This is a genomic window from Myxococcus sp. CA051A, from assembly GCF_013336705.1.
Classification (GTDB): domain Bacteria; phylum Myxococcota; class Myxococcia; order Myxococcales; family Myxococcaceae; genus Myxococcus; species Myxococcus llanfairpwllgwyngyllgogerychwyrndrobwllllantysiliogogogochensis.
Window position 1 is genome coordinate 56381 of the sequence record NZ_JABUMS010000004.1, and the last position, 461373, is coordinate 517753.

The following is a 461373-nucleotide window of genomic DNA, read 5'->3' on the forward strand; positions in this document are numbered from 1 at the left end:
ATGGGCGGCTGGCTGGACGGGCGGCGCGAGCTGAAGCGCAAGGACGAAGCGCTCCGCTCCCAGAACCAGGCCATCATGGGCTCGCTGGTGGAGCTGCAGCAGCGCTACGACGAAATCTTCCGCGCCAACGTGGCCCTCGAGGACCGCGTCGCGGAGCGCACCCAGGCCCTCAAGGAGGCCAACGGCAAGCTGGGCGACGCGCTCTTGCGCCAGCAGGAGCTGGACCGGCTCAAGAGCGAGTTCTTCGACAACGTCAGCCACGAGCTGCGCACCCCGCTCACCCTCATCCTGCTGACGCTGGAGTCGCTGGAGCGCCGGGGCGAGGAGAACAACCCGGAAGTGGTCATGCAGCACGTGGCCACCATGGAGCGTAGCGCCCAGCGCCTGTTGCGCCTCATCAACAACCTGCTGGACCTGGCGCAGCTCGAATCGGGCAAGGCGCGCCTGCGCTACCAGCCGCTGGAGCTCAACGGCTTCCTGAGCACCGTGCTGCCGCCGTTCCACGCCATGGCGGAGCGGCAGGACGTCTACCTGCGCCTGGAGGGGCAGGAGGTGACGCCCGTGGAGGTGGACCACGAGCGCATGGACATCGTCTTCCAGAACCTGCTGTCCAACGCGCTGAAGTTCACCCAGACGGGCGGGGTGACGGTGCGCGTGCACGAGGACGACAAGGACGTGCTGGTGGACGTGGAGGACACCGGCCAGGGCATCTCCCAGCAGGACACGAAGGTCATCTTCGACCGCTTCGCCCAGGCGGACAACAGCGGCACGCGCCGCTTTGGCGGCACGGGCATTGGACTTGCGCTGGTGAAGGAGACGCTGGAGCTGCACTCCGGCGGCATCAGCGTGACGAGCGAGCTGGGCAAGGGCTCCACCTTCCGCGTGCGGCTGCCCAAGGGCCGCGCGCACATCCGCGAGGACCTGCGCGAGCGCCGCCGCGCGGAGATGCCCGTGCGCCGGGAGCGCCGCATCTCCGGCTCGTTCCCGTCGCTGGAAACGGGCGTACCCGACAACGGCCGCGCGTCCGTGGTGGCTCCAGCCAGGGACCACGCGGGGCCGGGGCCGGATGCGCCCCGCATCCTCGTGGTGGAGGACGACGTGGAGATTCGCGGCTTCATCGCGGGTCTGCTGAAGCAGCACTACCGGGTGATGGAGGCCGTCAACGGTGAGGAGGGCCGGCAGCGCGCCATGGCGGAGCGGCCGGACCTCATCGTGTCGGATGTGATGATGCCCGTGCTGTCCGGCCTCCAGATGCTGGTGGCCCTGCGCGAGCAGACCGCGACGGTGGACATCCCCGTCATCCTGCTCACCGCGCGGCAGGAGGTCTCCGCCAAGGTGGAGGCGCTGGGCACGGGCGCCAATGACTACCTGGGCAAGCCCTTCAGCCCGCGCGAGCTGCTGGCGCGAATCGAAACGCAGTTGCGCCTGCGCGAAGCGGCGGTGCGCTCCGCGGAGAATGAGCGGCTGGCGGCCATCGGCCTGCTGACGTCGGGCTTCGCGCACGAGGTGCGCAATCCGCTCAACGGGCTGATGAACGCGCTGACGCCGCTGAAGGAGGTGCTGTCGGACAGCTCTCCGGACGCGGAGATGAGCCGCGCGATGGTGGAGGTGATGGAGGAGTGCGGCCAGCGCATCCGCCACCTCGCCGAGTCGCTGCTCGCCTTCACCCGCTCCTCCGACGCGCCCATCATGCTGTCGCTGGACACGCTGCTGGACTCGACGCTCGGCGTGCTGACGTGGAAGGTGCCCTCGGGTGTCACCGTGGAGCGGGCCTACGAATGCACCATGCCCATCCAGGGAGACCCCGGCTCGCTCAACCAGGTGTGGCTCAACCTCCTGGACAACGCTTTGCGCGCCGTGGGCGAGCAGGGCCGCGTCCGAGTCGCCACGGCCTGCCAGGGCGACGAGGCCGTCGTCACCATCAGCGACAATGGCGTGGGCATCCGCGCCGAGGACATGGAGCGGCTGTTCCAGCCCTTCTTCTCCACCCGCGCCGCGGGCGAGGGGACGGGCCTGGGCCTGGCTCTCAGCCGGCGCATCATCTTGAGCCATGGCGGGCGCATTCAGGTCCGTAGCACACCGGGGAAGGGCACTCAGGTAGAGGTGCACCTGCCCCTTCGTCCCCCGGGGGGACGCTCCTCGTCAGGCAACGGCTCCGAGGGGCAGGGTGAGTCGCGCGTGGGTCGGCTGGGTTGAGGTGCGGGCTTCACGACGCGCCCTGACGTGAACTGAGCGGGCCAGGGGGCTGGGGAATTCTCGGCCGCCCCTGTTGTCCACTTGCGCATAGCTGTTGCGCTGTCTGCTACAGTCAAGTGCTCTTTCAGTCACACCCGACCACCGAAGCGAAGGAAACCACGGCATGCAAGGAACCGTAGCCGCGGGCGCTGCCCGCCAGGGGCACCCGCGAGGGCTGTATCTCCTGTTCTTCACCGAGATGTGGGAGCGCATGTCGTATTACGGCATGCGAGGCCTGCTCGTCCTCTTCCTCACGAGCAAGGTCAACGGTGGGTTCGGGTGGACCACTGGCGAGGCGCTCAGCCTTTACGGGACGTACACCGGCCTGGTGTATCTGACGCCCATCGTCGGAGGCTTCATCGCGGACCGGTTCATCGGTCAGCGCAAGGCGGTGGTGCTCGGCGGCACGCTGATGATGATCGGCCACCTCGTCCTGGCGCTCCCCAACGTGACGATGTTCTACGCGGGCCTGGGCTTCCTGATTGTGGGCAACGGCTTCTTCAAGCCGAACATCTCCACCATGGTGGGCGGGCTGTACGCGCCGGGGGATGGTCGTCGCGACAGCGCCTTCACCATCTTCTACATGGGCATCAACCTGGGCGCGATGTTGGGCAACTTCATCTGCGGCACCCTGGGTGAGAAGTACGGCTGGCACTACGGCTTTGGCTCCGCGGGCGTGGGCATGTTCCTGGGCCTCGTGGTCTTCATGCTGATGCAGAAGAAGCTCTTGGGCCCGGTGGGACTGGCGCCGGTGAAGCCGTCGCTGGAGGCGCGGGCCAACGGGACCGCGGAGAAGAAGGGGTTCTCCAAGGACGAGATTGACCGCATCGTCGTCATCTTCATCATCGCGGTGTTCGTGGTGGCGTTCTGGACGGGCTTCGAGCAGGCCGGTGGCCTGATGAATCTCTACACGAACGAGAAGGTCGACCGGACGATGTTCGGCTGGGAGGTTCCCACCACGTGGTTCCAGAACTTCAACTCGTTCTTCATCGTCGCGCTGGCGCCGGTGTTCGCGGGGCTGTGGAGCTGGCTGTCGATTCGGGGCAAGGCTCCGAGCATCCCGGTGAAGATGGGCCTGGGGCTCGTCTTCCTGTCCACGGGCTTCGTCTTCATGCTGGGCGCGTCGAGCCAGAGCGCGACGATGGGCAAGGCGGCGGCGCACTGGGTCATCCTGGCCTACCTGTTCCACACCATGGGTGAGCTGTGTCTGTCGCCGGTGGGTCTGTCGATGGTGTCCAAGGTGGCGCCGGCGCGCATCGTCTCCGCGATGATGGGCGTGTGGTTCCTGGCGAACGCGGCGGCGAACAAGCTCTCCGGCGTCATCGGCGCGTACTCGGAGAAGCTGGGTGAGTTCGACGTGTTCCTCTACATCAGCCTGGGCACGGGCGTTTCGGGACTCATCCTGCTGGGCGTGGCGCCCATCCTGAAGCGGATGATGCACGGCACGGACGAAGAGAAGCCGCCCGCGCCCCAGGGCGCGTCGACGCAGGATGGTTCCTCGGTGGCCGCGGCCTGAGTCCAGACGACGAGAGGCGCGCTCCCTGAGGGAAGCGCGCCTCTTCGGGTGAAGCACCTGACGCCGGAGCTCCTCTCGGATTCGAGGGCTCCGGCGTTGCTCTTTTCTCAGGCCGACCGGGCGGTGATTCCCGCGGCGTTGCGCTCCTCGGTGGGGAGGGGCGCGGACGTCTGGAAGTAGTCGCGCACCACGTAGCGGCGGGCGACCAGCGTCATCCCCACGGCGGCGATGAGCGCCATGCCCGCGTAGAAGAAGAACTGCCCGGAGCCGGAGAAGATGTTGAGCGCCGCGGAGATGGCCACCGCCACGTTGGCCAGCGTGTTCGTCACCAGCCACACGCTCTGGATGGTGCCCTTCATCTCCCGGGGCGCCTGCGTGTACGCGAACTCCAGGCCCGTGGTGGACATGAGGATTTCGCCCAGCGTCAGCACGATGTACGGGAGGATCTGCCAGGAGATGTTCAGCACCGTGCCGCTCTCCATCGCCACCTGGAAGAAGCCGGCGATGATGAACGACACCGCGCCGAACACGAGCCCCAGCGGCATGCGCCTGAGCGGCGTCAGCTCCCAGCCGGAGCGCTGGAACAGCGGGTACACCACCGCCGTCAGCAGGGGGATGAGCAGCATCACCAGCAGCGGGTTGATGAACTGCATCTGACTGGGCTGGAAGGCGAACCCCAGGATGTTCAGGTCCATGGAGCGCGCCTGCACCACCCAGGTGGACGCCTTCTGGTCGAACAGCATCCAGAAGAACGGCACGAAGGGCAGCATCAGCCCGCTCACCCGGAACACCGCCTTGACGCCCTCCACCGACTCCGAGGGGTGCGCCGCCTTGGCGCCGTCCAGCCAGTGGCCGCCCTGGCCCCGGTTCTTCAGCGCGCTGCCCACCACCTTGAAGAACGAGTGCGGGTTGGCCCCCGTCGGCGGGACGATGACGTAGTGGCGCCGGCCCAACCAGAAGATGATGGTCGCGATGAACATCAACACGCCGGGGATGCCGAACGCGACGGCCGGCCCGAAGTTCTTGAGCAACAGCGGGATGAACAGCGACGCGAAGAACGAGCCGAAGTTGATGGTCCAGTAGAAGATGGCGAAGAGCTTCTTCACCAGGTGGCTGTTGGACTCGTTGAACTGGTCGCCCGCCATGGCCGCGACACACGGTTTGATTCCGCCGCTGCCCACCGCAATCAGCGTCAGGCCCGCGAAGAAGCCCGTGGCGTTGTTCTCGAAGATGGCGAGAAACGCGTGTCCCACGCAGTACACGATGCTCAGCCAGAGGATGGTGCGGTACTTCCCGAAGAAGCGGTCCGCGAGATAGCCACCGATGAGCGGGAAGAAGTACACCCCCGCCATGAAGGTGTGCATCAGGCTCTTGCCCTGTGCCTCGCGCAGCCCTGAGTCGGGCACCGCGTTCTTCAGCAGGTAGTCGATGAGGAACACCGTGAGGATGTTCCGCATCCCGTAGAAGCTGAAGCGCTCACACGCCTCGTTGCCGATGATGAACGGTATCTGCGGCGGGAACTTGTTGTTCTGCGCGGCGGGACTCTCAGCCATGAGGCGGGGTGCTCCCTGGTGGAGAAAGGTGGGGGCTCCAAGAAGACAAGAGGCCCAACCCTACCCAACGCGGGGCCCGGACTCCACCGAAGCCCCTCGCGGCACGTCCTCTCGTCCAGGCGGGCGGCCCTCTCCTCCACGGAGGGGCGACCTCCAACCCGGCCTCGCGGTCCGCCTGCCTTCAACCCGTGCGGGCCACGTGCTTCACGCTCCGCTTCGCAGTCCCACCGGAAATCTCCCGTCTGCCCAAGGCCCGGTTCCGGTGACAGTGCGTCTTTGTTGATACACCTTAAGCGGGCTGGGCTGGTTTGACAGGAATTGATAAGGCCCTAGAATGCAACAGGCGTTGTCAATGATTTCGAGGCTCACACCCCACCTGTGAAGTCTTCCTCCAAGGTGGACGGGGGGTTGGGGGTGAATGAAGGCACCCTCAGCCCCCCGCTCCATGTTTTGGATGCGGTGGGAGTGTTCAGCCCGGTGCGGCGTGCTGCACGGGCGTCGAGCCATCCACGCGCTTGCCGACGCGAGCGCGCCGGCTCTTTCCCAGCACGTGCGCCAGGTAGCGGCCGGTGTGGCTGCCCTGAACCTTGGAGACGCTCTCCGGGGTGCCCACGGCGAGCACCTGGCCGCCGCCCGCGCCACCCTCGGGGCCCATGTCGATGAGCCAGTCCGCGCTCTTGATGACATCCAGGTTGTGCTCGATGACGAGCACGCTGTTGCCTGCGGCCACCAGCCGGTTGAGCACGGACAGCAGCTTGCGGATGTCCTCGAAGTGCAGGCCGGTGGTGGGCTCGTCGAGGATGTAGAGCGTGCGGCCGGTGGCCACGCGCGCCAGCTCTCGCGCCAGCTTGATGCGCTGGGCCTCGCCACCGGACAGGGTGGGGGAGGGCTGGCCCAGGCGGATGTAGCCCAGGCCCACGTCGCCCAGCGTCTGGAGCACGCGCATGAGGTCCTTGTGCGCGGAGAAGTGCTCCATGGCCTCGCGCACGCTCATGTCGAGCGTCTCCGCGATGTTCTTCCCCTTGTAGCGCACGCGCAGCGTCGCCTCGTTGAAGCGCTTGCCGGCGCACACCTCGCACGGCACGTACACGTCCGCCAGGAAGTGCATCTCCACCAGCTTGACGCCGTCGCCCTCGCACGACTCGCAACGGCCGCCCTTGACGTTGAAGCTGAAGCGGCCCGGGCCGTAGCCGAACGTGCGCGCCTCCGGCGTCATCGCGAACACTTCACGGATGGCGTCGAACAGCTTGGTGTACGTGGCGGGGTTGCTGCGCGGGGTGCGGCCAATGGGCCGCTGGTCGATGTCGATGACCTTGTCCAGGTGCTCGAAGCCCAGCACGGCCTTGTGCTTCCCGGGAGACTCGCGGCTGTCGTACAGGTGCTTGGCGAGCGCGGGGTAGAGAATCTCGTTGATGAGCGTGGACTTGCCCGCGCCGGACACGCCGGTGACGGCGGTGAAGATGCCCAGCGGAATCACCGCGTCCACGTCGCGCAGGTTGTTCTCCTTCGCCCCTTGAATCACCAGCTGGTGTTTGGGATTGGGCGCGCGGCGCTGCTCGGGGATTTCAATCTCCAGCCGCCCGGACAGGTAGCCGCCGGTGGTGCTGTTCTCGTCCGCCATCACCTGCTTCGGCGTGCCCTGGGACACCACCTGTCCCCCCAGCTCGCCGGCGCCCGGGCCGAAGTCCACCAGCCAGTCCGCCTCCTCCATCGTCTCCTCGTCGTGCTCCACGACGATGACGGAGTTGCCCAAATCCCGCAGGCGCTTGAGCGTCGTCAGGAGCTTGCCGTTGTCGCGCTGGTGCAGGCCGATGGAGGGCTCGTCCAGGATGTAGATGACGCCCGTCAGCTCGCTGCCCATCTGCGACGCCAGCCGGATGCGCTGGCTCTCGCCGCCCGACAGCGTGGACGCGGTGCGGTCCAACATCAGATATCCCAGGCCCACGTCGACCAGGAAGGACAGGCGGCTGCGAATCTCCTTCAGGAGCTCCGTGGCGATCTTCCGCTCCTGCGCCGTCAACCCCAGCTCGCCCAGGAACCCGAGCGCGTCGGAGATGGTCAGCCGGCTCAGGGCGACAATCGAGTGCCCGTGCACCTTCACCGCGCGGCTCTCCGGCCGCAGGCGCTCGCCCTTGCAGGAGGGGCAGGGCTTGTTGCTGAAGTACTTCTGCAGCTCGGTGCGCCGGGCCTCGGACGTGGTCGTCTTGAAGTTGCGCATCAAGCGCTCGACGAGCCCCTCCCACTCCATCTTGTACTGGCCGTTCTCGCCCCACTCGACGGTGAAGCTCTTGCCCTTGCCGCCGTTCATCAGCGTGTCGCGCTCGCGCTTGGACAGCTTCCCGTAGGGCACGTCCAAATCAATCTTGAACGCCTTCGCCAGGCTCTCCACGAAGTCCGCCGTCCAGCCCTCGCCGCGATTCATGCCGCTGGCCCAGGGTTCAATGGCGCCGTCGCGGATGCTGCGCGACGGGTCCGGGACGATGAGGTCCGGGTCCATCTCCGGCCGGGTGCCCAGGCCGTTGCAGTCCGTGCACATGCCCAGCGGGTTGTTGAAGGAGAACGACGCGGGCGTCAGGTCTCCAAAGGAGATGCCGCAGGCGGGGCACGCGTTCAGCTCGCTCATCACCCGGTCCGACGTGGACGCGCCCGCCTCGTCGGTGATGATGAGGGTGCCCTTGCCCTCGCGCAGCGCCGTCTCCACCGAGTCGGTGAGCCGCGTCTTGATGTCCGGCTTGAGCACCAGCCGGTCAATGACGAGCTCGATGTCGTGCTTGGACTTCTTGTCCAGCTCGACGCGCTCCTCCAGGCTCTTGAGCTTCCCGTCGATGCGGGCGCGAGCGAAGCCGCGCTTCTGCGCCTCGGTGAGCAGGTCCTTGTGCTCGCCCTTGCGGTTGGTGACCAGCGGCGCCAGCACCTGCACCTTGCTGCCCGCGGGCATCTTCAGGATTTCGTCGACGATCTGCTGCGCGCTCTGCTTGCCCACCTTGCGGCCGCAGTTGGGGCAGTGCTGCACGCCGATGGAGGCGTAGAGCACGCGCAGGTAGTCGTGCACTTCCGTGACGGTGCCCACCGTCGAGCGCGGGTTGTTGCTCGCCGCCTTCTGCTCGATGGAGATGGTGGGCGACAGGCCCCGGATGGTGTCGTACTTGGGCTTCTCCATCTGCCCGAGGAACTGGCGGGCATAGGCGGAGAGGCTCTCGACGTAGCGTCGCTGACCTTCCGCGTAGAGCGTGTCGAAGGCGAGCGAGCTCTTGCCGGACCCTGAGACTCCCGTGAAGACGACGAGCTTCTTCTTCGGGATGTCCAGGGAGACGTTCTTGAGGTTGTGCTCCTTGGCGCCTCGGAGGGAAATGACGTCGGGCTCGGACATGATGGGCGGGCGATTTACCACTGAATAGGTGTTCCGGTAGTGGGAAAACTCGTGACGGTGGGTGGATGGTCGTCAACGCGCGGCGTTGCGCCGCCACTCCCACCCGAGGCCGGCCTCCAGGCGTGCGGCCCGAGACCACTGGAGGATGGCGGGGGAATCCGATAGAGGGGGCGCCCTCCATGACACCCCGCTGGGTCCTCCCCGTGCGCTTCCGCGGCACGCCGCTGCTCGTCTTCTCGAGCGTGCTGTTCGCGGTGATGGCGCTGTGTACCCGCCTGCTCTCCGGCCGCCTGTCTCCAGGCCAGGTGGCGTCCGGCCGCTTCCTCATCGGCCTGCTCTTCCTGGCCATCTACTATCCGGTGATGGGCCGCGGGCCCCGCTTCGGTCGCCTGCCGCTGTGGTGCTTGCGAGGCATCTTCGGCGGCGCGGCCGTCTATCTGTACTTCGTCGCCATCGACCGGATGACGGTGGGCCCCGCGGTGCTGCTCAACGCGTGCTGGCCCATCTACGCGGCCATCATCGGCTGGGCCTTCTTGAAGGAGCGGGTGACGGGACCCCTGCTCGCGGGACTGGTGCTCACGACGGTGGGCGCGGGGCTCGTCATGTGGAGCACGATGGACGGTGGCGTGTCGCTGACCCTGGGCCTGGGCGCATGGGCGGGCATGGGCTCCGCGGTGCTGGGCGGCGCGGCGGTCGTCGTGGTGCGCGCGCTGCGCCACGAGACGGACGCGGCCACCGTCTTCCTCTCCTTCTGTCTGTTCGGCCTGCTGTTCAGCCTGCCCTTCGCGCTGCACGACTGGAGGCCGCTCGGCTGGGATGTCGCCCTTCCTCTTCTGGGCGTGGGTTTGACCTCCGTGGTGGCGCAGATGACCTTCACGTATGCGTTTGGCTACGTCACCGCGGTGGCCGGCGGCGTCGCCACGCAGTTGACGCCCGTCTTCTCCTGGGTGCTGGGCGCGGTGCTGCTGGGCGAGGCCGTCTCGCCGCTGGCCGTGACGGGCGCCCTGGTGTGCATGGTGGGCGTTCTCTGGGGCACGGGAATGCTGGACCGCTGGCGCTCCGCGCCGGCCCGCACCGCGACCTGAGCCCCCGGATGGGTGGCGGTTTCTCCTGACTGTTACCCGCCGTTCCTGAAGGAATTCCAGTCCCACCCGCTCCGTGGGAAATGTTGTTCCCACGTCGGGGAAGGCCCTTTCCCAGGCAGGCCCACGGCTTGCCACGTTGGCCGGTGGACTTCGGACCCCTCTTTGGTCCGGGCACTCGGGTTGCAAAGCGCCCCCTCCGCCGGAATCGCGGGGTGCGAGGCCGCGCGGGATCCGGGCTTGGGGAGTCGTGGGGAGGCAGGCATGCGACGTGTGTTTTGGGTGGCGTGGGTGGCGGCGGCGTTGGTCTTTGGGATGGGCTGTGAGCGCCCGTCCTCGCAGCGAGCGAAGAGCGCCTTCGTGGTGCGCCCCGAGACCATCGACTTTGGCCCCGCGGCGCTGGGTCGCACCAAGAGCTTCAAGCTGAAGGTGACCAACGCTGGCCGCGCGTCGTACCGCGTGGAAGGCGCCGTCTCCAGCATCCCCAATGTGTCCGTGCCTCCGTTCGAGCCGTTCACCCTGGGCGCGGGGGCGGAGCGCGAAATCGAGGTTCACTTCAAGCCGGACGTCGAAGGCTCCGTGCAGGGCTCGCTGGAGCTCCTCACGGATGCGGACTCGCAGGGCGAGGTGCCGGTGTCCGGGCGGGGCGTGAAGGCCTTCCTGGAGGTGCCCGACACGGAGCTGGACTTCGGCAACGTGTCCATGGGCTTCGTGGAGATGCGGCAGGTGACGGTGCGCAACACGTCGGACGTGGACACGGCGCTGGGCCTGTCCGTCCAGGGCGCGGACGCGGACCAGTTCACCGCGGAGCGCGGCGAGCCGGAGATGCTGGCGCCCGGTGAACAGCGCGTGCTGTCGGTGGCCTTCGCGCCTCGGCGACTGGGCTTCGCGACGGCGGAGTTGCGTGTCGTGGTGTGCGAGGGCTGTGAGCCGGCCGTGGTGCCGCTCAAGGGCATGGGCGTGGCCTCCAAGCTGGAGGTGACGCCGCTGCGCCTGGACTTCGGGCGCGTGGCGCTGGGGGCCAGCGCGGAGCAGTCCATCACCGTGCGCAACCAGGGCACGGAGCCCCTGCGCTGGTCGGGCGTCGACCTTCAGGCCAATCCCGGCGGGGTCTACCGCGTGGTCAGCGAGCCGGTGCTCAGCGGTGGCATCCTGCCCCCGAGCGCCAGCGTGGAGGTGCGCGTGGCCTTCACGCCCGTGGTGCTGGGGCGCGCGGGTGAGGGCCGGGTGGAGGTGGGGGTGCGGGAGCAGGGATCCTCCGCGCCGGGCCCCAAGGTGTCGCTGACAGGCGAGGGTGGCACGTCCTGCGTGGCGGTGCTGCCGCGCAAGGTGGACTTCGGCGTGGTGGCGGAGGGGATGACGGCGACGCGCGCGGTGGAGGTCGTCAACCGCTGCCGCGACAGCGTGCTCGTCAACAACCTGCGGCTGGACACGGCGCAGGGGGGCTACTTCACCCTGGCGCAGGCGCCGGCCAGCGTGACGGTGCCCTCGGGGCAGTCGGCCTTCGTGGGCGTGACGTTCAGCCCTCGCGTGGGCGCGGCGGGTGCCAGCGAGGGACAGCTCGCCGTCACGGTGCGGGCGGGGAGCACGACGTCGACGGAGGCGGTGGAGCTGAAGGGTGAGGGCCGCGCGTTCAAGCCGTGCCAGTACGCGCTGCCGCAGCAGCTGCGCTTCGGCAAGGTGCCGGTGGGCGCGGAGGTGGCGTTGGGCGTGTCGCTGCGCAACACCGGCGCGGAGGCGTGCTACCTGGCCTCCATGCAACTGGTGGCGGGCTCGGACCCGTCCTTCGTCGCCGCGGCGGTGCCCAATGGCGTGCTCCAGCCCGGCCAGAAGGCCACGCTCGTCGTGCGCTTCAAGCCGGAGGCCGAGGGTGCCTTCGAGGGGCTCGCGGAGGCGTGGGTGAACCACCCGTCGCTGGGACACCCGCTGGTGACGCTGGTGGGCGAGGGCGTGAAGGGCTGCTTCGCGGTGCAGCCCACCACGGTGGACTTCGGCATCACCAAGCTGTCCTGCGGCCCGCGCACGCGGGAGCTGCTGGCCATCAACGAGTGCATTGGCCCGGTGAAGGTCGCGGGCATGGAGTTGGAGCAGACGGGCAGCGAGTTCGAGGTGGCGTCGGCCAACCCCTTCCCGGCGACGATTGCCCCGGGCGCGCGGGTGAAGCTGACGGCGCGCTACACGCCGACGGACGACGGGGATGACGCGGCGGCGCTGCGCTTCCGGCTGGAGGATGGGGGCGAGTACACGGCGGGCCTGGTGGGCCGGGGCGTGACGAAGGCGGAGCAGACGGACCGCTTCTTCCAGGAGTCGAAGGCGAAGGTGGACGTCCTCTTCGTGGTGGATAACTCGGGCTCGATGATGGAGGAGCAGCAGAGCCTGGGGCAGAACTTCGCGGCCTTCCTGAGCGCGGCGAGCGCGGCGGCGGTGGACTACCGCATCGGTGTCACCACGACGGGGTTGGACCCATCTCCAGGTGGCTGGTCCGAGTGCCCCGGTGGCGCGCAGGGCGGAGAGAACGGGCGTCTGTTCCCGGTGGATGGCTCTCGGCCCCGCATCATCACCCCGGACACGCCGAACGCGGCGGGGGTCTTCGCCGCCAACACGCAGGTGGGTGTGTGTCATTGGAACGAGCAGGGCCTGGACGCGGCGCACCGTGCCCTGTCGGACCCGCTGCTCTACAACCTGGATGACGTCCGCACCCCGCTGGCCAACGACGGCAACGGCGGGTTCCTGCGCGAGGAGGCGAAGCTGGCCATCATCTTCCTCTCGGACGAGGAGGACTTCAGCTCGCAGCCGGTGTCCTTCTACGAGACGTACTTCCTGGCGCTGAAGGGCAACGACAAGTCCAAGCTCAGCATCAACGCGATTGTCGGCCCCATGGACCTGGCCACCTGCCCCACGTCGAGCAGCTCCGGCAGTCGCTACCTCCAGCTCGCGAGCGCGACGGGCGGCGTGGTGGAGAGCATCTGCACGCCGAACTGGGCCTCGTCGCTGGAGAAGCTCTCCAACAGCGCCTTCGGTCCCAACCGCAACTTCCCGCTGACCGAGGTGCCCGCCGACTCGACGCGCATCGTCGTCGAGGTGGACGGGGTGCAGGTCACCACGGGTTGGCACTACGACGCGCGCACCAACACCATCATCTTCGACCGTGACGCGGCCCCCGCGCCCGGCTCGTTGGTGGAGGTGACGTACCCGCTGGGCTGCAACTAGGGATTGCTCGCGAGGCAGTGACGGCGCCGCGCTTTACCTTCGGGTGGAGCGCGGCGTTTCGCATTCCCTCGCGGCGCGGGACGTCACGGTGGGAACTCGAGGGAAGCACGGACCGCGTCGTGGTCCGAGCCCCCGTTGCGCAGCACCTTGGCATCCGACAGCGTGATTCGCCGGCCGAGGATGTGGTCGATCTCCACGATGGCCGGAAGGACGGAGGCCGCGCCCGGCCAGGTGGAGCCACAGCTCTCGCCCGGCCCTTCACACGCGTGCTGGAAGTCCGCGGAAGCGAAGGCCTTCATCGCATCACCCGCGCGGCCTTCGTTCATGTCCCCGAGCAGCAGCAGGGGACCCTGCTCCTTCGAATAGCGCTTCATCAGGGCGTCGGCCTGCTTCTTTCGGAGCACCGCGTTCTTCGCCATGGACTCAACCAGGTCGTCGTCCTTGCGATGCGTGGCCCCCGGCGCCATCAGGTGCACACAGGAGACCTTCAAGGTCCGCCCCGCGAGGCGCACGTCCGCTTCCAGGGCCGGCATGCGGTGTGGCTCCTGGGAGAAGTGCTCCGTGCGAGTCATCGGATGGCGACTCGCGATGCCCACGCCCCAGGTCCCCTTCCGGGGGACGAGCCGGACATGGGGATACTCCTTCCCGAGCCGTTTCCGGAAGGCGCTGGCGAACCCTGGCGTCAGCTCGCGCAGACAGAGGATATCCGGCGCCTCCTTCTCGATGAGGTCCAGCGACTTCGCCACATCCTCTGGCGGCGCGGAGTAGAGGACGTTGTAGGTCATGACCGTCACCTTCCCCTGCGCGGGTGGAGGTGACGAAGGTGCGGAAGCTTCCAGGACGGACAGCACCAGGGACGCGGCGAGGCTGGGGGGCCACATATCCAGACCCCATAGCAAGACCTGGGCTCGGACAATCGCAGGCGGCGTGTGGCCCCAGGGAGACGCATTCGGGGGTGACTGTCTCCCCTGGGCCGCGGGCTGATGGCCTACACGGTGGTGTCATCGTTCCCATGTGCAGTGCCCCGGCTGCTGCTGGGGCTGTCGGGGTCCGCGCTGGGATCGGAGCGAACCTGTCCCGAGGGCGGGAAGAGGTTCGGGAACACCCGCTCGAAGACCGCCCGGATGATGGGCGGAAGCAGGGGACCCCCCATGGGGCGCGTACTGGTGGGGCTGTCGCCATCCGTGCTGGGGTCTCCACCCCGAGCGACGCGCGCGGAAGCGGCGAACGTCGAGCGACCCTTCAGGGCCTGGTGGAGCGGGGCGGACCCGTGCTGCCGGTCTCCGGTGGGCTGGGAAGATTTCGGGCGTGGCTGCGCGGCGAGACGCCGCAGCGCGACCGCCGCGTGACGCAAGGGAGGCAACATGAGGGAGCTCCTGACTTCTGAATTCAGGCTTGCTTCATTCTCCAGGAAACCAAGGGCAGAGTTGCCGATGAGTGCTCAAGGCCTGGAATGAGCTTGCTTCCAGAGGGCCACCTCGCGGGCCTGGGCCTGTTTGGCTTTGCCCGCGGAGGTGAAGGCCGCGAGGGCCTCGTCGACGAGCGCGAGCGCCTGGCCTCGTGATGACTTCGCGTCCCAGAGGGCCTGGGCCAGGGTGAACTGGAGCTCCGCCCTGCGCGTGGGGCTCCACCCCAGCGGCTGGATGATATCGAGCGCGCGCTGTGCGGCGACGCGGGCGCGCTCGGGCTGCTTCAACTCCAGCCAGGTGCGAGCCAGCTCGACGAGCGACGTGACGAGGCGGGGCTGACGCGGGCCACCATCCGCCTCCTTTCGCGCGAGCACCTCCTCCAACTCCGCCAGGGCTTCACGCGGCCGGCCCGTCTTGCGCAGCACGGCCGCGCGCTCCTCCCGCGTGCGCAACGTGGAGGAGTCCTTCGCCCCGAGCAGCCGCGCCTGGAGGGCCAGCGTCCGGTCATACCCCTTCAGCGCCGCGGCGAAGTGGCCCTGACGGTTCTCGAGCGAGGCCAGGGCCAGCAGGGACTGGGCGTACTCCGCATGCTCTTCGCCGAAGGCGTGGGCCGTCAGCGCCAGGGCCTTCTCGTGGTGCACCCGGGCTGAATCGAAGCGCTCGAGTTGCTCGTGCAGGCGGCCCAGGTCGTTGTGGAGGCGGATGGTGTCCAGGTGCGTTTCTCCGAGCGTGGCTTCGCGAAGCGCGAGGGCTTGCTCGTAGAAGGCGATCGCGGCCTCGGGGCCCTCCACCCATCGACGTGCGTCTCCCAGGAGGATGAGGGTGTTGGCGACCAGGGGGTGTCCTGCTCCCAGCTCGCGTCGCTGGATGGCGAGCGCCCGCTCGTAGAGCGAGACGGCATCGAGCGGGCTCCCCTGCCGCGTGCGCACGAGGGCGAGGTTGGTGAGGACCTTGGCCGTGTCGAGGTGCTCGGGCCCGAGGGTTCGCTCGCGCAAGGCGAGGGCGCGCTGGTAGTGCTCCAGGGACTGGGGGAGCTGGCCTTCGCCGAAGTACACCAGGCCCAGGTTGTTCTCCAGCCGGGCCGCGCTCTCGTCCGCCGAGCCCACGCGCTCCATCAGCGCCCGCGCCTGGGCGGCGTGCTCCAGCCCGCGCTTCATGTCCTCCAACTCGTAGCCGATGACGAAGACCAGGTCCGTGCTCGCACGCAGGGCCAGCACGTCATGACGTCCGGCGAGCGCGGCCCGCATGGCCTCGGTCCAGGAGCGCTCGGCCTCTTCGTTCCGGGCGAGCCGATGCTCCAGCCAGCCCGCGACATGGAGCACCTCCGCCTCCAGCGGGCGGTAGCCGAGCGCGCGGGCCTCCTCCAGCGCCGCGGTGGCCTCCGTTTTCCCCTGCGCGTAGCGCCCCGTCTCCAGCAGCACCTGGGCGCGCGACAGCCGCAGCCGCGCCTGCTCCATCCGGGCGCGCACGGCGGGGTCCTGGGGTTCGGGCGCGAGGGAGAGGATGGACTCCACGCGTGAGCAGTCGGAGACCGAGGGGAGGCGCAGGGAGGCCTCGGCGGCTTTCTGCACCAGGGCCGAATCGGCGCGCTCCAACGTGTCAGCGAGCACGTCAAGGGATTGGCGCCGGGATTCCAGGCAGGCCATGCGCAGCGCGAGCACGTTCTCCGGTTGCTCGTGGCGCACGTGGGTGGCCTCGCACGTCTCGGTGTAGCCCGCCTCCCAGGCCCGCGCGTAGTCGGAGAGGTGTCGGGATACCGCGTCCATGGTGGACCCCGCCAGGGAAGCACCGGTGGCGAGCATGGCGGCGCGCACCCTGGCCTCGCGGGGGGCGCTCCACACCGGAGCGAGGCGCGCGGCGGCACCGGTGCAGGGCGCGGGCTCGGCGCGCAGCCATGGCAGGAGGGCGAGGGCGGACACCCCGGCGACAGCGCACCCGGTGGCGAGCAGCCGCGCGCGCCGGCGGGCCGGGTCCTTCCCGAGGTCCTCCAGGAGCGCGGTCATGGAGGCGTAGCGGTCCGCGGGCTTGATGCCGAGGCCGCGCAGCACCACGCGACGCACCCAGGCGGGGACGTCCGTGTCGTGCGCGGGGGCCTGGAGGTGCTCGAAGTCAGGAGGCTGGCCCCTGGCGAAGGGGCGGATGCGGAAGAGGGCTTCGTACAAGGCGACGCAGAAGCTGAACTGGTCCCCCCGGGCATCCATGGGTTCGCCGCTCCATTGCTCGGGCGGCATGTAGGCCGGGGTTCCCACCAGGGAGCCCGTGCGCGTCAGGGGCGCGGCGTCGTCATCGGGCACGTTCGCGCGCGGAGGCGTGGCCAGGGCGGGGGTGGTGTCCTGGAGGCGCGCGAGTCCGAAGTCCGTCACACGCGCGCGGCCCTGGCCATCGACGAGCACGTTGTCGGGCTTGAAGTCGCGGTGGATGAGCTGCGCGGCATGCGCGGCCGCGAGCCCCTGGCCCGCCTGCTTGAACAGGTGCAGCACCTCTCGCCACGAGCGAGGGCTGGCCTTGAGCCACTGGCGCAGGGTGGGGCCCTCGACGAACTCCATGGCCATGAAGAGTCGGCCGTCCACGGTGCCCACGTCGAAGACGGTGATGACGTGGGGATGGGAGAGTCGGGCCACGGCCTGGGCCTCGCGGAGCAGGCGCTGCTCCAGCTCCCTGGCGCCGTCACCGTCGAGCGCGCGCACCAACTTGAGGGCGACCCTGCGGTCCAGCCGAGGGTCATACGCGCTCAGCACCACCCCCATGCCTCCGGCGCCCACGCGGTCCAGGACCACGTAGCGGCCCAACTGGGTGCCTCGCCCGGGCGAGGACGAGGGGGCGGCCGCCGGCTTGTCGGTGCCGGGTTTGGCTCCGGGCGCGTCCATCAGCGTGGTGCGCGCGGCGCCCCGAGCCGCCTCACCCACCAGCGCGAGGCACGCCGAGCAACGGTCCACGTGGGCCTCCACGGCCTGGGACTGGGACGGTTCCAGGGCCCGCTCGCAGTACGCCAGGAGGGTGTTTTCGTCGGGGCAGTCCATGGCCTCACTCAGCGCAGCAGGTGCCTCACGCTCAAGTCCAGTCCGCTCAGGAGCGTGCGGGCCAGACTTTCCAGCTCGGATGCGTCGACCTTCAGTCGTCGTCGCAGCTCCGCGTGGGTGCGCTCGGTGAGCGTGTCCCTGGCGGCCTTGAGCCATCGCGTCATGGTGGCGCGACTCACGCCATGCACCCGGCCAATGTCCTCCACGCCCACGTTCTCCACGAGGTGCAGCCGGAGGAAGGCGCGCTCGCGAAGCTCCATCGAAGCGAGCGCGGAGGCGATGGACGCTTCGATGTCCGCGTGGTGGCGGTGCTTCAGTGCGGCGAAGGAGGCGTCCTGGACAGGCAGCAGCGCTTCCTCCAGGGCGATGGGGCGGGCGGCGCGCTCACGCAGCTCCGTGAGCGCGAGCCGAAGGGCCACGGTGCGGACCCAGGTCTCCAGGGGGCCACGACCGTCGTATTCGGCAAGACGGGGTGGGGCATCCTCGCGGGCTAGCAGCAGGCGTTCGCGCAGCCGTTGCATGGCTTCGTCCACCACGTCGGGGACCATGTTCCTTCGAGCCAGGGCCTGGCGCGCGGCGGGGAGGAGGCGACGCTCGAAGAGCGCGAGCGCCGCCGGAAGGCCCCGTGCGCACGCGCAGGCGAGGTACAGGTCCTCCACGTGTCGGACCGGGTCCGTCCCGCCGCGTGCGCTCAGGTGCGCGAGGAAGACGCCGCGTTCGAGCACCACGCCGGGCCAGGCGGCGCGGGCCCTGAGGTACGCGTCCTCATCGGGGCGGGGTGGGTCCATGCGGTTGGGAGTGTACAACGCTGGCTCCTGTTCCAGCCCGAGGGCGCGCCGGGGCCGAGTGCTCGTACCGCGCCGAGTCATTCCCGCGGCGGGTGGATGGCGGTGGCGAAGCCTCCGGCGTGGTGCTCGGCGAGGAAGCGGGAGAGCTGGTCCGGAGTGAGTTCGCGGCAGGTGCTGGACGGGTCGTGGACGATGAAGTTGCCCTCGGGCGTCATGCCCGTCACGGCAATCCAGTGGCCTCCGGAGAAGGTGCCGGAGGCGTTGGGCGGCTGCTCGTTGGCGAGCATCACGCTGCTCTCACCGTTGACGGCGACGAGGTTGCCCGCTTCGAGCTGTTGCTGAATCCAGGCCGTATCGGAGCCGGCGTGGGTCTCCGATGTGAGTCCCTGGTTCGCGGCCATCTGCTCGATGCCGACGTAGCCGGTGCCTTCGGCGCCCATGCCGATGGAGTTGGCGAGCTGGTTGATGAAGGCGCCGTCGGACAGGCCCTCGCCGAGCCCGTAGCCCTTGAGAATCATCGCCATCGTCGTGGGGCCGCAGTTGGAGAAGCGGTTCCAGTCGTCCTCGGTGCCCTCGGAGGAGATCTGATTGATGTACGGCACGGGGTAGCGCTCACCCGGCGCGGAGGGGGTGGAGGGCGTTGAGCCCGGCGTTGGCGTGGCTCCCGGCGTCGGAGCGGAATCCTGGGTGGGGACGGACGGCGAGGGGCCGTCGGTGGGGGTGGGAGGGGCGGGAACCTGGAGCGTGCTGCCTGTGTGGATGAGGTCCGGGTTCTCCAGGCCGTTGAGCTCCACGATTTGTCGCGCGATGTCCTCGACGGGGCCCGGCACGCCTTGCTGCATCAGGCTCCACGAGATATCCCCCACGGTGTCGCCGGGTTGCACCTGCCAGTCGGTGGTCGGGGCCTCCGGCAAGCCGGGTGGAACACTGTTTCTCAGTGCCTCCGTCATCTGGGCACCCTGCTCACGAAGCGCATGCTGGAGGAGGAGGGCTTCAAGCTTCGCCATCTGCTCGTCCCGCCCGGGGTCGCCGAGCGCTTCGCGCAAGGCGTGCTGCCTGAGCGCGGCGCCGAGGTCCTCGAGCTTCTCGCCACGCCCCGCGTCGCGGAGCGACTCACGGAGCATCCGCGCTCGAAGTGCCTCGCCCAGCTCATCGAGCTTCTCGTTCCGCCGTGCCTGGTCGGCGGCCTCGCGGAGTTCGGTGCCGACGGCACGCCCGAGGTGCTTCAGCCCCTTCGTATCCTCGGCCCTGCGCGGGGAAGGCCCCGGGGCGTCGAAGGCATCCGTGCGTTGGCGCGGCGCCGTCCGTCCGGAGGCGGCTGTCCCGGAGGGACGAGACGTGTCGTGGGAAGGACTCCGCACGGGGCGCGCGGCAAGAGAGTGAAGGAGGGACCGGATGGTCATTTCGTTCTCCGCTGAGAGGGTTTGGAATGTTTGTCGATAAAGCGCGAATATTTGTTTCGTGCGCCGGTGAGGTTTCCTTCATCACCCCGTCGCGCTGGGAACGTCATTGAAGCCCAGTGAATTCATCGAGTTGGCGTGGATTTGAGAAATATTGAGGCACTAATTCCCCGGGTCCCGTCTTCCAGTTGGAGCGGTGTTTGAAACATTGGTTTTGTTTGTGATTGGGGTCCGGGGAAGGGATGGCCTCGTGGGGGGCACCCGCACTGAAGTGTGGGTTTTCTGTCAGCGGTCGGTCCCCTGGGGCACGGATGACTCGACAGGGTGGAGGAGCGGGTGCAGCCTTGCGGACGCGATGCCGGAGCCCCTCCTGGTTGCTGCCCTGGGTGACGTCCACGGTCGCTTCCACCGCGTGGAGACGTGGTTGGACGCGCTGGAGGAGTCTCGTGGGCGGCGTGTGGGAATGGTGCTCGCGGTGGGGGACGTGGAGGCGTTCCGCCGCGCGGATGACCACCGTCGCAAGGCCGCCAAGCGGATGATGCCCGCCGAGTTCGCCGAGTACGCGGACGGGGTGCGGCGCGTGAAGCGGCCGCTCTATTTCATCGGGGGCAACAACGAGGACTTCGATGCGCTGCACGACTTCCTGGACGGAGGCGAGCTGGCGCCGGGCGTGTCCTATCTGGGGCGTGCGGGCGTGCGGGAGCTATGCGGGCTTCGCGTGGCCTACCTCTCCGGCATCCATGCGCCGCGTTTCATCGACCAGCCGCTGAAGCGGCCCGTGACGCAGGACCTGATGAAGCAGGCGGGATACTTCCGCGCGGCGGAGGTCGAGCGCGTGATGTCCCTGCGAGACGTGGACCTGATGCTGGTGCACGAGTGGCCGCGCGGCATCGTCCAGCGCGCCCGCGAGGAGAATCCCTCGCCGCCCCGGCCCCTGCCTTCGTACTGGATTGGGAACGCGGTGACGCGGCGGGTGGTGGACACGGTGCAGCCGAAGTGGCTGTTGTGCGGTCACTCGCACAAGTCCTTCGCGGTGACGTTGGAGGGAGTGGGGCGGCCCGCCACGCGCATCGCCTGTCTGGACCAGGCCACCCGGCCGGAGGAGTCGGTCTTCTGGCTGGAGTACGACGGCTCGACGGTCCAGCGCGTCGGGTGGGGCACCACCGGGCAGGTGGCGTGGGAGGCAGGCCAACGCTGGGACATGTCCGCGCTGCCGCCTGCCCCCGTGGAGAGCGAGGCCACCGCCGACGACGCACCGGTCGGCGCGATGTAGCGCCGCTCAGGGTTGTCCTTCGCCCCAATGCGTGAGCGTCACCCGCGGGTCGGGTGTCACGAGCGGGCTGGGCGGAGGGGGCGGGGCTCCCGGGATGACCAGCCTGCGCCGCACGTTCGCATCGAGGAACCGGCGCGTGGCGCTCGCCGTCGTGGCCCAGCCCTGGGCGATGTCCGCCGCGGACCGCGCGGGCGCGAGGCCCGGGGCCAGCACGCTCGCCGCACCCACGCTGGTGAAGTCCAGGTGCCGCATCCCCGCGATGCGCAGCGTCCATCGCTCCGCGCCGCGCAGGGACTCCAGCAACTCGAAGTCGGGCACCACCTCCGCATCCCCCTCCTGGTAGATGTGGAGCAGCGGGACGCGATAGCGCTCGGGGTAGAAGTACGGCAGGCCCGTCAGCCAGTCCTTGCCCGCCTGGTTCGCGAGGCCGCCATCCAGGCTCACCAGGGCGGCGGCTTCGGGATGCGCGAGCACGAAGAGGAACGCGGCCCGAGCGCCCAGGCTGTGTCCCACCAGCGCCACGCGGGTGGAGTCGATGCGGCTGTCCGACTGGAGCTGGTGCAGCGCGCGTTCGAGCTCGTGCGCCTGGGCCCGGGCGGTGGCGAGCACGTCGAGGTCCGGTCCAGGCGGCGCGCGCCGAGTGGGTGAGGGCGTGGTCGCCACGACGTAGCCGTGGCTCGCCAGGTACTCGGCCAGCACGGCCTGATGCTGGGCGGAGTGGTAGCGGCCCTGGGCCACCAGCACGAGCGGGAAGCGGCCCGGCGCGGGCGGCGCGTCAGGTACCGCGGCCATGGGCGAGTCGAGCCAGGCGCTCGTGCTCTCCTCGGGAATGCCTCGGTCGACGAGGCCCTGCTCGTACCGCGTCACGGCCTCGTTCGCGAGGAGCGCGTCACCCGTGGCCTCGGGATGCTCCTCGGAGCTGGTGAGCCCCACGTAGTCGCGATAGTGCACGCGGCGCGTCGGGTCCCCACCTCGCGCGGGATACCAGAGGGTGAGCTGGAGCGTCGATGCGCCCGCCACGTCTGGAGGGAGGGTCCGCACGCGCAGCCCCACGTTCCAGGGCCCCGCTTCGAGCTGTCCCCACAGGGGCGGAGTCAGCACCACCGGCTGCGGAGGAACCAGCAGGTAGGTGGGCGCGAACCTGCTCGCGGACTGGCAGCCCGTCACGAGCAGCAGCGCGGCCAGGGCACCGAGCCATCGCGCGGTCCGGTGCCTGCGCGGTGGCGCCGCGCCGAGCCACGCCGCGTGGCTGGAGGCGCTCAGAAGACGCCCGAGATGCCAGCCATGCGCGCGCCGGCGACGGGCATCAACCGGGCGGCGGAAGAAGAGCGGCGAGAGGCGTTGGCTTCCACGGTGCCGGTGCGCCCGTGAAGCAGCAGGGGCACCGCGACGCCGAAGGCCGCGCCCAGCAGGGCCCCGGTGGCCACGTCGGTGAGGTAGTGCTTGTCGGCGCCCATGCGCAGCAAGCCCACGGAGGTCGCCAGCGGCAGCCCCACCGCCCAGATCCACGCCTGATGCTCGTAGCCTCGCAGCGCGGCCACCGTGCCGGCGGAGACCACCAGCGAGAAGGCGAGGTTGGTGTGTCCACTGTAGAACGACAGGTTGTTGTCGCTGGGCTGCTCGGTGAGGCCCTTCTGGTCCTCCGGCAGCACGTGGACGAAGGGGCGCTCGCGACCGACGAGGAACTTCACCGTCTGGTTGGCCAGCGTCGCCAGCATGGCGCTCTCCAGGATGATGGTCGCGTCCTGGGCGAAGAACCGGTCCGGGCTGTCCGACGCGCGTCCCATCGCGAACTGCAGGCCCATCACTCCGGCGGGCAGCACGCCGAAGCCCAGGATGTTGCTCCATGTTCCTGCCCGGTGGCGCGACGCCTCCGTGCTCCCCGCGAGCCCCCGGCCCCAACGGTCCACCCGGTTGAGGGTGTCCGTCCCATCCGGCGCCCGGTCACACCAGCGGCACGTCGCCGGCGCCAGGTCGCTCTTGAAGAACGCCTCGCTCGAAATCCAGAGCACCGCGGCCGAGCCGGTGATGACGCTGTCGCGAGCCCAGTCGAACCGCAGCTCATGCAGGCGGGGTGCATCCTCCGCCGCCTGGGCCAGGGCCGGAGTCGAGGGAGCGACCACGAGGAGGAGACCCAGCACGAGACTGGAAAAGGACGAGCGCACGGTTCGCAGCATAAGGGGCTTCGTCTCGTTTTCGAAGAACCGGATGCGGGGGCTGAAGGGGGCAGCCGTCGCTGGCGTGCCGCGATGGGTTTGACTACAAGCAGCCGACTTCCATTCGCATTCCGAGGCACCATCGTGAGTGATCACCCCGTCGATTTGACGGCCGAGACCTTCGAGCAGACGACTGGCAAGCCGGGTCTGGTCCTGGTGGATTTCTGGGCGGAGTGGTGCGGTCCCTGCCGCGCCTTCGCCCCCACCTATGCGTCCACCTCGGCGAAACATCCGGACGTCGTGTTCGGCAAGGTCGACACCGAGGCACAGCAGGAGCTGTCAGGCCGGTTCGAGATTCAGTCCATCCCCACGCTCATGGCGTTCAAGGACGGTGTCGTCGTCCACCGCTCCAGCGGCGCGATGTCGCCGGGGCGCCTGGACACGCTGGTCCGGTCCCTGAAGGCGCTGGACGCCGCCGTCGCCCGGCAGGCCGAGGAGAACAAGAAGCTCACCGAGCAGGGCATCGCTCCTCCCGGCGTTCATCCCGAAGCGGAATGGGATGACAACGACAGCGAGTGGGTCCACGGCGGCAAGGACGCCAAGGGTCGCAACCACGGGCCCTATCGGTATTGGCGCGCGGACGGCACGCTCTGCAACGAGTGCACCTTCGAGCAGGGCAAGCCGCACGGCCCCTTCAAGCGCTTCCATGAGAGCGGCGAGGTGTCCCAGGACGGCGAGTTCGTGAAGGGCGACCTTCACGGCCCCCGGACGTGGTTCGCCTCCGACAAGTTCACCACCGAGCGCATGCACGAGAACGGCGTCTCGGAGAAGGTGCGCAAGACGGTCATGACCTATGACCACGGCCGCGTCGTCGGCGTGAAGCACTACGACGGCGAGGACCGCCGTGTGGTGCCGTCGACGGGAGAGCCGTACCCGGACCGGCCCGCGGGCATTCCCGTGGAGGCGGAGCTGCGCGAGGACCTGAACCAGTGGTCCCATGTGAATCTGAACGCGGAGGGTGAGCGTCACGGCCTGGCGCGCTTCTGGACCCAGGACGGCGAGCTGCTCTGGGAGGGAGAGTTCGTCGACGGCAATCGCCATGGCGTGTACCGCTCGCTGGCGAAGGACGAGTACGCGGACCCTCGGGTGATGTTCGACGAGGGGCGGTTCGAGGGAGACGACGCCTGTGGCACCTGGACGCTGTTCGACCAGGACCGCAAGGTGGTGCTGACGCGGGACCTGGGTGTCGCTCAGGGCGAAGACGAGATGAAGGCCTCGCCGGTCTTCTCCAATCTGCCCCGGTCGGCGGCGGCGTGGCGTGAATACGCGGACACGTGCATCGCGGCGCGCAAGTACCGCGAGGCCCTCCTGGCGCTGGCCCGTGCGACCTCGAGCGACCAGCAGGTGGGGCCGCTGAAGGAGTGGGTGGAGCGCGTGACGCTGCCGCGCACGCCAGAGAACGCGCAGGCGACGGCGGGTCAGGTGCTGGAGAAGGCGTCGGACTCCTGGTCGCCCATGGCGGAGACGCTGGTCCATGGGGGTGACGTGGCCATGTTGCTGCGGGGCTACGCGGTGCTGCTGGACCAGACGGACCGGCCTCGGGCGGCGCTGGACTTCGTCAACGCGGCGCTGCTGTTCGAGCCGACGCGGACGGCGTTCCTGTTCACGCGCGGCCTCATCCTGCTGAACCTCGGGATGGACGAGCACGCGCTGGTGGATGCCGATGGGCTGGCGAAGTCGGAGCCCGGCACGGCGGACTTCCTGCGGGCCTATGCGCACTGCCTCTTCCCCCGGTTCGATTTCTGGCCGGCGAAGGAGACGCCGCACTCGACGTACAACGACCTGCCGGAGAAGCCCGCGCAGCAGCTGAAGGCCATCCAGCGGGTCGCCCAGAAGTACGCGACGCGGCTGCAGATGCTTCGCACGGAGCTGCTCAAGCGCTTCAAGCCGGGCGCGGCCATGCCCTGGATGCCGCCGGATGTGTCGGCGCTGCTTCCTGACGGGCCGGTGGAGCTGGCGGAGGACGAAGTGGAGATTGGCGAGGACTCGGTCGCCGTGGACGAGACGCTCGCCGTGGGGACGCTGGGGCTGCCGGACCTGGTGCGCACGGCTCGCGCGGAGTGGGCCGCGCTGACGTGGCTGCTGTGGGCCTGTGGTGAGACGCAGGTAGTGATGCCTCGGAAGCTGTCGCCGCCGAAGGACTTCGGCCACGCGGCGGGCATGGCCAGTCAGCGGTTGTGGCGCGCGAGGGATCGCCGCGTGACGGGAGGCCGGGGCGCGCAGGCGTCAGGGGCCGCCAGCTTCAAGTTCGAGGGTATCGACATCGACAATGTCCACCCCAACCTGGTGGGCATCGTCGAGCAGCAATACGGCGAGGTGCAGGCGATGTTCTACTGGATGGCCGACAGCGACAATGTGTCTCCCTGGCAGGACAACCTGAGGGGGAGCTGAGTCATGAACAGGACTCCTCGAAAGGTCGAAATCGCGGATCCGCTCTGGACCGCGCTGGAGACGATGAGCCGGGAGATGGGCGTGGACCGCGACGTCCTCGTCAATCAGGCCGTCTTCTCGCTCGCGCGACAGTTCGGGTTCATCCAGCCCACGCAGGTCAGCCTCGCGGAAGCGGTGGCTGCTCCGGCGGTGGTCGCAGTGGCGTCGCCCGCGCCGGTGGCGGCACCCGCGGTCGTTGTCGCCGTCGCCCCGCCCGAGCTGACGGTGGCGAAGGCCCCCGTCGAGACGAAGACGGAACCCAGTGACGCCACGCCGAGCGTCGAGGTCGCCGAGCGCGTTCGGGAGATTGTCCGCGAGGTCGAGCAGAAGGTGGAGCCGCGGCCGGCACCACCGGCTGTCGAGCTGGCGGATACGGAGGAGGACGAGTCCAAGACCGGGGAGCACGAAGGCTCACCGGATTCGGATGAGGCCTTGGCCAGTGACGCGGCGCCGGAGGAGAAGGCCGCCGTCGCGGAGGCTCCCGTCGATGTGGAGGCGCTGCGAGAGGCCGTCGGCGCGCGAGTCCGGGACCTCGTGCGGGATGTCGATCAATGGGTCGAGCCCGTGGAAGCGAAGCCGGAGGAGGACTCGGACGACGAGGACTCGGACGACGACGCTGACGGCGAGGAAACGGACGAGGAGGATTCGGACGAGGGCGCTGAAGACTCGGACGACGACGCTGATGACGAGGACTCGGATGACGAGGGCTCGGATGACGACGCCGATGAGGAGGACTCCGACGACACGGATTCGGGCAAGGACGCTGACGACTCGAATGAGGATGCCGAGGGAGACGAAGACGCGGACGAAGAGGACGAGGCCGCGAGTGGTCCCGCCCTGGCGGACGATGACTCCGCCGACCTGGTGACCCAGGCCAAGGACGAGCGGAAGACAGGCGCCGCCGTCAAGCCGGACAAGACCATCATCGTCCAGGCGCCGCCGGAGCTGAAGGTGCACGTCAAGCTCGACGAGGGCGAGCCCGTGCTCGTCGCGCGCGAGCGGTTCATCATCGGGCGTGGGCCGAGCGCCGACCTGATGGTGAAATCCGCGAGGGTGTCTCGCGAGCACGCGGTCATTCAGCGCGACGGCGATGAGGTCTTCATCGAGGACCTCAAGTCCTCGAATGGCACGTGGTTCGACAACACCCGCATCACCCGTCGGCAGGTGGCGGATGGTGAGGAGTACCTGCTGGGCGGTATCCGCATCACCTTCTCGCTGACCACCTGAGCCGCGAGGGAAGACTCTCTGCCTCCACCGTCTTTCCAGAGGGTGGAGGCAGCCGGGGCTTCAGCGGGACAGTGGTACCGAAGCCACCCAGAAGGTCTCCGGCAGAGGCACCGACGTGCCCTTGAGGAGTCGGTCGCGAAGACGCGCCTCCGTCACCCACACCATGCCCTCGTCCGACACGGTGAGGTTGACGGGCGACTCCAACTCCGAGGCGAGCACTTCCAGCGTCCTCGGGCCCTGTGTCTTCCCGAGGACCTCGACGCGGATGAGGCGTCCGTCGCCGCTCTGAATCGAGCCTTCGACGAGCAGCAGGCGGCCATCCGGTGCGAAGCGCATCCCATCTGGGTTCTCCAGACGGCGAGGCAGCTCCACCTCGGTGACTCGGGGCGGGGCGTCGGACGACGCTCCGGGGTGAATCAAGAACAGCCGCCCTGGCCCGTAGGTATTGACGGCGAGCGTGCGCCCATCCGCGGCGAGCGCGATCCCGGCGGGGCCGACCGCGCTCATGCCCGTGCCCTGCGCCTTGAAGCGCGGGTCTGTCACCCACGTCTCCAGGTGTTCACCACCGGGGCGCAGGTACAGCACGGAGGCACGGGCGCTGTCCGTGACATAGAGGCCGCCATCCGGCGCCACGGTGAGGTCATTTCCGAGCGCGCCTTCCGGCAGGTGGACGAGCTTGCGCAGCGCCCCCGTGCGAGCGTCGAGCGCGAAGATTCGAGCGTGACGTCGTCCACCCATGGTGCCCTTGGGGCGCAGCAAGCCCATGGCATCGGGAGACGTCCCCCACAGCAGGTTCCGAGGTGCATCCAGACGGAGGCTCGTCGCGGAGAACACCTGCTCCGAGCCGGGAAACAGCTCTGTCCATGCACCTCCGGGCGCGCGTCGGAGCACGCGGCCATCCGCCACGGAGCCGACATAAAGCGTCCCGTCCACGGCGTGGGCGATGCCGTTCGGAATGGTGAAATCGGGAGGGAGTGGCAACTGCTCGGTAACGCGGGGACGCGACTTCGCGCTCACGTCGGAGGCCGAGGAGGCGGGGGCGGGAGGTGACGCCGCCGGGGTGGAGGCGAGCAGCAGGGCGGTCAAGGCACCAGCGAGGGATGGCGAGCACATCCAGTGGACTCCCGAGGCAAGGAGAGGGGACTTCATCGAGCCGCGCAGTGCGGGTTCGTGAAGGGCGCACGAGGCCCGTGGGCCTCGCCGCGCTTCGTCACGGCATACCTGCGAGAGAGGACGGACTCGCGGGGACACGAGGGAAGTAACCCGGGAGTGGTGCCCCATCATCGGAAGTGGGCGCATTAGACTCGTGCGGAAGTCGCAACAATCGGAGGTCGGGCGTGGAGCGCTTGGAGTTGAGGGACCGACTGGAGGACATGCTGGGCTTCTCCGCCGTGGCGAAGGCACTGAGCTTCGCGGATGCGGCGAGGGAGCTGCGGGTGAGCGCCTCCACATTGAGCCGCCGTGTGGCGCGACTGGAGGCGGCCCTGGGGACCGCGCTGCTGCGTCGCACCACCCGTCATGTCTCGCTCACCGAGGCGGGCGCCCTGTACCTGGAGCGTTGCACGGATGTGCTCCATCGCGTCGAGGAGGCGGAAGCGCTCGTGTCCGGGCTCGGAGGCGACCCGAAGGGCAGGCTTCGAGTGGCGCTGCCCAACCTCTTCGGCCAGCTCCACGTCGCGCCGCTCATCGCGGACTTCATGCGTCGCTATCCGTGCATCGAGCTGGAGCTCACCTTCGAGGATCGTTACGTCGACCTCGTCGAGGAAGGGGTCGACGTCGCCATCCGGATTGGCGCGTTGCCGGACTCCAGCCTGGTGGCGCGTCGTCTGGCCACGGTGCGGCGTCTGCTGGTGGCGTCACCTCGCTATCTGCGGGGACGAAAGCCGCCCGCGCGGCCGCAGGACCTGTCGGCCCATCCCTGTCTCCAGTTCAGCCACTTCGCGGACGGAGAGACCTGGACGTTCTCGCGGGGGGCGGAGCGCGCCACGGTCCGCGTGCGGCCCGCGCTGAGGGCGGACAACGCCGAGGCGCTGAGGCTCGCCGCGTTGGGGGGCTGTGGTGTCTCGGCGCTGGCGACCTTCCTGGTGGGAGAGGACCTGCGCGCGGGTCGGCTCGTGCGGGTGTTGGAGGACTGGTCGATACCGGAGGTGGGGGTGTTCGCCGTCCACCCACCTGGGCGACTGGTGGCGTCGAAGGCGCGAGCGTTCGTCGCCTTCGTGGCGGAGCGGCTCGCTGGCGAGCCTTGGGACAGCCCGTAGCCGAGCGGCGCATCACGAGGCTCCGAGGGCGGGAGCGAGAGTGGTAGGGAGGGTGCTGAGTTCCGGAGACGTCATCGCCGTGGCGCGGAATGGACCGCGACCTCCGGGGTTCGAGCGACATTCCATGGACCTCATTTCCGCAGCGGAGTTGCCGTTCCTGGCCTTGTCCACGTTGTTCGCCCGTTCGTTCGAGGGCTACTTCGTCCCGATTCCCGACGCACCCCAGGCCTTCGATGCGCGGGTGCGGAGCGAGCACATCTCGCTCATGGAGAGTCGGGTCGCGCGGGTGGACGGAGAGTGGGCGGGGCTGGTGTTGATGGCAAGGCGCGGGCGGGTCAGTCGCGTCGCGGGCATGGGCATCATTCCCAGTCGACGGGGACAGGGACTGGGTGGGGAGATGCTGCGGCCGTTGATGGCGGAGGCGCGAGCACGCGGGGATGCGCGGATGGTGCTGGAGGTCATCGAGCAGAATGCGCCAGCGGTGAAGCTTTACGAGCGGCTGGGTTTCCGGCGTGTGCGGCGACTCGTGGGGTTCGTGGGGACGCCGACGCCGGAGTCGGGGGCGTTGGAGGAGGTGGGGCTGCAGGAGTGCGCGAGGCTGCTTCCGGACGGGTTGCCATGGCAGCTCGATGCGGCGACGGTGCGGGGGTTGTCATCTCCGGCGAAGGCGTTCCGGTTGGGGCCGGCGTGCGCGGTGGTGGCGGATGTCTCCGCGCCGACGCTGGGGGTGCGGTCATTCGTGGTGGAGCCCGCGTCGCGAGGGCAGGGCGCGGGGCGCAGGTTGCTGCGGGCACTGGCCGCCGCGCATCCCGGGAAGGCGCTGGCGGTGAGCGCCATCGTTCCAGAGGGCCTGTGCGAGCGCTTCTTCCTGGGGGCGGGCTTCACGCATCCCGCCCTGTCTCAGTTGGAACTCGTGCTCGACTTTTCGCCAGACGCGAAGTGAGTGTGGCTCACCGCTCGCGCAGGTGGGCCGTGAGTCCTGTCAGGTGCTCCCTCGCGGGGGTGATGACTTCCGGCCGCTGCGTCTGGAGCGCGAGCCGGAACGAGGCGATGGCCGCCGCCAATTCCTCGCGGGCCCGTCCCGTGAGCTGGACATGCAAGGCATCTGCTCGCGCGAGCGCCGTCGTGTTCGGCAGGGCATCCTGGGGATGCAGCTTCAGCGCAGCCATGGAGCGCCGCGCCTCTTCGATTTGCCCCGGTGACAGCTTGCCCGGGCGCTGCTCGATGACGAAGGCTTCCTTGCGACCCGTGGTGACGACGGTGACCTCCACCTCGAGGATGCCATTGAGGTCATACGAGAAGCGCACGTCGATGGACTGCTCTCCCGCCGGGGCCGGTGGCAGCCCCGAGAAGGCATACTCGCCCAGCTTCACGTTGTCGCTGCACTGCGCATGCTCGCCCTGGTACACCTCCAGCCGAATCTCTCGCTGGAAGTCGCCGGCCGTCCAGTAACGCTCCACGCGGCTCGCGGGGATGACCGTGCCGCGCTCCAGGATGGGACTGAAGATTCCGGTGATTCGCCGGTGGCCCGCCTGCGCGGCGGTGCTCACCCCCAGCGTGAACGGCGCGACGTCCGTGACGACCAGGTCATCCACGGCCTGGTCTCCCGCCTTCATCGCCGCCTGCACCGCGGCGCCCATGGACACGGCCTCGTCCGGCGGCAGCTTGCGCAACGGCAACCGTCCAAACACCTGCGTCGCGAAGGTCGTCACGCACGGCATGCGCGTCGAACCTCCGACGAGCAGCACCTCCTCGATGTCCGTGGCCTTCAGTGACGCATCCTGCAACGCCCGATGAATCGGCCCGCGCATGCGCTCGAGCGCGGAGGCCCAGGCGTACTCGGCATCCTCACGGGTGAGCGCGAACTCGAAGTCCAGCTTCTTGCCTTCCGCCACCGGCAGCTCGGGAAGGACGATGCGCGTGCTCTCCGTTTGCGAAAGCCGCCGCTTCGCGGCTTCACACGCCTCCCGCAAGCGCGCCCAGCCCGGTGCGTGGGCCTCCAGGTCGAAGCCCTTGTCCTGTCGCAACCGCTGGGCGACATGGCGCGCCAGCAACGTGTCGAAGTCCTCGCCGCCCAGCCGCGCATCACCCGCCGAGGACTGGATCTCCACCACGCCCTCGATGATCTCCAACACCGTGACGTCGAACGTCCCGCCACCCAGGTCCAACACAACGGCTTTCAGCTCCCGGTTGCGCTCGTGCAGCCCATAGGCCAGCGCCGCCGCCGTGGGCTCGTTGATGATGCGCTCGACCTTGAGTCCCGCGATGGCTCCGGCGTCCCGAGTGGCCTGTCGCTGCGGGTCCCCGAAATAAGCGGGGACGGTGATGACGGCCTCTTCAACCGCCATTCCCAGGAAGGCCTCGGCGTCGCGCTTGAGCGCGGCGAGCACCAGCGCCGACAGCTCCTGGGGCGAGTACGTCCGGTCTCCCAGTCGATAGACCCGCGAGGTCCCCATGTCTCGCTTGAAGGCGAGCGCCGCCTGCTCGGGGTGGAGGACTCCGCGAGAGCGAGCCGCCGCGCCCACCAGCACCTGACCCTGTTCGTCGAGCGCGACAGCGCTGGGTGTCAGGAACTCGCCGAGGGAATTGGGAATGAGGACCGGCCGGCCCTCGCTGAACACGGACACCAGCGAGTAGGTGGTGCCCAGGTCGATGCCGAGGATGGGAGACTTGGAAGAAGGACTCATAGGGATTGGGGGCAGAGTCCCCGGAGTTCGTCCGTGAGACGGAACCGGGCGGCGGTCATTCGCGCCTGGCGCGCGGCGGGGTCCTGCTCGTTCGCGGGGACTCGGGCGGTCTGTTCCTGCACCACCGCGAGGACCTTCATGTACTTCCTCGACACGTCGGGACAGTCCTCCGCCTCCACCGAGTCGACCAGCTTGGTGAGCCCCGTACAGGCTTCCTTTGAGTCAGTGCCGGGGATTGCCGCGCACAGCACTCGGGCTGCCTCGCGCGCCGCCGACACGCGCTCCTCACGAGTGACCTCCTCGGTGCCTCCAGGACCCGACTTCGGCCCGAAGGTCATGACTCCCACGGCGACCATGGTCGCCATCAACACGCCGACGGACGCGAGCGCGTACGTGGTGTACCGCGAGGCGCTCCGTCCCGTGTCGGGCGCCGGCGGCTTCGCGTCAGCGGGGGCTTTCTTCGGCGGGGAAGGGCGGGTCACTCCGGGCGGCGGCCCCTTGGGCACCAGGCTCTCCCCGAGCGCGGCCTGGAAGGAAGGACAGCGGGCGCGAATCTGCTCCAGGGCATGGGCGGCGCGCTCGGGCTCGCGGCGGCGATAGGCGCGCATCTGCTCCCGGGTGTTCTCCAGGTTTCCGTTCAGCACCGCATCGGCGAGCAGCTTGCGCACGCCGGGAGAGACGTCGTCATCCAGCTCCGCCAGCTCCTGAACCAGCCTCCACACCCACGCCTCATCCTGTTCCTGGAACGCGTCGAGGAGTCCCTCGGCCTCCAGCCACGCTGAGTAGCTCGCCTGCAGCGCACGCGCTTCGCGGGGCCGGCCATTCAGGTGCAACTGCAGCAGGAAGGCGAGCACCCAGGTGGGTTTCGGCGGTGGATGTTCGGGATGGCGCTTGATGGCGGCCAGCGCCACGAGCGCGGCCTGACCCGCCTTGTCCCAGTCATCGGAGGTGCCCAGCTCCTCGGCGAGTCCCCACAAGAAGGGATGCGCGGCGGTCGTTCCGAGCAGGTTGATTTCCGCTTCGGTCAACCGCTGCGGAAAGGTCTGCGCGAACGCCAGGAGGAACTCGGGGTGCCCCTGGTTGAACGCGTCCCGGAAGGCTTGCGTCGCCTCCTCCTTCCGGTTCGACGCCATCAGGGCCTTGATGAGCCAGTGGCGGGCCTCGCCTGCCTCGGGAAGGGCTTCCACCGCCTCGCGAGCAATCAGGATGGGCGCATCCGTGGGAGCATCCGAAGGCAGTGTGCTGAAGCGGGCCCGAAAGGTGTCGAGCCGCGCGTCGGCGCTCAGGGGCCCGGACGCGTGTGGCGCGTCGACCGTGGCGGGAGCCACCGGTTCCGGAGCGGCGCTCGTGCGCGGTGCCTCGGTGCCGTCGTGCGCGGCCTTGAGCAGCTCATATGCTTCGCGCAGCCGGGCGAACCCTTGGGGGTCCACTTCCGGCTTGCGGGTCTTCAACATGCGCAGATACGTCCTGCGGACGAGTTCGGGCTCCGCCTCGGCGGTCACCCCCAGCTCCCCGCGAGCCTCTTCGAGCGTCATTCGAGTCGAAACGCTACACCGCGCCTCGAAGCGGAGCGACTGCCAATCAAGTCCACCCTGCCGAGATGGGGAGGCTTACCCCTCCGTGGGAGCGTGACGAAGACACGGAGTCCTGTTACCTCCGCGCGTGCCCGTGGCGAGGGCAGGGGAGCGCGACGTCATGCAGGAGTGGCTCGACCATCGACCCGATTTCAAACCCCAGGATTGGGAGCATGCCTGGGCTCGGGCCCTGGCCCGGCTCAACGAGTCTCAGCGGGAGGTGCTCGCCGCGACCTCGCTGCTGCCTGACCCCGCCGGGTTCGCGAAAGTCGCCAGCGAGGGCCCCGCGCAATGGAAGGCGGAAGGCGGCAATCCGACCCTGCAAGCGGTGTGGGCGCTCGCCTTGAGAGAGCTCCATCCGGCGGAGCTGCCCACGCTGACGCTCGATGAACAGGCCTGGAACGAACCCCGGGTCATCGCCGCGAACGTCGTCCTCACGGGCCCGGTGCGGTGGCGTGCGCCGCTCGTGTTCCTCGGGAGCGTCCTGTCCACGCTGCCCCTGTACGATTGTGGTCCCGACTCGTCTGTCACCATCGTCGGACGCGTCACGGCTCCGGGACTCGTCACCTCGGGCGACATGCAGCTCCTGGGCGACGTGGACATTCCCCTCATCGAGGGGCAGGGCAACGACAACATGCTCATCGTGCTGGGGGACGTGAGCGCACGGGTCATCCAGGAAGCGGACCATGCCTGCTGCTGGGCGGGGAACGTCGTGGCGCGGACCCATGCGTCCCTGGGCGACCTCCCCAAGGAGCAGCGCCAGAAGCTGGAGGACGCCATCCTCCCCGAGTTCCTGGCGGAGAGTCGGCCGCGCCTGGCCCCCGCGATGGAGGCCCTGGCCGCCGGTCAGGACGTCTTCCGGGGGCGTCCCGAGTGACGGCCGAGGCGCCCGGATGCGCCGGGGCTTCGGGATAAACCCGGCACGGAGGTCCGGTTCACTCGTGAATCGTGTGAAACAGGTGGGCAAGCAGGCGGGCTTGCAAACACACTGGGCGCCGAGCGTGGAATGGAGCATGAAAGCGACCCGCTCGGTCGTTCTACACTCCGCGCATCCATGGCCCGCCCCATCCGTACCCTCCACGTGTTCCCCGATGCCAGTCGGCGTCAGGCCGCCTTGCGTGCGGAGCGGAGCGCCCGGGGCCTGGCGATGGGGACGGACCTGCTCACCTGGGATGAGCTGCTGGGCGTGCTCGGGGGCGCTCGCGAGCTGAACCGGCGTCCGTGCCCGGCGGTGGGTGCGCGCGCGGTGATGTCCTCGCTGGGGGCGTTGCTGGGTCCCACGCACTTCGGCGAGTACGTCCGGGAGCCGGCCTTCGCGCGCGCGGGGCTGGACGTGGTGCTGGACCTCAAGGCGGGGCGCCTGTCGCCGCGCGAGCTGCAGGACGCGGTGGAGGTCCTCCCGCCCGAGCGGCAGAAGCACGTGCGGGTGCTCGCCCGGCTGTACCACCTGTACGAGCAGAAGCTGGCGGAGCTGGGCCTCGCTGACCGTGAGGACGTGTTGAGGGGCTCGCGCGAGGCGCTCGGTCGGGGCGAGTGGCCCACGAGCTGGGATGGCGTGGGCACGCTCGTCCTGCATGGCGTTTACGACGTGCGCCCCTCGGGCCTGGAGCTGTTGCTGGCGCTGGCGGCCGCGTGTGAATCGCGGCGCGTGACGCTGCGGGTGGAGACGCCGGTGGGTGGCTCTCCGGTGGCGGACGCGGCGCTGGCCTCGCTGTTCCGCGCGTTCGAGAACCGTGGCGAGACGATGCCGCACGTGGACCTCTTCAAGGCGGACGTCACCTTCGAGGCCCGGCCCTTCATCGACCTGGGGCGCTTCGTCTTCTCGCCCCGGGCGCCGCGCGAGGCGCTGAAGGACGTGGAGCTCCAGCCTCGTGTGTGGAGCGCGGCCACGGCGCGGGAAGAAGCGCGACTGGTCGCCCGGGACGTGCGCCGACTCATCGCCGACGGGGCGTCTCCTTCGGACATCGCCATCGCCTACCGCGAGCTGGGACCGGAGGCCGGGTGGCTTGCTGAATCGCTGGGCGAGCTGGGGGTGCCCGTGCGTCTTCCCTGGGGCGAGCCGCTCGCGCTGGCGGGGCCGGTGCGCCTGGCGCTGGACCTGCCGTTCCTGGTGGAGGATGGCTTTCCGGCCGAGCGCGTGGCGGAGCTGGTGGGCAGTCGCTACGCGCCCACGTTGTCGCGGGGAGGACCGGAGGCGCCCGCGAGCTTCTTCGCCCTGGCCGCCGTGCGTGATGACCGGCTGGGCGCGCTGCGCGGGCGTGGCGCCTATGACATCCGGCTGGATGGGCTCGCGCGTCGACTCCAGGCGTTGCAGGGTGCGCAGAAGAAGGACGGGAGCGCGCGCATCCATGCGGTGCGGCTGCTGCGCGAGCGCTGCCAGTTGCTGGTGGACTACTGCCGACGGATTCCCGAGAAGGGCACCGTCGCGGAGCTGCTGGCCACGTGGTGGCACGTGGTGGAGCGGCTGGGGTTGATGGACTCGGAAGGGCCGCTGGAGGGTCGTGACGAAGGCGGGCTCGCGGCGCGGGCCCTGGATGCGCGAGCCCGTGACGAGGCCGCGCGCGAGGCGCTCCGGCTGCGAGTCCAGGGACTGCTGCGGACGATGAAGGCGGTGGGCGGCGGCCCGGTGTTGCGTCGGCGTACCTTCGGACGCTGGCTGCGCGATGCGATGGCGGACGCGCACCTGCCCGCGCGAGGGCCTCGTGGCTCCGCGGTGGAGGTGCTGGATGCCGCCGAGGTTCCCGGGCGCTCGTTCCGACATCTGTTCCTCGCGGGGCTCACCGAGGGACGTTTCCCTGGAAGGGATGCGCCCTCTCCGTTGCTCGGGGACGCGGAGCGCTCCGCGCTCAACCAGCACCTGGGACGGGATGTGTTCCGGCTGACGGGAGGCGAGTTCGAGGAGCGAGCGCCGTGGCGGCTCACCGAGGACCGGCTGCTGTTCGCCAGCGCGCTCGCGGCGGCGGAGGAGACGCTGAGCCTGTCCTTCGCGATGGAGGGCTCGGGAGGCCAGGAGCAGGTGCCGTCCTCGTTCCTGGAGGAAGTGCGCCGGCTCACCGCGCTGAAGTGGCAGCCGCGCTCGCTGCCGCCCATCCCTCCGCTCGACGAGGTGCTGACGGAGTCCGAGCTGCGTCGCTGCGTGGCGCTGGAAGCCCTGGCGCAGCCGAAGCTGCGCGTCACCGAGCCGGACGCGGCGGCGAGCCTGCTCAAGCGTCACTTCGACAAGGAAGCCTGGTACTCGGGCGCCCGCGAGCTGTCCCTGGTGGAAGTGGAGCGGCTGTTCTTCTTCGGTGACCCGAACAAGAAGCCGGGGCCCTTCACGGGCTCGGTGGACGGGAACACGCAGCGCGCGTCCTTGCGTGAGGCGTTCCGCTTCGACCTCACTCGGCCGCTGTCCGCTTCCGCGCTCGCGCGCTTCGGCAACTGTGGCTTCCAGGGCTTCCTCACGTATGGCCTGAAGGTGGCCGAGCCGGACCGTCCGGGCGAGGAGTTCGACGCGAGGGGCCGCGGCACCTTCTGGCACCGCGTCGTCGAGGAGGTGTTCCAGGCGCTCAAGGAGCACCAGCTCCTGGGCAAGGCGCCGGAGGACGTGCCGGACGAGGTGCTGGACACGGCGCTCCAGTCGGCGGTGGCGCACTTCGAGAAGTTCCATCACGTGGGGCATCCCGCGCTGTGGAAGCTGGCGCATGAGCGCGCGCGGGCGATGGCCCGTCGCATCCTCGTGGATGAGCGGCGCGGGCTTCCGTTCGAGCGGTTGGTGCCAGAGGGCTTCGAACTCCAGTTCGGCCCCGCGGCCACGGACGACCGTTGGCGCCACGTCGTCCTTCCCATCGAAGGGGACGCCATCGTCTTCGAGGGGAAGATCGACCGGCTCGACGTGGCGGGCTCGGAGGTGGGCGTCATCGACTACAAGTCCGGGAAGCTGGACAAGAACGAGCTGAAGAAGCGGCTGCTCACGTCGGACTTCCAGTTGCCGCTGTACCTCTTCGCGGCGCGGGAGAGTGGGCACGCGACGGCGAGTCAGGCCGCGTGGTTCTCGCTGCGCACCGGCGCCACCATCCATCTGTCCGACGTCGTCCCCGCGCAGGAGCTGGATGAGCTGCTGTCCACGGACCCGGAGGTGCGGGCGAGAGTCGCCGCGAAGGAGGGTGGACGCAACCTGCCCAACGCGGTGGAGTCACTCGTGAAGACGCTGCGAGAGGGACAGTTCGCCGCGCGGCCCCAGGACTGCGGCATGTGTGGCTTCCGCGCCGTGTGCCGCATCACCGAGCGCCGGATGACGGAGGAGGGCGGATGAGCGTGGCTCCCTCCCTGCTCGCGCTGGAGCGCAACCTCGCGTTGATGGCGGGCGCTGGCGCGGGCAAGACGTACAGCCTGGTGACGATGACGCTGCACCTGCTGGCCGGTGCGCGCGAGGCAGGCGCGGCGATTCGTCCCGCGCGGCTGTGCATGTTGACCTTCACGGACAAGGCCGCGGCGGAGATGCGCTCCCGCGTGCGCCAGCGTCTGGATGGGCTGGCCCAGGGGGATGCTCGCCTGGACCAGGAAGTGGAGCTGCGCGAGTCGCTCGAACGGCTGGGCCGGCCCTTCCCGTTGCCCGATGCGTGGCGGCAGATGCGCGAGGAGCTGGGCTCGGCCACGGTGGGAACCTTCCACTCGCTCTGTGGCCAGTTGTTGCGACGGGCTCCTCCTGCGGTGGGCATCGACCCGAGCTTCGAGGTGCTCGACGAACTGGAGGCCTCCAGCCTCGTGCAGGACGTGGCCGAGCGCGTGGTGTTGGAGTCGCTGGAGGGCGGGGACGCGCAGGTGCGCGAGCTGTGCCAGGAGCTGGGCTTCTCCGGCTCGGGCTTCTCCGACGGACTGGTGGCCGCGCTGGTGTCGGTCTACGGCAAGCTGCGCGAGGAGGGGTTGAAGGCCGCGTCGGCCGCCGTGGGAGACGTGGCGGAGGCTCGCGAGGACCTGGATGAAGCCCTGACGCAGAGCCTGCGGCTGTGCGGTGAAGCGCGCGCGCTGGATGCGAAGGGCGAGTGGAGCCGGCTGGTGGGCGCCCTGGAGAAGGCGCTGAACGGGATGACGGCGGAGAACTTCCATCAGGGAGACCGCTACCCGTGGTTGCGCGCCAGCTTCGCGGCGGATGGGCGCAACTTCGCGAGGCTCAGCAAGGGCGCCGCGGCGCCGGTGCGTGAGCTGTACTGGCGGACGTTCGGCAAGAGCGACGGCTCGGTGCGCAGGCTGGAGGATTCCTGGGCCGCGTGGCGCACGGCGCCCTTCGAGGCCACGTTCCGTGAGCTGCTGGGCCGCGTGGAGACCCGGCACGACGCGGAGTTCTCCCGTCGCAACGTCTTCGACTTCACGTCGTTGCTGGTGAAGGCGAGGGACCTGCTCAGGGACTACCCCGAGTTCCGCCGACAGGTGCAGGAGCGCGTGGGCTCGCTGCTGGTGGACGAGTTCCAGGACACCAACCGTCTCCAGTTGGAGTTGGTGTTGTTGCTCTCGGAGCGGCGCGAGGAAGGCCCGCGCGAGCTGGCGCCGGACGTGGACCTGGCCACCGCGCTGCCCCTGGAGCCCGCGTTCCTCTGCGCGGTGGGAGACCGCAAGCAGTCCATCTACGAGTTCCGTGGCGCGGATGTCTCCGTGTTCACCGTGCTCGCCAAGAAGATTGAAGACGAGGGGGGCACGCGCGGCTTCCTGCAGCACAACCGCCGCTCGGTGCCGGGGCTGTTGTCCTTCTTCAATCACGCCTTCGCCGGCGTGCTGGTGGCGGCGGATTCGCAGGCGCCGCGTCCGTTCGAGGTCATCTACGTCCCGGAGGAGGACGACCTGTCTCCGGTGCGTGCCTCGCTCTCCGAGACGGCCGCCGTGGAGCGGCTCCACCTGGAGGAGCAGGAGACCGCGGGCGACTTGCGCTGGCTGGATGCGGACTGCGTGGCGCGACGGCTGCGCATCATGCTCGCGCCGGGCGCGGCCCCCACCGTGGCGCGCGAGGATGGCGAAGGGGCCCGGCCCGCGCGCGGTGGGGACGTGGCCATGCTGTTCCGGACCTTCACGCATCTGGAGGTCTATCGACAGGCGCTCATCCGTCACGGTGTGCCGCACCGGGTGTTGCGCGGACGCGGCTTCTACGGCGCGCAGGAGGTGTTGGACCTGGCCTCGTTGCTGGCGCTGTTGGCGGACTCGGAGGACGCGCTCGCGTTCGCGGCCGTGCTGCGCTCACCGCTCGTGGGGCTGTCGGATGCGTCCCTGTTCCAACTCGCGGGGGAGCAGCCGTTGTCGCTGGCGTCGCCGCGCTTGTCGGACCCCACGGTGCTGGAGTCGCTGCCCGAGCGCGAGCGGGTGCGCCTGGTGGACTTCCTCGCCGCGCTGCCCGCGTTGCGCCAGGAGAGGGACCGCCTGGGTGTGAGGGAGCTGCTGCTCGCGGCGCTGGACATGACGGGGTATCGCGAGGCGTTGGCGGGCTCGCCCTACGCGGAGCAGGCGAGCGCCAACGTGGAGAAGCTGCTGTCGCTGGCGTCGCGGCGTGACGAGCGTGGCACGGGGGGCTGTGTGGCCTTCGCGCGAGAGCTGCGCATGCTGGCCGAGTCCGACCCCACCGAGGCGCAGGCGGACCTGCTGGACGCGGGTGACCCACGCGCGGTGCAGTTGCTCACCATCCACCGCGCCAAGGGCCTGGAGTGGCCTGTCGTCGTGGTGCCGGGCATGGGCGGCCGGCGTCGGAGCACCTCCGGGCGCGCGCACTTCGAGCGCTCTCATGGCATCGCCCTGCGGCCGTGGGTGCCGGACTCGTTGGAGGGCTACACCTCCAATCGCTTCGAGGCGGTGCGACAGGAACTCAAGGCGCGCGAGGACGCCGAGTACCGCCGCCTGCTCTACGTGGCCCTCACGCGCGCGAGGGACTTGTTGGTCCTCTCTGGAGGGGAGGAGCCTCGCGCGGGCAAGGACTCGTGGTGGCATCTCATCGATGCGCGGTTGGAAGACGTCACCACGCGCGAGTTCGTCGACGACGTGGACGTGGACGAACTGCCACCGCCCGCGGACCCGGAGCCACCGGGACCGGAGTCGCTCGCGCGCGCGGGGGCTCGAGTGGAGGCCGCGCTGCTGCGCGTGCGCGGCGGGCTGGTGGAGATGGGCGAATCACCCGGTGGAGTCTCCGCTCCCGTGAGCGCGGTGCAGGACTTCCTCGCCTGTCCTCGGCGCTTCCACTACGTGCACCGGCTGGGGTTGCGCGCGGCGCCCTGGCCCTGGGAAGCCCCTGTCCGGGACGCGCCGCTGCTGGTCGACCCGGAGGGGTGGCTGCCCGCGAAGAGTCCAGCGGAGCTGGTGCGTGAGTTGTTGCGGAGAGCGGACCTGCGACTCGCCTCGGCGCGTGACGTGGACGTGACGGAGCGCCGAGCGCATCTGGAGTCATTGTTGCGCGAGGCAGGCTCGCTTCCGGACGACGAGGGCATGGAGGATGTCCTGTCGACCGTGGAGCGCTTCCTCGTCACGGACTTCGCTCGCTCGGTGGCGGAGTCTCCCTCGCGCATGGTGCACCGGAGCCTGGCCTTCTCGCTGTCCCTGGAGGACGGCGTCTCCCTGGAGGGCGAGGTGGATGTCCTGTGGGAATCACCTCGCGGTGAGGCGGTGGTGGTCGCCTACAAGTCGGGTGGACGACATCCCCTGGGGGCCGCCGCGTATACACACGAGCTGGCGGCGCTGGCGTTGGCGGCTCGACGGATGGTGCGGCCTGGAGTCCCCGTCCGTGTGGGCGTGGTCTTCCTGGGCGAGGCCCGGCCCGAGCCCGAGTGGAGCATGGACGGGGTGGGTCAAGAGGAAGCGGCCAGGCGGCTCGCCGACGGCGCGCGGGCGCTGGCCCGAGGAGAGGTCCGAGGTGCCTGGGCGGGACGAGAGGTGGCGACCTGCCAGGCCCTGCATTGTGGCTTCTCGGAACACTGTCACCCGGCCCCTTCCGCGTGCTAAGCGGCGGGCACCATGCCGAACGTCGTCGTCATCGGAGCGCAGTGGGGAGATGAGGGTAAGGGCAAGGTCGTCGACCTGCTTACCGAGCATGCCCAGTTGGTCGTCCGCTTCCAGGGCGGCAATAACGCGGGCCATACGCTCGTGGTGGGTGGCCAGAAGACCGTCCTTCACCTGATTCCCTCGGGCATCCTCCACCCGGGCAAGACGTGTGTCATTGGCAACGGAGTGGTGGTGGACCCCGCGGTGCTCGTGGGTGAAATCGATGCGCTCAAGGCGCGCGGTTTCCTCAAGGAGGACTCGCAGCTCCTCATCTCCGACAATGCCCACGTCATCTTCCCGTGGCACAAGCTGCTGGACAGCTTCCGCGAGAAGGCCCGCGGTGGCAGCGCCATTGGGACCACCGGTCGCGGTATCGGCCCGTCCTACGAGGACAAGGTCGCGCGCCGGGGCATCCGCATGCGTGACCTGCTCAATTCGGACCGGCTGCGCAAGCGCATCGAGGAGCGGCTGCCGCAGGCGCTCGAGGAGCTCAAGGAACTGTGCGCGAAGGCGGGCGTTCCGGTGCCGCAGCTGGAGGTGCCGCAGGTCCTGGCCGAGTTCTCCGCGCTGGGCGAGCGACTCAAGCCCTACGTGCACGACGCCTCGTTGTTCCTCGCGGAGCAGGTGCGCAAGGGCGCGCGCATCCTCTTCGAGGGCGCGCAGGGCACGCTGCTCGACGTGGACCACGGCACCTATCCCTTCGTCACGTCGTCGAACTGCGTGGCCGGCAACGCGGCGGTGGGCTCGGGCCTGGGGCCCACGGCCATCGACAAGGTGATGGGCATCAGCAAGGCCTACACCACGCGCGTGGGCGGCGGTCCGTTCCCCACGGAGCTGAACGACGCGATTGGCGATCAGCTGCGCAAGGTCGGTGATGAGTTCGGCGCGACGACGGGTCGCCCCCGCCGCTGCGGCTGGTTGGATGGCGTGGTGCTGCGCTACGCGGTGCGCGTCAACGGCCTGTGGGGCATCGCGCTCACCAAGCTCGACGTGCTCAGCGGGCTCAAGTCGCTCCAGCTCTGCAACGCGTACGACCTGGATGGCCAGAAGGTCACCGAGCTGCCCGGGGACTACGAGGACCTGGCGCGCGTCAAGCCCATCTACGAGACGCTGCCCGGTTGGGACGAGAAGCTCGCCGGCGTGCGCAGCTTCGACGAGCTGCCGGAGAACGCGAAGCGCTACGTCCGTCGCGTGGAGGAGATCAGCGGCGTCCCCGTGGTGTGCGTCTCCGTGGGCGCTGACCGTGGCGAGACGGTTTTGCTGCAGAACCCCTTCCGCAGCTGAGGCGGGGAAGCGCACCCTCGGAGGAAACTTCCCACCGAGGGTGCGGGAGCGCCGTGACGCCGTCCCCGGTTTCTGCTACGGCAGTCGGGAGCCACCCCCTGGGGGACGTCATGGTTTTCGTGAGCAGGTCCGTCATCGCCCTGACCGCGGTGTTGCTGCTCGGCGCCGCGGAGCCTTCCGAGCCCGCCCGGGCTGCCTTCGCTCGCGGTGAGTCAGCGCTCTCCGGTGGTCGTCTGGATGAGGCCACCATCGCCTATCGCGAGGCGCTGGCCGCCACGCCTGGATACGCCCCGGCGCTCAATGGCCTGGGCAGTGTCCTGTTCCGCCAGGGCCAGTTGAAGGACGCCATGGCGCGCTTCATCGAGGCCACGGAAGCGGACCCCCAGCACAAGATGGCGTTCTTCAACCTGGGCTATGCCGCGCGCAAGGCCGGGGATGCCTCCACCGCCGCGCGAGCGTATGCGCGCTACGTCCAGCTCGAGCCCGACGACGCGGACGGCTACTACGGACTGGCGGAGAGCCACCGTCAGCTCGGTGACAAGGCCCAGGCGATTGCCGCGTATCAGGGCTACATCGCCCTTGAGCGGCGGCCCTCGGAGCAGATCTGGGTGCAGAAGGCGCGAGGGCACCTGAAGGCCCTGGGCGGAGTGCCCCTGCCCGCGACGGCCGAGCGCACGGGCCCGCGTGTCGCCGCCGCGCCGCCGCCTTCATCCGTTGTTCCCGCGAGCGAGGCCGTCCCTCCCGTGGGGAGCGCGGAGCCCGCGGGCGGCGTGCGTGAGAAGGGGAGCACCCCGAGCGCCACGCCCGTGGCGGGAAGTGCCTCCCCGGAGGGGAGCAGCGGGCAGAAGGGGACCGCTGCCCAGGCTGGGACTGTCGCTCCGGCGGGGAGCGCGAGCCCGGTGGCGGGTCTTGCCCAGGCTGAGTCCGCCTCGCCCACGGGGAACGCGGGCCAGGATCCGCTGCCCTTCCCGTCGACCCGCGCGGCCACGGAGGGCTCCCAGGAGCGGCCGTCGAACCCGGCGCTCGCGGCCTCGCGCATTCGTGATGGCGATGCGCTGATGAAGGAGCGCCGCTACCGTGAGGCGGCCTTCGCGTTCCTGGACGCGTCGCACGCGGATGCCAGCCATGTGGAGGCCCTCTTCAAGCTGGGCAATGCGTTGGCGGTGCTCGGCTACTACGGGCAGGCGGTGGAGAAGTGGGAGACGGCGACGCGGCTCACGCAGGACGCCGCCATCCGTCAGAGCGCGCAGGACAACATCACCCGGGCTCGCGCGAAGCTGGCCCAGGCGGGCGCTTCACCCCAGGCCGCGGGGCAGGCACCTGGCTCCGGACCTGTCGCTGACACGACGCGCACCCAGGCCCGGCGAGCCTATGAGCAGGGCGTGCAGCGCATCGGTGCGCGGGACTTCGCCACCGCGCTGACGCATCTGACCCAGGCCATCCAGCTCGAGCCCATGCTGGCGGTCGCCTACACCGCGCGCGGCAGCGCGAACATCGGCCTGCGTCGCTACGCGGAGGCCGCGGCGGACTACCAGTTCGCGTTGGAGTTGGAGCCCCAGGTGGCCTCCCCCCTTTACGGGTTGGCTGAGTCCTACCGCGCCCTCGGTCGCAACGCCGAGGCCCGTGGCCTCTACGAGCGCTACGCCGCTTCGTCCGCCGCGGATGTCCGACCTCAGCTCCAGGAGGAATCTCGACAGAAGGCCACGAAGCTGCGTTGACCGGCTGGCAGGCGGGCGCCGGGGCAGGTGGATCCTGTCAGTCCCAGGCACTAATTTGGATGCATGGCCGTGCGCGACGCGGAGATGGACGAACGGCAGGTTTTCCGCCCCCGCCGGGGGCTGGCGGCCTCGATGGCGGTGGCTGGCCTGCTCTGGGTGGCGGTGCTTCTCTACCTCTTCAAGTTCGAAGGGGTCCCGCTGAAGACCTTCCTCTCGGCGGGCTTCTTCATCCTCTTCTTCGGCGTCTCGCTCACGTACTACGCGCGAACGCTCATCGTCGTGGATGCCCGGGGCATCACCTACCGGGGCATGGTGCGAACCCGGCGGTTCTCCTTCGCGGATATCCGCAACGTGGACGTCCTGCCGGGGCCCGTCACCGTCTACGCGATTCGTGGACAGTGGGGATTCGTACACTTCACGAGCTTCTTCCGGCACCACCAGACGCTCGCCCGGATTCTCGTCGAACGTGCCGGGTTGGGGCCTCTGCCGGGCTGACTATCCCGTCGCCAGCACATAGGTGACGAGCAACCCCGCCAGCGCCGCCGCTCCGCCCAATCCAATGAGCCACCATTCCGCGTGAGCGCGGCGCACGGTGGGCCGAGCCTCCGAGGGCCCCTTTGCCTCGGCCCCCTCGCCGTCGGGTGTCGGAACCTCGACGATTCCTTCCGGGGGCCGTGAAGGGGGCTCACTGGCGACGGAATCAGGTGCGAGTTCCTCCAGCGGGGCCTGGAATCGCAGCAGCGTCCGGCCCAGCTCCAGGACGTCGCCATCGGACAGGGGCACCTGTTCTCTCACCCGCTGACCATTGACGAAGACACCGTTGGGACTGCCCAGGTCCTCCAGGGTGAAGGTGCCCTCGTCCTCGTCGTGGAGGATGCAGGCGTGGCTGCGCGAGACGGCGCGGTCTCGAAGGCGCAGCGTCGCCTCCTGGCCGCGACCCAGCCTGGTGCGTGCCTCCGCGAGCGCGTGGGTGCGGCCCACGTCCAGCCCCGTCAGACAGGTGAGGGTGGCGGCTCGGGACGGGGCGGGTGCGTCCAGGCCCGTGAGCAATCCCTTGAGCACGGCGACCGTGCCCAGGCCGCGCTCCATGGGGGCTTCCGGCAGCACGCTCAGGAGCATCGTGTCGGGCAGTCCCAGCACTTCACCCGGGAGGACCAGTCGGGACACACCGGGTGGCACGAGCACGCCGTTGACGTTGAAGGTCCGCGTCGCCTCCACCATGAGCTGGGACCCTTCGATGCGCAGGGTCAACAGCTTGGGCGGGAGGGACTCCAGGCGGATGTGGTCGTCGGGACCGCCGCCCAGCAGGTGGTGTCCTTCGGGCAGTTCGAAGGGCGTGGTGGTGCCCAGGTGTTGGAACTCGAAGCGCATGGCCCGACGTGGAGCAACGCGCGGACCGGCACGCCGCTCGGGGAATCGCGCGCTTACCGGGCGTGAGCGTCCGGGACGGCGTCAGTCCATCCCCACGGCGAGACGCTCGCCCGGATACACCGCCACGCCCGAGCCATCCGCGACGAACGCCGACGTGGGAGTCCCGCTCAGGACGGACGTGAAGCGGTCGCCATACAGCCGCGAGACGTCACAGTCGAAGGCCACGTCGTCCGCCTGCCACACGGACCACCGCGGGTGCTCCACGCGGTACTCGGCGCAGCCGCCATCGCGCTGGGGCGTGTAACCCCAGTAGTGCTCGGTGATGAACTCTTCCTGCGAGTCGGGGGCGCTGGCGACAGGGCGGCCGCGAGTGCTCGCCGCCAGGCGCTGCCAGCGGCCCTCGTGCTTCCACGCGTATTCCAGCCGGCCCGGAGCGCCCTGCTCGGCGCCCTCCATCTCCACGATGTGCCGCATGGGCAGCGCGAGATAGGGCTCGTTGTAGACGACGCGCGCCACGGTGGCGATGGCCCAGCGAGGGACCAGCTCCCGCACGAAGGCCACGCCGCGCCGCCAGCCTTCGGGGCCGCGATGGCGCACGTAGTAGCGCAGGTTCACCTCGTCGAATTCCCGGTGGAAGGGCACCGCGAGTCCGCGCACGCGGGTGTCCAGGAAGCGGAAGCCCACCATGCTGACGAAGGTCTTCCCCTGCCACGTGTCCAGCTCCGTGCCCCGCGGCACGAGCGGCGCGAGCACCTTCGGGTCCACCTCGTAGTTGAGCATCACGAGGTACCGCCACGTGGCCGTGAGAAAGGGGCGCATGCCCCTTCGTAATGCGCGCGAAGCCGCGACGTCCTGGCCGGCGCATCCTTCCCGGCACGCCGGCTTACTGGATTCGGAAGCCGATGTTTTGTGGCAGCGAGAACATGTAGAGGGTCGCCACCACCATCATCACCCCTGCCAGCGCGAGGAGGGCGATCTTCAGCGAGGGGTGGAGCAGCTTCGTCGACACGCCCGCGAAGAAGAGGACGGAGGCGAAGAGGACGACGCAGAAGGTGAAGTTGTCGCCGTTCTGGTTGGACTGTCGCGCCTGTTCGAAGGCCTTCTCGGCTTCTGCGGCCAGCTCCCGACTCTTGTCGAGCGTGGCGGGGTGGTACTCGGGTCGGGTGAAGGGCGTTCCCTCTGGAGCCTCGCCCGGGCGGGTTGCCTCCGCGCGCCAGGCTTCGAAGGCGGGTCTGAATTCCTCCCGGAAGCGGCGCTCGTAGAAGTCGAGCCTTTGCGAGTCGCCGTCGGTCCACGCGTCCGCCCAGCTCTCGAAGAGGCTGGTGTCGATTTCAACCAGCAGCGCCATCGTCGTGGAGGCGCGCACCGACTCGGCGCGCAGCGCGTTCGCCTTGCTGTACTGGAAGGATTGGTCTCCGCTCCACCGGGTCGACTGGTAGGCGGTCCATGCGGACCCGACGGTGGCGAGGGCCAGCAGCACGGTGGCCAGGAGCTCCAGCACGTACTCACGGCGCCGCTCATGCGCGGGACGGAGGTGGAGGAGCGCGTCGGCGATCTCCTTCTTGAGTTCGGGCGGAACCGTCGCGGGCGTGTCCATGTCGTGGGCCCTTCGTCACTGCGGTGGGGTGGGACTCGTCGTGGCCTGGGTCGCCGTCACCACGGGCCCCTTGGGGCCTGGCTGGAGCTCGTACTGCACGGAGCCCTGTCGCGATGGACAGCAGAGCGGGTCGTCCGCGGCGTAGCGACGCACGGTAGCCGTCAGGTTCCTGGGGCTGTAGAGGCGGACCTCACCCATGGCTCCGTCGAAGCGGTCCGTCATCGGCTCCGGTGCCAGGGTGCCCGCGAAGCGGCCGTCGACGAAGACGAACACCTGGAAGCCCATGGCGCGGCACATGCCGTCGCCTTCCGCGGCGGCGGTGATGACCTCCGTCGTGTCGAAGACCTGGAGCGGGCCCAGCAGCGTCCACCCCGCCTTCACCAAGGCCCGGTCCGACGCGGTGGTGGGCTTGCGCGCGAACCGTGCGCAGCGTCCGGTGCGAAGGGACTGGCCATCGCCCGGGAGCGCCTTGGGCAGGCGAGCGCCCGACGTGTTCCAGGTGGGCAGGGGCTTCGCGTCCAGCCAGGTGGAGCCCGTGGATACGGAGTCGTCGGAAGCCGCCATCGCGAAGAGGGATGTCAACACCGCGCAGAGCAGGGCCGTGGGTGCGAGCAACCGACTACGCGACATGAGCGAAACCTCCCGGAAGGTGCCGGCTTGAAGATGGAGCCTGCGCCCCGCGAATGGGACGCAGGGGGCACGGCCGGGCAGGTGCGCGCAGGGCCGCCAGGGCTTCCCCTCGTGGCGAACGGGCCCACTCCCCACCGTGAAGTCGCTAGGATGCCCGCCGCCGATGCGCACCCCTTCCACCGTCCTTCTCCTGACCCTCTCGTGCCTCGTGGCCGCGTGCCGCGATGAACAGGCGGGCCCCAAGCCGCGCACGTCCCGTCTGCCCGAGCCCGCGAAGGCCCGCGTCCTGGACACCGCGCCCTCGGACCTGACGTACCGAAGCGGCGCCACGTTCGCGGGGGGCTCGGTGGTGTACCTGGGCTCGAAGGTGACGCCTGCTCATGCCGCCCCGGGCGAGCAGGTCCGGCTGGCGCACTACTTCCAGGCGGTGCGTCCGCCTCCGCAGGGGTACGGCTTCTTCGTCCACGTGGTGGACGCGGCGACCGGCGGAATGCTCGTCAACGCGGACCACGAGATTCAGGACGGCGCGGCGCCGCTGGCCTCATGGCCGGTGGGCAAGGTCGTCGAGGACATCCACTCCGTGCCGATGCCGCCCGTGCCCTCTCGGGCGATGCTGGGCTTCTGGCGCGGCGACGAGCGGCTGCCTGTGGATGACGCCGCCTCTCACGACGGGGCACACCGAATGCTTGGTCCCCAGCTCGGCGGCGCGGCTCCGGAGCTGCCCGAGTATGTCGTCCGCAGGGCGGGCACCGCGCCCACCATCGACGGTGTGCTCGACGACGCGGTCTGGAAGGAGGCCGCGCCCGTGGTGTTGAGGGGCAGCTTCGACGGGCGCGCGGTGCGACTGCGCACCGAGGCGCGTCTCGCCTACGACAACGCGTACCTCTATGTGGCCTTCGACAGCGAGGACCCCGACGTCTGGGGCACGCTGCGCAAGCGCGACGACCCCATCTACGAGCAGGAGGTGGTGGAAATCTTCCTCGACGCCAACGCGGACGGGCGCACGTACAACGAGCTGCAGGTGTCACCGCACAACGTCAACTTCGATGCGTACTTCCCCGCGCGTCGGCAGGGAATGGACCTGTCCTGGGACTCGGGGATGACGACGGCGGTGAAGGTCCGGGGCACGCTGGACGACGCCTCCGACAAGGACGAGGGCTGGTCCGTGGAGATGCGGATTCCCTTCGCGAAGCTCGCCGAGGTCCCCCAGGTGCCTCCCCAGCCGGGAGCGCGCTGGCGCTTCAATCTCTACCGCCTGGAGCACCATGGCCGCCGCACCGTGGAGGGGCAGGCCTTCTCGCCCCTCTTCGTCGGTGACTTCCATGCACTGCCGCGCTTCGCGTGGCTGACCTTCCAGTGAAGACGCCCGTGCCGCGCGCGCTCACGCGTGCGGAGTGATGTCCCACTGGGCATCCGCCACGGAGCGCTCGGAAGGGTCCCCGAGGAAGCGGAGGTAGCCCTGGAGCTCCAGCGTATCGATGAGCTCCTCGGCTTCCTGCTGGGAGAAGCCCTTCAGGTCCACGAGCAAGTCCCGCATGAGCGACTTGCCGCGCAGGTAGCCCACGGGTTCTCCAGGGCCCAGCGCGTCCTTCAGGTCCGCCGTCAGTTGCCGCAGGTCGATGTCCTCGGGATTCATCGCCTCAACGATGGGAATGCCGCGCATCAACGGCAAGTCGAGCGTCCTCACCGGCGGGCTCGCGCGTCAGGTGAGGGACCAGCCGGACATCCCGCCCGTCACTCTCCACGGTGACGGCGCCGTCGATGTCCGTCCTCCAACACTCGCTGCCCGCGGCGCGATAGCGCGCCTCCACCTCCGGATGGGGAAAGCCGAAGCGGTTGCGCCGGCCGACACAGAACACCACGTGCTTGGGGCGTATGCGGTCCACCAGGGCCTGCGTGGAGGACGTGCGTGAGCCGTGGTGCGGGGCCTTCAGCACCGTCACCGGGCCCAGGCTGTCAGCCAGCAGCTCCTCCGCGTCGTGCTCCATGTCTCCGGGCAGCAGCACCGTGACGTCACCGTGGCGGACCCGCAGCACCACGCTGCGGTCATTCACGCCTTCCAACAGCTCGCGCTCCGCGTCCCCCGGCGGGCCCAGGACCTCCACCGTCGCCTCGCCCAGGCGCAGCGAGGGATGTCCGGCCTGCACTTCCTCCACGCTCGCATCGCGCGCGGCCGACACCACCCGCCGAGACAGCGGTCCGCCCTCGTCGCCCGCCGGCAACCACAGGCGCGCGGTGGGCACGTGCTCCAGCGTGGACACCAACCCGAGCGCATGGTCCGGATGCGGATGGGACAGCACCGTCAGGTCCAGCGTGGAGATGCCCTGGTGTCGGAGGTAGGGGACGATGAAGCGCAGCCCTGTGTCGGCGCCTCCTGGCGAGCCACCGCCATCCACGAGCGCATGGTGTCCGCGCGAACTGAGCACCACCGCGTCTCCCTGGCCGACCGAGAGGAAGGTGACGCGCAGGCCCGGCTCGGGCGCGAGCCGTGGAGCGAGCGCCGCGGCGACCAGGGCCACCGGCGCCAGCCATCCGCCCCCGCGCCACCGGCCCGTTCCCAGGGCCCACGTCAACAGTCCGAAGGCATACAGCGCCGACCAGGCCCCGAGTGGCGGTACCTCCACAGAGGCCAGGGGCATGGCGGCGAACACCCGGGTGAGCCACAGCAGGGCCTCCGACGCCCAGGCTCCCGCCCACAGCACGGGAGTCGCCAGGGGAGGTGCCACCACGAACAGCGCCGCCCCGCCCGCCGCGAGTCCCGTGAGCAGCCCGCACAGGGGCAGGGCGACGACATTGGAGAGGAGCCCCGCCAGGCTCACCCGCCCGAAGGCCGACGCCGCCACGGGCAGTCCCGCGAGTGTTGCCGCCGCGCTCGCGCACAGCGTCTGTGCCACGGCCTCGCGTCCCTGTCCCCAGAGTCGCGCCCATCGACGTGGCTCGCGCGGGTCCGGCCGAGGGAAGGGCAGGGCCAGTCGCAGGGCCGGCACGAGCAGCACGAGTCCGAGCACCGCGAGGAACGACAGTCGCAGTGACAGGTCCTCCACGCTGGAGGGCGCACACAGCACCAGCACCAGCGCGGCGGCGGAGAGGCCATTCAACCCGTCCGCGCGCTTCCACCACGCCAGTCCCAACAACACCACCGTGGCCATCACGGCTGAGCGCACCGCCGGCGGCTGGCTGCCGGTGAACAGCACGTAGGCCCAGACGAAGGGCACCGCCGCGGGCGCCGCCACCCGTCGAGCATCCAGCTTCCGCCACCGGGCTCCCGCCCGCACCAGCAGACGCCGCAACAGCGCGAGGGTCATCAGCGCCAGGGCCGCGACATGCAGCCCGCTCACGCTCAGCACGTGCGCGAGACCCGCCCGCGAGAAGGCCTCTTCCCAATCCGCGTCCAGCTCCGCTCGCCGCCCCGCCGCGAGCGTGAGGAAGAGGGCCGCGGAGTCACGCGAGGGCGCCACCCGGTGCGTCGCCTCGGCCAGTCGCTCCCTCGTGTCCTCCATCACCCAGCGCCACGCGGGCGCGAGTGACAGCACCAGCACACGCTCCGCGCTCGTCGCCCCTGTGAAGGCCACACCCTGCCTGCGCCGGACCGACGTGAAGTCCTTCTCGCCTGGATTGGCGGCGGGCGCGTCCGGAGCAAGGCGCACCCTGGCCCGCAGTCGTTGACCCGGCAGCAGTGGCGGCGTGGCTCCGCGAAGCGTCAGGTTCAGCTTGAAGCGGGCACTCTCGAGCGCCCCTTTCTCGGGCCCCGCGCGAACCACCGCGAGCCGGACCCGGGTGGCTCCGTCCAGGAGGTCCACCCGCTCGGCTTCGCCCTCCACCACGGCCTCGCCGCCCTTCGCCAGGGCCGTCGGAACCAGGGTCTGGGATTCCCAGCGCGCCAGGCCCGCACCGGCCATCCAGAGTGCGCCCAGCACCGCCAGATGAGCACCAGGCAGCCGGGCGAGCGCCAGCCCGGCCACTCCCAGCAAAACCCCGCAGACCAGAAATAGCTCCGCCGGGCCGTCCGTTCCGGGAGACCAGAGAGCGCCTAGCAGCAAGCTCAACGAAGGAAAGAAAAGGGGACGCGTCCCCAGGTCGCGCCACGCGTAACGATCCACCCGCCACCCCGCCCAACACCGTCCGTCACGCCGGCTCGTACACCGAGCGATACCGCGTACGAAAACCGACAACGTAGTCGGGCGCGTCCTGGGTGGTCAAGGCGATATCGTTGCCCGTGGATGTGGTTTGTGGTAGTAGTGCCCGGCTTGGTGATGGAAGGCCGGGAGCGAGTCTTTCAAGGAGGCAGTTAGTGCAGACCAGCTTCAAGACTGGTGACAAGGCGGTTTATCCGGGCCAGGGCGTCGGTGAGGTGATGGGTATCGAGCACACCGAGGTGGCCGGGCAGCGCCAGTCGTTCTACGTGCTGCGCATCTTGGAGAACGGGATGCGGATCATGATCCCGATCAACAAGGTCGGGTCGGTCGGCCTCCGGGAGATCATCAGCGAGGAGGACGTCAAGCAGGTCTATTCCATCCTCAGGGAGAAGGACATCTCGGTCGACTCCACGACCTGGAACCGGCGCTACCGGGAGTACATGGAGAAGATCAAGACGGGCTCCGTCTTCGAGATCGCCGAAGTGCTGCGCGACCTCTACCTCCTGAAGGGCGACAAGGACCTGTCCTTCGGCGAGCGGAAGATGCTCGACACGGCGCGTTCGCTGCTCATCAAGGAGCTGTCGCTGGCCAAGGACTGCACCGAGGAAGAGATCGAGTCGGACCTGAAGAAGATCTTCAACCTCGCCTGAGCTACACGGGCTTCCGCCCGAGAGACTCCTTGCCCCGGGTTCCCGCGAAGGGAACTCGGGGCTTCGTCTTTTCACGCCATGAACGAGTCGCCTTCCTCCTCCTCGGTACAGGCCGAGCGAGACGCGCGCATCGCCGAACTCGAGTCGAGCCTCGCGCGGCGTCGCGTGGGTGTCAGGCCGCTGGCGGCCGTGCTGGGCATCGTGGTGAGCCTGGCGCTCCTGATGATGCAGCGTCGGGAGCTGGCGTACTTCTTCTCGTCCCGGGTTCCCCTGACCTTGGGCGTGGAGGGGGACTACCGCTTCGACGCGCTCGCCTCCAATCGCTACGCCCAGGTGCATGGACTTCCCACGGCGCGAGGCGCCTACGAGCGGGATGGGAGCGCTCTGTTCGTGCTGGTGGGCCTGCGCGAGTCGCCCTTCGTCGTGCGCCGGCCCGCGTTGCCCGGCGAGGACTGGGTGACGGGGCGGCCGCCGCCTCCTCCGGACCCGAGGCCCTTCGGCATCCGGGGGCGTCTGCTCTCGGAGGACGATGCGCCGCGCTACCGCGATGCGCTCGCGCTGTTGCGAGGCATGGGGGAGCTCCAGGCCCACGAAGGCAAGCTGTGGTTGCTCATCGAGGGCGAGCGGCCGGGCGAGGACCGTGGGCTCGTCCTGGCCTGCCTGGCACTGCTCGCCTTCGGCGTGCTCAACGCGGTGCTGCTCTACAAGGCGCTCAAGGGGCCTGCTCGAGCCGCCTGAGTCCCTCGGTGGCCCTGCGGTTGCCCGCGTCGTACTTCAGGGCCTGCTGGAAGGCCGAGCGGGCCGCGTCGGAGTCTTGGGCCTTCATGTGGTCCGCGCCAGAGCGGACATACAGCGTCGAGAGCTGCGCGCGCAGCTGGGGCCCCAGGCGGCTCCACCCCCTGGACAGCTCCTGGTCGACGTTGACGGCGACGGTGAGTTGGGTGATGGCGCGAGTCGTATCGCCCTTCGCCAGGGCCTTGCGCGCCTCGCTGCCCGCGGCGTCGAAGCGGACGAGCTTCGCGTGCAGCGCCGTGAACCGACCGGACTTCGCCATCTCCATGGCGGACGTCACCTCTCCGGCTTCATAGAGCCGCAGGACCTCTGCTTCCGTCGGAGGGCCCAGGGGCTTGGTGTCACGGGCCTTCGTGTTCGTGACGACCTTCTCAGCGGAAACGGCCTCGTCATCGGAGGACATGGCCTGGAACGCGGGGACTTCTTCCGTCGTGTCACGCGTCCCACGCGGGGGTGCGCGGACCGCTCCCGTGGCCAGGTCGCTCGCGCTGAGGCTCGAGGGCGAAGCAGCGGTGTCTGTCCGCGACGGACGCGCCGAGGTCGTGGCCAGGGCCGTCGCGCGCGGTTCTGGTGGCGCGGCGGACGTGTCGGTCCGCGAAGCCCGTGTAGCGCCCGACGCGATGTCCCGTGCGCTCAGGCCCGCCGTCGACGTGGACGAGCCGCCCTGGGCCGGTCGGACCTTGTCAGGGGCGCGTGAATCGTCATCCCCGGACGGAGCCGCCTGAGCCTTGCGCTCCTCAGTCCGACTGGCGGCGCGAGGCTCGTCACGTTCGGTGCCGCTTCTCCGCGTCCTCGCCGGTGTTTCGCCGACCGTGTCGTCGCCCGTGGGCGCACGGTCCGTGGCTCTGGCGGTGGGACGCACGTTCCCCGTGTCCACGAGGAGGGGACGATCATCCTCCGGTTGGGCGGGCTCGGACGGCGGAGTCTGCCCTCGCGTGGAAGCGGAGCCACCCGAGCGCGTCGCCTCGTTGGTGGGTGCCGTCCGATTCGAGCTCAGTCCCACCGCGAGCACGGTGATGAGGGCCGCCACGGTGGAGCCCAGGCCCGCGGCGACGAGTCCCACGCCCCAGGGGCCGAGACCTCGCTTGCGCGGAAGGGGTTCGGGGGTGGCGCCGGTGAGGGCGGGGATGCCCGCGGCGGGCGTGCCACCCGGACCGCGCAGCCGCAGCATCGCGTTGCCCAGGGTGATTTCGTCACCCTGCATCACCTCGACTTCATCGGTGACGCGGTTGCGGTTGATGAAGGTGCCGTTCTGGCTGCCCAGGTCCTTGATGAAGACCTGGTCGCCCTGGCGGGTGATTTGCGCGTGACGCCGGCTGATGGACGGATGCTGGAGCCGCAGGTCCGACGAGGACGACCGCCCCAACACCAGGGGCCCCTGCTGCACGGGCACGAGCTGACCCGCCCCGGGGCCTCGCTCGACGTAGAGGAAGGCCGGTGGATGTCCGGGGTTCGAGTACTCGCGTCCCCAGTCGAACCGGCCGGACAACTCCCGGTCGTTCTTTTCCCGGCCCTTGCCGCCGCTCTTCGAGCGTCCCTTGCGAGAGCCCGCCGGAAACTGGGGCACCCGCTGGGGGCGAGGGTCGTCGGCCTGGAGGGGGGCCACCTCATCGTCGTCGAAGGGCAGCTCCACCTCGGGCTCCTTCGGCGCCTGCGTACCCGGCGGACGGGGAGGGCGGGGCGGGCGCTTGGGATTCGGTGGAGCCATGAACACCATTCTCGCTGATTGAGGACCGGCTGGAAGGTTCTCAGGCCCGGGTCGTCCGAAGTTGTCCACGTCCGGTGGATTCCGGAGTCATCCCGGCACCGAGGACCTCGTGAATGCTGGCCTGTTCAGGGACCGCGAATCTAGAGTGGCGGCCACACGCACAAAGACGGACCCCCCAGGAGGAATGGCGCAAGTGACTCCCCCACCCATCCGGCTCTTCAATACGATGACCATGCAGAAGGAGCTGCTGGAGCCCGCTGTCCCGGGCTGCGTCGGGGTCTACGTCTGTGGTCCTACCGTCTACAGTTACATTCATATCGGGAATGCTCGCACCTTCACGTCCTTTGACGTGGTGGTCCGCTATCTCCGGTACCGGGGCCTGAAGGTTCGCTACGTCCGGAACTTCACGGACGTGGACGACAAGATCATCAAGGCCGCGCACGAGACGGGCGAGGCCCCCGTGGCGTTGGCCTCGCGCTTCGTGGACATCTTCCACGAGGACGTCAGGGCGCTCCACATGCAGGACCCGGACGTGGAGCCGAAGGTGAGCGACCACCTTCCCGAAATCATCGCCATCATCCAGAAGCTGGTGGACAAGGGCTTCGCCTACGCGTCCCAGGGTGACGTGTACTTCTCGGTGAGCGCCGACAAGGACTACGCGAAGCTGTCCAAGCGGCACCTGGACGAGCTGTGCGTTGGCGAGCGCGTGCAGCCGGGAGATCAGAAGCGCGAGCAGCTCGACTTCGCGCTGTGGAAGGGCGCCAAGCCAGGAGAGCCCGCGTGGGAAAGCCCGTGGGGGCTCGGCCGTCCTGGCTGGCACATCGAGTGCTCCGCGATGAGCGCGAAGTACCTCGGCGAGACGTTCGACATCCACGGCGGGGCGTTGGACCTCATCTTCCCCCACCACGAGAACGAAATCGCGCAGAGCGAGTCCGCCAACGGGCAGCAGTTCGCGAAGTACTGGATGCACTGCGGCTTCCTGGACCTCGAAGGCGCGAAGATGTCCAAGTCGCTGGGCAACGTGGTGCGCCTGCGCGACGCGCTGGAGAAGGTGGACGCGGAGGCCCTGCGCTTCTTCTTCCTCTCCACGCACTACCGCCATCCGCTCAGCTTCTCCGACAAGGCCCTGGCCGACTCGGAGGCGCGCATGGAGTACTTCTACGAGACGCTGCGCAAGGTGGATGAGCGCCTCGCGGGCAAGGACTTCGGCACGGGAGCGCTTCACGGCGAGCCGCACCGCTTCCTCGCGGAGTTCGAATCCTCCATGGACGACGACTTCAACAGCGCGGGAGGCCTGGGCGCGCTGTCCGGCCTCTTCGGCCTGATGAACGAGCTGACCGACAAGCCACCGGTGAAGGACAAGCCGATGGTGGGGCGGACGCTTCAGGCGTTGCGTGAGGACGTGCGCAAGGTGTCCGGCGTGCTCGGCCTGTTTGAAGACGACCCGAGCGCGTGGCTCCTGCGGCGTCGTGAGCGCGCGGTGCGCGAGCGCGGCATCGACGTGGCGGAGGTCGAGCGGCTGCTCGGTGAGCGGACGACCGCTCGGGCCGCGAAGGACTTCGCCGCGGCGGACCGGGTGCGGGCCACGCTGAAGGAGAAGGGCGTGGAAATCATGGATACGGCTGGCGGCACCTCGTGGAAGGTGGCGACCGCGCAGGGCTGAAGGGCTGCGGTGCCCCGGGCCTTCGTGTTAGGGCTCGGGGCACCATGAAGCACCTGCTGTCACTGTTCCTGGCCCTGACGTCCGTTCCCGCGCTCGCCCAGCGAGTGCCCTTGAGCACTCCCGCGGAGAAGGCCGCCGCGAGCAGCATCGACCCGGATGTGTTGCGCGCGCACGTGCGCTTCCTCGCGAGTGACCTGCTCGAGGGTCGAGGCCCTGGCACCCGGGGTGACGCGCTGGGGCAGGCGTACATCGCGGCGCAACTGGAGGCCCTGGGGCTGAAGCCCGCGGGCACCGACGGCACGTTCTTCCAACCGTTCGACCTGGTGGGTGTCACCGGCCATCCGGAGACGATGTCCATCCGCGCGCCGCTGGGCGCCGCGGAGCTGAAGTTCCACGAGGACTTCATCGCGGTGTCGGGCGTGCAGGTGCCCGAGGCGAAGCTGGACGCGTCCGAGCTCGTCTTCGTGGGCTACGGCATCCAGGCGCCCGAGTACGCGTGGGACGACTTCAAGGGGATGGATCTGCGCGGCAAGACGCTGCTCATCCTCAACAGCGACCCGGAGGATGATCCACGGCTCTTCGGGGGGCGCACGCGCCTCTGGTACGGCCGCTGGGATTACAAGTACGAGCAGGCGGCGAAGGTGGGCGCGGCGGGCGCCATCATCCTCCACACCACGGCCAGCGCGGGTTACCCGTGGCAGGTGGTGCAGTCGTCGTGGACGGGCGAACAGTTCGAGCTGCCCGCGACGTCGGGCCCCCGTCTTCAAGTGAAGGCCTGGGCCACCGAGGACGCCACGCGCCGGGTGTTGCAGCTCGCGGGGCGGGAACTGGAGACGCTCCGTGCCGCGGCGCAGTCGCGCGACTTCCAGCCGGTGCCGCTGGGGGTGACGGTGTCCACTCGCTTCGCGAACGACGTCCGTCGTCGCCCCACGGCCAACGTGCTGGCGATGCTGCCCGGCAGCGACGCGAAGCTGTCCGGCGAGGTGGTGCTCTACAGCGCGCACCATGACCACCTGGGCAAGAAGGAGGGTGGCAAGCCGGGTGAGGACACCATCTACAACGGCGCGCTCGACAACGCGGCGGGCGTGTCCGCGATGCTGGCGGTGGCGCGGGCGTACCGTGCGATGCCGCAGGCTCCGCGCCGCTCCATCCTCTTCGCCGCGGTGGCCGCCGAGGAGCAGGGGCTGTTGGGCTCGCAGTACCTGTCGGAGCATCCGCCCGTGCCGGCCGGCCGCATCGCCGCCAACGTCAACATCGACGGCGCCAACATCCATGGCCGCACGCGCGACATCACCGTCATTGGCCTGGGCAAGTCCAACCTGGATGGCGTCATCACCGCGCTGGCGAAGACGCAGAACCGCGTGGTGAAGGCGGACCAGCTTTCGGACCGGGGCTTCTTCTACCGCTCGGACCAGTTCAACTTCGCGCGGCGCGGCATCCCCGCCGCCTACTTCGGCAGCGGCATGGACTTCATCGGTCGCCCGGAAGGATGGGGCCGCCAGCAGCGCGAGGCCTGGGAGGCGAAGCACTACCACCAGCCGTCGGACGAGCTGCGCCCGGAGTGGGACATGACGGGCGCGGTGGAGGACGCGCGCCTGTTCTTCCTGCTGGGGGCCCATGTCGCCCGCGCTCCGGAGCTGCCGCGCTGGAACAAGGGGGACGAGTTCGAGGCCGCTCGCCTGGAGGCGCTGGAAGCGCTCAAGGCCCCCCGGACGCCGCCCTCCGAGGGGGCATCGAAGTAGGGCTGGAAGCGCTTCGTCCGCCGCTCGACGGGCGGGTACAAATGTCCAGTGTTTCGCCCCGCGAGGGTGTTAAACCTCGCGGATATGCCTGAGTTCCAGATCGTCAGCGACCACCAGCCCGAGGGTGACCAGCCAAGGGCCATTGGCGAGCTCACGGAGGGCGTGCTTCGGGGCGACCGCTACCAGACGCTCCTGGGCGTCACGGGGTCCGGCAAGACGTTCACCATGGCGAACATCATCGCCAAGGTGCAGCGGCCCACCCTGGTCATCGCCCACAACAAGACGCTGGCCGCCCAGCTCTACGGTGAGTTCAAGAGCCTCTTCCCGAACAACGCCGTCGAGTACTTCGTCTCGTACTACGACTACTACCAGCCCGAGGCCTACGTCCCGTCGTCGGACACCTTCATCGAGAAGGACTCGTCCATCAACGACAACATCGAGCGGATGCGCCACTCGGCCACCCACTCGCTGCGCACGCGCGACGACGTGGTGATTGTCGCTAGCGTGTCCTGCATCTACGGCCTGGGCGCGGCCCGGAGCTACGTGGACCTGGCGGTGCGCGTGGACGTGGGCGGGGAGATGGGGCGCGACACGTTCATGCGCCGCCTGGTGGAGGGCCAGTACGACCGCAACGACATGGACTTCCACCGAGGCACCTTCCGCACGCGCGGCGACACCGTGGAGGTGTTTCCCGCCTACGAGGAGGAGCGCGCGGTGCGCATCAGCTTCTTCGGCGACGAGGTGGAGCGAATCACCGAGTTCGACCCGCTGCGCGGCGTCACGTTGGGCACGCTGGACAAGATCGTCATCTTCCCCGCCAGCCACTACGTCGCGGGTGAGGACGTGCGCAAGCGCGCGCTGCAGACCATCCGCGACGAGCTGTCCGAGCAGCTCCAGACGTTCAAACGCGAGGGCAAGCTGCTGGAGGCGCAGCGGCTGGAGCAGCGCACGATGTTCGACCTGGAGATGATTGAACAGGTCGGCTACTGCAACGGCATCGAGAACTACTCGCGGCACTTCTCGGGCCGCGCCACGGGCGAGCCGCCTCCGTGCCTCATCGACTACTTCCCGCGCAACCTGCTGGTCCTCATCGACGAGAGCCACCAGACGGTGCCGCAGATTGGCGCGATGTACCGGGGAGACCGCGCGCGCAAGGAGACGCTGGTCACCTTCGGCTTCCGCATGCCCAGCGCGCTGGACAACCGCCCGCTGACGTTCGGTGAGTTCGAGGAGCTGGTGCCCCAGGCCGTCTTCGTCTCGGCGACGCCTTCCGAGTACGAGCTGCAGAAATCCCAGGGCGTGGTGGTGGAGCAGATCATCCGCCCCACCGGCCTGACGGACCCGGAAGTCGAAACGCGCCCTGTCGGCAACCAGGTGGATGACCTGCTCGAGGAGGTCCGCCTGCGTGTCACGCGCGGCGAGCGTGTCCTGGTGACGACGCTCACCAAGCGCATGGCGGAGGACCTCACCGAGTACTACGCGGACGTGGGCGTGCGCGTGCGCTACCTGCACTCGGACATCGACGCGATTGAGCGCATGGCCATCATCAGGGACCTGCGCAAGGGCGAGTTCGACGTGCTGGTGGGCATCAACCTCCTGCGCGAGGGCCTGGACATCCCCGAGGTGTCCCTGGTCGCCATCCTCGACGCGGACAAGGAGGGCTTCCTGCGCAGCCACGTGTCGCTCATCCAGACCATCGGCCGCGCCGCGCGCAACCTGAATGGCCGCGTCATCATGTACGCGGACTCCATCACCGATTCGATGAAGAAGGCGCTGGAGGAGACGACGCGCCGCCGCGAAATCCAGCGGCAGCACAACAAGGCCCACGGCATCACGCCTCGCTCCATCAAGAGCAACATCCTCAACTTCTCCGACCACGCCTACGACGCGGAGGGCGGCGGCACGTTGCCCATGGCGGCCGAGGGTGAGGACGACTTGCTCGAAGCGAAGGAGATCCGGCGGCTGGTGAAGGAGTTCACCGAGGAGATGCAGCGCGCCGCCGAGTCGATGGAGTTCGAGAAGGCCGCCGAGTACCGGGACAAGGTCCAGTTGCTCAAGGACATGGACCTGGGGCTCAAGCCCGCCTCGCGCTTCCTGCTGAAGGGGCCCACGAAGGCGCCGGACGAAGCCCCGAAGCGTGGACGGGGCAAGGGCGGCCGGGCGCGAGGGCGCCGTTAGGAGGCGTCTGCCATGGACGTGAAGCTTCAGGAGAAGCTCGACGCCCTTCCCACCGAGCCCGGCGTGTACCTGATGAAGGACCGCCGGGGGCAGATCATCTACGTGGGCAAGGCCATCAACCTGCGCAGCCGCGTGCGCTCGTACTTCACGCGCACCGGGGACACGCGCGTCTTCGTGTCGCTGCTGGATGAGCTGCTCGGCGACCTCGAGACGGTGCTCGTCCACAACGAGAAGGAAGCGCTGCTCCTCGAGAACGAGCTCATCAAGAAGCACCGGCCGCGCTTCAACGTCCTGCTCAAAGACGACAAGCAGTTCATCTCCCTTCGCCTGGACCGGACCCACGCGTACCCGCGCCTGGAAGTCGTCCGCAAGTACGAGCGCGACGGCGCGCGCTACTTCGGCCCGTACTCCAGCGCGGGCGCCATCCGCGAAACGCTGCGCATCATCAACCGCTACTTCCGCCTGCGCACCTGCACGGACCATGTGCTGGCCAACCGCAAGCGGCCCTGTCTGCTGTTCCAGATCGGCCGCTGCCCGGCGCCCTGCGTCCACCCGGTGCCCGAGGACGACTACCACCGCAGCGTGGACGAAGTGGTGATGTTCCTGGAGGGCAAGGCCAGCGAGCTGGTGGAGGGTCTCCGTCTGCGCATGAAGCGCTCCGCCCAGGAGCTGAAGTTCGAGGAGGCCGCGCGGGTCAGAGACCAGCTCTTGGCGATTGAGCGCAGCCTGGAGCGCCAGAAGATCGCCACCACGGACTTCAAGGACCAGGACGTCTTCGCGCTGTTCCGCGAAGGCGACCGCATCATGTTCTACGTCCTCTGGGTGCGGCAGGGCCGGCTCAACGGCGGCCAGGCGTTCCCCTTCGGCAACCAGGAGTTCCCCAACGAGGAGCTGCTCGCCTCGTTCGTGAACCTCTACTACGACCAGGGCAGCTTCGTGCCGGAGGAGGTGCTGCTGCCGCTGGACCCCGAGGACGGCACCGACGGACTCGAAGGCCTGCTCTCCGAGCGGAAGGGCGAGCGCGTGCGCGTGTTGGTCCCCAAGCGAGGGGAGAAGCACGAACTGGTGCAGATGGCGGTGAAGAACGCCGAACAGGCCTTCCTGGAGCGCCGCCGCACCAAGGACGAGACGGACCAGGTCCTCTCACGCCTCCAACAGCGGCTGAACCTCAAGAACTTTCCGCGCCGCATGGAGTGCTTCGACATCTCGCACTTCCAGAGCTCCGCCATCGTCGCCTCGCAGGTGGCCGTCACGGATGGCGACGCGGACAAGTCCCGGTACCGGAAGTACAAGATAAAGACGCTGGAGAAGCAGGACGACTTCGCGAGCATGTACGAGGTCGTGACGCGGCGCCTCAAGCGAGGGCTGGAGGACGGCGACCTGCCGGACCTGCTCGTCATCGACGGCGGCAAGGGGCAGCTGGCGAGCGCGCACGCGGCCATGAAGGACCTGGGCGTGGACTCCGTCGACGTGGTGGGCCTGGCCAAGAGCCGCGACTTGGAGGTCTTCGACCGGGATGCGGAGAGCGCTCGAAGCCCCGAGCGGGTGTTCGTCGTGGGGCGAAAGGACCCCATCGTCCTGGCTCAGAACTCGGCGGAGATGTTCATGCTGACGCGCATGAGGGACGAGGCGCACCGCTTCGCCATCACCTTCCAGAAGCAGGTGATGCGCAAGAGTCGGGTGCGTTCGGCGCTGGAGGACATCCCGGGAGTGGGGGAGGTGCGGCGCAAGACGCTCTTGCGGCACTTCGGTTCACTCAAGCGCGTGGGCGAGGCGAGCATCGAGGAGCTGGCCGACGTGGTGGGCCCCGCCGTCGCTGAGCGTGTCCATGCGGGGCTTCACGGACACCCCGACGAAGAGGAGGAAGACCCTGTCCGGGAAGCATCCCTCGACGATGCCGTCGAACCGGCGAACGAAAAATCGCAGGGAGGGTCGCCACCCGGTGCCGCGTGATTAATTTCCACTTCGGACTGCGGGGGAAGTGCGCTGGAACCGCGACGTTCCTGGGGTTTTTAATTGCGACTGGGCTCGGCGCTGATTTATAGCGGTTGACGATTCGAGCCGTCCAAAGAGGGCGAGGGACCGACATGAGGCTGTATCCGAAGGTGATCCCGATCATCTCGCGAGAGGCGATTCAGCAGCTCATGCAGGATGGGGACATCGAGGTGGAGCCGATGCGCGTGGCGGACGCCGAGATGGACCTGTCGGCCATCATGCGTGAGTACCTCGCGAATGAAGAGCGTGTGAACCAGGCGACGCGCGAGGCGTTGGAGCGTCGCGGATATGACTACTCCAAGTTCAACCAGGTGAAGCGCGAGATGGCGGATGTCCGCGGCTTCAAGATGGGCGACGAGGGCATCGAGTACGTCATCAACCAGATGATCGAATTCCTCCTCATCAGCCGGAACGTGGAGGAGGTCTACTCGGCCGACAACTCGCTGCGTCAGAAGATTTTCGCGGTGATGAAGCGGCACCTGGACGTGGATGATGAAATCGACAAGGAGGCTCGCTCCCGCCTGAAGCACCTGCAGGAGGGCACCAGCGCCTTCGACATCGAGTACAACAAGACGGTGGAGCAGATCCGCCGGGCTCGAGGCCTCATCTAGTTTTCTTGGGGGAGAGGGGACTGCCGTTCCCCGCTCCGCTGCCTACCTTGTTTTACAAGGAGGCAGCGTCGATGGCGGGACCTCTCACCGCGTTTCTCTTGTCCGGGTTGCTGGCCGCGGGGCCAGGCGGGTTCACGTTCGAGGGCCGGCAGGCCAGCGCGCGGACCGAGCAGCCGGACGCCTTCTTCATCCAAGGACCGCTGCCCTTCACGGACCTGGCCGAAAGCGGCCGAGGGAGCGCGGACCTCACCGTCGAGGACCGGGTCGACGCCCCCGAAGCCACCTACGGCGACAAGGCGAGCTTCTTCGCGTCTTTCCGCCTGGGGGCCACCGACTACCGGGTGGAGCTGTCCCAGGCTGGTTTCCCGCCCGCCCAGGCCCTTGCACAGGCGCCTTCCCGGCCGCTCCCTCCACCCCCGCCGCATACCGTGGCCGGCGGCGTGCTGCTGAACGTGCCGCTCTACGGCAACAGTGGCCTGGGGTGGTCAGCGATGACCCGCACGCATGCCGCGGTGGCGGTGTGGGGCGTGGGCAGCGTGTGGCGCAACGGGCGGCTGCTGACGGACACGGCCTTCGTGCACGTCGGGGCGTTGGATGCGGGGGCATTCGCGGACGACGACACGCACCGGATGCTGCGTCAGGCGCGCGTGGGTGACGCGGAGCTCGTGGTGCTGGTGTGGAACCTGCCTCCGGAGGCGGAGCCGCGAGGGTTCCTCCAGTTCATCTTCGAGGACGTGGCCATCCAGGTGGATGGGGTGTCCGTGCGCTCGGTGGCGGTGGTGGAGAACACGGGCCATGTGACGGGAGACCCGTATCTGCTGACGCCCGTGCCGGCGGGTGTCTATCCCGGAGTTCCGCCCCCGCTTCCGCCCGCGCCGGTACAGCAGACGGGGACCGGCGGCAGTGGGCTGGCGACGTCCGCGGCGGCGGGGCAGGAGCCGTCGGTGGTCATTCCTGGAGGAAGCACGCGGGTGCTCGTGGGCGGGAGTGATGGCCAGGTGGTGACGGAAGGCGGTGCCACGCTGGGCACCGGGGCGAACGTCCTCGTGGCGCCTCGGGAACCCGAGGTGACGAGCGGCGTCTCCCCCATCACGAGCACGCCGAATCCACCGGTGAACACTTCGCAGGTGCTGCCGGGGACGCCCGTGCTGGGCCCGTCGTTCGCAGGGGACCAGACGGTGATTTCGGGCACGACGGCCCCGGGGGTGAATTCCACGGTGAGCGCCTTCGGGACTCCGGCGAACCTGTCGACCACGGGCTCGTTCTCCGTGCCGTCGCTGACCGCGCCCAGCTTCGATGCGTTCTCCGGTACGGCGCAGGTGAGCCCGGGCATCATCGGCACCGCGCCGCCGCTGAACGCGGACTCGGCGACGCCGCCCGCCGCGTTGCTGGGGGCTCCCGCGCCGCTCAATGCCGCGTCGGCGCCCCCGCTGCTGGGGTCGCCCACGCCACTGAACGCGGCGCCGGCCACGGGGCTGCCCGCCACGCCGGCGCCGGCCAATGCGGCGCCCGCGACAGGCGTGGGCTCGACCGGAGCGCCCGCGGCGGCACCGGCGGGTACGCCCGCGAACTGAGGGCGCCGGGCGACACGCCAGCGGGCCAGGGCCGTGGATTCAGCGGCTCTGGGCGCGTTTCGCGCGGAGCGATTGGCGCGCGGGCGTGGGTCGTGGCGCCCACCCGACAGCGTCGAGGACGGGCGCGCGTCGTTCAGCGGACGCGAGAAGGGGGCGTCTGTCGCGCCATCGCGGCGGCCTGGGACAGGCGCTTGCGAAGCTGGAGGACCAGGTGTTGGAGATAGTCGAGCCGCTCGATGATGCGCGGATCATCCCCTGCGTTCACCAGGTTCACCGGTGTCAGGGGCGCGGTGCGCAGCGTGCTCAGCAGGTCCGAGAAGTGGGCCTCCACGTCGCCGAGCGCATCCAGGCCTTCCCGCAAGTCATCCTCGAGCATATCGACGAGCACGGTTGCGTCGGTGCGAGAGGGCAGGGTCCGAGCCAGGCGCTCGGTGGCCACTCGGACCGGGTCGGCCTGGCGCGACAGCACGGGGGCGGCGAGGGCGAGAGGGGGCATGGCCTCGACGCTACAGGCCCGTAGCACCCCGTCAATTTTCCCGCCCTCGCGTCCCCGGTGCGTAGGGCCTCAGCGCCCGGCGGCCTTCAACGTCTCGCGATGGCTCGTCAGGAAGCTCGCCACGCTGGTGGGAGCCTTGCCCGTGAGCTCCGCGACACTTCCCGTCGCTTCGCCCATGCGTCCCTCGGCCACCGCCACGTCGAACGAGGCATAGGCCTCCGCCAGCGGCGCGGGCAACCCGTGCGCCACCATGCCCGCCTTGAGGCTCGTGGCATCCACCGGAACGAACTGCACGGGACGGCCGGACAGCTCGCTCGCCAGTCGCGCCAGCTCCGCGTGACTCACCGCCGACGGGCCCGTCACTTCCAGCGTGCGCTTGCCCTCGAAGGTGGACATCAGCGCGGCCACTGCGATGCGAGCGCAGTCCTCGCGGGCGATGAACGCCGTCGAGCCCGTGCCGGTGGCGGCCACGAGTTGTCCCGTGGCGATGGCCTGCGGCAGGCTGTGCAGCAGCATGTCCGCGTAGATGTTGTTGCGCAGCACCGTGTAGCCCAGCCCGCTCTTCGCCAGCGCCTGCTCCGTCGCCCAGTGGTCCTTCGCGAGGGTGATGGGCGAGTCTGGCTCGGGGCGGGTGAGGGACGTGTAGACGATGTGCCGGACACCGACGCGGAGCGCCGCGTCCAAGGCATTCTGGTGCTGGGTGATGCGGCGTCCGGGGACGTCGAGCGAGTCCGTGCTGATGAGCAACAGCCGCTCCGCGCCCGCGAAGGCGGTGTCGAGCGACTTCGCATCATCGAAGTCCGCCTTGCGCACGACGACGCCGCGCGCCGCGAGGTCCGAGAGCTTCGACGGCTCCCGGGTGGTGACGATGAGCGAGCCCTTGTGGGACTCCAGGAGCAACTCGACGACGCGACGGCCAAGGTGGCCGGACGCGCCGGTGACGAGCAGGGGGGCGGACATGGGGACTCTCCGGAGCAGCGGGGTGACGTGATCTTCGACCCTTGGGTTAATCCCCGGACTCACTGCTGCACAATGCCTCCTCGTGGAGCATACTGTTCCAGGGAGGGAACAATGGACCTCAACCAGCTCGCGCTCTTCGTCGCTGTCGCCGAAGGGGCCAGCTTCTCCACCGCCGCGAAGAAGCTGGGCATGCCGAAGTCATCCGTGAGTCGAGGCATCTCCAGTCTGGAGTCCTCGCTGGGCGTGCAGCTCATCCATCGCACGACGCGTCGGGTGGCGCTCAGCACCGCGGGCCAGGCGCTGTATGAGCGCGTGTCGCCCATGCTCGCCTCGCTGCGCAAGTCCGTGGGGGAGCTGCCGGAGTTGGAGGACGAGCCCTCGGGCGAGCTTCGGCTGACGGCGGTGGTGGACTGGGGCACCACCGTGCTGGCGGAGATCATCACCCGCTTCGTGGCGCGCTACCCAGCGGTGAAGGTGGACCTGCACCTGGACAACCGCGTGGTGGACCTGGTGGCCGAGGGCTTCGACGCCGCCCTCAGGTTGTCCTCCAACACGCTCAAGGACTCCTCCCTGCGTGCCCGCCGGCTGGGGCCCTTCTCGCTGCGCCTGTACGGCTCACCCGCGTACCTCGCGCGCCGGGGCACTCCGCGCCATCCTCGCGAGCTGACCAGTCACACGTGGGTCTCCTTCCGGAGCGTGAAGCCCTTCTCGCTGGTGGGACCCGGGGAGACGATGCGCGTCCCTCAGTCGGGCTCCATCCGGTGCGATGACATGTTCTTCATGCGGGAGACGCTGCGCCTGGGCGCGGGCATCGGCTTCCTGCCGTCGATGCTCGCGGAGCCCGAGGTCGCGGAGGGGCGGCTCGTCCCGGTGCTCCCGAAATGGAGCATGCCCGGGGGCAGCGTGTGGTTCGTCTCCACCGCGGAGCGGCACATGCCACGGAAGGTGGCCGCCTTCCGCGATTTCCTCCTGGAGACGCTGAAGCAGCGCCCGTTTCCACCTTGAGCCGGAGCGCGGTGCCGTCCCGCGCCCCTTCGCTGTCAGAGCGAGCCGAGGAACTTCATCAGCGCGGCGCGGTCGTCGCTGGAGAGCGCGCGGAAGCCCTCACGGGCGGCGAGGGCCTCGCCCCCGTGCCACAGCACCGCTTCTTCTATCGTCCGGGCGCGACCGTCATGCAGGAACCCGGAGTAGGGCAGCACCGTGTGCGTCAGCCCCAGGCCCCACAGCGCGGGCGTGCGCCACTCGGTGCCGGTGGCCGCGCCATCCGGCCTGCCATCCGCGAGCTCCGGGCCCATGTCGTGCAGCAGCATGTCCGTGTACGGATGGATGCTCTGAAAGGCGAGTTCCTCGTAAGCGGACGCGCCCGTTTCGAGCGTCTCGCGGTGGCAGGATTCGCAGCCCAGTGAGCGGAACAGCTTCTCTCCGCGCTGGACCACCGGGTCTTCCAGCGCCGTGCGCGCGGGAACGCCGAGCGACTGCGAATAGAAGACGGCGGCCTCCAGGAGTTCGGGCGTGAGTTCATGCGTCCCGTCGGGCTCCGGGAAGAGCGGGCTGCTGATGCCCATGTCGTTGAAGTACGCCTCGGCGGACTGCTGCAGCAGATGAGGGCTGTTCGCCTTCCACCCGAAGCGCCCGGGCACGAGCGTGTGCAGCGCCGCGTCCCAGACCTCGTTCATCCGCCCGGAGATGCCATCGCCGTCCCTGTCATCAGGGTCCTCCAGGGCGCGCAGCGTCTCGAGCGGCAGGGCTTCCAGCAACCCCAGCCCGAACACGGGAGGAGGAAGCCGCAGCGACATCAACATGTTCGCGGGCAACGCGGAGCCATCCGACGGTGCGATGTTCACGCGCGGCGAGCGCAGCGAGTACGGCGTGCCGTCCGCGTACTGCCCGGTGCTCTCCACCCATGAAAGCGTGAGTGCGGCGGGTGGCATGGCGCCATAGACGGCCTGGTCCCTCACCTGCAACCCCAGGCCAGGGACCGGCACCGCGCCGTATGGATGCTCGGGCATTCCCTCGGGAAGGCTCACTCGCACGAGGAGCTGGGTGCGCTGGGCGGTCGGCCCCATCACCGGCATGCCGCGCCCGTTGCGCAGATGACAGCCGTTGCATGAGACGTTGTTGTACGTCGGCCCGAGCCCTGGGTTCACACGCGAAGGCGCCGGGACGAAGATGGCCTCGAAGGCCGCGTCGCCGTCCCGGTGCAGCCGGTCATACTCAGGTCGCAGATTGGCGGCGGGCTGGGCGAACGCCAGCGACGTGCGATTGTCGACGGTGGTGGCCCCGCCCGCCCTCGGCGGAGCGAAAGGCACCTGGGGTGCCTCCTCTCCGCAGCCAGCGGTCCACAACAGCAAGGCCCCCATCATCACGGCACGTCGCATGGCGTTCACCTTCGCTTGTCACCCTACGTTACTTCGTCACCAGGGGCAGCACTTCGCCCTGGAAGGTGTCGTGCAGGGTGCGGATGGCTTCCTGCGCCGCCACGATCTTGGGGCGCTCCGTCTCGTTGGTGATGGACTCGCGGAACGGCTCGGCGATGGCGGCCAGGGCGCTGATGGACCCGGCGATCTGCTGGCGGATCTTGACGTCGAGCGTGCTGTCCACGCCCACCACGTCGCGCAGGGAGCTGCCCGTCTTCGTCTCACCCGGCAGGTGGCCCAGGTAGGCGTTCTCCACGCTGCGGATGTTGTTGGTGAAGTCCTCCAGCGAGTTGTACGCGAACTGGCTCTCCACCACGTCCGGCTCGCGGGTGTCGTACGGCTCGGCGATCTTCCCGTTGGCGACCTCGTCCAGGATGGTGGTGATGCCGCCCACCATCTCCTGCGCGGCGGCCTGCACGGACGGGTACGCGGAGTTGCCCGACTGGCCCGCGGTCGCCAGCGTGTCACGGAACGGCGCGTTGCCTTCCACCGACTGGACCCACCGGCCGTGCAGAATCTGGCCCACGGCCTTGAGCTCCGCGGACAGGGCCTTGAGGTACTCGAACTCGCGGGCCGTGAGCTGGCCCACCGTCTTGGTGCCGCCATTGCCGAAGATGATGTACTCCAGCGTGTGGAAGCCCTTCTGCTCGTTCTTGAGGTTGCTCACGTACTGCTGCGTGAGGGCGTCGTTGTTGGCCAGCACGGCCTCCAACTCGGTGTGGCTGACCGGCCAGCTGTCCAGCGCCGGGTCATAGCCGAAGCTGTCCACGGGACCGAACAGGAAGCCCTCGCTCTGCTCCCAGGGAATGCGCGCCGCGCGCCACGCCGCCTTGGCCGCCGCCAGCTTGTCCGCCGTGGGCGCCGCCGCCAGCGAGACACAGGCCGCGTCCAGCTCGGTGAGCCGCGTGGCCAGCCGCGCGTAGGTCGGCACCACGACCTTGTCCGCGAACGTGACGACGAGCTCCTGGGTGACCTTGGAGTCGTCGGTGGGGTTGTCGGAGTCGTCGCCGCAGGCGCCGAGGAACAGTGCGCTGGACAGGAGCGCCGGCGCGAGCGCCAGGCGGAGGGGCAGGGACATACGCTTCATGACTGACCTTTCGTTGGGGGTTGGTGGACGCAGGCACCTGGGCCGACGTCAGTAGTTGAAGCCGGTGGCGAAGCGCAGGGTGTTCTCCGGCCGGAAGGCGGAGGAGCCCAGCCGGCGGTGCCCGAAGTCGAGCTTCGCGAACGCCACGTTCATCAGGTTGTAGGACAGGCCCACGGTGTAGACGGAGCGGCGGAAGCGCGGGTTGTCGTACAGCTCCTCGCGCGGCTTGAACTGCGTGTCCGCGTAGTCGTAACGGACGAACGGGAAGAGGTGGTGCGAGTCGCTCAGCCCCACCACGCTCGCGATGTCGTAGCCAAGCTCGCCCCACACGGCCAACGCGTTGTCGGACACCGGCGTGCGTATCACTCCCAGCAGGTTGGACAGGCGCGCGTTGCGCTGCGAGACCAGCTCCGCGTTCTTCAGGTGGCCGTACATCACCAGGGCCTTCGCGCTCCACGGGCCCTTGCGCACGGACAGGTGCGCGTCGAGCAACGTCAGCGGAGCCGACACGTAGCCGCACGGCGCTACTTCCCGGGGGTTCGCCTCCTCGCAGCTCTTCACCAGGTCCGCCTTGGGACGGTTGCGCGTGGTGTCGCCGTGGTAGGCGGACACGCCGAAGGTGAACCCGTCGAAGTGCGTGACGTCCGCCCGGACGACGAGCGCCATGTCCGTGGCCCGCTGCACCTCGAAGCGGCGCTGGTGTCCGCCCGCCGACCAGAGCTGTGAGCTGAAGCCGGTGGAGTCCAGGCCGTTCACCAACTGGCCCGTGAGCCGCAGCCCCCAGGGGAACTTGTAGCGCAGGCGCACGCCCATCTCGTCCCACGTGTTGGGGATGATGCTCGTCTCCGCCTCGTCGCGGTTGGTGCCCAGGTAGTCGGTGGGCCGCGAGAACTCACTCAGCGTGCCCACCGCCACGTAGAAGCGGCCCACCGCGAGCGCGGCGTTGGCCCCCAGCTTCTTCGAGAGGAACATCTCCTCGACGAGGATTTCGCCGCCCTTGTCCAGCTCCTGGTCGAACTCGCCGAACTCCTCGTACTCCAGCTCCATCGCGGAGCCGGTGCCGCCGTGCTCGAATTCGACTTCGACCTCGGCCTCGAGACCGTAGTCGGGCAGGCCGCCCTTCACTTCAATCACGAAGCGGTTGGTGTCGAACTCGATGCGCGAGTCGCGCTGCGCGCCACCCGCCCGGTTCTGGTCCAGCCCGTAGTTGAAGTAGGCGAACTGCAACTCACCGTACGCCGTGACGTAGACGTCAATCTTGGGACGCGTGGGCCCCAACGGGGGCGTCGCGGGCGGCGCGGCGGGAACCGGAGCGGGCTGCGCGGGCTCGGCGATGGTCGGAGCCGAAGGCGCGGGCTCCACCTGGGGCGCCGAAGGCGGCTCCACGGCGGGCTCGGCTTGAGGGGCTGGGGGCGCCTGGGGACCGGCCGGAGCTTCGGCTCGGGCAACCGTGCCGGAGAACACCAGCGTGGAACAGAGCAGCAGGGATGAACGGACGAAGCAAGAGCGTGGGCGCATCGGAGCGGCGCGCACCCTACGCTCGCGATTTTGATTTTGCAAACCAGAATCAAATTGTGTTCAGCAAGAAAGGCCCGGAATACCGCGCACCGGGCCTCTCCAGAGGGGACTTCAGCCCCTCGTCACCACTTCATCTCTTCCTTGCCGGGGCCGGCTTCCTGGCGCTTCTCGCCGGGACGGCTGACGGAGGTGAGGGTGGCGCGCACGGCGCCCAGGTCCAGGGTGCCCACGGCGGCCAGGGGCAGGCGGCGTGCATCGTCGGAGAGCCACACGTGCACTTCGCGCTTCTGCTTGGGGCGGTCCAACCGAACCGCGGTGCCCTGCAGGTGCCACGCGGTGAACTGGCCCAGGGGCGTCGTCACCTGCTCCTTCTTGAGGACCTGTCCCTGCATGCGCCACAGCCGGCGCACGCCGTACACGTCGAAGCAGACGGACATGTTCTCCTCGAGGGGGAGCTGACGCAGCAGGTAGATGGAGCCCGCCACGTCCAGGCCGTCCTTGTCGTAGGTGTAGTTGTACTGGCCCTTGGCGCGCTGGCCGATCTGGTAGTCCACCTTGATGGCGCGGTCCTTGTGGGTGAACGCGACCTCCACCTTGCGGCGCATCTCGTTCTCCGTGGCGTCCTCCACGTAGCGCTTGGGGCGCAGTGTTTTCGGGTGGAGCCACGTAGTGGCGCTGCCCCGGACGCGGCGGACCTTGGAGAAGAAGGAGTTGGTCTGCGCCTCGGCCAGCACGGGGATCTGCCCGTCCTGCTGCTTCTGGACTCGCAGGGTCATCTTGCCCGCCTGCGCGCCCATGGCGTCCAGGTCGAACTCGAGCACCTCGCCGGGCATGAAGGCCAACGGCATGCGCAGCGCGGGCAGCGCCTGGGCGCACGGTTCCACGGTGATGGGGGGCTCTTCGGGTGTCGCCGCCGCGCTGGCTTCAGCGGGTTTGTCGGCTTCGGGCTTGTCGGCCTCCGTGTCCGGGAGCTGAGCCCAGGCGGTGCCGCCGGAGGACAGCATCAGCCAGGCCGCGAGGAGGGTGCGCAGGGAGCTCATCCATCTTCCTTCCACAAGGGACTACGGGGTGCTCTGGGGCGTGTGACGGCCCGGACGCTTCGCAAATTCGGACGTCGACCATCGCTGCCGGAGCCGGGCAGTCACGAGCTGGCGGACCTGGGTCCATTCTCGCGCATCCCGGCTGATGTCCCAACCCGACCGGACCAGGTGACGTGCCGCGTCTCGGGCGAACGCCTGGTCTCCCAGCTCGGAGAGGAGACGGAGGTACTCGTAGTCCTCCAGGCCGTCTCGCAGGTGTTTGAGCCGCAGCGACTGCACCGGGTGGTGTCCGGAATCTCCCAGGTGTCTGGGCGTGCCCGGATAGAAGAGGGTGCCGTCGCCGTTGCCGCCGAACTCGAGGAGGTCCGTCCAGGGGTCCTCCTTCGTGTTGTAGGCAAAGACGGTGTCGAAATAGAGCTCGCCATCCACGCCACTCGCGAACGCCAGCGGGCCCATGGCCCGGTTGAGCGGGGCGGGGTGGTCCACCATGTACGAGGCCCAGCCGCTGTAGGCACGCTCCCGCGCGGAGTCCGGAGCGGGGCCGCCGTTGCAACCATGCGAATTGCAACTCTGATACCACCACACCTGGGTGGCCTCGGGCAGCTTCGCGCGCAGCTCCGCGAGTTCGTGCACGGCGCGACAGGTGGCGGGGCCCGAGCGGGGATAGAAGCAGTTGAGCGTGGGCGCGAGGATGTCCGCGGCGGGCGCGAGCGTGGCGTCGAACGGGCTGGTGATGAGCACCCGGCTTCCACCGGCGGCGCGCACCCGGCGCGACTGTGCAAGCACCAGAGGCACGTCCTCCGGCTTCGGCTCGTCCTTGGTGTAGAAGAAGAGCTGCGCGGGCCAGCCCTTCGTCTGGAAGTGCTCGGCGAAGGCGCGGTAGTACGCCACCTTCTCTTCCTCGGTGACGGCCTGCTTGTTGTCGCGCAGGTCAGCGGTGGTGAAGCGGGCGCCGGAGTCCAGCAGGGTCCCTTCGAGGAAGGGCCCCATCTCCGCGTCGTAGGCGCTCCAGTCCAGGAGGGCCTTGCCGTCCTCGAAGCGCACCGGGGGCGGCGTCATGCTCATGCCGTGCGCGCTCACGCGGTGCTCCAGCAGGACGCGTGCGTACGCGCGCAGCAGCGCGCGCGCCTCCGGTGAGTCCGGGTTCAGGCCGTGTCCCCGGGCGATGCTGTAGAGGGAGATGCCGAAGCTGGTGGGCAGCGAGGACGTCGCTGGCAGCACGAAGGGCTGCACCTCCACCGTGAAGGGCACCGCGACGCGCTCCACCTTGTTGAAGCGTGCCCTCAGCGTGCCCCGGTAGGTGCCCGGAGACTGGCCCTCCGGCGCGCACACCTCCACGTAGAGGACGGTGGGCAGGTCCGGGTCTCCGTCGGGGACGGGGGCGCTCAGCGGCAGCAGCGGATCCGGCCAGGCTCCCTGGGCGCCCTGGCTGTTGGACGCGAGGTGGACCGGGAGGTAGCCCTCGCGCCAGAGGGCCGCGGGCAGCGCTTCCCCGGGGCCTCCGAGGAACAGGGGCGTCACCTGGAGCTGCCGGGCCGTGCCGGGGAGCACCACCTGCACGCCTTCGCACTCGCCGCGCGCGACGCTCAGGCGTGCCTGGGGCCGCCCCTGGAGCGCGGCACCGGGCCGCACCTTGACCAGGGCCGAGACCACCATTGGCTCCGGTGTAGCGGCCACCGCCGCCATCACCACCCACGCCCAGCCCGCGCCCATCCGCCCCCTTCACTCTCCAGCGGTGCTACCCACCGCTCTCGGCACTCGCCACCGTCATGGTGCGCCCGGGCTGGTAGTCGGTGATTTCCGCCACCACCATGCCCAGCGCGAACTCAGCCTCCACCCGCACCGGCACGTGACGCGCGTCCGTGGTGAGGTAGACGAACATGTCCCGCTTCGACGTCAGGCTGCCGCCGAACTCCGCCTGCACCCGCGTCTTGAACACCTCCAGGGTGCCCAGCTCCGTCTTCATCGTCTCGCGCGACTCCACCTTGGCGCGCATGGTGAAGCTCTTGCTGCCGGTGAACACGGGGTAGGCGTACTCACCGCCCACCGCCAGCTCCTGGTTGCGCAGCGCGAAGGTGGCGCCCGTCACGTCCAGCGTCCCTTCGACGACCTCGGCGGTGGACTCGCGCGGCGACTCGCCTTCCTTCTGTTTGACGACGAAGACGCTCTTGCCATCCGGCTGCATCTTGATGCGCTGCCGGCGGCGCTTGCCGTTCTCGTCCGCGTGCAGGTCACTGCCGACGACGCGCTGGGTGCTGGCCTTCCAGTACGACACGAACTTGTCCTTGATGGGCCACACGCCGATGAGCGCGTCGGAGCGCGCCACCGCGACGATGGGCCACACGTCCTCGCCCCACTGCTTCATGGGAGAGCCCACCGTCACCTGCGCGGTGCCCGCGGTCACACCGAGGTACTTCACGCGATACTGCGCCTGCTCACCGGGGCCGAACGCCGGGTTCGCGGAAGGCTCCTGGGCCACGGCCGATGCTGACCAGACCAGGCCCGCCAGCATCGCCGCGAACCCCCAATTGGACTGCGCACGCATCGGTTGAGCTCCATCGCTAGGAAGTTAAGTAGCCTGCCTGCTACCTGCCAGGCCCTGCCCCCGAACCATTCCCGCCACTCCACATTTCCATGGACGTGCCCGTCCCCCGGGCATTCAACGGACGCTCGTTCCCTGGCCGTGGGGGCGACGCAAGGGCCGAGCGGGGACGCAGTCTCGCACGCGAGGGCCCCCGGGCGCCTCTTCGCGGCCCAGGCCCGGCCGCCCTCCAGCAAGCCGGCCATGTCCACCGGCCGACACCGCTGCTAGCCTTCCGAACTGGCGCCTACAGGTAGGCGGCGCCTTGCCACGGAGGCACGGGAACATGGCCGGCAACTACGACTTCGACGATGACGACCACAAGGAATCGGCCCCGGTGGGGAAGAACAAGGAGTTCGACTGCCCGGGCTGCGACGCCAACAACCCCGTGCCTGACGGCTTCGGGGACGGTGACGAGCTGCGCTGCAACTACTGCGGGTGCGAATACAGCGTTCGCATCGGCGCGGAAGGCCGCATGAAGTTCAAGGAGATCTGAGGCGGCCCGCCAGCGAGCCAGCTCGGTCGTCTCAGGTCCGCTCGCCGAAGATGGCGGTGCCCACGCGCACCAGCGTCGCGCCCGCCTCGATGGCCAGCTCGAAGTCGTGCGTGGTGCCCATGGACAACTCGGTCAGCGCGTGGCGTTGCCCGAGCTCGTGCAGCGCCTGGAAGTAGCCGCGCGCGCGGGCCTCGTCGTCGGTGGGCGGGGGCAGGGACATCAGTCCCACCAGCCGCAGCCCGGGCAGCTCGCGCACCTGCGCCAGGAAGTCGGGCAGCGCCGAGGGCTCCAGGCCGGACTTGGTGGCCTCGCCGCCCACGTTGACCTCGACGTAGCAGGGCAGGGGAGCCAGGCCCTCGCGCCGCTTGGACAGCTCGCGCGCCACTTCCAGCCGCTCCAGGGCGTGGAAGGTGCTGGCCACCTTCGCCACGTACTTCACCTTGTTGGTCTGCAGGGGGCCAATCGCGTGCCAGCGCAGCCCCTCCAGGTCCGCCAGCTCCACGGCCTTGTCCCGCAGCTCCTGCGCGTAGTTCTCCCCGAAGTCGCGCTGGCCCGCGGCGTAGGCCTCGCGGATCAGCGCCGCGGGCTTCAGCTTGGAGACCGCCACCAGCGTCACCGACTCCACGGGGCGCCCCGCGCGAGCACACGCGGAGGTCACCCGCGCTCGCACCGACGCCAGCCGCTCCGCGACGTCAGAGCCCATGGTCATCGCTTCCAGGCCAGGGGCACGCCGGCGCGCTCGAGCAGCGCGAGCGTTTCCCCCAGGGGGAGTCCGACGACGTTGGTGGGGCTTCCGTCCACGGTGGCGACGAGGAAGCCGCCCTTGCCCTGAATGGCGTAGGCGCCCGCCCGGTCCACGGGCTCTCCGGTGCCGACGTACCAGGCGATCTCCGCTGCGCTCAGTTCCCGGAACGTGACGCGGGTGCGCACGACGAGCGCCTCCTCGTGGCGGCCCGCGAGCGCGACACCGGTGTGGACGTCATGCGTCCTGCCGGACAGTCGGCCGAGCATGGCGCGGGCCTCGGCCGGGTCCTGGGGCTTGCCCAGGAGCTCCGAGCCCAGGGCCACGGTGGTGTCCGCGGCCAGCACCCAGGCGCCTGGGGAGCGGGCGGCCACGACGGCGGCCTTCTCGCGGGCCAGCCGGAGGACGTAGGGGCCTGCCTCCTCGCCAGGGCGGGGTGTCTCGTCGATGTCCGCCGCGGAGACGGTAAAAGTGAGACCCAGTTGCGACAGGAAGTCCCTGCGGCGGGGAGAACCGGAGGCCAGGACGAGCAACGTTTGATCAGCGTGCGTGTGCATGTTACGGCTCCAGGCGTCGCGTCCTTAGCAGACTTGCGCCTCGGAGTGGACTCTACGGATGAATCCCGCGGACCTCCTGTCGGCCATGAAGCGGACAGTGGAACAACTGGCCGCCTTCAACGAGATGGCGAAGGCGTTGACGTCCACGCTGGAGCTGCGCGAGGTGCTCGCGCTCGTCATGCAGAAGGTCAGCAGCCTGCTGCTGCCCCGCAACTGGTCCCTCATCCTCCAGGATGAGCGCACCGGAAAGCTCTACTTCGAAATCGCCGTGGGCGAGGGAGCGGGCGTCCTCAAGGGCCTGCAGCTCAACCCCGGCGAGGGCATCGCGGGCGCCGTCTTCTCCTCGGGCGTGGCCCGGCTCGTCCACGACGTGGGCGGCGACCCCAGCTTCTCGCCCCGCTTCGACGAGGCCTCCGCCTTCCACACCCGCTCCATCCTCGCCGTGCCCCTCTTGTCCCGAGGCCACGTGCTGGGCGTCATCGAGCTGGTCAACGGCCCCACGGACCCGCCGTTCTCCAACGACGACCTCACCACCCTCACGGCCATCGCGGACTACGCGGCCATCGCGATCGAGAACGCGCGCAACTTCCGCCGGGTGCAGGAGCTCACCATCACCGACGAGCACACCGGCTGCTACAACGCCCGGCACCTGCGCGCGCTGCTCGATACGGAGGTGAAGCGCTCCGCGCGCTTCCGGCATCCGCTGTCGCTCGTCTTCCTGGACCTGGACCACTTCAAGAGCGTCAACGACCGGCACGGGCACCTGATGGGCAGCGCCACGCTGAAGGAGGTGGGCGACCTGCTCATGTCCCTGGGGCGCAACGGCCTGGACGCCGTCTTCCGCTACGGCGGCGACGAGTTCGCCATCCTCCTGGTGGAGACGGACCAGGACGGCGCGGCCCAGATTGCCCAGCGCGTGTGCGAGGCGTTTCGCGGGCGCTCCTTCCTCCAGGAGCACGGCCTGGACGTGCGCGTCACCGCCAGCGTGGGCGTGGCCACGTTCCCGGATCACGCCACCTCCGCGTTGGAGCTCATCCGCTCGGCGGACTTCGCCATGTACGGGGCCAAGGCCCGGGGCCGGGACGCCATCTGTGTCGCCGAGCCCGGGGGGCCGGATACAGGCAGCGGCAACGGCTCCGATTTCCCGGCGCGCTGAAGCACCTGGCCCGCAAAGGCCGAGGGCCGGGGAGGGGAACACCCTCGGCCCGGCCCTCGTGGGACTGCGTCGTGCGGGACGACGACTACCCGGCGCCCACCACCGAGTCGATGGCCTCGGTGTTCGTCACGACGTTGCCGTTCTTCTTCAGTGCCTTGAGGAAGGACTCCGTCACTTCAATCTGCTTGGCCTGCTGGGCCTGGGCGCGCAGGGTGTCCTTCTTCGCCTCGAAGCCCACGGCGTCCGGCTTCTGGCGCTCCACCACTTGCGCCACCACGAAGCCCTCGCCCACGGGGAACGTCTCACCCAGCACCTGGGGACCGGTGGCCGCGAAGGCCGCCTTCACCAGCGCGGGCGCGGGGCCCAGGTGCGGCACGGCCTCACCCTCGGCGGTGAAGCTGTCCGTCTCCACGGCCTCCGGACGCGTCTCCGTCTCGAAGCGCAAGAGCGCGGGCTGCTCCTTCTCCGGCGGGAACAGCTCCTTCAGCGTCTTGCCGCCCTGCACGGTGGCCAGCGCCTTCTCGGCCTCCGTCTTCGCCAGCTCCTTGGCGCGCTCCTGCTTGTAGAGCGTGGTGGCGATCTCGTCCTGGACCTCCTCCAGCTTCTTGTCCTGCGCCGGCTGCTTCTCCTCGACCTTCACGAGGTGCACGCCGAACTTCGTCTCCACCGGCTGCGTGACGCCGCCCGCGGTGAGCGCGAAGGCCGCGTCCGCCAGCGCCGGCTCCCAGCTGCCGCGCTCCACCCAGCCCAGGTCGCCGCCGCGCGCCTTGCTGCCCGGGTCTTCGCTGCTCTCGCGGGCGACCGTGGCGAAGTCCTTGCCGCCGTCGATCTCCTTCTTGAGCGCCTCCGCCTTCTTGAGCGCCTCCGCCTTCTGCTCGGCGGTGGCCTCCGGGGGCAGCTTCACCAGCACCTGACGGGCGCGGATACGCTCGGGCTGCTGGTACACGAAGCGGTTGGCCTCGTAGTAGTCCTTGATCTCCTTCTCGTGCGCCTTCTTCCAGTCCGCCAGCTGCGCGGGCGTGGGCGCCGTCACCTTGTCCGCGAACATGGTGGGCAGGAAGCGCGCGAAGACGACCTTGGCCTGGTTGCCGTCCTTCTCGTAGCGGGCCCGGACCTCGTCATCGGAGACGACCGCGTTGGCGCGGACGACCTCGATCATCTTCTGCGCGGCCAGCTGGCGGCGCAGCTCGGTCTCGAACTCCTGGGGCGTCTTCCGGTAGAAGTCGCGCAGTACTTGCTGGTAGCGCGAGAAGTCGAACCCGCCCTCCTTGGCGTGAAAGTCCGTGTTCTGGTGGATGAGCTTGCGCAGCTCCTCGTCGGACGGGGTGATGCCACGCTGCTCGGCCGCCTGGGCCAGGAGCTCCGTGTTCACCAACCTGTCCATCACCTGGTTGTGCATGCCGAATTGCCGGGCCACGGACTCGGGGATGGGGCTGCCCTGCGATCGCAGGAAGCTCATCTGCCGGGCCCAGGCCGTGGCGAAGTCGCGCAGCGGGATTTCCTTGCCGTTCACCTTGGCCACCGAGCCCGGCGCCGTGGTGGCGGGACCCGTGGAGCCGAAGCCGGAGCTGCCCGGCCCGAACGAAAGCGTGAACACCACCGCGATGCCGATGATGAACAGCAGGGAAAAGACCTTCCGGGGGTTCAGACCGTCCATTGTCGTCACTTCGAGAGCAAACGCGCCGAGAAAAGTCGTGCGGAAGGACTCGCGACGCGGTGTTGTTGGTAGCCCGGCCGAAGGGTGGTTGACCTGCGGCCACCCCCGTCACAGGGCCTTGACTGCCTAGGACACTGCACCGGAAAATGCAAGCGATTTAGAGAGTTTAGCCGGACCCCCACCCTCCGCACTTCCCTCCCACCCCGGAATTCCCCTCTGTGCTGTCGCTCCTCAAGCGATATCGGCGCCCCCTCATGGTCGGCGTCCTGCTGCTCTACCCGCTGGTCGCCTTCCTGCTGAGCGGGCGAAAGGGCAGGGACCCCAACCCCATCGACCGGGCGGTCATCGCGGTGACGTCGCCCGTCCAGCAGGTGCTCACGGCCTCCATCGAGGGTTCGGTGTCGGCGGTGCGGCACTACCTGGATTTGCGCGGGGTGCGGCAGGAGAATGACGCCCTGCGGTTGGAGAACCTCCAGCTCCGGGCCTCGGTGCAGGCGCTGGGCGAGTCGCGCACGGAGAACGAGCGGTTGCGCAAGCTGTTGGGCTACGCGGAGGCCGCGGCGGGGCCGGAGATTCCGGCGCGGGTGGTGGGCGTCAATCCGGTGGCCAAGCTCTTGTCGGTGCGCATCAGCGCGGGGGAGAAGGAGGGCGTCTTCCGGGGCATGTCGGTGGTGACGCCGGATGGAATCGTGGGACAGGTCATCCGGGCCACGGGGAGCTATTCGGACGTGGCGCTGGTGACGGACTCCCAGAGCCGGGTGGCGGTGCGGGTGCAGCGCTCCAGGGCGCGGGGCACGGCGTCGGGTGCTGGCAGCGGACCTTTGAAGCTGGAGAACATGCTGCGCACCGAGGACGTGGACAACGGAGACCTCATCATCACCTCGGGCACGGATGGCATCTACCCACCGGGGCTGGTGGTGGGCCGGGTGACCCATCTAGAGAAGAAGGAACACGGCATGTTCCAGGGTGGGGACATCGTGCCGGCGGTGGACACCAGCAAGCTGGAAGAGGTGTTGGTGGTGGGCAGTCCCTACAGCGCGATGGCGCAGGGCAGCGCGGCGGAGGGTGCGTCGAAATGAAGTTCCTGGTGACGGTGGGCATCGCGCTGGCGCTGCTCACGTTGGAGTCCGTGGTCGTCAAGCAGGCGGGCCTGGTGCTGGGCCGCATCGACGTCACCGTGGTGCTGGTGGCGTTCCTCGCCCTGCGCGCCACGCTGCTGGAAGGCGCCTTCTCCGCGTTCGCGGTGGGCTACCTGTTGGACTTGATGAGCGGCCAGCCCACGGGGCTGTTCACCTTCCTCGCCGTCTTCACCTTCCTGGTGGGGCGGCTCGTGTCGACCTTCGTGGACGTGCGAGGCGGCCTGTCCTTCGCGCTGTTCGCCATGGGCGCGGATGTGGGGCACGGCCTTCTGGCGACCTTCTTCACCTGGCTGACGGTGAAGGACGGTGGCACGGGGCCCGTGCTGGCGGGGCTGCCCGTGCAGGTGGCGCTCACCGGAGCCGCGGCCCTGGCGCTCTTCCCGTTGCTGCGGCGTTTCGAGGCGGCGCAGGACCGTCCGGCGGGGTTGCTGAGGTGACACCTCCGACGCTGGGCAACACGACGCCGGGCCGCGAACTGCGCCGGCGCTTCCTGTGGCTGGGCCTGGCCATGACGGTGTTGCTGGGCGTGTTGTCCATCCAGCTCTACCGGCTGCAAATCACCCGGGGCGAGGAGTACTCCGCCAAGAGCGTGGCCAACTTCGTCAAGGAGGTGCGCCTGCGCGCCGACCGCGGCGTCATCAAGGACGCGCGCGGCACCATCCTCGTCGACAGCCGCCCGTCTTTCGACGCTGTCGTCACACCCGCCTTCTGCACCGACTGCTCCGAGCAGGTCATCCCCCGGCTGGCGGAGCTGCTCCAGTGGGACGCCGACCAGGCGAAGAAGGTGGAGGACCTGGTGCGCCAGGGCCGGCGCAACGCGCCCTTCCAGCCCGTGCCGGTGCGCGTGGACCTGACGCGGGACGAGTACGACCGGCTGGCCGCCCGCCGCGACATCCTGGACGGCGTGGAAGTGGCCCCCGTGCCGCACCGCCACTACCGGACCAACACGGTGCTGTCGCACGTGCTGGGCTACATGAACGAAATCACCCAGGAGGAGCTGGAGCGCCTCAACGGCGACGGCTCGCGCTACGCGCTGGGGGATTACATCGGTCGTCGCGGCCTGGAGCGTTACTTCGAGCAGCGCCTGCGCGGCCAGGACGGCGTGCGCAAGGAAGTGGTCAACGCGCGCGGCCAGAAGATTGAAGAGCTCAACGTCAAGCTGGGCGACAACGCCGTGGTGCAGCCCCAGGCGGGCAGCAACCTGGTCCTCTCCATCGACATGCGCCTGCAGGAAGAGGCCGAGCGCGCCTTTCCCGGCGTGACGGGCGCTGTCGTCGCCATCGACGTGCACACGGGCTTCATCCGCGCGCTGGTGTCGCGGCCCGGCTTCGACCCCAACCTCCTGACGGGCCGCGTGACGCCCACGCAGATGGCGCAACTGTCCAGAGACCCGCTGGAGCCCATGGTCAACCGCGTGGCCGCGGAGCACTACAGCCCGGGCTCCACGTTCAAGGTCGTCACCGCGCTCGCGGCGTTCAAGTCCGGCGCCTTCCGTCCGGAGACGGTGGTGAACTGCCCGGGTGGTTACCGGCTGGGCGCGCGCACCTGGCGCTGCCACCTGGACCGCGGCCACGGCCCGGTCAACGGCCTGGACGCGATGAAGAGCTCGTGTGACACGTGGTTCTACAAAGTGGCGGACACCATCGGCCTGGACCCCATTGGAGAGATGGGCAAGTCGCTGGGCCTGGGCAGCCCCACCGGTATCAGCGTGGTGGCGGAAGTGCCGGGCATCATGCCGACCAGCGCGTACCACGACAAAGCCTCTCCGGGCGGCTACACCAAGGGCATGGCGCTCAACAGCGCCATCGGCCAGGGCGACAACAACGTCACGCCGCTCCAGCTCGCGCTGATGTACGCGGCCATCGCCAATGGCGGCACGCTCTACAAGCCGCAGATGGTCCAACGGCTGGAGAACCTGGACGGGCAGGTGGTCCAGGAGTTCAAGCCAGAGGTCGTCCGTCGGGTGGAGCTCCCCCCGGCGCACCTGAAGTCCGTCATCGAGGGCCTGGTGAAGGTGGCCCACGAGCCGGGCGGCACCTCCTACCGCTCACGCCTCAAGGGCATGCGCGACTTGGACGTCCTCGTCGCGGCGAAGACGGGCACCGCCCAGGTGGCGCGCCTGGGCGCCATCCGCCTCAGGACGCACCAGATGAGCTACTTCGAGAGAGACCATGCCTGGTTCGCGGGCTTCGCCCCGGCGGACAAACCGGAGATCGCCGTCGTCGTGCTCAACGAGCACGGTGGTCACGGTGGCGTGGATGCCGCGCCGACGGCGATGGCCGTCATCCAGAAGTACCTGGACCTGAAGAAGCTGGATGCCTCGGCGCCGCCGCCGCGTCCCAATCAGCCCTACACCCCCTCGGTGCTGCGCGCGCCGTCTCCGGACGAGGCGGCCCTGACGCGCGGGGTGAAGCCCCCGAAGCTGCTGCCGGGCGACGAAGAGGCCTTGGAGGACACCCATGCAACTCCGGATTGAGCGGCGGATGGTGCCCCACGTTCCCTGGGGCCTCATCATCTGCGTGCTGGGCGTGTCGCTCCTGGGCATCTGGAACCTCGCCTCGGCGTCGCGTCCTCCGCTCGCGCCGGTGTGGTCCAGCCAGGCGCTCTACCTGGGGCTGGGCGTCGTCGCCGTGCTGGTGGTGTGTCTGGTGGACTACCGCTGGATTCAGCGCATGGCGATGCCCATCTACGTCGCCAACATCCTGGCGCTCATCGCGCTGCGCTTCATCGGCCACACGGCCAAGGGCGCGGAGAGCTGGTTCGTCATCGGCCCGTTCCGCCTCCAGCCCGCGGAGTTCATGAAGATTGGCGTCGTGCTGATGCTGGCCAAGGTCTACCACGACGACTTCCGCCCCAATGAGCCGTCCTACGGCCTGGTCCGTCTGTGGAAGCCGGTCCTCGTCGTGGGCGTGCCCTTCGTCCTCGTGCTCGTCCAGCCGGACCTGGGCACCGCGCTGATGATTGGCCTGTCCTCGCTCACCGTCATCCTCTTCGGCAAGGTGCGCTGGTACCTGGTGGCCACGCTCGTCGCGGCCATCCTCGCGGGCGCCATCGTCATCTGGAACGACTACGTGCGCGACGTGCCGGAGCCCCGGCCCACCATCGTCCGGCACCACCTGAAGAAGCACCAGAGTCAGCGCATCTCAGGCTGGTTGGACCCGGAGGCGGACCTGCGCGGCAGCGGGTACCACGCGGCCCAGTCGAAAATCGCGGTGGGCAGCGGCGGTGTGTCCGGCAAGGGCTGGCGCGAGGGCACCCAGACGGGCCTGCGCTTCCTGCCCGAGCAGCACACCGACTTCATCTTCTCCGTCTGGGCGGAGGAGCACGGCTTCGTGCTGTGCACGCTCCTGCTCGTCCTCTACGGCGCCATCTTCATCTTCGGCCTGGGCGTGGGGTTCAACGCCCGCGACAGGTTCGGCGCCTTCGTGGCCGTGGGCGTCGTCGCCATGCTCTTCTGGCAGGTGTTCGAGAACATCGGCATGGTCATCGGCCTGCTCCCGGTGACGGGAATTACCCTGCCGCTGATGAGTTATGGCGGGTCTTCCATGATGTCCGTGATGCTCAGCATTGGCTTGTTGGTGAACATCAGCATGCGGCGTCACATGTTCTGAGACGTCGCGAGCCGCGACGCTCGAACCGGTGCTCCGAAGCGAAGGATGGCGAGGAGCGCTCGGCGGCTGCTCGCGGGTGGTGTATGAATCACCCCACCAATTCCGGGGGGAGGGCGAGTCCCTCTCGGGCCGGTGGAGGTCAGGCATGCAGAGGAAGGTCGGGCAGAAGGTGAGTGGGAGTGTCCGCGTGGCGGAGATTCCCGTGGCGGCGAGGGACGTGAAGCCCCCGGCGCCAGCGCCCGTGGCGCGGGCCCCCGTCGTGGTGAAGGACGAGGTCCGAAAACCGGCGGCGTCGCTGCCGACGTTCTCGCCCCTCATCGAGCGCAACCAGGGGGAGCCGGAGCACCGGGAGTTTCCCCGGGCGCAGCTGACGACGCGTTTCGAGGTCTGGGTGGATGACGCGGAAGGCGGGCGGCGCTTCGCCGCGAGCCTGGCCTCCATCAACGTCAGCGTCAGCGGGGCCTTCCTGGAGAGCACCTTCTACCTGCCCATGGGCACGGTGCTGGGCGTGAGCTTCTCGCTGGAGCCAGGCGCCTCGCCGGTGCGGGCGCGGGCGGAAATCGTCCGGGAGGAGCGTGAGGACGGCCCCGAGGGACGCAGCGGCTTCGGCATCCGCTTCCTCGACTTCAGTGGACAGACGGAGGTCGCCCTGGCGCGGCTCTTCGTGGGGGCCCGGCTGCGAGCCTTCGCGGAAGACTACCTGCACTCCCAGCGGGCGCGTTCGCTGCCCAACGAACTGGAGCGCGTGGTGGATGTCCTTTCGGCGTGGGAGCTGCTCAAGGCGACGAGCACCGAAGCGGACCCCTGGCAGGCCAAATAACGCCTGACACCCCACTCCGAGGGTCGGCCAGCCATGGAAGGGTGGGGGGGATTTGCTGGAGACACGGATTGAGGAGCGGCTCGCCCAGGGCCGTGGGCGCCACCGCGAACCGCCTGTCTCAGGCGGGCTTGCCACCCGCCAGCAGGCGTCGCCGCTCCGCCTGGTAATGCGCTGAACACAGTCCCTTCGAGCGCTGCTCCCGCGTGCAGTCCGGCATGGTGCAGCGCCGGTCTGATGCCACCATGTTGCCCGCAAGGGCCTTGGGCGGACGGCCGCGGCGACGGCTTGCCGCCATGCCGTTGCTGTTGCCACCCGTGGGGATGCCCTGGTTCATCGCCCGGAGGACGCCTCGGCCAATCGCATCGCCAAGCGCTTCCGCCCAATTCACCAATGCGGGGGTCAGGGGGACCTTCGACAACTCCTTACGTGGTCGTGCCATGAAAACTCCCGTGAAAACAGTCAAAACAAACAAGGCTTCCAATGCGCCTATTTGGCGGTGGATGTCAACGCTGTCAATACAACCAGGGAGGGGTCTCGTCTGACTCGCAAAACCCGCGCGGAAAATTGATGACAAGACTGCAAAGGGATACGTGTTTCCCGCAGGCGTGGCGGACGAGCATTCGGTATCCGCGCTGTATTTGTCCGCAGGGGTGAAAATGACGCGGAGTCTGAGAAATCGCTGAAGGCTCGTCACGACAACGTCGCGCGAGTCGATTCGGGTGTTGGGTTGGATTGAGTCAGTGCCGCGGCAGGGCAAAGCCGCTGCTCCAACGGTTCCGGGCTCGCGAGAAGGATCCGCTGACAAGCCATGCTTCGTGGAGTCAGTCCGTGGAACGAACGGGGCGGGCATCACGCCGGCCAGAGGCGCTCGGGGGGACGCTGGAACTCATCCCACGACCCGACAGCGCGAAAGGGCGACAGTGCCCTTGGGGTGACAACAAGGCCGGGCGAGGCGCGACGTGGGACTCGAGGTCCTCACGTGCGCACAGGCCCGGCGAAGCGGCCTACAGCGCCTTCTTGATGGCGTCTTCGATGCGCGCCTTGGGGACGGCGCCGACAATCTGCTCCACGACCTTGCCGCCCTTGAAGAGCAGCAGCGTGGGGATGGACCGGATGTTGTAGTCCTGCGGCGTTTGCTGGTTGTCGTCGATGTTCATCTTGGTGAACTTCACCTGACCGCCATACTGGGTGGCGAGCGCGTCGATGGACGGGGCGATGGCGCGGCACGGCGCGCACCAGGTCGCCCAGAAATCCACCAGCACGGGCTCCTGGGAGTCCAGCACCAGCTGCTTGAAGTCGCCATCTCCGACCGCCTTCACGTTGTCGCCTGCCATGGTGTCTCCTTCGGGCCCTCTCCGGCCTGCACGGCGCGTCGTCTAGTACGTGCCCCGGGAGCCTGCAAGAATCGGCGGACCGTCAGCCGATCTGCCAGAAATGATGCGGTGGACAAGCGGGGGTTTCACCCGTCATTCCGAACGGCTCCCCATAGAAGCCCGGCGCTGGTGTAGGCTGGCGGGCGTGACGAAGCTCTTTCTGCCCCAGTCCCAGCTCGAGGAGTGGGCACTGGCCGACAAAGCGGACGTGCGGGATGGCCGGCTGGTGGTCATGGCCGAGGGCGGCACCGCCTTCGCCGTCTCTCCCGCCGTGCATTTCCTGCAACTCGTGTCGGGCGAGGACACCCACGGTCTGGTGGCCAAGGTGAAGACCGAGGAGCAGCTCTCCCGCCTGGGGGCCGAGCAGATGGCCGACTCGGTGCTGGTGGGGGAGTCCGCCTACGAGGTCGTTCCAGGGTATGTGACGGAGGTGCCCTCCGGGGCGCCGAAGCCGGAGGCGGCGGGCAAGAAACCCGATTCGGAGACCGACCTGTTGGCGGCGTTCCTTCTCAACAAGATGGGCTGATTCGCTCGTCTGTCACGGTTATTGCCTGAATCCATGAGCCACACGCTCGTATCGCTCGCCTGCCACGCCTACGGCATCGCCGCCGTGGCCTATCTGGCCTACCTGGTCCGCCAGTCGGACGCGCTGGCCATGGCCGGGCGCGTGCTGGTGGGTGGGGGGCTCGTGCTGCACGGGGTGGCCCTGTTCGAACTGCTGGGGGCCCAGTCTGGCCGCCCCGTGGGGATGGCCCAGGGCTTCTCCACGCTGGCCTTCCTGTTGCTGGCCATCTTCCTGGCGCTGGATGTGCGCTACCGCCGCCCCGTCATTGGCGCTTTCCTCACACCGCTGGCGGTGACGGTGCTGATACCCGGGCTCTTGATGCACGGAGGGCAGTCGCCGCTTCCGCCGGGGGTGCGACAGCCGCTGCTTCCGCTGCACATCACCCTGGCGTTGCTGGGGCTGGCGGCGTTCGCGGTGGCCGCGGGCGTGGGCGTCATGTACCTGTTGATGGAGCGGCAGGTGCGCGCCAAGCGCTTCGGCCTGCTCTTCTCCCGGCTGCCGTCGCTGGAGTTCCTCGACACCCTCAATCGGCGTTTGGTGGTGTGGGGCTTCATCGCGCTGTCCATCACCCTGGCGACGGGCGCGTTCTTCGTCGCCACGACGGTGGGCTGGCAGTGGGACGGCAAGTCGATTGCCACGGTGGTGGCGTGGGCCGTCTTCGCCGCGCTCGTCAACGCGCGCATCTTCGCGGGCTGGAGGGGACGCCGGGTGGCGTTGCTGACCATGGCGGGGTTCTGTCTGGTGCTGGTGTCGTTCCTCACTTCGTACGACGTGACGACGAGCACGGCGGCCGCCCTGAGGATTCCCTGAGTATGGAGCTCGTCTGCATTGGCCTGTCCCACCGTACGGCGCCCCTGGTGGTGCGCGAGCGGTTGGCCCTGTCCGAGACGCGTCAGGTGGAGGTGCTCCAGCGGCTGGCCCAGTCGCCGGTGGAGGTGCTCTGGGTGTCCACTTGCAACCGCGTGGAGGTGTATCTGTCCGCGCCGGACGGGCTGGTGGCTCGGGAGCGCGCGGTGATGGAGCTCCAGGCGCTCGGCGGTGAAGAGGCGTTGGAGCACCTGTACGAGCACCGCGGCGAGGCGGCCCTCATCCACCTGTTCCGCGTGGCCTCCAGCCTGGACTCCATGGTGCTGGGCGAGGCGCAGATTCTCGGGCAGGTGAAGGACGCCTTCGAGCGAGGGCAGGGCGCGGGGGCGGTGCGGGGTGAATTGACGCGGGCGTGCGCGGCGGCGTTCGGGTGTGCCAAGCGCGTGCGCACGGAGACGGCCATCGGCCGCGCGGCGACGTCCATGGCGTCCGCGGCGGTGCAACTGGCCAGCAAGGTGTTCGACGGCTTGAAGGGCAAGACGGTGCTGGTCGTGGGAGCGGGGGAGATGGGAGAGCTGGCGGCGCGCCATCTGCAGCAGGCGGGCGCGACGAAGCTGTTCATCACCAACCGGACGTTGGCTCGCGCGGAGGCGCTGGCGACGGAGGTGGGTGGGGTGGCGCGTCCCTTCGAGGAGCTGTTCACGCTCCTGGGCGCCGCGGACGTGGTGGTGTGCAGCACCGCGTCGCCCGTGCCCCTCTTCACGCGGGAGAACGTGAGCGCGGTGGGCAAGGGGCGCAAGGGCCGGCCGCTGTTCATGGTGGACCTGGCGGTGCCTCGAGACATCGACCCCGGGGTGGGCACGCTGGACTGGGTGCACGCCTACGACGTGGACGACATCCAGAAGTTTGTCGCGGACAACGCGGCCGCGCGCGCCGAGGAGGCGCACAAGGCGGGCGTGCTGGTGGCGCAGGAGGTGGCTCGCTTCGTCAAGGAGCGCGCGCTGCGCGAGGGCATGCCCGTGCTCGCGAGGCTGCGTCAGCGCGCGGAGGCGATTGCCCGCACGGAAGTGGAGCGCACGTTGACGGCGTTGGGTGACGGGCTGACGGACAAGCAGCGCAAGAGCATCGAGGCCATGGGGCGCGCCATCGTGAACAAGCTATTGCATGAGCCCACCTCGCGACTGCGCGCCGTGGGGCCGGAGGGCGAGGGCAACCGGCTGGCGGGTGCCGCCGCGGAGCTGTTCGGTCTGCTGGAGGCGGAGCTCGAGGCGGCGGACGCGGCTTCTTCCGCCCTGGCCCCTGTTCCACAACAGGTCGCCACGGGGGCGAAGCGATGAAGTCCGTGCGCATCGCCACCCGACAGAGTCCGCTGGCGCTCTGGCAGGCGCGTCACGTGGGAGCGCTCCTGGCCGCGCATCATCCCGGCCTGGAGGTGTCCTTCGTGGAGATGACCACCGAGGGAGACCGCTTCCTGTCCGCGCCGCTGTCCGCAGTGGGCGGCAAGGGTCTGTTCGTGAAGGAAATCGAGCAGGCGCTCATCGACGGTCGCGCCGACCTCGCGGTGCACAGCCTGAAGGACATGACGTCCGAGCTGCCGGAGGGCCTGGTGCTCGCGGCGGTGCCGACGCGCGAGGATCCTCGCGATGCCTTCTGTGGCCTGGAGGGACAGACGTTGGACTCGCTGCCTCAGGGCGCGCGCGTGGGTACGTCGTCGCTGCGTCGCAGCTGCATCCTGCGCTCGCGTCGGCCGGACCTCGAAATCGTCAGCCTGCGTGGCAACGTGCAGACGCGGTTGCAGAAGACGAAGGAGCTGGGGCTCGCGGGCGCGGTGCTGGCGTACGCGGGACTCAAGCGTCTGGGCCTGGAGGGTGTCATCACCCAGGTGTTGTCCACCGAGGTGAGCCTGCCCGCGGTGGGGCAGGGTGTGCTCGCCATCCAGTGCAGAGGTGCCGATGCGCGGGTGTGTGGGCTGCTTGCCCCGCTGGAGGATGCGACGACTCGGGTGGCGGTGACGGCCGAGCGCGCGCTGCTGGCGAAGCTCGAGGGGGGATGCACCGTGCCGCTGGCGGGGCACGCCACGGTGTCCGAGGGCATGGTGCACCTGCGCGGACTCGTGGGCCGGCCGGATGGCGCACGCGTGGTGCGAGGCGAGGTCCGTGGGCCCGTGGCACAGGCGCGGGAGCTGGGCGAGGCGCTGGCCGAGGACTTGCTGTCGCAGGGCGCGGCGGACATCCTGCGTGATTTCGCTCGCCGCCCGGACGCCCGGCCCTAGACTGTCGCCCGCGTGGAACGGCGACTGGAAGGCATCCGAGTCTTGGTGACGCGCCCGCGTGAGCGGGCCGAGGAGCTGTGTTTTCTCCTGGAGGACGAGGGCGCGGAGGTGCTCAGCCTGCCGCTGCTGGAGTTGCGTCCTCCGGAGGACCCTCGGCCGCTGGCGTCCGCCGCCGAGCACATCCAGCGCTATCGCTGGGTGGTGTTCGCGAGTCCCTCCTCGGTGGACGCGCTGATGGATGCGCTGCGCGAGGCGGGCACGGCGCAGCGGCTCACCCGCGTGAAGCTGGCGGCGGTGGGGCCTCGCACGGCGCGCGCCGTGAGGGGTTATGGCCTGGACGTCGCCGCGGAGCCGGATGATGGGACGGGGGAAGCGCTCTTCGAGGTACTCAAGGACGCGCTCCAGTCGGGTGACGAGGTGTTGTTGCCCGCGGCGGAAGAGGGACGGCGCGAACTCGAGGATGCATTGCGAGACGCGGGCGTGCTCGTCACCCGCGTGACGGCCTATCGCTCTCTTCCAGCGGAGCTTTCGCCAGAGGCGCTGGAGCTGCTCGCCGGTTCACCGCCGGACGTCGCGGTGTTCGCCTCGCCGCGCACCGTCGAGGCCTTCCTGGAAGCGGCGGGTCGCGAGCGGCTGGGGCCCGCGCGAGTGGTGGCGATTGGCCCCACCACGGCGTCCGCACTGGAGCAACTCGGTCTGCCTGCCACCGCCGTCGCGGAGAAGCCCACGCCCGAGGCGCTGGTGGATGCCACGGTCCGAGCGGTGCGGGGGTAGCTCACGGGAGTTGGCCTCGGCTGTCGCGGAGCGTCCTCGGCCCGAGTCGTGGGTGGATGCCACGGTCCGCGCTATGTGCGGGTAGCCCGGGGGATTCGGCCTTGCCCGTCGCGGGAGGCGGCCCCGCTTGAGTCACGGGTGTGAGCCTCCGCGCCGTTCGCGGGTAGACTGTCCTTCCCGTCGACGTCCGGGCGAATGCGTACCCGGGGATGGTCGACGTGGAGGGGTCTTCGATGATTCGGGGTTCGCAGCGGAGCGCCGTCGTACTCGGGTTGTTGTTGTCCGTCACCGCGGCGGCGCAACAGGTGTTGGAATACAAGGACCTGGGCCACCGGGTGCTCAGCACCCCCGCGGACCCCTTCGTCTTCTACGTGGACGGCCGCCAGGCACAGCCCGCGGGCAATGACCTCAACCTGGTGGTGGCCGCCAGCCGCGCGGCGGCCCAGACGTGGCAGGTGAGCTGCTCGTGGCCGACCTTCTCCTTCCCCCAGGACGGTGGCGTGGCCACGACGGGCTCGCCCATGGCGAACGTCAATGACCCCACCGACCGCTTCAACGTGGTGCCCGTCTGGGTGACGAGCGCGAGCGACCCGCGCTACACGGACACGCTCAATGGCGGGGACAGGCCCTCCGCCGCGCGTCCACTGACCTTCAGCGGCTACGTGTACCAGTGCGACATCTTCCTCAACGCCGTGGACTTCACCTGGTCCACGCTGACGCCCACGCCCGCGGGCCAATACGACATCCAGAGTGTGCTGACGCACGAGATTGGCCACTGCCTGGGCCTGGGCGACTCCTTCGAGGCCATTGGCGCGGTGATGTTCTTCGACATTCCGAGGGGCGAGAGCCGACGCCAGCTCGCGGACTACGACAGGACGGCGCTGTGCCGCTTCTATCCGAAGACGGGCGCCGTCGGTTCGCCCTGTGACAGCACCGCGTGCACCACTGGCCTGACGTGTGTCACCGCTCCGTCCACCGTTTCTGGCGCGGACCTCAAGGTCTGTGCGAAGGGCTGCTTCGGCAGTACCTCCGGCGAGTGTCCGGCCCCCTATGTCTGTCGCGAGTCCACGGCGGTCTCCGGGTACACGCGGGCCTGTCTGCCGGCCCTGCCTGACGGAGTCACCCCCGTGGGCCGCGAGTGCACGCCTGGCCCGAGAAGCTGCGGCAACACGAATGGCGACTGCATCGCCCCGGTGGCCCCTCCGTCTGGCAACGGCGAGTTCGACCGGTGGGACAATGGATACTGCACGGAGACGTGCAGCGGCTCCGGTTCGTGCCCCGCGGGCTCGGAGTGCTCCAACGTGGCCGGGCAGGGCTCCATCTGTCTCAAGGACTGTACGCCCGGTGGCAGTGACTGCCGCCCTGGCTATACCTGTGAGACCCGGCCCGAGGGCGACCTCTGTGTCCCCGGCTGCTATGGCGACCTGGACTGTGACAGCAACTCCGTCTGCCGGACGTGTGACCGTGTCTGTGTTCCGAAGCAGACGGCGGGCAAGCAGGTGGGCGATGCGTGCGCGGCGAACGCCGAGTGCGGCACCAACCAATACTGCCTCTTCGCGGAAGGGGGCACGCAGGGCGTGTGTGCGCAGCAGTGCTCCGTCTCGGCGTGCGCCTGCCCGGGTGGAACGTCGTGCCAGGTGGTGAACAAGGACGGTGAGCGAGCCTGCGTCCGGGCGTGCTCCACCAGCTCGTGTCCCTCGACGCTGCGGTGTGGCGCGGTGGAGCAGGGGAGCTCCGCCTGCCTGCCTGTCTGTCTTTCCAACCAGGACTGCGCGCCCAACATGCTCTGTGCTTCCGGGGGCACCTGTTACGATCCGCTGGCGCGGCCCGACGCCGGCCCGTGCACGCTGTGCAACGATGGTGGCACCCAGCCGCCACCGCCCGTGGACGCGGGGCCTCCTCAGGGCAGCGTCAATGGTCCGGATGGCTGTGGTTGTACGGGTGCTCCTGTCTCGGCCGCGGCATTCCTGGGTGGATTGGTCCTGCTGCTGCTGGTGGCGGGAAGGAGACGGACTTGGCACAAGCAGTGAGCGGCTCTGGCAACCCTCCCGCACGGAGCCGGGATGACTTCACCACGCTCTTCGTGCTGGAGGCGTTGGTGGGGCAGGGGCTGCTGACGGCCCAGCAGGCCCAGGAAATCCTCGCGAAGGAGGGGGCCGCGCGAGCGCGAGTCCTCAAGGCGCAGACAGCCGCGAGTGGCAAGGAGGCCGCGCGCTACGACGTGTCGCCGGTGGAGGTGGTGGCGGCCTTCCAGGTGCCCCTGGCCAGTGGCCGGGGCGTGCTGGACGAGGACCGCGTCACGGAGGCCGCCGCGCGCGCCGCGGGCATCGCCTACCGGAAGATCGACCCGCTCAAGCTGGACATGACGCTTGCCACGCGAACGGTGTCCCGGCCGTATGCGCAGAAGCACGTGTTGCTTCCGCTGGAGCGTACGGCGCAGGGGCGGTTGTTGGTGGCGGTGGCCAACCCGTTCGACCGGGAGCTGTTCGAGAGCTTCCATCGCCTCACCAGTCTCCCAGTGGAGCCGGTGCTGAGCTCGAAGGCGGACATCCTCAAGTCCATCTCCGACATCTACGGCTTCAAGAGGACGCTGGCCCGCGCGGCGGATGACTTCAGCGTGGCGGCGGGTGGGGGGCAGCTCTCCAACTTCGAGCAGCTCGTGTCGCTCAGCGGCACGCAGGAGTTGGAGGCGTCGGACCGGCCCGTGGTGCAGGCCGTGGACTATCTGCTGCGCTACGCCTTCGACAACCGCGCTTCGGATATCCACATCGAGCCCAAGCGGGCCACCAGTGTGGTTCGGTTGCGCATCGACGGTGTGTTGCACCCGGTGTACTCGTTGCCGGCGCAGGTGCATCCGCCGATTGTGTCGCGCGTGAAGATGCTCTCGCGCATCGACATCTCCGAGAAGCGCAAGCCCCAGGACGGGCGTATCAAGACGGAGCGGGACGGGCGTGAGGTGGAGTTGCGTGTCAGCACGCTGCCCACGGCCTTTGGCGAGAAGGTGGTCATCCGCATCTTCGACCCGGAGACGCTGGTGCAGGACATCGCCCAGCTCGGGTTCGAGCCGGACGAGAAGAGTTCCTTCGAGTCGTGGATTGACCAGCCCCACGGCCTCATCCTCGTCACGGGGCCAACGGGCAGTGGCAAGACGACGACGCTCTACTCAGCGCTCAAGGCGCTCGCGGGCCCGGACGTCAACGTCACCACGATTGAAGACCCTATCGAGATGGTGTGGGACGCCTTCAATCAGGTGCAGGTGCAGCCCAAGCTGGGGCTCGATTTCGCGAGCGCGCTGCGCCACATCCTGCGGCAGGACCCGGACGTCATCATGGTGGGTGAGATTCGTGACCAGGAGACGGCGGAGAACGCCATCCAGTCCGCGCTCACCGGACACCTCGTCCTCTCCACGTTGCACACCAACGACGCGCTGGGCGCCGTGGCGCGCATGAGGGATTTGGGCGTCCCGTCGTTCCTCCTGGCACAGAGCTTGTTGGGCGTCATGGCCCAGCGTCTGCTGCGGCGCGTGTGCAGTCATTGCGCGGAGGAGGCGACGCTGACTCCAGATGAGCTCCTCGCGCTTCAGGCGCCGCTGCCCTTGTTGCCGGGTGGGGTGCGCCTGCTGAAGGGGGCGGGCTGCGTGCGCTGCCGAGGCACCGGCTACGTGGGCCGCACGGGCGTCTTCGAAATCGTCACCACGAATGGAGAGCTGCGCGAGCAGATTTCACGCGAGGCTCCCTACGAGAAGCTGGTGGAAGTGGCTCGGCGCGGAGGCATGCGCACGTTGCGCGAGGCCGCCGTGCGCAAGCTGGCTCAAGGGCTCACGGCTTTCGACGAAGTGGTGCGCATGACTTCGGCGTGAGGCAGGGCGTGGACAGGACTCTCGCTGACAGGGTGGGAGTCCTGCGGCCACCTGTATCTGACTTGACAGGAATTGCGCCAGGTCATGCATGCGAGGACGGCTCGAAGCGGCATGGTGTATGGTTTTCTGAAACAGTCAGCGTTGGGTTTGTGTTGGCTGGTTCATCTAGTATTGCTCCACTCCGCGTGTCCTGATGAGCCATCCAAGACCCGTGTCTTTGTGGGCCCTGGCTGAAGTCCCGTCACCTCATGTGGGCTCGGAGTCACTCCAATGACGCTCATCGAAGTTGAACTGTTCACGACGCCCGGCAACAACGCAGTGATTCGTCTCCCAGGACGCCGTTTTCCCGGCGTCGTCATCCAGGGAGACACGCTGCATTCCATGGTGATCACCACGTCCGAGGCCCTCTCGGCCCTGATGCAGGGGGACACCTCGACTGCTCAGGAGCTACTTCAAGAGTCGGTCGAACAGCTTCGGGATGCTCAGGAGCGCTATGCGGCTGCGCTCCAGGAGCATGGCCTCGCGCTGCCGTATTGATGGGCTGGTCGAGCCACACCGGGATGAAACGACAACGGCCCGGTCCCCCGCGAAGGGAACCGGGCCGCGATGTCTGCTCAACCGAGCGAACGCCTAGAAGCGCGCCTGCAGCAGGGTGTTGAAGCCCAGCGCGTGCGGCTTCTCGAACGTGGCCTGCGCCACGCCCGTGATGTCGTCCCGGAACGTGGTCCGGTTGGTGTCGTACGTGTAGTAGACCTCGCCCACCGCCGCGACGGAGTCGGACAGGTCCCAGCGGAACGTCGCCTTGGCGGAGTAGATGGGCTCCGCGCCGCACGCTCCCGAGCCACCGCACGTCTCCGGCAGGATGCTCAGCTGATTCACGTCACGCACCACGACGGTGCGCGTGCCCACCAGGTTCGGCGGCGGGTTGTTGCCACCGAGCAGCGACGTCGGGCTGCGGAACGACGCCGGACGCTGGATGCCGAAGATGAAGCCCGGCGTGAAGTGCAGCGCCGGCAGGTGGTAGTCCGCACCCAACGCCAGGAAGATCTCCGGGTTCAGCTCCGTCCCCTCGGGGAAGTCCTGGAACGGAGGGAAGCCCGGCACGTCGAACTGGATGTACGAGAGGCTGCGGTACAGGCCGAGCAGGCTCAGGCGCAGGAAGCCCAGCTTCGCGCGGGCCTGCAGCGCCAGCGCCGTGGCGCCCTGGGGCTCCGTCGCGCCGAACTGGTCCGGCTTCTCCAGCGTCTGGGACAGGTAGCTGCCTTCCAGCGACACGGAGTAGGACAGGCCACCCGGGTACTTCTCCGGAGCGAAGAAGCGCTCGTAGATCTCCGGGTCGTTCTTGTAGAGCCGGAAGTCCACGCTCGTGCCGACGGGCACGCCCACGTGGTAGACGACCTGCGCGGACACGCCCGCGGCGTTCACCGGCGCCTCCACACCCAGCGTCGCGAGCCCGGGGACCAGGCCCTTCTGGAAGTAGCCGCCGCCCGCCTCGACGCGCAGCGTCTCCAGGATGTCCACGCCCGCGCCGGCCATCACGCCGTAGAGCGTCTCTTCCTCGAGGACGAGCTCGTTCTGCACCAGCGCCGTCTTGCCGCCCACGTACGCGTACCACCTGTCGCGGGTGATCTGCAGCTTGGCACCCGGCACGCCGTTGGTGGCCGAGCGGGTGGTGAACACGCCGCTGCCGCCCCAGGAGATGCGGTACGCATAGCCCAGCCGGAAGCGGTCCGCGGACACCGGGAAGCCCACCAGCGAGATGCCTTCCTTCTCACCCCAGCCCGGGGGCTGGTAGTTGAGCCGGATGTAGCTGGAGTTGTCCTGGATGGCGACCTGACCGCTCGGGCGCTCCAGCACCAGCAGCGTCAGGGCCGCCTCCGTCGTCAGTCCCTCGAAGAACGCCGGTGCCCGCTTGTAGAGCACGATGTTCGACAGCGACTCGAAGCCGGAGAAGCGCGTGTTGAAGTTGTCGTAGAACTGGGTGTTCTGGTTGCCCGCGCCAAACCGTGCGTTGGGGCTGTTGGGCGTGGTTTCACCCGAGCCCGCGAGCACGTTGTCGTCCGCGAACACGAACGACAGACGCGTGTCCACGAAGTCACTGGCCCAGGCGGGCACACTCAGGGAGATAAGGCCGGTCAGGGCCAGCTTCTGCAGCGTTTTCAATGTCCCTCTCCACGGAGCGCCCGCTTGGGTTCGCTCCTCCCTGCACCCCGGTGACCCGGGGCGCGAGTTTCGTCAAAAGCCTACGGATTCACGCAAGGTTCGATGGGACGCGGGCACTCCATGCCCGGGCCAGGGTAGCAGCAGAGGTCGTCCTGATCTCGGGGCAGCACAATCCAGCGAGGCCGAGCCGCGCTGACGTGGCGCAGATGGCCCACGATGTCGAAGGTCGCTCCATGCAGGAACCGGCACTGCTCGGCGCGCTCCGCGTCGGCATCCGTCTCGCTGCAGTTGACCACCAGGTCCGGTACGGCGTCCTTGGTCACCAGGTTGATGCGGGTACGCGGGTGCTGGCTCACCTTGCAACTGGCCGAGCCGTTCACCGCGTCCTGCACGGAGACCCACACGAACAACTGGTTGTCCTTGAGCGTGTGCTCCAGGCGCGTGGCCGCGGCCAGGGCGACGTTGGTCGCCACTCCGGGCACGCTGCTGCCGCCGAACCGCACATTCACGGCCTTGTCGCACCAGATGTTCACCGTCACGCCCGTGGTGTAGGCGTTGGAGGAGCGCGTCCACGCCTCGGTGGCGGGGGACACGGGCGGCAGCGCGTTGAGCGCGTGCAGTCGGCCGTTCACGGTGGCGTCCAGGCCCGCTTCGGCGGCGCCCGTCGGGTTCATCTCCACCACGAACTGGCCGAAGTTGTCGTAGGTCGTCTTCTCCGCGCAGATCTGCCCACGGTACTCGCCCAGGCCCAGCGTGCAGTCGACGTTGCACTTACGCTCGGGGACGTCCGGGTCATTGGGGTCGTCCTCGCCGCAGGCGCCGAAGACGTTGGTGCGCGGGTCGGGACAGAAGAAGGGCACGCTGTTGTTGCCGTTGGCGTCGCAGCTCCGGAAGACCTGCGGGAACTTCACCCGGCGAATCTTCACCAGCGAGGACTCCAGGCCCTCCATCTTGTAGTTGCCGTAGCTGTAGCCGCACATCACGTCCGTGATGTAGGGCGAGCCGCTGAAGCCGCACAGCCGGCCGTTGATCTCCGTCGGCGGCGCCAGGGCCAGGTACTTGTTCCACTCGGCCTGGGGCAGCAGGCGGACCTTCTCGCGGATGCTCCACGAGGGGAACGTCAGCTGCGTGGTCGCGGTGAACTCCTGCACGGAGCCCGCGATGGACCACAGCAGGTCGCCCGGATCCAACCCTTCCGGGAAGGAGTAGTTGTAGATGTAGAGGGCGTTGAAGCGGCCTGGGAAGAAGCCCGAGGGCTCCGCCGTCTGGGTGTTGGCGCCGGGGATGCTTCCCTCGCGCACGCGGCACGCCGTCAGGTCCGTCACGAAGAAGCCGCCCGGGTCCGTGCCCGTCACCAGCAGCGTCACCGGCTGGTTGTAGTTCGGGTCGTCCGGCTCGCAGTTCTGGATCAGCGGCGAGCCCGCCTCGGGCGCGCGACCAATGCGCATGAACGTGCCGTTGTACGCGGTGAGCTGGTCGCTGTTCTGCGGCACCTGCACCGTGGAGATGGTGGGCTCCTCGAAGTGCATGGAGCGCGACAGGCCGGTGGAGAAGGTGCGCGTGGCGGGCTCCTCGGGGAGCTCTCCGGCGACGACCTCACCCTCGGCGTAGTCGACCTGGACGGGCTCGTCCTCCACCCACACGTGGGCTTCACCGTAGAGCTGCGCGCTGCGCACGGTGCCCGTGCCCTTGCCATTGGTGAGCTGCACCCACCGGTAGCGATAGGGGCCGGTGAGGTTTCCCGGGACGGTGCGGAAGGAGACGGGGCCGTTGAACGCATCCATCGGCTGGCCCTTCACGTCCACCGCCTGGATATCGAAGTCGATATCCACCGGACCGCGAGGCATGGCCAGGCGGCAGTCCGGGGTGCCACGCAGCTCCATGGGCACGGCGGCCTGGGTGCCACCGTGCTGGGCAACGCAGCTGGCCACCACGGGCAGCGACGCGCGCGGATTGGAGTCCGCGACGTAGAAGCCCTTCACGGTGACTTCGAACGACGCGAGGCCCTTCGGCTGAGGCGACTCCTCGGTGTAACAGCCGACCAGGGCCAGCGCCGACAGCAGCATGAGCTTCTTCATTACTTCACCCTCCGGCCAATGCGGCCGTCTTCCACGGCGTCGGCGATGGGCATCGCCGTCGGGTTCGTGCAGAAGTTGCGCAGCTGCTGCGTCACCGTTCCGCACACGGGGTTGATTCCACTCATGACTTCGCGGCAGTCACACCGGCCGGTGAACGGGCCCGCGGAGACCGCGCAGGCGGCCTGGGCCTCCAGGGCGGTGGTGACGTCGGGGATGTTGCAGCCATCCGGGTTGTAGCCCCGGGCCGCCAGATCTCCGCAGGTGCAGGTGCCCACCTGCTTGGCGGCGATGCAGGCCGCGCGGGCCTGGTCGGGGTTGGTGACGGAGGCGACACCGCAGCTCGACGGGTTGTAGCCGTTGCGCAGCAGGTCCTCGCAGGAGCAGCTCCCCACCTTGGCGGACAGCTCGTTCTCATAGTCCTGCATCTCCCGACAGGAGGCGCGCAGGCGATCATTGATGACCCACTGGCCGTTCACCAGCGAGCCACAGCGCTGCCCGTCAGCCCGGTTGCCACGCGTCGCGTAGCCCGCGTTGATGTCGTCGCAGGTGCAGAAGTCCTGCATGTAGCCGATGAGCGAGTCGCGCAGGGAGATGCCCGTCTCCTGGCGCGTGGTGTTGCGCTTGAGCACGTTGAAGCCCGAGCCACCCTTGGCGATGTAGTCGTTCACCGCCACGCGGTAGGTGCCGAACGGGTTGAGCGGCTTGCCGCCCACCACGATGTTCGTGCCGGGGTGGGCGTAGCAGCGGCCCGTCGTGGCCGAGGTGCTCGTGTCCTGGATGCACTGCCAGGGGGCGTGGCCTTCGCGGTTGTCCGGGGGGCAGTCCGCGCCCTCCAGCGAGAGCTTGCACTCGACGCGCAGGTCGTTGATCTGCACCTGGGCGCAGTCCATGGTGAAGCTGGCACCGGAGATCTGCGCCTGACTCACGCAGCCACGCTCGGAGGAGCGCTCGGCCACGAAGTCGAACATCTCCTGCATCTCCTTGCCCGACAGGTACATGATGTTGATGGTGTTCTCGAACGGGAACACGTTGAACATCGACTCCTGGGACACGACGCCGGAGTAGAGGTTGTCGCGGATGCCCAGCGAGTTGGTGAGCGCCATCTGCGCGTCCACGCGGCGACGCTTGCGCATCGAGTCCGCGGCGATGTTGCCCAGCGGCGAGTCGCCACCCGTCGAGTTGTTCCGGCGCGTCACGTCCGTGGGCGCGTACGCGAAGATGTTCGTGAGCTGCAGCTTCATGTCCATCCCGATGATGTAGGGCTGGAGCAGGTGCGTCGTCTGCCGGTCCTCCTGCTCGCGGCAGGCGTCGATGGCCGCGCGCACGGCGGGGGTCTGGATGAACTGGCCGTCCTCCCAGAAGATGTTGGAGTCGTAGCGGTAGCGGCGCATGGCGTCGTCGCACCAGAGCCCGTCGATGGGGAACACGCGGTAGTCCTGGCTGAGGACCTCGCCGCCTTCACCCGTGCCGAGCACGTCCGGCATCTTCACGACCAGCTCCAGCCGGCCCACGTACTTGGAGAAGGCGCCAGAGTGCGCGAGCACCACCTTGCGGCCGCTCGGGTCCGCCAGCAGCTGCGGCGGGTTGAGCACCACGTGCAGGTGGCCGCCCATGATGACGTCGACGCCGGAAACGCCGGGGACGAACACGCGGACGACCGAGTTCTCGTTGCCCTCCGGACCGAACCACTCCAGCACCTGCCAGGGGCTGTCCTCGCGGCGGATGAAGCTGCGGGCGCGGCCGTACTCGTAATAGGCCTCGTAGCCCTGGACGACGTCCTGGTCCTCGGTGAGGCCCAGGTGGCTGACGAGGACGATGAGGTCCGTCACCGGCCGAAGGAGCGCCACATAGGCGCGGACGACCTCGTTCTGCTCCAGGGGGGTGACCTGCAGGCTGTTGCCACCCTCGACGATGGAGTTGAGCGAGGAGATGTTGGCCATGCCGACGATGCCCACCCGCAGGCCCTTGATGTTGCGGATGGTGTACGGCGAGGTCTCCAGCCCCGTCTCGTTGCTGCCGTTCTGCCGCCAGTCATTCCAGTTGTAGTTGGCGGCGAGCAGCGGGAAGGTGGCGTTCTGCTTGGCCTGCTGCGTGAAGTTCAGCGCGCCGGCGTCGAACTCGTGGTTGCCCACCACCGCGGCATCCAGACGTGCCTGCGACAGGAAGCGGAACTCCACTTCACCGTTGTTGAGGTTGAAGATCGGAGCGCCCTGGAAGCAGTCGCCCGAGTCGACGTGCATCACCCGCTCGCCCCTCGCGCGCTCGCGCTTGAGGATGGCGGCCATGCGCGTCGCGCCACCGAAGGGACCGGCCTCGGGCACGAGGCCCAGGTCCTGGTCCGTTTTCAGCGGAGCGAAGTCATACGGGATGAGCCGGGAATGGATGTCCGAGGTATGAAGGAGCGTGAGGCGCACCTCCTGCCCCTCGAGGTGGTAGTCCTGGCCCTCCACCACTGGCATGCATGAGGCGGTGGCCAGGGCACTAAGAAGGCCGAGCAGGAGGCGACGCATCAGGAAGAATCCGTGTTTCGGTAGGACGTCGGGAGTAAAGCGCGCGCAAGGTACGGTATCGGACACGGGCGGGCAAGCTACGCCGCCATGGCATTCCTACTCGCACACCTTGACCGTTCAACTCCAGGAGAGCAGGCAGACATGCGGCAGAGCCATTCCAGTGTGACTGACATCGAGATCATCGAGGATTTCTCGGCCACGGCGCGCTGCGACGAGGGTTTCCTCCGAGTGAAGCGCCTGCGGTGTCGCAATCGACGCGCGGACGGCTCTTCCTCGCCAGTCTACCGGGTGGACGTGGTGGACAGGCCCCGACTCGATGCGGTGTCGGTGCTCGTTTATCGACGCGGTGCGGCGGGACTGGAGGTGTTGACGCGGATGAACCTGAGGCCCGCGGCATACTTCCGGAAGGATCAGCGGGACGCGATGACGGTGCCGGACCCCGGTGCGGGCTACCTGCGGGTGGAGGAGATCGTCGCGGGGTTGCTGGAGCCGGAGGACAAGGGTGAGGAGGGCCTGCGGCGCCGCGCGGCCGAAGAAGTCCGCGAGGAGGCGGGCTACGCGGTGCGCCCCGAGGACATCCAGTTGCTGGGGGGCTCGTTCTTCCTGGCGCCGGGCATCCTCTCGGAGAAGGTGTTCCCCTCTGCGGTGGACGTCACGGACGTGAAGCAGGAGGAGCCGGAGGGGGATGGGTCGCCCCTGGAAGAGGGGACGCTGCTTCAGTGGCGGACGCTCCAGGAGGTCCTCGACGCGTGCCGGCGCGGTGACATCCCGGATGCGAAGACGGAGGTGTCGCTGACGAGGCTGCTCGCCCGACTGGGCTGAGACATGTCCGTGGGGTTTCTCGCGGGCCGCGTGCCAGGGTAGGGTGCGCGGCGTTTCCGCACTCCACTGACGAGGTCGCTGCATGTCGTCGCTGCCCCCGTGGCTGGCCAACCTGTTGCCCATTCTCATCCTGCTGGGGGCCATCTCGCTCGTGCTGGCCCGCCTGCCCAAGGTGGAGCTGGGTCACACGGACGCGTTCCGTCGCCGCCGCTTCTTCAACTGGTTCCCACTGGGGATGACGTACGCGTTCCTCTACATGGGGCGCTACAACCTCAACGAAGCCACCAGCGCGATGAAGGGCCACACGTCCAACGCGGACTTCGGCACCATCTTCTTCTGGGGCACGCTCGTGTACGGCTGCGCCTTCCTGCTCAACGGTCCGCTGACGGACCGGCTCGGCGGGCGGAAGACCATCCTGCTGTCGGCCGCGGGCTCGTCCGTGGCGAACGTGCTGATGGGCATCGTCGTCTACAAGGTGCTCACGGACGGCTGGCAGCCGCCGGGTGGAATCGTGGGGACGCTGTCGTTCCTCTACGCCGTCAACATGTACTTCCAGAGCTTTGGCGCGGTCTCCATCGTCAAGGTGAACGCGTCCTGGTTCCACGTGCGCGAGCGCGGCCAGCTGGGCGGCGTGTTCGGCATCCTCATCTCCCTGGGCGTGTACTTCGCCTACGACTGGAGCCGTTTCATCGCCAAGGCGGCGCCCACGTACTGGGTGTTCTTCGTGCCCGCCGCCATCCTCGCGGCCTTCGTGGTGGTGGACTACTTCGTCATCCGCGACACGCCCAGCCACACGGGTCACCCGGACTTCGACACCGCGGACGCATCCAGCGGAGAGTCCCAGGCGGGCCTGGGCGTGTGGCCCGTCTTCAAGAAGATGATCACCAACCGCACCATCATCATCATCCTGATGGTGGAGTTCTGCAGCGGCTTCATGCGCAACGCCATCATGCAGTGGTACCCCAAGTTCGCGAAGGCGACGGGCATCGCCGACGGTTTCGTCGCGGCCAACTGGGGCATGCTGCTCTGCGTGGCGGGCATCACTGGCGGCATGTTCGCCGGCGTCATCAGCGACCGCGTGTTCGACTCGCGCCGGGGTCCTGTCTCCGCGGTGCTCTACGCGGGCATGAGCGTGGGCGCGGTGGCCACGCTGTTCCTCCTGGGCAGCCCCGCGCTGGGGTGGACGGTCATCTTCATGTCCCTGTGTGTCATCGGCGTGCACGGCATGTTGTCCGGCACGGCCAGCATGGACTTCGGTGGCAAGAAGAACGCGGGCCTCGCGGTGGGCATCATCGACGGCGCGGTGTATGCGGGCACGGCGCTCCAGTCGTTGCTGCTCGGGCGCATCCTGCCGGCGGGGGAGGTGGCCAAGGACCCCCACAACTGGGGCAACTGGCCCCTGGCCATGCTGCCCCTGTCCTTCGCGGGCCTGCTGCTGGCCACCAAGGTCTGGAACGCCCGGCCCCAGTCCAAGGCCGCCCCCGCCTCGGGCGCTTCCGCTGTCACGCAGACAGTTGCAGCTCCCAAGACTGGTACCGGGGGCTGAGCCCCCTGTGGACCGCTGGACGTCACGGGGGCGTCACTCCCCCGTGACAGGGTTGTAACGTAGAGTGGCGGTGTGTCCCAGGCACCCGCACCGCTCCATAGCCGCTTCGAGGTTCACGACCGGAAGCAGTTCGAGATCAAGCTCGAGTACCAGCCCTCGGGCGTGGACGAGACGCGCTACCTCGTGGAGGCGCATCTGTTCCTCCCTGGCAGCTTGAACATCGACCAGGAGACGTACCCCCGCGCGGACTTCTACGCGGACATCCACAACTACGTGCGCTTCAAGACGCCGGTGATGGCGGTGCAGGAGCTGCTCTCGTCGGACACCTCGCCGCTGGTGCGGCTGGAGGCGTGGCTGCGCACGGGGTTGGGCTCGGAGCGGGACGTCGTCTACCAGGCGAAGCTCCTGTCGTGCGTGCTGCGCGGGGCGCTGCGGCGCTTCGCCACGGGCGTGGAGTCCCGCTGCGAGGGGCCGGTGGCGCTGCCCACCGACGCGTGCGCGACGCTGGAGTCGGAAGTCGTGGCGATGCAGGCGGGGGTGACGCAGGTGCTGGCGCGCTTCCGTCAGTGGCTGCGCTCGGTGGGGGAGCTGCGCCTGCAGGAGCGCTCCCGCGCGTCGCTGCGGCTGGTGGACGAGTACGTGAGCCTGTTGGTGGAGAACGGCTTCCGGCGCTCGGTGGCGGACATGAAGTCGCTGCCGCGCGGAGAGCCGTGGCTGGGGCTGCGCAAGGGGCTGATGGAGGCGGTGCTGCGCGAGGAGTCCTACCGCAAGGAGCACCGGCTGCGCAGCGTGCTGAGCCCCACGGGCGACAACGAGGAGTACATCCAGCGGCTGGGCATGCTGAAGAAGTTCTGCATGAACGTGCTCTTCCTGTCCTCGCGCCGCCTGCAGAAGCGGCAGGGGTGGGAAGAGGTGCTGTTCGCGCTGGCTGCGGGCATCGCGATGGCGTTCGCCACGGCGGTGGCGCTGTGGGCGCAGATCCGCTTCACCCAGGTGAGCCTCAACTTCTTCCTCATCGCCGTGGTCGGCTACATGATGAAGGACCGCATCAAGGAGGGCCTGCGGCGGCTGTCGAGCCGCGTGGCGGCCACGCACCTGTCGGACCGCACCGCGGACCTGGTGGACCCGGTGACGGGGCGCACCATCGGCAGGTGCGAGGAGCGCGTGGACTACGGGCCCAAGGTGCCGGACTCGGTGGCGGCGCTGCGGCACCAGGACGACTTCCTCACCGTGTCCCAGGGCGAGCTGACGGAGACGGTCATCCGCTACCGCAAGCACATCATCCTGGACGCGCGCCTCCTGCCGCGCTCGGACCGGGGCCTGTCGGGCGTCACGGACATCCTCCGGCTCAACGTGGAGCGCTTCCTGCGGGACATGGACGAGCCCGAACTGGCGCTGGAGTACGTGGACCTGGCGGACCTGTCGGTGGGGCACATCCGGGGCGCCAAGCGCTACCCCGTGGACGTGGTGTTCCGCTTCACGGTGGAGGAGGAGGAGACGGACCGCCGCCAGGAGAGCACGCAGCTGGTGCGGCTGGTGCTGGACCGCAACGGCATCCAGCGCATGCTGCGCTTCGCGGACACGGCGCCGGGCGCGCCCCCTGGCCCCATGCCCTGGCAGTCAGCCGCCTGACACAGGCGGTTTCGGCGGCACGGGCGGGCGCGCGCGGGTAGTCTTCGCCGCGCCCATGGCCCACGAAGACTTCAAGAAGCGCATCCGCGACGACTGGCGCGACAGCCTGAACGCCATCCTGGCTCGGGCCCGCTCCCTCGGCGAGCGGGCGGTGCTGGCGTTCGACCTGGACTCCACCCTGCTCGACAACCGGCACCGGCAGGCCCGTATCCTCCGGGAATATGGCGAGGCCCAGGCCGTGGCGAGCCTCGCCGCCTGTGGCCCCGAGCACTGGACCTCCGGCTGGGACATGCGTGACGCGATGCGTGCCTGTGGCCTGGAGGAAGCCCAGGTGCAGGCCCACTTCCCGGAGGCCCGCCGCTTCTGGGGCGAGCGCTTCTTCACCAGCGAGTACTGCGAGGTGGACGAGGCCATCGACGGCGCGGCGGCCTTCACGCACGCCGTGGTGGCGACGGGCGCGCGGCTCGTCTACGTCACCGGGCGCCACGAGGGCATGCGCGAGGGCTCCGTCGCCTGCATGCGGCGCCACGGCATGGCGGTGCCGGACGACGCGCGGGTGCTGCTCTTGATGAAGCCCACGCTGCGCGAGGACGACGACGCGTTCAAGCGAGAGGCGCACGCGAGGCTGGGTCGGCTGGGCACCGTGGTGGCCGCCTTCGACAACGAGCCCACCCACGCCAACGACTACCGGGTGCGCTTCCCCGAGGCCACCGTGATTCACCTGGCCACGGATCATTCCGGTCGACCGGTGACGCTGTTGGACGGCATCATCAGCGTCCCGCATTTCACCCTCGTTTCCTGACGCACCGCGCCTGGAACACAGGTGCGGCCCTGAGGGGTTTGAAAGGCTTTGAAGTCCCCCTGCCGCGCGCTATGAGGCGCACGGCGTTTGCCGCCCCGGGTGAGGAGGGGCGGACAGCATGGAGGCACCCGCGGTGGCCAGCCCGTACTCGAAAGACTTGCTGTTGACGATGTACCGGAAGATGTACCTCATCCGCCGTTTCGAGGAGCGCGCGGGCCAGCAGTACACGCTGGGGAAGATCGCCGGCTTCTGCCATCTGTACATTGGCCAGGAAGCCGTGGCGGTGGGCCCCATCGAGGCCATCCGGAAGGAAGATTACATGCTCAGCGCGTACCGCGACCACGGCCAGCCCCTGGCGCGCGGCAGCGACGCGGGCATGGTGATGGCGGAGCTGTTCGGCCGGGGCACCGGCTACAGCAAGGGCAAGGGCGGCTCGATGCACATCTTCGACATCGAGCACCAGTTCTACGGAGGCTACGGCATCGTCGGCGGGCAGATTCCGCTGGCGGCCGGCATGGCCTTCGCCAGCCGTTATCGCAACGAGGACCGCGTGACGGTCTGCTACTTCGGCGACGCGGCGGCCAACCAGGGCGCGCTCCACGAGACGTTCAACATGGCGTCGAAGTGGAAGCTGCCGGTCATCTACATCTGCGAGAACAACCGCTACGGCATGGGCACGGCCATCTCCCGCACGTCGGCGGTGCCGGAGATCTACAAGCGCGCCGCCGCCTACGACATGCGCGGCGAGCCGGTGGACGGCATGGACGTGCTGAAGATGTACGAGGCCGTGAAGGACGCGGCCGCGTGGTGCCGCGCGGGCAAGGGCCCCGTGCTGCTGGAGGCGAACACGTACCGCTTCCGTGGCCACTCCATGGCGGACCCGGCGACCTACCGCTCCAAGCAGGAGGTGGAGGAGGAGCGCAAGGGCGACCCCATCCCCAAGCTGCGCGACTACGCCATCAAGAACGGCCTGGGCGCGGACGCGGACTTCGAGCGAATCGAAGAAGAGGTGAAGGCGCAGGTGGACGCCGCGGTGAAGTTCGCGGACGAGTCTCCGGAGCCGAGCCTGGAAGAGCTGTGGCGCGACACCATCGTCGAGCCGGGTGAGCCGGACGTGCGTCCCCGTGAGCGGGTGCTGGGCACGAAGGTGACGAACTGGCCGTCGTACCCGAGCGGCCAGGAGCTGAAGGTGACATGGGACCTGGAGCCGCGTGAGCAGGCGGAGCTTGCGGACAAGAAGGCGGGCCTGACCCGCTAGTCCCCCCGCCCCCTGACCAAACCAACCTTTTTGATTTCGAGTCGGAGCCGACGATGCCCGAGTTGATGTACCGCGAGGCCCTGAACCAGGCGCTCGCCGAGGAGATGGAGCGCGACGCCAACGTCTTCCTGATTGGCGAGGAAGTGGGTCGCTACAACGGCGCCTTCAAGGTGTCGCAGGGGCTGCTGGACAAGTTCGGGAGCGCGCGCATCATCGACGCGCCCATCTCCGAGCTGGGCTTCGGCGGCATGAGCGTGGGCGCGGCCATGGTGGGCCTGCGTCCGGTGGTGGAGATGATGACCTGGAACTTCGCGATTCTCGCGATGGACCAGATCGTCAACAACGCGGCCAAGCTGCGCCACATGTCCGGCGGTCAGCTGCGCTGCCCCATCGTCTTCCGGGGACCGGGCGGCGCCGGTGGCCGGCTGTCCAGCCAGCACAGCCAGGCGCTGGAGTCCAACTACGCGCACTTCCCGGGCCTGAAGGTGATTGCGCCCGCGACGCCCGCGGACGCCAAGGGGATGCTCAAGGCGGCCATCCGCGACGAGAACCCCGTCATCATGTTCGAGGGCGAGCGGCTCTACGCGCTCAAGGGCGAGGTGCCCGAGGGCGAGCACGTCGTGCCGCTGGGCAAGGCGGACGTGAAGCGCGAGGGGACGGACGTCACCGTCATCACCTGGAGCCGCATGTATTACTTCTGCATGCAGGCGGCCGAGGAGTTGGCGAAGGAGGGCATCAGCGTGGAGGTCCTGGACCTGCGCACGCTGCGGCCCCTGGATGAGGAGGCCATCCTGGCGAGCGTGCGCAAGACGAACCGCGCCGTCATCGTCGAGGAGGGCTGGGCGCTGGCGGGTATCGGCGCTTCCGTGGTGGACATCATCCAGTCCAAGGCGTTCGACGAGCTGGACGCGCCGGTGGAGCGCGTGACGGGGCTCGATGTGAACATGTCCTATGCGGCGAACCTGGAGAACGCGACCCAGCCGGACGCGCCCAAGATCATCGCGGCCGTGAAGAAGGTGTTGTACCGCCAGGGAGCCTGACCCGTATGGCCACGCCCATTCAAATGCCGAGCCTCTCCCCGACGATGACGGAGGGGAAGATCGTCAAGTGGCTGAAGAAGGTGGGGGACAAGGTCTCCTCCGGTGAGGCACTCGCCGAGCTGGAGACGGACAAGTCCAACCTCGAAATCGAAGCCTACGACGACGGCTACCTGCTTCAGATTCTCGTCGGCGAGGACCAGTCGGCCCCCGTCGGCGCGCCCATCGCCTATATCGGCGCGCAGGGCGAGAAGGTGGCGGCGGGTGGCGCTCCCGCGCCCAAGGCCGCCGCGCCCGCCCCCGCTCCCACGCCTGCTCCCGCCGCGAAGGTCGAGGCCCCCGTGGCCCCGGCCGCCGCTCCCGCGACGGGCGGTGGTCGCATCGCCATCCAGTTGCCGAGCCTCTCCCCGACGATGACGGAGGGGAAGATCGTCAAGTGGCTGAAGAAGGTGGGGGACAAGGTCTCCTCTGGCGAGGCGCTCGCCGAGCTGGAGACGGACAAGTCCAACCTCGAAATCGAAGCCTATGACGAAGGGACGCTGGCGGAGATCGTCGTCGGGGAGAACCAGTCGGCGCCCGTCGGCTCGCCCATCGCCTACCTCACGCCCAAGGGTGGCAAGGCCGCCGCTGCTCCGACTCCGGCCGCCGTGCCGAAGCCCGTCGAGGCCGCCGCGCCCAGGCCCCCAGCGCCCGCCGCACAGGCCACGCCTGCCGCGTCGGCACCGGTGGCCTCCGGAGGACGACGCGTCCGGGCCAGCCCGCTGGCGAAGAAGATCGCCAAGGACCGGGGCCTGGACATCGCCCAGGTGCAGGGCTCCGGCCCGTCGGGTCGCGTGGTGAAGCGCGACATCGAGGAGGCGCTGGCTCGGGGCGTGAAGGCTCCGGCGGCCGCTCCCTCGGCGCCCGCCGCGCGCAAGGCTCCGTCCGCGGCGACGGTGGCCCGGCCCGAGGCGCGGTCCGAGCCGCTGTCGTCCATGCGCAAGGTCATCGCGCAGCGGATGACGGAGGTGAAGCCCGGCGTGCCGCACTTCTATCTCACCCTCGAGGTGGAGATGGATGCCGCGGTGAAGGTGCGCGAGGAGGCGAAGGCGATGGAGCTCAAGGTCTCCGTCAACGACCTCATCGTGAAGGCCGTGGCGATGGCCGTGCGTCGCTACCCGAAGATCAACGTCTCGCTCCAGGGGGACCAGGTGGTCCACCACGGCTCGGTGGACGTGGGTATCGCCGTGGCGCTGGAGCAGGGGCTCATCACGCCCGTCATCCGCGACGCGGACACCAAGGGGCTCCAGGCGATCTCCACGGAGGTGCGTGAGCTGGCGGAGCGCGCCCGCAAGCGCGCCCTCAAGCCCGAGGAGTACACGGGCGGCTCCATCACCGTGAGCAACCTGGGCATGTACGGCATCGACCAGTTCGTCGCCATCATCAACCCGCCGCAGGCGTCCATCCTCGCGGTGGGCGCGGTGGCGGACAAGGTGGTGGCGCGGGACGGGCAGATGGTGATTCGCAAGATGATGACGGCGACGCTGTCGTGCGACCACCGCATCATCGACGGTGCCATCGGCGCGGAGTTCCTGCGGGAGCTGCGCGGCCTGCTCGAGCACCCGACGCGGCTGCTCTTCTAGGCCGTTCTCGTGGCCCGCTCCTCGTCGTGCCCCATTCTCAGGGGCGCACGGGAGCGGGCCGCTTCGTCACTGGCGCGTCGGCTCTTCGCGGCGCGCTTCCTCTTCCAGTCGTCGCTGCTCGCACGTCACGCTCGCCTGCTGCTCGCGGCTCGTGCCCGTGGGCAGGTCATGCTCGTCTCCCAGCGAACGGCCCCTCATGCCCGGCCAGGGCTCGGGGCGCGTGGCCTCTACGTGTTCGATGTGCTCCACGTAATCACTGTCACTGGCCGCATTGCGCGGCACGTCGTCCGGCTTGTCCTGGTGCGCCATGGCGCTGTCCTCCTGGGGGTGGAGACTCGTGCGGAGTCCCTCCGTCAACGGTGTGACGCGAGGCGATAGGCGTCCACCCCGAGGCCCCGCCGCAAGGCCCGTTCCCTCGCTTGCTGAGCAGGCACGAAAAAAAGGCCGGCAGCCGCGTCGGTTCGCTGCTTAACTTCGTCCAAATGAACGACGACATGACACGCGAACGGCTCGTCCAGGGTGTGTCGGAGTTGGAGGAGCGGGTGGGCCAGCCGCTGCCTCTCGCGCAGTCGCTGCACCAGGCCCTGCTCGGCGCGGTGTTCCCCCTCACCGCTGAAGAGCTCACCTGGGTGGCCCGGGAGAACGAGGCCCCGCCCACGGTGCTCTCGCTGCTGGGCGTGCTGCCCAGGGGCAGCTTCCCCTCCGTGGACGCGGTGGCCGTGGCCCTCGAGCAGGATGCCGCCCACGCGGAGCAGCTCCCCGAGACGCGCGACTCCACCCTCACATCTCCCCGCTGAATCCTCCCTCCCAGGCGCGCCGGGCGCTCTCCCGGCGTGTCCATGCAAAGCCGCCTGGCACCTCCGTGCCCAGGCAGGGAACCATGCGGTCGTCTGGATTTTCCTGGGGGTCAAACCTGTCTGGTTGCTCTAGAGTTGAGGAGGCATTGCGTCCCGGGGGGACGGTTCCGTCGGCACCCAGAAGAAAGGGAGTCGGAGGAGGCGCTATCCTAGGCGTCACCAGCCTGGCCTCGTCGTGGGATAGCCGGCCAGGAGGAGCGTCATGAACCCGTCTGAGCTACCCGCGGTGCTGTACGTCGACGACGACGCCCTGAACCTGCGGGTCTTCGACGCGAACTTCGGACAACGCTTCCGCATCTTCCGCAGCGCATCGCCAAGCGAGGCGTTGACGCTGCTCGAGCAGCGCAAGGGAGAGATTGGCGTCATCCTCTCCGACCAGCGCATGCCGGGGATGACGGGCGTGGAGCTGCTGGAGCGGGCGCGTTCGATTGCGCCCGACGCCAAGCGCATGCTCGTCACGGCGTATGCGGACATGCAGGCCGTCATCGACGCGGTGAACCGCGGCCAGGTGACGCGCTACTTCGTCAAGCCGTGGGACCGCTCGGAGCTTCAGGCGGCGCTGGACGACGCGCTGAAGATTGCCCGGCTGGAGCTGCGCATCCGCGAGGTGGAAGGGCGGATGATGAAGTCGGAGCGTCTGGCCACGCTGGGCCAGGTGACGGCGGGCATCGCCCACGAGCTGATGGGCCCGGTGGGCTACCTGTCGCAGAACGTGGCGTCGCTGCAGCGCGACCTGACCAGCGGCATCCAGTACGTGTCGAAGCATCTGCCGGCGGACCCGAGTCCTCCTGTCGCGGAGACGGTGGAGGACCTGCCCGCGCTCATCAAGGACCTGGCGGACGGCGCGGAGCATCTGCGGCAGGTGGCGCTCGGGCTGCGCGCGCAGGCGCGTGGCGAGGACATGGAGGGCACGGCGGACGTGGCCGAAGTGGTCTCCTTCGCGGTGAAGCTGGCGCGGGCGGAGGTTCGAGACAGGGCGCGGCTGACGAGCAACGGCGAGCCGGTGCGGGTCGTCTTCGGTCCGGTGAAGTTGTGCCAGGTGTTGCTCAACCTCGTGGTCAACGCGGCGCAGGCCATGGGTGGCACGGGACGTCAGGGGCGCATCGAGGTGCGCTGGTCCGTACGCCCCGAGGACGTGGTCCTCACGGTGGCGGACAACGGCTGCGGCATCCCCATGGACCTGCAGGAGCGCGTCTTCCAGCCGCTGTTCACCACGAAGCCGGTGGGCATCGGCACGGGCCTGGGCCTGTCCATCTGCCGGGAGCTGGTGACGCAGGCGGGTGGCAACCTGCGGCTGTCGTCCACGCCGGGCGAGGGCACGGACATCGAAATCACCCTCCGGCGAGCCCCGCTCCCCTGAGGCCGAAGGCGTTGCTGAGCACGCGCCACATCCGGTGGAGTGACTCGCCTTCCGAGCGGCGCACGTCCTCCACCAGCACCGCGCGCTGGGGCTGCGCCCCTTCTCGGGCGTACTCCACGACGAGCGCGTAGCGGGGCCCGGGACGCTCGACGAGGTGCACCGCGCGCACGGCGTCGAAGGGCACCAGCTCCGAGCGGGTGGCGCCGGGGGTCCAGGCCAGCCGCTCCAGGCGCAGCGTCTCCGAGCGGAAGTGCAGCACGAATCGGCGGCGTCCCAGCCGGGCCTCGAATCGCAGGGCCACTCCGACGAGGGCCGCGGCGACGAGGGCCAGCGTCCCGGCTGTGATGGGGAAGGCGCCCTTCTCGAGGCCCACCATGACGGCGGCGCCCAGCGCGCAGCCCACGGCGACACCCACACACAGTCCCGGCAGCATTCTCCGCTCCCAGCGCGGAGGGAGGGATTCGCCCAGCAGCCGCCCCCCGTCGTAACGCAGGCGCACGTCCCCCAGCAGCGGGGGCACCCGGTTCTCCAGCAACGCGTCCTCGAAGCTCGCCACGGACGGCAGCATAGCGGCCCTCGCATGCGAGCCTCGAAGTCCGCGTGAAGCTGTGCGAATCTCCCAAGTCATGGATCTCCCGTTCGAGACCGGTGAGGGCGGCGGTGGGGAGGGGGGAACGCTCGCCTCGACGGTGTTGGTGGTGGACGACGAGCCCGTCGTGCTCGACATCTGCGCGCGGCTATTGGAGCGCGAGTCGGACCTGGTGGTGTTGGTGGCGGCGAGCGCGGAGGATGCGCTGCCCATTCTTCGCGAGCAGCGCGTCGACGTGCTGGTGACGGACAAGAACCTGCCCGGCATGGGTGGGGTGGAGCTCGTCGCGGAGGCGCGCAACCTCCAGCCCACGATGGAGGCGCTGATGATTACGGCCTACGCGAGCAGCGAGTCCGTCATCGCCGCGTTCGCCGCGGGGGCGAGTGACTACATCCTCAAGCCTTTCGACGACTTGCGCGTGCTGCGCGCCAAGGTGCGGGCGGCGCTGGAGCGGCGGACGTCCGGGACGCAGGTGCGGGAGCAGGCGCGGGAGCAGGCCCGGGAAGCGGCCGCGCTGCTAGCGGCAGGGCAGGACGCACCGGAGCCGGCGCACGTGGCGCTGGAGGTGGAGCTGCGGGCCTACGAGGAGTCCTCTCGCACGGTGCTGGAGGGGAAGGTGGCGGTGGTGGGCAGCGAGGATGCGCTCCGCGCGCTGAGGGAGGCGGGCTTCGAGGTGCGAGAGGTGGCGCCGTACGCGCCTGAGCTGGAGACGGTGGACGTCGTCGTTGTCGAGACGGGCGATCCGCAGTGGCGCACGCTGGCGGAGCGCCTCCAGCGACGGCCTCCGGACGTGCTGCTGCTGGCCAGTCCGCAGGCGGACCTGGGGGACCTGCTGGAGGCCATCACCCTGCGCATGGACCTGGTGGGATTTGGCAGCACGCAGGGCGCGAGCGCGCTTCCGGAGAAGGTGCGGATGCTGCTCCTGCGCCGGGGCGTGCAGCGGGCACAGGACCGGCTCGCCGCCGCGCTCTCCGTGTTCCGCCGGAGCATCCCCACGCCGTCGGCTTGAGACAGCTCAATGGGGAGGGGGCCGCCCGCCGTGGCGGTCCTCGGAGCAATGCGCCACCAGCGCGTGCTCCGGAAAAACAAAACGCCGCCTTCTTTTCAGAAGGCGGCGTCGGAGTGACCCTGCCGGGATTCGAACCCGAGTTTGAGCCGTGAGAGGGCTCCGTCCTAACCGCTAGACGACAGGGCCGACATTTCGCTGCAACCACCGTGTTTCTGCTGCTGCTTCCTACATTCTCGTTTTGCTCTCGTCAACCTTCTGATTTCGAGCTTCCTGAGGTGCTGCGGACTGCGGTGCTGCGAGCTGGGGAACTAGGATTCGAACCTAGATAAGCAGAGTCAGAGTCTGCTGTCCTGCCGTTAGACGATTCCCCAATCACTGCGGCTGCCTCTACTACCAACACCGCCCAGCGACTGCAACAACTTCGGTGGGCGGCTGCTGCTGCGACTTCTACTTCTTCTTCCCCGACTTCGTCTCCGGCTTTTTCACCGGCTTGACCGCCTGCTGGGTCGGGACGATGTAGATGCGAACTTCCTCGTTCGCCTCGTAAATATTCAGCCCCGCGAAGTTCTTCCCCGAGGGGTTGGTGATGTGGACCGCTTTCACGCCCGGCTGGTTGACGATCTGCCGTCGTGGATAGCTGCTCGTCGAGTAGACCGAGCGGTAGTAGTCCAGCGTCGCCTCGAAGTCCTTCGGCACCCTGTAACGGTTCTCCCCCACCTTCTGAGCACCGTCCGGAAGCTGCGCGCCGCTGACCACGTCGGCACTCGCCCCCGCCACCCAGAGCGCACACAGCGCCGCACCGAGCGGGCGCGCCTTATAGAAATGCCGTTTCATGGTGTCAAGTGCACGCATCATGGGTGGTGAAGATAGGTGCCGAAGCGGCGGACGTCCACCGCTTCGTCGGGCGGTACGTCACCCGCCCCGCGTGAGCGCGGCGTCGATGCGACGCAGGGCCTCGTCCCGCCCCGCGAGCAGCAGCGTCTCTCCGATGCCCGGGCTCGTGGTGTTGCCGGTGATGGCGACCCGCACCGGCTGCGCCACCTTGCCCATGCCCACGCTGGAGGACTCGCTGACGGCCTTCACCACGCCGTCCAGCGACTCCACCGTCCACTCGGACAGCGCGGCGACGCCGTCGCGCACCTTGCGCAGCAGCACGAGCGAATCACCGACGAGGTGCTTGGCCGCGGCCTTCTCGTCGAGCGTGACGCCCGTGCCGAAGTAGAGCGCCGCCGTGGTGGCCATCTCCTCCAGCGTGCGAGCGCGCTCCTTGAGCGCATGCACCAGCGGAACCAGCCGCGAGTCGCCCTTCGCCTGGAAGCCCTTGGCCTCGAGGAAGGGCACCAGTCGCTCGGCGACGGTGGCCTCCGGCAGGAGCTTCATCCACTGCTGGTTGAGCCACAGCAGCTTCTCCGGGTTCCACACGCCGGACGTCGTGCCGACATCAGAGAAGTCGAACCACTCCTCCATCTGCTCGCGGGTGATGACCTCGTCGTTGCCGTGGCTCCAACCCAGGCGGATGACGAAGTTGCTCAGCGCCTCCGGCATGATGCCGGTGCGCTTGTGCAGCATCACATCCGCCTCCGGGTGCTTGCGCTTGGAGAGCTTCTCGCGGTCCGGCCCGAGGATGAGCGGCAGGTGCGCGAACTCAGGCGGCTGCCAGCCCAGTGCCTGGTAGAGCATCAGCTGCGGGAAGGTGGAGTTGACGTGCTCCTGCCCGCGCGCCACCAGGGTGATCTCCATCAGGTGGTCATCGATGACGCAGCCGAAGTTGTAGAGCGGGATGCCGTCCGCGCGCAGCATGACCCAGTCGTCCAGGTCCGAGTACGGCTTGGTGATGACACCCAGCGCCTTGTCGTCGAACGACACGGTGCCCTCGGTGGAGGGCATCTTGAAGCGGATGACGGCCTCCTCCTCGCGACGGCCCGCCGGAGGACCCTTCAAGTCGCGGCACGTACCCGGGTACTTGTAGAAGCCGCCGGACTTCTCCATCGACTCGCGCTGGGCCTCCAGGTCCTGCTTCGTGCAGTAGCAGCGGTAGGCCTTGCCCTCGGAGAGCAGCCGCTGGGAGTGCTCGCGATAGGTGTCCAGGCGCTGCGTCTGGAAGTAGGGCGCGTGCGGGCCCTCCTTGCCGGGGCCCTCGGTCCAGTCGATGCCCAGCCACACCAACCCGTCGAGGATGGCCTGCACCGACTCGGCGGTGGAACGCACGCGGTCGGTGTCCTCCATGCGAACGATGAACGTGCCGCCGAACCTCCGGGCCTGGAGGTAGTTCATCAGCGCCGTACGGGCACCGCCAATGTGGAGGTAGCCGGTGGGCGAGGGGGCGAAGCGGACGCGTGGGGCAGTGGGCATACGGGCGCGCGGATTAGCAGGGAGGCGGTAGGGGGTCAACGCGGATGGGCACGCTGAGGTATGGTGCGCGCCGAGGAGAGAAAGCGTATGTCGATTCGTCAGCTATTTCGCATGGGGATGGTGACGGTGGCGCTGTTGGGCGCCCTGCCCGCGGCCGCCACCACGCAGCTCCGGGTGGACCTGTCGCAGCTCTCCCGGGACTCGGACGCCGTCATTCACGGGGTCGTGCGTCGAGTGGAGAGCCGATGGAGCGGTGATGGTCGGCGCATCGTCACCGACGTCGAAGTCGAGGTGAAGGAGCCGCTCAAGGGACAGCCTGGGGGCACGGTGCTCGTGACGCAGCCCGGCGGTCAGGTGGGCGATATCGGACAGGTGGTGCACGGGCTCGCGTCTTTCAAAACGGGCGAGGAGGTCGTCATCTTCCTGCGCAAGCGCGGCACGCAGGCCTTCCGTCTCTCCGGTCAGGCCCAGGGCAAGTACCAGGTGGTGCGCGAGGAGGCGGGCAAGCCCGCGATGGCCGTCCCGGAGCCCTCGGAGGCGCTCCTGCTGGACCCCGTCACGCGTCAGCCGAGCACGGTGGTGGAGAAGCCGAGGACCCTCGCGGAGCTCAAGGCGGCCATCCGCGCCGCGCTGACGGAGCCGGCGCCGTGACGCCCGCGGCAACCCTGCTCGCGGTCCTCGTGCTGGGACAGGTCGACCCCTATGTCCGCAGTCGGGTGACCCCGGGCGATGACGCCACCCAGTGTCTGTACTGGACGCAGCCGAGCATCACCTGGAACCAGAGCAGCTTCGGCAATCCGGACACGACGAGCGACACGGAGTTCGAGGCCATCCGCGTCGCCTTCCAGAGCTGGGAGGACATCTTCGCCGCCTGCGGCAACCTGACGCTGCGGCAGGGCCCCGTCATCGACGAGCGCAAGGCGGGCTATCTGCGCGGACAGCAGAACCAGAACGTGGTGCTCTTCCGCACGAAGGTCTGTAGCGCGCTGGTGGCGGCCACGGACGCGTGTTGGAAGGCGGAGACGTGCGGCAATCAATACGACTGCTGGGATGACGACGAGAGCACCCTCGCCATCACCCTGACGACGTACGACAAGCGCTCGGGCATCATCTACGACTCGGATATCTCCTTCAACGCGAGCCAGTACGTCTTCACCACGGCGAACGGGCCCACCTGCTTTCCTCCCGTGACGACGAACTGTGTCTCCACCGACGTGCAGAACACCGCCACGCACGAGATTGGTCACTTCGTCGGCCTGGACCACACGCGCCTCGCGAGCTCCACGATGTACCCGAGCGCTCAGGCCGGAGAAGTGTCCAAGCGGACCATCGACTCCGGCTCCCGCGACTTCGTCTGCTCCGTCTACGCCAAGGGCGGCGCCAGTCAGGCGTGTCTGCATCCAGTGATGAACGACGAGCTGGGACCCAAGGGTGGGGGCTGCTCCGCGACAGGCGCTTCGTCGCTCGGCCCCGCGCTGATGGCCTGGGTGCTGTGGCGGCGACGTCGTGCGCGGGAGGGCCGCTCATGAGGACGCGGTGGCTGCTGGGCCTTGTGCTCCTCGCCTCCTCGCCCGCCCTGGCGCAGGAGGAGTTCCCCTATCGTCGCACCGTCGTTCCGGGCAGGCCCTTGTGTCTGCTGTGGCCGGTGCGCGAGTACATCTACCACCTGGACGCGGACGGCAGCGCGCGCACGCCGGGGGACACCGAGGTCGCCGCCATCGAGGCGTCCTTCGAGTCCTGGCGACAGGTGTCGAAGACGTGCAGCGACTACGCCTTCAAGCGCGGTGACGACTGGAGCCTTCCCGTGGTCGTGGGCTACGACCAGGAGCGGCCCTTCGCCAACTACAACATCGTCACGTTCCGCGAGACGTCGTGTGATGACGTCGTCGCGGCGGACGACCCGTGCTGGGACGCGGAGACGTGCGGAAACCAGTACACGTGCTGGGAGCACGGCGATGGCACCATCGGCCTCACCACCTCCACGTTCAGCTTCACCGACGGCCGTGTGCTCGACTCGGACATCGAGCTGAACGCGTCCCAGCCCGGAGGCAGCACGGGCTTCCTCTTCACCACGGTGGACTCGCCGCCGTGCCTGGGCGTCCCGGCCACGAACTGCGTGGCCACGGACCTGCAGAACACCATGACGCATGAGATTGGCCACGTCGTGGGGCTGGACCACGTGCCCATCTCCGGGGCCACCATGGAGCCCACCGCGCCGCCGGGCGAGACGCGCAAGCGCATCATCGACGCGGGCTCCGCCGCCGGCTTCTGCTCCATCTATCCCCGGGGCCTTCCACCCAATCAGTGCCTCATGCGCGCGGAGGCGGGCATCGTGCTCCTGGCGGACGGGCGGGGCACCGGTTGCGCCGCCGCTCCTGACGCGGGTGTCATGGGGGCCTGGCTGGCTGCCCTGGCCTTCTTGCGCGGGAGGCGGCGGACGGGCGGACGTCGGGATGGCACTGCGTCCACACGCGAGCGGACTTAGAACGAAGAACGTGGCTGTCGCTTTCTTCGACCTCGACAAGACGTTGATTGCCGCCAACTCCGGCTCGCTGTGGGTCCGCCGCGAGCTGGAGCTGGGGCACATCACCCGGTGGCAGGCCTTGCGCGCGAGCCTGTGGATTGCCCGCTACCACCTGGGCTTCGTATCCATGCGGGACGCGGTGGAGCGCGCGGTCGCTCTGCTCGCGGGCTCGCGGGCCCGTCCCATCCAGCAGCGCACCGCGGACTTCTACGAGCAGACGGTGCGGTCGCTCTATCGCCCGGGTGCGCTCGTCGCAGTGGAGGAGCACCGCCGCGCCGGTGAAAGGCTGGCGCTCTTGACGTCCTCGTCGGGCTACCTGTCGGAGTGGGTGGCGCGCGAGCTGCGGCTGGACGCGGTGCTCTGCAACCGCTTCGAGGTGGATGCCGAAGGTCTGCACACGGGCCGTCCGCTGGGGCCCATCTGCTTCGGCGAAGGCAAGCTCACGTACGCGGAGGGCTACGCTCGCGAAGTGGGCGTGCCGCTGGCCGCGTGTGCCTTCTACACGGACTCGTACTCGGACTTGTCCGTGCTGGAGGTGGTGGGGCGGCCGGTGGCCGTGCATCCCGACCACCGGCTGAAGCGCGAGGCCCGGAAGCGAGGCTGGCCGGTGGTGAGCTGGGGTGTTCCGTCCGGAGGGGGCGCCATGTCCTTGCCGCCCGCGCCTCCGGTGGTGCCTTCCACCGGGCCCTGAGCGCGCGACGCCCAAGGCCCGGCGAGTCGCGCGGACCTCAGCGGCGCGGCGCGACCAACCGCATGCTGAAGGTGTAGTCCACGTTCACCGGATGGCCCTGGTACATGATGGGCTTGTAGGTGCGGGACTGGAGCGAATCCAGCACCGGCTTCTCCATGTACGTGACGGACTTGATGACGCGGCACTTCTCCACGCGGCCCTTGGTGGTGATGGTGCAGCGGACAATCATCACGCCCTCGGCCTTCGCCGCCATCGCCTCGCGCGTGTAGACGAGGTCCTTGCTCTGGTCGACCATCTCCGGGCGGGACATGTCCTCGTTGTAGGGCAGCACGTCGCCGCGCGCGGAGGCGAGCGCCGCGGTGGGCAGCACCGGCACCGCCAGCCCACCCGACACGCCCTTGGCCTGCGTCGCCGCCGCCGCACCCACGCCGCCCGCGGTCTGCGGAGCCGCCGGCTCGGCGGCAATCGCCTGGGTGGGCGACAGCAGCACCGGCGCGGACATTCCACCCGGCGTCGCCACGGGCTCGGCCACTTCGACTTCGTCCGTGGCGGCGGAGACGGACGCCACCTCCACGCCACCGCCCCGACCCGCGCCACCCCGGCGCTTCTGGAGCTTCTGCGACAGCACCACGTCACCGGAGCCGCCCGTGACGACGGTCTCCATCTGGTAGCCCTCCATCGCGAAGGTGAGCTCCACGGTGATGGAGCCGTCCTGTCCCGCCGGCAGCTCCAGGGTGAAGGGCGTCGTGCCGCGCTCCTTGCCCCGGTAGAAGACGCGCGCGCCGCTGGGCTGGCTCATCAGCTTGAAGCGGACCTTGTGCGCGCCGGCGGGAATGGGCGCCTCCTGCGCGGGCGCCGTGGGCGGAGCCTGCACGGGGGCCTGCGCCACCGCCTCCGGCTTCGTCTCCGGCGGCTTGACGGGGTCCTTGTTGCTCATGAAGAAGACGGCGCCCACGGCGACGAGTCCCGCCACCGCCAGTCCGCCCAGTCCGCCGATGGCCAGCGTGCGCTGACGGGCGCGCTGGACGGCCACCGGCACCTCCACGCTGATGTCCACCGCGAGCGTGTCACCAGAGTCCGTCCCCGAGCTGCCGGCGCTGGAGAACAGCGGGGAGGGGTAGGGGCCCGTCGTCGTCGCGCCACCGGGGCGCTTGAAGATGCCGCTGTTGCCGCCCGCGGACATGCTCGCCTCGCGCAGGCCCTCCAGCAGCTCGTCCATCGTCTGGAAGCGACGCGCCGGGTCCTTCTCCAGGCAGCGGCGCACCACCGCCTCGATTTCCGGCGGCACCGCGATGTCCGGGCGCAGCTGCTGGAAGGTGGGCGGGGCTTCCTTGTAATGAGCGAAGATGAGCTCGATGTGGTCCCGCGCGATGAACGGCGGGCGCCCCATCAGCATCTGGAAGAGGACGATGCCCAGCGAGTACACGTCGCTGCGCGCGTCCGTCGCGTTGCGCGCCTGCTCCGGCGCCATGTACTGCGGCGAGCCGAGGAACGTGCCGTTCTGGGTGATCTCCGGGGCGATCTGCCCTTCCTGCGGCTCGGCCACCGACTTCACGAGCCCGAAGTCCAGGACCTTGACCAGGTCCTGATCCTGCTCGTTGAGCAGCATGATGTTCGCGGGCTTCAGGTCCCGGTGGATGATGCCCAGGCTGTGCGCCTCGCGCAGCGAGCGGCAGATCTGCTGGGTGATGGCGATGGCGCGCGACCACGACAGCGGCCCCACCTGCCCGAGCACCTGGGCCAGCGTGCGGCCGTCCAGGTACTCCATGGCGATGTAGAAGATGCCATCGTCCGTCTGCCCGTAGTCGATGACGGTGACGGTGTTGGGATGGCGCAGCTTCGAGGTGAGGGAGGCCTCGCGCAGGAAGCGCTTCTGGAAGCCGGGGTCCCGGGTGCTGGAGTAGCTGGGGTTGAGGACCTTGAGCGCGACGACTCGCTCCAGGGGGGCCTGGAGGGCTCGGTAGACCTTTCCCATGCCGCCGATGCCCAGGGGATCCAGGATGCTGAATCGACCGTTCAGGGTCCGGCCGATGAGCGGATCCGCGCCCGTCGCGGCGGGCGTCTCGGGGTTCGGCGAGTCGCCCTTGATCATTCGTACCCCCTGACTACAAGCAACATGGATTCTCCAGGAGTGTGCCGGGTACGCATCAAACCATATCTCCACTTCCGGACGCACTCCCGGCCTCGCGGATCCACGACGTACCAAGGCGGCTGACAGCACACACCTGGGCCGTCGGGTGTGGGACGGTCCATTTCACCCCGCATTGAACTCCTTCACGGCCCGGACTACCGTGAGTCCACCCGCGCGCCAGGGCTGAAGCGGGCGGGGACGCCCCCCATGGCAGACACCCCCAACTCCCCCGTCGTGGATGCACAGCTTCGCCGCGCCTCCGTTCAGGAGCGTCTTGGCGCGCTGGAGGTCGAGCAGGCGCGACTGCGCCAGGAGCTGGTCTCCCTGTCGGGAGAGCTGCGACTGCCGGGCCTCTATCTCACCCTGGACGCGGCGGGCACCAGCGCGCTGCTGGTGGCGGACGCGGTCCAGGAGGTGGTCCGTCTGGTGGAGCTGGAGCCGCTGCCGGGAGCCCCCCCTCATGTCGCGGGGACCTTCATCTACAGAGGAAGCCCCGCTGTCGCCGTGGACCTGGCCGTGCTGCTGGGCGTGACGCGCGAGCCGGCGCTGGATGCGCACCTGGTCATCTGCAAGGGCGCTCGGCCGGTCGCCGTGCTGGTGGACAGGGTCCGCGACCTTGTCGAGGCGCCGGTGCTCGTGGAGGGCACTCCGGATGGTGACGTGGCCCTGCCGTGGGATGGCACCGGGTTGATGGCGGGCCTGTGCCGGACGCCCGAGGGGATTCGCCCGCTGCTGCGCATCTCCGCGGTGCTGGTGGGGTCGGAGGAGACGTGAGCGAGGCCGTCCTCGACGACGCGACGCTCGTGAAGGTCGAGGAGGTCCTCCGGGCCGCCTGCGGCCTGACGCTCGCGCACAGCCTGCGACGCTCATTGGAGACGGCGCTGGCGCGCTCCGCGGAGTCTCGCGGCCTGGAGCCCGAGTCCTTCCTGCGCGGCCTCTTGCGGCGGGACGCGCAGGCGGTGGAGACCTTCATCGAGTACGCCGTCATCGGCGAGACGTACTTCTTCCGTCACCCGGAGCACCTTCGCTCGCTCGCGCGGCTGGCGCTTCCCCAGGCCGGCCCGTTCTTCCAGGTGTGGAGCGCGGGCTGCGCCAGCGGCGAGGAGCCCTACAGCATCGCCATGGCGTTGCTCGCGGCGGGCGTGCCGGAGGGGCAGTTCCGCGTGCTGGCCACGGACGTGTCGGGCCGGGCGTTGGAGCGCGCGCGGGACGGGCTGTATGGCCCCTGGTCCCTGCGCCACATCGAGCCGGAATTGGAGCGGCGCTTCCTGGAGCCTCGGGGCGAACAGCTCTCCGTCGTGGCCCAGGTGCGGCGTATGGTGGAGTTCCGCCGCCACAACCTGGCCACGGAGCCGCCACCCCTGAGCGCACCGAGCGCCATCTTCTGCCGCAATGTCCTCATCTACTTCCCACCGGAGCTGGTGCGGCGGGTGCTGGAGCACTTCGTCTCCGTGCTCGCGCCGGGGGGGCTGCTCTTCGTCTCGCCCGCCGAGGTGCCCCTCACCAACGGGCTGGGCCTGGAGGCGGTGGACGCAGAGGGCAGCGTGGCGCTGAGGGTGCCTCCTCCCGGATGGACGCGTCCCGCGCCGCCGACTCCGCGCGCTGTTCGCGACGCCGCCACCGCGCTGCGTGCCGCGGCGCGCGCGCTGCCGCCTCGTCCTCCGCCCCCCGTGGAGCCTTCGCCGAAGCCCGTCGTCGTGGCCCCGACGGCAGCGCCCCCTGTCTCCGCCCTCAAGGACCCGATGGCGCGCGCGGTGGACGCGGCGCGGGCCGGACAGTTCGAGGAGGCGGAGGCGCTGGCGCGCGAGGCCGCGAAGGCGCTGGTGCCGGAGGCGTACCTGCTGCTGGCGATGGTGGCGGAGGGGCGCGGAGAGCTGAACGGGGCGGTGGAGGCGGTGCGCAAGGCGCTGTATCTGGACCCGAGGTTGGCGCTCGGTCACGCGACGCTGGTGGCGCTCTATGGGCGCATGGACCGGCCCGCGGACGCGGAGCGCGCACGACAGAATGCGCTGCGCGCGCTCGAGGGGCTGGACGACGAGCAGCCGTTGCGCGGAGTGGAAACGATGACCGCCGGAGGCCTGCGACAGGCCCTGGCTCCAAGAACGCAGTCCGGCTGGCAGGGTGTGCGCTGATGGCGCGCGTCCTTCACCGGTGGGAGGCAACGTGGACGACAAAGAGACGAAGCTGACGCTGCCGGGACGGCTCGCGGTGGGACGCCTCAGCCTGCGTTTCAAGATTGTCGCCGTGACGGGCGTGACGGGCGTGCTGGTGGCCGGCATCCTCATCCTCGCCTTCTGGGTGCAGATGAGCGGCGCGCAGCGGGAGGACCTGGCGCGGCGCTCGCGCTCGGTGAGCTCGGAGCTGTCCAGGACGCTGGCGCCCATGCTGGTGGCCAACCAGGACGCAAGCCGCATCCAGGCCACGGCGCACGGCGTCCTGCGCCACGTGCCCGACGTGGCCTACGTGCTGGTGCGCGATGCGAAGGGCGAGCTGTTGGCGGAGGTCGCCGCGGAGCGCTTCGCGGGCGCGGACCAGGCGTCCGCCGAGGGCGAGGACGCGGTGGAGCGCAGGCTCGTCATCCACGGCGAGTCGGTGCTGGAGTCCACCGTGCCCGTGCTCGCGCCGCAAGGGGGCTCCAACCGCCGCGTGGGCACCGTGCAGGTGGCGCTCCACGAGGAGGCGCTCACCAACGCGCTGAAGGGCACCACCCGCTTCACCCTGGTGCTCGGACTCTTCATCCTGTCCGCGTGCCTGCTGGCGTCGTGGTTCATGTCGGGGCTGCTCGTCGTCCCGCTGGAGCGGCTGGCGCGCGCGGCGTCGGGTATCGCGGGTGGCAACCTGCGCCAGCAGTTCGACACGGTGGCCTCGGATGAGATTGGCGAGGTGTCGCGCAGCTTCGCGGCCATGTCCGAGGGCCTGGCGCACCTGCTGGAGGACCTGCGCGGCGCGGCGGCGGAGATGGAGAAGGAAGCCGTCGGGGTGCTGACCACGTCCACGCAGCAGTCGGCCATGGCGCACCAGCAGGCGTCCGCCATCAGCGAGACGAGCACCACCGTGGCCGAAATCGCCCAGACGTCCAAGCAGGCGACCGCCTACGCGGACTCCGTCATCTCCCAGACGCAGAAGTCGGAGGTGCTCAGCACCGAGGGCCAGAAGGTCGTCTCGGAGAGCGTGGCCGGCATGGAGAAGCTGGGCGAGCAGGTGAAGGCCATCGCCCTGTCCATTACCGACCTGAGTGAGCGCACCCTTCAGATTGGCGACATCATCAGCACGGTGAAGGACGTCGCTGAACAGTCCAACCTGCTGGCGCTCAACGCCTCCATCGAGGCGGCCAAGGCGGGTGAACACGGGCGCGGCTTCGCGGTGGTGGCCACCGAGATGCGCACCCTGGCGGAGCAGTCCCGACTGGCCGCGGAGCAGGTGCGCGGACTGCTCAACGAAGTGCAGAAGGGAACGCGCGCGGCCGTCAGCGCGACGGAAGAAGGGAGCCGACGGGCACAGGCCGCGATGGAGCTGGCGCGCGGCGCGGGCTCGGCCATCCTCGGACTGTCCGAAGTCATTCGCGAGTCGTCCGGAGCGGCCCGACAGATCGCCGGCAATACCCGGCAGCAGACGATTGGCGTCGAGCAAATCGCCGCGGCGATGGGCGAGCTGACGTCCGCCATGGGAGACTCCGTCATAGGGACGCGACGCATCGAACAGGTGGCTGGAAACCTGACCAATCTCTCGAAGCGCTTCTCGGACCTGGTGGGTAGGTACCAGCTATGAACGCGAACGTGGCGACGTCACGACAGGCCTTGAAGGTCCTCATCGTCGAGGACACAAGGACCATCACCAACTTGCTCCAGGTCTACCTGATGGGATGGGGATTGGAGTTCTTCGACGCGCCCAACGGCGTGGAGGGTTTGAGCAAGGCAAGAGACCTCAAGCCCGATCTCATCATCTCCGACGTGCAGATGCCGCTGATGGACGGGTTCGCCCTGTGCGCGGCCGTCCGCGCGGACACCCAGTTGCACAACATCCCCTTCATGATGCTCACCTCCCTGAAGGACGACGCGAGTCGCCAGAAGGGCAAGCTGGTGGGTGCCAACGCGTTCCTCAACAAGCCGGTGTCGGTGGATGACCTGCGCTCGAAGGTGAGTGACATGTTGAAGCTGCCCGCGAAGACCCGGTGATGCCCGCATGCCGAGTGACGAGGTCAAGGTGAACGACTCCTTGGGCCCCCAGCCCCAGCTCGACGTTTCCCACGCGCCCGGGGTGAGCGCGGACAAGCGCCGCGAGGTGCTCGGCGCCCGCGCGCGTGCCCTGGCCGAATCTCGTCACGAGGAGCACCACGAGGTGCTGTCGGTGCTCGCCTTCCAGGTGGGAGGCGAGCGCTACGCGGTGCGCATCGAGCACGTGGACCATGTGCTGGAAGCGCGTGGCATCTCCCCGTTGCCCGGCGCGCCGCCGCATGTGCTGGGCGCGCTGGCCAGCCGCTCGCGGGTGGTGCCGGTGTTGGACCTCCGCCAGTTGCTCGGGCTGGAGGGTGGCGGCATGTCGGACCTGGGAAAAATCGTGGTGGTGGAGGTCGGTGAGGAGACGTTCGGCCTGGCGGCGGAGTTGGTGGAGGGCCGCAAGGAGTTGCCGAAGTCCGAGCTCTCGGAGCCCCCGCCAGGACCCTTCCTGTACCTGACTCCGGACCGGCTGACGGTGCTGGAGTTGGAGCAGCTCGGAGGCCCGGCCGCCCAGGCGCGGGAATAGAGGCGCGACATGGACCCGCAGCTCTTGCGCAGCATCTGGCCGGTGTTCTCCGCGGAGACGCGTGAGCAGATCCAAGCCATTGGAGCGAAGGTGCTCGGGTTGGAGGGCCCGGCTCGCGAGCGCGAGGCGGACCTGTTGCCCTCGCTCAAGCGACTGGTGCACAGCCTCAAGGGCTCGGCGGCGAGCCTGGGGCTGGACGACATCGAGCAGGTGGTGCACGCCATCGAAGACGGGCTGACCCACATCGAGCCGGATACGGGCCTGCCTCGCGCCGCCGTGGAGTCCATGCTGCGCGGCCTGTCCGGCATCGAAGCGGCCATGGCCCGGGGTGACGCCGGCCAGTCTCCCGAGGTGGAAGGCCTGAGCGCGCTCCTGAAGCTGCTGGGGCGCGACGTCTCCATTCCCCAGTCGACGACGGTGGCCTCGGGCCTGTCCGCCCAGGGGATGGAGGCGCTGGACTTCCTCGAGGCCTCGCTCGGCGCGCTCTGCTCTCCGGACGTCCCGGACAGGGCGGCCGTCGTGCGCAAGGCGATGGAGCGGGCGCGCACGCTGCGAGGCGCGGCGCAGGAGTCCGGCGCCACGCGACTGGCGACGCTGGCCGAGTCCGCCGCGCTGGGCTTCGCGCGCATGGAGCCCGGAGGTGACGCGGCGAGCCTGGCCGCTTCCGACGTGGCCGGTACGCTGGTGGAGCTGCGGGCCCAACTGGAAGAGGGTGGGGCGCAGGGTAACATGGCGCGCACGGTGGATGCGCTGCGTGCCGTGCCCGCGCCGACTCCCGCTGACTCGGGCACCCCAGGCGCGCAGGCGCCCGCGCCGCAGCCGGAGGTGCGAGGCACCACGGCCGACCACACGGTGCGCGTGGCGGTGAAGACGCTCGAGTCGCTGGCGCTCCAGGTGGAGCTGCTCGTGGCGGGGCGCGCGCAGCAGGCGCGGCGCTCGGAAGGCTATCGCGCCCTGTCGGATGGGACGCACGAGGTGCTGCGACACCTGGAGCGCGCGTCGTCGCAGCTCACGCTGGCGGGTGGCGGGCCGGCGCTGGAGTCGCTGCGCTCCGGCGTGGCGCTGATGCGGACGATGCAGAAGCGCTTGCTGGAGGTGTCGCGCGAGGCGCACCGCGACGGCGAGCAGCTGGCGCTGGTGGCGCAGGTGGCGCGCGATGACCTGCGTGATTTGCGCATGGTGCCCGCGTCCCAGCTCCTGGAGCCGCTGCGCCGCACCGTGCGCGAGGTGGCCACGCGGCTGGGCAAGGACGTGGCGCTGGAGCTCACTGGCGGCGATGTGCGGTTGGACCGGCGCATCCTCGATGCGCTCAAGGACCCGCTGCTGCACCTGGTGCGCAACGCCATCGACCACGGGCTGGAGTCTCCGGCGGAGCGGCGCGCCGCGGGCAAGCTGGAGACGGGCCGCCTGACGGTGCGAGTGGAGCCTCGGGGCGCGCGCATTGGCGTGGTGGTGGAGGATGATGGCTACGGCCTGTCACCGGAGCGCGTGCGCGCCACGGCCGTGCGGCGGGGGCTGCTGTCGGAAGAAGAGGCAGCCCGGCTCTCCGACGCGCAGGCCGCGCGGCTGGTGTTCCAGCCGGGCTTCTCCACGCGAGAGCAGGTGACGGCGACCTCGGGACGCGGCGTGGGGCTGGACGTGGTGCAGGCCATGGCGGCGCGGCTCCAGGGCTCCGTCGACGTGGAGTTCTGGGCCGGTCGGGGCACGCGCTTCACGGTGGACCTGCCGCTGACGCTGGCCTCCGCGCTGGGGCTCCTGGTTCGCACGGGCACGACGGTGTCCGCCATTCCTTCCGACAGCGTGGAGCGCGTGCTGCGCCTGAAGCCCGAGGACGTGGGCACGGTGGCGGGGCGCGTGGTGGCCCGCGTGGACGGCTCGCAGCTGACCTTCCTGCCGCTGGCGGAGGCCATTGGCCTGCCCCGGCTTCCCCTGGCCATCGAGTCGGGGAACGTGCAGACGGCGGCGCTGATCGTCGTCGGCGGCGACAAGGTGCTGTACGCCATCGACGAGGTGGTGGGGCAGCAGGAAATCGTCGTGCGCTCCCTGGGCAAACATCTCCAAACCGTGCGGCACCTCGCCGGCGCGGCGGTGCTGGATGACGGTCGCGTGGTGCCGGTGCTCAACGCGCCGGAGCTCGTTCGCGTGGCCCGGCCGGAGACGCGCTCGATGGCGGCGGAGGTGCGGCGTCCGCGCATCCTCGTGTGCGACGACGCGCTCACCACGCGCTTCGCCATGAAGTCGCTGCTCGAGATTGCCGGCTTCCCGGTGGTGACGGCGGCGGACGGTGAAGAAGCGTGGGGCATCCTGGAGCGCACGCCGTGTCAGCTCGTCGTGAGTGACTGGCAGATGCCGCGACTGGATGGCGTGGGGCTCGCCCGACGCATCAAGTCCCACCCGACGCTGCACTCCACACCCGTCATCCTCGTCACCTCGCTCGACAGTCCGGAGGACCGCGCCGCGGGGCTCGAGGCGGGCGCGGACGGCTACCTCGTCAAGCGCGAGGTGGAGCGCGGCAAGCTGCTCGAACTCGTGCGGCAGCTCCTGCCGACCCGCTGAAGTCGCTCAGGAACTAGAGGCTCCCGGAGGTCCCAGCTCCGCCGGGAGCTGGAGGACCCAAGGGTGTACGCCCGGGGCAGGGGAGCGCACGCTGCCGCCGAGTCGCCGCGTGAGTTCTCCCAGCAACATGAACGGGCGCTCACCTGGCTCGCGTCCTCCTTCTGTCGATGCGGCCAGTCGCCAGCAGCGCATGGGTTCGAGCAACTCCAGTTGAAGTGTCACGGACGTGGCATGCGTCGACGCGAGCCCGCGCACCAGGGCTCGCACCCAGGCCTCCAACTGCGCCGGGCTTGCCTTCACCATCACCGCCCGGTCCGGCACCGCCAGCGCGACACTCCACCGGGACGCCCGCTTCGTATCGGGGCCGAACGCCGAGTGGAGCAGTGGACACAGGTCCGTGGCGCTGCCTCGTCCCAGCCGGAAGTCGATGAGGGCCCGCTGGTCCTGGGCCGAGCGCATCATCCGGTCCAGATAGCGCTGCATCGTCGCGCTCAAGGGTCCGGCGGTGCCCTTCATCATCATGTCCAGGTAGCCCTTGATGACCATCAACGGGGTTCGCAGGTCATGTGCCGCGAGCGAGCGGCGCTGCTCCCAACTGGCCGCGTTGCGTTCCTGTTCGCGTCGTGAGGCCAACAGGCGCGCGTGGCGGGCTTCGGCGGCGGACTCGCGGGCATGCGCGGCGAGCAGGGCGCTCGCGAAGGCGGACAGCCGTTCGAGCACCCGCTCGTCCGAGCGTCCTGTTCGCTCGGGCCACACCTTCAGGAGCCGTCCGCCTCCCGACGATGGACCGGCGACGCCCGTGCCCGCCCTGGCCACGCAGGTGCGCCCATCATAGAGGGCCGCGCCGGAGGCCTCCGTCAGCCGGAGCGTCTCGCGCAGCAGCAACTCCATCCCCGCATGGGAGCCACAGCGCAGCGCGCGCTCGGCCACCGCCGCGAGCGCCTGCTCCACCCCTGCGTCGAGCGTGAGGTCCACGCTCCGCCCACTCCAAGCACCGGCTTGCACGCGCAGAGGTATGGGCACGCCTCGGTCAGGGCGCAACACTGCCCACGGAGGGCAAAGAAAGGGACGCCTACCGGCAATCCTTTACCCACGTGCGCCGATGGGCTCCCGACTTTTTACTGTCCCGCGGGGCAGGGTGATCGCCCAAACCCGCTCAACTCCTCGCATGCACCCCTTGGCCGGACCCTTGCTAACGGCCACTGCGACGGGCTGCGGAAGGGACGAATGGGGACTCTCGACTACTACGCGGCAATCGCGAGACTCGCTCCGGGGGCCCTGGCCCTCAGTGCGATGCGGCGAGTGCAAGGCGTGGCACGGCAGGCGCGATATCGAAGGCGCGAGCGCACCGATGAGGTGTTGCTGCTTCAAGCCTTCGGCGCGGCCCGTGCGGAGGAGCTGGCGGAAAGAGCCCTCGGCAATCGAGCCTCCCGTGTCTGGTGTGAGCTGTCCCAGCGTGACTCCGTGCTGGAGGCGCTCGCGGCCATTCCCGGAGCGCGTGAGCGTGCCAGGGCCCGCGCCCAGGCCGCGCTCCGTCAGGAATGGGACGTCTTTGGAACGCGCGTCGCCTTTGGGGAGGGACGCCCGGTGGACTGGTCGCTGGACGCGCTCAGTGGCCACCGATATCCCCTGGCCCCCGTGGATCGGATGCCGCTCCACTCGAAGGGGAATGACCCGAAGTACCCCTGGGTGATGGGGCGGCTCGACAGCGCCGTCGCGCTGGCCCAGGGCTACTGGGTGGAGACGTCACCGGACGAGCGCGCCAGGCTGTCCTCCGCCTTCGCCATGCAGGTGCTCGACTTCCTGCAGGCCAATCCCGTGGGGCAGGGCGTCCACTGGACGTGCGCCATGGAGGTGGCGCTGCGCGCGGCCAATCTCGCGCAGGCGCTGGTCATGTTCTCCGATGCCGCCGTGGTGCGCCGTCCGGAGTTCCTGGTGCCGGTGCTGGGCTCGCTCGCGGACCATCTGTCCTGGGTGGAGGCGCATCTCGAGGACCGGGGCGCGGTGCCCAACAACCACCTGGTCTCCAACTACGTCGGCCTGCTCGTGGTGGGGCTGCTCTTCCCCCAACTGCCGGACACGTCGCGCCAGGTGTCGGTGGCGGTGTCGGGCCTGTGCGAGCAGATGTCCGCGCAGGTGCATGTCGAGGGCACGTCCTTCGAGGGCTCCATTCCCTACCACCGGCTGTCGGTGGAGCTGTTCACCCTGGCGCTGCTGGTGGCGCGGGGCTCGGGCGTGGCGCTGGGCACGGCCTATGAGACGCGCCTGCGCAGGATGTTCCATGTCGTGCGCGCGTGGTGCTCGGAGACGGGGCTGGCGCCGCAGTTGGGTGACAACGACTCCGGTCGCGTCTTCCCCCTGCGGGAGCGGGGCGACCTGGAGCAGGGCTATCTGGTGGGCCTGGGCGCGGCCCTCTTCGGAGACGCGGGCCTGGGAGGCGGCGAGCCGCCGGACGAGGCGGCGTGGCTCCTGGGCCAGGCGGGCATGGAGCGTCACCGTCGGCTGTCGCCCGCGGCGCCTTCTCTGTCCGTGAGCTTTCCCGAGGGAGGCTTCCACGTGCTGCGGGGCGCGGGAGCCGTCGTCACGGTGAGCGCGGGCAAGCAGGGGCAGCGCGGAGTGGGCGGGCACAGCCACAACGACAAGCTGTCCTTCGAGTTGCACCTGGGCGGCCGTCCTCTCATCGTCGACCCTGGCACGGGCTCGTACACGAGAGAGCCGGCGATGCGGAACGCGTTTCGTGGCACGGCCGCGCACAACACCGTGCAGGTGGATGGGGCGGAGCAGGCCCCGTTGGACCCCGCGCGGTTGTTCGCGCTGCCCGAGGGTGCGAAGGCGCGCGTGGTGGCCTTCCTTCCTGGCTCGAGCGTGGACAGATTGCGTGTCCGTCATGATGGGTACCGCATGCTCCCCGCGCCGGTGGGCATCGAGCGCACGTTCCGGTTGAACCGGCACGAGCGCGCGTTGGCGGGGTGCGACAGCTTCATCGGCACCGGGCAGCACGAAGTCATTGGACGCTTTCATCTCCCCGACGAGCAGGCGCGGCGCGTGACGCCGGATGCGCAGGTGCTCGCCCGGGCGCAGCGCGCGGCGGAGGAACCGCTGGAGTTCGAGCCCCTCGCGGTGGAGCTGGGCCCCGCGGGCGCGCCGCTCGCATGGATTCTGCTGGAGCGCGGACTGGAGTCTGGACTGGTGGCGTCTGGGTATTCACCCGGCTACGGGCGGGTGGTGCCGGCGATGACGGTGGAGTTCCGGAGGCAGGTGAAGCCTCCGACGGGTTTGAGGTGGTTGGTTGTCTTCAGGTGAGTTTCGGGTCGGGGCGTGACCGTCTTGACGGCACGTCGCATCAGGAGAGGTGAGGACGATGAGGGTGATGGTCGGCAGCCCGCTGTTGGAGCGTATTCGTCGGCGGGAGGCGAAGGTCGGTGTGGTGGGGTTGGGGTACGTCGGTCTTCCTTTGGGTATGGCGTTCGCGGAGGCGGGCTTCCCGGTGTTGGGGCTCGACGTCGACAAGCGCAAACTCGACAAGATTGAGAAGGGCGAGAGCTACATCAAGCACATCCCCAGCGGGCCGCTGGCGGAGCTCACGAAGTCCGGCAAGCTGAAGGCGACGAACGACTTCGCGAAGGCGAAGGACCTGGACTGCGTCATCATCTGCGTGCCCACGCCGTTGACGGCTTCGCGTGAGCCGGACATGAGCTACATCATCCAGACGGGTGAGTCGCTCGCGCCGCACGTGCGCCGGGGACAGCTCTTCATCCTGGAGTCCACGACGTACCCGGGCACCACCGAGGAGGTGCTCAAGCCCCTGCTCGAGAAGAACGGCCTCAAGGCGGGCGTGGACTTCCACCTGGCCTTCAGCCCCGAGCGCGAGGACCCGGGCAACAAGAACTTCAACACGAAGACGATTCCGAAGATTGTCGGTGGCTACACCCCGGAGTGCTCCGAGGTGGCGGCCGCGCTGTACGGCAGCGCGCTGAAGGAAGTGGTGCCGGTGTCCTCCACCCGCGTGGCGGAGCTCGCCAAGCTGCTGGAGAACATCTACCGCTGCGTGAACATCGCCATGGTCAACGAGATGAAGATGCTCTGCGACCGGATGAACGTGGACGTGTGGGAGGTCATCCAGGCCGCCAGCACCAAGCCCTTCGGCTTCCAGCCGTTCTACCCGGGCCCGGGGCTCGGTGGGCACTGCATCCCCATCGACCCGTTCTACCTGACGTGGAAGGCGCGCGAGTACGAGTTCCACACCAAGTTCATCGAGCTGGCCGGCGAGGTGAACTGGCAGATGCCGTACTACGTGGTGCAGCGCACCATGGAAGCGCTCAACAAGAGCCGCAAGACGCTCAACGGCGCGCGCGTGCTCTGCCTGGGCGCCGCGTACAAGAAGGACATCGACGACATGCGCGAGAGTCCTTCCCTGCGCATCATGACGCTCCTGGCGGAGAAGGGCGCGGACATCAGCTACCATGACCCGTACGTGCCCGAGCTGCACAAGGGCCACGGCTTCAACATGGAGATGAAGTCCGTCCCGTTGGTGCCGGAGAAGCTGGGCGACTACGACGTCGTCATCATCCTCACGGACCACTCCAACATCGACTACGCGGCGGTGGTGGCGAATTCGTCGTGTGTGATTGACACCCGCAACGCGACCAAGGGCGTGTCCCTGGGCCGCGAGAAGGTGACCAAGGCGTAAGCAGGGGCCCGGAAGCCGACCCTCCGGGCAGGGGTCCACGACTCCAGGTGTCGGGAGGGGCACCTGGGGTCGGCGGACCTGCTCGTCTTGCGGGGTGGTTTGGGTACAGTGGGGGCCGTGAATTCCCTCACCCGACCCGTTCTCCCCCTGCTGGCGGCCTCGGCCGTGTTGCTGGCGGCGACGCCCGCGCAGGACTCGCGACTGACGCTGCTCGATGCGATGTCGAGCGAGCTGTCGCGCAACCAACAGCAGCTCAAGCTCCAGAGTCACGAGCCGCCGTACTTCATGAGCTACCAGCTCAAGGACTACGCGCAGGAGGTCGTGGCCGCGCGTTATGGCGCCGTCTTCCTGGACGACGGCTACCGCGAGCGTCGGCTCTACGTCGACACGCGGGTGGGCGACTATGCCTTCGACAGCTCGGTCGAGGAGGGGCTGGAGTTCTCCTTCTCCACCAAGGGCACCAGCTACACCTCGCGCAAGGAAGGCCCGCTGGATGACTCGCCGCTGGCGCTGCGCACCGCGCTGTGGCTCATCACCGACGAGAAGTACAAGTCGGCGCTCTTCCAGTTCCTGAAGAAGAAGGGCGAGGACGTCTACTCGGTGGAGGACCCGAAGCGTCCGGCCTCCTTCACGAAGGAGAAGGCGAGCAGCTTCGTCCAGCCGCCGGTGGCGAACCCGTTCAACCGCGAGCGCTGGGTGAAGCTGTCGCGTGAGGTGTCCGCGCAGTTCAACGCGCATCCGGAGATCTTCGATTCGGAGGTCCGAGTCACCTCGGACAAGGTGACTCGGCTGTTCGTGTCCACGGAGGGCACGCGGCTGGTGACGGAGGAGACGTTGTACGGGCTCCATGTCACGGCGGTGACGCGGGCGCCGGACGGGCAGCTCCTGGATGACTCGCGTGACTTCTACGCGCCCACGGAGGCGGGGCTCCCGGACGATGAACGCGTGCGCGCGGCGGCGGCGAAGGTCATCGAGGAGCTGCTCGCGCTGCGGCAGGCTCCCGCCATCGACCCGTACTCGGGGCCCGCCATTCTCGCGCCGGAGGCCTCGGGCGTGCTCTTCCACGAGACGGTGGGGCACCGGCTGGAGGGCGACAGGCAGGATGGGGACAACGAGGGGAAGACCTTCAAGGGGCAGATCGGGAAGCTGGTGCTGCCCGCGTTCCTGTCCATCCACGATGACCCGTCCCAACGTGCACTGGCCGGGGAGCCGCTCAACGGGTACTACCTCTATGACGAAGAGGGTGTGAAGGGGCATCGGGTGACGCTGGTGGAGAAGGGCGTGCTGCGGAACTACCTGCTGGGTCGACGTCCGGTGGATGGGTTCCTCAACTCCAACGGACACGGTCGCAGCCAGGGCACGCTGAAGCCGGTGGCGCGCATGGCGAATCTGATGGTGGAGAGCACGCGGCAGGTGAGCGACGCGAAGCTGAAGCAGATGCTCATCGACGAGGCGAAGCGGCAGAACAAGCCCTATGGCCTCATCATCCGCGACATCACCGGGGGCAACACCAACACGTCCAGCTACGGCTACCAGGCCTTCAAGGGGGTTCCGCGCATGGTGTACCGGGTGGATGTGAAGACGGGGAAGGAGTCGCTGGTGCGTGGCGTGGAGATTGTGGGCACGCCGCTGTCAGCGGTGAACCGCATCATGGCCACCGGCGAGAAGCGGGGCATCTTCAACGGCTTCTGCGGCGCGGAGAGCGGCAACGTGCCCGTGTCCACGGTGGCGCCCGCGGCGCTGCTTCAGGAGATCGAGCTCCAGCGCGCGGTCGAAGGCAAGGACCGTCCGCCCATCCTCCCCAGCCCGACGACACTGCAGGCGTCGCCGGCTCGCGAGAAGCCCTGATTCGCCAATGCGGGGGGCATGGCACAAAGAACGTCCGGCACCGCCGGGCGGATGGGCGGAGAGCGGCGCGGTGCTCCTGAGGGGAGCCCGTGTCGTGTGGCGTCTGCTGTCGGCTCGAGCCGCTGATTCAGGCGCGGAGGGCAACTGGCCTGGTTGGAGCCTCGCTGTGCCGCGAGCGAGGACTGGCGTCGTGTGGAGTCATGCGAAGTCCCGGGACGTAAGTTGCGTCGCGAGGAGTCTGTTGAGCCGCATGGCGCCGCGAGCAAGGACTGGCGTTGCGTGGAGTCGTGCGACGTCTCATGACGAAGGTCGTGTCGCGAGGAGTCTGCTGTCCGCGTTGGGTGTCCTGTTCGTGCTCCTCGTGGGCGGTGTCGGAGGCGCGGAACCCCTGCCCACGGGCGAAGCGTGGTTGGAGTTGGTGCATGAGGACAGGCTGAGCCCGGGTGGTAACTGGGATCTCATCTCGGTGGAGTCCACGTTGGATGGACGCCCCCTGCCATCGGCCCCAGAAGATGGCGCGCGGAGCGCGTCGGGCGGTCCCCGGCATGAGCTGCCGCTCGGGCTGCACTGGCTCGACGTGACGACGGTGTATGAGGGACGCTCGGACGTCTTCTCGTACGTGGAGGGCTATCGCTTCGTGATGCGCGGGCGCGTGACGCTCGACGCGCGGCCCGGCGACACGGTGCGCATCACCTCCACGGCGTATGAGCGCGACGGCGTCACCGTGCAGTGGCAGCAACGTCCCGCCTTCCTGCTCATGGGGCAGCCCCAGGAAGCGGTGGTGGGAATCGAGTACGGCGCCGCTGCGAACAGGCCGCTCCCGGAGGACGTGGCGGCGCGGGTCGTCGATGAGGTGCTCGCGGAGGCTCGACGGCTGTCTCCCATTCAATCCGTGGCCACGGCCTCCGTGTCCTCTGGTGCCGAGCCTCCTGGCACCTGCGAACTGGAGCCCATCTTCTTCGCCTTCTTCGACACCCGACTCTCCCCGGACGGGGAAGCCTCGCTGCTGCGCGCGGCGGACTGTCTTCGTGAGCGTCCGAGCGTGCGCGTCCGGCTGCGGGGCCACGCGGATGTGCTGGGGACCGAGTCCGTCAACGCTTCGCTGGGATTGGGGCGCGCTCAGTCCGTGGCCGCGAGACTCGAGGCGCTCGGCGTGGAGGGAAGCCGCCTGCTGCTGGAGACACACGGCGCGGACCAGCCTCCGTGTGATGACGGGACGCCAGGGTGCTTCGCGCGCAGCCGCCGCGTGGAGTTGGTCGCGGAGCCGTCGCCTCCCTGAGTCGCGAGCCTCCGCCCGGCGCTCACTCCAGCCGCGCGGAGCCCACCGTCATCACCATGTCGCGCAGGTGCTGCGCCTCGAAGGGCTTGGCGAGCACCGGGTTGCGCACTTCCTGGAGGAAGCGCTTCGTCTCCGGGGTGAACGCGCCGCCGCTGATGAAGACGATGCGGTCATGCAGCCCCGGCCAGGTGTCGCGGACGGAGTGGTACACGTCCATGCCCGTCAGCTCCGGCATCATCAAGTCGCAGAGGATGACATCGAAGGCCCTGTCCTGGCCCAGGTGCGCCAGTGCCTCGCGACCATTGGCGACGGTGACCAGCTCGTGGCCTCGCAGCAGCCTGCGCATCAAGTCGAGCACGCGAGGCTCGTCATCCACCACCAGCACGCGTCGCCCCAGGGACGGAGGGCCGACCCGGGGGAGCGGTGCGACGAAGGCGTCATGCTCCGCGCGAGGCAGGAACACTTCCACGGTGGTCCCCTGGCCTGGCTCACTGCTCACGCCAATGCGTCCCCCCAGCGCGGAGATGATGTCGCGACAGATGGCCAGGCCCATGCCCATGCCTTCGCCCGAGCGACGCGTGGTGAAGAGCGGGTCGAAGATGCGGGGCATGACGTCCGCGGCGATGCCGCAGCCGGTGTCGCTGATGGAGAGCCGCACCTCATCGGCCTCGGCGCGCAACGCGACGGTGATGCGATGCTGGGAGGCGTGCCCGTCGGGGATGGCGTGGGCGGCGTTGAGCACCAGGTTGAGCAGCACCTGGCCCAGCTTCGTCGCGGTGCCACGCACCCGGGGCACTTCCGTGTCGTAGTCGCGCACGACTTGCGCCCGGTGGCGCAGTTGGTTGGCCGCCATCCGGAGCGTGCTCTCCGTGACGGCCTTGAGGTCCACCGGCTCCATGGCCTCGGCGCTCGTGGCCGAGAGGGCCTTGAGGTCCGCGACGATGCGCTGGATTCGCAGCGTGCCCTCCAGGGCTTCGTCGAGGACCTGGCGACATTCCTCGTCGGTGGGCTCGTTGGGGCCGGGCAGTCGCTCGCGCAGGTATTCGAGGTTGCCCGCCGTGTACGCGAGCGGGTTGTTGATTTCGTGCGCCAGCCCCGCCGCGAGGATGCCGAGGGACTGCGCGCGCTGCTCCCGCTCCTTCTCCTGGAGGAGCTGCGCATCCCGGCGCTTGCGCTCCACCGCGTTGACCAGCACGTGGCCCGTCAGGCGCATCAGGTGCCGCTCTTCCGGCTTCCACTCCCGCGGCTGGTCCATGGCGTCGAACCCCATCCAGCCGATCAACCGGCCCGCGAGCAGCAGCGGCGCGTTGATGTAGGAGCGGATGGACAGCAGTGCGCAGAGGCGCCGCTCCTCGGTGGCTTCGAGGGGAAGCTTCGCCGCGTCCGTCACCGTCACCATGCGGCCCGCGCGCAGCTCGTCCAGCGACCAGCGGAAGTCCACCACGGAGCGTCCCCGGTGGGTCGCCAGTCCGTGGGGCTGCATGCCGTGAGTGCACCACTCGTAGGAGTCCGACAGGTGCTCGCCGTCGTCGGAGAGCAGGTTGACGTAACCGCGCTGCGCGTCGATCTGCCGGCCAAGCACTTCCAGCGCGGCGCGGACGCCAGCCTCCAATTCGTCGGGTGGCAGGTTGAGCAGCTTCTGGGACGTGTCGGTGAGCAGCGACCAGCTCTTGAGCAGGAGCCCCAACTCCCCGCGCATCTCCCGCAGGGCCTCGGCTTCCTGGCGCAATGTCACCTGCGCGCCCTCGGGAAGCCCCGGGGCTCGCGTCACGCTGAGTTGATCCAGGACGTCGGCGGACTGCTGGAGTCGCTCCAGCAGTGTCCGAGAGTCCGTTGCCTCGGCGGACAGCGCTGGGCTGCTCCGCTGCTGCTCGGCCATTGATTACCCCCTCCCGTCCCCGCACAGGCTTCCCCAACCTGTGGCGCGGATTTCAGCTCGGCCGAAATTGTGCCACCAGTTTGTTCTCTGCATCCAGTGTGCAGTTTTAAAAAATGCAACCGGGCAACAGGTGGTGGCGGCGACTCAGGGGGAGGTGGGGGGAGGGATGCCCAGCGGCTCCGGAGTAGGAGGGGGCGCGAGGCGAAGTTGCCTGCCGCCCTTGAATCCGCGCCATTGGATGTAGCGGCGGAAGTCCTGGAGGAAGGTGTCGGGGGAGAGGCCCACGGCCTGGGTGAAGGCCTCGGCGAAGTCGGGCCCCTGGCTCATGGCGTGGAGGATGCCCCGCACCACGGGCTCGCCGTAGCGGCGGGCCAGGAAGGTGAAGGCGTGGTGGGCGGCCCCGTAGACGATGTCGCTCTCGCGTCGGTAGAGGGTGTCGGCCTGGGCCAGCGGGTCCGCGCGGGGATGGGTGCTCCAGTAGCGGGCGAGGTCCTCGAGGGAGGTGACGCGGTAGCCCTGCTCGGCGGTGTACGAGGCCATGCCCTCGCGGAACCACAGGGGGATGCGCTTGCGCGTCCAGCCCAGGCGGTCCGAGGCCACCTGATACATCAGGCTGTGGGTGAGCTCGTGCAACAGCAGCTCGTCCACCTGGGCCTGGCTTGCGCCCAGGAGCGTCCAGGTGCGGGGGCTCTGGAGTTCGATCTGCTCATAGCGGGCCCACGCGCGCAGGAAGTCATGGTCCGGGCGGTTGGCGGCGCGCTCCAGGGCGGCGTGGTTGGGGTGGATGATGATGGCGACGGAGTCGTCGAATGTGCCCCAGCGGGCCATGCGCGGCAGGGCGCGTTCGACGGCGAGGCGGACCTGGGTGGCGGCGTCGGAGTCTCGCGGCTGGAACTCCAGGGTGATGCGCGCTCCGCTGGCGGTGGGCGTGCCGGGCCTTCGCATGGCGTCCGTCGGAACGTCCATGGTGGTTCGTCGCGGCGCGGAGCAGCCGGCGAGAAAGCCCAGCACCAGCAGGACCAGGGCGTGGCCGAGGCTCCCCTGTCTTCGCATCCATCCCCTCGTCACGAGCCTCACTCCACCCCGAGCCAGCGCAGCACCGCGCGCCCCACGTCCGCGACGGTGGTGAAGCCGTCGACGTCCGGCGCGGGGGGGCCGAAGTAGAGCACGGGGACGCGGTGCAGGGTGTGTCCTCGCGTGGACAGGTCCTCGACGTTGCCGTGGTCGCTGCACACCATCACCCGGGCATCGGCGGGACGGTGTGCCACCACGGCGCGCAGGAAGGCGTCGAAGGTGTCCAGCGCGGCATGGGCCGCGACGAAGTCCTGCGCGTGGCCGGCCTCGTCCGCGAGGTAGTGCTCGAAGAAGGTGAAGTCCGCGCCCGCGGCCACGCGCCAGAAGATGTCGGCGGCCTCCTCGGGCGTGCGCTCGGGGGCGGGCAGGCCGTAGGCGCGAGCGTTGGCGCCGGTGATGTCCGGGGTGAGGCCGTCTCCGGCCCGGGCGTCCTCCAGGGTGCGCAGGGGCACGGGGCCCGCGGCGAAGGCCAGCTTGGACGCGGAGGGCTTCATGCGGCGCCGGGCCTCGGGTGTCGGGGTGAACTCCGGAGGCAGGGTGGTGGGGCGCCGGGGGACGCCGAGCGCGTCCAGGTAGGGCGCGGGGTAGGCGTTGGCGAAGGTGGCGGTGCGGCCGGCCGCGAGCAGGCGCTTGACGATGGAGCGGTCCGCGAGCATTCCGCGCAAGGGGGCGTTGGGGTAGCCCAGCACGTGCTGGCCGATGAGGGCGGGGGCCGGGTCTCCCGTGAGGATGGCCGTCTGGTTCGAGGCGGACTGGGGCCTTCCGGACACGCCGAACGTCGTGTCCACGGGAATACAGCGCCCTCCGTCCGGCAGGGTGGGGCCTGGGGCGTCCTGGAAGAAGGAAAGCAGGTGTTCACGGTGGGCGAGCGGGTTGATGGCCGGGTCCTTCCGGCCAATGCCCACACCATCGATGAACAGGAGCGCGACGCGCACGGCTCGCGACTGTATCCTCGAAACAGAACGCATGGCCCTCCACGGCGACCTCTTCAGCTATCCGCTTCCCGAGTTCCTTCAATGGTTGGACAGCTCCCGCAAGACGGGGACGCTCCAGCTCTCCTGGGAGGCCGGCGAGCGGAAGCTCTTCCTTCTCTCCGGTCAGGTCGGGGCCACGGCCTCGGAAGGCCTGCGTGGGAGGGTGGCCCGGCTCCTCGCGCTGGCGAAGCTCGCCTCGGGCGCCAAGGTGCTCGCCGCCTTCGACGAGCTGTCGCGCACGCCGGACGTGGACGCCGCGTTCGACGTGCACGGGCTCCAGTCGCGGTGGATTCGGGATTTGGGCCGCGAGGAGCTGTTCGCGGCGATGACGGACCTGACGATTGCCGAGCGGGGGACGTTCCACTGGACGGAGGACGCGGACCGCTCGGGCGAGGACTGGGTTCCGTCCGACATGAGCATCCGCGAGCTGTTGTTCGAATCGCTGCGCTGGGTGGATGAGCAGCCGGACGTGGACAAGGCGCTGCCCATCGACGCGCTCAGCGTCCGCGCGTTGACGCCGCCCAGCCCGAGCCAGCCGCTGATGCATCGAATCATCCTGGGGTTGTGCGCGACGCCGCAGAACCTGGGACGTCTGCGGCTGTCGATGGGCGTGTCCCGCTCGTCGGTGACGCGGCGGGTGTACGAGTTGCTCCGGGCGAAGCTGGTGGAGGTGGATGGCGCGCCGCAGGTGGAGGCGGACCCGGTGGCGGAGATGCTGGAGAAGGGCGCGGTGCTGATGCGTGAGGGCCAGTTCGACGCGGCGGGCATCGTCTGCGCGTCCCTGCTGGCGAGCGACCCCGCGGACCGGCGCGTGCGCGAGTTCGCGCGACTGGTGCAGCGTGAGCACGTCGCGGCGCTGTACTCGGACATGCCGCCGCTGCTGGTTCCCCTCGTGATTCACGACCCGCAGGGCATGTCGCTGCTCAAGCCCGAGGAGCGGCAGATCGCGGGCCTCGTGAGCGGGACGTGGGATGTGTCCACCATCGTCCTGGCGAGTCCCGCGAGGGAGCTGGAGACGCTCAAGACGCTCGCGAAGTTGCACCGCATGGGGTTGCTGCAGCTCACCGCGCCGCGCTGATCGAGGCGCCCGAGTCGGCTCCGCCCGACCGAGGCGGCGGAGTCGGCTCCACGCGGACCGAAGCGCCGGAGTCGCCTCCGTACGGGCTGAGGCGCCCGAGTCGACTTCACGCGGACCGAGGCGCTGGAGTCGCCTCCGTGCTGGCCGAGGCGGCGGAGTCGGCTCCACGCGGAACGAGGGAGGCGCCGGAGTCGCCTCCGTGCTGGCCGAGGCGGCGGAGTCGGCTCCACGCGGAACGAGGGAGGCGCCGGAGTCGCCTCCGTGCTGGCCGAGGCGGCGGAGTCTGCTCCACGCGGAACGAGGCGCCGGAGTCGCCTCCGTGTTGGCGCAGGCGCCCGAGTCGGCTCCTCGCCCCGTGCGAGGTGCCGGGGCGCTCCACCATCCAAGCTACTCCGAGGCGGGGAGGCCCACCGCGTTGAGGCGGACGAAGGTCTGCATCAGCACGTAGAGGGCGAACGCGGCGTCATCGACGCGCAGGTGTTGCTGGGTGGCAAGTCCCTGGATGCGCAGCAGATCCGCCCCATCCACGCGGAGCAGGAACGCCTGTTGCGCCAGCGTGCCCTCACCAGCGAACGCCAGCGAGCGCCGGATGGCGTCCGTGCAGGCGGTGACGCAGGTGGAGTAGTTGCCCGCCATGAACGCGGCCTCGGCCGCGCGCGCGTGGTCGAACAGGTCTCCCGGCGCCAGCGCGCTCACCGCGCCGAGCAATTTGGCGGAGGTGGCCTGCGAGATGGGGGCCGCGATGGGAGGCGGAGGCGGCGCCACCATGGGCTCCACCCGAGGCGGGGGAGCAATCGCGGGGAACGAGCCCGAAGGACGATGAGGCACCGGCGTCGGCATCATCGCCACGGCGGGGCCATGGCCCGAGGGCGGGGCCAGATGCGTCGAAGGGGGCGGCTGCCGGTGCTGGAGGTGCTGGGCGAGCTGCGCTTCCAGACCCGCGGGCTGCGCGCCACCGACGGGGGCCACCGGGCGCGGCGGCGGGACGATGCGCTTGGCGCGCAGGTCCTTGATGACCAGCCGGGTGATGGCCTTGAGCGTGTCGAGCACCCCGCGCCCATTGGTGGCGGCGGTCTCGAAGTCCGGCACGCCGCGCGGGTTGAGCTCCTGGCGGAGCTGCTCCACGGGCAGCACGTTCTCCAGGTCCCGCTTGTTCCACTGCATCACCAGCGGGAAGCGGTCCAGCCGGATGCCGTGCTCGAAGAGGTTCTCTTCCAGGTTCGCCAGCGACTCGCGGTTGGCGTCCATCGCGTCCGGCTGCGAGTCCGCCACGAAGACGACGCCGTCGGCGCCCTGGAGCACCAGCTTCCGCGTCGCGTTGTAGAAGACCTGGCCGGGCACGGTGTACAGCGCCAGCCGCACCGAGCAGTCCCCGACGCGCTCCACCTTCACGGGGAGGAAGTCGAAGAAGAGCGTCCGGTCGCCTTCGGTGGCGATGGACATCATCTCGCCCCGGTGCGCGGGCCGGACGGTTTCGTAGATCTTCCGCAGCGAGGTCGTCTTGCCGGACAAGCCAGGTCCGTAAAAGACGATTTTGGCGGCCACCTCGCGGGCCATCAGGTTCACGCTGCTCACGGTGTCAGCTTTCCTAGAACGACTCGACGCTTCGCGCCAGTTGCGGACGGGACATTCGCGGGGGTTCCCACGAGGAATTCGGCGGCCAGCAACGCGAACAGGGCCGCTTCCTTCGCTCCTTCCGGAAATCCCAGGGTATCAAGCCGGCGGACGGGAAGGGGGGCCAGCCGCTCCTCAAGCCGCTCCATCAACCGGGGATTCCGGGTACCCCCTCCCGAGGCGTACATCGCCTCCAGACCTGGAGTGCGAGGCAGGACCCACGTCTCGTACGCCCGCGCGGTGCTCTCCACGGTGAACTCCAGCGCGGTGGCCATCAAATCATGGGGGCGGTCCGCGTAGCGCGCCCACAGGCGCTCCACCATCACATCACCGTAGCGCTCGCGCCCGGTGCTCTTGGGAGGAGGCTGCGCGAGGAACGCGTCCGTGAGCAGGTCCGCCAGCAGCGCCGGAATCACCTGGCCCTGTCGCGACAGGCTCCCGTCCAGATCGCACGCCAGTTTTCCCTGGGTAACGCGCCGCGCCAGCCCGTCCATCACCATGTTGCCGGGCCCGGTGTCGAAGGCGAGGGTGTCATCCAGTCGCGCGCTGACGACGGACACGTTGGCGATACCGCCGATGTTCTGCAGGGCGCGAGGGGCCTCGGGGTTTCGGAAGGCCACCCAGTCGAAGTAGGGCACCAGCGGCGCGCCATGGCCCCCGGCGGCTACGTCCCTTGTGCGGAAGTCGCTGACGACGGGCAGTCCCGTGCGCTCGGCGATGACGGAGGGTTCGCCAATCTGCAAGGTGGAGGGGAAGGCCGAGGTCCCCGGTGGCAGGTGCGCCATCGTCTGCCCGTGAGAGCCGATGGCGCTCACGTCCGAGAGCGCCACCCCGGCCCGCTCAATCGCCTGGAGCGCGGCGCGAGCGAAGTGCTCCGCCAATTCGAAGTCGAGCTGACTCAGGGAGCGGGCGTCCTGGGGCCCCAGCATCCGGACCACCAGCTCTGGGGGAAAGGGCGCGGAGACGTGGGACAGCAGGTGCAGCCGGGCTCCGCCGCCCGTGCCCGTCACCTCGCACAGCGCGGCCTCCACCGCATCCGCGCTGGTGCCGGACAGCAACCCGACGCACAGGCGCGGGCGCTGGGAGTCAGGGAGGGGAGGTTGGAGGCGCATGCCTCCAAGTCTAAGACTCGCCCCCCACGCCGCGCCGTCAGCGGCCGGGCGAGCGGGGGCTCAGTGCGTGCGCGCCCTTACGTCCTGGGCCGCCAAGCGCACGCAAGCCGTTCTCCTGGAGACGCTTCCGGGCCCCCCGGGCGTCCAGCCCCGTGAAGTGCATGGCCACGGCCACCTTCACCTCGCCGCCGGAGGCCTCCAGCAGACGGGAGGCTTCCGGAGCGGGCAGGTGCGTCAGCTCGGCCACCATTCGCGCGGCGCGGGCTCGCAGCTTCGCGTTGGCGGGGCGCACGTCCACCATGCGGCCCCGGTACACCTTGCCCAGCGCCACGAAGGCCGCGGTGGTGATGGCGTTGAGGATCAGCTTCGTCGCCGTGCCGGCCTTCAGCCGCGTCGAGCCGGCCACCAGCTCCGGCCCCGTGCGCGCCAGCACCAGGGTGTCCACGTCCGCGCGAGCTCTGGGAGGGTTGCAGCACACCAGCACCGTGTGCGCCCCACGCCGCTTCGCTTCACGCAGCGCGCCCCGGACATACGGCGTGGAGGAGCTGGCGGAGATGCCGCACACGACGTCGAGAGGGCCGGCGTCGAAGGCGCGCACGTCGGAGGCGCCCGCGTCGGCGTCGTCCTCGGCGCCTTCCACGGCGCGAGTCAACGCCCGGCGTCCACCGGCGATGCGCGCCTGGACCTGGGAAGGGGAGCTGCCGAACGTAGGAGGACACTCGCTGGCGTCGAGCACGCCCAGACGTCCACTGGTGCCAGCACCTACGTAGAGAAATCTGCCGCCCGCCCGCAACGCATTCGCCACGGCCGTCGCTGCCTGGGTGACAGCGGGCAACGCGGGGCGAACCGCACGGACGGCAACGACGTCCTCGTCATGTAACCGGCGGACGACCGACCCGATGGAGCGTAGATCAAGGTCGTCCGCGCGGGGATGAAGCCGCTCGGTGGGAGGGAGTTTCTTGGATGAAGCGCGTGAGGACCCCACCCCCGAGCGCATTACTTCAAGCCGCCTTCGTCACCTTGCCCGCTTTGATGCAGCGGGTGCAGGCGAGAACGCGCTCCGTGCGGCCCTCGACGCTGGCCCGGACCTTCTGCAGGTTCGGGAGGGTTCGCTTCTTGGTCTTGTTGTTCGCGTGGCTGACGTTGTTGCCGACGAGCGGACGCTTGCCACAGATGTCACACTTCCACGCCATGACCTCTAACTCCTTGAAAACTGGGGCGTTGGACGCCTGCCGATAAAGAGCGGCGGAACCTGCCAGAAAGCCGCTTGGAAATCCAGCCTTTCAGCCGTTTGGATCAGCCCTTGAGCGGATCCTTCTTGTTCAACATGTCTTGAACCAGGCGTGCGGCGCGCACTCCGGCGAGCAGTTCGCCCTCCAGGCCGAGGCCGGGAAGCACCTCGCGGCCCGCGAGCAGCAGGTTCTTCACCGGGGTTCGCTGACTCAAACCGGTGACGCCCAGCACTGCTTCCGACTCGAAGCTGTAGAGCGGGTGCGGCATCAGCCGCGTGCCGCGCGAGCCGCTGGCGTCGAGGTAGGGCACGGAGCGCAAGAGCCGGTGCTGCGCGGTGAAGGGCATGACGGCGTCCAACTGCGCGTCGATGCGGGTGGCCAGGGCCTGAAGGTGCTCCTCGCCCAGCTCCCGAGCGGACGCGGGGATGAAGACGCCGGCGCACACGACGCGCAGGGCCTCCGCGTCCTTGCTCTCCTTGCCACCCGTGGCCGAGGCGCGCGCGGGGTGGAGCTGCAGCAGCATGGCGCCCAGCTCCGCGTCCTGGGTGTCCACGAGCGTCAGCTCGCCCAGGCCACGAGGGAGCGCTGTCTCCGGCACCACCCAGTTGACGGTGAAGAGGATGGATTTGGTCGTGGACTGATCCAGGTGCTCCATCAGGCCACGGTGGTGCTTCTTGTCCGTCACCAGCCGCCGCAGCGCGCCGGAGTCGGTGGCGGCCACCAGGCAGGCCGCGCGGTAGATCGTGTCCGAGCGGACCAGCTTCACGCCGGCGAACTTGCTGCCGTCGAAGGACAGCTCCTCGACGATGAAGCCGGTGGGGCTGTCGCGTCCGAGCACGTCGCCGCCCAGCTCCGCCAGCCGCCGGGTGAGCATCTCGCGCAGGCCGTCGTGGCCGCCGGCGAAGAAGGAGGGCGCCGCCAGCACCTGGGACAAGGTCCGGGTGAGCGCGAGCGGCGACTCCGGCTTCTCCAGGTGGTTGATGAAGGGGCGCAGGCCGCGCACCAGGGAGGCCGCGGGGGTGTCCGAGGCCAGCCGGAGCGGAGTCTCCAGCCCGGGGTGGGCCTTGATGAGCTTCTTGAGGCCCCATCCCTCGAAGAATCCATCCGGGGGCAGGGCGGGGTGGGCCTTGAAAAAGGCGTCGCTCGCCTCGTGCTGCGCGGTGGTGCCGACCAGCGCGCCCAGCAGCGCCTCGCCTTCCTCGCCCAGCTCGCGCGTCACCTCGGCCTTGCGGCGCGTGGCGTCGGAGTGCAGGTCCATGCGGTTTCTTGGCAGGACGAGCTGCAGCTCGGGGGAGTGGGGGCGCAGCGCGCGCTGCACGGTGGTGGTGAGGCCCAGCTCGGTGAGGGCCTCCTCCACGGCGGGCATGGCCTTGAGGGGCGGCGCGACGAAGGGCGCGTAGGGGAGCACGTAGCCGCCGTGCTCGTAACCCGGGCCCATGCCGTCGTGCTCCACCAGCAGGACGCGATGGCCGCGCTTGGCGAGCAACGCGGCCGAGAGCGCACCACCCAGCTGACTGCCCAGCACGATGACGTCATACACGTGCCGGGATGGACCCGAGGGAAGCTTGAGTTTGGCTGCGGACGTCATGAGGCGGGCAACACTACACAACGTCCCGCGCCGCTGGCTCCCTTTTGGCGCGCCGTGAAGGCCGGTGGGGGCGGAGTGACCCGGCCCCGGGCTCAGCTCCCCACGCCGAAGAGGCGCGTCTCCAGCTCGGGCGGAAGGGTGGTGAAGTCCGGGAGCGTCCAGAGGGCGCCGGCCTGTCGCAGCTGCGTCGAGGACGTCGTGGTGGTGATTCCCACCACGGGCATTCCAGCGTCGTGCGCGGACATGACGCCGAGGATGGCGTCCTCGAAGGCCAGGCACTGGGAGGGGTCGACGCCCAGGCCCTGCGCGGCCGCGAGGAAGATGTCCGGGAAGGGCTTGCCCCGGGAGACCTCCTCGGCGCCGACGATGCGGTGGAAGACGGGGCGCAGGCCCAGCCCGTCAATCACCAGCTCCCGGTTGCCGTGGGGGGCCGCGGTGGCGATGGCCATGGGGATGCCGGCCGCACGCAGGCGGGAGATGAAGGCTTCGGCGCCCCGGTGCAGCCGCAGGTGGGGCCGGTAGAGGGTGCGGTAGTGGTTCTCCTTCTCGTCCGCGAGCCGCTCCAGTTCGTCGGGGGCGAGCGCGCGGCCGAGCAGCTCCGGGAGGATTTCTTCGTTCTTCTTGCCGGCGAAGCGGGTCTGGAAGTCGTCGGCGGTGAGGGACAGGCCGAGCTTGCGCGCGAGCGCCACCCAGGCCTGGTTGTGGAACACCATGTTGTCGACGAGGGTACCGTCCATGTCGAACACGGCGGCGCGCAGGGGCGTGTCGGAAGGTGTCATGGTTTCCCACCCATAGCGCGGCGGGGGACGGGGCGGTCCACGAATCGCGCGCGTCAGGCCGACATGACTGATATTCGGGGCTCCACATGAGTGATGGCGTGCTGATGGAGACGCGTGGGGCGGTGGGCGTGGTGACGCTGAACCGTCCGAAGGCGCTGAACGCGCTGAATCTGGAGATGTGCCGACAGCTGCATCCCCAGTTGGATGCGTGGGCGGCGGACCCGGCGGTGAAGGCCGTGGTCATCCAGGGCGCGGGTGGCCGGGCCTTCTGTGCGGGAGGCGACGTGCGCGCGGTGGCGGCGTCCGTGGCCGAGTCTCCTCGGGGCGAGCAGGAGCGGGTGTCGCGTGAGTTCTTCCGCGCCGAGTACGCGCTGAACCACCGCATCCACCACTTCGGCAAGCCGTACGTGTCGCTGGTGGACGGCGTCTGCATGGGCGGCGGGGTGGGGCTCTCCATCCACGGGGCGTACCGGGTCGTGACGGAGAAGCTGGTGCTGGCGATGCCGGAGACCGCGCTGGGGTTGTTCCCGGACGTGGGGGGCGGCTGGTTCCTGCCGCGCTTCCCGGGTGAGTCGGGGACGTATCTGGGGCTCACCGGGGCCCGGTGTAGCGCGGCGGACGCGATGTGGCTCGGCTACGGGACGCACCACGTGGAGTCCGCGCGGCTCGCCTCGGTGTTGGAGGCGCTGGTGAAGGCGGAGTGGGGGACGGGGCCGGCGAGCGCGGTGGTGGAGCGGATCCTCGCGGGCTTCCACGCGGACGCGGGGACGTCGGTGCTCGCCACGCAGCACGCGGCGATGGACCGGTGCTTCGCGGCGGAGCGCGTGGAGGACATCCAGCAGGCGCTAGAGGCGGAGGGCTCGGCGTGGGCCCAGGAGACGTGGGCGACGCTGGTGCGCATGTGTCCGACGAGTCTCAAGGTGTCACTGCGCCAGCTTCGGATGGGGCGCACGCGGGACTACGACGAGATGGTGGCGGTGGAGTACCGGCTGAGCCAGTCGATGACGGCGCGCGCGGACTTCCGCGAGGGCATTCGCGCGGTGCTCGTGGACAAGGACAACAAGCCGCGCTGGCACCCGGGCACGCTGGGCGATGTCACCGAGGCGGACGTGGAGGCGTGCTTCGCGCCTCGGGCGGGTGACGAGTTCGTCGTGTCGTCGAACTAGATGAGAGCGCCCAGCTCCACGGGCCCTGGCGGGCGGCTTCGTCGCTGGGATTGGGGAGGACCTGGAAGTCCCAGTCCAGGCGGCCACAGCCCCTGCATGGAGGAGGCAGGCCGCCGACGTTGCGCCAGACGATGGTGAGGTCCGCCGGGTCGAGGTAGAGCGCCTCTGTTTCCGAGTCGTGCAGGTACTGCGTCTCGCACGAGGCGCAGCGGACGAGCTCGAAGTCCTCGTCGCCGAGCACCTCTCCACCCCTGCGGCGAATCTTCTCGGGACAGGGCGAGAGCACGGACATGGAAGGGCTCTGGCGCGACAGGCTACAGGTCCTCGTCGCTGACGACGGTGACGCCCTCGGAGCGGAGCAGCGCCGTGGTGATGCCCTCACCGGGCCGCAGTGTCCCGGACTCGTAGACGCGCTGGCTTCCGCAGGAAGGACTCTTCTCCTTCAACAGCGCTACCGAAGCACCGAAGTTGCGCGCGGCATCCAGGGCCAGTTGGGCGCCTCGCTTGAAGTCCTCGGTCCGGTCGACGCGAGCTTCTCGTTCCAGCGCCCGCGCCTGTCCCGCCCAGACGTCGACACCCGAGCCACCGCAGAGGTCCACGGGAGGACGAGGGATGGGAAGGCCCGAGCCCACTTCGGGGCAGACGGGAACGACTGCCTTGCCCTCCAGCGCCGCGAGCACTCTCTCGGAGCGCTGCGAGCGACCGTCGTACCGGCAGGCTTCCCCGAGCAGGCACGCGCTCACGAGCACCGTGGATGCCTCGCGAAGCGCCGCGCGCCTGTCGTCCTTTGCCGGGTCCGCGCAGGTGCTTCCTGGCTCTCGCGAGCCCGTCACTTCACGGCCCCGGGACTGCGCAGCGCCAGCTCTCCCGCCGTCGCCACCGCCGTCACACGAGTGCGCATCCCATCCAGCGCGACCTGCCCCGTCACCGCGAGCCGCACGGCCAATGGATAGAGCCGATGCTCCTCGACGAGGATGCGAGCGCTCAGGCTCTTCTCATCATCATCCGGCAGCACCGGCACGGCCGCCTGTCCGATGATGGGCCCGGTGTCCGTGCCCGCGTCCACGAAGTGCACCGTGCACCCGGCCACCTTCACGCCACGCTCCAAGGCCTGCCGCTGCGCATGCAGCCCTGGGAATGACGGCAGCAGGGAAGGGTGGACGTTCAGCACCTTGCCCGTGAAGCGCCCCAGGAGGTCCGCGCTGAGCAGCCGCATGAACCCCGCAAGGCACACCCACTCCACGCCCGCCGCGCGCAGCGCCTCCAACAGCGCCGCCTCGAACTCCACCTTCGACGCGTGGGCCTTGTGGTCCACCACCACGGCCGGAACTCCCGCCGCGCGAGCCCGCTCGAGCGCGTAGGCGCCAGGCATGTTCGAAACGACGCAGGCCACCTCGGCCGGGAAGTCCTCCCGGGCGCACGCGTCGAGCAGCGCCTGGAGATTGCTCCCGCTGCCGCTGACGAGCACGCCCAGCCGGACCCGCCGTCCGCTCATGGCTCGATGACCGCCGTGGCCTCGCCCTGGCCCGCTTCCACGCGGCCCACCTCGCTGGCCTCCACGCCCCGTCCGCGCAGCACCTCCAGCGCCTTCGCGACGTCCTCCTGTGCCACCACGACGATGAGGCCCAGGCCCATGTTGAACGTGTTGAACATCTCGTCCCGGGCCACGCTGCCCAGCTTCGCGATGAGGTCGAAGATGGGCGGCTTCACCCAGGACTTCTCGCTCAGCACCGCGCGCGTCCCATCCGGCAGGCACCGGGGCAGGTTGCCCGGAATCCCGCTGCCGGTGATGTGCGCCATGCCCTTCACCTTCACCTCGGCCAGCAGCGCCAACGCGTCCTTCACGTAGATGCGCGTGGGCTCCAGCAGCGCGTCGCCCAGCGGACGCCCCAGGCCCTCGGGCGTCGCGTCCAGCGCGAGCTTCGAGTCCTCCAGCAGCACCTTGCGCGCCAGCGAGTACCCGTTGCTGTGCAGCCCCGAGGACGTCAGCCCGATGAGCGCGTCACCCGGCTTCACGCTCTTGCCGTCGATGATGGCCGACCGCTCCACCACGCCCACGCAGAAGCCCGCCAGGTCGTACTCGCCCCGCGCGTAGAAGCCCGGCATCTCCGCCGTCTCGCCGCCCAACAGCGCGCAGCCGGCCTGCTCGCAGCCCAGGGCAATGCCCTTCACGACCTCGGCCGCCGCGTCCACCTCCAGGCGCCCGGTGGCGAAGTAGTCCAGGAAGAACAGCGGCTCCGCGCCACAGGTGAGGATGTCGTTCACCGACATGGCCACCAGGTCGATGCCCACCGTGCCGTGCCGGCCCGCGGAGAAGGCCACCTTCAGCTTGGTGCCCACCCCGTCCGTGCCCGCCACCAGCACCGGCTCCCGGTACTTTCCCGGCGGCAGGGCGAACAGCCCGCCGAAACCGCCGACGCCCGCCAACACCTCCGGACGCATCGTCCGCGCGGCGAAGGGCTTGATTCGGTCGACGAAGGCGTCGCCGGCCTCGATATCCACTCCGGACTGCTTGTAGGTCGTTCCCACGGGCGGCCTTCTATCGGCCGGCGCGCCCGTTGTCTCGGCCAGCGAAAAGGGGGTGTCGGGTTTGAGGCGCGGACGCCTGCACACACTCGCTGTCCCACTGATCCGCACAACATGGAATTTGACCAGGGGGGGAGGGGCTGATTGACTCCTCGCAGGATGGGCGCCGAGGAAACCCTCTTTCAACGTTTCGGCAAGGAATTCTCAAAGGGCACCGAGCTCTTCCGCGAGGGAGAGGCCGGCCGGGAGATGTACGTCATCCAGGCGGGCAAGGTCTCCATCACGAAGCGCGTGCGCGACGTGGAGAAGACGCTTGCCGTGCTGGGTGCCGGAGAATTCTTCGGGGAGATGGCCATCATCTCCAACAAGCCCCGCAATGCGTCCGCGGTCGTCAACGAGGACGCTCGCCTGCTGGTCATCGACCCCAAGACGTTCGAGGCGATGATCCGCGGCAACGCCGAGATCGCCGTCCGGATGATCAAGACGCTGGCGGGGCGGCTCTCCGAGGCGGACGCCCAGATTGAGAACCTGCTCCACAATGATCCGGCCAGCCGGGTCGTCCACCAGCTCATCCTGCTGTCCCAGACCCGGAGTCGCCCGTCCGAAGAGGGCACAGAGGTTGATTTCGTGGTCCGCGACATGCCCCGCCAGATTGGCGTGGGCGAGCCCGCAGTGCGCAACGTGCTGGACCGGATGATCCGGGCCGGCCTCATCTCACGCAGTGGTGACAGAGTCACCGTGTATGACACGGCCAGACTCCACGACTTCCTCCAATACCTGGAGATGAAGTGGAAGTTCGGAGACCTCTAGCGTGAAGCTCCGAGTCCTCGGCTGCCACGGTGGCGAGCTTCCCACGTGCAAGAGCACGTGTTTTCTCGTCGATGACGTGCTGGCGCTCGATGCGGGCGCACTGACGGGGACGCTCTCGTTGGAGGAGCTGTGTCGGGTGGACCACGTCCTCGTGGGCCACAGTCACTTCGACCATGTGAAGGACCTGCCGCTGATGGCGGACCTGGTCATCGGTCGCCGCGACAAGCCCGTCACCATCCACGCCTCGCGCGAGTGCGCCAAGGCCCTGCGCGACAACATGTTCAACAACGCGCTCTGGCCGGACTTCACCCGCATCCCGACCAAGGCCAACCCCGTCCTGCGCATCAAGACGTTCCGCGCCGGCGGCACCTTCGAGGTGGGGCCCTACACCGTGCGCAGCGTGCCGGTGAGCCACCCCGTGGAGTCCTGCGGCTTCATCATCTCCAACGGGAAGACGTCGCTCGCCATGAGCGGCGACACCGGCCCCACCGACAAGCTCTGGAAGGCCCTCAACCAGACGCGCGACCTCAAGGCGCTCCTGTTGGAGACGTCCTTCCCCAACGCCCTCCAGTCGCTGGCCGACATCTCCGGCCACCTCACACCCCACACCCTGGGCCTGGAGCTCCAGAAGTTCGAGCGCAACGGGACCTCCGTGATGCTCTACCACCTCAAGCCAGCCTTCGTGGCCCAGCTCAAGAAGGAGCTGGCGAGCATGCCGGTGGAAGTCCTGGAGCTGAACGACACCTTCGAGTTCTAGCCCCGTCCCAAGAGGGACGACGCGGCGCGCCACACGGAACGGTTGACGGGCGGGGACGGTCGGATTAACCCCCGGCCCCTCATGGCCTGGTTTTCGAAGAAGCCCCGCATCGCCGTCGACACCCAGCAGCAACCCGAGCCCGGTCCGTCTCGCATGGAGGGCTTGTGGGCCAAGTGCGAGAACTGCGACGAGATCATCTACCGGCAGGAGCTGGAGAAGCACTGGATGGTGTGTCCGCACTGCGACCACCATCATCCGTGGAACGCGCGCGCGCGGCTGGCGACGCTGCTGGACCCGGACAGCTTCGAGGAGTTCGACAAGGAGCTGGAGCCGCAGGACCCGCTCGGGTTCAGTGACACGAAGAAGTACAAGGACCGGCTGAAGTCCACGCGCAAGAACCTGGAGGAGAACGACGCCTTCGTCTCGGGCGTGGGCCGCATCGCCGGCCACCAGGTCTCCGTGGGCGCGTTCATCTTCGAGTTCATGGGCGGCTCCATGGGCTCGGTGGTGGGCGAGAAGGTGGCGAGGACCTTCGAGCGCGCCCACGAGCTGAAGTGCTCGGCGCTCATCTTCTCGGCCTCCGGCGGCGCTCGCATGCAGGAGGGCATCTTCTCCCTGATGCAGATGGCGAAGACGTCCGCGGCCATCGCCCGCTTCCGCACCGGCAACAAGCCGTACATCTCCGTGCTGCTGCACCCGACGACGGGTGGCGTGGCGGCGTCCTTCTCCTGGCTGGGCGACGTCATCATCGCCGAGCCCAAGGCGCTCATCGGCTTCGCCGGTCCGCGCGTCATCGAGCAGACCATCCGCCAGAAGCTGCCGGAGGGCTTCCAGCGCTCGGAGTTCCTGCTCGAGCACGGGATGATCGACAGCATCGTCAACCGCAAGGACCTGCGCGCGAAGCTCGGGCAGATTCTCGGCCTGCTGGGCTGAGTCCGCGCGGCTCGCGTCCCTGGCATGAGCGCGCCCCGCACACCGGAGGAGGCCCTGGGCTTCCTCTCCCGGCTCAACCCTTCCGGCATCAAGCTGGGGCTGGAACGGGTGCGCGAGGCGCTCGAGGCCCTGGGCCACCCGGAGCGCCGCTATCCGGTGCTCCACGTCGCGGGCACCAACGGCAAGGGCAGCACCTGCGCCTTCGCCGCCACCGCGCTCCAGTCCGCGGGCCACCGCGTGGGGCTCTACACGTCCCCGCATCTGGTGCGCATCAACGAGCGCATCCGCGTGGGCGGCGAGGACATCTCCGACGAGGACTTCGGCCGCGCCATCCTCGACGTGTTGGAGCGCTATCCCTCCGCCGTCGCGGAGCCGATGACGTACTTCGAGTTCGGCACCGTCGTCGCCCTGTGGCACTTCGCGCAAACTGGCGTGGACGTGGTGGTGCTGGAGACGGGCCTGGGTGGGCGGCTGGACGCCACCACCGCCGCGCCGTCGATTGTCACCGCCATCACCCCCGTCTCCTTCGACCACATGGAGTACCTGGGCAACACCCTGGGCTCCATCGCCGGTGAGAAGGCCGGCATCCTCAAGCCCGGCGTGCCGTGCGTCGTCGCCCGGCAGGAGCCCGAGGCCCTGGAGGCCATCGAGGCCCGTGCCCGTGCCCTGTCCGTGCCGCTCTGGGTGGAGGGCCGGGACTTCTCCGTCGAGACCCAGGCCGACGGCAGCCTGGCCTACAGGGGACCGGGCTGGAGGCTGGACGGATTGCGGACCTCGCTGCGCGGACCGCATCAACTCCAGAACGCTGGAGTGGCGCTGGCCTGTCTGGAGGCCCTCGACGCGCGAGGCATCGCCGTCACCCCCGAGGCGGCGCGAGCGGGGCTGGGCTCGGCGCGCTGGCCGGGACGGCTGGAGGAAGTAGGGCAGGGGCCCACTGTCCTGTTGGACGGAGCCCACAACCCCGCGGGTGTGGCGGTGCTGCTGGCGTCCCTGCGGGCGCTGTATGCGGGTCGCCCCATCCACTGCGTCTTCGGCGTGGTGGCGGACAAGGACCGGGGGCCGATGATGCGGGCCCTCTTTCCCGCGTGTGCTTCCGTACAGCTCACGCCCCTGGACACCCCGCGCTCGTTGTCACCGGCGGCCTATCTGGACGAAGCGCGCGCCCTGTCCGCCGACGTGGCCGCATGGCCCGACGTGGATGCCGCGCTGGCGGAAGCCCGGCGGCGAGCGGGCGTGGACGGCGTCGTGCTGTGCACGGGTTCTCTCTTCCTGGTCGGCATGGTGCGAGCCCGGAAAGACCGGACCCGAACGCCCTGAAGGGCCACCTCGAGACACCTGGACGACGGTGTTTCACCCAGCAGGACCAGGGCTCTCCAGACGAGGCTCGTTGGGGTGACCTTGTAGGGTGGACCTTCGGTCTTCGCTGAGCAAGACGGGTGAGCAGAGGGACTGAATCCTTGGCGCGCTGCATCAGCCGCCGTAGATTCAAGATATGCGCCTGCCGGACTGGAGAGCCGCGACGACCACGGGACCAGCCATCCCCTCCATCGATGAAGTCGACTTCCGGGCGCTTTACTCGAAGACGAAGTACGTGGTGGAGACGGCGGACGGCTGGTCGTTGGTCATCACTCGCTACCGGCCGGTGAAGCAACCCTTCGCCCAGCCGCTGTTCGGTGAGCCCCTGCTGCTGGTGCATGGCTTCTCCCAGAACCGGCACACGTGGACGAGCGGACAGTTCGTCAAGAACCTCCTCTTCTTCGGCGTGGACATCCACATCCTGGAGCTGCGAGGGCACGGCAAGAGCTCCATCGCCTTCCAGAAGGAGCGGGCCGAGCGCTTCAAGCGCCCCCTGCCTCCAGACCTGGACTACGGCTGGGACATCGACAGCTATTTCCTCTACGACCTGCCCGCCGCCGTCTCCGGCGTGAAGCGCATCACCCGTCGCGAGCGCATCTTCTACTGCGGCCACTCCATGGGCGGGATGCTGGGCTACGGCTACACCGGCATCCACGACGACTTCGAGGGCCTCATCACCATCGGCGCTCCAGCGGACCTGGGGCGGGGCTTCATGCTGCTGCGCATGGTGGCGCGCGGCGCGCCGATGCTCGGCGGCATGGTGGACCTGACGCTCGCGGGACTGAATCTGGGGGGTGAGGTGGAGGGGCTGGGCAGGAAGGTGCTCGCGCGAGGCGTGGGCACGGTGAACGCGAAGCTGGGCAAGAGGCTTGAGCCCGAGGCGCGCCGCAAGCTGCGCTTCAACGCGATGCCGGTGGACCTCATCCTCAAGTTCGTCGAGCGGCAGATTGGCAAGGCGGAGGACTCGCCGCTGTATCAACAGCTCACCACGCGGATGAACCGGCTCATCAACCCGGAGCGCGTGGGCTCCGACGACATCCGCTGGTTGTTGCGCGAGGGCGGTGAGCGCGAGCCGCGCAAGGTGCTGGAGCAGTTCGCCCGCTGGATTCGTCGCGGGGAGATGGTCTGCTACCGCACCGGTTTCGACTTCAAGCGCGGCTTCGAGAAGATTCAAATCCCCATGGCCATCATCTTCGGGGACATGGACCCGCTGGCGTCGGTGGAGTCCACCCGGAGCGTGTATCGCGCCGCCAAGAGCGAGTACCTCCTCTGGCGACCGGTGAAGGGCAACAGCCACATCGAGCTGACGATGGGGCACGACATCCGGCAGATCTGCTACGACATCAAGAACCTCATCGAGTACGCCCGGACGCACCGTCACCGCACGCCGGCCCTGCCGCGCCTTCGCTGAGGGCCGTACGGCTGGAAAGTTGGAGGGTGAGGCGCGCGTGTTAGCATCCGCGCCCACTGTCAACGTGAAGGGGAGTGGTTGATGAAGGCCTCAGCGGTGTGGCTGCTCGGTGTGGTGCTCGTGCCCTTCTGGGCGCTCGCGCAGGCTCCGGCGAACCTGAACACCATCACCGGCGTGCAGGTGAATGGCGGGACGGTGACCATCACCGGCTCGAAGAAGGCGAACTTCACCACCTTCACCATGACGGACCCGCCCCGGCTCGTCATCGACATCGCGGAGGCCGTCTTCTCCGGCGTCCCCGAGGAGACGCAGGTGGGCAATGGCACGGTGACGGGCATCCGCACCGCCAGCTATGGCTCGGATGACTCCGCCATCGCCCGTGTGCTCATCGGCTTCGAGCGCGAGGTGGAGACGGACATCCAGGCCACCGACACGCAGCTCGTCGTCAAGGTGGTCGGCGGGGGCGGACAGGCCGTGGCCCAGGCTCCCACCACACAGCCGGAGCCCGCCGCCGCGCAGCCCACCACGGACGGCACCGCCGCGAAGGCCGCCGCCGCGGCCGAAACCGAGCGCCAGGCCCAGGAGAAGGCCGCCGCCGAAGCCACCGCCCGCGCCGAAGCGGACCGTCAGGCGCAGGAGAAGGCCGCCGCCGAGGCGACCGCCCGCGCCAAGCAGGACGCGGATGCTGAGCGCCAGCGCCAGCAGGAGGCCGAGGCCCGCGCCACGTCCCAGCGAGAGGATGAGCAGCGCGCCGCGAAGGCCGCCGCCGACGAGCGCAAGCGTCACGAAGAGGAGGCCCGTGCCTCCGCGCAGGCCGCCGCCGACGAGCGCAAGCGTCAGGAAGAGGAGGCCCGTGCCTCCGCGCAGGCCGCCGCCGATGAGCGCCGTGCCTCCTCCGAGTCCGCCGCCGAGGAGAAGAAGCGCCAGAAGGAGGAGGCGCGTGCCGCCGCGAAGGCCGCCGCCGAGGAGAAGCAGGCCGCCGCCAAGGCCGCCGCGGACGAGGCCGTCGAGGCCCGCCGTCAGCGTGAGGAAGAGGCCCGCGCCGAGCGCGAGCGTCGCCAGCAGGAGCGGGTGGCCTCCGCCACGCCGCGTCCGCGTCGCGAGGTGGCCAGCGGCTCGGACTCGTCCGCGGAGGTGTCGTCGCGGCGCAAGACGATGACGCTGGTGGGCTTCCAGCAGCAGCCGGGAGTCTCGCGCGTCTTCATCCGCACCAACGAGCCGGCGCGCTACACGGTGAGCGAGCAGGGCAACGCGGTGGTGCTGGAGTTGGAGAACAGCCGCATCGACCTGAACAACAACACCCACCCGCTGGACACGTCCTTCTTCAACTCGCCCGTCACGCGGGTGGAGGCGGACGCGAACGGCCGCGATGTGCGTGTCACCATCCAGCTCCGGCAGCAGGCCCCGGTGCAGGCGCGGCAGGACGGCAACGTCATTTCGTTGGATTTTCAGCGCACGGCTCGGTGATAAGGGCGACCGCGCGGCCGTGGCGCGGCATACCCTGCACCCCTGAATGAGCCTCCTCGTTCCGCTCGCCGCAGCGCTGCTGGTGTCGTCAGCGCAGATTCCGCTCGCCACCCAGGTCCAGCTCCCCTCCGGCGAGACGGTGGAGCTGGCCGCGGACTTCCTCACCTACGAGGCCGACAAGCAACTGCTCACCGCGCGCGGCCACTGCGAGCTGCGCACCGGTGAGATGCTGCTGCGCTCCGACGAGGTGACGTACGACGAGGCGAACCAGGTGGCCACCGCCACCGGCAACGTCATGTTCGTGGGCCCCGACGGCATGGCCGCGGTGGCGGACGACGTGCACGTGGACATCCGCACCTTCGTGGCCACCCTCAAGGGCGGCCTCTTCATGCAGAAGAAGGGTGTCACCCAGGAGGCGCTGCTCACGGCGAAGACGCCCCAGGAGCTGCGTGCGATGGGGGAGACGCCCATCATCCTCAGCGGCTCGCGCATCCGTCGCACCGGTCCCAACGCCTTCGTGGTGGATGACCTGGCCTTCACCCCGTGCGAGTGCGGCCCCGGAACGCCGACCTGGCGCATGGAGGCGAGCTCCGCCAACGTCATCCTCGGCGAGCGCGCCACGCTGACCTGGCCCGTCGTCTACATCCAGTCCGTCCCCATCTTCGCGCTGCCCTGGGTGTATCTGCCGCTGGCGGAGCGACGCACGGGCTTCCTCTTCCCCAGTCCGCAGTTCTCCAGCCTCAATGGCCTCGGCCTGGAGCAGCCCCTCTTCGTCACGCTGGGTCGCAGCTACGATTTGACGTTCACCCCGGGCTACTACCATGGCGCGCTCGTGGAAAAGACGCACGACCCCGATGGCAATTCCGAGACGAAGAACACGATTACCTACGAGGAACCGCGGCCCAACGGCGTGAAGGGCCCCCGGTTGCTCACTGAGTTCCGCTACGTGCCCAGCGAGCGGACGCGGGGGCGCGCCACGCTCGGGTTCCTCTACGACTCGCGGCCCAAGCTGGACCCCACGACCCTCGACTTCTTCCGCTATCCGGTGGATCCGAACGGGATCAGAAAAATCATCGACGCCCCGCGCGGACTGCGAGGAGAGGCTTCCTGGCAGCACTTCCAGGACCTGGGCTCGGGTTGGTACGACCGGGTGGACGCGTCGGTCGTCTCGGACGGCAACTACACCCGCGACCTCACCGCAGACATCCTCGTCCAGGGGCTGGATTACCTGCGCAGCACCGCCACCGTCTTCCGGCGACAGGAGGACTCCTACGCGGGCCTGGACGTCTCCCTGCGCCAGGACATCCGCTGGCCCTACCGCTTCTTCCAGGACAACCGCGTGCCGGCGGAAGTCGACCCGCTGCGGTCGGACCTGCCCTCACCGAGGACCTTCCAGCGACTGCCCGGGCTGGTCCTGTCGCTGCCCGAGCGCCCCCTCCTCGGGGGCCTCACCGGAGGACTGCGCGCGGAGTTCACCCGCCTGGCCCCCATCCATGAAGGCTTCGGGGACGAAGGCGTCGACGGCATCTTCCGACCCAATGGCAACTACCTCCTCCTGGGGGTCGGTGACGCGCCGGACCCCGGTCAATCCAATGCCCTCTTCGACTCGAGGGACCGCGAGGCCAGGGACCGCATCGACTTCACGTCCCGGCTGTCGACGTCGGTGGCGCTGGGGGACGTCGCGCGCGTGACGCCGTCGTTGTCGCTGCGCCAGGACGTGTGGGCCGGTGAGTACTCCGGCAAGTCGTGGCAGCGCGGCTATCCCATCGGCGGGCTCATGCTGGACACGCAGCTGAGCCGGACCTGGACGGGCGCGAAGACGAGCTACCGCCACAGCTTCGCGCCCTCCCTGGAGCTTCGCTACGTGCCGGGAGGGTGGGGGCGGGTGCCTTCGGCGGGCGCCGAGGATGGAGGCCTTGCCCAGCCCTACGACCAGATTGATCGGGCGGTGCCGCTCGCGCTTGATGGCTCCACCCGGGGCTTCCTCCAGGGTGTGCTCGCCGTGGACCAGTCCCTGCGCGTCAAGACGGGCACCCAGGTCCGTGAGCCCCTTCGGCTTCGCATCGGTCAGGGGTTCGACCTGACGCGCTACGTGCCGGCCGCCAACAAGCTGGGAGACCCCGAGCCCGTCCTGCGGGACACCTTCGCGCGACTCAGCGCGAGCGCCGGCGTGTTGAACGCCGGAGGGCTGGTCCGGCTCGACCCCAGGTCTGGCCGCATCACCCAGCTCAGCGCGGACTTCGCCATCGACGACGGCAAGGGCAACGCCCTGTACGCGCGCTACGACGACATCCTCACTACCAGCCGGGAAGCCCTCGCCAAGGGTGATTCCCCCTTCGCCCAGGGTCCCGATACCCTCCGCCGCCCTCTAGATGCCTTGGTAGGCGGTGTATCCCGAGAAACGCCCGGCCTCCCTCCGGCCGAGCGGTCTCAAGCTCTCATCGCGGGTGCGCGTTTGAAGCTCGGATTTGGCCTCGGGGTGCGGTACGAAGCTCTGGTGCAGCCCCTTTACCAAGATCAAATAACCCAAGAGTACAAGCCCCTCGCCCAGCAGACACTGGGCGTGTCGTATGGGCCAGCGTGTGACTGCTGGCGCATCGAAGGGGTTGTGACTCTGCGACGTGATATCGGGTTGGAATTTTCCGATGTGAATGTCAGCGTCGCGGGTGTCGGATCATTCGGTTCGGGCGGCTAGGAATCACCCCATGTGCATGGTGGTTCCACCAACCCCCAAGCAGCCAGGAGAAGTATTTCGTGTCGGACCTCGGAAAACGAATCGGCCAGCGCATCCGCGAGCTTCGTACGCAGAGGCCGGAGCGGTGGACGCAGGAGGAGCTCGCGGAGCGGGCTCAAATCAGCGTCTCTTTCCTTTCCATGATCGAGCGTGGAGAGCGTGTCCCCCACGTGGAAACGCTCGCCGCCCTGGCCAACGCCCTTGGCGTCAGCCTTGGAGAGCTTTTCACCGGAACGGAGCAGACCCTTGCCCAGACGGAGGACCTGCTGCGTCCTCTGTCTGATTTCGCGCGCGCCCGGGGCCTCACGGCACGGGACGTGGACCGCCTGCTGGGGGTCGCCCGGGTGATGTTCAGCGGCACCGTCGCCTGAATTCCACCCCGGGGGGCCCCTCGCCGGACGCAAGGGGCCCATCGGTCTTCCTGTCCTGTCCTTGACTGGACGGTAGGTAGACCGGGAAGATGATGGAAATGCGCTGTGCGCTGCTCGCGCACAGCGTGCTTCCTTCTTCGTCAAGGAGTCGTCGCTGATGCGTCCGGGTCTGGCCTCGTGGATGGCCTTCACGAGCATGGTGTTGTTGGCGTGCTCTTCGCCAGCTCCTGCCACGCTTGAGTTCGTGGATCAGTCTCCGGCTAGGCCGCGACTGGGAGAAATCACCACACTGCGCTTCCGCGCGGTGGACTCGCGAGGCATGGCGCAAGCCGGCACGCAGGTGACTTTCACCCTCCAGTCACCGGTACCGGGTGTTGAGATTTCTCCCACCGAGGGGACGACCAACCCCGGTGATGGACTTGTCTCCATGCAGGTGGTCGCCCGAGGAGGCCGTGTCGCCTCGGTGGTCGTGGTCGCGTCGGCGGGAACGGGTGCGGAGGCCAAGTCGGTCATCTCCCCGGTCATCAGCTTCGCGGGCACCAACTCCAGCTCCCGTCAGCTCACGTTCCAGTGTGGCTCGTGGTCCGGTGATGGTTCCGGTCTGCACCACGCCATTGGCGCCTGGGATGAGGCGCGGCACCTGATCGCCGGCGTGAAGGTGCGCTGCATCGCCCACGTGGGTGATCGCAACGGCGACGGCATCGAGGGCGCGCAGGTGTCCTTCCTCACCGAGGCCGGCACCATTGGCCCCACGGCCACGTCGACCACCGACGTGGTGGGCAACGCGGAGGTCCTCTACAAGACCTCGCTGCCGCTGCCGCAGGACGTGGCGCCGGGCGTGTTCACCTGGAATCCCGTCAAGGACGCCACCCACACGGGTGACTACATCGCCCCGCTGTGGATGGAGCCGTTCCTCTGGGAGAGGAACCCCCTGGCGGCCCATGGGACGCCGGCACAGCCGTTCATCGACCGTGCCGAGCCCGAGCGCGCCGACCCCATCCGCCCGGGCATCACCAACAACCCGCGCGACAACCTGGTCGCCCTCATCGCCCTCACCACGGGCGAAGAGGCGTTCAACGACGACAACAACAACGGCCAGTTCGACACCGGCGAGGACTACGAAGACCTGACCGAGCCCTTCGTCGACAACAACGACAACGGCACCTGGGATGCGGGCGAGCGCTTCGTCGACACCAACGGCGATGGCCGGTGGAACGGCGGCAACGGCGCCTATGACGTGTCCACGCTCATCTGGGTCCAGGAGCGCATCCTCTGGACGGGCGTGCCCCACGGGTTGGACAAGGTGGACACGGTGCGGCAGATCTCCCCGCCGCCGCCGGCGACCAACGTCCACATCGACCACTTCGGCTCAGCCAGCGCCACCTTCCTCGTGTCGGACCCCTGGTTCAACCACATGGCCCAGAACTCCGAGTCGGATGGCTGCACCGGCGGCGCCGAGGGCCCCGTGCAGGTCGACCCGTTCGTCACCGGGATGATTCCGCTCACGTACCCGTCGTACAGCGTGGAGCGCTACCTCATCAGCGACAAGCACGACATCACCCAGGAGCCGCAGCCCTCGCCGTTCCCCGCGCCCGTTGCCTGGAAGACGGAAGCCCTCTGCAAGTACACCGCCGCGCAGCTCGAGGGTCACAAGGTGTTCGTCACCGCGCCCCTCGTCACGGGCGACGTGCTCTAGTCCGCCGTCTCGCGCGGGCCTCCCGGAGAAGTACCCATTGACCCCGGGGGCCCGCGTTCGTAGGGTCCACACCGGCTGATTGAAGAATCAACCGGCCGGTGGAGGACGTCGTGGGCCAGAGCAAGTCGGCGGCGGACAACGGGAATCGCGAGAGCGAGCGCCGCCGGACCATCCTGCGGGCAGCCATCGATGTGTTCGCCCGAAAGGGCTATCACGGCTGCCGCATCGCGGACGTGGCGAAGGAGGCCGGTGTCGCCTACGGCCTCGTCTACCACTACTTCAAGAACAAGGATGAGCTGCTGGAGACCGTGTTCGACACGGGCTGGAGCGGCTTCGTCACGCGCGTGCGCGCGGTGGTGGAGGGGGAGGGGGCGCTTTCGGCCAAGGTGTACGGCGTGGTGGACGTGGCCTTCGAGGCGTACCGGGTGGACCCGCGCGCGGTGAAGGTCCTCATCCTGGAGATTGCCCGCAGCCCAGCGGGTTCCCGCATCAACCGGCAGACGGCCTTCGTGGACGCCATCCGCCTGAGCTCGGAGCTGTTCATCCGGGCGAAGGAGGCGGGGGAGCTGCGCGCGGACACGGACCCGTTGCTGTCCTCCGCGCTCCTGTTTGGCGCCATCGAGATGGGGCTGACGGCGTTCGTGACGGGGCTGGCGGACTCGCGCGACGCGCAGGCCCTGGAGCGGGCGAAGGCGCAGATCGCCGATACCTTCCTTCATGGCGTGCTGGCGGACGCGTCGCCAGGCGCGGAGACCGCCGCATGGAAGCCGGAGAAGCCGTCGTCGGAGAAGTCCTCTACGAAGTCCAAGGCCCCCAAGCGCACCTGACCATCAATCGGCCCAAGGCGCGCAACGCCTTGTCGCCCACGGTGGTGAAGGCGCTGATGGACGGGCTGGAGCGCGCGGAGGCGGACCCCTCCGTCCGAGTGGTGGTGCTCACGGGCGCGGGCGAAAAGGTCTTCTGCGCGGGCGGAGACCTGGGGCAGATGGTGGGCGACGGCGGCTTCCTCGCCACCCACGAGGGGCGCCGCTCCTACGGGAAGCTGCTGACCCGGTTCCAGGAGGCGCGCAAGCCCACCGTGGCGCGCGTCAACGGGCACGCGCTGGCCGGTGGCCTGGGGTTGGTGCTCGCGTGTGACCTGGCCGTGGCGGTGGAGACCGCGGACTTCGGGACGCCCGAAATCGACGTGGGCCTGTTCCCGATGATGATGATGGCGCTGCTGCAGCGCCACGTGGGCCGCAAGCGGGCGCTGGAGCTGGTGCTGACGGGGGACAGGCTCCCCGCGCGCGACGCGCTGGCGCTGGGCCTGGTCAACCGGGTGGTGCCCGCCTCGGAGCTGGACGCCGCCGTCGCGGCGCTGGCGGGGAAGCTGGCCGGCAAGAGCCAGGCGGTGCTCGCCCTGGGCCGGCGTGCCTTCTTCACGGCGGAGGACCTGCCGCTGCCCGCGGCGCTGGAGTTCCTCGCCTCGCAGTTGTCGCTCAACGTGCTCGCGGACGATGCCGGCGAGGGCGTCTCCGCGTTCATGGAGAAGCGCGCGCCGAAGTGGAACGACCGCTGAGCGTCGTCGCCGCCGCGCTCAGGGCACGCCGAGCGCGGTGTCCCCGCTGGCCACGGCGGGCGCGGCGGACGGGAAGAAGTCCAGGCGCAGCAGCGACTCGCCATCCACCCAGATGCCGTCCACCTTCACACCCCAGTGGAGGTGGGGGCCGGTGACGCGGCCGGTGCTGCCCACGAGGCCCAGGTGCTGTCCCTGCTCCACCTTGTCGCCCGTGCGCACCTGGATGCGCGACAGGTGGAAGTACGCGGTGAACAGGTCTCCGCCGTGGTGCACGAGCACCGTCTTCCCAGCGGAGTAGTTGTCGCGCGCCATCACCACGGTGCCCTCGTTGCTGGCCGTCACCTGCGCGCCCGGGTCCCCGTCGATGTCCACGCCGAAGTGCTGGCTGGACAGCTTGCCGTTGAAGGTCCGCCGGTCTCCGAAGGGCGCGGTGATGCGGTCCTGCCGGGGCCAGACGAAGTTCTGCGCGAAGTGCGGCGCGCTGAAGGGCTGGGAGAAGGCCGCCGCGAAGGCCTTCCGGTCCGCGGCGATGCGGGCCTTCACCGAGGCCGGAGGCGCCACGTACTTGCCGGACACCTTCAGCTCGCGCGACGGATAGCCCGGCTCCTCCACGTCCAGCGTCCCCGTCAGCTCCAGCGGCGCGCCGCCCAGCGACGACGGCCCCACCACCTGCACCAGCGCGCTGCCGGGCGCCAGCTCCACCGGGAGGCCCGTCACCGCGAGAAAGCCATCTCCCCACGGGAAGAAGCGCAGCGCGCGTCCCGCGAGTGTGCCCGTGGGCATGCCCGCCATGCCCCGCACCGCGACCATCACCGGGTCGCCGGGCTTCGCCGTGCCGGGCTGGAGCGAGAGCAGGGGGCGACCCTGCGCCGCCGAGGGCGCCTGCACCGAGGAGGCGGGGACGACGACGGCCGCGGGCGTCGGCTCGGCGGCCTGGGCCTTCGCACCGAGGGCGAGCAGTGCGAGCAGCGCGTGGGAGGGCGCGGAATACAACCAGCGGGCGGGGTGCGGAGCCATGAGCGGTCCTTTACACCACGAAGTCCCGGATTCTTCCCAGGGTGAGAAGAGCAGGTGTCGGACGCCTGCCCCTTTCCCCGGGAGCGCCCGCTGGGGTGCCTGCCTGGCGACGTCCGGCCCCTCGGTCCGCGAGCGAGCGGCGCACGCCAGACATTGTCGGCACTTGGACGTCGCAGGGGCCTGGAATCGCGGCCCGGTGGGCTGGAGGGCAGGCAGCCGACTGTCAGCCATGGCGTCAAGCCGTACCGGCGCGCCTCCAGGCTTCCTAGCTTCTGCTCGAACCCAATAACCCTTTGGAGATTCGTGGATGCCTCGTCCCTATAGCTTCGACCATTTCCAGGTACCGAAGACTCTGCCGCAGAGCCGCAGCATGCGCCGGCGGGACAAGGAGCACCTCGCTCAATCCCGCTCGCAGACGGAGGAGCTGGCGGCGCGCGAAGGAGTCCACTACGGCAAGTCCTTCTCCGAGACGGAGGAGAACTTCCACGCGCGACAGATGGAAGCTCAGCTCGAGGAGCTGGCGCGTCAGGAACCCGACGGCAAGTTCTCCCACGGCATGTCGACGCCCGCCCGCGCGGCGTCGAAGCGCGCCTCGCGTGAGGACAAGGTCCGGGAGGACCAGAACAGGAAGCAGGCGTCGAGGGGGGAGCCCGTCATCCGGGGCACCTTGCCCATTGGCGCGCTGCCTCCCACGCGCGAGCAGCCTCCGCGTGGCCGGTTCCCGGACCTCATCGACGATGCGGGGCGCCAGTTGCAGACGCTGCGCGGCGGTCTGGGGGACGCGGTCAAGGCGGTGGCGAGGCTGGCGGCGCTGCCCTTCGAGGTGATCCGCCTGGCGGCGCGGCGCCTCAATCCCCTCCACGGCTAGCGGCGCCCCGTGGAGCTGACGCTCGTCAGTTACAACATCCACAGCGGCATCGGGACGGACGGCCGGTTCGACCTGGGCCGCGTGGGTGAGGTGCTCCGCGAAGTCGGAGCAGACATCGTCGCACTCCAGGAGGTGGGCGACTTCCGCGCGCGCACCTCGCGCGAGGACCAGCCCGAGCACCTGGCGGACATGCTCGGGATGCACATGGCCTTTGGCCCCAACGTGGTGCGCAACGGCCGGCGCTACGGCAACGCCATCCTCACGCGGCTGCCCATCCTCCACTCGAAGAACTACGACTTGAGCGTGGGGCGGCGCGAGCCTCGGGGCGCGCTGCGCTGCGACCTGGACCTGGGCGGGGGACAGCAGCTCCACGTCTTCTCGCTCCACCTGGGCCTGCGGGTGGCCGAGCGTCGGCGTCAGGAGGCGTTGCTCCTGGGCTCGGACATCCTCCGGGACGCCGTGCGCAAGGACCCGGCCGTGGTGTGCGGGGACTTCAACTACTGGGGCAACGGCGCGGTGCCGTCGCTGGTGCGCCAGGCCATCCACGACGCGGCGCTGGAGCTGGGCACTCCCGCACGGACCTACCCCACGCGGTGGCCCGTGCTGCGGCTGGACCGGATTTACGTGGACTCGGGTGTCCGGCCGCTCTCCATCCACCCCCACCGCACGGAACGCAGCCGGATTGCATCCGACCACCTGCCGCTCGTCCTGCGTTTCGCGGCGCCCATCGCCGAGGTGGCGTCGTCCCCCTCTCCACCGGTGGAGCTCATCGGGTAGCGTGGGGGAACGGCGGGCGCGTTGAGTGGCCGACGCTTGCGAACGCCGGACAGAAACGCCGGGAGGAGGTTGTCCCGGAGGGCAGGGGTGCCTAGGTTGGCGCCACTTCTGTGAGGACGTGAGCGCCGGCCGGAGAGTGAATGCACGTGGGGAGCGAACAGACGGAGCGTGGCCTCGCCGCGCTCGTCGGCCGCATGGCGGACAGCTTCAGCCGCCTGGTGACGCAACATCTCCAACTGGCGCGCCTGGAGCTCGCGGAGGACTTGAAGGCCACGGGCATGAACGTGGCGATGATCGCCGCCTTCGTGCCCTTCATCCTGGTGGGGTATGCCTTCGCGTGCGGTGCGCTCGCGGCGGTGCTGTCCGCGTACCTGGGATGGGCCGGGGCGCTCGGGGCGGTGTCGCTGCTCAACCTGGTGGCGGGCGGGGGCGGCATCGCCTGGGCGCTGCAACGACTGAAGGCACGGCGGATGATGGACGACACGGCGGATGAGTTGACCCGTAGCATGGCGGCCCTCTCCACTCCGGCCCCGGTACCCGTGGGCAACCCGCTCTTGAAGGAGTCTTCGAATGGGCGCTAGCAATGGACACCCCAAGCCCGTGGGCCCTCGCACCAGCGCGGGGCTGCGCGAGGACATCGAGCGGACGCGCGCGGAGCTGGCCACGTCGGTGAGCGCGCTGCGCGAGGAAGTGGCGGTCGCCGCGGACTGGCGCGAGTGGGTGCGCCGTCATCCGCACGAGTGCGTGGCCGCGGCCTTCGCGGTGGGATTCCTGCTGGGCTCGCGCCGCTGAGCGCGCGGGCCGACGACTTCGTGGTTTCACCCTTTGAATCGAGGAGAACGCCTTCATGGACATGAACCCGCAGCAGGTGGCCGACCGGGCCCGACAGCTTCAGGACCGCGTGGTGCCGCAGATTGATGAGGCGCGGCAGAACCTGGTCGACATGAACAACCGCGTGGTGAGCTTCATCCGCGCCAACCCCGGGACGTGCCTGTTGGGCGCGGTGGCCGTGGGCTTCCTGGTGGGGCGCATCGCCTCGCGTCGCTGAGTGGCACCGCTGACGCAAACACGAGAGAGGGCACTCATGACGAACTATCCAGGGGCTTCAGGTAACGGCAACCCTTCGTCGCGGGAGCATGGCTCCGACGCGGGGTTCGGCCAGCGGGTGGACCAGATTGGCTCGGAGGCGCAACAGCTCTGGAGCGATGCGAGGGGCGCGGTGGATGACCTGGGACAGACGCTGGACCTGCGGGGCCGCGTGGAGCGCAACCCGTACGGGATGATGGCGGCCGCGCTGGGCGTGGGCTACGTGCTGGGCGGTGGGCTCTTCACGCCGCTGACGGCGCGCATCCTCAAGCTGGGCGTGCGGCTGGCGGCGCTGCCCTTCGTGAAGGACGAACTGCTGGGCATGGCCGAGACGGCCTTCCAGGGTTATCAGACGGGGCGGAGCGTGGTGGGCTCGCCCGCGCGGGAAGGCTCCGCGTCGGCGGATGCGTCCGCCGCTGGGACTCCGCGCCCTCCGTCCTACTAGCGTTTGCTGTCTCATCTCCCCACGACGTAACAGCCTGTTGGAGTCGCGAATGAACCTGAACGCCCTCAAGAAGATGGACAAGGACGACCTGCTCAACCTCATCGGTCTGGAGAGCCGTCGCAGCGCGGCGGAGGATGTGTTGCCGGTGCTGGGCGCCTTCGCGGCGGGCATCCTGGTTGGCGCGGGCCTGGGCCTGCTCCTGGCCCCGAAGGCGGGCAACCAGCTCCGCGATGACCTCAAGCAGCGGCTGCAGAGCGGCCAGGACTACCTGTCGAACACGCTGGGCCGGAGTGAGACGTCGCCCTCCCAGGGTGCGCAGCCGCCGGTGTCTCGCACCGCGTGAGCCTTGCGTCCGTGCGCACAGCGCGGACCGCGACGTGAGGGCCTCCATCCGTGTGCCGCGAGTCGGCGTCGGGTGGGGGCCTTCGTGTTTTCGCGAGCAGGGGCGGCGCCAGGCCCGGATGAGAACGGCTCTGTTCGAGGCAGGGTGTAGACTCCGTTGCCGTGAGTGAGACGACGAAGGGTGGGGCGTTGGGGCCCGTGAGCGCGGCGGCGGAGCCGGAGGCGGCGCTGTCGCGGCTGCGCGCGCTGGAGACGCTCGAGTCGGGCTACGAGGCGTGGCTGGAGTTGAAGGGGGAGCATGCGGCCTCCTCGGCGCGGTTCCGAGAGGAGCGGGAGCGGTTGGATCAGCAAGGCTCCTTCCTGCTGGGCGCCGTGCGCGCGGCGGGCCTGGAGTCGACGTCATCGCCGGAGCCGGGGCTGGTGCCCACGTCGGCGTCGGCGGGTGACTTCCTGCGCGACGCCGAGGAGAAGCTTTCGAAGACGCGCGAGGCGCTCGCGGCGCGCGAGGCCGAGTCCGAGGCGGGCTACTCGGCGGCCTTCGCGGAGATTCGCGCCACCCTGAAGGACCGTGTGCAGCGGCACCTGGCGGTGCATCGTCCGCGCCTGACGTTGCTGCTGCGCCGCGTGGGAACGGAGCGCTCCATCCTCCATGTCGGGCGTGTGTCCGGCGACACGCCCGTGCTGCTGTGCATGCTCTTCACGGGGAGGATTCCGTCGCGGTATGGCTTCCTCCTGGATGATTCGACGGAGGATGTGGCCCTGCCTCCCGCGCCGCTCTATCCGGACGAGGGCGTGGCGTCCGCGGACGTGAGACCGGATGCCTCCGCGTTGGTGGAGCGCGTGCGCGCGGCGGGCGAGGTGCTTCCGGTGAAGGGCATGTTGCCGCTGGCCGTTCCGCGTCCGGGAGGAGGAGAGGACTTCTTCCGACTCCTGCAGCGGGGGGCCGTGCTCGAGGTGGAGGTGGTGGAGGGCTCGACGTTTCGCAACGTCCTTGGCCGCGAGGAGTCCGAGCGCTTCGCGGGGCACCTCTTGCGCCTCAAGCTGGCGGGGCGCATCGACCTGGACATTGAAGCGGGCTGAAGTCGATGGAAGGGACTGGGCTCCCAGCCTTCGAAAATGGCGGCGACCTCTGGTAGACGCGACGCTCCGTGTCCGACGCCAGCCCCTCGAGCCCCAGTCCCTCGCGCCATCCGTGGTGGCCCCTGCTGCTGGTGGGGGCTGGTGCCTGGCTGCTTCGAGTCGCGGGCTTCTTCCACCGGGGCGGCGCGTTGGGCTACCCGGTGGACTACGACGAGGGCGTCTATTTCAGCGCCGCCGCGCTCCTGTCGCAGGGCGTGTTGCCCTATCGCGACTACTTCTTTGTTCATCCTCCAGGCCTGGCGGTGCTGCTGTCGCCCCTGGCCGCGCTCACCCGTGTCTTTGATTCAGCCACGGCCTTCACCGTGGTTCGCTGGTTCATCCCTGTCCTCGGCGCCCTGAGCACGGTGCTGAGCGGACGCATCGCCCAGGAGCGGTGGGGGATGCGGGCGGGGCTCGTCGCGGCGCTCGTGTATGCGGTCTACCCTGAGGCCGCGGCGACAGAGCGAGGCCCGTTCCTCGAACCACTCCTCAACCTCACCTGTCTCGGGATGGCATGGGTGTGGCTTCGCCCGGGTGGGGAAGGTGTGGCTCGGCGACAGGATGGGTGGGCGGGGGTGCTGCTGGCCACGGCCTGCGCCATCAAGCTGACGGCGGGCGTCTGGGTGCTCGCGGCGGTGTGGGCTCGCGGAGCGGCGGGGGAGTGGAGGCGCGTCGTGAGAGTCGTGGGCGCCGCGGTGGGAATGGGCCTGCTCTGGGTCGTGCCCTTCTTCGCGCTGGCGCCCGGTCCGATGTTTGACGGACTCCTGCGCTTCCAGTTGATGAGGCCACCCGATGGAGAGCTGGAGCGCTGGCGTCGGCTCCTCTCGATGCTGGGCGAGGGCCACGTCGGTGTCTCCGTGCTGAGCGTGCTGGGGCTGCTCGTCGTGCTGATGCGCGCTCGGCGGAAGGAGGCCGTCGCCGAGAGGCTCTTCGCGGGGGCCTGGGTCCTCACGTGTGTGACGTTCCTCGCATCCAAGAGCTATTGGGGCCAGTACAACGCGAGCCTGGCCCCGGCCACGGCGGTGCTCGCGGGGCTCGGCGCTTCGTTGCTGCTCGGGTGGGCGAATACGCGCTCTCGCGCCGTCGCCGCCCTCGTGACGGGAGTGGTGGGGATTGCCGCGCTCTCGCCACTGCCGGCCTCCCTCCGAGGCGCGAACCAGAAAGACCGTGGACTTCTCGCGCTGGGGAGCAGCATCCGCGCCGGTGTGCCTGCTGACTCGGCGCTCTGCGTGTTCGAGCCCTCGTGGGGCATCGTCGCGGGGCGACTGCCAGGGATCCCCAAGGGCGCCCCCGTGCTCGTCGACCCCTACGGCCTCATGTTGCACGACGCGCTGGGCGGCACCGAGCGCTTCGCCTCAGCGGCGGCGGCCTTCGAGGATGAGCGCTCGCAGAGAACGATGCTCCCGCTTCTCGCGCGCTGTGACGTCCTGGTCCTCAATGGCCGCGGCGAGTGGCAACTGTCCACGGCCAGCGAGCGCTGGATTCACGAGCACTTCTCACAGGATGGGCCCCTGTGGAGGTCGACCTCCTCGGATTGAGGAGGCCGTGGCACTCGTACCTGGTACTCAGTTCGTCCGGATGATGCCCACGTCGGCGGTGCCCGCGAGCAGCGCGCTGCCGATGAACAGGTTGTTGGACTCCGCGCCGCCCAGGCGCACGGCCTGGAAGATGACCAGGTACGTCTGATTGGCCTTCGGGAAGGCCGTACCCGGAATCGTCACCTGCGCCTCACGGTACGTGCCCGGGACGGCGACGAGCTGGAGGAACTCCACGGGCGTGGTGGGCACGTTGGAGTAGGTGGGCTGGCCCTTCTCTCCGTCCGAGCTCACGGGCACCACGGTGACGAAGCCCAGCGTGCGCTCCTTGTTCCCCGCCGCCGCCGCGCGGTCGAACGTCAGCGCGGTGCCCGAGGCGTGCCGCAGGAAGCCCTCGGGGGGGTGGAACCGGGTGATGGCCTCCTGAATCGGCGCGTCGTCGACCTGACCCACGTAGCGCGTGCCGTTGCGCGAGGCGATGAACTGGTACGTGGCGCCGGACTGGTAGGCCAGCTCCGGGTCGCTCCCGGCCACGTTGGTGCGGCTGTAGCTGCCCGAGCCATCCTCCGTCAGAGCCGTGGCCTGGCCGCCCACCGGCTGCAGCGTGGCAGTGGCGCCGGACACGCCCGAGGGCTGCGAGTTCTCCCCGGACTTGGTGCCGAAGAAGACGACCGCCGCCGTCTGAGCGGGCAGCGAGATGACGTCGCCCCCATCCGGGATGACCGTCCCGGCGTCGAAGCCCGCGAGCGCCAGGGCGCTGATTTCCACCTCGGGCGTGGCCAGGAGGGTGCCCACCATGACGTGGTCGGCGGTGAGCTGGGCCCCCGTCTTCTCCAGGTCGCACGCCAGGGGAGCAAGGGAGAGGGCAGCGACGGCGGCGGACAAGAGGAAGCGTTTCATCGGAGTTCCCGGGTTGCGACGAGTCGGCCGAGCATAGCAGGCACGTGCGACAAGCCCCGCGCACTCGGCATCTCGGGGTATCCTCCGGGCACTCGTGCAAGGACACCGCGTTCACTCCGCGAGCCGGCGCTTCTTCAAGCGGCTCGGCTTCTCCCTGTCCATGGCCGCCTTCTTCGGCTGTGTGCTGGGGATCCTCGTCTATCTGCGGGCACCCCAGCCGGCGGCGCCGCGAGGAGACTCGCCCTCGTGGATGCCCTCGGGCGTCGTGGAGATGGCGCAGGGCTGGCTGGAAGGCCTGGAGCGGCGCACCTACGACTGGCGCGTGCTGGAGCTGGGCGCGCGCTCGGAGCGGCCGGACGAGGCCGTGGTCGTCGCCATCGACGATGAGACGCTCGCCGAGGCCCGGCAGGACGACAGGCCCGGCGTCGCCACCCAGCCCTGGCCCCGGCAGCTCGTGGGCGCCATGGCGCACCGACTGGTGGAGGAGGGGGCGCTGCTGGTGCTGCTGGACCTGCCGTTCCCCGAGCTGAGCCCGAATGCCTGCGTCAATCCGAAGCTGTCACCCGGCGCCATCTCCAGCGACGACGCCTCGTTCCGAGAGTTCCTGGAGCGAGACTCGGGCAAGGCGCTGCTGTCCTTCTCGTGGGAGTCGCAGGGCTCGCGGGTGCTGCCTCCCGCCAGCCGCCTCTGGCCCTACCGGGTGAAGGTGGGGACGTTCCCCGGCACCTCCGAGGCGCGCGCGAAGGCGCAGGCGGTCCTCGCCGTGCAGCGGCCCGCGTTCGTCATCCCCGCTGGAAGTCAGGTGGAGGTCTGGGGTGGTGCCTCGGACGAGGCGGATGCGCGCGAACTCGGGACTCGGCTGGGCTCGCCGGGGGCCGCTGTCGCGGAGCGCCGTGCGGCGGACGACACGTTCCGCATCGGCCCGACGGAGCTCTTCGTCTCGCTGGCGGAGGTGCAGGTGGTGGGGTTGGACCCCGCGAAGCTGGTGGAGGTCCGTCAGCTCCAGCACCCGGTGGCGCCGCTCATGGGCGGTGGCGCGGGCTATGGGGCCGCCACCCTGACGACGGACCCCGACGGTGTGGTGCGAGGAATCCCTCATCTGGTGGCGTACACGGCGAGGGATGGGCGTCATGTGCTGCCCTCGTTGCCGCTCGCGGCGGCGATGCGGCTGGCCAATACGCGCTCGCTTCGCTACGCGGACGGGCGTCTGCACGTGGGAGACGCTTACTCGGTGCCGATGGACACGTCGGGCTTCAGCCTGATGCGTTGGGACGCACCGACGGCGGGGCGGGGCTCTCGCGGCTCCCTGGCGCGCTCCATCCGTGCGTGGAACGTGCTGCTCAATGTCTTCGACGTGGCGGACGAGCGCCCGGCGCGCTTCGACAACGATTTGGAGGGCCGCACCGTCGTCCTCACGCGCACCGCGGGCGAGTCAGGCCACTTGCGGCCCACGCCCATTGGTCTGGAGACGCCGGGGGGCGCGATTCTGGGGCAGGCGCTGGCCAACATCCTGCGCTCCGAGGGCATCTCGCGCGCACCAGCGGATTACGACCTGGGGCTGACGGTGGGCCTCGCCTTCCTGGGGGCCTTCCTCGCGCTGTCGCTCAGCTTCCTCCTGCGTTCGCTGCGGGGCGCGATGCTGTACCTGAGTGGCCTGGCCCTCGCGGGTGCGGGCTACACGGCGGCTGCCTTCTACGTGTTCATCGAGCAGCGGCTCTGGGTGGCGATGGCGGGCCCGCTGCTGGCCATGGTGGGGGCCTTCGCCGTCACGACCGTCTACGCCTTCCGCAACGAGCAGCAGATTCGCGACTTCGTGCAGACGGCGCTGGGCCGCTACGTCAGCCCGGAGGTCGCCCGGCTGGTGACTCGGGACTTGAGCCTGATGCGCCCCGAGCGCCGACGGATGTCGGTGTACATCTGCGACATCGAGGGCTTCACCCGCTTGTCGGAGGGCATGACGCCCGAGCAGCTCGTGGGCCTCTTCAACGAGTACCTCCTGGAGATGGCGGCGGTGGTGCGTTCCACCGCGGGGCAGGTGGACAAGTACATCGGCGACTCGGTGATGGCCTTCTGGGGCGCGCCGGTGCGCACCGAGCGCCACGCGCATCTGGCCTGTGAGGCCGCGCTGAAGATGCGCGCGGTGCTGGCGGAGAAGCAGGACGCCTGGGAGAAGAAGTACGGCCGCCGTCTGAGCTTCCGCGCCGGAGTGGATACGGGCGAAGTCGTCGTCGGCGACATGGGCAGCGAGTTGAAGTCGAACTACACCGTGCTCGGCGACGCCGTGGGCATGGCCGCCCGGTTGGAGTCGCTGAACAAGGTGTACGGCACCTACGTGCTGGTGGGGGACGGCACCGTGTCGCTCGCGGGCGACAACTACGTCTTCCGCGTGGTGGACCGGGTGCGACTCAAGGGGCGCGCGGAGCCGCTGCGCGTGCACGAGCTGGTGGGGCGGAAGGGTGAAATCACCAGCCCGCAGCAGGAGCAGCTCGCCCTGCACGAGAAGGCGCTCACCGCGTACCACCAGCGACGCTTCGCGGAGGCACACGCCCTCTTCGAGCGCTCCGCCACCGAGTTCAAGGACACCGTCTCCTCCGTGTATGCCGCCCGCTGCGCCCGTTTCATCGTCACGCCGCCGCCCGCGGAGTGGGACGGGGTGCACGGCGTGGAAGAGGGTGAGCACCTCGCTGTCGCGGCGTGAGGGGCTTCGCCAGCGGACGGCGCTCGCGTGCCGCGATGGAGCGCGAGGTGCTCCAGCGGACGGTGCGCGCGTGTCGCGATTGTGCGCGAGACGCTTCAGCGGACGGCGCGCGCGTGTCGCGATTGTGCGCGAGGCGCTCCAGCGGACGGCGCGCGCTCGCCACCATGCATGGGGCGTGAGGCGCTCCAGCGAACGGCGAGCGTTCGCTGTCGTGGCGTGAGGGGCTTCGCCGCCGGACGGTGCTCGCGTTCCGCGCTGGATCGCGAGGTGTTCCGCGTCAGCCGTCGTCGGGGTCCGGCGTGTCCGGCTGGCCGAACAGCTCGCTCACGGGAGCGTCCTTCGCGATGTGCTCGTTGACCACGCGGCGCATCTTCTCCGGCGTCATCTCCGAGTAGTACACCTCGCCGTCCCAACCCATGAGCTGGTAGTCCTCGGGCGACAGCGGGTCCCTCTTGCGGCCCGTGTCCTCGCGGACCACGACGTTGGGCCCCATGTGGCAGAAGCCGTAGCAGCCGCCCCGGTACAGCTCGCAGCGCGGCACCAGGCCCTGCTCGGACAGCGAGTCCCGGGCGGCGGCATACACACCATCCGCGCCGCCGGCCTTGCAGGTCGACCCTTTGCACACGGACAAGCGGTAGCGCTTCATCGCCAAGACACCACCCACCCTACGGAGTCCACGCCCCGAGCGAAAGCAGCCAGCCCCCACCTTCGTGTGCCAGGCCGCACTCCACACCGTCCCGGGGACGAAAGCCCGGACGCCAGACGCCAGGGCCATTGAAGAGCTGCAACGTCATCACCCGCACCCCGAAATGAGACCGGCCCGCCTACCGCTCGAGGAGCGGGGAGGCGGGCCGGGGCAGCTACACATCCGTACGCGCGGAGCGCGCGGATGGATCTACTTGAGGAACTTCGTCACCTGGATGGGGCCCTGCTGTGTGACGACGGTCTGTCCGTGCGTCACGACGGCCTTGCCGTGCCCACCCTGGTGGTCGTGCCCCGCGCCCAGCTGCGGCGTCTTGAGCTGCACCAGTCCCTCGCCAATGCGCGTGTGGGCCTCCTTGTGCGTGTGGTGCGGCTCCTCGGAGCCTTCGCGCTTGTTCCACGGATCCGAGGGGTGCGAGACGGCCGGCCCCTTCAAGAGCTTCGGGATGTCGTAGACGAAGTTCTGCCGCGTGTACTCGGAGGGCGTGTGCATGTACGTGTCCATGCGGATGGCGTCCTTGGGGCACGCGTCCACGCACAGGCCACACACGATGCAGCGCAGCTCGTCGATGACGAACTGGGTGGGGTACTTCTCGATGACGCGCGACTCGCCGTCAGCGTCCGTCTCCTCGTACTCACCCGCCTCGATGTAGATGCACTGCGCCGGGCAGATGGTCGCGCACATGTAGCAGGCCACGCAGCGCGGCTTGCCGTCCTCGCGCGGAACCAGCCGGTGCAGACCGCGGTAGCCCTCCGGGTAGATGGGCTTCTCCTCGGGGTACTCGACCGTCGTCATCAGGCTGGTGCCCGTGCGGTCCTGCACCTGCGTGTTCGTGTCACGCGTGCCGAAGAGGTTGCGGAAGAAGTGCTTGGTCGTGATGGCCAGACCGTGCAGCAGCCCCGGGATGTACATCCGCTCCCGGATGTCCGTGCGGGGGTCCTGGGTGACCTTGGTAACCTTGATGGCCATGATGGTGTCTCGATTCCCGGTGCCCTAGGGCCTAGTGCGAAGACGTCGCGCTCGCGTGGGACGGCAGCCCATGCGCGTCGTGCCCGTGGTCATGGCCATGGGCTCCATGCGCGCCGTGCGCACCGCCCTCCGCCGCTTCTGCCTTCTTCGTCATCGTCAGCACCACCAGCACGCCGATCTCCAGCATGCCCACCACCGCCAGCGCCCGCAGCGACGGATCCCACAGCACCAGCGCACCCGAGACGAACACGTTCACCAGGGCCAGCGGCAGGAGGATCTTCCAGCCCAGCGTCTGGATCTGGTCGTAGCGGAAGCGGGGGAAGGTCCAACGAATCACCAGCTGCACCCAGATGAGGAAGACCACCTTCACCCAGAACACGGTGCCGAGCAGCGTGCCGTACAGCCAGCCGTGCTCCTGCATCAGCGGCTGGCTCGCCAGCCACTCGCCGCCGAAGGGCAGGTGGTGGCCGCCGAAGAACAGCGCCGTCGTCACGCCGGCCAGCACCACGACCTCCACGAACTCGGAGATCATGAACATGCCGAACTTCATGCCGGAGTACTCCACGAAGTAGCCGATGATCTCCGACTCGCCTTCCGGCACGTCGAAGGGCGCGCGCTTGGTCTCCGCGAAGGACGCGGCGAAGAAGCCAATGAAGCCGATGGGCTGCAGGAGGAAGCCCCACGCCGGCACGCCGAAGTCGAACCCGCCTTCCGTGCGCCACAGGTACTGCGCCTGGCCCGTGGCCTGCGCTCCGGCGAGGCCCAGCTCACCGACGATCGCGGGCAGCTGCAGCGAGGAGAACGCCATGAACAGGCCGATCAGCGACAGGCCCAGCGCCACCTCGTACGAAATCATCTGCGAGGACGCGCGCACGCCGCCCAGCAGCGCGAACTTGTTGTTGGAGGACCAGCCCGCGAGCGCCGTGCCGTAGACGGCCAGGGACGCAATCGCGAGCAGGTACAGCACGCCGAAGTCCGGCGTGGCGACCACCATGTCCACGCGGTGACCGAACACCGTCACCGAGGGGCCCGCGGGCACCACGGCGAACAGCGCGAACACCGGCGCGAAGGCGAGGATGGGGCCCAGCTTGAACAGGAACCGGTTCGCGGTGCCGGGGATGAAGTCCTCCTTCGTCAGCATCTTCAGCACGTCCGTGAGGATGTGCGGGATGCCGGCGAGGGAGCGGTTGCGCAGGCCGGGCAGGTCGATGCGCGCGCGGTTGGGGCCCACGCGGTCCTGCATCAGCGCGCTCCACTTGCGCTCGGCGAGCGTGAGGAGCGTGGCGATGATCATCACGAAGACGAGCATCAGGAAGATGATGTTCGACAGCCGGCTCGCACCCGGGAAGAGGTGCTTCTCGGCCAGGCCGGCCACCACATAGGCCGCCGCCGAGACACCCGCGAGCGTCGCGACGATGAAGCCCGTCGCGAAGAGGACAGTCAGTACGCGCTTCATCGCTAGATACCCCTCACCCGGGGAGAACCGAACTCACGGTAGCCCGGAGGACGCCCATCGGCGCCGGTGGGCAGCGGATTGATACCCGGCTTCTCCCGGTCCGGCGGAGAGGCCTTGTCCCAGTTGAACTCGGCGAACTCGGCCACCTTGCCGGACAGCTCGCGCCACACGTCGCGCGCGGAGGTCCAGGCCGGCGCCTCGCCGCCCACTTCGCGCGTCAGCTCCGCGACCCACTTCCAGCCCGGAGTCACGTCGCCCTTGGGCGGGTACGCCTTGCGGAAGCGCTGGGTGATGCCGTCCATCTGCGTGAAGGAGCCCTCGTCCTCGACGTGAATCGAGGCGGGCAGGAGCACCGTCGCCTGCGCCGTCACCGGCGACTCGTTCTTCTCCTGCACCACGAAGACGTCCAGCTTGGAGGCGGCCTTGGCGAAGGCCTCCACGTCGCCCGGCACCTCGGTGCCGATGGCGTAGAGCGCCTTGACTTGACCCTTGTCCAGGGCCGTGGTGAGCGCCTCGAAGGTCTCCACCTTCAGGCCCAGGCCCTTGGCGATCCACTCCAGGCCCTTGCGGTTGGGGTTCTTGTCCGCCGTCTTCAGGAAGTGGTCCGCCTTGCCCGCTGGACGGCCGCCCACGTAGACGGTGGAGATGCCCAGCGTGGCCTTCGCGAAGGTGAGGCCCGCCAGCAGCTCCTCGTTGGAGGACACCGGCGAGGCGAGCACCGCGAGCTTGCCACTGCCCACCAGCGGCTTGAGCGCCTTGGCGGCGGCCTGAGCGGCCTCCTTGCGCGTCACCACCGGAACGACCTCGGAAGCGGCCTGGACCGTGGCGCGGCCAATCCTCGCCTGGAGCACGCGGCCCAGGTTGAAGGACTTGTACATGAGCCGGCCCTGGTCACACATCCAGCTCTTGTTGATCTCCTCGTTCTCACGAGGACGGATGCGGTAGGTGTCCTGCGACATCCAGTCCGCGTACGTGTTGCAGCCCTTCGCGCAGCCCGTGCAGATGGACGGGGTGGCGGAGAGGAACCACGCGCGCGCCTTGAAGCGGAAGTCGCGGCTGAGCAGCGCGCCCACCGGGCAGACGTCCACGGTGTTCAGCGAGTAGTCGCTGTCCAGCTCGTTGCCCGGGAACACGTCGATGCGCTCGTGGCTGCCGCGGCCGAACACGCCCAGCTGCGGCTCCTTGGCGACTTCGTTCATCACGCGCACGCAGCGGGTGCACATGATGCAGCGCTCCTGGTCCAACACGACGCGCGGCCCCAGCACCTTGCGCTTGTTCTTCAGGGCCTTGCCGCCCTCCAGGCGCGAGGGGCGGTAGTCGTACTTCATGTAGTAGTCCTGCAGCTTGCACTCACCGGCCTGGTCGCAGATGGAGCAGTCGACCGGGTGGTTGAGCAGCAGGAACTCCATCACCGAGCGCTGCTGCTCCTTCACCTTGGGCGTCGTCGTCTTCACGACCACACCTTCGGCGAGCGGCGTCTGGCACGCGGGCACCATCTTGGGCGCGTTGGACGCCTCGATGAGGCAGATGCGGCAGTTGGCCGCGATGGAGAGGCGCGGGTGGTAGCAGTAGTACGGAATCTCCGAGCCGACCGACTTGGCCGCCTCGATCATGTTCGTCCCCGGCTTCACGACGACTTCCTTGCCGTCGATGGTGCAGGTGACGAAGCCCGGGTTCTTCGGCGCGGGCTTGGGCGGCGGGCCCGGGGGGGCGGCGGCCTTGGGAGGCGCAGTGACGCTGCTGGCCGCCGCGGGGGGCGTGTCCAGCTTCGCGCCGGCCGGAGGGTTGGAGGGCTCGGGACCGATCTTCGCCGCGGGGGTGTCCGTGGGCGCGCCCTTGGGGGGCGGCTGCGCATCACCGGTCGGCTTCTTCGTGTCGTCGTTGCTCACTGCTCGACCTCGCCGCCAATCATGTTGATGGTGTCAAACGTGGGGATGAGGTCCGCCAGCATCTTCCCCTCGATGATATGGGGCACCGCCGCGAGCACCGGGAAGCCCGGGGCGCGCACATGGACCTTGTACGGACGGCCGCGCCCGTCGCTCACCAGGTACCAGCCCAGCTCGCCGTTCGAGGCCTCGGTCGCGTCGTAGCACTCGCCGGGCGGCACCTGGATGCCCTCCATGACGAGCTTGAAGTGCGCCATCACGCCTTCGATGGTGCCGTAGACCTCCGGCTTGGGCGGCAGCGCGATGCGCCAGTCATCCACGATGATGGGGCCCGCGGGGATGGTCTCCAACGCCTGGCGGATGATGCTGATGGACTGACGCATCTCCTCCATGCGGACGAGGTAGCGGTCGTAGTTGTCGCCGTGCTCGCCCACCGCGACGCTGAAGTTGAAGCGCTCGTAGACCCAGTACGGGTGCGCCTTGCGCAGGTCGTGGTCGATGCCGCACGCGCGCAGCGCCGGGCCCGTCCAGCCGTAGTCGATGGCGTCCTCGGCGCTGATGACGCCGGTGTTCTTGGTGCGGTCCACGAAGATGCGGTTGCGCGTGAGCAACCCGTCCATCTCCACCAGCAGCTCCTCCGTGCGGGTGAGCGTCTTGTGGACCTTGTCCGCCCAGCCCTCGGGCAGGTCGCGGTTGATGCCACCCACGCGGCCGAAGCTGGTGGTGAGGCGCGCGCCGGTCAGCTCCGTGACGCGGTCCTGGATGAGCTCGCGGGCCTCCATGCCGTAGAGGAACGGCGCGAAGCCGCCCATCTCCAGGCCGGTGGCGCCCACGCACGTCAGGTGGTCCGTCAGCCGGTGCAGCTCGCTGCCGATGACGCGGATGTACTGGGCGCGCTCCGGAATCTCCAGGCCGATGAGCTTCTCCACGGCGTTGAGGAAACCGAAGTTGTTCATCATCGCGGACAGGTAGTTGAGCCGGTCCGTGTACGGCAGGCACTGCGTCCAGGTGACGTTCTCGCAGCTCTTCTGGAAGCCGCGGTGCAGGAAGCCAATCTCGGGGTCGATCTTGACGATGGTCTCGCCGTCCAGCTCCACCTTCAGCCGCACGGTGCCGTGCGTGGCCGGGTGGGACGGGCCCATGTTGATGACCATGTGCTTGCTTTGGAGGTGGGCCTCCAGCTCCGAGCCCTCCGGCGGCAGCGAGCCGTCGGTGTCCGGATTGTGGCCCTTCGCATCAAACGTGTGGCTGTCGGCCATGGTGTCTGTCGTCCTCAGGAGTGCCCGCTGGTGCCGGGACCGCGGAAGATGTCCTTGATGGGGCGCTCGGGGATGAGCGGCTGCCGGTCTCGCAGCGCGTAGTCCTTGCGCAGCGGGTGGCCCTGGAACTCGTCGTACAGGAGGATGCGGCGCAGGTCCGGGTGGCCCTCGAAGCGGATGCCGTAGAAGTCGAAGGTCAGGCGCTCCCACCAGTTGGCGCCCCGGTACACCGGCACCAACGTGGGGATGACCGGCTGGTGCTCGCTCACGCGCACCTTGAGCCGCACGTGCTCATGGCGCTTGAACGAGTAGAGGAAGTAGACGACCTCGAACCGAGGGTCGTTCTCCGCCAGGTGCAGCCGGTCCACGCCGTCGATGGAGCCGAAGAGCTTGAACTCCAGCTCCGCGTCGTCCTTGAGGAACGCGGCGACCTTCGGGAGCGAGTCGGGATGGATCACGGCCCAGGCGCCACCGGCCCGGTCCACATAACGCTCCACCACCGCCTCGGGAAAGTGGGCGGAGACCCTGTCCAACGCGAAAGTGCTCAAGGGGGACCCAATGACTGAGGGAGAAGAATCCGCGGCTTTATAAGGAGCCCAGAAGGGGGGCGTCAACGTAAACCCTCAACCATGTAGGCCACTTAGGAAGCCCAGAAGCCCGCGTTGCGCACGCGGCGTCCGAGCGGGCGTGTGGATCGGTGGAAGGGGAGGAATTCAGGCCGCCGAGCCCGGGGAGCCGACGAGGGCGGGAGCCGTCGCCAGGGGGACGAAGGTGGCCACCGGCCGACTCTTGCCGGGCACGAGCGCCTGGGTGATGGCCTCCCAGTGGAAGAGGGGGCCCGCCTGGTCCCGGGTGGCCTCCGAGACGAGCACCGGGACGCCCACCCGCTTGGTCAGCCCCTCAATCCGGCTGGCCAGGTTCACAGTGTCGCCAATGGCGGTGTAGTCCAGGCGCCGGGCGGTGGAGCCGATGTTGCCCAGGATGACGGGGCCGGTGTGGACCCCCACCCCCATCCGCAGGGCCGGAGCCCCCTGGAGCGCCCGGTCCGCGTTGAAGTCCTCCAGCTCCCGCACCATCGCCAGGGCGCAGCGCACCGCGCGCTCGGCGTGCTCGGTGTCCGCCAACGGGGCCCCGAAGTACACCATGAGTGCGTCCCCGATGAACTTGTCGAGCGTTCCTCCATGGCGGAATACCACCTCCACCATCCGGCCGTAGTAGGCGTTGAGGAGCGTGACGACCTCGCCCGGGGGGAGCCGCTCGCTCATCGAGGTGAAGTCGCGGATGTCGGCGAAGAGGACGGTCACCTCGCGCAGCTCCGGCTCCGGGGAGGCGAGGCGCTGGAGTCGCTCGGCGACGGCGGGGGCGAAGTAGCGGCCCAGGCGGGCGCGCTTGAGCTCCTCTTCCGAGACGGCGGCGGAGAGCGCGCGGATGCGGTTGAGCAGGTGGCGGGCGCCGGCGGCGGCCACGGAGAGCATGACCACCGAGGCCAGTTGGGCGCCGATGCCGATGCCGGCCTGGTGCTGAAGCGCCATCTCCGCGACGGCGGCGAAGGCGGTGACGACGAGCGTCACGGTGTTGCGCAGCGACAGCGCCGCGAGGATGACCAGCACCGCGAAGATGCCGAGCGTGAAGCCGGCGACGCCCCCGGGGGAGGGAGACACCGGAATCGCGTGGCTCTGGAGCCAGTACACCGCCGGCACGTCGATGAAGGCCACGGACAGGCCGGCCCAGCGCACGGCGCGAGGCGAGCGGGCCACGGCCACCCACACCGCCGCGGTGCAGAGCCAGTAGACGGAGAGGGGGCGGAGGTACTCGACCCAGTCCGCCTTGCCCACGCCCAGGCCCAGACAGGCCGACATCACGAGCATGACGGTGACGGCGACGAAGCGAATCCTTGAGAGCTGGCGCGCGTTGCGTCGCCGCTCGTCGTCGAGGGCCCGGTTCACCGAGTCCTGGATGCCTTCTGGCGCGTTGGACCTCAGGCCCTCACCCCCCATCCCAGGCTCCACGGGTCGACTTCCGCAGCACGCACATCTTGCACCGTCTGGACCGCGCTCGCACCTTCCGGGCCGGAAAGGGTCCTTGCCTCGCGAGCCTGTCGCGTTGCGGTATACACGCGGATGCATGGCTGAGTCCGTTCCTCCTCATCCGTTCCGTTCGCTCGGTTGGCGCCTCGTGCTGGGCGCGGGCCTGGGGTTGGTGTTGTTCGCTGGAGAGTCCTGGCTGCTCTTGCGCTCGGGGCTGGTCGGCGTGGACATCCCCGTGGACGGGCCCTACGCGGCGCTGGCGGCGGCGGTGAGGCCGGTGCTCCCGGGCCTGCTCCTGCGCGTGGCGGCCGTCTACCTGGTGGCGGGGATGGTGCTCGCGGGCGTGGCGTGGGGGCTCGCTCGCGTCTGGGGCCGGGGTGGGGTGGGGGCGACGGCGACAGGCTGGTGCGTGCTCGTCCTGCTGCTGGCGTGGGACCGCGCCATCTCCCGGCCCGCGCTCTTCGACGACCTGCCCGCCGTGCGTCCGCTCCTGGCCTGGCTGGTGGACCATGGCGCACCGTGGCATCCGCGCGCGGCGGCGGTGCTGCTCGCGCTGGTGCATGTCGCGGTGCTCCTGGCCCGACTGGGGACGTGGAAGCGCCGGCTCCAGGTGGGCTTGGGACTGGTGGCCACAGTGGTGGTGCTGTTCGTCGCGGGGCGCGCGGGCGGTGGCGGGACGACGGACGCCAGTCCTCCGCTGGTGGTGCTCATCGGCATCGATGCCTTCCGGCCGGACCGGCTGCGCACGCTGGGCGGAAACGGCGAGGTGGCGCCGCACGTGGACCGGTTCGTGGAGGACGCCACGCTCTTCACGCGGGCGTATACGCCGGTGGCCCAGACGGAGCCCGCGTGGCGCTCGCTGCTCACCGCGCGCTGGCCTCACGAGACGGGCGTGCGCTACGCGCTGACGTCCGAGTCGCGGATGAAGCTCCAGCCCACCTTCGCGGAGTCCTTCGCTCGGGCGGGGTGGCGCACGGTGTTCGCCACGGATTGCTCGCGCTTCCACGCGGAGGGGCCCGCTTCGGGTTTCGCCACCCGGTTGCAACCTCCACGGGGCGCGGTGAACTTCCTCCTGGAGAAGCTGCGCTACCGCGCGCTGGGTGTCTTCGCGGACCATGCCGTCGGTGCCGCGTGGGTGCCGGAGTTCATCGACAACCGCGCGCTGGCTGGCATCCATGACCCCATGGGCTACGCCGGGCGGCTGACGTCCACGCTGCTCGACGAGGCGAGCCAGGGCCCCACGCTGTTCGCCTTCCACGCCACCGCCGCGCACTTCCCGGGCGACCCCGTCCATCCCTTCTACCGGCGCTTCGTGTCGTCGTCCGAGCCCCTGGAGCGCCGGCTGCGCATGCACTTCGCCCCCGTGTCTCCCGGCGCGAAGGGCGGATGGAGTCGCGACGGGGCGGAGGCGCTCTACGACGAGCTCATCTCCCAGGCGGATGCGCAGGTGGGCATGTTGCTGGACGCGCTGCGCCGCTCGGGGCGGTATGACGACGCGCTCATCGTCCTCATGTCGGACCACGGCGAGAGCTTCCACGAGGACCGGCCGGACCTGGCGGGCGCGACGCCCGTGCATGGCGCGCGGCTGTCCGAGCTGGAGAACCGCATCCTGCTCGCGGTGAAGCCGCCGAAGGGACGCGCGGGTGCGCCCGCCACCTCGGAGGCGCTGGTGCGTCTGGTGGATGTGGGGCCCACGCTGCTGGAGCTGTCGAGCCTGCCCGCGCTCTCCGGCGTGGACGGCGTGTCCCTGGCGCCGCTCTTGCGCGGTGAGTCGCTTTCGCCGTTGAACCTGTACGCGGAGACGGGCTTCACGCACGTCTCGCCCGAGGTGTTCGACAGGGGGCACTGGCCCGGCGCGCCTCGCGCGTTCGACGCGTACCGCATCCGCCCGGACGGCGTGGTGGAGCTGGGTGACGCGGCGCACGAAGCCGTGGTGTTGGAGAAGGACCGGGGCGCGTTCGACGGACAGCGTTGGTGGGTGGACCGACCGCAGGCGGATGGCACCCTGCTGCGCGTGTGTGAAGGGGACTGTGAAGGGCTGGACGCGCTGGCGCTGGAGTCGTGGCTGGACACGGTGCGAGGACGGACGCCGGAAGGGGACTCGCGTAAGGTGGCCGGCCATGTCGACGACTCCAGACGCCCCGTCTCTCCAGGAACAGTACGCCCCCCACAACAGCTGCTTCGGCTGCGGCCCGGCCAACACCCAGGGCCTGCGCATCCGCAGCCGCGTGGAGGGTGACCTCGTCGTCGCCGAGTGGACGCCCTCCGAGCACCACCAGGCCTTTCCGGGCGTGCTCAACGGCGGAATCATCGGCGCGCTGCTGGACTGTCACTGCAACTGGACGGCGGCGTACCACCTGATGAAGGCGCAGGGCGCGTCCTCTCCTCCGTGTACCGTGACGGCCGACTACTCCATCACCCTCAAGCGCCCCACGCCCATGTCCGGGCCGGTGCGGCTGGAGGCGAAGCCGGTGGAGCTCAAGGGCGACCGCGCGGTGATTGAAGGCACGCTCACCGCGGGCGGCAAGGTGACGGCGCTGTGCCGGGGCACCTTCGTCGCGGTGAAGGAAGGCCACCCCGCGTACCACCGCTGGTGAGGGCGGAAACACCAGGGGCCCCGACGCCACCCCTCTGGAGGGGAGGCACGCGGGGCCCCGGGAGCAAGACGAAGGCTTTTTGACTACTTGCCCATGGAGATGAGCAGGTCGTGCCGGGCGGCCGTCTGGTTGGGCTGCTCGCGGTCAGCGATTCGGTGGACCTGGTTGGCGATCTTGTCCTGGAGGAGCATGAGACCGTCCAGCACCTGCTCCGGACGGGGCGGGCAGCCGGGGATGTAGACGTCCACCGGGAGGATGCGGTCGATGCCCTGGAGCACCGCGTAGTTGTCGTAGAAGCCGCCCGAGGACGCGCACACGCCGAAGGACACGACCCACTTGGGCTCGGTCATCTGCTCGTACACGCGCTTGAGGATGGGGGCCTGCTTCAGGTTGATGGTGCCCACCACCATCAGGAGGTCCGCCTGACGCGGCGAGAAGCGGGGGAACTCGGCGCCGAAGCGCGCGATGTCGTGACGGCTGGCCGCCACGGACATGTACTCCATGCCGCAGCAGGCGGTGGCGTACGGGTAGGTGAACAGCGAGTACTTACGGGCCCAACCCAGGCCCTTGGAGACCATGCGCTGGAAGAAGCCCATGGCTTCGTCGCGGCGGGTCGTCAGCACTGGAGCGATGTCTGAATCAGCCATGATGTCTCAGCTCTCCCAATCCAGGGCGCCCTTTTTCCAGACGTAGATGAGGCCCACCACCAGGGTCACCGCGAAGACCAGCATCTCCACGTACCCGAACCAACCGAGCGCCTGGAAGTTCACCGCCCACGGGTACATGAACACGGCTTCCACGTCGAACACGATGAACAACAACGCGACGACGTAGAACTTCACGGCGAAGCGCTGGCGTGCCGGGCCGCTCGACTCGGAGCCGGCCTCGAACGGAGTGGACTTGATGGCGCTCGGGCGACTGGGGCCCAGCAGCGACGTGATGAAAGGAATCGCGACGCCCATGATGCCGGCCAGCAGCAGCACCACCGCCAGGGGCAGGTAGGGCGAGAGGGGAGAGGGAGTCATCGCGCGCGGAACCTAATGACACCGGCCTTGCCATGTCAAAGGGAAAGTCCCCCTGCTCGGTGCCGCAACCCCTTGAGATAACGATGAAAAGCAGGGCTTGTCGACTCCGGCGGCGAGCAGGGGGCCTGGGACGGTTCCCCGCATGCCCCGCGAGCAGCGGGCTCGTTTGACGCTTCTGGGGACGCACGCCTACCGTCGGGCGGCGCCGGCGGCCGGCGATCAGCGCGTCACTTGGGAGACGACAGGCATGTGGGGGCGGCTCGGCTTGCGGATGCAGGTGGCCATCGCGGTGCTCGTGCCCTGTCTCACGGTCATCGGCCTGTGCATCTGGAACTTCTCCGCCCGGCAGCGCGAGGTCTCCCTGGAACTGCTCCAGAAGCGGGCGCGGGTCCTCGCCACGCTCGTGGCCAACCACCCGGCGACGCGGGAGTGGGACGGCACGGAGGCTTCCAAGGAGCGCCTGGACACCGTGCTGGCCCAGTTGGAGGCCCGTGACGTCAACGGTGAGGGTGGCTTCACGGTGAACTACCAGGGGCTGCTCGGGCCGGACGGCCGCCCCGTGTATGAGTCCGCGACGCGGCTGCCCGAGCATGCGCGCGGTCGGACGGCGGTGACTCGGGAAGGCTGTGTGACGTCGCTCCTGGCGCTGCGCGAGGTGTCGGTGCGCTGCGCGAGCGGCGAGCGGACGTATGTCGTGGGCCTGGGCCTGGACGAGGCGGCGGCCTCCGTCACCGAGCTGAAGGGCTCCGTGGTGGCGGGGCTGGTGGGCGCGCTGGTGCTGGGGCTGCTGCTCGCGGCGCTCATCGGGCGGACCATCGTCGAGCCCGTGTCCCAGGTGACGGACGTGGTGCGGGACGTGGCCCGTGGAGACGTGTCGCGCGTGGAATTGGATGTGCCGGCCACGGGCGAGGTGCGGTTGATGGCGCAGTCCTTCAACCAGATGCTCGGCACGCTGCGAATCACGGTGCTGGAGCTGGTGTCGCGCACGGAGCAGTTGTCCGGCGCGTCACGTGGACTGCTGGGCGCCTCCGCGGACCAGGAGCACGTCATCAGTCAGCAGGCGGCGTACGCGCAGCAGATCGCCGCGACGTTCGAGGAGCTGAGCCGCACGGCGGAGCAGATCTCCAGCTCCACCGAAGTCGTGGAGTCGAGCGCCCGTCGCACGCACGAGGCCGTGGCCGAGGCGATGGCGGTGGTGGCGCAGGTGGTCGCGGGCATCAACGACATCCGCACCGAGTCCAAGGGCGTGGCGGACGCGATTGTCGGCCTCAACCAGGACCTGCAGCAGGTGTCCAAGATTGCCCACGTCATCAATCAGGTGGCGGAGCGCTCGGACCTGCTGGCGTTGAACGCGGCGCTGGAGGGCACCAAGGCGGGCGAGGTGGGGCGGGGCTTCTCGCTGGTGGCGGCGGAGATGCGCAAGCTGGCGGAGAACGTGTCGGCCTCCGCGCGGGACATCGGCCGCATCGTCGAGAAGGTGCAGGACTCCGGCGAGGAGGCCGCGTCCAAGGCGCGCGTGGGCATGGCCACCAGCGACCGGGGCGTCGAGGTGGCGGAGCAGGCTTCCTCGGTGTTCCAGCGAATCGTGGAGTTGGCGCGCGGCACCAGCGAGGCCGCTCGGCAGATCACCATCGCCACGCGGCAGCAGCGTCAGTCCAGCGAGCAGGCGGTGCAGGGCGCTCGCAACGTGGCGGAGCTGGTGAAGCAGGGCGTGGACGCCACGGGCCGCACTACGCGAATCGCCCAGGACCTCCAGGCGGTGGCCGAGGGGCTCACCGCCGTCACCAGTCGCTTCAAGACGACGCGGAGCTGAGAGAGGCGCCTACTCGTCGCGCGTCCAGCGGACCTGGAGCTCCAGCTCGTCCACGTCGCCTTCGCGCTCGTGCTCGATGCTGAAGTGCGCATGGGCGGGGACGTGCAGGCGCTCGCCGGCCACCTGGATGCTGAACCCCTTGCCGCTCTCCACCGCGTCCGCGAGGCGTCGCAGCTTCGCGACGAACTGTGCGCGGGGATAGACCTTCTCGATGTCACGCTTCGGTCGCTTCGCCATCGCTTCATCCTGCCAGCGACGTGCAAACCCGTCGAACTTCATTACTGTGCGCGCCCATGGGCTCGCTCGAACTGTCCCCCGCGCATTTCCGGCGTCTGGCTGACCGCGTCTCCACCCTGGCCGAGGAGTGGCTCGAAGGGCTCGACTCACGCCCCATCGCGCCCTCCATCACCGGCGCCGCATCGGAGGCGATGTTCTCCGAAGGGCTCCCCGAGCAGGGCCTCGGAGACGCCGCGCTGGATGCGCTGCGGCCCTTCATGGAGGGCTCTCGCGCGGGCAACGCGCGGTTCCTCGCCTACGTGTTCGGCTCGGGCGAGCCGGTGGGTGTGCTCGGCGACTACGTGGCCAGCGTGGTGAACCAGAACGTCACCGCGTGGCGATCGGCGCCCACGGTGGTGAGCCTGGAGCGCTCGGTGATTCGGAGCCTCGCGAGCGCGGTGGGCTGCGAGGGCTTCACCGGGAGCTTCGCGGGGGGAGGCTCCTCCGCCAACCTCATGGCCCTGGCCATGGCGCGTGAGTCGCTCGCTCCCGCCAATGAGGACGGCGCCCCGTCCGGCGTGGTGTACGCGTCGGCTGAAGTCCACATGTCCATTCCCAAGGCTGTCGCGCTCCTGGGCCTGGGGCGCAAGAACCTGCGGCTGATTCCCACGGATGCGCAGTGGCGGATGCGTCCGGACGCGCTGGCTCGCGCGATAGCCGAGGACAAGGCCGCGGGCCTACGTCCCCTGGCCGTGGTTGCGACGGCGGGCACGGTGAACACCGGCGCGGTGGACCCGCTGACGGCGGTGGCGGCGCTGGCGCGCGAACACGGCCTGTGGATGCACGTGGATGGCGCCTACGGCGCGCTCGCGGCCATGGCCTTCCCGGAGCGCTTCGAGGGACTGGGTCTGGTGGACTCACTGTCCATGGATGCGCACAAGTGGCTCTATCAGCCAGCGGACTGCGGCGTGCTGCTGTTCCGCGACGCGAAGGCCGCGCGGCGTGCCTTCTCCTTCACGGGGGATTATGCGCGCGCCCTGAACGCGGACCCGGTGGAGGGCTTCGCGTTCTTCGACGAGTCGATGGAGCTGTCACGTCGCGCTCGAGCACTGAAGGTGTGGCTCTCCGTCCGCTTCCACGGGCTCGCCGCGTTCCGCGAGGCCATCCGCCGCGACGTGCGGAACGCGGAGCGCCTGGAGGCGCTCGTCCGGGACACGGCGGGACTGGAACTCCGCTCCCCGGCGACGCTGAGCGCGGTGTGCTTCCGCTACACGGGCGGACTTCCGGACGCGGGGCTCGACGACTTCAACACGCGACTGCTGGCGCGAATCAACCGGCGGGGCCGTGTCTACATCTCCAACGCGACGCTGGAGGGACGCTTCTTCCTGCGCGCCTGCTTCGTGAACCACCGCACCACGCCCGAGGACGTGGCGACGGTGGTTCACGAGGTGCTCGCGGCGGCGGAGGAGCTCAGGGTCTCGTAGTCACGTCACGCGGCCCTGGGCGCGGGCTCAGGCGTGACTCTGCTGGAAGCGGTGGAGGGCCTCCTCCACCTCGTTGGCGAGCGCCATCACCTGGTCGCCGACCTCCGACTTCCCGTCGCGCTGAGCCTCCTTCATCTTCTCCTTCACCTTGTCCTTGAGGGGGCCGATGCTCAGGCTGCCCGGGGCCTGACTGGGCACGTAGTCGATGAGGCTCTCCGCGAACTTCTTCACCAGCGCCTGGGCCGGGACGAAGAGGAACATGCGCTGGCCGTACCATTGCGTGTACAGGCCGGAGAAGAGCGCCTCCTCGAACGGGTCCGAGCGCAGGTTGAGGATGTAGGGCCAGGAGGGGTTGAAGCGCTTGCCGCTGAACCACATGTCCGGGCCCCGGCCATCCTGGTAGCTGAAGATGACCTTCCAGTCGTCGTAGCGCACCGCCGCGATGTTGCCGCTGTCGAGCACGTAGATGAACTCGTGTCGCTGTCCCGGCTCCTTGCCCGCGAGCAGCCCGCGCTGGTCATACCCATCCAGGTGCACGCGGAACTTCTTCTTCCCCACGGTGTGGCCCTGCTTGCACTTGTCCACGATATCCTCGGGACCGCCCGACGCCGCGACGAAGGTCGGCATCCAGTCCTCGTGCGCGAAGATGTCGTTGATGACGGTGCCTGGCTCGATGACCCCGGGCCACTTCACGACGCAGGGGACACGCACGCCGCCCTCCCACGTGGAGCCCTTCTCGCCCCGGAAGGGCGAGTTGCCGCCGTCGGGCCAGCCCATCTTCTCCACGCCGTTGTCGGTGGAGAACACGACGATGGTGTTGTCCGCGATGCCCAGGTCATCCAGCTTCTTCAGCAGCATGCCCACGTGGTCATCCAGCTCCGTCATTGCATCCGCGTACAGGCCCTTGCCCGTCTTGTTGCGGTACTTCTCCTGCAAGAACGTCCACACGTGGGTGCGCGTGCTGTTGTGCCAGAGGAAGAAGGGCTTGTCGTCCTTCGCCGCGCGCTCCATGAACGACAGGGAGGACTTGAGGAACTCCTCGTCCACCGTCTCCATGCGCTTCGTCGTGAGCGGCCCGGTGTCGACAATCTTCTGCCGACCCACGCGGCCCCAGCGTGGATCCTCCGTCGGGTCGTCGCGGTCCGTGGACCAGCAGTGGAGCACCCCTCGCGGACCGAAGCGCTCCTTGAACGCCGGGTCCTTCGGGTAGTCGGGGCACTCGGGCTCGTTCTCCGCGTTGAGGTGGTAGAGGTTGCCGTGGAACTCGTCGAAGCCGTGCACCGTGGGCAGGTAGCGATTCGAGTCGCCCAGGTGGTTCTTGCCGAACTGCCCGCACACGTAGCCCTGGGGCTTGAGCAGCTCCGCGATGGTGGGGTCCGAGTCCTGGAGGCCGTAGGCGGCGCCTGGCATGCCGATGGTCGTGAGCCCCGTGCGCAGCGGGTTCATGCCCGTGATGAAGGCGGCGCGGCCCGCGGTGCAGCTCTGCTGGCCGTAGCAGTCCGTCATCATCGCGCCCTCCTTCGCGATGCGGTCGATGTTGGGCGTCCGGTAACCCATCATTCCCTGGTTGTAGGCGCTGACGTTCCACAGGCCGATGTCGTCACCCCAGATGACCAGGATGTTCGGCTTCTTCCCCGGCTGCTTGCTGTCGTGGCCGTTGCCGTTGCCGTTGCCCTTGCTCTTGGATTTTCCGATGAACGCCATTCGCTCCGCCCCCCGCTGTCCCGCCGTCGGTGAAATCCGTCCGGCCGACAGGCAAGGTGAGGCGGGGTGGTGTGAGGGGCGACTTGCCCTGCGGGGCAGTGGTCGGCCGGCTCCATTCCCGAACCCGTGCGTCCAGGCGAGCGTCGCCCCGCCCCAATGACTCACACCCGCGGCCGTTGCGCCTCCCTCTTTCGAGAAACGAGGGGGGACCCATGACGCTGGACCGCATTCGCCGCATCGCGCGCACGTGGCGCATCAACACGCTCAACACCGCTGTCTATGTCGCGTCGGGTGGCACCAAGACACTTCACGAAGGTCACTTCGCCCGCTGGCGCGGAACCTGGCGCAACTGGAGCCGGACCTTCGAATGTCAGCCCGAGCGTTTCGAGACGCCGGGCACGGAGGCGGAGCTGTGTCGCATCGTCCGTGAGTCGGAGAAGGTCCGCGTCGTGGGCGGGGGACATTCGTTCAACCGCTGTCCGCTGACCCAGGGGACCCTGATTTCGCTCGACGCGCAGAACCGCGTCCTGGAGGTCGACATGGAGCGGCGAGTGGTGCGCGTCCAGGCTGGCATCCGGCTGCGCGACTTCACCCGGCGGCTCCTGGAGCACGGCCTCGCGTTACCGGTGCTCGGGTCCACGAACGCGCAGAGCCTGGGGGCGCTGATTGGCACGGACCTGCACGGCACGGGCAGGTCGCATGGCTTCCTCTCCGAGCAGGTGCTGTCGCTGCGCGTGGTGGACGCCGCGGGCGAGGCGCGCACGCTCCGGCGCGGCACGCCCGAGTTCCATGCGGTGGCGGGCTCGATTGGCACCTGCGGCGTCGTCACCGAGTTGGAGCTCCAGTGTGTCCCCGCGTTCAACCTGGAGAAGCGCCTGGAGGTCGTCCCGCGTCGGTGGGCCGAGGACCACCTGGACGAAATCCTCGGCACCCATGACCACGTCAGCTTCTATTACGTGGGCGGGATTGACGCGGAGCACGTCCGGATGAACGTGTGGAACCGGTCGACGCGGCCTCCATCGCGGTTCTGGCACCTCCGGAAGATGGGGCTGGAGCTGCTGGACATGTCGCTGTCGGGCTATCTGCTCGGCTTGTCCCGGGTGCTGATGTTGACGGAGCCCTTCGCGAAGGTCGGCTTGTTCTTCATGAAGCTCACGCAGCAGGGACGCAAGACGGTGCTCCCCATGTGCTCCGCCTTCTCGCGCCAGCTCTTCTACCACCACGATGAGATTGAGTACGGCGTGCCCTTCGCCGTGCATCAGCGGTGTCTCCAGGAGGTGTTCGACCTGCTGAAGCGACGGCGCTTCGTCTGCATCGTCGAGGTGCGCTTCACGCCCGCGACCTCCATGGCCACGGTGGGGCCGGGCGTGGGGCGGCGCACGTGTTTCATGGAGCTGGCGCCCAGCCTGTCCGTCGACTCGAGCTCCGTCTTCGCGGAGGCGGAGCAGATCTTCCTCAAGTACGGCGGGCAGGTTCATCTGGGGAAGGCGACGCGCGCCACCGAGGAGGACATGGAGCGGATGTATGGCGTGCGCTGGCACGCGCTGCGCACCGTGCAGCGCGCCCAGGACCCCGATGGGAAGTTCGTCAACGACTTCGTGGCCCGCGTCTTCGGCCCCACGCGGAGGCTGGAGACGCGGGACGAAGACGCGCCGACACCGGAGCCCGTCGTCTCCTGGGGCTGAAGCGCCGCGCGCTACTGGTCCAGGACGTAGGCGAACAGCAGGGGGGCGACGATGGAGGCATCGCTCTCGACGATGTACTTGGGCGTGTCGAGGCCCAGCTTGCCCCAGGTGATCTTCTCGTTCGGCACCGCGCCCGAGTACGAGCCGTAGCTCGTCGTCGAATCGCTGATCTGACAGAAGTAGCCCCAGAGCGGCACGCCGGTGCGCTGCAAATCTTGATGCAGCATGGGCACCACGCAGATGGGGAAGTCGCCCGCGATGCCGCCGCCAATCTGGAAGAAACCCACGGGCGTCTTCGGAGCCACGTCCGTGTACCAGGCGGCCAGTGTCTGCATCGCCTCGATGCCGGTGCGTACCGTGTGCACGTTCTTCACGTCCCCGGAGATGCAGTGCCCCGCGTACATGTTGCCGAGCGTCGCGTCCTCCCAGCCCGGCACCCAGATGGGCAGGTTCTTCTCGCACGCGGCCAGCAGCCAGCTGTTCTTCGGGTCGATTTCGTAGCTCGACTCCAGCTTGCCGCCGCGCAGCACGCGGTACATGAACTCGTGCGGGAAGTAGCGCTCGCCCGCGCGGTCCGCCGCCATCCACTCCTCGAGCACCACCGCTTCGATGCGCCGCATCGCCTCCATCTCCGGGATGCAGGTGTCGGTGACGCGATTCATGTGCCGCCCGAGCAACGCCAGCTCATCCGCGGGCGTGAGGTCCCGGTAGTTCGGCACCCGCTCGTACGCCTCGTGGGCCACGAGGTTGAAGAGGTCCTCTTCCAGGTTCGCCCCGGTGCAACTGATGGCGTGGACCTTGTCCTGGCGAATCATCTCCGCCAGGGAGATGCCCAGCTCGGCCGTGCTCATGGCCCCCGCCAGTGTCACCAGCATCTTTCCGCCGCCATCGACGTGACGGCGGTAGCCCTCGGCCGCGTCCACGAGCGCGGCGGCGTTGAAGTGACGGAAGTGCGTCCGACAGAAGTCCCTGATTCCCATGCGTGCTGCTCCCGGCGACCACGAGGTACAAGCGCGGGGGCTGTCGCCAGGAACACACCACGCCTGAACGCTCTACGGTCCGGACTGGCACCGCCATCGAAGCGTCGGGTGGCTCGGCGGGGTTCGTATATTCGCTTCACCCACGCGCCGCAACATGGGCGGCGGGCCTGCTCGGCGGGCAGGGAGCTCAGGCGGCGGCGCGGGACTTCAGCTTCGCGAACAACTCCGGCGGCATCGCGGCCGTGCCCAGGCGGTGCTCGGGCGACACGGCCTCTCCATGGAAGTCACTGCCGGCGGTGGGCACCAGGTCGTGCTCCTTCGCCAGAGCCAGATACTTCTGCCGCAGCCCCGGGTTGTGGTCCGCGTGCAGCACCTCCAGGCCGGAGAGCCCCGCCTTCGTCAGCTCGCGAATCTCCATCCGCTCCGCCTTGGACGAGCCCGGGTGCGCCAGCGTCGCCGTGCCGCCCGCGTTGCGGATGAGGCGGATGGCGTCCGCGCCGTCCAGCTTGAAGCGCTCCACCCAGGCCATGCCCCGCGTCCCCAGGAAGCGGTCGAACGCGGCCTTCATGTCCACCGCCCAGCCCTGGTCCACCAGCACCCGCGCCAGGTGCGGCCGGCCCAACTGCGCATCCCCCGCGACGGCCAGCACATGCTCCATGCGCACCGGGAAGCCCAGTTGCTGCATCCGGGCCACCATGGCCTCCATGCGCTGCTCGCGCTCGCCGCGCAGGCGCTGGGCGAACCGCGCGAGGTCCTCGTCGTCCGGCCTCACGAAGTGCCCGAGGATGTGTACCTCGCGACCCAGGACGAAGGCGGACACCTCGATGCCCGGCACCAGCTCCACGCCGTGAGCGCGCGCCGCTTCGCCGGCCTCCGCCAGCCCCGCCACCGTGTCGTGGTCCGTCACCGACAGCACCGTCACCCCCGCCGCCGCCGCGCGCGCCATCAGCTCCGTGGGCGTGTACTGGCCGTCGCTGGCGGTGGTGTGGGAGTGCAGGTCGATCATCTCGGGCTCCGGGGCGAGCGGTTGAAAGCCGCACTGTCGCGACCTAGGCTCTTCTTCAAACCACGGACAACGTCAAGAGCGATGCCGCAGCACCCACTCCAAATCTCACGAAAGATTGAGTACGGGCTGCGAGCCATGACCTTCCTGGCCTCACAACCCCTGGAGCGCATGGTTCCCTTCCGGGAAATCGCGCGCCGGATGGACGTGCCCGAGGACTTCCTCGCCAAGATTCTCAAGGTCCTCGTCTCCCAGAAGCTCGTGCGGTCCACCCGGGGCGCGCACGGGGGCTACGCGCTGTCCCGGCCCGCCCGCGAGGTGACGTTCCTGGAGGTCATCGAGGCGGTGGAAGGGCCCGTCCACGTCAATGTCTGCCAGGACACGCAGCACGATGGCTGCAAGGCCACCGGCAGCTGCACCATGTACGGCGTCTGGAAGCTGGGGCAGCAGCGGATGCTGGACGTGTACCGCTCCACCACGCTGGACCGTCTGGCGATGACAGAGTTGCGGGCCCCGTCGGAAACCGGCTCGCCGGCCGTGACGGCGCGGGCCTAGACTGCCCGGCCCATGGCCAAGAAATCCGACACGAGCATCGAGAACCGGGTGTACCTCTTCGAGTCGCTCGCCAGCAGCTACGTGGCCGCGGCCTCGGAGGCGCTGGGCTCCAAGGACTCCGCCGAGCGCGAGCGTGCCCGGAGGGCCCTCGCGGAGCTGGCCTTCGTCTCCTGTGTGGTGGCGGACACCGGGGACCTGACGCCCGAGCAGGTCCGGGAGCGGGTGCTGAGCGCGCCCGCCGTCGACGCCGCCCCCCAGAAGCGCGGCAGCCGTCGCAAGCGCGACAAGTAGGGGCGGGGGCTCAGGCGGTGCTCCCCTTGGCGGGCGGGCGGTGTTAGATCGCCGCGCCATGGCCAAGACCTCCTCGAACCCGAAGAAGTCCCTCCGCTCCGCGTACTCCGGCGCCCGCAAGGCGGACCCCCGTCCCATCACCGGCAAGGAGAGGCCGGCGGAACTGCTCGCCCACGCCTTCAGCGCCTACGTGGGCCGCCAGGAGCGCACCGCGTTCGAGCTGATGTCCAAGTCGATGGAGGACGACGCGTCCATCTTCCTCACGCTGTCGGGCGCGATGACGCCGGCGGGTCTGCACCAGAGCTGTCTGATTCCCCTCATCGAGAAGGGCGTCATCTCCGCCATCACCACGACGGGCGCGAATCTGTACCACGACGCCCACCGCATCATCGGCCACGCCATCCGCGAGGTGAACCCCAACGCGGGCGACCTCCAGTACCGGCTGGCGCGCATCATCCGCATCTATGACCTGGGTTTCTGGGAGGAGGCGCTGCTCGACACCGACCGCCTCTTCTCCGCCATCATCCGGCAGCCCGAGTTCCAGAAGAAGATGACCACGCCGGAGTTCCACTTCCTGCTCGGCAAGGCCATCCACGGAATCGAAAAGCAGCTGGGCGTGAAGCAGCCGTCGCTCCTGTCCACCTGCTACAAGCACGCGGTCCCCATCTGGGTGGGCGCGGTGCAGGACGGCTCCATCTTCCTGAACATCGTCAAGCTCAAGCGCTTGCTCGGGCCCGAGTTCAAGTTCGAGCTCGACATCAACGACGACGTCTACTCCATGGCGGCGATGCAGCACTTCTGCCGGCACAACGGCAGCAAGCGGCTGGCCATCTGGATTCTGGGCGGCGGCGTGCCGAAGAACTACACGCTCCAGGGTGAGCCGCTGCTGGACCAGATTCTCAACGTCCCCACGTCGGGCTTCGACATCGACGTGCAGTTCTGCGTGGATCCGGTGGACAACGGCGCGCTGTCCAGCTGCCCCGCGGGCGAGGGCCACACCTGGGGCAAGGTCTCCGTGGAGGCGGTGGAGACGGGCTCCGTCTACGTCCACTGCGACGTGACGGCGGTGTTCCCCTGGCTGACGCACGCGCTGCTCAACGAGCCGAAGAACAAGCGCAAGCCCATGCGGCTGATGGACCGGCTGCCGGAGGCCATCACCTTCCTCGACGCCGACGTGAAGAAGCGCAGCAAGGCGCTGATGAAGACGCTGGACTGGAGCGTGGAGGAGGCGGAGCCTTCCACCAAGAAGGACGCGAAGAAGCACGAAGCCTACGTCCGCTGAACGCCCCAGGCCCCCAGGCTCCAAGGAGCTTCCGACCCATGAGCACGCAACAGCCCCCAGCCACCGGCGTGGTGATGACCCTGGTCAGCCACGCCCAGTTCAAGACGCAGCTCACCCATGGCCCCTCCAGCGCGGGTCTCCAGACGGAGGCGCCTCGCGACAACGGCGGCACCGGCGGCAGCTTCTCGCCCACGGACCTGGTGGGCGCGGCGCTGATGTCCTGCGCGGTGACGACGATGCACCTGTTCGCCTCGCGCGAGGGCATCGCCCTGGGAGAGATTCGCGCGAAGGTGGAGAAGCGGATGACGCCGCCGCCGCGCCGCATTGGCGAACTGGTGCTGGACATCCAGATGCCCGCGGGCCTGTCCGCCGAGCACCGTGCTCGCCTGGAGCAGGTGGGCCGTGAGTGTCCGGTGGCTCGCAGCCTCCACCCCGAGGTGAAGCTGCCGCTGACGTTCAGCTACCCGGACTGAGCCGGGCGCCCGGCTGTCCGGCCGTCCCCCAGTGGAGCCTCCGGGCCTTTGCTGCCCGGAGGCTCCCGCGTGAGAACCCTTCCCCCGCGGCGGTGTGGGCCGCGTGGCCGGGAGGGGCGGCATGGATGCGAAGCGACTGGGTATCTATCTCAGCGATCACCACGCGGGCTCGGTGGCGGGCATCGCGCTGGCGCGGCGCACCGAGTCGGAGAATCACAGCAACCCCGTGGGCCACTTCCTGGCCGCGCTCATCCCGGAGCTGCGCCAGGACCAGCGGACGCTCGAGGCGGTGATGCGGGCCCTGGAGCTGCGCAAGGACCCGCTCAAGTCCCGCGTCGCGTGGGTGATGGAGAAGGCGGGCCGCCTGAAGCTCAACGGCCACTGGGTGCGCTACTCGCCCTTGAGTCGCCTCATCGAACTGGAGGGCCTGTGCACGGCCACCGAGGGCCGCATGTCCCTGTGGAGCACGCTGGCGCGGCTCCAACTTCACGACTTGCGGCTGGCGGGCTTCGACTTCGAGTCGCTCGTCGCCCGGGGTGAGCTGCAACAGGCGGGGCTCCAGCGGCTGCGCGCCCGCGCGGCGGATGTCGCCTTCGCGGACGAGCCCACGCCCTTCGGCGCCGGGGAGCCCGCCATCGCCAGCTACTGAAAACACCACGCCCCCCGACGCTTCCCCTCAAGGGGCGCGGCGGAGGGCGGGGTTTGAAGCGTCGAAGGCGAAGTGACTACGTGCCCGACGGAGACACCGGAGGACGGGTGGCGTCCGGCACCGGCACCAGACGGAGCTGGCTGGCGCTGCCCGCGAAGGTCGCGTCCACGCCGCGCTCCAGGTACGTGTAACCGGACAGGCCGTCCTCGTACATGCGCAGCAGGGTGCGCGACTCGTCCAGGGAGATGCGGCCCTGGCGCAGCGCCATCTCGGTGAACTTGCGCAGCCGGGCCACCAGGTCATCCCTGCTGTAGCTGACGTAGTTCAGCACTTCCGTCACGGTGTCACCGGCCACCACGTGGTCGATGAGGTAGCCCCCGTTGGGCGCCAGCGACACCTGCACCGTGTGCGTGTCCCCGAAGAGGTTGTGCAAGTCGCCGAGAATCTCCTGGTACGCGCCGACCAGGAAGATGCCCAGGTAGTAGTCGTCATCGTTGAGCGCGTGCAGCTCCAGCGCGTCCTTCACCTCGCGCTTGTCGATGAAGTGCTCAATCTTGCCGTCCGAGTCGCAGGTGATGTCCGCCAGCGTCGCGCGGCGCGTCGGCTTCTCCGCCAGCCGGTGGATGGGCATCATCGGGAAGAGCTGGTCAATCGCCCACGAGTCCGGCAGCGACTGGAACACGGAGAAGTTGCAGAAGTACGTGTCGCTGAGCGCCTTCTCGAGCGAGTCCAGCTCCTCGGGAATCTCGCCGGCCTCCTTCGCGATGCGCATGATCTTGTGGCAGGTGGCCCAGTAGATGTTCTCGGCCGCCACGCGCTGCTCCAGCGACAGGTGACCCAGCGAGAAGAGGGTGAGGCTCTCCTCCTTGGCATCCTGCGCGTCGTGCCACGCCTCCAGCAGGTTCTTGTTCGTCACCTCGCGGAAGGTGGACAGGAGGTTGCGCACCACCGAGGGCGCCTTCTCGTCCACCTTGTCTGGCACGTGGGCCGGGTCGAACTCGCTGGTGCCCAGCACGTCCACCACCAGCACCGCGTGGTGCGCGACGACGGCGCGGCCCGACTCGGAGACGAGCGTCGGGTGCGGCACGCCAGCGCGGTCACACGCCTCCATCACGCCGAAGACGACGTCGTTGGCGTACTCCTCCGTCGTGTAGTTCATGGAGGAGGCGAAGTTCGTCTGGGAGCCGTCGTAGTCCACGCCCAGGCCACCGCCCACGTCCAGGTACTTCAACGGCGCGCCCTGACGCGCCACCTCCACGTAGAAGCAGCCCACCTCGCGCAGCGCGTTCTTCACGTTGCGGATGTTGGAGATCTGGCTTCCCAGGTGGAAGTGCAGCAGTTCGAAGGCGGGCAGCAGGCCCGTGTCCTTCATGAAGCTGATGCAGCTCATCAGCTCCGACGAGGACAGGCCGAACTTGGAGCGGTCTCCGCCGCTGGCCTCCCACTTGCCGGCGCCACGGGTGGACAGCTTCACGCGCATGCCCAGCCGCGGGGTGATGCCCGTGCGGCGCGAGACCTCCGCGATGAGGGGCAGCTCGCTGGGCTTCTCCACGACGAGGATGACGTTGCGGCCCAGGCGCGAATAGAAGAGGGCCGTCTCGATGTACTCCTCGTCCTTGTAGCCGTTGCAGATGACGAGCGCTTCCTCGTTCTCCAACAGCGCCATCACCGCCATCAGCTCCGGCTTGCTGCCGGCTTCCAGGCCGTAGTTGTAGCCCTTGCCCGCCTCGATGATGGTCTCCACCACGTAGCGGTGCTGGTTCACCTTGATGGGGTAGACGCCCCGGTAGCCGCCCTTGAAGCCCTGGTCGGCCATGGCCTTGCGGAAGGCCTCGTTGAGGTGGACGACGCGGTGGCGCAGCACATCCGTGAAGCGCAGCAGCAGCGGCAGTCCAATGCCCCGGCGACGAACTTCGTCCACCAGGTCCTTCAAGTCCATGCTGGGGGCCTGGGGGCCGTCCGGATGGACGCAGACGTGGCCCTTGTCGTTGATGCCGAAGTAGGGCGAGCCCCAGTTCCGGATTCCATAGAGCTCGTGCGCGTCAGCGAGGGTCCAGCGGTGCGGAGGGGCGTTTGCGGGCATCGGCGGTTCGAGGCTCCCAGGGAAATGGAGGGTGGACTCCAGTCAACACTGGAGGGGCGCGGGAACTATAGGAAAGCCCCCCCGCATACAACAGCCGGCTGAAGGGAGAGCAAGCTGGCGGGCAGGCGACCACCCCGGGCCCCTGTCCTGGCGGGCGGACCTTCCATCTGATTCCTACCCTTTGGACGGAGTGTCGGGAGGACGCGTGGATAGAAGGGAAGGGTACATGGAGTCGTCCGCACGCAGGGAAGAAGCGCCGCTGACCCCTCGAGAAATCTACGAGCGACTGGACCGCTACGTCATCGGCCAGGACGCCGCCAAGCGGGCGGTGGCCATCGCCGCCCACAATCACCTCAAGCGCGTGCAGGCCCGGAGGCTGCGTCGGCAGTCGCTCATCAAGAAATCCAACATCCTGCTCATTGGCCCCACTGGCAGCGGCAAGACGCACATCGCCCGCAACCTGGCGGACATCCTCCAGGTGCCCTTCACCACCGTGGACGCCACCGAGTACACGGAGGCGGGCTACTACGGCAAAGACGTGGAGGTGATGATCTCCGACCTGCTCCTCAAGGCGAACCACTCCGTCGAGGACACGCAGCGGGGAATCATCTTCGTGGACGAGGTGGACAAGATTGCCCGCCGCTCCCAGGGCGCCCGCAACGGTGCGGGCAGCCGGGACATCGGTGGAGAGGGCGTCCAGCAGGCCCTGCTGAAGCTCCTGGAGGGCCGTGAGGTGTACGTGCCGCTCAACGTCACCCAGGCCTGGAACAAGAGCGACTTCGTCCAGGTGGACACGCGCGACATCCTCTTCATCTGCGCGGGCACCTTCAGTGACTTGCACGACGCCGGCGACGAGGCGTCCAGCAGGCCCCTGGGCTTCGGCGCGGACGACGCCTCCAAGCGGCTCCGCAAGCGCATCAGCACCAAGCAACTGGTGGAGTTCGGGATGCTGGCGGAATTCCTCGGCCGCCTGCCCGTGGTGGTGCAGTTGGATTTGCTGGGCGAGGCGGACCTCATCCGTGTGCTCACGGAGCCGCCGGACTCCATCGTCCGGGAGTTCCGTGAGCTGTTGGCCATGGACGAGCTGGAGCTGGAGTTCGACGACGCGGCGCTGCGCGAGGTGGTGCACTACTCGGTGTCGCGCGGGCTGGGGGCTCGTGGGCTGCGCTCCATCCTGGAGCACGTGATGGCGGACATCATGTTCGAGGCGCCCGAGCGTCGTCGTCGGCAGTTGAAGGTGGACGCGGATTACGTGCGTCCCCGGCTGGTGGGGCTGGACGCCGTGCAGCTCAACGTATGACGTCCCCGGCATGCTCCGAGGCCCGGGCCGCCGCTCCCAGTCGGGCGGCGATGTCCGGGTCCTGGATGAGCTGGAGGACCAGGTCGTTGCGCAGGAGCGCGGCCGTGTCGCCCCGGACGAGCGCCTGCTTCACCTTGTCGTCCTGGAGGAGCCGCTGGAAGCGCGGGTCCTTGCGCAGGGCCTTGAAGGCGGGGTCGTTCTTCAGTGTCGCCGCGCGCTCCGGGTCCCCCGCGGCCTTGGCCACCTGGACCATGTCGTCCATGGGGGCGAACTGGGTCATCTCGAAGAGGTTGTAGCGGCGCGCGGCGTGGGCGGCCAGGGAGTCCTTGGGCGACACGCCGATGCGCTTGCCGGCGACGATGACGTGCTGCTCGAAGAAGGTCATCGCGCTCAGGGCCATCCAGGCGAAGGCCGCCGTCTTCCCCGCGCCCAGCACGAAGCCGAGGAACCGGTCGATGCCCCGGTTCTCGTTCTGCTTGCCCGTGGCGAGGAAGCGCTGGAGCAGGGTGCCCAGCGCGTAGCGCACGGTGAGCCACACGCCGACGAAGAGCAGCACCGTGCCCAGCAGGAGGCCCAGCAGCAGCGGGCCGTCGAGTGCCTCCGCCAGCCGGGGTGCGACGAAGGGGCCCAGCCGGCGCGAGGCGAAGAACCCCAGCGCCAGGCCCACCCAGTTGGCCACCTGGCGTGAGGCGCCGGTGAGGGCGCCGATGAGCCCGAAGAAGAGCACCATGCCCAGGATGATGAGGTCGATGACCATGGGGCTTTGCCGCGCCTCCGGACGACGTCAGCGAATCTTGAACGAGTCGCCCTTGGCCTTGGCTTCTTCAGACAGGCGCTTCTGCGCCTCGGCCAGGCTCTCCTTGTAGCGGGGATTGGAGGGCTCGTAGGTGAGGGCCATCTTCAAGTTGCGCTCGGCGGCGGACCAGTTGCCGGCGTCGATGTCCTTCTGGGACTGCTGGTAGAACTGGCGCCCCTTGGGGTGGGTGCCAATCTGTTCTTCCTGCTCCTTCTTCGCGGCGGCCTTCGTCTCGGATTCGGACGCCTCGGTGAAGCGCAGCTTCTGCGCGCGCTCGGCGCCCGTCACATCGACGAGGTACTTCTTGCGCTTCGTGTCGTCGCGCAGGACGTAATAGGCCTCGGTGACGCGCTTGTAGAGCTCGTGCACCTGCTCCTTGAGCTGCTTGTCGTCGATGTGGAAGAAGCGGTCCGGATGGTAGGTGCGGCTCTCCCGGTAGAACGCCTTCTTGATGTCGGCGGGAGTGGCCGTGCGCTCCAGCAGGAGCACCTCGAAGTAGTCGAGCTGGTCCAGCTTCGCGCAGCGCGACTGGAGGTCCGCGAGCTGGTGCTCATCCAGGCCCGGGCCCTTGGCCGCGCTCGGCGGTGGAGGCGGCGCCATGGGCGCGATGGAAGGGACCGCCGGCGCGATGGGCGGCACCATGGGGCTGATGGCCGGAACGCGGGGCGCCGTCATCGGCGGGATGCCCGGGACGGTGGCCGCGGCGGGAGGTCGGGGCGGCAGGTCCGAGGGCGCCAGTGCCGGCAGCGACATCGTGGGCCGTGCGCCCGGACGTGCCTGCGGAGCTGGGGTCGGCGGCGGAGGCGGGACGACCTGTCCGACGGCGAGCGTCGGAGGTGGACGGGGCGTGAGCGCGGGACCCCGTGGCGCGGCGCCTTGCGGCGGTACGGCCGGGGCGATGCTCGGAACGGTGGTGTGGGGCGGTCCCGCCAGGGGAGTGGTCGCCGGACGGACGGAGGGGGCCGCCGGGGCGATGCTCGGCACCGCGGGCGCGATGGACGGGACTCCGGGAGGAATGCTCGGCACCGCACCATGGGGCGCGGCGCCAGCGACGGGAGGTGGCGGCGGCACGATGGCCCGAGGCGCGACGGGCGGAGGCGTCAGGGGCGAGGTGCCGGCGGATGTCACGCGAGGCGGGGTGCCCGCGACAGGCGGAGGAGGCGGCACGGTGCCGACCGGAGCCGCGCGAGGTTGCGTGCTGGCGACAGGAGGCGGCGTCAGCGGCGCGAGACCGGCGGGAGTCCCGCGCGGCGCCGGGCCCGACCCTGGAGGAGGCGGCGGTACCGTGCCCATGGGCGCCGTGCGAGGCGCAGCGCCAGCGACGGGAGGAGGCGTCAGCGGCGCGATGCCCGCGGGAGTCGGACGCGGGGCGGAAGGGACTGTGCCCATGGGCGTGGCGCCCGCGATGGGAGGAGGCGTCAGCGGCGCGAGGCCCGCGGGAGTCGGACGCGGGGCGGGTCCCGAAGCGGAGGGGACTGCGCCCCCGGGTGCCCCGCCCGCGACAGGCGGGGGAGTCAACGGCGCGATCCCGGAAGGTGCGCCTTGGGGCGAGGGCGGTGGTCCTGCTCGCGCGGCGGGCGCTGTGGGCCTCGCTGTCGCTTGAGCCTGCGGCGTACCCGTTGCGGGACTCGCGGGTGCACCGCCGGCGGCGGGCATGGCAGCAGCCACCGTGGGCCTCGCACCTGTTGCCGGAGTCGCGGGCGCACCAACGGCGGGAATGCCTGCGGCGATCGATGGCCTCGCACCCGTTGCTGGACTCGTGGGTGCACCGACGGCGGGAATGCCTGCGGCGATCGATGGCCTCGCACCCGTTGCTGGAGTCGCGGGCGCACCGACGGCGGGAACGCCTGCGGAGACCGTGGGCCTTCCACCCGTTGCTGGACTCGCGGGTGCACCGACAGCGGGAATGGCGCCCGCTACCGAGGGCCTCGCACCTGTCGCCGGAGTCGTGGGCGCACCGACAGCGGGCACCGCGGAGACAGTGGGCCTCGCACCTGTCGCCGGAGTCGCGGGCGCACCGACAGCGGGCACCGCGGAGACAGTGGGCCTCGCACCTGTCGCCGGAGTCGTGGGCGCACCGACAGCGGGCACCGTGGAGACGGTGGGCCTCGCACCCGTTGCCGGAGTCGCGGGCGCACCGACGGCGGGAGTCCCTGCGGAGACAGTGGGCCTCGCACCCGTCGCCGGAGTCGCGGGCGCACCGACGGCGGGCATGGCGGCCACCGTGGGCCTCGCGCCCGTGGGCGTGGAGGTGGGGCTTCCCACCGAGGGCAGCCCCGTGGCGCTCGTGCGCTGCGGCGTGGGCGCGGTGATGGCGGGCACGGACACGGTGGGCCGCTGCGATGGAGGCACGGCCGGCGCCGCGACGCCCGGAGGTCTTGCTGTTGGCACTCCAGCGGGCGCGGCTTCCGTTCCGGGAGGACGCGGCGGGGCGGCGGCGGGAGGCCTGGCCACCGGCGCCGGAGTGGGCGGCACGGGGCCCGGGGTGGCCGCCGTCATCCGCGGAATGGCGGGGCGCGCGGGAGCCGCCGGTGTCCCGGGCGGGCTTCCCGGCGGCCTGCCGGAGCTGGGATCGGAAGGCTCGGACATCGCGCTCGTCTACTGGGCCACGGCGGGCAGGTCGTTGTTGTTGTGTCCGGCGAGGCGGGTGCTCCGGTTCGCCTGGATGGACTTCTGGATGTCGTCCTCCGACATGCCAGACGACAGGGTGATGGTCGTCGACGTCTTCTGTCCCGTCTCCGTGTCACACGCGGACACGTTCACCAGGCCGTCCGTGTTGATCTCGAACGTGACTTCGATCTTCACCTCGCCGCGATAGCCGATGCGGAAGCCCGCGAACTCGAACTCACCGAGCATCTCGCACTCGTCGGCCCGGTTGGACTCGCCCTGATACACGCGAATCTTCACCTTCTCCTGCCCGTCACGGCTGGTGGTGAACGCCTTCGAGCGGTCAATGGGCACCGGCGTGTTCTTGTCGATGATCTTCTCGGTGTACCCCCCCACCGTGCCGATGCGCAGCGTCAGCGGCGTGACGTCCACCAGGAACGTCTCCGTCTTGCTGTCCAGCAGCGCATGCGACTGGAGCGCCGCGCCCATCGCCACGACCTGGTCGGGGTTGATGCCCTCCAGCGGAGCCTTCTGGAAGTAGTGCTTCACGGAGTTGCGGATGATGGGCAGCCGCGTGGGCCCGCCGACGAGGATGACCGCGTCGATGTCCGCCGCCGTCAGCCGCGCGCTCTGCAGCGCCTCGTCGCAGACCTTGAACGTGCGCTGCACCAGGTCCATCACCATCCGGTTGAACTGGTCCTGGTTCAACGTGTGGCGCAGGTCCATCACGTTGCCCTGCGCGTCCTGGCAGATGCCCGCGCAGAGGATGTCCGCGGAGCCCGTCTGCCCCACGTCGATCTTCGCCTTCTCCGCGGCCTCCTTCAGCATCTGCAGACAGAACTTGTTCTGCCGCAAATCCAACCGCGTCTTGCCCAGGAAGTCGTCCGCCAGCCACGTCATGATGCGGTCGTCGAAGTCGTCGCCGCCCAGGTACGTGTCGCCCGCCGTCGCGAGCACCTCGAAGACGTCCTTGCCGATCTCCAGGATGGACACGTCGAACGTGCCGCCGCCCAGGTCGTAGACGACGACGCGCTGGTTGACGTCCCGGCCAAAGCCGTACGCGAGCGCCGCCGCCGTGGGCTCGTTGAGGATGCGCAGCACCTCCAGCCCGGCGATGCGGCCCGCGTCCTTGGTGGCCTGGCGCTGGTTGTCGTTGAAGTACGCCGGAACGGTGACGACCGCCTTGGTCACCTCACGTCCCAGGTACGTCTCCGCGACGGCCTTCATCTCCTTGAGCACCAGCGCGGAGATTTCAGGCAGCGAGTACGCACGCTCCCTCACCCCGATGCGCACCGAGTTGTTCTCGCCCTCGACGATGCGGTACGGCATCACCGCCTGCGCCTTCTTCACCTCGTCGGAGAAGTAGTAGCGACCGATGAGCCGCTTGGCCGAGTACACCGTCGTCTCGGGGCTGGTGATGATGTTCTTCTTGGCCGCGTTGCCCACCAGCACCGAGCCATCCTCGAGGAAGGACACGCAGGAGGCATGCGTCGTCTCTCCCCACTCGTTGGGGATGACGATGGGCTGGCCATCCTGGACCACCGACACGCACGAGTACGACGTGCCAAGGTCGATGCCGATTGCGATGTCGTCCGACATTCCATCTCCGGTGAAGGGTCTAGCCCGAGGCCGTCGGTGAAGCGCCCGGAGGTTAGGAGCCTCCGGAAGAGGTGTCAATGTTCGATCAATGTAAAGCCCAGCCATTTCAAGCACTTAGCGAAGTGGCAAGGGGGCGTGCCCGCTGGCTTGAGGGGGGGAGGGGACGTCATTATCTATGGAGCAAAGGAGTTCTCCCTCATGTCCGTCGTCCTCGCAGCCCTCACGTCAGACCCGAACCTGCTCAGGTGCGAGCTCCACCGGCTCGCCGAGCAGGTGCTCGTCCAGACGGAGCCTCGCGCAAACGCGGTGGGGGTGGGAGCGTACGCCCAGGACGAGGTCCTCCTGCGCCGTTTCTCCAGCGCGGAAGGGGAGCCCTCGCTCGTGGGGCTCGCCCCACCGGGTGAGTCGGAAGCCCTCTTGTTCCACGCCAGCCGCATTCCGGTGGGCCAGTCGCTGGAGGAGAACACCCAGCCGTTCCGCTCGCGCCGCTGGCTGTTCGCCCACCAGGGCAGTGTCAGCGGCTTCGACGAACTGCGCGCGGCCCTGTTGGATTCGCTGCCAGAGCACCTGCAGCGTCAGGTGCACGGCGGAACGGACAGCGAAGTCCTGTTCGCCCTCTTCCTGCGTCACCTGCGTGACGTGGGGCGCACCGACGACCCCCGGCTGGAGGCGCACGTCGCCGGTCGCATGCTGGCGGACACCGCGCGCGAGGTCATCAAGCGCTCCGTGGACGCGGGCATCCCTCGCGCGTCCACGCTCAACCTGGTGGCCACCAATGGATACCTCCTCGTGGCCTGCCGCTTCGGCGAGGAGCCGCTGTTCTATTCGCGACTCGAAGGCGGCGCGGAGTGCGTGCCCTGCGGAGTGACGGCCAGCTCTTCAGAGTCGCAGCCCGCGGTGGGCGCCCACCGGCGTCGCCGCACCGTCGTCCTGGCCAGCCACCTGAAGCGCCCGGGGAGTTGGGTGGAGCTGCCTCGTGGAACCACCCTCGCCGTGGGGTTGGACCTTCAGGTGCAGTTGCTCAACGGCGGCTGAGCCCGGAAGGCGCTCTCCTGGTCGAACGCCCACGCACTTCGCGTGGGTCGTTCCCGCCCCGTGGCTCTCGGAGACGCTGGAGCTGAAGTGACGGATTCCCGGAGCATCCCGGCGCAAGCGGGTGAAGCACGGGAGTAAAACGAAAAAACCCAGGAATCTAGACGCCTCTTCCGGGAAACCGAAGCGGATTCCATGGGTGGAATGTGAACCGCTTTACAGGCCCCGCAGATTTGTTGCCTCATACTGGCGTAATTCCAAGGGTTTTACTCCGGGAATGAGTTTTGCCGCTGCCACTGCCTTCCTCTGCTTCGCTTGAGTCCCGGCTGTCCGTCGTTGTTCGCCATCCCGTGGATGCGGTGGTGGCGGCCTCGATGGGCCGGCGCTTCGCCCGGGACGCGGGATTGTCGGCGGCCTCCAGCGCGGAGGTCGCGGTGGTGGTGAGCGAGCTGGCCACCAACCTGGTGCGTCACACGCGGGCGGGCGGGACGGTGGAGGTGTGGTGTGAGGACGGCTGGCTCTGCATCCGCTCGCTGGACCGGGGCCCGGGCATGGCGGAGCCGGAGCGGCTCTTCGTCGGCCGCGAGGGACGCCCAGGGCCTTTGCCAGGAGAGAGCCTGGGTGAAGGCGGCGCCGCCGTGCGACGGCTGACGGACGAGGTCCGCGTGTCCAACCGCGAGGGCGGTGGCCTGGAAGTGTTCGCGCGCAAGCGCATGAGACTGGAAGCAAGGAGACCGTGGTGAGTCGGGGCGTGACGAGTACACAGCTGCTGGGCGTCTTGCAGCACTTCATGACGGAGACCGCCGCGCGGCTGGTGCTTCGAGGAACGCTGGAGCCGCTGCGATTGTCGGCGGACACGCTGGGCGCGGCGGAGCTGCCGCGGGTCATCGAGGCGCTGGAGCCCGCCACGCGCCACTTCGTGGACCCGGCCCGACGTCCGGACCTGGCCGCGCGGTTGCGGGCCCTGACCGCGACGGCCACCGTCCCCTCGGGGTTGAGCGCCGCGCGCGAGCCGACGCCGGCCCCCGCGATGACGACGATGGACGCGCGGCCCACCACGTACCTGGTGCGGACGGAGGCGGACGCAAGCCATGCGCGGCTCGCGGCGCGCGCGCTGTGCGAGTCGATGGGGGGACGCGGCTACGAGTGCCAGAAGGTCGCGACGGCGGTGAGCGAGCTGGCGCGCAATCAGATCTCCTACGCGGGCGGCGGCACCATCCAGCTCATCCCCGTGCAGACGCCGCGCAAGCTGTTGCGCGTGCGCGCGGAGGACCAGGGGCGGGGCATTCCGGAGCTGGAGCGCGTGCTGTCGGGCACCTACCGGAGCAAGACGGGCATGGGCCTGGGCATCCTGGGCGTCAAGCGGCTGGCGGACCGGTTCGAGGTGAAGACGGGCGCCACCGGAACGCAGGTGGAGTTCGAGGTGTGGCTGTGAGGTTGTCCATCGCCCACCGGACCCGTCCGAAGGTGGGCGAGGTGGAGAACGGCGACGGCGTGGTGGTGCGCGTCGACGGGCCGCACACGCTGCTGGCGGTGGTGGACTCGCTGGGCCACGGGCCCGCGGCGGCACAGGCGACGGCGGAGGCCGTGCGCTGCCTCGGCCAGGCGCCGCTGGGCCCGTCCGTGGAGCCGCTGATGGAGGCGCTGCACGCGGCGCTGCGCCATGGCCGGGGCGCGGCCATCATGCTCGCCGTGTTCGACGGGCACACGCTGCACTGTGGCGGTGTGGGCAACGTGGAGCTGCGCACCGTGGGCACGCGCGTGCCGGTGCTTCCCACGCCGGGCATCCTCGGCCAGTCCTTCCGCACGCTGCGCACCGTCTCCACCGTGCTGTCGCCCGGAGACCGTCTGGCGGTCTTCACCGACGGCTTGAGCTTTCGCCTGGACCTGGAGCTGGTCCGTACGCAGTCCCCCGATGCGGCCTGCGCGTTCCTGATGGAGCGCTTCGGCCGTGTCACCGATGACGCCACCGTGCTGGTGGCGGATGTGGAGCCGTCGTGAGCCACCCGGACAGTCCCCTCCCTTCGCGCGACCTGTCGCGCATCCCCATCATCCCCCTGTGGGGACAGCTCATCGTCCCCCTCCAGGGCGACATCACCGACGCGCAGGCGGCGCAGCTCTGCTCGGACGTGCTGCGCGACATCCAGCGCACCAGCGCGAAGGGGATGGTGGTGGACATCTCCGGCCTGTGGCTCGTGGACAGCCACCTGTGCGCGGTGCTGGCGCGGCTGGCCGCCTCGGCCCGGCTGATGGGCACGCGCACCGTGCTGTGCGGCATGGGCGCCGACGTGGCGCTCACCCTCCAGAGCATGGGCATCCAGCTCGACGGCGTGGAGACGGCGCTGGGGCTGGAGGAAGGCTTGTCGCTGCTCGGCGTCCGGGCGGTGGGCGCGCGCACGGCCGAATCGGAGCGCGAGGAGGCCCAGCGCCTCGCGGACGAGATGCTCGGAATCATCGCTCCCCCCGTGGCCAGGAACGTCGTCTGAGGGAGACTCCATGAGCACCGCCCTGCCCACACCCCTGACCGTCGACCCCGAGCGCGTGGGGCGCATCATCGACGTCCTGTCCCTCATCTCCGTGGGGGAGTTCTCGCCCGAGCGCACCACCATCTCCATCCGTGAGCAGGACGAGCTCGCCGCGTTGGAGGAGACGCTCAACGTCTTCGTGCGCGAGCTGGCCACCACCCGCCGCGAGCACGAGGAGGCCCTGACGCGCCTGGCGGCGAGTCACCGCGAACTGGAGGAGAAGCTCTCCACCATCGACCGGCAGCGCGACGCCATCCGCGACCTGTCCACGCCCATCATCGAGCTGTGGGAGGACATCCTCACGCTGCCCATCGTCGGCGTGGTGGACACGCAGCGCTCCGTGGAGATGACGGAGCGGCTCCTGCAGCGGGTGGTCCAGGGAAAGGCCCGCTGCGTCATCATCGACATCACCGGCGTGGAGGTGGTGGACACGATGACGGCCAACCACTTCATCAAGATGGTGAACGCGGCGCGCCTGCTGGGCGCCTACTGCGTGGTGACGGGCATCAGCCCGCTGATTGCCCAGACGCTGGTCCAGATTGGCGTGGACCTGCGGGAAGTGAAGACGCTCGGCAGCCTGAAGGAAGGCCTGCGCGATTGCTTCCAGCACCTGGCCGGGCGTGGCGGCAACACCTCCACCTCCCGGCGCTGACCCCTTCGATTTCCGAGAGGAGACACGGCATGGTCCGCATGTGGACGTTCGGTGACAACAAGGTGTGGCTCGAGTCGCCCGACATCATCCGACTGGTCAACGTCGGGGTGTTCGACCTCAAGCTCCTCCACGAGCTGAACCAGGTGGCGCTGGAGCTGAGTGCGACGCATCCCCGGCTCTATCTGATCTCCGATGTGCGTCGCGGGACGAGCATCTCCGCGGACGCGCGCAAGACGCTGAGCGAGAACCCGGAGGCGATGCCCTTCGTGGGCACCGTCCTCTTCGGCGCGAGCTTCGCCTTGCGGACCATGGCCAACATGATGGGGCGGGCCTCGGCCCTGCTCGGGCGGACGCAGGGCGCTCCGTTCGGCATGGTGGAAACGGAAGAGGAAGCCCGGGGCTGGGTGGCCGCCCAGCGCGCGCTGCAGGGCGCTGCCCGAGCCTCCTGAAAGGGCTGTCCGGAGGAGGCGCGAGAACCTCCGGACGCCGACCCGCTCACCGCCGCCGGCGCAGCCCGAGCAGGCCCACCCAAGCCAGCCAGACGAGGCCGAGCGGGAGGGCGCCCGCGGTGCTGGAGCAGCCCACGCCGCCTCCCTCCACCAGGCTGGGACGGATGACGTTCCACTGGTGATGGGCGGGAGTTATCTGCACGTTCCCCGCGATGTCCGTCGCCAATACATCCAGCGAGTGGATGCCCTCCGACAGCGAGCGGACGGTGAGGGGATTCTCACAGGGCGACAGCTCCACGCCGTCCAGCGTGCACTTGAAGCCGGAGACGGGCTCGGAGGTGTTCAGGGTGAAGGTGACCTCCGAGAGCGTGCTGGTGCCCGTGGGGCCCCCGCTCAGCGTGGTCGTCGGCGGCAGGCTGTCCACCGTGAAGGTGCGAGGCGTGGACTTGTCGCCAATGTTGCCCGCCATATCCGTGGCGAAGACCCGCAGGTCCTGCAGTCCGGTGACGATGGCCAGCGTCACCGCCACCGTCCACTCGCCGCGCTCGTTGGCCAGTGTCGTCCCCACCGTCAGTCCGTTGAGGGTGGCGGTGAGCGTCGTCCCCGGCTCCGAAGTGCCGGTGATGGTGTAGTTGTCCGGCCTGACGATGGCGTCGACCGCCGGGGTCAGGACGACGGGGGGGGCGGGCTTTGAGGTGTCCACGGTGAAGGCGTGGGTCGTGGAATCGGGGCCGGTCCGCTTGAAGGCGTCCGTGCAGTACGCATTGACCAGATGGAGCCCATCCGACAGGGCCGCCGAGGGCGTGAACTTCCACTCGCCCGTGCTGGCGATGACCGGATGCTGGTCCTGGGGCAGGCCATCCAGGCGCACCGTGAGGACGCATTGCTGCGGGGCCGTGCCGACGATGAGCGGCGTCGGCGAGTTCACGAGCGCGGCATTCGTGGGGGTCCGCAGCTCGGGCTTGCCCGGGGGCTCCAGGTCGAGCGTGAAGGCGCGTGTGATGCGAGGCCCCTCGTTGCCGGCGAGGTCCATCGCCTGCACCAGCATGTCGTGCCGCCCGTTGGCGAGGCCCTGGGGAGGCACATAGAACCAGTTCCCCGCGCCATCCACGGTGACACCCGGGAGGGTGGTGCCATCCAGGGTGATGAAGATGGTGCTGTCCGCCTCCGCCGTCCCTTCGATTCGAGGGGTGGGAGTGGTGAGTGTCGCGTTCTGGGCGGGCACGGAGACCACCGTGGTGGGAGGCGTCGTATCCACGCGGAAGGACCTCGAGGAGGACGGGTCTCCCGTGTTCCCGGCGAGGTCGGTGGCTTGGACCTGAACGTCGTGTCTCGCCTGGCTCAGCCCCGCCACGGGGGCGAACGTCCAGGCACCGGTGCTCGACGCCGTCACGGCGCCCGCCAATGCGCCGTCGATGAAGATGCTCACCTTGGCGCCCGCCTCGGTGGTTCCGATGAAGTCGGGGCGCGCCTTGCCCACCACGGCATCGGCGGCCGGGCTGGTGAGGATGGGAATCGCCGGGCGGGAGGCATCCACGGTGATCTGGATGGCCACGGAGGGGGCGCTCTCGTTCTTCGCGACGTCGGTGGCGGTGGCCGTCACGGTGTGGGGGCCATCACCCAGCGTGGTGCTCACAGGCACGGCCCACTGTCCGTTGATGTTCGTCACCGCCGTGACGAACACGGCCTCGTTGATGAGGAGCTTCACGGTACTCAGTGGCTCGGCGGTGCCCTCGAAGGCCGTTCCGTTCGCGTTGACCAGGGTGCCCGTCGTGGGTTTCAGGATGGTGGGGGCGCTGGGGTCCGTCACGTCCACGGTGAAGCGGACCTCCGCGGGCGCACTGGTGTTGTTCGCGGGATCCGTGGCGGTGGCTGTCACCAGGTGGGTGCCATGCGGATATTCCACCAGGGTGGGCAGTGACCAGTTCCCGCCGCCATTCACCACGGCGGTGCCGACGAGGTCCCCATCCACGAGGACTCTCACGCTGCTGCGGGGCTCGGCGGTGCCGGAGAAGCCCGTTCCGTCCTCGCCCACCACGATGTCCACGGTCGGCGTCAGGATGACGGGCGCGGCGGGGGGCGTCAGGTCCACGGTGAAGGTGGACGTCGCGGTGGTGCTCGTGTTGTTCAAGGCGTCGGTGGCGATGGCCGTCACCGTATGCGAGCCCGCGCCGAAGCCCGTGCGAATCGCTATCGACCAGGTGCCCTCGGCGGTGGTCTGCGGGGACGCGATGAGGCCGCCGTCGACGCTGACCCGGACGGTGCTCAGTCGCTCGGCCGTGCCCGAGAAGGCCGTGCCCGCGGCGCCCACCACGGTGTCGGGATTGGGGGTCTGAATCACGGGAGCCGCGGGGGCGGTGAGGTCCACGGTGAAGGTGGACGTCGCGGTGGCGCTCGTGTTGTTCGACGCGTCGGTGGCGGTGGCGGTCACCGTATGTGCCCCGTCCGTGAAGCCGCCCTGCGTGGGCAGGGACCAGGCGCCGGAGGTATTGGCCTGGGCGGTGCCGACGGGCGCGCCATCCACGCTGACCTTCACCGTGCTGTCCGCCTCGGCGGTACCGGAGAAGCCCGTTCCCGCGGGGCCCACCACCGTGGTGGAGTTCGGCGTCTGGATCACCGGCGCGGTGGGCGCCTCGATGTCCACGGAGAAGTGGCGCTCCGCGACGACGCTCGTGTTGCCCTGCACGTCGGTGGTGGTGGCCGTTACCGTGTGAGGGCCGTGCGTGAAGGTCGTGCTGACGGGCAGGGACCAGGCCCCCAGGCCGTTGGCCTGGACGGTGCCATGCGCGGCGCCATCGACGCTGACCTTGACCGTGCTGTTCGCCTCGGCGGTGCCGGAGATCCCCGTGCCAACGGGGCCCACCACCGCGCCTTCGGTGGGAACCTGGATGACAGGCGCGGAGGGGGCGATGATGTCGACAACGATGCCATGGCTGGCGGTGGCGCTGATGTTGTTCGCGGCATCGGTGGCGGTGGCCGTCACGGTGTGGGCGCCGTTCGTGAATCCCGTCCGGACGGGCAGGGACCAGGTGCCGGTGCCGGAGGCCTGGATTCCGCCGACGGACTGGCCATCCACGTAGACATTCACCATGCTCAGGTTCTCCGCGGTGCCGGAGAACGAAGTGCCGGCCGGGCCGATGACCGCGCCCTCCGCCGGCGTCTGAATCACGGGCGCGGCGGGAGCGGCGATGTCCACGGTGAAGGTGCTCTCCGCGGTGCTGCTCGTGTTGCCGAGCGCGTCGGTGGCGATGGCCGTCACGGTGTGCGTTCCATGGGTGAAGCCAGCCTGGGGCGCGAGCAGCCAGTTCCCACTGGGGCCGGCCTGGGTGGTGCCGACGGGCGCGCCATCCACGCGGACCGTGACGGTGCTCACGTTCTCCGCGGTGCCGGAGAAGCCCGTTCCCGCCGTGCCCACCACGGTGAGGGGGTTGGGGGTCTGAATCACGGGCGCGGCGGGCGGCGTCACGTCCACGACGAAGCTGATGGCCGTGGGGAGACTGGTGTTGTTCGCCGCGTCCGTGGCGGTGGCGGACACCGTGCGGGTGCCGTTGGCGAAGCCCGTGCTGACAGGAAGGGACCATGCCCCGCCGGGGCCGCTCGCCTGGGCGTTGCCGATGGGCACTCCGTCGACGCTGACGCTCACGGTGCTGTTCGCCTCGGCGGTGCCTGAGAAGCCCGTGCCCGCGGGGCCCACCACTGTGTCGGGATTCGGCGTCAGGATGACAGGCGCGGAGGGCGCCGCGGTGTCCACGGTGAAGGTGCGGGTCGCGGCGGGGCCCACGTTGTTGCCAGCATCGGTGGCGGTGACCGTCACGGTGTAGGAGCCGTGCGTGAAGCCCGTCTGCGTGGGCACCGACCAGGCGCCCGTGCCAGTGGCCTGCGGGGTGCCGACGACGGTGGTACCCACGCGGACCGTCACGATGCTGTTGGCCTCGGCGGTGCCGGAGAAGCCCGTTCCAGCGGTGCCCACCACGGCGCCCGAGGCGGGCGTCTGAATCACGGGGACGGCGGGCGGCGTCTTGTCCACGGCGAAGGTGCGCTGCGCGGTGGGGCTCGTGTTGCCAGCGGCGTCTTTGGCCGTGACGGTCATCGTGTGCGAGCCTTCGGCGAGCGAGGTGTTGTTGGGCAGGGACCAGGCGCCGGTGGTTGCGTGCGCCGTGGTGGTGCCAATGAGAAGGCCGTCCACGAGGACTGTCACGGTGCTCGAGTTCTCGGCGGTTCCGGAGAAGGTCGTGCCGGCGCTGCCCACCACGGTGCCCGCGACGGGTGTCTGAATCAGGGGGACAACGGGCCCCGCCGCGTCCACGGCGAAGGCGTTCTCCGCGGTGGGGCTGATGTTGCCGACGCCGTCGGTGGCGGTGGCCGTCACGGTGTGCGGCCCTTCATCCAGGGAGCTGCTCGCGGGGACCGTCCAGGCACCCGTGGTGGCGTGCGCCGTGGTGGTGCCGACGAAGGCTCCGTCCACGTGGACCGTCACGATGCTGTTTGCCTCGGCGGTGCCGGAGAAGTCCGTTCCAGCGGCGCCCACCACGGCGCCCGAAGCGGGCGTCTGAATCACGGGGACGGCGGGGGGCGTCTTGTCCACGGTGAAAGTGCGCTGCGCTGCGGGGCTCGTATTGCCAGCGGCGTCTTCGGCCGTGACAGTCATCGTGCGGGAGCCCTCGGCGAGCGAGGTGTTGGTCGGCAGGGACCAGACACCGGTGGTGGCGTGCGCCGTGGCGGTGCCGATGAGGAGGCCGTCCACGAGGACCGTCACGATGCTGTTTGCCTCGGCGGTGCCGGAGAAGTCCGTTCCAGTGGCACCCACCACGGTGCTCGCGGCGGGCGTCTGAATCACGGGGACGGCGGGGGGCGTCTTGTCCACGGTGAAGGTGCGCTGCGCGGCGGGGCTCGTGTTGCCAGCGGCGTCTTCGGCCGTGACGGTCATCGTGCGGGAGCCCTCGGCGAGTGAGGTGTTGTTGGGCAGCGACCATGCGCCAGTGGTGGTGTGCGCCGTCGCGGTGCCGATGAGAAGGCCGTCCACGAGGACCGTCACGGTGCTCGAGTTCTCGGCGGTGCCGGAGAAGCCCGTGCCAGCGGTGCCCACGGCGGCGCCCGAAGCGGGTGTCTGAATCACGGGGGCGTCAGGCGCCGCCGCGTCCACGGTGAAGGCGTTCTCCGCGGTGGAGCTGATGTTGCCGGCGGCGTCGGTGGCGGTGGCCGTCACGGTGTGCGGCCCTGCTCCCTGGGAGCTGCTCGCGGGCACCGTCCAGGCACCGGTGGTGGCGTGCGCCGTGGCGGTGCCGACGAAATTGCCATCCAGATGGACCGTGACGGTGCTCGAGTTCTCGGCGGTGCCCGAGAAGTTCGTTCCAGTGGCGCCCACCACGGCGCCCGAAGCGGGCGTCTGAATCACGGGGACGGCGGGCGGCGTCTTGTCCACGGTGAAGGTGCGCTGCGCGGTGGGGCTCGTATTGCCAGCGGCGTCTTTGGCCGTGACGGTCATCGTGCGGGAGCCCTCGGCGAGCGAGGTGTTGTTGGGCAGCGACCATGCGCCAGTGGTGGTGTGCGCCGTCGCGGTGCCGATGAGGAGGCCGTCCACGAGGACTGTCACGGTGCTCGAGTTCTCGGCGGTGCCCGAGAAGTCTGTTCCGGCGCTGCCCACCCGTGCGGCGTTGATCGGCGTCTGAATCACCGGTGCGACGGGGGGCGTCTTGTCCACGGAGAAGGTGCGCTGCGCTGCGGGGCTCGTATTGCCAGTGGCGTCTTTGGCCGTGACGGTCATCGTGCGGGAGCCTTCGGCGAGCGAGGTGTTGTTGGGCAGCGACCATGCGCCAGTGGTGGTGTGCGCCGTCGCGGTGCCGATGAGGAGGCCGTCCACGAGGACCGTCACCGTGCTCGAGTTCTCCGCGGTGCCAGAGAAGCCTGTCCCGGCGCTGCCCACCCGTGCGGCGTCGATCGGCGTCTCAATCACCGGTGCGAGGGGCGGCGTCGTGTCCACGGTGAAGTGGCGCTCGGCGACGGGGCTCGTGTTGTCGTCGGCGTCGGTAGCGGTCGCGGTCAGCGTGCGCGCCCCCTCGGTGAGCGGGGTGCTCGGCAGGAAGGACCACTCGCCGGCGGGGCTCGCATCGATGGTGGCGTAGGGGACGCCATCCAGCAGGAGGTCCACCCGGCTATCGGGTTCGGCGGTGCCCGAGAAGTCGGTGCCGCCGGTGCCCACCAATTCCCCTTCGGTCGGCGTCAGAATCACGGGCGCGAGCGGGGGCGCGAAGGCTTCCACGGTGAAATAGACGGGGTCGCTCGACAGGCTGCTCAGCCCTTCGAACTCGGCGTGCGCGGTGAGCGAGTAGACGCCGTCATCGAGGTCCGTTGGCACACGGACCGAGAAGTCTCCAGCGTCGCCCACCGGCGTGGCGGGAAACTCCCACTCCGGCGTGGCGGGGCGCTCGATGTTGCCCATGCGCAGGAAGACGGTGGCGCCGGGATCTCCCGTGCCCGTGACGACCGGCGTCGGAGCGGTCAGCGCCTGGCCGTCGCCGGGGGTGGTGATGACCGGCGTCCTCGGAATGATGAGCGCGTGCTCCACCAGCGTGACATCACCCGGTTCACCCACGCTCGTCCCCACATCGCCGGAGACGCTCTCTCCGCCCGTCACGCGGACGGGACAGCCTGTCAGGCTGCCTGCCTGGAGCAGCACTTTGCCGCCCGCTCCAGGGCCAAATCCCTCCTGGGCGCCGAAGGACTCCGCGGGAACCCCGGGCCCACCCTGGGCCATCAGCGCTTCGCACTCGGCGCTCTCCACCAGCCGCGCGGAGATGCTTCCTCCCTCGCCACCGCCCTCGGTGCCCAGGTCCCACGGCAACGCCTGGCCATTGGCTTCGATGCGGCCCGCGCCCGTGAGCTTGCGCGCCCGGAAGAAGACGACGCCGCCATCACCCAGGGGCTGCTGACGCAACAGCGCGCCGCTCGCGGTGATTATGCCGCCGTTGTGCAGCGTGCCGGAGGCCAGGAAGGCCACCACGCCACCAGAGGTGCCATTCCAGCTCCGGGCCTTCAGCTCCCCGGTCGGATGGATGGTGACGCTCGTGTACTCAGGCACGCGGATGACCTGCGTGGACAGGGGCACGAAGTCATTCAGCACGGGACGGGTCAGCGTCAGCACGGCTCCCCGCACCCGCGCCACTCGCGCCAGCTCCCAGACTCCCCCCGGGCTCTGCTCCCGGGGGCCAAAGGTGAACGTGGCCACGGACGAGGACCGCACGGGGCCGACGCCCAGCGTCTGCAACACCATCACCAGGTCACCGGCGACGAAGCCCTCGGGGGCGTCGACCTGAAGCTCGTGGTCCCCCTTGCTCAAGGGCGACGTCACCGCGGCATAGCTGTTGATGACCCGGCTCTCATGCGCCTGGACGGTCAGCGTCTCATCACGCCCCGCGCCGAGCCCGAAGACATCCGCCTCCGCGAACGCGGGAAGCGCGACCAGCGCCAGGGCGCAGGTCAAAAGGTGCATCCATCCCGATGATTTCATGGCGAGGCTTCCTGAGTGGTCGGCAGCATGAGGAGGAGCTCAACCCGGCGGTTTCGCTCCCGGCCCTCGGGGGTGCTGTTGCTTTGAGCGGGATGCTCCGGGCCGTAGCTCCGGAGCCGCAGCTTGTTGGGGGACACCCCGTGTTCCACGAGGTAGCGCCACACGGCCTCGGCGCGGCTTCGGCCCAGGCGTGGATTGAACGTCTCCGCGGTCGAGTCATCCGTATGCCCGTCGACCGTCATCATCTTCACCGCGGGATTCGTGAGCAGCATCTCCACGGCGCGGTCCAGGTCCGCGGACTCGGCGGGCAGCTCCGTGCTGCCACTGCGGAAGTACACCTTGCCCTCGAGCACGAAGCGGTCCCTCGACACGTTCGCGATGGGCGACATCTCCCCGGGATTCGGAATCATTGAACCCTGGCTGCTCTGGAACTCGCTCGCGCGCCTCGTCGGGATGGGCAGGGGCACGGACTCGTGGACGATGCTCGTGTCCGAGTCCGGTCGCGAGTCCTCCCCCAGCATGTACGAGAAGGAGACGCCCGCGAGCAGCCGGAAGAGAGGGATGCCCGGCTCCGCGCCGAAGCCCAGGCCGCCGAGCGCGAACAGCTCCACGCCGTCCCGAGGTGCATAGCGCCCGCCTCCCAACAGCTCCACCGCGCCGCGTGCCTGCTTCCAGGAGAGGCCCGCGTTGAGCGCCAGCTCCGCCCGCAACGGCGAGCCCACCGTCATCAACCCCGCGCCAATCCGGAGCTCACTTCCCAGCTCACGTGACTCCAGCGTGGGGACCTGGATGACCGCGGTGGGGCGCACCAGCATGCCCAGCTCGAAGGACGGAGCGAAGCGGGTGCCCAGCCTTCCTCCCACCATCACCTTCGCGAGGAGGCTCGTCTCCGCTTCGCGCGCCAGCGCTCCCTGCGTTCCCATGGGGAGGAAGACCCCCACCTCCGCGGCCAGGTCCACGGAGTCGTCCTCCTCCGTGCGCAAGAGCCCCACGCGGGCCCCCACGCGCGGCGCGCCGACGCCATGGCGCGTGGGGGCGATGACCCCTTGCGACGTCAGGTCATCTCCCTCTCGCTGGGTCAGCACGGGCAGCCGGACGTCCAACTGGAGCCGGGAGCTCAGGCCCCAGCCCATGACGAACACCGCCGTCGAGCGACTGCGCAACAGGGGCATGTTCTCCCCCTTGGCGTTCAAGGTCAGCGGCTCGTGTTGATAGTGACCGAGCACCATCACCCGCAGCTCGCCGTCGCGCAGCACGGTGCCGCCGCCCGTCGCCAGGGGGCCAGGGCCTGGATTCACCTCCAGGCGCTCCAGGGCGAATGCTGGAAGGGACGCTGGCTCCTGGGCGCGAGCCACCTGCGCCAGCAGCAAGGCCGCCAGAGTCCATCTTCGCTGCCACCTGGCGCGCCAACCGCTCATCCGCATCCCATGGCACGTGACAGACAAGGGGTTCATGCGGGAGACAGCCCGCGGACACATGCCGGGTTGAGGCCGAGAGCAAGGCACGTACCAAGGCCGCTGCGTCGCAAGCACCCCAGGCGAGGCCTCGTCATGCGTGCCGGTGGAACGCGGTTGCGTCCTCGCGGACCGCAAGCGAGGCGCAGGGCGGCGGGTTTCGGGGCCAGGGGCCCGGCTTCGGGCTGGCACGGAACGGGCAAGTGCTCGCGGACGCATGGCCTTCCAGGAACGACTCGCGCTGTCCCTCACGCTGACCCAGGGCGGGCAGACCTTCGTCATTCCCGGCGGACAGGTGGAGGCCTTCTCCGTCCAGCTCCTGCCGCACGGCTTCACCGCCTCGGTGCGCTTCTGGACCGGACTGGAGAAGGATGACGCGGCGCTCTTCACCGCGTTCTCCACCCAGGACCTCCTGGACGTGAAGCTCTCCATCATCAAGGGGGGCTACCCTGTTCCGAAGACGCCGCCGGAGCCGCTCACCCTCCATGGGCTGGCGCGTGCCCGGGGGATGGAAGCTCGGACGCACGGCCCGGTGGAGGGCGCGCCGGTGCGCTTCCGGCGCTACACGGTGGAGTTCGAGGACGCCGCCCGGGTGCTCTGGCGCCAGCACCGTCCCACCGAGCTGCGCACGGACACCACCCTGGCGGCCCTGCTGACGGAGCACACGGCGGGGGCCTTCGCGCTGGACTGTGACTGGGACGTGCTCGACGAGAAGCGGCCCCTCATCTGTCTCGCGCTGGGAGAGGACGCGCCGGGCGTGGGCTTCCATGACTTCGTCGCGTGGCTTGCGGCGAGCCGGGGCGGCGTGTGGACCTATGACAGCGTGAAGGACCGCTATGCGCTCCTGGGCCGCAAGGCGCCCGTGGGCACGGCCGCGCCCCTCTCACGCGAGAAGGTGGAGCGGGTGGAGGTGGTGATGCCGGCCGTGCCCCGGCACGCAGCTCGGGTCCTCAATGTCTCGGCGCTCAAGCCCTCCACGCTGGATGTCCCGGCGACCGTGGGAGTCGTGGGGCTCCATCAGGACCATCTGGTGCGCACGCCCATCGTCTCCCAGGTGGAGCAGCGGCAGACGCTGGAGGTCTCCCGCCTGCGCGTCCCCCAACGACGGATGCGACTCACGTTCCGCCACTACCCCACCGTCGCGGTGAATCCCGGCGCGGGGATTCGGCTGGAGGGCGTGCTGTGGGGCAGCGCGGCGGTGGGGATGGGGGAGGACCTGCGTTCCGTGGAGCTGAAGCTGGAGGCTCGGACGCTCAACGAAGGGCCTCACGCGGGGCTTCAGATGCAGGACGCGGGGTTCACGGTGGAGATGTCGCTCCTGGTGGAGCGCACGACGGACACCATGGTGACGCTGCCGGTGCATCGGACGCCGCGCTATCCCATCCACGTCGAGGGCAAGGTGCTCAGCCCTGGAGGCGGGGAGAAGGACCGCATCTATCTGCTGTCGGAGGACAAGAAGACCTCGGTGCTCACGTGGCGGGTGACGGTACCGCTGTGGAACAAGGCGGTGAGCGTGCCGGCCGAGCCGGGCTTCTTCCCCGGACACTTCTACTTCCCGCCGTATAAGAACGCGCGCGTGCTGGTCGCGCTGCACTTCGACCGGGCGGAATTGCATCGTCACCTCGACTGGGCTGACGCCGCGCGGCTTCCCCAGGCAGGGCAGGGGGACGGAATCCTGCTGGGGAAGAACGACACCAGTCAGACGTCCATCGTCCACGACTACCAGGACATGAAGCCCGTGTGGCACCTGCGCCGGGTCTCCGGTCCGGACACCGAGACGGTGCGCATGGCCGAGGGCGTGATGATGTTCCGCACGAAGGAGGAGCCCGGCGCCGCCGCAGCCGAGTCCACCTACGATGTCTCGCCGCAAGTCGAGACGGCGCGCGCGGACCTCACGGCGGGCGTGAGCGGGGCCATGGGCGAGACGACCGCCGCGTACAAGACGGCGGCCGGTGCCTCTCAAGCGAAGCTGGACGGCGCCACGGCGGAGACGCAGGCGAAGCTGGAGGGCGCTCAGGCGGCGGTGAACGCGAAGGTGGCCGAGACGCGGGCCGCGCTCAACGGTGCCCTGTCGGGACTCAACGGGAGCACCGCTCCGCTGGATGGCGCCGCGGCCGAGGCACGCGTGGCGCTGGAGCGACTCAAGTGACGCGCGAGGGCCTGTCGCCCGGGCACGGCCCATGGGCGCGAGTGACGTGGGGCCTTCATGCGTGGGCCCGGAGCCGAAGGGAGGTCGAACCGTGAAGGCATTGCTGGGGACGCTGACGGAGCTTCGAGGCGACCTGGAGTCGTGCGGGGCGGGCTGCACGGCGCGCGTGGGCTCCTCGCGCACGGCCGTCGAGTCCGTGGGAAGTGGCATCGATGCCCTCATCACGTCGATTCGCCCCGAGCTGGAGCCCGTGCTCGCGGCGCTCCTGGGGCGCATCGACGCGCTCGACGCGAAGCTGGCGTCGCGAAAGGACGACGCGGACGCGGCCAGGCTGCGCGCGGAGTTGTCCCCCCTGCGCACCCAGGTGGATGGCGCTTCCGTATCGATGGCGTCGTCGTTGGCCGCGCTGGAGGGGAGCGTGGGCTCGCCACTGCGTTCGAGCCGCGAGGGCGCGGCGACGTCGCTGGGCACGCTCGAGTCGACGATGTCCGGGCAGGTCGAGTCCCTGCTCTCGCAGGTGGAGACGGTGGAGAAGGCCGTCGTGCCCGCGCAGGCCCAGGTGGAAGGCATCATCACCCAGGCGAGCGAGGCGCTGGATGCCCTGGTGAAAGGCGCGGTCGCCGCCGTCGCCGCCATCCGCGAGCCGCTGCAACAGGCGGTCAACACCGCGCTCGCGACGCTGGAGTCCGTCCTCACGCAATTGGCCACGGTGAAGGAGCAGGTGCTGTCGCTCTTCACTCCGCTGCCCGCGGTGCTGGAGCAACTCCAGGCGCTGTATCAGACGCTCGTCGGCTCGCTGGAGGCGCTGCTCACGCGCGTGAGTACGCTGTTGGATGCGATTCCGGCGGCGAACCTCCCCAAGCCGCTCGTGACTCCGGCGGTGCAGTCCATCCAGCAGGTGGTGACGCAAATCACCACGCAGCTCGGCACGTTCTCCTCGCAGATGGCGACGCAGATGCAGTCGCTCCAGGAGCAGGTGCTCACCCAGGTGGACACGGTGCGGACCCAGGCTCTCCAACAGGTGGACACGCTCCAGCAGCAGCTCGTGCAGCAGGTCGACTCGCTGAAGCAGGCCGTTCTCTCGCAGGTGCAGCCCGCGAGCGCGCAGATGGACGCCGCGGTGTCCGCCGCCGTCACGCAGGTGGGGACCGCGAGGGACCAGGCTGTCGCGCAAGTCACGGCCATCCAGGACCAGATGGCCGCTCAGGTGGAGGCGGTGAAGACCCAGGTGAAGGCGCGACTCCCCGCGCTGGAGCAACAGGTCGACGCCGGGGCCCAGGCCGCCCAGGCTCAGATGGAGGCCGCGGGCGCTTCCGCCGAGGAGCAGGTCACCACGGCGCGCACGGGTTTGAAGTCCCAGGTGGATGGCGTGGCGGGCACCGTCGGTGCGTCGCTCGACTCACTGGAGGCGCGGATGGCGCTGCCGCCACCTCCCGTGACACCAGGGCCCGGAGGCCCGCTCCGGGCGTGAGTCGCTGTCAATCCGTCGGGTGATTCCGAGACAAGGGGTTGTCGCGGACATGCGACAACTCGCACGAATCCAGGCTCGTAGTCGTTCGCAAGAGTCTTCTCGACGGAGCCTGGTCGGATGTTCCAGGACCCTGGGCGTTACAACTCCCCGAACAGGTTGGCCAGGAAGTTACCGACGGGCACGCGCGGGGGCATCACCCGGGTGTCGTAGATCTTCACCTCGCCCGCGGAGGCGAAGTAGTCGGTGGCGACCAACGCGCCGCCGACGCGCACGGGGTTGGGGACTGGGATGATGTTGAACGTGCCCGGGGTCTCCAGGGCGACCGTCGCCGCTCCGTTCCACTGCTTCAGTTCAATGGCGGGCGGCGCGCTCGCCTGGGTGCGCAGGCCGTCGACGTTGAAGACATACCCCGTGTTCACGACACGGACGGCGGGGTCCTTGATGTCCATCCCGGCGGAGGGGATGACTTGAATCATCGGCTCGATGGTGTCGATTCCCTCCGGGCTGTTCTTCATGCGCCGCTGCAAGTGGTCCAGGCAGACCTCCACTCCGATGCAGACCTCGTTGATGTCCTCGTGGGCATCGCCGAGCCGGAAGATGCAGCCACCCTGCAAGGAGTTGGTGGACCACTCGTCGCGGTTCTGGCTCCGGGTAGGGGCCTGGGACAAGGCGTCGTGAGAGCCCAGGGTGGGCACCGTGGCGCGGTACTTGTTGACGGAGCCGAGCAGGCTCATTCCGCGCGTGTCAACGTGTCCGATGCGAGCCCAGGCGGCATCGAAGGTCGTCGTCGTCTCGTTGATGTAGTCGATGCCGGAGACGTATTCCTTGTAGACGAGCCGCTCGTGCTTCCCGTCCGGGTTCAGGAAGCCCCCTTGTTGGATGAGCGCGATGTTGAAGACCTCGACGCCCGTCTTCCTGTTGGGCACCACGGGGTCCATCACATCCATGTACCCGATGATGGTCCCGAGGACGAACAGCCAGTTCCTGAACCGGTCCGGCCGCGCATTGAACGACCACTTGCGGAAGTCCTTGAGCACGTCGGCGATGAGCTCCAACGGGTAGCCGCCGCGGACGCCCCGGAAGAAGAACTCCGGCATCACGAACACCTTGAGCGTGGTGGCGTCCATGTCCGTGTGCGGACTGTTGGCCGCCGCCAGGATGGCGTTCTTCACGTAGGAGCACCGGTTCGTCAGGTCGGTGCGGTCGTTCGCGTGGCCCTTGTACGCCTGGGTCCCCTTGCCGGCCACGACACGGTGCGGAGGGCCAGGGAAGAGCTTGTGCGTCCCGTTCCAGATACGCCCAGGGGCGCCCGGGTTCTTCGCGTTGTAGCCAAGCTGGTGGTGATAGCCGATGAACTGAACGTCGTCGTAGCTCATGGGGTCTGCTCGAAGTGAGGGGCTTCGGTGGGGCTGCGCCCCGCGCGACGGCACGGGACGTCTTTGGACTACTTCCCGGCGGAGGGGGCCTCGATTTTCGGGCCCTCCACCTTGGGTGGCTCGACCTTGGGCGGTTCCACTTTCGGGGGTTCGACCTTGGACCCCTCGCCCTTGGGGGCGCGCTTCTTCTTCGGAGCGTCCGTGCGGATGCGGCTCTCTTCCAGCTCGATATCCACGCGCCCCGGAATGGGCGTGTCCAGCAGCACCTGCCAGGCCCCGTCCGGCGTGGTGAAGAGGAAGGAGATGGCCAGCGGCGACTCCTCCGGAATCTTCACCTTCGTCTGCGTCTTCTCGCCGGGATAGACGACGAGCGTCTGCACCACCGAGTCATCCGGGTGGACCACGCGCTCGGCCACGTCGGCGTAGAACTCCGTCATGTATCGCTGCGAGTCCACCGCGCGCACCAGCATGTGCATCGGCCGTCCCTGGTTCGTCCCGGGCGGCGACTTCACGTTGATGGTTAGGTGCGTCGGCGCGCAGGCCACCGTGCCCAGCGCGAGCGCCAGCATCACCAGCCACGGCCCCTTCGTCGCGCTCATCGCGTCACCTCCTGGAACAGCGTCCACGGCCCACCGCGCATGCCGAAGCGCAAGCGGATCTCCGAGTGCTCCGAGCCATCCGGACCCGGCAGCGGCCAGATGGCGTTGTGCTCGGCGTCGAACGTGGCGGAATCCAGGATGCGGAAGCAGTTCCACGACGAGCGCGACAACTCGGTGGAGCGATACCGCTTGCCCTCGCGCCCCGGCACCCGCAGCTCGACACCCACCGACGCCGACCGCGGCTCCCACCACGCCAGCGCGAAGTCCTGCCACGCGGGCGTCTGGTTGAAGCCGAAGGCCGCCGCCGCGCCGCACTTCAGGAAGGACATGGTGACGAAGCCGTTCTCGCCCGACGGCGGCAGCGGCAGCGGACGCACCTGGAGCATCAGCGCCTGGGGCTTGCCCTCGTCATTCCAGAGCAGCTTCGCCAGCTTCGAAAGCCGCCCGAGCATCGCCAGCATTCGCGGGGGGACGGACAGCTGCTGACGCAGCGCCCGGCGCAGCATCCACTCCGTGCCGCGCTCCTCCACCACCGGCGACAGCACCTGGTTGACGAACTGCCAGAAGGCGCCGTCCTTGCGCTTGAGCACCTCCAGCTCCGTGGGGTCCAGCTCCTGGCTCGCCTCCACGGCGAACGGATAGCGCCGCAAGAGGGGCGTGAGCAGCGTCCGGAAGCGCCACTCCCACTGCTCCTCCAGCACGCGCTCCAGCTCGGCCCGGCCCAGCTCTCGCGTCATCAGGAAGGGCTCGCGGAACGGCCGGCGCAGCTCCCCGAGGATGCCCTGCTTGTCCAGCCACGCATCCACGCGGCGCAGGTAGGAGCCTTCATCGTCCAGCAGCATCGACAGGCCCACGCGGCCCAGCGGCGAGAGCAGGTCCGTGAGCTGCCGGCCGCCTTCCTCCGTCGACGCGGGCACTTCCTCGCCCGCGGCGCGCAGCGACGCGGGAACGACCACGCGCTCTCCCAGCACCGGCGCCGCGTTGAAGCCCGACACCTCCGTGTGCAACTGCGACACCAGCAAGAGATAGGCGGCGAGCTGCGCCGTCTGGCCGTCCTTGTCCGGCGTCATGAGCTGCACGATGGGCCGGAACGCGGACAGCTCCTGTCGGAGCGGCTCGTAGTACGGGCCCTCCATGGGGCCGATGCCCGCCCCCGTGGCGACCTCGCGCAGCATCGACACCAGCTCCGACGTCGGCTGCGTCACCGCCGACAGCTCCGAGGCCAGCGACGTCGTCAACGCGGTGAAGCGGTAGTCGCGGTACTTCACCAGGAGGTCCTGGCGGTAGCGCTGTCCGAAGTTGGAGACCTTCTTCAGCACATAGCCCTGGCGCTGCGCGGCCTCCGCCCGCGACAGCTTCGAGTCCGTCATGCGGATGGTGAACTCGTCCACCAGCGGCCGGATGTCCGTCTCGAAGGTCAGCCACTCCGAACCATGGCGCGAGGGCAGGGTGTCCACCCGGCCCATGTCCATCGCGTCCTCCATGGACATGCCCATCCCCATCTCCGACGCGGACGCCACCGCGCCCGCCGGCAGGCGCACCGTCTGCCTTTGGAACGGCCGCTGGCCCTGCTCCATCTGCCGCAGAAGCTTGTCCAGCAGCACGCGGGACAGCTCCTTCGGGCGGAACTCGAACGACTGCTGCAGCACCCGCACCTCCAGGCGCGCATCCCCGTTGGTGGGCACGAAGAGGCCCCCGGTGCGCGTCAGCAGCTCCGCGGTGGACATCTCCGCGGCCGCCTTCAGGCCCGCGTCGATCTCCTCCTCCATGCGCAGCACCGCGGCCAGCATCGGCTCGTGCTCGCGGTGCCAGTCAATCGAGTCGAGCGTGCTCTCCACGCCCTTGAGCGTCGCCTGACTCTCCGGCGCACCCGAGGCGTCCAGCAGCGCGAGCATCTTGCGCGCGGACGTGTACGCGACGCTCTGGGCCAGGGTTATCTGGAGTCGCTTGCGCTCACTGGTCAGCACCCGCCACTGCTCCAGGTCCAGCTCGCTGGCGCCCATCACCAGCTGGAGCCGCTGGAGGTGGTCTCGCCACGGGCCCAGGTAGCTTTCCTCCGTCAGCCACTCGTAGGGCCAGCGCATCCACGGCAACTGCCCCTGCGCCTGCATCCCCGCGCGCCACGCCTGGTCGCTGGAGATGATGTAGTCGCCCACCACCTCCTCGCGCAGCTTGGTGGCCTGCATCCAGTTGGATTCCTTCGCGGCGGCGTGCGTCCCGATGAAGCCCAGGGAGTCCGCGGCCCAGTTCCAGCGCTTGCGGTACTGCACGTCCAGTCCGGACAGGATGAAGCGGCCCATGTCGTCGCCGCGAGAGGCGCGCGTCACCGCCATGACGTGCAGCATCTGCTCCGGGCGGCACAGCGTCTCGCGCTCGCAGCGCTCGTCCGAGTGCGTCGGCGCCCAGCGCGAGCGGTTGCCCACCAGCTCCGCCGGCGCGCAGCCGGGGATGAGCGTGCCGCAGCGCTGGCACTGCTCCTGGCAGCTCTCCAACAGCGGCTTGAGGTACGACAGCCGGACGGTGTTGGCGAGCTGATCTCTCAGCACCTCCTGCTCGTCGAGGAAGCTGTGGCTCAAGAGCGGGAAGTAGCGCGCCGCGGCCAGCAGCGTGTCCATGGACTGCATCGCGCCCTGACCCTTGTCCACCACGACTTCGCCCGACGCCGTCAGGTGCTGCTGCCCCAGCCGCTGCACCGTCGCCTCGAAGTCCTCCATGTGCCGCTGGGCTTCCTCCAGCTTCTTGTAGAAGTTTCCGTAGGCCCCGAGCACCGGCAGACAGCCCACCGCGAGCAGCAGCGCGCAGCGGCTCAGGTGCTTGCCGCGGTAGCGCGCGCGCAGCTCGATGTTTCGCTTCTCCGGGGCGATGGCGAACACGCCCGTGGAGCGCGCCTCCGGCATGGGCGACGACAGGTACACCCGCGACAGCTCCGGGCGATACGACAGCGTGCCGCCTTCCCACAGCCCGGTGACGAAGCGCGAGAGCGCCGCGAAGGACTCGCCACCGCGCGCGTAGAACTCCTCCAGCCGGCTGAAGGCCTCCACCGACAGCGACACGAGCCCGAGCGCGAAGTACTGCTCCATCGGCTGGAGCCCCGCGGCCAGCTTCGCCTCCTCACCCGGCGGCGGCACGTCCCAGTGCAGGGGAATGCCATGGCTGCGCAAGAGCTGGGCGAAGTCCGGGAAGCCCACCATCGCATCCATGTGCGTCAGGCACAGCCGCGTCTCCACGGCGCCCTTGCACACCTCGGAGAGCAGGTTGATCTTCCCGCGCACCAACTGGATGACCCGGCGCACTTCATCCGGCGGAGTCTCAGCCAGCCAGCGTGCGTCCAGCGCGATGGCGACCCGGCCCTTCTGCCGTCGGAAGCTCGCCTCCCACAGGCGGCGCAGCGCGCGGCGCGCCTCCTGGGTGTCATCCTCCAGCAGGGACGCGGAGACCTCCTGCACGATTTTGTCGGGCCCGAGGAAGATCTGGAGCAGCGGGTCCGAGGTGAAGCTGGGCATGAACTGGCGCTCCTGCCGCCGCCAGTCCACCTCCAGGTCGATGAGCGTCGTCTTGCCGGCGCCCGCCGGGCCGAACACCACCACCGTGGGGAAGTCCATCACCGCCACGCGGTAGCGCCACGGCAGCGCGCTCAGGAACTGCTTGCGGATGCGCACCAGCGCGTTCGCGTCCAGCTTCCTGCGCGGCTCCACCTGCGGCGCGGCGCGGCGCCGCTTGCGCCACCACCACACCAGCCCCACGACGAGGGCCACGGCGAGCAGCACCGCCAGACCTATCAACACCCAGGTCAGATAGGGCTTCGCTGCTTCCACCGTCGCAGGACTCGCGTTCGCCGCAGCGCTCGCGGCCGCGGCGATAGGGGTCTTCTCGCCCGCCATGACTCAATCCCTCTTCCCGCCCGCTTTCGCGCGGGCCGCGAGCTGGAGTCCTTCGAGGACGTCCTCCAGTCGCTCCAATGTCGCCTCCAGTTGCACGCCCCATGCCTCCCGCTCCTTCGGGGAGAGCCGGGCGCCGCCAGGGCCGGGTTCCAGGGCACGGGCCCCCTCACGAAGCACGTCCAGCAGGGGGCGGGTGCCCTCCGCGAGGCTTCCCAGGGACGAAGTGACGACCTGCTCCAGCCGCTCCACCAGCTCGGCCATGGCCTTCCGGGACGCGCTCGCGTCCATTCGTGACGCGGGGGGCGGCGGATTCATGGGGTGGCTCTCAGTTGGACAGGTGCCAGAGCAGCACGGGGACCGCGACGATGATGGACATCGTCACGGCGTAGTAGCGCCAGGGGAAGTCGTAGAGGGTGGGCGGGGGGCCCATGTCCTCGGTGGTGACCTCCGGCGCGACGGCGTGCGGCTGGGGGATGCGGGCCACCAGCTGCTCGCGGTAGTCGCGAAGCCGGGCGGGGTGGCCCACGTGCCGGCCCACGAAGCCCGCGGTGAGGCAGAAGTGCAGCATCTCGAAGAGCAAGGGCGGCGTGTCCTGCTTGCGCAGCCCCGCGTCGGCCAGGTCGAAGAAGAGGTCGCCGCCGGAGTCCACGCCGAAGGCCTTGAGCTGCAAGAGCGGCCAGTGCTGCGCGTCGTCATTCGCCAGCCGGCCGAGCACCTTCTCGTCCACGAGGAACGCGAAGGGCTGGAGCACCTGCTCCACGTCGTCTGAGCGCAGCCCTTCGCCCAGGTGGATGCGCAGCTGCTCCAGCTCGAAGACCAGGCCGCGCGACATGGCCTCCATGGCGCCCGGGGAGAGCCGCTCGCGCAGCTCGGAGTCCAGGCTCGGTGAGCCCAGCTCCCGCTCGAGCAGCTCTTCCACGCGTCGATAGGCCAGGAGGATGGCTTTCCAGTGAGACATCTTCATGTCAGGAGGCTCCCGGAAGGACGAGGGGACCCGCGCCGGCGATGGTCGCTCGCAGCTCCACCGTCGCTTCGTTGTTCCACACGTCCAGCAATTCCCGTACCCGCGTCAGGAAGCACACGACGAGGGGTTCGAAACCTTCCTCGAAGGGCTCCAGCACCACCTCGTACACGTGGCGCAGGCCCGAGCCGCGCCGGGCGCTGTCCGGCACGCGCTGCACGCTCAGCTCGCGCAGGAGCGGAAGGACGCGGCGGAAGGGGCCCTCGCCGGGGGTGCCCAGGTGCTCCAGCACGGCGCGCAGCTCCTCCAGCCCCAGCGTGGGCTGCGCCTTCCAGGCCAGCAACTGGGTGAGGGCCGTCAGGTCATCGCGCAGGGGGCTCTCGCGGTCCGGCTGGAGCTGGCCCACCAGCCGCCAGTCCAGACCCTCGATATGGCGCCCCGGCACTCCCACGGTGAGCCGGCCCAGGGCCTCCGAGGCGAAGCGCGGCTGGTGCCACAGCGCCTCCACCAGCAGCTTCCGGGGCGCGGAGAATGCCTCTGGCATGCGCAGCACCAGGTGGGGGGAAGGCCCGTGCTGGGTGGGGACCTCCTCCACCTCGTAGCCGGGGCCCTTGCCGGGCAGGTGGGCGGGCCGCAGCGGGGACAGGCCCGCCTTCGTCATCTCGTACACGCCCGTCACCGAGTGCAGCGCCAGCTCGCGCCCCGCGCTCATGTTGCGGATGGGGTGTTCGGAGCGCGTGCCGTCCGTGGTGATGACCTGGGCGGGCTCCGCGCGCAGGTTCTCCACCGGGACGGCGAAGGGGACCAGGAAGTCCGGCCGCAGGGAGCGGCCCACGGTCCACTCCTGCGCCAGGTCGAAGCAGAGGCTGAAGCGCCGCCACTCGCCGCGCGTGGGCGGCACCGCGACGTGGAGGAACAGCTCCGTCTCCGGGAAGAGGAAGAACGAACGCAGCCGCTGCAGGGGGTGCGCGAAGCTCGCCGAGTCATCCGGCGCGGGCGGCTCCCGGTCGAACGACACCTCGCACTTCGCGCCCGTGGAGTGCTCGTCCGCCAGCTCGCCGTACACCACGCTGACGTCGCGCAGGTGCTGGCGCAGCGAGTGGAACACGGCCAGCGACGGCAGGTACTCGTCCAGGTGGCGCACGTGCAGGCTCATCGTCTCCACCGCGTCCGCGCGCTCGTGGCGCGACTCGAAGTGGAGGATGAGCCGGTGGCCGCCGCGCACCAGGGGGCGTACCTGCGTGGACTCCAGGGTGACGGGCAGCACGCGCAAGTCACGCTGGAGCCGGAAGATGCCGGGCTCGCCCTCCGTGGGCGTCAGCCGCAGCTCCGTGCCGCGCGGCAGCAGCACCGGCTCGCCCATCTTCCCCGCGGGCATCGCCTGGACGACGGCGCGCGTGGGCAGCGGCTCCAGCAGGAAGTCGAAGAAGCCCGCGAACAGGCGCCGCCACGTGGAGCGCAGGTTGTGCAGCGTCGCCTGCCGCGTCTGCACGGAGAAGAACGCCATCGCCTCGATGAGGCGGCGCACGTCCGGGTCCTCGCGCTCCAGGGGGGCGGCGGGGTAGCGCTCGTGGAAGCGCTGACGGAAGCGCTCCAGCGAGGCCATCTCCTCGAGGAAGTCCTGGTGCAGCTTGTCCTTGGTGCCGCTCATCGGGTGTGCTCCCTCAACCCAGCTTCACCAGCGCGCCGGACACGCTGGTGACTCCGGAGGCCTTGAGGTTGGCCATGCCCTGCGCTTCCAGGTCAAGCGCGGCCTGGCCCGACACCTTGACGTTCAGCCCGCTCATGGAGGCCTCCGTCGTCCCCGACAGCTTCAGCGTGAGGCCGTCCACCTTGGCCTCGCCGCCGGTGGCCTGCATCGACGCCGTCATGCCCTTCATCGCCAGCGCCTGGGTGGCCTCCACGTTGATCTTCGCCGAGGAGGAGAGGCTTGCGTCCTGCATGGCGCTCTGCGTGAGCTTCGCCTGCGAGGTGAAGGTCATGTCCTTGGTGCTCTCCACCGTCAGCGTGTCCTGACTCTTCCAGTCGGACGTCTTGGAGGAGAGGAGGGTGATGGTCTCCGCGTCCACCTTGAAGTCCTTGACGGTGACGACGATGCTGTCCGCCTTCTGCACCACGGTGCTGGTGTCCGTCTGGCCCGCCACCTTGAGGGTGATGCTGGTGCCGTCCATCGTCACCGTCTGGAGAATCTGCCCGTCGGCGTTGTCCACCGTGACGGTGATGCCCTTCTGCTTGTCCAGCTCGATGGTGCAGACCAGCGTTCCCATGGTTCCTTCACGCCTCCAAAGCGCGCCTACGCGGGCTCTTCCTTCACCCGGATGGTCAGCGTCCCCTCCTTGATTTCGATGCGGGCCGTGTCCTTGGCGTTGGTCCTTTGCAAGAGGAAGACCGGCTTGCCCTCCGCATAGGAGTGCCGCATGGAGGTGCCGTTTTCGGGCGTCTTGCCCACCAGCAGATGGGTGCCCTGGCCGTCCGCGGGCATGCGCGCCGTGTCACGCCAGTCCAGGAAGCGCTTGAGCCAGGCCTTCTGGAAGTCCAGCCCCACCAGCACCCGCTCCCCCTTGTAGGCCGGGAAGTAGAAGTGCCCGGGCAGGAGGTTCGGGTTGAACGGGAGGGTGACAATCTGGTTCTGCCAGAGGGGAATCTTCACCTTGTAGCCGTCCTGCGACGTGGCCGAGTCGGTGTAGGCCTGCCACGTCTCGTGCGGCTGCTCGCCCATCTCGCTGACGATGAGTCCCTCCACGTAGCGGGGCCAGGTGGGCGGGGTGTATGCGGGCAGCTCCACCCAGGTCTCCGCCTGGGGCTCCAGCACGGTGTGCATGGCGAAGTCGAAGCCGGTGCTCTTGGCCAGGTGGTCCGCGTCCGGTGAGGACGCGAGCGCGTCCCCCCGCAACGCGATGGAGCGCACCCGGAACGTCTGCCCGGCGCCCAGCCCCGCCGCGGCCCAGGCCTGCGTCGTGGGCAGCTTCACCAGCATGCCCGGCGTCAGCGCGGTGGCGGGGAAGCGCCTCCACGTCAGGTCGACCTCCATGCCGCGAAGCTTGAGCCGCCCGGTCTCCAGCGTCACCCGCGCGTCCACCTCCGTGGTGATGGGGGTGCGCACGAGCACGTCCTGGCGGATGCCGGTGACGGCGCGCGCTTGGGTGATGGGCCGGGTGGCGGGGCCCTCGGCCACCGCGTTGAGCACATTCACGTCGTGGCGCGCCACCTCGGGGAAGCGCAGCGCCACCTGGTCCATCTCCGGACCCACCAACTGCACGGGCGTGCCCGTCGCGGCCTTGGCCGTGGACAGCGCGTACTTGCCCGCCGCGTAGTCGTACGCCAGCACGCCGTTGCGCGTGTCCACGTACCAGAGGAGGAAGTCGTAAAAGCTGGCGCCTTCCTCCGGCGTGAGGCCCAGGAACAACTGCGGGCAGGTGCTGTCCAGGCCCGCGCTCCAGTCGTAGTTGAAGGTGATGTGCGAGCCCTTGTGGGCGTCCAGCACGTCCTTCATCGACTTCTGCGTGTAGAGGATGCAGGGGAAGTGCTGGCTCCACAGCAGCTGGGCCGCGTCCTGGAACGTCACCCCGTAGCGGCGGTGCAGCAGGGGCGCGCCAGGGGCGGTCGTCGCGGGCATCTCCACCAGGGTGCGCTCGGAGACCAGGCCCTTGATCTTGAGGGACGTGAGCGCCGGCTGCTTCGCGGTGTCGGTGAACGTGCTCTTGAGCTCGAGCTGGACCTCCATCAAGTCCTGCTGGAGGAAGGCGGCCTTGAGCGCGTCCGTCTCCATGCCTCCCGCGGACGTGTTGTCCGCGAGGTCGAACTCCACGCGGCCCTCGAAGCCCCAGGGGCGCAGCTCCAGCGCGAAGGACTTCACGTCGCCCGCGGGGATGGCGTGCGCGGTGCCGCCCGCCGTCAGGGTGACGGACACCACCAACTTGTCGTCGAAGCCGCCGGTCGTCATGGCTCCTCCTCCACGCGCACGTGGGCACTGAGGGTGTCGAAGCGCAGGCGCAGCTTGTGGCGCTCGCCGCCCACGGTGCCCGTGAGGCCGAAGTGCAGCCACAGCCCCGCGTCGCGCCCGCGCAGCGTCAACTCCACGTCCGACAGGCGCGGCTCGTGGTGGGCAATCTCGTCGCGCAGCTCGCGGGTGAGCGTCTCCACCAGCTCGCGCGTGCCGTACTTCTCCGTGTACTCGCCCAGTCCAAAGTCGCGGCGGAAGAAGCCGTACCCCGCCTTGGTGTTCAGCACGGCCTCCAGGTTGCGCAGCACGTGCTCCAGCTCATTCGAGCCCTTGCGGCCGGTGCCCCGGCTGTCGCCACGGACCGCGAACTTGTCCAGGAAGGAAGCGCGGGCCATGTCAGGACCTGCGCCAGAAGAGGGACACCTGGGCGCCCTGGAGCGCCGGGGTGGCGTAGAAGGCCAGGCCGTCCTCGCGCAGCGCGAACTGCCACTCCTCGCCCTGGGACAGCTTGTACCAATCAATCTCAGGGCCCAGCGCGTGCGGGAAGGACGGGTGCGGCACGTGTTCGAAGGCGATGCCCTTGAGGGCCATGCGGCGCACCGTCGCCAGGCGCGAGGGCCCCGCCAGCTTCACGCCGTCCACCGGCAGCGGCTCTCCGGCCAGGCGGCGCTGGACCAGGAGGTACAATTCGCCGCTCTCCCGGACCTCGGGCGGCAGCGGGGAGAAGATGAACTGGCCGTCGCGCGCCGTGAAGGCCCGGTGCGTGGCGCGGGTGGCCTCCGGCTGGAGCGCGCGCGTGAGCAGCTCCACCCAGCGGCTCAGCCCCTTGCCCGGGGCCTCGTGCTGGTAGGTGGGCAGCGACTTGTCGGGCATCAGCTCCAGGTAGCAGCACGCCTCGAAGTACAGGCGGCGCAGGGAATCGAAGAAGACATACGGGTGCGGGGAGACATGGCGGTGCATGTCCTCCAGCAGGGCTTGCAGCCGCTGCACCTCGCACAGCGCGCGGCGGGCATTGCTGAGCCGGTCCGTGCGCAGGTAGCTGTCGGAGAGCCGGGCGATGAGCTGCAGCCGCGACTGCTCCAGGAGCGCCTCCAGCCGCTCCAGCAGGGCCCCGAGGAACGGGTGGGGGCCCACGAGCAGCAGCGGAGGAACCAGGTCCTCCGCCAGCCGCCACACGCCCTCGGTATCCCTTCGGAAGACGGCCAGGGGGAGCGTGTCCTTCGCTCCGTCCAGGACCGGCTCCGCGGACAGGCGCAGCCGCCGCATCACCCGCTCGACCACTGGCGGGTCTTCGGCGTACAGCCGCACGCTCTGCGCGTTCGTCGTGTCCCCCATCACATGCAGGTAGATCGTGGCCTCCGCGCGGCCCGTGCCCTCCAACGAGAAGGGCGGCAGCACCGCGTTGCCGGGCACATCCACCACGAAGCCAGCCGGGGTGACCGCCGTCAACGTCGAGACGGACAGGCTTCCACCGGCCAGCAACGGCTCGCTCCAGGCCATCGCCGCCACGCCGTAACCCGGCGTGCCAGACAGCGAGGCGTGGAGGCGGACCTGTGCCTCCAGCGACTCTTCCTGGGCCTCGAAATGCTCCGGAAGCAGCGTCTGGCCGACGTGCCACCGGACCCGTGCGAGCTTGAAGGGGGGCATGTTGTTTTCGTGGCGGAGGGGCTTACGCCGTCTCCGTGACGCCCCACTTCTTGACGATGTTCTTCGAGGACGCCGCCGCGACGTTGATGGACTGCTCCAGCGTCTTGGGCTTCACGCCAATCTGGAACGTGAAGTTCTTGGGCGACTGCACCTCACGCGACTCGTTGTCCGCCACGTTGATGTTCAGCCGGTCGCCGTTCTTCTCCAGCAGGCCGTTGAGGTCCGCGTCCACGAAGTTGGACTTGAAGTACTTCTTCGCGAGCGGGTCGTACTCGTAGATGACGTACTTCATCACCACTTCGATGTTGGAGAACGTGCCCAGCAGCATCTCGGCGATCTTCTGCTTGTTCGCCGTGGAGATCTGCGCGGAGAGGTACAGCGCGTCGGTGACGCCCGTCTCCCACAGGTAGCTGTTCAGGACGCCGACACACTTGGTGGCCAGCGCCTTGTCCGGCTGCTCCGGGTCGGCAATCGTCTCCTGGTCCGCCACGAGGACGATGCCGCCCACGGTGATGGAGGTGATGAAGCCCACGGGGGTCTGCTTGTCCTTCTTGAAGTTGAAGCCCTGATAGACGTCCAAGTCACGTGCGAATTGAGGCATGACTCACTCCTGGATGGTTGGGGGTTGGGTGAAGAGAAGCGGGGACTACCCGAGCCGAGACTCGAGCATCAGCTCCACGTTGAGGCCTTCGAACTGGATGTGCGGCAGGACGGCGACCTTGCAGTCGTACCAGCCGATTTCACCCGTGCGCTGCTCCACCACCACGCTGGTGGCCTTGAACGGGAAGCGGCGGACCGTGAGGTCATCGGGGCTTGCCACCGTCGTGACGTAGCCCGCCAGCCACGCGTCGAGCTGACGCTGGATGTAGGGCGCATCGGCGGTGCTGCCGATGTTGTCGCGCATGATGCACTTCACGTAGTGCGCCAGGCGGGTGATGGAGAACGTGTACGCCAGGTTCGTGACGAGCTGCGAGTTCTCCGAGTCCTTCGGGTCCTTGAAGCGCTTGGCGACCTTGGCGGACTGGGTGCTGAAGAACGTCGCCTCGCTGGAGCCCTTCTTGTACACGAGCGGCATGAAGCCGCACCGCGCGAACTCGAACTCGCGGTAGTCCGGGATGGCGATCTCCACCGGGGCCTTGAGCTCCTCCTGGCCGCGCATGAAGAACGTGTCCACCGGCAGGCCGGTGAGCAGACCGCCGCCCTTGGGGCCGCGGATGGACTGGCACCAGCCGGAGTTCTCGAACGCCTTCACCATGTTGCGGGCGAAGAGGATGGACGAGTTGCCCCAGAGGTACTTGTTGGAGTCACCCTGCGAATCCTCCGTGAAGTGGAGGTCGTCGCACGGGTTCTTGTCCGGATGCCAGGGCAGGCGCAGCACGTAGCGGGGGAACGTCAGGCCCAGGTATGCGGCCTCCTCGCTGTTGCGCAGCTCGTTCCACTTGCCGTAGCGCGGGTGGGCGAGCGCGCCCTCCAGGTCCTTGATGGCCTCCATCTCCTCGACCTTGTCGCAGCCGAAGAACTTGGGGCTGACGGCGGCGATGAACGGGCAGTGCGCCGCGTTGGCCACCTTGCCCATCTGCGTCAGCCACTTGATGTCGCCCGGCGTGGAGGAGAACTCGTACAGGCCCACCAGGGCGCCGAAGGGCTGGCCGCCGTACTGGTCGTACTCCTGGATGTAGACCTTGTTGAACAACGAGCCGGCGAACACGTCCGCGGAGTTGTTCTCGAAGTCCTGACCCAGCTCGTCCTGCGCGGCGTCCAGCAGGTCGATGGCGATGTTCGCCTTGAAGTTGGTGTGGGAGACCAGGTCCTCCAGGCCCCGCCACGCCGACTCCATCTTCTGGAAGCGCTCGTGGTGGAGGATTTCGTTCATCTGGTCGTTGATCATCGCGTCGATGCGGTCGACGACGTCGAGCACCTGGCCCTTGTCGAAGCGCACCGCGTCGCCCGCATCCGTCGTCGCCGGGGACACGTTCTGGACGAGCGCGGCGAGCGAGGACATGAAGCGCGCCTCGATGGTGACTTCCTTCTCATCGAGTGCGGGGACGAACTTCTCGGAGATCATCGGCTTGGCGTCCACGGGACGCTCCAGCCGCACGCTCTTGAACAACCCAGGCAGATATGAGGTTTCAGCCATGACGGTTACCTTCGTGGAAATAGAGTGGACGTGAGCGGCGGCTTACGAGTTCACGGTGGCGGGGACGGTGGCCGGCGCGGTCGCGGGGGCCGTGGCGGCGGGCGTGGTGGCCCCAGCGCCGTTGGCGGCGGGCGTGGCGTTCGCGGGAATCGCCTTGGGCAGCTTCAGCGACTCGTAGTCCTTCAGCTCGGCGAGGACGGCCTTGAGCGCCTCCTTGTTGGAGAACAGCTCGTAGACCATGTTCCGCAGCGCCTTCTGGTTGTCGATGCTGGACTGCATCTCCAACAGCAGCTTCTTGAGCAGCCGCAGCGCCTTGAGCTTGGGGACGTGGTTGACGATTTCGTCCGGGTGGAAGGACTTCATCTTGGTGATGGGCAGCTCGACGTTCAGGTCGGCTTCCACGTCCGGGTTGATGCGGTTGGGCACCTGGAAGTTCACGGACATCTTCATGTCCGCCATCAGCTCGTTCAGGTTGCGTCCGTTGACCGAGCGCAGCTTGCGCGCATCGAGGTCCACCTTCCGGTCCTCGGAGGAGCCGAGCGAGAAGTCTCCCAGCATCAGCATGCGCAGCGGCAGGTCGACCGCCTCCTGCTCGCCATTGATGGTGGTCCGGTACGTGAGCGTGATGCGCGACTTGGGCAGTTGTTCCTGGATTGACATGGCTACGTTACTCCCCTCGGGTGGAAGGCCTTTCTGCGACCCGGCGGGACGCGCCGGGGTCCTGCGTCACTGCGGAGGCGGTGAGGTCGGCGTGGTGTCACCGGAGAACAGGACCACCTGCCGCGACTGCTCGGGTCCGCCGATGATGGGCTCGTAGCCCAGGTGACTGGAGTCCTCGACGCGGGCGTGTCCGTGCTGGTCCCTGATGACCAGCACCACGGTGAGGAACACCGGTGTGTCGATGAGGTGAGGCAACACGCGCGAGCGCAGCCGGCGTCGCGCTTCAATGGCCCATGCAGTGCCGGTGCCACAGAAGGCCTCGTTCATGTGCAGCCAGGCTTCGAGGCCGCCGGTGGGCACGGTGGCGAAGCCGCCCATGGAGGTGCCGTCGCCCAGCGCCGCGCCGCCCAGTTGGATGCCGCGCGTGTCGATGCGCTGGCGGCGGGTGGCGCGCCGCACGCGGACCTCCGCCTCCGGGTACGCGTGGGAGAACAGCCAGTGCAGCGTGGAGGGACAGGCGGGGCGCAAGAGGCGCAGGCGGTGCGCGGCGGAGCCCTCCCAGCCCGGCAAGAGCGAGCCGTCGCGCTCCGGGAAGAGGCCGGCGAAGCGCGCGCGCAGGAGCAGGTGGTCGAAGTAGCCCAGGAAGCTCTCCATCGCGTCGTGCTGCAGCGACTCCATCGCCTTGAGGAAGAAGGAGGGCAGGGGCGACTGGACGCTGAGCAGTCCCAGGTTGACGGTGATGATGGCGCGGCGCGGGTTGCGCGCGAACTCGATGGAGTGGACGAGCTGGGGGGCGTGCACGGTGCCCCGGTGGCTGCGCAGCTCCAGGTCATCCGGGCCGTAGCCCTCCTTGAAGAGCAGCTCCACCAGCGCGGGGATGTCGAACTCGTGGGCGCGCTCGATGATGCGCGCTTCGATGGAGGGCTCCCCGGCGGCCGGGGTGGAGGAGGTGGGCGTGGCGTCGAGCATGGCGTCAGTCCTCCTCTCTGGAGGTCAGCGAGGGCTGGGCGAGGAAGGCTTCCAGGTCCACCCGGTAGAGCTGCTCCAGCGCGCGCATGGGCAGCGAGTCGGCCTCTTGCAGGAATGGCTCCAGGTCGCGCGCGTGGCCGCTCAGGCCGGAGTAGAAGCGGGTGAAGAGCGAGGGCAGGTACACGCGCGGGTCGAACCGCTCCACGGTGGCCAGCACGTCCGCGGCAATCACGCCCGCCTTCGTCATCTCTCCGCGGTCGACCAGCGTGTTGAACGCCTCCAGCTTGCGAAGCAGCAGCGCGAGCGGCGCGGAGATGGGCATGCCACCCACGGTGGGCGCGGCCGGCTCGGCGCGGGGCGCGGGCGCGGACTTCTCCGGGGGCGCGTTGTCGCGGGAGGGCGCGGTCTCCGGGAGCGGCTGGGGTGCGAGCGCGAGCGCGGGCGGCGGCGCGGGTGGGGGCAGGGCCTCCAGGTGACGCCTCAGCCAGTGGCTGAGGTTGCGCATGGGCTCCTCGCAGCCATTCTTGGGAAGGGCGGAGGGCATCGCGGCGAGGATGGGCTCGGAGAGCTTGAGGGCTTCTTCGATGGGCGCGCGGTTGTCGGCCTCGCACCAGCGCCGCCACGAGGCGTCCTGCTTCTTCTCGTTGTGCGCCAGGTGCTTGTTCACCGAGCGCAACAGCCAGCGCAGTCCGCTCTCCAGGAAGATGTCGCGCTTGGCCTCCGGGCCGAACGCGGCGCGGCTGGTGGTGAGCACCAGGAGGAGCGAGCGGAAGAGGCCCGGCATCGCGAGCAGGCCCTGCTCCTGGAAGGCGCCGAAGAGGTAGGCGCCGACGAGTCGCGTGTCGCGCTGACCCTCGCGCAGCAGGGCCTCCGCGCTGCGGGCCGCGTTGGCGTAGTCGCCGCTGGCGACGGCCTCCGTGACGGCCTCCACGCGGGGGTCGGGCTCTTCGCCCGGTGCCAGGCGGGGAGGCTCGCCCTCCAGGGGCTGCTCCAGGAAGGTGCCGTCGAAGGGCGGCAGGCTTTGGGCCAGGTCAGCCATCGATGACCTTCACCTGTCCGGGGGAGACGACCTGGATGACGCCGCCGTACGAGCACATCAGCTTGGAGTTGCTCTCCAGCGCGGGCGCGTTGCCGAGCATCAGCTTGGGACAGCCGGGCACCCAGGGCGCCGCGGTGGCGGGGATGCAGGGCATGGGCGTGAGGACGCCGAGCGCGGCCGCCGTCGCCGCCGCCACGGTGGGGTTGGCCAGCGACTGGCACATCCCGAAGGGAGGGATGTTCACCAGGGGCTTGTTGTCGAGGACGTTCGCCGCGGGCGTCGGGCTGACCACCTTGTTGGTGGGCAGCACCACCAGCGACGAGGGGGCGAGGCCGAAACTGCACTGCAGCATCGCTCCCATGACGACCTGGGCTCCCATGCGAGCACCTCGTGGGCGTCGTGGGTTCCGGGATGGAACGTCAGACGCTGAGCCACGCCATTGCGTGGCGCGTGCCAGCGTTCAGATCCGGCCGTTTCCCTCTGGGGCCTCGAAGGGGGAGGGGGCCGGGTCGGCCAGGACGCGTCGCCAGGGAACGCGGGCGCGTCCGCCGCGTACGCGCGCTAGCGGGAGCGCTCGTCGTCGCCGGGGCCCCGGACGCTCTCGCGAGCGCGGCCCCTCAGCGCGGTGAGGGCCTGGAACACGGGGTCCGACGACTTCTGGTGGAGCGCGCCCGTGAGGTACTGGGAGCGGCACCACTCCGCGTTGACCTGTCCGTCCTTCGTCCTGTGCGGGAGAAGGGGGAACAGCTCGATGCGGTCCGGGAGGTGCTCGGCGCCCAGCCGCAGCTCCAGCCGGCGGCGCACCTCCAGGCGTCGGTTGCCCGCCTCCTGCGTGAAGCGCTCCGCGTCCTCGGTGCCCGTGAAGACGAGCAGGACGTGAGGTGTGTGCTGTGCGGTGCCTCCCGACGCGGCGATGCTGACGCAGGCCCCCTGGCAGAACGGCAGGTCGGCGAGCGCCTCCACGACTTCCGTTGATGGGTAGATGCGGCCGTCGCGGCGGACGTCGCGCGTTCCGGCGTAGAGGAATTGCTCGCGCTGGCGGGTGAGGATGACGTGGCCGGGGGGATGGTCCTTGTCCGGCAGCGGCGTGAAGACGCCCACGTCGCCCGCGGCCTCCTGGCCACTCAGGTTGAGGTCCTTCAACGTCCAGGGGCGCCCGGGTGCGGGGGCGATGGCCGCGTTCAGCTCGCCGATGCGGCGGGGCGACGCGAGCACCACGCCGCCCTCCGACGCGTCGATGAGCACCAGCGCGTGGGGCACCCTGGTCAGCTCCGACTGCCGCACCCACTCCCGCCAGGCCTCCCAGTCATGGAGGGCATCGACGGAGCGGAACCAGTGCCCCACGCCCTTGAGGGGCCCGGAGCGGGCGCGCGTCAGCGTGTCTCGGAGGGCCGGAGAGACGCCGAGCGCTCGCGGCGGGTGCTCGAGCAGCAGGCCGGGGGTGCGCTCCAGGTCCGCGGGCTCCAGGTGGAGGAAGGTCGCGCCCCTCAGCAGCGAGGCGAAGAGCAGGGCGGGCTGGTGCTGGAGGAAGTGGAGGCCGGGCGCCGCGAGCACGTCGCCCGCGCCCAGGCCGAAGGTGAGCAGCCCGTCACACAGCGCGCCGGTCCACGCGCGCTCGGCGCTGAGGGGCACGGGGGTGTCCGGCGGGTCGACTCGCGGCGAGAACAGCAGGGCCACCGTGTCGGCGGGGCGGTACGTGTGGGAGGCGAACGAGGGCGCCGCGTCCCCTCGGGAGCGCAGCAGGAGGTTCTCGAAGCCCTTGATGAGCGGCGCCTGGTGGGCCTCCGCGGAGATGTGCTGGGGCTCCAGGAGCGCGAGCCTCCGCGACAGGAACAGGGGCCCGGTGGGCGGCAGGACGCTGATGCACGCGCCCAGCTTCAGCGCGGCCATGAGCGAGACGAGCAGCTCCTGTCCCAGCGGATGGACGAGCGCGACCTTCACGCCCGGCTTGACGCCCTGGGCGGCCCACTCCGTGGCGCGGCGGGACGCACGCTCGCCCAGCTCCCGGTAGCCCAGGGCCTGCCAGCCTCGCGCGGAGTCCCAGGCGCGAAAGGCCGCGGCGCCGGAGTCCGCGTGGCGGACGACCAGGTCATGGAAGAAGTCGTGGTGCTGGCCCGGGCGGCTCTTCGGCGCGGGGCCACCCCGGCCCGCGTGGTGGGTGGCGAGCGCGGCGATGAAGCCCTCCGAGTCACTCCAGCTCTCCTTCAGCCAGGTGGGGAGCCCTCCATCGGAGGAGGCGGCTTCGGACTGGCGAAGGATTTCCCGGAGGTCGAAGGGCATGGTGGCTTTCTCCCGGCGAGTCTATCCGACGGGGGGACGGGTGCGTCGGCCCCCGACAGCAAGAGTCGGGCCGGTGTGGGCCTCGGATTCGGGTGGAACCGTCCGGGTGGGGGGATGTCGGGGCTCGGGGGAACCCCTTACGTTCGCGACAACGCCTTGCACGGTGAACACTCGTGACGCGGCCGTGCTTGACACGGATTGCAATGGCTTTCGTTGGCTGGGATTGAATTGGGCGGAGGGGATGGGCCTATGCTCGCCCGCATGATCATCGCCATCCCCCGTGAAACGGTGCCGGGTGAAAGGCGGATCGCGCTCGTGGCGGAGAGCGTGAAACGCCTCATCGGCAAGAAGCATGAAGTGGTGGTCGAAAGCGGTGCGGGCCTGGGCGCGGAGTGTTCCGACGACGAGCTGCGGGCCGCGGGTGCCCGGGTCGAGTCGAGCGTCGACGCCCTCTACGCCGCCGCCGACCTGCTGCTCAAGATTCAGCCGCCGGACGAGACGGAGCTGGGCCGGCTCAAGGCGGACTCGGTGCTGGTGAGCCTGGCGTACCCACTGGCGAATCCGGCGCTGGCGCGAGAGGTGGCGAAGCGTCGGGTGACGTTGCTGGCCGTGGACATGATTCCGCGCACGACGTTGGCGCAGATGATGGATGTGCTCAGCTCGCAGGCGACCATCGCGGGCTACCGCGCGGTGTTGCTGGCGGCGGAGGCGCTGCCCCGGCTGTTCCCCATGTTGATGACGGCGGCGGGCACCATTCCTCCCGCGAAGGTGCTGGTGCTGGGCGCGGGCGTGGCGGGACTGCAGGCCATCGCGACGGCGCGGCGGCTGGGCGCGGTGGTGGAGGCGTACGACGTCCGCAAGGTGGTGAAGGAGCAGGTGGAGAGCCTGGGGGCGCGCTTCGTCAACATCGACATCGCGGACGCGGCGGGCTCCGGCGGGTACGCGAAGGAGCTGGGCGATGAGGCGAAGCGCAAGCAGGCGGAGGTGCTGGCGACGCACGTGGCGAAGTCGGACGTCGTCATCACCACGGCGCTGGTGCCGGGGCGGCGCGCGCCGGTGCTCCTGCCCGCGGAGATGGTGCGGCGGATGAAGAGTGGCTCGGTGGTGGTGGACATCGCGGCGGAGCAGGGTGGCAACTGCGAGCTGACGCGCGCGGGGGAGCGCTACCGCACCGAGACGGGCGTCACCGTCATCGGCGAGCGCAACCTGCCCAGCCAGATTTCGGTGCATGCCAGTGCGATGTACTCGCGCAACATGGAGAAGCTGCTCGCGCACGTCACCGACAAGGACGGCGTGCTCAAGCTGGATGTCGCGGATGAAATCGTGAAGGGAATGCTCATCACCCGGGGCGGGGACGTGGTCCACCCGGCCGTCGCGGACATGGCCATGGCGGACCAGGCCAGGAGAGAGGGCTGACATGTCGCTGACGCTGATCTTCGGCCTCTACGTCTTCTTCCTGGCGGCCTTCACGGGCTACCAGGTCATCTCCAAGGTGCCGCACCTCCTGCACACGCCGCTGATGGCCTTCACCAACGCCATCTCCGGAATCTCACTGGTGGGCTCGCTGCTCGCGGCGGGTGGGCACTACGGGACGGTGTCCACGATGCTCGGCGCGGTGGCGGTGCTGGCCGCCACCATCAACGTCGTGGGTGGCTTCCTCATCACCGACCGCATGCTGCGGATGTTCAAGAAGAAGGGTGGCGCGCGATGACCCTCTCCCTGACGGAGACGTTCGTCCAACTGCTGTACCTGGGCGCCTCCATCCTCTTCGTGCTGGGCCTGAAGGATTTGGGCGACGCGCAGACGGCCCGGCGGGGCGTGCTGCTCGCGGAGATTGGCATGGTGGCCGCAGTCGCGGGCACGCTGCTGTACGGCGTGGGCGTGACGCAGGTCATCGTGCGCTGGGAGTGGATTGTCGTGGCGCTGCTCATCGGCTCCGCGGTGGGCACGGGCATGGGCCTATGGATTCCCATGACGAAGATGCCCGAGCGCATCGCGCTCTCGCATGCCTTCGGCGGCCTGGCGGTGGGGCTCGTGGGCGTCGTCGAGTACCTCCAGCACGGAGGTCCCCACATGAGCACGCTGCAAATCACCGCCACGGGCCTGGAGGTGGCGCTCGGCGCGCTGACGTTCACCGGAAGCATCATGGCCTTCGGGAAGCTGCAGGGCTTCATCACCGGCCGGCCCGTCACCTACCCGGGACAGAACATCTCCAACATGCTGATGATTGTCGGCACGTTGGGGCTGATTGGCTTTCTCGTCTATTCGCCCGACGCGTCGTGGGCCTTCTATTCCGTCGCGACGCTGGGCGTGCTGCTGGGGGTGTTGCTGGTGCTGCCCATTGGTGGCGCGGACATGCCTGTGGTCATCTGTCTGCTCAACTCGTATGCGGGCCTGGCGGCGGCGGCGACGGGCTTCGCGCTGGGCAACAACGTCCTCATCATCTGCGGCGCGCTGGACGGCTTCTCCGGCTTCCTGCTGGGCATGATGATGTCCAAGGCGATGAACCGCTCGTTCGCGAACGTGCTCTTCGGCGCGTTCGGCGCGGCACCGGAGGCGAAGGCCGTCACGGAGGGCGCATCCGCCTCGGGTCCGGCGCCCAACGTGGGCAGCGTGGAGGAGGCCGCGGAGGTGCTGCGCGCGGCCCGCTCCGTCATCGTCGTGCCGGGCTACGGCATGGCCGTGTCGCAGGCACAGCACGCGGTGAGGGATTTGGCCAACGTCCTTCAGGCCAATGGCTGCGACGTGCGCTACGCCATCCATCCGGTGGCCGGACGGATGCCGGGGCACATGAACGTGTTGCTGGCCGAGGCCAACGTTCCGTATGACCACCTGTTCGACCTGGACGTCATCAACGACGACTTCACGGCGACGGACGTGGCGCTGGTGGTGGGAGCGAATGACGTGGTCAATCCGGCGGCGCGCTCCAACCAGAGCAGCCCCATCTACGGCATGCCCATCCTCTCCGCGGACATGGCGAAGACGTGTGTCGTCCTCAAGCGCTCGCTCAACCCGGGCTTCGCCGGAATCGAGAACGAGCTCTTCGTGCGCCCCAACACGATGATGGTGCTGGGGGACGCGAAGAAGACGCTGATGCAGTTCACTTCCGCACTGAAGGAGTAGCTCCAAGCGGAGGCGTGGGGCGACTGCGGGCAAGCCCCGGCGCCCCCTCTTTCTGATCCGAGAGAAGCGTCTCTGACCCAGGAGTGATTGAAGGCATGGCACCGCATCCGTATGTGAATGTGAGGAGGTGTGCCGAGTTATCCGGAATGACGGTGGAGAATTCCATTCCGCATCCTCATTGAGTGTGGACCCTGGCTACCTTCGCGCAGAGACTCTCCGTTGACGAAATCGCGCATCGGCATTCCATTGAGGGATTCGGATGGAGCTGGGGCGGGGCGGAATCAAGGAGTTGGCGAATGGTCGGCGACTCACGGGAAGGAAAGGCCTTGCCGGAGGAGGTTTCGGCGGGCACGACGGAGCCTGAAGGCGGAGGCACCCCCGTGTTCGGTGGCGTCTCCGAGGCGGAGCTCGACGTCTTCGTCAGCAAGCTGCGCACGGACAAGAACCCGCGCGTGCCGGCGGCGACGTCGCGCGCTCGCGGTGACGTGCATGGTGAGCGGCTGCACAAGGGCGTGCGTCGTTCGCTCGTGTCGTCCGTGGTGGAGGAGGAGCCCGCGCCGACGCCGGTTCCCACCGAGAAGCACGCGTGGTTCATCGCGCTGGGCGCCAGGCCCGCGGGGCCCTTCGAAGCGGAGGCCCTGAAGGGGGCGTGGGAGCGTGGCGAGCTGGGGCCTGACTCGCTGTGCTGGCGCGCGGGCTTCGCGGCATGGCTGCCCTTGGGGCAGGTTCCGGAGCTGCTCCAAACGCTGGCGCCGCTTCCCCTGGAGCTGGAGCTCAGCGCCGCCGTGGACGCGGCCCTGTCGGCCGCTTTCTCCGAGGGGCCGGAGCTGCCCGCGGCCACCGTGGCGGAGGCCTCGGGCATTCCCGCATGGGCCGTCGAGGCGTCCCCTCGGGCGATGTCCAGCTCACCGGTTGAAACCGTGGGAACGCACGCGGTGCTCGCCGAAGTCACCGAGGTCTCCGAGCAGGTGGAGGCCCGCTCGCGAGTGGGCGGCTGGTGGTTCACCCTGGCCGGTGGCGTCGCGGGGGGTGTGACGGTCGCGCTCGTCATGGGCCTGTTCGGTCGCTGGGATGGCGCCTCGGCGCTGCTCGCCCGCATGAATGTCGCGGAGCTCTTCAAGCCCGCGCCCTCCCAGGTGGTGGCTCCGCCCGTCGTGGCCGTGGCCCCGCCCGTGGTCGCGAGCGCGCCTGTCCCCGAGGCCGTGGCAACGACTCCCGTGTCCGTGCCGGGGGCGGCCCTTGCGGGTGCCGCGCAGGGTGTCTCCGCGCCGTCCGGTGGGGGTATCGCGATGGACGTCGTGGCCGCTCCCATCGCTCCGACGTTGCCGCCAGTCGCGGCGGTCCGTCCTTCCCTCGCGGGGGTCGCGGCCGTGGAGCGGGGTGGCGCGGTGCCTGTGCTGGCCGTGTCCGGTGGGGGACTCGCGAAGTCCGTGGGAGCCGCCGCGCCTTCGTCCACCATGGACCGGGACGTGGAGGCCGCGCCGGCGGTTGCGGCGGTGTCGCCGAGGATTTCCGAGGTCAAGCTGGGTTCTGGAGAGCGTCCCGTGTCGCCGCCGCCCACGCCCGTCGAGGCACCCGTGCGCGCGAGCCCGCCGCAGCCCGGCTCGGAAGACGACCTGGGGCCGGATGAGGACTTCGCGCGGGAGCTGGCGGGGCCTTCTCCAGGCTCGGGTGGGCCGGAAGACGCCCCTTCCGTCTACATCCCGCCGGTGGCGCCCATCCAGAATCCGCGCGTGTCGCTGGCGCAGTCGGATGTCTTCGAGGTGGTGCTCGCCAACAAGAGCGAAGTCACCGCGTGCGCGGACGTCAAGCCGCGTCCGGTGGACGAGGGCGCGCGCGTGGTGGTGCGCTGGTCCATCCTTCCGAGTGGAGAAGTGTCCGAGGTCGTCACCGAGACGGCCTCTCTGCGCGGCACGTCGTTCGCGCGTTGCATCGAGGCCAAGGTCGGCGCCTGGGTCTTCCCCAAGCACCATGAGCAGGGGGGGCCGGTGCGGTTCCCATTCGTGTTCTGATCCCACATCAGGAGCGCCCATGCCTGCCTACGTCGTCGTCGAAATCTCGGTGCATGACGTGCAGACCTACGAGCGCTACAAGCAGCTCGCGCCTCCCTCCATCGCCCACTATGGCGGCCGTTATCTCGTCCGGGGTGGGGCGACGGAGGCGCTCGAGGGGACGTGGCAGCCGCCCCGCTTCGCCCTGCTGGAGTTCCCCACCATCGAGCAGGCCCGCGCCTGGTGGTCCTCTCCCGAGTACGCCGCCGCCAAGGCGCTGCGCCACGCGAGCGCCCACACGATGATGCTGTTGATGGACGGGCTGCCGCAGGATGACCGGCACGCGGTGGCCCTGGCGGGCGCCAGCGCCGAGTCCTCGGCTCCCTGAGCGGGTTTCGCCCGCGGTGCCCGCGCGAGCGAGGGGGCGCGCGAATCGGAGTAGCCTCCGCGTCACGCGCCGGACTCCCGTGCTCGCATCTCGCAGGCGGTGGTGCCCGGCCGGAACTGGAGCGCCATGTCTTTCGCCGAGCCCCTCTTGCGCCGCGGGCGTTTCGCATCCGTCCTGCTTCTGTGTCTGCTGTCGGCCTGTGACAACGGGGGAGAGCCGCCGACGGAAGAGGACGTCCTCGTGCAACTGGCCCGCATCCCTGGCCTCACGGTGCGCGAGGAGCCCGCGGGCCCGCAGCTGCCGAACCACCGCTTCTTCGTCATGGAGTTCGAGCAGCCGGTGGACCATGCCCATCCGGACGGCCAGCGCTTCCGCCAGCGTTTGACGCTGCTGCACATCTCGCGCTCCAGTCCCATGGTGCTCTACTCGGGGGGCTACTTCGTCTCCACCGAGCCGTCGCGGCGCGAGCCCACGCAACTGCTCGACGCCAATCAGCTCTCCGTGGAGCATCGCTACTTCGGGCCGAGCCGCCCCACGCCAACGGACTGGAGCCAGCTCACCATCCGGCAGTCCGCGGACGACTTCCATCGCATCGTCGAGGCGTTCAAGCCGGTGTATCCCCTGCGGTGGGTTTCGACGGGCGCGAGCAAGGGGGGCGAGACGATGGTGTTCTTCCGCCGCTTCCATCCCCAGGACGTGGACGCGACGGTGGCCTACGTGGCGCCCATCGCCCGCTTCGACGATGACCGCTTCATCACCTTCCAGGAGTCCGTGGGCGAGGCGGCGTGTCGGGAGCGGCTGAAGTCCTTCCAGCGCGCGGCCCTGGACCGGCGCACGGCCCTGCTGCCGCTGATGGACGCGAGGGCCCAGCAGCGCGGCCTCACCTTCCAGCACCTGGGCCGGGAGCGCGCCTTCGAGCACGCCATCATCGAGCACTACTTCTACTTCTGGCAGTACGACAGCCTCGCGCGCTGCAACACCGTGCCGAACGACTCCGCGAGCGACTCCGCGCTCATGGACGAGCTGGACGGGCGCGTGGGGCTCGACTTCTTCTCCGACGCGGACGTGGAGGCCTATGGCCCGTATTTCTACCAGGCCGCCGTGGAGCTGGGGCACCCGAGGCCCTTCGAGGTCCACCTGGCCAGCCAGCTCCAGCATCCGGGCACCGACGTGCCCGCGGTGTACGTCCCGCCCGGCCTGAGCCCCGTGTTCCGTCCGGAGGCGATGCCGGACATCCAGGACTGGGTCTCCACCCAGGGCGAGCGGCTGATGTTCATCTACGGCGGCCATGACCCGTGGAGCGCGGCGGCGTACGAGCTGGGTGGGGCTCGCGAGGCCGTGCTCTACACGGTGGCGGGAGGCAATCACGGCGCGCGCATCTCGCAGCTGCCGGAGGCTGAACGCAACGAGGCCCGGGAACTCTTGCACCAGTGGGCTGGCGTGAGTCCCCAGGCCTCGGGGCTGCAATCACTGTCGTGGCGGCTGGAGCCAGAGGGCGAGGAGTTCGGTCCCCGCCCTCCGCGCTCACGTCAGCGTTAGTTCACGCCGACGGCGGTCCAGCTCTCCTTGACCTTCGCCACCTCGGCCGAGTCCGCGCCGTACAGGTCCGTGGCCGCGGTGATGGTCGCGGCGCGGGCCTGGGCGAACGTGGTGTTCGGCGTCATGTAGTGGGCCAGGGCGCGGTAGTAGATCTTCAGGCCCTTGTCCATGCCGATGCCGTCCTTGACCTCGAGCTTGGACGTGCTGTTCGTGCCGCCGTTCGCCAGCAGGTAGAAGGCGTTGTTCGCGATACCGCTCGACCCGTGGACTTCCGTCTGCTTCGGGTAGTCCTTGTAGTTGTCGATGGAGTACCCGTCCTTCTTCGGGTCGTTCATGTAGCGCAGGCCGTCCTCGTTGGAGCCGTTCGTCGGCGTCCAGGCGGTCTCGCCCACCGTCCAGTTGAACTTCACCTCGGGGTTCTTCGTGGACGCGTACCACTCCACGCCCGCGCCCATGATGTCGCTGAACGCCTCGTTCAGACCACCGGACTCGTTGCGGTAGATGAGGCCGGCGGTGCGCTCCGTCAGGCCGTGGGTGATCTCGTGGCCGGCGATGTCCAGCGCGGTGAGCGGGCCGGACGTCTTGCCGTCTCCGTCGCCGTAGCTCATCTTCGTGCCGTCCCAGAACGCGTTGACGTAGTTGGTGCGCACGTGGACGAAGGAGTTGAGCGCCTCGCCCGCGCCGTCGATGGAGTCACGGCCCAGGATTTCCTTGTAGAAATCGTAGGTCATCTCCGCGCCGTAGTGCGCGTCCACGGCCGCCTTGGTGCGCGGGCCGTCGGAGGCCTCGCCCCAGACGTTGTTGTCGTCGGTGATCTGCGTCTTGCCCGACGCCGTCGTCTTGTTCATCGCGTCGTAGGTGTTCACGCCCTTGCCGCGCGTGCCGTCCTCGAGCGTGTACTTGCCGTCCGCGCCCTTCGTGGTCTCCAGCGCGACCTTGCCGCTGTACAGCGAGGTGTCGTCCACCGTCTTGTTGGTGGGCTCCTCGACGGGGGGCGTGGTCTCCGTCGGGGTGATGCTCACGCCCCAGCCGTTCAGCGTGCCCTTGTCCAGCCGGGCCTTGTCCTCGACGGTCAGCGTCCACTCGCCCTTGGCGCTCTCACCGGCGAACGCGCTCAGGTCGAACGAGCCCTTCACGTCGTCCGTGCTGCCGCCCTTGCGGTCGTGCACCACGGCGCTCGTGCCGGAGGGGCTGGTCAGCGTGACCTTCAGGTCGCCCTTGAACGTGTGGGCGATGTCCAGGTCCAGCTTCAGCTTGTCGATGGTCACGTCCTTGTCGAACGCGATCTTCGACGTGACGGTGCCCTGGTCGGCGATCTCCGTCTTCGTGGTGGACGTCGCGGTGATGGGCTCGGGAGCCGCCGCGCCCTTGGGGGCCGCGCGGTTCGAACCGTAGAACCCGCCAATCTCGTTGAAGGACTCGAAGACCTTCCCGGTGTTCGCATCCACCAGGTAGTTCATCTTCTGGGGGCGGTCCTGGCCCTCGATCGCCTGCATCTGGACGCGGTACGCGGAGTGATACTCGCCGGCCTTGTCCTGGTAGATGACCCGCTCGGCGTTCGGCTGCTTGTCCGGCTTCAGGCCGAACTCCTTGCGCGCGATGTCGATGGCGGACTGCGTGTTCAGCTTGGGCAGCTCACGGCCCAGGCCCGCCGGCACCGTGGACTGCTCGCCGGTGACGCCGGTGACCTTCCCGTCCTTGTCCAGGTGGGAGATGATCTGCTCACCGAAGACCTTCACGCCCTCGTGAACGCGGTCCAGGCGGACGTGCGTCATGCCGAGCGCGTCGCGCTCGACGTTGGCGGGAACGAACGTGGTGGGCTGGGGCAGCAGCGTCTGCGCGCCCTTCAACGGGTTGATGTGGTTCAGCGAGGCCTGCACGGCCTGCTGCGCCTCGGGGCTGGTCAGCGCGATCCGGCCAGGACCAGCGGGGGCCTGGGTCAGCGTCTTCTCCGCACGCGCCAGCTCCGTGGGACGCGCCGAGGGGCCGAAGCCGTCCTTGGTGGTCAGCGGGGTGGCGGCCTTCGCCGTGTTCTTCGGCTGGGCCTCGGTGGTTGCGGGACGGACGCTGACGGGCTTGGTGTCGACTCGACGGATGGTCATTCGAAGCTCATTGACAGCGGGGGATGCCAGGATTGTCGCGCTGACGTCACATGGAGTTTCGGATCTCAGTGCTGCGACGCGCCATCCCCGCTTTCTCCGCTTATTTTTGCCAGTGTTTCAGTGATTTCAGCCCTCTTGTGAGACTGGAGGTGTGTCTCGTTCTGCCAGGGGTGGAATCGGAGGGGGCTGTGGGTGGAGTCCGAGCCGACTCGTGGGCGGGGCTCCCGGGAATTAACGGTGAATTATCCCGGCATTTTTCCACCCTCAAAGGGGGAGAAATGAGGGTTTCCGGGGAGCTGGGGTGGATCAGCCCCGGTAGGACGGGGTTCCGGCGCGCTCGTGCTCGGGGACCTCGATGACCTGGGTGTCCGCCAGGTAGTCGTGGATGCAGCGCCGGTCCTCCCGGAAGATGCAGAGCGCGTCGGCAAGGCCAGACACGCACAGCAGCTGGTTCAGGATGCTGGGGAGCAGGTTTCGCAAGAGGAGGATTCGGACGAGTGAAACATGGCTCCCGTCCATCCTCACCACGCGGATGTGGCGCCAGCGCTTGCCCAGGCTCTGTCCGTTCTTCGCCGCGAGGTAGAGCTGCACGCCGCACAGCAGGAGGGAGCCGAGGACTCCGCCCAGCAGGAAGACGAGCGAGAAGAGCTCCCGGCCCGGCAGGTCTTCGGTGAGCGCCATCATGACGAGTCCCACGGTGAAGGGGACGAAGACGACGATGGAGTCCACCAGGTTGGCGAGGAAGCGGTCTGCCCGGGAGGCCAGCGGTGGCAGGGCCCTCACCGCGCAGAAGCCGCAGTAGCGCCGCCCGTCGCGCGCCCACCGCAGGCAGTCGTGGCACGCGAAGGTGCCACAGCGCTGGCAAGCGGCGGTGGCGGTCATCTCCGGGTGGAAGGCACAGCGGGCGTCGAGCGATGGGCTCGTCGCGGGGTCCAATGAAGACATGGCGGCTCCAGGCGGGGCTCAGGGCCCGCCGAAGAACGAGACCTCGAGCACTCGCACGAAGAGGTTGCAGGCCGCGTGAAACAGCGCGGCGCCCACGACGGTGCCGGTGCGCTCGCGCATCCATCCGAACAGCAGGGCGGGGAAGAAGACGGACAGGCGCCACGCCTGGAAGATGGCCAGGTGCCCCAGGGCGAACAGCACCGCGGTCACCCAGAACGCGGGCCCCAGCCGCACGCCCAGGAACTTGCGCCCCTGCGGCCACGCGTCGCGCAGGCGCGTCTGCAGATAGCCCCGGTAGAAGAACTCCTCGGGCAGCGCCACGACGAAGAGTTGATCCACCACCCACTCCCCGAAGCGCGGAGGCAGCCGGAGGCGGAAGTGGGCCTCTCCGCCCAGCGGCGTGAGGTGGCGCGCGAGTGTCTCGGGCAGGTGCGGCAACAGCTCCGCGAAGCCGGCGAACGCCAGGAAGAAGAGCGGGCCCACCACCGCGGAGAACAACAGGAACAGGCGCACGTCCTCGCGCCACGCGCGCAGGGACAGGCCGTAGTCGCGGTAGTCCTCGTCCCGCCAGCGCATGGGGATGAGGGGCAGGTAGAGGAAGCCCACCGTCGCCACCAGTTTGGGGATGCTGGTGCCGCCGAAGATGAGGAACGCGGCGATGATGCCCGCGAAGCCCAGGGCCCACAGGCCCACGGCTTCCTGCACGGCGTTGGGACGCCAGGGGGTCGCCACCGTTTGACTCATGGCTCGTTCGCGGTGGCGAGGGTGAGCTTCACCTCGCCCAGGGGGAGCACCCTGCAGCCGCTCCGGGTGCGTTGCACCACCACCGCCACCAGTCGCCCGTCCGAGTCGAACAGGGGACTGCCGGGGGGCAGGGCCAGGGGGACATCATAGAAGGGCGCCGGCGCGCGTGAGGCCTGGGCCGCTTCGGGCTTCGCGGGGCGATTCCGGGCGCCAGGGATGACGCCCACCACCCAGCGCCCCGCCAGGCTGTCGCCCTCCTTGAGGAGGCGCACGGGCACGGCGGGGTAGGCGCCATCTGGCGCGGCGACGACGGCGACCTTCAGCGCCACGTTGGCGAGCAACACCCGCGCGGGCAGGGCCTGCCCCTCATGCTCCACCGTGGCGACGTTCAGGCCCACGTACTCCAGGCCCACGGGGTCCATGGAAGTGAGCACCTGTCCCGCGGTGCCCACGAAGATGCCCGGGCCGGCGCGTCGGGGACCGCTCACCTTCACCACCGAGCGGCTGTGCTGCTCCAGCACCCGCTGGAGGTCGGCGCGCGAGGGCCGCCCCGGGTCCGCCGAGGCGGCGGGCAGGGTGACGAGACACAGTGCGAGGGCGAGCGGAGACAGGCGGGACATCGGCGCGCGCCGCAGCCTATCACCGCCCGGCGCGCAGCGCGGTGAGGAAGCGTTCCGCCGGCAGCGTGTTCAATACGTCCTGCTTTCGGGCCCAGCCGCGCCGCGCGGTGGCCACGGCATAGGCCAGGTTGCCGAGGTCCTCCTTGCGGTGGGCGTCGCAACTGACCACCAGCTTCACGCCGAGCTGGGTGGCCTTCCGGACATACTCGGCCTTGATGTCCAGCCGTGCGGGCTTGCCGTTGATCTCCACCGACACCCCGCGCTTCGCGGCGTGCTCCAGGATGTCCTCCATCCGGAGCGGGTAGGGCTCGCGGCTCTGGATGAGGCGGCCGGTGGGGTGTCCGAGGATGTGCAGGTGCGGGTTGTCCATCGCGGTGAGCACCCTGCGCGTCATCTGTTCTTCATCCATGCCGTGGCGCACGTGGATGGAGGCGATGACGACCTCGAGTTGCTCGAGCACCTTGTCGTCATAGTCGAGCGCGCCGGACTCCAGGATATCCACCTCGATGCCCTTGAGCAGCCGCATGCCGGGCACCGCTTCGTTGACGCGGTCGATCTCCTCCCACTGGCGCTTGAGCGCCTCCACCTTGAGGCCGCCCGCGTAGATGGCCGCCTCGCTGTGCTCGGTGATGGTGAGGTACTTCAGGCCCAGCGCCTTCGCGGCGAGCGCCATCTCCTCCAGCGAGTTGCGTCCGTCCGACCAGGTGCTGTGCGCGTGGACCGCGCCCTGGACGTCGTCCATCGTGACCAGGTCGGTGGGGAGCTTCCCCGCGCGCGCGGCCTCCACTTCGCCATTGTCCTCGCGCAGCTCCGGGGGGACGAACTGCATGTCGAGCAGCGCGTAGAGCGCCGCTTCGTCGTTCACCTGAAGCTTGGTGCCGTCGTCGCGGTGCACGCCCCACTCGGAGATCTTCATGCCCCGCTCGTGGCCCAGGTTGCGCAAGCGGATGTGGTGGGCCTTGGAGCCGGTGAAGTGATGCAGGGCGGTGGCGAAGTCCTCGTCCGGCAGGACGCGCAGGTCCACCTGGAGGTCTCCCGCCTCCATGCGCACGGAGCACTTGCTGTCGCCCTTGCCGAGCACGGTGGCGACACCGGGCGAGGTGGCCAGGGCGTCCAGCACGGGCCCGGCGACCGCGGCCGAGGCGATGATGTCCACGTCCGACACCGTCTCCGCGCGGCGGCGCACGCTGCCACCCAGGCTCGCGCGCACCACGCCGGGCGAGGCGCGCACGCGCTCCAGCAGGGCCTCGGCGATGGGGAGCACGTCTCCCAGGAGCTTGCGCTCGCCGCGAGCGCGCCGGAACAGGGCGATGCCCTCCAGAATCTTCGCCTCGCTCTTCGCTCCGAAGCCCTTGAGCTCGCGCACGCGGCCCTCGCGGCAGGCCGCTTCGAGCTCCTCGACGGAGCCGATGCCCAGCTCCTTCCAGAGCGCGGCGACCTTGCGCGGGCCGATGTCCGGCAGCTTCATCAGCTCCAGCAGGCCTGGGGGGAACTTCGCCCGCAGGTCCTCGAAGTAGGTCATCCGTCCGGTGGTCACCAGCTCGGAGATCTTCTCGGCGAGCGCGGGGCCGATGCCCGGGAGGCTCTCCAGGCGTCCTTCCGAGACGATGGCGCCCAGGTCTTGGGTAAGGCCGAGGATGCGGTCGGCCCCCATGTCGTAGGCGCGAGAGCGGAAGCCATTCTCGCCCTGGAGCTGGAGCAGCAGGGAGATGTCCCGGAGGACCTGGGCAACGGTGGCTTTGTCGACGATGGGAGCGGTCACGGCTGGAGTCACGCGGAGGAAGGTAATGCCCGGGGAACGGGGATGCAGGCCGCTCCTCGTTATGGGAAAAGGACGGCGATGACGAAGATCAAGCTCGGACCGGCGGACTTCGCCGAAAAGGAAATGCGCGGCTACGAAGTGGGCAAGCGCAACGTCTGCATCGCGAAGATTCACGGCCGATACAAGGGCCTTGATGATTGGTGCAACCACGCGGGGTGCCTGCTGTCCGGAGGTCGCCTCGAGGACAACCTCGTTGTCTGCCCGTGTCATGAGGTCGGCTTCGACATGGATACGGGCCGGAACGAGACCTCCCCGGGGGTCTGTGACGACCAGCCGACAGTGACAGTCGAGGTCCAGGACGGCGCCCTCGTCGTCGACCTCCCCGACAATTCCTGAAGCACCAGACGCAACGGAGTCCTCTTCATGGCACACGACGGACACGACCATGACCCCCGTCATGGCGACGGACACGGGCATGACCACGGCCACGCGCACGGGAATGACCCTGTGCACACTCATGCACACAAGCATGATCACGGGCACAGCCACCCCCATGAGCACGGCGACGGGCAGTCCCACGCGCACGAGCACACCCACGCGCATGAGCACCCGCACGAGCACGGGGGCCATGACCACGGCCACGAGGGCGATGCCCACGACCATGCCCATGCCCATGCGCACGAGCACGGAGGCCATGACCATGGGCATGACCACGGCCACAAGGGCGATGCCCACGACCATGCCCATGCGCATGGGGGCCACGAGCACGGGCATGACCACGGCCACGGGCACGAGGGCCATGCCCACAAGGACGAGGGCCACGGGCATGACCACTCCCATGCCCACGGGCATGACCACTCCCATGCCCACGGCAATGACCACTCCCATGCGCACGAGCACGGGGGCCACGAGCACGGCCACTCGCACGCGCAAGGGGGCCATGACCACGGCCACTCGCACGAGCAAGGGGGCCATGACCACGGCCACTCGCACGAGCAAGGGGGCCATGGCCACGGACACACGCACGAGCACGGGGGCCACGACCACGGCCACTCGCACGGGCACGCGGGTCATGACCACGGCCACGGGGGGCATGGCCACTCACATTCACACAACCACGGCCACACCCCTGAGGCCGCGGAAGGGAACGTGCCGCGGGAGCACAAGTCGCGTGCGCCGGTCCACGTCAGCGCCTTCATCGTGACGTGCTCGGACAGCCGTGACGCCGCGCGTGACGCGAGCGGCAAGGTCCTTCGTGAAGGGCTGGAGGCCGCGGGCCACGGCATCGCGGGTTACGTCGTCGTGAAGGACGAGCCGGAGGCCATCCGGGCCGCGGTGGCGGAGGCCCAGTCCTCGGGCGCTCGGGCCATCCTCTTCACGGGGGGGACCGGGATTGGCCGGCGCGACACCACCGTGGAGACGCTGCGGGCTTTGTTTGAGAAGGAGCTGCCCGGCTTCGGCGAGCTGTTCCGCATGCTGTCGTACCGACAGATTGGCAGCCCCGCGATGATGTCCCGGGCGACCGCAGGCACGTATCAAGGAATGATAATTTTCGCGCTTCCGGGCTCGCCCCAGGCCGCGCGACTGGCCCTGGACGCGCTCATCCTCCCGGAACTGGGCCACGCGGTGCGGGAACTCACTCGATAATCAACATCCGGGAATTCTGGCGTTTGGCCGTTGATACGGTTTTTCTGTATTGGGGCTGGTTTGAGGATTGACCCGCAGGCAACGTTTACGCAGAGTAGTCAACATTCGCTGCTCTGTCGCGAATAGGTTTGCAGGTCGTCCCCCACAAAGCAGACCTCCCGAAAGAGGAGGAGCCCCATGCACATGAAGCGATTGGCTTCGTTGGTGTTGATGCTCGGTTGTGTCTCGGCGTTCGCGAAGGCGTCGGAGCGAGAGGTGTGGATCACTCTCGGCTCGGACGCGCTTTCGGAGGTGAACGCCGCGTTCATCGTCGCGGGGGCGAAGGTTCCCTCACTTGCAGGGCAGAAGGGCGACGTCGTCGCGCTGAAGCTGCCCGAGTCGGAAATCAACCGGGTCTCCCGGGTGATGCACGACAAGCTCAACCGCTGTGGTGGTTTCGTCTACCACGACACGGAGGCGGAGGCCCTCGCGGCCATCGCGGGTGTCGGCCAGACGCAGCTCAGCCCTCTGGCGGTGACGTACACGCTGGACAACGGCCCGGTCGTCAACACGCTGATCGGGAGCATGACCGAGGCGAACATCCTGGCGAACATCACCCACCTCTCCAGCTACGCCACGCGCTACTACACGTCCGCGACGGGCGTGCAGGCGGCGAACTGGCTCAAGGGCCTGTGGGAAGGTTACGCGGGAGCGCGTGCGCAGACGGGTGGTGACGTCACCGTCCAGCTGTTCACCCACGCGGCGTGGGCGCAGCCGTCCGTCATCCTCACCATCACCGGCACGGAGACGCCGTCGGAGATCGTCGTCGTGGGCGGTCACCTGGACTCCACCAGCTCCTCCGGCAATGCCCCCGGCGCGGATGATGACGCGTCAGGCATCGCCACCCTCACCGAGGTCATCCGCGTGGCCATGGCCAACGGCTACCACCCGGCCAAGACGGTGAAGTTCATGGCCTACGCCGCCGAGGAAGTGGGCCTGCGTGGCTCCAAGGAAATCGCCGACCAGCACAAGAACCAGGGAGCCAACGTCATTGGCGCGCTGCAGCTCGACATGACGAACTTCAAGGGCTCCACCATCGACGTCGCGCTGATGACGGACTTCACGAACGCGGCGCAGAACACCTTCATCACCAGCCTCATCTCCGCCTATGTCCCGGGCGTGCAGGCGGCGAACTCCACGTGCGGTTACGCGTGCTCGGACCACGCCTCGTGGACGAACGCGGGCTTCGCCGCGTCGATTCCGTTCGAGGCGCTGATGGGCCAGCACAACAGCCTCATCCACACCTCCGGCGACACGCTGGCGAAGAGCAACAACACCGCGACGCACGCGCTCAAGTTCGCGAAGGTCGCGGGCGCGTACGTGGCGGAGCTCGCCAAGGGCACCGCGAACCTCGCCGACAGCGAGCCGCCCACCGTGAGCCTCACGGCCCCCTCCGATGGCGCCACCGTGTCCGGCAGCGTCACGCTCTCCGCCACCGCCGCGGACAACACCGGCATCGGCCGCGTGGAGTTCCTGGTGGACGGCAACGTCGTGGGCACCGCCACCGCGTCTCCGTACTCGGCCTCGTGGAACTCCGCCGCCGTCGCGAACGGCAGCCACACCGTGGTGGCGAAGGCCTACGACCTCATCGGCAACACCGCCAACAGCACCTCCATCTCCGTCACCAGCAGCAACGCCTCCAGCAACGCCATCTACGACACGGTGCTGCGCGTGCCGCGCTGCTCCAACGTGGGCAACGTGTGTGACTCCACCACGCTGCTCAACGGCCGCGCCGGCCTGGGGCCCGAGCTTCACGCTCCCAACACCATCAACAACTCCTGCGCGGACGGCCTCTCCGGCGCGTACCACGCCGACGAGTCGAACGACCGCATCCGGGTGTCCACCGTCAGCGGCGCGCCCTTCGCGGCGGGCCAGACGGTGCGCGTGGAGGCCACCGTGTGGGTCTTCGCCGTCCGGCCGGACAAGCTGGACCTGTACTACACGGCGAACGCCAACAGCCCGGTGTGGACGAAGATCGCCACCGTCGCCCCGGTGGCGACCGGCCAGCAGACGCTGACCGCCACGTACACGCTGCCCGCCGGCACGCTGCAGGCCGTGCGCGCCCGCTTCCGCTACAACGGCAGCGCGGCGCCCTGCGGGACCACCTCGTACGACGACCACGACGACATCGTGTTCGCCGTGAGCCCGTAGCCCCATAGGATGCCCCCCGCGCCCCCTTCCCGGTTCGGAAGGGGGCGTGGACTCCCGGGACGCCAGGTCTCGGGAAGCGTGGGCGGCGGGCCGCCGTTCCAGGAGCATTTGGGAGCCCCGACGTGACACGCCGCTCGAAGTCGAATCCCGGCCTGAGCCCCCGGGCGGCCGAGCACCTGCGCCCCCGGCTCGACGCCTTCCTGGCCTCCACGGATGCCCGGGCCCGCATCGGGTTCGACCCGGTGGAGTTCCCCCACCGCTACAAGGATGCTCGCGATATCGAGGTGAGCGCGCTGCTCGCCTGCGCGCTGGCCTATGGCCGCGCGGACCTGTTCCGTCCCAAGGTGGACTCGCTGCTCCAGCGCATGGGGCCGTCTCCCGCGGCGTTCGTGCGCGCGCTCGACATTCCGGGAGCGAAGGCGCTGCTGGACGGCTTCGTCTATCGCTTCAACGTGGGCACCGACGTCGCGGTGTTGCTGTTGGGCATGGGACGCGCACTGCGAGAGCATGGAGATTTGGAGTCCCTCTTCGTCCAGGGGCTCGCCGCCGAGGGGAGTCTGCATGGCGCGCTGGGCGCCTTCACCACCGCGCTGCGGCGCGTGCCGCTCGAACCCTTGCGCGCGGCGATGGGACCCGAGCGAGGGCTCCACCACCTGCTGCCTTCCCCGCTGGGGCCGGGCGCCGCCAAGCGGCTGAACCTGTTCCTGCGGTGGATGGTCCGAGGCCCGGACGCGGTCGACTTCGGCATCTGGAAGCGGGTGACACCCTCGGTCCTGATGATTCCGTTGGACACGCACATCGGCCGTATCGCCGGGCACCTGGGCCTGACGCGTCGCAAGGATTTGACCTGGCGCACGGCGGAGGAGGTGACGGCGTCGCTGCGGGCCCTGGATGCGGAAGACCCCGTCCGGTACGATTTCGCGCTCTGCCACTATGGGATGAGCGGGGCGTGCCCGGCGCAGCCGGTGCCGGAGAACTGCGAGCGCTGTCCGCTCCTGGGCGCCTGCCTCGTGGGGCCGCGCGTGGTGGCGGCGGCGACCCGTCGGGTCCCTGGTGCCTCGCGACCGCGGGGTTCCTCGGTGTCGCGCAGGGAACGTCGTTGACCGTGGGGCGCCGGAGCGCTGCAATCCGGTCGGGTGTCTCCGTGTCTTCTTGATGGGGACATCGAGGCCTCCCCGGGCCGAGGAGCGTGAAGCGGTGCTCGCAACACTGGTGGCGGTGCCTCCGGCGGTGGCGGAAGCAGTGGAGCGCGGCGTTCGCGCATCGGGAGCGGGACAGCACTGCCACGTGTTGTGCGTGACGGGCACCGATGTGATTGCCTCTCCGGTGGAAGAGGGGCTCCTGGTGACGTGGGATTCAGGGGGCCCGCTGGAGGACGTGCTCGCGGACGTGAGTCGACTCCACGCGCTCCGGGTTTCGGCTCGCACGCACCTGGTGGTGCTCACGACGCGCGCGGACGCGGAGACGCAGGCGATGGCGGAGGCCGGAGCCGACGAGTGCGTGGCCTCCCCGGCGACGGGCTGGGGCGCGCGACTGGCGGCCTTGCGTCGGCGCATGGAGACGGAGACGGGCGAGCGGGATTTGCAGGCCCTGCGCCGCACCTGTGAGTTCCTCCGCAGCGCGCTGGACGCGGTGCCTGAGCCGCTCTTCGTGAAGGACCGGCAGCACCGCTGGGTGGCGCTCAACAGCGCCTTCTGCCGCTTCATGGGGCACCCCGCGGAGGCCTTGCTGGGCCGCTCCGACCACGAGTTTGTTCCCGCGCACGAGGCGGACAGCTTCTGGCGCAATGACGAGCAGGTGTTCCGCTCGGGTGTCCCCGACGAGACGGAGGAGACCCTGACCGACCGGACGGGACTGGCCCGGGTGCTGGTGACGAAGAAGGCCACGTTCAGCGGCGCTGGAGAGACGTTCCTCGTGGCCATCATCCGCGACATCACCGACCGAAAGCGCCTGGAGTCGCAGCTCCTGCTCGCCGAGCGGATGGCGTCGGTGGGCACGCTGGCGGCCGGAGTCGCGCACGAAATCAACAACCCGCTGGCCTATGTCACCTCCAACCTCGCGTTCGTGAGGGACCTGCTGGCGCAGCAGGAGCTGTCCTCGGAGCAAATGCCCGAGCTGCGAGAGGTCGTGTCGGACGCCCTCGACGGAGCCGGACGGGTCTGCGCCATCGTCCGGGACCTGCGCACCTTCGCTCGCGGGGACGAGGATCATCACGGTCCGGTGGACGTGCTGCGCGCGGTGGAGGGCGCGCTGCGGTTGGTGCGCAACGAGCTGACGCACCGGGCGCGCGTGGTGTGCACGCTGGAGCGCGTGCCGCCCATTCACGGCAACGAGGTGCGGCTGGGGCAGGTGGTGCTGAACCTGTTGGTGAACGCCCTCCAGGCGCTTCCTCCGCGTCCCGTCGAGGAGAACCGGGTCCGTGTCAGCCTGCGCACCGGACGCGTGGGGCAGGTGGAGCTGGAGGTCACCGACAACGGGATGGGCATGGCGCCGGAAGTCCAGCGGCGCATCTTCGACCCCTTCTTCACCACGCGCTCGGTGGGGGAGGGGACGGGGCTGGGCCTGTCCATCTGTCTCACGCTGGTACAGGCCATGGGGGGCCGTATCGAGGTGAGCAGCGCGCAGGATTGGGGAAGCACCTTCCGCGTGGTGTTGCCGGCGCTCTCGGTCGGAACGGTCGCCGCGCCCGAATCGCCGGTGCTCGGCGCGGTGGTGCCGTCGTTGGTCCGCCGCAGGCTCCTGCTCATCGATGACGAGCCGTCCGTGGGCAACTCGGTGAGCCGGCTGGTGCGCGACGTGTATGAGGTCCACGCGGTGCAGGACGCACGCGAGGCGTTGCGACGGCTGTCCACGGGCGAGCGATTCGATGCCATCCTGTGTGACTTGATGATGCCGGGCATGAGCGGAATGGACTTCGTGGTGGAGCTGGAGCGACTGGCGCCCGAGCTGGTGCTGCGCACGGGATTGATGACGGGTGGGGCCTTCACCGCGCAGGCGCGCGAGTTCGTGGGCCGCCATTCGAGAGGGCTGTTGGAGAAGCCCTTCGAGCGCGAGCGCCTGTGCACCTTCGTGGAGCACCTCTTTCCATGAAGAGGGCGACGCGGCGGAACCTGGGCCTTGGCCTGGTCGTGGTGCTGGTGGGCGTGGTGCTGGTGGGCATGGACTGGCTGCGCGGCCTGTCGTTCGTCGTTCGCGCCGCGGGGATGGAGGGCTCGGTTCCAGCGGTCGTGGCCCGATGGCGCAACGGGCCCTTCGAGGTCAGCGAGCTGACTGTCCCCACGCGCCACGGGGACGTGCGTGCGCGGCTGTATCGGCCACGGGAGGTCCGAGGGCGTACGGTGGTGTTGACCTCGGGCGTCCATGCCGACGGCATCGATGAGCCCCGGCTGGTGAAGCTGGCCAAAGACCTGGCCACGGGCGGGCAGACGGTTCTCACTCCCGAGCCGCCGGACCTCCTGCGCTACGAAATCACCGCGCGCCTTCCCGACATCATCGAGGACGCGGCCCTGTGGACCGCCGCCCGCGAGGACCTGGCGCCTGGCGGGAAGGTGGACCTGTTCGGCATCAGCTTCGCGGGAGGGCTCTCCGTGGTGGCGGCGGGGCGGCCCGCGTTGCGAGACAAGGTCTCCTCCACGCTCTCTTTCGGAGGACATGGAGACCTGCCCCGTGTGCTGGCCTTCCTGTGCAGCGGGGTGTTGCCGGACGGTTCCCATCTGGCGCCGCATGACTATGGCGTGGTCATCATCCTGCTCAACGTCGCGGACCGACTGGTGCCACCGGAGCAGGTGGAGCCCCTGCGCGAGGGCATCCGGACCTTCCTGCGCGCTTCACACCAGACGCAGAAGGACCAGAAGCTGGCGGAAGTGACCTTCGCCCACGCGCGGGTGCTGGAGACCCGCATGCCCGAGCCGGCGTCGAAGCTGATGGGGTACGTGAATACGCGGAACGTGGCGGCGCTGGGGCCCCTGCTGCTGCCGCTCGTCCGGGACTTCGCCGCGGACCCGTCGATGTCGCCGGGTAGGTCTCCCGCGCCTGCCTCGCCCGTGTATCTGCTCCATGGCGCGGGGGACACGGTGATTCCATCCATGGAGTCCGTGCTGCTGGCGGACGCATTGCGCCCCTACACGGAGGTGCACCAGCTCTCCACGCCGCTCATCAGCCATGCGGAGGTGGACCGGAAGGCGGGGGCGGCGGACGTGGTCCGGATGGTGGGCTTCTGGTCGAGCCTGCTGGACGAGTGAGGCGGTCTCCACTCCCGACCGACCGCCGGGCGAGCACCCAGGCGTCATCCAGCGGACAGCGCGGTGCGGGCATGGCTTCCGGAATGAAACGCCGGATACATTGTCTCGCGCCATGAGCGTCAGTCTCCGTGACGTCCTCACAGGTGAGGACGTGTTCGGCTACATCCATCGGGTTCAAGGTTCATTCGACTCGCGTCTCTTCCAGCGGATTCTCGGCGCAGCCAATGCGTTCAAGGAGGGTGACGAGGCCCTCGGCATCGCCGCTGCCGACCAGGACTCCCGGGCGAATGCCCGTGCGCTGCTGGCTCGCACGCGGCTGGGCGACCTGCATTCGCACCCTCCCTTCGAGGACCGGCTCCACGCCTTCATGATGGAGGCCCTGGATGTCGAGGAGCTCCAGCGGTTGGAGGACTGGACGCTGGGGCAGCTCAAGGCGTACCTGCTCTCGGCCGACGAGGCGGATGTCCGAGGCATCCTGGGGGGCCTGGGCAGCGACGTCATCGCGTGTGTCGTGAAGCTGATGAGCGACGCGGAGCTCAAGGCAGTGGGCTCGCGCATCTTCCATCCGTTGCCGGGCAGCAACCTGGGCGCGAAGGGATATCTGGGTGCGCGGCTCCAGCCGAACTCGCCCACGGACCACCCGGACGACATCCGCTGGCAGGTGTTCAACGGCTGGTCCTTCGCGGTGGGCGATGTGGTGCTCGGGACGAATCCCGTGTCTTCCGCGCCGGAGTCCGTGGCGGCGGTGGAGGCGGCGCTGCACGACCTCCTCGTCACCTTCGGACTGACGGAGGTGATGCCTCACTGCGTGCTCTCGCACATCGACGTGCAGGCGAAGGTGGAGGCGCTGCGGCCTGGCACCACGGGCATCTGGTTCCAGAGCCTTGCGGGCAACGAGGCGGCGAATCGGACCTTCGACGTCACGCTGGAGAAGATGGCGGAGCATGCGGCGAGCCGGACGGGGCGATACGGGCTCTACTTCGAGACGGGGCAGGGCGCGGACGCGACGAACGGGCACCACTTCGGTTGTGACATGCTGGTGCATGAGTCCCGCAAGTACGGCTTCGCCCGGGCGCTGAAGGCGCGGGTGTCGCTGGCGCAGCTCGGAGCGGGACGGACGCCCGCGCCGTGGGTTCATGTGAATGACGTGGCGGGGTTCATCGGTCCGGAGGTGTTCCGCACCCGGGAGCAGCTCGTGCGCTGCTGCCTGGAGGACATCGTCATGGGCAAGCTGCACGGGCTGATGATTGGCCTGGATGTGTGCTCGACGTTGCACATGGACGTGTCGCTGGACGACCTGACCTGGTGTCTGGAGCAGGTGGTGGAGGCCGCGCCCGGTTATCTGATGGCGTTGCCCACGCGCAATGACCCGATGCTCAGCTACCTGACGACGAGCTTCCAGGACCACGTGCGGCTGCGCGAGAAGCGGGGCCTCAAGGTCGACGACCGGATGTGGGCCTTCTTCCAGTCGCTCGGGGTCATCGATGAAGCGGGGCGACCCACCGAGCACTTCGGAGACCCGGCCTGGGTCTATCTCCAATATCGCCGCCGCAAGGGGGATGAGCGCTCGGACGCGAGCATCCTGGAGGAGGCGCGCTCGGAGATGGCGGCGGTGCGTGAGCGGGGCGTTCCGCTGGCCGTGGGACATGGCGAGACGCCGTGGGAGCTGGAGCCGTCGCTGGAGCGAGAGCTGCGTGCCCTGTACGAAGACGCGAAGGTGGGGCTCTGGTCGGAGCTGACGGACTCGGTGGTGGCGGGGATTCCCGAGGCGGTGATGTTGCGCACGTGCGCGGAGGACCGTCGCGACTACATCCTGCATCCGCCGTCGGGAGAGCGGCTGGACTCGGCCTCAGAGCTGGCGGTCCGGATGCTGCGGCTGAGGCACGAGGGCCGCTGGGATGCGCAGATACTCATCTCGGACGGACTGGATGCACGCTCGCTGATGGATGAGGGGCACCTGCACCCGTTCCTGACGGAGCTGAGGCGTGAGCTGGACGCGGCGGGGTGGAAGGTGGCACCGGAGCACCTGGTGCTGAAGCACGGGCGCGTGCGAGCCGGGTATCAGGTGGGCGAGTTGTTGTTCGGTGACGCGGAAGAACGCGCGCCACGAGCACTCATCCACGTCATCGGCGAGCGGCCGGGCTCAGGGCACCATGCCTTCTCCGCGTACCTGACGGCGCCCTCCGCGACCACCTGGGGGCGACAGGGCAGGGCGGACCACGACATCACCCGGCTCATCGCGGGCATCTCCGATACCAGCGTGCGCCCGGAGGCCGCGGCACGCGAGGCGGTGAGCCTCCTCGCGGAGCTGACCGCCACGACGCGGATGAAGCCCCTCGCCGAGGGCGGAGTGACGGAGCTGCGAGCGGTGCCTCAGCTGAGAGCGGAGCCTGAGCTGGCTCATCGCTGAGTCAGGCGAGTCCCCGATACGCGCGTGCTTTGGGGCCCGGGAGCCCTGTGTCAGCGATACATGAGCGCCATCGAGTCCATGCGCGCCGACTGGCCCGGGGTGAACTCGGACATGCACGCGTCATCGACGTAGCCCATGTAGTTTCGGACCGGGTCGAGCCCCATGTCGGTCGGACACGAGTCGCCACCCACCACGCACGTGTACGTCGGCTTGGATCGAGACGTGTCGCTCACGCCGTCGTCCGTCGTGCAGCCCGCCATGGTGTGCAGCAGGCCCAGCCAGTGACCCACCTCGTGCACGGCCGTATCTCCGAGGGCGTACGGCGACGCGGTGCCCCCGGGCAGCACCGCATTCAACAACACGACGCCGTCACTGAGCGGCGTACCGGCGACACCCCACGGAAACGTGGCCCACGCGAGGAGGCCGCCCCCTGGATTCGCCAGGTACAGGTTCAGGGACTCCTTACCACCCTGGTGCAGCGCGTTCTTCGCAGCCGCTTCCGCCGCGCTGCCGGGTGCCATCACGTACCAGGTGGCGTTCGTCGTCCGCGTCACCGACATCAGGTCGAACCAGAAGGGCGTGGCGCCATAGGCCGCACGCAGGACTTCGAGCTGCGCGAGAATCGTCGCCAGCGGGACGTCCCCATTGGCGACGCCCGTGCCCCGGCGAATGACGTGTACATAGGTCGGCACCCGCACCGAGCCCGGCAGCCGCATCGCGCTCACGCCGCCTCGGTTCGACTCCTGGGCCACCCGTGTCAGCGTCTCCTCCGAGGGCTCCTCCGTCCCGCATCGCGAAGCGGTGACGTCGGCCTCCAGCGGCTCGGGTCCACCGCCGCATCCCCAGGCCACCAGGCTCACCAGGACGATTGCCTTCGCGATGCTTCGCTCCATGACCTGCCTCCCCGCTTCGTGAATGCAACGGATGCGTCACCGCCGTGGCTCGAAATCAGGCGCTCTCCGACATCATTGTAAAACGAGTTGGCCTGCGCCAGGGGCGGCGGCACCCCAGGGGAGAAGGCGCTCAATCGTTCACGAGTGGGCAAGCGGGGCACGAGCGCGGCATAGACTGGGGGCGACCGCTCACCGAAAGGGCCTCCCGTGCGCCGCCCCCTCGTCGTCCTCTGCTTCGTGCTCGTGGCCGGCTGCGCTTCGACGCAAAAACCCGCGCTCACCTCGGGGACGGACGCGGAGGTGAAGGCGCCGGACAAGCCTCCATTCCTCAATCCCGCGGAGATCGTGAAGCGGATGGAGGCGTCCCCGGTGTCGTACAACATCGAGGGAAAGGACTCGCCTCCCGGGGGCTGGGCGGATCAGCTCTGGCCGCAGCGGGTGCCCTCGCGCGAGGCTCCTCGCGTGGTGACGGAGCAGGGCGAGTTCGTCATCCTCGACTGGCCCGAGCACCCGGAGGCGCGGGCGTTGCTCGACGAGGCGGAGCCTCACTTCCAGGCGAAGCGCTACGCGGAGGCGGCGAAGCTGTACGAACAGGCCACGCGCGTGTGCCCGGACTGCTATCTCGCGTGGAACTTCCGGGGAGACGCGGCGTACTTCGCGGGCGACGCGGCCACCGCGCTGGAGCACTACCAGAAGGCGACCCGCATCAACCCGAATGACCACCGCTCGTGGTTCTTCCTGGGCAACGCGTTCGCGCGGCTGGGGCGCTTCGATGAGGCCCTGGACTCCTGGGCGTGGTGCCTGGTCCTCAACCCGCGCTACCCCATCATCCGGCAGTTCTTCCGCGCCAACGCCGGACTGGGGCTCGTCGTCCGTGAGGATGCCATCGTCCCCCGAGGCTACGCCGAGCGGGCCGGCCAGGGCGTCACCGTCCAGTTCGATCCGGACCACGACCCGTCCTGGCTCGCCTTCGCCAACTGCAAGGCGCTGTGGCTGGGCGAGCCCGCGCACCGTCAGGAGATGACCGGCACCGAGAAGGAGCACTACACGACGGTGGAGGAGATGGAATGCCTGGGCTCGGCGCTCATCGTCCACGCGGGTCAGAAGCAGAAGGGCGAGACGGAGCGCTCCGACCCCACGCTGGACCGCCTGGCCTCCATCACCGATGACGGCATGCTGATGCAGGCGGTGCTCTTCGAGGTGGGGGCTCGAATCCACCCCCAGGTCGTCCTCACCTTGGACGAGGACGTCCGGCAGCGCCTCAAGGCGTATGTGCTCAAACACGTCCTGGTGCCGGCGTCCGCCGTGGGAGGCTACGACTTGTGACGGACGCGCGGCGAGCCCAGGTCAGCGAGGCAGCTTGAAGCGGAGGGTGAAGACGTAGGAGACGCTCTGCGGGCGCCCCTGGAAGGTCACCGGGCTGTAGCGCCGGTGGTGCAGTGCATCCAGCACCTCCTCGTCCATGTGCGCCAGGCCCTTGATGATGCGGCAGTCGCGCACGTCTCCCTCGCGGGTCACGACGCACTTGGCGATGACGGTCCCCTCCACGCGGGCCATGCGGGCCTGCTCGGTGTACTCGAGCGGAGGGCCTCCCATGAGCACGGGCTGCGTCATGCCCTGTCCGAACGGGAGCACCTCTTCGCCCGTGCCGTCGCCGACGCCATTCGGCAGGCCAGGGATGAATGCCACGCCGGTGATGTTGCTGGTCGGATCTCCGTCCGGGTGGCCCCCCGGCACGCCATCACCCGGAGGCACCACCTCGTCGGTATCCGAGGGGTTCGCCGCCGGCTCCGGCTCGACCGGCTGAGGGTCCGCCGGAAGCGGGTTGATCTGCGTGGGCATCGTGGTGCGCTTGGGCTTGGTCCGCTTCGGCTGCACGGCCTGCTTGGGCTGGGTCGGGGCCGTGTACCCCTTGGCCACCTGCCTACCCTGGTACAGCGTGAGGATGGGGTCCTTCTCGGGCTCCGGGGGAAGCTCCGCGGGACGGGCGGAGATGACGAGTACCGCGCCGAACAACCCCGCGTGGACGGCCACGGACCACCACAACCCCAGGCCCAACCGCCCTGCTCGCTGCCGCTCGATGACCGACTTGAACACGGAAGCCTCCTCCCACCGACGGGCGCTCCCGGAGTCCACCGCACCACACGGTGGTTCTCCGGCGTGGGCAGTTGGCTTGGAGCGCCCCGTCCACGCAGGACTCAACCTACGGAGTCCACGACGTGGGATGGCCGGAGGCTGGCCATCTCTTCGTCACGGTTCGGTCATGAGGCGGAGACCTCCATCCGGTAGCCCACCCCGCGAAGGGTGTGGATGGTGAAGCCCGACGCGCTCGTCCAGCCGAGCTTCTTCTTCAGGCTGGAGACGAAGTTGTCCACCGTGCGCGGGTCCACCACCACGTCGCGGCCCCACACCGCGTCCAGGATTTCTCCTCGGGGCAACGCGCGCTCGCGGTGGCGCAGCAGATAGGCGAGCAGGTCGAACTCCGTGCGCGTCAGCTCCACGCCCACGCCGTCCGGCTTCGTCACGGTGCGGCGGCCCATGTCCAGCGTGTAGCCGCCGAACGTCGACACCTGGGTCGGCGCGACGCCCGCACGGCGCACCAGCGCGCCCACGCGCGCGAGCAGCTCCCTCAACCGGTAGGGCTTGGTGAGGTAGTCCTGCGCCCCCGCGTCGAAGCCCCGGACGATGTCGTCCTCGAGCGAACGCGCGGTGAGCATCATCACCAGGCTCTTGACGCCTTGCGCGCGCAGGCGGCGACAGAAGCTGTAGCCGTCTTCGCCCGGGAGCATCACGTCCAGGATGAGCAGGTCGAACTCGCGCTGACGCAAGAGCGGCTCCGCGTCGCGGGTACTCGGGGCCTCGGAGACGTCGTAGCCCTCGTCCAGCAGGTTGTCCCGGAGCCCTACGCGCAGGTGCGCATCGTCCTCGACGATGAGGATGGTGGGACGGGTGGAGGAGGGTGGGGTGGAGGTGGTCATCGACGCGGCTCGTGGAAGGTCAGCGCGAACGTGGTCCCCTCGGGCGTGGAGGAGGCCACCTGGATATCGCCATGGTGCAGCTTCATGATTTTCCGGCACAGCGCCAAGCCTAGCCCGCTGCCGTGGACCTCCTGCCCGGGAGGCATCAAACGATAGAAGTCCTGGAAGACGTTCTCCCATTCGGACTCGGGGATGCCCACGCCGTTGTCGCGGAAGAGCATCGTGCAGCCGTGGCCTTCGAACACGCGGGCACTGACGGAGATGCGCACGGGGCTGCGCTGGTTGTAGGCGCACGCGTTGCGGCCCAGGTTGGAGAACAGCAGGCGCAAGAGCGACGGGTCCGCCTCCAGCTCCGCGTCGTCCATGTCGGTGGTCAGCTCCACCGGCACGGAGGTGGCCGACGCCAGGTCGTCCCGCAGCGGGTTGACCAGCTCCTCCAGGCGCACGCGTGAGGCGCGCAGCGTCCAGCGGCCCTTGTCGATGCGGTTGAACGACAGGATGTTCTCCACCAGGAAGTGGAGGCCGTCGGCGGCCTGGACGATGCGGGCTGGGTAGTCGCGCATCTCGGGCGCATGGGTCAGCTTGCGCTCCAGCGTCTCGCCGAGCAGTCGGATGGAGGCCAGCGGCGTGCGCAGCTCGTGCGAGACGGTGGCCACGAAGTCGCTCTTGAGCTCCAGGAAGCGGTACTTGCGCTGCTGCGCCACCAGCGCCAGCGCGACGATGGCCGCCGCCAGCGCACCGCACACGGCCACCAGCAACGTCTTCAGGCCATAGCGCGCCTCGATGTTGGCCTCCACGCGCGCCCACTCGGGCAGCTCCACGAGCAGCATGAGCTCCCGTGCCGGCATCGCCGAGCGTCCCCCCACCAGCCGCATCTGTCCGTCCGACTCGAAGAGCCCGCGCGTGCGCATGTCCTGGGCGATGGGGACCAGCAGCGCCGCGATGTCCACGGAGATGCCGTACAGCACCTCTCCGCGAGGCTCCACGTACCACTGCTCTCCCAGCAGGGTCGGCTCCACCAGCTCCGGGGGCATCACCAGCATGCCGGCGCCCGCCTCGCGCGAGCGCTCCAGGAAGTCGCGCGTGGGCTCTCCCAGCGCGCGGCTCAGCCGGAGGATGCGGGACTGGAGGAAGTCGAAGTCGGCCTGCGAGAAGTGGGAGCGCTCGCGCAGCAAGTCGCGTTGCAGCCCCGCCCCCCGGCTGATGCCGCCGAACTCCTCAGGAAGTCCCTCGCGCAGCAGGGCCCGGATGAGCGGCGTGGTGGCGGGGCCGCGCTGCAGGTGCTCCACCGCGAGCAACAGGAAGGGCAGCTCCTGCTCGACGGGCAGCGTCTGGCGGGTGTGGTGCCGCAGGAACTCCTCCACCAGCGCCGTGGCGCGCGACGTCTGGCCCGCGAGGAGGGCGGCCTCGGCCGCGCGCAGTCGCGTGAGCCGGGGCTCCCAGGTGCCTCCCAGGGCGGCGCCACCCCGGACGTGGTCCGAGAGCATCTCGTAGAGAGCGCGCGCGGGCATGTCCTGGCCCGGCAGGGGGTGGATGAGGCGCGGCAGGAACTGGTGGCCGCGGAACTGGAGGTAGAAGCCCTCGCCCGGAGCCAGCGGATTGTCCACGGCGGCGTGGATGGCGGCGATCTGCTCCTCGAGCTGGCGGGCCAGGATTTGTCGCAGGGTCTCCGTGGCGGCGTGCGCCAGGGCATCGCGGCGGGAGCGGACCTGCTCGTGCGCGTCCTCGCGCTCGCGCGTGAAGATGCGTTGAAGGCTCACCAGCCCCCAACCGAGGGCGAGGAGCCCACAACCCAGGGCCACGAGCGTGGGAAGGAGCCTGCGCAACATGCGATTCGCTGATTGTGACTATCGCACAGGAGGGTGCCCCAGGAGACCTTTCGCATCGCCCCCGGGGGCTGACGAGTGTCCCAGGTCAGCGGACGGGCAGCCTCGCGGTCCACGGGAAGACAGCGGGAGAAGGGGGGGACTGGCCGCCGGGGCAAGAGGGTGCCGAGGTTCAGCCGTGGGCCCGGGTGTCCACGCGGGCCTCAACTGAGGGAGGTCCGCCCATGCACTTTCCCCTGTCACGGCTGTCCCCCGCTGGGCCGGTGGTGCTTTGGGGAGGAGAGCTTCCCTCCGGGGGGCTCAAGTACCTGACGTTTTCGCGCTACCTGGAGTCGATGCCCGAGGGAGCCTGCGGGCTGGTGGAGTTGTCGGGTTCCTCGTCCTCGCTCGCGCTGGACGCGCTGGGCAAGGAGCGCGGGCTGCCGGTGCTCGCGCTCACGGATACGGCGGGCGCCGCCTACCTGCGAGGGCAGGGGTTCGGTGGCGAGGTGCGTACCGTGCGGCGGCTCTCCGAGGCCTGGGAGGTGGCCCTGGGCTACGAGCGACAGGGCTGGTGCTGGCCGCGACAGCTCTCCAATGGCGCGCTCGTGGGCTGCGTGGAGGGCTGGGCCTCGGAGCTGCGCGACTTCGTGCGCGAGGCGTATCCCTCCGTGCGGCTGGTGGTGAGCGGCTTCGGCACCGGCGCCACGGTGGTGGGGCTGCACCGGGCCTTCACGCCGGAGGGCTACGACGTGGTGGGGCTGCAGCCCTCACTGGGCGCCCCGCTGCCGGGCTGGCGGCGGTGGATGGAGCAGAACCTGGGCGAGGCCGACCTCTTCCACCCCCACCGGGAGGAAGTGGTGCTGGAGACGGCCGGACCCAAGCACTCGGATGGCCTCGCCGCGCTCCTCACGTACGCGCGCGCCGAGGCCCGGCCGGACGAGGTCCTCGTCATCTCTCACAACGCCCGCCCTCCGTTCGGCTGAAGCACGCCTTTCCCCCTCGCGCAACTGCATCCCGCAAGCACGCCTTCTCCGTATTTTCAGCCAGCAAAGAAGTTTATTCTTGATTTACTGGCGGGAACGGCGGGTGAGTTAAGGGGGGGCTATTGTGTTGATAACAAAATAATCCTTAACCTCTGGACGCCCTGGCCGAGCAGGCGTCCGACGGCGTGGGGCCCTCAACACCACCCGAAAGAGGTCGTCGTTCATGAAGCGTCTTTGGATGGGCACGGTGAGCGCCGTGCTCGCCGTGCTGATGTGGTCCCCGCAGGCTCATGCGAGGCAGGCCGCGGTTGATGCCTTCCTCCTCACGCCGGCGGATCGCTCCCTGCCTCAGTCCGCCGCGTCGGCGTCCCAGCGCGGACTGCGCATCAACAGCGTGGAAGGTCGTCTCGGCGTACCGACCTTCGTTTTCAGTGAGCGCTCCCTGAGCGCGGGTCCCCAGGCGAAGGCCTCGCGCCCGCTGACGCAGGCCAGCGCGAACACCGCGGCGCGTGAGCACCTGCGGAGCGTGGCGGACCTGTACCGCCTGAACGCCTCCGAGGTGAACAGCGCGGAGCTGCGCCAGGTGCACATGCCCAAGGGGGGCGAGGGCGCGGTGGTCGCGACCTACGGCCGCCGGGTCAATGGCATCGAGGTGTTCCGCAACGAGGTCAAGGTCGTCATGGACGCCAGCCAGCAGTTGGTGGCCATCTCCGGCTACCTGCAGCCGCGTCAGCAGGACGACGAGAAGAACGCCCAGGCGTCGGCCTTCCGCGTCTCGGCGCCGCAGGCCATCTCCCGCGCGTTCCAGGACCTGACGGGCGCTCAGCTCGACGCCCGGGCGCTGGTGCCCGCGGGCGCGAAGGGTGACTACAGCCACTACACGGTGGACTCCCGCCAGTTGTCGACGCACGGCTTTGGTGAGGCGCCGCGCTCGAAGAAGGTCCTCTTCCCGATGCCCGACGGCCTGGTGCCGGCGTACTACGTGGAAGTCAACGCGGGCCCGGAGAGCAACCCGGACGCCTCCTACACCGCCTACGTCATCGACGCGCGCGACGGTTCGCTGCTGCTCAAGCACAACCTGACCGTGTCGGAGCAGTTCAGTTACCGCGTGTGGGCGGACCCGGCGAGCAAGCTGCCCTACGACGGTCCCCAGGGCACCGAGGCCACGCCGCACCCCACGGGCACCCCGGATGGCTATCAGGCGCCCCTGAACATCCCGGCCAACCTGGTGACGCTGCAGAACTTCCCGTTCAGCCGCAATGACCCGTGGCTGCCGGCGAACGCGACGGTGACGACGGGTAACAACGTCGATGCGTACGCGGACCTCGGTGGTGGCGACGGCTTCCAGCCGGGCTTCGACCTGCGTGCGCCGCTGAGCGACGTGGCGGGCCGCGGGTTCGACTACACGTTCGATTTGACGAAGTCGCCCGCCGCGAACCAGACGCAGCGCCTGGCCGCCGTGGTGAACCTGTTCTACATCACCAACTTCCTGCACGACTGGTTCTACGACGCGGGCTTCGACGAGGCCTCCGGCAACGCCCAGTTGAGCAACTTCGGGCGGGGTGGCCTGGAGAACGACAGCCTTCGCGTGGAGGCGCAGGACTCCGGCGGCCGTAACAACGCCAACATGGCGACTCCGGCCGACGGCGCCCGTCCTCGCATGCAGCAGTACGTCTTCGACGGCGTGGCGGAACTCACGGTGAGCGAGCCGGCGCCCCTGGCGCGCGGCTACCTCTCGTACACCGCGTCCTTCGGGCCGACGGTCTTCAACCTCGAGGGTGATTTTGCGCTGCCCCCCACGGGGCCGGACGCGGCGACGACGCTGGCCTACCGGATTGGCTGCGCGAATGACACTGGCGCCGACCCGTACGGTGGCACGACGCCGTTCACCGGTAAGATCGCGCTCATCGAGCGCGGCACCTGCTCCTTCGCCTACAAGGTCCTCAACGCCCAGCGCGCGGGCGCCATCGGCGTCTTCATCACCAACAGCGCCGCGGGTGCTCTGGGGCCCATGGGCGCCAGTGGTGTCGCCGCTGTCGACCGCGCCATCACCATCCCTTCGCTGTTGGTGACCAAGCCGGACGGTGACGCCTGGCGGACGGCGCTGGCCACGGCGCCTGTCAAGGGCCGCCTCCGCCGCAACGCGGACCTCGACCGCGATGGCACGCTCGACAACGAGATCGTCGCGCACGAGTGGGGGCACTACATCTCCAACCGCCTCGTCGGTAACGGCTCGGGTCTGACGAACAACCAGGGCGGCTCCATGGGCGAGGGCTGGGGTGACTTCCACGCCATGCTGTTGTCGGTGCGCGCCGAGGACGTGACCCGGACCGGCAACAACCAGTGGCAGGGCACCTACGGCATGGCCGGCTACACCCAGAGCGGTGGTCGCAACCAGGGCTACTACTTCGGCATCCGCCGCGTTCCGTACAGCACGAACATGGCCAAGAACGGCCTGACGCTCCGCCACATGGCGGACGGCACGGCCATTCCGACCACCCACCCGACCAACGGGGGCGGGAACAACGCGGAGGTCCACAACTCGGGCGAGGTCTGGGCCTCGATGTTGTGGGAGTGCTACGCGAGCCTGTTGAACGCCCATCCGTTCCAGGAGGCACAGGACCGGATGAAGCGCTACCTGGTGGCCGCCTACAAGGCCACGCCGGTCAGCCCCACCTTCCTGGAGGGGCGTGACGCGCTGCTGTCTGTCGCCGCCGCCAGCGATCCCGCCGACTACCAGCGCTTCGTAAGCGCCTTCGCCAAGCGCGGTGCCGGCTTCGGTGCGCGCGTCGCGGACCGCAACAGCGCGGACCACATCGGTGTCGTGGAGAGCTACCAGACGGGCGATGCCCTCGAGGTGGTGAGCATCACCCTGGATGACTCGAGCGTCGGCTGCGACAAGGACGGCGTGCTGGACGCCGGCGAGACGGGCCTGCTCAAGGTGACGGTGCGCAACGCGGGCGCCGGGAACCTGAGCGCGGTGACGGCCACCGCGGCGTTCAACGGCTCGAGCCCGGGCGTCGTGGGCGCCTTCTCGAGCGGCAGCTCGCTCTCGTTTGGCAACATCGCTCGCGGTGCGACGGCGACGGCGAGCGTGGCTGTCGCCCTGACGGCGGCTCCCGCTCAGACTTCGGGCGCGCTCGCGCTCCTGGGCGTGGACGTGACGTTCCCGCACAACCTGCTGAACGGCACGACCCTTCGTGCGTTCCGCAGCCAGGTCAACTACGACGAGAAGCCCAATACGTCGGACACGGACTACGTCGAGGCGCAGAACACCCCGTGGGTGGCCTCGACCTTCAACTACCGTCCGATGTGGGACAACGGCTACGCCACGACCGGGTACTGGCACACCTCCAACGAGGCGACCTCGCTCGACAAGCGGCTGACCTCGCCGCTGTTCAATGTCGCGGCGAATCAGAACTTCACGCTGACGTTCTTCCACCGCTTCAGCTTCGAGTCGGCGTACCTGAGCGGGGCCTGGGTCCACTTCGATGGTGGAGCCATCGAGTTGTCCGTCGACGAGGGGCCGTGGGAGAGCTGGTACCTCTACCTCACGCCTCCCATCCCGGCGAATCCCAACATCGCGTTGATCGACGAGGGGAATCCGTACCTGGGCGGCTGGCCGGGGTTCGCTCAACTGAGCGCGGGCTACCCGTCGTTCGTCCGGTATACGGCCAACTTCGGGCAGGACCTCGCGGGCCATCAGGTGCGCGTGCGCTTCCGTCACGCGTCCGACGGTGGCGTGGGCGCGTATGGCTGGGATATCGCCAACATCAGCCTCACGGGTATCACCAACACGACGCCGTTCTACTCGCTGGTCGCGGAGACCTTCACCGGCACGGGCACGGCTCCGACCTGCAACGTGGCGCCGGTGGCCGAGGCGGGCCTGTCCCAGACGGTGACGGAGGTCGTCGTGGGCGCTGGTGGTGTGGTGACCCCCCGGGTCATCACCCTCAACGGCACGGGGAGCGTCGATCCTGATGCCTCCGCGCAGAGCGCGCTGACGTACGCGTGGACCCAGATTGGCGGTCCGCCGGTGACGCTCAACGGCGCGAACACGGCCACGCCGACCTTCAGCACGCTGGTTCCGGCGAACACCATCTTCACGTTCCAGCTCGTGGTGAGCGATGGCACGGACTCCAGCCAGCCCAAGGTGGTCCAGGTCCTCGTCGCCAACGTGAACAACCCCCCTGTCGCCGTGGCTCGCGTGAAGGATGGCGGCCCCACGACGGTGGATGAGCGTTCGGGCAGCGTCACGCTCGATGCGTCCGGTTCGACGGATGCGGACGGCGAGGAGCTGAGCTTCTCGTGGACCCAGACCGCGGGTCCGGCGGTGGCGTTGGATGACGAGACCAGCGCCACTCCGACGTTCGCTGTGCCGGAAGTGACGGCGGACACCGCCTTCACGTTCAGCCTGATCGCAACGGACGGCATCGCCGATAGCGAGGCGGAGATCACCATCACCGTTCGCCAGCTGGACCGTGCTCCGGTGGCGGACGCCGGCGGGGACCGGCAGGTTGGCTCGGGCTCCACGGTGACGCTGTTGGGCGGCGCAGTGGATGAGGACGGCGAGGACATCACCTTCGCCTGGACCCAGACCGAGGGTCCGACGGTGGAACTCACGGGGGCGGACACCGGCTCCCCGCGCTTCACCGCTCCGGAAGTGACGGGGGCGTCCATCGTCCTGCGCTTCAGCCTCGTGGCGACGGCCAATGGACAGGCCAGCGCGGCGAGCATCGTGACCATCACCGTCACGCGCGACAACCACGCGCCGGTGGTTACCACGATGAGCAGCTACACGGTGCACGAAGGCTCGGGCGTGAAGATGCGCGCCACGGCCGAGGACGCCGATGGCAATGACATCACGTGGCAGTGGACGCAGGTCGCGGGTCCGTCCGTGCAGCTCGAGAAGTCGGATACCGCGGAGGCGTTCTTCGTCGCCCCCGAGGTGTCGGAGACCACGGTGCTGCTCTTCCGCGTCCGGGCGAAGGATGACCTGAGCTCGAGTGAGCCCGCCGAAGTCGCGGTGACGGTGCGGAACCTGGCGGACGAGGGTGGTTGCAGCGCGGCGGGTGGCAGTGCCACCAGTGCGCTGGTGCCGGCCCTGGCCATGCTGGCGCTCGCGCTGCGCCGTCGTCGCCGGAGCTAGTGCTTCGTCCGACCTCTGCATGAGGTCGGAATGGAAAATGTGAGGGGCGGTCCCGGGAGGTTTCCGGGGCCGCCCCTTGTTTTTGAGAGGGCCGCCGCGTCATGGGCGGAGTGGCCGCAGCCTCACGGAGGATGCCGATGTTCGTGAAGTCGAATCAGTGGTCGCGGTGGATGGTGGCGGGGGTGTTGCTGGTCGGACTGGGATGCAGGGGGCCCGGGGATGAGCTGAAGCGCGATGCGTCCGCGCCGCCAACTCCAGACGCATCGAGTGAGGCGAACGTCCGCTCCGAGCCGCCGCGGTTGGAGGAGGATGCTGGGGCCCCCGTGTGCCCGCCGCGTCAGTACCAGTGCTGCGATGGGAGCTGCTCGGAGAACAAGCGGTGCCCAGGCATTGCGTGCGACCCGCGCCCGGTTCCTCCCTCGTACAAGGAGTAGTCGAGCGTTGAAGCTGGGCGAAAGGCTCGAATCCACCTCTCGACGGGGTCGAGCTTTTCCCTCCGCGGGGGCGTTCTTCCGGGCGCGACAAGGCTCGTGTGGATGACTTCGAGGGCTGCTCTTCCTGTCTGGTTGTGATGCCAGCCATGCCCTGCCAGGACAGCTCCTCCCAATCCCAGACTACGGGTCCTGAGACCGACCCTCGCGATTGCCACGGGGGCGGGAGTTCATCTGCTCCTCGCGCCGCATGACGTCGTACTTGGCCCGCTGGCCCTCATCGAGCAGGGCCGTCATCGCCTGGTCCGTCTCCTCCCGTTGCGTCCGCAGCGCCTGGCGAATCTCACGCGGATTCTTCGTGCCAGTGCGCACCTCCTCGAACAGGGTGTTGCGCGTGGTCTCCTCGGCCTCCAACCGGCGCGTCAGCTCCTGCTCCTGGGAGTAGTTCAGCTTCGCCTCGGACACGAGCCGCTTGATTCGCTCCGTGCGCTGAGCCGTCGAGCGGACCTGCGCCTGCATCCACTCCTCCTGCCGCGAGCGGAACTGCTCGGTGCGCATCTCCTCCTGCACCGAACGCATCGCGTCCTTCAGCGCCTCGCGGCCACCCTCCGTGCTCAGGGTCTCCCCAGTCATCAGCCCCCGCACCTCCGCGCGGAGCTGATCCAGCTCGGCCGTCAGCGCGGGCGCCGCGACGCCACCCCCGTCCGTCCCGGCCACCGCCGGCCGCCGCTCCAGCTCCATCAGGCGCCGGGACAGGCTCAGCGTGGTGTCCTCCAGCGCCTGGATGCGCCGCTCCAGGCCTTCCTGGCTGGCGGGCAGGGCGGCGACAGGCTCGGGCCGCTCGGAGGCGGAGGGAGCCTCGGTACGCCCCGGGGCCCAGAGGGCCACTGCGAGCGCGGCCGAGGCGAGGACGAAGGACACAGGGCCAAGGAGCTTGTTCATGACTTCTCCGACGGGGGCGGGGACGCCGTATTCCATACCCCGCCCGCTGCCCGTGCTCCACCCCGTCGTGGACTCCTGGCCACCCGCCGATACGGGCCCTCGCGCGGCTCCTCGCCCCGCGCGAGGGCTCGTCTCAGCCCTGCTGCGCGGCCCCGGCGGGCTCGTCCATGTCGATGGGGCCCTGGTCGGGGCCCATCGTCAGGGCGCATGCGTCACACATCCAGAAGCGGACGATCATCCCGTTCTCGCCCGTGGAAATGTAGTTGGAGCCAATCACCTCGCCCCCCTCGGTCTTCTTGCAGGAGAGACAGGTGTGCGTCGGTTTGCTCTGCGTCATCGCGGGACCTCGGGGTGTGGAAACGCAACGGACCGACACCCAGGGAGTGCCGGTCCGCGCAAGCCTACTTCACTCCATCCGCATCAGCCGATGGCCATCTGGTAGCCGCCGTTGGGGTTGGAGCTCAGGAAGTGCTTCATCTGCTCCGGCGTAATGGTCTTCACGTTCGCATCGGCCGGGTCCCGGACGATGAAGTTGCCCTTGGAATCCATGCCCGCCACCGTGACGTAGTGGCCGGACGTGCGGCCTTCGTTCTGGTGCGGAGGCATGGCGTGGTAGTCGCCGTTGGCCACCACCAGCTTGCCCGCCTTGAGCTGCTCGGTGATCCACTCCACGTTGGCGCCGGGGCCCTTCATCACCGACTCCTTGCCCATCGCCTTCGCCATCGCGGAGATGCCGTTGACGCCCGTGCCGTTGGACGACGTGCCGCCAATCTTGCCCAGGTGGTTGATGAGCTGCGCGTCCGTCATGTCCTTGCCGTAGCCGTTGGCGCGGGCGATTTGCGCCATCGACGTGGGGCCGCAGTTCGCCGGGCCGTTCGTGTACGAGCCGTTCTTGCCCGCCGGGTTGTACTGGCTGATCTGCGGAACCTTGCTCGGGTCCACGCGGCCGTCACCCGTGACAGGGGCGGCGCCGTCCGTGGCCTGCGGGCCCGTGGGCTTGGGGTTGAGGTCCACCGGCCCCGGCTTGTTCGTGCCCGGCGTGAAGGTGCTCTGGTCCTTGCCCGCGACCCCGGGCAGCTTGAGCGAGTCACCCGCGAGGATGAGGTTCGGGTCGGTGATCTTCGGGTTCATCTCGCGAATCTGGTTGATGACATCCCAGTGCGAGCCCTCCATGCCCTGGCCCTTGAGCTTCGAGGCGATGCCCCAGAGCGTGTCACCCTTCTTGATCTGATAGTCCGACTCACCCACCGGCTTGCGCGGGTCCGCCTGGTTCGCCGCCACACCCGGCTTGGTGCCCGGCGTGGTGTTGGTGTTGCCACCCGTCACCGTGCTGTCGGGCACGTTGGCCGTCGTTCCGCTCGGCGTCTTGCCGCCGGGGAACAGGGTGTTCATGTGGTTCTGGATCTTGTTCTGGTAGTCCTGGCCCCGGGCGTCGTTCATGTTGCCAGCGCCCCGGTGCCACTCGCGCGCGGCGGCCAGGCTGCTGCCGTGCTTCTTGGTCAAGTCGCCAATCGTCTTCGCGAGGAACTCCATCTGCTTCTCGGGCGGAATCGTCTGCGCGTTCGCCCCGCGGCCCACCTGCGTGCCGGACCACTTCTCGAACGAGGGCAGCAATCCGTTGTCGTCCAGGCCGATGAGCCCGTGGCCCGTGCCGTCCTGGTGCACGCCGTGGTTCTTGAACGACGACTCCTGCGCGACGATGCCCGCGAGGACTTTCGGGTCCGCGCCGTACTTCTGCGCGTACTTCTCGATGTACGGCCAGAGCTGCTGCAGGTTCAACTGCGCGTCACGGCCCTGCGGCAGGCCCGAGGCCTGCGTCGAAGTGGGCGAGTACGTCTGCTGACGACCTTCAATGCGGGGGGACATGGGCGCTCCGCGATTGGACACGATGGGGGTGTGGGAACAACAGATGTCAGGATTGTCGAGCGCTGAGAATTAGAGTTGCCTCGACCCCCCACGGAATTGACTGACTTCCTGGGTGCGCCAGAGCTAGGACAGGCGACATTCCCCGCGGAACTCGAACAAGGAGTCGCGAATGAATGCACTGCGTTATGGGCTCGTGGCAGGCGCGTCATTGTGTCTGTGGGCCACTCTTGCCGCCGCGCAGCAACAGTCCCTCACCGGCGTCTATGCCAGAGAGGGCGGCACCCTCGCGGTGCTCGAGGGCGACAACCAGACACTCGTCCAATACACATCAACTTTTCCACAAGGAAAGGGCATGGGTGAATGTGACTGCACCCTGTCCGTGCGGAAGAAGTCCGCGAAGGATTGGACACTGTCTACTTTTCAACCTGGAGGCACTTGGACGCTGAGTCTGGAATCCGAGCGGCTGGTGTTGAAGGGTCCTGGGACGGGGTGCTGCGGGGCGGGGTGGTCCGGCCAGGATGGCTTCTCGCGTTCATCCTCGACGGCGCTGGCGACGTGCAAGGTGAAGGCGGCGCAGGCGGCGCTGAAGACGGTGGATGGGGCGAATCGCGGCGCGGCGCTGGCATCGGGTGAGGCGGTGCAGGTGTTCGCGGAGTCACCGCCGCCGGACGTGGTGCCCGTGCGCGTCGTGCAGGGGAAGCAGGTGCGGGTGGGGCAGCTGGCGTACTCGGAGCTGGACTGTCCCGTGCGCGCGGGTGGCGAGGCCTCGGCGGCTTCTGGCGCCATGGATGTGAAGGCGCTCGTGGGCCGGTGGGTGCAGGTGCATCGCAAGGGGAAGGGCTATGTCATCGACCAGCCCTGTGGCTCTGCCATCCCCGCGGTGACGGTGAAGTCGGACGGCGCCCTGGAGGTCGACTTCGGGCAGGACAGCCTCGCAGGCAAGCTGACGGCCGTGAAGGCGGGAACCGCTGGTGCGTCCACGCTGGAGGTGGCGTACGCGGGAGGCACGCGAGAGACGCTGCAGTGGTCGGTGGCGGACGCGAAGCGCAACGTGGTGCGTCTGCAGGGCGGCCAGGACTTCTTCCGCAAGGGCGAGCTGTACGTCCGCGACGACGCGCGAAAGGGCATTCCTGTCCGCGCAGAGGCTTGCGACGAGTTCGAATGAGCGGCGCGCCGGGCGGGAGGCGGTGGAGTGCCTCCCGCCACTCGGGCGGGCTCCGGGCTCAGCCGAGCTTGTACGGCTCCAGCTCCGGCACCTTCTCCAGCAGCAGCGGCGGCGAGTGGAGGTAGGCCGTGCTGCGGCGCTTCTGGTCGATGTCGTCGTAGACGCGCTGCACCTGCGTGGGCGTCAGGCCCATCACCTGCGCGGCTTCTTCCGTGGACACCGCGTGGTTCTTGGCCCACATCAGCAAGTCCAGCTGCGAGTAGTGCACGGAGAAGTAGAAGTCCTCCTGCGACTGGGGAAGGCTGAACGTGTCCGTGGTCGGCTCGCCGCTGGTGATTTCGTCGATGACGCCCAGGTGTTTGGCCAGCTTGTATGTCTGGGTTTTGTAGAGGCCGGCGATAGGCTTTACATCCGCTGCGCCGTCGCCCAGCTTCACGAAGAAGCCCTGGTCATACTCCAGACGGTTGGGCGTGCCCGCCACCGCGAAGTTCAGCCGGTCCGCGTGGAAGTAATCCATCATCTTCCGCGTGCGCTGCTTGAAGTTCGTCGCGGCGACAATCTGCGTATACGCCTGGGGCGGCAGCCGGAAGCGGCGCTCCTCTCCATTCACTTGCACCACGACGTAGAAGAAGTTCACCGCGTCCGTGTTCAGCCGGTCGCCGTGCATGACAATCTTCCACTTCATGTCGGGCGTGAACTCAGGGAAGACGGACTGCACCGCCTCGTCGCGCTGCCGGTAGCAGCCGGCGGCCTCGAGGATGGGGGCGATGTCGTGGAGCTGGTACTTGATTCCAAGCTTCTCGCAGAGCTTGCGGCCCAGCTGCGAGCTCCATCCGCTGGAGTCCTTCTCCGGCAGGAGGATGCCGAAGACGCGCTCGGGCCCCAGCGCGCGCACGGCCAGCGCCGCGACACATGCGGAGTCGATGCCGCCGGAGATCGCCACCACGAGGCCGCGCTTGCGCAGCTTCTTCAGCACCGTCTCGCGCAGCCCTTCGGACAGCTCGGTGGCTTTCGCCTCCCAATCCAGTTCCAGCACCTGCTTGGAGAAACTCATTGTGTGGACCCCTCTCAATCCCTTCACGAAGAACCGACCGACGAATATTGGGTGCGCAGCTCCGCCTTGAGCACCTTCCCACTGGGCCCGCGCGGCAGCGCCCCCACGAACACCACGTGCCGGGGCACCTTGTGCGCCGGCAGCGACTCCCTGCAGAACCGCCGCAGGTCGTCCTCCTTCACCTCGACGCCCTCCTGGAGCACCACCACGGCGCAGGCCGCCTCACCCCCCAGCGCGTCCGGCACGCCGACGACGGCGACCTCTCGCACCGAGGGGTGCCGTGCGAGCTGATGCTCCATCTCCGCGGGGCTCACCCGGTGGCCGCCCACCTTGAGGATCTCCTTGGCGCGGCCGACGAGGAAGATGAAGCCGTCCGCGTCCCGCCACGCCAGGTCGCCCGTCCAGAGCAAGCCATCCCTGAGGATGGCCGCCGTCTCCTCGGGGTCGCCCAGGTAGCCCGGTGTCACGTTGGCGCCGCGCGCCACCAGGTGGCCCGTCTCGCCCGTGGGCAGTGCCTTGCCGTCCTCGCCCACCACGCGCAGCTCGACACCGGGAATCGCCACGCCGATGGAGCCGGCCTTCTCCGTGGCGCGGGTCGGTGGCAGGTAGCTCAGTCGCGCGGTGGCCTCGGTCTGCCCATACATGACGTACAGCTCGGCGGGGTAGAGCGCGTCACGCGTCCACTGAATCGTGTCGGGTGACATGCCGCCGCCGGCTTGAGTCGCGTAGCGCAGCCGCAGCTTCGACAGGGCCTCCGCGCCGGCCTGTCTGCGCAGGAGCTCGAAGGTGAGCGGCACGCCGGCGAAGCCCGTGCTCTTCTCCGCCACCATCGCCTCCAGCACGACCTGCGGGTACATGAAGCGCGGGTCCAGGAACACCGAGCCGCCCACGAGCAGGTGAGTCTGGAGGACGCTCTTTCCGTAGCAATAGTGCAGGGGGAGGACCAGGTGCGCCCTGTCACGGGAGGACAGGCCCAGGTACTCGACGATGGAGCGCGTGTTCGCGGCGATGTTGCCGAAGGTCTGGATGACGCCTCGGGGTGTGCCCGTGCTGCCGGACGTGTAGACGATGGACGCGTGGGCGTGGGCCGGCGTCACGGGCAGCGCGTCCAGCGGCGTCACCTGGGTGTCTGCGTCCAGTGCTCCGTCTTCCTGCACCCAGGTGCACGTCGCGGGTGACAGCGCCTGGAGCATCCGCTCGGGTGGGCGCGCGGAGTGCACCACGTACAGGTGTCCCAGTCCTGGCTTGCCCGCCCACTTGCGTGTGTCCTGCCCGAAGATGAAGGCGTGGCGTGCGCCGGTCTGCGTGAGGATGGCGTCGACGGACGTCGCTCCCGTCTCCCGGTCCAGCTCCACCGCGCATGCGCCCAGCGACTGCACCGCGAGCGCGGCCACCGCGCCCGCCGAGCCCAGGGGCAGGGCGATGAGCACCTTGTCTCCGGGGATCACGCCCGCTGCTTGCAGGTGTCCCGCGAGGGCCCGCATCCGTTCGGTGAGCTGTCGATACGTGAGCCGTGTCCACGGTGAGTCTACCGCCGACGCGTCCGGCGTTCGCTCCGCATGGCCAAGCACCCATGCGGGTGCGGAGTCCGTCGCGCTCATGAGCCCTCTCGTCCCCAGGCAGGGGCGGCCGTCTGGCGCTCGGCATGGCCAGGCACCCACGTGGGTGCGGAGTCCGTCGCGCTCATGCGGCCTCCAGCACCACGGCGTCCACGTCGGCCTGCGGCAGCGGACGTGGTGTGAGAAAGTGCTGCGCGAGCAACTGCGTGGACGCGATGGCGAACAGGGCCATGGTGTCGGCCTCGCTCTCCGCCGCGTTGGGCGCGCGCAGCTTGGCCACCAGTCGCTCCGCCTTGCGTGCGTCGAAGACGCCCACCTTCGCGATGGCCTCTGGCGCCAGCAGCTCCCTGGCCCATGCGGGCGCCTCCGGCCCCACCAGTGCTCCGGCGATGGGGGCGCGGTACGGGAACTTGCTGCGCTCCAGGATGGACGCGGGGACACGGCCCTGGGCGAACCGCTTGAGGACATGCTTCTCGTCCAGCCCCTTCAGTCGCACGCGCTCGGGGATTCGCGCCGCCAGCTCCATCACCGCTGTGTCCAGGAAGGGGAAGCGTCCCTCCACCGCGTTGCCCAACAGCATGCGGTCGCCCTGCGCGGACAGCAGATATCCGGACAGCAGCGTCTTCGCCTCCAGGTACTGCGCGCGCGCCAGGGGCCGCCACGAGGCCACGTGTTTCGGCACCGTCGCCAGCACCGAGGCCATCGGGTCCTCGTCCACCACGCTCGCCGCGAAGTCCGGCGCGAGGAACCGGAGGATTCGACCGCTGTTGGACCAGCGCACCAGATGCGAGAAGCCCAGGCTCCCCGGGTCCTCCAATCCCATGCCGAAGAACTCGCGCAGCAGCTCCACGTTCTGCTGGCTCACCGACAGGGTGGGGTAGAGCTTTCGCAACAGCAGGGGCCGCCACTTCGACTTCGGCTGCCGCGCCCAGAACTGCCGGACCTTCGTCTCCTTGAAGAGGTCATAGCCGAGGAACATCTCGTCCGAGCCCTCTCCTGTGAGCACCACCCGGATGCCGTTCTCCCTCACCCACTCGCTCAGCCTCAGGAAGGGTGCGGGCGCCGAGCGCATCATCGCCTGCTCCGCGTGGAAGATGACGCCGGGCACCAGCGTGCCGATGTCTCCGTCCCTCATCTCCACCACGCGGTGCTGCGTGCGCAGTTGCTCCGCCACCGTGGCCTGATGCTGACGCTCGTCGAAGCGCGCGTGAGCGAAGCCCACGGAGAACGTCCGCAGCGTCCCGCCCAACTGCTCCTGCGCCAGCGAGCACAGGAGGCTGGAGTCCAGTCCACCCGACAGGTACGCCGCCACCGGCACGTCCGCGCGCAGCCGCAGCCGCACGGCGCGCTCCAGCGCCTCGCCCAGCTCCTCCTGGATGCGCTCGTTGCTTGCCGTGCTCGGCTCCACGCCGAAGTCCAGGTCCCAGTAGCGGAACGTCTCCAGCGTCCCCGCGCGGAACCGCGCCGAGTGCGCGGGCGGCAACAATCGGACGCCCTCGAACGAGGTGCGCGGCGCCACCGGCGACCACAGCTGGAAGGTCTGCTTGAGCCCACGCGCGTCCAGGGACGGCGTCACCAGCCCGCTGGCGAACAGGGCCTTGGCCTCCGAGCCGAACGCCAGGTGTCCCCCGGGCAGCTCCGCGTAGAACAGCGGGCAGATGCCGACCCTGTCTCGCGACATCCACAGCGTGGCGTCACGCGGGTCCCACAGCGCGAAGGCCCACTGGCCCTCGAAGCGGCGCACGCAGTCGATGCCCCACGCCAGGAACGCCGCGAGGATGACCTCCGTGTCCGAGCGCGTGCGGAAGGCGTACTGCCCCGACAGCTGCTCGCGCAGCTCCACGTGGTTGAAGATCTCTCCGTTGAAGACGACGGTGAGTCCCGTCGCCGCGTCCCGCATGGGCTGGTGTCCGCCCTCCAGGTCGACGATGGACAGCCGCGTATGGCCCAGGGCCACGCCGTCCAGCAACAGGGCCCGCTGCGCGTCCGGGCCCCGGTGGCGGATGCTGGCCGTCATCCGGCGCAGCCGCTCGGCGGATTCCGCCCGCGCGGCCCCGGCGCCCCCTCCCGCCGGGTAGGTGAAGCCCGCGATGCCACACATGGCGCGCTCGCTCTCAGCCGACCTGCGGCAGGCGCTGCTGCTTGCGCTCGACGAAGGCGACGACGCGCGTGAGCGAGTCCAGGTTCTCCGGCACCAGCTCCTTGTCCTCCAGCTTGATGCCGAAGTCCTGCTCCAGGAACGCCACCAGCTCCATCATCCCCGTGGAGTCGATGAGGCCCTTGCGCAGGAAGGAGTCGTCATCGCCGAACTCGTCCACGAAGAACGTGTCGACGATGAAGGTACGAATGCGTTCACGAATGCTCACGGTAGGAAGTCCTGTCTGGAAATACGGTGGAAGGGTGCGGAAGCAATCCGGGCGTGAAGAAGACGCACCCGGGAAAAAGGCTTGAGGCGCTCAGCTGCCTGTGTCGCGAGCAACCAGCTCCAGGCTCATGTTGCGTGCGGGATTGCCCATGGCCAGCGTGTCGGGCGGCACGTCCTGGGTGACGATGCTGCCGGCGGCGACCACCGAGCGAGCCCCCACGCGCACCCCGGGCATGATGATGGCGCCATGGGCCACCCAGACGTCGTCCTCGATGACGATGGGCGCGGTGTGGTGTCCATCCCGGTCTCCCACCCGGATGAACGACGCGAACATGCACCGGGCTCCCACGCTCACCGACTTCCACGCCTCCAGAGAGACACCGTAGTTGAACTGGGTCTCCTCGCCGATGCTGAGGCGCGCGCCCGGATGGCACACGAGCGAGCTGGGCAGCATTCCGCCCACGAAGGTGAGCCGGTCTCCCAGCACCATCTCCCCCGCGTTGTGTACGGAGATGGGCCCGTACGCGGCCACGTTGTGCCCCACCGACTGGACGGCGCGGAACAGCCAGCGGGCGCGCACCATCGCCACCGCGCGCTGGGCCCGAGGCTCCACGGACTTGCGCAGCGCTTCCAACTGGGCCACCACGGCAGGCACCCGGACGAATGGCATTCGCGACGTCATCCCGTCACCTCCCTGCGCAACACCCGGGCGGGCGCGCCGCCCACCGTCACGCCCGCGGGAATCTTGCGGGAGATGACGGTGCCGGGCGCCACGGTGCAGCCCTTCTGGAGCTGCGCTCCTGGCAGGAGGATGGCGCGGCTGCCCACCGTCACCCCCTCCGCGATGACCATCGGCACCGACGGAGGCCGCTCGTGGCGGTTGCCCCTCAGCGGGTGGTGCTGGTTGTCCATCGCCTTGATGAATGCCCCCAGCCTCGCGCCCGGGCCCACGGTGATGGAGCTCAGGGCCTCCAAGGAGGCGCCGCCTTCGATGGCGACGTCGTCCCCCAGGATGATGAGGCTGTCGCTGGACATGGCGTGAAGCTCGATGGGAGCCAGCCGTCCATCCAGCACCACGCGGGAGCCCACGTGCACGCGGCCCGCGCCGTGAATCCACACGCGGCCCAGCACCGTGGGCGAGTCCCCCACCTCCTGACATCGCCTCAACTTCAGGCGGGACAGGAGGCCCCCGAGCTCGCGCGACAGTGATTGATGGAACGGCATCATGTCACGGCGTGGCTTGGACAGCGGGGATGGGAGGCTGCACGACGGGCGCGGGCAGGCCCGCCAGGAAGTTGAGCAGCTCCTTCGCCAGCCGCGCCTGCGCCGTCGCATTGAGGTGGCCGCCGTCGTCCGAGTAGCCCGGCACCATCGCCGGCCACGTCTGCCCGTTCAGCTCGTAGGTCTCCTGTGTCCCGTCGGGCGCCGTGGACTCCAGGCGCGCCAGGTCGAAGAGGGGCTCCTTGCCGCCATACGCCTTGCGCATCAGCTCGTTGAACGTCTCGCGCTGCACGTTCTCGGCGATGCCCCACACCGGTCGGCCGAGCAGCTCCTTCAGCCACGCCTTGGCGCCTCGCTGCACCGTGGTGAGCGGCGCGGTGACGTGGACGAACGTGGTGCCCGGGTGACGCGCCTTCAGGCCCTCCATCGCGACGCGGTACTTCTCGAACAGCGCGCGCGTGTCCGTGGCTCCGTTGAAGTCGATGTAGCAGAACTTGAAGAACGCCACGTCCGTCGACTTCGCGAGCCCCGCGTCCATCATCCGCTCGAAGTCGGCGATCTTCGACTCGGGCTTCTCGTTCTGTCCCACCATGGCGTGGGCCAGGGTGCCGGGCGCCAGCGACTCGGTGGGGCTCTGGACCTCCACCACGCGCGGCACCAGTCCCTGCGGGGAGGCGGGAAGCTGCTTCACTCCGTCGAGGATGTTGCCGCCCACCGACTGGTGTCCGAAGAAGATGCGGCGGCTCGCCAGCTTCTCCATCGGGGCGCTCGTCTCCGCGGCGTTCGCCGCCGCGCCATGCAGAACCATGAGCAGCATGGCGGGCAACACCAGCGCGCTCACGCGAACCAGAAAGGTCCAGTCGAAGTGCATGCGGACTCTTAAACCCTTCCATCGCCAAGCGTCAAAGGGCCCACTGTCCGGGACGTCCGCTGGTGCGCTCCTCGTCACCCAAGCAAGGGGATGGGGTGAACTCAACCCACGTGTTCGTCAGCCCAAGGAGCGACGGAGACCAGGGGCTTGACGCTGATGGGGAAGGGCGTTCCGCACTGCCCCTCCCCACACGGCGAGTCGTGGCGGTGCTACTCCGCCCGCAGCGAGATGGACGGCGACACGCGGCTGGCGCGCAGCGCGGGGAACCACGTGGCCATGAGCGACACGCTCGCGAGCACCGCGGCGACACTGACGTAGACGCCAGGTTCGTTGGCCTGCACGCCGTACAACAGCGTCGTCAGGAGCCGCATGCAGCCGAACGCGGCCAGCAGCCCCACGCCCACGCCCACCAGCGTGAGCTGGAGTCCCTGGCGCATCACCAGCCCGAGCACCTGTCTGGGATGCGCGCCCAACGCCAGGCGGATGCCCAGCTCCCGCGTGCGCTGACCCACCGCGTAGGCCATGACGCCGTAGACACCCACGCCGGCCAGGATGACGGCGAGCAGCGCGAAGGCCGCGAGCAGTCTCGCCGTGGCCAGGGGCCGCGAGAGCTGGCGGTCCATCCGGTCCGCGAACGGCGCCAGGTCATAGATGGGCTGCTCGGCGTCCACGGCCTTGAGCTCCTGGCGCACAGACGACACCAGCATCGACGGCTCGCGCCGCGTCCGCATCAGCACCGACATGGTCTTCACCGGATACTGCTCATAAGGCAGGTACGCCTCAGGCGTGGCGGGCTCCGTCAGGCGGAAGTGGCGCACGTCCTCCACCACGCCGACGATTTCGCGGAAGGAGCCGGAGTCGCTCCAGTCCAGTCGCACCCTGCGCCCCAGGGCGTTGCCGCCCTCCAGGAACGCGCGCACGAAGGCCTCGTTGACGATGATGGTGGGAGCGCCCTTCGCGGAGTCCTGGGCGCCGAACTCCCTCCCCTGGCGCACGGCGATGCGCATCGCACGGAAGTAGTCAGGGGAGGCCACGCGGAACTCGGTGAGGTAGCGGTCGGTGTTCTGGTCCATCGCGCCCTCCAGGGTGAAGTTTCCGTTGGCGTTGGTTCCTCCCAGGGGCGCGTCGTTGACCAGACCCACCGCTTCCGTGTCGGGCAGCGCGCGCAGGCGCTCCAGCAACTCGCCGTAGAAGCCTCGCAGCCGGTCGGGGGTGCCGTACTTCACCTCGGGCAGTGACAGCCGCGCTGTCAGCACGCCTTCCGCGTCGAACCCCGGGTCCACCGCCTGCACGTTGCGCAGCGTCTGCACCATCAGCACCGTGCCCACCAGCAGCACCAGCGCCAGCGCCAGTTGCACCGCCACCAGCGCGTTGCGCAGGGGGTGGTTGGCGCGGGCGCCCACCGCGCTCCCGGACTGCTTCAACAGCGGCAGCACATCCATGCCGGCGGTGTGCAGCGCGGGCGCGAGGCCGAAGAGGAGCCCGGCGCCCACGGAGAGGGCGAGGCTGAACAGCAGCGCCGGGACACTCAGCTCCACGGGCGCCATGCGCAACATCGACTGGGGCAACAGCGCGCGCACCAGCTCCATGCCCCACAGCACCAACAGCAGACCCAGGGCGCCACCGAAGAGGCCCAGGAGCACGCTCTCCGCCAGCGCCTGCTGCATCCGGCGGCCCCGACTGGCGCCGAGCGCGGCGCGGATGGCCCCGTCCCGCTGCCGCGCCAGGGCGCGTACCAGGAGCAGGTTGGCCACGTTCGCGCAGGCGATGAGGAGCACGAAGCCCACCGCTGCCCAAAGCGTCCACAGCACCGGGCGGCTGCTGGACGTCAGGTACTGCTGCCACAGCGCCGACGTCACCTTGTGCGGCTTCTCACCCGGTTCGGTCCGGGCGATGGCCAGGGCCACCCGCAGCAGGTCCTCCGTCGCCGCTTCCAGCGTGACGCCCGGCGCCATCCGCCCCACCACCTGCATGTAGTGGTTGCCGTGGGCCTCCGGGTCCAGCCAGTGGGGCTGCCAGAGGTCCGCGTCCTCGTTGAACTCAGGGAAGGTGAAGCCCTCCGGCAGGATACCCACCACCGTGTGGGTGCGCCCGTCCAACTGCAACGACGAGCCCACCGCGTCCGCCGCGCCACCGAGCGACTTTCGCCAGAAGCGATGGCTCACCACCACCACGCTCGAGCTGTTGCCAGGTTGCGCGTCCTCGTCCAGGAAGTCTCGCCCCTGGGCGGGGGCGACCCCCAGCAGCTTGAAGAAGTTGGTGGTGACGCGGCCCGCGCGGACCCGTTCGGGAGTGTCGCCCCCCGTGCGGCTCAAGTCCTGCCGGGTGAAGCCCGCGAGCCCGGTGAAGCCGCGGCCGTGCTCCCGCCAACCGAGCAGCTCGGGAGGCGAGAGGGAGGCGGTGCTGATGACCTCCTGCTTGCACCACAGGCGAACCAGTTGCTCCGGCATCTGGAACGGAAGCGGCCGCAGCAGCATGGCGTGGATGGCGCTGAAGAGGACGGTGTTCGCGCCGATGGCCAGCGCGAGCGTCAATACGGCGGCCAGCGTGAAGCCCGGGGAGTGTCTCAGCGTGCGCAGCGCGTAACGGAAATCCTGGCGGAGCGAGTCCATGGCGGCCTCTCAAAGCGAAGGCCGTGCCAGTCTCTCACGCCAGGAAACCCCCTGGCTTCCCAGGGAGGTCCCCCGCGTATCCGCGAAGCGCCTTCGCGGATACGGGAAGTCGCGTCCCGGAAATGAACACCGGCCCCGTATCGACCTGGGTCGGACGGGGCCGGCGAGCCTTCAGTTCCGGTTCCAGCAGCCGGCGATTTCCTCGCATGCGAGGAGGACGTCGTTCAGCCGGCGCTGCTGGGACTTGGGCGCCACGAAGAGCCGGCCGGCGAACACGTCGAACACGCCGACCAACCGAGGGTCCACGGGGCCCCGCTGCTCCAGCCGCTCCTCGGCGAAGCGGTGGAGCACGGTGGCGATGTACTGGCCGGCGCGCTCATCCAGCGGCGCGTGCTTGGAGAAGTAGAGCTTCAGCACGCCCGAGCGCATCTGCCCGCGCGCATCCACGCCGCGCAGCAGCACTTCCGGCCGGACCTTGACCGAGACACCGGCGACTTCCAGGGGCGCCGGGTCCAGGTCCGCCGGACTGGCGACGGCGCACGAGACGAGGTCGTCCGCGGCGGCGAGGCAGCGCTGGAGGGCCTCGGCGCACAAGGCCAGTCGGTGCGCGTCGAAGTCGGAGTCGGGCTGGGCATTGAGCAGCCGGCGCTGGTGGTAGCGGAGGATGACCTCGTCACGGCCCTCGCAGAGGTACTCGGTGATGGCCTGGGCGGCCGCGGGGTAGCGCAGGTACTGGGGGTCCACGGGGTTGCGCTGCCCGTGGATGATGCGCTTGCGGAGGGACGGCGTTCCGGTGAGGTACTGGCCCAGCTGGTTGACGGAAACGCACGGGGTCTCACGAAGGGTGGTCATGTCGACTTCCTTTCCGGTAGCGAGAATGAGGACATACTACCGGAGGGGTCTGACATTCCCTCTGACGGGGGCGGCGCCGGAGACACCGCCCGATGGACTCCCTGACGGGTAGGGCGAGCAGGCCCAACCGGGGCGCGAAGGGCCCCCGGGGACGAGGGTCTCCAGGGCCTACTCGTGCGACGCGTGCAGCCCGAAAATCTGGCGCAGCCGGCCCAGAATCCGGCCCACTTCAGCGGGGATGGGGTCCGTGCCGGCGCCGCTGGCCTGGGCCACGGCGCGCAGCTGGGTGCGCCGCTGGGCCAGGATGGCGGAGAGCTGCCGGGCCAGTCCGGGGTGTTCGGCGAACAGCCGCGCGAAGGTGGGGCGGTCCACCTCGAGCAGCAGCGAGTCCTCCAGGGCGACCACGGTGGCCGCGCGCTTCTCTCCGGTGAGCAGCGACATCTCCCCGAAGTAGCCTCCCTGGCCCAGGCGAGTGACTTCCGCCTGGGACTTGCCCGCGCGCACGCTGACCTCTCCGGAGGCGAGCACGTAGAAGGTGCGGCCGTCGTCGCCCTCCTGGATGACGTGCTCGTCGCGGCCGAAGCGGCGCACGTGGACCTCCTGGCCCAGCCGCTCCAGGTCCGCGTCCGCCAGGGGCTCGAACAGGTCCACCGCGCGCAGCAGCCGCAGCACGGTGTGCGCGGGCAACTCCGGCCTGAGGGCGTCCTCGCGCATGCGCACCACGCGATGGGGCACGGGCGGCTCCACGCCGTCGCGCCGCAGCCGGTACCACAGCCGCGTGTAGACCTCCGCCGTGACGGCGTCCGCGAGCGAGAAGTCATTCACGAAGAAGCGGACCATGTAGCGCACGCACTGCTCGTCGAACGCGAGCGTGCGGGCGATGGGCGCGGGGTCCACCAGGACTTGGGGAATCTCCCGCACCACGTCCAGCAGCGCCGCCTTCATCACGTTGGGAGGGGTGTCGTAGGTGGCCCGCACCTGCGCGTCCACGCCCACCGGCTCCCGGTCCTGGGAGAAGGTCTTGAGCTGCTCCTTGGCCACCATCGAGTTGGGCAACGTCACCAGCTCGCGGCGGAACGTCATGATGCGGATGGAGCGCCAGTTGACCTGGGCCACGCGTCCGGTGTGCTCGCCGATGCGGATGAAGTCGCCCACCTCGAAGGGCTTGTCGAGCTGCAGCGACAGGCCCGCGAAGAGGTTGCCCAGCGTCTCCTGGAGCGCCAGACCGATGACCACCGACAGCACCGCCGACGTGGCCACCAGTCCCGTGAGATCCAGGTTGAGCTGCGTCTGGAGGATGGGGACCGCGGCCAGCGTGTAGAGCAGGAAGTCGATGACGTTGCGAAGAATCTTCGGCGTCGCCACGCCCGAGGAGCGCAGCCGCATCAGCTTCAGCCCGAAGCCCACGCTTGCCCGGATGACGCCGAAGGCGAACGTCAGCATCCAGGCCACCTGCAGCGCCTTCATGGGCCCGGGGGGCGTCGTGTGCGGCAGGGCCCAGGCGGCCACTCGCACCACGAGGAACATCACCAGCAGTCGGAGGGCCCCGGTGAGGTCCCGCTTCAGGTCCGCGTCGCCGCTGGAGGCTCGCGCGCCCAGCAGGAGGAGGACCAGGACCGCTCCCACGGCCAGCGACAGATTGCTCTGGAGGAAAGGCAGCAAAGCCCCCCGACTCTGGCCCGCGCTCGCATGAGGGTCAAGGCAGCGGTTGACGCGTGGCGCGCAAGCAGGGATACACGCGCCATGACGCTCGCATCGGTGCTGGGACAGCCCCGCGCGATTGATTCACTTCAGGCGGCACTTCGCGGTGGTGCGGTGCACCATGCGTATCTCTTCGCTGGGCCGGAGGGGGTGGGCAAGGAGCTCGCGGCCGTGGGGCTCGCCCAGGCACTGACCTGCCCCGAGCAGCCGAACGTGGGCTGTGGCGCCTGCGCGAGCTGCGTGCGGGTGGCGCGCGGACTCCATCCCGACGTCACGTGGGTGATGCCGGACGATGAGCGCGTGTCGCGCGGGCTGGCGGGGCGCTCGGACTTCACGGGCACGCCGAGTCGTGAACTTCGCGTGGAGCAGATTCGTGGGCTCCAGGAGCGGCTGGCCCTGCGCGGCCTGGAGTCTCGTCGCAAGGTGGCCATCGTCATCTCCGCGCAGGCGATGAACGTGCAGGCGCAGAACGCGTTCCTCAAGACGCTGGAGGAGCCTCCGTCGGAGACCACGCTGGTGCTGGTGGCCAACGCCATGGACAAGCTCCTGCCCACCATCCGCAGCCGGTGCAGCAAGGTGCACTTCGGTCCGCTCTCCGTGGAACTCGTCGCCGAGCGCGTGCGCACCGAGCGCAAGCTGGACGCGGACACCGCGCAGCTCGCGGCCATCATGGCCGGTGGCAGCCTGGGCCGCGCGCTGGCGCTGGACGTGGAAGCGTTGGCGCGACGCAAGGACGTCGTCACCGCCTTCGAGTCCCTGCGCGGCGAGAACGCGGTGGGCCTCTTGCGCTTCGCGGACGAGCACGGCGGCTCGCGCGAGGACGCGGAGGCGACCTTGGAGTTGCTGGTGTTGTGGACGCGCGACGTGGCGCTGGTGAGGGCCGGTCGCGAGGACTCGCTGGCGAACCGGGACCTGCGCTCGCTGGCGGTGGAGGTGGCCTCGCGTATTTCCGATGCGGGGCTGCACCGTCGCCACGCGCTGCTGGAGGCGGCGCGCGCGGCGGTGGCTCGCAATGGCGCGCCCCGGCTGCAGTTGGAGCGGATGCTCATCGACCTGTTCACGGAGACCGCACGATGAGCTCGGACCTGGACGACGTGCTCGCGGGCGTGAAGGCCGGCAAGGTCTCTCCGCTGTACCTGCTGTGGGGCGAGGAGTACCTGGTCCGCAAGGGCGCCGACGAGCTGGTGAAGGTGCTCGTTCCCGACGCGGCGGTGGGGCTCAACCTGGTGACGCTGGACGCGGGCAGCCCGCGCGAGGTGGCGCAGGAGCTGGCCACCATGCCGCTGTTCCCTGGCCGCAAGGTCGTCGTCGTGAGGGACCCGGAGTTCCTCGCGCCGAAGAAGGGGCGGGGAGATCCGCTGGCCAAGGCTCGCGAGGCGTGGAAGGCGGGCAAGCGCAAGGAAGGCGCGCGGAGACTGCTGGCGCTGGCCGCGCGCGCGGGGTGGGGCGTGGACCGGTTGGACCCGTCCGCGTCTGGCGCTCCGTCGGTGGAGCAGTGGAAGGAAGAGCTGAACGTCGACCTCGCCGAAGCGGACGTGGCCTTCCTCAAGGAGGCCGTCGCCTTCTGCAAGGAGGAGCGCATCACCGCGCCGGAGGGCGACGCCACGGTGCTGATGGACCTCATCCAGAAGGGAGTCCCCGCGGGGCACTCGCTGGTGATGGCGGCCACGGAGGTGGACGCGAAGAATCCGCTGGTGAAGCTGGTGCAGGACAAGGGCCACGTCGTCGAGCGCAAGGTGGCCGCTCGCCACAAGGACCTGGACCTCTCCGACATCGCCAAGGAGTTCCTGGCGCCCTTCAAGAAGAAGCTGGGGCCCGGCGCGCTGGAGGAACTCAAGGAGCGCGTCGGCGGCAACATCCGCCTGCTCCAGTCGGAGCTGGAGAAGCTGGCCACCTACTCGGATGGGCCGGCCATCGAGCGCTCCGATGTCGTCTCCCTGGTGCACCACGCTCGCGAGGAGGAGTTCTTCGAGCTGTCCGAGGCGCTCCAGAAGCGGGACTTCCGCGGCGCGCTGTCGTACGCCGAGGATGCGATGGGGCAAGGGACCCATGCGCTCCAGTTGCTGGGCGCGGTGGCCTCCATCGTTCGCGGCCTGCTGGAAGCCCACGAGTGGATGTTCCGCTACGCCGGGGGCACCCCCCCACGCACCGCGAAGGACGTGGAGGCCCGGGTGTTTCCCAAGCTGGAGGCGGAGTTGAAGGGCACGCGGCGCAAGATGCCCAACGCCTGGGCGCTCACGTTCAGCATGAAGGCCGCCGCCGGCTACGAGCGCAAGGAGCTGCTGGGCTCGCTGGTGGCGTGCGCGGAGGCGGACCTGTCGCTCAAGTCTTCCGGCAATGGGCGGCTCGTCATCGAGCGCCTCCTGGCCACGGTGTGCCTCGGCGCCTGAGGAGCGGGCGGGCGGCGGGGGACGTGCACTTGGCGTCTGGCTCGGGTAGAGGAGGCCGGGTATGGCGGACAAGCGTCGCTTCGACCTCTTCGCGGACTTCATCGTGTCGCGCTTCGTGGCCCCTCGCGTCTTCGACGTGGCGGGAGGCCAGGGGCGTCTCAACGAGGCGCTGACCCGGCGCGGTCGGGCCGTCACCACCTTCGACCTGCGGCACAAGCACCTGCCGGTGACGTACGCCCAGCGCCCGTTCACGCTGGAGGAGCCGTGCGACGCGGAGCTGGTGGTGGGCATGCACCCCGATGGCGCCACTCGCATCATCATCGAGTACGCGGCCCGGCACGGCCTTCCCTTCGCCGTGGTGCCCTGCTGCTCCGACAACGGCATGCCCTACAACCCGTGGATGCGGCACCTGGCCGAGCTGGCTCGCACGGCGGGCTTCGCCACGGTGGAAGAGGTGCAGCTCTCCATGGACGGCCGTGCACGCGTCCTGGTGGGCGAGCCCGCGCCTGTCGCGCCGCGCTGAAGGGGACTGCCCGGCAGCGGACAGCAACCCGGGGCCTCGCGGCCAGCTGTGAGGGCCTGTCGTCGCGTCTAGCTTTCCTGACACCCGTGCATGACGGGGCGGGAGCAGGCCATGGCGACGGAATGGGACGGCTATGCGACGGCGCAGGTCTGGCGCCCGGTGTCGTATCCAGGGCTGGTGCTGTATCGGGTGAGTGGCCGAGCGAACTCCCAGGCGCTGCATGTCCACGATGAGCTCCAGCTCACGCTGGATGCCGGACATGTCCAGCAGGTGTCATGTGGCGGCGCTCGGCTGACTGCCCTGCCTGGAAGTCTGGTCGTCATTCCCCCGGGAGAGGTCCACGCGCTGCGCGGTGAAGGCGGGCGGCCGGGAGTGTTGTGCGGAATGCTGGTTCCGGCCGCGTTCCTGGGCGGTTCTTCTCCCTCGGGGCCGGAATCGGAGGACGAGCCTCCTGGAGAAGAGCTGCTGCTCGGAGGCTGCGCGGTGCTCGACGACCCGGAGGTGGCGCGGGACTTCGTCGCGTTGCACCGGGCGCTGAGGGCACCGGGACTCGAGAGGGAGCCCCGGCTGTGGGTCCTGCTGGCGGGCCTGCTGTCGCGACTGGGGCCGGGACGGGCGGGGCTTATGCTGGGGGGCGGGGCGCATCAAGCATCGCCGTGACGTTCTGCCAGGGCCCCTCGCAGGGGCGCGCCTCTGTCGTCAGGTAGTGCCCGACGCGTCCGGGAGCGAGGGCGACGATGGCCGAGGAGCGCGTGCCATAGGCCGGCGTGTGGATGCACAGCGCCTGGAGCTGCTGGCGGAAGTCCTGGGGAAACGACTCGCCGGAGAGCTGCGCGGGCAGGGCCTCCAGGGGAGGCAGCAGGTCGTCCGCCAGCAGGGCCTTCAGGCCTCCCTCGAACCGGGACCAGGGCTCGTGCACCAGCCCCTCGGCGAGCTTCCTTGCCCGCTGGACCTTGGGCAGCTCCGTCGAGTCGAGCACGTCGTTGGGCAGGACATGGATGCCCGGCGGGACATCCTCGCGTCGGAGTCGGGACTGTCCGGGCCGGGCATAGGCCACCCGGAGTGTCCGGGCGTCGCCATAGAGCAGGTTGAAGGGGAGGAAGTCCTCGCCGGAGAGCGTGTCCAGGTAGCGCTCGATGCCCTCGACCGTGCCCGCACCGAGGGCCTGGAGGACGACTTCGCCCCTCGAACGGGGGGCCGGGCCCCTCGCCTGCCCGCCGCGCTGGTTCGTCAGGCCCACGAAGAGGCCCTCGTTAGTAACGCCCATCCACGTCCCGCCGCGCTCCACGTCCCGTCCCCCCACGGCGCGGGGAGACTCCAGCAGGACTTGTGGGCCTGTCGCGGGACGCGCGAGGAGTTCGTCCCGGTTGGCCGCGAGCACCAGCGGCCACTCAGGATGGACCTGGCGAAGGATGATGATGGTGCACATGCGTTTCCGGTCGATAACATCCCCGGCCCCGCGGTGCATTCGTGCTCGCGGGCTCCACGCCGTCGATGACCTCGGCCCACCGAGCGGCTAATGTCCGCCGCCCCCAGGAGAGTCCATGGCGGAGAGAATCCTCGTCACCAGTGCGCTTCCGTACGCGAACGGCCCGCTCCACATCGGCCATGCCGTCGAGTACATCCAGACCGATATCTACGTCCGTTTCCTCCGCTCCAGCGGCAAGGACGTCGTCTACTTCTGTGCTGACGACACGCACGGCACACCCATCGAACTCAACGCGGCGAAGCAGGGCCTCAAGCCCGAGGACTTCATCGCCCGTTTCCAGGACGAGCATCAGAAGGACTTCCAGGACCTGGATGTCCGGTTCGACTACTTCCACTCCACCAACTCGCCGGAGAACCGCCAGTACGCGGAGCTCATCTACGGGCGGTTGAAGGAGAAGGGCGACATCGAGCGCAAGGACGTCGAACAGGCGTACTGCGAGAAGGACCGTCGCTTCCTGCCCGACCGCTTCATCAAGGGCACCTGTCCCAACTGCAAGGCCGTGGACCAGTACGGCGACGCCTGTGAGAAGTGCGGCAAGGCGTACAGCCCCACGGACCTCATCGACCCTCGCTGTTCCCTGTGTTCGACGCCGCCGGTGCGCAAAACGTCCGAGCACCTGTTCTTCAAGCTGTCTCGCCACGCCGACTTCCTGCAGGAGCTGCTGCGCAAGCCTGGCTTCATTCATCCCGGGCTCGCCGCGCAGCTCCAGGGCTTCTTCGAGAAGGGGTTGGCGGACTGGGACATCAGCCGCGACGGCCCCTACTTCGGCTTCGCGATTCCGGGCGAGACGGACAAGTACTTCTACGTCTGGCTGGACGCGCCCATCGGCTACATCGCCACGACGGAGAAGTGGGCGAAGGAGACGGGCAAGGCGAAGAGCGCGCTGGACTACTGGGCCAAGGACAGCGGCGCGCGCATCGTCCACTTCATCGGCAAGGACATCGTCTACTTCCACGCGCTCTTCTGGCCCGCGGTGCTGGACGTGGCGGGCCTGCACATCCCGAGTGAGATCAAGGTCCACGGCCACCTCACGGTGAACGGGGAGAAGATGTCGAAGAGCCGCGGCACCATGGTTCCGGTGCGCGACTACCTCAACCAGCTGGACCCCAGCTACCTGCGCTACTTCTACGCGGCCAACCTGGGCGCGGGCGTGGAGGACCTGGACCTCAACCTCAAGGACTTCCGTCTGCGGGTGAACGGGGAGCTGGTGAACAACGTGGGCAACCTTGCCAACCGCGCGCTGTCGCTGTTGGCCGGGCCGCTGGGCGGGACGCTCGCGCCAGGTCGGTCCGAGGGACCGGGCCGTGCGCTGGTGGAGTCCGTGCTCGCTCGTGTTCCCGAGGTTCGCGAGGCCTTCGAGAAGCTGGAGTACCGCAACGCCATCCGCGTCATCACGGACATCGCCTCCGCGGCGAATGCCTTCGTGCAGACGGCGGCGCCGTGGGCTCTGCTGAAGAAGGACGCGGAGGCCGCGCGCGCGGACCTGTCCGACGCCGCCGACGTGGTGTACCTGCTGGGCGCGCTGCTGGCGCCGGTGACACCTCGGTTGTCGGAGAAGCTGTTCGCACAACTGGGCGCCGCGCCGCTCACGTTCCAGGCGCTGGAGGGGGCGAAGTATCCGTTGCTGGATCGCAGCCGTCCCATCGGCACTCCGGAGCCGCTGTTGCCGCGACTGGAAGAGGACCGCGTCAACGCCATCATCGTGACGCCGCCGGGGGAGCCCGCCGCCACGCCCGCGCCCGAGGCGAAGAAGGCCGAAGGGGGCGGCAAGGAGAAGAAGGCCGAGAAGAAGCCGGCCGAGCCCGCGCCTGTCACTCAGGCGTCCTCGGGGGCAGGGGCCGCGGAGGCCGCTGGCTCGGGGGAGATTGAGTACGGGGACTTCGTCAAGGTGGTGCTCAAGTCCGGCAAGGTGCTGGCGGCGGAGAAGGTCGCCAAGGCGGACAAACTGCTCAAGCTCACTGTCGACGTGGGTGAACCGAGCGGTCCGCGCACCATCGTCTCCGGCATCGCGGAGGCGTTTGCTCCCGAGACGCTCGTCGGGCGCAACGTGGTGGTGGTCGCGAACCTGAAGCCGCGCAGCCTGAAGGGCATCGAGTCGAAGGGGATGCTCCTGACCGCGGGCCCTGGCGGCAAGGACCTGTCCTTGTTGGATCCGGGCAACGTCCCGCCGGGCAGCGAAGTGAAGTGATGTGTCGGTGGGCGGAGCGAACCTGCTCCGCTCGCCGGCCCGGTGCGGGCGCGTGGAGGCTGTCTCTCGCACGAGCCCGGGCCGACACGTCGCGGATGAGCGGAGCGGTCGAGTTCCGTCTCGCGAGACTCGGGGCTGGGTCTTTCCGGAGCGAGTTTCAGGTGAAGCGCTGGTAGAGCGGTCGTCAGCCGCATGTCGCTCCCGGGCTGTGGCTGTCCAGGGCGAGTCGTGACGGATGGGCGTGAGGTTGGGGCCATTCCCCACTCATGGGGCTCGGGGCCGCGAGGCAGCCGGGCAGCGAGGTGACTGGACGTGACGGATTGGCGTGCGGAGCGAGACCGGGCCTTGCTGACCCTTGAGCGCGAGAAGCGTCCGGCGTTCCGAGCGGAGGCGGCGCAACAGCTCCATCACCTCGCGTTGGAAGCCCCGTCGCCCGCGGCGGACTTCTCGGAAGTGGTGCCCCGGCTGCTGGCGGATGCCCAGCCGGAGGTGAAGCGCTCGGGTATCGCGTTGGCGACGGTGGTCCTTCCTCCCGAGGAGCTGCCCGCGCTGCTCATCTCCTACCTGCGGGACGCGGAGTCGCTGGTGCGCCTGGAGGCCACCGGACGACTGGCGGACCTGTACCGGCCGGAGCTGCGCGGGGCACTGGCGGGCATGCTCGAAGACTCCGTCCCCGAGGTTCGCTTCGAGGCCGCCCGGGGCATCGCCGCCCTCAAGCATCCGGCGGGACTCGACGTGCTCATCGACGCGCTCGACGCGGACCTGCTGCGCTTTCGCGCCCTCGGTGCCCTGGCCGAACTGGAGGACGCGCGCGCCCTGCCTGCCGTGAAGCGCCTGTTCGGCCGCTGGCTCCTGCCCGCCTTCGACAGGACCCAGGCCGCGGGTGTGCTCGCGAAGCTGGGTGACGCCGCGGGCTCGGCGCACCTGCTCCAGCGCTCGCGCAAGAAGTGGAGTCAGGACCGCGCCCTCGCCGTGGAGCTGCTCGGCGAAGTGAAGGCCCCCGGCGCGTTGGAGCGGTTGAAGGTCATCCTCGACGACGTGAAGGACTCCTGCCGTGGTGCCGCCGCGCGAGGCCTGGGTCGGCTGGGTGACCCTCGGGCGCTGCCCTGGCTGCTCGCGCTGCTTCAGGACGTGAGCGCGGACGAAGAGGACCGGTTGGATGCGGCCGATGGGGTGTGGCGTCTGGGGGACGAGGCGGGCCGCGAGCGTGTGCGCGCCTCGGTGAGCACCTTCACCTCACCCGAGGCCCGGCAGGAACTGGACGACTTGTTTCAGGAGGAGCCATGAGACTGGTGGATGCGCACTGCCACCTGGAAGTGAAGGACTTCGCGGACGTGGCCCCCGTGCTGGAGCGGGCGCGCGCCGCGGGCATCGTCCACGCCATCGTCGTCGGGCAGTTCCACGGCCCCGGCGAGTGGGGCAATGCGCTGGAGCTGGCCGCCGCGCATCCGGAGTTCCTGTCGCCCACGCTCGGCATCCATCCGCACGAAGCCGCGCGGGCCACGGAAGACGACCTGGCCACGCTGGAGCGCATCTGCGCCCGCCCGGAGGTGCGCGCCGTGGGCGAGGCCGGGCTCGACTACTACTACGACCACTCACCCCGTGAGGTGCAGGCCCGCGTCTTCCGGCACCAGTGCGCCCTCGCGGTGAAGCTGGGCAAGCCGCTGGTGGTCCACGTGCGTGACGCGCACGAGGACTGCGACGCGATTCTCGGTGAAGTGGGCGTCTCCCGAGGCGTCATCCACTGCTTCACCGGAGACACGGACGCGGCGCGGCGCTACCTGGACAGGGGCTTCTTCCTCTCGCTGTCCGGCGTCATCACCTACAAGAAGACGGAGGCGCTCCAGGACGCCGTGCGCTTCGCGCCGCTGGACAGGTTGATGGTGGAGACGGACAGCCCGTTCCTCGCGCCCGTGCCACACCGGGGGCGGAAGAACGAGCCCTCTCACGTGGTGGAGACGGCGCGGAAGCTGGCGGAGCTGAAGGGCGTGGCGCTGGAGACGGTGACAGAGGTCACCACCGCCAACGCCGCCGCCCTCTTCAACCTCACCCTGAGGTGACGCCGCCGGCCAGGGCCTGGAGGTCCTGGTCCATCTGCGGCACGTCGAGCAGCAGCGCGTCCGGGTCGTACTGGAAGTCGGCCTGCTTGAGCTTCAGAAGGGCCTGCAGCGCGGGCTCTCCGGTGTGGCCGCCGAAGGAGGCGAAGACGACGCGGCCTCCCTCCAGGTGGAGTGAGCCCTCCAGCGTGTGCTGACGTAGCTGGAGCTTGCCGCTCTTCTTTCCGCCACCCAGCGTGCGCAGCAGCTCGCGAGGAGGCAGCTCGTCGAAGCTGCCTCGCACCACGCGGCCCGGGCCGTTGTGCAGCACCCGGTCCTCGAGCATCGCGCGCACCGCCTTGGCCACCAGGGACTTGTCTCCGGGAGGCAGCAGCTCCGTGGCGCCGCCCATCATCAGCCGCTCGCGCGTGGACGCATCCGGCTCGCCCACCACGGCGATGGGCAGGCCCGCCGTCTCCGGCGTGGAGCGCGCCTGCTGGAGCAGGTCGAGCACCTCTTGCTGCCCCAGTCGCAGGCTCACGACCAGCACGTCGCAGTCCTGCCGGGCCAGCCCGTCCTGCGCGCCTTCCTGCGTGGACAGCGCGTGGGCCACCAGGCCCTGCTTGAGCACCGCCTCCAGCAGTTCGCCCCGGGCCGTCTCATCCGGCTCCACGACGAGCACCTGCCGGCCTTCGCTCTCCAGCCGGTGGCGCAAGAGTTCGCCGCTCTGGAGCTGGATGACGATGTCCGCCACCACGGGGTCATAGAGCACGCCTGAGTTCGTCTTCAGGTGCTCCAGCGCCTGCTCCTTCGTCAGCGCCTTGCCCAGCGCGTTGCCGGGGTTCTTCGTCAGCTCCAGGAAGCTGTCCACCGCGGCGAGGATGCGCGCGCCCAGGGTGATTTCCTCGCCCTTGGCGCCCTGCGGGGTGCCTGAGCCGTCCCAGGCTTCGTAGAGCTGCGCGAGGATGGTGTTGACCTGCGTGGGCAGGTGCACCGTCTCGAACAGCTTGGTGGGCGCGCGACAGGCCGCGCGGGCCTGGGCCTTCCACTCCGAGTTGACGGCATTGCTCGCGAGCGAGAAGTGCCGCTCGGAGGGCTTGCCCAGGTCATGCAGGTACGCGGAGATGGACAGCGCGGCCAGCTCCTTGTGGGGCATGCCCATGCGCTGGCCGACGATGCCCGCCTGCCGTGCGAGCTGCGCGGAGTGTCCCCGGTGGCGCTGGCGGTCCTGCTCCAGCAGCCCCACGAGGATGCCCAGCGTCTCCACGTAGTCGATGTCGCTGACCAGCCCGCGAGGGCCGCCCGGCTCACGCCGCTGCGTGGAGGAGGGACGCCCCGCCACCTGCGTGCCGCTGGCGCGCTGCAGCCGCATGCGCGCGTCCGTCTCCATCCGGAACGACAGGCTGGTACGGTTGCTGGTGGAGGTGCGGTTGTGCTCCGCGGCCCCCGTGCGCGACGTCGACTCGGTCGGGTTCGAGTGCGCGCTCGCCGACTCCAGCAGCGCGGCGAACGCGGTGGGGTCGCCGTAGTAGTGCTTGCGGATGGCCGCGGCGATGGCGCCGCGCAGGCCCACGTACGCGTAGACCTCCGACATGCCCGTGACGAGGGCAATCTCGTCCATCAGCGCCTTGTTCTGCGGCTCCGCGGCGACCACGGACAACAGCTTCCTGTCCGGGTCCACCGCGAGCGGCAGCACGTTCTGCGCCTCGGCCAGACGCACCGGGAGCCTGTCGAGCACCTCGGTGGGAATCTTCGCCTTGGCCAGCTTGTCCGCGCTCACGAAGCGCGTCTGGAACTCCGCGGCCAGGAAGCGCAGCAACGCCGCTTCCTGGAGGAGCCCCAACTCCACCAGACAATCCCCCAGCTTGTGGCCGGTGATCTTCTGGTGCTCCAGGGCCTGCTCCACGGCCCCGGCGTTGACGAGTCCTGCCTCGATGAGGCGCTCACCCAGCTTCTTCGCCATGACGACTCAGCTTTCCGAGGAGCCCTCTCCATTCTTGGATGTGGACTCGGAGGCGGGGGGCAATGACGTGAGCGCGCTGAAGGGCTTGAAGGTCAGCTCCTTGGGCAGGCCGCTCGGGTCGCGAGCCGGACGGTCCTCACGGGGAGGGCGGGGCGCACGCTCCTCGCGAGGCGGACGATCCTCACGCGGCGGGCGGTCCTCACGGGGCGGACGCTGCTCGTCCCGGGCACGCTCCTCGCGGGGCGGGCGCTCCTTGCGCGGCGGACGATCCTCACGGGGCGGACGCGGAGACTCCTCGCGCGCGGCGGGGGCGGTGCCCTCGGCGGGCGGCGTGCCCTGGCTCGGGGACTTCTCGCCCCGGGCCTTGCGCTTCTCCTCGCGAGACTTGCGACGGCCTCCGCCAGCGCCGCCACCCTCCACCGGAGCGCGCCCCCGGCTGGTGGGCGCGGGGCCCTTCCAGATCTGACGGTCGTAGTGGCGCAGCACGTCCGTCCACTTGTCGTTGGGGTCGCGCTGCATGGCCTCCAGCCACGAGGCAATGCGCGAGTCCAACGAGTCCAGCGCGTGGACGATGTGCGCCTCCAGCGTCATCGGCACCTTGGGGCTGCCGTACTCGAGCTGGCCGTGGTGGGAGATGACCAGGTGCGTGAGGTGCTGCTCCAGCAGCGGCGGGAAGCCGGGGATGGCCAGCGTCTTCTCGCGAATCTTCTGGGCCGTCATCACCAGGTGACCCACGAGCTTGCCTTCGTCCGTGTAGTCGAAGCCCTTGTCCGGCGAGATCTCCGCCACCTTCATCACGTCGTGCAGCAGCGCGCCCGCCAGCAGCAGGTCGCGGTCCGCCATGGGGTAGTGGTCCGCCACCCGCAGCGTCAGCCGCATCACCGACAGCAGGTGCTCGGCCAGACCGCCACGCCACGCGTGGTGCATGCCCTTGGCCGCCGGCGCCACCGGCAGCCCCGAGGCCACCTGCGGATCCTCCAGGAAGGCAATCAGGAGCTGCTTCACGTGCGGATCACTGACCCGCTCGTTGACGATTTCGCGGATGAGGCCCACGGCCCGGGCGCCACCACCACCCTCGTGACGGCCCTCGCCCTTGTCCGTCTTCTCTACCTTCTCGACCTTGTCCGCCTTCTCGGCGCGCGGCTCGGGAGCGGGCTTCGCCTCGGCGGCGGGCTTCGCCTCCGGGGGCGGGGCGGGGGGCGGCTCGAACTCCTTGGGGTCCAGGGGCTCGGGATCCAGGCGCTCCACGGCCTCCACGACAATCTGGGTGCGGCCGTGGAACTGGATGACGTTGCCCTGGACGAGCACGAAGTCGCCCGACTGGAAGGCGGGCTCGAGCGCGTCCACCTTGTCGAAGACGCGCGCGTCGACCTCGCCGCTCTTGTCGACGAGCGTCATGGCCAGGAACACCTTGCCACTTCGGGCCGTCACCTTCTCCTTCTTGGTGACGCGGAAGACAGTGTTGACGCGGTCCTTCTCACGCAGGTCGACCGCGTACACCTTGCGGACGGTCTCGACGGAACCTGCCGGGGTGGGGGTCGCGGTATCGGGGACGTTTTCGTTGGTCATCGCGGGCGCGGACACTAGCACCCCGGAAGGCGGCGCGGGGGACTCGCGTCAGGTGACTTCGAGCGCCACCGCGTCGAGGTACTCCGCGCCAGGGGAGCCCACCAGTGTGGGGTGGTCCGGGGGGAGTCCAGGACGGGACAGCCGGGTGGCGATGCGCGCCTCCGCCTCGCAGGCGGTGGCCACCAGCTCGTCGAAGCCGCCCAGGGCCAGTGGTGGGTGGTAGCCGACCACGAGCAAGCGGCCCCCATGGCGGGTGCGCCGCAGGGCGTACCGGATCTGCTCCACGAACTCCTCCTCGGAGCCCACCCGGGGCGTGTCCAGCAACACCAGGTCGAAGGTCTCTCGCACCGCGCGCAGGGCCTGGAGGGCAGTGCCCTTCTCCACCATCACCCGGCCGAACAGCCCGTTGGCCTCCGCGTTCTCCCGGGCCAGGTCTCCGGCATCCGCGTCCGCGTCGAAGGCGAGGATGTGTCGGGCGCCATGCAGTCCCGCGTGGACGAAGAGGCCGCCCACGTTGCAACTGGCGTCCAGCACGCGGCCGTCCCAGGCCATGCGCCCGACGACGCGCCGCAGCTCGCGCTGGTCATACGCGTAGCCCGTGCCCTGGCCGTAGGTGAGGTCCACGGTGAACCGGGCGCCCAGCTCCAAGAGCCGGCACCAGCGGGGCGGGGTGCCGTAGAGGACGTGGGGCCGCTGCGTGGGCAGGCCCAGGACCTGACGGCGCCCGGAGTCATTGCGCAGGAGCACCGAGCTCGCGCCCGTCACCTCCACCAGCGCGCGGGTGATTTCCTGGTGCCGCGCGTCCATGGAGCGGGTGAGGGTCTGCACGACGAAGTGCGTGTCGTACCGGTCCACGATGAGGCCGGGCAGGCCGTCCCCGTCATCGTTGACCACCCGGCAGAAGCGCGGGTCATCCACCAGCCGGCCCCGGCGCTCGAAGGCGTGGCGGAGGTGGCGGGGAATCAGGCCCTCCACGGCCTCGTCCGGCATGCCCAGGCGGCGCACGGCGCGCGAGGCCTCCAGGTCCACGTCACCCAGGCCCAGCACCGCGCCGTCCTCGTCCCGGAGCTGCACGGGCTCCCCGGGCTGGGGCGTTCCCTCCATGGAGACGATGTCCTCCCGGCGCAGCCAGGGGGCGCCGTGTTTCAGGCGGCGGGCGGCATCCCGGGACAGATAGGTGCTGAGCAAGGTGCGTCCTCCCTCTCGCGTGGTGCCACGGGACCGGACGCCCGTGGACTGCTTCCAGCGGACAACATGGGCCGTGCGCTTGCCGATGTCGGCGGACGCCTGGCCCCCGCGCTGGAGGGCAGGGGAGGGGGCGAGCCGTGAAGCCGGGGGGATGCCGTTTGGAGCGCCTCGGCCGAGGGGGCCGGGCCTCTGATGCTCACGGCTGGGGTGGAGGCCGCTTGAACGCCTTGAACGTCACCCGGGTGAGCATGGAGCTGACGACGAGCGCCAGGATGATGCCCAGGATTCGCAAGTGCCAGGAGTCGCGCAGCACCAGCGCCAGGGCCAGCGCGCCCACGAGCACCGCGCCCGCCACGGGCAGCCACTGTCCCCGAGCGGCCAGCCCCGACGACGGACGGCGTGCCTGCGCGAGCACGGGCAGGCTGCCCGCCTTGCGCCACAGGCTGGAGCTCTCCTCCCGCACCTCGTCGTCCGGGTCCACCAGGCCCTGGGTGTAGGCGCGCTCCACGTCACCCAGGCTGGGATAGGTCAGCTCTCCGTCCGGAGTGCGCACGATGTAACGCATGGCAGCTCTCCTTCCGTGAGGCACGACCTCGCCTCACGCCAGCTCGGTGGCAATCTGCTCCGCGATGCGCAGACCATCGATGGCCGACGAGACGATGCCGCCCGCGTAACCGCAGCCCTCGCCCGCCGGATACAGTCCCTTCATGGACACCGACTGAAGAAGTTCGTTCCGCGTGACTCGCACCGGCGACGAGGTGCGGCTCTCGATTCCAATCAGCTTGCCCTCCTCGCTGATGAAGCCGCGCATCTTCCGGTCGAACGTCTTCAACGCCTGCTTGAGCGAGGTGGTGAGCCGCTCCGGGAACAGGCGGTTGAGGTCTACGTGCGCCAGCCCCGGACGGTAGCTGGTGCCTCCCGGGTCCTTCTTCACGCGGCCGGCCAGGTAGTCCGGAATCGTCTGCGCCGGCGCGAAGAAGCGTCCGCCACCCAACTCATAGGCCTTCTCTTCCCAGTGCCGTTGGAACTCCAGGCCCGCCAGCGGGCCACGGAAGCCCTCGCGCTCGAAGTCCGCCACGGAGACGGAGACGACGATGCCGGCGTTGGCGTAGCGCGCGTTGCGGCGCGAGTTGCTCATGCCATTGGTGCACTGGAGCCCGTCCTGGGTGGGCGTGGGCACCACGATTCCACCCGGGCACATGCAGAACGAATAGACGCCCCGCACCTCGCCATCCACGTCCAGGTTCTCCGCCAGCTTGTAGTCGGCGGGGGGCAGCTTCGGATTCTTCGCGGCGCTGCCGTACTGGATGCCGTTGATGAGCGCCTGTGGGTGCTCGGCGCGGAAGCCCAGCGCGAAGGGCTTGGCCTCCACGAGGACGCGGCCGTCGGCGGCGAAGCGCTCGTACAATTCCCGCGCGGAGTTGCCGGGCGCGAGGATGACGCGATTGCTCTCCAGCGTGCGCCCGTCGGCCAGCTTCACGCCGGCCACGTGCCCGTCGCGGTAGAGGAGGTCGTCCACGCGCTGCTCGAAGTGCACCTGGCAGCCGCCGGCGATGAGTTCCTCGCGCAGCTTCGCCACCGCGCCCGGCAGGAGGTCCGAGCCGATGTGCGGCTTTCCCTCGATGAGGATGTGGTCCGGCGCGCCGTAGCGGGCGAACGCCTCGATGACCTTGCGCACCATGGGGTGGTTGATGCGCGTGGACAGCTTGCCGTCCGTGTACGCGCCCGCGCCGCCTTCCCCGAAGTTCATGTTGCTCTCCGGGTCCAACGTGCCGTCGCGCATCAGCTTCGCCACGTCCTTGCGGCGCGCGACGACTTCACGGCCGCGCTCCAGCAGGATGCTGCGCACGCCGCGCTCCAAGAGACCCAGGGCGCAGAACAGCCCGGCGGGGCCGGTGCCGATGATGATGGGCCACTGCTCGGGCGGCTTCACCGGGGGAAGGACTTCCGGCGGCGGAGGGGCTTCGCCCACGTCCGGCGGAATGTGCGCCGGCTTGCGGCCGGGGGCCATCTCCACTTCCAGGGTGTAGATGTAGCGGGGGCTGCCCTTCTTGCGAGCGTCCAGCACTGAACGCACCACCCGCACGGAGGCCAGATCGGAGCGGGTGACGCCCAGCTTCTCCGCGGCCCGCTGACCGAGCAGCTCCTCCGGCTCGTCCAGCCACAGCCCGATGTTGTTCACCCGATACGCCATTGCCGTTCGCTCCTGGTGGGGGCGCGTATCTGCTTCACCCCGGTGAAAGATTGCAAGCACTTGAAACCACGGGGGGCCCGAGCCCTCATCCGGGTGCGTATCCCGTGATGCACCCCGCCATCCACTTCCCTCGGGGGTTCCCCAGGGTGCGTAGGCTCCTTCGCACCCCTGGCGGGGCCATGCCGGGCCATATTTTCATCCAAGCCATTGGAATTATTACGGAATCATTCCGGAAGAGAACGACTGGCACGGGGGTTGAAGAACAGGGCTCGCGTGATTACACGGCGGCCCCCCTCATTTCGCCGCCCCATTTGGAGGCATTCACTGTGAGCACCGATCAAAAGGGCACCCGGATCCTGGCGCGCACCTTCTTCAACCAGCTGCGCGCGAGCGGGTACACCCCGCACCAGGTCATCGGCATCGCCACGGAGCTGCTTGATCTGGTGACGTCGGACCTGAAGGAAGGCGACAAGGAAGTCGCGGTGCCGGCCCAGGAGCAGGGCTCCGAGTGGCGCCAGCGCGCCTGATGGTGCGAGACTTCACCGAATAGACCCTCGGCGGGTGAGCGGGCTCCGGACTGGTTTTCGGGGCTCCCGCCCACGAGGTGGCAGGTGGACCGGCGTCAGCCGGTTTTTTTATGTCCGCTGATGGGCGAATCGCCCGGTGGCTGCCCCGTGGAGCGCGCTTCGCGTCGGCGGGTGTAGGCCGCGGACCCGGCGACGAAGAGCAGCCCCGCCGTCATCGCGCTGAAGACCATGCTGGCCGAGCGCGTCGCCAGGATGCCCAGCAGCACACCGCCGCCGAGGAAGGCGAGCAGATCCACCCAGAGCGGGCGGCGCTGGGGGAGCACGAGCACGAGGACACAGGCCGTCAGGGGGATGCCGAACGCCACCTGTCGGATGATGGCGTCCGTGCTGGTGCGCACCGTCTCCCAGTTGTGCACGAGGATGGCCGCGAAGATGACCACCGTGCCCAGCGCGAGCACGAGCACGCCCGCGGCGGCGGCGTCCTTGGTGAGCCGGGCCTTCTCGTCGAACTGCTGCACGGCCAGGTCGACCAGGTGCTCCAGCGCGCTGTTGAGGATCTCCGCGAAGAAGATGAGCAGCACGCAGAAGATGAGCGTCACCTTCTCCGCGAGCCCCAGGGCGATGCCGCTGCCCACCAGTCCCACCAGCATGGCGGAGGTGAGGTGCACGCGCATGTTGCGCTGGTGGACGACGGTGTGGATGAGGCCCGCCCATGCGTGGCCGAACGAGGCGAAGAGCCCCGAGCCGCGACGAGGAGGGAAGTGGGGAGGTGGCCGGGCAGGTACGGTCATCGGAAGCTGAAGGGGCGGGCAGGCTAGCACTCACGGGTTCGATTGCCGTGGAGATGTGAATAGGTAAGGTCACTCGCCATGAGCACCAACTTCTTCCGGGCGCGTCCAGGTGGCGTGCTGCTGGCCTTCCTGTTGACGTCGTCACTCGCGGGGGCCCAGGCCCCTGCCCCTGTTCAAGAAGAAGAAGTGAACGCCTGTGGGCTGGAGCCTCCCGGTGTGGTGTACCTCCCGGCGCCCTCGCCCCGCGCGCATGAGACGCGCAAGCTGAGCGCCACCGAGGCGCCCGTCGTGAGGCGGGAAGCTCGCGATGGGACGGTGCGTGCGTCGCTCGCGGGCGTACCGCAGACCCGGACGCGGGCCGGAGCGCTGTCCGGGAAGGTCATCTATCTGAGCCCGGGCCACGGCTTCTACCGGGCCGCGCCCCTGGGGCGCTGGGCCACGCAGCGGCCCAACACGTGGGCGGTGGTGGAGGACCTCATCTCCGCCGAGGTTGTGAACCAGTACCTGCTGCCCATGTTGATGGGCGCCGGCGCCACGGTGGTGCCGGTGCGCGAGTCGGACCTCAACCCGCGCATGGTCATCGTCGACGAAGGGGGCGTGGGCTACTCGCAGGAAGGGGACGCCGGCCTGTTCCAGACCACCGCGCAGAAGGGCTGGGGCACGCCCCCGACGCCCATGGGCAACGCGGTGGAGCCGTTCACGCTGGGGGCAACGCGCGTGCTCACCACCGCGACCACTCCCACGGCGTCGGCCACCTGGGCGCCGGTGGTGCCGGCGGATGGTCACTACAACGTCTATGCCTCCTATGGGGCGGACCCCGCTCGGACGACGAACGCACACTATGTGGTGCGCCACTCGGGAGGGGAGAGCCACTTCCGTGTCAACCAGCGCCGCCATGGCGGGACGTGGGTGCTGCTGGGCCGCTTTTTCTTCAAGTCGGGCGCGGGGCCGGAGGCGGCCTCGGTGGTGCTGATGAACGACGCGGAGGAGGGGAGCACGGTGTCGCTGGACGCCGTGCGCTTCGGCGGCGGCAGTGGCGTCATCGGCGATGCGCAGATGGCCGCGCTGCCGCGCCCCCGCTACGAGGAGGCCGCGCGCTACCACGTGCAGTTCAGTGGTGCCCCGGCATCCGTGTACGCGCCCACCGGGGCCAACGCCCTGGCCAACGAGCGCAACGCGGACGTGACGGCGCGCGCGCGCTTCGCGGCGTGGCTGCACGAGGAGGGCGAGGATGCGGTCTACGTGGCCTGGCACACCAACGCTTCGACGACGGGAAACGTCGTCGGCACCGAGGCCTACGTGTACGGGCCGAACCCGGTGGACGGCACGCTGAACTTCACGGGCGTGCCTGGCAGTGACGTGCTGGCGCGAGCGCTGCTGGACGAACTGGGACGGGACGTCCGTCGAGAGGTGGACGCCAACTGGCGCGTGCGCAACCTGCGCTCCGCGAACCTGGGCGAGGTGAACCCCACGCACAACTCGGAGATGCCGTCCGTGCTGCTGGAGATCGCCTACCACGACGCCGTCGCCGACTCGAACCGCCTCAAGGAGCCGGCCTTCCGCCGCGTTGCCGCGCGCGCCATCCTCCAGGGGCTCATCAAGTACTTCGCCACCCGCGACGGCGTGGCCATCCAGCTTCCTCCAGAGGCGCCGGGCGCGGTGGTGGCGCGCAACGCCTCGGCGGGCACGGTGGAGGTCCGCTGGGCCGTGCCCGCGGCGAACCCGGACGAGGAGGGCCATGACGCGCCCACCGCGTACCGCGTCTATCAGAGCGCGGATGGCCAGGGCTGGGACGAGGGGACCGAGGTGACGCAGACGACCTTCAGCCTGCCCCTGGCGGCGGGCACCGTGCGCTACTTCCGAGTCGCTGCGGTGAATGCGGGCGGCGAGGGCTTCCCCTCCGCCATCGTCGGAGTTCGCTCGGGCGAGGCGCCGCCGGCGCTGGTCGTCAACGCGTTCGAGCGGCTGGACTCGGCGCTGGCTTGTGGCGAGGCGCTGGACGTCTATGACCTCCAGGCTCCGCTGCGGGTGCTGCTGGAGGCGATGAACGACGGCACGTACGTGCGTCGCCATGGCGATGCGATGAGCCAGTCCGGGCTCGCCTTCGACAGCGCGACGAGCGGCGCGGTGGCGGCGGGGCTGGTGTCCGTGGGAGCGGGGTACCGCGTGGTGGATTGGTTCACCGGCCGGGGTGGCGAGGCGGGGGCCCGTCCGACGCGCGCCGAGCAGGACGCGCTGCGCGCCTTCGTGACGGGGGGCGGTCACCTGTTGTTGTCCGGTGGTCAGTTGACCTCCGCGCTGTCGGCGGGAGACGCGGACGACAAGGCGTTCCTCGCGGACATCCTCCGGGCCTCGCCTGGCACGGGCACTCCGCCCTTGAGCGTGGAGGGCGTGCCGGGGGACTTCCTCTCCGAGCTGACCGGGCTGACGCTGGACGACGGCACCCGGGGGGCCTACCCGGTGGGAGTGACGGACGTGCTCACCCCGGCATCGGGGGGCTCGGCGGTGTTGCGGTACGCGGGGACGAACCTGTCGGCTGGCGTGTTCTCCATGCCGGGGGGACAGGTGCTCCTGCTGGGTGTTCCCTTCGAGTCGGTGGTGGACCGGGCGGCCCGGGCGCGGCTCTTGTCCGCGTTCCTGGTGCGCGCGGGCTTCCCCGCGCCGGCCACTCCGCCCGTCGGGGACTCCGGCGATTCGGGCCCAGGCCTCCTGAGCGGATGCGTGGCGCCGCGCGGGGTGGACCCGCATCCTCCGGAGCCGCCCGAGCCTCCGGCCCCCATCGTCCTGGACGCGCTGCCGCAGTTCTATCCGCTCGGTGACTCCGGCTGCGGCTGTGGGGCGAGCGCGGGAACGGGCACCGGACTCTGGCTGTTGCTCGGGGTGATTGTTCAGCTTCGGCGCGCGCGTCGTCGCGCGAGCGACGTGAAGCGTTGACTCGGCGGGGCCGCGTGCCTACGGTCGGCGGCCCTTATTTTCTGACGTGATGACCCGTGGGTGCCCCATCCGCGCCCACCTCTCCCAAGGAGACACGAACATGGCCACCCGCATCGCCATCAACGGCTTCGGTCGCATCGGTCGCTGCATCCTGCGCGCCGCCCTCAGCCGCAAGGAAGACCTCGAGATCGTCGCCATCAATGACCTCGACAAGCCCGCCGCGCTGGCGCACCTGTTCAAGTACGACTCCGTGCACCGCACCTGGCCGGGCGAGGTGAAGTCGACGGACAAGGGCATCGTGGTGGACGGCAAGGAGATCACCGTCACCGCGGAGAAGGACCCCACGGTGCTGCCGTGGAAGAGCATGAACGTGGACGTGGTGCTGGAGTGCACCGGCCGCTTCACCAGCCGCGAGGGCGCCGAGAAGCACCTGAAGGCGGGCGCCAAGAAGGTCCTCATCTCCGCGCCGGCCAAGGGCCCGGACCTGACCATCGCCTACGGCATCAACCACGGCGAGTACGACGCGGCCAAGCACCACATCGTCTCGAACGCGTCGTGCACCACCAACTGCCTGGCGCCCGTCGCCAAGGTGCTGCTGGACGGCTTCGGCATCGAGAAGGGCTTGATGACGACCATCCACAGCTACACCAACGACCAGCGCATCCTGGACCTCACCCACGATGACATGCGTCGCGCCCGCGCCGCCGCGCTGTCCATGATTCCCTCGAGCACCGGCGCCGCGAAGGCCATTGGCGAGGTGCTGCCGCAGCTCAAGGGCAAGATGCACGGCATGTCGGTGCGCGTGCCCACCCCGAACGTGTCGCTGGTGGACCTGACGGTGAACACCACCAAGAACGTGACGGCCGAGGCCATCATCGAGGCGTTCCGCAAGGCCGCCGCTGGCCCCCTCAAGGGCATCCTGGAGTTCAGCGACGCGCTGACGGTGTCGGTGGACTACAACGGCAACCCGCACTCGGCCATCTTCGACTCCACGAACTGCTTCGTGATGGGCGACAACATGGTCAAGGTCATGGCCTGGTACGACAACGAGTGGGGTTTCTCCAACCGCATGGTGGACACGGCGAAGTTCCTCGTGTCCAAGGGCGTCTAGTCCCCGTCAGGGGCCCAGGGGAGACCAGATGATCCGCTACATCGACGAGCTGCAGCTCACCGGCAAGCGCACCTTCATTCGCGTGGACTTCAACGTCCCGCTGGAGGGGCGGCGCGTGACGGACGACACCCGTATCCGAGAGGCGCTGCCCACCATCCGGCGAGCGCTGGAGCTCGGCGGGAAGGTCATGCTGGCCTCCCACCTGGGCCGCCCCAAGGGCCCGGACCCCAAGCTGTCGCTCGAGCCGGTCGCCGCGCGACTGGCCGAGCTGCTCGGCCCCAAGCACGAGGTCATCCTCACGGATGACTGCATCGGGGACGGCGTGAAGAAGCAGGTGAAGGAGCTGAAGGAAGGCCAGGTCGTCGTCCTGGAGAACCTCCGCTTCCACAAGGAAGAGGAGGCCAACGATGAGACCTTCGCCCGCGAGCTGGCGGCGCTGGCCGACGTCTACATCAACGACGCCTTCGGCACCGCGCACCGCGCCCACGCCTCCACGGCGGGCATGGTGCCCTTCGTGAAGGAGAAGGCCGCGGGCCTCCTGATGAAGAAGGAGATCGAGTACCTGGGCCGCGTGCTGAAGAACCCGGAGAAGCCCTTCGTGGCCATCCTCGGGGGCTCCAAGGTCAGCGATAAGATCAAGGTCATCGAGAACCTGCTGCCCAAGGTGGACGCGCTGCTCATCGGCGGCGCCATGGCCTACACCTTCCTCAAGGCGCAGGGCGTGGAGGTCGGCAAGTCCCGCGTCGAGGAGGACAAGCTGTCGTTGGCCACGCGCATCCTGGATGCGGCGCAGCGGCTGAAGACGCCCATCGTCCTGCCGGTGGACCACATCGCCGGCACGGAGCTGACGGACAAGAGCCTCGCGCTCGAGACGCCGGACAACGTGGTGCCCACGGGCATGATGGGCCTGGATATCGGCCCGAAGACGCGCGCCATCTTCACCCAGCACATCCGCGACGCGCGCACGGTCATCTGGAACGGCCCCATGGGCCTGTTCGAGGTGGCGAAGTTCGCCGAGGGCACCCGCTCGGTCGCCACGGCCATGGCGAACAACAAGCAGGCTGTCACCGTCATCGGCGGCGGCGACAGCGCTGCGGCCGTGGAGCAGATGGGCGTGGCGGATCAGCTCAGCCATGTGTCCACTGGTGGAGGCGCCTCTCTGGAGTTCCTGGAAGGTCGCGAGCTGCCGGGCATCAAGGCGCTGGAAACGCGGTAGTCTCCGCGCCGCCAAGCAACACCACCACACCTCTGGGGGAGCGATTCATGGCCGTCTCGGCTCGTCGTCGGAAGATCGTCGCCGGCAACTGGAAGATGAACAAGACGGTGCCGGAGGCGCTGGCACTGGTGCGCGAGCTGCGGGGGACCGTGGCCGCCGTCGGAGATGTGGTGGAGGTGGTGGTGGCGCCGACGTTCCTGGCGCTGCAGCCGCTGCACGTCGCGCTGGAAGGGGCGCCGCTGCAGCTGGCCGCGCAGAACTGTCACTGGGAGTCGTCCGGTGCCTTCACCGGCGAGGTGTCCGCGCCGATGCTGGCGGAGCTGGGGTGCGCCTACGTCATCGTGGGGCACTCGGAGCGCCGGCAGCTGTTCGGCGAGACGGACGAGTCGGTGAACAAGAAGGCCCGGGCCGTCCTGGCCGCTGGCATGAAGCCCATCCTCTGCGTGGGCGAGACGCTGGCCGAGCGCGAGGCGAACCAGACGCTGGACGTGGTGGAGCGTCAGGTCCGGGGCGGGCTGGCGGGCTTCGAGGCGAAGGACGTGGCGACCTTCGTGCTGGCGTACGAGCCGGTGTGGGCCATCGGCACGGGGCGCAACGCGACGTCGGCGCAGGCGCAGGAGGTCCACGCGGCGATCCGGGGGCTCCTTGGTCGGCTGTACGACGGGGAGACGGCCGGGCGGGTGCGGATCCAGTACGGCGGCAGTGTGAAGCCCGACAACGCCGCGGAATTGCTGGGGCAGCCGGACATTGATGGGGCGCTCGTCGGTGGGGCGAGCCTCAAGGCGGGCGATTTCGCGGCCATCATCAAGGCGGCCACCTAGAGTAGGCTCACTGGCGGGCGGAAGAAGTTGTCACCCATTCGGCAGTTTGTGTAGGGTGCGCCTCCTTTTCACGGAACGTTCGAAAGATCTCTCATGCTGACCTTCGTCACGATCGTGCACGTCCTCGTTTGCGTGTTCATGATCTTCGTCATCCTGCTGCAGCCGGGTAAGGACGCTGGCATGGGCTCGGCCCTCGGCGGCGGCGCGGCCACGAGCGCCTTTGGTGGCCGTGGTGCCGTGACGTTCCTGAGCAAGCTCACGGGCGTCTGTGCCGCGATGTTCTTCTTCACTTCGCTCGGCCTCTCCTTCGTGGGGCTTCGCTCCTCGGTGGCGGCGGGTGGCTCGGTGGCTTCGCCTCCTCCAGCGGCTTCGGCTCCGGCGACCCCGGGCGCGGCGGCTCCGGCGGGCGAGCAGTCGGCGCCTGGCGCGGTCGAGCAGCCTCGTGGTGAGGCTCCGGCGGCTCCGGCGGAGGGCCAGTCGGCCCCTGCTCAGCCGGCGGCGCCGACTCCGGCTCCGTAAGGGCCCGTCGAATAAATCTGGAGCACGCAGCGGTTAGAAACTCGTTGCGTGATCCGGTGCGGTCCTGTAGATGGTCCGCGCAGAAACGCCCAGGTGGTGGAACTGGTAGACACACCATCTTGAGGGGGTGGCGCCGAAAGGTGTGCGGGTTCGAATCCCGCCCTGGGCACTCCGATAGAAGCCTCCGAGTCGAAAGACTCGGGGGCTTTTGTCGTTTCTGGGGTCGGGGTTGTCGTGGGGCCTGCGAAGGCGATGAGGCCGTCCCTGGCGCAGAGGGAGCGAGTGTTCCGTCGTTCGGGGAGAGGGCGCGAGTGCTGCTTCGGATCCGGAGCGCGAGGTGGTCCGCGGAAGTCGCGGGCGCCGCTCATGTCTGTCGCGGGAGTGCGCGACTCCTCCTTGTCCTGTTGGGGGGTGACGCGCTCTCACGCGGGTCTTGGGCCCTTCGTCGTTCCTCGTGAGGGCGATGCTCTTGGTTCCGGACCTCGCGCTCATCGCAGGGGCGCTCGCCCTTTGTGGCGCGAGATGGTGCGTGGCCTTCAGAAAGAATCGCGCCTCCTAACCCGTGGGCGAGCACGTTCACCTTCCCGTGGAGCTCTTCATCAAGTCACTGCCTGATGGTGATGGGCGCGACTGCTGCTTCGGCTCGAAGTTCCCGCCGACCTGGCATCGGCTTCATTGATGGGACGAGGTGGGCTCGTTCGCGTCGCAAAGGGCGCTGTCGTTCGCTTCGCGTCCTGTCGATGCGGACACGTGTGGCGCGCGTGGGACTGTCTGCGTGGGCAGGCGAGCGCCATTCCTGTGCTCTGCGAAAGCGACGAGTGCCCACCCCCTTTCCGTGGCGCTGACCGAGGTGAAACACGACGGGATTGAAAACACACAGCGCGTGAAATCTTGCTCAGGGCTCTCTCAGTGCATGAGAGGTTGGAAGTGTTTGGCGTGTTGTATTGATTGGGTTTCCTTGGCTTGCCAGGGAATGCGTGACTTCACCGACTGTCTGCGGGCGCTCGAGTGTTTGGTGGTCGAAAAGGCGACTGTCATTGTCTATAAAGGGGTGAACGAACATTCATTCACCGGGACTTGTGGCCCTCGGTGAACCCATCCGGCCCGTTGGGAGCTGTCCCCTGAAGCGCGTACACACCTTGGTCTTCCCCACGCCGGCCGTTTACTGGCTCGTGGTGGGCCTCATCCTCATCTACGTGGTGATGGCGGCGGTGCTCGCACCCATGTCCATCCACCTGCTCCCGCTGTCGATGGTTCATGACCTGCTGCGGAGCTACTTCGGGTTCTTCATCCTCATCCTGGGCATCCCCTGCGGCATCTACGTGATCGGGTGGCGCGCCAGCGACCTGTTCGTCTGGCTGCGCGCCCCTGAATCACTGACGGTGGACTCGCTGCGGCTCACGTCCGGTGACACGACGCTGGCCTGGGGGAACGTGGGCAGCATCGTCCGCCAGCACAACCATGACCGCCTCGTGCTTCGCCACCGCGGCGGCAAGTACCGGCTGCGGCTGAACCTGTGGAGCGACTCGGACGAACTCGAGGCCGAGGTGACGGACCGTGTCGTCGCCGCGCTCCTGGACAAGGTGCGCCGCCAGGTCGCCTCGGGGCATTCCGTGGCCTTCGGCCCGCTGACGCTCAGCTCCGAGGGACTGACGCACAAGAAGCAGCTCATCCGCTGGGATGACATCGAGAGCATCCGCTTCCAGGACGGGCACGACCAGGGCGTGTCGACCCGGGAGCTGATCATCACGGCGCACGGGAGGTTCCGGAAGATCGACGAGGAGACGATCGTCAACGCCCCGGTGCTCCTGGCCTACCTGACCGACCGTCTCGAGCAGTGACTTTTTCCCCCAACCCCGAACAGGCATCACCTCATGGAAATCTATAGCTCTGCCAAGACGAAGGCGAAGTCGGACCAGCCGCACGCGTTCTACTACTCGCGCACGAAGCTCATCGTGGGCGCTGTCATCTGGACGCTGTCCACGGCCTTCTTCGGCGCGCTCACCTACCGCTCCATTGGCGAGACGGGCGTCATGGCCTTCTGCGGCTTCATCACGGCGACGTCCATCTGGATGATCTTCAACTGTGTCAAGCCGCTGGGAAGTCTGGACACGCCCGTGCTGACCATCGGCCGGGACGGCATCCTCTTCCCGGATGGCGTGCTGATTGCCTGGGACGACATGAAGGAGAACACCTACGTCGACCAGTCGTACATGGGCATCCCCATCGGGAAGTCGGTGGTCGTGAAGACCACTCTGAAGAAGCCCAAGGCCAAGCAACTGCGCGTCGCCGCCGTCCAGATGTCGAGCGACGAGTATCTGGCCATCTGCGACCGCTACAGCCAGGCCGCGTGATCCACTGCTGAGTCGCTCCTGCGTCAGGCCCTGCCAGGCCCGGCGCGGGAGGTCTCCTCCCAGTGTCGCGAAGTCACCGTGACACCGGGCGGAGACCGATGAACGAGTCCCGCGCGGACGCGGGCCGATGTGGCCCCTGCGATAGACTCCCGAGCGCCATGCTGCAGCCGTGAAGTTTGCGAGGCTCGGTCGAGATCAACCAGGAGAGGCATGTGACGCCGCGACTGAGCTCCTGCCGAATGTTGCTGCCTCATGAAGGACGAGCGGTGGGCGTGGACTGGAGCGGTGCGGCCCAGGCACACCGGAAGGTCTGGGCCGCGACCCTGAGCTTCAGGGGCGACCAGGGGCACCTCGTCCAACTCCAGCGGCCTTTCACTTCACGAGGCGCGAAGGCGGTGTCGGAGGGCCTGGGCCCGTGGCTGGCGGCCCAGGTCGCCGACGTGGTGGGACTCGACTTCTGCTTCAGCCTCGAAGCCAGCCAACTGGCCTCGCTGGGGCTCCCCACCACGGGCCCTCAGGAACTGGGCCGGGCCATCAGCGCGACATTCGACTCGGCGGAGTCGTTCAGGGCCGCCGTCGGGCCAGAGAAGAAGCGCGTCACGGAGGTGGCGTGCTCCGCGCCGTTCGCGCCCACCAACCTGCGCATGTACAAGCAGACCTATTGGGGCCTGCGGGCACTCGGTTCCTGTCGCGGCGCCTTTCCTCCCTGGAGCACGAGTCCCAGGCCGGCCCTGGTGGAGGTACTTCCCGCCGAAGTCGTCCGATGGCTCGGCCTGCCCAAGACCTACAAGGGCCGAGGCGTTGAGGAACGTCGGCGAGAAATCCTCCGGCGCGTCCGCGCATCCACGGACCTCCTCATCCCCGACAGCGACCTGCTCACGATGGTCTCTGACGCGGACGGAGATGCGCTCGATGCACTGCTGGCCGCACTGTCCGCCGCGTCGGCGTGGGCCTCGGGTTTCACCGGCGCCCCTCCCACGTCGGCAAGCACGGGGGAGGGGTGGATCTTCTCCGTGAGGCAGCGACCCGAGCAGTAGCGAGACTCGACTGCTCAGTACGTCCCGATGTCGTAGACAGTCGACAGCCAGTTGCCGCAATTCCAGCCAGTGCCCGTCGACAGACACACCGGGTAGCGCGCCCAGGAGCGGTGGACCTGGACGACGTCGGTGCGGCCATCGCCGTTGACGTCCGCCGCCATGAACCGCTGCTCGGAGGACCCCGAGTTGTAAATGGTTGCCGGCGAGTTGCTGCAGCTCCAGCCCGAGCCCGTCGAGTAGCACGTGGGGATGCTCCCCCAGCCACGGTAGGTCTGGATGACGTCCGTGCGCCCGTCCCCGTTGAAGTCGCCCGTCAGCATCTGCTGCTCATGCGAGCCCGAGTTGTAGAACGTGCCCGACGGGATGTTGCAGGACCAGGTCGCCGAGGCCAGGCCGTAGCATAGCGGCATGGCATTCCATCCGCGATAGGACTGGAGGATGTCGTCCCGCCCGTCGCCGTTGAAGTCGCCGGTGAGGAAGTCCTGCTCGGCATTGCCCGCGTCGTACATGGCTACGCTGGGGTTGCTGCAGGACCAGGCCGTGCCCGTCGACAGACACACGGGCTGCGTCAACCAGCGGCGATACGCCTGCGCGATGTCATCCCGTCCATCGCCATTGAAGTCTCCCGACAGGTAGCGCACCTCGGGAGAGTCCGTCGTGCGGAGTGTGGCCGCCGGGTTGTTGCAGGACCAGCCGGTGCCAGTGGAGCGACACACGGGCAGCATCGACGAGTCGTGGTACGCCTGCGCGATATCCGTCTTCCCATCACCGCTGAAGTCGCCGGTGATGAAGCGCTGGCTCCCGGTTCCCCAGTTGTAGATGTCCGCATAGGGATTGGCGCAGGACCAGGCCCCCAGGCCCGTGGAGTAACAGACCGGGTAGCTGGCCCAGAAGCGATAGGTCTGCACCAGGTCCGTGCGTCCGTCGCCGTTGAAGTCACCCGTGACGTACCGCTGCTCCGGAGAACCCCAGTTGTAGACCGTCGCGGAAGGGTTGGTGCACGACCATCCACTCCCCGTCGAGCGGCACATGGGAATAGAACCCCAGCCCCGGTACGTCTGGAGGATGTCCGCGCGGAAGTCGGAGTCCACCTTGGCCACGTGGAACTGCTGGTCGGCCCCGCGAGGCTGCCCGTAGAACTGCCGCACGCCCTGGATGTCAGTGGTGCTGAGCTGCCCGCCGTTGTTCCAGGTCGGGCTGCAGTAGTTCATCACCGACATCAAGTCCCACGCGCCCACGTAGGTGTCCCCGTCACTGCCCTGGGACGGAGTGGTGCAGGTGGACGGTGTGTCTCCGCGGTTGTGCTCGTGCGCGAAGCCCAGGGCGTGGCCGAACTCGTGAACGCCGATGGAGCGGATGCAGTGCTCACGCTGCGCGGTGCTGGAGGCACAGGAAGGGCTCCAGTTGGCGAACGTGAAGTTGAGCACCATGCCCTCGTCCTCGTCCTCGATTTCAGTGCCCAGTCCCTCGGTGTGAGGACCCTCGTCGCTGATGGTGATGCGGATGTCCGCGGAGCTGGGGCAGGCGCCCCAACCGGAGAACACCAGGTTGCTCTCCTTCTCCCAGGTGTCGCGGATGGAGGTGCGCACCCACTCCTTCTCGGTGGCGAAGCCCGGCGTGTCCCAGCACACCGTCAGGTTGGGGCGCCCCCAGACTTCGTCCGAGTCGACATACAGCGACTGCTCCGACGTGCCGATGGCCACGAGGGATGCGTCGGTGGTCGGAGAGGAGTCCATGGGGGCGCCACACGCGACGAGCAGTCCTGCGCCCATGGTAAGGAGGAGCCCTCGGGCTCCAGAGAGCCCGGTGTTTCGGTGCCTTGATGTCTCGATGAACATGACTTTCCCTTGGCGGACGCGAGGCGCCATCCAGAGGGACAGGGGGCCGCGCGCAGGAATCGAACGCGAGACACCGGGATTCTTCGCCCGGGTCCGTTCGACTCGGACGGTTCGAGCCGCTGATATGTCTTTGTTGGCGGAATGCTGAGCGCCGCCCCACGTGCTGGCGCGGCTCCCGAGTTCTTCTTCCGCCGGTGCCTCTCGTGCCTCAGCCCGGTCCCCCAAGGCGCCGGGTTGCCTCCTCCTCGGGCGGCTTCTCCTTCGGCGAGATGAGCTGGGTGGGCTCCAGCTCAGCAGGCGCGGAAGGTGGCGCACGGGACAGCAGGGCCTGCACCTCTTCGGGCGTTGGGTCGCTCAGTTCGGACAATTCGCGCTCATGCGACCAGCGTTCTGGGTAGTTCTCACGCAGCCAGCTCGCGAGGTCGACCACGGGAAGCGCCTGCCTCACGGGGAGCAGCGCCTGCTCCAACTCGCTCGCATCCGAGAAGCGCTTCGCGGGCGTCAGGTGCAGCGCCTTCTCCACAATCCCACGAAGCAGCCGATTCACGGGGGGAGCCTCCGGGCCTTCCCACCGCGCGCGCTGTTGCAGGCTCAGGCTGATGCCCGGAAGGTCTCCCCAGAGCAGCTCATGGAGGACGCAGCCGAGCGCGTAGATGTCACCCGACGTCGTCGCCTCCGCACCCGCCCGACGCTCCGGAGGCATGTACGCGAGCTTGCCAATGACATCGCCGGCCTGGGTGAGCCGACTCACGGGAGGCAGAGACGCCGTCGAACGCGAAGCCAGCTGCTCCTGCGGACTGCCCACCCCATGCGCGATGCCGAAGTCGACGACCTTCACCACCCCGTCGAACGTCACCACCAGGTTGTCCGCGCTGATGTCGCGGTGGATGACGCCTCGCTCGTGCGCGTACGCGAGCCCCTTCAGGGACTGCAGGCAGATCTCCACCACGACCTCGAGCGGCACCTCGCCCCCGCGTCGCACCAGCCTCGCGAGCTTCAGTGCGTTCACCCCGCTCAGGTACTCCATGACGATGAACCACGCGCCGTCCACCTGTCCCAGGTCGTGCACGGACACGATGTTCGGGTGGTGCAGGCGCGCGGCGGTGCGAGCCTCTCCAATGAAACGGTGGAGCCGGACGGCCGGGTCTTCACTGTCCTCGTCGACCATCCGCTTGAGGACCACCAGCCGATGAAACCCCGCGCGGCCCGTGCGCACCGCCAACCAGACCTCGCCCATGCCGCCACGTCCGAGGCGCGAGAGCCGTCGGTAGCGATGAATTCCCGTGCCCAGGTCCGCGCCCCTCAAGGACCGAGCGGTGAGGATGGCGAGCGAGGTGGTGGCCAGGAGCAGGAACGGAAGACCCACGAGCGCGAACAGGGGCGGACCTGAAATCCACCCGACGTCCACCGCCAGCTCTCGCCCCAGGATGCCCAGCGCGAGCAGGGCGGCCCCAAGCACCGCCGCGGCCATGGCGCCCCGACGCTTCAGTGTCAGCAAGGCCTCCAGGGCCCACGTGCCTCCCACCGTCACGGCCAGCAGCCAGAACATCGGCAGCCCCAACCCCACCGTCGCGCGGGACAGGTCCTCGGACGTCATCCGGGGCCCCGACGTCGCCAGCACGGACCCGAGCACGTCCGCGACCCGCATCGCGCCGAACGCCACCGCCACACCCAGCAGCACCCGCCGCGAGCGCGTCAACGGCACGTCCAGCAAGGCCCAGAGGACTCGCAGCAACGTGTAGGGCAGGGGAATGGAACACAGCGCGCCGAGCAACAACCACGGACGGGTGTCCACGAACATCCACCCGACCTCGTGCCGAGTGGCCCCCGCGGAGAGGCTCAGCGCCGCGAAGCCCAGGAAGCTCGTCGCGAGCCACAGCTGGACACGTTGGGAGCGCACCGCCGCCCAGGTCGCGAAATGCACCAGCGCGAGCACGAAGAATGCCCCCGCGAGCGCCAGGTGCAGCATCGTGTAGGGAGTCACGGGCGGAAGCCTAACCCAGACACCTCGGTACTCGCGAATTGCAGCCTATCCAGGAGGACGCGGCCGCCGTGAGCACCCCGGGGATGACGCGAGGTGCGCTCGCGTCATCGACCCGGCGAACAGCTACTTCTTGCCCGCGACCTTCGCGTAGGTGCCCTTGAGCGTCACGCCGACGGCGAAGGTGCCGGCATGGCACTCGATTTCGGAGGCGTTCTGCAGCTCGTTCCTCTTGTAATAGCTGACGATGTTGACGACAGCGTTGGCGCCACGCTTCTGGGCGCCTTCCTGGAGCGCAATCAGCGCCGACAGGATGGCCCACTTGCAGCCCTCCTCGTCGGACTTGCCCACGCCGCTGGTCTTCTTGTTGGAGACGTCCTCGCCCAGCTCCTTGGTGACTTCGGGCGTCTTCGCGCCGGCCAGGTAGAACTTCACCGTGCCATCCAGCTTCCCCTGGGCCTGCGGCATCGACAGGACGGAGGCGAGCGGAATCATCGTCACGGTGTCTCGCGCCAGCGCGGGGCTGGAGACGGTGAGCGCGAGCAGCGACAGCAGCATTGCCTTCTTCATGGGTTTCTCCGTCACTGCCACCGGCGGAAGATCAACGACGTGTTGATGCCGCCGAAGGCGAAGTTATTGGTCATGACGACCTCGGTCTGGATTCTTCGGCCATCCCCCACCAGATAGTCCAGCGGAGCGCAGCGCGGATCCACCGAGGCCGCGTCCAGGTGCAGCGTCGGGGCGAACCAGCCCGAGCGCATCATCTCGATGGTCATCCACGCCTCCAGCGCCCCGCAGGCCCCCAGGGTGTGCCCCATGTAGCTCTTGAGCGAGGAGATGGGCATCCGCTCACCGAAGACCTGCTGCGTCGCCGTGGTCTCCGCCACGTCGCCCGTGTCGGTGGCCGTGCCGTGGGCATTCACGTACTCCACGACGCCCGGCTCCAGGCCCGCGTCCTCCAGCGACAGGCGCATGGCCTGGGCCATGGTCTCCGCGTGGGGCTGGGTGATGTGTCGCCCGTCGCTGTTCGTGCCGTAGCCGACCAGCTCCGCGTAGATGCGCGCGCCTCGGGCCCTGGCATGCTCCAGCTCCTCCAGCACCAGCGTGCAGGCGCCTTCGCCGAGGACCAGGCCGTCGCGCTGCGAGTGGAAGGGCCGGGGCGTCAGCTCGGGCGTGCCGTTGTTCTTCGTGCTGGTGGCGAACAGGGTGTCGAACACCGCGGCCCCCGTGGCATCCAGCTCCTCGGCGCCGCCCGCGAGCATCGCCACCTGCCGGCCCATCTTGATGGCCTCGTACGCGTACCCGATGCCCTGGCTCCCCGACGTACACGCGCTCGAGGTGGTGATGATGCGGCCCGTGAGGCCAAAGAAGACGCCGATGTTGACCGCGGCGGTATGGGACATGGACCGCACGTAGGACGTAGCGGTGATGCCCTCGGTGCTCTTGGCCACCAGCATCCGTCCGAAGTCACCGATGCTCGGCGGCGAGCCCGTGGACGAGCCGTAGGACACGCCCATCTTCCCGCTCGACAGCAGCGGGTCTCCCAACAACCCGGCATCGACGAGCGCCAGCTCACTGGCACGCGTGGCCAGCAGCGCCACCCGGCCCATGCCCCGCATCGTCTTGCGCGAGTACGTCTGCGGCGGCAGCACGAAGGGCGCGGCGGGGGCACCCACCTGCGTGTTCAGCCCCTCGTACTGCTTCCAGTCCTCGATGACCTGCACCGCGTTGCGCAGCGACTTCAGCCGCGCCTCCACTTGCGGCCAGTCGTGACCCAGGGGGCTGAGGGCTCCAAAGCCCGTGACGACGACGCGCCTCATCCGAACAGCCCTCCATTCACGGAGATGACCTGCCGCGTGACATAGCCCGCGTCCTCGCTCATCAGGAAGCTCACCGCGGCGGCGACCTCCTCGGGCCGCCCCAGGCGCTTCGCCGGAATCAACTTCAGCGCCTCCTCCACGATGTGCGGCTCCACCATCTCCGTGTCAATCAAACCGGGCGCCACGCAGTTGACGGTGATGCCCCGGCTCGCCAGCTCCACCGCCAGCGCCTTCGTGGCGCCGATGATGCCGGCCTTCGCCGCGCTGTAGTTCACCTGGCCTCGGTTGCCGGTGAGCCCGGAGACGGAGGACAGCGTGACGATGCGCCCCGGCTTGCGCCGGCGGACCATCGGCATGGAGAGGGGATTGAGCACGTTGTAGAAGGCGTCGAGGTTGGTGTGAATCACCGCGTCCCAGTCCTCGGGCGGCATGGCGGGGAAGGCGTTGTCCCGGGTGATGCCCGCGTTGCACACCACGCCGTAGTAGCAGCCGTGTGCCTCGACGTCGGCGAGCAGCGCCTTCTCCGTCTCGGCGCGGTCCGCCACGTCGAAGCGCAGCACGCGGGAGGCCCGTCCCAGCTCGCGGACCTGGGCGGCCACCGCTTCCGCTTCCTCGACCTTCGCGCGGCAGTGCACCACGACGTCGAAGCCGTCGCGCGCCAGCCTCAGCGCCACGGCGCGGCCGATGCCCCGGCTGGAGCCCGTCACCAGTACCGACTTCTCACTCATCCGTGCCCGCCTTCATCACGTCCATCGAGGCCGGGGGCTGGAACACCGTCAGCGCGGCCGTGGCCACCGTCTCGTCTCCAATCCCGAGCGTACAATCGAACTGGCTCATCCCGTTGTCCGTCCAGAACTGCCGGCGGACTTCGATTCGCAGCTGCTCGCCCACCTTGAACGAGGGACGGCTGCACTCATACCGACGGGTGCCGAGCAGGAAGCCCATCCGCTGCGTCTCCCCCTGCAGCCGCTGCCGCCAGCCCGCGTAGGCCGCGATGGCCTGGGCCATGAACTCGATGCCCACCCAGCCCCCCACGGCGCCGGCCTCCTGGAACAGGCAGTCCTCGCGCAGCGTCACCTCGGCCACGAGGCTCTCCTCGTCGCCCTCCACCGCGCGGTCGATGAGCCGCATGCGGTCGGCGTGGGGCACAATCTCGGAGATGTCGAAGGCAATGGGCGTGCGCATCAGGCCCTTCCCAGGATGAGGGCGGCATTGCTGCCACCGAAGGCGAACGAGTTGCTCAGGACATAGCGCGGCGGGCGCCCGAGCGCCTCACCGGGCTTCACCAGCGCGAGGGCGGGCAGTGACGGGTCAGCCACTCCATCCCACCAGTGCGGAGGCAGCCGCCCCTGGGCGTCGTCCGTGAGGGTGAGCCAGCACAGCGCCGCCTCCAGCGCCCCCGCGGCCCCCAGCGTGTGGCCCGTGAGCGGCTTCGTGGAGCTGCACGGCACGTTGCCCCCCAGAAGCGCGCTCACCGCCCGGCTCTCCATGGCGTCGTTCTGCGGCGTCGCGGTGCCGTGCAGGTTGACGTAGCCCACGTCGGCCGGGGTGATGCCCGCGCGCCCCAGCGCCGTCCTCATGGCGATGAGCGCGCCCCGGCCCCCGGGCTCGGGCGCGGAGAGGTGGTGCGCGTCCGAGGATTCGCCCCAGCCCGCGAGCCGCACGGGCCCAGGCTCGCGCGTCATCAGGAACAGGGCCGCGCCCTCGCCGATGTTGATGCCCCGGCGGTGGACGCTCATCGGGTTGCAGCGCGCGTCGCTCACCGAGTCGAGCGACGTGAAACCCGCGATGGTGAAGCGGCACAGCGCGTCCGCGCCGCCCGTGATGACGGCGTCTGCCGCGCCGGAGCGCAAGAGCCGCGCCGCCGTGGCCAGGGCCTTGGCGCTGGACGAGCACGCGGTGGAGATGACGAACGAGGGGCCCTTCACGCCCAGCACATGGTTCAGCGCCATGGCGGGAGAGCCCAACTCTTGTTGACGGACATCGAAGTTGGAGGGGAGCTGGCCAGTGGCCGCGCGCGAAACGATGGCGGCCTCGCTCTCCCCGATGCCGGAGGTGCTGGTACCCAGGACCACGGCCACGCGCTCCGGGCCATAGCGCCGCATGGCCTCGTCCACGGCGGGACGCACCTGGGAGAGCGCGGAGAGGAGGAGCGCGTTGTTCCGGCTGCGCAGCGGCACCGGCAGCTCGTCCGTGGGGGGGAGCGGCTTGGTGACGTACCCCACGTGGAGTGGCCGGTCCGCGAAGTCGAAGCGCTCGGAGACGCCCGTGGGCCTGTCACCGAAGAGGGCCGTGGCCACCTCGAGCAGGCCTTGTCCCAGGGCGCAGACGAGGCCGAGCTGATTCAGGAAGACGGGCGGAATCATGAGCTCATTCCTCCGAGGGGCGTGACTCGATGGTCAGCCGGTAATGCTCCGCCAGGTTGACCAGCTCCGCGCGGCCCACCCAGCGCGGCTCTCCATCATAACGCACCGTGAGCCAGTCCTTGTCCGCGTGGCGCAGCACGCGCATGCCCGGCGAATCCTCCAGCGTCCAGTCCGGCGGCAGGGCCGCGCGCACCGCCGGGGCCGGCCAGTAGACCAGCTGGAGGTCCCGCAGCACCGTGCGCGACTGGAGCTGCTCGGGCACGCGAGCGTCCCGCTGCTCGTCCAGCTTCGCGCCGTCCCACTGCAGGGTGAAGACGCGCTGGCCCAGCGCGAACCCCGCCAGCTGGAGCGACGACGCGTCGATTTCGACGAGCGCCTCCAGCGAGCGAGGTCCGCCCGGGTCCGCGTCATGCGCGAAGCTCAAGCGCTGCGACAGGCTCACGCTGCCTCCGAACGTCGCCGGAGCCAGCGTGAGCGTGGGCAGGGCCACCTCCGGCGCCACCCGCCGAGGGGGCGGGGTGACGCAGGAGACGAGCCCGAACAGGACGACGATGGGAATCAGGCGGCGCACAGCTGCTCGAGTACGCCGAGCCGTCGCCGGCTGTCAGCCACGAAGGGGTTCTCCTTGTCCCAGGCGTAGCCGGCCAGGATGGCGGAGATCATCCGACGCACCTCGGGGGACGCGTTGGGGTGGAAGATGACGTTCTGGAAGCCGCCCGCGTACCAGGACTCGACGAAGGTGCGGAACGTGTCCACGCCCGCCTTGAGCGGCACCGCGTAGTCGCGCTCCCAGTCCACCGTCTCGCCCGCGAACACACGGCCGATGCACTTGGACGCGAGGCTCGCGGACTTGACGGCGATGGTGACGCCCGAGGAGAACACCGGGTCCAGGAACTCGCCAGCGTTGCCCAGGAGCGCGAAGCCGTTGCCCCACAGCGACTTCACGTTCGCCGCGTAGCCGGTGATGCTGCGCGCGGGCGTGTCCCAGACGGCGTCCTTCAAGAGCTTCGACAGCGTCGGGTCATCCGCGACGATGGCCTTGAGCCGCTCGGTCTCGGTGCCCTGGAACTGCTCCAGGTACTCGCGCTTGGCCACCACGCCCAACGAGCAGCGCCCGTTGGAGAAGGGGATGGTCCAGTACCAGACGTCCACGTGCTTGGGATGCACGGTGACGCGAATCTTGCTGCGGTCGAAGTTGCCGCCGGACGGCACGCGGTCCTCCACGTGCGTGAAGAGCGCGCCGCGCACCGGGAAGTTCGACGGCGTCTCCAACTGGAGCAGGCGGGGCAGCACACGGCCGAAGCCGCTGGCGTCGAGCAGGAAGCGCGCCTGCACGCGGTACGTTTCGCCCTCGGGCGAGCGCACCGTGATTTCGGGCTCCGCGCCGGTGACATCCACGGACTCGACGGTGTGGCGGAAGCGCAGGGTGGCGCCCATGCGCTCGGCGGCGAGCGCCAGCACGTGGTCGAAGGTTCCACGCTGCACCTGGTACGTGGTGCCCCAGCCCTTGGAGAACTTGTCGCGGAAATCGAAGTCCGTGTACGTCTCGCCGCGCGCGAAGGCCGCTCCATTCTTGAACTGGAAGCCCGCCTCCACCACGTCGCGAATCATCCCCGCTTCCTCGATGTACTCCATGCTCTGCGGCAGCAGGCTCTCTCCGATGGAGAAGCGAGGGAACTGCTCGCGCTCCAGGATCAACACCTGACGACCCTGCTTGCGCAGAATCCCCGCGGCCACCGAGCCAGAGGGGCCCGCCCCAATGATGACGACTTCTGTCTTTTCTACCTTCACGACACGTCCTTGCCAGGAGGCAGTCTGCAACAGGGCGTGAGCAACCAGATGGTGACTTCGCCCAGTAGCATGGTGAGACCAAAGGAGCGCAGGGCCGGAGTGGCCGAGAGCCCCAGGAGACCGAATGAGAGGAGGGTGCTCACGCCCGCGAGTGCCACCGCGAGCCAGGCGGAGCCCTCACCCGGGTGCTCCAACATGAAGATTCCGTAGTCCACGCCCATGCCCAGCAGCAGCATGAGGCCCAGCACGCTGAAGAGCTGGAGCGGCTCGCCCACCCAGCCGAACACCGCCAGCGTGACGAGCGTGCCCACCACCGTGGGCAGCCAGGCCCGCCACGCCTCGCGTCGGAAGCGCACGACGAGCAGCAACAGCACCGCGACATAGCCCAGCAGGATGAGCCCGCCCATGAGCCGGCGGTAGCGCTCCAAGAGCCGGGAGATCTCCTGCGTCTTGTCCACCCACCGCACGCCCTCCAGCCCCTGGGCGGCGTCGGCGATGCGCGGGAGCACCGACGGGTCATTCAGCCCGCGCAGCATGACGATGCTGAAGTGCTTCTCGCCCAGGCGCCCCAACCACTGCTGCCGGATGGCCGCCGAGGCGGGACTGGCGAGCAGCCGCTCCGGGGTGAGTACGTCGTCCGCGAAGCGCGCGCGGGTGGGCTCCTCTCCCGTGGCCTGGGCCACGGCGGCCACCGCCTGCGCTTCCGCGTGGGCGCTCAGCTTCGCGTCCGAGCGCTGCTGCTCCGCGCTGGGCAACCAGTCCGACACCGCGCGATAGCCCGCGAGGACCTTGTCCGCCACCAGCGGGTCCAGGCGCGCCTTCAGCGAAGCCTCGCGCGAGAGCACCTGCTCTTCGTCCTGGCCTCCCACGAGGAAGAACTGGGCGGGGCTGGGCAGGCCCAAGAGGCGCCCCAACTCGCGCTGGTCGGCGATGAGATTCGCCGGCGCGCCCTGCAGCTGTCGCACGTCATCGCGCGTCCGCACGCGCCACAGCCCTCCGACGATGAACAGGACGAGCGCCGCGGTCCCCACCCACCACGCGCGGGTGGAGGCGAAGCGGGGCCAGCGCGCCAGGGATGTGGCGAAGCGCGTGGAGAAGGACGTCACGGGCAGGGCGCCGGTGTCCAGCGTCGGAAACCAGCAGGCCACCGTCAGGAACGCGCCCACCAGTCCCGTGGCGGAGAACAGCGCCATCTGCCGCAGCCCGGGGAAGGGCGCCACGCCCAGGGCCAGATACGCCACCACGCTGGTGAGCAGCGCCATCACCATGCCCGGCAGCAGGCTGCGCATCAGTGGCCCGCGCTCGGAGGGCGGCTTGCCCTGGCGCGCGGCGAAGTAGTGGAAGCCGTAGTCCTCCGCCACGCCGACCAGGCTGGAGCCGAAGACGAGCGTGAGCAGGTGGACCCGCTCGAACACGAGCGCCGTGACACTCATCGCCACCGCGCAGCCGATGCCCAGCGACACACCCACCAGGATGATGGGCCGCACCGAGCGGAACGTCAGCCACACCAGCACGAGCACCGCCACCAGCGAGCCGATGCCAATGGTGGACATCTCGTTGCTGGCCTGGGACGCGGCGGCCTCCGCGTACAGCGGCACGCCCGCGGCCACCACCCGGCTGCCGGGCACCTGCGTCGTCACGGCGGCCCGCGCGCGGTCCACCACGGTGGTGATGTTTCCGTCAGCGCCCAGCGCGAAGGCGGAGACCTGGCTGTGCCACGCCAGGAGCACCCACTCGCGGCCTTCGCCAGACAGCCAGAGGCGACCGTCGCGCGGGCGCGCGGTGCTTTCGGAGGCGCGCGCCGCCCACCAGTCCGGCCACAGGCCCAGCGGGTCCGCCTCCCAGTCCGTCAGGTGGGGCCCCGCGGGCTGGTACAGCTTCATCAGCGCCGTGCCGCCCAGCTCCTCCGGTGTCGCCCGCGAAAGCCACGTGCGCTGCGCGGGCGTCAGCAGCCTGTCTCGATAGGGACGGTACAGCTCCAGCGCCGCATCCAGCGAGGACGCGTCCAGGGCGGAGGGGCTTAGGAGCGAGGTGTCCTTCGAAAGCTCCGCCGTGACGAGGTCCGCCGCGCGCTGGGCGGATGCCCAATCCGGCGCACCCACCAGCAACACCAGCTCCCGGCCCGCCTGGTCCGCGAGCTTGCGCGTGGCGGCATCGACCTCCGGGGCCTGCTCGTCCTCGGGCAGGAGCGCCAGGACGTCGGTGTCCAGGCGCGCCGAGCGCCAGAACTGGACCTGGTGCACACCCACGGCCAGCACCACCAACAGCCAGAGGATGGCGGCCCTATTTCGCAAGACGCCCGGCTTCCGCGTCATTGGGGGCGGGTGTCTGGCTCAGCTTGTCGAACTGGATGACGCTGGTGTCGCCGCGCGCCTCGTCCAGCTTGACCTGCCTCACGTACGAGTCTCCCTCCAGATGGATGCTCTTGAAGACCCGCGCGAGGCCCGCGTCCGTGGGCGTCAGGGTCAGCTTCCAGCCTGTCGTGCCCACGAGCTCGCCCTCGACGCGAAAGCGCTTGGACAGCGCGGCCACGTCACCGGACAGGAGCGCGAACATCACCTCGTTCATCGCCGCGAGCCCCGGCTCCTTGCTCGCGTCCAGGCGATAGGCCGCCGCGCCCGTTCCCTGCTCGGCGCTCAGCGACTTGCGCGTCAGCGTGAGCGTGGACGCGAAGGGCACCCGCGTGTCCCACAGCACGCCGTGCTCCCGCGACAGCAGGAACGCCCCGCGCGAGACGAGCGGCTTCTTGAAGCCGGCCACCGTCTTCTTCTGCTCGAAGTCCCCCCGCAACAGCGGCACGTCCGCCAGCCGGGCTCGGACCCCCGCGACGATGTCGTCACCGGCGCTGGCCGTCGAGCCCACCAGCAGCATCACCAGCAAGAGCGCGCGCTTCATTCGGGCTTCACCCCCAGCCGCTGCCAGAGCACCGGCGGACAGATGTACTGGAGCTCCTTGGTGGCCATCGACACGGCGACCTGGACGGTGTGGGCCTGGTTCACCTTGCGGCCCGTGGAGGCGTCTCGAATCACATAGTCGATACGGAGCCGGTTCTCCCATTCGGTGATTTCGGCGCGAATCTTCAGCGTCTTTCCGTAGAGCGCGGGCTGCACGTACTTCAGCCGCATGTCCACGACGGGCCACGCGAAGCCGGACGCCAGCATCTGCGGGTAGTCGTAATCGAACTTCGCCAGGAGCGCGCACCGCGCCAGCTCCAGGTACTTCACGTAGTGGCCATGCCAGACGACCTCCATCAGGTCGATGTCATGGAAGGGCGGCGACAGCTCGATTTCATGGCTGAGGTCAGGCCTCATAGAGCCCCCACTCGCGGGCGCGGATGGCGCCCAGCAGCCCTTGCAGCTCCTTGTCCAACGCTCGGTCCTCCACCACCAGCGGGATTCGCTGCTCCAGATCGGCCTGCATCGACGCAAGAGACGGCGCCAGATTCATTTCTTGAGCAATCCGGCCGCGCAGGGTGATTCCCTGACGCGCCGCGATGAGCATCGCCGCCACCACCTGCTCGGACAGCTCCAGCACCCGGAGACAGTCGCGCGCGGCGATGGTGCCCATGCTCACCTTGTCCTGGTTGTGGCACTCGGTGGAGCGGGAGAACACGGACGCGGGCATCGTCTGCTTGAGCGCCTCCGCCGTCCACGCGGAGACGCTGATCTGCACCGCCTTGAGGCCGTGGTTGATGGCCGCGCGGGGCCCCGTGGAGCCGGAGAGGTTGGAGGGCAGCCCGTGGTTGTAGCGGGTGTCCACCAGCAGCGCGAGCTGCCGGTCCATCAGGTCCGCCACGTTGGCCACGGCCGTCTTGAGCCCGTCCATGGCGAAGGCGATGTGGCCCCCATAGAAGTGGCCGCCGTGCAGCACCCGCTCGCTGTCGGGGTCGATGAGCGGGTTGTCGTTGGCGCTGTTCAGCTCGTTCTCGATTTGCGCCCGGAAGAAGGGCAGGGCGTCCTCGAGCACGCCAATCACGTGTGGCGCGCAGCGCAGGGAGTAGCGGTCTTGCAGGCGCTGCTCGTTGCGGCTCGGCCGGTCCGTGGCCAGGTCCACGCGCAGTCGCGCGGCCACGCGCTGCTGTCCCACGTGCGGCTTGAGGGCGAACAGCGCCTCGTCGAAGTGGTGCGCGTTGCCGGCGCTCGCCACCACGTTGAAGGCGGTGAGCCGGGTGGCCAGTCGTCCCAGGTACTCGGCGCGCTCCCACGCGAGGCAGGCCAGGGCGGTCATCACCGCCGTGCCATTCATGATGGCCAGGCCTTCCTTGGGGCGCAGCTTCAAGGGCTTCAGGTCGTGCCGCGCGAGCACCTCCGCGGCGGGACGTCGCTCGCCCCGGTACCAGACCTCGCGCTCTCCGCAGAGCACCGCCGCCACGTAGGAAAGCGGCGTGAGGTCGCCACTGGCACCCACCGAACCCTCGGCGGGAATCAGCGGCAGGATGTCGTGGCGCAGGAGCAGCTCCAACTGGGTGAGCAACCCCAGCCCCACGCCGGACACCCCCTGGGCCAGCGAGGCCAGCCGCGCCGCCAGCACCGCGCGCGTCTCCTCGGGCGTCAGGAACCGGCCCGCGCCAATGCCGTGGTACGCGTAGAGGTGGTGCGGCAGCTCGGCGATCAGCTCGGGCGGAATGGAGACGGTGCACGAGTCTCCGTACCCCGTCGTCACGCCGTAGATGTTCCCGTCCTCCGCCAGCAGCCGGTCCAGGAACTCCGCGCCCCGGGTGATTCTGCGGCGGAAGTCGGTGGAAGTGCTCAGCTCGGCGTCACGCTCCCGGCGTGACAGCGCGGACACGTCTTCAATGGCGAGCCGGCTCCCATCGAACCGGACCGCACGCTCATTCTTGATTCCTGGCGGAGGCATTCGCCTGATCCCAAAAGGGAAAGAAGTTGAACCAATCGAACGGAGAGCGCTTCAGCAGCGCCGTCACCCGCTCGGCATAGTGTTGGGCGTGGCCCGTCAACGCGGCCGCGCGCTTGCCCCGGGGGAGCTCGACACGCTCGGCCAGGGTCTCGAAATGGATGGTGTATCCGTTGTTCTCGTGGATGCACCCCAGCAGGTACAGCGGGCACTTGAACAGCGAGGCCAGCACGTAGGGCCCCACGGGGAAGGCGGCCTTGTGCCCCAGGAAGTCCACGTCCACCGTCTGACTGGCGCTCACCGGCACCCGGTCTCCGGCAATCACCACGAACCCGCCCTCCGTCACGTACTTCTCCAGCGCGACGGCCGTCCCAGGCCCCATGTCCGTGACTTCCACCAACTGGAACCCGCTGTCCGGATTGAGCCGCTTGAGCAGGCGGTTGAACTGCTCGGCATGTCGGGTGTGCACCAGGATGTGGAGCTTCACTTCGCCACGCTTCTCCGCCATGGCGCGACACAGCTCCAGGCAGCCCATGTGCGCGGTGACGATGATGCCGCCCTTGCCCGCCTTCACCACCTCGTAGAACTGCTCGCGCCCCTCGGTGTGGACCTGCTCGAAGCGGTATCTCCCGCTGACGGCCAGGAGCTTGTCGAGCATCGTCTCCGCGAAGGTGACCATGTGGCGCAGGCTGTCGCCTCGCCCGGGTTTGCGCCCGAGCGCGCCGGTGGCCTGCTCCACCCGCGAGAGGTACTGGAGCGATGCCTTGCGCACCACGGGGCGGGCCAGCCAGTGCACCAGGACCACGGGGTACAGACAGAGGCGGAACGGCCAGCGCCCCAGCAGCCGGTGGACCCAGTACAACAGCCAGATGCCGAGCACGAAGGTGCTCTCGCCCATCTCCGCCCAATGCCGCGGCTTCATGCGGAGACCTTCCGCCACAAGAGCAGCGGCAGCCGCAGCAACATCCCGAAGAAGAGCCGGGCGTGCATGCGGGAGATGCGCACGTTGTCCCAGAGCACGTCGAAGTGGGAGATGCCGTCGGTGGGGTAGCGCACCTGGGTGGGTTGGTTGAGGATGCCCACCCCTCGCCAGTACAGCCGCACGATGACTTCCACGTCGAAGTCCATGCGCCTGCCAATGCTCACCGAGTCGATGAGCGCGAGCGTGGGCGTCAGCGGATACACGCGGAAGCCGCACATCGAATCGCGGATGGCCAGTGACAGCGTGTTGATCCACACCCAGATGTGCGTGGCGTAGCGGCCGTACAGCCGGCCCTTGGGCACCGACTCGTCGTAGATGGGCGTGCCACAGATGATTTTTTCCGGGGCCGAGGCCGCCAGCTCGACGAAGCGGGGGATGTCCCGGGTGTCGTGCTGGCCGTCGGCGTCAATCTGCAGCGCGTGGCTGAAGCCGGAGGCCTTCGCCGCCCGGAAGCCCGCCATCATCGCCCCGCCCTTGCCCTCGTTCCGGGGCAGGCGCACCAGCTCGATGCCGGACCTGTCCGCCTCCGCCAGCGTGTCCAGGACCTTCGCGCAGCCCGGCTCGCTGCCGTCATCCACCAGCAGGCACGGCAGCCCGTGCGCGCGCACGGAGTTCACCACCGCGCCCACCGCCTCGCCGTGGTTGTAGACGGGAATCACCACGCAGAGCTTCATCCGCGGACCTCACCGAGCAGGATGCGGCCGCTCCCGTGGGTGCCGGCCTCGGACGTGTACTTGAACTGGAGGCTGCCCTTGGCCTGCGTCCAGGTGAGCTCCAGGGTGAGGAGCGTCTCGGGGACGATGAGCTGCTGGAACTTCACCGCCTCCATGCGGAGGAACTCCGGCGGGAGCGTGAACAACTCCCGGCCCAGATGGAGCGCCCACTCGATTTGCGCCACGCCGGGCAGGATGGCCTTCTCCGGGAAGTGGCCCTTGAAGTACGGCAGGCTCGCCGGTGTCTCGATGCTCAGCACGGCGCGGTCCGCGGTGTGCTCGAGCACGCGCAGGGGCGGGCGGCGGGAGTCGAAGAGGGCGACGAGCGCGGCCTCGGTGGATTTGCCCTGGGAGTTGACTGGCATCGCCTCCAGATACCGGAATCGACGCGGAAGGACACTGGGCTCGAACTGGGAAGACAGGTGCTTTCGGATGGCCCGGTTCAGGAAGGGCTTTCCACTGTCGGCGTGAAGGTGCCGGCCGGTGGGCCCCAGCACGGCCACCACCCCCAGAACCGAGCGATTTCCCTCGGACAGGGGCACCACCCGCGCCTCGCGGACGAGGTCACTCTCCAGCAGGGCCCGCTCCATGGCGCTCAAGGAGACCCGCTTCTCCTCCAGTTTGAGCAACCGGTCCATGCGCCCCAGCAGCTCGAAGCCCTCTGGCAGTACCCGGGCCCGGTCCTCCGTCTGGAACCAGTTCCCGTCCGGCAGGTGGGGGGAGCGGACCGCCAGGGCGTCCTCCGTCAGGCGGACCTCCACGCCGGGCATCGTCCTCCAGCTCAGCGCCTCGTCCTGGGTGCGCTGGCGCCAGGCGATGCCCCCGGTCTCCGAGCTGCCGTAGACCTCCACGGGCGCCTGCCCGAGCAGCCCGCGACAGGCGTGCAGAGCGTCGGTGGACAGGGGGCCCCCCGAGGAGAACACCGAGCGCAGGTTCCCCCGCACGCCCGCCCAGTCCAACGTGTCCGGCAGCCGCTTGAGGTGGGCGGGGCTGGCGATGAGCGCCGCCGGCCCGTGCGAAAGCTCGGCGACGATGTCCTCGGGGTACGGCAGGCTCCGGGCCAGGAACGGCCGGCCCGACGTCAGCGGCCAGAGGACCCGGAACAGCAGGCCGTAGATGTGCTGGTGCGACACCGTGGCGAGCACGCGGCAGGGACTGGGACCGAGCCTGTCATCGAAGAGGTCCGCCAGCGTGGCGACCTCCCGGGTGAGCTGCCCCAGGTGTTTGGGGATGGCGGCGGGCTCTCCGCTGGAGCCGGAGGTGTAGACGACCAGCGCCTGGGCCTCCGGGGAGAGCGGCGTCCACTCCGCGCGCGCGCCCTTCTGGAACTTCAGGAGCGGGGTGGACGAGGGAATCTGGCCGGCGAAGCCGTCCACCTCGCCGCGGAGCTTCTCGCGAGTGGTGGGCTGGATCTCCGAGGGAAGATAGACGCACCGGCCCGCGTGCCAGGCGCCGAGCAGGGCCGCGGCGAACTCGAAGGTGTCCTCGAAGGAGAGGGCGAAGCGGTGGCCCCCATGCCGCTCATACGCCGCGCGCCAGCCGGCGGCCCGGGCCTCGAAGTCCGCGAAGGTGAGCACCTGCCCCTCGCGAAACGCCACCGGGAAGTCGGCGGGGCGTCCACGGCTGAGGAGGTGTTCGATGGCGATGCGCTCAGCCATGGGCGTGGCTTGCCTTCACGCGTCGGCGCACCAGCCACTCCCCGGCGAAAAGCACGCCCATCAGCCCATAGGCGATGAGCCCGTTGTACAGCGCCCACGTGGCGTCACTGGCCCACAGCGCGGTGCCCAGCGCGATGCTCCCGTTGACGACGAAGAACCCGCACCACACCTGCGTGACCCGCCGCGTATAGGCCACACCGGACGGGGGGAGCTCGGGCTCGCGCAGCCGCGCCAGCCGTTCGATGACGCTGGGCGGGGACACGAGGCTGGTGGCGAAGACGGTGAGCAGCATCGTGTTCACGAGCACCGGATAGAGCTTCAGCGGCAGGGCGTGGTTGCCCAGCAGGCTGGTGCTCGCGAGGACCAGGGCCCCCGCGGCCGTGACGAGCCAGACACGCTCGCGCGTGGCCACGGCCCGCACGACGGCCATGCCCGCCAGGGGCACCGCCATCCAGCGAGGCTCGAACCGGCCCAGGCCCCAGTACACCAGCAGCGGATACGCGAGGCTCAGCACGCCGAGCAGCGCTGGACGCAGAAGCTTCACGCCGCCACGGACTCGTCGAGCAGGCTGTGCAGGGCGTCGACGACGTCCTGAATCGTCCGGACCGACTTGAAGACCTCCGGCGGAAGCCGCTTGCCCGTCACGGGCTTGAGCTTCACGAGCAGGTCCACGGCATCGATGCTGTCGATGTCCAGGTCGTCGCGGAGGCGGGCCTCGGGGGTAATCCGGGCCGGGTCGATGTCGAAGGTGTCCTGCAGGAGCGTGCGCAGGTTCTCGAAGAGCTGGGTCTTGGTCATGTGCATATCCCCCTCGAATGGGTGGTGCGGGTCCTCAGGACTTGCGGTGGGCGCTCACGAAATCCGCGAGGGCGCGCACACTGGCGAAGTGACGGCGGTTCTCCTTGGAGTCGCTCGCCAGCGCTACCCCATAGGCCTTCTGGAGCGCCAGGCCGAGTTCCAGGGCATCGATGGAATCGAGCCCCAGCCCCTCGACGAATAGCGGCGCCGCCGGGTCTATATCCTCCGGCTTGAGGTCCTCGAGGTTCAGCGTCGCGATGACCAGCTTCTTGATTTCCTGCTCAAGCGCCTGCATGGCGTTGTGTCTCCGTGGAGAAGTAGTCGTGCAATCTCTCGGTGAGATGGCGGGCCGCGAGGGCCTCTCCGTGCGCCTCTTCGACCAGCGACGACACGCGAATGTCGTCTTGAACCACGATGTTGAACTTCATCCGGGTGGGGGCCACGCGCCACCACGGCATCCCCTTGGTGAGCGCCATGGGCGCCACCTGGATGGTGACCGGGGTGATGTCGCACGGGCCTCGCACCGCGATGTTGGCCGCCCCGCGCTGCAGCTTCATGGGGCCGGACAAGGGCGTGCGGGTGCCCTCCGGGAAGATGATGAGGTTGTTGCCCGCCTTCACGGACGCGATGCAGGCCTCTACGAGCTCCGGGCCGGAGTCATTGCAGAGGTAGCCGGTGGCCTCGATGGGGCCGCGCATGAAGGGGTTGTTCGCCAGGCTCGCCTTGACCACGCAGTCCGCGTTGGGCACCAGCGAGATGAGGAACACGACGTCGATGAGCGTGGGGTGGTTGGCGAGGATGAGCAGCCCGGGGCGCGCCAGCTTCTCCACGCCCTCGACGCGGTAGTCCAGGCACCCCAAAAAGTGCATCAGCCCGACGAAGAAGCGGAACGAGTGGTGCACCGCCAGCCGGGCCAGCCGGGTGCGGCGCGGCCTGTCGCGGACCAGGAGCGACAGCAGGGGGAAGAACAGCAGGCGCAGCGCCAGCCCCCCCACGCCGAAGGTGGCGAAGGAGATGCCCGTGGCGATCACCCGCCAGCCGCGCTCCAATCGCTCAAGCATCGCGGTGCCACCGCCAGAGTCGGGAGCCCGTGTGGTGCTCGAAGCGCGCCTCGCCGGAGACGAGGAAGCGCAGCACGGAGAGCTCCTCCGGCAGCGGGTCCACGGACGCCCGCTCCGGTGCGCCCTCCGAGGCGCCGCAGGTGAGCTGGTAGGTGGGGCCTTCTCCGGCCGCCCGCACGCTGCAGGCCCAGGCGTGCGGGAGCGCCACCTGCTCGGGGAAGTGCGCGAAGGGGGCGGGGCGGGGCTCGTCATAGACGACGACGAGGACCTCGGGGGCGCCCTCGGACAAGAGGCCGCACGCCTCCACGAAGGCCGCCTCCACCGTCTCCGCGCCCGCGGCCACCGCGCTCTGCGCCGTCAGGTCACCCCGGGCGATGGAGTACAGCGCGCCAATGGCGTTGTGCACCGACAGGCTGAAGGACGTGGGCGACAGCGGGGTGGCCTGGGCCAACTGCTCCAGCAGCTCCACGGAGCGGCCCATGTCCCCGTAGCGCGACGCGAACACCATGGGACACGGAGGCGCGTCCGCCTGGCACGAATAGGCCGCCTGCAGCGCGATGCGACCCATCCGGTCCACCCGACGGCGCATCATCGCCGGCATCTCGGTCAAGGGCGGGGTGCCCTCGGCCGGAAGCGGATGCGGCTGTGAGAGCCAGGACCGCCAGGCGTCTTGCCCGACAAGCCCGGGAGCCCACGCGGCCCAGTGGTGGACGGAAAAAACCATGATGGCAGGGAAAAAGGCGGATGCTGCGTGCGGCGGTCCTCTACCAAAGCATCATATACGAGACAATTGGCTCCAATGAGGATTGCCTCGGAGGACGAGCCAAGGGGCCTCCGTATTCACTCGGCCATGCTACGCCGCGCCCGCACCGGGCCGAGAGGGGTGGGGCGGCGGCCGCGCTCGCATGGCCGGAGGGGAAGAAGCCGCGCGGCGCTGGGATTCGGAGCCGTGACGCCCGCGATTCCACCTGGAACGCAGCGCTCATTCGCACGTGGCGTATGCGGAACGCCAGGGTTCCGCGACGCTGGGTGGTAGGGGGTGGGATTGGCCTCTCGCGGATTCCCCCCGGTTCGGTTCCTACCCGGGCGCTGATGGTGGATCTCCGGGCAGGTGCTTCGTGGGGGCTCATCGCTTCCGCCAGGATGGAATCGCGATGGCGGTTGTGGCCCGTGAGGCAACGGACCGGGCCAACGGGTTGTCCTCGGGGCCACGCGTGGGTGCTCGCGCGGGAGTGATTCGCGAGGCCGCTCGTGGGGGAGAACGCCGCGTCGCGTCCCTGGTACGCCGCTTGAAGATTGTGGGCGGGAGCCGTTCGTCCCAGGGAGCGCAGGTGATTCGCCGGAACGCCGGACCGGAGGTAGCCGCGAGGAGGCCCGACTCAATCCCGGGCGTTGAGAATGTGTTGGAGGAGCTGGCGGGAAATCTGGAGCAGCTTCGCGGCGCCGCGCACGCTGCCTCCGGATTTGGCCAGGGCCTCGTCCACGAGGGTGTCGCGGACCAGGCTCTCGAAGTGATGCAGCGGCACCTTGCCGGCGCTCGCCCTCAACGCGGGGCCCAGCTCCGGAGGGCCTGACAGCGTCTGGGTCCACACGGCTTCCAGCCGCGCGAGGTCCAGCGGCTTGGGGACGAAGGCGCGCACGCCACTGGCGGCCAGTCGGAAGGCCTGCTCGGCCGTCGCGCTGCCGCTGATGGCAATGACATACGGCAGGGGCTCCACCGCGAGCAGGTCATCCAGCAGGGAGTCGCTGGTGCCGTCCGGAAGGCTGACGTCCAGGAGCACCGCGTCGGGAGGTTGGGTTCGCAGCACCTCGCGCGCGGCGGCGAGGGTGGTGACGTGCGTGATTCGTTCAGCGCGGGATTGCAGGACGTCTTCGAGCACGCGCGCCAGGCTGACCGAGTCCTCTATCAGCAGGAGGTGTTGGACCATGGCCATACAGGAAAGCATAACACGCAAGGTCCTCACCGATGCGTCCAACGATGGCGAGGTGCTGGTGAGCGCGGTGCGCATCGTCTTCTGCGCGCTGGTCATGGCGCGCTTCCTGGCGTTGGGGGGCGTGGCCGCGGATGGGGGCTGGCCGGCCGCGGTGCTGGAGCTGGCCTTGTTGATTTCGGGCATGACGCTGTCCGTCGCCGCGTTCTGGGCGGGACGGCGGCGACTGTTCGGTCCGAGGCTGCTGGTGGCCTCCGCGCTCCTGGACGCCGTCGTCGCCCAGGGCACGCTCCTGTCCACGTTGTTGTGGCATGGCGACAGCTACACCGGCCTGTTGCGGATGCCGGACCCCTCCGCCGTCATCGCGGTGGTCTTCATCACCGCGTTGCGATTGTCACCTCGTGTCGCCTGGGTGGGCACCGGCGCGAACCTGCTGCTCCTGGGGGGACTCGTCGCCCTCGACTTCCGGTTCAATGCCAGTCAACTGACGTATGGCGTTTCGGAGGTCGCGCTGCTCGTCATCTTCGTCGGCAGCGCGGGGAGTGTGGCCGCGGTCGCGTGTGGCGTGGCGCGCCGGATGGTCCTCAAGTCCGGTGCGGAGGGGGTGAGGATTCGACGGGCGCGCACGAACCTGAGCGTCATCCTGCGCGAGCACCACGATGCGCGGACGCTCCTGTCGGCGGCGCGACTTCGCGCGGACCTGCTCCTGAGAGACCCGGGAGGTGCCTCGTGCTCGCGGCATGTGCAGGGGCTGGCGTCCGACCTGCGCGAGCTGTGGGAGTTCGTGGAGAGCGTGAAGTCACGCGCCCTGGGCGAGCTGGCGATGATTGACGAGGCGACCCCCGTCGAGGTCTCCGCCACCCTGCGCAACGCGGCCGCCGTGGTCCAGACGCGCTACTCGCATGTGCGAATCCTGCTCGGGCCCGGGGCACCGGAGGGACAGGGGCCGCGCGTCTGGGTGGTGGGCGGCGAGCGGGGGCTGGCGCACGTGGTGACGAACCTGCTCGTGAATGCGTGTGAAGGGGATGGGCAACGTGGCGCCGGCACCGTCCAGGTGAGCGTCGAGCCGGAGGGCGGCACTCGGAACATCCTCCTGCGGGTGAGTGATGACGGGCCGGGCTTCCGGGCGGGGTTGCTGGACGGGGCGCGTCTCACGGGAGGCACGACGAAGTCGGAGGGCTCGGGCCTGGGGATGCGGCTGGTGGGCGGGCTCATCGAGGCGAGTGGAGGGTCGCTGCGCGCGTCGAATCTCCCGGAGGGTGGGGCCCGGGTCGAAGTGATGCTCCTCGCCGGTGGGTGAGCGTCTGGGGGGCCCGCCACCGCTTCACGTGGACGAGCGCCAGTCCGACGTTCGCGGCGAGCAGGACGGTCATCGGCTCGAGCGTTTCCTGGTGTGACGTGGGCGACAGCTTGAGCAGCACCGCCAGCAGGGAGCCGAGGGCGAGCACGCCGACGCAGTGACGTGCTCGGCGCTCGGCGCGCTCATTCCCCCAGGCGATGCCCAGGCCGAGCGGGAGCAGCGCGAGTGAGAGGGGATGGGCCAGCCACTGGTTCTCGTTGAGGCCGAAGTAGGGGTGCTCGGAGCCGAGCATCAGGACGAAGCCAATGGCGCCCGCCGTGCCGAGCGTCGCGCCGATGAACGCGTGGTACAGGCCGAAGGTGATTTGGAAGGCGCGCCGGTGCGTATGCGCGCGGGGCACCGCGAGCAGGACCATCGCGCCCGCCACGAGAAGGGCGAGGAGCCCTCGCGTCAGAGCGGTGGGGCCTGGGGCCAGCGGGGGAGGAATGGTGGTGGTCAGGTGCTCATCGTGGCTTCGCCTCACGAGCGGAGTCGAAGTGCCCTGTTCGCTCATGAAGGAGAACTCCGCGAGTGCCCGGGCCAGCTCCAGGGGAAAGGCGGCCTCCTCCCACCGGGTCATCGGCGCGTCCACGTCGTCGTTCAGCCAGAGCATCAGCGCCCACTGGAACAGCGGGGTGTCGCGGGTGTAGCGGCGAAGGTGCTCGCGGTGGGTCAGCGCGGCGGGGCCCGCGAGCCGGGCGTGCAGCGCTCCGCCCAGGGCGTCGTCCAATGCATCGCGCAGGCGCGTCGCGCAGTTTCCCCGCAGCGGGTCATACGCGTACTCGCGCGTCTCGGGATTCACGTCGCGTTCGAGGCGCGCGAGGAGTCGGCGCCGCTGCTCCACGGACAGGTCCAGCTCCTGGAGGAAGATGGAGCGCCCCCGCGCGCGATAGAGGAAGAACGAATGCTCCACCGAGAGCCGGGCGGCCCAATAGGTGGGTCGCTCCAGGAGGTAGCGCACCTCGGCGGCGGGGCCATGGGATGTCACGCCATAGCTGTAGAGCGCGACCTCACCCAGCCGCGTATCCTCGACCCAGAGGGCGCTGTGTCCGAAGCGCTCCTGGACGTATGTGCCGGGACCGAAGGTCACCACCTGGATTCGCAGCGCCTCCGGCTGTGTGCCGAAGTCCTCGGCCGTCGCGGCGAGCAGCGGTGTGCTCCAGAGCAGCCCCAGGAGCAGGGGGAGTGTCGCGAGTCTTCCCATGCTCGCGAGGGTTCCACTTCGCCGTCATCCGGGGCAGGGCAAGAAATCTGGCAGTGGGCAGGTTCCTGGCTTCGCGGCACCTTGGCTTCGCTTCGTGAGCGACGTGGCCCCTGGGGCCGCGCCATGCACACGAGTGTGACCCACCCCTAGAGGAGACGACGATGACCGCTGCCCTTTTCCCCACTGCGATGACGCCTCGCTTTGGTTCGAGCCTGATGGCGATGCTTGCCGCCGCCGTGCTGTTCCTGCTGCCCGGAATGGCGCACGCCGACGATGGACTCCGTTCCGTCACCCGGCTCCGCATCACCGTCGCCACGGGCGGAGACGACCTGCGCAATGCCAGCCACGCGGTGGCCGCGATCAAGTACGTGGGGCTGTCCGGCAACCAGCTCACGGCCAGCATCAACCTGAACAACGGCGCGCGCTGGCCTGACTGGACCTCGCACACCGTGACGATGGTGACGCCCACGGGCATGCTGCTCGCCAACCTCGTCGAGTTCAGCATCCAGTTCACCTCCGGCCAGCCGGACATCTTCGCCACGGGTGACAACTGGAACATGAACGCCATCACCGTGACGGCCGTCCTCGATGACGGGACGGAGGCCGTCATCATCCAGCAGGCCGACAATTACCTGCACCGCTTCTGGAGCGACCACGACACGCGTTGGGCCACCGCGCTCTAGCGCGACCCGGGCCAGGGCCATCCTGGCCGCGCGCGACGCCGGACCTCCCCAGGACTTTCGGGGGGGCCGGCGTTTTTCCGTCGTCGGGCCCTGGCGCGGCGTCCGCGTCGAGGTGCGGGGCCGCGTGCGGGTCGCTGGCCCGCGGTGACGTGTCTCGCATCAGGTAGAGAGGGTCCCTCCGGGGTGCATTGCCGCTCCGAGGCCTCGACGGCAGCTTGGCCGCTCTCATCAGCCGGCATCGGCTGCACGGCCCCATGCGGGCAGGAGCGTCACGCCATGTTTCAGGTCCTCGCAGGCATTCTGGCCGCGGCGGGTGTGGCCGGGTCGAACCCGGTCCCCGATGCCGCCCCGGACGCGTCCGCCGATGCCGAACTCGCCAGGGCTTGCACCACGTTGACGGCGCCGGGCGGCAGGAAGGCGAGCGTGTGCAAGACGTGGACGGCCACGGGCGGCGGCTACTACAAGGGCACGTGGTCCACCAGCAGCCACGGCAGTGGCGTCAAGCTCCAGTTCTACGCCGATGGGTGGGTCGTCAACGCCGCGTGGAATGGGAGCTACTCGGGCGTCGCGCGCTTCCATCTGCGGCTGTGCAACACCAGCTCCGGGCAGTGCTCGGCCTGGTTCTAGCCACGCCCCCTTCCTCATGAGCAGGCGGTCCGCTCTGGCCACCACGAGCACGTCTGGTCGCCAGCCATGGTGCCCAGGCCCTGTCTCTCCGCTCGCCCCTGCGAAGCCCCCGCGGCCGTTGTGAAGCGCCCTGTCCCTCCCCACCTGTACGCGAACCCAACGCACGGAGGTTGTCGCATGGCTCAGGTGGAATCCCAGAAGTTCCAGATGCAGCCGTTCCTCGTCGGCGCGAACAGTCAACTCACGGATGACATGCGCGCCTGCATCAGCAACTGCATGTCCTGCGCGGCCGTGTGCCTGCAGACGATGACGTACTGCCTCCAGAAGGGCGGGAAGATGGCCTCGGCGGACACCATCCGCCTGATGGAGGACTGTGTGCAGATGTGCAAGACGAGCGCGGACTTCATGCTTCGCGCCTCGCCGCTGCATCCGCAGACGTGCGCTGTCTGCGCCGAGGTCTGCGAGCGGTGTGCCGTCGCGTGCGAGCGCATGGCGGACGACGCGGTGATGAAGGCCTGCGCGGAGTCCTGTCGCCGCTGCGTCGAGTCCTGCCGACGCATGGCGAAGATGTCCTGACGTCGCGTGCATCACGGGCCGGCCGCGCCGCTGTCGGGGCGCCGGCCGGAGCCCGGATCGGCGGGCTACGCGGAGGGCTCGCTCCAGTCCCAGGCGACGATGGCCCACTCGTCCGTCGCGTCGCGGTAGGTGTGCAGCGGCTTGAACCCCACGCGCTCGTGGGCGCGCAGGGAGCGGGTGTTCCGGGTCGCGACCTCCGTCACCAGCACGTCGAAGCGCTCGCGGTACAGCTCGCGATGCCCGGCATAGAGCTGGTCGAACAGCCCCACGCCCCGGTGGGCCTTGTCGATGCAGATCTGCCCCATGACATAGAAGCGCTGCTCACCCAGCGGACGGCCCTGGTAGTCCAACGTGTCCAGCAGGTCGAACATGGGGACGAGCACGGGCATCAGCGAGCGGCACTCCCGGGGCATCGTCAGCGCGTAGGCCACGAGCTCTCCCGCGTGGCTCGCGATGATGCTGGGGGCCAGGGCGTGCATCCGCTCCAGGGCCGACACGTCATGCTCCACGGTGACGAAGCCCTGCGAGCGCATCTCCTCCGTGCTGATGGCTTTCGGCAGGTTCTTGCGCTGGAGGTCCAGGATGCGCGCGAGCTCCGAGGGGCTGCGCACCGGTGTCACGTCATAGGGGCTGGCCATGCGCCGGAGGATAATGGGGACCGGGTTCGCGTGTCTCGGCTTCGCTCGGAGCCTGGCGGGGGCCCGGCGCGCGATGGGTCGCCAGCCACTGCTCGACTTCCTTGACCTGCCGGGCTCGGGGCTTGGGGAAGCGGTGGTTGTATTCCTGCGCGGCGGTGGCGAGCTGGCGGGCCCGCTCCAGGCCGTTGGACGTGCTCATGAGCGCACGCGCGAGCGAGAACCGGGCATCCGCGAGGAAGTCGTCGTTCTTGGTCGACGTCTGTTTCTCGTAGACCGTCACCGACCGCTCGAGGACGGGAATGGCTTTCTTCGGGGCTCCGAGCCCCTGGTAGTCATCGCCGATGCCGAGCAGGTCGAGCGCCACCATGGAGTGTTGGGGGCCCAGGCTCTTCTCGTTGATGAGCAAGGCGCGCTGGTGATGCTTCAAGGCCTCCTCGAAGTGCCCCAGGGAGGCCAGCGCGGTCCCGAGCCTCGACAGGGAGGAGGCGACCTCGGGATGCTCGGGGCCCATCACCTTCTCGCGGATGCGAATCGCCCGCTGATAGTGCTGGATGCTCTCCTCCGTGCGCCCCAACTCCAGCAGGAAGCCGCCGATGTTGTGAAGCACGCTGGCGGCGGGCTCGCTCTCCTCGCCATAGGCGCCCTGGTGGATGGCCAGGGACTCCCTGGCGTATTTCAGCGCGCTCTCGGAGTCGCCGACCCGGATGCTGAACACGGAGAGGTTGCCCAGGACGGTCGCCAGATAGGGATGATTGGGGCCGTAGGTCTTCCGGTAGATGGCCTCCGCCTCGAGCAGGTAGCGCAGGCCCTCCGCGTGGCGATTGAACTCATGGAGTGCGTGGCTCATCGTGAGCAGCGCCGTCCCGAGCTCGGGTTCGTTCGCGGTGTAGACCTTCCGGGCGAGCTCCACCGCCTTCTCGCTCGCGGCCAGCGCCTCCGCGGGGCGGCCTCGGGTGCGGTGCAGGCTGGCGAGGTTGCGGAAGTACATCGCCTCGATGCGTGCGTCTTCGCCCAGCCGCTTGAGGGCGGCTTCCGCATGGGCCGGGGCCACGCCATCGGGGTCCACTTCGGGCCCCACCAGGCTGATGAGCCGGATCATCCCCGCCCAGGACTCGGCGGCCTGGCGGTCATGACGGCTCGCGGTGGCGACCTGGATGGCGTGGTGCAGGGTCTTGATGGCGTCGCGGTAGGCGAGGTTCTTTCCCTGGGATTCGGCGACGAGGTCCAGGACCTCGGCCTCCAGGGGCCCGTAGCCAATCTCGTGCGCCTCGCGTGCCACCTCGGTCGCGAGCGCGAGGGCAGGGGCCAACTGGCCCGCGGTGAGCTTCGCGCGGACCTGCGCGCGCTGAGCGCGCACGGCCTCCATGTGTTTCTGGCTCGACTCGTCGGTGGGCGGAGGCTCCGGTGCGGCGAGCGCGGAGAGGTTCGCGCAGACCGAGAGGTTCTCCAGGCCGTGCGCCATGCGCGGCGAGTTCTGGATGACCTGCGTGTCCGCGGTCGCGAGCGTGTCCACCACGGCGCCCAGGTCCTTGAGTCGCTGGTCCAGGCAGATGACGCGCCGTTCGAGCAGGCGTTCGGTCTGCTGGCCCTTCACTCGCGTGGCGACGCAGGCCTCGTGACTCGCCGCCACCCAGTTGCGCGCGAAGCCGTCCAGGGTGCGCTCCACCTCGCTCCAGGCTCCGGCGGCGTAGGGGAGGGGGCTGCTCTTGAAGACGGTCTGGACGGTGGCCTTGCGGGAGGCGTCCCAGATGCCGATGAGGGACTGCTCGCTGCCCGCGCAGGGGTCTCCGGAGGTGGAGCGGTGAAGGGCCGCGCCACCGGCGAGGAGCAACAGGCCCGCGCTCGCGGCGAGCACCGCGCGCCGCCATTTTTCTCCCGGGGCATGGCCGAGCCTGCGCAGCAGCGCCTCCATGGAGTCGTGGCGCGCGTCGGGTGACGCGGAGAGCCCCTGGAGAATCACCTGATGCACCCAGGCGGGAACATCCGAGCCCTGCGGCGGGCGCGGCCCTGGCTCGGGAAGGGGGGCCTCAGGCGTGGCGTTCACCACCGCTGCGGGCCTGGCGAAAGGCCGCTTGCCGTAGAGCGCTTCATGGAGCGCGACGCAGAAGCTGTACTGGTCGCTGCGCGCATCGGAGGGCTCGCCGCGTTTCTGCTCGGGAGCCATGTACGCGGGAGTTCCCAGCACCATGTCCGAGCGGGTGTGCCACTCGGAGCGCAGGGGAACGGGAGACGAGGAGCCCGGAGGCGTGGGCGTGTCGTCGATGCCCTCGACGATGCGCGCCAGTCCGAAGTCGGTGATGCGCACGCGGCCGTCCTTGCCGACGAGCGCGTTGTCTGGCTTGAAGTCGCGGTGGACCAGTCCCTGGGCATGCGCGGCGGCGAGACCGCGTCCCGCTTGGATGAAGAGGCTCAGTGTCTCGCGCCAGTCATTGCGTCCCTTGCGAGCGCGGATGTGCGAGCGCAGGGTGGTGCCGTCCACCAGCTCCATGGCGAGGAAGACGTGCTCCCCGAAGCGACCCACGTCGTGGATGGTGATGACGTTGGGGTGGATGACGCGCGCGGTGGCCTGGGCCTCGCGCAGCAGTCGGGCCTGCGCGCGCTCCAGGTGGGCGGGGGTCGTCGAGTCGATGCGAATCAGCTTGAGCGCGACGCGACGGTCCAGCTCCGGGTCATATGCCGCGTGGACGACGCCCATGCCGCCCGCTCCGATGCGCTCGAGCACGACGTAGCGGCCCAGCAGCGCGCCGCGCTCGAGCCAGGAGAGCGGGGGGACCGACGAGGAAGGGGACGGAGTGGACGAGCCTGCCTCCCCGTCCTCCGTGCGGGCCGCCTCCCCTACGAGTGCTCGACAGGAGGCGCAGGAATCAAGATGCTGCTCCACCTGGCGCGCCGCTTCTGCGTCCAGTTCACCCTGTGCGAAGGCGAAGAGTCGTCGCGTCTCGAGGCATTCCATGACGCGAGGACGATAACCGACGTGGGCGGTCATGACGATGAATGGCACCGACCATGAAGTAGACGTGTCTTTCGCGCGAGCCTGCGCTCGCGGTGATGCGCAGGCCCTTGCGGAGTTCGAGGCCCGCTACGTCCCGCAGCTCCGAAAAGCGTTGCTGCACCGAGGAATGGAAGTCTCGGTGGTGGACGAGGCGCTCCAGGTGCTGCGCGTGAAGCTTTTTCTTCCCAGCGGTGATCGCGCTCCGCGAATCGCGGATTACGAGGGAGAGGGCACCCTCTTGGCGTGGCTCCGTGTCGCGGCGCTGCGCACCGCGCTCAACCTGATGCGGGAGCGGCGGATTTCGTTCGATCTGGACGACTCCAAGCTCGCGGAAACGAGCGTGCCGGAGGTGGACGCGGACCGGCGGTTCATCCAGGAGCACTATCGCGAGGACTTCGCGGCGGCGTTCCAGGAGGCGCTCAAGGCGCTGGAGCCGCGCTCACGGACGCTCCTGCGCCTGCATCTGGTGGAGGGGTTGGGGACGGCGCAGATTGCCCGCGCGTATCAGGTGGACCGGTCCACGGTGAAGCGGTGGCTGGCGCAGTCGCGGGAGCGGCTGCGTGATGATGTGCGCCAGCGCCTCGCGGCCCGACTGGGCGAGGATACCCAGGGGCTCAGCAGCCTGCTTCGCGTGCTCCAGAGCCAATTGGACCTGAGCATCCGCAGCGTCATGCGAGACGCGACGCCCACCTGAATCCCTTCAGGGGATTTGCTGGCGAAAGCGTTGGGAAACCAGGGGGTTGTGGCGCGGGTGGAGATTCTCTCGCGAGAAATGCGCCACCTGTTCGCGGGGCGTGTCTTCCAGGAGATGCACCCCGGAGCGTGCCTTGCTTCCTCACACCCCACGCGGTGCGGGTCCGGGGCGGGATGACCGTTGCGGTTGGGATTCGACGGGAGCGTGGAGCCGACCCGCGGGGGGCGGCTCCACGCTCCATGTTCGAACGCGGCGGACGGTTCGTCAGGGCGCGGGAGTCGCGCCGAGTGCCCGGCGAATCGCCCGCGTGACGGGAAACTCGTCACCGTCGTTACTTTCGAGCGTCCTGGGCCCCGAGGGGAACAGCGGAGGCTGGGCCATGAAGCGTGGCCGGGCACCCCGGTGGGGCTGCGCCGCGTGCACGATGAAGGGGTGGCACAGGTAGACGGTTCCCGCGTCACCGGTGGCCCGTGCTTCAGGACAGTGGGTGGTGGTGTCGAGCCTGCTCGCGATCTCCATGAAGCTCAGTCCCGCGGCGCCTTCCGGGGCGAGGAGTCTCGCGATGTCCCGGTGGGAGCCGACGCGGATGCGCGTGGGGGCGTCGTGCTCTCCGACGTCGGAGAACAGGAACAGCATCAGCAGCGCGCGCCCCTGGGAGGCGACATTGGCGCGCCACTCAAAGAAGGAGCCCGTTCCGCCATCTGGAGGCGGGAAGCTGGTGTCGACGTGCCAACCGTCGTCGCCGGGATTCTCGGCGCTGGGGAAGCGGATGGGAAAGCTGCCCAGGCTCATCCGGGGAGCCCATCTCCCGGGACCGACGAGCTGGTCGTACGCGGCCCTCAAGCGAGGAGTGTTGGCTGCTTGTCGGAAGGGCTCCTGGATGTATTCACCGAGCCGGATGACGGGACGTGTCCAGGTGGATGGGTCCTCCGGGGAGCAGCCCGTATCGCGCCAGAGGATGTCGCGCGCGGCGTCCGCGACCTGTCTGGGAAATGCGTCATCGAGCCGGACGAAGCCTTCCTCGATGAACTGTTGGACCTGGGCATCGCTTAGAACAGACAGGGGGGCAGGGTGGGGAGGGGTCATGGGAATCGTCCTCGGCTCAATGCCTATCGATGGATGAAGGCCAGACCGCCCAGGGTGAGCGGTCCTACGTGGAGGGCGCCACGGCCGGCGACACCTGCTCGCGAGGCGGAAAGATGGCCTGTGCGGCACCGGAGACCAGCGGCGACACGTCCTGCTGGAGCCGCTTCAGCCGGCCCAGGCGCTCCGGCGTCCATCCACGCCCCGGCGCCGAGTCGCGCACCAGGCACCACACCGCCACGCGCCGTGCCTCCGCGCTCCCGCTCATGGTGAGTCGGGCCTCCACGGCTTCCAGGTCGCCCACGGGCAACGTGTTCACCGCGGCACGGCACGCCTCCAGCGCATCCGCATGCAGATGGCCCGCCTCGCCCATGTGGACCAGTCGCTCCGCCAGCTCCCGAGGCGCCAGCGCCGCCGTGGCGCACCGCACACGCAGCGGCGCCAGGCGGCTGTCCTGGGAGAGAACCTGCTCGGCCGCACGCGCCGCCAGCACGTAGCTGGCGCGGGACTTCACGTCGAGGCGCAGGAGCTGTTCCAGCGCCACGGTCAACGCGCGCCGGTCCGGGGCCACTGCTTCCAACATGCCCTCCAATCGCTCCAGGTCATGCTCATTGGAGCGATGGAGTACGGCCCGCATGGCCGCGCCCCCCTCGTCATCGTAGGGCGACGCCAGCCGAGCCCCACAGGCGGAGAGGAAGGTCCGCTCGACATCCTTCACGCCGAGCCACGCCGCACGCTGGAGCAGTTCAATGCGCGCCTCCGGCTCGGGCCGCGCCAGCACCCGTCCGAGCAGCGCGGACAGCTTGCGGTCAGAGTCCTCGGTGAGCCGGTCCGCGGGAACGTCGCCCAGGCGCGCGGCCATGACCCAGTCGGCGTCCTCCACCGCACGGGCGAAGACAGTCCAGGTGGGCTCGCGCTCCAGGTGGTCCCAGAGCGCGCGCAGCATGGCGATGCGCACATCCCGATGCAGGCGCATTCCATCCAACTCCAGGAGTCGCTCGTAGGCGGCGTCCGCGCGCAGCTCCCCCAGCAGGCGCACCACCTCCTTGGCGACGGTGACCTTGGTGAGCGGGACGCTGGCCAACAGCGACAGCACACGCCCGGGAGGCATGCCGTTGAAAGCACGTCGCAGTCCGTAGATGGCGACGCGCGCGCGGGCATCCTCCAGGCAGCGCAGCAGCGTCGGCACCCCCTGGCCCTGGTCGCACCGCGACAGGACCTGGATGGCCTTGTCGCGCACCGCGAGCCGCGCGTCATCCACCAGCGCGCACAGCCCCTCCATCGGCGCCCAATCCACCGCCGCGAGCGTCGCGACGCCCCAGAGCAACGTCGGCGTGTCGCGCTCCAGGTCCTCGACCAGCCGCCCCACCGCGTTCGAGTACAGGGCGCTCTGCTCCGACGTCCACCGATGGAAGCCGTTGGCGTTGAACGCCAGCAGCCAGCCGGTCTTCGCCGTCGCGAAGCGGCCCGTGATGACGGGCGCGCTCAGGTAGGGCGTCAGCAGCTCCTGCCTGCGGCGGTGCAGGTACGTGTGAACGACGGGGAAGCAGATGACGCTGGCATCAGACCGCAGCAACCGAGGCAGCAACCCGTCAAAGGCCATCCACGCCCTGGAGCGGAGCACCGTCAAGGCGGAGTGAGCCTCCTTCCCCATGTGGAGCGCCACACGCTCCAGTGCGGAGACGAGCTCGGAGTGCAGCGGCCGTGCCTCCTCCTCCGAGTGGGCCAGCGCGATGATTTCGGAGAACCAACCCCGGTCGTGGAAGCGCCGGACCACGGCGCCCACGGTGGACTCGAAGCCCGCCCGGTCGTACTTGGACTGCCACTGGGCCAGCCCCAGCGCGAGCAAGGACCAGGGCGTCTCGTCGCGAATGGATGCGGCGAGCTCGGGCAGGCCCGGCACCAGGCTCACACGCTCGCCCAGGCTGTTCACCAGCGCCAGCATCGGCCCCCCACGCTCGCGCTGAGCCCATCCCCGGGCGATGCCCAGGAGGTGGGGCGCGGCGGTGCGGACCTCGTCATCCGTGAGGAACTCGCCCAGGCGCGTGTTGAAGAGCTGGCCGCGCTCCTTGAGCAGGGTGGCCAACCACGTCGCGCCCCAAGCGGGAGCCCGGGCGAAGGTGCGCAGCAGCAGCGTCTCGGCGAGCACCGCGGTCCGATGGGACAGGTCCGCCGCATCCAGCGCGTCGCGCAGAATCCGGCCCACGGCCTCGGTGTGCTCCGCGCGCCACACACGGCGGGGCCACAGCACGAGCGCACCCAGCATCGCCATGCGCACGGGGTCCTGCTCGTTCTTGCGTGCCAGGACCAGGGGCAGGGCGCGGTCCACCAGGGCCGGCTCGTCGGCGCGCAACCCGGGGATGGCCAGCAGCGAAGCCAGCGCCTCGCCGCGGATGTTGCCCTCCGGGTGGCCCAGATGGGACTTGAGGACCGCTTCTGCCTCGTCCCACGAGAGCAGTCGCGCGTACTCCATGCGCGGCAGGGGGCGGGTGCCCAGGGCGACGACCTCGTGGAGGTGTCGGCGCGCCTCGCGCTCACGCAGATCGTTGGGCAGCGCGGTCAGCGTGGCGGGAGGGATGATGCCCTCCGGATTCCTCGCGGCCACGCTCCATCGCGCGTGGACGCGGTCTCGCTCGTGGGTGTCGGGGATGGAGCGGAGCAACTGCGCGCCCCAGTCCGGAGCCACATCCACGGCCGCGCACCACGCCTCGACCACGGCGCGACGGGCGGACTCAGAGAGCCGGGGCAGCAGGGTCCTGGCGTCCCCCAGCGTGATGGGCGCGCGGCGAACGAGCCACACGAGCGCGTCCTCGCTCAATCGCGGCGCGGCGCGGGCGAACTGCTTCTCGAAGACAGGGGCGTGCTCATGCCGCTGGAGCAGCGCCACGGCGGCCTCGGGCCGATGAAGCACCAGGCAATGCCAGTCATAGGTGTCGGGGTGGATGTGGCGGGAGAGCAGCAGCTCGAACACTTCCAGGGCCGCGTCGGGAGCCTGATCGGCGATGCGAGGCAGGTACGCCCGGAGGTACATCCTCGTCACGGGGTCGGGCTCGCCCGTCACCGCCTTCAGTCGCGCGGAGAGCACCTCCGCGAGGATGCCGGGGGCGTCGTGCGCCAACCGGTTCCAGAAGCGCATGCTGGGGCGCGTGAGTGCTCGGGGGAGGTGGCGGCGGATTCCCTCCGGGGTGGCCCAGGGGACGGCGTCAGCGAAGTCAGGCACGTCCGCACAGGAGGCCAGCCCGTCGAGATACGCATCGATGACGCCCCTCCGCTCGGTCCGCACGAGCCCTCGGAGGAGTCCATCCTGCCGGCGAACGACGCGCGCCATCTTCAGCGCCTCCAGCGCCTGCGTGTCGTCACAGGCCAGGGCCACCAGATGGTAGGCCAGGGAACGGACGCGAGCGGACACGTCGGTGGTGGCGGAGAGCACCTGCCGCCCATCGCGCCAGCTGTACTGGGCGAACAGCGCGAGCTGCCGGTCATGGGCATCGCCCTCGGACAAGTGCCCAAGGACCTCTCGGGCCTCGGGGTTCGTCGGCGCGAGGCGGCCCAACTCGACCATCCTGGTGACGCGAGCATCGTGGTGGGTCGCGGACAACTCGGCGCGCAGCTCGGTGAGGCGAGTCTCGTGCATGGACGCGGGAGACTGGCCGACGTTCCCGGGCCTGACAACCCCTCCCGGCGGGAAGCGGAATGAGCGACGGCCCCTGTCCGCACAGCCTGGCTGCCCAGGGCGCGGAGGCAGGACTCGACGCTTGCTTGCTGCGTGGAGCCGCTGGGCCGAAGCAGGCCCTGTGCTGACGTGCATCTGTGAATCCAATTGTATGAGAATCGTGCAGTGCGCTGCACCCCTTCTCGGGAATGCACAGCCAACGACGACCAGGATTTGCCAGGGCTCCGTATCTCTCTCGGCTACCTCAGTCGATGTCCCTTCCAGGAGAGAGAAGCATGTTTGGAGCCGTGCGAATTTCCAAGCTCGTGACAGCCCTTGCATCCACCATCGTCGCACTGGTCTCGGCTCCGGCTTTCGCCGGAACGGTATGGTTCGACACGACGGCTGCGATGCGAAGCGCGGGTGGCTTTCCCATCGCGAACCGCAACGACGTGGGCTGGGCCTACGCGAACCGGAGCGCGGAGGCGGTGTGTGCGAATTACGGTTACGCGCGAGGGATGTACACCGGCGATCAAGATGGTGAGTTGATGGGCATCCATTGTTTCACCTCGGACATGGTGACCTGGCAGGACATCCCTGGCAGTGATGCGCGGGCATGGGCCTTGTGGCAAGGCAGCTCCACCTCGCTCGATTCGCAGGCGGCATTCAACGGGGGAGCCATCGCGGATAATGAGTGCAATAATTATTACAGCGCGGGGTTCTTCACGGGCTTCGCGGATACATCGGCGGATCTCTTCGGACTGGTCTGCGTCTCGAGCAGCTTCGTGGCGATTCGCGGGGTCGACACCGATGACTCCCGGTTCCCGTTCCTCAGTGGCATGAACCCGCCGTTTGCCTCGTGGTGGCACCTGCGCGGGTCCGTCAACCGGGTCTGCCAGCACTTCGGCTATACCACGGGCACGATGGACACCTATGCCAACACCGGTGTCCCGTTCGTGCTGAACCTCGGCCTCAAGTGCATCTACTGAGCTGGGAACACGTCCTCGACCTTCGCATCGCGGACGGTGGTTGAAGTGGAGAGGGGGGCCCTCGGCGTGAGCAGGGGCCTCCTCTCCACGAAGAACACGCCCAGGCACGGGGCGGCGGACCTCCTGCCCGGGCGCGGTGATGCGGTCTTCATGATTCAGGTTGTCTTTACTTCAGACAGGACCCGAGGTTGGTGGAGATGCTCCAAGAGGTCGTCTCGCCAAACTGGGCGAAGTAGCCGCAGTTGCAGCGAGCCCTCCCCACGGGGATCGTGTAGAGGATGTTGGAATAGTAGAAGGTCTCCCAGTTTCCAAAGCAGTAGTCCGGGGTCGGGCCACTGGGGCCTGGCTCACCTGCGTCAGGTTCCCCGGCATCAGGCGAGCCCCCGTCCTCGTCGCCCGCGTCTGGGTCTCCCGCATCCTCCTCGCCCGCGTCGGGTTCTCCGGCGTCCTCAGCGGTTCCCGAATCATCGAGAGACAGCGCTCGCTCGTTGTCGCCGAGAAGCGCCTCCTCGTGCTCGAACGAGAGTTCGTCAGGAGCGCAGCCCGTCAGCATGAGGATGGCCATCCCCAATGCACCGCAAAGACTCCGTTCTGCTTGCATGTATTCCTCCCTGTTTGAGAGGGAGCGTGACGGAGTCAGACGAGGCGAGGCAATCCCAGATATGTGGGGTGATTCGTCGCGATGCCGCCACGGCCCGACCTTCCCGGGGGCGCGATGTTCGCACCCCTCGGACCCTGAATCAGAGCTGGTTGATCATGATGAGGTTTCCGCAGGTGTCGTCGAAGATGGCCCCCATGACAGGCCCCATCTGCGTGGGCTTCTGCCGGAACTCCACGCCAAGTGCGCTCAGCCGCTCATAGTCCTTCTGGATGTCCGAGGACATGAGCGCCGTGGCGGGAATGCCATCCGCGAAGAGGGCCTTCTGGTACGTCGTCGCCGCAGGATGCCCATTGGGCTCCAGGACGAGCTGGGTGCCGTTGGGGTCCTCGGCGGAGACCACGGTGATCCACCGCGCGCCTCCCGCGGGAACGTTCACCTTCTCCACGAAGCCCATCTTCTCCGTGTAGAACTTGAGCGCCTTTTCCTGGTCATCGACGAACAGACTGCAGAAGGGGATTCGCATCGTTCCCTCGGGAGGTGATGGAGTCGCCACGGGGCATCCGGACGACGTTCAACCACTTTGTTGAGCATAGCGGCGACGAAGTGACAGTCAACCACCTGGTTGTGAGTATGCGGGACGCGCTTCACTCAGTCGCCCGTCTCCTTCGCGCGAGCGCGGACCTCGGAGGCGAACAGCTCGGCGGCGGGAGCACGGGGCGCGCCCTTGCGCCAGAGGAGGGCGGCCAGCTCGGAGCGTGGCGCGGGCGCCAGCCGCTTCACCACCAGTCGTTCCACGTCCGCGAGCCGGGGCTCGGGCAGCACCGTGACGGCCAGCCCCGCGCGGACGATGGCCAGCACCGTGGCGACCGCGTTCGATTCGAGCGCGATGCGCGGGGACAGGCGCAGCGTGGCGAAGTACGCATCCACGCGGGAGCGCACGCGCAGCCCCGGAGAGAGCAGGGCGAAGGGCTCGCTCGCGAGCTGCCGGGCCCCGACCGACTCCGCTGACGCGAGCACATGCCCGCGCGCCACGACGAGCGCGAGCCGGCTGTCGAACACGGCCTCCGTGTCCAGGTCCGGCGAGCGCGCCGGCGCATAGCCCAACCCCACGTCCAGCTTTCCATCCGCCAGTCGTCGCTCCAGCCGCCGCACCACCGCTTCCTCCGCGCTCAACACCAGCCCTGGATGGCGGCGCAACACGGCGGCGAGCGCGGGCACGACGAGGCCGCGCATGCTGGGCGGATAGCCCACGCGCAGCGAGCCTGTCGCCAGGCCCCGCAGCGCGCCCACCGCCATCCGACCCGCGTCCACGTCCTCCAGTGCCCGCGAGGCGTAGGTGCGAAACAGCTCCCCCGCCTGCGTCAGCCGCACCCCGGTCCTGGCCCGCTCGAAGAGGGGTGTACCGAGCTCCTCCTCGAGCTGGCGGATCTGCTGGGACAGCGTGGGCTGGGAGACGTGGACCCGCCGCGCGGCCCGGCCGAAGTGCAGCGTGTCGGCGACGGCGGTGAAGTAGCGCAGGTGCCTGAGCTCCATGGCGCCATCATAGATGGCGCCTATCGACTCCATGCGAACAAACGAATGTACGAATCGAGCCCGGACCGTAGAACTTCCCTTGTCACGGAAGGAAGGACTGCGATGAAGGCCTCGGACCTGTTCGTCAAAGCACTCGAAGCGGAGGGCGTGCGCTGCGTCTTCGGACTCCCCGGAGAGGAGAACCTGGACCTGCTGGAGTCGATGCGTGCCTCCGGCCTGCGGCTGGTCGTCACCCGGCATGAGCAGGCGGCCGGCTTCATGGCCGCGACCTGGGGGCGGCTGACGGGGCGCGCGGGCGTGTGCCTGGCGACGCTGGGGCCGGGCGCCACCAACCTCGTCACGCCCGCCGCGTACGCGCAGCTCGGCGCCATGCCCATGGTGATGCTCACCGGGCAGAAGCCCATCAAGGCGAGCAAGCAGGGCCACTTCCAGATTGTCGATGTGGTGGGGATGATGCGCCCGCTCACCAAGCAGACGCGCACGCTTGTCTCCGCGGAGCACATCCCGTCGGCGGTGCGCGAGGCCTTCCGTCGCGCGGAAGAGGAGCGGCCCGGCGCGACGCACCTGGAGTTGCCCGAGGACGTGGCGCGTGACTCCACCGAGGCCGCGCTCCTGGCCCCCAGTGCCTGGAAGCGGCCCGTGGCGGATGAAGGCTCCATCGCGCAGGCCGTGGAGACCATCGCCTCCGCCAAGCGGCCCCTGCTGATGATTGGCGCGGGCGCGAACCGGAAGCTCACGTCGGAGATGCTCCGCGTCCTCGTGGACCGGGTGGGCATTCCCTTCTCCAGCACGCAGATGGGCAAGGGCGTCGTCGATGAGTCCCACCCGCTGTGGATGGGCACCGCCGCGCTGTCCGACGGCGACTTCGTCCACCGCGCCATCGAAGCCTCCGACTGCATCATCAACGTGGGCCACGACGTCATCGAGAAGCCGCCCTTCGTCATGCGCGACAGCCGCCGCGCCGTGGTCCACCTCAACTTCTCCTCGGCGGAGGTGGACCCCGTCTACTTCCCGAAGCTGGAGGTGACGGGCGACATCGCCAACGCCGTCTGGCGCATCGCGGAGGGATTGGGCTCGCGCACGAACTGGGACTTCACGCCGTTCGAGAAGGCTCGGGCGGGATTGGAGGCGCAGCTCGCGAAAGGCTTCGCGGATGACCGCTTCCCCATCTACCCCGCGCGACTGGTGGCGGAGGTGCGCCGCGCGCTGCCGGACGACGGAATCGTCTGCCTGGACAACGGCATGTACAAGCTGTGGTTCGCCCGCTACTACCGCACGCGGCGGCCCAACACGCTGCTGCTCGACAACGCGCTGGCGACGATGGGCGCGGGGCTCCCGTCGGCGATCGCCGCCAGGATGGTGCACCCCCGCCGCAAGGTGGTCGCGGTCTGCGGAGACGGTGGGTTCATGATGAACTCGCAGGAACTGGAGACGGCGGTGCGCCTGGGCCTGGACCTGGTGGTCATCGTCGTACGCGACGATGGTTACGGAATGATTCGCTGGAAGCAGGGGGAGATGGGCCTGCCGGACTTCGGCATGGCCCTGGGCAACCCCGACTTCGTCCGCTACGCGGAGGCCTACGGTGCCAGGGGTCACCGGCCCACGAGCGCGTCGGAGTTCGGCGCCACGCTGGCGCGCAGCCTCGATGCGGGCGGCGTCCACGTCATCGACCTGCCCATCGACTACTCGGACAACACCCGCGCGCTCGGCGTCGGGGACAAGGAACTCGAGGTGCTCCATGCTGGCTGAACGCTACCCGTACTATCTGGCCAATCGTCCTCGCCAGCCCAACTCGGACCTGCCCGTCGTCGACAAGTACTCCGGAGAGGTGGTGACGCGAGTCGCGCTCGCGGACGCCGCCGCCGTGGAAGAGGCCATCGCCTCCGCGGTGCGCGCCGCCGAGCCCATGCGCAAGCTGCCGGCCCACGCGCGACAGTCCGTCCTGGAGCACTGCGTGCGCCGCTTCCAGGAGCGCGCCGAGGAACTGGCCCTGGTGCTCTGCATCGAGGCGGGCAAGCCCCTGCGCGACGCACGCGGTGAAGTCACGCGCCTCATCGAGACCTTCAAGGCCGCCGCCGAGGAGGCCGTGCGGGGCGGGGGCGAAGTGATGGACCTGGAGGTGTCGCCGCGCGCGGAGGGCTACCGAGGCTTCACCCGCCGCGTGCCGGTGGGGCCCGTGTCGCTCATCACCCCCTTCAACTTCCCGCTCAACCTCGTCGCCCACAAGGTCGCCCCCGCCATCGCCGCGGGCTGCCCCTTCATCCTCAAACCGTCGGACCGAACACCCGTGAGCGCGATGCTGCTCGCGGAGGTGCTCGCGGAGACGGCCCTGCCCGAAGGCTCCTTCTCCGTCATCACCCCCTCGCTTGCGGACATCGGTCCGCTCATCGAGGACGAGCGGCTCAAGCTGCTGTCGTTCACCGGCTCGGAGAAGGTGGGCTGGGACCTCAAGGCCCGCGCCGGACGCAAGAAGGTGGTGCTGGAGCTGGGTGGCAACGCGGCCTGCGTGGTGGACCGCGAGCCCGGCGCCTCGCTGGACGTCATCGCGGACCGGGTGGCGCACGGTGCCTTCTTCCAGTCGGGGCAGAGCTGCATCTCCGTACAGCGAGTGCTCGTGCATGCCTCTCACTACGAAGCGCTCAAGGAGCGGCTCGTCACGCGGGCCCAGGCCTTGCGCGCGGGCAACCCCCGGGATGAGGCGACGACGCTCGGTCCCATGATTGATGAGCCCGCGGCGCGGCGGCTCGAAGGCTGGATTCAGAGCGCGGTCGCGAAAGGCGCTCGCGTGCTGACGGGCGGTGGTCGCAAGGGCGCGCTCTTGGAGGCCACCGTGGTGGAGGGCGTGCCCGCGGACGAGCCGCTCTGCGCGGAGGAGGCCTTCGGTCCGGTGGTGCTGCTCCAGTCCTTCACGTCCTTCACCGAGGCCCTGCGCACGGTGAACGAGGGCCGTTACGGCTTGCAGGCCGGCCTCTTCACCAATGACCTGTCGCGCGCGATGCGGGCGTGGGACGAGCTGGAGGTCGGCGGAGTCGTGGTGGGTGACGTGCCGAGCTTCCGCGTCGACACCATGCCCTATGGCGGTGTGAAGGGCTCGGGGCTGGGACGGGAGGGCGTGAAGTACGCCATCGAGGACATGACCGAGCCGAGGCTGCTCGTGCTGCGCCAGCGGGCGTCGAGCGACGACTGAGCTTCAAGAAGCAACGACGGTTCGACAGCCGGTGGCATCCCCTGTACGTCGAGGGCCTTTCCCGGAAGGCCCTCCATGCTCAAGTCGATGCTCACCCTGTTGGTCCTCGCGCTGTCGTCTCCTTCGGTCGCCGCGTCTCCGAGCGCGGATGAGAAGGCCGTGCTCGACGGGCTCCACGCCGCGTGCGAGGCCTTCCAGAAGGGCGACGTCGCCTTCCTGGAGGGCTTTCTCGCCGACGGCTTCACCCAGATGGACTCGGCGGGAAACGTGACGGACCGCGCGGCCACCCTGGCCGAGGTCCGCGCGAAGGAGCCTCGCTACGAGGTCTTCCGCAACCACGACATGAAGGTCCGCCTCTACGGCGACACGGCGGTGGTGATTGGCATCACCTCCGTGAAGGGCGTCTCCGGTGGCTCGCCCTTCGACGTGGACTTCCGCTTCACCGACACGCTCATCAAGCGCGACGGGCGCTGGCGGATTGCCGCGAGCCACATCTCGCGACTGCCCAAGGCCGCGCCTCCCGCGACGACTGGCAAGAAGTAGCCCGCCAGCCGTCACGCGGGGCCGTGCTCAGCGGATGACGGTGTAGCCGGCGTGGGCGTGGTCGCTGACGCCCTCCGTCTTCACCTGGGCGCTGGTGTCGGTGTCCAGCCCGCCCGATACCCAGACCTGGTCGAAGTTGTCGCCGTTGGCCTTCTTGCCGCCCACCACGCGGCGCAGGCCCGCGCCCTCCAGCGCGTCGCCCACGTTCTTCGTGGAGTCGTTGAAGTCGCCCATCACCACCAGCTCGCGCGCCGGAGGGCCCTTCGCCTCCGCCCGGGCGATGTCGGCCAGGTACGCGAGCTGTTTCGCGCGCAGCCCGCTGGACTCGCTGCCCGCCGCGAGGTGCACGTTGATGATGCTCTTCTCCCGACCGTCCGGCCCCACCACGCGCGTCACCAGCGCGGTGCGCGGCTCGGAGGGGCTGTTCTTGCGCAGCGCCTCGTTGCGCTGACCCAGCTCGTTGCGTTCCGCGTCGGTGACCTTGCCGTCGCCCAGCGCCGCGAGCTGCTCCGGCGAGGACACCGTGGGGCCGCCCGACTCGGCGGCGGGCAGGGTGATGGTGTACGCGTCGACGACCTTGTCCGGCGCGCCCACGTACACCGCGTTGCCGTACGTCGCGTCCGCGCCGCTGTCGCCCTTGATGTTCCGGTCATCACCGGAGAAGGACTCGCCCGTCACCAGCGTGCCCTCGGGCGTCTGGTAGAGCGTGGTGCCGTCGTTGCCCTTGCGGATGGCCGTCGCCGGCGCGTCCTCGCCGATGGGCACCGTGGGCACCGTGCCGGACTTGAAGGCCTCGAACGCCGGGTTGAGGTGGGTGACGACACTCAGCGCGGTGTTGGCGTTGCCGCTGCGGTCGACGTTGATGTCCACCTCCTGGAAGCCCGCGATGTTCGCGCCCGTCTCGCGAATGAGCCGGGCCTGGTCCTCGCGGTTGTCCTCCGTGCGGTACTTGGAGCCCGCGCCGTTGGCCAGGTTCAGCGTCAGCACGCCAGAGCCGTTGCCCACGTCGGGCAGCTCGTTCGCCTTCACCGGCTTCGAGTACCCCTCCGGCGGCGCGGGGTTCAGCTCCGGCCGGGTGGGACTGGGGCACGGCGAAGGCGACAGCGTGAAGGAGTCCTTCGGCGTCTCCGCGGCGCTTCCATTCTTCGCCCGGGCCTCGTTGCCGACAGGGGCGGCGGCCGGCTGCTGAAGGACGTTCCGGGCCCAGCGACCCGCCACATTCCAGATGCTCATCGTCGACTCCTCGCGTTCCATGAGGGAGCGCACGGCCAGGCGCCGCGCGCCCCGAGGGCTCTCTGCACGAACCCCGAGTGTCGCTCAGCCCCGCCATCCCAGGAAAGCACGCCGGGTCGTTTGGACCCCGGGAGTCGCTGTCCCCGAGCTGACGCCTCGTGGGCCGCAGGGCGTCCGGGCTCGGAGAAGTTCATGGACGCGGCCCACTCATACCGCTAGTAGGTTTGACCTCAAACATTCACCCGAGGGTGGAGGCACCCGCCAGGGCACACCGTCCGGTGCGCGCTGGCTCGCACGCGTCCCGCCACGAGAGGCCCGAGACATGGTTCGTACAAGCTCCCTGCAGTCGCTGCTGTTTGCCCTGCCCACCGAGGCCTCCGGTGTGGAAGGGGCCGCGCCGCCCTTGCCCGTGCCGGTGCCGGAGGGCTCCTGGGGTGGACTGGAGCTGTGGCAGTGGGCGGGGCTGGGCGTGTTGGTGGCGGGAGCGTGGCTGTTGGGGCGGGGCGTGGAGTGGCTGGTGATGCGGCTGGTGGACCGGGCCACGTCGATGACGAAGTCCGGCTGGGATGACCAACTGGCGGCGTCGGCGCGAGGGCCGGTGCGCTACCTGCTCTTCGTCGTGCTGGTGGCCTCGGGGCTGTGGGCGTTGAAGCTGCCACCCGTGGCGAAGCACGGCGTGGAGCTGGTGGCCCGCTCGGTGGGGCTGGCCGCGGTGGGGTGGTTCCTCCTGCGCTTCGTGAAGCTGGCGGCGGGCTTCGTCGAGCAGACGGTGGCGCGCGAGGAGCAGGGCGGCAACGTGGCCCGCGCGCGCGGGCTGCGCACGCAGCTGTCGGTGCTGCGCCGGGTGATTGAAGTGGCGGTGGTGCTCATCTGCGCGTCGCTGCTGCTGCTCCAGTTCGAGGCGGTGCGCAACGTGGGCGTGTCGCTCCTGGCCTCCGCGGGCATCGCCGGCCTCTTCATCGGCCTGGCCGCGCAGAAGTCCATCTCCACGCTGCTCGCGGGCATCCAGCTGTCCATCACCCAGCCCATCCGCATCGGCGACACCGTCATCGTCGAGAACGAGTGGGGCTGGGTGGAGGAAATCACGCTCACCTACGTGGTGGTGAAGGTGTGGGACTTGCGGCGGCTGGTGATTCCCATGGGCCACTTCCTGGAGAAGCCCTTCCAGAACTGGAGCAAGGTGTCGCCGGAGATCATGGGCACCGCGGAGCTGTACGTGGACTTCCGCACGGACGTGCCCTCGGTGCGCGCGGAGCTCAAGCGCGTGCTGGAGCAGGAGTCCAACGGCCTGTGGGACGGCAAGGTGCAGGCGCTCCAGGTGACGGACCTCTCCGAGCGCACCATGAAGCTGCGCGCGCTGGTGAGTGCGTCGGACTCCGGCAAGGCCTTCGAGCTGCGGTGCATCGTCCGCGAGAAGCTCATGGCCTTCCTTCGCGGCCAGCCCCACGGCCTGCCCATGGTGCGCACCGAGGCGAGCCTCGCCGAGTCCGATTCGCCCCTGGCCGCCGTGCGCCCGGGCCTGGGCGCCCTGGCCGCGCGGTCCGGCGACTGAAGGCCGCTTCCACGAATGGGGCCGGTGTCGGTCCAGGAGGGTGACGCAGCCGGGCGAGGGGCTTCTGTTGACCAGTGAACACTTCCCTCCCGTGCTCAGGGGAGGGGTGTGTTGCTGGGATTCACCGGAAAAACGGAAAGTGCGGGTCCGTCTCCGTCGACGCGCGCGGGTTGGCGTTGCGCACGTCCTGGGGACCACACGCGGAGGCCGTGCGATGCGGCCGCCCGCGGTGATCCGCGTCGCACCACCCACCCACCGAGGAGCGCTGCCCATGAAGCGGTTGATTCCGTTTGCCCTGTTATTGCTGAGCCCCACCGCGGCCTTCGCTGAAGCCGAGGACAAAGAGCTGTGGATTTCGCTGGGCTCCGACGCCCTGGCCCCTGTTTCGGAGGCCTTCGCGCGTGAAGGCTGGAGCGTCCCCGCGCCCTCGCTGTCGAAGGAGGACGTGGTGGTGATTCCCGTGCGCGAGTCGCAGCTGTCGCGCATCGCCGAGGTGATGCACGACCGGTTCAACCGCTGTGCGGGGTTCGTGACGTTCGAGAGCCGTGACGAAGCGGAGCAGTCGCTGGTACCCGCGTCCGACGCGTCCACGCGCGACCTCATCACCTACACCATCGACAACGCCGCCACGGCCAACTGCCTCATCGGCCAGATGACGGAGGCGAACGTCCGCAGCACCATCAACTCCATGGCCGCGTACACCACGCGCTACTACACGTCGAGCACGGGCGTGAGCGCGGCGAACTGGCTGCGCAGCCGCTGGGCGACCCTGGCCGCCGGCCGCACGGACATCACGTCCGAGCTGTTCACGCACACCGCCTGGGCGCAGCCCTCCGTCATCCTCACCATCCGGGGCACCACGCTGCCCAACGAAGTCGTCGTGGTGGGTGGCCACCTGGACTCCATCTCCTCCGGCAGCACGGCGCCGGGCGCGGATGACAACGCCTCCGGCATCGCCTCCTTCACGGAGGTCATCCGGGCGGCGGTGGCCTGCAACTACCGGCCGCAGCGCACGGTGAAGTTCATGGGCTACGCGGCCGAGGAAGTCGGCCTGCGCGGCTCCAAGGAGATCGCCGCGTACCACAAGAACAACGGCATCAACGTGGTGGGCGTGCTCCAGCTCGACATGACCAACTACCGGGGCACGTCAGCCGACGTGGGCATCGTCACTGACTACACCAACTCCGCGCAGAACACGTTCCTGCGCAACGTCATCAACACCTACGGTGCCGGCATCACCCACGTGAACACCACGTGCGGCTATGCCTGCTCGGACCACGCGTCGTGGACGAACGCGGGCTTCGCGGCCTCCATCCCGCATGAGGCTGTCGTCAGCCAGGGCAATCCCTACATCCACACGACGGGCGACACCATCGCGAAGTCCGGCAGCACGGCCAACCACGCGCTCAAGTTCTCCAAGATCGCCGCGGGCTTCGTGGCGGAGCTGGCGAAGGGCCCGACGGGCCCGACGGGCCTCTAGCTTCGCAAGCCCAGGCTCCCCGTTCCATCGCGCCGCCTGTCTCGAGGGTGCGGTGGGACGCGGGGGCCGCTGTCGTCTGTCGTCGCGCACGAGAGGGTGAACCGGTACGCTCGTCCGCCATGGCCTACTCGGCGGAAATCAGCCGCACCGCGCCCGCATGCATCCTCCTCTTGATTGACCAGTCCGGGTCCATGGATGACCCCTTTGGTGGGCCGGGTGGCTCGCGGAAGAAGGCCGAGGGCGTCGCGGACGTCACCAACCGGCTGCTCCAGAACCTGGTGGTGCGCTGTGCCCGCGAGGAGGGCATCCGGGACTACTTCCACCTGGGCGTGCTGGGTTATGGCGAGCGCGTGGGCTCCGCGTTCTCGGGTCCGCTCGCGGGTCGGGGGCTGGTTCCCATCAGCGAGATTGGCCACGCCCCCGCGCGGCTGGAGGAGCGCACGCGGGAGCGGGAGGACGGCATGGGCGGGCTGGTGCGGGAGAAGGTCCGCTTCCCTGTCTGGTTCGAGCCGGTGGCGCACGGCCCCACGCCGATGTGCGAGGTGCTCTCCCGCGCGTCTTCCCTGGTGGGGGACTGGTTGCGCGAGCACCCCGAGGGCTTTCCTCCCATCGTCGTGAATGTCTCCGATGGGCAGCCCACGGATGGAGACCCGACCGCCGTCGCGTCGTCCCTGCGCGCGCTGCGAAGCTCCGACGGCGCGGTGTTGCTGCTCAACGTGCATCTGTCGTCGAACCCGGCGACGCCCATCCAGTTCCCCGACGCGGAGGTGGGGCTTCCGGACGCGCATGCGCGGCTGCTCTTCGACCTGTCCAGCCCGCTGACTCCGGGGATGCTCGCCGCCGCGCGAGAGGAGGGGCAGGCGGTGCGGGAGGGGGCCCGGGGCTTCGCCTTCAACGCGGACATCGTGTCGCTCATCAAGTTCCTGAACATCGGAACGCGCCCCAGCAACCTGCGGTAGCCCTGGCCAGGACGTCGTCACCGTGAGAATCCAGCTCGAGGCGGTGTGGGTGCAGAAGGCGGGCAACACGCCCTCCGAGAACGAGGACGCGTGCGCGCCGGAGCAGTCGTCCACGTTCGAGGGCGAGGTGCTGCACGTCGCTGTCGCCGATGGCGCCACGGAGAGTTTGTTCTCTGGCTTGTGGGCCCGGCTGCTCGCGCGGGAGTTCTCCGAGGGGCGGATGGGTGAGCCCTCCGCGCTGCTCCAGGCCCTGCCCGGGCTGCAGCGGCGATGGCACGCCGACGTCGGGAGTCGGGACCTTCCCTGGTACGCGCGGGAGAAGCTCCTGGAGGGCGCGTTCGCCACGCTGATGGGGGTTCGCCTGGAGTCCGCGCGCGGTGGCGACGCGGTGGGCACATGGACGGCGCTGGCGGTGGGGGATTCGTGTCTCTTCCAGGTCCGAGGAGACCGGTTGCTGCGGTCCTTTCCCCTGGAGACGGCTGTGTCGTTCGGCTCGCGTCCGTTCCTGGTGTCCACTCAGTCCGGTCAGAACGCGCGCGTGGGCGAAGCGGCGCGGAGCGAAGTGGGGGACGTGCGACCCGGGGACCTCCTGCTGCTGATGACCGATGCGCTGGCCCACTGGTTCCTGGGCGAGCACGAGCGGGACGGGGCTCCCTGGCTCGCGCTTCCCACGGGGACGTCGGAGGACCTCCCGGTGTCCTTCGCTCGCTTCGTGGATGGCCTGCGGACGGACAAGGTCATCCGCAACGATGACGTCACGTTGCTTCGCTTGACGGTGGGAGCGTGAGGTCGTGATTCTCCCTTCGGACAGCGACTACCAGACGGCGCTCCAGCATCCTCGGCAGGCGTTCGCCGACCCCGAGTTGAGAGAGGGCGTCGTCGAGCTGGGAACGGGCGCGATGGCGGGCCTGCCGCGGCCGCGCGCGGGCAACTTCGCGACCATCTACAAGGTGACGTGTGGCGAGAAGGTCTACGCCGTGCGTTGTTTCACCCGCCCATTTCCCTACGACTTGCAGTCCCGCTACCTGGAGATCCAACGTCATCTGGAGCAGCACTGGCTGCCGTACATGGTTGGCTTCACGTTCCTTCCCCGAGGCATCCACGTTCGAGGGCGGTGGGTGCCCATCGTCAAGATGGAGTGGGTCCAGGGAGAGTCCCTGGAGCGCTATGTCGGGCGCCACCTGCATGAGCCCGCGAAGCTGTTCCAGCTCGCCGCCGAGTGGTTCGACCTGGTGAAGGCGCTGAGCCGCGCCGCCGTCGCGCATGGTGATCTCCAGCATGGCAATGTCCTCGTCACGGACTCAGGGCTGCGGCTCATCGACTACGATGGAATGTGTGTGTTCTCGCTGCGTGGGCGCGAGAGCCATGAGCGGGGGCACGCCAACTACCAGCATCCAGCGCGCGACTCGGGCTCGCTCAACCTCCAGTTGGACCTCTTCCCCGCGTGGGGGGTCTGGCTCTCGCTGGTCGCGCTCGCGCACGACCCGTCGCTCTGGGAGCGGTTCCAGGGGGGCGACGACTGCCTCCTGTTCCGGCGGAAGGACTTTGTCGAGCCGACCCGTTCTCCATTGCTCCAGGCGCTACTGACTTCGCCTCATGCTCGAATCCGCGAGTACGTGCCGAGAACCCTGTTGTCCCTGCTGGCACTCGCGCCCTCGCGCTTGCCGGAGCTGACCCTGGACGAAGGACTGGACAAGCGACTTGTTCCGGAGCCCGGACCGCAGCCGACGCGCGCGCAAGCCCACGCGCGGGCGCTGGCGCGCTTCATCGCTCCAGCGTCGCTGGCCCCCCGCGAGTTTTCTCGTGAGGACTCTCTGGAGCGCGGCATGACCGGGGGCGTGCTGGTCACCGCGATCCTGGGGCTCATCCCGGGCGTGGTGTTTTCTCCGTGGTGGTTGGTGGGAGCGGGGCTCGTGGGCGGACTGGGGCTTTCGCGCGCGCTCTTGCTGTATCGGAAGGAGCCCGTGGCCCAGGAACACCTGCGGTTGGAAAGGCAATGGGCCGAGTCCCGTGCGTCCCGAGGCGATGTGGAGGCGCGACTTCAACAGCTTCGAGTGGACCGACCGGCCGTGGCGCAGCGCGCCCAGGCGGCCCACGCGCGACTCCTGGGTGAGCAGGAGTCGCTCCATGGCTGGATGGAGGAGGTTCGTGAGCGCAACCACGACGTGGATCGCTCGGCGCTCGACCGCGTCGACGGACGGCGTGTCCAGGTGGACCGAGAGGAACTCAACGCTCGAAAGGACCTGGAGGCCGAGCACAAGTGCTGGGAGGAAGACGCGGCGCTCCAGGCCCGGCTCCCCGACGAAGAGAAGAGACAGGTGCGACTGCGGTTCAAGCGCGAGGCCGAGGAGCTCGCGGCCCGCTTCGACGCACGGCGTGAATCCCTGGAGTTGGAAGAAGACTCCGCGGCGGTCCAGATGCGAGCGGATGGCATCCTGTCGAGGGAGTTCCGCAAGGCCCTGACGCATGCCGAGCAAATCATCGACCAATTGAGGGAGCACCATGTGGAGCTGGTCGAGGTGGACCAGGAGATCGCCCGCCTCCGGCGCGAGTGCATCACCCTCTGTTGGAGAGAGCTGGAAGCGGAACGGGCCGTCTCCTCGGGCGATTCCCTCCGCTTTACGCGCTTTCTCGCGCGGCTCTTCCACGAGACTCCCGAGAAATCTTGAAGCAGGGCTGTCGTTGTCACCCGGGAGTCAACAGTGACTGGACACGCGCTCGGACGGGCGCGTTACGTCCCCGGCTTTGGTCGTGGTGGCGCTGGTGTGTCCCTGGCGGGCGTGGTGGACTTCGACTACGAGAGAGCGTCCCGGCTGGGCGTCGCGGATGCCCTGGGGGCCTTCGTGGCGGGCTCGGCGGCTCCCGCGGGGGGCAGCACTTCCTGGAGGACGATGATGACAACGTGGTTCGTGCCGCGTGGTTGGTTTGGGGCCTTGGCGCTGTCCTGGCTCACGATGGGAAGCGCCCTGGCGGCGGCTCCGGCAGCAGGGGCTCCGAAGCGCGAGGCACTTCGGTCCGTCGTGGATTCGCTGGCGGCGGAGGCCGCGCGCCTGGCTCCGGGAGCGGACGTGGCCATCGCGGTGAAGGACCTGCGCACCGGAGAGTACGCGGGGTCTTCCGACACGGTGCCGCACATCTCAGCCAGTTCGGCGAAGGTGTTCTGGGTGGCGGCGGCCTTGAAGAAGGCCGAGGAGTCGAAGGTGGCGCCGCTGGCGGAGAAGGTCTTCCGGACCTCGGACAACGAGGCCTCGGGCGCGGTCATCGACCTGGTGGGTGGGCCGGACGCCATCAATGACTATCTGCGCTCGCTGGACGTGAAGAACACCGCGCTGACGAAGTGGAACTACGGCAAGCCGCGCCGCGCGACGAACTCGCCCCAGGCGATGGGGAATGACAACTACCTCTGTGCTGCCGACGCCGTGTCTTTCCTGCATCGCTTGAGCGCGGGCGAATTGCTGAAGCCAAAGCCCACCTCGCGCATGCTCGCGTGGATGGAGCTGACGCCTCGCGAGGGGTGTGGCGGTTGGCTGGGGACGCTCCTGCCCGCGAAGGTCCGGGCCTCGATGCGCCACAAGGCGGGCTGGCTGCCTCCAGGGTGCTGCTCGGATGACTCGCGCTACAACGTGCTCAACGAGGTGGGGCTGGTGCGGCTGCCGGATGGTGGTCACTACGCGGTGGCCATCCTCGCGGCGCGCGGACCGGACTGGCCGCGACAGGCGTTCTTCGTCGAGCGGGCGTCGTGTGTGCTCTATCGCACGCTCTCGGGAGAGGCCTCGCTGGACTGTGGGGAGTCGCTCGCGAAGCAGGGCGGACCCGCGCCGGTGCCCGTCGAGGACGGCGGCACGCCTCCGAACTACGACTGCTGAGCACGGCTCGATGGAGTTCCTCGCCACGCGAGTGGAGGGGCTCGGCGGACGGAGGCACACCTCCGAACCAAGACTTCTGAGCACGGCTTGGTGGAGTCCTCAGGGGTTGAATGCGGGACCCCGAGCCACGAGCGCGGAGGGGCTCGATGGCCCTCCCGCGCTCCGCGATGGGCTGTGACGTCCGTACCTTTTTCCCGCCGCGAGCCCCTGGCGCTGGCGGATGTCGCCCGTTCTTCCTCCCACCCACGCTAGATTGCGGCTGCAACCGGCGTGGGAGGACTGTCATGGGCTTTGGTTGTTGCCACTACCAGTCGGTGGGCGAGGGGTGTGACTCCGCCTTCACGATGGATGCGTCGCGCGTCACCTTCGGTCGAGGCTGTCTGTCGGAGGTGGGCGAGCGGGCCCGGGCGCTCGGCATGAGACGCGTGGCGCTGTTCTCGGATGCGGGCGTGGCCCGACTGCCGCACTTCGAGAAGGTGCGCGCCTCGCTGCTCGCGGCCGGACTCGAGGTCGGCGTCTTCACGGACGTTCGCGTCGAGCCCACGGACCGCTCCTTCCTGGAGGCGGTGCGGTTCGCCGCGGACCTGCGCCCGGATGGCTACGTGTCACTCGGTGGCGGCTCCGTCATCGACACGTGCAAGGCGGCGAACCTCTATGCGACGTGGCCCTCCGACTTCCTGACCTACGTGAATGCCCCCGTGGGAGAAGGCAGGCCGGTGCCAGGTCCCCTCAAGCCCCACATCGCCTGCCCCACGACGTCGGGGACGGGCAGCGAGGTGACGGGCATCACCATCTTCGACCTGCTCTCGTTGGGCGCGAAGACGGGCATCGCCTCGCACGCGCTGCGTCCTACCGAGGCCCTGGTGGACCCGGACTGCACCGCGACGCTGCCGGGCGAGGTGGTGGCCGCCAGCGGCCTGGACGTGCTCTCCCACGCGCTGGAGTCCTATACGGCGCGACCCTATGTCCGCCGCCCCGCGCCTCCGCGACCCAGCCTGCGGCCCATGAGCCAGGGGGCCAACCCGTGGAGCGACCTGGGATGTCGCGAGGCCCTGCGGTTGATGGGGTTGTATCTGGAGCGCGGCGTGAAGGACGCGGGAGACCACGAGGCACGAGAGCAGTTGATGTGGGCGGCGACGCTGGCGGGCATCGCGTTCGGCAACGCGGGCGTGCATGCGCCCCACGGCATGGCCTACGCGGTGGCGGGGCTGGTGCGCGAGTTCAGGCCCACGGGTTATCCCCAGGACGAACCGCTCGTGCCCCATGGAATGGCGGTCATTCTCAACGCCCCTTCGGTGTTCCGGTACACGGCGGAAGAGAGTCCGGAGCGGCACCTGGAGGCCGCGACGTGGCTGGGCGCGGACGCGCGCGGCGCGGGGCCGAAGGACGCGGGCGAGGTGCTGGCGGACAAGCTCATCCGCATCATGCGCGCGGTGGGGATGCCGAACGGACTGGGCGGAGTCGGGTACACCGAGGCGGACGTGGCGGCGCTGACGGAGGGGGCCTTCCCCCAGCAGCGACTGTTGCAGAATGCTCCCCGCGAGATGTCGCGGCCCGTGTTGAGTGGGCTGTTCCAGCAGGCGCTGGGGTACTGGTAGTCATGGGGAGACTGAATCCGTGAGTGACGTCGAGACCGCCGAGCGCTATCGCTACTTCCTGCCCATCACCACACGGTGGATGGACAACGACGTCTACGGCCACATCAACAACGTCACGTACTACAGCTACTTCGACACGGTGGCGAACCACTTCCTCATCCAGGAGGGCGGGTTGGACATCCACGGCAGCTCCGTCATCGGGCTCGTCGTGGAGTCGAAGTGCCACTACCGCGCGCCGCTCGCCTATCCAGACGCGCTGCGGGCGGGGCTTCGGGTGGACAAGCTGGGCACGCGCTCGGTGACGTATGGGATTGGCATCTTCAAGGAAGGGGCGTCGGAAGCGGCGGCCCACGGGCACTTCGTCCACGTCTTCGTGGACCGCCAGACGCGCAAGTCCACGGCGATTCCCGAGCGACTGCGCGAGGCGCTTTCGCGACTGACCCTGGCGACTTAGGACCGAGCTCATGCACTCGCCCTTCCTCCAACTCCTGGTCAAGACGCATCCCTGGGGAGCCACGCTCCTGTTCGTCGTGGGGTTCGCGTCGGTCCTGCGCGTGGTGTCGTGGGTGAGTGGCTGGCATGGCCTCGCCAGGCAGTTCCGCGCGGACGGGCCCGCCCCGAGCGACATGCGGAACTTCACTTCGGGGAAGATCGGCTGGATCGACTACACGAACTGTCTTGCCGTGGGCGGCGATGCGCAGGGGCTCTACCTGGTGCCGAATCTCATCTTCCGACTCTTTCATCCCCCGCTGCGGATCCCCTGGTCGGAGATTCATGACAGGGAGGTCACGTCGTTCTTCTTCATGAAGCTCGACACGTTTCGGGCGGGGGAGCACTCCACCCGCATTCGGCTCCGGGCCGCCGTGACGGAATCCCTCGACTTCTACCTGCCCCCGGCGAACTGATGGAAACGCTGAGCATCACCTTCGACGCCCGGCATGAGCTCACAGGCGAGGTGGGTTCAGTGAAGTGTGGCCTCTGTGGAGTGGCCGCGCGGGGCCGGATGCTGGACCAGGGCGGATTGGCTCGGGGCTTTGGCTGGGATTGTCCGTGTGGCGCGTTGGGGATCCATGCGCCGCTGTATGACCTGGATGAGCTGTACCGCGACATCCTCGAGGCCTGGGGCTTGAAGCCTCGTGACCCGGACGTCTCGCCGCCGGCTCCGGTGGGCGAGTCCGGGCTGTTGTCCGCGGTGTATGTGGATGGGCCCGCGCTGCTCCGAGGCTTGTTCGCGGAGGCGCGGAGTCAGGGCGCCCAGGTGGCCTCCACGGAAGTGCTGGTCCGGCTCGTGGTGCCTGGGTTTTCGTCCCCTGCGTCCATCTGGGATGTGGTCTGGGCACGCGCGCCTCGGCAGGGAGAGTGACGATGATGGAGACACCCTCCGTGTTTCTGCTGGCCGCGACCTCCATTCCGCTCTGGTTGGGCATTCCGCTGTTTGTGGTGGGCCTGCTGGCGTTGGCGCTCTTCTCGTCGCTCAAGGGGGGCTGGTTCTGGCTCGCGCGGAGGTTTCGCACGGACGAACCCATGCCGAGGGGCGCCATCAGTGGTGTCACGGGGCGGATGGGTTGGGTCCATTACAGGAACTCGCTCACCGTGGGGGCGGACGAGGATGGCCTCTACATCTCGATGATTCCCGTCTTCATGCCCTTCCATCCTCCCCTGTTCATTCCCTGGTCGGAGATTCGAGAGCGAAAGCGGGAGACGCCGTTCCTCTCCGTCCTCACGAAGTTCGACAGGCTGGAGGTCGGCCCGAAGCGCACGGTGGTGCGCATCGAGAGCCTGGTCATGGACGGGCTCGGTCGATACCTGCCGCTCCCGCGCTGAGCCTCTCTTCCTTGAGAGGCCCAGCCCGCTCACTCAAGGGCGTGTCAGGCGTCCCGCGCCGCATGCACGGGAGGCCGGCGCACGGACCACGGACGTGCCTCCTCCAACTGTCCCGCGAGGCGGAACAACGTGGCCTCATCCGCGAAGCGGCTCACGAACTGGACGCCGATGGGCAACTCCTGCGCGTTCCAGTGCAGCGGCACGGACATCGCCGGCTGTCCTGTCACGTTGTAGAGCGCGGTGAAGGGAATCATCGAGAACACGTGGCGGTACCACTCGCCAGCGCTCATCGGCTTGTTGGAATCCATCGCGCCCAGCGGGTAGGGCGGCACCGCCGCCGTGGGCGTCAGCAGCAGGTCATGGTCCACGTAGAACGCGCCCACGGCGCGGCTGACCTGATTGAACACTCCCAGCGCTGCCTGGAGATCCGTCGCCTTCAGCGAACGGCCATGCTGCACCGCCGCCCAGGTGGTGGCCTCCAGCGTGTCCGGGCCCACGGGACGTCCCAGGGCCCCGCCCAGCATCCCCGCCAGGGCCGCGTTGGTCGAGGACCAGACCGTCACCATCGCCTCCACCAGCGCGGCGTCGTCATAGACGGGCGCTGCCTCGACGAGGTCGTGCCCCAGGGAGGCGCATAGCTTCGCGGCGTCCTCGACCGCCGCGACGTTGTCGGGGCTCACGGGCCCTCCGGACGCGGGCCTCCTCGAAATCGCGATGCGCAGCCGCCCCGGCTCCCGCCGGACCTCGTTGAGATAGGGCCGCTCCGGCGGCGGCGCGTAGTGCGGGTCGCCCACCGCGGGACCGTGGGTGGCATCCAGCATCGCAGCGCTGTCGCGGACCGAGCGCGTCACCACATGCTCCACGCCCAGGCCGTTGATGGCCTCTCCTGAATTGGGCCCCACGGAGTTGCGCCCGCGCGTGGGCTTCAGGCCGAACACTCCACAGAGGGCGGCGGGAATGCGCAGGGAGCCGCCGCCATCATTGCCATGGGCCACCGGGACGATGCCCGCCGCCACCGCCGCCGCCGAGCCTCCACTGGAGCCACCGGAGCTGCGTCCCAAATCCCATGGGTTGCGCGTGGGGCCATGCAGCACCGGCTCCGTCGTCGCGTTGTTGCCGAACTCCGGCGTGTTCGTCCGGCCCAGCAACACCACGCCCGTGCGGCGAAAGCGCTCCATCAACACGGAGTCGAACGGCAGCATCAGTCCGCGCGTCAGCCGACTCCCCAGGTCCGTCGGGACGCCCGCCGCATGCAACGCCAGGTCCTTGATGAGGAAGGGCACCCCGGTGAAAGGACCCTGGGGAAGCCCCGTCTGCACGGCGGCCCGCGCGTCCGCTTCCCGGACGTCGATGACCGCGTTCAGCTTCGGATTGACGCGGGCGATGGCCGCGAGCGCCGCTTGCGTCAGCTCCGTCGGAGTCACTTCCTTGCGACGCACCAGCTCCGCCAGCCCCATCGCGTCGTATCGCGTGTAGTCGTCCAGGTGCATAAGCCCTTGTGGCGCACCGGACCGCGGAACGCGTTCCAGGTGCGGCGCACGAGGATACCGCCTTGCCTCGGGCCGCCGCGAGGACGGCCCAAGGCGCACCTCGACTTCAGTACTGACAGGCGCGGGCTTCGCAGTAACCCTGTTGCCCCTTGCACACGCAGTCGGCGTCGTCGCTGCACCGCGTCAGCTCGCACCACGGGCCTCCACCGCCGCCACCACCACCAGGAAGGGTGTATCGACACCCATTGCTGACGCAGCTCACGCTGCTCGCGCCAGGGCACGCGGCCCAGCACTCGCTCACCGTCGAGCACCGGACCGCGACACAGACCAGACTCGCCGCGTCCTGGGGCTCGCTGGACTCGGGCGCGAGGACCTCGGTGGCGGTCGGCTCGGCGAAGACGGCCGTGGTGAAGGACAACAGGAGGGCGAGGCTCCACGGGAGGACACGGCGCAGGGACATGACTGCTCCTTCGAGACCCCGGCCGACCTCGCGCCAGTGCGGGACGCCATGGGCGAGGACAATCGTATCAGCATGGCTCTGGTAGCGCGGATGTGCGCCCGACCTACCGCACTGTGTCTGTTGTTCCGCTCCACGCCGTCAACCGGGTTCAGACGCGCCTGTCATTGGACCGACACCCCGGCGCCCGCCGCTTCCAGGCCGGCGACTCCTCGTGACGCACGGAGACGTCCCCTGAAACCACGGTCTCGAGGTGGGCGTGGATTGCTCGATATGCCCGTCGTGCGGGGAGTATCCTCCCGGGCGCGAAGGCGGAGCCGTCCGCCCCTGCATCCCAGAAGGAATCCCCCTCCATGTTCATGTCTCAGCACCGTCGGCGCCAGGGAGCCCTGGCCCTCCTTCCTCTCACCCTCTGTCTCGGGCTCGCGTGCGGCCCCGTGCAGGAGGGTGAGGCTCCCGTCGAGGTCGCCACCGAGGCCCAGACGCAGCCCCTGGCCGCGCCGGGCTTCGCGGAGCTGCACCACCACATGTTCGCGGAGGAGGCGTTCGGCGGCGGGTGGTTCCACGGCAGCCACACCGGCTCGCTGGTGAGCTGTGACGGTGGCCTGCCGGAGAGTGACCACGCCCGGGTGCGCATGGACCTGAGCAACCTGCTCAACCTCTGCCCCGGGGTGGACCTGAGCGGCAACCCGTTGCTCGCGGCGTTCTTTGGCCTGGGCGGCGCGGTGGGCTCGGAGTTCATCGGGAAGATCGAGGGCACCGAGGGCGACACGGGCATCCACCTGGGGCGCATGTCGGTGAACACGCAGTGGCCGCGCTGGGACACCATCGCGCATCAGCAGTCGTGGGAGGGGTGGCTGCGGCAGGCGCACCAGGGCGGCATGTCCCTGGTCATGGTGTCGCTGGTCAGCAACGAGTTCCTCTGCAAGGCATTGCCGTACCAGAACATCTCCCGGCCGTGTGACGAGATGGTGGACGTGGAGCTGCAGCTCCAGATGGCGCGGGCCTTCGACGCGCGCACCGACTGGGTGGAGATCGCCCTGACGCCGTCGCACGCGCGCAGCATCATCGCCTCGGGCAAGCTGGCCATGGTGCTCTCCATCGAGACGAGCAAGCTGTTCGGCACCAAGGACTGGCGCCTGGAGCTGGACCGCTTCCACGCCCTGGGCGTCCGCTCGCTCCAGCCGGTGCACCAGCTGGACAACCGCTTCGGCGGCGCGGCGCTGCACAACGCCATCTTCCAGGCCGCGCAGTTCACGGAGAACTGCCACATCGACACCGACTGCGGCGTGACGACGGACACGATGACGCTGGGCTTCGATGTGTACCGCGACGCGGCCGGCAACTGCCGCAACACCAAGGGCCTCACCGCGGACGGCAAGGCGCTGCTCCAGACGATGATGGGCAAGGGCATGCTCATCGACGTGGCCCACCTGTCGGAGAAGGGCCTCCAGGACGCCTTCGCCGTCGCCCAGGCGAACACCTACTACCCGCTGGTCATCTCCCACGGCCACTTCCGCGAGGTGATGAACCCGAAGCTCGCCGACGACGAGAAGACGACGCCCGCGTGGGTGGTGCGCTACCTGCGCCAGACGGGTGGTATCTTCGGCCTGCGCACCGCGCATGACGAGACGCGCGCGTACACGCGCTCCGGCGTCGCCAACAACTGCCATGGCTCCACGCGCTCGCTGGCCCAGGCCGTCGAGTTCGGTCGCCAGGGCCTCAAGGTCCCCATGGCCTTCGGCGCGGACCTCAACGGCTTCATCCAGCAGACGCGTCCGCGCTTCGGCAACAACGGCGCGTGCTCCGCGACGTTCCAGGCGGAGGCGGATGCGCACCTGCGTCAACAGAACGTCTCCGGCCCCGCGCGCCTGGGCACGGGCTTCGACGAGTTCGGCCTCGCGCACGTGGGCTACCTGCCTGACTTGCTGAAGGACCTGGGCCGCGTGGGCGCCAACACCACGGGGCTGTCCGGCTCGGCGGAGGCCTTCCTCAAGGTGTGGGAGCGCGCGTCCAACCCGCGCACGGGCATGGCGGACGCGGCGGCGGACATCGACACCGCGGGCGTGGCCTCCTACGTGGACAAGGGCACGCGCGAGGCCGCGTACCCGGTGCTGTGCGGCGAGCACTACGCGCCGGACTCCAAGGCGGTGGGCGAGTCCTGCCGCTTCAAGGAGGAGTGCGTCAGCGACGCATGCACCGCGTCCGGCTGCAACAGCGCGGGCACCTGCATCTGCGACCAGGAGACCGACTGCGCGAGCACCCAGTACTGCGGTTGGGGGCTCAACAGCGGCAAGTGTCAGCCGAAGAAGGCCAAGGGGGCAACGTGCCTGTATGGCAAGGAATGCCTGTCTAATACCTGCCGTTGGACGCTGACCTGCGGCTGAGCGGGGGAGCCGGGGTGCGCATCGCCGTTGCGCGGCGCACCCCGGGGGCGTAGGGAGTCGACACTCCCATGTCCGCATTCGCCAAGCTGCTCGAAGCCGTTCGGAAGGAAGCCCGCCCCGGTCTCTGGTCCAAAGGCGTGGGTCTCGCCCGTGACGGGGCCGTGGTCCTCCAGTCGAAGACGGACAGCGAGCTGGAGCTGAGGGTCCGCTCGGCGGGGCGCCCGGTCCCCTTCACGGTGGCCCTCTATCCCGCCGACGACGCCTGGGAGTGTGACTGCCCCAGCCTCGTGGACCCGTGTGAGCATGTCGTCGCGGCGGCCATCTCGCTCCAACAGGCGGAGCGGGAGGACGCGCCCATGCAGACGGCGGCGACCCGCTGGTCTCGCATCGCCTATCACTTCACGCGCACGGGGGACGGCCTCCAGCTCAAGCGCACGCTGGCCCACGCGGACGGCAAGGAAGAGGCGCTGGAGGGCAGCCTCACCTCGTACATCGCGAAGCCCGCGCAGGCCGCGAAGCTCCAGGTGGAGCAGGCGGACCTGCTCGCCGACCGCATCCTGGAGCAGCGCCGCACGCGCGGCACACTCAACCCGGAGACGCTCGACGCGTTGCTCAAGGTGCTGGTGCAGGCGCGCAACGTCCTGTTGGACGGTCGCCCCGTCGCCATCCCCGACGAGGTGGTGGTGCCCCGGGCGCTGGTCGAGGAGCGCGGCGGGCAGCTCGTGGTGACGGTGGCGCGCGACTCGCGCGTGTCCGAAGTCGTGAGCCCCGGCGTGGCCCGCGTGGGAGACGCGCTGGCCCGCATGGGTGAGACGGGCATGACGGGGCCGTGGCTCCAGAACCTCCCCATCATCCGCACGTACAGCGCGGAGAACCTCGGCGAGCTGACGTCGAAGGTGCTGCCGGAGCTGGGCCGCCGGATGCCGGTGGAGGTGCGCACGAAGCGTGTGCCGTCCATCGACCGCGAGCTCAAGCCGCGCATCCTGCTGGAGCTGAACCAGCTCGAGTCGGGCCTGTCCGTGCTTCCCACGCTCGTCTACGGCGCGCCGCCGACGGTGCGCATCGACAACGGGAAGATGGTGTACCTGCGCGGCGCGGTGCCGCTGCGCGACGAGGCGGTGGAGCAGCGGCTCATCCACGACCTCCGTGAGGAGCTGAACCTGGTGCCCGGACGTCGGGTGACGGTGCAGGGCCCGGAGATGGTGCGCTGGGCGGACCGGCTGCGACGGTGGGGCGGAGACCTGGCCGGTGACGGCGCGTCCGTGGTGAGTCCGGATGTGCGGCTGCGTCCATCGCTCTCGGTCGAGTCCGCGGGGGATGGCGCGGGAATCCCGCAGGTGCGCTTCACGCTCGAGTTCCAGGTGGAGGGGGGCAAGGGCGGCGAGGCCCGCTCGGTGGACGCGGCGGCCGTCGTCCGGGCCTGGCAGGAAGGGCTCGGGTTGGTCCCGCTGGTGGGGGGCGGCTGGGCGCCCTTGCCGCGCGCGTGGCTGGACAAGCATGGTCAGCGCGTGGCGGACCTGCTCGCCGCGCGTCAGCCGGACGGCCGCGTCTCCAACCACGCGCTGCCGCAGCTCTCCTCGCTGTGCGAGACGCTGGAGCAGCCGCCTCCTCCGGGCCTGGACAAGCTGGCGCCGCTCGTCGAGGGATTCGAGAAGCTGCCGCCGCCCGTGTTGCCGGAGGACCTCAACGCGTCCTTGCGTCACTACCAGCAGACGGGTGTGAGCTGGCTGGGCTTCCTCAAGAGCGCGGGCCTGGGCGGCATCCTCGCGGACGACATGGGTCTGGGAAAGACGCTGCAGACCATCTGCGTGTTGGGGCCGCGCTCGCTCGTCGTCTGTCCCACCAGCGTGCTGCCCAACTGGGTGGCGGAGCTCAAGCGCTTCCGTCCGTCGTTGAGCGTCTGCGTCTACCACGGCCCCGGCCGCGAGCTGGACCCGGCGGCCGACGTGACGCTCACCACGTACTCGATTCTGCGACTGGACGCGGCGGCGCTGGGCGCCAGGGAGTGGGCCGCCCTGGTGCTGGACGAGGCGCAGGCCATCAAGAACCCGGAGAGCCAGGTCGCGCGCTCCGCGTTCGGCCTCAAGTCCAACTTCCGGTTGGCGCTCAGCGGTACGCCGCTGGAGAACCGGCTGGACGAGCTGTGGAGCTTGATGCACTTCACCAACCCGGGCCTGCTCGGGGGACGGCGGCAGTTCGAGGAGAAGGTGTCGCGCCCCATCTCCGAGGGCAACGCGGCGGCCTCCGCGGACCTGCGCCGTCGCATCCGCCCCTTCGTGCTGCGCAGGCTCAAGCGGGACGTCGCGCCGGAGCTGCCCCCGCGCATCGAGTCGGTGATGCACGTGTCGCTGGATGAGCGCGAGCGCTCCATCTACGACTCGGTGATGGCGGCGACGCGCAAGGAAGTGGTCGCCCTGCTCAACGAGGGCGGCAGCGTGCTCAAGGCGCTGGAGGCGCTCCTGCGACTGCGACAGGCGGCGTGCCACCCGGCGCTCGTCCCCGGTCAGAAGGCGACCTCGTCGTCGAAGGTGGAGACGCTGGTGGACGCGCTCGATACCGCTGTGTCGGAGGGCCACAAGGCGCTCGTGTTCTCCCAGTGGACCTCGCTCCTGGACCTCATCGAGCCGGCGCTGAAGCAGGCGGGCATCGGGTTCGACCGGCTGGACGGCACCACGGTGAATCGCGGCGATGTCACCTCCCGCTTCCAGTCGGAGGACGGCCCGCCGGTGTTGCTCATGTCGTTGAAGGCGGGCGGCACGGGCTTGAACCTCACGGCGGCGGACCACGTCTTCCTGGTGGACCCGTGGTGGAACCCGGCCGTGGAGGCGCAGGCGGCGGACCGCGCGCACCGCATCGGTCAGGAGCGGCCCGTCAACGTGTACCGCCTGGTGTCCCAGGGCACCGTCGAGGAGCGCATCCTCGGACTCCAGGACAAGAAGCGCGCGCTGATTGAAGCGGCCTTGAGCGAGGCCGCCGGCGCCGCGGCCATCACCCGTGAAGACCTGCTGGAGCTGTTCTCGTGAAGTGGCTCCAACTCACCACCCTGGGAGTTCTCCTGATGATGTCCGTGGATGCCGAGGCGAAGAAGCCGGACGCGGCCAGCACGCTGCGTGCCCTCATCGAGCAGGATTGGCAGTACCAGCTCGAGCACAGTCCGACGTACGCGTCCGTGCAGGGCGACCGTCGCTGGAACGAGCGCTGGGATGACCTGAGCCTCGCGGCCATCCAGGCGGACCACCAGCACTCGCGACAGGTGCTGGAGAAGCTCAAGAAGGTGGAGCGCGCGCGGCTGTCCGCCGAGGAGCAGCTCAACCTGGACCTGTTCCGCAGGGACCACGAGACGTGGGTGGAGGAGCACCGCTTCGGCTGGTATCTGCTGCCCACGAATCAGATGGGAGGCATCCCCGAGGGCATCAAGCAGCCCCCTGGCGTGCAGACGGCCTACCAGCTCGCGGACACGCTGCGCTTCGAGACGGTGAAGGACTACGAGGACTGGCTCGTCCGGCTCCAGGGCTTCGGCACCTATGTGGACCAGGTGGTGGCGTTGATGCGCGAGGGTCTGCGCCTGAAGAAGGTGCATCCGCGCGTCATCCTCCAGCGCATCCCGCCTCAAATAGAGCGGCAGCTCGTGGAGGACCCGACGAAGAGCGGCTTCTACAGCCCCTTCCTGCGCTTCCCCGAGAAGCTCCCCGCCACGGAGCAGCAGCGTCTGGCGGAGGCGGGCCGGAAGGCCGTGCGCGAGGGCGTGGTGCCCGCGCTGCGGCGCTTCCACCAGTTCCTCACCGCCGAGTACCTCCCGGGCGCGCCCGAGGCCGTGGGCGTCTGGCAGCTTCAGGACGGCGTGGAGATGTATGGCTTCTTCGCGCGCAAGTACACGACCACCGCGCTGACGCCGGAGCAGATCCACACCCAGGGGTTGGCGGAGGTGAAGCGCATCCGAGGGGAGATGGAGGCCATCATGAAGCGGACGGGCTTCCAGGGCTCGCTCGCGGAGTTCTTCCAGTTCCTGCGCACGGACCCGCGCTTCTACGCCCGCACCGGCGACGAGCTGCTGATGCGCTACCGGGCCCTGTCCAAGCGGATTGACCCGCTGCTGGTGCGCCTGTTCAAGACGCTGCCGCGCCAGCCCTACGCGGTGGAGGCGACACCGGAGGCCATGGCCCCCGACGTGACGACGGGCTTCTATTACCCGGCGGCCTCGGACGGCTCGCGTCCCGGCACGTACCTGGTGAACCTCTACCGTCCGGAGACGCGCCCGCTCTGGGAGATGGTGCCCCTCACGCTGCACGAGGCGGTGCCCGGACATCACCTCCAGACGGCCCTGGCCACCGAGCAACTGGGGCTGCCTGAGTTCCGTCGCTACGGCTACTACGTGGCCTATGGCGAGGGCTGGGCGCTGTACTGCGAGACGCTGGGGGACGAGCTGGGCCTCTACGCGGACCCCTACGACAAGTTCGGCCAGCTCTCCTATGACATGTGGCGCGCCGTCCGCCTCGTCGTGGACACCGGCATGCATGTGAAGCAGTGGACGCGCCAGCAGGCCCTCGACTACTTCATGGAGAACGCGCCCCGCCAGGCGTTGGACATCACCAACGAGGTGGACCGCTACATCGCCTGGCCCGGGCAGGCGCTCGCGTACAAGGTGGGGCAGCTCAAGATTCAGGAGCTGCGCACGCGCGCCGAGCAGGCGCTGGGCTCGCGCTTCGACGTGCGCGAGTTCCACGACGTGGTGCTGCTCGGGGGCTCGCTGCCGCTGGACGTGCTCGAGCGCAAGGTCGACGCGTGGGTGGCGGGACAGCAGCCCTCCGCCGGGAAGCAGGGGGCTTCGTCCCACGCACCGGCGCCGTAGCTACTTGCCGCGCTTCACCGTGGCCCGCACCAGTTGTTTGATGGCGCGGTGGGCACGCGGGCCACCGGCCTTGATGAGGCGGTCATTCAGGTCGTCCACCAGCCGGTGGCGCAGCGGGGGCTCGGTGGTGAGCAGGGCCTCGTAGCTGGCCCGCAGCTCCTCCTCCCGCTCCGCGAAGGCGCGCAGCTCCTGCTCGCGCGCGGCGAGTTGCTCACGCAGGGAGAACAATTCCTCCCGCTCCTCCTCGCGCGCGGCGAGCCGTGCCCTCAGGGTGTGCAGCTCCAACTGCTCCGCCTCCCACCGCGTGCGCTGCTGCTCCAGCTCCCGCAGCCGGGCCTCCGTGGCCTCGCCGCGCTCGAGCAGCGCCTGGTGGCGCGCCTCCGCTTCCCTCGCGGCGGCCTGGGCCGCCTGCGCATCCTCGGCCCGCTGGAGCCGCGCCTGCTGGAGCTCCTGGCGGAAGTCCTCCATCCACAGGGACGCGCGCGACACCCAGCTCACGTCCGGCGTCGGCAGCTCCAGGCTGACCGCCAGTCGCTCCAGCCACTCGCGGCGCAGCGCCCGCTGGCTTTCGATGTACTCCGTGCCTCGGGCCAGGGACTGGCTCCAGTCGCTCGAAAGGAACTCCGCGAGCGAACCCTCCGTCTCCGCGAGCCCCGCCTTCTTCTGGCGGTAGTAGTCGTTGAAGGCGAACAGGTGGGTGGGCACTCCGGCGACCTTGCCCAGCAACGTGACGTGGTAGGACGAGGCGAAGAGCACCTCGCCCTGCTGGATTTGCTCGACGGCCTGATGCAGTCGTCCCTGGAAGAGCAGGCCCACCAGGTCGATGACGTCCGCGCGAGGGAAGTACTCCGGGAAGGACGTCTTGCGCATGGCCGCGACGCTGTCCTCCACCACGGGCCGCTCATCGATGTACGCGTTGAGGACGACGGGCGAGGCGTCCTCTCCGAATCGCGCCCGCAGCGCCTGGAGCTGCCCGTTCATCAACGTGGTGGGCGTGGGCATCAGCGCCGGGTCCTCTCCCACGTTCGTGTAGACATACGTGGAGAGGTTCATGTGCAGCGCGAAGCGTCCGGCGCCAGGCGTGCGGGGTTCGCCGCGTGAGGCCTGCGCGCCCGCGCGGTCCAGCTCCTCCAGCGCGTCGTCTCCAGACAGGCGCGCTTCCAGGCCGCAAGCGACGAGGGCCTCGGTGGACTCCGGATCCCTGCAACCGACGAGCGCCGGCTGCCACTGCCGCGCATGCGCCGCGAGGCGGCCGGCGAACTCCGGCCCCACCTGGAGTCCCGACAGGACGTAGTGGCCCGGCAGCCACGCGCGGAGCACCGTCTCGATGAGCTCCAGCATGGAGTCCCCCCAGCGCCCGTTGAAGTACCCGCCGCCGTAGACGTGCAGGCGGCAGGGCCCCCGAAGCAGGAGCGGGGACACGGGCTCCAACCCCAGGCTCCTCGCCGAGCGGTCCGCCTCCTCCCAGGGCGCGCCCGAGAAGAAGACGAAGTCCTCCGTGCCGAGCACCGCGGGAAGTTGTTTCAGGGACTGCGGGTCCGTCACCCTGCCCAGCTCATGCAGGGAGGCCACGACCGCTGACTCCTGGCGCGCGCGGTGCCAGCGGACAACCCCTTGCAGCATGAGGATGTCCCCGAAGTTCCAGTAACCGTTAAATCCTCCAGCGAGGAGGACTTTTGGCAGCTCGGGGGAGTTGAGCTTCTTCAGGGTGGTGGGCGTCGCGAAGAAGGAGAAGCGCATCCTCGTTTCTTAATCACGGACGTCACGACGTCGTCACGCCCAACCGACGTGTCGACAGATGACAGTGTTCCGTTTCACAGAGGCCGAGGCTCGGCCGTCCGCCTGTCTTGAATGTTTCGCGCGCACCTCCGAGCACACTCCTGTCTCGGGCCTGGACTCATCGGCCGGATTTGCCTGCCGGGGGCCGCTTGGATTTGGGCGCGGGCGTGAGCCGTCCGTATTTCTTCAGGGCCTTCACCAGTCCGTCCGGGGGCAGGCCGTAGACGCGGATGTTGTCCGCGCCCGTCATGGTGTCGGAGGCGAGCATCGCGTTGAGGATGGCTTCCTGTGTGGCCTGGACCGTGGCCTCGAAGAGGGGATTGAGTCTGTCGTTGCTGAGCACCGCGACGTTGGCGGGACGCTCCTGGGCCGCGGGCTTGAGGCTCTGCGTGGAGAACGCGAGGAAGATGTCTCCCGAGTAGTTCTCACCCAGTCCGCCCATCTTCGCGATGCCCAGCGGCACGCGCCGCGCGAGCCGTCCGAGCTGGTGGGGCAGCAGGGGGGCATCCGTCGCGACGATGATGATGATGGAGCCCGCGCCCTCGAAGGGAGTGGGCACCGCGGGCGGACCGCCGGTGGCGCCGCAGGACGTCAGGGAGCCCATCATCGGGCTGCCGGGCTTCTGCGTGCCGAGATAGCAGGGCTTGTGGTCCGCCAGCTCCTCGCCGACGGGAACGCCCTCCACGGAGAAGAGGCGTCGCGAGCCGTAGTTGCACTGCACCAGCACGCCCAGGGTGTAGCCGCCCGCGGACTCCGGCAGCTTGCGCGAGGCGGTGCCGATACCGCCCTTGAAGCCGTGGCACACCATGCCGGTGCCGCCTCCGACGGAGCCCTCCAGCATGGGGCCCGGGCGTGCGGACTCGAGTGCCTGGATGGCGTGCGACGGCTTGACGTGGAAGCCATAGAGGTCGTTCAGCATCCCGTCCCAAGTCTCCGCCACCACGGGCAGCCCCAGGTCCCACGCGAGGTCCTTGCCCATCGCCCAGGAGATGACGCCCTCGCGCACCGCGCCGATGTCGTTGGTGTTGGTAATCATCACCGGGCCATTGAGTTCACCGGACTCCTGAATCCAATGGGTGCCTGTCATCTCACCGTTGCCATTGAGGGCGTAGATGGCGGCGAACACCGGCTCCGCGACGCCGTCCCTGCCACGGGGCAGCACCGCCGTGACACCGGTGCGCATGGGGCCCTTTCCGGGCTCGATGCGCCCCTCGCCGGAGATGAGCGTCGTATGGCCCACCTCCACGCCGGGCACATCGGTGATGGCGCCGAGCGGACCTGACTGGCCACCGAAGGTGATGCCCAGGTTCCTGGCGCGGGGGCGGGCGCGCTCGGTCTGGGCGGCGCCGAGCGAGGGAGTCACCAACAGGCAGAGCAGCACGGAGGAGAGCAGGGTGCGCATGCCCCGCTTCCTACTCCTCCCCGCACCGTTCGTGTAGCCAGGATGCGAGAGCGCCCGGGGATTCCCGAGCGCCTTCGCGGTGCGTCAGAACGCGGTGCCGTCCGCGCGCAACCCCGGGGACGAGGTGAGGCAGGAGGGCAGCGACGTGTGCCGCACGAAGGCCCCGTTCGGGTCCGCATCCGGGGAGCGGTTGTCGGACACATTGTCAGCGGGAGAGACGTAGCTGTACGTGTCCACGTCGGTGTTGTCCGCCTTGCGCAGGCGCACGGTGTCGCCATCGTTGCTCAGTCCGAGCGCTCCACTGGAGGCCCTCACCGCGTTCGTCCTGCCCGGAGGGATGCCCGCGGCCCCTCCGAAGACGACCACGGCCTTGCCCGCGCCCAGCGTGGTTCCGGCCGGGAAGACATGGCGCGAGAGGGCGGAGTCCCACACGCTCCATCCCGAGATATCCACGGCGACGGCGCCGACGTTGACCAGCTCCACGAACTCATAGGCGGGGTTGTTGTTGCCGTTGACGGCGGGCTCGTTGGCGAGCACCTCGTTGATGATGACGCGGCTGGCGCCCTGGACGATGGTCACCGGCGCGTCGCTCTCGTCGAAGAGGGTGGCGTTCGACGTGTCCACCACCCGCACGAGCGTGTTCGTGGAGGAGAGGGCGGGCAACGTCCACGCATGACTGCCCTGGACGGCGGGCACCGAGGCGGCCAGCACGCTCCACGTCGTGCCACCATCGGTGGTGGCTTCCACGCGCACGTCACCGACACCCCAGGCATGCCACCGGATGTGGAGCACGGAGCCGGCGAGGAAGGTGCCTCCGTGGGGGTCCTTGAGCCGCACGAACGGCTCCGGCGCGGAGCTGAACGCATACGTGCTGACGACAGGGCGGTGGTCGCTCAAGGTGTTCAAGTAGTCGGGCACCCACTCGTCCGCGTAGATGACCTCGGCGGAGCTCGGGACATAGCGGGCGGCCACCTCGTTGCTGGCCAGCGTGTGGTCCACCATGTTCTCGAAGCCGATGGACGTGTCGTCGCCCGCCAGCGACAGCTCACGGGTGATGAAGGTGTAGCCGTTCGGGTCCGACACGAAGTTCTGGTACGGCGTGAGCATGGGCTGCTGGGTGCCGGGGTCCAGGGTGATGGACTCGTCCACGTCGTCGTTCCAGTCGCCCAGGACGAGCACGTGCTCGTTGGACAGGTTCTGGTCCAGGTACTCCTTCAGCGCGGCGCTCGCGCGCTCACGGGTGGCGCGGGGGCTGGTGTCGACGCCGTTCTCCGCGCGCATGTGGACCACGATGACGACGAGCGGCGTCTGCGTGCCCTGGATTTCGGTGGTGAAGTTCACGCGCAGGGGCGGGCGGTTTCCGAAGTCGCTCTCGCTGCCCACGCGGAGCAGCTCCGCGCTCTGGAAGGTGAGCGTGCTGTCGTAGAGGATGCCCAGCTTCTGCGTGGTGCCGCCGTACGGAGAGGTGCTGCCCGTGACGTAGTTGGCGTTGTTGGAGAGAAAGCCGCTGAAGCCCGGGAGCTGGGCCTTGAGGGTGTCGAAGTCGACGACGTCGACCATCTCCACCATGCCCCACAGGTTGGCGCCCGCCTGGAGCATGACGTCGCGCGCGGAGGCAATCTGCAGGTCATCCAGCGCGCCGCCCTGCGACGTCGAGTTCACGGGACCCTGCGTGTCGGAGCCGAAATAGGTGAGGTTGTAGTGGCCCACCTTGAAGACCGGCGGGCTGAAGCTGGAGATGGTCAGCACCAGGCTCCGCGAAGCCGTGCGGTCCGTGGAGTCCGTCGCCGTGACGATGAGGTCGAACGTTCCCTGCACGGTGGGCGTCCCGGAGAGGACACCCTCCGAGGACAGCGTGAGGCCATCTGGCAGCGCGCCCATCGTGACGGCCCAGCTCAGGGGCTCGACGCCTCCGGTGGCCGCGAGGGTGGACTGGTAGGCCGCATCCCGGGTGGCTCCGGGCAGTGAAGCGGTGGTGACGCTGAAGGCGGTGAGGACGGTGAGCTGGGTGGCATACTGCGCCTGCCTTCCATTGGCGTCCGTCGCCGAGACGACGAAGCTGAACTGGCCCGCCTCGGTGAAGGTTCCCTGGAGGAGTCCCTGCGCCGACAGCGTCAGGCCGGGCGGCAGGTCTCCCACGCGCGCGAAGGTGATGGGGGCCTTGCCGCCGACGACGGTCAGCGTGAGCGAGACGCTCTCGCCGACTTCATGGGATGAGAGCTGGAACTGCACGATGCGAGGACGCGCGTAGACGGAGAGGGCGAGGTCGGCGGTGTCGCTCGCGCCCGAGGCGTCCCGCACGCGCACGGTGAAGGTCGCATCACCGGCCGCCGAGGGTGTGCCGGCGAGGGAGCCGTTGGTGCCGAGCGTGAGGCCCGCGGGCAGTGCTCCGGCGGTGACGTCCCAGGTCAGGGGCGCGAGTCCACCGCTCGCAGACAGGGCGAGCGAGTAGGGATCACCCGTGTATGTGTCCGCCAGGGTCTCCGTGAGGACGACGGGAGGCGTGGTCGAGCCACCGTCCGTGTCGGGGCCCGCGTCCGGAACGAACCCACCATCCAGGTCGGGGCCGCTGTCTGGAGTGAAGCCGCCATCCGTGTCGGGGCCGCTGTCTGGAGTGAAGCCGCCATCCGTGTCGGGGCCACCGTCGAGCGTGGGGCCCGCATCTGTGTCGGGGCCACCATCCAGGGGTGGGCCACCGTCAGGGTCTCCGTCGTGTCCAGGGCCGGCATCCGTCTTGGTTCCGCTGTCCACGGGCCCGGGTGTGGGGTCGGAATCCGAGCAGGCGGTGAACAGGAAGAGGACGAGCAGCGGCGCGACTGCGCGATGCGACAACATGAAGGACTCCGAAGCAGGGAACGAAGCGCGCGGGGGGGCCTGGAATCCTAGCGCAGGAGCCCGTCGCGCATGCGGGTGGGTTGATGGGAGAGGGCGTCAGGTCGTCTCCGCGCCCGGCGTCCGACGCCTCGAAACCGGCCCCCCGGCACACGGTTCCTGGAGCTGGCCCCTCGGCTCCCTGCGCGAAAGAAACCCCATGACCGAGCGTGAGTTGACGCATCTCGAGGTGCCGTGTTTCGTCGACTTTTCCGAGGCCCTCTCGGGTCGGGAGTTGATGGCCCAAGGCGTCGGACCCGACTTCGACCTGTGGCTCCTGGCCCTGGAGGGAGAACGGGACGACCGGGAGAAGGTCGCACCGGGCCTCCCATCCTTCGCGAAGTCGCTGGCGGATGTGCCGCAGACCTACGAGGTCCTGCGCTTCTCTTCGCCGGATGCTCCGCCCGAGTGCGTCCGCTTGCCGCCCAACCGACGCAACTTCCATTTCGTGCAGCCCCTGCCGGAGGGCGAGCTGCTGCTGGTGGGCGGCCGTTGCGGCTACCTCGACAAGGACGCGCACGAACGCAACGCGGTGGTCTATTCCCGCGACGGGCGTGTGACGCGTGAACTCACCCTCGGCGATGGCATCCAGGACGTGCAGGCCACCGCCGACGGGCGCCTGTGGGTGAGCTACTTCGACGAAGGCGTGCTCGGCAATCGAGGGTGGGGGCGCGGGGATATCGACAGCGAGCCGATTGGACGAAGCGGGTTGGTCCTCTTCGATGCGCGGGGCCAGCGCCTCAGTGAGTACGACGCGAAGGCCGTGGGCACCGATGTCATCGTCGACTGCTACGCGCTCAACGTCGCCTCCAATGACGAGATGTGGCTGTACTTCTACACGGACTTTCCCCTGGTCCGCCTGCGCACGGGGGGCCGGCCCGCTGTCTGGAAGACGCCTGTCACAGGGGCGAGCGCGCTCGCCGTGGGGGCGACGCACGTGTTGTTCGGAGGCTCCTATTCGGCGCGCTCAACCTTCGAGTTGTTCGTCCTGCACGGTGGCCGCGAGGAGGCGCTGACTCCGGCGGGCACCTTCGTCTTCGTGGACCCGGACGGTACCCGGTGGCAGCCGACCTGGATGTGCGGGCGCGGTCCCTGGCTCTACGGTGGAGAAGGCACTCGCGCCTTTCGCATCGACCTCGACACGCTCATCGCCTCGACCCGGGTCTGGCACTGAATGCTCCTGCCACTCTCGACGACCCATTCCCCCGCGACAGACCTGGGCTCCCTGCTGCACAAGAGCCCGCGTGTGGCACCTGGAGACGCTGGCGAAGGTGTGTCGCGCGGACCCGGATTGGCTCATGGCGACGTCCCATCGCGTGGTGTCACTGAGTGACGCGCGGGCCGTCGAGGACGCGACGCGCTGGTGGGAGTCGCTGACCTCGCGAGGCGGGGAGGGCATGGTGGTGAAGCCCCTCGCGTACGTGGCCCGAGGCCAGAAGGGAGTCCTCCAGCCGGCCATCAAGTGCCGGGGCCCGGACTACCTGCGCATCATCTACGGTCCGGAGTACACCGCGCCGGAGCACCTGGAGCGTCTGCGCAAGCGAGGGGTGTCCACGAAGCGCTCGCTGGCGTTGCGGGAGCTGGCGTTGGGGGTGGAGGCACTGGAGCGCTTCGTCCGGAAGGAGCCGCTGCGGCGCGTCCACGAGTGTGTCTTCAGCGTGCTCGCGCTGGAGAGCGAGCCGGTGGACCCCCGGCTGTAGCCGGACCGGGGCCGCTTCCTTCACGCGGAGGGCCCAGGCACCAGGTGCCGTGCGTGCGCCCTCCGAGGCCCTTCACTCAGTGAAGGCCAGGCGCCGACTCGGGCGTCATGCCGGACCGGGTCGACTTCGTGGCTTCTCGCTGCGCGTACTCCGCCATGCCCTCGAAGTCGACGCAGAGGCAGGGCTCGTTGCCGATGACCCACGCGTCGTGTCCCGGTGGGATGATGGCCACGTCCCCAGGACCCATTTCGTTCTGGTCCCCGTCATCCATCTTCACCACCATCCTCCCGCTGACGACGTAGATGGAGTGGGCCACCTGGCAGCTCTCCGTGCCGGCGATGGGCTTGACGTCCTGGGACCACTTCCAGCCGGGCTCGAAGACGCCCATCCCCACCGTGCGCCCTCCGTCGAACTGGAGAACGTCCGCATGCCCGTGCGCCTCGAACGGCCGGCGCTCATCGGGTGTCGAGAATCGCTTGATGATGAACTCGCTCATGATGTTTCCCTCCGCGAGCCAGAGGAGGGAGGAGCGCCGCGCGCCCCACACGCCCCGGGCCCGCCCATGTTTCCCAAGGGAAACCTAGGGACGTTCCCGGCGGACGTCAGTGCTCAGGTCATCAACTCCAGCGGCATGGACAACCCCGCCTCGAACCCCGGCTCCTTGCGAAGTTGCTCCAGCACGCCGCGCGTGCAGTGCAGCGTCACCAGGGGAAACAACCCCGGCTCGCTCACCCAGCGCACGGCGCTCATCAACTCCCGCGCCCGCAGGAAGCCCAGCACCGTGTCGCGGAACTGCTGGCTCTCCTCGCCCGCTTGCCGATGCACCGCCGCTCGACTCCTGGCGGGCGCGGACGCGGCTGGTCGCTTGCCACCCTGGCGAGAGGACGGCCGGGACGCAGTGGGCTGCTCCCGGGGCATGACGATGGCTTCAATCCACATCGTGTCGCCCTCCTCGTGGCGTGGCGATTCCAGACCTGCTTGAAGATTATCGGACAAGGGCGTGGTCCAGTTGTGTCCCCACCTCGTCGAACAAAAGGGTGGGGCGCCTGCACCCCCATCGCACGGGTTCGATTCGGAGCGCCGCTGCCCGCCCCGTGGAGTCAGCTGGCGCAGAGGGGCCTGGCCGCTCGGCTGCCCCACGGGGGGACGGCCATCCGCCGCGAGCCCGACAGGCCGCTCTCATGTGCGGAGCTTGTCAGGCTCGCACGCGAGGGGGCCTGACTGGCGGCGCATCACTTCCTACCTTGTCGCTCATGAAGGACTCCAGTCGCCAACTGCCGGTCTACGTCCCCGCCCGCACGGTGTGGGCCGTGGGGCTGCAGGTGCTGCTCCTGGCGATCTGCTGGCTGGTGCTCCGACGGCTGTATCCGCTGTTCACGCTCCTGGCCGTCGTGCTGCTGCTCTCCCTCGCGTTGGATCCGCTGGTGCGCCGGCTGGAGCGGTGGGGCCTGAAGCGAGGGTTGGGCGTGGCCGTGGTGGCGCTGGTGCTCCTGGGGTTGGTGGGCGTGCTGGTGGGCACGCTGGTGCCCGCGCTCGTCCAGCAGATTGAGGGCCTGGTCCAGGCGATGCCGGGGCTGCTGCAGCGGCTCTCCGAATCCCAATGGGTGAGGGAGCTGGGAGCTCGCTACGGCTTCGAGATGCATCCCGAGGAGCTGCTGCGCTTCGAGCCGATGGACCTGGCGGGTCGTGCCGTCGGGGTCCTTTCCTCCACCCTGGGACTGCTGGCTGCGGGCATCACCGTGGTGGCCCTCTCCGTCTTCAGCCTGCTGTTCGGCAAGGAACTCTACGAGAGCATCCTCCAGTGGGTGGTGCCACGCCGGAGGCACCACGTGCGCGGGCTGGTGGAGCGCATGCGCGCCGCGGTGAGCAACTACGTCGCCGGCACGCTGCTGGTGATGACCATCGGCGGCACCGTGGCCGCCACTGTCGCGCTCGTCCAGGGCGTGCCCTTCTTCCTGGCCCTGGGGCTGGCGGTGATGGTGCTGGGGGTCATTCCCTATATCGGCAGTGTCATCAGCGCCGTGCTGGTGAGCCTCACGACGCTGGCCACGGTGGGGCTGCGCGCGGCCGTCATCGCGCTGGTCGTCTTCATGGTCTACCAGCAGATTGAGTCCAACGTGCTGGGCCCCATGGTGCAGCGCCGGGCCATCCGGATGAACCCGCTGCTCATCTCCATCGTCGTGCTCTGTGGCGGCGCGCTCGCGGGCCTCCTGGGCGCGGTCGTCGCAGTGCCCCTGGCCGCCGCCGCGCAGGTGCTCGTCCAGGAGTTGCTCCGGGCGCGGCAACTGAACTGGAGGCGCGTCCACCGCCGCGAGAATGCCCGGCGACAGGCGGGGCGGGGCGCGGTGGAGGAGGGGCTGCTGTTCGCGGGCCCCATGGACGACACGTCCGAGCACGGGGGGCCGCCTTCGGAGAGCGACCGCCACTGAGCGGCGTGGCGCCCGGACGTGAAGAAGGGCTCCCGGAGTGTGTCCCGGAAGCCCTTCTCGTTCAGCTCAGGCTGACGTCAGCGCCGCACCTCCGACCTGGGAAGCGTGGAGGCGTGGCGCCGGGCTTCAGCGGCCCGCGGGGGCCGAGCGGCCCTGCGACGTGACGGACTTGCCGCTGTCCGCCGCGGCCACGGACGTGCCGACCGAGAACACCAGGTCGTCACGATCGTTGTAGGAGCCGCTGGTGCACGCGCTCGCCGTCCCGTTGAAGCGGAACTGCGGACGGATGGCGTGCGTGCCCGCCGTGGCACCCAGGTTGAACGTGTGAGTGAAGGTCCTCGCGACCCCCCCCGCGGTGCAGGCCACGTTGGTGGTCAGCGCCGTCCAGGACGGAGCCGACGCGTTCGTCGTGTAGTAGAGGTCGAAGAAGTCCGTCGTCCCCCAGCACCACACGGTGACTTCCACCGTCACCTGCTTGCCCGTGGCGAACGCGCCCTGGTCCGTCGTCTTGATGACCACCCGGTCGATGCTCTCATCGGTGTGGTAGACGCCGGAGACGCCGTCCGCGCACGAGTCGTTGATGGTGTTCGGCTGGTTCAGCTCGGCGCCGCCAGACAGCGTGCCGCGGCCGTTGACCAGCGTGGTGCCGGTGTCGCAACCGCACACGTTGCCGCAGGTCGGAGCCTGGAGCGTGGTGTTGAACGTGGCCACCGCGGGCGTGCAGACCGTGCTGGTGGTGAAGCTGCGCACGGTGCTGTTGGGGCTGGCACCGCAGACATCCGCCGCGCGGGCACGCCAGTAGTACGTGGTGGCGCTCGTCAGAGCCGGAGTCACCGTCCAGTTGCTGGCCGACAGGGCGGTGCCCGTCCGGACGATGTTGGTGAACGCCGAATCAGAGGCCACTTCGACCACGTAGTTGGCCGCGCTCGGCACGTCGGACCAGTCCAGCGCCGCCGACGTCGCGACGCCCGTGGCGCCGTCCGCCGGAGACGCGAGCGTCGGAGCCGACAGCGGCGTGCAGCCGCGCGTGGTGTAGCTGAACGCGGTGGACCAGGCCCCCACGCCGCCGCACGAGTTGTTCGCCCGCACGCGCCAGTAGTAGGTGGTGTTGACGTTCAGCGCCGGGGACACCGTCCACGTGCTGGAGACCAGCGAGTTGGCCGAGGCCGTCACCGTCGCGAACGTCGGGTCGGTGGACACCTGGACCTCGTAGGTGGAGGCACCGGACACGTCCGCCCAGTCGAGCACCGCGGCCAGCTCCGCGCCGGTGGCACCGTTGCTGGGGCTGGACAGGGTGGCGAGGCCCGGCGCGGTGCAGGCCGGCGTGGCGCACGAGCACGCGCTCGCCGCGCCGTAGCACGCGTTCGAGGACGCGGGGACGATGGAGTAGCAGTACTCGCGGCCGTTGGCGACCTCGGAGTCCGTGTACGTGGTGCCCGTGACGGTGGCGACCTTCGCCTTGCCGAAGTTGCAGCCCATGCCCTCGGTCTTCATCACCCAGTACTCGCTGGCGCCAGCGGAGGCCGTCCAGTTCAGGGCAATCTGACCGTCACCCGGGGTGGCGGTGTGCGTGGGCGCCGCGGTGGGGCCGGCCGAACAACCCGAGTTCACCGGGGGGGTGGTGTTACATGCGATGTTGTGACGGTTGAACGCGGCGTGGATGGCCGTCATGTGCGGCGTGCCGTCCGCCAGGTTGCCGTTGTCGTCGTCCGCCGCCAGCCACTGCATGTAGCCGTTGGTGGAGCCGCAGCCGTCGGACGTGCCGCCGGTGCAGTTACAGGAGTGCCACGCGCCGACGTTGCCGCTGCCCTGGTAGAACAGCTTGTTGCCGACGATGAACGCCGTGTTGGAGTCGTAGTTGAACGGCGCGCCAGCCAGGTCGATCTTGACCAGGTCCCAGGCGGCCTGACGGGCAGGCGAGGCGGCGCAGTGAACCTGACGGCTGCACGGGCCCGTGCCGGAGCTGCAGTTGGGGCACACGAAGTTCTGCGGGGTGGCCGGGGGCGCGGGCACGCCGCCGTAGGTGGCCGCCTGCCAGTCCGCGTCACGCACGCCGGAGCACCGGGTGTTGCACCACGGCGTGCCGACCTGCGACTCGTTCTGGTTCTGCCCCGTGCCGTCCGGCGTCACACCGCAGCCACGGCTGCCGGTCTGGAAGAAGCCGTAGCCCACGCAGGACGTCTGCAGACGATAGATGGCCGCGATGTCCGCGTAGCCTTCGCTGGAGTTCGACAGCACGCCGTTCGAGTCGAAGTCATCCATGCCATGGCCCCACTCGTGGTCGAACACGGCGCCAATCTCACCGGTGTTCCGGCAGCCACCGCCGCTGCGGTAGAAGTTGACCGACGTGCCGTTCCAGAAGGCGTTGCAGGTGCTGTTGATGTTGACGTTCGCGAGCAGCTGCGTGGACAGCCAGGTGTTGCCCGGCAGGTAGCCGCGGGCCTGCTCGGCCAGCTTGTTCAGCTCGTAGAAGCTGGAGCGCGACGCGGGGGAGTTGCCCGCCTGGCCGGTGATGCAGTCGTGGTCGTTGTTCGCGCCGCCCATGGCGATGTTGCCCGTGGTGGAGCTGACGTTGATCGCGCCGCAGGTGTCCGCCACGCGGACGTAGCGGCCGGACAGCGTGGTGGCGGCGGTGCCAGTGCTATAGGCGAAGATGCCCGCGCCATCCGTGAAGTTGTTGGGCGAGGCCAGGCCCGTGTTCGCCCAGGGCATGGGCGAGTTGGGCTTCATCGTGCCGCACACCGTGTTGTCCACGCAGGTGCCGATGTTCGTGGACGGGTAGATGCCGCCCTGGATCTGCGCGTCGAAGTAGTGGTTGTCGTCCTCGATGGCGAGCGTCTCGCCCGAGTGCGCGTCCACCGTCACCTTCCAGCGCTGGTGGGCGTCCGGGTCCTGGAAGCCGTAGGCGTAGACCAGGCGATGCTCGTAGCCGGTCCCCACGGCGCCGGCAAAGGACTCACCCTGGGGCGCCATGGGGGCGACCTCCAGCGTGGGCTGCTGCCAGAGCTGCTGCGGGCTGGCGTTCAGGCCGACGAAGCCGTTGCCCGCGACCAGCGCGTCGTTCGGCGCGAGCGCCGGGCGCGTGTCGATGCCCACGTTGGCCCACGCCTCGGTGCCGATGAGGATGAGGTTGCCGTGGCTGATGGTCGCGGCGATGCGCGCGTGGCGCACCGGCAGGCCATTGACCACCTGCTGGATGTGGACCTGCCAGAGGTTCTCGTTGACCGCCGTGATGCGGGGCGAGCCCAGCTGCATCAGGTCGATGTTGAACGCGGCCTGGTTGTCCGCGATGAACTTGAAGACCAGGTCGCCGATGACGGACTCGTCCACGGCCGCCACGGAGCGGCCAATGGACTCACGCACGCCGTCCAGCGTCACGTTGTTGCGGAAGCCCTTGCCGGGGATGAGGGGAATGGAGCCCTCGATGCCCGACGGAGTGCCGGTGCGAGGGTCGATGTGGACGCGGAAGTCCTTCCCGTTGCGGGCGAAGAAGTCATCCCAGCCCGTGGCCGTGTCCTTGGCCATGGTCCGCATCGCCTGCTCCAGCGGTGTGTTCTGGATGGGCAGGTAGAACTCGGGCTTGTAGAACGCCTTGCTGGCGATGGCGCTCTGCCCCTGTTCGGGGGGTTGCACCGCCCAGCTCGTCGCTGACATGAGCAAGGCAAGACATGCTGCTGACACCTTGGTGTGGCGCATGCGGTTCTCCTCTAAGGGGGTCCCGAGGGGCGGACCCGAGGTGGCTCCAAGACGGAGCCCGCAGACGCCTTACTGATGCCTCACCAAAAAATGAATATGCCTTATTCCCCGGCTACCAATCGAAACTGGATCCCTAGGAAAAACAAGGCCGCGAAGTGTTCACTGGCCAACGCCATAACGCACTGTAAGTAAATCCCACCATGGCTCTGAGCGCGGAAGTGTGCCACTGCCACCAAAATTTTATTGACAGGGTGTTGCGGGCTAGCGCGGCCAGATGCGCACCCAGTCATCCTGGATGAGCTTGCCGCTGGTCCTGTCCGTGCTTCCGCTGGCCATGAAGCCTCGAGGCGCGCCGAGCGCCAGCGCGCCGGCCTCCACCCACAACAGCAGCAGCAGGGCCACCACGAGTGCGGGCACGCGCGTGGCCAGTGCGGGGCGGCGCGCGGTGAGGACGACGAGGGGCAGCAGCAGCAGCGGAACCAGTGCGGGGAAGATGGTGAGCAGGCCGCGCGTGTAGCCGAAGAAGGCGACGGTGATGAGCGCGCGGTGCAGGACGACCAGCGTGAGCAGGCTGAGCTCGCGCCAGGGGCGGGTGAGGGACAGCGCGGCGCCCGCGACGAGCAGCACGAGCAGCGGCCACTTCAGCCACGTGCCCTCGGGGACGAAGAGGTCCACCGGGGCGCGCGCGCCGCTCAGGCCGGAGGGGAGGTTGGAGGCGCCCAGGCCCAGGCTCAGGCCGTCCAGCCAGCGCGACAGCTTGGTGCTCCAGAGGCGCGCGGCGTCCGCGGGGTGCTCGCGCATCCACTCCAGGCCCACCGCATAGCCATGCAGCAAGAGCTTGCGCTGCGCGGGATTGGCCACGTCCAGGTGGCCTTCCTGGCCGAGCTGATTGACGGAGTCCGGAGTGAAGCCGCCGGTGGCGCGCGCGTGGTTCGCCATGGCGAAGTTGATGGGGCCATAGGCGGTGACGGGCGCGAGCACCGGCAGCGGCTCCAGCGTCGGAGTGTTCGCGTTCAGCTCGCCGAGCACCTTCGCGTTGCGCACGGCCCACGGCGCGAGCACCAGTCCACAGACGAGCACCGCGGCGCCCCAGCGGATGGCGAGCGCGGGCAGCGGCGTCGAGCCCCGGTAGAGCCAGGCCCACGCGAGCAGGAAGGGCCACAGGTAGAGGTGCTCGGCGCGGGTGAGCGAGCCCAGGCCCATGACGAGGCCCAGGAGCGCGGCGCCGCCCCAGGTCGGCCCCGCCTTGTGCCGCAGGACGAGCGCGAGCGTGGCGGACAGGAAGAAGGCGTAGAGGACCTCGTTGCTGTACGTCGTGGAGAGCACCAGCCAGCCGAAGCTGGAGGCGAAGAGGGCCGCGCCCACCAGACTCCACGCGGTGCCCAGCAGCTTGCGCCACCAGGCCCAGGACAGCGCCACCGTGGCCGCGCTCAGGGCGGCGAGGCACAGCTTGTATGGATAGGCATTGCCCTGGGGCTCCCCCAGCACGCGGTACAGCACCCCGAGGAGCCAGGGGAACAGGGGCGGATGGTAGGGCAGGGTGGCGGGGCCTTCCGTGCCGCGCACGTGCTCCAGCGCGTACGTGTGGAAGAAGCGCGCGTCCCCGTAGAAGAAGATGGAGAAGGGCCACGCGCGGTCCGGCGCGGACTGCAGATACAGCCAGCGCAGCAGCAGGCTGAGCGTGAAGGTCACCGAGAGACCGAGCGCCACCGGGTGCCGTTGCCACAGCTCCCGCGCGCTGACGAAGAACCGGCGCATGCCACCCCCAGGAATCGGCGCAGGCTAGCACCTCGGGCGCGCGCGGGGCCCAGGCGTTCAGAAAAGCGCCCTTGCCGTGAGTTGTGGATGGCGGGATGCGCGACGCGCTTTCTAGAGTCCCGGCGCCGCGGCGTTGGCGGCATCACGCAGTCCGGCTCGGAGGGCCGAGTGTCCCAAGCAGGCGAGAAGTCCATCCTGGCCATCGACCTGGGCACCTCGGCCGTGAAGCTGGCCGTCGTCACCCTTCGCGGAAGGATTCTCGGCGGCGAGGTGGAGCCGCTGGCGCTCGACCTCCTGCCCGATGGAGGCGCGGAGCAGGACCCGGAGGCGTGGTGGAGCGCCGTCGTCCGGGGCACGCGTCGCCTGCTGGCGTCGGGGCGGGTGGCCGCGCGTGACATCGCCAGCGTCAACTGCAGCTCCCAGTGGTCCGGCACCGTGGCCGTGGACGCGCAAGGCAAGCCCCTGCGTCCGGCGCTCATCTGGATGGACTCGCGCGGCGCCCCCCACGTCCGGCGCGTGGCAGGCGGGCTCATTCCCATCGAAGGCTACGGCGCGGCGCGGCTGTTGACGTGGATTCGCCTGACGGGCGGGGTGCCCAGCCTCTCCGGCAAGGACCCGGTGGGCCACATCCTCTACCTCCAGGCCGAGCACCCCGACATCTACCGCGACGCCTACAAGTTCCTGGAGCCCAAGGACTGGCTCAACCTGCGGCTGAGCGGACGCTTCGCGGCGTCGTTCGACTCCATCACCCTGCATTGGGTGACGGACAACCGCGCGCTGAACCGCATCGTCTACGACGAGCGGCTCTTGAAGATGGTGGGCCTGCACCGCGACAAGCTGCCGGACCTGGTGCCCGCGGCGAGCGTGCTGGGGCCGCTGAGCGCCCGGGCCGCGAACGAGCTGGGGCTGAGCGAGGACGTGCGCGTGGTGACGGGCGCGCCGGACATCCTCGCGGCGGCGGTGGGCTCCGGCGCGGTGAGAGACCACGAGGCGCACCTGTGCGTGGGCACGTCGTCCTGGCTGTGCTGCCACGTGCCCTACAAGAAGTCGGACCTGTTCCATCAGATGGCCTCCGTCCCCTCCGCGCTGCCGGGGCGCTACCTGCTGGCCAACGAGCAGGAGTCCGCCGGCATCTGCCTCACCTTCCTCAAGGACAACATCCTGTATGGCCACGGGGGCGGGCCTGGAGCGGAAGAGGACTCCGCGGAGGTGTACCGGCTGATGGAGCGCGAGGCGGGGAAGGTGCCCGCGGGCAGCGACAAGCTCATCTTCATGCCCTGGCTCAACGGGGAGCGGAGCCCCGTGGACGACAAGTCCCTGCGCGGGGGCTTCTTCAACCAATCCCTCAAGACGACCCGTGCGCACCTGGTGCGGGCGGTGATGGAGGGCGTGGCCTACAACTCGCGCTGGCTGTTCACCTACGTGGAGCAGTTCGTCGGCCGGAGGCTGGACTCGCTGCGCATCATCGGTGGCGGCGCCAGGTCCGCGCTGTGGTGCCAGATTCACGCGGACGTGTTGGACCGGGTGATTCAGCAGGTGGACGAGCCGGTGCTCGCCAACGCGCGCGGGGCCGCGTTCCAGGCGGCGGTGGCGCTGGGCGAGCTGACGGTGGAGGAGATTCCGTCGCTCGTCCCCATCGCTCGCACCTTCGAGCCCGACCCGGCCAACCGGGCGATGTACGACGAGTTGTTCCGCGAGTTCGTCAATCTCTACAAGAGCAACAAGGCCATCTTCGCGCGCCTCAATCGCGCCCGGAGCGCCTGACGCCAAGGAGTGAAGATGGCCCTGCCAGACCCGAAGTCGCTCAAGCTGCTGAACCACGTCCCGCCCCGGTTGCTGTCGGCGGCCGAGCGCTACCTCAAGGCCGTGCCGCTGGTGCGGGACTTGTTGTCGAAGGAGACGGACACGCTGCTGTCCGAGCTGGAGGGGAGCCTCAAGCCCTACCGGGGGAAGATGACGGCCTTCGGGCGCCTGCCGGTGACGGGCCGCTCTCGCGAGGAGGTGCTGCGCGAGCTCCAGGCGCTGGAGGCCCAGGAGGAGGAACGCTGGCGGGAGGGCAAGGTGTCCGGTGCCGTCTACAACGGTGACCAGGAGCACATCGACTTCCTCAACCGCGTCTACGCCCTGCACTCGCAGAGCAACCCGCTGCACGCGGACCTGTGGCCCAGCGCCACCAAGTTCGAGGCGGAGGTCGTGGCCATGGCGGCGAGCATGCTGGGCGCCGATGCCGCCAACGCGGGCCGCGTGCCCGACGAGCACGTCTGCGGCTCCATGTCCTCGGGTGGCACCGAGAGCATCATGCTCGCGGTGAAGACGTACCGGGACTGGGCCCGGGAGACGAAGGGAATCACGAAGCCGGAGATGGTGGCGCCCTCCAGCGCGCACCCGGCCTTCGACAAGGCGGCGCACTACTTCGGCGTGAAGATGGTGCGCGTGCCGGTGGGGCCGGACTACCGCGCGGACGTGGCGGCGACGCGCAAGGCCCTCAACCGCAACACCATCCTCCTCATCGGCTCCGCGCCGGGCTTTCCCCACGGCGTCATCGACCCCATCTCCGAGCTGTCGGAGCTGGCGCGCAAGAAGCGCCTGGGCTTCCACACGGACGCGTGCCTGGGCGGCTTCGTGCTGCCCTTCGCGCGCGCGCTGGGGCGTCAGGTGCCGCCCTTCGACTTCCGGCTGCCGGGCGTGACGTCCATGTCCGTGGACACGCACAAGTTCGGGTACGCGGCGAAGGGCTCGTCGGTGGTGCTGTACCGGGGCACGGCGCTGCGCTCGCACCAGTACTTCACGGCCACCGAGTGGCCCGGGGGCATCTACTTCTCGCCCACCTTCTCCGGCAGCCGCCCCGGCGCCCTCATCGCCGTGGCCTGGGCGTCGCTGGTGAGCATGGGCGAGCAGGGCTACATGGAGGCCACGCGCCGCATCCTGGAGACGGCGGACACCCTGAAGCAGGGCATCCGCTCCGTCCCCGAGCTGCACGTGCTGGGAGACCCGCTGTTCGTCATCGCCTTCGGCTCGGAGACGCTGGACATCTTCAAGGTGATGGAGCGGATGGGCGAGCGCGGGTGGAGCCTCAACGGTCTGCACAAGCCCGCGGCCGTGCACCTCTGCGTCACCTTGCGGCACGCGCAGCCAGGCGTGGCCGAGCGCTTCCTCGCGGACCTGCGCGAGGCGGTGGATCACGTGAAGGCCCACCCGGGCGAGAAGGGGACGATGGCGCCCGTCTACGGCATGGCGGCCGCCGTCCCCTTCCGAGGCCTGGTGAGCGACTTGCTCAAGAAGTACATGGACCTGCTCTACAAGGTCTGAGCGTCCGGCCCTCAGTCGCGCGGCCTTCAGTGGGGTCGCGCGGCCCACTCCCACGTGGTGCCCTGGTGCAGCGCCGCGTAGATGTCGTCGCGCAGGACGTTGCACTCGTCATGCGTCAGCGTGCGCTCCAACGCGCGCAGCACCACCCGCAGCAGCACGTTCTTCTGGTCCGGACGGAGGGCCAGGCGCTTCACGGCGCTGGGAGGGAGCGCGGAGTACGGAGTCTCCGTCACCACCTCCACGCTCTCCACCAGCTCCGCCCGCTCGCCAAGCGCGGCGCGCACCGCGTCCCCCAGCTCCTCGGACGTTCGGCCTTCGTCGATGACGAGCGACATGTCCCTGCGCACCGCCGGCATCAGCGACACCGGACGATAGGGTTCCAGGTCCAACAGTTGGGTGGAGATGCGCGCGTCCGTGGAGCGCAGGAGCCGGATGTCATCCAGGCCCTTGCGCAACATCAGGATGCGGTCCAACCCCAGGCCCATGGCGAGCCCGGTGACGGGGCCCGCCTCCAGGCCGCTCTCCGCGAGCAGCGCGGGCAGTGCCAGGCCGCACTCGCCAATCTCCACCCACTCCTCACCCTCGCGAACATCCACCTGGAGCCCGTCCGTCGTGTACGGATGCACGGCGTCGGTGAGCCGCACCTCGCGCCCGGGCAGCAGCGCGCCCACCACGGTGTGAATCATCTGTCGCAGGTCCGCGGAGGTGAGGGGCGGTCCGCGTCGCACGCGCCAGAGGTCCATCTGGTGCGGCTCGCCGGTGTGCAGCCGGTCGATGCAGTCGCGGCGGTAGACGAGGCCTGGACAGGCCAACAGCACGTCCTCGGGTGGGGACGCCGCCAGCTTGCGCAGCACGGCCGGAATCATGGCGGACGTCTGTGAGCGCAAGAGGGCCGTGTCACAGACATACCGCGTGTAGCGCGCGTCCCGGGCCACGCCGCCCGGTGGGTAGTGGAGCCGGTCGTAGTTGTCGGCGATGGAGACGACGGGGCTCTGTCGGTGGATGAGGACGTCGCAGCCCCAGGCGGAGCGCAGGGCGTCCAGCGCGGAGGCCACCAGCCGTTGCAGGGCATGCGGGCCGGAAGCAGGGTCGGTCAGGTCACGAACGGAGAGCGCGCGCCGAAGCTCCTCGGCGCTGAGGATGGAGACGGAAGGGGACGACATGGAAACCTCTCGGAAGCGGTGGAAACGCAGGGTCTCCGGCACGCCGAGCGAGAAGTCCGCCAGGCGCCGCCGGCCTCGGATGCCCCCCCGGCGGCTTCGGGTGGGCGTCGCGCCTGACGGCGTTTCACCAACGAGAGGTTCGTGCGCTCAGTGCGGCACGCCCTCCCGACACCCAAAGGGAGCCGGGGGGCTGCTAAATCGACGAGCACTGACGACCAGAACCATGTCGCTACGAATAACGCCGGCCGCTTTCAAATGCAAGCCAGGGCCCTGACACGTCCTCAGGTGGAGAGGGTGCGGCCGAACACGTCGAACAGCTCGCGCCAGTGTTGCTCGGCGGTGTCCTTGTCGTAGGTCGCGGAGCCGTCCACCGCATAGCCGTGTCGCGCGCCGACGTGGAGTCGGGACTGGTGTCGGACGCCCGCGTTCTTCAGTGCCGTCTCCAGCCGAAGGATTGCGTCGGCCGGCATGGAGCTGTCCTGGTCCGCGTGGCCGAACACGAGCTCGCCGCGAACGTCACCCACGCGCAGGTGGGCGCTGTCCGGGGACTCCGTCGCCAGCCTGCCTCCATGGTTGGACACCGCCGCGGCGATGGTGTCCGGAAAGTCCGCGGCCAGGCGCACGGCGATGGAGCCACTCATGCAGTAGCCGGCCACGCCGACCTTGGGGCCGCGCACCTGGGGCAGTCGCGAGAGGAAGTCGAGCTGTGCCGCGCCGTCGTCGCGCAGCCGCTCCGGCGTCAGGGTCGCGATGAGCGCGTAGATGCGCTTGCGGAACGCCTCGTCCGCGAAAGTGCCGTTCAGGTCGAGGCTCGCGGCGCGGCCCTCGCGGTAGAAGACGTTCGGCAGCAGGACGACGTAGCCGCCGTCGGCGAGTCGTTGGGCCATGTGCTCGAAGGCGGGGCGGATGCCCAGCGCGTCCGTCAGCAGGATGACGGCGGGCCACGGGCCGCGCCCCTCCGGCTGGAACAGCTTCGCGTCCATTGTTCCATCACGGGTCTGAAGCTCGATGTCTTCCATGGGCATTCCTCGAAGGTGTGGGGCGGCTCGCTAAAGGGACCGGGTGGCGATCTCCGTCAGCTCCGCCTCGGTGAGCGTCAACGGATTGGCCTTCATGCTGCTCGCGGCGCGCGCTTTCGTCACCAACTCTGGCAGTCGCGCGGGCGTCAGCCCGTAGGTGGCGAGGCCGGGAATCTGGAGCTCGGCGCGCAGCGACTCCACCCACGCGAGGGCGTCCTCCTCGCGAGCATCGGGCCGGCCGGTGAGCATCGCGGCCAGCTCACGGAAGCGGAGCAGGGAGGGGTGCTCCGGTGCGCGAGCGCGAAGGGCGCGCAGGTTGACGTCGAGCACGGCGGGAAGCAGGGCCGCGCAGACGGCGCCATGGGGCGCGTCGAACATGCCGCCCACTGGCGCCGCGAAGCCGTGCACCGCGCCCAGCCCGGAGTTCGCCAGGCACAGGCCGCCGAAGAGGCTGGCCAGCGCCAGGTCCTCGCGCGCCTCCGCGTCCGGCTCCGTCAGGACGGCTCGACGCAGCGAGCGCGCGGAGCGGCGCAGGCCCTCGCGTGCCAGGGCGTCGGTGAGGGGGTTGGCGCGCGCGGAGAGGAAGGGCTCGATGAGCTGGGACAGCGCATCCATGCCGCTGGAGGCCAGGACGGCGGGGGGCGCGCCGATGAGCAGGTCCGGGTCCACGAGCGCCACGCGCGGCAGCAGCTGTGGCCCGCGCAGGCTCGCCTTCACCTGGGCCTGCTTCGAGCCCAGCACCGCGTTGCGCGTCACCTCCGAGCCGGTGCCCGCCGTGGTGGGAATGGCCACGAAGGGCAGCGACGCCCGGGTGAGCGGCTGGCCCCGCCCGATGACCTCCAGATAGTCGAGTGGATCTCCCCCCTGTGTCGCCAGCGCGGCGAGCGCCTTGCCCGCGTCGAGCGCGCTGCCTCCGCCCATCGCCACGACGACGTCACAGCGCGCCTCCCCGAGGACGCCCAGGCCCTGGCGCACGAGCTCCACCGTGGGCTCGCCCTCCACGGCGAAGGACTCCACGGCGAGGCCGAGCGCCTCCAGCGACGCCTTCAGGCCGCGCGCTCGCGCGGGGGCCTTCCCGGTGACGAGCAACACCCGCTGACCGCCGAGCGAGCGCACCAGTTCAGGGGCCTCGGACAGCCGGCCCGGGCCGAAGACGATGCGTGTCGCGGTGGCGAACTCGAAGGCCGTGGGACTCACGTCACCACCCGGCGTCTTCGGGGAACAGGTTGACGAACTTCCGGCTGGCGCGCGGCTCCGCCATCATCGGCGCCACGGTGTCGCGCCAGGTGAGGTAGTGGGCCGTCTCCTTGTGTTCGGCGGGAGCCTGGGCCGTCCGGTAGACCTCCACGAGCACGAAGCGCGTCGCGTCGTCGGCGTCCTGGATGACGTCGAAGCGGGCGATGCCGGGCTCCTGGGCGCTCGCTCGCGCGTTGGCGAGGGTGGCTTCGCGGAAGGCGTCCACGTGCTCCGGCTTGACGTGGACCTGGACATGGACGACGCGCAGGCTGTTGGGCATGTCCGGAAACTACTCCGGGCCGAGGCCGCGTGGGGACGCGCCCCCGGCCCGGATGAGGGCACGGTGTGGGGTGCCGTACAGCCGTGGCGTGCCTACGGGGCCTTGATGACCGCCGTGGGGTTGAGCACGTCCTCGAGCTTCCGGGCCATCAGCCAGCCGTCGTGGTAGACGATGCCCGTCTGGGTGATGGTGTCATTCCGGTACAGGCCAATCTTCAGGTAGTTGACCTGGCCGGAGTACTGGGTCGCGATGTAGCGCTTGGGCATCACCAGCTTGCCGTCGAGGTACAGCTCCACGAAGCCCACCTTCGAGTCCGCGGACCAGCGCACGTGGAAGATGAAGTCCATCCACTTGCCGCGCGTCAGCGGGGCGCGCCAGACGATGGTGCCCGGGTTGCCGCCGATGTTGAGGCGGACCTCGTTGCCGTAGACGTAGAACTCCACCGGGGGCGAGCCGCCCACGGTATCGCTCTCCTGGTGCCACTGGGTGAAGAGCTGCCACGTGTTCACGTTGGGGAACGTGGAGTCGAACATCGTGCTCCAGCGGTAGTAGTACTCGGAGCCCGACGGCTCGCGCGTCATCCGCACCAGCTCGTTGCGGTTGCCGCTGGAGTTGATGGGGTCGTCGCCCCGCTTCACCGTGGCCTTGAGCGCGTAGCCACCCTGGCGCTTCGGCGAGGACACCATCGCCAGCCGGTCCGCGCTCACCATCTGCGCTCGCGTCCACTGGCTGATGTTGTTCGTCTCGAAGTCACCCACCCACACCACGCTGCTGCCCGTGGGGGGAGGCGTCGTCGGGGGCGGTGTCGTGGTCGTGGCGGAGCAGGCCCGCGCCTCGGCGATGGACGCCCAGTCGTTCATGGTGTTGCCCATGAAGGTGATGCGCACGCGGCGCGCGGTGACCTTGCTGAACGAGTACGTCTCCGCGGAGGACGACTTGCTGCTCGTGCCGCTGAACACCTGCGTGTACGTGTAGCCATCCGGCGAGACGGACACCGTGAAGGTGTTGGCCCGCGTGGTGCCTTCGTGCCAGGCGATGGTGACGCCGGAGATGGACTTGCTGGCGCCCAGGTCGTAGTCGATCCATCCACCCTTGCCGAGATAGCTCCAGCGGGTGCCCAGCTTGTCGTCCATCGTGTTGGCCGGCACGTTGCCGTCATGACCCTTGGCGATGACGGACGCGGCCGTGAGCTGCGTACAGCCCGTGGCCGTCAGCGCGGCGGCGGAGACGGACGTGGCGAACGCCGTGGCATCCAGCCCGGCGGGGGCCTCGCCCAGCTCGGTGACGTCGTCCTGGGGACCACAAGCGGTGGCGCTCAGGCCGAGCAGTGCTCCAGCCAGCAGAAGAGACTTCTTCATGTAGGGACCTCTGGGGATTCAAAAACAGACAGACAGGGAGTGTGTCCGGCGGCCATCTCACGACGGGCCGGTTTCTGGTTTCAGCTGGGGGGGGTCTCCAAGGTCACGGCGGGGGTTCGCCGCGTTGCGACGGAGACAACCATCGACCAAATTTATTTCGTATTCAACAGTTCTCGACACGCCTGCCTGCCCTCCAAGAAACGGGGCGGAACATACTGCGGGTGAGGGCTGGGGCGGTGGGGCTGGAAACGTCTGTCATTGGTGGCGGATTGGCGCGGATTGTGAGGGTTTGAGCGCACCCCCAGAAGCGCCGAGGAGGCGTGCGGTGGCTTGGAGGGCAGGGCCACAGGCGAATTCAATACACACGCACAACCCCTGGGCGCGAGGGGCGCGAGGGGCCGGGAGCGTTAGAGGTTCGGGCTCTGGAGGTGCTCATGACCTCGTCTTCGGGCGTGTGCCTGGCCTGCGGGACACGACTTTCCCCTGGCCTGTCCACCTGCCCGCGCGTGTCGTCACGGGTGTCCCTGGCTGAAGGGGTTCGCCGGTGGGGGACGGGGGCCTGTCAGCCGCCGCTCGTGGGGCGGACCGCGCTGCTGGAGCGGCTGAAGTGGTGCGCCGAGGAGGCCCGCAGGGGGCTGGGGCGCGCCGTCTGGCTGGTGGGCGCGGAGGGCATGGGCAAGTCGCGCCTGAAGGACGCGCTGGTGGAGTCGCTCACGGCCGATCGCTTCGAGGTCTGGGAGGGCAGTGGCCTGGCGCTGCCGGGGACTCCCGCGGGGCCCTTGCTGGAGCTGCTGGAGGCCACGCGGGGCCTGCGGCCCGTGGCGGGCGTGGGGAGGATGTCGAGCGCGGAGGCGGAGCGCGTCGCGCACTTCCTGGAGGGACGCGAGTGGCAGGGCATCCCCGCGAGCCTTTCCTCGGAGAGCATCGCGCTGTTCGATGCGCTCTGCCACGCGCTGCTGCCGCACCGGGGACCGCGCATCCTCATCCTGGAGGACTGGCAGCACGCGGACCCGCTCAGCCGGGCGCTCGTCGAGGTGCTGGTGTCGCGGCTGGCGCACGCGCCGGTGCTCGTGCTCGTGTTGGAGCGCACGGGCGGCCCGGGGCTCGTGCCGCCGACCGCGGAGATGCTGGAGGTGGGCCTGCTCAATCCGGAGGATGCCCAGGCGCTGGTCGCGACGCGTCTGCGTCCGGGCTGGCCCAGGGACGCGTTGCTCCAGGTCGGCGCGGGCCATCCGCTGCACCTGCTGCATGCGCTCGCGTTCCACGAGGAGCACCCGCTGGTGCCCCTTCCTTCGTCGGGCCCGGCGGTGCTGGCCGCGCGCCACGAGGCGTTGTCACCCGCCCGGCGCGAGGCGCTGCACGTGAGCGCGGTGCTGGGGCCCTGTTTTCCCCGGTCGGTACTGGGGGCGCTCGTCGGTGGCTTCGGAGCGCTCGCGGGGTTGGAGGCGGGGGGCTGGCTGAGGCCCGTCTCGGGGGGGCGGTACGCGGTGGGGGCTCGGCCACCAGGGCCGCCTGAGGTGACTTCGTCGGACGTGGAGGAGCTGGCGCTGCATCGGCGCGCGGCGGAGGCGTACGAGGCCCTGCCTGCGGAGTCGCGGCGGCGGGCCTGCGCGGAGGTGGTGCGCCACTGGCTCGCGGCGAAGGTGCCCCAGCGCGCGTTGCCGCACCTGCTGGAGGTCGCCGCGTGGAACCTCGCGGCGTTGGAGCCGGCGGCGGCGCTGGGGGTGTACCGCGTCGCGCTGGACGTCGCCGCGTCGCTGTCGCTGGACGCCGCGCGCCAGTGGTCCCGTGTGCTGTGGGAGCGAATCGGGGACGCGCACCGGCTGGCGGGAGAGCGAGCGGAGGCCGAGTCCGCCTGGCGCATCGCCATCTCGCTCGAGGATCCTCGCGCGGTGCTGGCGACGCCCGAGCACCTCCACTGTCTGCGCAAGCTGGCCGCGGTGGTGCTGTCGCTGGAGCGCTACGAGGAAGTGGTGTCGCTGGGGCAGGCCGTGGGGGAGCTCGCGGCGGGCCCGGACGCGCTGGTCTGTACGGCCTCGTTGGACGCGCTGTGTGCGCTCGCGCTGTGTGGGCTGGGGCGCTTCGAGGAGGCGGAGGCGCGCCTGGCGAGTGCTCGGGCGAGGTTGCTCCAGGCGCCGTACCAGGAGGGTCCGGGGCGGGCGAGTGTGGAGGCGGCGCTGCACCGGGCCATGGGGACGCTGCTGATGGGGCAGGGGCGCCCCGGACAGGCGACGGCGGAGTACGCGGCGGTGCTGCGCTGGACGGAGCGCGCGGGGGACACGTGGGAGCACTCCACGGCCCTGTTCAACCTGGGGGATGCCTATGCGCGCGCGGGAGACAGGGAGCGGGCGGTGCATTACTTCCAGCTCGCGCTCGACTTGAAGGCGCGCATGGGGGACCGGGGCGGGATGGCGTACACCCACCATGGGCTCGCGCTGCTGCACAGCCAGGCGGATGCGCCCGAGCTGGCGAAGGAGGACGCGGTGCGAGGCCTCCAGCTCGCGGGGATGCTCGGAGACCGGAAGCTGAAGTCACTGCTGCGCTGTGCGCTGGGGCGGGCCCACCTGCGACTGGGAGAGCGCGAGGAGGCTGCGCGGCAGCTCCAACTCGCCGCCCAGGACGCCGCCGCCGCCAATGCCCGCCCGGAGCTGCTCCAGGCCCAGGCCGCGCTTCGCGCACTGGAGGCGCGGCGCTGAGCCCTTGAGCTGGCGAGGCGCCGCGCTGGAAGAAACGCGGGAGTTGACGGAACGGTCCGCGAGCGCCGAGTGTCCACCGCGAGTGACTTCCGCCGCGCCACGCTCCTGGTTCCCGTTGCTGTGCCTCGCCTGGGTGGGCCTTGCCCAGGTCGCGACCGCCTCCACGCCGGATGTCTTCGAGTCGTATCTTCGACCCGAGCACGCGGCGGCGGAGGGCTTCGCGCCGTGGCCGGACGTCGCGCGCGCCAGGCCGGGCAGCGAGGTGCGAGCACTGGCCCGGGGCCGCGTGCTGTCCGTCGGCGCACGAGGTGACAGTGTCACGCTGGAACACCTGTATCACGAGAACCATGAGCTGCTTCGCGCCCGCTCGGAGTACTCGAGGCTGAAGTCCGTGGCGCTTCGTCCCGGCGCGCTCGTCACGAAGGGGCAGGTGCTCGGCCAGGTGGGCGCGTCCGAGCGGCTCGCCGTGTCGCTGCACTCCGGCCGCCTCCTGTCCGCCGACGAGTCCCGGCGCTTCACCGCCGAGCATTCCCGCCTGCCACAACCCGCGAGCGAGCCGGTGCTGGTGCTCATCTCCCACGCGCAGAACCAGCTCCGGCTCTACGAGCGAGGTGTCGAGCGGGCCCGCGTGGAGGTGGGGTTTGGCCAGGAAGCGGGGCCCAAGCAGCAGCGAGGAGACAACCGCACGCCCGTCGGCATGTACTTCATCGTCCAGACGCTGCGCGGGGACATCCCCGGGCCCTACGCCGCGTTCTACGGCGGCCACTGGCTGCGGGTGAACTACCCGAACCCGTGGGACGCGAGCCGGGGTGTGAAGCAGGGCTGGCTCACCGCGAAGACGCGCGAGCGAATCGTCCGGGCCTGGGAGGCCCGCGAGGCGACGGACGCCACCACTCGACTGGGAAGCGGCATCGGCTTTCACGGGTGGGCAGGGGAGTGGTCCCTGGAGGAGAGCGGAGGTCGGCTGTCCTGGGGCTGTGTCGTGTTCCACCCCCGCGATATCGCCGCGCTGTATGAGCGAATGCCGCAGGGCACCATGGTTGTCCTCTTCTAGCCGGCCCCGAGGCATGGAATCCTTCGCGGGTGATTGAGCTAGAGACTCCCGAGGCCTTCGAGCGGCACCTTCGCGATGGCAGCAGCCTGGCCAACGTCGTCATCCAGGGACTGGACCTGCGGCGCTACACGCGCGAGCTGAGCACCGCGGCGCTCGCCGGGACGGTGTTCCTGGGGTGCGAGCTGGAGAAGGACGCCCTGCAGGCCGCGCTCGCACATGGGGCGCTCGTCTTCCCTCCCATCACCGGCGTGCCGTACCAGCCCTACCGGGGCGGCCTCTACTCTCCCGAGGAGCTGTACGCCGGCTTCGACCCGATGCGCCCGGAGACGTACGAGGACACGCTCGACGCACGCATCTATCGACACTGGGAGGCTCACGGCCGTGGCACGCCGCCCACGCTCTTGGAGACGCTCGCGCAGCGACTGCATGACCACGCCGTCACGGACGCGATGGAGGACCTGCTCGCCGCCTCCGGGCCGTCCCGGAAGGTGGTGGCCATCATGGGCGGACACTCCATGAAGCGCGGCCAGCCCGACTATCGCGAGGTGGCGATGCTGGCCCGGGAGCTGACGCGCGCGGGCTTCTTCCTCGTCAGCGGCGGCGGTCCGGGAGCGATGGAGGCCACTCACCTGGGCGCCTGGTTCGCGGTGCGTTCGGGGGCCGAACTCGATGGCGCGCTCGCCATCCTCTCCAAGGCCCCCAGCTACACGGACCGGGATTGGCTGGGCCGGGCCTTCCAGGTGCGCGAGGCCTTTCCGCTGGAGCCCAAGGACGTCTTCGCCTGCTCCAGCCTGGGCATCCCCACGTGGCACTACGGCCACGAGCCGCCCAACCCCTTCGCCACGCACATCGCCAAGTACTTCGCCAACAGCGTGCGCGAGGACGGGCTGCTCACCATCGCCCGAGGGGGAATCGTCTACGCACCCGGAAGCGCCGGCACCATCCAGGAAATCTTCCAGGATGCCTGCCAGAACCACTACAACAGCGTGGGCGTCATCAGTCCGATGATCTTCCTGGGCCGCGAGTTCTGGACGCGGACGCGCCCCGTCTATCCCCTGCTGGCGCAGCTCGCGCAGGGACAGGAGTACGCGCGGCACCTGCTGCTGACGGACTCCCGGGAAGAAGTCCTCGGGGCGCTGCTGGACTACGACCGCGCCTCGCGCATCGCGAGCTGAGACGCCGACATGGGACGCAAGCGCCACTACGAGGACAAGAAGTGGATGAACAAGCCGAAGGCCTTCGGGAAGTATGGGCCCGTGCGGCCGAAGGCCCTCTTCTTCGACGTCGATGACACCCTGGTCGACCGCGAGGCCGCGTTCGGGCGCTACTTCGAGCGCTTCATGGCCCGGTTCCCCGAGGTGTTTCCCGAGCACCGTCGCGCCGAGGACCTCGCCACGCTCCGGACCTTCGACGAGCGGGGAGGCCGCGACAGGGAGGCCTTCTGCGCCGACGTGACGAAGACGTTCGAGACGGGGCTCGACGCGAAGGCGCTCTGGGCGGACTTCCAGTTGAACCTCGCGGACTTCGTGGTGGGAGACCCGAAGCTGGCGGTCTGGCTCAGGGAGCTGTCGAAGCGCCAGCCCGTCGTCGTGGTCTCCAATGGCTTCTCCGGCACTCAGCGCAGGAAGCTGCTTCACGCGGACCTCTACCACTCCGTTCCAGAGGGCTTCTATTCGAGCGAGGTGGGCGTGGAGAAGCCAGACCCGGCCATCTTCAAGGCGGCGCTGGCGCACGTGAATCGCGAGCCGTCGGAGGTCCTCCATATCGGGGATGACCCGGTGCGGGACATCGTCGGCGCCACGCGGATGGGGTTCGCCACGTGCTGGGTCTCCCATGGACGGGAGTGGCCCGCCGCGCTGGCGCCACCGACCTTCACGGTGGAGCGCATCACCTCGCGACACGAGGCTCTCGTGGAAGTGCTCTCGCAATGGACATGAACACGGTGGTCGGCTCGCACGACCTGCTCTTCATCACCCTGGACACCCTGCGCCACGACGTGGCGACACGGCTGGCCACCGAGGGACGCATTCCCCACCTCGCCGCGCTGATGCCGGGAGGACAGTGGGAGGAGCGCCACTCGCCCGCGAGCTTCACGTACGCCGCGCACCACGCATTCTTCGCCGGCTTCCTGCCCACCCCCGCGCGTCCAGGCAGGCACTCGCGGCTGTTCTCCATGCGCTTCGAGGGCAGTGAGACGACGGGGCAGGGCACCTGTGTGCTCGACGCGCCGGACCTCGTCACGGGCCTGTCGGCGCGCGGCTACCACACCGTGTGCATCGGCGGCGTGGGCTTCTTCAACAAGCTCAACCCCCTGGGCAACGTGCTGCCGGGCCTCTTCGCGGAGAGCCACTGGGGCCCCGAGTTGGGGGTGCGCGAGCCTCGCTCCACCGAGCACCAGGTGTCCCTGGCCGTCGAGCGCCTGGAGGCTCTTCCTCGAGAGCAGCGCGTGTTCCTCTTCCTCAACGTCTCCGCGCTGCACCAGCCCAACCGCCACTACCTGGCCGGGGCCTCCGAGGATTCCGTCGCGTCCCACGCGGCAGCCCTGGAATACGTGGACAGTCAGCTTCCACCCCTGTTCGCCGCATTGCGGCGCCGGGGGCCGGCTTTCTGCATTGTCTGTTCGGACCACGGCACGGCCTACGGCGAGGACGGCTATAACGGTCATCGCGTGGGTCACCCCGTCGTCTGGACGGTGCCCTACGCCGAGTTCACCCTGTCGTGAGAGTCCTCACCATGACGCGCCTGGAGCAGATGCTGGGAGAGACGCCTTACGTGGCGTACCTCTATGGCTACCCGCACAAGACGGCCTACCGGCCCTTCACGCCAGCGCTCTCGCTGGAGTCGGTGTGGGCCGAGGAGCGGCGCGATGCCCTGTTCCTCTACTTCCACGTCCCCTTCTGCGAGATGCGCTGTGGCTTCTGCAATCTCTTCACGGCGGCGGGGCCGAAGCAGGACGTGGTGGACGGCTACCTCGGGGCGCTGGAGCGCGAGGCGCACCGGGTGAAGGCGGCGCTGGGCACGGCGAGCTTCGCGCGACTCGCGGTGGGCGGAGGGACGCCCACGCTGCTGGACGTCGCGGGGCTGCATCGCGTCTTCGACCTGGCGGAGAAGGTGCTGGGCGCGGACCCGCATCACATCCCCGTTTCGGTGGAGGTGTCGCCGGAGACGGTGGACGCGGAGAAGCTGCGGGCGCTGCGTTCGCGGGGCACGGACCGGGTGAGCATCGGCGTGCAGAGCTTCATCGAGGCGGAGGTGGCCGCGGTGAAGCGGCCCCAGCAGACGGCGCAGGTGGAGGCGGCGTTGGACCTCATCCGCTCCACGGGGTTTCCGACGCTGAACCTGGACCTCATCTACGGCATGGAGGGCCAGACGGTGGAGACGTTCCTGTACTCCATCCGGCAGGCGCTGCGCTTCACGCCCGAGGAGATCTACCTCTATCCGCTCTACGTGCGTCCGCTGACGTTCCTGGGGAAGAAGGCGCGTGCGTGGGATGACCTGCGAATCGCGCTGTATCGCGCGGGCCGGGAGTTCCTGCTGGCGCAGGGCTTCACCCAGGTGTCCATGCGCATGTTCCGCGCGAGCCATGCGCCGAACGCGGGGGGCCCGGTGTACCGCTGCCAGGAGGACGGCATGGTGGGGCTGGGGTGCGGGGCTCGCTCGTACACGGGACAGGTGCATTACTCGTCGGAGTACGCAGTCGGCTCGCGCGAGGTGCGCTCCATCATCGCGTCGTACAGTGCGCGCACGGCGGAGTCCTTTGGCGAAGTGGGGTACGGCTTCCGCCTGGACGGAGAGGAGCGGCGGCGGCGGTACATGCTGTTGTCGCTGCTGGCGGAGGGCGTGGACTTCGCGACGTACCACGAGCAGTTCTGCACCGACGTGCTGGAGGACTTCCCGGAGCTGCTGGAGCTGGAGGCGCACGGGCTGGCGCGGCGGGACGGACAGGCGCTGCGGCTCACGCCCTCGGGGGTGGAGCTCTCGGATTTGATTGGCCCCTGGCTGCACTCGACGGGGGTTCGTGAGCTGTCACAGGAGTACTCCTGGCGATGAAGCTCACCGTGCTCTACCGAGGGCCGCTGTCGAGCTGTAACTACGGCTGCGAGTACTGTCCTTTCGGCAAGTGGAAGCACACCGACGAGGAGCTCGCGAAGGACCGCGCGGACCTGGAGCGGTTCCTGGCGTGGGTGGAGGCGCGCACGGGGGACACGGTGTCCGTGTTCTTCACGCCGTGGGGCGAGGCGCTCATCTGGCCCTGGTATCAGCAGGCGCTGGCGCGGCTGACGCATCTGCCGCATGTGGAGCGCGTGGCGGCGCAGACGAACCTGTCGTGCAAGCTGGACTGGGTGAAGGACTGCCGCGCGGAGAAGCTCGGCATCTGGGCGACGTACCATCCCGAGTGGATGAAGCGCCGTCGCTTCGTGGCGCAGTGCGAGGCGCTGACTGCGCTGGGTGTCCGGCACAGCGCGGGCATGGTGGGGTTCCTGCGCTTCGCCGAGGAGGCGGAGGCGCTGCGCCGTGAGCTGTCCGACGACACGTACCTGTGGATCAACGCGGTGAAGGACGGGCAGGAGGAGCCGTACTCACCCGAGGACGTGGCGCGCTTCACGGCCGTGGACCCGTTGTTTCCCGTGAACAACGTGCGGCATCCCAGCCTGGGCCGCGCGTGCAGGGGAGGGGAGTCGGTCATCTCCGTGGATGGGGAGGGCACGGCGCGCCGGTGTCACTTCATCGATGAGCCGATTGGGAACATCTACGCTCCGGACTTCGACCAGGCGCTGAGGCCTCGGCCGTGCGCGAAGACGACGTGCGGGTGTCACATCGGCTACGTGCACATGGACTATCTGGAGCTGGACCGGGTCTTCGGCTCCGGAATCCTGGAGCGGGTGCCGGTGAAGCCCCTGTGGCGGCGGCAGGACGTGGCCCCGCGGGTCTCGCCGCGCGAGTAGAGCGGACTGCCGAGGTCAGGTCGCGAGGGGGCGGGATTCCGGTGCGTCCTCCGCGCCCGAGGCCGACTCCATCCGCGTCACCTCTTGGCGAAGGTGCTCCAGCCATTCCAGGAGCCGTGCTTCCGGGAGGTGGTGTGAGCGGCTCTTCCAGAGGGCTCGCTCCAGTCCGTGAGGTGGCCGCAGGCGGACTCGCAGGGCCTTGTGGACGTGAGGCTCGGGATAGGCACGCAGGAAGGCCACCGCCAACGGGAGGGCCTGCTCCCGAGTCGCGCGTCCGCCCAGGTCGAGCAGGAAGACGAACAGGTCATCCGCGTGGCGCTCGGCGGTGGCGAGGTGCGCGTCGTGTTCGGTCTCGAAGTCGATGAGCCACGCGCGCTGTCCAGCCTCGTCATAGAGGAGGTTCTTCAGGTGGGCATCGCCATGGGACCACGGGCGTGAGGCGTGGGGCGGCGTAAGTCCATGGGCCCGGTGCAGCTCGCGCGCCGCAGCCTCGACCATGGTTTGGGTGAGTCGGCCTTGCGCGAGCAGTCGGTCAAGGCGCTCACCAGGAAGGGCTTCCAGTGCGACGGCGCGGCCCCCGCGTGCCTCGGCGGCGCGGTCCGGGTGGAGGAGCGCGAAGGAATCCAGCTCCCAGTCCCGCCAGCGTTTCGCCGAGGGAAACATCCGGATGTGGCTGCGAGACAGGCGCAGGAAGACATTGCCCGCGGCTATCACCGCGCCCATGCCGGGTCGGCGGTGCTTGTGCCAGAGGGAGACCTCCGGTCGGACCTCCAGGGCCACGGTGTTGACGCGCACGGCGTCCATCGCGATGGCGAGGCCGCGACTCCAGAGCTCCGTGAGCTTCACGCGCGCAGGTCCTCGTACCAGTGGACCACCGCGAGACAGCCCAGGCACCAGCAGCGGACCCAGCCGCGACCGACCAGCCCCCCGAGGAGCATCACTCCCGCCAGCATGAGCACCGTACCCACGGCGCCCGGAGTACCGCCTGCTCGGCGAAGCAATGCGCGTCCGCTGCGCCAGGGGTGCTCGGAGCCATCCATCAGAAGGGGGAAGAGGAAGAGTCCCTGGACCTCGGCGGCGTAGAACGCGAGCACCGCGAGCACGAAGCCGAGCGCGTGCGGCAGTCCGAGGACGACGGCGAGCCCCCAGCAACCGAGGGCCGCGAGGAGTGCCCCGCCGTACTTGAGCGCGCCCCAGCGTCCCGCGTGTGGCAAGGCGCTGAGGACGGGCCGTCCTCGAACCTGGGCGAGTGCCTGCGCCATCCACATCACGCTGCTGGCGAAGCCCCCGCGCCACGCTCCTCGGGCCTCGTGGGCGAGCGTCGAGCCCGGCGCGTCGTAGAGGTGGGCGGCGCGTGTCAGCAGCTCGGTGCCGCGTCGCCATGGGGAGCGCGGGCGGTCAGCCATGAAGGCCCTCGCGGACGAAGCAGAAGTGCGCCCAGGCGAGGAACGCGGTCGCATGGCCGCCGAGCAGGGTCCGATGCAGCAGGGTCTCCCAGGCATCGCACCGCCGACGGTGGAAGACGAACTCGTCGTAGCAGATGAGGACCACCGTCCCGATGAGGACGACGAGCACGGGCAGCAGGAACGCGAGCGGGCGGCGTGCCACCGAGGCGGCGCACATCAGCAGGAAGAGCGGGAAGCCGCCACCCGCCAGGGCGAGGAACTCCGCGCGGTGCTCGTTGGGGCCGACCCGCAGCTGGGCCACGCGGTGGTATCGCCAGTCCGCGACCCCCGCCACCGTCGCTGTCGTGCCTGCGAGGGCCACCACCCAGAGCTCCCAGGGGTAGCGCAGGGGCTCGGTGAGCCAGCAGAAGCGCGGCTGGCTCGACACGAGCGCCAGCGCCACGGCGAAGAGCGTGCCGGGCGCGAGCGAGGCCAGCAGGTTCGCGGCGTCGCGCAGTCGCGCCAGGGGGGCACGTGGCTGGAGGACGGTGAGCTGGGAGGCTGCGTTGGCCATGGCGGACCGCCGGGTGCACGGCGACGCCTCAAGAGCGCCGACGCCCGCGATTCTCGGCCCAAAGCATGCGGAGACGCCAGGAACAGCCACGGACCGCCGAGGCAGGCCCGCGCTTCATCCCGCCACGTGGTGTGGAGTTGCATCCCTGGGGTGATTCAAGAACCGGGGGCCTCACTCCCACGCAATCTGCTCGAAGATCGCGCGAAGCCTGGCTCCCCGAGTGGGGTTGAGCTGAGAGACCCAGGCCACCCGGCCGAGCAGGTGCGCGCGGAACTCGGGATGGCTCTCGGTGTTCTGGCTCGCGGGCCCTCGAGTGCGGCACAGGTGCAGGATGGCCTTCAGTCGGTCGTAGTCCGCCCGAGGCACGGAAGGGTGCTCATTGACCACCACGCCCGCCAGTCGTTGCTGGCGACCCCGGCGCATCACGCGAGTCTTCTCGGTGCGCACCGTGAAGCCCTCCTCCCGGACGATTCGCGCCACGCATCGCAGCAGTCGGCCGGTGCTCCGAGCCAGGGCCTCGCCTCCCGAGAACGCCAGGTCGTCCGCGTAGCGCGTGTAGCGGGCCCCGAGCGCCGCGGCGAGCGCCGACAGGCGAACATCCAGCCGGTACGCGGCGAGATTGGCGAGGGCAGGTGACGTAGGTGCGCCCTGGGCGAGGTGCCGAGACTCGAGCCTTCGTGCCAGTCGCCAGCGAGCGGTGAGCGCTTCTCCATCCGTCGACCGACGGGCCTGCTCCAGCACTCCGCTGGGCGTTCGGGTCGTGCAGAGCCCCGCGAGGGTCGTGGCCACATCGTCGGGATAGCCCGCGGCGCGGAACACCCCCCAGACGCGCGCTGGCTTCACGGAGAGGAAGAAGTCCTCCAGGTCCACGCGCACCACGACGGCCTGCCCCACGTGGGGCTCTGCGAAGCCGCGGACGCCTCGGCCCGCGACGAACCCGTATGCGGCCTCATGGGGCGGAATGACATCCAGGATGCCGTGCAGCACCTTGCGTTGGAGCCGCGAGAGGTCCAGCCCGGGTTGTTCCAGGAGGCGCTCACCGCCGCTGCGCTTCGGAATCCAGGTGTAGCGGTAGCGCCGCCACTGCCCTGGCGGGGTCATGCGTTCGAGTCCGCGAGCATCCGCCAGCCACCCCAATTGCGCGTCGGTCATCCCGAGCCAGTCTGTGAGCTCCGCCTGGGTTGGGAGTGACGGAACGGGCCACGGTTGGCGGCCCATTTCCGGCTCGGTGGCGACCCAGTGGAGAATCTTCACGGGAGCGTGGGGGTTGCCGCAGGCCCGCTGAAGGGCGGGCCGCGTGGCGAGAATCTCCGCGAGCAGTTCGAACCGGGCGTGCGGTGGCCGAGGGAAGAACCGTCGAGTGCTCCGCACGACCGAGAGGAGCCACGGCGTCCGGCCACCGATGACTTCGGCTCCGCGTTCGACGAGTCCCGCGGTCGTCCAGGGCCCGGAGAGGAAGGCGGATGCGAGCGCATTCGCCACGGCGATCCGTTTGCTCATGCCTCACTCGTGCGCCATGCGGCGGTTGGGACCCACCTGTCCCGTCTGGCGTGGCCCGCACTGCGGCTCGCCGCAGTCCCGGCCTCGCGTGGGGCTGTGCTCCTCGAAATCATTCCCCGGGGGTACCCCGGAGAGGCAGCGGACCGTGTCACCACGGACCGTCTACCCGCTGGGTATCCAAGCCGCCGCATGGCGGATGGCACCCTACAAGTCCCGGTGGTGCGCGGGAAGCGCATTATCGCGCAGCTTTCCAACCCGAACGCATCACTTGGGCGGTGGCGTGCTCGGCGCGACAGTCCTGGGCGGGGGTGCCTGGGCCGAAGTGAGGGTGGCGTCCATCATGGCAACTCCTCTCATCCGAAGGAGTCGCACATGCGCATGTCTCGCCTTGCCATCGCGGTGACCACGTTTTCTTTCCTGTCCCTCGCGGCCTGTGGCGGTGTGGAGGCCGCCGCCGATGCACCGGACAGCACGGCGCCTGTGAGTGTGGAGCAGGGCATTGGCATTCCACCCAACTGTCCGAACAATGACCTCGTGTACTGGCTGGAGAACGTCCAGGCCTGCGTCTCGAAGTGCGGCACCACTCGGAAGAACGGGCAGCCCGCCACGCTGTACGCGGGTTGCCAGTCGAATCTGACGCAGACGCGCACCCTCATCGATGTCAGGTACTGCGTCCCCGATTGCGAACTGGCGTGACAGACACTGTCCGGTCAAGCGCTGCACGGACTCGAGTCGCCCAACGGGTCTCTTGCAAGGAACTGGGGCGGTGTGGACGGCAATTGTGGTGTTGTTGCAATGCAGTGGCCGTAGTCTTGACCGCTCCGGAGGGGCGCGAGCCCAGGACGTTCGAGGAACGAGGGACTCGCACTTTTGTGCGAGTCCCTTCCCGCGATCATCCCGAGATGTCAGCCGCAGGTGCCCATGCCACGGCGCTGACAATCCGCCGTGTTGATGCAGAACGAACCGTCGACCGAACATCTGCCAATCAATCTCGCCTGCTCCCCTGACGTCAGCGTGGCGGGGTCCTCGGCAAACGCGCCGCCTACGGAAGGCGGTGGAGACTGCATGGACGTGGTGGCGAACAGGCCCGTGGTGAGGGCCATCATCATCGCCCCTCCAGCAATCAGCTTTCGCATCATCAGTCACTCCTGGGGTGTGAGGCGGCGGGAATGATGCGCCCGAAAGGCGTCAATCCAAGACAGGAAGCTTCCAGGGACTGTCGCTCGACCGACAGCGCATGAAGGGATTGCTGGAGGGTTGTGTGTGGGTGTGATCCGAAGCTACTGGCTCCTGGAAACATTTGCACCTGAGTTGTAGTGGTCTCCCTGGTTTCGAGCGGTCGACTTTCGCCATGGGTTCGGGTTGTGCAGACTCAAGGAGGTTTCAGGCGCTCATCGAGGGAGAACACCATGCGGCTTGGAGTGATTGCGCTGTCCATCGCGATGTGGACCGTCGCCTGCGGAGGCGGCGTCGAGGATGAAGGGTCTGAACAGTGGGGTGCGCAGTCCGCGAGGGTCGTCATCACGACCGAGGACCAGGTCGTGGCGCGCCTGCCCGCGAGCACAGGGGCGATTTATGGCTATGCGGAGTACCTGCCGCCCGGCTACCTGACCTCCCCCAACACTTCGTATCCGGTCATCATCCACTTGAATGGCCTGACGGAGTTCGGCACCTCCACCACGGAGGCAAACCTGCTGGAGGTCGTCTCCCGGCATGGGGCGCTGAAGAAGATTCGGACCACGAGCGAGGGCAAGGCGTACTTCGGTCAGAAGCAGGTGATGGTCTTCTCGCCTCGCGCTCCGACGAACTGGGTGCCAGCGGACCTGAACGCCTTCGTCGACTTCCTGGTGGCCAACTACCGCGTGGACCCGACGCGCATCTACCTCACGGGCCTCAGCTACGGTGGCTACGGAAGCTGGAAGTATGCGTATGAGTACGGCCACCGGCTGGCGGCGCTGGCGCCGATGGCCACCAACATCGGAGCTCCGGGCCCCACCATTACCAGGTTGTTGAACGTGCCCGTGTGGGCGGTGCATTCGTATGCGGACGGCTCGTCGCTGTCCGCCGAGCGCTCCTGGATGCAGGGCGTGACGAAGAACTACGGACAGTTCCAACTGGTGGCGGTGGCTCAGTCGACCACGACGCAGACGTACCTGTTCCCCGGCGCATCCAGCCCCACGTGGACGTCACAGGCCGGGGTGGTGGCGACCGGAACGGCCATCGGTCGCCTCACCGTGCTGCCGGGCTCAGCCCACGACTGCTGGACGCAGCAGTACAACAACTACGCGTTCTGGGATTGGCTCCTCGCGCAGCAGCGCGCTTCGGTGCCCTGAGTCCGTGAAGCTCACGCGGCCGACTGCGCGCGCTGGACCTGTCCCAGCATCAGGGTGGACAGCTCGCGCAGGGAGGGGCCGCTCACCACTTCCATCGTGGAGACCTTCACGCCCAGCTCGCCTTCGATGGCCGTGACGATTTCCAGGGCCATGATGGAGTCCATTCCCAGCTCACGCAGTGGCTGGGCCGTGTTCAGCGCCCCATCCTGCGTGCGCATGACCCTCGCGACGATCCGCGACAGCGTCCGGGTGATGAACTCGCGGCGGGCCTCGTCATCGAGCCCTCCCAGGGCGCGCTCGATGAGCCCTCCACTCCGCTCCGCGCCTGCAGACGGCTCCGGCGTCTCCAGCAGTCCAACGAGCCGGCGTGAGCCGCTCCAGGGAACGAGCGCCGCGCCCAGCCGATTCCAGTCCACGTCCGCGATGGCCAGTTGCACGGGAGGGGCGTCCAGGACGCGTCCGAGCGCCTGGAGCGCGGCATGGGTGGACAGGCCTCGCAAGCCCAGGTGTTCCAGGTGCTGGGCCACGTGGGCATTGCGCGCGACGAGCCCGGCTTCACCCAGCGCACCCCACTGAATCGCCGTCGCCGCCAGTCCTTGCTTGCGGCGGTACACCGCGAGTTGGTCCAGGAAGCTGTTGGCCGCGACGTAGCTCCCCTGTCCCGCGTTGCCGATGAGCGAAGAGATGGAGGAGAAGAGAATCAGGTGGTCGAGTGGCAACGCTCGGGTCATGAGGTGCAGGTTCCAGGCTCCCTGTGCCTTGGCGGCCATCACCCGTTCCAGCGAGGCCCGGTCCAATCGCTCCAGGGGCTTGTCGTCCAGTGCGACCGCGCAATGGAAGACACCTCGTAGTGGCGGCAGCTCGGCGTGGAGCCGCGCGAAGATCTGCTCCAGGTCCGCATACCGGGCCACGTCCGCCGCGAGCGCATGGACCACTACTCCCTGAGCACTCCATGCGGCAAGGGCCTCGCGTGCTTCTTCGGACTGGGCCCCCCTGCGGCTCACCAGCACCAGGTGCCGCGCTCCTTGCTCCACGAGCCAGCGCGCCACCTCCAGGCCAAACCCTCCGAGGCCACCGGTGACGAGGTAGGTGGCGTCCGGTGCGAGTCGCTCGCGCCGCGCGGGCTGACGCACACGCAGCGCCGGGTCCTTCAGGGAGATGCACACCTTGCCGATGTGCTTGCCGCGCGCCATGGCGCGGAAGGCTTCTTCCACCTGACTCGCCGGAAAGGAGCGCGAGGGCAGGGGACGGAAGCTCCCCTCCTCGAAGCGTTGCATCACCTCCTGGTACAGCTCGCGCACTTCTTCGGGTCGGCTCTCCAGGAGTCGGTCGAAGTCCACGGCCGCGTACATCAGGTTCTCGTTGAACGGGCGCAGACGGAGCAACTCATCCTGCTCGAAGCTGGCCTTGCCCAGCTCGATGAACCGGCCGAACGGCGCCAGACAGTCGAGGCTTCGCGTCATGACTTCGCCGGGCATGAAGTTCAGCACCACGTCGACTCCGCGCCCGCCCGTCCAGGCGCGCACGTCCTCCGCGAAGCTTACGTCTCGGGAGTTGCTGATGTGCGTGAGGCCTTGGTCTCGCACGTACTGACGCTTCTCTTCGCTGCCGGCCGTCGCGATGATGTCCGCGCCACACCACCGGGCCACCTCGATGGCCGCCAGGCCCACGCCACCGGTGGCGCCATGGATGAGGATTCGCTCGCCCCGGCGCAGCCGGGCCACGCGCACCAGGGAGTGATACACGGTCAGGAAGACGATGAGGTTGGCGCCCTGTTCGAACGACAGGTGCTCGGGGAGCTTCACCACGTGGCCCGCGGGCAGCACCACGTGTGACGCGACGAAGCGCGGGGCGACGCCGTAGACGCGGTCTCCGACAGCGAAGTCCGTCACTCCCGCACCCACGGCGCTGATGCGTCCTGCGCCCTCCATGCCGATGGCGTCGCCGATATAGGTGTTCTGCTTCACGCGCGCCGAGAGCAGGCCCAGGGCCTTCATGATGTCCTTGAAGCCCAGGGCGGTGGTCTCCACCTCGATTTCGACTTCACCGGCATCGGGAGCGCGGCGCGCTCTCGCGACGAAGCCGAGCGTGTCGAGTCGGCCTTCCTCTCCCAGCACCAGCTCATGGCCCATGCCCTCGGGGACCGGCTCCAGCGGTTGGGTTCGCGAGAGGGCGGGGGACGTCATGAGAGAGCCGCGCACGAGGCGCGAGGCGTGGAACAGCCCACCGCGCTCGGCGACCTCCTGCTCCGTGCCCAGCCCGCTCAGGCGGACCAGCAAGGCCTCCACGCTCGACGGAGTCGCGTCCAGGTCCACCCAGGTGAGGCGAAGGTCCGGCCGCTCCGTCATAGCGGTACGGGCCAGCCCGAGCAGTGGTGCGTGTTCCAGCGAGGGGAGGTCCGACGGTGTCGGCGCAAAGGGGCGAGGTGTTGCGCCGAGCGCCATGCCTGCCGCCGAGCCGAACTCCGGCCGCTCCGTCATGGCGGTACGGGCAAGACCGAGCAGTGGCGCGTGCTCCAGCGAAGGGACGTCTGGCTGTGTCGGCGCGACGGAGTGGATTTCGGAAACCCGTGAGGCTGCCTCCGCGTCGTCGAGCACGGACTCGGCGCGCGTCGTGACCAGGTAGTAACGCTCGACCCGCCCTGGGCGCAGCGATTGGAGCACGCGCAGGAGGGCATCCGCAGCATCCGTTCCTCGCGTCACTGGAGCCTCGCTCTCGGGCGCTGAGTCCAGCCAGCGCAAGTCCACGAGCCGCACCCGCTCTTGCTCCATCCGCGCACCTAGAACGGCCTCCAGTGCCGAGGTGTCAGAGGCATGGTGCCAGCCACGCGCCCCTGACTCGGGCAGGGAGCCACCGAGCACCACCCACGTCACCTCTTCACGCACCTCCGGCTCCGAGGGCTCGATTCGCTCCCACCGCCGCAGGTACACCGAGCGCTCCAGGGGCGTCTCTTCGTCCGAAGCGGCCCGAGGCAACAGGCGGCAGGTGAAGCCAGTGACCTCGGCCACGACGGTGCCGTCCTCGTGCATCAGCGAGATGTCACCGCGCAGGGTTCCTCCGCTCACGGACAGGAGTCGCCCGTGGGCGAGCAGCTTCCGACCCGGGAGTGCGAGCAACTGGATGCGCTCGATGCCCGTGGGAACGATGTCGTGGTGCGCATCCTCCGTCGCTCCCGCGATGAGGCTGTGGAACGCCGCATCGAGCAACACAGGGTGCAGGTGGTAGCCGCGCTCGTCCACGGAGTCGGGGAGGGCAAGTCGCGCGAGCACCTCCCCCGGTGCGCGGTGCAAAGCCACCACGGCGCGGAAGGCGGGGCCGTAGCGCAGCCCTCGGCGCTCCAGGGACGCGTACAGCGCTTCGGGTGTCGTAAGGTCCGACAGCCTGGCCTGGAGCGTCGCCACGTCCACGGTCCGGCTTCCCCGCCCCGAGGAGACGAGCTTGCCTCGCGCGCAGACCACGGGCTGCTGTTCCTCGTCCTGTCGCTGGACGAGGAAGCGGGAGGTCTCCGAGGAGAAGCTCAGGCGCACTCGCGGGCTCGCGGCTTCCCGGAGCAGCACCGCCGACGCGAGCTCCAGTTCCTCGATGCAGCAGCGCGCATCTCCCGTGAGCGCGTGCCGTGCCGCCAGCGCCAGCTCCACATGCCCCGCGCCCGGAAAGAGCAGGCTCCCGGCCACCTGGTGGTCCGCGAGATAGGGCAGCGCCGCGAGGCTCAGCTCCGACGTCCACGTGGGTGAAGGGCCGGGCTCGGAGTCCACCAGCATCGGATGTCCCACGAAGGCGCGTCGCCGACGCGAGGAGCGGAGGCTCTCCTCCCAGTAGACCTTGCGCTGCCAGGGCGTGCGCGGGGCTCCCGCGAACGCTCCCGCTTCGAAGTAGCCCTGCCACGAGACACCCGCGCCCAGCACATGGAGCCTCCCCAGCGCGGTGGCCATCGTCTCCTGCTCGGGAGTCTCTCGCACGAGCGACGCGAGGACCTCTCCGCGGGCCTTCGACGCGCTCAGCACATCCCGGATGGACGAGGCCAGCACGGGGTGCGGTCCCACCTCGACGAACGTTCCATGCCCGTCCACCACGGCCTGCTGGAGCGCCTCCGCGAAGCGCACGGAGCCTCGGACATTGTTCCACCAGTACGTCGCGTCATGGCGCTCGGTCTCCACCATGAGTCGCCCCGACACCGTCGAGTAGATGGGAATGCGCGGCGCGCGGGGGCGCAGCGGAGTCAGAGCGGTGAGCAGCTCGCCCTGAAGCGGGTCCATGAGGGGGCTGTGATACGGCACCTCCACCTGGAGGAAGCGGTGGAATCGCTGGGTGGAAGCCAGCTCCGCGGCCACGCGCTCCAGCGGTGCTCGCTCCCCCGCGAGAGTGACAGAGCGCGCGCTGTTGATGGCCGCGACGGCGATGCCAGGGCCATGGCGCTGGACCTGGTCGAGCGCTTCATCCGGACCGAGTCCAACGGCCAGCATCGCCCCTTGTCCCGCCATCCGCTGCTGGAGCCTGCTGCGGTGAAACGCGGTGAGCAGCGCATCCCTCAAGTCCAACGCCCCGGATGCCCAGGCCGCGCCGACCTCTCCGATGCTGTGTCCCACCACGGCGTCGGGAATGATTCCCCATGAGGCCCACAGTCGCGTGAGCGCCACCTGCAGCACGGCGTTGGCGGGCTGGGCCACCTCCGTGCGGGTGATGCGCGAAGATGCCGCGTCCCGCGTCAGCTCCTCCGCGATGGACCTGCCGGAGATTTCGCGAAAGAGGGCGTCGCATTCCTCCACGGCGTCACGGAAGACGCGCTCGGTGGTCAGGAGCTGTCGCCCCATCGCCCACCACTGCGGGCCCATCCCTGTGTACACGAAGAGGAGCTTGCGTCCCTCGGGCGGCTCCGCGACGAAGTCCAATCCGGGCACATCGCGCTGGCCGTTCGCGAAGGCACGCAGTGTGGCCACCAGGGCTTCCCGGCTCGTGCCTCGGACGGCCAGGCGATGGCGCGGGTGCGAGCGGTGCACGGCTGCGTCGCGGCAGAGTTGTTCCGGTGTGCCGCGTCCCGCCTCCAGCCAGCCGGCGTAGCGGCCCGCGAGCTCGGCAAGGGCTTCGGGCGACTTCGCGCCCAGTGGCAGCAGGTGAGGGCGTCCCTCGGCGCGCCGGGGTGTCAGGGTGGCCACGCGCGGGGGCGGCTCGGCCAGGACGACGTGGGCGTTGGTGCCTCCGTAGCCAAAGGAGTTCACGCCCGCGACACGTGGCTCCGTCCCGCGAGGCAAGGACTCCGGACGCGTGGGGATGTGCAGCCCGAGTGCATCGAGCGGAATCCGAGGGTTCACCTTCTCCAGATGCAGGTGGGGTGGGACGGTGCCGTGTTTGAGGACGAGGGCCGCCTTGATGACGCCCGCCACTCCCGCCGCCGCTTCCAGGTGGCCCAGGTTCGTCTTGACCGAGCCCATCCGGCAGCGCTCTCCATCCGTGCGGCCCACGCCTGTCACCGTGCCGATGGCGTTCGCCTCGATGGGGTCTCCCACGGGCGTGCCCGTGCCATGTGCTTCGACATACGAGACGCGCAGCGGGTCGACGCCGGCCTTCGCGTACGCCTCGCGCATCACCGCCACCTGGGCTTCCGCGTTGGGCACGGTGATGCCCGGAGTCCGTCCGTCCTGATTCACGGCCGTGCCAAGGATGAGTGAATGGATGGGATTGCCATCGCGCAGCGCGGCGGACAGGGGCTTGATGACCAGCACCGCGGCGCCCTCGGCACGCACGTAGCCGTCCGCCTGGTCACTGAAGGCGTGGCAGCGTCCACGCGGGGACAGGAACTTCCCCTTGGACATGGTGACCTGGGTCTCCGGAAGGAGGAGAACGTTGACGCCGCCCACGAGCGCCGCTTCGCTCTCCTTCGCCCACAGGCTCTGACAGGCCAGGTGCAGCGCGACGAGCGAGGACGAGCAGGCCGTGTCCATGGAGACGCTGGGGCCTCGCAAGTCATAGAAGTACGACAGCCGATTGGAGAGCATCGTCAGCGTGCTCGCCGTCGCCGAGTGGCTGTCGAGCCGCTCCCGGTTGTCCGGGCTCGCGTGCAGGATGAGGTTGTCCATCATGAAGCCGCCGACGAAGACGCCGGTGCGGCTGCCCGCCAGCGCGCTCGGGGGCACCCCCGCGTCCTCGAGCGCCTCCCAGGAGACCTCCAGCATCAAACGCTGCTGTGGGTCCAGGGCGTTGGCTTCGCGCGGGGTGATGCCGAAGAAGCCGGGCTCGAACTCGCGAAGGTCCTGCTGGAGCAGGCCCGCGCGCTGGACATAGCTGCGCCCGGGGGCCCGGCCCGAGGCATCGTGGAACTTCTTCGGGTCCCATCGCTCCTCGGGGATGTCGACGATGCACTCGCGCCCCTCCATCAGCACCTTCCAGAAGCTGTCCGTGTCCTCGATGCCTCCGGGAAGCCGGCAGCCGATGCCGACGATGGCCAGGGGCTCGCGCGAGGCTCCGGGTACAACGGCGGCACTTGCGCGAGGCGGGTTCAAACCGAAGCGGCGGCGCAGCTCCTCGGTGGGCTCCGGGCTGCGGGCTTCATGTCCCAGCACACCCTGGATGATTCGAGAGGGAGGGACGGTGCCCTTCGCGTCGCGGACGACGGCGCGCACCTGGGCGGTGGCCACCGGGCGGTCGGGCTCCGATGGGCGTCGGAACTCCTGCTGGAAGTAGAGCCATTGCTCGTCCCACGCCACCAGTCGCGTGCCGAGTTCGTACTTCTCGAACAGGCGCAGCGAGCCCCGGAACTGGAGCGACGTCTCTCCGACGGGGACGACCCAGCGGTGTTGAAGCAGGTCCGACAGGAGGCCCGCGCGCACGAGCAGGTCCACGCGGCCCAGGTCCATCATCGCCAGATAGCGGCTGTTGTTCATGTGGCCAAAGAGGTCCAGGTCCGTGGGCAGGACGCGCCACTGTGTGACGCTTTCCTCCAGGGGGCCCAGCCGTCCTCGGGTCTGTCCGCGCAGGAGGGTCTGGAGCAATCGGAGCGAGGGCTTCATGGTGAGTCCTTTCGGGCGAGGCAGGGGCGTCCGGACATGCGCCGGCGCGGCGGTCACCCGGTTCACGGGTGCCGTCAGAAGAGGTGGAGGGAGGAGGCGTCGCGACCGTCAGGCCGCGCGGAGCGAAGAAGACTGGCGGACGATGTCGCCCAGGACGTTGCGTCGCAGGATGACGGAGGCGGCGAGGACGCCGGACATGAGCGATGCGCCCACGCCCACGGAGACGGCGTCCTGTCCCACGAGGAGCAGGTCGCGGATGGGAAGTCGCGAGCGGAGCCAGGGTTGCCGGAAGCGCTCCGGGCTGTGCTCCAGTCCGTAGATGGAGCCCTGCACGCGATTGGAGAAGTGCGCGGTGCTGAGCGGCGTGGACAACTCCTGGTGCTCCACCCTCCCGCGCAGCCGAGGGAACTGGGCGAGGACGACGGAGAGCAGTCGCTCGGAGAGCTGGGCCTTGAGGGCCTCGTACTCGGGCCCGCGCCGGTGCCAGCGCGTGCCCTCCCATTTCTCGAACCAGGAGTAGGGCACGGGACACAGGGCGGTGAGCGTGGAGCGCCCCGGGTGGCGCTGAGCCCACGAGGGGTCCCTCGCGGAGGAGGAGCTCAGGTAGACGACGGGAAGCGGCGCCGAGGCGTCAGCCCTGAACGCGCGCAGGTTCGCGTCGTGGTCATAGCCGGCGTGGACCCACACATTGGTGGAGGGCAGGCCCACCTCCTCGGGTGTGCCTCGGAGGCCCAGGTACAGACCGAGGTGTCCGATGGACTGGGGAATCCGTTGGAGGGCTCGCACGGCCTCGGGAGGTCGCCAGGCCTCCGGGAGCAACACCCCCAGCGTCTGCGCCGCGCCCGCGCCGCTGACGACGTGCCGGGCCAGGAGCTCTTCGCCGCTGGCGAGGCGCACGCCCAGGGCACGACCGTCTCGCACGAGGATCTCCTTCACCTCGGCACGGACGCGAACCTGTCCCCCGGCGCGGGTGATGACCGGGGCGATGTGGCCCAGGATGCTTCCGGCGCCACCCACGGGATAGCAGCCGCCCTCCAGGTAGTACTCGGCCATGAGGGCGTGCATGGCGAAGCTGCTGTCTCCGGGAGGAAGGGCGTAGTTGCCCCATTGGCCGGTGAGGACACCCAGCAGGCGCGAGTCCGACGTGAGCGAGCGCAACACGTCCCGCGTCGTCCGGTTCGAGTGGCGGCGGAAGGGCCAGCCGAGCGCGGGATAGGTGAGCGGCGTCAGCCAGCGGGGGAGGACGTGCTGGATGAAGTAGCGCTGGGATGCTCGCTCCACGCCGCGCAGCAGCTTCAGGTACGTGGCGATGGCCTTGCGTTCGGCGGGGAAGGCGCGGCCCAGCTCGGCCTCGAACGCCTCCGCGCCGGTGACGAAGTCGTAGCGCTGGTCGTCGAAGACGAGCCGGTCATAGACGCGGTCCATCCGCGCCCAGCCGAGCGCTCCGTCGGTGACGAAGTCGAACACGCGTCGCAGCGGGGCGTCGGGGTCATGCAGCTTGCCCAGGCAGTGCACGCCGACATCCCACTCGTAGCCCTTGCGTTGGAAGGTGTGGGTCATTCCTCCGGCGACGGAGTGGCGCTCCAGCACGAGCACCTTCAGGCCGTGCCGCGCGAGCACCGCCGCCGCGCCCAGTGAGCCGATTCCCGAGCCGATGAAGATGGCGTCGAAGGACGCACCCCTCGCGGGCGCGTCAGCGCGTTGAGAAGGAAGTGTCATGGAGTGAACCTTTCAGTCCCGGGCCGGCGCGGGAGGTGTCGCGGTGGCCAGACGCCAGAGCAGCGCGGGGAGGCCGACGACAGGCCTCAGGAAGAAGTGACGCCGCTGCTCCGGGGTCAACAGGCGGCGCAGGAAGAAGTGCAGGCGAAGCTGCTGGTACCAGGGCAGCGCGGGCGCCAGGTGATGCGCCAGATGACACGGCTGTCCCCAGGGCCCGCCTCCGAGGAGCAGCCCCCAGAACCCCAGGCCCAGCTCTCGCGTTCCATTCACCCGGTCCAGGGGCATGAAGAGGTGCTCGGTGCTCTCGCGGAGCCGGTCCAGGACGAAGCTGAGCCAGCTGCCGACGAGGAACAGCGCCACCCCGGTGAAGAGAAAGCCATGCAGCCAGGTGGCCAGCACCGCGCAGAGCGCGAGGTACGCGTTGGTCAGCGCGACGGAGAGCTGGCGGCTGCGAGTGTGTTCCTGGGGCCGCCACGGGAAGTAGTCCGAGTGGCTGAGCATGGGCGCCAGCGGGAGCAGGCTGCCCAGGAGCCGACGGAAGCGGACGAAGTGGGTGAAGGAGCCGTCGTCGGGCGTCCCCAGGCTCCGGTGATGACTCGCATGGGCCTCCGCGTAATGGAGCGGGTCCGCGAGGAAGAGCCGACAGGCATTGTTCGCGAGCACCCGCAGCCCCCGCGCCACGCGGCCCCTGCCGAGGATGAGGAGGTTGTGCGCGGCGCCCTCGTGGACGCTGAAGGTGACGATGCCGCACACCAGAAAGCCATGCACCGCGCCCGACACCATCCCCGCCAGCACCGTGCCGCCAGGGGTCGACAGGGGCCACGGCAGGAGGGAGGGCAGTAACGTCAGGGATAGCAGGTCCGCCGCGAACAGCCCCAGGAGCAGGAGCACGTTGACGGTGTCATGAAGCGCGGGGTGCGCGCGGAACTGTGATTGATAGTCGCGGGCCCGGTTCCGGATGGCGTCGAGCTGCGGCTGGGTGAGGACGGGAAAGGCTCCGAGCGCGAGCTGCTGGTACGCGGCGGCCCGCTGCTGGTCATCGGGATTCAGATTCATGGAGTGGAGAGCCGTGGCGACAAACGCTGGAGGTGCAATCAGGATGTATTTGATTGCACCCCGGCTCAACTCGCATGGCTGCTCACATTCGCGTCTCCGAGGGGAACGGGGGCCTCGGAGCGTGCTCCACGGGCCTATTGCTCATATTTTTGTCGAGGCGCGGTGGACGTGTGCGGCGGGTGGCTGAGTGCCGCGGGCTCCAGGCGGAGGTAGCCGAGCACGAGCGCGCACAGCTCCTCCGGGAACGCTTCGTTCGTGAGGTAGTCGGGGCGGTCCATGCCCGCGGAATGGCAGAGCGCCTCCAGCGTGTGGACGATGATGAAGACGGCCATGTCCAGCTCACGCGGACGGATGTCCTCCAGTCGCGCCGCGAGGAAGGTTCTCACGAGACGGGAGAGCTGTTGCTCGAAGGTGTCCACGTAGCCCAGCGGACGCAGCACCGGCAGCAGGACATGCCGGAGCGGATCAAGCTGGGAGCGCAGCCGCTTGCTGGAGAGGATCTGCTGGATGATGGCGCGGACCGCGATGTTCAGCGGCGCCGAGGCGAAGTCGCGCAGCGCCGTCTCGAGCTCCGCGAGCCACCGCGTGCCGTGGTGCTCCAGCATGGCGAACACCAGCCCCTCCTTGTTCGGGTAGTACTGGTAGAGCGAGCCGATGCTGACGCCGGCCTCCTGCGCGATGTGGTTGGTGGTCGTGGCCTCGTAGCCGTCACGGATGAGGAGGCGGGCGGTGGCGGTGAGGATGGCATCGCACGTGGCCTGGGCCCGCTGCTGGCGAGGGTGCTTCCGACGAGAAGAGGGGGTGCGCGGCATCACGGCTCCTTGAGCTGTCCCCAAGCATTTCAAGGAGCGGTGCTCACGGTCCAATCGGGATTTCCAGCGCCTTGTCAGACTACCGGGGGCACTTTCGTAAGTGTCCAGCGATTTTCGCCCCGTGGGGTTCGCTCCAATGTTCGTCAGGTTTTGGTGGCAGGAACCCACGCTTTCGATAGAGGAAGGGGCGCGCTGATGGCTGGCGCCCTGTTCCCATCCCCGCTCCCGAGGTTTTCATGTGGTCTCGCTCGCGCTCGCTCCGGCTGGCGCTCGTTGGAATGTCGTCCTGCGCCGCGCTGCTGGCCGCCTGTCAGAAGGCAGCCCCGCCGCAGGAGTCCTATGGGCCCTCCCAGGTCACCGTCGTCACCCTGAAGGCGGAGTCCGTACTCCTGACCCGGGAGCTGCCGGGTCGTACCAATGCCTTCCTCGTCGCCGAGGTGCGGCCCCAGGTCAACGGGCTGGTCCAGCGCCGGCTGTTCACGGAAGGGGGCGTGGTCAAGGCAGGCCAGCCGCTCTACGAGCTTGAGGACGCGACCTACCGCGCGGACTACGGCAGCGCCAGGGCGGCGCTCGAGCGTGCCCAGGCGACCTTGACGTCGGCTGCCTTGACCGCCAAGAGGTCGGCCGAGCTGACCCGGCTGGAGGCCGTCACCGCGGCGGACAACGAGAAGGCGATTGCCGCCCTGGGCCAGGCGGAGGCGGACGTGAAGGCCGCCCAGGCCGCGTTGCAGCGGGCGAGCGTGACGCTGAACTACGCCCGCATCACCTCACCCATCGCCGGGCGCATCGGCAAGTCGTCGGTCACCCAGGGCGCGCTCGTCACGGCCAATCAGCCGGCGGCGCTCGCGGTGGTGCAGCAGTTGGATCCTCTCTACGTCGACGTGAGCCAGTCCAGCGGCGAACTGCTGCGGCTGCGCAAGGAGCTGAGCGCTGGGACGCTCAAGAGCACCGACAGCACGCCGGTGACCATCCTCCTCGAGGACGGCAGCCGCTACGAGCACGCCGGCTCGCTGACGTTCTCCGACGTGACGGTGGACCCGGGCACGGGAAGCTTCGCGCTGCGCGTGACGGTGCCCAACCCCGACCAGTCCCTGTTGCCCGGCATGTACGTCCGCGCCCTCGTGGGCAACGGGCTGCGCCAGCAGGGGCTCCTCGTGCCTCAGCAGGGCATCGCCAGGGACCCGAAGGGAAACGCCACCGCCCTGGTGGTGGGCAAGGACGGCAAGGTCGAGCCGCGCGTCGTCCAGGCCAATCGGACGGTGGGCGACCGGTGGTTGGTCGACAGCGGCCTGGTCGAGGGTGACCGGGTCATCATCGAAGGCCTCCAGAAAATCCAACCGGGGATGCCGGTCCAGGCGACTGAAGCCCCCTCGACTGTCGCGAAGCCAGGGGAAGCCGAACCCCTGGTCCCCGCGAAGTCCCAAGAGTGACCGGACCTTCACATGGCACGATTCTTCATTGATCGACCGATCTTCGCCTGGGTTCTGGCGATCATCATCATGATGGCCGGCGCGCTGTCCATCACCCAGCTTTCCATCGCGCAGTACCCGGCCATCGCGCCCCCCACGGTGACGGTGAACGCCGTCTATCCCGGTGCCTCCGCGAAGGCCATCGAGGACTCCGTCACGCAGGTCATCGAGCAGAGCATGAAGGGGCTCGATGGGTTGCTCTACATGTCGGCGACGAGCGAGTCGAATGGCTCGGCCAACATCATCCTGACGTTCCGCAACGGCACCGACCCGGACATCGCGCAGGTGCAGGTGCAGAACAAGCTGCAGTTGGCGACGCCGTTGTTGCCGCAGACCGTGCAGCAGCAGGGCATCGCCGTGAGCAAGGCGAGCACGGGCTTCCTGCAGGTGATTGGCTTCGTCTCCGAGGACGGCAGCATGTCGGGCGACGACATCCAGGACTTCGTCGCCACGAACATGGTGGACCCCATCTCCCGCGTTCCCGGAGTGGGCGCCACCCAGGTGTTCGGCACGAAGTACGCGATGCGCATCTGGCTGGACCCGAACAAGCTGGACACCTACACGCTGACGCCGACCGACGTCATCGGCGCCATCCGGGCCCAGAACCAGCAAGTGGTGGTGGGGCAGTTGGGTGGAACGCCCGCGGTGCAGGGCCAGCAGCTCAACGCGACGGTGACGGCGCAGGACCGCCTCCAGACGGCGGAGCAGTTCCGGAACATCATCGTGCGCGGCAATTCGGAAGGCTCCCTGCTGCGGCTCGGGGATGTGGCCCGGGTGGAGCTGGGCTCCGAGGACTACAGCGTCATCAGCCGCTACAACGGCAAGCCCGCCACCGGCGTGGCCGTGTCGCTGGCCACCGGCGCCAACGCGCTGGAGACGGCGCAGGGCATCACCGCCGCGCTGGAGGAGCTCAAGCCGCTGCTGCCGAAGGGAATGAAGGCGGTGGTGCCGTTCGACACGACTCCGTTCGTGCGAGTGGCCATCATGGGCGTCGTCTCGACGCTGCTCGAGGCCATCCTCCTGGTGTTCCTGGTGATGTACCTGTTCCTCCAGAACTTCCGCGCGACGCTGATTCCGACCATCGCGGTGCCCGTGGTGCTGCTGGGGACGCTGGGGGTGCTCACCGCGTTGGGGTACTCGGCGAACATGCTGACGATGTTCGCGATGGTGCTCGCCATCGGTCTGCTCGTCGATGACGCCATCGTCGTCGTCGAGAACGTCGAGCGACTGATGAGCGAGGAGGGCCTGTCTCCCCTGGAGGCCACCCGCAAGTCGATGGATCAGATCACCAGCGCGCTGGTGGGCATTGGCGTCGTGCTCTCCGCGGTGTTCGTGCCGATGGCGTTCCTCGCGGGCTCCACGGGTGTCATCTACCGGCAGTTCTCGGTGACCATCGTGACGTCCATGGCGCTCTCGGTGCTGGTCGCCATCGTGCTCACGCCGGCGCTCTGCGCGACGCTGCTCAAGCCGATTGCGAAGGGACACCACGCGAAGGAGACGGGGTTCTTCGGGGCGTTCAATCGCGGGTTCGACAAGAGCAATGCGCAGTACCAGCGGGCGGTGCGCGGAATCCTGTCGCGGAGCAAGCGCTTCATGCTCGCCTTCGTCGCGATGGTGGCGGTGATGGTGGTGTTGTTCCTGCGCCTGCCGAGCTCCTTCCTTCCTTCAGAGGACCAGGGCTTCCTGTTCGCGATGGTGCAGACGCCCGTGGGTGCGACGCAGGAGCGCACCATGAAGGTGATTGAGCGGGTGGAGCGGCACTTCCTCGAGAGCGAGAAGGACACCGTCAACGCGATGTTCAGCGTGCAGGGCTTCAGCTTCGGCGGCAGCGGGCAGAATGCTGGCGTCGCCTTCATCAGCCTCAAGGACTGGGCCGAGCGGAAGGCGCCCAATCTCGGCGTCAACGCCGTGGCGGGCCGGGCCATGGGAGAGCTGGCGCAGATTCAAGATGCGCTCGCCTTCGCCTTCCCGCCTCCCGCGGTGGCGGAGTTGAGCACCTCCGCGGGCTTCTCCTTCTTCCTCAAGGACAACGTCGGTCTGGGCCACGAGGCGCTGACCGCCGCGCGCAACCAGTTCCTCGGCGCGGCGTCGCAGAGCAGCCTGCTCGCGAACGTGCGTCCGAACGGACAGGAGGACACGCCCCAGTTCCGCGTCGACGTCGATGTCGCGAAGGCCTCCGCGCTCGGCCTCGCGACCGCGGAGATCAACAACACGCTCTCCGTGGCGTGGGGTGGGCAGTACATCGACGACTTCATCGACCGGGGTCGCGTCAAGCGGGTGTTCATCCAGGCCGATGCGCCTTTCCGGATGGCCCCCGAGGACTTCAACCGCTGGTCGGTACGCAACGTGAAGGGCGAGATGGTTCCGTTCTCGGCCTTCGCGAGTCCGCGCTGGGGTTCGGGTTCGCCTCGGCTCGAGCGCTTCAACGGCGTGTCGGCGATGGAGATGAACGGCGAGGCCGCTCCGGGCGTCAGCTCCGGTGTGGCGATGGCCGAAGTGGAGCGGCTGGTCTCCCAGCTTCCGCCCGGTGTGGGCCTGGAGTGGACGGGGCAGTCGTACCAGGAGCGCGCGGCGGGCGCGCAGACCCCGTTGCTCTACACGCTCTCGCTGCTGCTGGTCTTCCTCTGCCTGGCGGCGATGTACGAGAGCTGGACGATTCCCACCGCCGTGCTGCTCGTGGCTCCGCTGGGAATTCTCGGGACGGTGCTGGGAAGCACGCTGCGGGGCATGGACCGCGACGTCTACTTCCAGGTCGCGATGCTGACGACAGTGGGACTCTCCAGCAAGAACGCCATCCTCATCGTCGAGTTCGCGAAGGAGAACCTCGACAAGGGCATGGAGTTGATTGAGGCGACGTTGAGCGCGGTGCGCTCGCGTCTGCGGCCCATCCTGATGACGTCGCTGGCGTTCGGCTTCGGCGTGACGCCGTTGGCGATTGCGTCTGGCGCGGGCTCGGGCGCGCAGCGAGCCATTGGCACCGGCGTGCTCGGTGGCATGATTGTCGGCACGTTGCTGGGTATCTTCTTCGTGCCGCTGTTCTTCGTCGTCGTGCAGCGGTTGTTCAACCGACGCAAGCCCGTGTTGGACACGCCTCCCGAGGCCTGAGTCGAAAGGCTTCCAGGCTGGAGTCCGCCTTCGTGGCGGGCTCCGGCCGGGGGCGGGTTTTTGTGGAAAGACTCACGTCAGGGCATTCTGGCACTGACGTCGATAACACCCTCAGGGGCCGGACTGAGCACGTAGAGGAGCAGTATGACTCCCTTTCGTTACTCGCCACTCCTGGCCACCGGTTTGTTCCTGCTCTCCACCGCCGCGCCTGCCTCGACGAATGAGGCGGGGAAGGCGACGGTTGGTATTCGCGGGCATCGGCATTTCATTCACCACACGTCCGAAGGCAAGCAGAAGGTCACGGTGGACCTCTCCTCGGTTCCCATCGAGGCCTGGGCTCAAGGCGCCGATGGGAGCTTCTTCCATTACCCTGGCACGGGCGCTTCTGATGGAACCTTCGTCGTTCCAGGCATCCCTCCAGGCGCCACGTATACCCTTCGTGTCGGGGATGAGCTGCCCTGGTTCTCCAGCGTTGAGCGCCGACTCGACCTGAGCGAGCACAAGCTCGGGCGCGTGGGCCAGCGGACTCCTGACTCCTCCACGCACCTGGTGTTCGACGTAGGGGCCATGCGCCCGTGGCTTCCTGGTGACCTGCTCCAGCTCATCTCCGCCAACGCGGGGATGGTCGTCATCGACTTGCATGGGGGGTTCGACGAGGGCGCGCCGACGGCAGGCAACACCGAGTTGGCCCAGGCCTCATTCAACCTCGCCTGGTCTTCGGAGAACCGGCTGGTGGATTCAGCCCAGGGTGATTCCGCGATGCTGACCCACCTGGCGACCTCCGCCACGGGCGACTCCCGGTCGCTGACGGAGGTCTTCATTCCGGCTCCCTTCACCACGCCGGAGGGGCAGAGCACTCTCTTGCAGGGAGGTTTCACGGAGGTTGCCCAGACGGAGCAGTTCTCCTACGAGTTCCACGAGGCGGCCTTCACGCCCGCTATCGCGGATGTGCATCCCCGGGCCGAGAGGACTCCAGGCCGCCAGCCGGAGCTCGGTGTGAGTGTCCTGCCCGCCGGCAAGGGCCCTGGCTTCTTCTCCAGCATCCCAGACCTGCTCGAGGCGGACCTCCACGAGGGCTCGCCCGCGCTCCCGCTCCGTTATGGCAATCCCTTCCCGCGGGAGTGGCCGGCGGTCGTGAGTGTCGTCTATCCCGTCAGTGTCACCTTCGCGCTGGCAGGGACGCAGCCCACCCGGCAGAGCGCGGGCGTGTCGTATACGAACCTCCTGCGGAAGGTCGAGGGCCAGCCCCTGGCTCCGCTCCTCACGCCCGTGCGGAGCCTGAGCATCGATGGTGCCGTGGCCACGGTGGACCAGACGATGACATCACTCACGCCGACGCTGAGCTGGTCCGCTCCCGCTGCCGGAACTCCGTCCGCGCATGAAGTCTCCATCCGGCGGCTCTTCGTGTCGGGTACGCGCACCGTCGCGGCACTCGGCGTCAGGATTCGTACCGCCCAGTCTCACGTCACGCTGCCTCCAGGCGTGCTCGTCCCCGGCGCGTCCTACATCATGAGCGTGCGGGCCTTCCGTCAGGGCGACCTGGACCTCTCGCGCCATCCCCTGCGCACCGACTTCCCGGTCGCCAACGCCACGGCCTTCACGGGCATCCTCACGGCGCCGTAATGAGATGACCTCTCCTGGGGGACGCGTGATTCGGCGCGTCTCCCAGTCCGGTGCCAGGGGCAAGTCCGCGGGTTCTCTCATTGGGAATCGAAACAGGACCTCCGCAACTCTCTGGAGTGTCGTGGGTTGAGAGGGAATGCGCTCCCTCCTCCTGCTGCTCCCCGTCGTCCTGACCTGTACCGCCTGTGGTGAGGCGGAACCTCACCATGCGCCCCTCTCCGAGGTGGGCGCCACGGGCCCATCGCTCGAAGCCGTGGCGACGGCGTGTGTGCCTGGAGCCTCGGTATCCTGCTCCTCGCTTGCGTCCGCCTGGTCCGGGGGAACGGCCACCTGTCGGCCTTCGGGCAATGGCTACAACGTGACCGCGTGTACTCGCGCCGGCAATCCCATGCGCCGGCTGACGGAGACGGTTCGCCCGGCGCTTCGGGACGCCCGCTGGACGGATGCCCGGTGCAACCTGGGCGACGAGTTCGTCCTGGAGGTCACCTTCCCCCCAGTTCCTCCGGGAGGGGCTCTTCCGACGCAGTGGGTGCTGCGCCTCGAAGGCGGTGGCTTCTGCGCGTTCGACAGCGAGAGTCCGTTGGGTGGCTGCGGCAATCGGGCCATCGACCTGGTGTCGTCGGTGAACCTGCCGGCGGACCGGGCGCTGCGTGAGCGCGATCCCGCGAGCCCCGACGACTTCAGTGGCGCCATCGATGTGCTTGGCCATTACTGCTCGAGTGACTTGTGGACGGGTACGGCACTGGATGCGCCCGACATCACCTACAAGGGGACGCAGCGGGATTGGCGCTTCACGGGGGCCTACAACGTGGAGGCGATGCTCGCCGTGCTCGTCGAGCGGTATGGCCTGGACGACAACAAGCCGCTGCGCGTGTTGTGGCGGGGCGGCTCGGCGGGAGGCTTTGGCGCCTTCAACAACACGCATCGCGTCGTGAAGCGACTCCCCAAGGCCGCGAAGGCGGGACGGCTGCTTGTCTTTCCGGGCGCCGGGTACCTGCCGCTCGACTGGAATCACCCAGACTATCCCGTGCTGGGGATTGGCTCGGGGCTGGAGGCCTTCGAGCAGTTGACGAGCATCTGGAAGTCTTCGCTCACTCCGTCCTGTGTGGCCGCGCGCACACCGGGGGACCCCGTACATCCTCCGCACGAGTGCATCAGTGGTCCGGTGCTCTACGACATCATCACCGCACCCGTGTCGGAAGGGGGCTTCGACCTGCCCACGCTTGTCTGGCAGAACCGCCAGGACCAGCTCTACATGTCGAACACCGGGCTGCCGTTCCAATCGACGACCAACACCCCGGCGGAGCGCGCGGCCCGTGCCACCTGGGTGGAGTCCATGAACCGGGCCATGGGAATCACTGGAGACAACACGTCGTCGCGCATGAAGTGGCTCTTCGCGCCGAGCGACCCCGTCGTGCTCCGCGCCAACGGCACCACCGAGCCGAACGTGCATGCGGCGCTGCTCTACAACAGCGACCCTCCGACGGGGCCCGCCAACTCGCTCACCTCGGTGCTCTCGCGGTTCTGGAACACGATGCTCGACTCGGCTCCTGGGCGGGGTCGTGCCACTGGCGAGGTGCACACCTTCGATTGCAACTGGGTGCCCTCTCGCGACGCCACGGGCTGCGACTGACGCCGGTGAGCGTCAAGGTCTGGGAGGAGAGGCATTGGCACGAGCCAGTGCCAGTGCCTCGCGAATCTCCCACTCGTAGACGCTGAATCCCTCGCGCTGCAGGCCGGGCAGCAGGTCGCCGAAGGCGTTCGCCTCCACCACGCGGTGCCCGGTGAAGTGCTCCTCGAACATCAGGTCGATGCCCACGTGAAGGCAGTCATGGGCCCGCGCCACCACGCGGCAGCTCTCCATCGCGGCCTTCCATTCGTTGCGCGGCACCGCTGCTTCCAGCTCCTCCGGCTCCCCACGCCAGCCGCCCAGGTGCAGGTTGGTGATGGGGCCTCGGCTCTGGCGCACCACCGTGAAGGCGGGCTCCCCACCCACCGTGAGCACCCGACAGTCGAAAGTGTCGCCGCCCAGTCGCGCCTTGGAAATCGAGCGCTCCACCTGTGAGCCCTCGCGCAGCAGGAAGCCCAGCACGTCCTCCACGCGCTCCGGCTCCGTGATTCGACGCACCTTGAGCGAGTTGTACCAACCCGTCGGTGCCTGCTCGATGGTGGTGACCAGCGACTCCCTCTCGCGGTGCCTGCGGAAGATGGCCAGACACGACGCTGACGAGCCGCAGGACACCTTCACGAAGACCTCGCGCCAGTCCTCATCGTCCATCCGCTCGCGCAGCGACGCCGCGTCCGTCACCCCGTCCAAGGGCTCCGGCACGGGCACACCCAACGCCGCGTACCTCCGCGAGGTGATGCGCTTGTCGAACAGGTCCGCGATGCTCGCGGGCGACTGGAGCACCCTCCAGCGAGGCCGCTCCCGGAACACCGCCTCCAGTTCGGAGAGGACTCGCAGAAAGCCCAGGTGTCCCTGGCGTGGAGCCAGGATGCGCCCGTGGTCCTCGACGAGCGCGTCCACGTCCTCCGGCGCGAGCACCTGACAGCCATGCTCCAGCGCGTCTTCATGGCCGCGCTTGAGCAGCGCCTTCTCCACCTCCCAGCTCTCCCCCGCGGCGTCGATGCGGACGAAGGCGTCCGTGTCGGGCAGCCGCGCGAGGAGGGCGGGGTGCTTCACCAGCTCCCGCCAGGGCACCACCCTCGCGGGAGGAAGGCCCTGGCGGGCCAGCGCGTCCTGGAACAGCGTGACGCGCCGGTTCTCGGCGTTGCCGATGAGGATGAAGTCAGGCACCGCCGTCATGGAGTGCTACTCGCCCACCGCCGCGTAACGGTATTCCTCGTCGTAGTCGCGCTGGCTGCCCGCCGCCACCGTCGCGGCCAGCTTCGCCACCAGCTTCTCGCCGGCCTTGGTGAGCGTGTTCTCCGTCACGTCCAGGTGCTTGAGGTGCTTGAACGCCGCGGCGTTGTCCGCGAGCGTCTGCGCGCCCGTGTCCGACAGACAGCCCATGGACAGGTCCAGCTTCTCGAGCTGGGGGAGGATCTTCGCGGTGGGCAGCGCCTTCGCCAGCTCGTCCGTGAACTCCGAGTTGCGCAGGCCCAGCACCTTGACGTTCGACAGGCCCTTGCCGTCGAGGATGGGCTGGATGTCCTCCACGCCGCCCTCCGCGCCGTAGTTCTCCGAGCCGAACCAGACCTCCAGCTTCTCCAGCTTCGGCCAGTTCGCGCTGGCGATGGACTTCACCGCGCCCAAGGGCAGGCCGCCCGTCTCCATCGAGAACTCACGCAGCTCCGGCAGGTCAATCTTGCCCAGGTCCGCGTCCGCGCCGCGCAGCCGCAGCGAGCGCAGGTTCGGCAGGACCTTGTAGAGCCCCGTGACGTCGTTGATGTACGACCAGGAGATCTCCGTCTCGTCCGGGTACTCGAAGTCGCCGAGGAACAGGCTGCGCAGCGTCGGCATGCCCTTCGTCTTGACGATGGCCTCGACGACGCCCGCGTAATAGTTCTCGCCCTCCATATCCACCATGCCGATGGTGAGCGACTGGAGGAACTTCGCGGAAGGATGCGCGAGCAGCTTCACCAGCGTCTCGGGGACCTCCAGCTCGGAGTCGTAGTCCTTCTTGCCCAGCCGCGCGTCGCGGATGAAGCCCAGGTGCCACTCCACCTTGAGCTCCTCTTCGGACCAGGCCTTGGCCAGTCCACCGAGCAGCAGCACCTTGTGCTTCTTGATGTGCGCGGTGATCTGCCGCTTGAGGGTGGAGGCCTCCGTGCCCTCGGCCTTCGACACCGCGTGCTGCAGCGCGACCAGCTCGCCGCGCGGGTCGCCCTGGCTCTGGAGCCAGTCGCCGTAGACCAGGTACGCGTCCACGTTGGCCGGGTCCTTCTGGATGGCGGCCTCCAGCTCCGGGTTGGACTTTCCCTCGACGCTCGGCGACTCGTCGTCTCCGTCGTCGCCCCCTTCACCGTCGCCCACCAGCTCGTAGCCCTTCTTCTCCTTCTCGCGGACGAGCTTGTCGTACTCCTTCTGCGCCGCCTCGGGAGAGTCGAAGGACTGCGTCTTCTCCTGGCCGTCGGTATCGATGCGGCCCCATCGCGTCGTGAAGGACTTTCCTTCGAACGTGATCTCCCAGAACTTGTTGGAGCTGCCTTCCTTGAACTCGTACCGCGGCATGGCCCGTCCTCTCCTGCGCCAAGCGTGGCGCTTCCCGGACCGGACGCTAGAGAAGCCCTCGCGCAAGCTCAAGCGTCGTTCCGGTCCAGGCCTCCCATGGCGTCTCGGGAGGGCCTCCCTCGGCGCCAACTTCCGGGATTTCACGCGCGGGTGAAGAAGTTCCCCGGCCCGGCACATGGAGCCTCGGGCTCGGCTCGCTCAAATCCAGGTGATGCAGCCCCACGCGGGCGGGCACCTTCGTCGTGTCGAGCCGCGTTTGACGGGTCGCGTCGAGCAACAGCACGTCCACCCGGGCCCGCTTCGCCTGCACCGCCGCGTTCGCCAGCACCTCGTCGGAGTCTCGTGGGGTGAGAATCTCCGCGGTCCCCCGGGCTCGCCACTCGCGCAGCAGCAGCTCGCACAGGCCGCGCTCCGCCTCCAGCGGGTGGGGCCCGTCGCCATCCCAGGGGAAGGCGACCTGGAAGCGCAGGTCCTGGTCTCCCAGCCACACGGACAGCCGGCGCACCAGGCACAACACCAGTCCCATGGCCACCACTGCGCGCTGCCACCGCACGCCGGTGTCCTTCACCCGCGCGTCCGCGAGGCTCGGCGGGAGGACGAAGGTCACCACGCGGCGACGGCGCACCGCGAGGCTCTCGTCGCGGGTGTAGTAGAGCAGCTCGCCCTCGACGTAGCGCACGTCGAACAAGTCCAGCGTGGGCTCATCCTCCATGTAGACGAGCTCGGAGGTGACCAGGTTCTCCAGGCTGCCCACGTTGGAGACGGAGGAGAATCCGCCCTGCGGAAACGCGGCGTCATCCTCCATCGCGGTGGGCGCGGGGCCGGTGGACACGGGGCGTGCGCGGAGGCGGGGCGGAAGGGCGCGAGAGAGGGCCTCGGCGGCTTCCACCGCCTGCTCCAGCGCCAGCCGCTGCGCCTTGCCCTGGAGGTGCTCCAGGTTCTCCAGCGTGAAGGCTTCCGCGTCACCCAGCAGGGCACTCGCGCGCCGGGCCCCGGTGCTCAGGGCCTCGTAGCCCTGGGCCAGTTGCTCCAACGCGGGGCCGGGCTCGCGCAGGGAGATGTATCCGGATGACAACAGTTCCCCAGGTGGACGTTCCAGGACGCGCCGCGCGAGGGCTGGGCTCACGGAGGTGCCGGCGGTGAAGCCCATGCGGGAGAGGAGGCGGGCCACGAGGAAGGCCACGCCTCGGGGCCGCAGCGGCTCCGGCAGGCGGGCGAGCGCGGCGGACACGGCCTCCAGGTGAGGCTCGGCGGCGAGTCTCGCGAGGACATGGTCGTCGTACGCGCGCACCGCGGCGCGAAGGCGGGGCAGGGTGTCGGGGATGGGCAGGGATGGGGCCAGGGGATGGCCGGCGACGAGCCTTCCTAGGTCCGCGACCAGCGCGGGTGGCGGAAGCGTGGGTGTCTCCGCGAGCGTGGCCAGGAGCCAGGGCACGCTCGTGGCGAGGGACTCCGCGTCGAGGCCTTCTTGTCGCGCGAGGGTGAGCCCGGCGCACAACCAGCGTTCCGTGTCCTGGGGGCCTCGCGACTCCACTGCTGCCATGCGTCCTTTCTGTATCACTTCCGAAGGCGCCCGATGGAGGGGCGTGTCGGCGCGCGGAGGTGATTCTGGGGACTTTCGGCAGGGGGCCCAGGGGCCGAGCCCTGTCTTGCGATGGACAGCCTGCTCGGACCGAGGGGCAGTTGCTCCGTGCTTCCCTGGTTCCCACCGTCGCAGCCCGTGCTCCGAGGGGGAGGAGACACCATGCGCGCGAAGTATGGCCTGGCCGTGTTCTGTCTGGGTGGATGGGGGTGTGGGGGTGCTCCGGAACTGGAGCCCTCTCCGCTGGAGTCGCAGCCGTCCCAGGTGGCCACCCTGGCCTGTTCACCCGAGGGGGCGCGGCGAGTGAAGGTGGTCGTGCCGCCCGGGACGCCCCAGTCGCCGACCTTCACTCCCATGCCCACGGGCATCCGGGACGTGCAGGGCACGGCCTACTTCTCCGTGAACCTTCGCGATGGAAGCGCCACGCTGTGGAAGAGCCAGGGAACGGAGATGAGCACGGCGCCGGTGAAGGCGTTCTCGGCGACGTCGCCTGGCAGGAACATCTCTTCGCTCTCGTCCCTGGACAGTCGCTTCCTGTTCCAGGTCTACACCGAGGAGTACGGTCGGGAGCCGTGGATCACCGACGGGACAGAGGCGGGCACGCATGTGTTGAAGGACCTGACGCCCGGGGCCGCGGGCTCGGCTCTCTCCCAGTTCGCCTCCTACGGTACGTTCGTCACGTTCTTCCGCACCTGGCAGGTGATGGACCCGCCGAGGCCACAGGTGGAGCTGTGGCGAACGGATGGCACGGACGAGGGGACGACGCAGCTCGTGAACCTCGGCGTCCTGAGTACCCTGTCGCCGAGCTACGTGCGGACCTCCAGCGCGCATCTGTTCTTCCTGTCCAGCCCGGAGCACGGCACCGCGCTGTGGCGCACGAATGGGACGTCCGGCGGTACGGTCTTCGTCAAGCGACTGGATGCCAACGTGGTACCCGTGGTCGATGTCGGAATCACCGAGGACGGGAGCACGGGACTCTTCACGCTCCGGGACGGGGTGAACACGGAGGTGTGGAAGTCGGACGGCACGGCCTCGGGCACGGTGCGGCTGGAGTCTTTCGGTCGTGAGATGCGGATGCTCGGCTCGCTGGGCGCGCACGTGTACCTGACGAACGCGGACCCGGTGACGCAGCGGATGGGGCTGTATCGCGTGGCGCTGGCGGGCGGAGGCAAGGCCACCGTCACCGTCCTGGAGAACCCCTACGCGAACCAGGAGGCGGCGTTCCCATACCTGCAGTCGTTCACCCGCTCGGGAGGAAAGCTGTACTTCGCCGTGGCCATCAGCAGTCCGGGGCCCGCGTATCGCGTGGTGAAGTTGTGGGTGACGGACGGCACAGCCACGCAGACGCGCCCGATGCCTGGCTCGCTGAGCGTCTCCGACGAGTTCTCTTCGTCCGTCCATCCCATCGACGGCGGCGGGGTCATCTTCGCGGGAGCGGATTCGGCGGGCTCCTACACGAACCCCTGGGTGAGCTACGGCACCGACGCCACCACGGCGGAGGTGACGGCGACTCCGTCATTGGTGACGTCGTCGCCCGAACGCTTCGCTCGCGTTGGCGGCAGCATCTACTTCACCGCGATGGATGACACGGGCTGGTACCAGCTCTGGGCCGCGCCCGCCAACGTGTCCTGTACTCCGTAGCGACTGCTCGTGACACGGGGACCTGGACGCATGGCTCCAGGTCCTCGTGACGTTCAGCGGACGCGCATCACGTCAGGCCGAGCAGTCGAGGCACCTTCTCTTCGAGCAGGTCGATCTCCTCCCGCGTCTCTCCCAGGTAGGAGAGGAGCTGGAGGTCCTGCCGCTCCACCGCGCCGCCGTGGAAGATCCACGCGCGCGTGCGCAGCAGCCGGTAGAGCTTCACCAGCTTGCGGTCGCTGATGAACACGCCGTCCTCGCGCGTCAGCGTCTGCACCACGCGGCGGAACTCGCGCAGCAGCTCGTCGCGGAAGAACAGGTCACGGTCCTTCAGCTCTCTCCCGTCCGGCCCCATCTCCTTGCGCCCCATCATCAGCGTCAGGTAGCGGTGCGCCTTCAGGAGGTCTTCCAACGTCGCGTGTCCTTCCGCCCACGGCTTCTGGTTCAGCTCGCGGTGTGTCTGGGACTCCAGGCCGGAGTCGAGCAGCTCCAGGAAGTAGCGGTCCTGCACCGGGCGACACGCGGCCTTCAGGCAGAAGCGGTCCTTGAGCGCGCCCAGCTCCGCGTGCTCGGGCAGTTCGTTCGTCGCCGCGAAGAGCACCTTGAGCTTCACCGGCTGCGGCGCGCCGTCCTGGTAGAACTTGCGCTCGTTGATGACCGTCAGCAGCGCGTTGAGGATGGCCGAGCTCGCCTTGAACACCTCGTCCAGGAACACCAGCTTCGCGGTGGGCAGCTTGCCGCCCTCGCGCCGGATGTAGCGGCCCTGGCGCAGGAGGTTGATGTCGATGGGGCCCAGGACTTCGGACGGCTCGGTGAAGCGCGTCAGCAGGTATTCGAAGTAGTCCTCGTTGGGGATGCGCAGCGCTTCGCGGAACTTGAGGACCAGGTCCGACTTCGCCGTGCCCGGGGGGCCCACCAGGAGCAGCGGCTCCTGCGCCACCGCCGCCACGGTCATCAGGTCCACCAGCGTCTGCTTGCCCACGAAGTGTCGCCCCAGTCCCTGTCGGAACCGGTTGAGCCGCTCGCGCAGCCCCTGCGCCTCGCGTGACAGCGCGTCGAACGTCAGCGCGGAGATGGGGTCGGCGACGGGCTCCTCCCGTCGGGGAACACTGCTCATGTACGGTCCTCCAACTCCTGATGGATGCGTCGCCGCACCAAGAACTCATCCTCGTCCAACCAGCTTCGTGCCCGCTCGCTCGCGCCCTGCGCCACTTCCACATGACCCAGCACCAGCGCGTCCGCCAGCTCCACCACGGACAGACAGAAGTGGCTGTTGGTATTGAAGCTGTCCGTCACCGTGGCGAGCCCCTCCGACAGTCTCGCCAGTCCCGGCAGCGCGACGTTCGTCGGCGTATGCGCCAGTGCTCCCGCCAGACTTCGCGTCAGGGACATCCGCTCAGGGGGGGAGCCCTTCGCGGCGGCCAGCGCATCGAATGCCATGTTGAACACCGGCAGCGCTTCGTCCACATGCCCGAGCATCGCCATTCCCGACGCGACACCCAGTCGCGCCGCCACGGGCGCCTTGGCCCGGGTGAGCAGACCTCGCGTCGCCGCCACCATCTCGCCCGTCTCGCGAGACAGGCCGACGCGACGCAGGCCGCGCAGGCTGGCCTCCAGGATGCCCGCGCCCCACGCGGGGGACTCCGGCGCAAGTCCGGCCAACACCAGCCGCAGCCGCCCCGCCAGTGACGTCGCGCGGTCCGCCCGGCCGAACAGCGCCGCCAGGGTAAGCGCGTCACCCAGGAGTTGGGCCTGGGACTCTCCCGGGAGCCCCTCCATCGCTGAGACGAGTTCATCCAGCAGCGGCAGCGCCCGCGCAGGGGCCAGCCGAGGCAACGTCTCCAGCAAGCCGCCGATGAGGCGCAGTCGCTCGGGTGCGGGCAGGCGGGCTCCCGTGGCGCGCCTCACCAACTGGACCACCTCGTGTGTCACCGTGGCCGCGTCGCGGATGTCTCGCAGCGCCGCGAACTCCTCGCCTCGCAGGTCGCGTGTCCCGCGTCCGAAGGCCCGGGCGGGGTCCAACCGTTCGCTGGGCTCCAACAGCGCGGAGGCCTGTCGCAGTCGGTCCACCTTGTAGCGCTGGAAGGTGGCCAGCGCGTTGAGATCCGCGGAGATGTCCGTGGGCAGCGGAGTCTCCAGCGGCTCGCCCTCCAGCGCTTGCGCCACGCGTGCGCCATAGGCCCGCGACAGGAACCCATGGATGGGCTCCTTCGTGTCGAGCGCCGCCGTGGCCGAGGCCACCAGCGCCCGCGCGCGGTCCGCCTGTCCCAGCCTCGCGAGGCCACAGGCGAAGACGAGGCGGACATAGGCCTGGGTCAATTCGGCGGGCGCCTCCACGGAGGAGCGCCGACGCGCGGTGCGCTCGAAGCGGTCCAGCAGCGCGTCCAGTTGTGCCGCGAGCCGAGGCAGGGCCGACGCATCCGTGCCGCCCCGCAGGAAGCGCGGGACATCGCGCGAGAGGGAGAGCCCCCGCTGGAGCATCTCCAGCAGTCGGTCCCCCGTCCTCGCGAGGCTCAGCGGGTCGCCCCCCGCGAGCGTGTCCAGCGCGGCGCGCGAGAGCCACAACGTGCGCACGTCGAGCGCGGTGTCGTGGCGGTCCAACCAGCGCTGCAGCGCGGGCATATCCCCCGGTGGCGTCCGTGGAGACGTCAGCGCACCCAGGACGAGCCCGCTGGCGAAGCTGCGCACGTCGTCCTCGGAGGGCGTGGCGCGGGTCAGTAGTTCGGCCCGCGAGGCACCCGCGCGGGACTCCGCCTCCGCCCAGCGCACGGCCAGCTCCGTGGCATCCGCGCCCGAGGCGTTCCAGAGCGCGCGCGTCCAGCACAGCGCCGCATCGCGCCCTCGGCCGAGCTGACCATTCAGCTCCGCCATGTGAACCCAGAGCGCCTGTCGCTCGGGGGCATCGGCGGGAACCTCCAGTTCGAGGAAGGACTTCTCCGCGACCGCGAGGGCTTCCTCGGCGGCACCGAGCTGCGCGGGTGTGAGTGGCTCCAGGAGGGTCCCCGCGCCTCGGGACGACGAGCGCTTCGTCGTCGCTGGCTGCGCCGGCTCAACGGGCTCCGGCACGGGCGCCTGCCCTCGTCGCGTGCGGCGGGTGCTTCGTGTCGACGTGTTCGGGTCCTCGCTCTCCCCGTTGGGAGCGGGGCCCGCCGCACCGGGCATCCACTCGCCGTCCGCGGCTTCGATGGCGCCGAAATCGAACGTGGCCCCCTTCACCCACGGCTCCAGGGCCGCGGCGGCGGTGTCCACCACGTAGTCCACCCAGGACTCGAGTGGCTGGAAGGCCTGCTCGGGGATTCGCTCCGCGCGGAAGCCGCCGGCGCCCGTGGGGTGCAACCAGGTGACGGTGTCCGGTACGGGCGCGAGGAGCGCGCGCAGCCGGTCTCTGCGCACGGGCGGCTCCAGCAGGCCGTCACACGGCAGGTAGAGGTCCGCGAGCTGGGGTAGCGGCGAATAGGCCATGGCGGACAGGCCCAGCTCCGGTGGCCGCTCGCGGCCATGCCGTGCTCGCAGGATGATGCACGGCGCGTCGGCGGGCCCGGTCACCGCGAAGCGAAGCTGCGCGAGCAGGGCTTCCGGCAACGTGTGGACCAGTGACTCCACTTGCGCCACGGCGTTCTCGCGCAGCACCCAGAGACTCGCGGCCTCCGTGCGCGCGGCCCGGGTGAGCCTCATGTGGACGGAGAGCCGTCCCGGCGCGGCCGAGGGCGTCCAGTCCTCCGCGGGCTCGGGGAGCCGCAGGTCCGTGAGCTGATACAGGTCCGTCCACGGCCCGTCCGGCGCCGTCAGCCACGGGCCTTCGCCGGGAATGAGCAGCACGGTGCCAGGCGCGGGCAGGAGCGTGCGCGCGAGCGGATGCACGTGGCCCAGCTCCACCCAGACGGAAGTCTGCCCAGGCACCGCGGGCACGAAGGCTCGCAGGCCCCCCGCGCGGTCCATCGCGCCGGTGAGCGTGAAGTAGGGCGGGGCGGAGGCGCGAAGCAGGGCGCGCTGGCCCTTCTTCTCCTCGGCGAAGCAGACCTCCTGGCGGTCACAGCCCAGGCGCAGCAGCTCGCCCGCGAGCGACAACAGCCCGTCGCCATCCACGGGCAGGAACAACACCGCGCCCAGGGGCGCGCTCTCGACGGGGACCCGACGCGGGGCCAGCAGCTCCGCCCAGCACAGCACGGAGTCCTCCGCGCGAGGTGCCTTCGCGTCGGCCTTGATGCCGAAAGTCGCCAGCTCCGCGAGCACGGCCTTCGACAAGGGCGCCTGGGACGTGACGTGGAGCACACCCTCGGCGGACCGACGGTAGCGGGCCGGCGTGGCCTGGACTTCGGGAGGAACGAGGCGGGAGGTCAGCGCGAGGTGGAGCGCTTCCTCGGTGGGAAACACGAGCGTGGACATCAGGCCTTCTGGCTCACCTTCTCGGCGGTGCTCTCGGACGTTGACTCGGGCTGGGCGGCCTGGCCGGAGGGAGTGTCTCGCTGGACGATGATGCGGCCCACCTCAGAGGCCTTGAGCGCGCCCCCGGCGATGAGCTGATCCACGAGGCGACGGTGCTCCTCCTCGTGCTCCATGGGAAGCGCGTCGGAGTCGCTCTCGTACTGGATGACGATGTCCTTGCGACCCGTCTGGGGATTCACCAGGAGACGGAGGATGAGACTAGCCATGGGCCGGCTCCTTCTGCGACGCCAGCATGGGCGCCAGGTGGACGAATGCCTCGCGGTCCAGCACCTTGCGCTCGAGCAACAAGTCCCGAAGCGCGACGAGGCGGGGCTTCTCCCGGTGGAGGATGTCGCGGGCCCGGGCGCGCTGCACCTCCAGCACCTCCTGCACCGCGGCCTCCAGCGTGCCGCGCGTCGCATCGGAGAGCGCATGCCGTTCCGCGTCCCGTCCCGGGGCGTCGAACCGGCGCACGGGGATTCCGTCGCCACCCATGCCGAGCATCTCCACCAGCTCGCGGGCAATCTCGGTGGCGCGCTCCAGGTCATGGGCGCTGCCGATGGACAGGTCCTCCAGGAGCAACGCCTCCGCCTCGCGTCCGCCAAAGAGCATGCAGATGCTGTCCAGCAACTGGCTGCGCGTGACGACGTAGCGATGCGCGGGGTCCGCGTACTGCACGAAGCCGAGCATGCCGGCCAGGTCTCCGCGAATGCTGATGCGGTCGATGGCGGGAGCGCTGGGACAGAACAGCGCGCACACGGCGTGGCCGGCCTCGTGGGTGGCCACGACCTTCTCCTCGGCGGACGTGAGCTCCGGCCGGTCCAGGAAGTCCGTGAGGGCCTTCTCCACGTCCACCGGCTCGGTGGGTGTCTGCGTTGCATCCCTCAGCCGACGCCGGGCCAGGGCCCGACACAGCGCCTGGATGTGGTCACCGGAGAAGCGCGTGCCCGTGCCCTCGACGCGGTCTCCGGTGCGCTTCACCGCGTAGTCGAGCGCCCGCTCCGTCATGCCCAGGGCCAGCTTCTTGTCGTAGATGGACAGGATGGCCCGGCGGTCCGTGCTGTTGGGGTAGGGGATGCAGAGCTGGAACTCGAAGCGGCCCGGACGCAGCAGCGCGGGGTCCAGCGACTCCACGAAGTTGGTGGTGCCCACCACGAAGACGAGCTCCTCCTTGCGGAAGCCGTCCATCTCCGTGAGGAGCTGGTTCACCATGGAGTGCTCCACGCCGGAGCCCGTGTACGTGCCGCGCGCCGCCGCGAAGGAGTCCAGCTCGTCGAAGATGATGATGCTGGGCGCGGCCTGACGTGCGCGGACGAAGATCTGCCGGAGGTTCTCCTCGCTCTCGCCCACCCAGCGGCTCTTCAGCTCCGGGCCGCTCACCACCAGCACCGCGGCGCCCAGCGACGAGGCCATCGCCTTGGCGAAGAGCGTCTTGCCGGTGCCCGGCGGGCCCCAGAAAATCATCCCCCGGGGCAGCAGGCCCTCCACGCGCTTCACCGCCTCCGGGTCAGACAGCGTCTCCTTGTGCGCGAGCACGTCGAGAATCTCTCGCTGGAGGCGCTCCTTCACCTTCGCGTAGCCGCCAATCTCCGTGTGCAGGTCAATCTCCGGCACATTGAGCGAGCCGCTCAGCGTGGCCGAGCGGAGCTGCGCGAAGGCGGGCCTTGCGTCGCTGGGATAGTCCTCGCCGGTGATGGCCCCGAGCAGCCGCCGCAGTCGTACGGCATTCACGCCGGACACGTGTTTGTAGAGCGAGTAGGGCTGGAGGCCCCGGCCGAACTTGCGACACTCGCGCTGAGTGACGAGGTAGCGCAGCCGCTCGCGACTGACGCCGAGGATGCTCTCCTTGTGGGGGAACAGGTTCTCGATGACCCGTGGCAGCGGGAACGACGGGTCCTTGAATCCCACCCAGAGCATCTCCGGGTTTTCATACAGCAGCGGAATCACCTCGCGCGCCTCGGACGTGAGGCCGCCGCTGCTGGTGGTGAGCAGGTCGAGATGGGGCAGCACGACGATGCGCTCGCGCACCGCGCCTCGCACCGCGTCGCGCAGTTGGCCGATGAGCGTGGCCATCATGCTGGGCGCGGGCATTCCGGGCGGTGGCTCCGTGGCGGCGCGGCCATCCAGGTAGAGGAACTGCTTGCCGTCCTTCTTCAACCTGTCCCGCAGGCACTTGTAGAAGTACGGCGTCAGCTCCTTGTCCGCCTCCACCATCACCGGGAGGCCTCGCAGCAGCGCCTCGCACAGGCGGCCCAGCTCGGCGGGATACGCGGCCTCCACCGCGGCGAAGGGTGTCAGCTCCGTGGGGAGGGACTCCTCGGGGATGCGCTGACTCATACGCGAACCTTGATGGTGAGCGAGCCCGTGGCCGCGTCCTCGTGAATCTCCTCCACCGTGCCCAGCTGCGACGCGCGCACCTTGAGGGCCTCGCCCGTCACCTTGTTGGCGATGGAGTCCAGCTCCGACTTGAGGTCCCGGAGCCGTCCTTCGAGCCGCCGGGTGATGTCCTCGCGCAGCGACTCGGTGGCGTCCTGGGTCTGGTCCTCCAGCTTCGCCCGCGCCTTCTCACGCGCGAGCTTCTTCGTCGCCTCGGATCCGTCCGGGGTGTGGGAGAGGACCTCGCCCGTCGCCCTCAGCTCCACCGACGCTTCGTCCGACAACGTGACGCTCACCTCGCCGGTGGTGACGTCCACGGCTACGCGTACGCCGTCGGCCTCGACGCGCACCGCCACGTCGCCCTCTTGCGTGAAGCCCCGGTTCGCCAGCTCCGAGGCAAGCAGGCCCGCCGTCTCCTCGCGAGACAGCAAGGGCAACAGCTCCAGCTTGGAGCACACGCCGTCCTCGGCCTGGACGATGCGGTTGAGGGATTCGGAGACGGAGATTCGATAGGCGCGGCTCATGGGGCGCTCTCGGAGGAAGGGAGGGGAAGGGTATCCGGAATCGTTTCGACGGGAGCCGCCAGGTCCGTGGTCAGCTCACGCTCCCGGTCCGAGGCGAGGCGGAAGCCGGGCTCACCGAAGGACGCCCAGGCGGAGAGCAGCAACTGCGCGCCCTCGTAGCCGTCGTCGAAGAAGCGCACCGCGCGGTGCTCGGCATCCCAGCGCGCCATCCGTCCGAGTGCGCGCAGGCTCGCTCCCGCCGCCCGGCGTGCCTGGGCCTTCACGCTCAGCGATGCGCGAGGCGACAGGTTGGACACCCATCGCGACGCGGGCTGGCCGACCAGGGGCCGCAGCGCCTCCAGCACGAAGCCCGCCAAATCTCTGCGGCCCGCGCGGTCCACCGCGTCGAGAAACCCGTCCAGCACCTGCTCCTGCGCGGTGCCCAGGTCGACCAGTTGCTTGGGCTCGATGAGCCGCGCTTTGCTCTCTTCCAGTCGGCGCCAGCGAAGGGCGAGCTCGTCCTGGAGCGCCTCCAGCAGCCAGCCTCCCTCCGCGAGCAGCGGCGCGAAGCCTTCCGCGTCCACGCGTCCGAGCGAGGCGCCGAACAGGTCCGGAAACCCGAGCCGACAGAGGATGGAGCGCTGGAACTGGGGCTGCAGGGCGATCGACAGAGCGCAGGGTGTGCCCGCCACCAGTCGACAGCACAGGTAGAGGAACAGCTCGTCGGCGAGCGTCGGAGGCGCGTCCACATCCAGGGGCCTGTGGCCGAAAATCGCGAGCGGCTGTTCCACGAGCCAGCGCAGGGTGTGGAAGCAGAGGACGGAGAAGCGCAGCGCGGGAGGACCGTGTCGTTCCCACAGGCGCGAGGGGCCTGACTCGGAGGACAGGTGACGTCGCTGGCGTGCCCCACCGCAGCGGGCCAGCGCGAGGACGGTGCCCTTGGCCAACGTGTCACGCAGCGAGCGCAGGGCGCCGGGACTCAGGCGCGCGGGCGTGGTGTGGCGCGCACGAAGCAGGTCCTCGACGGGCGCGTACTGCCCCAGGCCCATGATGGCGCGCGCGAGCGTGAGCAGCGAGTGCTCGGAAGGCGAGACGCGGGTCATGGACGGAGGCGGTCCGCGAGGTCTGGCCAGCCGTTGATGATGAGCCGGCCTTCGACGAGGTGCAGCTCCGCCGTGTTGGGCGCGGTGAACGTCGGGTCTTCCGGCGAATAGCGCGGGGTGAGGAAGTGCATGACCTGGTTGCTGGAGCCAATCCACCGCCGGCGCGTCTCCGGCTGGTCCTTCTCGTAGCGCCCATCCACCAGCAGGTCCAGGCTGGCGAGCAACCGCTCGACGTCCGGGTTCGTCTGGGCCTTCAGCTCCGCGAGCGTGTAGCCGCTGAAGACCATGGTGCTGAGGCCGCCCGCGCGCAGCCGCTCACAGAGGTCCGCGGCGGGGCCGGGCTGCGCGAAGGGCTCGCCCCCGAGCAGCGAGAAGCCCTCGATGCCGGGCGTCGCGAGCACCCGGGCCGCGAGCGACTCCACCGTCACGACGGTGCCACGCTCCATCGCGAACATCTCCGGGTTGCAGCACCCGGGGCAGCGCAGCGGACACCCCTGGATCCAGAGTGCGAAGCGGCGCCCCGGGCCCTCCGCCTCGGTGCGGGGAACCTGCTGTGCGACCCGGAGCACCGGGCCAGGAGAAGACGCGTCCGCGGTCGAAGACATGGGAGCCGTCCGCAGCATGCCAGGAACGGCGGGGACCGCCCATCATCCCAGCCGGGAAGGGGCCTTGCCGCCGTCGCGCTGGATGCCTGGTTCCATGCGCGGAGCGCTGGAGTTCCCGGACCCGAGCGCCCCGCGAAGCGCGTCCCGCATCCGCCCCCCGAGCCGCAGGTCCACGGCCTTGGCCACGGGCACGTCCGCGCGGCACCTGGGGCAGCGCGAGGCCTCCTCGCGAATCTTCGCCCCACACCCGGTGGGACACGCGCGGCGCGAGCGCGCTTCCAGTCGATGGGCGACCAGTCCCGCCGCGCCGCAGGCCAGGGTGAACAGGAGCACGAGCGCCAGCGACAGCGGCGCCCAGAGGATGGCCACCGCCGCCAGCCCCAGGCCGAAGACGTCCTCGGTGCGCAGGAGCCACCGCCGAGGATGCAGCACCTCCGTCTCGAGCTGGTCCACGCGCGTATGCACCCACTGGCGCACCGACAGCGTCGCGACGGCGACGAAGGCGCCCACCGCGCCCACGGCCCAGGGCGGAAGCTGCTCCGTCCCCACGCCCATGGATGCGAGCGCCACCGTGGCGCCGCTGCCCGCGCTCAACGCGAACTGCGCCAGGCCCAGCACCATGCGCAAGTCACTGTCGCGCTGCGTGTACATCTCGAACGCGAGCAGCGCGACGAAGGCCCCGAGCGCTTGCGGCGTCGCGAGCCACCCGAGCTCCGGCGGCAGCGACAGGTATTGGTAGTGCGCGGCGAGCGCGAGCAGCAGCAGGCTGCCTCCCGCGCGCGTTCCCGAGGCTCCACTCAGGCCGATGACCTGGGAGGCGAGGGCGAAGGAGAGCATGGCTCAGCTCCCTCCCATCGGCGCGGCAAGGAAGCCCTGCACGAGCCCCAGTGACTGGAGCACGTACAACACCAGCAGCACCGACGCGGCGGTGAAGGCCAGCAGCATCAACATCCAGCCCACCAGCAGGCCCATCTCCCAGAAGGCGACGGCGACACCGCGCGCCTCGCGCTCGGTCTGCCATGCGAGGTAGCGGCGCGCGAAGAGGCCGGCGAGCGCGACTTCGCCAGCGCTCAGCGCGACCTTGACCAGCGCGCCGAAGCCGGGAATCAGCGTGAGGAGTTCGAGCACGAGGATGGACAGCGCCACGAAGCAGCCGGCCGCGAGGCGCAGCGTCCACCGGGAGACCAGCCGACGCTGGGGCGTGAGCAACTGGAGCGCGGGAGTCACCAGCGTCACGCGCAGCCACACCAGCGCGGCGACCAGCAGCAGGGACGTGAGCAGGGGCACCCAACTGGCGACCAGCGCGGCGAGCGCCACCACCGCGACGGCGATGCCCAGCCGCACCGTGGCTCGCTCGGAGGCGAGTCGGTGGAGGACCTCTCGGTCCGTGGCGCTGGGCAGCGTCTGTTCGTCGCACCGGGGACAGGGGCGACCGCGCAGCGCCGTCCCTCCAGGAATCCGCTCGGCACACCTGCGACAGCGTCCGCTCAACAGCAGCGCGAGCTCATGCTCCTCGCTCCGAGCGCTCCGAGCATTCGCGGTCATCGTCAAAGGCATCGTCCCCCTCATCGAAGTGGCCACATCATGCCCCGAGCGTGCGGGCGAGTCAGGTACCGTCAGGCCCTGCGTCACGGGCGCCCACTCGTCGTTCGCGAAGGACCTTCTCATGCGATTCCAGCCGGTCCAGTTGATGCTACGTGACGGTCGCCCCGGCCTCGTCCGGGAGGCGACGCGAGAGGATGGGCCGGCGCTGTTCGAGCTGGAGCGCGCGATTGTCCAGGCCCGCCAAGGCATCGTGAAGCACCCGGAGGAGCTGCCCGTGGACGCGGCCACCTTCACGGCCCAACGCGATGGCGCGGGGCTGCACCGG

Annotated in this window: 368 protein-coding genes, 3 tRNA genes and 1 pseudogene (2 of these 372 only partly in view); 184 read left to right on the forward strand and 188 right to left on the reverse strand. The window is 69.2% G+C overall.

Annotation, left to right across the window (positions count from 1 at the left end):
• Positions 1-2196, forward strand: partial view of an ATP-binding protein gene (locus tag HUA74_RS13795; protein WP_141647077.1) — the 3' portion only. The gene continues 711 nt to the left of window position 1, outside the view; 2196 of the gene's 2907 nt are visible here — the last part of the coding sequence; its start codon lies beyond the left edge, outside the window; the stop codon is at positions 2194-2196.
• 163 nt (positions 2197-2359) lie between these two features.
• Entirely contained in the window at positions 2360-3751 is a 1392-nt protein-coding gene (locus HUA74_RS13800; RefSeq protein ID WP_174454915.1) for a peptide MFS transporter, read from the forward strand.
• A 107-nt stretch (positions 3752-3858) separates the two neighbouring features.
• Here the strand turns inward: HUA74_RS13800 and HUA74_RS13805 are convergent, their stop codons facing one another.
• Positions 3859-5304: a POT family MFS transporter gene (locus tag HUA74_RS13805; RefSeq protein WP_141647079.1), complete on the reverse strand. Its 1446-nt coding sequence runs from the start codon at positions 5302-5304 to the stop codon at positions 3859-3861.
• Between the two features lie 469 nt (positions 5305-5773).
• Complete coding sequence (gene uvrA / locus HUA74_RS13810) at positions 5774-8674, reverse strand: excinuclease ABC subunit UvrA (protein ID WP_174454916.1); 2901 nt, start codon at positions 8672-8674, stop codon at positions 5774-5776.
• A gap of 179 nt (positions 8675-8853) precedes the next feature.
• Between uvrA and HUA74_RS13815 the strand changes: the two genes are divergently transcribed.
• The gene (locus tag HUA74_RS13815; RefSeq protein ID WP_174454917.1) at positions 8854-9759 is read left to right on the forward strand and encodes a DMT family transporter; all 906 of its coding nucleotides are present in this window, start codon (positions 8854-8856) and stop codon (positions 9757-9759) included.
• A gap of 261 nt (positions 9760-10020) precedes the next feature.
• Positions 10021-12966: a choice-of-anchor D domain-containing protein gene (locus tag HUA74_RS13820; RefSeq protein WP_174454918.1), complete on the forward strand. Its 2946-nt coding sequence runs from the start codon at positions 10021-10023 to the stop codon at positions 12964-12966.
• Positions 12967-13049: 83 nt separating this feature from the next.
• On the opposite strand, the gene HUA74_RS13825 is transcribed toward HUA74_RS13820, so the two are convergent.
• From HUA74_RS13825 to HUA74_RS13845, 5 genes are all read right to left on the reverse strand, one after another.
• Entirely contained in the window at positions 13050-13847 is a 798-nt protein-coding gene (locus tag HUA74_RS13825; protein WP_174454919.1) for an endonuclease/exonuclease/phosphatase family protein, read from the reverse strand.
• A 107-nt stretch (positions 13848-13954) separates the two neighbouring features.
• Positions 13955-14332, reverse strand: a complete 378-nt coding sequence (locus HUA74_RS13830) for a hypothetical protein (RefSeq protein WP_174454920.1) — start codon at positions 14330-14332, stop codon at positions 13955-13957.
• 75 nt (positions 14333-14407) lie between these two features.
• Complete coding sequence (locus tag HUA74_RS13835) at positions 14408-17395, reverse strand: serine/threonine-protein kinase (RefSeq protein WP_174454921.1); 2988 nt, start codon at positions 17393-17395, stop codon at positions 14408-14410.
• 8 nt (positions 17396-17403) lie between these two features.
• Positions 17404-18201, reverse strand: coding sequence for a sigma-70 family RNA polymerase sigma factor (locus HUA74_RS13840; RefSeq protein WP_174454922.1), 798 nt, complete (start codon positions 18199-18201; stop codon positions 17404-17406).
• Between the two features lie 59 nt (positions 18202-18260).
• On the reverse strand, positions 18261-19307 hold the full coding sequence (locus HUA74_RS13845; RefSeq protein WP_174454923.1) for a C39 family peptidase: 1047 nt from the start codon (positions 19305-19307) through the stop codon (positions 18261-18263).
• 631 nt (positions 19308-19938) lie between these two features.
• Here HUA74_RS13845 and HUA74_RS13850 point away from each other — a divergent pair.
• Positions 19939-20856 carry a metallophosphoesterase gene (locus tag HUA74_RS13850; RefSeq protein WP_174454924.1) on the forward strand — a complete coding sequence of 306 codons (918 nt, stop codon included), beginning with the start codon at positions 19939-19941 and terminating at the stop codon, positions 20854-20856.
• Positions 20857-20862: 6 nt separating this feature from the next.
• On the opposite strand, the gene HUA74_RS13855 is transcribed toward HUA74_RS13850, so the two are convergent.
• Positions 20863-22023 (reverse strand): hypothetical protein, encoded by a 1161-nt coding sequence (locus HUA74_RS13855; protein ID WP_174454925.1) that lies wholly within the window; start codon positions 22021-22023, stop codon positions 20863-20865.
• A gap of 92 nt (positions 22024-22115) precedes the next feature.
• On the reverse strand, positions 22116-23033 hold the full coding sequence (locus HUA74_RS13860; RefSeq protein ID WP_174454926.1) for a phosphatase PAP2 family protein: 918 nt from the start codon (positions 23031-23033) through the stop codon (positions 22116-22118).
• A 123-nt stretch (positions 23034-23156) separates the two neighbouring features.
• On the opposite strand from HUA74_RS13860, the gene HUA74_RS13865 reads away from it, so the two are divergent.
• Both HUA74_RS13865 and HUA74_RS13870 read left to right on the forward strand, forming a co-directional pair.
• The gene (locus HUA74_RS13865; RefSeq protein ID WP_174454927.1) at positions 23157-25463 is read left to right on the forward strand and encodes a thioredoxin domain-containing protein; all 2307 of its coding nucleotides are present in this window, start codon (positions 23157-23159) and stop codon (positions 25461-25463) included.
• Positions 25464-25466: 3 nt separating this feature from the next.
• Entirely contained in the window at positions 25467-26729 is a 1263-nt protein-coding gene (locus HUA74_RS13870; RefSeq protein ID WP_174454928.1) for an FHA domain-containing protein, read from the forward strand.
• A 60-nt stretch (positions 26730-26789) separates the two neighbouring features.
• Here the strand turns inward: HUA74_RS13870 and HUA74_RS13875 are convergent, their stop codons facing one another.
• Positions 26790-27842 carry an SMP-30/gluconolactonase/LRE family protein gene (locus HUA74_RS13875; RefSeq protein WP_174454929.1) on the reverse strand — a complete coding sequence of 351 codons (1053 nt, stop codon included), beginning with the start codon at positions 27840-27842 and terminating at the stop codon, positions 26790-26792.
• 224 nt (positions 27843-28066) lie between these two features.
• Here HUA74_RS13875 and HUA74_RS13880 point away from each other — a divergent pair, with 224 nt between their 5' ends.
• Positions 28067-28987, forward strand: a complete 921-nt coding sequence (locus HUA74_RS13880; protein WP_217443446.1) for a LysR family transcriptional regulator — start codon at positions 28067-28069, stop codon at positions 28985-28987.
• A 124-nt stretch (positions 28988-29111) separates the two neighbouring features.
• The gene (locus HUA74_RS13885) at positions 29112-29930 is read left to right on the forward strand and encodes a GNAT family N-acetyltransferase (RefSeq protein WP_174454930.1); all 819 of its coding nucleotides are present in this window, start codon (positions 29112-29114) and stop codon (positions 29928-29930) included.
• Positions 29931-29937: 7 nt separating this feature from the next.
• On the opposite strand, the gene HUA74_RS13890 is transcribed toward HUA74_RS13885, so the two are convergent.
• Both HUA74_RS13890 and HUA74_RS13895 read right to left on the reverse strand, forming a co-directional pair.
• Positions 29938-31674 (reverse strand): Hsp70 family protein, encoded by a 1737-nt coding sequence (locus HUA74_RS13890; RefSeq protein WP_174454931.1) that lies wholly within the window; start codon positions 31672-31674, stop codon positions 29938-29940.
• A complete protein-coding gene (locus HUA74_RS13895) occupies positions 31671-33209 on the reverse strand; it encodes a hypothetical protein (RefSeq protein WP_174454932.1) in 1539 nt (512 codons plus the stop codon). The genes HUA74_RS13890 and HUA74_RS13895 overlap by 4 nt, the downstream gene beginning before the upstream one ends.
• Positions 33210-33369: 160 nt before the next feature.
• Between HUA74_RS13895 and HUA74_RS13900 the strand changes: the two genes are divergently transcribed.
• From HUA74_RS13900 to HUA74_RS13925, 6 genes are all read left to right on the forward strand, one after another.
• The gene (locus HUA74_RS13900) at positions 33370-34125 is read left to right on the forward strand and encodes a hypothetical protein (protein WP_174454933.1); all 756 of its coding nucleotides are present in this window, start codon (positions 33370-33372) and stop codon (positions 34123-34125) included.
• Between the two features lie 177 nt (positions 34126-34302).
• Positions 34303-37542 carry a PD-(D/E)XK nuclease family protein gene (locus HUA74_RS13905; RefSeq protein WP_174454934.1) on the forward strand — a complete coding sequence of 1080 codons (3240 nt, stop codon included), beginning with the start codon at positions 34303-34305 and terminating at the stop codon, positions 37540-37542.
• Positions 37539-41201, forward strand: a complete 3663-nt coding sequence (locus tag HUA74_RS13910; protein WP_174454935.1) for a UvrD-helicase domain-containing protein — start codon at positions 37539-37541, stop codon at positions 41199-41201. The genes HUA74_RS13905 and HUA74_RS13910 overlap by 4 nt, the downstream gene beginning before the upstream one ends.
• 12 nt (positions 41202-41213) lie before the next feature.
• A complete protein-coding gene (locus tag HUA74_RS13915) occupies positions 41214-42524 on the forward strand; it encodes an adenylosuccinate synthase (protein ID WP_141646300.1) in 1311 nt (436 codons plus the stop codon).
• 110 nt (positions 42525-42634) lie between these two features.
• Entirely contained in the window at positions 42635-44242 is a 1608-nt protein-coding gene (locus HUA74_RS13920) for a tetratricopeptide repeat protein (protein ID WP_174454936.1), read from the forward strand.
• A 63-nt stretch (positions 44243-44305) separates the two neighbouring features.
• Positions 44306-44737, forward strand: a complete 432-nt coding sequence (locus HUA74_RS13925) for a PH domain-containing protein (protein ID WP_141646302.1) — start codon at positions 44306-44308, stop codon at positions 44735-44737.
• Here HUA74_RS13925 and HUA74_RS13930 read toward each other — a convergent pair whose 3' ends face one another.
• The 4 genes from HUA74_RS13930 to HUA74_RS13945 form a co-directional block, all read right to left on the reverse strand.
• Complete coding sequence (locus HUA74_RS13930; RefSeq protein ID WP_174454937.1) at positions 44738-45613, reverse strand: FHA domain-containing protein; 876 nt, start codon at positions 45611-45613, stop codon at positions 44738-44740.
• An 81-nt stretch (positions 45614-45694) separates the two neighbouring features.
• Positions 45695-46432 carry a YqjF family protein gene (locus HUA74_RS13935; protein WP_174454938.1) on the reverse strand — a complete coding sequence of 246 codons (738 nt, stop codon included), beginning with the start codon at positions 46430-46432 and terminating at the stop codon, positions 45695-45697.
• Positions 46433-46496: 64 nt separating this feature from the next.
• Complete coding sequence (locus HUA74_RS13940; RefSeq protein WP_141646305.1) at positions 46497-47210, reverse strand: hypothetical protein; 714 nt, start codon at positions 47208-47210, stop codon at positions 46497-46499.
• Positions 47211-47225: 15 nt separating this feature from the next.
• Positions 47226-47840 (reverse strand): LppP/LprE family lipoprotein, encoded by a 615-nt coding sequence (locus tag HUA74_RS13945; RefSeq protein ID WP_141646306.1) that lies wholly within the window; start codon positions 47838-47840, stop codon positions 47226-47228.
• A 163-nt stretch (positions 47841-48003) separates the two neighbouring features.
• Between HUA74_RS13945 and HUA74_RS13950 the strand changes: the two genes are divergently transcribed.
• Positions 48004-49200 carry a carbohydrate-binding family 9-like protein gene (locus tag HUA74_RS13950; RefSeq protein ID WP_174454939.1) on the forward strand — a complete coding sequence of 399 codons (1197 nt, stop codon included), beginning with the start codon at positions 48004-48006 and terminating at the stop codon, positions 49198-49200.
• Positions 49201-49221: 21 nt separating this feature from the next.
• Here the strand turns inward: HUA74_RS13950 and HUA74_RS13955 are convergent, their stop codons facing one another.
• Together HUA74_RS13955 and HUA74_RS13960 are read right to left on the reverse strand one after the other, a co-directional pair.
• Positions 49222-49476 carry a hypothetical protein gene (locus tag HUA74_RS13955; protein ID WP_141646312.1) on the reverse strand — a complete coding sequence of 85 codons (255 nt, stop codon included), beginning with the start codon at positions 49474-49476 and terminating at the stop codon, positions 49222-49224.
• 4 nt (positions 49477-49480) lie between these two features.
• Entirely contained in the window at positions 49481-51940 is a 2460-nt protein-coding gene (locus HUA74_RS13960; RefSeq protein WP_174454940.1) for a DNA internalization-related competence protein ComEC/Rec2, read from the reverse strand.
• Between the two features lie 191 nt (positions 51941-52131).
• Between HUA74_RS13960 and HUA74_RS13965 the strand changes: the two genes are divergently transcribed.
• Positions 52132-52626: a CarD family transcriptional regulator gene (locus tag HUA74_RS13965; protein ID WP_002639129.1), complete on the forward strand. Its 495-nt coding sequence runs from the start codon at positions 52132-52134 to the stop codon at positions 52624-52626.
• Between the two features lie 78 nt (positions 52627-52704).
• A complete protein-coding gene (locus HUA74_RS13970; protein ID WP_174454941.1) occupies positions 52705-53364 on the forward strand; it encodes a hypothetical protein in 660 nt (219 codons plus the stop codon).
• Here HUA74_RS13970 and HUA74_RS13975 read toward each other — a convergent pair.
• Complete coding sequence (locus tag HUA74_RS13975) at positions 53339-55126, reverse strand: FHA domain-containing protein (protein ID WP_174454942.1); 1788 nt, start codon at positions 55124-55126, stop codon at positions 53339-53341. The genes HUA74_RS13970 and HUA74_RS13975 overlap by 26 nt on opposite strands.
• 184 nt (positions 55127-55310) lie before the next feature.
• Here HUA74_RS13975 and cysS point away from each other — a divergent pair, with 184 nt between their 5' ends.
• From cysS to HUA74_RS14005, 6 genes are all read left to right on the forward strand, one after another.
• Complete coding sequence (gene cysS / locus HUA74_RS13980) at positions 55311-56789, forward strand: cysteine--tRNA ligase (protein ID WP_174454943.1); 1479 nt, start codon at positions 55311-55313, stop codon at positions 56787-56789.
• A gap of 44 nt (positions 56790-56833) precedes the next feature.
• The gene (locus HUA74_RS13985) at positions 56834-58531 is read left to right on the forward strand and encodes a M28 family peptidase (protein WP_174454944.1); all 1698 of its coding nucleotides are present in this window, start codon (positions 56834-56836) and stop codon (positions 58529-58531) included.
• A gap of 84 nt (positions 58532-58615) precedes the next feature.
• Positions 58616-60709, forward strand: coding sequence for an excinuclease ABC subunit UvrB (gene uvrB, locus HUA74_RS13990; protein ID WP_174454945.1), 2094 nt, complete (start codon positions 58616-58618; stop codon positions 60707-60709).
• Positions 60710-60721: 12 nt separating this feature from the next.
• Complete coding sequence (uvrC, locus tag HUA74_RS13995; protein WP_174454946.1) at positions 60722-62662, forward strand: excinuclease ABC subunit UvrC; 1941 nt, start codon at positions 60722-60724, stop codon at positions 62660-62662.
• A gap of 134 nt (positions 62663-62796) precedes the next feature.
• Entirely contained in the window at positions 62797-63315 is a 519-nt protein-coding gene (locus HUA74_RS14000; RefSeq protein ID WP_141648986.1) for a DUF507 family protein, read from the forward strand.
• A 71-nt stretch (positions 63316-63386) separates the two neighbouring features.
• A complete protein-coding gene (locus HUA74_RS14005; protein ID WP_174454947.1) occupies positions 63387-64889 on the forward strand; it encodes a hypothetical protein in 1503 nt (500 codons plus the stop codon).
• Positions 64890-65022: 133 nt separating this feature from the next.
• Here HUA74_RS14005 and HUA74_RS14010 read toward each other — a convergent pair whose 3' ends face one another.
• Together HUA74_RS14010 and HUA74_RS14015 are read right to left on the reverse strand one after the other, a co-directional pair.
• Positions 65023-65385: a hypothetical protein gene (locus HUA74_RS14010; protein WP_174454948.1), complete on the reverse strand. Its 363-nt coding sequence runs from the start codon at positions 65383-65385 to the stop codon at positions 65023-65025.
• Between the two features lie 69 nt (positions 65386-65454).
• On the reverse strand, positions 65455-66345 hold the full coding sequence (locus HUA74_RS14015; RefSeq protein ID WP_174454949.1) for an SDR family oxidoreductase: 891 nt from the start codon (positions 66343-66345) through the stop codon (positions 65455-65457).
• 111 nt (positions 66346-66456) lie between these two features.
• Between HUA74_RS14015 and HUA74_RS14020 the strand changes: the two genes are divergently transcribed.
• A complete protein-coding gene (locus HUA74_RS14020; RefSeq protein ID WP_174454950.1) occupies positions 66457-67350 on the forward strand; it encodes a LysR family transcriptional regulator in 894 nt (297 codons plus the stop codon).
• Positions 67351-67385: 35 nt separating this feature from the next.
• Here the strand turns inward: HUA74_RS14020 and HUA74_RS14025 are convergent, their stop codons facing one another.
• From HUA74_RS14025 to HUA74_RS14050, 6 genes are all read right to left on the reverse strand, one after another.
• A complete protein-coding gene (locus tag HUA74_RS14025; protein ID WP_174454951.1) occupies positions 67386-68723 on the reverse strand; it encodes a di-heme oxidoredictase family protein in 1338 nt (445 codons plus the stop codon).
• 28 nt (positions 68724-68751) lie between these two features.
• Positions 68752-69849, reverse strand: a complete 1098-nt coding sequence (locus HUA74_RS14030; RefSeq protein ID WP_174454952.1) for an imelysin family protein — start codon at positions 69847-69849, stop codon at positions 68752-68754.
• A 48-nt stretch (positions 69850-69897) separates the two neighbouring features.
• Complete coding sequence (locus HUA74_RS14035) at positions 69898-71235, reverse strand: hypothetical protein (RefSeq protein WP_371817237.1); 1338 nt, start codon at positions 71233-71235, stop codon at positions 69898-69900.
• A 254-nt stretch (positions 71236-71489) separates the two neighbouring features.
• Positions 71490-72407, reverse strand: coding sequence for a DUF3108 domain-containing protein (locus tag HUA74_RS14040; protein WP_141647672.1), 918 nt, complete (start codon positions 72405-72407; stop codon positions 71490-71492).
• 21 nt (positions 72408-72428) lie between these two features.
• Positions 72429-74120, reverse strand: coding sequence for a DUF4091 domain-containing protein (locus HUA74_RS14045; protein ID WP_174454954.1), 1692 nt, complete (start codon positions 74118-74120; stop codon positions 72429-72431).
• 25 nt (positions 74121-74145) lie between these two features.
• A complete protein-coding gene (locus HUA74_RS14050; protein WP_174454955.1) occupies positions 74146-74952 on the reverse strand; it encodes a DUF3108 domain-containing protein in 807 nt (268 codons plus the stop codon).
• Between the two features lie 322 nt (positions 74953-75274).
• Here HUA74_RS14050 and HUA74_RS14055 point away from each other — a divergent pair, with 322 nt between their 5' ends.
• A complete protein-coding gene (locus HUA74_RS14055; RefSeq protein ID WP_174454956.1) occupies positions 75275-75484 on the forward strand; it encodes a hypothetical protein in 210 nt (69 codons plus the stop codon).
• Between the two features lie 31 nt (positions 75485-75515).
• On the opposite strand, the gene HUA74_RS14060 is transcribed toward HUA74_RS14055, so the two are convergent.
• Positions 75516-76187, reverse strand: a complete 672-nt coding sequence (locus HUA74_RS14060; RefSeq protein ID WP_174454957.1) for a YggS family pyridoxal phosphate-dependent enzyme — start codon at positions 76185-76187, stop codon at positions 75516-75518.
• Positions 76188-76189: 2 nt separating this feature from the next.
• A complete protein-coding gene (locus tag HUA74_RS14065; RefSeq protein ID WP_174454958.1) occupies positions 76190-76783 on the reverse strand; it encodes a nucleoside triphosphate pyrophosphatase in 594 nt (197 codons plus the stop codon).
• 58 nt (positions 76784-76841) lie between these two features.
• Between HUA74_RS14065 and HUA74_RS14070 the strand changes: the two genes are divergently transcribed.
• Positions 76842-77939: a diguanylate cyclase gene (locus HUA74_RS14070; protein ID WP_174454959.1), complete on the forward strand. Its 1098-nt coding sequence runs from the start codon at positions 76842-76844 to the stop codon at positions 77937-77939.
• Positions 77940-78024: 85 nt separating this feature from the next.
• Here HUA74_RS14070 and HUA74_RS14075 read toward each other — a convergent pair whose 3' ends face one another.
• Positions 78025-79596, reverse strand: a complete 1572-nt coding sequence (locus HUA74_RS14075) for a SurA N-terminal domain-containing protein (protein WP_174454960.1) — start codon at positions 79594-79596, stop codon at positions 78025-78027.
• A gap of 218 nt (positions 79597-79814) precedes the next feature.
• Between HUA74_RS14075 and mreC the strand changes: the two genes are divergently transcribed.
• The 5 genes from mreC (at position 79815) to HUA74_RS14100 (ending at position 85166) form a co-directional block, all read left to right on the forward strand.
• A complete protein-coding gene (mreC, locus tag HUA74_RS14080; protein ID WP_174454961.1) occupies positions 79815-80675 on the forward strand; it encodes a rod shape-determining protein MreC in 861 nt (286 codons plus the stop codon).
• Positions 80672-81172 carry a hypothetical protein gene (locus tag HUA74_RS14085; protein ID WP_141648963.1) on the forward strand — a complete coding sequence of 167 codons (501 nt, stop codon included), beginning with the start codon at positions 80672-80674 and terminating at the stop codon, positions 81170-81172. Before mreC ends, HUA74_RS14085 begins: the two co-directional genes overlap by 4 nt.
• Complete coding sequence (mrdA, locus tag HUA74_RS14090; RefSeq protein WP_174454962.1) at positions 81169-83211, forward strand: penicillin-binding protein 2; 2043 nt, start codon at positions 81169-81171, stop codon at positions 83209-83211. Before HUA74_RS14085 ends, mrdA begins: the two co-directional genes overlap by 4 nt.
• Positions 83195-84346 carry a rod shape-determining protein RodA gene (gene rodA / locus HUA74_RS14095; protein WP_141648961.1) on the forward strand — a complete coding sequence of 384 codons (1152 nt, stop codon included), beginning with the start codon at positions 83195-83197 and terminating at the stop codon, positions 84344-84346. Before mrdA ends, rodA begins: the two co-directional genes overlap by 17 nt.
• A gap of 145 nt (positions 84347-84491) precedes the next feature.
• Complete coding sequence (locus HUA74_RS14100) at positions 84492-85166, forward strand: PilZ domain-containing protein (protein ID WP_141648960.1); 675 nt, start codon at positions 84492-84494, stop codon at positions 85164-85166.
• A gap of 118 nt (positions 85167-85284) precedes the next feature.
• Here HUA74_RS14100 and HUA74_RS14105 read toward each other — a convergent pair whose 3' ends face one another.
• Both HUA74_RS14105 and trxA read right to left on the reverse strand, forming a co-directional pair.
• Positions 85285-85605: a hypothetical protein gene (locus tag HUA74_RS14105; RefSeq protein WP_141648959.1), complete on the reverse strand. Its 321-nt coding sequence runs from the start codon at positions 85603-85605 to the stop codon at positions 85285-85287.
• A gap of 565 nt (positions 85606-86170) precedes the next feature.
• Positions 86171-86500, reverse strand: coding sequence for a thioredoxin (trxA, locus tag HUA74_RS14110; RefSeq protein WP_174454963.1), 330 nt, complete (start codon positions 86498-86500; stop codon positions 86171-86173).
• A 184-nt stretch (positions 86501-86684) separates the two neighbouring features.
• Between trxA and HUA74_RS14115 the strand changes: the two genes are divergently transcribed.
• The 8 genes from HUA74_RS14115 (at position 86685) to HUA74_RS14150 (ending at position 95353) form a co-directional block, all read left to right on the forward strand.
• Positions 86685-87065 carry a hypothetical protein gene (locus HUA74_RS14115; protein WP_141648957.1) on the forward strand — a complete coding sequence of 127 codons (381 nt, stop codon included), beginning with the start codon at positions 86685-86687 and terminating at the stop codon, positions 87063-87065.
• Positions 87066-87098: 33 nt separating this feature from the next.
• Entirely contained in the window at positions 87099-87914 is an 816-nt protein-coding gene (locus HUA74_RS14120) for an inner membrane protein YpjD (RefSeq protein WP_141648956.1), read from the forward strand.
• A gap of 2 nt (positions 87915-87916) precedes the next feature.
• Entirely contained in the window at positions 87917-89248 is a 1332-nt protein-coding gene (hemA, locus tag HUA74_RS14125; RefSeq protein ID WP_174454964.1) for a glutamyl-tRNA reductase, read from the forward strand.
• Positions 89245-90183, forward strand: a complete 939-nt coding sequence (hemC, locus tag HUA74_RS14130; protein WP_174454965.1) for a hydroxymethylbilane synthase — start codon at positions 89245-89247, stop codon at positions 90181-90183. Before hemA ends, hemC begins: the two co-directional genes overlap by 4 nt.
• A gap of 42 nt (positions 90184-90225) precedes the next feature.
• Positions 90226-90957 (forward strand): uroporphyrinogen-III synthase, encoded by a 732-nt coding sequence (locus tag HUA74_RS14135; protein ID WP_217443447.1) that lies wholly within the window; start codon positions 90226-90228, stop codon positions 90955-90957.
• A gap of 233 nt (positions 90958-91190) precedes the next feature.
• Positions 91191-92987: an adhesin gene (locus HUA74_RS14140; RefSeq protein WP_174454967.1), complete on the forward strand. Its 1797-nt coding sequence runs from the start codon at positions 91191-91193 to the stop codon at positions 92985-92987.
• The gene (locus HUA74_RS14145; protein WP_217443448.1) at positions 92972-94816 is read left to right on the forward strand and encodes a GspE/PulE family protein; all 1845 of its coding nucleotides are present in this window, start codon (positions 92972-92974) and stop codon (positions 94814-94816) included. Before HUA74_RS14140 ends, HUA74_RS14145 begins: the two co-directional genes overlap by 16 nt.
• Positions 94817-95086: 270 nt before the next feature.
• Positions 95087-95353, forward strand: a complete 267-nt coding sequence (locus tag HUA74_RS14150) for a hypothetical protein (protein WP_174454968.1) — start codon at positions 95087-95089, stop codon at positions 95351-95353.
• Positions 95354-95446: 93 nt separating this feature from the next.
• Here HUA74_RS14150 and HUA74_RS14155 read toward each other — a convergent pair whose 3' ends face one another.
• From HUA74_RS14155 to HUA74_RS14165, 3 genes are all read right to left on the reverse strand, one after another.
• The gene (locus HUA74_RS14155; RefSeq protein WP_141644744.1) at positions 95447-96979 is read right to left on the reverse strand and encodes a hypothetical protein; all 1533 of its coding nucleotides are present in this window, start codon (positions 96977-96979) and stop codon (positions 95447-95449) included.
• A gap of 80 nt (positions 96980-97059) precedes the next feature.
• A complete protein-coding gene (locus tag HUA74_RS14160; protein WP_141644743.1) occupies positions 97060-99057 on the reverse strand; it encodes a hypothetical protein in 1998 nt (665 codons plus the stop codon).
• On the reverse strand, positions 99057-101567 hold the full coding sequence (locus tag HUA74_RS14165; RefSeq protein WP_174454969.1) for a bifunctional UDP-sugar hydrolase/5'-nucleotidase: 2511 nt from the start codon (positions 101565-101567) through the stop codon (positions 99057-99059). The genes HUA74_RS14160 and HUA74_RS14165 overlap by 1 nt, the downstream gene beginning before the upstream one ends.
• Before the next feature lie 141 nt (positions 101568-101708).
• Between HUA74_RS14165 and HUA74_RS14170 the strand changes: the two genes are divergently transcribed.
• The 7 genes and pseudogenes from HUA74_RS14170 (at position 101709) to HUA74_RS14200 (ending at position 110286) form a co-directional block, all read left to right on the forward strand.
• A complete protein-coding gene (locus tag HUA74_RS14170; RefSeq protein ID WP_141644741.1) occupies positions 101709-102389 on the forward strand; it encodes an NUDIX hydrolase in 681 nt (226 codons plus the stop codon).
• A gap of 82 nt (positions 102390-102471) precedes the next feature.
• The gene (locus HUA74_RS14175) at positions 102472-103935 is read left to right on the forward strand and encodes an MFS transporter (protein WP_174454970.1); all 1464 of its coding nucleotides are present in this window, start codon (positions 102472-102474) and stop codon (positions 103933-103935) included.
• A gap of 72 nt (positions 103936-104007) precedes the next feature.
• Positions 104008-105567, forward strand: coding sequence for a hypothetical protein (locus tag HUA74_RS14180; protein WP_141644739.1), 1560 nt, complete (start codon positions 104008-104010; stop codon positions 105565-105567).
• Between the two features lie 55 nt (positions 105568-105622).
• On the forward strand, positions 105623-106369 hold the full coding sequence (locus tag HUA74_RS14185; RefSeq protein ID WP_141644738.1) for a hypothetical protein: 747 nt from the start codon (positions 105623-105625) through the stop codon (positions 106367-106369).
• Between the two features lie 133 nt (positions 106370-106502).
• Complete coding sequence (pdhA, locus tag HUA74_RS14190) at positions 106503-107627, forward strand: pyruvate dehydrogenase (acetyl-transferring) E1 component subunit alpha (protein ID WP_141644746.1); 1125 nt, start codon at positions 106503-106505, stop codon at positions 107625-107627.
• A gap of 44 nt (positions 107628-107671) precedes the next feature.
• Positions 107672-108667 (forward strand): annotated as a pseudogene (locus HUA74_RS14195) (pyruvate dehydrogenase complex E1 component subunit beta); the annotation flags it as partial.
• A 5-nt stretch (positions 108668-108672) separates the two neighbouring features.
• Complete coding sequence (locus HUA74_RS14200; RefSeq protein ID WP_174454971.1) at positions 108673-110286, forward strand: pyruvate dehydrogenase complex dihydrolipoamide acetyltransferase; 1614 nt, start codon at positions 108673-108675, stop codon at positions 110284-110286.
• Positions 110287-110352: 66 nt separating this feature from the next.
• On the opposite strand, the gene HUA74_RS14205 is transcribed toward HUA74_RS14200, so the two are convergent.
• On the reverse strand, positions 110353-110595 hold the full coding sequence (locus HUA74_RS14205) for a hypothetical protein (RefSeq protein ID WP_141644735.1): 243 nt from the start codon (positions 110593-110595) through the stop codon (positions 110353-110355).
• Positions 110596-110780: 185 nt separating this feature from the next.
• Here HUA74_RS14205 and HUA74_RS14210 point away from each other — a divergent pair, with 185 nt between their 5' ends.
• A complete protein-coding gene (locus tag HUA74_RS14210; RefSeq protein ID WP_141644734.1) occupies positions 110781-111083 on the forward strand; it encodes a DUF2795 domain-containing protein in 303 nt (100 codons plus the stop codon).
• 262 nt (positions 111084-111345) lie between these two features.
• Complete coding sequence (locus HUA74_RS14215; protein WP_174454972.1) at positions 111346-112503, forward strand: sensor histidine kinase; 1158 nt, start codon at positions 111346-111348, stop codon at positions 112501-112503.
• Here HUA74_RS14215 and HUA74_RS14220 read toward each other — a convergent pair.
• Positions 112475-113071, reverse strand: coding sequence for a hypothetical protein (locus tag HUA74_RS14220; protein ID WP_174454973.1), 597 nt, complete (start codon positions 113069-113071; stop codon positions 112475-112477). The two genes, HUA74_RS14215 and HUA74_RS14220, sit on opposite strands and share 29 nt — an antisense overlap.
• A 58-nt stretch (positions 113072-113129) precedes the next feature.
• On the opposite strand from HUA74_RS14220, the gene HUA74_RS14225 reads away from it, so the two are divergent.
• Positions 113130-114101 (forward strand): response regulator transcription factor, encoded by a 972-nt coding sequence (locus tag HUA74_RS14225; RefSeq protein ID WP_174454974.1) that lies wholly within the window; start codon positions 113130-113132, stop codon positions 114099-114101.
• Positions 114102-114215: 114 nt separating this feature from the next.
• On the opposite strand, the gene HUA74_RS14230 is transcribed toward HUA74_RS14225, so the two are convergent.
• The 4 genes from HUA74_RS14230 to gltX all read right to left on the reverse strand — a co-directional run bounded on the left by HUA74_RS14230 (position 114216) and on the right by gltX (position 116453).
• A tRNA-Glu gene (locus HUA74_RS14230) sits at positions 114216-114287 on the reverse strand.
• A 114-nt stretch (positions 114288-114401) separates the two neighbouring features.
• Positions 114402-114472 (reverse strand) — tRNA-Gln (locus HUA74_RS14235).
• 76 nt (positions 114473-114548) lie between these two features.
• Positions 114549-114935 carry a hypothetical protein gene (locus HUA74_RS14240; RefSeq protein WP_254614359.1) on the reverse strand — a complete coding sequence of 129 codons (387 nt, stop codon included), beginning with the start codon at positions 114933-114935 and terminating at the stop codon, positions 114549-114551.
• A gap of 78 nt (positions 114936-115013) precedes the next feature.
• Positions 115014-116453, reverse strand: a complete 1440-nt coding sequence (gltX, locus tag HUA74_RS14245) for a glutamate--tRNA ligase (RefSeq protein WP_174454976.1) — start codon at positions 116451-116453, stop codon at positions 115014-115016.
• A gap of 87 nt (positions 116454-116540) precedes the next feature.
• Here gltX and HUA74_RS14250 point away from each other — a divergent pair, with 87 nt between their 5' ends.
• Genes HUA74_RS14250 through HUA74_RS14265 form a run of 4 tightly spaced genes read left to right on the forward strand, consistent with a single transcriptional unit; the run spans position 116541 to position 119668 of the window.
• Positions 116541-117104 (forward strand): hypothetical protein, encoded by a 564-nt coding sequence (locus HUA74_RS14250; RefSeq protein ID WP_141644727.1) that lies wholly within the window; start codon positions 116541-116543, stop codon positions 117102-117104.
• The gene (locus HUA74_RS14255) at positions 117101-117982 is read left to right on the forward strand and encodes a myxosortase-dependent metalloprotease, MXAN_2677/MXAN_2678 family (RefSeq protein WP_174454977.1); all 882 of its coding nucleotides are present in this window, start codon (positions 117101-117103) and stop codon (positions 117980-117982) included. Before HUA74_RS14250 ends, HUA74_RS14255 begins: the two co-directional genes overlap by 4 nt.
• Entirely contained in the window at positions 117979-118938 is a 960-nt protein-coding gene (locus HUA74_RS14260; protein ID WP_174454978.1) for a myxosortase-dependent metalloprotease, MXAN_2677/MXAN_2678 family, read from the forward strand. Before HUA74_RS14255 ends, HUA74_RS14260 begins: the two co-directional genes overlap by 4 nt.
• 10 nt (positions 118939-118948) lie before the next feature.
• Complete coding sequence (locus HUA74_RS14265) at positions 118949-119668, forward strand: HAD family hydrolase (protein WP_174454979.1); 720 nt, start codon at positions 118949-118951, stop codon at positions 119666-119668.
• A gap of 37 nt (positions 119669-119705) precedes the next feature.
• Here the strand turns inward: HUA74_RS14265 and HUA74_RS14270 are convergent, their stop codons facing one another.
• Positions 119706-121760: a TonB family protein gene (locus tag HUA74_RS14270; protein ID WP_141644723.1), complete on the reverse strand. Its 2055-nt coding sequence runs from the start codon at positions 121758-121760 to the stop codon at positions 119706-119708.
• A 246-nt stretch (positions 121761-122006) separates the two neighbouring features.
• Here HUA74_RS14270 and HUA74_RS14275 point away from each other — a divergent pair, with 246 nt between their 5' ends.
• From HUA74_RS14275 to HUA74_RS14300, 6 genes are read left to right on the forward strand one after another with little or no spacing between them, the layout of a single operon-like run.
• Positions 122007-122573 carry a chemotaxis protein CheW gene (locus HUA74_RS14275; RefSeq protein WP_141644722.1) on the forward strand — a complete coding sequence of 189 codons (567 nt, stop codon included), beginning with the start codon at positions 122007-122009 and terminating at the stop codon, positions 122571-122573.
• Positions 122570-123931, forward strand: coding sequence for a protein-glutamate O-methyltransferase CheR (locus HUA74_RS14280; RefSeq protein ID WP_174454980.1), 1362 nt, complete (start codon positions 122570-122572; stop codon positions 123929-123931). The genes HUA74_RS14275 and HUA74_RS14280 overlap by 4 nt, the downstream gene beginning before the upstream one ends.
• Before the next feature lie 31 nt (positions 123932-123962).
• Entirely contained in the window at positions 123963-125567 is a 1605-nt protein-coding gene (locus tag HUA74_RS14285) for a methyl-accepting chemotaxis protein (RefSeq protein ID WP_246137365.1), read from the forward strand.
• A complete protein-coding gene (locus tag HUA74_RS14290; protein WP_141644719.1) occupies positions 125564-125974 on the forward strand; it encodes a PleD family two-component system response regulator in 411 nt (136 codons plus the stop codon). The genes HUA74_RS14285 and HUA74_RS14290 overlap by 4 nt, the downstream gene beginning before the upstream one ends.
• Before the next feature lie 7 nt (positions 125975-125981).
• The gene (locus HUA74_RS14295; RefSeq protein WP_174454981.1) at positions 125982-126542 is read left to right on the forward strand and encodes a chemotaxis protein CheW; all 561 of its coding nucleotides are present in this window, start codon (positions 125982-125984) and stop codon (positions 126540-126542) included.
• Positions 126543-126551: 9 nt separating this feature from the next.
• Positions 126552-129098, forward strand: coding sequence for a response regulator (locus HUA74_RS14300; protein ID WP_174454982.1), 2547 nt, complete (start codon positions 126552-126554; stop codon positions 129096-129098).
• 6 nt (positions 129099-129104) lie between these two features.
• Here HUA74_RS14300 and HUA74_RS46405 read toward each other — a convergent pair whose 3' ends face one another.
• Complete coding sequence (locus HUA74_RS46405) at positions 129105-130073, reverse strand: histidine kinase dimerization/phospho-acceptor domain-containing protein (RefSeq protein WP_174454983.1); 969 nt, start codon at positions 130071-130073, stop codon at positions 129105-129107.
• A 252-nt stretch (positions 130074-130325) separates the two neighbouring features.
• Here HUA74_RS46405 and HUA74_RS14310 point away from each other — a divergent pair, with 252 nt between their 5' ends.
• The 4 genes from HUA74_RS14310 (at position 130326) to HUA74_RS14325 (ending at position 136915) form a co-directional block, all read left to right on the forward strand.
• On the forward strand, positions 130326-132401 hold the full coding sequence (locus tag HUA74_RS14310; RefSeq protein WP_174454984.1) for an alginate lyase family protein: 2076 nt from the start codon (positions 130326-130328) through the stop codon (positions 132399-132401).
• A 67-nt stretch (positions 132402-132468) separates the two neighbouring features.
• Entirely contained in the window at positions 132469-133788 is a 1320-nt protein-coding gene (locus tag HUA74_RS14315; protein WP_174455257.1) for a nucleotide sugar dehydrogenase, read from the forward strand.
• A 117-nt stretch (positions 133789-133905) separates the two neighbouring features.
• Positions 133906-135636, forward strand: coding sequence for a TldD/PmbA family protein (locus HUA74_RS14320; RefSeq protein ID WP_371817238.1), 1731 nt, complete (start codon positions 133906-133908; stop codon positions 135634-135636).
• Positions 135637-135973: 337 nt separating this feature from the next.
• Complete coding sequence (locus HUA74_RS14325) at positions 135974-136915, forward strand: OmpA family protein (protein ID WP_174454985.1); 942 nt, start codon at positions 135974-135976, stop codon at positions 136913-136915.
• A 22-nt stretch (positions 136916-136937) separates the two neighbouring features.
• Here HUA74_RS14325 and HUA74_RS14330 read toward each other — a convergent pair whose 3' ends face one another.
• From HUA74_RS14330 to HUA74_RS14340, 3 genes are all read right to left on the reverse strand, one after another.
• Positions 136938-138794: an ATP-binding protein gene (locus tag HUA74_RS14330; protein WP_174454986.1), complete on the reverse strand. Its 1857-nt coding sequence runs from the start codon at positions 138792-138794 to the stop codon at positions 136938-136940.
• 144 nt (positions 138795-138938) lie between these two features.
• Entirely contained in the window at positions 138939-139847 is a 909-nt protein-coding gene (locus HUA74_RS14335; RefSeq protein WP_174454987.1) for a hypothetical protein, read from the reverse strand.
• Positions 139848-139867: 20 nt separating this feature from the next.
• Complete coding sequence (locus tag HUA74_RS14340; protein WP_174454988.1) at positions 139868-140803, reverse strand: metalloenzyme; 936 nt, start codon at positions 140801-140803, stop codon at positions 139868-139870.
• A 31-nt stretch (positions 140804-140834) separates the two neighbouring features.
• Here HUA74_RS14340 and HUA74_RS14345 point away from each other — a divergent pair, with 31 nt between their 5' ends.
• Complete coding sequence (locus HUA74_RS14345; RefSeq protein WP_141649099.1) at positions 140835-141920, forward strand: DUF4388 domain-containing protein; 1086 nt, start codon at positions 140835-140837, stop codon at positions 141918-141920.
• Between the two features lie 387 nt (positions 141921-142307).
• On the opposite strand, the gene HUA74_RS14350 is transcribed toward HUA74_RS14345, so the two are convergent.
• The 6 genes from HUA74_RS14350 to HUA74_RS14375 form a co-directional block, all read right to left on the reverse strand.
• A complete protein-coding gene (locus HUA74_RS14350; protein WP_174454989.1) occupies positions 142308-143495 on the reverse strand; it encodes a GTP-binding protein in 1188 nt (395 codons plus the stop codon).
• Positions 143492-144646: an anhydro-N-acetylmuramic acid kinase gene (locus HUA74_RS14355; protein WP_174454990.1), complete on the reverse strand. Its 1155-nt coding sequence runs from the start codon at positions 144644-144646 to the stop codon at positions 143492-143494. The genes HUA74_RS14350 and HUA74_RS14355 overlap by 4 nt, the downstream gene beginning before the upstream one ends.
• A 37-nt stretch (positions 144647-144683) precedes the next feature.
• Positions 144684-145643 (reverse strand): N-acetylmuramic acid 6-phosphate etherase, encoded by a 960-nt coding sequence (locus tag HUA74_RS14360; protein WP_174454991.1) that lies wholly within the window; start codon positions 145641-145643, stop codon positions 144684-144686.
• A gap of 4 nt (positions 145644-145647) precedes the next feature.
• Complete coding sequence (gene rpmB / locus HUA74_RS14365) at positions 145648-145839, reverse strand: 50S ribosomal protein L28 (protein WP_015348676.1); 192 nt, start codon at positions 145837-145839, stop codon at positions 145648-145650.
• A 103-nt stretch (positions 145840-145942) separates the two neighbouring features.
• Positions 145943-147466, reverse strand: a complete 1524-nt coding sequence (locus HUA74_RS14370) for an NAD(P)-binding protein (protein WP_174454992.1) — start codon at positions 147464-147466, stop codon at positions 145943-145945.
• 92 nt (positions 147467-147558) lie between these two features.
• Positions 147559-148245, reverse strand: coding sequence for an HAD family phosphatase (locus HUA74_RS14375; protein ID WP_174454993.1), 687 nt, complete (start codon positions 148243-148245; stop codon positions 147559-147561).
• Between the two features lie 86 nt (positions 148246-148331).
• Between HUA74_RS14375 and HUA74_RS14380 the strand changes: the two genes are divergently transcribed.
• On the forward strand, positions 148332-149411 hold the full coding sequence (locus tag HUA74_RS14380; protein WP_141648196.1) for an enoyl-CoA hydratase/isomerase family protein: 1080 nt from the start codon (positions 148332-148334) through the stop codon (positions 149409-149411).
• Between the two features lie 314 nt (positions 149412-149725).
• Here the strand turns inward: HUA74_RS14380 and HUA74_RS14385 are convergent, their stop codons facing one another.
• Genes HUA74_RS14385 through purM form a run of 3 tightly spaced genes read right to left on the reverse strand, consistent with a single transcriptional unit; the run spans position 149726 to position 151940 of the window.
• Positions 149726-150244: a DUF523 domain-containing protein gene (locus tag HUA74_RS14385; RefSeq protein ID WP_174454994.1), complete on the reverse strand. Its 519-nt coding sequence runs from the start codon at positions 150242-150244 to the stop codon at positions 149726-149728.
• Positions 150241-150906 (reverse strand): phosphoribosylglycinamide formyltransferase, encoded by a 666-nt coding sequence (gene purN, locus HUA74_RS14390; RefSeq protein ID WP_174454995.1) that lies wholly within the window; start codon positions 150904-150906, stop codon positions 150241-150243. Before purN ends, HUA74_RS14385 begins: the two co-directional genes overlap by 4 nt.
• Positions 150903-151940 carry a phosphoribosylformylglycinamidine cyclo-ligase gene (gene purM, locus HUA74_RS14395; RefSeq protein ID WP_141648192.1) on the reverse strand — a complete coding sequence of 346 codons (1038 nt, stop codon included), beginning with the start codon at positions 151938-151940 and terminating at the stop codon, positions 150903-150905. Before purM ends, purN begins: the two co-directional genes overlap by 4 nt.
• Before the next feature lie 156 nt (positions 151941-152096).
• Between purM and HUA74_RS14400 the strand changes: the two genes are divergently transcribed.
• The 11 genes from HUA74_RS14400 (at position 152097) to HUA74_RS14450 (ending at position 165030) form a co-directional block, all read left to right on the forward strand.
• Positions 152097-152747, forward strand: a complete 651-nt coding sequence (locus HUA74_RS14400) for a Crp/Fnr family transcriptional regulator (RefSeq protein WP_141648199.1) — start codon at positions 152097-152099, stop codon at positions 152745-152747.
• 1 nt (position 152748) lies between these two features.
• Positions 152749-153504: an MBL fold metallo-hydrolase gene (locus HUA74_RS14405; RefSeq protein ID WP_141648191.1), complete on the forward strand. Its 756-nt coding sequence runs from the start codon at positions 152749-152751 to the stop codon at positions 153502-153504.
• 81 nt (positions 153505-153585) lie between these two features.
• Positions 153586-154437, forward strand: a complete 852-nt coding sequence (gene accD, locus HUA74_RS14410) for an acetyl-CoA carboxylase, carboxyltransferase subunit beta (RefSeq protein ID WP_141648190.1) — start codon at positions 153586-153588, stop codon at positions 154435-154437.
• 24 nt (positions 154438-154461) lie between these two features.
• Entirely contained in the window at positions 154462-155754 is a 1293-nt protein-coding gene (locus HUA74_RS14415; protein ID WP_174454996.1) for a folylpolyglutamate synthase/dihydrofolate synthase family protein, read from the forward strand.
• A gap of 175 nt (positions 155755-155929) precedes the next feature.
• The gene (locus HUA74_RS14420) at positions 155930-157204 is read left to right on the forward strand and encodes an alpha/beta hydrolase (protein WP_174454997.1); all 1275 of its coding nucleotides are present in this window, start codon (positions 155930-155932) and stop codon (positions 157202-157204) included.
• Between the two features lie 81 nt (positions 157205-157285).
• Positions 157286-158671 (forward strand): AMIN domain-containing protein, encoded by a 1386-nt coding sequence (locus HUA74_RS14425; RefSeq protein ID WP_174454998.1) that lies wholly within the window; start codon positions 157286-157288, stop codon positions 158669-158671.
• 46 nt (positions 158672-158717) lie between these two features.
• Positions 158718-161366, forward strand: a complete 2649-nt coding sequence (locus HUA74_RS14430) for an LPS-assembly protein LptD (RefSeq protein WP_174454999.1) — start codon at positions 158718-158720, stop codon at positions 161364-161366.
• A gap of 59 nt (positions 161367-161425) precedes the next feature.
• Complete coding sequence (locus tag HUA74_RS14435) at positions 161426-161776, forward strand: helix-turn-helix domain-containing protein (protein ID WP_015348690.1); 351 nt, start codon at positions 161426-161428, stop codon at positions 161774-161776.
• 157 nt (positions 161777-161933) lie between these two features.
• A complete protein-coding gene (locus HUA74_RS14440; RefSeq protein WP_141648736.1) occupies positions 161934-163472 on the forward strand; it encodes an Ig-like domain-containing protein in 1539 nt (512 codons plus the stop codon).
• Positions 163473-163582: 110 nt separating this feature from the next.
• The gene (locus HUA74_RS14445) at positions 163583-164299 is read left to right on the forward strand and encodes a TetR/AcrR family transcriptional regulator (protein ID WP_174455000.1); all 717 of its coding nucleotides are present in this window, start codon (positions 163583-163585) and stop codon (positions 164297-164299) included.
• The gene (locus HUA74_RS14450; protein WP_174455001.1) at positions 164233-165030 is read left to right on the forward strand and encodes an enoyl-CoA hydratase/isomerase family protein; all 798 of its coding nucleotides are present in this window, start codon (positions 164233-164235) and stop codon (positions 165028-165030) included. Before HUA74_RS14445 ends, HUA74_RS14450 begins: the two co-directional genes overlap by 67 nt.
• 18 nt (positions 165031-165048) lie before the next feature.
• Here HUA74_RS14450 and HUA74_RS14455 read toward each other — a convergent pair whose 3' ends face one another.
• Positions 165049-166047, reverse strand: coding sequence for a M23 family metallopeptidase (locus tag HUA74_RS14455; protein ID WP_174455002.1), 999 nt, complete (start codon positions 166045-166047; stop codon positions 165049-165051).
• A gap of 307 nt (positions 166048-166354) precedes the next feature.
• On the opposite strand from HUA74_RS14455, the gene HUA74_RS14460 reads away from it, so the two are divergent.
• The 9 genes from HUA74_RS14460 to HUA74_RS14500 all read left to right on the forward strand — a co-directional run bounded on the left by HUA74_RS14460 (position 166355) and on the right by HUA74_RS14500 (position 172222).
• Entirely contained in the window at positions 166355-166915 is a 561-nt protein-coding gene (locus tag HUA74_RS14460) for a hypothetical protein (RefSeq protein ID WP_174455003.1), read from the forward strand.
• Between the two features lie 9 nt (positions 166916-166924).
• On the forward strand, positions 166925-167692 hold the full coding sequence (locus HUA74_RS14465; RefSeq protein ID WP_174455004.1) for an endonuclease/exonuclease/phosphatase family protein: 768 nt from the start codon (positions 166925-166927) through the stop codon (positions 167690-167692).
• A 140-nt stretch (positions 167693-167832) separates the two neighbouring features.
• Positions 167833-168273, forward strand: coding sequence for a phage holin family protein (locus tag HUA74_RS14470; RefSeq protein ID WP_141648730.1), 441 nt, complete (start codon positions 167833-167835; stop codon positions 168271-168273).
• Positions 168263-168484 carry a DUF3618 domain-containing protein gene (locus tag HUA74_RS14475; protein WP_141648729.1) on the forward strand — a complete coding sequence of 74 codons (222 nt, stop codon included), beginning with the start codon at positions 168263-168265 and terminating at the stop codon, positions 168482-168484. Before HUA74_RS14470 ends, HUA74_RS14475 begins: the two co-directional genes overlap by 11 nt.
• Positions 168485-168539: 55 nt before the next feature.
• Positions 168540-168740, forward strand: a complete 201-nt coding sequence (locus tag HUA74_RS14480) for a hypothetical protein (protein WP_141648728.1) — start codon at positions 168540-168542, stop codon at positions 168738-168740.
• 36 nt (positions 168741-168776) lie between these two features.
• Positions 168777-169223: a hypothetical protein gene (locus tag HUA74_RS14485; protein WP_141648727.1), complete on the forward strand. Its 447-nt coding sequence runs from the start codon at positions 168777-168779 to the stop codon at positions 169221-169223.
• A 49-nt stretch (positions 169224-169272) separates the two neighbouring features.
• On the forward strand, positions 169273-169566 hold the full coding sequence (locus tag HUA74_RS14490; protein WP_174455005.1) for a YtxH domain-containing protein: 294 nt from the start codon (positions 169273-169275) through the stop codon (positions 169564-169566).
• Positions 169567-169727: 161 nt separating this feature from the next.
• Complete coding sequence (locus tag HUA74_RS14495) at positions 169728-170645, forward strand: hypothetical protein (protein ID WP_174455006.1); 918 nt, start codon at positions 169728-169730, stop codon at positions 170643-170645.
• Between the two features lie 68 nt (positions 170646-170713).
• A complete protein-coding gene (locus HUA74_RS14500) occupies positions 170714-172222 on the forward strand; it encodes a glycosyltransferase family 39 protein (protein WP_174455007.1) in 1509 nt (502 codons plus the stop codon).
• A gap of 27 nt (positions 172223-172249) precedes the next feature.
• Here HUA74_RS14500 and HUA74_RS14505 read toward each other — a convergent pair whose 3' ends face one another.
• Positions 172250-173119, reverse strand: a complete 870-nt coding sequence (locus HUA74_RS14505) for a hypothetical protein (protein WP_174455008.1) — start codon at positions 173117-173119, stop codon at positions 172250-172252.
• Between the two features lie 160 nt (positions 173120-173279).
• On the opposite strand from HUA74_RS14505, the gene HUA74_RS14510 reads away from it, so the two are divergent.
• Positions 173280-175817, forward strand: a complete 2538-nt coding sequence (locus HUA74_RS14510) for an adenylate/guanylate cyclase domain-containing protein (protein ID WP_174455259.1) — start codon at positions 173280-173282, stop codon at positions 175815-175817.
• A 277-nt stretch (positions 175818-176094) separates the two neighbouring features.
• Here HUA74_RS14510 and HUA74_RS14515 read toward each other — a convergent pair whose 3' ends face one another.
• From HUA74_RS14515 to HUA74_RS14545, 7 genes are all read right to left on the reverse strand, one after another.
• Entirely contained in the window at positions 176095-176463 is a 369-nt protein-coding gene (locus HUA74_RS14515) for a ferredoxin (protein WP_141648286.1), read from the reverse strand.
• A 249-nt stretch (positions 176464-176712) separates the two neighbouring features.
• Positions 176713-177489 carry an NADH-quinone oxidoreductase subunit I gene (locus HUA74_RS14520; protein WP_141648285.1) on the reverse strand — a complete coding sequence of 259 codons (777 nt, stop codon included), beginning with the start codon at positions 177487-177489 and terminating at the stop codon, positions 176713-176715.
• 31 nt (positions 177490-177520) lie between these two features.
• Positions 177521-178945, reverse strand: a complete 1425-nt coding sequence (locus tag HUA74_RS14525) for a complex I subunit 1 family protein (RefSeq protein WP_174455009.1) — start codon at positions 178943-178945, stop codon at positions 177521-177523.
• Between the two features lie 2 nt (positions 178946-178947).
• Positions 178948-180834, reverse strand: coding sequence for a 2Fe-2S iron-sulfur cluster-binding protein (locus HUA74_RS14530; protein WP_174455010.1), 1887 nt, complete (start codon positions 180832-180834; stop codon positions 178948-178950).
• The gene (nuoD, locus tag HUA74_RS14535; protein ID WP_141648282.1) at positions 180831-182090 is read right to left on the reverse strand and encodes an NADH dehydrogenase (quinone) subunit D; all 1260 of its coding nucleotides are present in this window, start codon (positions 182088-182090) and stop codon (positions 180831-180833) included. The genes HUA74_RS14530 and nuoD overlap by 4 nt, the downstream gene beginning before the upstream one ends.
• 14 nt (positions 182091-182104) lie before the next feature.
• Entirely contained in the window at positions 182105-182623 is a 519-nt protein-coding gene (locus tag HUA74_RS14540; RefSeq protein ID WP_174455260.1) for an NADH-quinone oxidoreductase subunit C, read from the reverse strand.
• 180 nt (positions 182624-182803) lie between these two features.
• Positions 182804-184087: an adenylate/guanylate cyclase domain-containing protein gene (locus HUA74_RS14545; protein WP_174455011.1), complete on the reverse strand. Its 1284-nt coding sequence runs from the start codon at positions 184085-184087 to the stop codon at positions 182804-182806.
• Between the two features lie 127 nt (positions 184088-184214).
• On the opposite strand from HUA74_RS14545, the gene HUA74_RS14550 reads away from it, so the two are divergent.
• A complete protein-coding gene (locus HUA74_RS14550) occupies positions 184215-186356 on the forward strand; it encodes a sulfatase-like hydrolase/transferase (protein WP_174455012.1) in 2142 nt (713 codons plus the stop codon).
• Complete coding sequence (locus HUA74_RS14555; protein WP_371745577.1) at positions 186346-186714, forward strand: PaaI family thioesterase; 369 nt, start codon at positions 186346-186348, stop codon at positions 186712-186714. The genes HUA74_RS14550 and HUA74_RS14555 overlap by 11 nt, the downstream gene beginning before the upstream one ends.
• An 83-nt stretch (positions 186715-186797) precedes the next feature.
• On the opposite strand, the gene HUA74_RS14560 is transcribed toward HUA74_RS14555, so the two are convergent.
• Positions 186798-187361, reverse strand: a complete 564-nt coding sequence (locus HUA74_RS14560; protein WP_141642903.1) for an NADH-quinone oxidoreductase subunit B — start codon at positions 187359-187361, stop codon at positions 186798-186800.
• Positions 187362-187367: 6 nt separating this feature from the next.
• Positions 187368-187739, reverse strand: coding sequence for an NADH-quinone oxidoreductase subunit A (locus HUA74_RS14565; RefSeq protein ID WP_141642904.1), 372 nt, complete (start codon positions 187737-187739; stop codon positions 187368-187370).
• 247 nt (positions 187740-187986) lie between these two features.
• Here HUA74_RS14565 and HUA74_RS14570 point away from each other — a divergent pair, with 247 nt between their 5' ends.
• Positions 187987-189552, forward strand: a complete 1566-nt coding sequence (locus HUA74_RS14570; RefSeq protein ID WP_174455014.1) for a methyl-accepting chemotaxis protein — start codon at positions 187987-187989, stop codon at positions 189550-189552.
• Between the two features lie 9 nt (positions 189553-189561).
• On the opposite strand, the gene HUA74_RS14575 is transcribed toward HUA74_RS14570, so the two are convergent.
• The gene (locus tag HUA74_RS14575; RefSeq protein WP_141642906.1) at positions 189562-189789 is read right to left on the reverse strand and encodes an amphi-Trp domain-containing protein; all 228 of its coding nucleotides are present in this window, start codon (positions 189787-189789) and stop codon (positions 189562-189564) included.
• Between the two features lie 56 nt (positions 189790-189845).
• On the opposite strand from HUA74_RS14575, the gene HUA74_RS14580 reads away from it, so the two are divergent.
• On the forward strand, positions 189846-191252 hold the full coding sequence (locus tag HUA74_RS14580) for an aminotransferase class V-fold PLP-dependent enzyme (RefSeq protein ID WP_174455015.1): 1407 nt from the start codon (positions 189846-189848) through the stop codon (positions 191250-191252).
• 27 nt (positions 191253-191279) lie between these two features.
• Here HUA74_RS14580 and HUA74_RS14585 read toward each other — a convergent pair whose 3' ends face one another.
• Positions 191280-192956 (reverse strand): arylsulfatase, encoded by a 1677-nt coding sequence (locus HUA74_RS14585; RefSeq protein ID WP_174455016.1) that lies wholly within the window; start codon positions 192954-192956, stop codon positions 191280-191282.
• 212 nt (positions 192957-193168) lie between these two features.
• Here HUA74_RS14585 and HUA74_RS14590 point away from each other — a divergent pair, with 212 nt between their 5' ends.
• Positions 193169-194641, forward strand: a complete 1473-nt coding sequence (locus HUA74_RS14590; protein WP_174455017.1) for a D-arabinono-1,4-lactone oxidase — start codon at positions 193169-193171, stop codon at positions 194639-194641.
• Positions 194642-194652: 11 nt separating this feature from the next.
• Here the strand turns inward: HUA74_RS14590 and HUA74_RS14595 are convergent, their stop codons facing one another.
• The gene (locus HUA74_RS14595) at positions 194653-195621 is read right to left on the reverse strand and encodes a deoxyhypusine synthase family protein (RefSeq protein ID WP_141642910.1); all 969 of its coding nucleotides are present in this window, start codon (positions 195619-195621) and stop codon (positions 194653-194655) included.
• A 187-nt stretch (positions 195622-195808) separates the two neighbouring features.
• Entirely contained in the window at positions 195809-196627 is an 819-nt protein-coding gene (locus HUA74_RS14600) for a PHP domain-containing protein (RefSeq protein ID WP_141642911.1), read from the reverse strand.
• Between the two features lie 81 nt (positions 196628-196708).
• Here HUA74_RS14600 and HUA74_RS14605 point away from each other — a divergent pair, with 81 nt between their 5' ends.
• The 5 genes from HUA74_RS14605 to HUA74_RS14625 all read left to right on the forward strand — a co-directional run bounded on the left by HUA74_RS14605 (position 196709) and on the right by HUA74_RS14625 (position 199874).
• Entirely contained in the window at positions 196709-197179 is a 471-nt protein-coding gene (locus HUA74_RS14605) for an Rrf2 family transcriptional regulator (protein ID WP_141642912.1), read from the forward strand.
• Between the two features lie 12 nt (positions 197180-197191).
• Entirely contained in the window at positions 197192-197470 is a 279-nt protein-coding gene (locus tag HUA74_RS14610; protein WP_174455018.1) for a hypothetical protein, read from the forward strand.
• A 58-nt stretch (positions 197471-197528) separates the two neighbouring features.
• Entirely contained in the window at positions 197529-198752 is a 1224-nt protein-coding gene (locus tag HUA74_RS14615) for a deoxyhypusine synthase family protein (protein WP_141642914.1), read from the forward strand.
• A gap of 38 nt (positions 198753-198790) precedes the next feature.
• Positions 198791-199225 carry an OsmC family protein gene (locus HUA74_RS14620; RefSeq protein WP_141642915.1) on the forward strand — a complete coding sequence of 145 codons (435 nt, stop codon included), beginning with the start codon at positions 198791-198793 and terminating at the stop codon, positions 199223-199225.
• Positions 199226-199346: 121 nt separating this feature from the next.
• Positions 199347-199874: a hypothetical protein gene (locus HUA74_RS14625; protein ID WP_141642916.1), complete on the forward strand. Its 528-nt coding sequence runs from the start codon at positions 199347-199349 to the stop codon at positions 199872-199874.
• A 76-nt stretch (positions 199875-199950) separates the two neighbouring features.
• Here the strand turns inward: HUA74_RS14625 and speA are convergent, their stop codons facing one another.
• Positions 199951-201957, reverse strand: coding sequence for a biosynthetic arginine decarboxylase (gene speA, locus HUA74_RS14630; protein ID WP_141642917.1), 2007 nt, complete (start codon positions 201955-201957; stop codon positions 199951-199953).
• A 226-nt stretch (positions 201958-202183) separates the two neighbouring features.
• Here speA and clpX point away from each other — a divergent pair, with 226 nt between their 5' ends.
• The gene (clpX, locus tag HUA74_RS14635; RefSeq protein ID WP_174455019.1) at positions 202184-203257 is read left to right on the forward strand and encodes an ATP-dependent Clp protease ATP-binding subunit ClpX; all 1074 of its coding nucleotides are present in this window, start codon (positions 202184-202186) and stop codon (positions 203255-203257) included.
• On the opposite strand, the gene HUA74_RS14640 is transcribed toward clpX, so the two are convergent.
• The 3 genes from HUA74_RS14640 to dnaK all read right to left on the reverse strand — a co-directional run bounded on the left by HUA74_RS14640 (position 203247) and on the right by dnaK (position 208259).
• Positions 203247-204014: a CvpA family protein gene (locus HUA74_RS14640; protein ID WP_174455020.1), complete on the reverse strand. Its 768-nt coding sequence runs from the start codon at positions 204012-204014 to the stop codon at positions 203247-203249. The genes clpX and HUA74_RS14640 overlap by 11 nt on opposite strands.
• A gap of 27 nt (positions 204015-204041) precedes the next feature.
• Positions 204042-204806 carry a J domain-containing protein gene (locus tag HUA74_RS46800; protein WP_141642942.1) on the reverse strand — a complete coding sequence of 255 codons (765 nt, stop codon included), beginning with the start codon at positions 204804-204806 and terminating at the stop codon, positions 204042-204044.
• Between the two features lie 1845 nt (positions 204807-206651).
• Positions 206652-208259: a molecular chaperone DnaK gene (dnaK, locus tag HUA74_RS14650; protein WP_141642920.1), complete on the reverse strand. Its 1608-nt coding sequence runs from the start codon at positions 208257-208259 to the stop codon at positions 206652-206654.
• A gap of 198 nt (positions 208260-208457) precedes the next feature.
• Here dnaK and HUA74_RS14655 point away from each other — a divergent pair, with 198 nt between their 5' ends.
• From HUA74_RS14655 to HUA74_RS14685, 7 genes are all read left to right on the forward strand, one after another.
• Entirely contained in the window at positions 208458-209294 is an 837-nt protein-coding gene (locus HUA74_RS14655; protein ID WP_174455021.1) for a class II glutamine amidotransferase, read from the forward strand.
• A gap of 359 nt (positions 209295-209653) precedes the next feature.
• A complete protein-coding gene (locus HUA74_RS14660; RefSeq protein ID WP_371746148.1) occupies positions 209654-210034 on the forward strand; it encodes an ATP-binding protein in 381 nt (126 codons plus the stop codon).
• Positions 210035-210081: 47 nt separating this feature from the next.
• Positions 210082-210726, forward strand: coding sequence for an ATP-binding protein (locus HUA74_RS14665; protein WP_141642944.1), 645 nt, complete (start codon positions 210082-210084; stop codon positions 210724-210726).
• Entirely contained in the window at positions 210717-211292 is a 576-nt protein-coding gene (locus tag HUA74_RS14670; RefSeq protein WP_371745574.1) for a SpoIIE family protein phosphatase, read from the forward strand. Before HUA74_RS14665 ends, HUA74_RS14670 begins: the two co-directional genes overlap by 10 nt.
• Complete coding sequence (locus tag HUA74_RS14675) at positions 211289-211777, forward strand: STAS domain-containing protein (RefSeq protein ID WP_174455022.1); 489 nt, start codon at positions 211289-211291, stop codon at positions 211775-211777. Before HUA74_RS14670 ends, HUA74_RS14675 begins: the two co-directional genes overlap by 4 nt.
• Before the next feature lie 10 nt (positions 211778-211787).
• Positions 211788-212468, forward strand: coding sequence for an STAS domain-containing protein (locus tag HUA74_RS14680; RefSeq protein ID WP_141642923.1), 681 nt, complete (start codon positions 211788-211790; stop codon positions 212466-212468).
• Positions 212469-212497: 29 nt separating this feature from the next.
• Positions 212498-212917: an STAS/SEC14 domain-containing protein gene (locus HUA74_RS14685; RefSeq protein ID WP_174455023.1), complete on the forward strand. Its 420-nt coding sequence runs from the start codon at positions 212498-212500 to the stop codon at positions 212915-212917.
• Positions 212918-212963: 46 nt separating this feature from the next.
• On the opposite strand, the gene HUA74_RS14690 is transcribed toward HUA74_RS14685, so the two are convergent.
• Both HUA74_RS14690 and HUA74_RS14695 read right to left on the reverse strand, forming a co-directional pair.
• A complete protein-coding gene (locus tag HUA74_RS14690) occupies positions 212964-220424 on the reverse strand; it encodes an Ig-like domain-containing protein (RefSeq protein ID WP_174455024.1) in 7461 nt (2486 codons plus the stop codon).
• The gene (locus tag HUA74_RS14695) at positions 220421-221794 is read right to left on the reverse strand and encodes an OmpA family protein (protein WP_174455025.1); all 1374 of its coding nucleotides are present in this window, start codon (positions 221792-221794) and stop codon (positions 220421-220423) included. The genes HUA74_RS14690 and HUA74_RS14695 overlap by 4 nt, the downstream gene beginning before the upstream one ends.
• A gap of 301 nt (positions 221795-222095) precedes the next feature.
• Between HUA74_RS14695 and HUA74_RS14700 the strand changes: the two genes are divergently transcribed.
• Both HUA74_RS14700 and HUA74_RS14705 read left to right on the forward strand, forming a co-directional pair.
• A complete protein-coding gene (locus HUA74_RS14700) occupies positions 222096-224027 on the forward strand; it encodes a hypothetical protein (RefSeq protein WP_174455026.1) in 1932 nt (643 codons plus the stop codon).
• 91 nt (positions 224028-224118) lie between these two features.
• Entirely contained in the window at positions 224119-225498 is a 1380-nt protein-coding gene (locus tag HUA74_RS14705; protein ID WP_174455027.1) for a hypothetical protein, read from the forward strand.
• Between the two features lie 137 nt (positions 225499-225635).
• Here HUA74_RS14705 and HUA74_RS14710 read toward each other — a convergent pair whose 3' ends face one another.
• The 17 genes from HUA74_RS14710 to HUA74_RS14790 all read right to left on the reverse strand — a co-directional run bounded on the left by HUA74_RS14710 (position 225636) and on the right by HUA74_RS14790 (position 244990).
• Positions 225636-226874, reverse strand: a complete 1239-nt coding sequence (locus HUA74_RS14710) for a hypothetical protein (protein ID WP_174455028.1) — start codon at positions 226872-226874, stop codon at positions 225636-225638.
• 68 nt (positions 226875-226942) lie between these two features.
• On the reverse strand, positions 226943-227473 hold the full coding sequence (locus tag HUA74_RS14715; protein WP_141642930.1) for a hypothetical protein: 531 nt from the start codon (positions 227471-227473) through the stop codon (positions 226943-226945).
• A complete protein-coding gene (locus tag HUA74_RS14720) occupies positions 227470-231354 on the reverse strand; it encodes a type VI secretion IcmF C-terminal domain-containing protein (RefSeq protein ID WP_174455029.1) in 3885 nt (1294 codons plus the stop codon). Before HUA74_RS14720 ends, HUA74_RS14715 begins: the two co-directional genes overlap by 4 nt.
• A gap of 3 nt (positions 231355-231357) precedes the next feature.
• Positions 231358-231669, reverse strand: coding sequence for a hypothetical protein (locus tag HUA74_RS14725; RefSeq protein ID WP_246137192.1), 312 nt, complete (start codon positions 231667-231669; stop codon positions 231358-231360).
• Between the two features lie 10 nt (positions 231670-231679).
• Positions 231680-232318, reverse strand: coding sequence for a DotU family type IV/VI secretion system protein (locus tag HUA74_RS14730; protein ID WP_141642932.1), 639 nt, complete (start codon positions 232316-232318; stop codon positions 231680-231682).
• Between the two features lies 1 nt (position 232319).
• Positions 232320-233966, reverse strand: a complete 1647-nt coding sequence (locus tag HUA74_RS14735; protein WP_141642933.1) for a type VI secretion system baseplate subunit TssF — start codon at positions 233964-233966, stop codon at positions 232320-232322.
• A 13-nt stretch (positions 233967-233979) separates the two neighbouring features.
• On the reverse strand, positions 233980-234582 hold the full coding sequence (locus tag HUA74_RS14740) for a hypothetical protein (protein WP_141642934.1): 603 nt from the start codon (positions 234580-234582) through the stop codon (positions 233980-233982).
• Between the two features lie 26 nt (positions 234583-234608).
• The gene (locus HUA74_RS14745; protein ID WP_174455030.1) at positions 234609-236258 is read right to left on the reverse strand and encodes a hypothetical protein; all 1650 of its coding nucleotides are present in this window, start codon (positions 236256-236258) and stop codon (positions 234609-234611) included.
• Positions 236255-236653: a GPW/gp25 family protein gene (locus HUA74_RS14750; RefSeq protein WP_141642936.1), complete on the reverse strand. Its 399-nt coding sequence runs from the start codon at positions 236651-236653 to the stop codon at positions 236255-236257. Before HUA74_RS14750 ends, HUA74_RS14745 begins: the two co-directional genes overlap by 4 nt.
• Position 236654: 1 nt before the next feature.
• Positions 236655-237905 carry a type VI secretion system baseplate subunit TssK gene (tssK, locus tag HUA74_RS14755; protein WP_141642937.1) on the reverse strand — a complete coding sequence of 417 codons (1251 nt, stop codon included), beginning with the start codon at positions 237903-237905 and terminating at the stop codon, positions 236655-236657.
• Positions 237906-237927: 22 nt separating this feature from the next.
• On the reverse strand, positions 237928-238506 hold the full coding sequence (locus tag HUA74_RS14760; protein WP_141642938.1) for a hypothetical protein: 579 nt from the start codon (positions 238504-238506) through the stop codon (positions 237928-237930).
• A 45-nt stretch (positions 238507-238551) separates the two neighbouring features.
• Positions 238552-240042: a type VI secretion system contractile sheath large subunit gene (gene tssC, locus HUA74_RS14765; RefSeq protein ID WP_141642939.1), complete on the reverse strand. Its 1491-nt coding sequence runs from the start codon at positions 240040-240042 to the stop codon at positions 238552-238554.
• A gap of 42 nt (positions 240043-240084) precedes the next feature.
• Positions 240085-240702, reverse strand: coding sequence for a type VI secretion system contractile sheath small subunit (gene tssB / locus HUA74_RS14770; RefSeq protein ID WP_141642940.1), 618 nt, complete (start codon positions 240700-240702; stop codon positions 240085-240087).
• A gap of 66 nt (positions 240703-240768) precedes the next feature.
• On the reverse strand, positions 240769-241671 hold the full coding sequence (locus HUA74_RS14775) for a type VI secretion system baseplate subunit TssG (RefSeq protein WP_141642941.1): 903 nt from the start codon (positions 241669-241671) through the stop codon (positions 240769-240771).
• A gap of 4 nt (positions 241672-241675) precedes the next feature.
• Entirely contained in the window at positions 241676-242710 is a 1035-nt protein-coding gene (locus tag HUA74_RS14780) for a type VI secretion system protein IglI family protein (protein WP_174455031.1), read from the reverse strand.
• A complete protein-coding gene (locus HUA74_RS14785) occupies positions 242703-243089 on the reverse strand; it encodes a DUF4280 domain-containing protein (protein WP_141646313.1) in 387 nt (128 codons plus the stop codon). The genes HUA74_RS14780 and HUA74_RS14785 overlap by 8 nt, the downstream gene beginning before the upstream one ends.
• Positions 243090-243271: 182 nt before the next feature.
• Positions 243272-244990 (reverse strand): AMP-binding protein, encoded by a 1719-nt coding sequence (locus HUA74_RS14790; protein WP_174455032.1) that lies wholly within the window; start codon positions 244988-244990, stop codon positions 243272-243274.
• Positions 244991-245239: 249 nt separating this feature from the next.
• Here HUA74_RS14790 and HUA74_RS14795 point away from each other — a divergent pair, with 249 nt between their 5' ends.
• The 6 genes from HUA74_RS14795 (at position 245240) to HUA74_RS14820 (ending at position 252031) form a co-directional block, all read left to right on the forward strand.
• On the forward strand, positions 245240-246406 hold the full coding sequence (locus HUA74_RS14795; protein ID WP_254614362.1) for a Re/Si-specific NAD(P)(+) transhydrogenase subunit alpha: 1167 nt from the start codon (positions 245240-245242) through the stop codon (positions 246404-246406).
• A 1-nt stretch (position 246407) separates the two neighbouring features.
• On the forward strand, positions 246408-246701 hold the full coding sequence (locus HUA74_RS14800; protein WP_141646315.1) for an NAD(P) transhydrogenase subunit alpha: 294 nt from the start codon (positions 246408-246410) through the stop codon (positions 246699-246701).
• Entirely contained in the window at positions 246698-248113 is a 1416-nt protein-coding gene (locus HUA74_RS14805; protein WP_141646316.1) for an NAD(P)(+) transhydrogenase (Re/Si-specific) subunit beta, read from the forward strand. Before HUA74_RS14800 ends, HUA74_RS14805 begins: the two co-directional genes overlap by 4 nt.
• A gap of 326 nt (positions 248114-248439) precedes the next feature.
• Positions 248440-250125 (forward strand): GYF domain-containing protein, encoded by a 1686-nt coding sequence (locus HUA74_RS14810; RefSeq protein WP_174455033.1) that lies wholly within the window; start codon positions 248440-248442, stop codon positions 250123-250125.
• Between the two features lie 19 nt (positions 250126-250144).
• Positions 250145-250492 (forward strand): DUF1330 domain-containing protein, encoded by a 348-nt coding sequence (locus HUA74_RS14815; protein WP_141646318.1) that lies wholly within the window; start codon positions 250145-250147, stop codon positions 250490-250492.
• Between the two features lie 126 nt (positions 250493-250618).
• Complete coding sequence (locus tag HUA74_RS14820) at positions 250619-252031, forward strand: S28 family serine protease (protein ID WP_174455034.1); 1413 nt, start codon at positions 250619-250621, stop codon at positions 252029-252031.
• Here HUA74_RS14820 and HUA74_RS14825 read toward each other — a convergent pair.
• The 5 genes from HUA74_RS14825 to polX form a co-directional block, all read right to left on the reverse strand.
• Positions 252028-254133, reverse strand: a complete 2106-nt coding sequence (locus HUA74_RS14825) for a M4 family metallopeptidase (protein WP_141646320.1) — start codon at positions 254131-254133, stop codon at positions 252028-252030. The two genes, HUA74_RS14820 and HUA74_RS14825, sit on opposite strands and share 4 nt — an antisense overlap.
• Before the next feature lie 306 nt (positions 254134-254439).
• Complete coding sequence (locus tag HUA74_RS14830) at positions 254440-255078, reverse strand: RDD family protein (RefSeq protein ID WP_254614363.1); 639 nt, start codon at positions 255076-255078, stop codon at positions 254440-254442.
• Between the two features lie 18 nt (positions 255079-255096).
• Positions 255097-255822 carry a myxosortase MrtX gene (gene mrtX, locus HUA74_RS14835; RefSeq protein WP_174455035.1) on the reverse strand — a complete coding sequence of 242 codons (726 nt, stop codon included), beginning with the start codon at positions 255820-255822 and terminating at the stop codon, positions 255097-255099.
• On the reverse strand, positions 255819-256442 hold the full coding sequence (locus HUA74_RS14840) for a serine protease (protein ID WP_174455036.1): 624 nt from the start codon (positions 256440-256442) through the stop codon (positions 255819-255821). Before HUA74_RS14840 ends, mrtX begins: the two co-directional genes overlap by 4 nt.
• Before the next feature lie 19 nt (positions 256443-256461).
• A complete protein-coding gene (polX, locus tag HUA74_RS14845) occupies positions 256462-258204 on the reverse strand; it encodes a DNA polymerase/3'-5' exonuclease PolX (protein ID WP_174455037.1) in 1743 nt (580 codons plus the stop codon).
• 78 nt (positions 258205-258282) lie between these two features.
• On the opposite strand from polX, the gene HUA74_RS14850 reads away from it, so the two are divergent.
• The 7 genes from HUA74_RS14850 to eutB all read left to right on the forward strand — a co-directional run bounded on the left by HUA74_RS14850 (position 258283) and on the right by eutB (position 268692).
• Positions 258283-258600 (forward strand): Rieske 2Fe-2S domain-containing protein, encoded by a 318-nt coding sequence (locus HUA74_RS14850; protein ID WP_141646325.1) that lies wholly within the window; start codon positions 258283-258285, stop codon positions 258598-258600.
• Between the two features lie 753 nt (positions 258601-259353).
• Positions 259354-259851, forward strand: coding sequence for a molybdenum cofactor biosynthesis protein B (locus tag HUA74_RS14855; RefSeq protein WP_174455038.1), 498 nt, complete (start codon positions 259354-259356; stop codon positions 259849-259851).
• A gap of 183 nt (positions 259852-260034) precedes the next feature.
• Positions 260035-262041, forward strand: coding sequence for a M20/M25/M40 family metallo-hydrolase (locus tag HUA74_RS14860; protein WP_371817239.1), 2007 nt, complete (start codon positions 260035-260037; stop codon positions 262039-262041).
• Between the two features lie 122 nt (positions 262042-262163).
• The gene (locus HUA74_RS14865) at positions 262164-263144 is read left to right on the forward strand and encodes a TIGR02757 family protein (RefSeq protein ID WP_174455040.1); all 981 of its coding nucleotides are present in this window, start codon (positions 262164-262166) and stop codon (positions 263142-263144) included.
• Positions 263145-263238: 94 nt separating this feature from the next.
• Positions 263239-265131, forward strand: coding sequence for a hybrid sensor histidine kinase/response regulator (locus HUA74_RS14870; RefSeq protein ID WP_174455041.1), 1893 nt, complete (start codon positions 263239-263241; stop codon positions 265129-265131).
• A complete protein-coding gene (locus HUA74_RS14875) occupies positions 265128-266282 on the forward strand; it encodes a hypothetical protein (protein ID WP_174455042.1) in 1155 nt (384 codons plus the stop codon). Before HUA74_RS14870 ends, HUA74_RS14875 begins: the two co-directional genes overlap by 4 nt.
• A gap of 112 nt (positions 266283-266394) precedes the next feature.
• Positions 266395-268692, forward strand: a complete 2298-nt coding sequence (gene eutB / locus HUA74_RS14880) for an ethanolamine ammonia-lyase subunit EutB (protein ID WP_174455043.1) — start codon at positions 266395-266397, stop codon at positions 268690-268692.
• Between the two features lie 50 nt (positions 268693-268742).
• Here eutB and HUA74_RS14885 read toward each other — a convergent pair whose 3' ends face one another.
• On the reverse strand, positions 268743-269585 hold the full coding sequence (locus tag HUA74_RS14885) for a zinc metalloprotease (RefSeq protein ID WP_174455044.1): 843 nt from the start codon (positions 269583-269585) through the stop codon (positions 268743-268745).
• A gap of 207 nt (positions 269586-269792) precedes the next feature.
• On the opposite strand from HUA74_RS14885, the gene HUA74_RS14890 reads away from it, so the two are divergent.
• Positions 269793-270911, forward strand: coding sequence for a tetratricopeptide repeat protein (locus HUA74_RS14890; RefSeq protein ID WP_174455045.1), 1119 nt, complete (start codon positions 269793-269795; stop codon positions 270909-270911).
• A 21-nt stretch (positions 270912-270932) separates the two neighbouring features.
• On the opposite strand, the gene HUA74_RS14895 is transcribed toward HUA74_RS14890, so the two are convergent.
• From HUA74_RS14895 to HUA74_RS14905, 3 genes are all read right to left on the reverse strand, one after another.
• The gene (locus HUA74_RS14895) at positions 270933-271682 is read right to left on the reverse strand and encodes an energy transducer TonB (RefSeq protein WP_174455046.1); all 750 of its coding nucleotides are present in this window, start codon (positions 271680-271682) and stop codon (positions 270933-270935) included.
• A 164-nt stretch (positions 271683-271846) separates the two neighbouring features.
• On the reverse strand, positions 271847-272563 hold the full coding sequence (locus HUA74_RS14900; RefSeq protein WP_174455047.1) for a response regulator transcription factor: 717 nt from the start codon (positions 272561-272563) through the stop codon (positions 271847-271849).
• Positions 272560-274392 carry a HAMP domain-containing sensor histidine kinase gene (locus tag HUA74_RS14905; RefSeq protein ID WP_141647746.1) on the reverse strand — a complete coding sequence of 611 codons (1833 nt, stop codon included), beginning with the start codon at positions 274390-274392 and terminating at the stop codon, positions 272560-272562. The genes HUA74_RS14900 and HUA74_RS14905 overlap by 4 nt, the downstream gene beginning before the upstream one ends.
• 221 nt (positions 274393-274613) lie before the next feature.
• On the opposite strand from HUA74_RS14905, the gene HUA74_RS14910 reads away from it, so the two are divergent.
• Together HUA74_RS14910 and HUA74_RS14915 are read left to right on the forward strand one after the other, a co-directional pair.
• On the forward strand, positions 274614-275354 hold the full coding sequence (locus tag HUA74_RS14910; protein ID WP_141647745.1) for a hypothetical protein: 741 nt from the start codon (positions 274614-274616) through the stop codon (positions 275352-275354).
• Between the two features lie 223 nt (positions 275355-275577).
• Positions 275578-280503, forward strand: coding sequence for a myxosortase-dependent M36 family metallopeptidase (locus HUA74_RS14915; protein WP_174455048.1), 4926 nt, complete (start codon positions 275578-275580; stop codon positions 280501-280503).
• A 614-nt stretch (positions 280504-281117) separates the two neighbouring features.
• Here the strand turns inward: HUA74_RS14915 and HUA74_RS14920 are convergent.
• The 3 genes from HUA74_RS14920 to HUA74_RS14930 all read right to left on the reverse strand — a co-directional run bounded on the left by HUA74_RS14920 (position 281118) and on the right by HUA74_RS14930 (position 283742).
• Positions 281118-281876 (reverse strand): hypothetical protein, encoded by a 759-nt coding sequence (locus HUA74_RS14920; protein WP_174455049.1) that lies wholly within the window; start codon positions 281874-281876, stop codon positions 281118-281120.
• 133 nt (positions 281877-282009) lie between these two features.
• Positions 282010-282213, reverse strand: a complete 204-nt coding sequence (locus HUA74_RS14925) for a hypothetical protein (protein WP_141647742.1) — start codon at positions 282211-282213, stop codon at positions 282010-282012.
• An 83-nt stretch (positions 282214-282296) separates the two neighbouring features.
• Positions 282297-283742: a C39 family peptidase gene (locus HUA74_RS14930; RefSeq protein ID WP_174455050.1), complete on the reverse strand. Its 1446-nt coding sequence runs from the start codon at positions 283740-283742 to the stop codon at positions 282297-282299.
• A 169-nt stretch (positions 283743-283911) separates the two neighbouring features.
• Here HUA74_RS14930 and HUA74_RS45150 point away from each other — a divergent pair, with 169 nt between their 5' ends.
• Complete coding sequence (locus HUA74_RS45150) at positions 283912-284907, forward strand: hypothetical protein (protein ID WP_217443452.1); 996 nt, start codon at positions 283912-283914, stop codon at positions 284905-284907.
• Between the two features lie 58 nt (positions 284908-284965).
• Here the strand turns inward: HUA74_RS45150 and nadE are convergent, their stop codons facing one another.
• The 10 genes from nadE to HUA74_RS14985 all read right to left on the reverse strand — a co-directional run bounded on the left by nadE (position 284966) and on the right by HUA74_RS14985 (position 297103).
• A complete protein-coding gene (nadE, locus tag HUA74_RS14940) occupies positions 284966-285961 on the reverse strand; it encodes an NAD(+) synthase (RefSeq protein WP_174455051.1) in 996 nt (331 codons plus the stop codon).
• Between the two features lie 23 nt (positions 285962-285984).
• On the reverse strand, positions 285985-287562 hold the full coding sequence (locus HUA74_RS14945) for a class I adenylate-forming enzyme family protein (RefSeq protein WP_174455052.1): 1578 nt from the start codon (positions 287560-287562) through the stop codon (positions 285985-285987).
• Between the two features lie 82 nt (positions 287563-287644).
• Positions 287645-289621: an asparagine synthase (glutamine-hydrolyzing) gene (asnB, locus tag HUA74_RS14950; protein ID WP_174455053.1), complete on the reverse strand. Its 1977-nt coding sequence runs from the start codon at positions 289619-289621 to the stop codon at positions 287645-287647.
• Positions 289622-289634: 13 nt separating this feature from the next.
• Entirely contained in the window at positions 289635-289886 is a 252-nt protein-coding gene (locus HUA74_RS14955; RefSeq protein WP_141647593.1) for an acyl carrier protein, read from the reverse strand.
• Positions 289887-289976: 90 nt separating this feature from the next.
• On the reverse strand, positions 289977-290567 hold the full coding sequence (locus tag HUA74_RS14960; RefSeq protein WP_141647594.1) for a DapH/DapD/GlmU-related protein: 591 nt from the start codon (positions 290565-290567) through the stop codon (positions 289977-289979).
• Positions 290564-291034, reverse strand: coding sequence for an acetyltransferase (locus tag HUA74_RS14965; RefSeq protein WP_253991709.1), 471 nt, complete (start codon positions 291032-291034; stop codon positions 290564-290566). Before HUA74_RS14965 ends, HUA74_RS14960 begins: the two co-directional genes overlap by 4 nt.
• A gap of 79 nt (positions 291035-291113) precedes the next feature.
• Complete coding sequence (locus HUA74_RS14970) at positions 291114-291977, reverse strand: hypothetical protein (RefSeq protein ID WP_174455054.1); 864 nt, start codon at positions 291975-291977, stop codon at positions 291114-291116.
• Positions 291978-292186: 209 nt separating this feature from the next.
• A complete protein-coding gene (locus HUA74_RS14975) occupies positions 292187-294589 on the reverse strand; it encodes an ABC transporter permease (RefSeq protein ID WP_174455055.1) in 2403 nt (800 codons plus the stop codon).
• Positions 294590-294760: 171 nt separating this feature from the next.
• Complete coding sequence (locus HUA74_RS14980) at positions 294761-295441, reverse strand: hypothetical protein (protein WP_174455056.1); 681 nt, start codon at positions 295439-295441, stop codon at positions 294761-294763.
• Positions 295442-295609: 168 nt separating this feature from the next.
• Entirely contained in the window at positions 295610-297103 is a 1494-nt protein-coding gene (locus HUA74_RS14985; protein ID WP_174455057.1) for a mechanosensitive ion channel family protein, read from the reverse strand.
• Positions 297104-297184: 81 nt separating this feature from the next.
• On the opposite strand from HUA74_RS14985, the gene holB reads away from it, so the two are divergent.
• The 4 genes from holB (at position 297185) to HUA74_RS15005 (ending at position 300715) form a co-directional block, all read left to right on the forward strand.
• Positions 297185-298219, forward strand: a complete 1035-nt coding sequence (holB, locus tag HUA74_RS14990) for a DNA polymerase III subunit delta' (RefSeq protein ID WP_174455058.1) — start codon at positions 297185-297187, stop codon at positions 298217-298219.
• Positions 298216-299532: a DNA polymerase III subunit delta gene (gene holA / locus HUA74_RS14995; RefSeq protein WP_174455059.1), complete on the forward strand. Its 1317-nt coding sequence runs from the start codon at positions 298216-298218 to the stop codon at positions 299530-299532. Before holB ends, holA begins: the two co-directional genes overlap by 4 nt.
• A gap of 61 nt (positions 299533-299593) precedes the next feature.
• Complete coding sequence (locus HUA74_RS15000; RefSeq protein WP_174455060.1) at positions 299594-300055, forward strand: hypothetical protein; 462 nt, start codon at positions 299594-299596, stop codon at positions 300053-300055.
• Between the two features lie 111 nt (positions 300056-300166).
• On the forward strand, positions 300167-300715 hold the full coding sequence (locus tag HUA74_RS15005) for an AraC family ligand binding domain-containing protein (protein ID WP_174455061.1): 549 nt from the start codon (positions 300167-300169) through the stop codon (positions 300713-300715).
• Here the strand turns inward: HUA74_RS15005 and HUA74_RS15010 are convergent.
• Positions 300678-301484 carry an NRDE family protein gene (locus HUA74_RS15010; RefSeq protein ID WP_174455062.1) on the reverse strand — a complete coding sequence of 269 codons (807 nt, stop codon included), beginning with the start codon at positions 301482-301484 and terminating at the stop codon, positions 300678-300680. The genes HUA74_RS15005 and HUA74_RS15010 overlap by 38 nt on opposite strands.
• 115 nt (positions 301485-301599) lie before the next feature.
• Here HUA74_RS15010 and metG point away from each other — a divergent pair, with 115 nt between their 5' ends.
• The 3 genes from metG (at position 301600) to HUA74_RS15025 (ending at position 305792) form a co-directional block, all read left to right on the forward strand.
• Positions 301600-303732: a methionine--tRNA ligase gene (metG, locus tag HUA74_RS15015; protein ID WP_174455063.1), complete on the forward strand. Its 2133-nt coding sequence runs from the start codon at positions 301600-301602 to the stop codon at positions 303730-303732.
• A 312-nt stretch (positions 303733-304044) separates the two neighbouring features.
• A complete protein-coding gene (locus HUA74_RS15020; protein ID WP_174455064.1) occupies positions 304045-305019 on the forward strand; it encodes a HEAT repeat domain-containing protein in 975 nt (324 codons plus the stop codon).
• On the forward strand, positions 305016-305792 hold the full coding sequence (locus HUA74_RS15025; RefSeq protein ID WP_174455065.1) for a TatD family hydrolase: 777 nt from the start codon (positions 305016-305018) through the stop codon (positions 305790-305792). The genes HUA74_RS15020 and HUA74_RS15025 overlap by 4 nt, the downstream gene beginning before the upstream one ends.
• Here the strand turns inward: HUA74_RS15025 and HUA74_RS15030 are convergent.
• The 5 genes from HUA74_RS15030 to HUA74_RS15050 all read right to left on the reverse strand — a co-directional run bounded on the left by HUA74_RS15030 (position 305779) and on the right by HUA74_RS15050 (position 312682).
• Positions 305779-307731, reverse strand: a complete 1953-nt coding sequence (locus HUA74_RS15030; RefSeq protein ID WP_141648334.1) for an HD domain-containing phosphohydrolase — start codon at positions 307729-307731, stop codon at positions 305779-305781. The genes HUA74_RS15025 and HUA74_RS15030 overlap by 14 nt on opposite strands.
• Positions 307732-307737: 6 nt before the next feature.
• Positions 307738-309300, reverse strand: coding sequence for a 3'-5' exoribonuclease YhaM family protein (locus HUA74_RS15035; RefSeq protein ID WP_174455066.1), 1563 nt, complete (start codon positions 309298-309300; stop codon positions 307738-307740).
• A gap of 48 nt (positions 309301-309348) precedes the next feature.
• On the reverse strand, positions 309349-310488 hold the full coding sequence (locus HUA74_RS15040) for a class I SAM-dependent rRNA methyltransferase (RefSeq protein ID WP_174455067.1): 1140 nt from the start codon (positions 310486-310488) through the stop codon (positions 309349-309351).
• A 196-nt stretch (positions 310489-310684) separates the two neighbouring features.
• Positions 310685-311053, reverse strand: coding sequence for a hypothetical protein (locus tag HUA74_RS15045; protein ID WP_141648331.1), 369 nt, complete (start codon positions 311051-311053; stop codon positions 310685-310687).
• A 33-nt stretch (positions 311054-311086) separates the two neighbouring features.
• Positions 311087-312682: an NAD(P)/FAD-dependent oxidoreductase gene (locus HUA74_RS15050; protein ID WP_174455068.1), complete on the reverse strand. Its 1596-nt coding sequence runs from the start codon at positions 312680-312682 to the stop codon at positions 311087-311089.
• Positions 312683-313008: 326 nt separating this feature from the next.
• Between HUA74_RS15050 and HUA74_RS15055 the strand changes: the two genes are divergently transcribed.
• Positions 313009-313209 (forward strand): hypothetical protein, encoded by a 201-nt coding sequence (locus HUA74_RS15055; RefSeq protein ID WP_246137768.1) that lies wholly within the window; start codon positions 313009-313011, stop codon positions 313207-313209.
• A gap of 95 nt (positions 313210-313304) precedes the next feature.
• Here HUA74_RS15055 and HUA74_RS15060 read toward each other — a convergent pair whose 3' ends face one another.
• The gene (locus tag HUA74_RS15060) at positions 313305-314000 is read right to left on the reverse strand and encodes a diacylglycerol kinase family protein (protein ID WP_174455069.1); all 696 of its coding nucleotides are present in this window, start codon (positions 313998-314000) and stop codon (positions 313305-313307) included.
• Positions 314001-314078: 78 nt separating this feature from the next.
• On the opposite strand from HUA74_RS15060, the gene HUA74_RS15065 reads away from it, so the two are divergent.
• The 9 genes from HUA74_RS15065 to HUA74_RS15105 all read left to right on the forward strand — a co-directional run bounded on the left by HUA74_RS15065 (position 314079) and on the right by HUA74_RS15105 (position 323992).
• On the forward strand, positions 314079-316934 hold the full coding sequence (locus tag HUA74_RS15065; protein WP_174455070.1) for an N-acetylmuramoyl-L-alanine amidase: 2856 nt from the start codon (positions 314079-314081) through the stop codon (positions 316932-316934).
• Positions 316935-317034: 100 nt separating this feature from the next.
• The gene (gene gap / locus HUA74_RS15070) at positions 317035-318045 is read left to right on the forward strand and encodes a type I glyceraldehyde-3-phosphate dehydrogenase (protein WP_174455071.1); all 1011 of its coding nucleotides are present in this window, start codon (positions 317035-317037) and stop codon (positions 318043-318045) included.
• Between the two features lie 28 nt (positions 318046-318073).
• On the forward strand, positions 318074-319261 hold the full coding sequence (gene pgk, locus HUA74_RS15075) for a phosphoglycerate kinase (RefSeq protein WP_174455072.1): 1188 nt from the start codon (positions 318074-318076) through the stop codon (positions 319259-319261).
• A 47-nt stretch (positions 319262-319308) separates the two neighbouring features.
• A complete protein-coding gene (gene tpiA / locus HUA74_RS15080; protein ID WP_141640855.1) occupies positions 319309-320082 on the forward strand; it encodes a triose-phosphate isomerase in 774 nt (257 codons plus the stop codon).
• Positions 320083-320175: 93 nt separating this feature from the next.
• Complete coding sequence (gene secG, locus HUA74_RS15085; protein ID WP_141640856.1) at positions 320176-320601, forward strand: preprotein translocase subunit SecG; 426 nt, start codon at positions 320176-320178, stop codon at positions 320599-320601.
• 87 nt (positions 320602-320688) lie between these two features.
• Positions 320689-320770: transfer RNA gene (locus tag HUA74_RS15090), tRNA-Leu, on the forward strand.
• Between the two features lie 970 nt (positions 320771-321740).
• Positions 321741-322442 (forward strand): DUF6585 family protein, encoded by a 702-nt coding sequence (locus tag HUA74_RS15095; RefSeq protein WP_254625060.1) that lies wholly within the window; start codon positions 321741-321743, stop codon positions 322440-322442.
• 33 nt (positions 322443-322475) lie between these two features.
• Positions 322476-322955: a hypothetical protein gene (locus tag HUA74_RS15100; protein ID WP_174455073.1), complete on the forward strand. Its 480-nt coding sequence runs from the start codon at positions 322476-322478 to the stop codon at positions 322953-322955.
• A 239-nt stretch (positions 322956-323194) separates the two neighbouring features.
• Positions 323195-323992: a DUF429 domain-containing protein gene (locus HUA74_RS15105; protein ID WP_174455074.1), complete on the forward strand. Its 798-nt coding sequence runs from the start codon at positions 323195-323197 to the stop codon at positions 323990-323992.
• A 14-nt stretch (positions 323993-324006) separates the two neighbouring features.
• Here HUA74_RS15105 and HUA74_RS15110 read toward each other — a convergent pair whose 3' ends face one another.
• From HUA74_RS15110 to HUA74_RS15215, 22 genes are all read right to left on the reverse strand, one after another.
• Positions 324007-325728 carry an FG-GAP-like repeat-containing protein gene (locus HUA74_RS15110; RefSeq protein ID WP_174455075.1) on the reverse strand — a complete coding sequence of 574 codons (1722 nt, stop codon included), beginning with the start codon at positions 325726-325728 and terminating at the stop codon, positions 324007-324009.
• 310 nt (positions 325729-326038) lie between these two features.
• The gene (locus HUA74_RS15115) at positions 326039-327814 is read right to left on the reverse strand and encodes a serine/threonine-protein kinase (RefSeq protein ID WP_174455076.1); all 1776 of its coding nucleotides are present in this window, start codon (positions 327812-327814) and stop codon (positions 326039-326041) included.
• Between the two features lie 123 nt (positions 327815-327937).
• Positions 327938-328381, reverse strand: coding sequence for an excinuclease ATPase subunit (locus HUA74_RS15120; protein ID WP_174455077.1), 444 nt, complete (start codon positions 328379-328381; stop codon positions 327938-327940).
• An 11-nt stretch (positions 328382-328392) separates the two neighbouring features.
• Complete coding sequence (locus tag HUA74_RS15125) at positions 328393-329631, reverse strand: beta-ketoacyl-ACP synthase (RefSeq protein WP_174455078.1); 1239 nt, start codon at positions 329629-329631, stop codon at positions 328393-328395.
• The gene (gene fabG, locus HUA74_RS15130) at positions 329628-330359 is read right to left on the reverse strand and encodes a 3-oxoacyl-ACP reductase FabG (protein WP_174455079.1); all 732 of its coding nucleotides are present in this window, start codon (positions 330357-330359) and stop codon (positions 329628-329630) included. Before fabG ends, HUA74_RS15125 begins: the two co-directional genes overlap by 4 nt.
• Complete coding sequence (locus tag HUA74_RS15135; protein ID WP_174455080.1) at positions 330352-330816, reverse strand: hotdog family protein; 465 nt, start codon at positions 330814-330816, stop codon at positions 330352-330354. The genes fabG and HUA74_RS15135 overlap by 8 nt, the downstream gene beginning before the upstream one ends.
• The gene (locus tag HUA74_RS15140) at positions 330816-331997 is read right to left on the reverse strand and encodes a beta-ketoacyl-ACP synthase (protein ID WP_174455081.1); all 1182 of its coding nucleotides are present in this window, start codon (positions 331995-331997) and stop codon (positions 330816-330818) included. Before HUA74_RS15140 ends, HUA74_RS15135 begins: the two co-directional genes overlap by 1 nt.
• Positions 331998-332001: 4 nt before the next feature.
• Positions 332002-332568 (reverse strand): DUF3261 domain-containing protein, encoded by a 567-nt coding sequence (locus HUA74_RS15145; protein ID WP_174455082.1) that lies wholly within the window; start codon positions 332566-332568, stop codon positions 332002-332004.
• Complete coding sequence (locus tag HUA74_RS15150; protein WP_141640867.1) at positions 332556-333788, reverse strand: NAD(P)/FAD-dependent oxidoreductase; 1233 nt, start codon at positions 333786-333788, stop codon at positions 332556-332558. The genes HUA74_RS15145 and HUA74_RS15150 overlap by 13 nt, the downstream gene beginning before the upstream one ends.
• Positions 333785-336082, reverse strand: coding sequence for an MMPL family transporter (locus HUA74_RS15155; protein WP_174455083.1), 2298 nt, complete (start codon positions 336080-336082; stop codon positions 333785-333787). The genes HUA74_RS15150 and HUA74_RS15155 overlap by 4 nt, the downstream gene beginning before the upstream one ends.
• Positions 336072-336683 (reverse strand): outer membrane lipoprotein carrier protein LolA, encoded by a 612-nt coding sequence (locus HUA74_RS15160; RefSeq protein WP_174455084.1) that lies wholly within the window; start codon positions 336681-336683, stop codon positions 336072-336074. The genes HUA74_RS15155 and HUA74_RS15160 overlap by 11 nt, the downstream gene beginning before the upstream one ends.
• A complete protein-coding gene (locus HUA74_RS15165; protein ID WP_141640870.1) occupies positions 336680-337099 on the reverse strand; it encodes a thioesterase family protein in 420 nt (139 codons plus the stop codon). The genes HUA74_RS15160 and HUA74_RS15165 overlap by 4 nt, the downstream gene beginning before the upstream one ends.
• Positions 337089-338645, reverse strand: a complete 1557-nt coding sequence (hutH, locus tag HUA74_RS15170; RefSeq protein ID WP_174455085.1) for a histidine ammonia-lyase — start codon at positions 338643-338645, stop codon at positions 337089-337091. The genes HUA74_RS15165 and hutH overlap by 11 nt, the downstream gene beginning before the upstream one ends.
• Entirely contained in the window at positions 338620-339564 is a 945-nt protein-coding gene (locus HUA74_RS15175) for an acyltransferase (protein ID WP_141640872.1), read from the reverse strand. The genes hutH and HUA74_RS15175 overlap by 26 nt, the downstream gene beginning before the upstream one ends.
• Entirely contained in the window at positions 339561-340298 is a 738-nt protein-coding gene (locus HUA74_RS15180; RefSeq protein WP_174455086.1) for a glycosyltransferase family 2 protein, read from the reverse strand. The genes HUA74_RS15175 and HUA74_RS15180 overlap by 4 nt, the downstream gene beginning before the upstream one ends.
• Positions 340295-341995 carry an AMP-binding protein gene (locus HUA74_RS15185; protein ID WP_174455087.1) on the reverse strand — a complete coding sequence of 567 codons (1701 nt, stop codon included), beginning with the start codon at positions 341993-341995 and terminating at the stop codon, positions 340295-340297. Before HUA74_RS15185 ends, HUA74_RS15180 begins: the two co-directional genes overlap by 4 nt.
• Positions 341988-342539, reverse strand: coding sequence for a hypothetical protein (locus HUA74_RS15190; RefSeq protein WP_141640875.1), 552 nt, complete (start codon positions 342537-342539; stop codon positions 341988-341990). The genes HUA74_RS15185 and HUA74_RS15190 overlap by 8 nt, the downstream gene beginning before the upstream one ends.
• Positions 342536-342793: an acyl carrier protein gene (locus HUA74_RS15195; RefSeq protein WP_141640876.1), complete on the reverse strand. Its 258-nt coding sequence runs from the start codon at positions 342791-342793 to the stop codon at positions 342536-342538. Before HUA74_RS15195 ends, HUA74_RS15190 begins: the two co-directional genes overlap by 4 nt.
• A gap of 34 nt (positions 342794-342827) precedes the next feature.
• Entirely contained in the window at positions 342828-343088 is a 261-nt protein-coding gene (locus HUA74_RS15200) for a phosphopantetheine-binding protein (RefSeq protein ID WP_174455088.1), read from the reverse strand.
• On the reverse strand, positions 343075-343854 hold the full coding sequence (locus HUA74_RS15205) for a 1-acyl-sn-glycerol-3-phosphate acyltransferase (RefSeq protein WP_141640878.1): 780 nt from the start codon (positions 343852-343854) through the stop codon (positions 343075-343077). Before HUA74_RS15205 ends, HUA74_RS15200 begins: the two co-directional genes overlap by 14 nt.
• On the reverse strand, positions 343847-344578 hold the full coding sequence (locus HUA74_RS15210; RefSeq protein ID WP_217443453.1) for a beta-ketoacyl synthase chain length factor: 732 nt from the start codon (positions 344576-344578) through the stop codon (positions 343847-343849). The genes HUA74_RS15205 and HUA74_RS15210 overlap by 8 nt, the downstream gene beginning before the upstream one ends.
• Positions 344579-345233: 655 nt before the next feature.
• Positions 345234-345782 (reverse strand): response regulator, encoded by a 549-nt coding sequence (locus HUA74_RS15215; RefSeq protein ID WP_246136963.1) that lies wholly within the window; start codon positions 345780-345782, stop codon positions 345234-345236.
• On the opposite strand from HUA74_RS15215, the gene HUA74_RS15220 reads away from it, so the two are divergent.
• Entirely contained in the window at positions 345781-347085 is a 1305-nt protein-coding gene (locus tag HUA74_RS15220; RefSeq protein ID WP_174455089.1) for a sensor histidine kinase KdpD, read from the forward strand. The two genes, HUA74_RS15215 and HUA74_RS15220, sit on opposite strands and share 2 nt — an antisense overlap.
• Here HUA74_RS15220 and HUA74_RS15225 read toward each other — a convergent pair.
• Positions 346997-348328 carry a DUF4105 domain-containing protein gene (locus HUA74_RS15225; RefSeq protein ID WP_174455090.1) on the reverse strand — a complete coding sequence of 444 codons (1332 nt, stop codon included), beginning with the start codon at positions 348326-348328 and terminating at the stop codon, positions 346997-346999. The two genes, HUA74_RS15220 and HUA74_RS15225, sit on opposite strands and share 89 nt — an antisense overlap.
• Positions 348329-348489: 161 nt before the next feature.
• Here HUA74_RS15225 and HUA74_RS15230 point away from each other — a divergent pair, with 161 nt between their 5' ends.
• From HUA74_RS15230 to HUA74_RS15240, 3 genes are all read left to right on the forward strand, one after another.
• On the forward strand, positions 348490-349011 hold the full coding sequence (locus HUA74_RS15230) for a hypothetical protein (RefSeq protein WP_174455091.1): 522 nt from the start codon (positions 348490-348492) through the stop codon (positions 349009-349011).
• Between the two features lie 276 nt (positions 349012-349287).
• Positions 349288-349638 carry a hypothetical protein gene (locus tag HUA74_RS15235; protein WP_174455092.1) on the forward strand — a complete coding sequence of 117 codons (351 nt, stop codon included), beginning with the start codon at positions 349288-349290 and terminating at the stop codon, positions 349636-349638.
• Between the two features lie 177 nt (positions 349639-349815).
• The gene (locus HUA74_RS15240; RefSeq protein WP_217443454.1) at positions 349816-350214 is read left to right on the forward strand and encodes a four-helix bundle copper-binding protein; all 399 of its coding nucleotides are present in this window, start codon (positions 349816-349818) and stop codon (positions 350212-350214) included.
• A 65-nt stretch (positions 350215-350279) separates the two neighbouring features.
• On the opposite strand, the gene HUA74_RS15245 is transcribed toward HUA74_RS15240, so the two are convergent.
• Both HUA74_RS15245 and HUA74_RS15250 read right to left on the reverse strand, forming a co-directional pair.
• The gene (locus HUA74_RS15245) at positions 350280-350852 is read right to left on the reverse strand and encodes a GNAT family N-acetyltransferase (RefSeq protein ID WP_174455093.1); all 573 of its coding nucleotides are present in this window, start codon (positions 350850-350852) and stop codon (positions 350280-350282) included.
• Entirely contained in the window at positions 350836-353805 is a 2970-nt protein-coding gene (locus tag HUA74_RS15250; RefSeq protein WP_174455094.1) for a tetratricopeptide repeat protein, read from the reverse strand. Before HUA74_RS15250 ends, HUA74_RS15245 begins: the two co-directional genes overlap by 17 nt.
• Before the next feature lie 31 nt (positions 353806-353836).
• Between HUA74_RS15250 and HUA74_RS15255 the strand changes: the two genes are divergently transcribed.
• On the forward strand, positions 353837-354538 hold the full coding sequence (locus HUA74_RS15255; protein WP_174455095.1) for a sigma-70 family RNA polymerase sigma factor: 702 nt from the start codon (positions 353837-353839) through the stop codon (positions 354536-354538).
• A gap of 264 nt (positions 354539-354802) precedes the next feature.
• Here HUA74_RS15255 and HUA74_RS15260 read toward each other — a convergent pair whose 3' ends face one another.
• Both HUA74_RS15260 and HUA74_RS15265 read right to left on the reverse strand, forming a co-directional pair.
• The gene (locus HUA74_RS15260; protein WP_174455096.1) at positions 354803-355624 is read right to left on the reverse strand and encodes a phytanoyl-CoA dioxygenase family protein; all 822 of its coding nucleotides are present in this window, start codon (positions 355622-355624) and stop codon (positions 354803-354805) included.
• Between the two features lie 64 nt (positions 355625-355688).
• Complete coding sequence (locus tag HUA74_RS15265; RefSeq protein ID WP_254625062.1) at positions 355689-359255, reverse strand: hypothetical protein; 3567 nt, start codon at positions 359253-359255, stop codon at positions 355689-355691.
• Positions 359256-359569: 314 nt separating this feature from the next.
• Here HUA74_RS15265 and HUA74_RS15270 point away from each other — a divergent pair, with 314 nt between their 5' ends.
• The gene (locus tag HUA74_RS15270; RefSeq protein WP_174455097.1) at positions 359570-360262 is read left to right on the forward strand and encodes a hypothetical protein; all 693 of its coding nucleotides are present in this window, start codon (positions 359570-359572) and stop codon (positions 360260-360262) included.
• A gap of 166 nt (positions 360263-360428) precedes the next feature.
• Here HUA74_RS15270 and HUA74_RS15275 read toward each other — a convergent pair whose 3' ends face one another.
• From HUA74_RS15275 to HUA74_RS15285, 3 genes are all read right to left on the reverse strand, one after another.
• The gene (locus tag HUA74_RS15275) at positions 360429-360827 is read right to left on the reverse strand and encodes a hypothetical protein (RefSeq protein ID WP_174455098.1); all 399 of its coding nucleotides are present in this window, start codon (positions 360825-360827) and stop codon (positions 360429-360431) included.
• A gap of 175 nt (positions 360828-361002) precedes the next feature.
• Positions 361003-361386, reverse strand: coding sequence for a VOC family protein (locus tag HUA74_RS15280; RefSeq protein ID WP_174455099.1), 384 nt, complete (start codon positions 361384-361386; stop codon positions 361003-361005).
• Positions 361387-361511: 125 nt separating this feature from the next.
• Complete coding sequence (locus HUA74_RS15285) at positions 361512-362396, reverse strand: LysR substrate-binding domain-containing protein (RefSeq protein WP_174455100.1); 885 nt, start codon at positions 362394-362396, stop codon at positions 361512-361514.
• A gap of 102 nt (positions 362397-362498) precedes the next feature.
• Between HUA74_RS15285 and HUA74_RS15290 the strand changes: the two genes are divergently transcribed.
• From HUA74_RS15290 to HUA74_RS15300, 3 genes are all read left to right on the forward strand, one after another.
• Complete coding sequence (locus tag HUA74_RS15290) at positions 362499-364145, forward strand: acetolactate synthase large subunit (protein WP_174455101.1); 1647 nt, start codon at positions 362499-362501, stop codon at positions 364143-364145.
• Entirely contained in the window at positions 364135-365583 is a 1449-nt protein-coding gene (locus tag HUA74_RS15295) for an aldehyde dehydrogenase family protein (protein ID WP_174455102.1), read from the forward strand. Before HUA74_RS15290 ends, HUA74_RS15295 begins: the two co-directional genes overlap by 11 nt.
• A 75-nt stretch (positions 365584-365658) precedes the next feature.
• Complete coding sequence (locus tag HUA74_RS15300; RefSeq protein ID WP_174455103.1) at positions 365659-366126, forward strand: nuclear transport factor 2 family protein; 468 nt, start codon at positions 365659-365661, stop codon at positions 366124-366126.
• Between the two features lie 27 nt (positions 366127-366153).
• Here HUA74_RS15300 and HUA74_RS15305 read toward each other — a convergent pair whose 3' ends face one another.
• Positions 366154-367359: an endonuclease/exonuclease/phosphatase family protein gene (locus tag HUA74_RS15305; protein ID WP_174455104.1), complete on the reverse strand. Its 1206-nt coding sequence runs from the start codon at positions 367357-367359 to the stop codon at positions 366154-366156.
• 322 nt (positions 367360-367681) lie between these two features.
• Here HUA74_RS15305 and HUA74_RS15310 point away from each other — a divergent pair, with 322 nt between their 5' ends.
• The 11 genes from HUA74_RS15310 (at position 367682) to HUA74_RS15360 (ending at position 378638) form a co-directional block, all read left to right on the forward strand.
• On the forward strand, positions 367682-368911 hold the full coding sequence (locus HUA74_RS15310; RefSeq protein WP_174455105.1) for a mechanosensitive ion channel family protein: 1230 nt from the start codon (positions 367682-367684) through the stop codon (positions 368909-368911).
• Positions 368912-369182: 271 nt separating this feature from the next.
• Positions 369183-370391 carry a M20/M25/M40 family metallo-hydrolase gene (locus HUA74_RS15315; protein ID WP_174455106.1) on the forward strand — a complete coding sequence of 403 codons (1209 nt, stop codon included), beginning with the start codon at positions 369183-369185 and terminating at the stop codon, positions 370389-370391.
• A 119-nt stretch (positions 370392-370510) separates the two neighbouring features.
• Positions 370511-371350, forward strand: a complete 840-nt coding sequence (locus HUA74_RS15320) for a VWA domain-containing protein (RefSeq protein WP_174455107.1) — start codon at positions 370511-370513, stop codon at positions 371348-371350.
• A gap of 22 nt (positions 371351-371372) precedes the next feature.
• Positions 371373-372137 (forward strand): protein phosphatase 2C domain-containing protein, encoded by a 765-nt coding sequence (locus HUA74_RS15325; protein ID WP_174455108.1) that lies wholly within the window; start codon positions 371373-371375, stop codon positions 372135-372137.
• Between the two features lie 4 nt (positions 372138-372141).
• Positions 372142-374019, forward strand: a complete 1878-nt coding sequence (locus HUA74_RS15330) for a hypothetical protein (RefSeq protein ID WP_174455109.1) — start codon at positions 372142-372144, stop codon at positions 374017-374019.
• Between the two features lie 33 nt (positions 374020-374052).
• A complete protein-coding gene (locus HUA74_RS15335) occupies positions 374053-375216 on the forward strand; it encodes a serine hydrolase (RefSeq protein WP_371817240.1) in 1164 nt (387 codons plus the stop codon).
• A 284-nt stretch (positions 375217-375500) separates the two neighbouring features.
• Complete coding sequence (locus tag HUA74_RS15340; RefSeq protein ID WP_141640901.1) at positions 375501-376814, forward strand: hydroxyacid-oxoacid transhydrogenase; 1314 nt, start codon at positions 375501-375503, stop codon at positions 376812-376814.
• Between the two features lie 19 nt (positions 376815-376833).
• Positions 376834-377268, forward strand: coding sequence for a thioesterase family protein (locus HUA74_RS15345; protein WP_141640902.1), 435 nt, complete (start codon positions 376834-376836; stop codon positions 377266-377268).
• Between the two features lie 10 nt (positions 377269-377278).
• Positions 377279-377719 (forward strand): hypothetical protein, encoded by a 441-nt coding sequence (locus HUA74_RS15350; RefSeq protein ID WP_174455110.1) that lies wholly within the window; start codon positions 377279-377281, stop codon positions 377717-377719.
• Complete coding sequence (locus tag HUA74_RS15355) at positions 377719-378177, forward strand: hypothetical protein (protein WP_174455111.1); 459 nt, start codon at positions 377719-377721, stop codon at positions 378175-378177. The genes HUA74_RS15350 and HUA74_RS15355 overlap by 1 nt, the downstream gene beginning before the upstream one ends.
• 2 nt (positions 378178-378179) lie before the next feature.
• Positions 378180-378638 carry a hypothetical protein gene (locus tag HUA74_RS15360; RefSeq protein ID WP_141640905.1) on the forward strand — a complete coding sequence of 153 codons (459 nt, stop codon included), beginning with the start codon at positions 378180-378182 and terminating at the stop codon, positions 378636-378638.
• Between the two features lie 44 nt (positions 378639-378682).
• On the opposite strand, the gene HUA74_RS15365 is transcribed toward HUA74_RS15360, so the two are convergent.
• Together HUA74_RS15365 and HUA74_RS15370 are read right to left on the reverse strand one after the other, a co-directional pair.
• Positions 378683-380128: an amidase gene (locus HUA74_RS15365; protein WP_174455112.1), complete on the reverse strand. Its 1446-nt coding sequence runs from the start codon at positions 380126-380128 to the stop codon at positions 378683-378685.
• A gap of 106 nt (positions 380129-380234) precedes the next feature.
• A complete protein-coding gene (locus tag HUA74_RS15370; protein ID WP_174455113.1) occupies positions 380235-380588 on the reverse strand; it encodes a hypothetical protein in 354 nt (117 codons plus the stop codon).
• Positions 380589-380944: 356 nt separating this feature from the next.
• Here HUA74_RS15370 and HUA74_RS15375 point away from each other — a divergent pair, with 356 nt between their 5' ends.
• The 3 genes from HUA74_RS15375 (at position 380945) to HUA74_RS15385 (ending at position 387821) form a co-directional block, all read left to right on the forward strand.
• A complete protein-coding gene (locus tag HUA74_RS15375; protein WP_254625085.1) occupies positions 380945-382972 on the forward strand; it encodes a membrane dipeptidase in 2028 nt (675 codons plus the stop codon).
• Between the two features lie 68 nt (positions 382973-383040).
• A complete protein-coding gene (locus HUA74_RS15380; RefSeq protein ID WP_174455115.1) occupies positions 383041-385995 on the forward strand; it encodes a DEAD/DEAH box helicase in 2955 nt (984 codons plus the stop codon).
• A 38-nt stretch (positions 385996-386033) separates the two neighbouring features.
• The gene (locus HUA74_RS15385; RefSeq protein ID WP_174455270.1) at positions 386034-387821 is read left to right on the forward strand and encodes a DUF885 family protein; all 1788 of its coding nucleotides are present in this window, start codon (positions 386034-386036) and stop codon (positions 387819-387821) included.
• Here the strand turns inward: HUA74_RS15385 and HUA74_RS15390 are convergent, their stop codons facing one another.
• From HUA74_RS15390 to HUA74_RS15400, 3 genes are all read right to left on the reverse strand, one after another.
• On the reverse strand, positions 387822-389561 hold the full coding sequence (locus HUA74_RS15390; RefSeq protein WP_174455116.1) for a hypothetical protein: 1740 nt from the start codon (positions 389559-389561) through the stop codon (positions 387822-387824).
• 157 nt (positions 389562-389718) lie between these two features.
• Entirely contained in the window at positions 389719-391002 is a 1284-nt protein-coding gene (locus HUA74_RS15395) for a P1 family peptidase (RefSeq protein WP_174455117.1), read from the reverse strand.
• An 84-nt stretch (positions 391003-391086) separates the two neighbouring features.
• Positions 391087-393837, reverse strand: coding sequence for a putative Ig domain-containing protein (locus tag HUA74_RS15400; RefSeq protein WP_174455118.1), 2751 nt, complete (start codon positions 393835-393837; stop codon positions 391087-391089).
• A 196-nt stretch (positions 393838-394033) separates the two neighbouring features.
• Here HUA74_RS15400 and HUA74_RS15405 point away from each other — a divergent pair, with 196 nt between their 5' ends.
• Together HUA74_RS15405 and HUA74_RS46805 are read left to right on the forward strand one after the other, a co-directional pair.
• Positions 394034-395047 (forward strand): hypothetical protein, encoded by a 1014-nt coding sequence (locus tag HUA74_RS15405; protein WP_174455119.1) that lies wholly within the window; start codon positions 394034-394036, stop codon positions 395045-395047.
• A 70-nt stretch (positions 395048-395117) separates the two neighbouring features.
• Complete coding sequence (locus HUA74_RS46805; RefSeq protein WP_371745572.1) at positions 395118-395573, forward strand: hypothetical protein; 456 nt, start codon at positions 395118-395120, stop codon at positions 395571-395573.
• A 76-nt stretch (positions 395574-395649) separates the two neighbouring features.
• Here HUA74_RS46805 and HUA74_RS15415 read toward each other — a convergent pair whose 3' ends face one another.
• Complete coding sequence (locus HUA74_RS15415; protein WP_174455120.1) at positions 395650-396069, reverse strand: cupin domain-containing protein; 420 nt, start codon at positions 396067-396069, stop codon at positions 395650-395652.
• A 113-nt stretch (positions 396070-396182) separates the two neighbouring features.
• On the reverse strand, positions 396183-396398 hold the full coding sequence (locus HUA74_RS15420) for a hypothetical protein (RefSeq protein WP_254614498.1): 216 nt from the start codon (positions 396396-396398) through the stop codon (positions 396183-396185).
• A gap of 428 nt (positions 396399-396826) precedes the next feature.
• Between HUA74_RS15420 and HUA74_RS15425 the strand changes: the two genes are divergently transcribed.
• On the forward strand, positions 396827-398002 hold the full coding sequence (locus HUA74_RS15425) for an AI-2E family transporter (protein ID WP_174455122.1): 1176 nt from the start codon (positions 396827-396829) through the stop codon (positions 398000-398002).
• A gap of 126 nt (positions 398003-398128) precedes the next feature.
• Here HUA74_RS15425 and HUA74_RS15430 read toward each other — a convergent pair whose 3' ends face one another.
• Positions 398129-401698, reverse strand: a complete 3570-nt coding sequence (locus HUA74_RS15430; RefSeq protein ID WP_174455123.1) for an endopeptidase — start codon at positions 401696-401698, stop codon at positions 398129-398131.
• A gap of 261 nt (positions 401699-401959) precedes the next feature.
• Positions 401960-403456, reverse strand: a complete 1497-nt coding sequence (locus tag HUA74_RS15435; RefSeq protein WP_174455124.1) for a glycosyltransferase family 39 protein — start codon at positions 403454-403456, stop codon at positions 401960-401962.
• 168 nt (positions 403457-403624) lie between these two features.
• Here HUA74_RS15435 and HUA74_RS15440 point away from each other — a divergent pair, with 168 nt between their 5' ends.
• Together HUA74_RS15440 and HUA74_RS15445 are read left to right on the forward strand one after the other, a co-directional pair.
• Positions 403625-405220 carry an FGGY-family carbohydrate kinase gene (locus HUA74_RS15440; RefSeq protein ID WP_371817241.1) on the forward strand — a complete coding sequence of 532 codons (1596 nt, stop codon included), beginning with the start codon at positions 403625-403627 and terminating at the stop codon, positions 405218-405220.
• Positions 405221-405235: 15 nt separating this feature from the next.
• Positions 405236-406765, forward strand: coding sequence for an aminotransferase class V-fold PLP-dependent enzyme (locus tag HUA74_RS15445; RefSeq protein ID WP_174455126.1), 1530 nt, complete (start codon positions 405236-405238; stop codon positions 406763-406765).
• A gap of 26 nt (positions 406766-406791) precedes the next feature.
• Here the strand turns inward: HUA74_RS15445 and HUA74_RS15450 are convergent, their stop codons facing one another.
• The 5 genes from HUA74_RS15450 to HUA74_RS15470 form a co-directional block, all read right to left on the reverse strand.
• The gene (locus HUA74_RS15450) at positions 406792-407928 is read right to left on the reverse strand and encodes a hypothetical protein (RefSeq protein WP_174455127.1); all 1137 of its coding nucleotides are present in this window, start codon (positions 407926-407928) and stop codon (positions 406792-406794) included.
• A gap of 281 nt (positions 407929-408209) precedes the next feature.
• The gene (locus HUA74_RS15455; RefSeq protein WP_174455128.1) at positions 408210-408947 is read right to left on the reverse strand and encodes a dienelactone hydrolase family protein; all 738 of its coding nucleotides are present in this window, start codon (positions 408945-408947) and stop codon (positions 408210-408212) included.
• A 30-nt stretch (positions 408948-408977) separates the two neighbouring features.
• Positions 408978-410144, reverse strand: a complete 1167-nt coding sequence (locus HUA74_RS15460; RefSeq protein ID WP_174455129.1) for an iron-containing alcohol dehydrogenase — start codon at positions 410142-410144, stop codon at positions 408978-408980.
• 1 nt (position 410145) lies between these two features.
• Positions 410146-410463, reverse strand: coding sequence for an antibiotic biosynthesis monooxygenase (locus HUA74_RS15465; RefSeq protein ID WP_141640926.1), 318 nt, complete (start codon positions 410461-410463; stop codon positions 410146-410148).
• A gap of 92 nt (positions 410464-410555) precedes the next feature.
• On the reverse strand, positions 410556-411821 hold the full coding sequence (locus HUA74_RS15470; protein WP_174455130.1) for a heparin lyase I family protein: 1266 nt from the start codon (positions 411819-411821) through the stop codon (positions 410556-410558).
• A 434-nt stretch (positions 411822-412255) separates the two neighbouring features.
• Between HUA74_RS15470 and HUA74_RS15475 the strand changes: the two genes are divergently transcribed.
• The 7 genes from HUA74_RS15475 to HUA74_RS15505 all read left to right on the forward strand — a co-directional run bounded on the left by HUA74_RS15475 (position 412256) and on the right by HUA74_RS15505 (position 420517).
• Positions 412256-414517 carry an AAA family ATPase gene (locus HUA74_RS15475; protein WP_174455131.1) on the forward strand — a complete coding sequence of 754 codons (2262 nt, stop codon included), beginning with the start codon at positions 412256-412258 and terminating at the stop codon, positions 414515-414517.
• A gap of 82 nt (positions 414518-414599) precedes the next feature.
• Positions 414600-415571, forward strand: coding sequence for a L,D-transpeptidase family protein (locus HUA74_RS15480; RefSeq protein ID WP_174455132.1), 972 nt, complete (start codon positions 414600-414602; stop codon positions 415569-415571).
• Between the two features lie 29 nt (positions 415572-415600).
• Positions 415601-416746 (forward strand): LOG family protein, encoded by a 1146-nt coding sequence (locus HUA74_RS15485; RefSeq protein WP_141645183.1) that lies wholly within the window; start codon positions 415601-415603, stop codon positions 416744-416746.
• Between the two features lie 9 nt (positions 416747-416755).
• Positions 416756-417508 carry an HAD family hydrolase gene (locus HUA74_RS15490; protein ID WP_217443455.1) on the forward strand — a complete coding sequence of 251 codons (753 nt, stop codon included), beginning with the start codon at positions 416756-416758 and terminating at the stop codon, positions 417506-417508.
• On the forward strand, positions 417499-418293 hold the full coding sequence (locus tag HUA74_RS15495; protein ID WP_141645182.1) for an STM4013/SEN3800 family hydrolase: 795 nt from the start codon (positions 417499-417501) through the stop codon (positions 418291-418293). Before HUA74_RS15490 ends, HUA74_RS15495 begins: the two co-directional genes overlap by 10 nt.
• Positions 418294-418304: 11 nt before the next feature.
• The gene (locus HUA74_RS15500) at positions 418305-419621 is read left to right on the forward strand and encodes an STM4012 family radical SAM protein (RefSeq protein WP_174455133.1); all 1317 of its coding nucleotides are present in this window, start codon (positions 418305-418307) and stop codon (positions 419619-419621) included.
• Positions 419618-420517, forward strand: a complete 900-nt coding sequence (locus HUA74_RS15505; RefSeq protein ID WP_174455134.1) for an STM4011 family radical SAM protein — start codon at positions 419618-419620, stop codon at positions 420515-420517. Before HUA74_RS15500 ends, HUA74_RS15505 begins: the two co-directional genes overlap by 4 nt.
• Positions 420518-420532: 15 nt before the next feature.
• On the opposite strand, the gene HUA74_RS15510 is transcribed toward HUA74_RS15505, so the two are convergent.
• The 4 genes from HUA74_RS15510 to HUA74_RS15525 form a co-directional block, all read right to left on the reverse strand.
• Positions 420533-421363 carry a hypothetical protein gene (locus HUA74_RS15510; RefSeq protein WP_371817242.1) on the reverse strand — a complete coding sequence of 277 codons (831 nt, stop codon included), beginning with the start codon at positions 421361-421363 and terminating at the stop codon, positions 420533-420535.
• Positions 421360-421923 (reverse strand): hypothetical protein, encoded by a 564-nt coding sequence (locus tag HUA74_RS45595; protein ID WP_254625064.1) that lies wholly within the window; start codon positions 421921-421923, stop codon positions 421360-421362. The genes HUA74_RS15510 and HUA74_RS45595 overlap by 4 nt, the downstream gene beginning before the upstream one ends.
• Positions 421916-422476, reverse strand: coding sequence for a hypothetical protein (locus HUA74_RS15520; RefSeq protein WP_254623703.1), 561 nt, complete (start codon positions 422474-422476; stop codon positions 421916-421918). Before HUA74_RS15520 ends, HUA74_RS45595 begins: the two co-directional genes overlap by 8 nt.
• A 171-nt stretch (positions 422477-422647) precedes the next feature.
• Positions 422648-423976: a reverse transcriptase family protein gene (locus HUA74_RS15525; protein ID WP_174455135.1), complete on the reverse strand. Its 1329-nt coding sequence runs from the start codon at positions 423974-423976 to the stop codon at positions 422648-422650.
• 372 nt (positions 423977-424348) lie between these two features.
• Between HUA74_RS15525 and HUA74_RS15530 the strand changes: the two genes are divergently transcribed.
• A complete protein-coding gene (locus HUA74_RS15530) occupies positions 424349-424672 on the forward strand; it encodes a hypothetical protein (RefSeq protein ID WP_174455136.1) in 324 nt (107 codons plus the stop codon).
• Between the two features lie 209 nt (positions 424673-424881).
• Here the strand turns inward: HUA74_RS15530 and HUA74_RS15535 are convergent, their stop codons facing one another.
• Positions 424882-425115, reverse strand: coding sequence for a hypothetical protein (locus HUA74_RS15535; protein ID WP_174455137.1), 234 nt, complete (start codon positions 425113-425115; stop codon positions 424882-424884).
• 270 nt (positions 425116-425385) lie between these two features.
• Between HUA74_RS15535 and HUA74_RS15540 the strand changes: the two genes are divergently transcribed.
• Positions 425386-426309 (forward strand): alpha/beta hydrolase-fold protein, encoded by a 924-nt coding sequence (locus HUA74_RS15540; RefSeq protein WP_174455138.1) that lies wholly within the window; start codon positions 425386-425388, stop codon positions 426307-426309.
• A gap of 11 nt (positions 426310-426320) precedes the next feature.
• Here the strand turns inward: HUA74_RS15540 and HUA74_RS15545 are convergent, their stop codons facing one another.
• From HUA74_RS15545 to HUA74_RS15560, 4 genes are all read right to left on the reverse strand, one after another.
• Positions 426321-433313 carry a type I polyketide synthase gene (locus HUA74_RS15545; protein ID WP_174455139.1) on the reverse strand — a complete coding sequence of 2331 codons (6993 nt, stop codon included), beginning with the start codon at positions 433311-433313 and terminating at the stop codon, positions 426321-426323.
• Between the two features lie 108 nt (positions 433314-433421).
• Positions 433422-435032 carry an NAD(P)/FAD-dependent oxidoreductase gene (locus HUA74_RS15550; RefSeq protein WP_174455140.1) on the reverse strand — a complete coding sequence of 537 codons (1611 nt, stop codon included), beginning with the start codon at positions 435030-435032 and terminating at the stop codon, positions 433422-433424.
• A gap of 12 nt (positions 435033-435044) precedes the next feature.
• Positions 435045-436088, reverse strand: a complete 1044-nt coding sequence (locus HUA74_RS15555) for a fatty acid desaturase (RefSeq protein ID WP_174455141.1) — start codon at positions 436086-436088, stop codon at positions 435045-435047.
• A gap of 134 nt (positions 436089-436222) precedes the next feature.
• A complete protein-coding gene (locus tag HUA74_RS15560) occupies positions 436223-436900 on the reverse strand; it encodes a TetR/AcrR family transcriptional regulator (RefSeq protein ID WP_174455142.1) in 678 nt (225 codons plus the stop codon).
• 236 nt (positions 436901-437136) lie between these two features.
• Here HUA74_RS15560 and HUA74_RS15565 point away from each other — a divergent pair, with 236 nt between their 5' ends.
• The 4 genes from HUA74_RS15565 to HUA74_RS15580 all read left to right on the forward strand — a co-directional run bounded on the left by HUA74_RS15565 (position 437137) and on the right by HUA74_RS15580 (position 444730).
• Entirely contained in the window at positions 437137-438330 is a 1194-nt protein-coding gene (locus tag HUA74_RS15565) for an efflux RND transporter periplasmic adaptor subunit (RefSeq protein ID WP_174455143.1), read from the forward strand.
• 12 nt (positions 438331-438342) lie between these two features.
• The gene (locus HUA74_RS15570; protein ID WP_174455144.1) at positions 438343-441474 is read left to right on the forward strand and encodes an efflux RND transporter permease subunit; all 3132 of its coding nucleotides are present in this window, start codon (positions 438343-438345) and stop codon (positions 441472-441474) included.
• Positions 441475-441618: 144 nt separating this feature from the next.
• Entirely contained in the window at positions 441619-443097 is a 1479-nt protein-coding gene (locus tag HUA74_RS15575) for a hypothetical protein (protein WP_174455145.1), read from the forward strand.
• Between the two features lie 136 nt (positions 443098-443233).
• The gene (locus HUA74_RS15580) at positions 443234-444730 is read left to right on the forward strand and encodes a pectin acetylesterase-family hydrolase (RefSeq protein WP_174455146.1); all 1497 of its coding nucleotides are present in this window, start codon (positions 443234-443236) and stop codon (positions 444728-444730) included.
• 12 nt (positions 444731-444742) lie between these two features.
• On the opposite strand, the gene HUA74_RS15585 is transcribed toward HUA74_RS15580, so the two are convergent.
• From HUA74_RS15585 to HUA74_RS15595, 3 genes are read right to left on the reverse strand one after another with little or no spacing between them, the layout of a single operon-like run.
• Positions 444743-445903: an STM4014 family protein gene (locus tag HUA74_RS15585; RefSeq protein ID WP_174455147.1), complete on the reverse strand. Its 1161-nt coding sequence runs from the start codon at positions 445901-445903 to the stop codon at positions 444743-444745.
• A gap of 6 nt (positions 445904-445909) precedes the next feature.
• Positions 445910-447271 (reverse strand): WGR domain-containing protein, encoded by a 1362-nt coding sequence (locus HUA74_RS15590; RefSeq protein ID WP_174455148.1) that lies wholly within the window; start codon positions 447269-447271, stop codon positions 445910-445912.
• Between the two features lie 46 nt (positions 447272-447317).
• Positions 447318-448814 (reverse strand): hypothetical protein, encoded by a 1497-nt coding sequence (locus HUA74_RS15595; RefSeq protein WP_174455149.1) that lies wholly within the window; start codon positions 448812-448814, stop codon positions 447318-447320.
• Between the two features lie 201 nt (positions 448815-449015).
• On the opposite strand from HUA74_RS15595, the gene HUA74_RS15600 reads away from it, so the two are divergent.
• The gene (locus HUA74_RS15600; protein WP_174455150.1) at positions 449016-450494 is read left to right on the forward strand and encodes a hypothetical protein; all 1479 of its coding nucleotides are present in this window, start codon (positions 449016-449018) and stop codon (positions 450492-450494) included.
• Between the two features lie 67 nt (positions 450495-450561).
• On the opposite strand, the gene HUA74_RS15605 is transcribed toward HUA74_RS15600, so the two are convergent.
• Genes HUA74_RS15605 through HUA74_RS15645 form a run of 9 tightly spaced genes read right to left on the reverse strand, consistent with a single transcriptional unit; the run spans position 450562 to position 461060 of the window.
• Complete coding sequence (locus tag HUA74_RS15605) at positions 450562-451608, reverse strand: AAA family ATPase (RefSeq protein ID WP_141643774.1); 1047 nt, start codon at positions 451606-451608, stop codon at positions 450562-450564.
• On the reverse strand, positions 451605-454877 hold the full coding sequence (locus tag HUA74_RS15610; RefSeq protein WP_174455151.1) for a hypothetical protein: 3273 nt from the start codon (positions 454875-454877) through the stop codon (positions 451605-451607). The genes HUA74_RS15605 and HUA74_RS15610 overlap by 4 nt, the downstream gene beginning before the upstream one ends.
• A complete protein-coding gene (locus tag HUA74_RS15615) occupies positions 454877-455143 on the reverse strand; it encodes a hypothetical protein (RefSeq protein WP_174455152.1) in 267 nt (88 codons plus the stop codon). The genes HUA74_RS15610 and HUA74_RS15615 overlap by 1 nt, the downstream gene beginning before the upstream one ends.
• Positions 455136-457253, reverse strand: coding sequence for an AAA family ATPase (locus HUA74_RS15620; protein ID WP_174455153.1), 2118 nt, complete (start codon positions 457251-457253; stop codon positions 455136-455138). The genes HUA74_RS15615 and HUA74_RS15620 overlap by 8 nt, the downstream gene beginning before the upstream one ends.
• Positions 457250-457816, reverse strand: coding sequence for a hypothetical protein (locus HUA74_RS15625; protein WP_141643778.1), 567 nt, complete (start codon positions 457814-457816; stop codon positions 457250-457252). The genes HUA74_RS15620 and HUA74_RS15625 overlap by 4 nt, the downstream gene beginning before the upstream one ends.
• On the reverse strand, positions 457813-458898 hold the full coding sequence (locus HUA74_RS15630) for a hypothetical protein (RefSeq protein ID WP_174455154.1): 1086 nt from the start codon (positions 458896-458898) through the stop codon (positions 457813-457815). Before HUA74_RS15630 ends, HUA74_RS15625 begins: the two co-directional genes overlap by 4 nt.
• On the reverse strand, positions 458895-459503 hold the full coding sequence (locus tag HUA74_RS15635; RefSeq protein ID WP_174455155.1) for a 4Fe-4S single cluster domain-containing protein: 609 nt from the start codon (positions 459501-459503) through the stop codon (positions 458895-458897). The genes HUA74_RS15630 and HUA74_RS15635 overlap by 4 nt, the downstream gene beginning before the upstream one ends.
• 42 nt (positions 459504-459545) lie before the next feature.
• Positions 459546-460340: a DUF4126 domain-containing protein gene (locus HUA74_RS15640; protein WP_174455156.1), complete on the reverse strand. Its 795-nt coding sequence runs from the start codon at positions 460338-460340 to the stop codon at positions 459546-459548.
• 3 nt (positions 460341-460343) lie between these two features.
• On the reverse strand, positions 460344-461060 hold the full coding sequence (locus tag HUA74_RS15645; protein WP_174455157.1) for a hypothetical protein: 717 nt from the start codon (positions 461058-461060) through the stop codon (positions 460344-460346).
• Between the two features lie 109 nt (positions 461061-461169).
• Between HUA74_RS15645 and HUA74_RS15650 the strand changes: the two genes are divergently transcribed.
• Positions 461170-461373, forward strand: the 5' portion of a protein-coding gene (locus tag HUA74_RS15650) for a GNAT family N-acetyltransferase (RefSeq protein ID WP_174455158.1). 387 nt of this gene lie beyond the right edge of the window; 204 of the gene's 591 nt are visible here — the first part of the coding sequence; the start codon lies at positions 461170-461172; its stop codon lies off the right edge, out of view.

What these genes read in the sequence shown, in the direction of transcription:
- HUA74_RS13885 (WP_174454930.1), top strand. Translation starts at nt 29,112, where the DNA reads ATGGACCTCATTTCCGCAGCGGAGTTGCCGTTCCTGGCCTTGTCCACG.
- HUA74_RS14215 (WP_174454972.1), top strand. Translation starts at nt 111,346, where the DNA reads ATGAACCCGTCTGAGCTACCCGCGGTGCTGTACGTCGACGACGACGCC.
- HUA74_RS15260 (WP_174455096.1), bottom strand. Translation starts at nt 355,624, where the DNA reads ATGACCCCTCCCCACCCTGCCCCCCTGTCTGTTCTAAGCGATGCCCAG.
- HUA74_RS14930 (WP_174455050.1), bottom strand. Translation starts at nt 283,742, where the DNA reads ATGTCCCCCCGCATTGAAGGTCGTCAGCAGACGTACTCGCCCACTTCG.
- HUA74_RS15165 (WP_141640870.1), bottom strand. Translation starts at nt 337,099, where the DNA reads ATGAGGCCTGACCTCAGCCATGAAATCGAGCTGTCGCCGCCCTTCCAT.
- HUA74_RS14100 (WP_141648960.1), top strand. Translation starts at nt 84,492, where the DNA reads ATGCAGAGGAAGGTCGGGCAGAAGGTGAGTGGGAGTGTCCGCGTGGCG.
- rpmB (WP_015348676.1), bottom strand. Translation starts at nt 145,839, where the DNA reads ATGGCGTGGAAGTGTGACATCTGTGGCAAGCGTCCGCTCGTCGGCAAC.
- HUA74_RS15125 (WP_174455078.1), bottom strand. Translation starts at nt 329,631, where the DNA reads ATGAGGCGCGTCGTCGTCACGGGCTTTGGAGCCCTCAGCCCCCTGGGT.
- HUA74_RS14070 (WP_174454959.1), top strand. Translation starts at nt 76,842, where the DNA reads ATGAATCCCGCGGACCTCCTGTCGGCCATGAAGCGGACAGTGGAACAA.
- eutB (WP_174455043.1), top strand. Translation starts at nt 266,395, where the DNA reads ATGAGCGTCAGTCTCCGTGACGTCCTCACAGGTGAGGACGTGTTCGGC.
- accD (WP_141648190.1), top strand. Translation starts at nt 153,586, where the DNA reads ATGGCCTGGTTTTCGAAGAAGCCCCGCATCGCCGTCGACACCCAGCAG.
- HUA74_RS14900 (WP_174455047.1), bottom strand. Translation starts at nt 272,563, where the DNA reads ATGACCACCTCCACCCCACCCTCCTCCACCCGTCCCACCATCCTCATC.
- HUA74_RS14610 (WP_174455018.1), top strand. Translation starts at nt 197,192, where the DNA reads ATGGCCAAGAAATCCGACACGAGCATCGAGAACCGGGTGTACCTCTTC.
- HUA74_RS14800 (WP_141646315.1), top strand. Translation starts at nt 246,408, where the DNA reads ATGTCGCTGACGCTGATCTTCGGCCTCTACGTCTTCTTCCTGGCGGCC.
- HUA74_RS13875 (WP_174454929.1), bottom strand. Translation starts at nt 27,842, where the DNA reads ATGTGCTCGCCATCCCTCGCTGGTGCCTTGACCGCCCTGCTGCTCGCC.
- HUA74_RS15355 (WP_174455111.1), top strand. Translation starts at nt 377,719, where the DNA reads ATGGAAACGCTGAGCATCACCTTCGACGCCCGGCATGAGCTCACAGGC.
- HUA74_RS15380 (WP_174455115.1), top strand. Translation starts at nt 383,041, where the DNA reads ATGTCCGCATTCGCCAAGCTGCTCGAAGCCGTTCGGAAGGAAGCCCGC.
- HUA74_RS13975 (WP_174454942.1), bottom strand. Translation starts at nt 55,126, where the DNA reads ATGGCTCCACCGAATCCCAAGCGCCCGCCCCGCCCTCCCCGTCCGCCG.
- HUA74_RS15005 (WP_174455061.1), top strand. Translation starts at nt 300,167, where the DNA reads ATGGCGACGGAATGGGACGGCTATGCGACGGCGCAGGTCTGGCGCCCG.
- HUA74_RS14055 (WP_174454956.1), top strand. Translation starts at nt 75,275, where the DNA reads ATGGCCGGCAACTACGACTTCGACGATGACGACCACAAGGAATCGGCC.
- HUA74_RS13800 (WP_174454915.1), top strand. Translation starts at nt 2,360, where the DNA reads ATGCAAGGAACCGTAGCCGCGGGCGCTGCCCGCCAGGGGCACCCGCGA.
- HUA74_RS14120 (WP_141648956.1), top strand. Translation starts at nt 87,099, where the DNA reads ATGAGCCACACGCTCGTATCGCTCGCCTGCCACGCCTACGGCATCGCC.
- HUA74_RS14575 (WP_141642906.1), bottom strand. Translation starts at nt 189,789, where the DNA reads ATGGCGAAGCGACCGAAGCGTGACATCGAGAAGGTCTATCCCCGCGCA.
- HUA74_RS14460 (WP_174455003.1), top strand. Translation starts at nt 166,355, where the DNA reads ATGCCTCGTCCCTATAGCTTCGACCATTTCCAGGTACCGAAGACTCTG.
- HUA74_RS14980 (WP_174455056.1), bottom strand. Translation starts at nt 295,441, where the DNA reads ATGACCACCCTTCGTGAGACCCCGTGCGTTTCCGTCAACCAGCTGGGC.
- HUA74_RS14455 (WP_174455002.1), bottom strand. Translation starts at nt 166,047, where the DNA reads ATGGCTCCGCACCCCGCCCGCTGGTTGTATTCCGCGCCCTCCCACGCG.
- HUA74_RS14020 (WP_174454950.1), top strand. Translation starts at nt 66,457, where the DNA reads ATGGACCTCAACCAGCTCGCGCTCTTCGTCGCTGTCGCCGAAGGGGCC.
- HUA74_RS15350 (WP_174455110.1), top strand. Translation starts at nt 377,279, where the DNA reads ATGCACTCGCCCTTCCTCCAACTCCTGGTCAAGACGCATCCCTGGGGA.
- HUA74_RS13955 (WP_141646312.1), bottom strand. Translation starts at nt 49,476, where the DNA reads ATGAATCCCGAGGACATCGACCTGCGGCAACTGACGGCGGACCTGAAG.
- HUA74_RS15370 (WP_174455113.1), bottom strand. Translation starts at nt 380,588, where the DNA reads ATGTCCCTGCGCCGTGTCCTCCCGTGGAGCCTCGCCCTCCTGTTGTCC.
- HUA74_RS14685 (WP_174455023.1), top strand. Translation starts at nt 212,498, where the DNA reads ATGGTCCGCATGTGGACGTTCGGTGACAACAAGGTGTGGCTCGAGTCG.
- HUA74_RS15425 (WP_174455122.1), top strand. Translation starts at nt 396,827, where the DNA reads ATGAAGGACTCCAGTCGCCAACTGCCGGTCTACGTCCCCGCCCGCACG.
- HUA74_RS15585 (WP_174455147.1), bottom strand. Translation starts at nt 445,903, where the DNA reads ATGACGGCGGTGCCTGACTTCATCCTCATCGGCAACGCCGAGAACCGG.
- HUA74_RS14710 (WP_174455028.1), bottom strand. Translation starts at nt 226,874, where the DNA reads ATGAGCTACGACGACGTTCAGTTCATCGGCTATCACCACCAGCTTGGC.
- HUA74_RS14335 (WP_174454987.1), bottom strand. Translation starts at nt 139,847, where the DNA reads ATGCGAAGACAGGGGAGCCTCGGCCACGCCCTGGTCCTGCTGGTGCTG.
- HUA74_RS14005 (WP_174454947.1), top strand. Translation starts at nt 63,387, where the DNA reads ATGGCGGGACCTCTCACCGCGTTTCTCTTGTCCGGGTTGCTGGCCGCG.
- HUA74_RS15210 (WP_217443453.1), bottom strand. Translation starts at nt 344,578, where the DNA reads ATGGTTTTTTCCGTCCACCACTGGGCCGCGTGGGCTCCCGGGCTTGTC.
- HUA74_RS14860 (WP_371817239.1), top strand. Translation starts at nt 260,035, where the DNA reads ATGAAGCGATTGGCTTCGTTGGTGTTGATGCTCGGTTGTGTCTCGGCG.
- fabG (WP_174455079.1), bottom strand. Translation starts at nt 330,359, where the DNA reads ATGAGTGAGAAGTCGGTACTGGTGACGGGCTCCAGCCGGGGCATCGGC.
- HUA74_RS15320 (WP_174455107.1), top strand. Translation starts at nt 370,511, where the DNA reads ATGGCCTACTCGGCGGAAATCAGCCGCACCGCGCCCGCATGCATCCTC.
- HUA74_RS15560 (WP_174455142.1), bottom strand. Translation starts at nt 436,900, where the DNA reads ATGCCGCGCACCCCCTCTTCTCGTCGGAAGCACCCTCGCCAGCAGCGG.
- HUA74_RS15435 (WP_174455124.1), bottom strand. Translation starts at nt 403,456, where the DNA reads ATGCGCCGGTTCTTCGTCAGCGCGCGGGAGCTGTGGCAACGGCACCCG.
- HUA74_RS15595 (WP_174455149.1), bottom strand. Translation starts at nt 448,814, where the DNA reads ATGGCAGCAGTGGAGTCGCGAGGCCCCCAGGACACGGAACGCTGGTTG.
- HUA74_RS13935 (WP_174454938.1), bottom strand. Translation starts at nt 46,432, where the DNA reads ATGCGCCCCTTTCTCACGGCCACGTGGCGGTACCTCGTGATGCTCAAC.
- HUA74_RS15390 (WP_174455116.1), bottom strand. Translation starts at nt 389,561, where the DNA reads ATGCGCTTCTCCTTCTTCGCGACGCCCACCACCCTGAAGAAGCTCAAC.
- HUA74_RS14270 (WP_141644723.1), bottom strand. Translation starts at nt 121,760, where the DNA reads ATGATCAAGGGCGACTCGCCGAACCCCGAGACGCCCGCCGCGACGGGC.
- HUA74_RS14185 (WP_141644738.1), top strand. Translation starts at nt 105,623, where the DNA reads ATGGCCCACGAAGACTTCAAGAAGCGCATCCGCGACGACTGGCGCGAC.
- HUA74_RS15315 (WP_174455106.1), top strand. Translation starts at nt 369,183, where the DNA reads ATGAAGCGGTTGATTCCGTTTGCCCTGTTATTGCTGAGCCCCACCGCG.
- trxA (WP_174454963.1), bottom strand. Translation starts at nt 86,500, where the DNA reads ATGGCAGGCGACAACGTGAAGGCGGTCGGAGATGGCGACTTCAAGCAG.
- HUA74_RS15550 (WP_174455140.1), bottom strand. Translation starts at nt 435,032, where the DNA reads ATGACACTTCCTTCTCAACGCGCTGACGCGCCCGCGAGGGGTGCGTCC.
- HUA74_RS15450 (WP_174455127.1), bottom strand. Translation starts at nt 407,928, where the DNA reads ATGTCGTCCCCTTCCGTCTCCATCCTCAGCGCCGAGGAGCTTCGGCGC.
- HUA74_RS13970 (WP_174454941.1), top strand. Translation starts at nt 52,705, where the DNA reads ATGAACGAGTCGCCTTCCTCCTCCTCGGTACAGGCCGAGCGAGACGCG.
- hutH (WP_174455085.1), bottom strand. Translation starts at nt 338,645, where the DNA reads ATGCCTCCGCCAGGAATCAAGAATGAGCGTGCGGTCCGGTTCGATGGG.
- HUA74_RS14735 (WP_141642933.1), bottom strand. Translation starts at nt 233,966, where the DNA reads ATGAGCGGCACCAAGGACAAGCTGCACCAGGACTTCCTCGAGGAGATG.
- gap (WP_174455071.1), top strand. Translation starts at nt 317,035, where the DNA reads ATGGCCACCCGCATCGCCATCAACGGCTTCGGTCGCATCGGTCGCTGC.
- HUA74_RS15500 (WP_174455133.1), top strand. Translation starts at nt 418,305, where the DNA reads ATGACGCGCCTGGAGCAGATGCTGGGAGAGACGCCTTACGTGGCGTAC.
- HUA74_RS14295 (WP_174454981.1), top strand. Translation starts at nt 125,982, where the DNA reads ATGCCGAGTGACGAGGTCAAGGTGAACGACTCCTTGGGCCCCCAGCCC.
- HUA74_RS15200 (WP_174455088.1), bottom strand. Translation starts at nt 343,088, where the DNA reads ATGCAGGCGCTTGAGCAGGAAATCAAGAAGCTGGTCATCGCGACGCTG.
- HUA74_RS14480 (WP_141648728.1), top strand. Translation starts at nt 168,540, where the DNA reads ATGGACATGAACCCGCAGCAGGTGGCCGACCGGGCCCGACAGCTTCAG.
- HUA74_RS15395 (WP_174455117.1), bottom strand. Translation starts at nt 391,002, where the DNA reads ATGCGCACCCTGCTCTCCTCCGTGCTGCTCTGCCTGTTGGTGACTCCC.
- HUA74_RS15265 (WP_254625062.1), bottom strand. Translation starts at nt 359,255, where the DNA reads ATGCACGAGACTCGCCTCACCGAGCTGCGCGCCGAGTTGTCCGCGACC.
- HUA74_RS13835 (WP_174454921.1), bottom strand. Translation starts at nt 17,395, where the DNA reads ATGGACTGCCCCGACGAAAACACCCTCCTGGCGTACTGCGAGCGGGCC.
- HUA74_RS15215 (WP_246136963.1), bottom strand. Translation starts at nt 345,782, where the DNA reads ATGGTCCAACACCTCCTGCTGATAGAGGACTCGGTCAGCCTGGCGCGC.
- HUA74_RS14300 (WP_174454982.1), top strand. Translation starts at nt 126,552, where the DNA reads ATGGACCCGCAGCTCTTGCGCAGCATCTGGCCGGTGTTCTCCGCGGAG.
- HUA74_RS14920 (WP_174455049.1), bottom strand. Translation starts at nt 281,876, where the DNA reads ATGAACAAGCTCCTTGGCCCTGTGTCCTTCGTCCTCGCCTCGGCCGCG.
- HUA74_RS15045 (WP_141648331.1), bottom strand. Translation starts at nt 311,053, where the DNA reads ATGCGTTACATCGTGCGCACTCCGGACGGAGAGCTGACCTATCCCAGC.
- HUA74_RS14580 (WP_174455015.1), top strand. Translation starts at nt 189,846, where the DNA reads ATGGGCTCGCTCGAACTGTCCCCCGCGCATTTCCGGCGTCTGGCTGAC.
- asnB (WP_174455053.1), bottom strand. Translation starts at nt 289,621, where the DNA reads ATGTGTGGCATCGCGGGCTTCACCTACCCGGCGGGAGGGGGCGCCGGG.
- HUA74_RS15050 (WP_174455068.1), bottom strand. Translation starts at nt 312,682, where the DNA reads ATGGCGTATCGGGTGAACAACATCGGGCTGTGGCTGGACGAGCCGGAG.
- HUA74_RS14170 (WP_141644741.1), top strand. Translation starts at nt 101,709, where the DNA reads ATGCGGCAGAGCCATTCCAGTGTGACTGACATCGAGATCATCGAGGAT.
- tssB (WP_141642940.1), bottom strand. Translation starts at nt 240,702, where the DNA reads ATGTCAATCCAGGAACAACTGCCCAAGTCGCGCATCACGCTCACGTAC.
- HUA74_RS15180 (WP_174455086.1), bottom strand. Translation starts at nt 340,298, where the DNA reads ATGAAGCTCTGCGTGGTGATTCCCGTCTACAACCACGGCGAGGCGGTG.
- HUA74_RS14290 (WP_141644719.1), top strand. Translation starts at nt 125,564, where the DNA reads ATGAACGCGAACGTGGCGACGTCACGACAGGCCTTGAAGGTCCTCATC.
- HUA74_RS45150 (WP_217443452.1), top strand. Translation starts at nt 283,912, where the DNA reads ATGAATGCACTGCGTTATGGGCTCGTGGCAGGCGCGTCATTGTGTCTG.
- HUA74_RS14720 (WP_174455029.1), bottom strand. Translation starts at nt 231,354, where the DNA reads ATGGCGGGCGAGAAGACCCCTATCGCCGCGGCCGCGAGCGCTGCGGCG.
- HUA74_RS15205 (WP_141640878.1), bottom strand. Translation starts at nt 343,854, where the DNA reads ATGCTTGAGCGATTGGAGCGCGGCTGGCGGGTGATCGCCACGGGCATC.
- HUA74_RS14515 (WP_141648286.1), bottom strand. Translation starts at nt 176,463, where the DNA reads ATGAAGCGCTACCGCTTGTCCGTGTGCAAAGGGTCGACCTGCAAGGCC.
- HUA74_RS14600 (WP_141642911.1), bottom strand. Translation starts at nt 196,627, where the DNA reads ATGATCGACCTGCACTCCCACACCACCGCCAGCGACGGCCAGTACACG.
- HUA74_RS14780 (WP_174455031.1), bottom strand. Translation starts at nt 242,710, where the DNA reads ATGGCTGACCTGGCCCAAAGCCTGCCGCCCTTCGACGGCACCTTCCTG.
- HUA74_RS14440 (WP_141648736.1), top strand. Translation starts at nt 161,934, where the DNA reads ATGCGTCCGGGTCTGGCCTCGTGGATGGCCTTCACGAGCATGGTGTTG.
- HUA74_RS15575 (WP_174455145.1), top strand. Translation starts at nt 441,619, where the DNA reads ATGACTCCCTTTCGTTACTCGCCACTCCTGGCCACCGGTTTGTTCCTG.
- HUA74_RS13805 (WP_141647079.1), bottom strand. Translation starts at nt 5,304, where the DNA reads ATGGCTGAGAGTCCCGCCGCGCAGAACAACAAGTTCCCGCCGCAGATA.
- HUA74_RS14525 (WP_174455009.1), bottom strand. Translation starts at nt 178,945, where the DNA reads ATGAAGCGCGTACTGACTGTCCTCTTCGCGACGGGCTTCATCGTCGCG.
- HUA74_RS15490 (WP_217443455.1), top strand. Translation starts at nt 416,756, where the DNA reads ATGGGACGCAAGCGCCACTACGAGGACAAGAAGTGGATGAACAAGCCG.
- uvrB (WP_174454945.1), top strand. Translation starts at nt 58,616, where the DNA reads ATGCCTGAGTTCCAGATCGTCAGCGACCACCAGCCCGAGGGTGACCAG.
- HUA74_RS15255 (WP_174455095.1), top strand. Translation starts at nt 353,837, where the DNA reads ATGACGATGAATGGCACCGACCATGAAGTAGACGTGTCTTTCGCGCGA.
- HUA74_RS14165 (WP_174454969.1), bottom strand. Translation starts at nt 101,567, where the DNA reads ATGCGTCGCCTCCTGCTCGGCCTTCTTAGTGCCCTGGCCACCGCCTCA.
- HUA74_RS14875 (WP_174455042.1), top strand. Translation starts at nt 265,128, where the DNA reads ATGAAGAGGGCGACGCGGCGGAACCTGGGCCTTGGCCTGGTCGTGGTG.
- HUA74_RS15140 (WP_174455081.1), bottom strand. Translation starts at nt 331,997, where the DNA reads ATGATTCCGCCCGTCTTCCTGAATCAGCTCGGCCTCGTCTGCGCCCTG.
- hemC (WP_174454965.1), top strand. Translation starts at nt 89,245, where the DNA reads ATGAAGTCCGTGCGCATCGCCACCCGACAGAGTCCGCTGGCGCTCTGG.
- HUA74_RS15505 (WP_174455134.1), top strand. Translation starts at nt 419,618, where the DNA reads ATGAAGCTCACCGTGCTCTACCGAGGGCCGCTGTCGAGCTGTAACTAC.
- HUA74_RS14655 (WP_174455021.1), top strand. Translation starts at nt 208,458, where the DNA reads ATGTCCGTCGTCCTCGCAGCCCTCACGTCAGACCCGAACCTGCTCAGG.
- HUA74_RS15415 (WP_174455120.1), bottom strand. Translation starts at nt 396,069, where the DNA reads ATGAGCGAGTTCATCATCAAGCGATTCTCGACACCCGATGAGCGCCGG.
- HUA74_RS15220 (WP_174455089.1), top strand. Translation starts at nt 345,781, where the DNA reads ATGGCCATACAGGAAAGCATAACACGCAAGGTCCTCACCGATGCGTCC.
- HUA74_RS14260 (WP_174454978.1), top strand. Translation starts at nt 117,979, where the DNA reads ATGAGGACGCGGTGGCTGCTGGGCCTTGTGCTCCTCGCCTCCTCGCCC.
- HUA74_RS15545 (WP_174455139.1), bottom strand. Translation starts at nt 433,313, where the DNA reads ATGAAGCCCTCGCTCCGATTGCTCCAGACCCTCCTGCGCGGACAGACC.
- HUA74_RS14015 (WP_174454949.1), bottom strand. Translation starts at nt 66,345, where the DNA reads ATGTCCGCCCCCCTGCTCGTCACCGGCGCGTCCGGCCACCTTGGCCGT.
- purN (WP_174454995.1), bottom strand. Translation starts at nt 150,906, where the DNA reads ATGAGCGGACGGCGGGTCCGGCTGGGCGTGCTCGTCAGCGGCAGCGGG.
- HUA74_RS15645 (WP_174455157.1), bottom strand. Translation starts at nt 461,060, where the DNA reads ATGCCTTTGACGATGACCGCGAATGCTCGGAGCGCTCGGAGCGAGGAG.
- HUA74_RS15285 (WP_174455100.1), bottom strand. Translation starts at nt 362,396, where the DNA reads ATGGAGCTCAGGCACCTGCGCTACTTCACCGCCGTCGCCGACACGCTG.
- HUA74_RS13895 (WP_174454932.1), bottom strand. Translation starts at nt 33,209, where the DNA reads ATGACGCTCGAAGAGGCTCGCGGGGAGCTGGGGGTGACCGCCGAGGCG.
- HUA74_RS14075 (WP_174454960.1), bottom strand. Translation starts at nt 79,596, where the DNA reads ATGGACGGTCTGAACCCCCGGAAGGTCTTTTCCCTGCTGTTCATCATC.
- HUA74_RS15195 (WP_141640876.1), bottom strand. Translation starts at nt 342,793, where the DNA reads ATGACCAAGACCCAGCTCTTCGAGAACCTGCGCACGCTCCTGCAGGAC.
- HUA74_RS14850 (WP_141646325.1), top strand. Translation starts at nt 258,283, where the DNA reads ATGACGAAGATCAAGCTCGGACCGGCGGACTTCGCCGAAAAGGAAATG.
- HUA74_RS14585 (WP_174455016.1), bottom strand. Translation starts at nt 192,956, where the DNA reads ATGGCGTTCATCGGAAAATCCAAGAGCAAGGGCAACGGCAACGGCAAC.
- HUA74_RS14945 (WP_174455052.1), bottom strand. Translation starts at nt 287,562, where the DNA reads ATGAGCGCGACGGACTCCGCACCCGCATGGGTGCTTGGCCATGCGGAG.
- HUA74_RS14000 (WP_141648986.1), top strand. Translation starts at nt 62,797, where the DNA reads ATGAGGCTGTATCCGAAGGTGATCCCGATCATCTCGCGAGAGGCGATT.
- HUA74_RS13900 (WP_174454933.1), top strand. Translation starts at nt 33,370, where the DNA reads ATGCAGGAGTGGCTCGACCATCGACCCGATTTCAAACCCCAGGATTGG.
- HUA74_RS15065 (WP_174455070.1), top strand. Translation starts at nt 314,079, where the DNA reads ATGAGCACCAACTTCTTCCGGGCGCGTCCAGGTGGCGTGCTGCTGGCC.
- HUA74_RS15610 (WP_174455151.1), bottom strand. Translation starts at nt 454,877, where the DNA reads ATGTCCACGCTCGTGTTTCCCACCGAGGAAGCGCTCCACCTCGCGCTG.
- rodA (WP_141648961.1), top strand. Translation starts at nt 83,195, where the DNA reads ATGCAACTCCGGATTGAGCGGCGGATGGTGCCCCACGTTCCCTGGGGC.
- HUA74_RS14150 (WP_174454968.1), top strand. Translation starts at nt 95,087, where the DNA reads ATGACGCTCATCGAAGTTGAACTGTTCACGACGCCCGGCAACAACGCA.
- HUA74_RS15555 (WP_174455141.1), bottom strand. Translation starts at nt 436,088, where the DNA reads ATGAATCTGAATCCCGATGACCAGCAGCGGGCCGCCGCGTACCAGCAG.
- holB (WP_174455058.1), top strand. Translation starts at nt 297,185, where the DNA reads ATGACGCTCGCATCGGTGCTGGGACAGCCCCGCGCGATTGATTCACTT.
- HUA74_RS15230 (WP_174455091.1), top strand. Translation starts at nt 348,490, where the DNA reads ATGACCGCTGCCCTTTTCCCCACTGCGATGACGCCTCGCTTTGGTTCG.
- HUA74_RS14730 (WP_141642932.1), bottom strand. Translation starts at nt 232,318, where the DNA reads ATGAAGATGTCTCACTGGAAAGCCATCCTCCTGGCCTATCGACGCGTG.
- HUA74_RS14550 (WP_174455012.1), top strand. Translation starts at nt 184,215, where the DNA reads ATGGCTGAGTCCGTTCCTCCTCATCCGTTCCGTTCGCTCGGTTGGCGC.
- HUA74_RS15135 (WP_174455080.1), bottom strand. Translation starts at nt 330,816, where the DNA reads ATGCGCACGCCCATTGCCTTCGACATCTCCGAGATTGTGCCCCACGCC.
- HUA74_RS14490 (WP_174455005.1), top strand. Translation starts at nt 169,273, where the DNA reads ATGAACCTGAACGCCCTCAAGAAGATGGACAAGGACGACCTGCTCAAC.
- HUA74_RS15010 (WP_174455062.1), bottom strand. Translation starts at nt 301,484, where the DNA reads ATGTGCACCATCATCATCCTTCGCCAGGTCCATCCTGAGTGGCCGCTG.
- HUA74_RS14415 (WP_174454996.1), top strand. Translation starts at nt 154,462, where the DNA reads ATGAGCGCGCCCCGCACACCGGAGGAGGCCCTGGGCTTCCTCTCCCGG.
- HUA74_RS13815 (WP_174454917.1), top strand. Translation starts at nt 8,854, where the DNA reads ATGACACCCCGCTGGGTCCTCCCCGTGCGCTTCCGCGGCACGCCGCTG.
- HUA74_RS14910 (WP_141647745.1), top strand. Translation starts at nt 274,614, where the DNA reads ATGCACTTTCCCCTGTCACGGCTGTCCCCCGCTGGGCCGGTGGTGCTT.
- HUA74_RS14025 (WP_174454951.1), bottom strand. Translation starts at nt 68,723, where the DNA reads ATGCGACGTGCCGTGATGATGGGGGCCTTGCTGTTGTGGACCGCTGGC.
- uvrC (WP_174454946.1), top strand. Translation starts at nt 60,722, where the DNA reads ATGGACGTGAAGCTTCAGGAGAAGCTCGACGCCCTTCCCACCGAGCCC.
- HUA74_RS14315 (WP_174455257.1), top strand. Translation starts at nt 132,469, where the DNA reads ATGGTCGGCAGCCCGCTGTTGGAGCGTATTCGTCGGCGGGAGGCGAAG.
- mrtX (WP_174455035.1), bottom strand. Translation starts at nt 255,822, where the DNA reads ATGAGTCAAACGGTGGCGACCCCCTGGCGTCCCAACGCCGTGCAGGAA.
- HUA74_RS14475 (WP_141648729.1), top strand. Translation starts at nt 168,263, where the DNA reads ATGGGCGCTAGCAATGGACACCCCAAGCCCGTGGGCCCTCGCACCAGC.
- HUA74_RS13845 (WP_174454923.1), bottom strand. Translation starts at nt 19,307, where the DNA reads ATGCTCCGTGAGTCGCTCCGCGACGCGGGGCGTGGCGAGAAGCTCGAG.
- HUA74_RS15100 (WP_174455073.1), top strand. Translation starts at nt 322,476, where the DNA reads ATGGAAATCTATAGCTCTGCCAAGACGAAGGCGAAGTCGGACCAGCCG.
- HUA74_RS15455 (WP_174455128.1), bottom strand. Translation starts at nt 408,947, where the DNA reads ATGGAAGACATCGAGCTTCAGACCCGTGATGGAACAATGGACGCGAAG.
- HUA74_RS15565 (WP_174455143.1), top strand. Translation starts at nt 437,137, where the DNA reads ATGTGGTCTCGCTCGCGCTCGCTCCGGCTGGCGCTCGTTGGAATGTCG.
- HUA74_RS14565 (WP_141642904.1), bottom strand. Translation starts at nt 187,739, where the DNA reads ATGACTCCCTCTCCCCTCTCGCCCTACCTGCCCCTGGCGGTGGTGCTG.
- clpX (WP_174455019.1), top strand. Translation starts at nt 202,184, where the DNA reads ATGGAGTCGTCCGCACGCAGGGAAGAAGCGCCGCTGACCCCTCGAGAA.
- HUA74_RS15535 (WP_174455137.1), bottom strand. Translation starts at nt 425,115, where the DNA reads ATGATGCGAAAGCTGATTGCTGGAGGGGCGATGATGATGGCCCTCACC.
- HUA74_RS15360 (WP_141640905.1), top strand. Translation starts at nt 378,180, where the DNA reads ATGATGGAGACACCCTCCGTGTTTCTGCTGGCCGCGACCTCCATTCCG.
- cysS (WP_174454943.1), top strand. Translation starts at nt 55,311, where the DNA reads ATGGCGCAAGTGACTCCCCCACCCATCCGGCTCTTCAATACGATGACC.
- HUA74_RS15280 (WP_174455099.1), bottom strand. Translation starts at nt 361,386, where the DNA reads ATGCGAATCCCCTTCTGCAGTCTGTTCGTCGATGACCAGGAAAAGGCG.
- HUA74_RS13830 (WP_174454920.1), bottom strand. Translation starts at nt 14,332, where the DNA reads ATGTTGCCTCCCTTGCGTCACGCGGCGGTCGCGCTGCGGCGTCTCGCC.
- HUA74_RS14615 (WP_141642914.1), top strand. Translation starts at nt 197,529, where the DNA reads ATGGCCAAGACCTCCTCGAACCCGAAGAAGTCCCTCCGCTCCGCGTAC.
- HUA74_RS15475 (WP_174455131.1), top strand. Translation starts at nt 412,256, where the DNA reads ATGACCTCGTCTTCGGGCGTGTGCCTGGCCTGCGGGACACGACTTTCC.
- HUA74_RS13905 (WP_174454934.1), top strand. Translation starts at nt 34,303, where the DNA reads ATGGCCCGCCCCATCCGTACCCTCCACGTGTTCCCCGATGCCAGTCGG.
- HUA74_RS15235 (WP_174455092.1), top strand. Translation starts at nt 349,288, where the DNA reads ATGTTTCAGGTCCTCGCAGGCATTCTGGCCGCGGCGGGTGTGGCCGGG.
- HUA74_RS14640 (WP_174455020.1), bottom strand. Translation starts at nt 204,014, where the DNA reads ATGGTCATCGACCTCATCATCCTGGGCATGGTGCTCTTCTTCGGGCTC.
- HUA74_RS14545 (WP_174455011.1), bottom strand. Translation starts at nt 184,087, where the DNA reads ATGGGGGGTGAGGGCCTGAGGTCCAACGCGCCAGAAGGCATCCAGGAC.
- HUA74_RS15110 (WP_174455075.1), bottom strand. Translation starts at nt 325,728, where the DNA reads ATGGACTCCTCTCCGACCACCGACGCATCCCTCGTGGCCATCGGCACG.
- HUA74_RS15245 (WP_174455093.1), bottom strand. Translation starts at nt 350,852, where the DNA reads ATGGCCAGCCCCTATGACGTGACACCGGTGCGCAGCCCCTCGGAGCTC.
- HUA74_RS14790 (WP_174455032.1), bottom strand. Translation starts at nt 244,990, where the DNA reads ATGCCCTTCGACCTCCGGGAAATCCTTCGCCAGTCCGAAGCCGCCTCC.
- HUA74_RS14140 (WP_174454967.1), top strand. Translation starts at nt 91,191, where the DNA reads ATGATTCGGGGTTCGCAGCGGAGCGCCGTCGTACTCGGGTTGTTGTTG.
- HUA74_RS15580 (WP_174455146.1), top strand. Translation starts at nt 443,234, where the DNA reads ATGCGCTCCCTCCTCCTGCTGCTCCCCGTCGTCCTGACCTGTACCGCC.
- HUA74_RS15385 (WP_174455270.1), top strand. Translation starts at nt 386,034, where the DNA reads ATGTCCGTGGATGCCGAGGCGAAGAAGCCGGACGCGGCCAGCACGCTG.
- HUA74_RS15185 (WP_174455087.1), bottom strand. Translation starts at nt 341,995, where the DNA reads ATGGCTGAGCGCATCGCCATCGAACACCTCCTCAGCCGTGGACGCCCC.
- HUA74_RS14240 (WP_254614359.1), bottom strand. Translation starts at nt 114,935, where the DNA reads ATGAAACGGCATTTCTATAAGGCGCGCCCGCTCGGTGCGGCGCTGTGT.
- HUA74_RS14680 (WP_141642923.1), top strand. Translation starts at nt 211,788, where the DNA reads ATGAGCACCGCCCTGCCCACACCCCTGACCGTCGACCCCGAGCGCGTG.
- HUA74_RS14830 (WP_254614363.1), bottom strand. Translation starts at nt 255,078, where the DNA reads ATGTCTTCATTGGACCCCGCGACGAGCCCATCGCTCGACGCCCGCTGT.
- HUA74_RS14825 (WP_141646320.1), bottom strand. Translation starts at nt 254,133, where the DNA reads ATGACCATCCGTCGAGTCGACACCAAGCCCGTCAGCGTCCGTCCCGCA.
- HUA74_RS14050 (WP_174454955.1), bottom strand. Translation starts at nt 74,952, where the DNA reads ATGCGTGCGCAGTCCAATTGGGGGTTCGCGGCGATGCTGGCGGGCCTG.
- HUA74_RS14345 (WP_141649099.1), top strand. Translation starts at nt 140,835, where the DNA reads ATGGCCCTCCACGGCGACCTCTTCAGCTATCCGCTTCCCGAGTTCCTT.
- HUA74_RS14905 (WP_141647746.1), bottom strand. Translation starts at nt 274,392, where the DNA reads ATGTTGCGCAGGCTCCTTCCCACGCTCGTGGCCCTGGGTTGTGGGCTC.
- HUA74_RS15105 (WP_174455074.1), top strand. Translation starts at nt 323,195, where the DNA reads ATGTTGCTGCCTCATGAAGGACGAGCGGTGGGCGTGGACTGGAGCGGT.
- HUA74_RS14700 (WP_174455026.1), top strand. Translation starts at nt 222,096, where the DNA reads ATGGCCTTCCAGGAACGACTCGCGCTGTCCCTCACGCTGACCCAGGGC.
- HUA74_RS15525 (WP_174455135.1), bottom strand. Translation starts at nt 423,976, where the DNA reads ATGAGCAAACGGATCGCCGTGGCGAATGCGCTCGCATCCGCCTTCCTC.
- HUA74_RS14275 (WP_141644722.1), top strand. Translation starts at nt 122,007, where the DNA reads ATGGCAGACACCCCCAACTCCCCCGTCGTGGATGCACAGCTTCGCCGC.
- HUA74_RS15570 (WP_174455144.1), top strand. Translation starts at nt 438,343, where the DNA reads ATGGCACGATTCTTCATTGATCGACCGATCTTCGCCTGGGTTCTGGCG.
- HUA74_RS15025 (WP_174455065.1), top strand. Translation starts at nt 305,016, where the DNA reads ATGAGACTGGTGGATGCGCACTGCCACCTGGAAGTGAAGGACTTCGCG.
- HUA74_RS14595 (WP_141642910.1), bottom strand. Translation starts at nt 195,621, where the DNA reads ATGGGAATCAGGGACTTCTGTCGGACGCACTTCCGTCACTTCAACGCC.
- holA (WP_174455059.1), top strand. Translation starts at nt 298,216, where the DNA reads ATGAGCTCGGACCTGGACGACGTGCTCGCGGGCGTGAAGGCCGGCAAG.
- HUA74_RS46800 (WP_141642942.1), bottom strand. Translation starts at nt 204,806, where the DNA reads ATGTCGCTGCCGGCACTGGCGCCCTCGGACCTGCCGCCCCGACCTCCC.
- HUA74_RS15470 (WP_174455130.1), bottom strand. Translation starts at nt 411,821, where the DNA reads ATGAAGAAGTCTCTTCTGCTGGCTGGAGCACTGCTCGGCCTGAGCGCC.
- HUA74_RS15340 (WP_141640901.1), top strand. Translation starts at nt 375,501, where the DNA reads ATGGGCTTTGGTTGTTGCCACTACCAGTCGGTGGGCGAGGGGTGTGAC.
- HUA74_RS14425 (WP_174454998.1), top strand. Translation starts at nt 157,286, where the DNA reads ATGAAGGCCTCAGCGGTGTGGCTGCTCGGTGTGGTGCTCGTGCCCTTC.
- HUA74_RS45595 (WP_254625064.1), bottom strand. Translation starts at nt 421,923, where the DNA reads ATGGCTGACCGCCCGCGCTCCCCATGGCGACGCGGCACCGAGCTGCTG.
- HUA74_RS13920 (WP_174454936.1), top strand. Translation starts at nt 42,635, where the DNA reads ATGGTTTTCGTGAGCAGGTCCGTCATCGCCCTGACCGCGGTGTTGCTG.
- HUA74_RS14085 (WP_141648963.1), top strand. Translation starts at nt 80,672, where the DNA reads ATGAAGTTCCTGGTGACGGTGGGCATCGCGCTGGCGCTGCTCACGTTG.
- HUA74_RS15030 (WP_141648334.1), bottom strand. Translation starts at nt 307,731, where the DNA reads ATGGCGAAGAAGCTGGGTGAGCGCCTCATCGAGGCAGGACTCGTCAAC.
- hemA (WP_174454964.1), top strand. Translation starts at nt 87,917, where the DNA reads ATGGAGCTCGTCTGCATTGGCCTGTCCCACCGTACGGCGCCCCTGGTG.
- HUA74_RS14805 (WP_141646316.1), top strand. Translation starts at nt 246,698, where the DNA reads ATGACCCTCTCCCTGACGGAGACGTTCGTCCAACTGCTGTACCTGGGC.
- HUA74_RS14760 (WP_141642938.1), bottom strand. Translation starts at nt 238,506, where the DNA reads ATGCCTCAATTCGCACGTGACTTGGACGTCTATCAGGGCTTCAACTTC.
- HUA74_RS15250 (WP_174455094.1), bottom strand. Translation starts at nt 353,805, where the DNA reads ATGGAATGCCTCGAGACGCGACGACTCTTCGCCTTCGCACAGGGTGAA.
- HUA74_RS14330 (WP_174454986.1), bottom strand. Translation starts at nt 138,794, where the DNA reads ATGGCCGAGCAGCAGCGGAGCAGCCCAGCGCTGTCCGCCGAGGCAACG.
- HUA74_RS14590 (WP_174455017.1), top strand. Translation starts at nt 193,169, where the DNA reads ATGACGCTGGACCGCATTCGCCGCATCGCGCGCACGTGGCGCATCAAC.
- HUA74_RS14160 (WP_141644743.1), bottom strand. Translation starts at nt 99,057, where the DNA reads ATGAAGAAGCTCATGCTGCTGTCGGCGCTGGCCCTGGTCGGCTGTTAC.
- HUA74_RS14975 (WP_174455055.1), bottom strand. Translation starts at nt 294,589, where the DNA reads ATGGACTCGCTCCGCCAGGATTTCCGTTACGCGCTGCGCACGCTGAGA.
- HUA74_RS13850 (WP_174454924.1), top strand. Translation starts at nt 19,939, where the DNA reads ATGCCGGAGCCCCTCCTGGTTGCTGCCCTGGGTGACGTCCACGGTCGC.
- HUA74_RS15590 (WP_174455148.1), bottom strand. Translation starts at nt 447,271, where the DNA reads ATGCCGCGGTACGAGTTCAAGGAAGGCAGCTCCAACAAGTTCTGGGAG.
- HUA74_RS14375 (WP_174454993.1), bottom strand. Translation starts at nt 148,245, where the DNA reads ATGACACCTTCCGACACGCCCCTGCGCGCCGCCGTGTTCGACATGGAC.
- HUA74_RS14370 (WP_174454992.1), bottom strand. Translation starts at nt 147,466, where the DNA reads ATGACGTCCGCAGCCAAACTCAAGCTTCCCTCGGGTCCATCCCGGCAC.
- HUA74_RS14380 (WP_141648196.1), top strand. Translation starts at nt 148,332, where the DNA reads ATGAGTGATGGCGTGCTGATGGAGACGCGTGGGGCGGTGGGCGTGGTG.
- HUA74_RS14725 (WP_246137192.1), bottom strand. Translation starts at nt 231,669, where the DNA reads ATGAATCCGCCGCCCCCCGCGTCACGAATGGACGCGAGCGCGTCCCGG.
- HUA74_RS13860 (WP_174454926.1), bottom strand. Translation starts at nt 23,033, where the DNA reads ATGCTGCGAACCGTGCGCTCGTCCTTTTCCAGTCTCGTGCTGGGTCTC.
- HUA74_RS14520 (WP_141648285.1), bottom strand. Translation starts at nt 177,489, where the DNA reads ATGGCCATCAAGGTTACCAAGGTCACCCAGGACCCCCGCACGGACATC.
- HUA74_RS14400 (WP_141648199.1), top strand. Translation starts at nt 152,097, where the DNA reads ATGGGCGCCGAGGAAACCCTCTTTCAACGTTTCGGCAAGGAATTCTCA.
- HUA74_RS15635 (WP_174455155.1), bottom strand. Translation starts at nt 459,503, where the DNA reads ATGTCTTCGACCGCGGACGCGTCTTCTCCTGGCCCGGTGCTCCGGGTC.
- HUA74_RS14750 (WP_141642936.1), bottom strand. Translation starts at nt 236,653, where the DNA reads ATGGCCCGCGCTTCCTTCCTGGACAAGTTCGCGGTCCGTGGCGACAGC.
- HUA74_RS13890 (WP_174454931.1), bottom strand. Translation starts at nt 31,674, where the DNA reads ATGAGTCCTTCTTCCAAGTCTCCCATCCTCGGCATCGACCTGGGCACC.
- HUA74_RS14690 (WP_174455024.1), bottom strand. Translation starts at nt 220,424, where the DNA reads ATGAAATCATCGGGATGGATGCACCTTTTGACCTGCGCCCTGGCGCTG.
- HUA74_RS14030 (WP_174454952.1), bottom strand. Translation starts at nt 69,849, where the DNA reads ATGAAGCGTATGTCCCTGCCCCTCCGCCTGGCGCTCGCGCCGGCGCTC.
- HUA74_RS14060 (WP_174454957.1), bottom strand. Translation starts at nt 76,187, where the DNA reads ATGGGCTCTGACGTCGCGGAGCGGCTGGCGTCGGTGCGAGCGCGGGTG.
- HUA74_RS14925 (WP_141647742.1), bottom strand. Translation starts at nt 282,213, where the DNA reads ATGACGCAGAGCAAACCGACGCACACCTGTCTCTCCTGCAAGAAGACC.
- HUA74_RS14815 (WP_141646318.1), top strand. Translation starts at nt 250,145, where the DNA reads ATGCCTGCCTACGTCGTCGTCGAAATCTCGGTGCATGACGTGCAGACC.
- HUA74_RS15300 (WP_174455103.1), top strand. Translation starts at nt 365,659, where the DNA reads ATGCTCAAGTCGATGCTCACCCTGTTGGTCCTCGCGCTGTCGTCTCCT.
- HUA74_RS15600 (WP_174455150.1), top strand. Translation starts at nt 449,016, where the DNA reads ATGCGCGCGAAGTATGGCCTGGCCGTGTTCTGTCTGGGTGGATGGGGG.
- HUA74_RS13940 (WP_141646305.1), bottom strand. Translation starts at nt 47,210, where the DNA reads ATGGACACGCCCGCGACGGTTCCGCCCGAACTCAAGAAGGAGATCGCC.
- HUA74_RS15400 (WP_174455118.1), bottom strand. Translation starts at nt 393,837, where the DNA reads ATGTTGTCGCATCGCGCAGTCGCGCCGCTGCTCGTCCTCTTCCTGTTC.
- tpiA (WP_141640855.1), top strand. Translation starts at nt 319,309, where the DNA reads ATGGCCGTCTCGGCTCGTCGTCGGAAGATCGTCGCCGGCAACTGGAAG.
- HUA74_RS15640 (WP_174455156.1), bottom strand. Translation starts at nt 460,340, where the DNA reads ATGCTCTCCTTCGCCCTCGCCTCCCAGGTCATCGGCCTGAGTGGAGCC.
- HUA74_RS13870 (WP_174454928.1), top strand. Translation starts at nt 25,467, where the DNA reads ATGAACAGGACTCCTCGAAAGGTCGAAATCGCGGATCCGCTCTGGACC.
- HUA74_RS15445 (WP_174455126.1), top strand. Translation starts at nt 405,236, where the DNA reads ATGGCCCTGCCAGACCCGAAGTCGCTCAAGCTGCTGAACCACGTCCCG.
- HUA74_RS14970 (WP_174455054.1), bottom strand. Translation starts at nt 291,977, where the DNA reads ATGCACTTCGACTGGACCTTTCTGGTTCGCGTGAGCGCGCTGGTGTTG.
- HUA74_RS15375 (WP_254625085.1), top strand. Translation starts at nt 380,945, where the DNA reads ATGTCTCAGCACCGTCGGCGCCAGGGAGCCCTGGCCCTCCTTCCTCTC.
- HUA74_RS13915 (WP_141646300.1), top strand. Translation starts at nt 41,214, where the DNA reads ATGCCGAACGTCGTCGTCATCGGAGCGCAGTGGGGAGATGAGGGTAAG.
- HUA74_RS13925 (WP_141646302.1), top strand. Translation starts at nt 44,306, where the DNA reads ATGGCCGTGCGCGACGCGGAGATGGACGAACGGCAGGTTTTCCGCCCC.
- HUA74_RS14210 (WP_141644734.1), top strand. Translation starts at nt 110,781, where the DNA reads ATGACACGCGAACGGCTCGTCCAGGGTGTGTCGGAGTTGGAGGAGCGG.
- HUA74_RS15620 (WP_174455153.1), bottom strand. Translation starts at nt 457,253, where the DNA reads ATGAGTCAGCGCATCCCCGAGGAGTCCCTCCCCACGGAGCTGACACCC.
- speA (WP_141642917.1), bottom strand. Translation starts at nt 201,957, where the DNA reads ATGCCCGCAAACGCCCCTCCGCACCGCTGGACCCTCGCTGACGCGCAC.
- HUA74_RS14915 (WP_174455048.1), top strand. Translation starts at nt 275,578, where the DNA reads ATGAAGCGTCTTTGGATGGGCACGGTGAGCGCCGTGCTCGCCGTGCTG.
- HUA74_RS14505 (WP_174455008.1), bottom strand. Translation starts at nt 173,119, where the DNA reads ATGAAACGCTTCCTCTTGTCCGCCGCCGTCGCTGCCCTCTCCCTTGCT.
- HUA74_RS14065 (WP_174454958.1), bottom strand. Translation starts at nt 76,783, where the DNA reads ATGCACACGCACGCTGATCAAACGTTGCTCGTCCTGGCCTCCGGTTCT.
- HUA74_RS14745 (WP_174455030.1), bottom strand. Translation starts at nt 236,258, where the DNA reads ATGACGACCGGCGGCTTCGACGACAAGTTGGTGGTGTCCGTCACCCTG.
- HUA74_RS15630 (WP_174455154.1), bottom strand. Translation starts at nt 458,898, where the DNA reads ATGACCCGCGTCTCGCCTTCCGAGCACTCGCTGCTCACGCTCGCGCGC.
- HUA74_RS14960 (WP_141647594.1), bottom strand. Translation starts at nt 290,567, where the DNA reads ATGACGTCGCGAATGCCATTCGTCCGGGTGCCTGCCGTGGTGGCCCAG.
- HUA74_RS14775 (WP_141642941.1), bottom strand. Translation starts at nt 241,671, where the DNA reads ATGCTCGACGCCACGCCCACCTCCTCCACCCCGGCCGCCGGGGAGCCC.
- HUA74_RS15120 (WP_174455077.1), bottom strand. Translation starts at nt 328,381, where the DNA reads ATGAAGAAGGCAATGCTGCTGTCGCTGCTCGCGCTCACCGTCTCCAGC.
- HUA74_RS14200 (WP_174454971.1), top strand. Translation starts at nt 108,673, where the DNA reads ATGGCCACGCCCATTCAAATGCCGAGCCTCTCCCCGACGATGACGGAG.
- HUA74_RS15240 (WP_217443454.1), top strand. Translation starts at nt 349,816, where the DNA reads ATGGCTCAGGTGGAATCCCAGAAGTTCCAGATGCAGCCGTTCCTCGTC.
- HUA74_RS15520 (WP_254623703.1), bottom strand. Translation starts at nt 422,476, where the DNA reads ATGGCCAACGCAGCCTCCCAGCTCACCGTCCTCCAGCCACGTGCCCCC.
- HUA74_RS14450 (WP_174455001.1), top strand. Translation starts at nt 164,233, where the DNA reads ATGGAAGCCGGAGAAGCCGTCGTCGGAGAAGTCCTCTACGAAGTCCAA.
- HUA74_RS14485 (WP_141648727.1), top strand. Translation starts at nt 168,777, where the DNA reads ATGACGAACTATCCAGGGGCTTCAGGTAACGGCAACCCTTCGTCGCGG.
- uvrA (WP_174454916.1), bottom strand. Translation starts at nt 8,674, where the DNA reads ATGTCCGAGCCCGACGTCATTTCCCTCCGAGGCGCCAAGGAGCACAAC.
- gltX (WP_174454976.1), bottom strand. Translation starts at nt 116,453, where the DNA reads ATGCCCACTGCCCCACGCGTCCGCTTCGCCCCCTCGCCCACCGGCTAC.
- HUA74_RS15295 (WP_174455102.1), top strand. Translation starts at nt 364,135, where the DNA reads ATGCTGGCTGAACGCTACCCGTACTATCTGGCCAATCGTCCTCGCCAG.
- HUA74_RS15465 (WP_141640926.1), bottom strand. Translation starts at nt 410,463, where the DNA reads ATGCCCAACAGCCTGCGCGTCGTCCATGTCCAGGTCCACGTCAAGCCG.
- HUA74_RS15160 (WP_174455084.1), bottom strand. Translation starts at nt 336,683, where the DNA reads ATGAAGCGCGCGCTCTTGCTGGTGATGCTGCTGGTGGGCTCGACGGCC.
- HUA74_RS15625 (WP_141643778.1), bottom strand. Translation starts at nt 457,816, where the DNA reads ATGAGCCGCGCCTATCGAATCTCCGTCTCCGAATCCCTCAACCGCATC.
- HUA74_RS14360 (WP_174454991.1), bottom strand. Translation starts at nt 145,643, where the DNA reads ATGCGCTCGGGGGTGGGGTCCTCACGCGCTTCATCCAAGAAACTCCCT.
- HUA74_RS15225 (WP_174455090.1), bottom strand. Translation starts at nt 348,328, where the DNA reads ATGGGAAGACTCGCGACACTCCCCCTGCTCCTGGGGCTGCTCTGGAGC.
- HUA74_RS14040 (WP_141647672.1), bottom strand. Translation starts at nt 72,407, where the DNA reads ATGAGCTCCCTGCGCACCCTCCTCGCGGCCTGGCTGATGCTGTCCTCC.
- HUA74_RS14715 (WP_141642930.1), bottom strand. Translation starts at nt 227,473, where the DNA reads ATGAGCGCGACGAAGGGGCCGTGGCTGGTGATGCTGGCGCTCGCGCTG.
- HUA74_RS15000 (WP_174455060.1), top strand. Translation starts at nt 299,594, where the DNA reads ATGGCGGACAAGCGTCGCTTCGACCTCTTCGCGGACTTCATCGTGTCG.
- HUA74_RS13910 (WP_174454935.1), top strand. Translation starts at nt 37,539, where the DNA reads ATGAGCGTGGCTCCCTCCCTGCTCGCGCTGGAGCGCAACCTCGCGTTG.
- HUA74_RS15430 (WP_174455123.1), bottom strand. Translation starts at nt 401,698, where the DNA reads ATGCGCCACACCAAGGTGTCAGCAGCATGTCTTGCCTTGCTCATGTCA.
- HUA74_RS14250 (WP_141644727.1), top strand. Translation starts at nt 116,541, where the DNA reads ATGTCGATTCGTCAGCTATTTCGCATGGGGATGGTGACGGTGGCGCTG.
- HUA74_RS14570 (WP_174455014.1), top strand. Translation starts at nt 187,987, where the DNA reads ATGTGGGGGCGGCTCGGCTTGCGGATGCAGGTGGCCATCGCGGTGCTC.
- HUA74_RS14795 (WP_254614362.1), top strand. Translation starts at nt 245,240, where the DNA reads ATGCTCGCCCGCATGATCATCGCCATCCCCCGTGAAACGGTGCCGGGT.
- HUA74_RS15275 (WP_174455098.1), bottom strand. Translation starts at nt 360,827, where the DNA reads ATGGCCATCCTCATGCTGACGGGCTGCGCTCCTGACGAACTCTCGTTC.
- HUA74_RS14420 (WP_174454997.1), top strand. Translation starts at nt 155,930, where the DNA reads ATGCGCCTGCCGGACTGGAGAGCCGCGACGACCACGGGACCAGCCATC.
- HUA74_RS15305 (WP_174455104.1), bottom strand. Translation starts at nt 367,359, where the DNA reads ATGAGCATCTGGAATGTGGCGGGTCGCTGGGCCCGGAACGTCCTTCAG.
- HUA74_RS15495 (WP_141645182.1), top strand. Translation starts at nt 417,499, where the DNA reads ATGGACATGAACACGGTGGTCGGCTCGCACGACCTGCTCTTCATCACC.
- HUA74_RS15405 (WP_174455119.1), top strand. Translation starts at nt 394,034, where the DNA reads ATGACCGAGCGTGAGTTGACGCATCTCGAGGTGCCGTGTTTCGTCGAC.
- HUA74_RS14045 (WP_174454954.1), bottom strand. Translation starts at nt 74,120, where the DNA reads ATGGGCGCGGGCTGGGCGTGGGTGGTGATGGCGGCGGTGGCCGCTACA.
- metG (WP_174455063.1), top strand. Translation starts at nt 301,600, where the DNA reads ATGGCGGAGAGAATCCTCGTCACCAGTGCGCTTCCGTACGCGAACGGC.
- HUA74_RS14310 (WP_174454984.1), top strand. Translation starts at nt 130,326, where the DNA reads ATGGGGACTCTCGACTACTACGCGGCAATCGCGAGACTCGCTCCGGGG.
- HUA74_RS14840 (WP_174455036.1), bottom strand. Translation starts at nt 256,442, where the DNA reads ATGTCCCGCCTGTCTCCGCTCGCCCTCGCACTGTGTCTCGTCACCCTG.
- HUA74_RS14740 (WP_141642934.1), bottom strand. Translation starts at nt 234,582, where the DNA reads ATGGGAACGCTGGTCTGCACCATCGAGCTGGACAAGCAGAAGGGCATC.
- HUA74_RS14625 (WP_141642916.1), top strand. Translation starts at nt 199,347, where the DNA reads ATGGATGCGAAGCGACTGGGTATCTATCTCAGCGATCACCACGCGGGC.
- HUA74_RS13950 (WP_174454939.1), top strand. Translation starts at nt 48,004, where the DNA reads ATGCGCACCCCTTCCACCGTCCTTCTCCTGACCCTCTCGTGCCTCGTG.
- HUA74_RS13985 (WP_174454944.1), top strand. Translation starts at nt 56,834, where the DNA reads ATGAAGCACCTGCTGTCACTGTTCCTGGCCCTGACGTCCGTTCCCGCG.
- HUA74_RS15035 (WP_174455066.1), bottom strand. Translation starts at nt 309,300, where the DNA reads ATGACCAACGAAAACGTCCCCGATACCGCGACCCCCACCCCGGCAGGT.
- HUA74_RS15365 (WP_174455112.1), bottom strand. Translation starts at nt 380,128, where the DNA reads ATGCACCTGGACGACTACACGCGATACGACGCGATGGGGCTGGCGGAG.
- HUA74_RS15310 (WP_174455105.1), top strand. Translation starts at nt 367,682, where the DNA reads ATGGTTCGTACAAGCTCCCTGCAGTCGCTGCTGTTTGCCCTGCCCACC.
- HUA74_RS15530 (WP_174455136.1), top strand. Translation starts at nt 424,349, where the DNA reads ATGCGCATGTCTCGCCTTGCCATCGCGGTGACCACGTTTTCTTTCCTG.
- HUA74_RS14010 (WP_174454948.1), bottom strand. Translation starts at nt 65,385, where the DNA reads ATGCCCCCTCTCGCCCTCGCCGCCCCCGTGCTGTCGCGCCAGGCCGAC.
- HUA74_RS14225 (WP_174454974.1), top strand. Translation starts at nt 113,130, where the DNA reads ATGGATCTCCCGTTCGAGACCGGTGAGGGCGGCGGTGGGGAGGGGGGA.
- HUA74_RS14205 (WP_141644735.1), bottom strand. Translation starts at nt 110,595, where the DNA reads ATGGCGCACCAGGACAAGCCGGACGACGTGCCGCGCAATGCGGCCAGT.
- HUA74_RS14510 (WP_174455259.1), top strand. Translation starts at nt 173,280, where the DNA reads ATGGCCGCCTTCTTCGGCTGTGTGCTGGGGATCCTCGTCTATCTGCGG.
- pgk (WP_174455072.1), top strand. Translation starts at nt 318,074, where the DNA reads ATGATCCGCTACATCGACGAGCTGCAGCTCACCGGCAAGCGCACCTTC.
- HUA74_RS15540 (WP_174455138.1), top strand. Translation starts at nt 425,386, where the DNA reads ATGCGGCTTGGAGTGATTGCGCTGTCCATCGCGATGTGGACCGTCGCC.
- HUA74_RS14820 (WP_174455034.1), top strand. Translation starts at nt 250,619, where the DNA reads ATGTCTTTCGCCGAGCCCCTCTTGCGCCGCGGGCGTTTCGCATCCGTC.
- HUA74_RS13820 (WP_174454918.1), top strand. Translation starts at nt 10,021, where the DNA reads ATGCGACGTGTGTTTTGGGTGGCGTGGGTGGCGGCGGCGTTGGTCTTT.
- HUA74_RS14220 (WP_174454973.1), bottom strand. Translation starts at nt 113,071, where the DNA reads ATGCTGCCGTCCGTGGCGAGCTTCGAGGACGCGTTGCTGGAGAACCGG.
- nadE (WP_174455051.1), bottom strand. Translation starts at nt 285,961, where the DNA reads ATGAGTTTCTCCAAGCAGGTGCTGGAACTGGATTGGGAGGCGAAAGCC.
- HUA74_RS14560 (WP_141642903.1), bottom strand. Translation starts at nt 187,361, where the DNA reads ATGGCTGATTCAGACATCGCTCCAGTGCTGACGACCCGCCGCGACGAA.
- HUA74_RS15615 (WP_174455152.1), bottom strand. Translation starts at nt 455,143, where the DNA reads ATGGCTAGTCTCATCCTCCGTCTCCTGGTGAATCCCCAGACGGGTCGC.
- HUA74_RS14785 (WP_141646313.1), bottom strand. Translation starts at nt 243,089, where the DNA reads ATGGGAGCCCAGGTCGTCATGGGAGCGATGCTGCAGTGCAGTTTCGGC.
- HUA74_RS13825 (WP_174454919.1), bottom strand. Translation starts at nt 13,847, where the DNA reads ATGTGGCCCCCCAGCCTCGCCGCGTCCCTGGTGCTGTCCGTCCTGGAA.
- HUA74_RS15605 (WP_141643774.1), bottom strand. Translation starts at nt 451,608, where the DNA reads ATGAGCAGTGTTCCCCGACGGGAGGAGCCCGTCGCCGACCCCATCTCC.
- HUA74_RS14605 (WP_141642912.1), top strand. Translation starts at nt 196,709, where the DNA reads ATGCCGCAGCACCCACTCCAAATCTCACGAAAGATTGAGTACGGGCTG.
- HUA74_RS14885 (WP_174455044.1), bottom strand. Translation starts at nt 269,585, where the DNA reads ATGGAGCGAAGCATCGCGAAGGCAATCGTCCTGGTGAGCCTGGTGGCC.
- HUA74_RS14430 (WP_174454999.1), top strand. Translation starts at nt 158,718, where the DNA reads ATGAGCCTCCTCGTTCCGCTCGCCGCAGCGCTGCTGGTGTCGTCAGCG.
- tssC (WP_141642939.1), bottom strand. Translation starts at nt 240,042, where the DNA reads ATGGCTGAAACCTCATATCTGCCTGGGTTGTTCAAGAGCGTGCGGCTG.
- HUA74_RS14620 (WP_141642915.1), top strand. Translation starts at nt 198,791, where the DNA reads ATGAGCACGCAACAGCCCCCAGCCACCGGCGTGGTGATGACCCTGGTC.
- HUA74_RS13930 (WP_174454937.1), bottom strand. Translation starts at nt 45,613, where the DNA reads ATGCGCTTCGAGTTCCAACACCTGGGCACCACCACGCCCTTCGAACTG.
- HUA74_RS14470 (WP_141648730.1), top strand. Translation starts at nt 167,833, where the DNA reads ATGCACGTGGGGAGCGAACAGACGGAGCGTGGCCTCGCCGCGCTCGTC.
- dnaK (WP_141642920.1), bottom strand. Translation starts at nt 208,259, where the DNA reads ATGTCGGACGACATCGCAATCGGCATCGACCTTGGCACGTCGTACTCG.
- HUA74_RS15290 (WP_174455101.1), top strand. Translation starts at nt 362,499, where the DNA reads ATGAAGGCCTCGGACCTGTTCGTCAAAGCACTCGAAGCGGAGGGCGTG.
- tssK (WP_141642937.1), bottom strand. Translation starts at nt 237,905, where the DNA reads ATGCCCCCCTTCAAGCTCGCACGGGTCCGGTGGCACGTCGGCCAGACG.
- nuoD (WP_141648282.1), bottom strand. Translation starts at nt 182,090, where the DNA reads ATGGCCGACAGCCACACGTTTGATGCGAAGGGCCACAATCCGGACACC.
- HUA74_RS14105 (WP_141648959.1), bottom strand. Translation starts at nt 85,605, where the DNA reads ATGGCACGACCACGTAAGGAGTTGTCGAAGGTCCCCCTGACCCCCGCA.
- HUA74_RS14175 (WP_174454970.1), top strand. Translation starts at nt 102,472, where the DNA reads ATGTCGTCGCTGCCCCCGTGGCTGGCCAACCTGTTGCCCATTCTCATC.
- HUA74_RS15270 (WP_174455097.1), top strand. Translation starts at nt 359,570, where the DNA reads ATGTTTGGAGCCGTGCGAATTTCCAAGCTCGTGACAGCCCTTGCATCC.
- HUA74_RS15175 (WP_141640872.1), bottom strand. Translation starts at nt 339,564, where the DNA reads ATGAAGCCGCGGCATTGGGCGGAGATGGGCGAGAGCACCTTCGTGCTC.
- HUA74_RS13945 (WP_141646306.1), bottom strand. Translation starts at nt 47,840, where the DNA reads ATGTCGCGTAGTCGGTTGCTCGCACCCACGGCCCTGCTCTGCGCGGTG.
- secG (WP_141640856.1), top strand. Translation starts at nt 320,176, where the DNA reads ATGCTGACCTTCGTCACGATCGTGCACGTCCTCGTTTGCGTGTTCATG.
- HUA74_RS14355 (WP_174454990.1), bottom strand. Translation starts at nt 144,646, where the DNA reads ATGCGCCTCCAACCTCCCCTCCCTGACTCCCAGCGCCCGCGCCTGTGC.
- HUA74_RS15060 (WP_174455069.1), bottom strand. Translation starts at nt 314,000, where the DNA reads ATGACCGTACCTGCCCGGCCACCTCCCCACTTCCCTCCTCGTCGCGGC.
- HUA74_RS14665 (WP_141642944.1), top strand. Translation starts at nt 210,082, where the DNA reads ATGACGGAGACCGCCGCGCGGCTGGTGCTTCGAGGAACGCTGGAGCCG.